This window comes from Natrarchaeobaculum sulfurireducens (genome assembly GCF_003430825.1).
GTDB lineage: Archaea > Halobacteriota > Halobacteria > Halobacteriales > Natrialbaceae > Natrarchaeobaculum > Natrarchaeobaculum sulfurireducens.
In genome coordinates this window covers 1,348,735-1,798,491 of record NZ_CP024047.1, presented here as the reverse complement: position 1 = coordinate 1,798,491, position 449,757 = coordinate 1,348,735, and the positions used below count along the sequence as shown (strand labels likewise).

The window sequence follows — 449,757 nt, the reverse complement described above, 5'->3', positions numbered from 1 at the left end:
CTCTCAGACGGTCTGTTACGATTCGACACGATGATCGCCGTCTCTAAGCGATCACGGATAAAGCGTTGTTACACCCGACTGGCGTCGATCAGCAGACCTGGAAAAACGAGTCCGTGAGAAGCGAACAGTCCGACTACGCGAGTTCGGCTTCGATGACCGATCGACGCTCGCGGATGGTTTCTGCGTCGTCGGTGATCGTCTCGGTACCGGCTTCGATCGTTATTTTGCCGTCGGTCGTCGGCGTCCCGAGCGAGACGACGGGGGCGACACCGTCGAAGGTCTCGCGAACGGCGTCGGCGTCGGTCGTCTGGATCAGGACGCGGCCGGGCTGTTCGTGAAAGAGCACGCCTGCAGGGCCGGCGTCGGCCGACTCGGGAACGGGAATCGAGACCTCGAGGCCCGCCTCGGCCGTGACCATCTCGGCGAGCGAAACGGCGAGGCCGCCGTGGCTGACGTCGTGGGTCGCAAGTGTCGAGTCGTCGTCTGCGATGGCAGCGACCGCATCGACCAGTGCGGCCGGATCGTCAGGCAACGTGGGAAATCGGTCGCTGCCGTCGAACCGGGCGAGGTACTCGGAACCGCCCAGTCTGATGTCGCCGTTTTCAAGGCCGACGTCACCGACGAGCAGGAGTTCGCTCTCGGGGTCGGCCTCGAGAGCGAGCGGCGGAGCATCGTAGCCGTCTTTCGTCCCGACGAGCGCGAGCGTCGGCGTCGGCGGAATCGGCCCCGACGGGGAGTCGTTGTACAGTGAGACGTTCCCGCCGACGACGGGTGCTCCGAGCGTCTGGCACATGTCGGCGAGACCATCGACGATGCCTTTGAAGCCGCCGTAGACCTCGGGCTTCTCCGGGTTGCCACCGTTGAGACAGTCGACAGCCGCGAGGGGGGTTGCACCCTTGGCCGCGACGTTCATGGCGTTCTCGAGTGCAACGGCGCGGGCACCCTCGTACGGAGCGACGTCGGTCCAGTTCGGGGCGGCACCGCTCGAGATAGCCAGGCCCTGGCCGGCTTCTCGGACGGCGACGATGGCCGCGTCGTCGCCCGGCCCGACGCTCGTTCGGACGCCGACCTCGTGGTCGTACTGGCGGTAGACCCACCGTTTCGAGGCGGTGTTCGGGCTCGAGACGATCGTCTCGAACGCCTCCTCGAGGTCCGCCTGGGGGAGATCAGTTTCAGGCTGGTCGGGGTCGTCGGCTGGAAGGTCGTTCATCGGCGCACCCTCCCCGAGGAAGGAGGCGTCGACGTCGACGACTGTCTCGCCTTCGAAGGTACACGTGTAGTTCTCCTCGGTGACCTCGCCAATGACCGAACAGCCGAGGTCGTACTTCGCGGCGATCTCCTCGACGCGCTCGACGTTCTCGGGGGCGACTTCGTAGCACATACGCTCCTGAGATTCGGCCAGCAGGATCTCGAGGGCGCTCATGTTGGGTTCGCGCTGGTGGACGCGCTCGAGTTCGATGTGTGCGCCGAGGCCACCTTTGGCGACCAGTTCGCTCGAGGCACCACCTAGCCCGGCAGCACCGAGGTCGCGTGCGGACTCGACGAGGTTCTCCTCGATCAGCACTTCATTGGCCTCGATGAGGAGTTTCTCGGCGTAGGGGTCACCGACCTGTACGGCGGGGCGGTCTTCGGTTTCTGCGTCCTCCGCTAAGTCCTCGCTGGCGAAGCTTGCGCCACCGAGGCCGTCGCGGCCGGTGGCGTTGCCGACGAGGACGAGTTTGTTGCCTGGCTCCTGGGCAACGGCCGTCACGAGCCGTTCTTCGTTGGTGAGGCCGACACAGGCGACGTTCACCAGCGGGTTGCCCTCGTAGTCGGGATGGAAGTCGACGCTGCCAGCGACGGTCGGGACACCGATACAGTTACCGTAGTGGCTGATCCCCTCGACGACCCCCTCGAAAAGGTACTTCGAGTGTTCGCGGTCGAACTCTCCGAAGTACAGCGAGTCCGCGAGCGCGATGGGATAGGCACCCATCGACAGCGTGTCGCGGACGATCCCGCCGACACCGGTCGCTGCGCCGTCGAACGGGTCGACGTAGGAGGGGTGGTTGTGGCTCTCGATCCCCATCGTGATGTAGGTGCGTTCGTCCTCGCCTGCGTCGTCGGCGTCGGGCAGTGCAACGACCGCCGCGTCGTCACCCGGCCCGATCACGACCTGCTCGCCCTCGCTCTCGAACGCCGACAGCAGCGGTCTCGAGGAGCGGTACGCGCAGTGTTCGCTCCAGAGGTTCTCGAACAACGCCGCCTCGGCCGGGGTCGGCTCCCGCCTCAGTTCCTCGACGACGAGTTCGCGGTCCGAATCGGCAAGACTCATTCACGTTAGTGGTGGAAGTCGGGCTGTAAAGGGGTTTCCATATACACGTTCGTGTATTGTCTCTCGAGTATCGGTCCGCTCGACAGCCTTCGCTTTGGCCAACCACACCGCGGCAACCGGCGGTCGGTTTCCGCAAGGTCCCGGACCGAGGTGCTTTTGATCAGGCGTGGAAAATATACGGCTGTGCTGTCGGTCGAACTCCACGTCCACTCGGCGCTGTCGTACGACGGCCGGGACCCCGTCGAGCTCATCTTAGAACAGGCCGAAGCCGTCGGTCTCGACGCGATCGCGATTACGGACCACGACGAGATCGACGCCAGCCTCGAGGCCGTCCGGCGAGCGCCGGAGTACGGACTCGTCGGCATCCCCGGAATGGAGATCTCGAGCAAGGCTGGACACATCCTCGGCTTCGGGCTCGAGGAGGCAGTCCCGGCTGGGCTCTCTTACGAGTCGACGATCGACGCAATCCACGCCCAGGGCGGGCTCGCAGTCATCCCACACCCGTTCCAGGAGTCCCGACACGGCGTGATGGCCCGAGTTACCCGCGACGACCTCGAGAAGGGGGACGCGATCGAAGTGTACAACTCCCGGTTGCTCACGGGTCGGGCGAACCGCCAGGCCAGACGGTTCGCCAAACGACGAGACATGCCGATGACCGCGGGCAGCGACGCCCACATCAGCGAGATGGTTGGCCAGGCGATCACCCGGGTCGACGCCGACGACCGCTCCGCCGACGCCATCCTCGAGGCCATCCGCGAGGGCAAAACGTCGGTCGAAGGAAAACGAACGCCGTGGCACATCAGCTTCCGGCAGGCCGCCGGCGGCGTCTCCCGACGAGTCAGAAGTGGGCTCGTTGGCCTCTTCGAATGAGTCTCCGCGGCTCGAGTCCGTCCGTCGTCCGCGGGGCACTCGAGACCGGCGACCCCCTCCCCGGCGGAGCCGGGTTCGCGGGAGTCGTCGACGGGCTGCTCGTCCGGGACGTGCTCGGGCGCGTCCCGCTGTTCGTCGATCGCAGCGGTCAGGTCTCCGTCTCGGACGGGTGGGCGTTCGAGCCGACCGACCTCGAAGATCCCGTCCTCGTACCTGCGGGCACTGCGACCTCCCTCGAGACGCTCGCAGGTGACGTCTCTCGACTCCACTCGAAGAGTCCGACGTCCGCCTTCGAACGGCGCTGGCGGCTCCCGGAGCCCGACCCCGAAGCCGACCCGGACGCCGCACTCGAGTCTCTCGATCGGGCGATCCGAACCGCGACCGACACGGTTCGAGCCGACGACCGCGACGTGGCGGTCGCCTTCTCCGGCGGGGTCGACTCCGCGCTCGTCGCCGAACGGCTCGACGCACCGCTTTACGTCGTCGGCTTTCCGGACAGCCACGACGTCGAGGCCGCCCGGAGCGCCGCCGCAGCGATGGATCGGGAGCTAACGGTCGTCGAGCTCGAGCCCGCTGACCTCGAGCGGGCGGTCCCGGCCGTCGCGCGGGCGATCGGTCGAACGAACGCGATGGACGTCCAGATCGCCCTGCCGCTGTCTCTGGTCGGCGAACGCGTCGCCGCCGACGGCTACGACGCGCTGGCGGTCGGCCAGGGTGCCGACGAACTGTTTGGCGGCTACGAGAAGGTCGTCCACCTCGACCATCGCGTCGACGCCGACACCACCCGTGGCGCAGTCCGCGAGAGCATCCTGACGCTGCCCGATCAGCTCCCGCGGGACGTCCTCGCCATCGAGGCGACCGGCCTCGAGCCCGTCGCGCCACTGCTCTACGACGCCGTCGTCGACGCCGCACTCCGGCTTCCCGACGCGTTGCTCGCCGACGAGGAGCGTCGAAAGCGCGGCTTCCGTCGCGTTGCGGGCCGGTACCTCCCGGAAGAAGTCACTGACCGGAACAAAAAAGCCGTCCAGTACGGGAGCCTCGTCGCCCGTGAACTCGACCGACTCGCCCGTCAGAACGGCTACAAACGACGGATCGGCGATCACGTCACGAAGTACATTGAGTCATTACTCGACGACCCGGTCAGGACGGCAACGGACAGAGACTCGCGGTAAACACGACCGTCTCGTCGGTCTCGTTTCGCGCACCGTGGACGACTCCACGCTCGTTGAGAACGACACCCGGTGCTTCGACTCGGTCTGTTGTTTCGTCTTGCACGACGGTGACTGTCCCCGAGAGTACGTGGAAGACGTTCGTACTGTCTCCGTGTTCGTGCGCCTCGAGTTCAGCCCCCGGACCAAGCGCGAACGCCTTGACCAGGACGTCGTCGGTGACGACGAGTTCGGTACTCTCGAGGTCCCCCTCGGCTGGCTCGAGGTCGGCAAGCGCGTCGGCGTAACGATCGAGCGACATAGCCACCGGTTCGCCCTCGAGTCACGTAAACGGTCGCACGAACGGTTCCACAGATCCAGTGATGCGCCCGCTCGAGGTCACCTACCTACCCGTCGCTGCGGGCAGACGAGAAGAGAAAAACGGGATATATGCGGAGGGTGCGGCCCCAGTGAAGCCGGATGAGACGGTTAGTCTTCCGTCTCGGTCGGCAGCGTATCGAACGGTTCGTCGGGTGTGTGTTCGGCGACTGTGCGGCGGTTCGTCTCGCCGATCCGGTCGGCGATCTCGCCGACGACCTCCTCGATGTGGTCTTGAACCTCGCTGTCGTCGTCTTTGACGATCGGACCCGAGGTGCCGTCGGCACCGAAGTCCGGGTGAATCGGGATCCGACCGAGCAGCGGGACGTCGTATTTGTCGACGATCCCGTCCGCCCCCTCGGTTCCGAACAGCCCGTGTTCGTCGCCACAGCTTGGACAGATGAACGAACTCATGTTCTCGACGACGCCGAGCACCGGCGTCTCGTGTTTTTGGAACATCTGGACACCTTTTCGGGTGTCGTCGAGAGCCATCTCCTGTGGCGTCGTGACGACGACCGAGCCAGTGACCGGCATCGACTGCAACAGGTTGAGCGTCGCGTCACCGGTTCCCGGGGGCAGGTCGACGATGAGGTAATCGAGTCGGCCCCACTCGACGCCCTCGAGGAATTTGAGCATGAATTTGTTGACCATCGGACCCCGGAGGATCGCGGGGTCGTCGTCGTCTTCCATCATGAATCCCATGCTGATGACGCGGACGCCGTCGGATCGTGGCGGAACGATGTCTTCGTTCGGCATGACACCGGGTTCACCCTCGACGGGCAGGATTCGTGGGACGTTCGGCCCGTGGATGTCGGCGTCTAGGATGCCGACCATCGCGCCGCGTTTCTCGAGGCCAGCCGCGAGGTTCGCAGCCACTGTCGTCTTGCCGACGCCGCCTTTCCCTGAAGAAACCGCGATGACGTTTCGGACTTGCGGGAGGACCGTGTCATCGAACCCGTGCTCTTCGCCGACGTGGGCACGCAGATCGGCCTCGAGACCGACCTCGTCACAGAGCTCCCGAATTTGATTGCCCAGTTCCATCTCCGAGGGAGCGTACGGTGCGTTCAATGCGAGCGAGATGCGAGCCGTCTCGTCCTCGATCGCGACGTCGTTGACCAGTCCCAGCGTGACGATATCCTCGCCGATATCGGGGTCTTCGACCTCCTCGAGTTTGATCTTGAATTCGTGTTCGGTGATGCTCATAATCCAATAAGTGTGCTACCGGGAGGGAGGGGACCGAACGGGATACGTGTGATGGTTTGGGCCGGCACGTGCCACCAGCGGCTGCACGAAGCCGGATTCGTCAGGGTGGGCCGACCGAGCCGATCGGTTCGGGCGGTCCGCCAAAGAAGACGATCCCGATGAGGACGGTGAGAACGAACATCCCGACCCACATCGAGGTCACCAGTCCAACGAGATAAGAGACGCCGAGGAGTCCGGTTTTCGTATCGCGAGGCGTACCCGTAAACCACGCGACGACCATCGCGTAGATCGGCACCAGCACGACCCCGAAGATCAGCCACGTCCCGGTGTTCGGAAAGCCAGTGACCCCTGCGGTCCCCTCGTAGCCGTGGTACAGCACCGATTCGAGGACCGCGTATGAACTCATATGCCGAACTCTATCCCGACCGAGGAGGTGGTAGTGCATTGGCGTGCATGCACGTTATGTAATGTCATACTGGGTAGTCGGCGTCTCGAGCCGTTGACGCCTCGCTCGAGCGCTTGCAACGACAAGCGAGTGAGAATCGAGTTCGAGTACCGAAAAATCCGAAAGACCGGAGTCGGCTTACGGGCCGGGTGAGGCGAGCGGTTCCGGTACCCCGCCGAAGAAGATGATCCCGATAAGCATCGTCAGGAAGAACATCGGGACCCACATTCCGAGGGTGATACCGACGAGGTAGACGACGCCCATCACGCCCGTTTTGGCGTCGCTTGGATCTCCGAGGAACCAGGCGACGATCATGACGTAGACGGGAACGAGGACGACTCCGAAGATCAGATAGGTTCCGATGTTCGGGAAGCCGGTCAGTCCCTCCGTGCCGCCGATACCGGCGTAGAGGAGCGCCTCGAGTGCGGGTGAGAGTGCGCTCATGCTTCCACCTCCTGCTCGGTTGCGCTTTCAACGGCCTCGTCGTGGCCGTGGCCGTGGTCGCCGCGCAGATGCTCGATTGCGTGGAGTTCAACGACTGGAACGACCTTGGTGACGACGAGGAAGAACAGCGTCACCATTCCGATGGTTCCCAGGATCGACGAGAGTTCGATCCAGCTCGGGAAGTAGTCACCGGGCGTGGCCTCGTAGATGCTGAACGTTGGGTACCAGAGACCCGAGAGGACGAAGTACGTCTTCTCGACCAACGTCGCGGCCAGCACGAGGAGGGCAGCGCCGATGGCGCGGGCTTTCGTGAACAGCGACGGTCGAAGGACGGTCGCGAAGATGAACGCCAACACGCCGACGACCATCAGCATCGGGATGACGTACATCGGATGCGAGAGCTTCGATGCGGACGACGGCTGAGCGTCGACTGGCGGGAAGAAGTTACCCACGGCGAGCTGCTGGAGCTGCAGCCAGAGGAACAGCAGGGAGAAGAACCCAAGCCACAGGAGCAGTCCGCGGAAGACGTCGTCAGTGATGATGTGGTCCCAGTTGTACGCACGTCGGAACGCATACGAGAGGATGATCACGCCACTGATCGCGGACGTGAGTGCGATAGTGAGGAACTGTGGGCCCTGGATGCCGCCGAACCAGCTGGGATACGTCGGCAGCAGTGCGAACAGCCACGGGATCACACCGCCGTGGAGCAGAAGCGGTGCCATGATGATGATCGCGAGTGCGACCCACCAGACCATCCGGTCGATGACCTCGTCTTCTTTCTTCGTGTAACCGATGGTCATCATCTTGTAGACCGGTTCGAAGATGTTCGGCAGGTCGTCACGCAGGCGCGTAATGTCGTACCGAAGCGTGAGTGCGAGATACGTCGCCGTCAAGACGAAATACGCCGTAATGACGGTCACGTCCCACACGAGCGGCGAGTTGTTGACTGTGATGTGGTAGTGGCCGAGAACACTGGTGACCATCCGGTCCGGACGGCCCATGTGGACGATAACGTAGAAGCCGGCCGCCGAAAGACCGGCGAGCGTGAGCATCTCTGCGAGTCGGGCGACTGGCATGTACCGATCCATCCCGAGCAGACGAACGGCAGCCGAGAGGATGATACCGCCGTGAGCGATCCCGACCCACCAGATGAACGCGCCGATGTACAGCCCCCACGTGACGCCGCCACCGGTTCCCCAGTCGGAGAGGCCGGTGACGACCATCCCTTGCTGAAGCTGGTACGCCCAGCCGGCGAGGAAGGTGGCGAACGCCAGCCCCGCGACAGCAAAGAGTACGAAGTACGCTTTCGAGGTGTTTTTGATCGGCCGCAGAATGTCCGCCTCGGTCGGCGTCTTGGTGCTCATAGGGAACCACCCGTCCAGCCAACGGTTTCCTCGTCGAGGACGTCCTTGCGGTTGTCGACGAGTTCGACCTGATCACCGGTGACCTGCTCGTAACCGAGGGCCTCGTACTCGACACCCGTCCCGGTCGGCTCACGTTGTTCTGCACGTGCACCGGGCTGGTTTCCGAGATACTGGATGTTCGGGTTGGTACCGATGTCCTCGAGCAGCTTGTAACTCGAGGAGGGGGCACCCGCAAATCGCTCGAGGACGACCTGTGCGTCGCCTTCGCCACCTTCGAGGTCGAGTTCCTCGAGGAGGTCTTCGTCCTCAAGGTCGAGGCCGTGGTTTTCGAGGGCCTCGAGCGCGTCGAGGACCTCCTGTTCGTACTCGGCCATGATACTCTGTTCGCCCTCGGGCGCTTCGCCCATGTTCTCGCCGGTCATCTCGACGGCGAGCAACAGTGCCAGCGTCTCCTCGTCGAGGTCCTCTGCGGCGTCGAGGACGGACTCGAGGTCGTCGTCGGCCCCTTCGAGGTCTTCCTCGAGTGCGCTGGCGGCCGGAACGGAGAGCGAAGAGAGCGTTCGGCCGCGGCTCGGATTGGCGGCGTACTTCTTCGGGTCGCTCGTTTCGTCGTTGACGTTGCCAAACTGGATTGCGTCCGGCGGACAGGCGTCGAAACACGCGGTCGTGCCGACGAAGTCGTCGCCCATGTCGCCGTCCTGGCGAGTCGGGCACATCGTACACTTGCTCATCACACCACGCGGGGCACGGCTGTCGACCCAGCGACCACGCTCGTCGGTCATGTGGTCGCCCATGTCCATCTCCTCGTAGTGTTCTGCGATGGCGTCCGTCGGGACGTCCGGTTCGTCCCACTGGAAGTAGTTGACGCCGTACGGGCAAGCGACCTGACAGTATCGGCAGCCGATACAGACGTCGTAGTCGGTCAGGACGAGCCCGTCCGAGTCCCGCGTGTGACGGGCCGTCGTCGGACAGACCTTCTCACACGGCGCGTCCGTACAGTGCTGGCACGGTCGAACCATGCGGTTTGCGGCCGGACCAGCGGCGCGAGCGAGCGAGGAGTCCGTCCCTTCCTCGTTGTCCGGGTCGTCGTACTCGAAGACGTACATCCAGTTGACGCCCGCATCGAGCTGGTTCTCGTCGGCACACGCTGTCACGCAGCTGAGACAGCCGTCACAGCGCTCGAGGTCGATGGTCATCCCCCACTGGGTGCCATCGCCATCGTCGTCTTCTTCTGCGGCAGCGACGCCCGGTTCGGGTTCGGGCTGGCCGTCGTCGGTAACCGTCCAGGCACCGAGGCCGACGAACGCCGCACCGGCACCCATCTTCTTCATTACGTCGCGGCGACCGTCTTCGCCGTCGCCGTCGAACTTATCGAGCATCCGGGAGAACGTCCCCTCCTCGACGGCCTGTGCTTCCTCGTAGGCCTCCTGGGTCGGGCGCTGGTCCTCGCCGAACTCGTCCATCACGTCGTCGTGATACTTCTCGTGGAACTCGGCTTCGGAGAGTTCGCCTTTCGTGACGCGCATCGCGTCTTTGGCCATCTCGAGACCGAGGTCCGTATCGTACTCGGTCTCGTCGAGCATCTGCTCGAGGTCGTTTTCCCACTCAGCGCCGAGCGGGTGGAATGATTCGTCGTCCGTACTCATTAGCTCACAACACCTCTGTTCATAATGATCCTATCACCGAGTGATTACACAGCGACGCATACTTGAATACGTTCATTTGTGGCTACTCTACTGCGCACTCACAACTAGATGTGGAAGTAGTATTGAGGCGATTTCCACGCGATGAGAATTGGGCCAGACATGTTCGGTTGACCATATTCTTTTGGCAGGGTAGCGATGTGACAGCACGGTCATACGGGACCCGGTATGGCCAACAGCCGGAACAACTCCGGCTACGAACGATACTCGATACGGCCAGCGGTGGGTTCCGAGTGCGAGCGAGGTGTAGTCACAGGCAAGTGACACACCAGGGGATGCTTGCGAGACTCCAAAAGCTTGTGCCGAAGGCGTGATACTGGACGACGACAGGTCGGTATCACCACCGTCAACTCTCGGTCGCGGGCGACAGATCCGGGGTCTCAGTTCGTCGTGAGCTGTTCTTCGAGCGGTTCGTCGTCGAGACCGGGCAGGTCGTCGACGAAGCGTTTGATGATCGCCTCCTCTGCGCGGTGGAGCGTTTCGCTGCAGGTCGATTTCGCGACGCCGAGGTGTTCGGCGAGTTCGGTCAACGAACAGCGACGCGGCGTATCGTAGTAGCCCTCGTCGACGGCCGCCGCGACCACCTCGAGTTGGCGTTCCGAGAGGAGTTGGCTCTCGTGGAGCCGTTCGCGGACGTGCTCGATGCGGTACTGGAGCCCGAAGTTCTCGAGCTGTTGGGCGAGTTCCGCGAGTCGCTCGCGCGAGCCGGTAACCTCGATCGTCGCCTCGCCGTCGGTGATTTCGACGGGCAGTTCGATCGGCATCCCGGAATCTCGAGTGGAGAACAACAATAGCGGTGCTGTCGTCTCGAAGTGTACCGTCGCCTCGTCGTCGCTCCACTGAGCGAGCGTGAGTTCCGTGACCTGTGGATGGTCGTTCATGTCGTCGATTACGTCCCCGACGTCCGGCCCGGTGATCCGGACGAGAGCAAAACCGGATTCTGCACCCGGGACTGCTGCAAGCACGCGGAACGTCGCGTTGGGATAGGCCGTAGATAGCTGCTGAATCCAGACCTGCTCGGGCATCGTGATCGTGAGTGTCGCCTGGGCCATACGAACTGCGTCCAACTGTACCTGTAGGCGCGTGGCGTCGAATATGTTCGGTTCGATTCCTACCGGATGAGAACAATCACCGGGGCGAACACCGTCGGACTATAGTAGCCACTGCACGTCAGTGCGCACCTGCTCGCCAGACTGATCGGCGATCAGTGTGCAACTCGTTGTAGCTGTTACTATAACACGCTTCCACTGGATCGGGGTACATATACTGCCAGACAGAAGTCACTGAGGTGAATTATACGTGATAGCGACAGATTTACCCGACCGAACCGCTCGCCGAAACGCTCGAGTTGCTGGTTGACTGTCCGGACGAGGCGGTGTTCGTCCAGCGAAACGATTGCGTCCCACCGTTTCCCTTCTCGAACCTCGAGCAGTGCAGCTACGAGTACGAGACGCTGGAACTCGAGCGCGAAGTGGTTGCTGTCAGCTGGGACCGCTCAGTCGGCTGATCGGCTCAGGTGCTCACACAGCAGCGACGTCGTCCGCTCCGGTTGCTCGTGTGGAACCCAGTGGCTCGCCCCAGGGAGGAACTCGAGTCGAGCGTCGGTACAGTAGTGGTAGCTGTCGATCGCCAGTTCGGGCACCTGTGCGACGTCGGCGTCACCCCAACAGACGAGCGTCGGCACCGTAACTCGGGGTTTGGTGTACGTCGGAGGATATCGCAGGACTGCCCGATACCAGTTGAGCATGGCAGTGAGCGCCCCCGTTCGGCTCCAGGCCCGACGGTAGTAGGCCATCGCTTCCTCCGTGTACGTCTCTGGGGCGGCCGTTCCACGCACCGCCCGCTCGAGGAGTGTGAAGTTTCTCCGACGGAGAAGCCGTTCGGGAAGCCAGGGCAGCTGGACCGCCCCGGCGTACCAGCTTCGTCGAAGCTGCTCGGGGTTGCTGAGGAGGTGTTGACGGTAGGCGGTCGGGTGCGATGCGTTGGCGACCGCGAGGCTGTCGACCACCTCTGGATGCCGGAGTGCGAGATGCCAGGCGACGACGCCACCCCAGTCGTGGCCGACGACGTGCGCCGACGCTCGATCCTCGGTAGCGACGAGGTCGATGACGTCACGGGCGAGTTCGCGGAGCCGATAGGCACGAACCGATTGGGGCTTCTCGCTCAGGTTGTAGCCTCGCTGGTCCGGCACGACGACCCGGTAGCCGGCGTCGACGAGCGCCTCGAGCTGGTGACGCCACGTGTACCAGCACTCGGGAAAGCCGTGGAGCAACACCACGAGGGGGGCGTCCGTCTGGCCACCCGTGACCACGTGCATGGTGATGTCGTTAACCGTTCGAGCCGTCGAACTGGCGACGGACGGGAGAACGTCCTGGTCAGCCATCAGGTGATCGGTTTCCATACGCCACGTCGAGCTACGAGACGAAGCACTGTGAAAGGGGGGCCGGCGACAGTGAAAGCGGACCGGGAACGTCGACGTCGGTGACCGACCGCACGTTCTGATGCGGATGGGCCACTCCACGCGAGTGAACTGTGGAGAAGTGGCTGTACACCACAGGAGTCCGGATCGGTCAGCACCGAGACAGCACCTGTTCGTTTACTTCGGCGTTTATTCCCGTGCCGATGCTCGAGCGGGCTCGACGCCGTCAGGTCCAGACGCGCAGGCAGTCGGTCGAACAGAAGTGGAGGTCGATCCGTTCGCCGGCTCCACGCTCGACGTGTGTCGTCAGCGTGTACGCGATCTCGTCCGCCGATTCGCAGTTGTCACAACGCATCACCGAGTGAGACCGTCACGGTAAGGTATCAGTATCCACTACTTAGGACTCGCCTCCGCTAGGAAGTCCCGTACTAACTGGGCGTCAACGACGAATTGAGCGGGTCGACAGATGGGGCATTTGAGCCACTCGTACGGATTTCCGTGCCGATCTCCCGGTACGATCGCAGTCGGACCCGATCGCGTCGGAAATAGCGGGCATATGATTGTCCCAGTCGCCCCGGAACTCGCGTTCACCAGACTGGTTCAGGCGGCCGTTCCCTCTTCGGCCTCGAGCAACTCGTGATAGCGGTTGCGGATGGTGACCTCGGAGATGCTCGCGACGTCGCCGACGTCGTTCTGGGTGACTTTCTCGTTCGTGAGGAGCGCACCGGCGTATACCGCGGCGGCGGCGAGACCGACCGGCGACTTGCCGCTGTGGATGCCAGCGTCTTTCGCGGTCTTGAGCAGCTGACGGGCGCGGCGTTCGGTCTCGTCCGACAGGTCGAGGTCGCTCACAAAGCGCGGGACGTAGCTCTCCGGATCGGCTGGTTTGACCTCGAGGCCGAGTTCCCGGATGACGTAGCGGTACGTGCGGGCGATCTCGTCTTTCTCAACGCGGCTGACGGCCGAGATCTCGTCGAGGCTGCGCGGCGTCCCGGCCTGGCGGGCGGCGGCGTACAGCGACGCCGTCGCGACGCCTTCGATCGACCGTCCGGGGAGGAGGTCCTCCTCGAGGGCGCGCCGATAGATGACCGAGGCAGTCTCGCGGACGTTCTCTGGAAGGCCAAGCGCACTGGCCATCCGGTCGATCTCACCGAGGGCCTGCTTGAGGTTGCGCTCTTTCGAGTCACGGGTGCGAAACCGCTCGTTCCACGTTCGGAGCCGCTGCATCTTCTGACGCTGGCGACTCGAGAGCGCTTTTCCGTAGGCGTCTCTGTCCTGCCAGCCGATGTTGGTCGACAGCCCCTGGTCGTGCATCATCTTCGTCGTGGGGGCACCGACGCGACTCTTCTGGTCTTTCTCGGCCGAATCGAACGCGCGCCACTCGGGGCCGCGATCGATTTCTCCTTCCTCGACGACGAGCCCACAGTCGTCACAGAGCGTCTCGGCGTGTTCGGTGTCCGAGACGAGTCGGCCGCCACACTCCGGACACTGTTCTCGTTCGTCTGCATCCTCGAGCGATTTCGTCTGCTCCGTCTGGCGTCGCTCGTCACTGCGAGTTCGAATCGGGGGGTCAGTCATTGTAGTGAACGGTTCGATGTCTCGATCGAAACCGCCTACCGTGCCCCTAATTGACGGGCCTTAATTACTTAAAAACTGCGGTGGTGTTCGACCCGTACAGCGGCTAACACTCACCGAGAGTCGACACGTGGTCTCGGAGCCTGCCTGCCAGTATCGCTCGCTTACAGCGACCGCGCCTCGAGCGTCGAACCACACATCGAAACCCTTACTCTCCACAGTCGGATTCTCACACGTATGAGCGAAGACGCCGTCAGTTCAGAGGAGGTCCGCCACGTCGCGGAGCTGGCTCGCGTCGATCTCGCAGACGACGAGGTCGACCGGTTCACCCGGCAGTTCGCGGACATTCTCGAGTACTTCGAGACGCTCGACGAGGTGCCAGCGGTCGACCGAGAGGCCCCTCTCGCGAACGTGATGCGCCCCGACGAAGAACGCGAGTCACTCGATAGCGAGGCGGCACTTCGGAACGCGCCGGAACCCGAGGACGACTACTTCAAAGGTCCGAACGTCTCCTGATCATGTCCGAGAACATATTTATCACCGAAGAGACGATCGACGGCGCTGCGGACGGTCCGCTCGCCGGTCAGACCGTCGCCGTCAAGGACAACATCTCGACCGCCAGTGTCAGGACCACGTGCGGGTCGGCGATGCTCGAAGAGTACGTCCCACCGTACGACGCGACAGTCGTCACCCGACTCAAAGAGGCGGGCGCAACGATCGTCGGCAAAGCGAACATGGACGAGTTCGGAATGGGGACGACCAACGAGACCTCGTACTTCGGTTCGGTCGACAACCCTGCGGCACCCGGTCACGTCCCCGGCGGTTCCTCTGGGGGCTCGGCGGCGGCCGTAGCAGCCGGTAAAGCCGATCTCGCACTCGGTTCGGACACCGGTGGCTCGATCCGTTGTCCGGCCGCGTTCTGCGGCGTCGTCGGCATCAAACCCACCTACGGACTCGTCTCCCGATACGGCCTCGTCGCCTACGGTAACAGCTTAGAGCAGATCGGCCCCTTCGCGAACAGCGTCGAGGACGCCGCCTCGCTGCTCGAGGTGATCGCCGGGAGCGACGAGCGAGACGCCACCACACGTGCGGACGGTGACGAGACGACGTACGCGGACGCTGCGACGGGCGACGTCGACGGGCTCTCGATCGGCATCCCAACGGAACTGCTCGAGGGCGCAGACGAGGGCGTCGTCGAGACGTTCTGGGACGCCATCGGCGACCTCGAGGATCAGGGCGCATCCACTCACGACGTGTCGCTGCCGTCGGTCGAACACGCCGTCGAAGCCTACTATGTGATCGCGATGTCGGAGGCCTCCTCGAACCTCGCCCGGTTCGACGGCGTCCGCTACGGTCACTCCGGCGGCTACGACGGAAACTGGAACGAGGCGTTCTCGGCGGCTCGCCAGGAAGGCTTCGGCGACGAGGTCAAACGCCGAATCCTCCTCGGAACGTACGCCCTTTCGGCGGGCTATCACGACAAGTACTACAAGAAGGCCCAGGACGCACGAGCGTGGGTCAAACAGGACTTCGACGAGGCGCTCTCCGACGCGGACGTCCTCGCCTCGCCGACGATGCCCGTCCCGCCGTTCGAACTCGGCGAGAGCCTCGACGACCCCCTCCAGATGTACCTCGCCGACGCCAACACGGTGCCAGTCAACCTCGCGGATCTGCCGGCGATCTCCGTCCCCGCGGGCGAAACCGACGGCCTCCCGGTCGGTCTCCAGCTCGTCGGCCCAGCGTTCGACGAGCGGACGCTGATTCGCGCTGCGAGCGCCCTCGAGTGACTCGCAGACACCTCCTGGAAAACTGCCGATAAGTTTTTCTTCACGATAGTGGTCGACTACGGTATACAGTCCCCGCAAGCCCATGATACTCACAGAAGAGACGGAGGTCACGTTCGGCGAGTTCTCGAGAGCGTGTGATCTCGTCGAAGACTACTTCGGTGAGACGCTCGACGACGTCGCCCTCGATGCACCGGTTTCGAAACGCCAGCTCGTTGCCGTCCTGGCGAGAGTTCAGCTCTCGAGTCACCGGCTGACGGTGGACGAACTCGCCGACGCCGACGAGTTGGTGTTCCAGTCGGACCGCGAGGTCCTGTACTGGCTCGAACGTGACCTCTGGAGTGAGCTTCGCCACGAGCACAACATAGCTGCCGACGAAGACCGAGCCGCTCGAGCAGTCCACCGCCGAATCGTCGAGGCGGTCGACGGCACCCCCGAGTGCGACCGCGACCCGTTCGTTCGTATCGAACACCCTCTCAGGTACGAGTAACCCAACGTAGGACGTGTTGGCATGACGCTCGCGTACCGGCTCTCGAGTCCGCGGCGAAAAATGACTCGGTCGCAACCAGCTACTGTGCGTTTCTCTCGACCCAGGATTACTCCTGGTAGGCGAGGTTCATGATCCACTGCGAGAAGGCGTCGCTATTGGGGTCGACTTCCTCTTCGCCGATAAACGGCGAGAGCATATCGCCGGCCATCAACAGCGTGAAATCGAGATCGCGAGCCATCGGCGTGATGTAGTAGGTGTTGTGTCCGGCGTACACCGTCTCTTCGCGGTCGACGAGATCCTTCTCGACGAGCGACTCGACGATCCGACTGCCCTTTCGTGAGGAGACGTCGAGTTCTTTCCAGAAGTCGCTCTGGTGGATGCCGCCGCTCTCGCGAACGAGTTCGAGACCAGCGCGTTCGTCCTCGGAGAGTTCCGCCTCAAGTGCGGAGATGCTCACCGTGACCACCCCTCCATGCTCGGCGCGACAGGCAGGAGTTCGTCCATATCACTACGAGGGACCGGAAGCTGCTTAAATGTGGCCTTCGACGTCCCCGTCCGCCTCGAGTCGATCCGCGACGACGACCGGTTCGTAGGTGCTGCGACACGGTGACCCAGAGGCAAACCGATACGTGCTCGCCTCGCCGGTGGCGATCAGCGACGAAGAGCGAGTCCCGAACCCCTCCCGGTGGATACAGACGCCGTACTCGTGGTCGCCGAGGACGCCACCGGCTCGCTCGAGCCACTCATCGACCGTTTCATCTGACTCGGTCGCGAGGGCTCGCCGCACCGCCTGCCCGTTTCGAGCCTGCGCCCGAGCCGCGTCGGTCCGGGTCGCAGGTGCGTCCACGTGGTCGTCGACCGCTGCGTTGACCACGACGTGGACGCCGGGCTCGAAATCGATGCGAGCCAGCTCACCGTTCCACTCGTAGCAGAACGCGTCGCTCGCGTCGGCGACGACCAGGTAGAATCCCTCGTACTCGGTCGACGCTGTCTCGGCCTCGACGATCGACGCCGCGTCGGTCGCAGACGCTGCCTCGAGGGTGTCCGCGACGAGCAGCCCCCGCGAGCGCTCGCCGGCGAGATCCGCGTCGTTCCACTTGTTCGTGATGCCGACGACGACGTCGTGTTCGTTGACGCCGATCCAGGTGCCACCTGCCGCAGCATCTCGTGGGGCGACGACCAGCGGCTCCTCCCGGTAGAGTTCCGGTGGTCGTGACTTACGCTCGAGCGATTCGTCGCGGTTCGCGGCGACGGCGACCGGCGCATCGTCGAAGACTTCCCAGGCGAGAGCAAGCGTACACACGGTCGAGAATAGGGACGCAGCCCCCTTAAGTTCGGACGACTCGAGCTTCCAGAACCGTCGTCTCACCGGCGGCTCGAGTCAGCGCAGTTCCGAGACGTCGACACCTCGCTCACTCAGGAGCGCCCGCACCGCGTCCCGGTCGACGGTACCCGAGGCCGTTCGGGGGAGCGCGTCGGTAACGGCGACCGTCTTCGGCTGCTTGAATCCAGCGAGCCGACCGTCGCAGTGGGCGAGCAGCGACGCGACAGCGAGACCATCGTCGGCGGTCTCGCTGGCACCGTTCGTAGCGCCTGCGTTCGAATCACCGGTGTTCGGACTCGAGTCGAAAACGACCACTGCAGCGACGCGCTCGCCCCACTCCTCGTCGGGGAGGCCGACGACCGCCGCGGCCTCGACGCGGGAGTGTGTACACAGCGCCTCGATCACTTCACCGGGATCGACGTTCTCTCCGCCCGTGACGATCCGGTCGCTACGGCGATTCGAGATCCAGAGATAGCCGTCCTGATCGCGGTGTCCGATGTCGCCCGTCCGAAGTCCCCGGTCGGTGAACGCCGCCGTCGTATGGTCGGACTCGAGATAGCCCGGCGTCACCGTCGGCCCGGAGACGACCAGTTCTCCCCGCTCGCCCGACTCGACCGGCGAGCCATCGTCGTCGACGACCGAGACGTCCGTGAACGCGAGCGGCTGGCCGACCGTCCCCGGGTACTGCTGTGTCTCCTCGGGTGTCGCCGTCGCGATCTGTGAGGCCGTCTCGGTCATCCCGTAGGTCGGATAGACCGGAACCGATCGCTCGCGACACCGCTCGAGCAGCTCGCTCGAGGCCGGTGCGCCCCCGAGGAGGACGGATCGAAGCGATTCGGGGGGCTGCCAGCCCGCCTCGAGCAGCCGCGTTACCATCGTCGGAACGAGCGAGACGCCCGTGACGGCTCGAGCGTCGATCACGCGTGCCGTCGACTCGGCGTCGAACGCGCGCTGGACGACGACGGTGGTCCCGTAGAGCGTCGACCGAAGCACGGGTGCGAGCCCGCCCATGTGGTACATCGGGAGACAACAGAGCCATCGGTCGTCCGGATCGACCCCGAGACGGAACGCCGAGGCCGTCGCGCTGGCGACCAGATTGCCGATCGTCAACCGAACACCCTTGGGCTCGCCCGAGGTCCCCGAGGTGAACATGATTACCGCCTCGGTGTCGCGTGTTACGTCGACGGGATCGACCGACTGCTCACGTTTGGGAGCGATCGATACCGGTTGCGTCCGGTCGGCATCCGGATCGTCGACCGAGTAACACGAGGCGTCGGCCGCGTCGGCCACGTCCAGCGCGACGGCCTCGGTGTCGCGTTCGCAGACCAGCGCTGTGAGGGTCGTTCGATCGGCTTTCGAGACGAGTTCCGGTTCTGTCTCGCGAACGTTCAACGGGACGACGGTCACGCCCAGTCGCAACGCGGCAAAACAGACCACGGCGAACGCTGGCCTGGTGTCCATCAGGACACCAAGACGGTCGCCTCGGCCGAGCCCCGTCGCCTCGAGCGTGCTGGCGACGGCGTCGACGCGGTCGTCGAACTCCCGATACGACCACGACTCGTCGGTCGCGACGTCGACCAGTGCCGTGCGTTGTGGCGTCGCGTCGACGCGGTGGGCGAGGAGGTCTCGCGTCGGCCAGTCTATCGGTGTCACTCCGTCCACACCCCCTCGACGCCGAGGCCTTTCGTCTGCGGGACGACGGCCGAGCCGTTCTCGAGGAGAACGGGATCCCTGGCGAGATCCTCGGCGAGCAAGTCGCCGGTCGCGACCCCACAGGCGGGGACGTCGGGGATCGCCGCCGCGAGGTGGACGGCTCCGGTCCGAGCGACGACGGCGTCGATCGTCGTCGTCACGATCGGTACCACCCCGAGTTCGGTCACCCAGGCGGCGACTCGCCGGGCGACGTCGACACCCCCGAGCGCCATCGGCTTCAGGACGACGGCGTCCGCCGCGCCGGCGCGACAGATCGCGTCCACGCCGTGTTCGAGCACCCCCTCGTCGAGTGCGATGGGGACACCGTTGCCCCGGAGCGTGGCGTGGCCCTCGAGTGCCCCCGCAGGGAGCGGTTGCTCGAGCAGCGAGACCTCGAAATCGGCGAAGTGCTCGATGGCAGTGCCGGCCTCGTCGTAGGTCCAGGACTCGTTCGCGTCGACGCGGAGTTCGACCTCGGGGCCGACTGCATCGCGAACCTGCCGGACGCGCTCGACGTCCTCGGAGACGGACCGTGCCCCGACTTTGAGTTTACAACACCGAAAGCCGTCCGCCACGGCTCGGGCGGCGTCGGCCGCAGTGTCGGCGGGAGTGCCGTCGCCGATCGTCGCGTTCACCGGGATGCGAGCGACCATCGGTCCCTGTCCGAGATACCGGTACAGCGGGGTTGCAGTCCGCCTCGCCTGGAAGTCCGCGAGTGCGAGGGTCACTCCGTGTCTGGCGGCACTCCGTTCGTCGACGGCCTCGAGTGCGGCCTCCGGTCCACCAGCCTGAAACGCGGCCTGGGCCTGCTCGAGTGCCCCTTTGCAGTCGGCGTACGATTCGGTCCAGCCTGAAAGCGGCGTCGCCTCACCGAAACCAACCGGTCGGCCGGTGGGGGAGTCGATTCCACCGTCGTCCGCCTCTGTCACGCGCACAAGGAATCCGTCGCGGCTCTCGATCGAGCCGTGGCCCGTTCGGAGCGGGCGTTCGAGTCTGACGGAGAACGGACGATACTCGAGTTGTAGCTCGTCGGTCGACGACGTCGTCATACGATCACGACTCCAGCGGCGAAGAGGACCGCGTACATGGCAAGGAGTTTGCCGGTGCCCTCGAGCGCCGGGTTGAGCGCCTCTCCATCCGTTCGCGTACAGAGCGTTCGAGCGAGGACAGCGGCGTACGGAACGGTAACTAGCGGTGCCAGCACGCCGAGTCCGAAGCCGCCGTCGAGCCAGAGCCAGACGGGAACGAGATACGCGAGTGCAAACAGCGCAACGTACTCGACGCGGCTCCAGCGATAGCCCAGCCGAACCGCGAGCGTCCGCTTGCCGGCCACCTCGTCGGTCTCTTTGTCCCGGACGTTGTTCACGACGATGATGGCCGTGGAAATGGCTGCGATGGGCAGGCTCGCGATGAACGCCTCCAGTGTAACGGTTCCCGGCGGGATCGTCGTCGGAAACGCCCCGACGGGTGCGACAGCCACAGCCTGTACGTAGAACGTCCCCATCACGGCGATGATCCCGAAGAAGACGAAGACGAACAGATCACCGAGACCGTGATAGCCGAGGGGATACGGCCCGCCCGTGTAGGCCCAGCCGCAGAGCACGCTCACGAGTCCGATAACGAGGATCGGTAACCCGCCGACGGAGACGAGATACGTTCCCGAGAGGATCGCCAGCGCGAACGTCACGATCGTCGCCCGCTTCACCTGCGATGGCGCGATAAGTCCTGACTGTGTGACGCGCGTGAACCCCTCCCGGTCGTCGGTGTCGGCCCCCTTGATCGCGTCGTAGTAATCGTTCGCAAAGTTCGTTCCAACCTGGATCAACGCGGCGCCGACGAACGCGAATAACGCCGGTAACGGCGCGAAGACGCCCTCGTGAACGGCAAGCGCCGTGCCGACGATCACCGGCGCAGCGGCCGCAGGGAGCGTCTGCGGACGGGCAGCCATCACCCACGCTTTCGTCCGCGATACGTCTGCCTCGACGGTGCTCATTTGCTCGAGTGTCCGACTCGAGGGAGTGTCAACGTTGGCATTGGCCGCGAGGAATACCGGTTCGTCGTCCCGATTGTGTCGACTGGCCGTGACTGGCTTCGGTCGTTCAGCTTCGCTCGAGCTGTAGTCGTGTGCAGTGAGCGCGGATGGGCGGACCTGACAGTTGCGTTCGGTCGGCCGACACGATCAGGTCACAGGCCGCACCAATCGATACCGGCTTTGCTCGAGAGACCGGGACGACCGCTCGTCAGTAGTGCCAGGGGTAGTCGTCGAACTCCGGATCACGGCTTTCGACGAACGCGTCCCGACCCTCTTTGGCTTCGTCGGTCATGTATCCGAGTCGGGTCGCCTCGCCGGCGAACACCTGCTGGCCGATCATGCCGTCATCGGTCATGTTGAACGCGTACTTGAGCATCCGCATTGCCGTCGGGCTCTTTTCGTTGATCCGTTCGCCCCACTCGAGGGCAGTTTCCTCGAGTTCGTCGTGGGGTACGACGTCGTTGACCATCCCCATCTCGGCGGCCTCGTCGGCGCTGTAGGTCTTCCCGAGGAAGAACACCTCGCGCGCTTTCTTCTGGCCGATCTGTTTGGCGAGATACGCCGAACCGAAACCGGCGTCGTAACTGGCCACGTCGGGGTCGGTCTGGAGGAATTTGGCGTGTTCCGCACTCGCGAGGGTCATGTCACAGACGACGTGCAACGAGTGGCCGCCGCCGACGGCCCAGCCGGGGACGACGCAGACGACGACTTTCGGAATGTGCCGAATCAGGCGTTGGACCTCGAGGATGTGCAATCGACCCTGTTCCGATGCCCGCGCTTCGTCTCCTTCGTACTGGTAGCCGTCGTCGCCACGGATTGTCTGGTCGCCCCCCGAACAGAACGCCCAGCCACCGTCTTTCGGCGACGGACCGTTCCCGGTCAGAAGCACACAGCCCACGTCGGTCTGTCTTTTGGCGTGCTCGAGCGCGTCGTACAGTTCGTCGACGGTCCCCGGTCGGAACGCGTTGCGAACCTCGGGGCGGTCGAAGGCGATCCGTACCGTCCCCGAATCGACCGCACGGTGGTACGTGATATCCCGAAAGTCGTCGTTCAGATCGTCGACCGGTTCCCACTGCTCGGCGTCGAAGAGTTCCGAAACCATTGCTCGAGTGTGACGTGCGTGACGTGAAATAGATTCTCGTCGGACAGCGACCGTCGGTACGATCAAGCCGATGGCGACCGTCTCGAACGAAAACGAATGCCACGTGACGACGAACCACCCGACGACGTCGCGTCGTTCGACGACGCTGCCGACGCCTACCTCGAGAGTGACACCCACCGCGAGGGCGACGATCTCGAGCAACTCGCGACGTGGTGTGGCGATGCCAGCGTCGCCCTGGACGTCGCCACCGGCGCGGGCCACACGGCTGGCGCGATCGCCGAGCGAGGCGTTTCGCGAGTGGTCGCCGCAGACGCCTCCTCTCGGATGATCGCGACCGCGCTCGAGGCGTTCGCGGGCCTCGAGGGGGTCGTCGCCGACGCTGCCAGGATACCGTTCGACGAGAACGCCTTCGACGCCGTCGCCTGCCGGATCGCCGCCCATCACTTCCCAGCCCCCGACGCGTTCGTCGACGAAGTGGCTCGCGTTCTCCGACCGGGTGGGACGTTCGCCTTCGAGGACACCGTCGCGCCCGAAGACCCTGCAGTCGACGCCCTTCTCGACCGTGTCGAGCGCCTTCGCGATCCGTCGCACGTGCGATCGCACCCAACCGAACGGTGGGACGACTGGCTCACCGAGCGCGGATTCGAACTCGAGGCAGTCCATCAGGTACGGACAACCCTCGAGTTCGAGCCGTGGGTCGACCGGCTTTCACCATCAACCGCGCGTCGCGACCGCGTCGAGTCGCTTCTGCTCGAGGCTCCCGAAGAGGTGAAATCGATCCTCGAGATCGTCGTCGAGGACGAAACCGTCGTCTCTTTTTCGAATCGAAAAGCGCTGATTCGGGCGCGTTGGTCGCCATAGGACCTGATAGTCAGGTTTGAGTGCCAGAGCGAACGGGACCATGCTGAACCCGATTTGATACAGCACCATGGAGTTTATGTGGGCGAGTTCGCCCGTTCAGGATTCGATCCAGATCACAGCCACAACTGATCAGTGCGAGAGATTTTCACCGAAGAAGATGTATCGACACCAGCGCGATGGGCGAGACGTACTACGAGATACTCGAGGTCGCCCCCGACGCGAGTCGCGAGGAGATCCGGTCGGCCTACCGCGAGCGCGTCCTCGAGACGCACCCGGACCACAACGACGCCCCAGATGCGGCGGACGCGTTCAAACGCGTCTCGCAGGCGAACGCGGTCCTCACCGATGAGACCGAACGGGCACGATACGACAGGCTCGGACACGACGCGTACGTCCGGTTCATCGACGGCAGCGAGGAACGTAGTCCAAGCGACGACCCGCAGGCCGCTGCCGAGCGAGTACGGTCGACGGACAGCGCTTCCGGCGGTGGACACGGCTCTCGAGGCCGGGGTGAAAGCCACCACGCGCGACACCGACGCGAGCGCCGACGGCGAACCGCCCGGCGTCGTGCGTCGGGCAACTGGCCGTCCGGGACGACCGACGCGTCCACCCGAAGTGACGACAGCAAAACCACCCACAGCGGCGAGGACACGACCACCAGTTCAGATGGTATGGCGGACGATGGCGGTTCGACGTTCCAGTACGCCGTCCACAACTGGGACGGCGAGGTCAGCCTCGAACGAGACAGGCGACCACTGACTCAGACGACGGCGGTCACTCTCGGCTGTCTCTGGCTGCTCTACCCGGCGTTCGTCGCCTCGAGCCTGACAGCTGCGTTCCCACTCGCCGTGAACGCCGTCGTCGCGGCGTGTACGCTCGGTATCGTCGCATACCTGCTTACGTGGCCCCGCATCGCCGCCGTGACGTTCGGCTCCTGGAGTCTGTTGATTCCCGTCGGACTGGTCGCGTTCGACGTGAGTTCCCCACTCTCGGTCGTCGGGCTGGTCGCACTGGGGTTTACCTGGATCCCTTTCGGCTACGCGATCGGCCTCTGGTGGGCCCTTCGGCCCTAAATTCAGCTACGCGTCGCGGGTCGACCGAACCGCGTCTCGAACCTGCTCTCTGAGTTCTTCACGGCGTCGGTGGCTCGCTTCCGCGTCGAACTCGACGGCGAGCACCTGCGTTCCCGCCTGCTCGAGCGACCGCTGATAGGCAGCCTCGAATCCAGTTGGGTCGACGCGCTCGAACTCGAGGCCGTGCAGTTCCGCGAGGGCCTCGAATTCGAGGCCGTGGGGTGTTTTGAACTGCTCGGTAAACGGCGGCTCGAACTCCTCGATCGGGAGTTTGTGGAAGATACCGCCACCGTCGTTGTCGAGGACGACGATCGTCGCGTCGACTCCGCAGCGGTCGACCGCGAGTAGGCCGTTCGAGTCGTGATAGAACGCGAGATCGCCGGTGACGAGTACAAGCGGTTCGTCAGTGTCGAGTGCGCTGCCAGCGCCGAGGGCCGTACTCGCGATGCCGTCGATCCCGCTCGCACCGCGGTTGGCGAGCACGGTGAGATCGGCGGCGCGCGGCCGGGCGAACCGGTCGGCGTCGCGGATCGGCATACTGTTAGAGACGAAGAGGGTCGCCGTCTCGGGCACACACTCGAAGACCGACGCCAGAATCGCCCCTTCGAACGGCTCGTCCTCGAGTGTGTCGACCGCCAGCGCGTCGTCCCGAATCGCCCAGTGGCGACGTTCTGCAGCCTGAACGTTGGCGAGCCACTCGTCGTTCGCGGTCGTCTCGGCTCCGGCGTCGAGCCGCTCGAGAAGTCCCTCAAAGACGGGACCAGGTGACGCCGCGAGCAAGTCAGTCGCGGTGAACGTCGCCTCACGCCACGTGCCGGCCGGATCGATCAGGAACTGTCGGGCATCGGCGTCTCGCAGGGCGTGGCGCAGCGGTTTCGACGTCGGCGAAGCGCCGAACCGAACGACGACGTCGGGGTCGGGAAGATCGTCGACGTAGGAATCATAGCCACCGACGACGGAACTCGAGGCCCCATCGCCTGCGTCGACGTGGGCACCGAATCGCACACCCGAAAGCGAGTCTGCGAACACCGGTGCGTCGAGTCGGTCGGCGACGCGAACGACGGTGTCCGGATCGAGCGTGGTCAGGTCGGCCGGATCTGCGGGGCCGGCGACGATGAGTGGGCGTTCGGCACGCTCGAGCGCCTCAACGAGCGCATCGTACTGTTCGTTCTCGAGCGTTCGCGTCCCCGAAGTCGTCTCGACGAACGGACCCGAACGCCCGCGTCCCGCCAGGGTGTCGCCGAAGGCCTCCGAAACGTCACCCGGCCGACAGGTCGGCTCGAGTGGCTTTCGAAACGGACAGTTGAGATGGACGGGGCCGGGCTCGACGCCGACCGTCTCGGCGAGCGCCCGCGCCGCAGTCGTCCGGAGGTTGCGGACTTTCCGCTCGGTGGCTTCTGGTTCGGGAAGTTCGGCATACCAGCGGACGGCATCGCCGTAGAGTTTGACCTGGTCGACCGTCTGGTTTGCACCGCTATCCCGAAGTTCGTGTGGCCGGTCGGCGGTCAACACGAGCAGCGGAACGCGCGCCTGATCGGCCTCCATCACGGCCGGATGAAAGTTCGCCGCCGCCGTTCCGGACGTACAGACCAGGGCTGTCGCCTCTCCCGTGCGACGCGCGCGACCGAGCGCGAAGAATCCGGCCGAGCGCTCGTCGAGGTGTGAGAAGACGGTGACGTCCGGATGTTCGGCGAACGCGACCGTCAGGGGTGTCGATCGACTACCCGGGGCAATACAGACGGCCTCGAGGCCACCCGCTGTGAGTTCGTCGACGAGCGTACGACCCCACAGGGTCGCGCGATTCGGTGCAGTCATCGGAGTTCGTCGAGAACCGGGCGAAACTTTAGCTGTACTTCCTCCCATTCTGCCGTGGGGTCGCTGTCGGCAACGATACCGCTGCCAGCGAAGAGCGTGACCGTTTCGTCGCTGGCGACGCCCGAACGGAGGCCAACGGCAAACTCACCGTCGCCCGCTGCGTCGAACCAGCCGACTGGCCCGGCGTACCAACCGCGATCGAACGACTCAGTCTCGCGGATCGTCTCCCAGGCGACCTCCGGCGGAACACCCCCGACGGCTGGCGTCGGATGCAGTGTCTCGACCAACTCGAGGACGTGGTGATCCGTCTCGAGCGTCGCTGAAATCGGTGTCAAGAGGTGCTGGATGTTCGCGAGTCGTCGAATTGTTCGATCGGCGACCGACAGATCGGAGACGAACGACTCGAGCTGGGTGCAGATCGCGTCGACGACCAGTTCGTGTTCGTGACGCAGCTTCTCGTCGGCTAACAGTTGATCGGCGTACTCGTCGTCTGCCTCGGGCGTCTCGCCGCGCGGGACCGAGCCCGCAAGCGCCTCGGTTTCGACGCGGGTATTCCGTTTCGAGACCAATCGTTCCGGCGGTGCGCCGAAGAACGTGGCACCGTCACCGCCGTTGACCAGGAATCGATAACAGTTAGGATAGCGACGTCGGAGTCGTTCGACCGTCGCCGAAACGTCGACCGGTTCCTCGAGGTCGACAGTCAACGCCTGTGCGAGGACGACCTTGGTGAGGCTACCGTCGGCGATCCGCTCGAGGGCACCATCGACTTGCTCGTCCCACCTGTCTGGCGTGGTCGTCCGTCGAGTCGAGTCGACACCTGGACTCCGGCCGCTCGCTCGCATCGTCGGATAGTCGTCGACTCGTTGGGACCACTCCTCGAGCGCGTCGCGGACGCCATCTGTGTCGTCACCGACGACGGTCAGCCAGGTGGCGTCGTCGTCCGGACTTCGGGTGAGCAACACGTGGGGAACGACGAACGAGGCGGAGGCGAATCCGTTCCAGGGCGTCCCGGGCTCGCGTTCGTCGTGAAATGCAAAGCCACCGAACGCCCGCGGTCGGGCGACCGCGGGACCGTTGTGGTCGAGCTCGCCGAGGACTGTCTCGGCTTGCGAACGGATGCGGTCGAACCGGGCTGGGCCACTTGCTGACAACCGGACAGCGACACCTCGACCGACGGTTTCGAGTCCATCCGGTGTCGCCCACTGGATCTGGGCTACATCGCTGTCGGCGATCGCGCCGAAGGATACGTCCTCGAGCGCGCGGCTGTAACTGACCAGCTCGATCGACTCCTCGGCGGTCACTGGAGTGTTTGCCGCCAGCCCACTCTCACCCGGCGTCGGCTCCATCGACGAAAGGTCAGGACCGGTCCGCCTTCAGCCTAACTATATCGCTCCTCTCGCCACGGGTTCGCGGTCTGGGAGTAGCCACGCCGTTCCCAGTAACCGCGTTCGGCGGTGGTGAGAATCTCCATCCCGTCGACCCACTTCGCCCCCTTGTACGCGTATCGGTGAGGCGTGACGACGCGGAGCGGACCGCCGTGGTCTGGAGTCAGCGGCTCGCCGTCGAACGACCAGGCGAACAATACCTCCTCGCGCAGGCAGTCCTCGAGCGGGAGATCCGTGGTGTAGTCATCGAGCGCAGAGAACATGATGTGAACGGCATCGTCGCTGACACCGGCACGGTCGGCGAGCTCGAGCAAGGGAACGCCGGTGAACTCACAGTCGAACTTGCTCCAGCCGGTTACGCAGTGAAAGTCCTGACGTTGGGTGACACTCGGTAAGTCGCAAAATTCGTCCCAGGTGAACGAGAGTTCGGTTTCGACGGCGCCGGTGACGGTGAACTCCCACGTATCAGGGTCGAACGGCGGCGTTTCGCCTTTCGAGAGCACCGGGAACGCCGAGGTCTCGCGCTGTCCCGGCGGGAGTCGTTCGTCGCCGAACTCCTCGTACAGATCCGTGACGTCTTCGACGGTCATACACGTGAGTTCGCTCGAGGACACGTAGGTGTGACGTTCGACCGCACATCGGCGTGACGTTCGACCGACCGACCGTGGCCGAACGCTGCGTCGTTCCGGATGGCACACGTTCGGTCCGCGTAATGGCAGAATGCGGTGCATGCGTCGGGGATGAAACGGATTGAAAGGGGTTCAGTTGCAGCACAATTTGCGGGTACCTTCCGAAACCCTCGGCACCAATTAGTGGCGTCTGGTGCCACTGTCCCGATGTATGGCGAGTAAACAGCAGCTGGCGGAACGAGAAGGTTCGGGACAGACACCAGAGGAAGTCGGCGAGCAGGTAATGGGACCTGCGTTTCTCGCTTCGGCCGCATCGGTCGGGCTGGCGTGGTACTACTTTTTCCTCCAAGGTGAGAAAGAACGCGGCCTGTTCGTCGGCCTCTGGCCGCCGACGATCCTCGCGTTCGCGAGTTACTTCAACCAGCGGAAGATGCGCCAGCAACTGGACTCGATCACACAACCCGGCACGACGCTAAAAAACGCACTCGACTCGATGATGGGCAACCGTTGACCAGCCAGGAACCACACCGAATCGGCGTGCCGACACGACCGAGATCTTTTCACGAGCAGGCGAATACACTCCCCGTCAGACCTATATACCCCCTCGCCGAAACCCGAATCAGATGCCGAAAGTAGAGATCACCATACCGGAGCACCTCGAGATGCAGATCGCCCAGATGGTCGAGCGTGGTGAGTTCGTCAACCGCGAGGAAGCCATCGAGGATCTCCTCTCGACGGGTATCAAAGCCTACAAGACGAGTGGACCGATGGATGACGAAGAGCCAGCAACCGGCGGCCTCGAAGACGACGGGATGATGGGCCACGACGACGAGTACGTCTTCTAACTCTCTCTCTCAGAGTCCAACTCCTGCCAGCGGAATCCCGAACGTTACTGCGACGCCGATGAGCATCACGAGAAAGCCGATTGCGACGGCACGCGAAGAGTAGTCACTCATCGGCGCCGTCGTCCGTTCCGCCTCGACATCGTGTCCAACGTCCGCAGCGGAGTCTTCGTCCACCGCAGACTCGGTATCGTCTGCCATATCCGATCGTTGCCCGCTCGAGGTCTTAAAACCACCTGGAGCGACCCAGTCCACAACCTTGCTCCCCCCGACAGCGCGGCGGCGGTATGCACCGAATGGGTACGGGCGATCGCCGCCGCCGAAGCCGCCATCGAGACGATCAGCGACCGGGTGCTCGAGGCCTGACCAACGCACGAACCACGGGGCTCGACCGGACCGTCGAAGCTGGCGGCCAGAATCGACCGATCCAGACGCCTTTACTACCCCGGGTGCCAACGGACGCATAAGAGATGGTACTGACGAAGCGGATCATCCCGTGTATCGACGTCGACCTGGACGAAGACGGGAACCCGGCGGTGTACACCGGCGTTCACTTCGAGGATCTCAAATATACCGGCGATCCCGTCGAGATGGCGCAGGCGTACAACGAGGCCGGGGCCGACGAGTTCGTCTTCCTCGACATCACCGCCTCCGCGGAGGGGCGAGAGACGATGCTCGACGTCGTCGAGCGCGTCGCCGACGAGGTGTTCATCCCGCTGACCGTCGGCGGCGGAATCCGCACCACGGACGACATCAAAGAGACCCTGCGCGCTGGTGCGGACAAGGTCTCGATCACCACCGGCGCACTCGAGCGTCCCGAACTCGTCAACGAGGGCGCGAAGGCATTTGGCAGTCAGTGTATCGTCATCAGCGTCGATGCCCGCCGCCGGTTCGACGAGGGCGGCGAACACTACGTCGAGGTGGACGGCGAGTCCTGCTGGTTCGAGTGTACCAAGAAAGGCGGCCGAGAGGGGACCGGCATCGACGTCCTCGAGTGGGCGGCAGAAGCCGAGTCTCGCGGCGCGGGCGAGCTGTTCGTCAACTCGATCGACAAAGACGGCACCAAAGACGGCTACGATCTGCCACTGACCAAGGCCGTCTGCGACACCGTCGACACGCCCGTCATCGCCTCCTCCGGCTGTGGCAGCCCCGAAGACATGTACGACGTCTTCACCGAAGCCGGCGCTGACGCTGGTCTCGCCGCCTCTATCTTTCACTTCGACGAATATTCCATCGAGGAGACGAAGTCTATCCTCGACGAGCGGGAGGTCCCCGTCCGATTCTAACGCCCGTCTCGCGTTCCAATACGCTTATTTCGTCGCGGTCGTGCAGTTCACCTAGTGAAGTGGCGGTGTACGTGGTGTGGGAAACCACACGAGTCGAACGATCCGCCGTGTGACGAGTGCGGCCACAACAAGTTCGAGGAGGCCGTTGTTCGCACCGGCGACGAGCCAGAGCCAAAGACCGTCGACACCGGAACGACCTACGTCTGGCGCTGTGAGAGCTGCGGCCGCGATCACGTCAAGAACAACCCACCGTGTTCGCGTTGTCACCACCACGATCTGAAAAAGGTCGAACAGACGTACGACGACGTCGAGCGCGACCTCGAGACGCCGGGCTGGCTCGAAGTTGCGAGGCCGTACCTGCCGGTGTTCGTCGTCGTCGGCCTCGTCTTCGCGCTCTTTGCGACGGGCATCGTCTCCCCGTCGATTATCCCCGGCATCGGGTCGCCGTCACCGCCCGACGCCCCTGGCGAGGGGAGCGAGGTCGCCGGGCTCGACCTGGAGACCGTCGAACCGGAAGTCCACGCCCAGCTCGAGGCCGAACGGGACGAGTCACGAACCTACGACGAGCGTCTCGCCGCCTTCGCGGAGTACCAGAATCGTGTGAACGTCATCGTCGAACACGACGACGGACAGCCTGACCCCGTCTCACCGGACGAGTTCGGCGTCGAATGTGACGGAGATCTCGTCGGCGGCCCGTTCGTCTTCGAGATCGATCCGACGGCGTACGACGACGAAGCCGACCTCGCGGGCGACGTCGCAACCGAGTTACTCGAGGCGACTGGCGACGAGCTGAGGACCGGACACAGTTCCGAGGGTCTCGATCTACATGTGACACCCGACGGAACGATCGCGGTTTTCTACGTCGCGTGCTAGCGCATAACGATTTCAAAGAGTCACGGTGAAATGAACGTTTGAGCTACCTGAAGGCATATACATCCGTCCACAGAAGGTCCAACCATGAGTCATCGAAGCCGTCGGACCGTCATCACGGCAGGCGGTGTCGCCATCCTCGGGATCACCGCGGGCTGTCTCGACGACGCCGACACCCAGAGCCCTGAACCGGACACCGACTCGAGCGACAGCACTGATGCCGACGAGCCGACCGACACGGACGACGACTCGAGCGAGGCGGACGACGAACCAGTCACGGTCGAGGAGGATCCGCGGATCGACGAGCCCCCCCACGAAATCGAACGCCCCGAAGTGCCGGACGACCCCGACGAAGACGAGGAGTGGAACGACGACTACCTCGGCGAGCACATCGAGCCCGAACCCAGTCTCGAGTTCGACGTCCTCGACGGAGTCAGACTCGCCGATCCGACGCTCGACGAGCCCATGGCCGACATCTCGAGTGACGGCGACGACACCCTCGAGTCGCCCGAAAACGAGTCGGGTGACGGCTCCGAGCCAGCAGATCCCGACTCTGAGGACGACCGCGTCGAACCGGGCGGGGCCGAGGTCGAACCAGGTGACGGAGAGATGGAGTACCACGTCCGACTGCTCGAGAGCGAGACAGCCCTGACCGACGTGATCGATCTCGAGACCACCGACGACAAAGACGCGGAAACGCTCGAGGCTATCGACTTCGCTGAGACGGCCGTCGTGGTCGTCGAATCCGGCTGGGGCTCGAGTTCGGTCCATCACCGATGGGCGCGCATCGAAGGCGACGAGGACACGATCCACCTCCACGGCTACTACACCGACCCGCACTTCGGGACGATGGATTATACGACCCGCCACTCGGTAATCGTAGTCGAGCGGCCCGCAGACCTCGAGTTCGCCCGCGCGAGCATCACGGTGAGCGAGGACTACCGGGTCCACGTCAATTCGACGGAGGGCGTCGTCTCACTCGAGGCCGACGACTGACGGTCTCTGGTCTCCGTCTTTATATCCGAACGTAGACGGGTAACCGGACGAATATCTTGGACAATGACGTGATCGGCGTATGCGACCGGCCAATGATGTCGATGTCGAGTTCGAAAGAATAGCTGTGAGAGACGGCTGCGAGAATAACTGTGAGAGGTTCGGGATCACCGACGCCCGACGGTTCGAGTCGCAGTACAGCGGGGGTTCTGACGTGAGTCTGGATCGAAAACCGACTCAGGCAGCCGCTTCGAACGCCTCGCGGAACGAGACTGCCTTTTCACGAACGTCGGCTGCGGCCTCCTCGAGTGCCTCGAGCGGCTCGACGTCGTCTTCGGTCTTGATCGTCAGGATCGGCTCGGTCTGGCCGCCCGACTGTTCGGGGTTCACGTCGTAGGTCGCTGCAGCCACGTCCTCGTGCTCGAGGAGGGTTCCCTTGAGCACGTTCATGAACGTGTGATCTTCGCCTGCGATCTCGATCGAGAGTTCGTTCTCGCTACTCTCGGTGACCCGAAGTTCCATGGCTCGTCATCCGTCCGACGTGTGCTTGTACCTTTCGAAGGGCCTCTTCGTCGAGACGCACGTCCTCTCGAGCGAGGACGCCTGACACGTCCCGACGCCGTCACACTCGAGGGGACGAAGGGAACCACTATACGCCCTCGCTCGAACCACAGAACTAATGCGTTCGTTCACCGGGATCGCGCTCGCGGTGCTTCTCGCCGTCGTCCTCCTCGGCTCGGTCGCCGTCCTCAGGCGACTTCACGAGCCCTCCCGCGGCTGGTACGAGGCAGCCTCGTCCAGACTCGTCCTGGGTGTCCCCTGGGGAACGCTCGTCGTGGTCGCGTTCGTTACTGCTGTCTATCTCTTCGTCCAGGACGGGATCACCGATCCGACGGATCCCGTCTCGATCCCCTACCGGGCCTGGTCGTACTTCTCGCCGCTTGGCATGGCGACGGCGTCGTTCTCTCATGCCAGCCTCAGTCACTTCACCGGGAACATGGCGGGGACGCTCCTGGTCGCGCCGATTGCTGAATTCGTCTGGGGTCACTATCCCGACGAGCGAGACGGGACGGGCGATGGCTTGTGGCACACTCCCTGGGTCCGTGCGGTAGTGATTTTTCCACTCGTCGTCATCGGGATTGGCTTCCTGACGAGCCTGTTCGCACTCGGCCCTGTCATCGGGTTTTCGGGCCTCGTCTACGCGTTTGCGGGCTTTGCGATCGTTCGATACCCGATCGCTACCTTGCTCGCGACGACGCTGCTCCAGAGTGCGGCGTTGACCACCGTTCGCGCCCTCCAGACGCCCGTATACGTCTACGTCGCCGAGGCGAGCCCGCCACAAGCGCCCTCCTGGGCCACTATCGCTATCCAGGGACATGCCCTCGGATTCTTCATCGGACTGGTCCTCGGAATCGTGTTGCTCGAGCGGCGTGGAATTCGCCCGAATCCACTCAGGGTGTGGCTCGCCGTCGTGCTGTTCGCGTTCGCGAAGGGGCTCTGGCAGATCTACTGGTTCGGCGAGGGCAACTCGTTTCTGCTCTTTCAGGGGCCGGGCATCGCGGTCGTCACCGTTCTCGCGGTCGTAATCACGCTCGCGGTCGCCGCTTCCGACGAGCCAGCGCTCCCGTCCAGCCTCGACCGCTTTCGAGCCTCGAGCCCGGCCGAGGACCTGCGGATCGATCTTCGGCGACCGATCGAACTCGCCCGAGAAGTCCCCGAAACGGTCGAGGACTCGAGCGCTCGGCTCGAGCGCATCGCCGATCTGGTCGGCGGAGAACGCTCCGCCGACGTCCCGTCGCTGTCGTTTCGGACACAACGCGGGACGGCGTTCGTGGCCGTCTTGCTCGTCCTTGCCGTGGTCGCCGGAATAGCCGTCCCGACGAACCTGCTGGTGATGGCCGAGCCGAGCCACGACGAAGAGACGACGCTTACGGTCGACGATTACACGATCGAGTACACCAAGGAGGCCGAGAACTTGCTCGTTTCCGGATTCGGGCTCGACGAACTGACCGAAGACGAGGGACTCGAAGCCAGCGGCGTGATCGTCTCGAGCGGAGAGCGAACGATCTGGCTCGAAGCCGTCTCGGCCGACCATCTCGAGTTCGTCGGCGAGGAGACGGTGTCGGTCGGCGGCCCCGGCTGGCGGGAGACGGTCACCGCGGAACGGTCCGGCTGGGAGCTGGTCGGAAACGACACCGTCTACCAGGTTTGGCTCTCGGCCGACGGTGACGAACGGCTGGCATACGAGTCAGACAGCGCGTCCGCCAACGTCAGAATCCAGGACCGCACCGTCGCGATCGCCCCCCAGGACGGCGAGTTCGTCCTCGGCGTCGAATTCGACGGTGACCTCGAGACGGCCCCCGTTCCCGAGGACGACGAGTTCGTCGAGATCGGTGGCCTCACCGTTGAAAACGACGACGGCACGCTCTACGCCGCATCGAACGGGACCGAAGTCGCGGTCGCAAGCGAGGAGACGTACAACTGAGCGACTGAACGGGACCGATAACCGACCGATACCCTTACACCCAGCTCCTGTCACGCAGCGTTCCTGTAAGGCGACCGTTCTCGTCGTGTGGACGCCTCGAGACCTCGACTCGAGCGTTCGATGGGACTCATTGTCTCGGGGGGCGTACCGGCGTCTACCTGGAAGCGGGGCAGGCAAATCGTCGTCGAATCGGAGGCATTCGGGCGTACCGAGTCGCTTCTGACTCATACGGCCACCGAACAGTCACCTGTACGCGGACGTTTCGTCGCCGGTCACCCGTCGGGAACGACCGCCCGTCTCCGTCGTCCCCCCGTCGTCGCCAGATTCGACCCGACCGAGACAGACACCGCTTGGTCGAGCACTGGCCCGCGGCGTTAATCGCTACGTGGCGTCGGGAAGCCAGCGGGAAACAATGTCCCGACGAGTGATTTGTCAGGCCGAGTTGACCGGCTGAAAATGATCAACCGTATACTGCGGGTTTCGGGCAAATCGACGACGGGCTCGAGCGAGGACGCTGCGCCGAAGGCGGCCGTCCGCCTCGAGGACGTCACCCACGAGTACGGGTCGGGCGGCAGCCGGCTTCGCTCGGGCACGGGTCGAACGGTAACGGCGCTGCGAGGGATCTCCCTGGAGGTCGAAAACGGGGAGATCGTCGGCCTTCGGGGGCCAAGCGGCAGCGGCAAGTCGACGATCTTGCACGCCGTCTCTGGCTTGCTCGTGCCGACGCGCGGGCGAGTCGAGCTCAAAGGGACCGACCTCGCCGGGTTATCGGGCCGCAATCGAACACGAGCTCGACGACGACACGTCGGTATCGTCTTTCAGCGATTTCACCTGTTGCCGTCGCTGTCGGCCAGGGCGAACGTCGCGCTCCCGCTCGTTCAGGCGGGTGTCCCCAAACCGGATCGGCGCGAGCGAGCGACAGCGTTGCTCGAGCAGGTCGGCCTCGGTGACCGGATCACCCACCTTCCGGGCGAGTTAAGCGGCGGTGAGCGCCAGCGCGTCGCCATCGCCAGGGCGCTCGTTTCGGACCCCGACGTGCTGATCGCTGACGAGCCGACGGGCGAACTCGACACGGCGACCGGAGCCGACGTGCTCGAGCTCCTGACTGACGTGGCACGCGACCGGGCCGTGCTGGTCGCGTCGCACGACGACGAGACGCTGGCCGTCGCCGATCGGGTCATCTCCCTGCGCGACGGGCAGGTGATAGACGATGGTCGGTGATCGCGAGGGGACGAGACACACGCGCTGGGCCGGCATCGTCTCACTCTCGGTGATGAGGCTCTGGAAGCGGGCGACGCGAACGCGGTCTGGACGCGTCGCCGCGATCCTCGTCACCGTCGCCCTGACGACCGCCCTGTTGCTCATGGTAACCGGTGTCGCACTGGCGTTAGCCGACGGCGGAACGGCAACCGACGACGACGCGACCGTCGAGGTCGTCCCGGACGACAGCGCCACCCTGTCGGCGGTCGACGGCGTCGAACGGCCGCGACTCGGCGAGACAAACGAGCGCGCCGCGTCGATGCACACTCACGAGGACGTCGACCACGCCTCGCCAGTTCTCGCCGAGCCAGGACGGCTCGAGGCGGCCGATGGCGACGACCAGCCGACCGTGTTACTCGTCGGGGTGGTCGCCGACGGCGAGCCACGCACCGCCGCCGGTCTCCCGACCGACGACCTCGAGCCGGGTGACCCCCACTACGCGAACGGCTCGTACGATGGCGTCCCCGAGGGTGAGATGGTCCTCTCTGAAGCGGCCGCCAACCGGCTCGGGGCGAGCGAGGGCGACGAACTCGACGTTCCGACGCCGGAGGCCGCAGCCGAGACGCACTCGGTCACGCTCACCGTCGCAGCCGTCGAAGAAGGGGCCGACGATGGTGATACGGACGTCCCGGTTGCACTCGTCCAGCTCAGCGAGTTGCAATCGTTTACGGGGGCTGACGACGGGCAGCTCGCCGACCGGGTGATCGTCTGGGGCGAGCCAGCGGCGGCCGAGTCGGCCGCCACCGAAGCGTACCCCGACGCGGCGGTCGAATCCAACGCCCCAACTGATCCCTCGGCACTGTTCGATGACGGACTGGCGCTGGCGACGAGCCTGCTCGCGTTACTCGTCGGCATCGTCATCTGCTCGTCGTTCGTCGCGACGACCGCCGGCATGACCGTCAACGACGACCGACGGTCGCTGGCCGTCCTCGAGTCCGTCGGGATTCCCCGGCGCGGACGGCTGGTGCTCGTCGCGGTATCGACGCTCGTGACGACCGTCTGTGGTGCCCTGCTCGGTGCTGCGATCGGAATCGCTGGCATTCAGGTCGTGAACGCGCTCGCGGCCGCAACGATCGCCCCGGGGACGGTCGCGCTTATCCACCCGCTATTCGTTCCGTACGCTGTGGGCGTCGCCCTCGTGGCAGGACTGCTCGCCATGCCTTATCCCCTGGCGATCGCGGCGCGAACGTCCGTCCTCGAGGAGGTGCGACGATGAGTGCAAGCGGCACCTACGTCAGACTCTGTGCCGTTTTCGGGATCGCCGTCGCGACGCTACACCGCTCGCCCGGCCGAACGATCCTCTCGATCTTCGCAGTGACGCTCGCGGTCCTCTCGGTGACGTTGCTCGCGAGTCTCGGCGTCGGCGTCGTAGCGATGGGCGAAGACGGCCTCGACAGCGCCGACCGGGACATCTGGATCTCGAGCGATCCAGTCGACCCCTCAGCCAGCGGAACCGAGAACCCCATCGTCGGCTCCCATGAGCTATCGGTGGAACTCTCCCAACGCGACGACGTCCGCGCGGCCGCGCCGATCGCCATGCACGAAGTTTACCTGGGGACCGATCCCGAGGATCTCGAACGCCAGCCCGCGGTCGGCGTCCAGTCGACTCACGACGGGTTCGGCTTCGAGGAAGGCGGTGGATTCGACACTTACACCGAGGTCTACGAGAACGGCCGTGCTAGCGAGCCGACCGCCGAGGAAATCGTTCTCGATCCGGTGGTCGCCGAGTCACACGACGTCGAGGTCGGCGACACGGTATACGTCGGAACGAGCCGGGAGACGGCCGACGACAACGTGTTCACCGTCGTTGGTACGTCTGAGTACTACTCACAGTTTCTGGGTTCGGAGACGGTGACGATCCCGCTCGGGGACCTACAGGCGATCGCCGGCACTACCGGCACCGACCGGGCGACGTTCGTCACGGCCGCTCTCGAGGACGACGCCGATTCCGACGCCGTCGCGGCTGACCTCAGCGAAGCGCACCCAGAGTACGATATCCGAACCAGCGACGAACAGGTCGGTGCGTTTCTCGAGGAACGCCCGCTCGTGCTCGCAAGCGGCGTGACGCTGGTCGGCCTCGCCGTCGTCGGCGGTCTCGTCCTCACCACCAACCTGTTCGCGCTCGTGACCGCACAACAACGTGATGAACTGGCCGCGCTCAGGGCGCTCGGGCTCTCCCGGCGACTCCTCGCCGGGACGGTCGGCGCACAGGGGGCGCTCGTCGGGCTCGTGGGCGGCCTCGTCGGACTCGCCCTGACGCCGCTCGTCGCCCGGGCGCTCAACCACGTCTCCCGCTCGGTCATCGGCTTCGAGGACGTCCTCCGGACGCCACCGGAGGTGTACGCGATCGGGCTCGCTCTCGCGTTCGTCGTCGGCTCGTTCGTCGCGGTCGTCACCGGCTGGCGGGCCGGCCGCTACGCGCGCATCGAACACCTAGAGGAGTGAACGTTACCGCCACTCGATCCGGAACACTTCGGCGTCCACCGTCGCTTCGGCTTCGGTGTGAAACGAAAACCGTCGCTCGATGGGAAACGGTGCCCGGAACGCGTGGGTCACCTCGCCGCCCTCGTCGGCCGCAAACGACTCGACGAACTCCTGGCTCCCCTCGTTGTGGATCGTATACGAAACCGACGCGAGTTCGCGTGCCGTCTCGAGGAACGCACGATCGGCATGGCGGTTGCCGCGTTGTGCGCCAAAGGGTGGGTTCGAGACGACGGTCGCGTCCGTACGTGAGAAGGAGTGGCGTGTGACGTCGCCGTGAACCCACTCGACCGTCGTTCCCGCCGCGACCCGACGCTCGTTCTCACGAGCAACGGCGAGTGCATCGCGGTCGACGTCGACGCCAACGACGAACTCTGCACCGGCCAGGGCGGCACCGATCGCCAGCATTCCCGTCCCCGTGCCGAGGTCGATCACTCGATGCTCGAGGTCGCCGTGCAGGTGGGCGAGGTGAGCGACGTGGGCGGCAAGGTCGGGTGGCGTGAGATACTGCTCGAGGTCGGGTGAGGGGTCGGGAAAGTCCGCGAGTGACTCGAGGGTTCGGGCGAGCGTTCGTCGTGATGGGGCGGCCATTACCGGGGGCTCAGTGCTCGAGGGTCATCGGTCCGTCGAGTTCGAGGACGACCCCGTCACGTTCTGCGCGTTCGGCACAGGCCGTGAGTTCGGGTCGAACTTTCTCGGGGGTCGCGACGCGTTCGATTGTCACCGACACCGTACTGACGCCGAGGAACGCCCCGGCACGAACGTACCGTCGAATGCGCTCGATCTCTTTGCGCGTGGCGAGCGAGCAATCCTCGTCGAACTGTGCCGTGACCGTCAACTCGACCGGTGACAGTCCCGCCTGTGCGAACTCTCGGTTCAACGCTCGCAGGTGGTCGGGTGCGGTCGACTCGAGCGCTGTGGCCTCGAGCGTGACGGGAGTGACGTCTGCGGGTCGACACCGTTCGATCGTGGGTGCGAACTCGGCGGGCGAAGTGGTGCTCATCGCTCGAGGATACACTGGCCGCATACAAAAATGTTTGCAGATGCACTATAGTAATACATCTCGGGACATGGGCTCATTCGACGACCCACCGGAACGAATGTGATATGGTAGCAGGAATTCGACGACCCACCGGAACGAATGTGATATGGTAGCAGGAATTCGACGACCCACCGGAACGAATGTGATATGGTAGCAGGAATTCGACGACCCACCGGAACGAATGTGATATGGTAGCAGGAATACGTCGAATAGAGTTAAGGGTCGGCCAAAAAGAATACGTGTATGAACGAGTGTCCTCGCTGTCAGAGTCCACTCGAGATGCTCACCTTCGGTGAGACGTCAACCGTCGCGTGTTCACACTGTGGCTATGCAGACATTCCGGTCGAACACGAACGGGACGTCGAGCAGCCGGAGTCCTGGCAGGACGCGTTCAACCGATTTTACGACCACCAGGCTCGTCGGACCGAAGAGACGACAGGGTAACGTCCTCCCGCGAGGTGACCGACGCACCCACAGCTCGTCGTAGCGGGTGTTGCCGACAGCAGTCGCTTCGTCCACTCGAAACGGCGAGAGACGGCGAGAGATAGCGAGAGACGGCGAGAGACGGCAAGAGAGTTCGACGGAACCCGAGCGAGTTATTCGGCCGGTGCGTCGGCTTCCGCTGGCTCTTCTTCGTGCTCGACGTCTTCGTCGGAGCGAGCGGCGACGAGGCCACCGCGAGCGACGCTGTACAACGGTTCGTTGGCGTGCGTGACGCCGCTGATCGAGAACGGGATGTTCGCATCGTCGAGGTGGTCACGGAACAGCGCCTCGAAGCCGTTCGGACTCGAGGTCCCGCCGGTGACGACGACCGGCACGTCGAGGCCCTCCTCGACGTCTTCGTCGTCGACTTCCGAGACGATGTTCTCGATGACGTAATCCAGTAGGTTCTCGTAGTAGATCGACAGCGCACCCTCGACGCCGCCGACGTCGGTGGTGAAGTCGAGTTCGAAGTCGTCCTCTTTGATCGAGGTAACCTTATCAACCGGCGTGCCGGTCGCTCGAGCGGCCTGCTCGTCGATCCAGTCGCCACCGCGGGCGACGGAGAACTTCATGACGGGAACGGCGTAGTACGCCAGACAGACGTTCGTCATGCCGGCACCGAACGAGATACCCAGTCCGGTGAAGTTGTTGTCCGCCAGTTCGCTGTAGATGACCGACATCCCCTCGTTGATGGGTTCGGCGTCGTAGCCCATGTCGTTGAGGAACGACTCGATCGTCTTCTGGTGATAGAGCGTCGAGAGATCGTCGTCGATCGGATCCGCCGGCGTCGAGAAGTACAGTTTCTCGCCAGGATAACTCGGATCGCCGACGACCTGTTCGATGATGAGCTTCATCATCGGGATCGCACTCTTCTCGTCGTTCGAGAGGATCCCGGCTTTCATCGGACGGCGAGTCTCCTTGTTAAAGATATTCGCAAAGTTCAGGGCGTCGTCACCAACGACGTACACCTTGTCGTCCTTCCGAATGTGGAGTACTTCGCTTCGCGAGAGCATCTGCTCGGCCATATCCGAGTACTCGATCTCGACGAAGGAGTTGCGCTGTTGCACGAAGACCGTATCGTTCCCATCCTGCTGTGCGGACAGGATGTTCATCGTACCGACGTCTAGGCCTTTGGCCATAGTTGGGCAACGTTCCCGACAGGTTATAAATCTATGTGACTTAACTCCATCGGCCAACCTATAATATGTCTGAGTATTACCCCATCACAAACTGCCTATTACCACTGTGGAGTAAGCCGTTACTTCCGGCCCAGGAGAGACCGAACTCGATCGACGGCGCTCGAGAGAAAGCCCGGATCAGGGTCGGCCGTCGCGAGTTCTTCGACCCGTTGCTGTTCGCGTAGCTCTTTCAGTTTCGCGGTCTGGTCGTCGACCGTGTCGCTCGAGGTGGTCGTCTTCGAGTCGCCGCCTTTTAGCCCCTTGAGACCGGCGACCTGGGCGTCGACGCCGGACGAACGGGTCGTCTTCGCCGCCGGCACGTCGACGTCGACGTCGTCGAACTCGTTCCCGGAGAACTCGAGGCGGGTGTGTTCGGTTTTCTCGACGCCGCCCCAGGAGAGTTCGACGCCCTCCATCGCTTCGTCGATGTCCCGCTGGATTTCTTCGTCGGAGTACGACTCGGATTCGACGTCGTCTTCGTCGTCCTCGAGGGTGGCGACGTCAGCGCGTCGGGCCATATCGAGGTAGTGGGCGATCAGCGCCGCTCCCGTCGCGGCGGTGAGGCCGGCAAGCCCGACGGCGTAGGTCGCCGTTACCTCGACGGTGTAGTCGGTGTCCTGCATGAAGTTCCAGTGCTCGGGATACACAGTGAGGAACCCGATGGTAGCCCCGATCGTCACGGCCGTCCCCGCGATCGACGTATAGAGCATCCGGCGTTCCGACGGAAGTAAGACGACGATGCCGAGCATCGTAACGGGAAGGGCGACCATCACGAGCGCGTACGCGGGCGTCACCCAGGCGAAGTACGCATCCGATCTGAGTTCGAGGGTCGTACTCCAGAGAAACAGTACCAGCCCCACGAGTGCCAGTCCGATGCCGCCGAGGAACAGTCCGAAACCGAGGTAGACGTCGGTTCTGTCCTCCGGCTCGCCGATGTATCGGCGATAGAGGGCAAAGAGGCGTCCGTTTTCGGGCGGATCCGCTGCCATTGTCCACCCGTTCAAACTCCAGTACTATGACTGTTGGGTCAGCTCTCGTGACCGTTCCGGACAGTGAACCGACAATGGTGATCCTCCGAGTCAACCCGACGTGTGTGTGTGTGTGTGTGTGTGTGTGTGTGTGTGTGTGTCCGATCGACAGTCACGGGTTCGAAAAGCGCCGCCGTTATAGGCTCGTGGGCGCTAGGGCGGGTAATGAGTCAGGAGTCGGGGTACACCGAAGGAGACCTCCGGAATACGGGGATGAACCTCAAACACGATCGCGAGTGGGACTACGAACTCGAGCGCATCGTCGACGCGGTCGACGAGCGAGATGCCAGCAAGGTCGGCTTGCAGTTCCCCGAAGGACTCAAACGCCGCGGTCCGGCCGTCGCCGACGACCTCCGTGAACTGGTCGACGACGACGTGACGTTCATGCTCTCGGGTCAGCCCTGCTACGGTGCCTGTGACCTCGATACCTATTTGATGAAACGTACCGACGTCTTCGTCCACTTCGGTCATTCGCCGATGAAGAACACGGACAAGGTGATCTACGTCCCGCTGTTCTCGAACGTCGAAGTGTCGCCGATCATGGAGGAGGCACTCGACACGCTCGAGTCGCCCGAGGAGACGCCTGACGTCGGTCTCGTGACGACGGCTCAGCACATGAACCGGTACGAAGAGATGCGCGAGTTCCTCGAAGATCGGGGCTACGAGGTCCATAGCCGCCGCGGTGACGATCGGCTCACCCACGAAGGACAGGTGCTTGGCTGTAACTACGCGAGTGCGGACGTCCCCGCCGACCAGGTACTCTACGTCGGTGGCGGCAAGTTCCACCCGCTTGGGCTGGCCATGGAACACCCCGACAAGCACGTCGTCATCGCCGATCCCGTCAACAACGTCGTCACCGTCGCCGACACGGAGAAGTTCCTGAAACAGCGTTTCGGCGCCGTCCACCGCGCGATGGACGCCGAGAAGTGGGGTGTCATCTTCTGTACCAAGATCGGCCAGGGGCGCTGGGACGAGGCACAGCAGATCCTCGCCGACAACGACAACGCCTACCTCATCACGATGGACGAGGTCACCCCCGATCGGTTGCGGAACTTCGACATGGACGCATTCGTCAACACCGGCTGTCCCCGCATCACGACCGACGACGGCCCGCAGTTCCACAAGCCGATGCTCACTCCCGGCGAGTACGAGATCGCGGTCGGCAACGAGCCCCTCGAAAACCTCTCGTTCGACACCTTCCACGGCACCTGGTAACCGACGGTTCTCTCCTCGCCACCTGCTGGCCGACGATCCCCGTTTGCACACCTGCTAGCCGAGGCTTCGCTCCTCGAGCGAGCGTCGTCCAGTACCGAGCACCTCGGGCCGTTTTCACCGCCTCGTGACTTCAGCCGTACCTACAAACGTCGGTCAGGATGACACTCCCCTGTCTGAACAGCCCACTGCAACGGGGCGAACTCACTGTGACAGCGGACGACAGTCGAGCGACCCTGCCGATCATAAAGGCCAAGGAGGATACTTGGGGCTTCAACCGCAGGATGAGTCCGACGACTCGGCGTCAATCTGCGTTGCAATTGCCACTCTGAGAATTCTCCGCGTTTACGCGGAGGAGAACTCAATCTTGGGCGGACGATATCGTACGGCTACAACGAGCTCATAGACAGACGAATGGTCACCCTATAGCCGATATAATTCGATGAGTTTCACCAGAAGTGGATGAAATGCAGCAGAAGACCAATGTAGTTTGGAACACCGCTTTTGGAGGGATCGCGCCGAACAGTAGTCGATGACTACTCCAGACGCAGCCGGCCGACCACCCACCGATCGCGACCGCTGCTTCGAGGTGCTCTCGAACACCTCCTGTCGAACCCTCGCTCGACTCGTCGTCGCCGAGTCGCCCGCGGGCATCGAGAAACACGAGCTTGCGTCGCGATTTGCGGCAGTAACGAACGATATCGAGCCCGACAGCGTGACGGACGACCAGATCCAGCGTGCGCTCCTCGAGTGTCACCACCGCGGAGTACCGGCTCTGGTCGACGCGGGGCTCGTGACCGTCGACGACGAGACGGTCCGCGCGACGGACCACTGGGCGTACGACGATCCCGGATTCTCGGCTCCGATCACCGGCCGAACGAACCACTCGGCCGAGGAACTCGACGTGCTGTTCGAGGCGCTCGCCGATGCCCGACGTCGCGCGGCGCTCTCGATACTCACCAAGCGGTACCGGCCGACGACAGTGCGGAGTCTGGCCCACGAAGTGGCGTCGCTCGAGTCGGGTGTGGCCCACCAAGAGGACGCGAAAACGCACGTCGAACGCGTCCAAACCGCACTCACACACGTCCACGTCCCCATCCTCTCGACAGCTGGACTCGTCGAGTACGACGCCGACGCGGATCGTGTCTCGTTCGCTGGACACCCCGTTCTCGACGTCGCCTGGCTCGAGCCCGACTCCTCGAGCGGGGACTCGAATGCTGGCGCCGTGTCGTTCCTGTCGAAGCCTTCAGACGTGTGATATCGGGGGCATCGCGCTATCTCATGTGGGGGCGGTCGCTCGCTGACGATCGCCTGCCGACGAGCACGCTCCGGTATTCGATCCCGCCCACCTCGAACCCGGATCTTTTCTCTGTTCACACCCGGAGAGGGCAACACTTACCCGGTCGGTCACCACACCTTCGCGTATGATTCAGAGCGACTGGGGAGACTGGCTCGTTCGTGACGTCGAAGACGCGTCGCCCGAGGGCGTGGCGATCTGGTATCTCGGCTGTAACGGCTTCGTACTCAAGGGACAAGAGGGAACGACGATCTTCATCGACCCGTACGTCGGACTCGGCGATCCGCCACGGACCGTCCGCATGATTCCAGTACCGTTCGACCCGACGGACGTCACCGACGCCGCTGCCGTCTTCGCCACACACGAACACACCGACCACGTCCACGGCCCGAGCCAGGCACCGATCCTCGAGAACACGGATGCGACGTTCTACGGCCCCGACGACAGCCTTGCAGTCGCGCGCGACGACGAATCGTGGGCTGAGGAGTGGGATCTCGAGGACGACCAGTTCGTCGACGTTACCGAGGGAGATGTCATCGAAGTCGGCGAGTTCACTATCCACGTCGAGGACGCGAACGATCCCGACGCGACCCACCCCGTGAGCTACGTCTTCGAACACGACGCCGGGACCGTCTTCCACGGCGGCGATACGAAGCCGAGCAACGAGTTCGACCGGATTGGACAGGAGTACGACCTCGACCTCGGGATTCTCGCGTTCGGCACCGTCGGTCAGATCCCGGACAAAGAGACGCGCGAACCGAAGCGGACGCAGTGGTACAACGACGAGAATCAGGTCGTCGAGGCCGCGTCGGCGCTCGAGCTGGATCGACTGGTGCCAAGCCACTGGGACATGTGGAAGGGACTGACGTCCGACCCGAAAGTGCTCCACCACCACGCAAAGAGCTTCGAGTACCCGGAGCGACTCGAGATCGTCGAGATCGGAGACCGGATCGACCTCGAGTGACGAGCCGGCGTCGTTTCCGATCGAATACTGTTTTTCCTGTGATATTGTCCGTACGTTTTATAGTAATGGTATGGTAACGTTGTCCGCATGAGTAACACCGCCGACACGGGCGACGTGATCGAGGTCAGTACTGACGGTTTGACCGTCAGGAAATCGTTCACGGCGGACGAGTTCCCGGTACCTGCGATCCAGTTCGAGATCGAGTCCAGCCGAGACGAACAGGTAGCGTTTCGTCTCTCCGAGGACATCCCCGAGGATTTCCCGATGGACAAAGTCGGATTCCACCCCGACTACCATAGCGACGACTGGACCGCGTTCCAGGATAATCACGTCGAGTTCACCGGAACAGTCGACCCCGACGCCGTACTTGTCACGGTCTATGGCATCCGCATCGACGACGAAAGCGACGCAGCGACGTTTCTGACCGAGCCGACGATCGTCGAGGTCAGTTCGGAGGACGACGACAGATCTGACGCCAACGAAGTCGAAGAGGGCGTCATCGAGAGCATCGTCACCGAAGATCGGAATCAACCCGTCAAGGACATGCTCTCCGGCCAGTCCGAAGCGGTCCCAGGGCTCGATGCCGACGAAGAGACGAACGAGGTCGTCTCCTTCGATGATGAGGCCGAGGACCTCGAGTTAGATCTCGGTGACGTCGACCCCAACCCCGTCGATCCGCTCGACTCCGACGCAGCGTCCGACGACGATGATGCGCCGGACATCGACCTCGGGTTCAGCGACGACCAAATTCCCGAACCTGACGACGGGCCGGACGCACTCGAGCCAACGGAAACGGACGACGAGGAGTCGGCCGACAGCCTCGACGTCGATCAGAGTGAAACGCTCGAACTCGAACTCGAAGAGACGGTTGGCGATGGCCTTGACGAGACAGACGACACACTCGATGAGGCTGTAGACACCGACGAGATGGATGCTGAGACAGCCGAAGCTGAGCCGAAAGCAAAGTCCGAAGCAGAAGACGAGATAGAACCCGAACTCGACGACGGAGTCGAGACGCCCTCGATCGCAGAAGAAGGCGACGAGCGGGACGGACTCGAAGAGCCGACCAGCGAGACAACGGCCGACGACGCAGCCCCCGTCGGGTCGCTCGAGGACGGATCGCTCGTCGCCCAACTCGCTGCCGAGATCAGAGCCGATGCCGTCGACGACGACGATCTGGCGGTACTCAGTGCCGAACTCGAGGGAGACGGCGCGACGCTCGAGCAAGTGAAATTCAACCACCTCCAATCGCGGGTCGAGGAGGTAGCCGCCTACGCGGACGCGTTAGAGGAGTTCCTTGGAGAACACGGTACTGGCCAGAAACTCATCACTGGGTTCCGGACGGACTTACTCGAGCTTCAAGAGACGGTCGAGGCGATGGACGATCGACTCGAAAAAACAGCGCGCCTCGCTGGCGGTGCTGACGACCGGATCGAGGCCGTCGAAGCCGAAGTTCAGACGCTCACCGAGTGGTCGACCGACCTCGAAACGGAGGTCGAGTCCGTTGAAACAGCTGTCGATGCCGTAACCGAAGACGTTGGGTCCGTCGAGGACCAAATCGACACCGTCGAGTCCGACGTCGATACTCGCCTCGAAGAGACAGAAGGAGCCGTCGTGGACGTAGAAGAGACGGTCGAGAACCTGAGAACCGACGTCGACAGTGTCGAAGGAGCGGTCGAAACCGTAGAAACGGACGTCAACGAGCTCTCCGGGACCGTCGACGATCTCAGTGGAACCGTCGTCACCGTAGATGAAACCGTCGACGACCTCGAGGGCGGCATCAACGACCTCGAAGGGAAAGTCGTCGACGTGGACGAAAGCGTCGACAATCTCGAGGGCGATGTCGACGATCTCGAAGCCGACCTCGAGGACGTCGAGGCTGACCTCGCGTCCGTTCAGGAAGACGTAACCGATCTCCAGAACTGGCGGGAGCAGCTTGGCTCGATGTTCGCTGACAACTGAGACGGGCGGGTACCACAGGTTCCCGACGAACTCGCGCCCAGATTCGGGTCACGACCGTACCGACGGACAGGAGGCCGGATAGGACACTCGAAGGCCACCGCAACGTACTGCTCTCGAAACGTAACTCGTTTATCTCTCGCCAGTCGACCACCGGTCGATGGGCGAGACTATTCCGATCGCCGTACCTCGCAAGGGGCGGCCGCTCGAGTCGGTGCTCGATCGCATCGCTCGACGCCTCAACGTCACTGATCTCGCAGACGAGATCGCTTCGACGCTACGCCACGAAAAAGCCCTCACGAAGGGGTCTGTCGAACCTGACGAGGAGAACATCTATCATCGTCTCGCCGAGTATAGCACCACCGACGATCCGACGAAGCCCGAGTATACCGTGTTGCGCGACGACCGGGCCGGTAAACCCCGCCGAATCGTCTTCGACAGCGTCACGATCCCACTCGAGGGCGTCGACACCGACATTCAACTCGTGGGCCGCGAGGAGCCGTTTCGGGCGTTACGCACCCACGAGTTCGCGATGGGGTTCGACAGCGCCGACCTCGTCCTAGAAGAGGTAGTCGAACTTCGCTCGGAGCCGCTTGACCGAATCGCCGACGTGAACGCCCGGATCAACCCCACCGACACCGACGTTCGCGTCGTGACCGGCCTCGGAGATACCGTCTACCACACGCTGATGGCGACCCCGGAGGTAGCCCCAGGCACCGAACCGCTCGATCGGGCATTTCTCGAGTCCTACGAAGGGCCACTGTGCATTGAGCCCCGGTACGAGCGACTGGTTCAGGCCGTCCTCGGCACACAAACGTTAGACGGCGTCGAGTTTCGGTACCCCGAAGATGGCCGCGAGGAGGAAGCCGCGATCGCCGAGACGGGCCTCGGCGTCTACCTGACCGTCACCGGCTCGACCGCCCGCGACCACGGGCTCTTACTCGGCGAGCAACTGTTCCCGAGCGAGACCGTCCTGCTCGAGAACGAGTCCGAACTGTCGGAGACGGTCGCCACTGTCCGCTCGCTGTTAGACGGCGACGACCTCGAGACCCAACTGACTGTCGACGGGTAGTCACTGGTTCTGTCCCCGTACGTTCCCCAACGCGCCCGATAGCGACGTCTCGAGTGAGGTAGCCAGCGGACGGACCGGTGTCCGAATCGTATTATTGAAAATATAATAAGCCAGGCAGTCGTGCATGAGAGTCTGTATAGCAGTATGAGATATATATGTTCGAGTTCGGACGTCAAAATCGTGTACAAGGGTAGTAAACTTAACCCGTCAGAGAATCACACCGACCGAAATCGATCCGATCAGACGCTCAACGAGTAGATGTGCTCGAGATAAGTATTGCGGACACGATCGCCCCAGTTGTGCGTGTATGTATCGATCACATCGCTGGCGACGTCACCACGGAGATACTGGACGATGCCACGGTCGCCCGTCCGATCCCGGAGGTGGGTGGTGAAGAAGTGTCGAAAGTAGTGGGGCGTGACGTTCTCGGCGGCGCCGCCGCCTGTTCGATACCAGCCGTACTCTCTCGCGTACTTCTCGACGACGTGGTGGACGACGTGTGGCGTAAGCCGCTGTCCCCAGCTATCGGCCGTTCCGACGAACAGTGGCTCCGAAGCGGCCATCGACGGTCCCGTGAAGTTCGTATCGGGGCGGACGGCGAGCCAGCGTACGAGGGCTGTCCGTAGTTCCTCGTCGACCGGGACGACGGTCTCTCGTTTTCGCTTGTTCGACGCGGTCCGGCGTTCACCGCCGGATTTTTCGCCGTACGTGTGCTCGGCGGAGACGAACAGCGAATCCGGCCGCCCGGCGATATGCGCCCGCGGCTGCCACGTCGTCGCCTCGTGGTCTATGTGACAGTCGATCAGATCCAGATTGCAGAGTTCGCCGGCTCGCATCCCGGTTTTCAACAGCGTCACGACGATCGCCCGATGCAATGGGTGGCGGATTTCGGTGACGAACGACCGCATCTGCGGGAGCGTCACGTCCCTGCGGGTCGGGTTCGACTCGATCGATTCGTTCATCTCCTCTAGGACGACGGTCATCGGGTTCTCATCGGCGTGTCCGACCCGAACGAGGTAACTGTAAAACCGGTTGAGATACGAGGCGTACGTCGCGACCGTACTCTTCGAGTGTGTGGTCCGAAGCTCGTGAACGTAGGCCATGCAGTCCCGATAGCTCGCGTCCGTCGGCGTCTTCCCGAATCGCGCTTCGAGAAAGGCCTTGTAGTCGGATAGCACCCGGCGATAAGCGTCAGCTGTCCGCTCGTTTCGACCGTGGTGTTCGATATCCTGAAGGAAGTACTCGACCGTGTTCTGACGCTGTCGGCTCTCAGTCATCACTGACCACCACGTAGCCGCCGTCACGACCGCTATAGCGGACCATATTCTCGTCCTGTAGGTGTTGGAGTTCGGCGTCGAGATCTGCCTCGACATCGTCGATCAACGCGTCGACGAGGGCGTCCCAGTCGAGGACACCCTCCCGCTCGAGGGCCTCGAGGATTCGGTCGCTAAAGCCGTTCTCATCCCCGGAATCACCGCTTGTGGCCTCCTGCGTGTCGTGAGTTACACCGCTGAGCTCGCTCGACGGTACGTCGTAGTCACGTCGACCTGCCTGGACCATCGTCCGAACGAACTCGCTTTGGCTCATCTCGAGTTCGTCGGCGTGTCGCTGCCAGGCTTCTTTCTGGAACGCCGGGACGTAGGTCTTCACCGCGACCCGTTCGTCGGACATACCTGACCGGTCTCACCACGATCACTTCAATCTATCCCACATTCACAAATAAAGACCCTTATTTGGGGAAAAGGTGCCCCAGTCTCTGGCGAGAAGACATGTTATTTGAGCAGGTGACCCCACTTTGAGAGGGTTGCTAAACCCACTGCCACAAATAAAGCAAATCCCGACCGAGGTCGTGAGTGGGTTCAGTCGCTCGAAAGAAGACGACTCCCTATCAGCCGATTGTTACCGGTCGCTAGGAGAGCCACTAATGATGCTAAACAGATACTTTTCGCCGAAACGGATGAGAGTTCATGAGGGATTTGACTGTTCGCGGAACCTACTTTTCGTGGGTCGTACCCCCAGGGGTTGTGTCCCTAGAACCGGGTTCCTCGAGCAGGATATTTTCACCGTGTAGACCGCCAAGATATTCATTGATGATACATCTTGTCACCGTAACGATCGTCGAGAGATTGTTGCTCACAATTGATATAGGCGAGTGGCTATCAGCACAGCGAGCGACGACTGTGACTGGTTATCTCATCCGGGGTCGAAATACTCCAGTTACCAACTCGAGCTGGACGCTCGGGTGTGGGTGGAAACAACGGCGGTTCAACAGGTCGATTGCATCGTTCACTCGTAGGGACGTACTTGTAACCCTCCTCCACTTGGTCCGCGAGGAGAAAAGTCATGGCCACCCCTGGGACAATGGTGCGGTTGGGATAGCCGACTGGCGGGCACAGGACGGCGATTCGAGCGTCCAAGCTGTCTGTCAGGCCTTCTTTTCCCACCTCGAGTTCGAACCCGATTGAGAGCCGATTATGCGCCGTTTCGTCGGTTTAGGCCAGTTCCGGCGGTCCGTCCGGATCGGCACTGTACAGGTGCCACGGTGTGATCGTTCGAGTACGACACCGGCAACTGACGGCCCCGGCCGAGAGGAGACGACGTATACTAGCACTACGTACAGCAATGTACACGCCGATTGTACAATCTGGGGTTCCCACTCAGCTCCTCGCTCCTATCGTGCGATCAAGTGTGCTCTGACTTGCAGCGGCTACTGTACCCACGGGAACGGGTTCCACGCCCACTGCACTGATCGTCTGGTCGGGATATGCACTGATCGTCCGGCTGGAGTGGACACTGACGTTCAGTGACTGCTGGAGTATTCCGTTAGCAGCAGCCGGCTCGTCAGTGAAGTCGGCGAGTTTCGACCGGTAGCGGTGATATCGAAGTGCTAAAACTTGCAGGTGTCCCGGAAGCAAATACGTAACTAGAGAGCACACGTCCTCGAGGAGTACGTTAGGGCCGAGAGATTACCATCGGCTCCGTTTGTGGGACGAATACTCACTCGAACAGGAGTACAGTTGTAGGACTGTTCGTGGGCGAGAGTGAATAGATAAACCTTTTTTCGCTATATCGAAGAAAGAGATAGCGGCGCACCGAACCGATTGACGAAATCAGTCGAGTAAGCCCACTCAACGGCGGCTCCAACCAAGAATCAGCGCAGGCTCGAGGAGCCTACCACTCCTGATTCGAGACGAGTTGTCGGTTTGGATCGTCCTCGATCTTGGCTTCCATCGCGTCGGCGTGGCCAGCACAGTAGCGGTTTACGACCTGGCGTTGCCGTTCCGGGTAGTAGACACTAAACACGCGAGTGGCCTCGTTCGCACACGTCTCCCCACTGTTTGGCGCCTGGTACTGGCACGTCATTGCCTCGAGAGTCTGGACTCGAAACCCGAAAGCGTTTGTATCGCGTTCGCTCGTCGGCGAGTCAGCGTCGGTCATCGACATGACCCCGGTGGCTGTGGCTCACAGTGAGGAGAGTCCACCGAGAGCCCTGTTCGACTACACGGACCTCGGTTGTAGAGAACGATACACACACCGTCGGACGAACGGGCACAAGCCGAAATGAACCAGTCGACGTCGAAAACGCGAACCTGGGGTCAGTGTGTCGCCATACGAATCTCGTCGACCCGATACAGGTCTTCCTGGAGACCGCTGCCGTCGCAGTCTTCGTCTGGGCACTCGTAGTGCCACCCGTCCTGGGTTGCATCGGCCTCCCGGAATCGATCCCCACATACTTGACAGAGAAGTTGTCCGCTCGAGCACGTATCGTGGTGTAGTTCGAGGGCGAGTTCGGTCTGGAACGACTGGTTGCAGCTACGACAGGTGTGCATATTTCGTCTGACGCGAGCATCCATCAAAACTGCTTGGGTTCTTTTATTGCGCCGGAATCAACCGTGATTACGCCCCACTACGTCGATTTAGGGGAAACACTCGGGGAAGAAAAACCTACTCGTGACCCTGTTTACTCAGTATCGAGTATTCACTCAGCTGGCAGGTGAGGCGGAGTCGAACCGTGGAACGAGCGGGTGTCAGTATAGAGACAGTCGTTGCGGGACGGGCCGTCGAGGTGGACGCTCGAGCGGTCGGTCCGAGTCGTCAGTCGTCCTGACCGAGGATACCGCGCTGAGCCATCTTGCGGGGGTCGAGGACCTCGTCGGCTTCTTCCTCGGAGAGATATTCCTTCTCGAGGACGACCTCGCGGACGGTCTTGTCCTCTTTGAGCGCGGTCTTTGCGACCTCGCTGGCTTTGTCGTAGCCGATGTGAACGTTCAGGGACGTCGCCATCGCCATCGACTGCTCGACCTGATCCGCACAGAACGCGTCGTTCGCCTCGAGCGGGTCGACGAAGCGCTTGGCGAAGACCTGACTCGAGTTCGCGATGAGTTCTGCAGACTGGAGGAAGTTGTACGCACAGACGGGCTTGTAGAGGTTGAGGTCGAGTTGTCCCTCGGCGGCGCCGGCGGCGACGGCGGCGTCGTTGCCGACGACCTGCTTGTGGACCTGGTTGACCGCTTCGGCGATCACGGGGTTGATCTTGCCGGGCATGATCGACGAGCCGGGCTGGTTCTCGGGTTGCTCGAGTTCGCCCAGGCCGTTTCGCGGACCGGAGGCGAGCAGGCGCAGGTCGTTTGCGATCTTGTTGAGCGACCCGGCAACGACGCGGAGCGCGCCGTGGGCCTCCGCCATGGCGTCGTGGGCGGCCTGAGCCTCGAAGTGGTCGTCGGCTTCGCGGAACTGGACGCCGGTCTCTTTGGTGATGTACTCGGCGGCGCGGCCGGGGAACTCAGGGTGCGTGTTCAGGCCGGTCCCGGTCGCAGTGCCACCCAGTGCGAGTTCGGCGAGATGTGCACGAACGGTGTCGACGCGGGCGAGTCCCTTCTCGATCTGGGTGCGGTAGCCACCGAACTCCTGGCCGAGCGTGACCGGCGTGGCGTCTTGCAGGTGGGTGCGGCCGGTCTTGACGACGTCGTCGAACTCCGCTTCTTTGCGCTCGAGCGCCTCGCGAAGCTGGTCGAGTGCGGGAGTGACGTCTTTCTCGACGGCCTCGAGGGCGGCGACGTGCATCGCCGTTGGGATGACGTCGTTCGACGACTGGCCGTAGTTGACGTGGTCGTTAGGGTGGACGACGCGGTCGCCGATTTCGGCACCCATGAGCTCGGCGGCGCGGTTGGCGATGACCTCGTTGGCGTTCATGTTCGAGGACGTCCCGGAGCCGGTCTGGAAAACGTCGACCGGGAACTGCTCGTCGTGTTCGCCCGCGATGACCTCGTCGGCGGCCTTGACGATGGCGTCGGCGACGTCTGCTTCGACCAGCCCGAGGTCGCGGTTGGCCTGTGCGGCGGCCTTCTTGACGACCCCGAGCGCTCGGACGAAGCGGCGGCCGAACGTGATCCCCGAGATGGGGAAGTTCTGGATCGCACGCTGGGTCTGTGCTCCCCAGTAGGCGTCCGCGGGCACCTGCATTTCGCCGAGGCTGTCCTCCTCGATTCGGTAGTTGTCGTCTCCCATAGACGGAGGCTCACGTCCGGTCAGGTAAAATCCACCGAAACGAGTGGGGCGACGGGCAGCAAGACCCGTCGTTCGTCGGGATCGACAGCCTCCTCGCCGGGTGTATGCGGACCGGTAGACGGCGTTTTCTGGGCGGTCGAGACACAGCCACGTCAGTTCGATCCACCGAATTGGTGGGCCGCCTCAGGTGAAATCTACGGAGAGTCCATGGTCGTCGGCGTCAGCCCGTTCGCGCAATGCCGACTGAAGACGGTTGCGACTGGTTTGATGGACGTCGCGGGCGTCCTCGAGGTCGACGTCGTAAATCGTCGGCGCAGTCCAGGAAAACGACTGCGAGCTCGCCGTATCCACGATGAGCGAAGCGAGACCGAGCCGCCGCTGAAAGATCGATCGTCGGGTCGAGACGGTCTGGATCCGGTAGTATGGGATGATCGTCGTGCGGCGTCGCCAGAACCCACGTCTGATGACGAGGTGTTCGTCGCCGACGTAATACTCGAGGTTAACGTACCGGAGGTGGGCGGCCACAGGAACTGCAGCGAAGACGATGGCGGCGAGGTACCACCGATCGAAAATCGTCACCTGCGTGAAACCGAACGCAACGGCCACGATTCCGGCTGCGACGAGGCCGTATCGGACGAGGTAGCGCCGGCGGGCAAGCGTCGGTGGACTCCTGAACGCCGGTGTTTCGACGTCCGTCAGGTTCTCCGTGAAGCTGTAGACGCGGTCGCGCCGAGCGAGGGGGACCGCCGACTGGCTGCCGCCGTTACTGTCGGGGCCGTACCCGGCGGTTTCGACCCACAGACCGGCGTAGCCGATCAGCCGCTGGGCCGGGTTGTCAGTGACGGTCACTGACTGGACTTTCTCCGAGGGAACCGAGCCGCTGTAGCGCTGGAGCAAACCACGCTCGTAGACGAAGTCCTCGTCAATGCGGCCAAGCCGGAAATCGTAGTAGGTGGCGAACGTGTACGCGACGCTGAGCAGGTAGGTAATGACGATACCGTTGATCAGCGAGACGATGGTGAGAACGCCGTAACTACCCGTCGTCCCGGTCTCGAGGTCAGCCGGTCCGCCGACGGGCTGGGCCACGGTGAGGAAGAACTCGACGATCGTATCGGTCGCGAGGAAGAAGATGAACAGAACGGCCGCGACGGCGGCGGGTCGAAACGACGTGAACGAGTACAAGAGGAGTTCTCGCGAATCGAGGTCGAAGAGACGCTGGCGGCGAGGCTCGGCGAACGTCTCTGTCGGCGTCTCCCAGTGAGCAACCGAATCGCCTGCGCCCGTGCCAGGCCCGAGCGACTCGAGGTCGGGATCGGACATCGCGTCGTCTCGTCGCATCTCTGGCGGACGTCTCGGCCCGATCAGGTCGGCCTCGTCATCTGGTGTGTCGGCCATTGGCCGCTCGGTTCGACGTCGCCGGCGGTTTTTCGCGCCGGCCGTACGCCGGCGAATCTCGTTCTGGAGCCGGGTCGCCTCGGCTTCGCTGACGAAGTTCAACGACGCCTCAGTGTCGCCGCCACCAGCGGTTTCGATCGAAACGATGGCGAGGCCGATGAGCCGCTGGACGACACCCTGCCTGATATCGACGTTCTGGATGCGACCGTACGGGATTTCACGCGAACGACGGGCAAAGACGCCGGATGCGACATCGAAGGTGTCCTCGGTGACCTGGTAGCCGAATCGGTAGTAATACGCGACACCGTATACGAGCCCGAAAGCGAGTCCGGCTAAGGCGAATAGCGGCATCCAGGCGGCTCGAATCGGATCGAAGACGCCGGAGAGGACCACCACGAGAAAGACGGGGATCCACAGCCAGACGAACCCGTACTGGAGTGCGTATACGACGGCGCTGAGTGGATGGAGACGGTTCATTCGTGTGTTCTCAGACAGCGTCGTCAGCTTCGCTCTCGACAGCGAGTTCGCGCAGCGTATCCTGGAGTTCTCGGGCGCGGTTCGGCGGGAGCCCTGGGATCCTGACGTCCGCATTTCTCGAGCCGGCCGTGTAGACGACGACGCTCGAGAGGCCAAGCGCGCGCTCGATGGGGCCGAACTGCGTATCGACGTGCTGGACGCGGACGAAGGGGACGGCAGTTTCGACGAAGGTGATGACCCCACGCTCGAGGTAGAGCGCGTCGGGCTGGAGTTCGAACTGCCAGACCTGATACAGTCGGATAGCGTAGGCGGCTCCGAGGACGAAAACGAGGCCAACCACCGCAGCCAGGGCGGCAGTCGGAACTTCGAGAAGCCACTGATCGACGGCCGCGAGGACGACGCCGAACACGGCCGCCGTGATCACCCCCTGTCCGATCCAGAGGAGCCGGATCCGCGGGTGAAGCGATTCCATACGTGTATCCTATCAGCACTGCAGGATAAAGCTGCGGTTCGGTCCGCGAGCGTGCGACCGCGGCGTCGGCCGTTCGGCCGGCCGCCTACGCCTCGTCGTACTCCGCTGGCGTGTACGTCGAGAGCTCGAGGGCGTGGATGTCCGTCGTCATGTGGTCGTCCAGGGCGTCGTACACCTGCTGGTGCTGCTGGACGAGCGGGAGGCCGTCGAACGCGGGAGAGACGACCGTCGCCGCGAGGTGGTCGTCGTCGTGTTTGTCGCGGGCGTGGGTGACCGTCGCGTCAGCGTCTTCGAGGGCCGATTCGATGACGTCCTCGACGTCTTCTGGCTTCATACCCGGTTGATCGGGTGCGTTCGGCAAAAGCGCCGCGGTCTGGGACCGTGTCGCAACAGCGCCACCACCCGACAACTCGTCGCGTTTATATCGTCGCGAAGCCGTCTCGCGAACATGTCACTGGCTGCCGAAACGCGTCGTGCGGTCGCAAAGCATCCGTTTCTCGTCTCGGCGCTCCGAGCAAGTGTGGTCAACTACACCGCTGCCGCCCGTTTTCTCGACGTCGAGGGGGACGTCGACGCGATCGCGACGGCGCTGCGTCGATACGCGGCAGAACTGCCCGACTACGACCGCGAGCCACGCGACGTTCGCGTCCGGATGGAACGCGGCGTCGACGAACTCGAGCCCGCCGACCGTGACGACGTGTCCCTCGCGGTTGGCAATGGCGTGTTCGGTGCAGGTAGCGGCGAGTTCACGGAGATCGTGGCGACGGGCACCGTCGATGGACGGGCGCTCGCAGCCGTCCTCGAGCGACTGGCGGTAGACGACGTCGACGTCGTGGCAGCAGGCGTCGCAGCCGACACCCTGGTCGTCGTCGTCGAGCGGCTCGAGGGCGCATCGGCGTTACGAGGGGTCGAAGACGCACTCGACGGTGTGCCCGTCGAACCGAGTGCACAGCAGATCTGACAGCGCTGGACGGACACCGATGGGATGACGTGACCGGGCTGTCAACAACGGCCTCGTCCCGGCAGGTGTGATCGACTCGGTTCAGTGGTCGTGATCGATCGGGAAGCGTGTGAACAGTGCTGCTGTGGGAGACGGCTCCAGGACCGTCGTATTGATAGCGTTTAACTTCGGGCCGGGGCTACACGTCCGTAATGACCCTACACGTGACGAACACGTTGACGGGGGAGAAAGAGCCGTTCGAGCCACGGGACCCCGAGAACGTCTTGCTCTACTACTGTGGCCTGACGGTCTCCGATCCGCCCCACCTGGGCCACGCGCGGTCGTGGGTCCACGTCGACGTCATGCACCGCTGGCTCGAGTACGTTGGCTACGACGTCCGTCACGTCGAGAACTTCACCGACGTCAACGAGAAGATCGTCGCCCGCGTGGGCGAAGACGACCTCGGCGAGGACGAAGCCGAAGTCGCCGAAAGCTACGTCGAACGCACCCTGATGGACATGCGCTCGCTCAACCTTCTGCGGGCGGAGGTGTACCCCCGCGTCTCAGAGCACGTCCCCGAAATCATCGATCTGATCGAGACCTTAGTCGAGAAGGGCTACGCCTACGAGTCGGCGGGGTCGGTCTACTTCGACGTCAGTCGCTTCGAGGAGTACGGCAAACTCTCGAATCAGGAACTCGAGGAGATCGAATCCCAGGGTGATCCGGACGAACGCTCGGAAAAACGCAATCCGGCTGACTTCGCACTCTGGAAAGCCGGCGGCGTCGCCTCGGACGCAGTCGAAGAACACCGCCACGAAGGGGCTGCCGATCCGGAACACGCCTGTGAGACCGCACTCACCTGGGACTCGCCATGGGGCGAAGGCCGCCCCGGCTGGCACATCGAGTGCTCGGCGATGAGCATGACCCACCTCGGCGAGACGCTCGATCTCCACGTCGGCGGCCGCGACCTCGTCTTCCCCCACCACGAAAACGAGATCGCTCAGTCGGAGGCGGCGACCGACCAGCAGTTCGCCCAGTACTGGCTCCACTGTGAACTCTTCGAGATGGACGACGAGAAGATGTCCTCGAGTCTGGGGAACTTCGTCACCGTCGAGCAGGCGGTCGACCAGTGGGGAACGAACGTGTTGCGAACGTTCCTCACCGCGGGGTCGTACAACAGCACACAGCTCTATAGCGACGAGACGATCGCCGAGGCCGAAGAACGCTGGGAACGACTCGAGCGCGCATACGAGGCGGCCGTCGAGACCCTCGATTCGCCGGCCGCCGGCTCGAAAGTCGAAGACGCCGACCTCCGGGCGGCGGTCGAAACGGCTCGCGAGGCGTTCGTGACCGCAATGAACGACGATTTCAACACGCGTGAGGCCCAGTCGGCGCTCCTGTCGATCGCTTCGGCCGTCAACAGCCATCTCGAGGCCCAGCCGGAGACATACGATTACCGGGGACTCCGGGAGGCCGTCGACGCGCTCTGTGAACTCGGTGACGTCCTCGGGTTCTCCTTTAGCGGCGAGACGACGGGGACAGCCGATCTGGCGGGTGACGTCGTCGAACTCGTCCTCGACGTTCGCGAACGAGAGCGCGAGGATGGCAACTACGACCGAGCCGACGAGCTGCGCGACGAACTCGAGACGCTCGGCGTCGAGGTGCAGGATACGGACGAGGGGCCGTCGTACCGGCTTCCGTCGACAGAGTAGTCAAGAAACCAGCGGCGGTCCGTCGGACGGCGGGAACACGCGCTCGATTCACCGCGTGAGGATCGACACGGAACTTATAGCCCGATCTGTGGTCGTCGAGATATGGACAGACGGCGGTTCGTCGCGACAGTCGGGGCCATCGGCGTTGCCACGACGGCGGGCTGTCTCGACGACGTTCGAGAACTCGTCGACACCGCCACCTCGTTTTCTGCGTCGCCGGCGATCGTCTCTCCCGACCGAGCCGACGAAACGGGCTACGACTACCAGGGAACCGACGAGAGGATCGAAACCGAAACCGTCGCCGGCCAGACCGTCGAAATAATCAGTTACATCAGCACCTACGTGCGAACGATCGACACGCCACTCGAGACCCTCGGTGAGCAAGCGGAGACGGAAACGGGCGTCTTCGGCGTCCTCACCACGCCGCAGGTGTCCGTCGGTGAAGAGACGTTCAACCCCGTCGGCGATCTGAGCCACGCCGAAATCGCCGCAGCGGTCCAGGGCCAGTACGACGACCTCGAGGTTGACAACCAGTCGATCCGTCGACGAACCGTCGACATGCTCGAGTTCTCGATCAGCATCGACACGTACGAGGGCGTCGCGAGGTTCGACGGTGAAACGTCGTTCGACGTGTTTCTCGACGTCTCCCAGCCCGACTACGACGACGACCACTTCGTGATCGCTGCCGTCTACCCCGACGACGACTTACTCGAGCGCGAAGACGAGGCAACGAACGTCGACACGATGATCGAAGGGATCGAACACGGTGATGACGTGGACGCAGAGATCGATTACGCGGACGAATCCGCCGACGAGTGAATCGTGGGGCCCTGACTCATACTGTCCGGCAGTATCAGAAGCCGAGAGCGGTCAGCACGGAGACGCCGCTTGCGAGGGCCCCGAGCAGGTAGCCACCGATCGCGCCGCCGTTGAGCAGCGGCAACCCCGCGTGGGGGCGGCCCTTGAGGACCATGTACATGAGCACGAGCAGTCCGAAGATGGTGCCGACGATGGCCCCGAGCGCCGGCAGGTTGACGACCATGCCAGGAACGTCGAGGTGGCCGGCGTCGAGGAAAAACGCCGCGCTCACGACGAGAATACTGGGAATAATGGCATCCCCGAGGCCGATGTACAGCGCGTCTCGCTCGAGTGAATCGGCACCGTCGTCCGTTTCGGCCTCGGTGGGACCGTCCTCGGCTTCGGCTGGCACACCGTCGACGGCTGGCTCGGCGTCTCCTGACGGTTCAGCGGCGTCTGCCGAATCGCGTTCGCCGCCGTCGCTCGCCGTCGCTGCATCGTCGTTCGAGACCGGGTCGCTCTCTCCTAACTCGAGGTAGGAGTACGACAGCGAGGTGGGAACGATGAGGATAACGGGGATTTTGAGATCCATCACGCCCTCGGCGAGGTCGAGCATGTGTTCGGTGCCGTAGACGCTGATTGCATCGTAGACGGCGAGAACGGTGAGCAACAGGATCGCGGGGAGGAGTCCGAAACTGATCCCGAACAGTGCAGCCGCCCCGGCACCCATGACGATCCCGGAGAGGTCGATGACGTACCACTCGGGATAGCCTAACAGCGCCATTCCGAGTCCGAGTGCAGCGAGGGCGGCCAGGAGGTTGATCGAGCCGACCGTAACCGCCGAGGGAACGAGTTCGTCGAAGACGAACCAGGCGAGCATGACGCTTACACCGACGACCATCGCCCGGATCAACAACTGGAGGTCATACTTGAACGCCGCGAGCATGAACGCAGTCGCGAGCAAAATAATACCAAAGTAGACGACGCTGTTGGTCGGGTTCTGGGGATCGTCGACGGCCTGCAGTTCCGACTCGTAGAACGGCTCGATCAACGCGAGCGCACCGATCTGGACGGAGAGAAAGATCCCCACCGTCGCCGCGACGGCGCCAAAAACCCGGATCCGATGGTTCATAGCCCGCCGTTTGGCCCCGGACGCTATGGGTGTTTTCCTCTCGACCGCACCGCTCGAGCGGCCGTCGGCCGTCGTCTCTGCGGTTCGGAACACCTATGATCCCGACGCGTCAACGAATTGAACACATGCCCTCCAATACGTCCAGACGGACCTTCCTCGCGGGACTCGCCGTCGGGTTCACAGCGACGAGTGCAGGCTGTCTTGGCAGTGATCCGACAACCGCTCGGTGTTCAGGGCGAGGCGATCATCGCGAGGACGGCCCGTTGCGTCGAATCAAAGTGGTTCGCGGTGACGAACAGCTCTCACTCGGGATACTCGTCGACGAGGACGCGCCGACGGACGATTCGATCGCTGCCGTCACCGTTCGCGACCGCGACGGCGACCTCCTCGCGGACGTCCCGATCACCGACAACCGAAACATGAGCGACCTCGAGCCGGACATCGACTCAGCCCTCGGCGACGACGGCGAACTCTATGCCGTCGTGCTCGGTCCGCCAGCTCAACACGGCGTGGTGGACGTAGCGGTCATCGATTCAGACGACGAAATCGTCCAGTCGGTCAGCTACGAATACAACTGCTACCGGCCGGACGACGGGCTCCCCTGAGCGGAGCCAGTCGTCGATGGGGCCATGCAACGTCGGGGCGTCGACAACACAGTTCGTTGCCAACACCTCGATCAGTCGCCTCCGTCGTCCCCGTTATCTCGCGTATAGAGTCGAACTGACCAGCGACGGAAGGTGAACGTCGTACGGCGTCACTGCCAGATAGGGTCGATCGACGGGACCGAAGACGTCGACGACGCGACCGACCTCCTCGAGCGAGTCGTCGAGAACAGTCGTCCCGATCTCGTCGCGATGGGCGTCGACGTCCGCGGCGTCGTCACTCGGTTCGGCCCGGAGGATCGCAAGTCCCTGGGCAGTCCGGACGACGGAGCCAACCCGGCGCATCTCACTCGCGCATCGCGGCAACGTACGCCGCGACGGCCTGGACGAGATCGTTCTTCGTGGAGTCGTCGGCACCGCGGACGACGACGCGGCCACGTTCAGCCCATGGCTCGCGGGAGTAGCTCTTGTCCCGTTCGACGACGGCGTCGTACCCGATCTGTTGGACTGCCTTCGCGATCTCGTCGACCGTCGGCTCCCCGACGGCCAGTTCCTGTGGCACGCGCCGGCCTTCCGAGCGCGTCCGGTCAGCATCGAGATAGGCGGGCCAGATGACGTTCTCGACCATACGCCTACCTGCGCAGGCCGACGTGTAAACGCTTTTCAAAACGAGACGCATCGACGCGGGTCGACCTTCGCTCACACTCGAGCAGAAGCTGCGATGGGCAGTCGGTCGAACCGAAGTCACCGACCGAGGCGCTATCGACGGACGAACAGACCAATCGCGCCGATCAAAGCCAGGGCAGCCACAGCAACGCCGAAGCCGGGAATCGACTCGGCGTCGCCATCAGTGGCATCGGTCTCGTCGCCGCCGGTATCATCGGCCTCTCCGTCGGCGTCGTCAGCAGCTGCTGCATCGTCTTCGAACTCGTCCCCGTGGACCACCTGAGCGATTTCGTCGATCGCCTCGACGACGAGCGGGCCGGGCTGGCTCATAAACTGGCTATCGACGGCGACGAACTGTTCGTTCTGGTAGGCCGTCGTCCCCATCACCGACTCTGCGACCGGCGGTTCGCCGAAGTCCGCACCGTAAACGATCCACTCGGGATCTGCGTCGAGGACGACCTCTTCACTCACCGTCTCCCACCCCTCGAGGCCAGCTTCAGCGCCGAGATTGTCGACGCCAGCGGTCGTCAGGATCTCGTCCTGAAACGTCCCCTGACCCGCAGTGTACCCGTCACCCATCTCGTAGTAGGCGAGCGGTCGGTCCTCGTCCGGGACGGCCGCTTCGATCTCGGAGAGGCGGTCGTCCATCCACTCGAGCGATTCGTCGGCGCCCTCACACTCGCCGAGGAGCTCCCCGGTGAGCCGGACGTTCTCCGCGACGCCGTCGAGGGACTCCTCGGTCGAGTAAACGTACACCTCGAGGCCTGTATCGCGAAGTTGGTCGACGACATCGTCGCCGGCGAGTGCGTTCGCCGCGAGGACGACGTCGGGTTCGCGGTCGATCACTTCCTCGGTGACTGGCGTCACGCCGTCGCCTTCGGAGATATCGAGTTCCTCGTCGGCGTCGAGGTACGCAGTGAACTCCCCGACGGGCATCCCGACGAGCTTGTCATCGGCACCGATTTCGAAGACCGTCTGGGCATCACTCGGCTGGAGCGCGACGACCGACTCCGGCTCTTCCTCGAGGGTTACGGTTTCGCCCGTTCCGTCCTCGAGTTCGAGCGGGAACTCACACGTCGGCGATTCTTCCGAGACGGCCGCCACCCCACCCGCAGCGACGGCAGGTGTAAACGTGGCGACGGCGAGCAACACGGTGATACAGAGGACCAGTAGCTTGCGCATTGAGTGGACCACCCATCCCTGTCAACAAATATTTGACTACTGCAAGCGAGGTTTCAGCCGTGTCGATCTTGCGCCGGACTCTCGGGTGGTCGCTCGCACTCACCGTGACGCTCGTCGCGGTCGTCGTCGCGAGCGCGATGCTCGGACCGGTTCGCATCGATCCGATCACGGTCTCGAAGGTCGTGTTGAACATGACGGGCCTGTTCGCCTTCGAGGTGCCGGGGCCCGAAGAGACGATCATTTCGAACGTTCGGCTCCCCCGGATCTTGCTGGCCGCGATCGTCGGCTTCTCGCTCGCCGCAGCGGGGACCGTCATGCAGGGCTTTTTTCGGAATCCGCTCGCCGATCCGTCGATCATCGGCGTCTCATCAGGCGCAGCAGCCGGCGCCGTGGCGGCGATCGCGTTCCCGGCGCTCGTTCCTGCCGCGCTCGGTGGGGTACACATCCCGGCGTTCGTCGGCGCGCTTGTGACGGCGTTTTTGGTCTACGCAATCGCGACCGAAGGTGGTCGAACGCCGGTTGCGACCTTGCTTCTGGCCGGCGTTGCACTGCAAGCGTTTCTCGGTGCGATGATCTCGTACATGATGGTCCATAGCGGGGAAAACCTCCGAGAGGCCGTGTACTGGATGATGGGCCGGCTCCACCGCAGTGGCTGGAGTGACCTCGAGTTCACGCTCCCGATCATCCTCGTCGGCGTCGTCGGCCTTGCAGCGTACACCCGCGAAATGAACGTCCTCTTACTCGGCGAGGAAGACGCCCAGGCGCTCGGCGTGAACGTCGAACGTACCAAGGTATTACTGCTCGCGCTCGCGACCATCGTGACGGCCGCCGGCGTCGCGGTCGCCGGTGTCATCGGCTTTGTCGGGCTGGTCGTCCCGCACATGATGCGGCTGGTCGTCGGCCCGGACCACCGGATTCTCCTCCCGACCAGCGCGCTCGCGGGCGCGACGTTTCTCGTGCTGACCGACACGCTCTCACGAGCCGGCCCCGCAGAGGTTCCCGTCGGGATCGTGACGGCGGCTCTCGGTGCCCCCTTCTTCCTCTTCTTGCTCAAACGACGGGAGGTACACTCACTATGAGCGACGACGAATCACACGGCTCCATCGACGTGCGGAACGTCGGGATCTCGTTCGGCGACATAGACGTCGTCTCAGACGTTTCGTTCGTCGTCGACCCCGGCGAACTCGTCGGCCTCGTCGGCCCGAACGGCGCTGGCAAAACCTCCTTGCTCCGAGTCCTGTCGGGAACACTCGAGCCTGACACTGGCACCGTCGCCGTCGACGGAACTGACTTACACGAACTCTCGTCTCGCAACGCGAGCAGGCTGGTCGCCGTCGTTCCGCAGGACACGTCGGTCTCGTTTTCCTTCGACGTCCGCACCGTCGTCGAGATGGGGCGGTATCCACATCGCTCACGATTCTCGCCACCGAGCGCGACCGATCGCGAACTCGTCGACCGAGCACTCGAGCGGACACGCACCGCACAGTTCGCCGACCGGGCGATCGACGACGTCAGCGGCGGTGAACGCCAGCGCGTTGTCCTTGCACGCGCGGTTGCGCAGGATACCCCCATCATGTTGCTCGACGAACCGACCGCAAGCCTGGACGTCAACCACGCGATCGAGACACTCGAGCTCGTTCGTGATCTGGTCGACGACGGGCGAACGGTCGTCGCTGCGATCCACGATCTCGACCTCGCAGCGCGGTACTGCGACCGGCTGGTGGTCGTCGCCAACGAATCGGTCGTCGCCGACGGCGACCCTGCCGACGTCCTCACCTCAGAGACGCTCGCCTCCGCCTTTGACGTCTCGGCGGCTGTCACGCCAAATCCCGTCACCGGGACGCCAGTGGTAACCGCCCTCCCCGCCACACTCGAGGAGTCGGCGGACGGCTCACCCGTTGACGTTCCGCTCCCGGATCGGGTTCACGTATTCGGAACCGGAACCACGGCAATGACCGTCCTCTCGAGGCTCACGAGGACCGCGATCGACTGTTCGGTCGGACCGGTTCCGAGCGACGGCCCGCTGGCTGAGACCGCGCGGGAACTCGGCGTCGAAGCGATCGACACGGCCCCGTTCTCGCCGCCGTCTGCTGAGACGAGGGCTGCTCTCGAGCAGGCCGTCGAAACAGCCGACGTGACGGTCCTCGCGGACGTGACGATCGGACCGGGCAACGAAGTCGTTCTCGAGGCGGTTCGTGAGTCGGGACCGCTGGTCGTCGTCGAGCGTCGGCCACTCGCAGAGCGAAATCACGCCGGCGACCGAGCACGATGGCACTACGAGGCGTGTCGCCGCCGAGCGGTCGAAACCGACGCCGTGGCCGTTCTCGAGGGTGTTTGCGCCGCGATGACCGGCCGACCCGTCTCGAGCGTCGACGCACGGACCGAATCGACAGCGGACGACGATTGATTGGAGGCGACGACCGGCGGCAGGCAACGATTGATTGGAGACGACGACCGGCGGCAGGCAACGATTGATTGGAGACGACGACCGGCGGCAGGCAACGATTGATTGGAGACGACGACTGGCGGTGGGAAGGGAGTGACGACGGGCGGTCGTGGGCCGATCCGCCCCACGGGCGGCGTAACTGGACGGTTTTTTACCCCTCCGGCTCCGAGTGCCCGCCAATGACCGAGTACGACTACGAGGAACTCGGACTCGTCGCCGGGCTGGAGATCCACCAGCAACTCGATACGGCGACGAAACTGTTCTGTCAGTGTCCGACCGAGCTTCGCGAACCCGAAGAAGCAACCCGGACGTTCACCCGGTATCTCCACCCCACGCGCAGCGAACTGGGCGAACTCGACGCGGCCGCCGTCGAGGAGAGCAAGGTCGACCGCGAGTTCGAATACCTCGCGTACGACTCGACCTGTCTCGTCGAAGCGGACGACGAACCGCCCCACGAACTCGACGAGGAAGCCCTCGAGACCGCCCTCGAGGTCGCACAGCTGATGGACATGGCACCGGTCGATCAGGCCAACGTCATGCGAAAGATCGTCGTCGACGGCTCGAACACGACGGGCTTCCAGCGCTCGACGTTGATCGCTACCGAAGGCGAGATCGAAACCAGCGACGGAGCCGTCGGGATCGAAGATCTGTTGCTCGAAGAAGAAAGCGCCCAGCGCATCGAGGAAACCGACGACGGCGTCCGGTTTAGCCTCGACCGACTCGGGATCCCACTGGTCGAAATCGGGACCAGCCCGGACATCTCGAGTCCCGAGCAGGCGCTCGAGGCCGCCGAGCGCATCGGCATGTTGCTTCGCTCGACGGGCAAAGTCAAGCGCGGACTCGGGACGATCCGCCAGGACGTCAACGTCTCCATCGCGGCTGGTTCTCGCGTCGAGATCAAAGGCGTCCAGAGTCTCGACGACATCGACGACATCGTCCGTAACGAGGTCGGACGACAGGTCGCACTCGTCGAGATCGCCGACGAGTTGGCCGAACGAGACGCCGCCATCGGCAAGCCTCAGGACGTGACCGACGTGTTCACAGAGACTGACAGCGGTGTTCTCCGCGGCGCACTGAACGACGGTGGGTCCGTGATGGCCGTCTTACTCTCGGGCTTCGACGGACTGGTCGGTCGTGAGATCGCGCCGGATCGTCGACTCGGCACCGAGTTCTCAGACCACGCAAAGCGCCACGGCGCTGGCGGCATTTTCCACACCGACGAACTGCCAGCGTACGGCGTCACCGAGGCGGAAGTCACATCGCTTCGCGAGGCCGTCGGTGCCGACCCCCAAGACGCCGTCGCCATCGTCGCCGACGACACCGACGTCGCCGAAAGCGCGATCGAAGCCGTCGCAGAACGGGCGAAAACAGCACTCGAGGGTGTCCCCGAAGAGACTCGGGGTGCAAACGACGACGGAACGACGCGGTATCTCCGGCCGCTCCCCGGCGCGGCACGGATGTATCCCGAGACCGACGTGCCACCGGTCGAACCGGACCCGAGCGAGGTTCCAACGCCGGAACTGCTGACCGAGAAGGTCGAGCGCTATCAGGCCGAGTACGATCTCGACGCCGGTCTCGCCGAGCAGGTCGCCTACGGCAAACACATGCCGCTGTTCGAGGAGGTCGTAGCCGACGGCATCGACCCGACACTTGCCGCCTCGACGCTCGAGTCCACCCTAACCGAACTCCGCCGGGACGACGTCCCTATTGAGAGCCTGACCGACGACCACCTCTCGGACGTGTTGGAAATGGTGGAAACCGGCGACCTCCCGAACGAGGGCGTTCCGGATCTCCTCACCGCCCTCGCAGACGATCCAGCCCTGACGGCCGACGCGGCCGCGGAAGCGGCCGGACTCGGCGGCGTCGACGATGACGCAGTCCGCGAGGCTGTCGCCGAGGTCGTCGAGCGCAACGAAGCCCAAGTCGAAGACGAGGGTATGCAGGCGTTCTCTGCGCTGATGGGCGAGTGTATGGGTGCACTCCGGGGGAAAGCAGACGGCGACCTCGTGAGTCAACTGCTCCGTGAGGAGATCCAAAACCGGACCTGAAATCCCCGTAGCCCCCGAATCAGTCGTCAGTCAACTCCTCGAGCAACGTCTCCAGCTCGTAACTCTGTAACGCGTCCCGTTCTTCGATCACAGCGATGACGAACGTCGAATCCGTCCGGTCGACACCCTCGAGTTCCTCGAACTCGGCGATCAGCCGCTCGACCATGTCGCTGTCGCTTAATCTGGCGATGACGATGAAGTCGGTCTCGCCCATCGTAAAAAAGACGTTCGTGACTCCCTCGACCGTGAGCATTCGATCCGCAAACTCCTCGTAGGACCCTTCGTAATCGGCATGGACCTCGACGATGACGGTCACGCCGAGACCGAGTTTCTCGAGATCGATGTCGTACCGGTCGTTCGTTATCACTCCCTCCTCCCGAAGATTCGAGAGGCGATAGTGGATCGTCGAGACGGGGATATCGGTTTCGTCGTGGAGTCGTTCCGGACTTCCCGTGCCGAGTTCGGCGATCGCCTTCAGCAACCGGACGTCGCGCTCGTCCATACGCGGACTGTCGTCGGGGCAGAGTAAATGTCCTTCGGCTTACCTAATTGGAGTTTCCTACAAAACCAGTGCCGCATTCTGTGCTTACTTGTGTTTGATTCACATCTGTGGATTTGCTTTCGAGAATTCACGTCTTGTTGTAGAAACACCTAAGTGGAAGTCAGAATTCCGAACTGGATATGATTCGTTTAGCATCGGTACCAGCCAGCTCCCGGAATGCGGTGCTCTTTTCGATGCTGGCTGTTTGCTGGGGAAGCTCTTTCGTTGCGATCGAAGTCGGCCTCGAGTACGTTCCGCCACTGTTGTTTGCGGGATTACGATACGCCGTGGCGGGAATACTCGTCCTGGGATATGCAATGCTGGTCACTGACCGGGTCCGGCCGTCCGGTCGCGACGAGTGGCTCGCGGTCACTGTTGTCGGCGCGTTCGTCATCGCACTCTATCACGGCCTGTTGTATATGGGCGAACTGTACGTCTCCGGTGCAGTCGCGGCAACCATCGTCAGCACCGCACCGATCCTCACCGTGGCGTTCGCCGGTGTGGTACTGCCCGACGAGCGGCTGGGTCGCCTGGGTATCGTCGGCTTCGTGTTGGGACTCATGGGAGTCGTCCTCGTCGTCCGTCCGGACCCGACCGGTCTCGGAGACGGATTTACCCTGGGAGCCGCGCTCGTGTTCGGCTCAGCCGTCGCGTTCGCGCTCGGGAGCGTCCTGATTAAGCCACTCGAGTCGGACCTACCGCTCGAGTCGCTCGAGGCGTGGGCGATGCTGTTCGGGGCTGGCGTGTTGCTTATTTGGGCGGGACTTCGCGGGGAGTCAGTCGGGGCGATCGAGATGAGTTCGACGGCGATCGTTTCGTACCTCTATCTCACACTCGTCTCTGGCGTCTTCGCATTCCTGGTGTATTTCGAGTTGCTCGATCGGACCGGTGCGGTACAGGTCAACCTCGTCGGATATGCCGAACCCGCGGTCGCGATCGGTGTTAGCTGGCTCGTGCTCGGAACGGTCGTCGACTCGGTGACGGTTGTCGGTCTGGTGACGATCCTCGTCGGTTTCATCGTTGTCAAGCGTCGGACGCTCCGGTACCTCTTGCGATCGTGGACGAAACCGGCGGGCAAAGAACCGATTCGGATTCCACCGAACCGCACGGAACCCCGAACGGACGGCGGCAGTGTGCTCGAAGACGGTTCAAACGAGAAAATTCAGGAAGCGACGGGAGCCGAGGGTAACTGTAGTAGCCACTGAACGTCAGTGCGCACCCGATCACCCGATCGCACGAGGGGAGCGCGGTTCGGAGCGAGGGACTAAGTGCAAACCCCAGACGGTGTGATCGGTATACGAACTGTTTCGTATTACCGTCTAGATGGTTTTACCCCTGCATCGTGTCACGAGACTATACTGTGAACCGACGGCAGTTCATCGAGGGAAGTGCTATCGCTGGATCCGGAGTTATGGCGGGCTGTCTAGGTGGCTCCGGTGAGTCCCATGGGACCCTTCAACGGTTTCTTCTGATAAATGATCGTGACGAGTCCGTCACGGTTGAACTCAGACTCGAGCACAACAATACGGACGAGGTAGTCCACGAGGACACGTACAAGCTAGACTCGGGAGTGGATGGGACGCCCATTGATTGTGTCTGGCCAGATGAGCCATTACGGATCCGAGTCCGGGAGGCCGAAAGCGGGGACTGGGATGAGTTCACTACGGCTGATAGCGCCGGATGCGTGATCCTTTTCGCCGAAATCCACGACTACGGGATCGCCTTCTTTCGATCGATCGAAGAGTGTCCAGTCCGTTCACCCGACTGTCACACTGACGTCAAAAAGTGATGGGTTCAGTATGTTCGTTCTGTAACGAGAACTAGCTTATAACTAGACTAGAACTAGACTAGAACTAGATCTAGACGTGGAAGCGAGTGTCAGATATCACCGCACGTCGGGACGTTCCGTTGCCCGCCTGAGGAGCCCGAGGAAGGTGTTCGCCTCTCGTTCGGTGAGGTCCGCTCGACCGTAGACCCGCCGAAGCATTCGCATCGTTTTGGGCCGCTTCTCTTCCGGGTGGTTGAGTTCCTCGAGTAGCGATCCCCACTGGCCGTAGAGCCGTTCGAGCGTTGCTTCCGAGGCACGAACCCGCTCGAGGTCGGGAAGTTGCGTCTCCTCGGCCTCGAGTGTAAGTGGCCGAAGTTCATACAGCGTGATCGTCGCAGCCTGCCCGAGGTTGAGGACGGGATACGCCGCGTTGGCTGGAATCGAGCAGATCTCGTCGATTCTGGCTAGCTCGTCGTTCGTCAGTCCAACCCGTTCGCGACCGAAGACGAGTGCCGTCGGGGCTTCGACCGTTGGCAACCGTTCGGCGAGTTGGGCTGGGGTCGAGAAGGGAAATCGAATGTGACTCCGATCGTCTTCGTTCGTGACTGCCGTACAGCCGATCGTATGGTACTTCGTAGCGAGTTCGTCGAACGATAGCTTGGTTGCATTCGGAAGGACGTCCGCTCGAGCGTGGCCGGCGAAGCCGTACGCCTCACCGTCCGGATCGAGGTCCGGTGGATCGACTAACAGGAGCTCATCGAAGCCGAAGTTCTTCATCGCTCGAGCGATCGTTCCGACGTTGCCGGGCGATTGTGCGTCGACGACGGCGACTGCTGGCGGTGTTCGGTCTGATGGGAGGTCGGAGGCGGTGGGTGATTCTGTCATGACGGTCTCGAGTTCACTGGTCGGAACGGCGGCGGTAAACGGACGGTTCCGGACTCACGTCGTCGGTTGACGGCGAATCGTCAAAAATCGCGCGTTCTGTAGGGAAGCGTCTGCTGGAAACGAGGGCCGTTTGCCAGGTGCTTCGTGCAGGACTGGTGGTTGCTGAGGGGGGACACACCTCCGTCGCGTTTGTAAGCTTGTTTTAGCCGGGAGTACTGTACTGGAACACACCTCTATCGCGGGTGTAAAATCCAGTCGAAATTGGCCCACTATTCGGAACACTCCAGATGAGATCAGACCCACCCCCTCTCTCACCCGTTACAAACGCGACGGGGGTGTGTGTCCCCTCCGATGCTTAGGTGCGATGCGGATCGTGGCACGAGATCGGTTAGGTGCAATACGGACCGTGGCACGAGATCGGTTAGGTGCAACATGGACCATGATACGAGATCTGTTGGTATGGTCGAGCAAGCATGTCGAAACTATTTTCCATCGTGCCTGCCGCTTCCTCCGCCTCTCCCACCGTCTATCTCTCCTGTCTGATCAACGCATCATCGACCACCTCTCGCTCCCCTCTCGCTCCCCTCCCGCTCACCTATCCAGAACCCACCTCGAGTCTCCGTTACATCCGCGACCGAGGTGAGTCCCCCCCAAATCGGCGTTAGAAGCGCGAGGTCGGCGACAGAGTCATATATTATAAATACGGTCGGTGAGGCGGGTGTAACGACTCGAGCCGGCGGATTTACACCCGCGATCGATCTCCATAGGTTTATTTCAGTTCGGTTGGAAGCCACCCGGTACTGCAATGTCCGCGAACGACGATCGTGATCCACTCTTTCGGTACGACGATCCGGTCTTTGCCGACGAGCGGTTGCTCGAGATCACACACCTCCCCGGTCCGGACCGGATCGTTGGCCGTGACGAGCAGATGCAGCGGGTGGCGGACGCCCTGAACCCGGCGATTTTCGGGAGCGAACCGAACCACCTGTTCATCTTCGGAAAGACGGGAACTGGCAAGTCGCTCATCTCTCGGTCGGTCACAAAGCGGGTGATCTCCGAGGCTGAACGCGACAACGTCACAGTAAAGTACGCCTTCATCGACTGCGGCGAGCAGAACACTGAGGCATCGATCATCAAGACGATCGCCCAACTCGTCAACGAACCCGGTGACAGCGGCGTCTCGATTCCAGACCGCGGCCTCGGCACCGGCGACTACTACAAACGACTTTGGCAGGCCGTCGACCGTTGTACGGACGTGACCATCGTCATCCTGGACGAGATCGACATGCTCGAGGACGACGAAGTCCTCCGCAAGCTCTCGCGAGCGGGCGAAAACCGACGCATCTCGAACTCGAGCATCGGTATCATCGGCATCTCGAACAAGATCGACTTCCCGGATCACCTCTCCGAACGAGTCAAGTCGAGTCTCTCACGGGACGAACTCGTCTTCTCGCCGTACGACGCCAACCAGCTCGTCGAGATCCTCGAGAAACGCCAGGACGCGTTCCACGACGGGGTGCTGTCCGACGACGTGATTCCGTTGACGGCCGCACTCGCCGCCCAGGAGCACGGTGACGCACGAAAGGCGATCGACATCCTCCGAAACGCCGGCCGGATTGCCAAGAAGCAAAATGCCACGCGAGTTACGGCCAACCACGTCCGCGACGCGAAAGAGAAGACCGAAGCCGACCGATTCAACGAACTGATCGAAGGCTCGCCCCAGCAGGCGAAAGCGATCCTCTACTCACTGACACTGCTCACCGAGAACAGCACACAAAAAGAGTTCCCGACGAAGATCATCTACAACCAGTACAAAGAGGTCGCTCGCCAGCTCGATTTCGACGTACTCTCCGAACGGCGCGTCCAGGAAATCCTTCAGGAACAGAACTTCCTCAACGTCATTCAATCCGAGCGCGAAGGTCGCGGGCGCGGCCGCGGTGCGCACGCGAAACATCGCCTGCTCGAGAACCCGTCGATCGTGAAGAAGGTACTCCTGCGAGACTCCAGGCTAGCCGTCCTCGAAGAGACCGAATAACGCGACTGCTCGATACGGTTGTTTCATCTCTCGATCAGTGTGCTTACTTGTCTAGACAGCGTAGCCGCCCATCCCTCTCGACCGGAGACGACCACCCACGACTCGAGATAGCGGGGAACTCCGCCGTAACCGCGGCGTCTTTTTATCTCCTGGCCTGAGGATGCGTATGAACAGCGTCGACGCGGCCGGACTCGGGATCGGCGACGAGTATCCACCCCGAATTATGGGCGTGTTGAACGTCAGCGAGGAATCGCCATACGATCCAAGCGTCTACGACGACCCCGGAGAGGCCGCCCGCTACGTCGACGAATCGCTCATCGACGAGGGAGCCGACATCGTCGACGTCGGTCTCGAGTCTGCCAACAAACGGTTCGACGTACTCACAGCCGAGGAGGAACTCGAGCGACTCCACGTCGCCCTCGAGACGATCGAAAGCGTTTCCGGCGACGCGGTGTTCTCGATCGAAACCCGGTACGCAACGGTTGCCGATGAAGCACTCTCACAGGGGTTCGACATGGTCAACGACATCTGTGGCTTCGCCGACCCGAAGATGCCGACGGTCTGTGCGGAGTACGACGTGGCCGTCGGTAAGATGGCGAGTCCGCCGGACATAGAGCGTCCGGGAGCCGTCGAGGAAACCGACTGGGAGAGCCGCATCTCGGCTGACTGGGCCGCCGAAGCCGGGTACGTTGAGCAAGTCTACGAGGCGCTGAAACAGAACGGAATCACCGACAAGACCATCGTCGATCCCGCCTTCGGCGGCTGGAGCGAGGCCCAGACTCTCGAGAACGACCGTGAGACGTTCCGCCGACTCCGGGAGTTTCGCGCACTCGGCCAGCCGATCCTCGTCTCGATCAACCGGAAGAACTTTCTCGGAGAGGTCGCGGGCCGGGATACCGAGGAGCGACTTCCGGTCAGTCTGGCGGCGACGTCGATGGCCGTCGAACGCGGTGCTCACGTGATCCGAACGCACGACGTCGCCGAAACGCGCGATGCAGCACTCATCGGAAAAGCGTTCACCGAACGCTCGAGCGCCGCCAGAGGGGCGGTGTCGGTTCGGGAACTCGATATCGGGACGTCGGGTGACCTTCGGGCGCACCTTCTCGAGTGGGGTATCGATCCGGCTGTAGCTGACGAACACTACGCTGCGTTCTTCGAACTCGAAGGCCTCACGACCAGTGAATGGACTCGAATGGAAGCGACGATCGCCGACGTGAACGCCGAGGTCTACCCGAGCGGGGACGGCGGCGGGCTTTTGATCGGCACGTTCGACGCGATTTCCCGCATCCCTGACCGCCTCGAGGGCGAAGCAGGCGGCCTCGGCGAACTCGGGCCTGTCATCGAAAACATGCTTCAGTAAGAGAAAGCTTATACCGGAGGCTTCGAAATGAGGAACTGGACGCCGGGCGGCCTCTCGGGTAGGGGTACTTTGGAGGCGAAACCCGGCCCACAACACGGAATTATTGTGGCAGTAACCCGACCAGTGACGAGTATCAGTGGGTAAGCGAGCCCGTGCCGTTGTAGCATCCTCGTAATCAGTGATCACCTGGTCCCGCTGTCGGCCGGCGAGCCCGGTGTTTTCACACCGATTTGTCGGTCTGGTACTGTGGGTGGACTCTCTCGGGCTCCCCGACCCGTTCTTTCTGTAGATGTCACGAAGGACACAGCCATCGGTGGATGCTGCGATGCGAACAGCCAAACGCCCTGGGCTATGAGTATTCGTATGGAGTTTGAGGAGTGGGAGCCGGTCTACGAGGCGATCTGTCGGGACTTCGGCTACGACCGGGCGGGTGACGAACGCGCTCGAGACTGCCTCGCATCACTGGTTGACGACGTCGACCGCTCGGAGCTCTCGAGTGTCCGAGACGCGACCGTCGTTGTCGCAGGGGCCGGACCGTCGCTGACTGAGCCGGACGCACTCGAGCGTGCAAGCATCGGTGACGTCGTGTTCGCCGCCTCGACGGCGGTCGACGTTCTCGAGTCCAGCGGTGTCGACGTCGACTGCATGGTCACTGACCTGGACAAGAACCCGGACACTGTCCGGCGGCTCACTGAACGCGGGACGCCCGTCGCAGTCCACGCACACGGAGACAATCTCGAGGCCATTCGGGAGGTCGTACCTGACTGTGACGACGAGTACGTCCTCCCGACTACGCAGGCGGAACCGTATGAGTCCGTGAAAAACTTCGGCGGCTTTACCGACGGCGACCGAGCTGCGTTTCTGGCGGACCATCTCGGTGCCGACCGACTGGTGTTCGTCGGCTGGGACTTCGACGACCAATCGGTCGACGAGCCGAAAGCCCGGAAACTCGAGTGGGCCGAACGGTTACTCTACTGGCTCGAGCGGAGGCGAGACGACCGATTCGACGTGCTCGACGGACGGCGAGGGGCCATCGATACGGACGCGATTCCACTGGGAGAGTGACGTTCGGGAGGGACTGGTCGGCCGTGAGAACGCCGTGGGCCCGTCCGTCGTTACGTAATTTCGTACGTGACGGTCTCTGTACAGCCACAGGCTGGACAGTCGCTGTCCCCGTGTTCGATCGTCTTTCCACACCGACGACACTCCTCGATAGTCGTCGACCCGGACGTCCGAAAGAGGACCGATTTTACCGTCTCACGCATCGTCCACGATCCGTCGGACCGCTGGTTTCCGCGCATGACGATCCGGTAACTCCTCTCGACGTTCGTTATTAACCAGTTACTGTGAGAGTATTACAGATTGACTAGTTGCTCGGCAACCGGGCGACACGGAAACGACCGATTTTGTGTGCTCGAGCGCTATACAATCGATCCGAACGCTCGACACAGGATCGATCCGAACGCTCGAGTGCAGCCCTGTCTATCAGTATCCCTCGCTGCATGTCTGTGTTCGCGTCGGTCGCAGCATTTCGTCGGGCATCGCTGACGGCTGCGTCGATGTGTGTCTGAACGGTTTCGAGCGGGCGGTGGTCCAGTACGATAGTCGCCACTGCACGTCAGTGCGCACCTGCTCGCCAGCCGGGTCGGCGATCGGTGTGCACATCGTTGCAGGTGGTACTATAGTGCCTGTCGTTCGTCGATGGTGGCTTCAAAACGGCGGCGAGGGCGGTGTCAGAACAGGGCGTCGAGCTCGCCGCCGGTGTCGACGAGCGACGTAAACTCCTCTTCGGCAGTCGCTTGGAGGGTTTCGGTTCGGTCTTTGGCCTCGATAGCCACCTGCTGGAGCTGTTCGATTCTCGGGACGTCGGTGACACCGGAGAGGAGGACGATCGATCCGACTTCGTCGCGATGTGGAATCGGATAGTCGCCGCCGCGGATCTCCATGCTCCCGGTCTCGTCTTCGAGCCACTGGCGGCCGCGCTCGACACCCTTGCGGTTTAGGTGCTCAGGCGGCCCGGTCGCGACGACGAGCCCGCGGTCTGCACTCCCGACGTCACATGGTAGCGTGAGCCGACCCAGCGTCGCCTTGCGAACGAGACTCGTCATTCGGTTCGTCGCTTGCCCTTCGTCGAATCCATCGTCGCTCTTGAACGTCGAGAGGAGGCCGTCGCTCGAGGGCTCGACCGTTTCGCTGGCGTAGCCGATCGTCGAAACGCCGTCGTTGAGCGTGTTGATGATTTCCGAGGAATCGACGACGCTCTCGGCGATGTGATCACCGTGGCCGACCTCACCGGCGGCGAAGAGAAGGCCGAACCGCTCGACGATCTCCCGGTTGATTCGTCCGTAGCCATCGGCGACCGACTCGCCTGCGCTTCGCCAGACGTCGTTGTCGAAGACGAGCAGGTTGTCGACCTCGCGGACGAACGTCTGGAACGACCGTGCGGCGTTCAGGGTGTAGATGCCACCTTCGTCCATTGCGGGGAGAATGCCCAGGCCGAACACGGGCTGGCTGTAGATACGCCTGAGGTGGGATGCAAGCACCGGTGCGCCACCAGAGCCGGTGCCGCCGCCCATGCCCGCGACGATGAGGAATGCGTCGATCTCGTGGACTGGAATGCGATCGATCGCACCCTGGATCTCGTCGATGTCCTCTTCAGTGACCGCCGCGCCGAGTTCGTTGTCCGCGCCGACGCCGTGGCCTTTCACGCGAGCCTGGCCGATGAGGACGCGGTTTGCCTGCGGCACTCTCTCGAGTCCATGGAGGTCCGTCGTCGCCGAGTTGACGGCGACTGCCGATTCGATGAAGCCGCCGCCGATCGCCTCGTCGAACGACAGGAACTCGTCGACGACTTTTCCGCCTGCCTGACCGAAGCCGATTAGTGCGAGTTTCATAGTTGTCTCTCGTGGCCGTTCCCAGACCGTATTCCATCGGACGCCTGCCTATCGACTGCTGAGACTGCGGTGGGAACGGATACCACGTCTCGACACTACCGAATGTGAGCTATTGTTATACTGAGCATACGGTCGAAATCAATACTTTCACGATATCCATAATTTCGTTTATTCACGATAGTCGCTTCCTACCGACGGTCACGAGTGAGAATACGATCGATCATCAGCGGGCCGTCCACGGGCGATTGCCATCGATTGATCGTTCACGCTCACCAGCGGGTCTAACACTGGTGTGGGTCAGTATGTCGATCCGAGAGTAAGTCCTATACGACGGGACGGCGTAGACCCACCGATATGGGAGACGACGCTCCGTTTGTAACCCGGCGGGGCGCCCTTGCCGGTCTGGGAAGCGTAGCAGCGAGTTCACTCGCCGGCTGTTCGGAGCGACTCTGGTCTCGAGCCGAAAACACGACCCCGGCGCAGGTCGAACTGACGATCAAGACGGTGCCGGCCGACGACGATGTCGTCGCCGCCAAAATATTGAGTCAACTCAGAGATAACCTTCGTGAGGCCGGAATCGACACCACGCACGAGCCAATCCCGGAGATGAACCTCTACCGGGATGTATTACTCGAGCAGGACTACGATCTCTTCGTCGTCCGCCATCCCGGTTTCGACGAGATGGACGCGCTTCGTGGGTTGCTTCACTCTGACTTCGTCAACGAACGGGGGTGGCAAAACCCCCTGCAGTTTTCGGACGTCACCATCGATGGGCACTTAGAACAGCAGCGAACGGCCAACGAGGACGATCGTGAAGCCATGCTAACTGACCTATTCGAATACTTCGACGAAACGACGCCGTATACGGTGATCGGATTTCCCGACCGAATCGGTGGCGTACGCGAGGAGATCTCGGCACCGGCACCACCCACCCGGCCCGTCGAGTATTACGAGATACTCTCTCGCGAGCCAGACGATGGGTCCCGAGACGACCCGCTCGTCGTCGGAGTGTTCGGCGAAGGACTCGGGGATCGGCTGAATCCGATCGTAGCTGACAGAACCCGAATCGATGGGTTGCTTGGGCTGCTGTACGATCCACTCGCCAGACCGGTTGGTGAAGACGGCGAACTCGTTCCGTGGCTCGCCGAGGAGGTCGACTGGGACGACTCAGATGGTCTCGAGGCGACGATCACGTTGCGCGAGGGACTGCGCTGGCACGACGACGAACGGCTCGATGCCGACGACGTTGCGTTCACGATGGAGTTTCTCGAAGACACGTCGATGGGATCGGTCGAGGGTGGGGTTCCGGCCCATCGGTATCGATGTCGACAGACCGTACTCCAGACCGTCGAACAGACGGATACTCGTACAGTTACGTTCTCGTTCGGCGATTCGAACCGCGCGGTCGCGGAGCGGAGTCTCACGATACCAATCCTTCCGAAACACGTCTGGGAGTCCCGCTCCGAAGTCATCGCCGAGTATCGTACCGACGCACTCGCTACTGATAACCAAGAGCCGGTCGGATCGGGGCTGTTAGAACTGACCGAAGTCACTTCAGACGAGATCGTCCTCGACCCGTTCGAAGAACACGTCTTCCGTGACTCCTCGGCCGACCGGCCGGACGTGTTGTCGGACTTTTCACAGTATTCGGGGCTGCGGTTCCGAACGTATCCAAACCCCGGCTCGATGGTCGAATCGCTACTGGACGGAGACATAGACCTTACAACTGGGATGATCTCGTCTACGGAACGTGAGGCGCTCAGTGACGCGTCCGACTCGATGTTACGAACAGCCTCCTCCACCTCGTTTTACATGATCGGATACAACCTCCACCACGAGGACCTCGGAAATCCGCGGTTCAGACGGGTAATCTCCAGACTGGTCGACCGGGAATACGTTGTCTCCGAGTTTCTCGATGGCCAGGGGAAACCAGCGACGAGATACAGCTCTCTGGTCGGGCTTCGGGACGACGAATGGGGATTCGACCAGCCGTCCGACCTCACCACATTCCCCGGCTCGGATGGCGAAGTCAACCCTACTCGGGTTCGATCACTCTTCGAGGATGCGGGATATCGATACGAAGACGACGAACTTCTCAGATGAGTCCGAGTCGACCTGCAAGAGTTAATGGCTCTTGTTCCATAGTGTAGAGACAATCATGTCTTTCGCCGCCGTGGTCCTCGAACTGGCCATCATGGTCGCCACGATGCTCGCGGTCGCGACCCTCGTCGTGGTGGGCCCACGTCGATTGGCTACGGCGCTGACTGACATTCGTGCCCGGCTCAGACCGTGTTTGCTCCCAGCGAGTGTCCTCGCGCTCGTCTTACTCTTTCGGTGGGGGACCGTCGACATCGTCATCCGGCTCGAACGAGACGTCATCGGCATCAGTATCACGCCGCTGCTCGAGTACGTCGAGAACGTGGTGTTGCCCATCAATCCAGTCGTCACGCTCCAGTCACTTCAGACGCCCGAGCTAACCGCCTACTTCGTCTTTATCTATATCTATGGCTATGCGTTTCTCCTGTTGTTCCCGTTCGTCGCGTACTTCGCACTCGAGTCTGCCGACGAACTGCGTAATCTGATCTTCGCGTTCGCGTTGAACTACGGGATCGGCCTGTTTTGTTATATGCTGTTCATCGCAGTCGGGCCACGGAATCTCGTGGGGGAGTTCGAGGGGCTGCTCTACATTGCGTTCCCGCAGTCGGGGCTGCTTACACACGAGGTAAACCAGAACACGAACGTTTTCCCCTCGCTGCATACGTCCCTCGCGATGACGGTGTTCTTTTTCGCCTGGTACACGCGCGAAGAGTATCCGGCCTGGCTCGGTATTGCCGGAATCATCGCGATCAGTGTCGCGATTTCGACGATGTATCTCGGCATTCACTGGTTCTCCGACGTCGTCGCGGGAACGCTACTCGCGCTGTTCAGCGTCTACGTTGCTCGACGGTACACGATCGACGAACTCTACTGGAACGCTCGAGGCTATCTCGCGACCCGGATTAACCGGCTCGAGCGACCAGGCAGATCGTAGTGCTGTCGAGAGACCACCCGCCGCCGATCACCGGTATCCCGACGTTTTCGGTACTCGAACCCGACCGCTGATGCATGGTACTCTTCTGGCACCGCCGTGACTTACGGGTGCGTGATAACTGTGGCCTCGAGCAAGCAGCATCGTTCGACGAGCCACTCGTCTCGCTGTTCGTGCTCGACCCGACCGTCCTCGAGCATGCGTCGCCGGTCCGTGTCGCATGTCTGCTCGACGGGCTTTCGGCACTTCGGGAACAGTACCGTGAGCGCGACAGCGATCTCCTCGTTCGCCGAGGTGAAGCGAGCAAGGTCGTTCCCCAGGTTGCCTCAGAAGTCGAAGCGTCGACCGTCGTCTGGAACGAAGACTACAGCGGCCTCGCCAGCGAACGTGATCGGGCTGTCACCGCTGCGCTCGAGGACGACGGCGTCAGGCTCGAGTCGGTCCACGATGCGATCTGTCACGAACCCGGCTCGATCACGCCCAACCAGGGTGAGCACTATTCGGTCTTTTCGTACTTCTGGAAAAAGTGGCGTGACCGGGAGAAGCAATCGCCAGTAGATGCTCCGACGGCGGCCGACCTCGGAGAGGTTCGTGGCGACCCCCTCCCGTCGCTCGAGGAGTTAGGCTTCGAAGAGCCCGAGGTGTCTTTCCCGTCGGTGACCCCGACGGCTGCTCGCGAGCGCGTCGCGTCGTTCTGCTCCGGACCGATCTACCGGTATGCCGAAACGCGGGACGTCCCGTCAGCGGGGATGACCTCGCGGCTTTCACCACACCTCAAGTGGGGCACTGTCGGCGTTCGCGAACTGTACGCCGCGACCGAGCGCGCAGCCGACCGTGCGGAAGACGGCGACGCTCGAGCGAGCGTCCGTGAGTTCCAGCGACAGCTCGCCTGGCGGGAGTTCTACGCACACGTCCTGGCGTTCAATCCGGAGACGGTATCCGAGAACTTCTCCGGCTATCAAAACGGGATCGAGTGGCACAACGACCCCGAGGAACTCGAAGCGTGGCAGGCGGGTCGGACCGGCTACCCGATCGTCGACGCGGGAATGCGCCAGCTTCTCGAGGAGGCGTGGATGCACAATCGGGTTCGGATGCTCGTCGCGTCGTTTCTGACGAAAGACCTCCTGATCGACTGGCGTGAGGGGTACGACTGGTTCCGGCGGCACCTCGCAGACCACGAGACGGCGAACGACGTCGGCGGCTGGCAGTGGGCAGCTTCGACCGGGACCGACGCCCAGCCGTACTTTCGGGTGTTCAACCCAATGAAACAGGGCCGGGAGTACGACCCCGACGCCGAGTACATCCGCCAGTACGTTCCGGAACTTGCGGATGCCAGCTCCGACGAGATCCACGGCTGGCACGAACTCGAGCCGTCCGAACGTGAGGCGGTCGCTCCCGACTATCCGGCCCCTCTCGTCGACCACGGCGAGCGCAGGACGATGGCGATCGAGACGTTCGAACGGGCCCGCGGCGACGGGTGAGCGACCCGATCACCCTGGGGACAGTACCGACTTCCATGCGACCAGCCGAAGGATGAAGTTCTCGTTCTGCGTCGGCTGGCCGATCCCGCGGGGGTCCGCTGCCGTCCGTGTCAGGCACACGAAGGGAGACTCATCACTCATTCGAAAACAGACGCCTGCTCGGAGCTCGTTCCGGTTGGTTTCGCAGCACCTCGAATTCGCTCTCGTTTCCTCTTCAAGCGCTGTCGCTCACGTCGGACCGGATCGAATACGCGACGGAGTGGTCGTCGATCTGGGAACTGCCCGCACGAGTCCGGTCGCCATTCGATAGGCGATCCGATCCGTCGGCAGTTTGCGCGCGGTAAGCCGCCAGAATCCGGGTGACTGGAGTGTGAGCTTGCAGATCCCTCTGGAGTCGGTTCGGTAGCGTCGTGATCCAGCCTCGACCGTCGCATCTTCGATCGGTCGGTTCGTTCCGTCGTGAACGCGGACGGTTATCGATTCCCCGACCGGAACCTCACGCCGTTCGATCTCGAGCATGAGCTGGCGGGTCACTCTCATGATGCTTCCTATCACGTAGCGCTCGTAAAACCACAGCCTGCGGTTACTCGTCGATGTCGATCGACCGCTCCTGTTCGCTCGAGCGGTAGATTCCGTCGACGACTCGCTGGACGGTCAGGGCCTCCGAGACGCTGTTATCGTGGGGGTTCTCCGCGAGGATGCGATCGAAGAAGGCCTGCTGTTCGTCGGCGTGGGTGTCGTTCTGAGTCGCTTCGATCCCCGTATCCTCGAGATGGTCGGCACCGACGTTGCTCGCCGAATGAAAGCTCAGATCTCCCTCGAGTAAGTCGAAGCGGGCTGCCGACTCGGTGCCGCGAATGATGAACTCGTGAGTTGCTGGCCGGTTCGTCGCCCAGGCCACCTCGAGGCTGATCGTCCGCCCGTCGCGACACCGAACGAACGCGCTCGCGGAGTCGTCGACGTCGAATCCCGACGGGCCGGCGTCGTCGGCCCACATCTCTAGATAGGCGTAATCCTCACGCGCGCCGAACGTTCCGCGGGTGACACCGCTGACTTCCTCGACCGGCGGGTAGCCAAGAAGGTAGAGTGCGAGGTCGATAGCGTGGACGCCGAGGTCGATGAGCGCACCGCCGCCGGCGATCTGTCGTCGAGTGAACCACGAGCCCCGGCCGGGAATGCCTCGTCTGCGGACGTAGTTCGCCTCCACGTGTGTGACCTCGCCCAGGTCTCCGCGTGCCAGTCGGTCGCGGACGATCCGAACCGCGTTCGCAAATCGGTTGTTAAATCCCACCATCCCGTGACTTTCGGCATCGGCTGCTGCGTCGGCGATCCGTGTCGCGCTCTCGAGCGAGTGGGCGAGTGGCTTCTCGAGGAGGACGTGGAGGTCCCGTTCGAACGCGTCGATCGCGTACTGCTCGTGATACTTGTTTGGCGTCGTGATGATCACGGCGTCGACAGTGTCGTACAGTTGCTGGTGGTCTTCGAACACGTCGACGTCGTACCGTCTAGCGAATCGACGTCTCGCCTCGTCGACGACGTCCATCCCACCGACGAGCGTGACGTTTCGGTCGACGAGCCGCTCTGCGTGATACTGGCCGATATTCCCGAGGCCGACGATTCCGGTCCTGATGCCGCGTCGATCAATTGTCATTTGTTGTGTCGTGACTGTCTGTATCCCAACTGGTACACCGGTATTCGCTATATCGAATCTTCGTTTTGCGCTACCTTCTGTCCATCGCCACCCGAGTTAGCTCTGGGAAAGAACCGAGCGGTAATTCACTCGGCCTTGGCCGCCGTTAGCCCTGACTCCTGGTCGGATCGACTCGTGAGATCATGGACTATGAACGATCGCGCTGACGATGGCGGCGCGCTGGCGTTGGCCGCCGGTCAGTCTCGGTCCAGTAGAAAACACAGTGAATACGCACTGTCACGTTCGTCGGCGTAGCGATCACCGATCTCGTCCCGGAAACAGCGAGCAAAGGTGTCCAAGGGGTACCCCGCAGTCGAGTACGCTATGACGGTTCCCACACCACCCTCGAGAACCACGGGCGACAGTACTGGTCAGACGGTGACGTGGAGAAAAGACGGGATTGTCACGGCCGACTGCTGTCCGAGTCCCCCCGATGGGTCAGCAGCGAGCGCTCAGTCTTTGATCTCCGGCGGTTCGTGTCGCCCGATGTGAATCTCGTGGGCCTCGATGTCCTCGAGTGCGGCGACGCGGCCGCCGATGGTCACGTTCGTACCGTCCTCGGTTTCGACGGTCAACGCGGCGACCTCCTCGCTCACCTCGAAGGAGACGTCGAGCACGCGGCCGCGGACGATGCGCGTTCCACCGACCTCGACATCTCGTCCCTCGATCGTCGCATAGAACTCTCCGCCTTCGTCGATGAGGTCTTTTACACAGCGGCGAATCGAGGCGTACCGACGTGGGTACGAGCGGTCCGTCCCGTTCTCGCCGAGGGTCCGTTCGGCGGTCGTCCAGAGAACCGTTCCGAAGAAGGCGGAAACCAGAAACCCAAGCGCCGACCGGTTGAAGATGACGCCGTAGCGGTCCTGGTCGTCACGGAGGGCGTCCTGGGTCGCATAGACCGAGTAGTTTCCGTCGGCTACAGCGACGACTGGGGTCGTGATTCCACGCCGAGATCGGGCCGATGTGGCGACCTCGAAGTAGTCGAACTCCTCCGGATCTGGGGCCTCGGAAGCTGGCGTCACGATCAGGTCGACGCTGACGCCGTCGTCGATCGTCGCCGAGAGTTCGTCTTCGTAGCGAACCAGTAGATCTGGCGTCAACGACAGCGAGAGTTCGTACTCGGCGGCGTCGATGACCTCCTCTAGGTATCGAAGGATCGTCGACCGCGACTTGACGAGTGAAACCGCCTCGGTCTCTCGAGCGGGGGCGGTGTAGCGGGCCTCGAGTTCGTCGATCATTCGCTCGAGTGACGTCTGGACGTTATCGAACGCTTCGCTCGGATCGATTGCGACGACTTTCATCGGACGGGACTCGCGCAGTTCGACCAGGCCGCGATCGCTCAAGCTCCGAACGGTGTCGTACACCCGTGGCTGGGGGATGTCCGTCCGGTCGGCGATTTCGCTTGCCGTGAGCTGGCCCTGCTCGAGGACGGTCAGATAGGCGTCGATCTCGTACTCTCCGAGGTTGAACCGGTCCCCGACGCGCTCGACCGTCGAGCGCAGTTCGTCTGGTGCCATACTCGGGGTACGTTCTCGATGGGTAAATGATTTATTACACATCGAGTAGCACGCATTTCCGAAATAGTGTAGTTTGTCGCCAGTCGGCGGGTCGCCCGTCGGTCACTCGTGGCCGATAGGTCGTCTGCATCCACCCTCCCCCAGGTCGCCCATCAGCCGTATGATTCCGGAACAGGCAGTCCTCACCTTGGTTCGGATCCGTCAGAACCCTTAACCACCACGGGCATGAGTGTGATGCCATGCGACCGGTCTTTCAGCTGAACGGGCCCGACGCAGTCGAGGACGTAGAGGGCACTTTGCCCGGCCCCGTTCCCGATTACGCAGTCGAAATCGGGCTTGCTGTCGTCGTGCTCGTCGTCGGCTGGTATCTCTCGAAACTCGCAGTTCGACTTACGGGTCGGTCGGTCGCCCGCCGAATCGAACGTCCGAGCGTCACGCGAACCGTCTTACGTGGAGTCAGGCTCTCTGTTCTGTTGCTCACGGTCGTCACCGTTGCGAGCATACTCGGGGTCAGCGGCACCGAAATCCTCCTGTCGGTGACCGTGATCTCTGCGGTGATCGCCGTCGTGCTCGCGCCGCTCGTCGGGAGCTTCATCAACGGTGTGTTCGTCCTCGCTGACCGCCCCTACGAGATCGGCGACATGATCGAGATCACCGACGAGGGGCACAAGGGGTTCGTCGAGGATATCACGATTCGCTACACGAAGATCTTCACCCTGCAAAATACGTTTATCGTCATCCCGAACGCCGAAATCCAACAACGGGACGTGATCAATTACTCCGCCGAAGACGAACGAACGCGTATCGCCGTGTCGTTCGAGATCACCTACGACAGCGATCTCGAGTCGGCGTGTCAGACAGCCGAGCGGGCTGCTCGAGGTGTTGAAAACGTCATCTCGGGCGGTCCGGACATTCGGATCGGCAGCGCACGATACGCCGCGGCACCGCGGTGTGTCATCAACGAGTACGCGGACAACGGCATCGTCCTCGAGTTGTACGTCTGGCTCAAACACCCGTACCGACAGGCAGTCGATCGGTCGATGGTCCAACAAGCGGTACGCGATCGATTCACCGATCTCGATGTCGAGTTCGCCTATCCACACCGACATCACGTCTTCGACGAAACGAGCGGCGTTGCACGTATGACCGTCGACGACGTCGGACCCGACGGCCAATTTATCGACCCGGCCGCCCAACACGGTGAGGACTCCCCAGGCTCTGGCGAGCAGTAATCGAAACTCCAGCCGGCTGGTATCGTCCGTGGTATTTTATACCTCGTCCGATCGAACTCGAAACGATTACGAAATGTACGATGACGTTCTCATCCCGACGGACGGAAGCGATACCGTCTCCGAGACGCTCGATCACGCGCTCCCAATCGCAGCAGCCAACGACGCGACGGTTCATGCACTGTACGTCGTCGACAGTCGGATCACTGCTGCAGCGTCCGACGCCGACGCCTCTACTTTAGCCCAGTCGCTCGAGGCCGAAGGACAGGACGCCGTCGCCGACATCGAGACGCGCGCGGCAGACGATGGCCTCGAGACGACCGGCGAGATCCAGAGTGGAACACCCGCAAAGACGATTCTCGAGTACGCCGACGAACAGGGCATCGACCTCATCGTTATCGGCACGCGCGGGAAAAGTCCACGCGAGAAAGTGACCTCACTCGGGAGCGTCTCCGAACGCGTCGTCGATAACGCGTCGGTCCCGGTGTTCGTGGTTCGCGACGCCGGAACCTGATCCGCTGCGACGCCAAACGACGATTCGTTTTCTGCTTACGCGCGTGCGCTCTCGACCGTGATAACCTCACACTCGAGGTGGTTTCGCAAGTAGCGGTCGATGTCTGGATTGTCGGTGAACCGCCGGAAAAGTCGGTGCAGCCTGCTTGCCTGTTTGTTTCCGATGACGACCGCGTCGGCGTCTTCGGCTGCCACCTCGTCGAGAATACTCTCTTCGACCAGAAATCCCGTCCGGACGACGTATCGGACGTTTTCAAGGGGGCCGAACGATCGTTCGACGGCATTTTTCAGATCGATTCGCGTCACTTTCTTCCCGTTCTGATAGAGATTAACGTGGAGGATCGTTAACGTCGCATCACGCTCGCGAGCGATCTGGATCGCCCGCTCGAGCGTTCGCCTCGAGTGTTTCGACAGGGGATACCGAACGGGGACCACGACCAGCGCCATTACGGACTCGAACGATACGCGGCCGGGTAAAGGTTTCAGTTGGCCCCAACCTAGATGGGTAACCGTCCCATACTCACGCACCTTGCTTTCGTATCGTGGATTTTGCCCGCCCGGATCGTTATTCGCGACGATAGTATCGGACAGACAGCCATTTACCGCGTGCAGCGTAATCTCTGACTATGCGCCCGACTTCGACCGAGGACGGGAAGACGGTCTACGTCTCCTCGAGCGATGGGGATCGGGGATCGAAGGGTCCCTTCCTCGTTGCGTACGAATCACGCAGCGGTGACCGCCGATACGGCTGGTTCTGTACGAACTGTGAACGCATCGACAACGCGATGGACTCTATGGGCCGGATCAAGTGCAACGTTTGTGGGAACTTCCGCAAGCCCACCGAGTGGGACGCCGCCCACGAGTAGCGGTCGGACCGACAAACCGTTTATCGCTCCCGGGCTGTCCGGTCGTACGCCACCGATAGGGCCTAACATGCTATTACTGTTCAGTTGACCGGCACGTAATCGCTTGAGTGTTCACGAACTGGCTCTCACTGCGTGCAACCGTCAGTCTCTTTCGGTAATCGCTTGTCGAGTGCCAACGTTTATGATGATTGCCGTTGTAGCTATGCACTGAATGGGTCCTGTTAACATGCGACTCGTCGAGCAGGCCAGGTCGATATTCGCAGAGCTCGGTTACACCGTCGAGGGAACTGGGCCGGAGTTTCGTGCCGAACGCGCGTGGAAGGTCGTCCACGTAAACCCGGTCCTCGAGAACTATACGCTTCCGACGTCATCCGGGCAGTTCCACTGTTTCGTCGTCCAGCCGGATGATGCCGACGATCTCGAGGCGACACTCGAGCGAGAGCAGCCAAGCTACGAGTGGGCGATTATCGTGGTCGACGGAGAAGAGTATCAGGTCGAACGGGCCCCGCCGGGACCGCGCGTCTCGGCCTAACCGCCGCTCAGCTTATTCTCGCAGCGCGCGTCGTGTCGCCGTTACGCCCGCGCCCGGATCGACGTCCGCACCCATCGACTCGAGTACGTCGCCGAGTGCCGTCACGACGAAGATCACGTTCCCCGGCTGGGCCGAGTGGCCCATACAGCCGATCCGGAAGATCTCGCCGTCGAGATCGCCCAGTCCGCTCGCGATCTCCAGATCGTAGCGCTCGAGCAGTGCCGAACAGACGTCGCCGTCGTCGATTCCATCGGGCACGCGAACGGCGTTCAGACTCGGCAGCCAGTATTCGTCGGATGCGTTCATCTCGAGCCCCATCGCCTCGACGCCGGCTTTCAACGCGCCGGCGACCCGCTCGTGGCGGGCCCAGCGCTCCTCGATGCCTTCTTCAGCGACCAGCCGCAGGGCCTCGCGGATCGCGTAGACGTTCGTGACTGGTGCGGTGTGGTGATAAGCGCGTTCGTCACCCCAGTAGCCCTCGAGCAACGAGAGGTCGAGGTACCATGAGCGTGGGTCTTCGTCCCGGGAGAGTACCTTCTCCATCGCGTCGTCCGAAAGCGTCAGTGGACTCGCACCCGGCGGACAGGAGAGACACTTCTGCGGGCCGGAGTAGGCGACGTCGATTCCCCACTCGTCGACGCGCAACTCGACACCACCGAGAGAGGTGACGGTGTCGGCGATCACGAGTGCGTCGTGGTCGTGGGCCGCCGCGGTGAGTTCGGGGACGTCCGGCTGGAGGACCCCGGTGCTGGTCTCGGCGTGGACGAAGCCGAAGACGTCTGGCTGGTGTTCGGCGAGTGCGTCGTTGACATCGTCGGGATCGAGCGGTTCGCCCCACGGTGCGTCGACTTCGGCGACCTCTCCGCCAGCGCGGCGGGCCATCGAGGCCATCCGACTGCCGAAGTAGCCGTTCGTGGGGACGAGCATCGTATCGCCGGGCTCGACGACGTTCCCGATCGCAGCCTCCATGGCGGCCGAGCCGGTTCCCGACACCGGGATCGTCCACCGGTTGTCAGTCCGGAAAGTGTAGCGCAATAGCTCCTGGACCTCGTCCATGATCTCGACGAACGATGGATCGAGATGACCCACGAGCGGCGTACTCATCGCACGCAGGACACGTGGATTGACGTCGCTCGGTCCGGGTCCCATCAGCGTTCGCTCCGGTGGCGTCAGTTCGCCGATCTCGGATACGTCGATCGAATCGTCAGTACCTGCCATGCGCGATACGTCGTTTCGGCACCCGTAAAAACGTTCTCGCATCGGATATCCGTACGATCACACGCAAGCCGCCCCGGTCGACCGGCTGGTCCGATACGACCGACGACAGGTCACAGACTGTGATTGCTGCAATCACTAGCCATACATTGATGAGCTATCATGGTGTACATCTGGAGGCAATGGTGTTCAAGAAGATCACGCTGATCGGAACCAGCACGGAGAGTTTTGACGATGCCGCGGACGACGCCATCGACCGCGCCGAGGCAACGCTTCAGAACGTCTACTGGATCGAAGTCGACGAACTCGGCGTCGAAATCGCGAGCGCTGAAAACCGGGAGTACCAGGCCGAAGTCACCGTCGCCTTCGAACTCGAGGACTGACGATCGGCCCGCTCTCTCGAGTCTCACCGCTCTGCGTCACGGGCCTCGAGTGAAAAACGGACGTGGACGTCGATACCGACAGCCGCTATGTCCGGAACGATTCTCCACACCCACACTCGCTGACGACGTTCGGGTTCTCGACGTGGAACCCCTGTGACTGGAGTCCCTGTTCGAAGTCCAGCACACTCCCTTCGATGTACTTCTGGCTCGCTGGGTCGACGAACACCCGCAGATCGTGGTGTACGTAGATCGTGTCGTCGTCATCTGGCGCGTCGTCGAAGCGCATGCCATACGAGAGGCCAGCACAGCCGCCTTGCTGAACGAACAGACGAAGGCCCGCCTCAGAGGGATCGAGCCCCTCGCTTTCGAGCAACGAAAGCGCCTGCTCGGCCGCATTTTCTGTCACTTCGATCCTGGGGCGCGTTTCCGCGCTTTCGCCGTCCACGCTGTTCGTGCTCATATCACCTTATTCCGGCGCGACGATGTTAACTGTGACGCCACTCGAGGTGATGCTAGCCTGATTTGGTTTACTTGCCGAAGAAACCGAGCGACGTGGCGCGGTTACGGGTCTCTCCCTTCGGTCCGCTCGAGGCGTCGTCTGACACTCTCAGCGTGGGCCTCGAGTCCTTCTGCCTCGGCCAGTGTGGTGATCGCATCACCGATCTCTGCGAGACCAGTCGACGAGAGTCGCTGGACCGTCGTCGAACGCAGGAACGTCTCGACCGACAGCCCACCGGTTACACGCGCTCCCCCGTTAGTCGGCAGGACGTGATTCGTCCCACTCGCGTAGTCTCCCGCAGCGACAGGGGTGTCCGGCCCCAGGAAAACACTGCCGACGCTGTCGATGCGCTCGAGGATCGCCTCGTCGTCTTCGGCGACGATTCCGAGGTGCTCGGGAGCATACGCTTCAGTGAAGAGGATCGCTTCACTCATCGACCGACCATAGAGAACGCCACTCGTCTCGTTGGACAGCGCTTGACGGATTACCTCTTCGCGCTCGCGTGCGCCCGCCTGTTCGTCGACGGCTGCCCCAATGGCTTCGGCGGTCGGTTCGTCGTCGGTTACGGCCACCACCGACGCGTTTGGGTCGTGTTCGGCCTGGGCGACCAGTTCACTCGCCACAAGGCCAGGATCGGCCGTCTCGTCGGCGACGACGACCACTTCGCTCGGGCCCGCGAGGAAGTCAATCTCGACGTCCCCTCTAACTTCGGCTTTGGCAGCCGTCACCCACTTGTTCCCCGGTCCGACGATCTTCTGTGCTCGATCGATCGTCTCGGTCCCGGAGGCCAGCGCTCCGATGGCCTGTGCGCCACCAACGCTGTAGACGGCGTCCGCGCCCGCGAGGTGAATCGCCGCGAGGGTCACTGGATTCAGTTCGTCCGCCGGCGGCGTTACAACCGACACGTGCTCGACGCCCGCGACTTTCGCCGGGACGACGCCCATGACCGCACTCGAGGGGTACGCCGCCGAACCCCCAGGAACGTAGACCCCGACGCGCTCGAGCGGCCGGAAGCGACGCCCCAGCTCGCGTCCCTCGGTGAACTCTCGGCGCCAGTCTTCGGGTAGTTGTGCCTCGTGGAACTCCCTGACGTTCGCAACAGCCGTCTCGATGGCCGCCTGCACCTCCTCGTCTACGTCGTCCAGTGCTCGTTCGCACTCGTCGGTGATCTCGAGGTTGCCAACAGTGACGCCGTCGAACTCTTCAGTAAATTCTCTGACAGCGACGTCACCCTCCGTTCGAACCCGATCGACGATCTCACGCACGTCGTTTCTGATCGCTTCGATTCCTGCGTCGCGCTCGAAAAAGGCGGTGCGATCGTCCGGCCCGAGATTCGCGATCGCCCGCACATTAACATCCATACGCGTGCGTTCGTGTGCTCGTCGAAAAACGGTTTCCTTACGCGTCCGGGTTCTCGACCTCCCAGATTCCGATGGCGTCTAAGGTCGCCCGCACGAAGAGGTAAACGAGTACCACGAACCCGGCTAGGATAATCGGTGCCTGAAGCAACTCGGCGACGTCGCGTCCGAACGCGAGTTGGCCGAACCCTCGGACGAAAAAACTCGCGATGACGAGCCCGAACCCGATAACTGCGAGTTTGACGAATCCGGATCGATCCATACGCAACTCTACGTCTGTGGTCGCTAAATCCTATCGGCTACCGTCTCCGGATTCCGGCTTCGTCTACGCTAACGGGTCATCCATATCTCTACTGCTCGGCGTCCGTCAGCCGGTCACGTGCTCTTTTCGGTGATCGCACAGGTGGGTTTCACTGCTCTGTGCTGAGCATAGCACTTCACTCTATCCTACCGCTTTTGTATCACCACGTTGTGCGCAGCTCGAGACGAAATTCGAAGTACGTGTGCCGTTTTCGTTCGTGACTACCCAACGTGGATCACCCTGTATCTAAGACGACGGCCTTATGTAATGACCCGGCACTCGGTTAGAATGCAAACGACGTGGCCCACGCGGCCACGTTCCCTCCGGCCGTGTTCCGGCACGGAGGCAGGAACCTATCCCCGCCTCGTTGGAACGTCGATCGAAGTCGGCGCTCACGGTGGGTAATGAATCGTGCTGCGTTCCGGTCGCTTCTGGCGACCACAGGACGACGCCCTTATATACATGGGCCAACTCCGATATGATACGCAGAACGCGTCGCCGGATGTGGTTTCCGGAGCGCGACCGATCCGTTGCCCTTAAGTGTACGAGGCTGTTCGGATACGGTTGCAAAGAACGCGTGATGGACGGGCCGTTGGATTCGGTCCGTCGTCTTGGGCCTGCTCGAAGTCGAAGGGGTTATGTACTCCTGGTGGCTTACGATTAGGTCCGAAGGAAATGAGGATTTCACCCCTGCGGTCCGCCGTACAGATGGGATCTGATGTTAGCCTTGGTAGTTCGGTGACGCCAGATCGGTCGTCGATCGCGGTCACCGAACGTGGACCCATTTAGTGTGAGTGCATTAGCATTCACCGCCAAACCCTCCCTTCACAGGGAGTTATAGCATTCCGGTTGATCCTGCCGGAGGTCATTGCTATTGGAGTCCGATTTAGCCATGCTAGTTGCACGAGTTCAGACTCGTAGCAGATAGCTCAGTAACACGTGGCCAAACTACCCTATGGATCCGGATACCCTCGGGAAACTGAGACTAATCCGGGATACGAGTCCCAGGCTGGAACTGCCGGGACTCAGAAATGCTCCGGCGCCATAGGATGTGGCTGCGGCCGATTAGGTAGACGGTGGGGTAACGGCCCACCGTGCCGATAATCGGTACGGGTTGTGAGAGCAAGAGCCCGGAGACGGTATCTGAGACAAGATACCGGGCCCTACGGGGCGCAGCAGGCGCGAAACCTTTACACTGCACGCGAGTGCGATAAGGGGACTCCAAGTGCGAGGGCATATCGTCCTCGCTTTTTCCTACCGTAAGGTGGTAGGCGAATAAGGGCTGGGCAAGACCGGTGCCAGCCGCCGCGGTAATACCGGCAGCCCAAGTGATGACCGCTATTATTGGGCCTAAAGCGTCCGTAGCTGGCCAGGCAAGTCCGTCGGGAAATCCGCGCGCTTAACGCGCGGGCGTCCGGTGGAAACTGCGTGGCTTGGGACCGGAAGACCTGAGGGGTACGTCTGGGGTAGGAGTGAAATCCCGTAATCCTGGACGGACCACCGGTGGCGAAAGCGCCTCAGGAAGACGGATCCGACGGTGAGGGACGAAAGCTCGGGTCACGAACCGGATTAGATACCCGGGTAGTCCGAGCTGTAAACGATGTCTGCTAGGTGTGCCACAGGCTACGAGCCTGTGGTGTGCCGTAGGGAAGCCGTGAAGCAGACCGCCTGGGAAGTACGTCCGCAAGGATGAAACTTAAAGGAATTGGCGGGGGAGCACTACAACCGGAGGAGCCTGCGGTTTAATTGGACTCAACGCCGGACATCTCACCAGCACCGACAGTATGCTGTGAAGGTCAGTATGATGAGCTTACTGGAGCTACTGAGAGGAGGTGCATGGCCGCCGTCAGCTCGTACCGTGAGGCGTCCTGTTAAGTCAGGCAACGAGCGAGACCCACGTCCCTAATTGCCAGCAATACCCTTGCGGTAGTTGGGTACATTAGGGAGACTGCCAGTGCCAAACTGGAGGAAGGAATGGGCAACGGTAGGTCAGTATGCCCCGAATGTGCTGGGCGACACGCGGGCTACAATGGTCGAGACAGTGGGATGCAACTCCGAGAGGAGACGCTAATCTCCGAAACTCGATCGTAGTTCGGATTGCGGGTTGAAACTCACCCGCATGAAGCTGGATTCGGTAGTAATCGCGCCTCAGAAGGGCGCGGTGAATACGTCCCTGCTCCTTGCACACACCGCCCGTCAAAGCACCCGAGTGAGGTCCGGATGAGGCCCCGTCAGGGGTCGAATCTGGGCTTCGCAAGGGGGCTTAAGTCGTAACAAGGTAGCCGTAGGGGAATCTGCGGCTGGATCACCTCCACAGATCGGGATCAGGCCGATGGCCTGACCCACCTTATGTAGCGTTTTACGCTACGGCGAACCGTGGCGCTTTGCGCCACACGGTCTACGTTCGATCGACCCATCGTCGGCCGATCGGGCACCTTTGAACTACCAAGGCTAACATAACACCCTGTCTCGCTGTCGTGAGACGTGAGACAGGGGTGGGCCCATAGCTCAGTGGGAGAGTGCCTCCTTTGCAAGGAGGATGCCCTGGGTTCGAATCCCAGTGGGTCCATACCTCGGATGGGATCGAGATCCGTGCCCTTAAGTGTGGCAAGGAACTTTGATCTGATCCGAACGAAACCGATGCACCACTCCGCGCAAGCGTGAGTGGGAAGGGTTGATGCAGGCCCGTTAGTCAGCGGGCGTGCAGATGAGACCGTGTGTACGTGTAGTCCAGGCGTCCACTGGACCCGTTCCCGGGTCACAATCGTCACACTTCGGTGTGACGACATTCCGTTGCGATTCTATCGCAACGTCGATCCGATGAACGTGGCTACTGTGCCAGCTGGTGGATCGCTCGGCTTGAGAGCTGAAGAAGGACGTGCCAAGCTGCGATAAGCCTGAGGGACCCGCACGGAGGGGAAGAACTCAGGATTTCCGAATGGGAATCCCCACCGCAATTGCTTCGCGCAATGGGGAACGCCGAGAACTGAAACATCTCAGTATCGGCAGGAAAAGAAAGCAAACGCGATGTCGTTAGTAACGGCGAGTGAACGCGACGCAGTCCAAACCGAAGCCTTCGGGCAATGTGGTGTTCGGACTGACGATCACTTCACGAAAATCTGTAGGAAGTCTCTTGGAACAGAGCACGAGACAGGGTGACAGTCCCGTAGTACGGATGAGTACCGAACGAGTCAGCTCCAGAGTATCGGGGGTTGGATATCCCTCGTGAAGATCGCGGGCATCGACCGCGAAGACTAAACACTCCTCAAGACCGATAGCGAACAAGTAGCGTGAGCGAACGCTGAAAAGCACCCCAAGAAGGGAGGTGCAATAGGGCGTGAAATCAGTTGGCGATAGAGCGACGGGGCTTAGAAGGCCCTGAGAGAAACGACCGCAACGCGAGTTGCCAGTAGAAATCTCGGGGAGCCGAAGTTCCGTCGTACGTTTTGAAAAACGGACCAGGGAGTGTGCCTGATTGGCGAGTCTAACCTGAGTATCAGGGAAGGCAGAGGGAAACCGACATGGCCGCAGCACTTTGTGTGAGGGCCGCCGTCTTCAAGGGCGGGGAGTCAATCGGGCACAACCCGAAACCGGATGATCTAGGCATGGGCAGGGCGAAGCGTGGCGAAAGCCACGTGGAGGCCCGTTAGCGTTGGTGTCCTACAATACCCTCGCGTGATCTATGTCTAGGGGTGAAAGGCCCATCGAATCCGGAAACAGCTGGTTCCAACCGAAACATGTCGAAGCATGACCTCCGCCGAGGTAGTTCGTGGGGTAGAGCGACGGATTGGGAGATCGCACTCCGAGAGGAGTGTGCCTCCCTGTCCAACTCCGAACCTACGAACGCCGTCGACGCGGGGAGTCCGGTGCGCGGGGTAAGCCTGTGTACCGTGAGGGAGACAACCCAGAGCTGGGTTAAGGTCCCCAAGTGTGGACTAAGTGCGATCGAAGGTGGTCGCAAGCCCTAGACAGCCGGGAGGTGAGCTTAGAAGCAGCTACCCTCTAAGAAAAGCGTAACAGCTTACCGGCCGAGGTTTGCGGCGCCGAAAATGATCGGGGCTCAAGTCCACCACCGAGACCTAGCGGCGCAGTCAGTGAGTGCGATCCCGTAGGTTGGCGTTCCGTTCGGGTGGAAGCACGGAAGAGATTTCGTGTGGACCGTGCGGTAACGAAAATCCTGGTCATAGTAGCAGCGTGAGTCGGGTGAGAACCCCGACGGCCGAACGAGTAAGGGTTCCTCAGCAATGCTGATCAGCTGAGGGTTAGCCGGTCCTAAGTCCTGCCGTAGATCGAGCAGGTCGAAAGGGAAATAGGTTAATATTCCTATGCCAGTGTGCACTCAAAGCCGACGCTTTGGGGCCGCCTCTACCGGGCTTTCGCCCGGTCGAACAGTCGAAATTCGTGGAAGCCGTAATGGCAGGAAGCGAACGAATGGCTGGATAGCGCAAGAGAGGTCAACCTAGAGCCCGTGAAAAGGCAAGCACACTGTCCGTACCGAGATCCGACACAGGTACTCGTGGCGGCGAAAGCCAAGGTCTGTCGGGAATAACCGACGTTAGGGAATTCGGCAAGTTAGTCCCGTACCTTCGGAAGAAGGGATGCCTGCCTCGGAAAGAGGCAGGTCGCAGTGACTCGGACGCTCCAACTGTCTAGTAACAACATAGGTGACCGCAAATCCGTAAGGACTCGTACGGTCACTGAATCCTGCCCAGTGCGGGTATCTGAACACCCAGTACAATGGGACGAAGGACCCGTTAACGGCGGGGGTAACTATGACCCTCTTAAGGTAGCGTAGTACCTTGCCGCTTCAGTAGCGGCTTGCATGAATGGATGAATGAGAGCGTCACTGTCCCAACGTTGGGCCCGGTGAACTGTACGTTCCAGTGCGGAGTCTGGAGACCCCCAAGGGGAAGCGAAGACCCTATAGAGCTTTACTGCAGGCTGTCGCTGAGACGTGGTCGCTACTGTGCAGCATAGGTAGGAGCCATTACACAGGTACCCGCGCTAGCGGGCCACCGAGGCATCATTGAAATACTACCCGGTAGTGACTGCGACTCTCACTCCTGGCGGAGGACACCGGTAGCCGGGCAGTTTGACTGGGGCGGTACGCGCTTGAAAAGATATCGAGCGCGCCCCAAGGTTTCCTCACCCGAGTCGGAGACTCGGGAAAGAGCGCAAGAGCATACGGAAGCCTGACAGTGTCCGGCACAACAACGGACGCTGACGCGAAAGCGTGGTCTAGCGAACCAATTCGGCTGCTTGATGCGGCCAATTGCTGACAGAAAAGCTACCTTAGGGATAACAGAGTCGTCACCCGCAAGAGCACATATCGACCGGGTGGCTTGCTACCTCGATGTCGGTTCCCTCCATCCTGCCCGTGCAGAAGCGGGCAAGGGTGAGGTTGTTCGCCTATTAAAGGAGGTCGTGAGCTGGGTTTAGACCGTCGTGAGACAGGTCGGCTGCTATCTATTGGGGGTGTTATTGGTTCCTGACGGGAACGTTCGTATAGTACGAGAGGAACTACGAATGGGTGCCACTGGTGTACCGGTTGTTCGAGAGAGCACGTGCCGGGCAGCCACGCACCACGGGGTAACGGCTGAACGCATCTAAGCCGGAAACCCACCTGGAAAAGAGGAACCGCGGAGGCCACTCGTAGAAGACGAGTTCGATAGACTCGGGGTGTACGCGTCGAGGCAACGAGACGTTGAGCCCGCGAGCACTAATCGGCCAAGCCACACACTCATAACTACAACGCATTTGGATCGGACCCGAGAACGGGTCCAGACGCAAACTGGACTACACGTACACACGGTATTAGACATGACATACGACCGATGATGGTCTTGTGACGGTTCGACTCCGTCGATCGGCGTTACGGCGGCCAGAGCGGCGAGGGACCTCCCGTACCCATCCCGAACACGGAAGATAAGCTCGCCCGCGTATCGGCAAGTACTGGAGTGGGAGACCCTCTGGGAACGTGGATTCGCCGCCGACTACTCATATAGGATTAAGCCTCCAGAGCAGCAGCTCTGGGGGCTATCCGTATTTGTGAACTGGATAGCGTACGGTGTCGAACTTTCGTGCGTTCCCCGCCAGCGCCAGCGCCAGCGCCGCTTGGTACTGGTCGCTGTCACACAAACGGCTACTGGCGGCTCGCCGACAGCTATGTTCACAAAATATAATCTTGTTCGAGATACATTTCAGTAATAGCGAGCTGGTGCCGACTGTTCACGGACGGTCGAAATCACGCGTCACCGATAAGACGGCCTGATGAGTCTATCCAGTATCAAGCAGTTGGATGTGTCACCCGGAACACTAACGTCCAGCCTCATCCCGTGGCGGCATGCCGTGTCAGCTGGCTAACCCTCGTGCCGGGTGGGGGACACAGAAGCGGTCCCCAGTTCAGTAGTGTGGCGTGCCCGGGTTCGCCGTTCCGTCATCGCACCCGAATGGGTATACTCGGACGGGGACTAGAGGCACGCAATTAACATACGAGTGGGAGCCGTTTAACGGTTTCAGTCTGGCTACGATCGACTGACGCTCGAGGGAGGGGAAGCCGAGTAATACATTTCAAAGTATACTTGCCAAGGGTAACGGAGCCGTTTTCATCACGTTTTCCCCGAGCTAGGCCGCTCCGGACATGTCTCGGCTCGCTGAAGTTGCCGGGGACGGTTTGGTTGGGAGATCGCATCCGAACGGGACGGTGCGGTATGACTCGTCGGCGGTCATCGCCCGGGGGGACGTAGCGGATTACACCTCGAATAAAGACAGATCAATACGCTATCGGAGCGGAATGGAGGAGCCAGCGTAGTGCACTGGTCGAAAGCCGAGATCAGTAGAGATACTGGTCTTCGACAAACTGGACGTAGTTGCCGTTGCGATAACGGTACTTTCGCTTCTTGTAGCCCGCCAGAATCTTCATCGCGTCGAGTCCTGCAGAGTACCGCTTCGAGAGCAAGACGTCGTCGGCGCCGTCAGCTTGCATGTCGGTAACGACGTCGAACGCCCGGTCCCAGTCGTCGGGTTCGTAGTCCTCGACGATGTCGGCGAAGGCGACGTTGCGCAAGATTTCGTCGCCGATCGCTCGCTTCCAGAGTTCGTTGTAGTGCTCGAGCGAGTCGGTCGCAGCGAGTCGTCCAGCGATCTTTCCGGTTCGGACGGCGACGTGGTAGCCGCCCTCGTGGAACGCGGAAGTGGCTCCCATCGCACCGCCGGCGACGGCGATGTTTGCACCAACGGGAGAGTCGATCGGTCGAGTCGACGAGATCGGGTACGTTTCCGTCCCCTTCGATTTGCCGCGGTCTTCGGCGATCGGAATGTCCGTTTCGACGTCGTACTCGTCACCGTATTCACGTTCGAGCAGACGGGTGATGTACTCGGAGCCCGATGGGAGTGTTTCGTCGTCGGGTTCTAAGAGCACGTATGAACTTGGATTGTCGACATCCTCGAGCCGCATGCCAATCGGCATCGTGAGCCCGACACGGGCGACGGTGCCGTCGTTAGGGAATACCCAGGGGTAGGCGGTCTCGCCGGGGATATATCCCCACCAGAATTTAAGCCGGTCGTCGAACTCCTCGAACAGCTCCGGAGGGAACTCGCGGTACTCCTGGTAGGCGATGTGGTTGGCTTCGGGTGGCGAGAGGTGATTCGAGATGCTTCGTCCGGGTGGGGTGAACTGATCGAGTGCGTCGATCGTCACCCGACGTTGTGGACCGTCAGCGAGGACGACGTACTGGGCTTCGAGCTGGTCGCCGCTCGAGAGAGTGAGCGTGTGGGTTGGTCCTTTTGGACTCGAGGCTCGAAGGTTTGTCTCGAGGTCGGTGACGCTCGTTCCGATGCGGATCTCGGCTCCGGCGTCGGTCGCGCGTTCGTGGAGCCAGTCGTCCATTCGCGTTCGGTGAAAGGTGTAGCCGAACTTGGGGTAGCTCGCGTCGATCCCCGTCGTCGTCAACTCGAGGGCTGACGACGGGCCGATGAATTCGGTGGCCTCAAGTTCCCGATGGATCACGCCGTCGGGAATCTCTCGGTAGTCGAAATCCATAATGTCGATCCAGTAATCGAGTATGCCGGCTGCGTCGGTCGAGTCCGGCCCGAGCGCGTCGCGGTCCTCCCGGGGGACACCCTGCTCGAACAGGACCGTCTCGGCGCCATGGGAAGCGGCCCGTTCCGCCGCGGACGTACCCGCGGGACCACCACCGACGATCGCGACGTCTACGCGTTCCATATTCTCTGTGGACTCAGCGGCCCGTATTAAACTGCCTGCATTTCGGGCCTGGAATCGATGGCAACGGGCTGGTAACCGTGAGACGAACGTTTTTAATCACGTCGGTCAAGCACCCGTACATGACGGAACACGATGGTGACGATTCCGGACGTGAGCCGACGGGAACCGATTCGACGAACGTCCTCGTTCTGCGGCGGGGAACCCACGGCGTGCCGGTCGAACGGTACGTCGAGGCGATTCGTGACCGACTGCCGGACCACACGGTCGAACTCGCACGGACGCCGGCCGAAGAGCGAGACGCGATCCGCACCTCGCGGTACGTCACGGGGATGACGTTCGAGGACGACCTTCTCGAGGCTGCAGAGAACCTCGAGGTGTTCGCCTGCGCGTATGCTGGGACCGACCATTTGCCGATGGACGCGCTCTCTGACCGTGGTGTCACTGTGACGAACGCTTCCGGGGTTCACGGGCCGAACATGGGCGAGCACGTCCTTGGGTCGATCCTGCACTTCACGCGGCGGTTTCACGTCGCTGCCCGCAGACAGCGCCGTCGAGAGTGGCGACACTACAAGGCCCACGAACTGCAGGGATCGACGGTTACGATCGTCGGACTGGGCGCGATCGGGACGGCGGTCGCAGACCGTCTCGAGCCGTTCGGCGTCGAAACGGTTGGCGTTCGATACTCTCCGGAAAAAGGTGGGCCCACGGACGACGTGGTCGGCTTCGACCGCGATTCGTTCCACGGTGCCCTCGCTCGGACCGACTATCTCGTGTTGGCCTGTCCGCTCACCGAGACGACACGCGGGCTCGTCGACAGTGCAGCGCTAACGACTCTTAGCCCGGAGTCGGTGATCGTGAACGTCGCGCGCGGTCCGGTCGTCGACACGGATGCGCTGCTCACAGCATTGCGCTCGGGCCAGATTCGCGGCGCATCGCTCGACGTGACTGATCCGGAACCGCTCCCGGAAGACCACCCACTGTGGAACCTCGGGAACGTTCAGATCACCCCACACAACGCAGGACACACGCCGAAGTACTACGATCGACTGGCCGACATCGTCGCCGCAAACGTCCGGCGAGTGGACGAAAAGGGGCCAGCCGCGGCTTTAGAGAATCAGGTCGTTCCCTGACTCGAGGCTGGATCGGAGGCTACCGAGTCGGTAATCGCCGCGCCCGTGTGTACTTTTTTGACGGTCTATCTCCAATGGTGCGTATGAACCAGCACCCAGGCGTCGACGCTCGCAGCTGTGCTGTCGTATCGACCGACGGATTGACGACGCGAACCGGGGGACGTCGATGACGCTTACGTTCGACGACACGGTGATCGTTCCGCTCGCCGACCCGGACGACGCCGAGCGAACCGCAACGGCGCTTGCAGCGTATGTCGAGTCCTCGAGCACCGTCGTCCTTGTCAACGTGATCGAGAAGGGTGGCGGTGCGATCGACAAAGCTCCCCTGGAGCGGCGCAAGGAGTACGCCGAGGAGATCTACGAGCGCGCCCGCGAGGCACTCGCGGACTCGCCTGCAACCGTGGAGACGGCGACGTTGTACGGCACCGACGTCGTCGAGACGATCTTCGAGGCTGCCGAAGAGCGTGAGGCAGATGCGGTCGTGTTCAACCCCCGGAAGGGGAACCGGATCGCTGAGTTGCTGACCGGCGACGTGGCTCGCCGGCTGGTCAGGGAGGCGAAGGTACCCGTCGTTACACTCCCCAAGTGAGGTGACGTCAAAAGAACGGTAGGCGACCAGTGAGAGCCGAGATGCTGGCGAGTGACGAACCAACTCGAGTTATCTTCCGTCTGGTGACGTTATCGCGTGGATGACTCGCCGCCGTCAGTCCGAGCAACTGTCATCTCGCGCTCGTCGCCCGATTTCCCTCGAGCGAGGAGGTCGGCTCCCGGGTCGGCCAGCGAGACGAGGTTCGTCGCGGGATCGAAGGTGGCGAGGCCGGCGTCGGCGAGCGCCGGCAGGTGGGCGTGTCGAAGCGAGAGCCGGAGACACCGACGGGTTCCGAGCAGCGCATCCCCGAGCTCGGCGATACGGGCTCGCTCGTCGCCCGTCTCCTCGAGCACGAGGTGGTCAGCGAGGTCGACGACTGACGTCGGCGTGGCCGTTGTCTGGAGGTGCTCGAGGATCGTTCGATACCGCGGGTCCGACAGCAGCGAGGCCGCGTCGTCGGTCGCCGGTGACGTCGACGCCGGCGAACGCAGCGATTCGGGGTCGGAGATGACGGGTAACACGGTCGGTCGTACGAAGCCAGTGCGTTAGTACGCACCGCCAAATTGCGTGGGTAACTCGCTCTCGATCACCGGCGACACCGGTATAGACGAACAGGTGTGCTGGTCTGTGTGTTTGGCCAGCCGGTGCTATCGTTCTCGCCAGTGGCGTCGAAAATAACGAGTGGGCTCTAGAGGTAGCCCTTCTCGAGCAGCAGTTCGCCGTTGAGGACGCTCGCGCCGGCTGCGCCACGCATCGTGTTGTGGGCGAGGCAGTTGTACTGGAGGCCGAACGTCGATTCGCGGATACCGCCGGCGGAGATCTTCATTCCATCGCCGAGGGTGCGGTCGAGTCGTGGCTGTGGTCGGTCTGGTTCCTCGAAGACTTCGATGAGTTGGCCCGGCGACGAGGGCAGGTCGAGGCCGGGGTACTCGCGCATAGCCTCGGCGGCTTCCTCGGGGCTCACGTCGGATTCGGTCTCGACGAAGACGTTCTCGAGGTGGCCGTCGATCGTCGGGATGCGGTTACAGGACGCACCGACCTCGACGTCGTGGAGGTCGAGTGCTGCACCCTCGAACGTACCCAGCAGTTTCTTCGATTCGGTCTCGAGTTTGTCCTCTTCGCTGCCGATGTAGGGGATGGCGTTGTCGATGATCTCCATCGAACTGACGCCGTCGTAGCCAGCACCGGAGACGGCCTGCAGGGTGGCGACGTGGACTCGCTGGAGGCCGAACTCCTCGAGCGCGGCGAGCGTCGGGACGAAGGTGATCGTCGAGCAGTTGGGGTTTTTCACGAGAGCGCCGTCCCAGCCGCGCTCGTCGCGCTGGACCTCGAGCAAGTCTATGTGGTCGGCGTTGACCTCGGGGATGACGAGGGGAACGTCCTCCGCCATCCGGGCGTTCGAGGAGTTCGAGGAGACGACGTAGCCCGCCTCACAGAAGTCGGGTTCGACCTCGGAACCGATACTCGAGGGGAGCGACGAAAAGAGGAGGTCGACGTCGTTTGGGACCTCCGCGGGATCGGTCGCCGTGACGGTCATCTCGGCGACGTCCGCGGGGATGGGGCTGTCGACGCGCCATTTGGCCGCCTGTCGATACGTCTTGCCGGCGCTCGACTCGCTCGCGGTTAGCGCCGCGATCTCGAAGTCGGGGTGGGGCTCGAGGAGCTGAATCAATCGCTGTCCGACGGCGCCGGTCGCACCGAGTACGCCAACTCGTACTGCCATTTTCCGCCACTCGGTCGTGTGCCCGCAAAACCGTTTGGATTTGTGTCGATCCGGTCGGTTCTACACCGGTCGTTTGGCGTCGACGTGGCCGCTGTACTTGAAGAGCCTGCATAGAAGGGATTAAGAAACCGGGGTGATATCTAGAGACCAATGCAACGCGAACGTCACGCGATGGGAACGGCTCAGCGACCGGTCGGCGACGACCAGGGGTGGTCCGAATGACGGCCTCGTCTACGAGTTCCGACAACATCGGCCTGTTCAAATCGCCGTTCAGCATCGTCTCGGCAGGTGTCGGCGTTATCTCCCTGTTGGCCAGCGTGGCCTTCCTCTGGACGGGGTATCAGGAGTCGACGCTGCCGGTCGCTGGGACCGAACTCTCGATCCTGACCGGCCTCGTCGGATTCATGCTTGCGCTGCTCGTCGCTGTCACCGCCCTCTTCATGGCGGCGTTCATGGAGCCGGGCTTCGACCACTGACACTGTTGGACAGAACTCGTGTGAGACGACGCCGTGTCTCCGGCAAATTCTCTTCGCTGACTACTGTTTGCCAGTATGTCCAATCGCTCGATCCCATCTCTCGTTGGATCGATTATCCTGATTCGGGCCAAACACTGTCGTAATCGTTCTTTGAACGTCTCGAGTGGCTATCGGCGCGTTCGCTGACGGGAAGCGAACTCGAGTAGAACAGCCGATTTACGCTGCGGCCTGCGAACTCTTCTTGCGGGTGACGTAGCCGGCGATCCGGTTTCGGACGCCTTTCGATTCGACGTTCGTGAGTTTGTTGACGCTCTCTTTGTTCTGTTCGAAGTCGGTCGTGAACGCGTCCGGGTACTGTTCCAGGAGGATGTTCCCGGTCTTCTTGACGTAGGCCGGTTTGATTGCCATGTCCAATCGTTCGTCCAGAGGCTCTTAATCCCTTTCTCTTTCGGTCGGTGACCGAGTTCGAAGAGAGTCGACTGGCGACCGAACGAGCTGTCCCGGACGAGCCTCGAGCGCTCGACGGCCGCTCGTCGACTCCATTCGAAGGCGTAGCCATCTCGGTCCAGGTTCGCGGTGTGTCACTGGTGATGCTGTCCTCGAGTTTAACTATGAAAACGCAACCAACTATCGCATGGTACTTCATTTCAGGAAGGCAACCAGCGTCTACAAGAAGACGTGGCCGTACGTCCTGTTGCAGTTCGGTATCGGTGTCCTGTTCGCACTCCTCGGCGTGGCCTACTTCGGGCTCGCGCTGTGGCTCGTGTATCGGTTTCTCTGGGCTGGCGGTGGGGTGAGTTTGCTTGTCGTCGCAGTCGCTATGCTCGCTGTACTCGCCGTCTTCGCGTTCGTGTGGCGGCTGATACAGCGATACGTCCTCTACATGGTGAAAGCCGGTCACATCGCCGTCATCGCGACTGCCGTCGAGACGGACACCGTTCCTGAAAACCAGATCCGCTACGGCGTCGAGCAGGTCGGTGAAAACTTCTTCTCGGCGAGCGGACTGTGGGTCGTCGACGAAGTGATCGACGCTGTTCTCAGACAGCTGAGCCGATCGGTTGCGCGGTTTCAGCAACTCCTCCCCGTTCCGGTCCCGCGAAATATTCAGGTCTTGTTCACGTTGCTCGAGCGGTCGATCACGATGGCCGTGTCCTATCTCGACAATGCCATCCTCGCGTACATCTTCGTCGACGATACCGAGAACACCTGGCGGTCGGCACGGGACGGCGTCGTTCTCTACGGAAAGACCTGGAAACTGGTCCTCGGATCGACGATCGCGATCGTCTTCGGGATGTACGCGCTTGCGTTCGTGCTGGCGATGGTGTTGGCCCCGCTTGCAGTCGCCCTCGATTTCCTTCCGACGACGATCGAGGCCCTGTCGTGGCTTCTGGTCGGTGGGATGGTCGCGGTCGTCCACACCGGAATCGTCAAGCCGTGGGTCAAAACGGTCGTGATCACGACGTTCCTCGTCGAACAGCGCGATCACACACCGGACAGCGAGACGATGGCGTGGGTCGAGGAGCGATCCGATCGGTTCGCCGAGCTCGTAGAGAAAGCAGAGAACGAGGAGCCGATCGAAGAAGACCACCAGGAGTCCGGTGGGGCTCCCGACCCGGCGGCCAAAATCGGCGACTAGCCGACGCGCGACTCACTCGAGTCTCCAGGGGGAGTGTTCCCGGACGACTTCGAGGGCCGCTCGCTCGCGCTCGTCACCCGCGCGGTCGACGACCGACGCGCAGTATTCGAGGCGCGTTCGAAGCCGGTCCTGGTCGTAGCCGTCGACGCCAAGCCGGGAGGCCGCGACGGTCGCCTCGATGACGGCCCCGAAGCCGCGGTCGATCGTCGGAACGGTCCGACGCTCGATGGTCGACTCGAGTGGCTCGAGCGCCCACCGCTCCCACTCGGTTCCCTCGTCGGTTCCTTGATCGATCCGCTCGACGGACACCCGCGTCCAGGCGGCCGCGGCCTTGAGGACGGGCTCGTCGAACTCGACGATCGAGCAGGCAGCTTCGGCGAACGTGACGGGATCATCGACGAACTGGACGTAGCCACCCCCCTGGCGGTGGAAGTTCCGTCGGGTTCGAGTGTTCCCCCAGGTCGTCGCGGTGATCGGCGCACCCTCGAAGAGGCCGAGGGCAGCGGCGTTCCAGCGGCCGTTCGGGCCGAGGGTCGTGACGACCGACTCGGTGACGCCTGTCAGGTCCACCGGCCACGCTCCGTCGTCGGGATCGCCAGTCTCGTCGCGAGCTGGGTCTCCGGTGTCATCGCTCATATCTCGAGTATGTCGTGCTCGAGGGCGATGAACAGTCCGGCAGCGGTCACGTCTGCGGTCGTCCCTGGATTGATCCCGTGCTCGACGAGTTCGTCGGCGAAAGCGTCGACAGCCGCTCGGTCCGTCTGCACGGCGTTTCGGTCGGCAAGTGCAGCCGCACGGTCGGTTACCTCGGCGGCGATGGCCTCGCCGGAGCGTTTCGCGACGAGAGTATCGGGGCGGTCGCCGAGCAACGAGAGGAATACCGACGCAGTTCGTTCCGAGAGTGCGCCGTTGGCGTCGGCGAGTTGGTTCGCGGCCGCGAACGAGCGTTCGAATCCCGTAACCCACTCGCGGGCGACGTCGTCACCGGGGACGCCCCGCTCGAGGATGTCGAACAGCGTGAGTCCACGGTCTTCAATCGCTGGGATGGCCTCGCTCCCGCGGCGAACGTCGAGGTCGTCCAGTTCGGTCGGTGGGTCGGAGACGAAGACGTCGACGTGCTCGAACGCGCGGTAGAACGCTGCCGCGTCGGCGACCGTCGTCCCCTCGACGACTCCCTCGACGACGGGCTTCGTGAGGTCGTCGCGAGCGGCCCTGACCAGCGGGACGAGCAACAACAGTGCACCGAACTGGGTGTTCCCCCCGCCCTGATCGGCCATTTCCGCGACGGCTTGTTCGAACGACGGGCCGACAGCGGCCCCGTTTTGGGCCATCTCGAGGCCCCGTTGTGCCCCCACCGCGCCCGCGAGGAAGTGTTCGAATCGCAGGTCTGTGAGGTCACGATGGCGGTCGACGTTGCCCGGTTTCGGTGTCCCGGCGACCTCGAGCAGGAGGGCCAGCTGTGCGTTTTGCGCTGGCGTTTGCATAGCCGAAGTAACACACGCCGCCGGCTTGAACGCCCCGACTGGGCATGCGAGACCAGTACGGCTAAACCGACGCTGTCCCAAGCCCCGTCGATGACCGACACGGAGGCGGCGACCGAGTGGAGCCTCCCCGACGACCTCGAGGATGTCCGCGAGACGCTGATCGAGTGGTACGAGGCTGACCATCGGGAGTATCCCTGGCGACGGACCGACGAGCCGTATGCGATTTTGGTCAGCGAGGTGATGAGCCAGCAGACCCAGCTCGACCGCGTCGTCGACGCCTGGGAGGAGTTCCTCGAGCGGTGGCCGACGACGGCCGATCTCGCGGCGGCCGACCGGGCCGACGTCGTAGGCTTCTGGACGAGTCATAGCCTCGGCTACAACAACCGGGCGAAGTACCTCCACGAGGCCGCCCGGCAGGTCGAGGCGGGCGAAGTCGGGCCGGACCGACCTCGTGAAGGCGGCGAAGCCGCAAAAGCGGGTGGCGAGTTCCCGACCACGCCCGACGAACTGCAGGAACTGATGGGCGTCGGCCCCTACACCGCCAACGCGGTGGCGAGTTTCGCCTTTAACAACGGTGACGCGGTCGTCGATACGAACGTCAAGCGCGTCTGTTATCGGGCGTTCGACGTTCCTGACGACGACACAGTCTTCGAGGAGGCCGCGAACGAACTCATGCCCGCGGGCCGTTCGCGTGTCTGGAACAACGCGATCATGGAACTCGGCGGCGTCGCCTGTGGTCAGACGCCGCGCTGTGACGAAGCCGGCTGCCCGTGGCGTGAGTGGTGTGGGGCCTACGCAAGCGGCGATTTTACTGCCCCCGACGTCCCGACCCAGCCCAGTTTCGACGGCAGCCGCCGGCAGTTTCGCGGCCGCGTGATCGCGACGTTACGGGAGTACGACGAACTCGAGTTCGACACGCTCGGCCACCGCATTCGCGTCGATTACACGCCTGACGGCGAGTACGGCCGGGAGTGGCTCGCGGGCCTGCTCGCGGACTTAGAAGACGACGGGCTGGTCGACGTCCTGGAGCGCGACGGGGAGCCAGTGGCCCGACTGCATCGATAACGCCGGGTGCCGTCGACGTCCTCGAGCTGACTCTTCTCGACGTCAGAACGCGAGAAGCACGAGAATCGCCACGAGAATGAACGCCGCTCGGAGGCCGGTGTTGACGACGATCACTTTCGTCCCGAACTCCGCACCCCAGATACCGTACTGGAACGGGATCGACCGCTTGGCCGTCGAGACCGTCAGCGAAAACAGGCCGCCAAGCAGGAGCGTGATCACGGCCTCGGTCGGCGTGAAGACGTCGCCGATCATCGGCGCGATGGCGATCGCGCCGCTCGTTGGATCGACCGTCGCGACGAGAATCACGGGCACCGCTGCACCGGGCAGTCCAACCACCGACGAGAGCGGCTCTGCGACGCTCGCAGCCGACTCGAGGTCGACGTATTCGACGCCGACCAGCACGAGCGAGTAGATAATCGCCAGTCGAGGGACGATCGATCGGAGACGCGTCGCCGTTTTCGATCCCGCCCGGCGGAGTTTGCCGCGCGTCGACCGGTCCTCGTCGTCCGGCAACTCTGCCTCGAGTGTGCTGGTGTCGTAGTCGTAGCCACGGAGCAAGAGCGCGCCGGCGAGGAGGCCGACAACGGTGATCGAAAGCGAGATACTCGCACGGGCACCGACGTACATGAGCCCGGCGTGGAGCCCGAGGATCGGAACCAGGACCGGGCCGTAGTACGTGAAAATGTGCTGGATGAAGCCGAAGAACGTGTTGATGACGACGGCGATCAGGGTCGCCCGATCGTCGAGCAGGCCGGACTCGCGAAATTCCGCGAGCATCCCGTAGCCTGCAGTGACCGAAACGGCGTTCGTGAGGACCGCGGTCCCGACTTCGTCGGGGAGGTTCGCGGGCTCGGTGAGATAGCGTCCGACGCGGGCAACTGCCTCGACGAGGCCGTACTCGACGGCGAGGTTCGCCAGTGCCACTCCAGCACCGATCAACAGCGTGATCGTCACTACCCGCGGGAGCGCTTCGGTCAGCAAGATCGAGCCGATCGAGTCCACGCTGTCGGCTTTCGTCCAGTGGAGGATAGCTCCGTCGGATCGTTGACTGGTCACTGACTGATGCAAACGCGAACGGCCGGAGCCAGCACGAAACTGCTCGACCTTCGCGAGTACGAGCTACCGATCTTCGCTGCGGACTGTGACCGAGCGGACACCGGGGACGCCCAGCGGCTGACTGACCGTTTGTCCGAAGCCGATGCCATCGTCCTCGGCTCGCCGACGTATCACGGCTCGTACTCCTCGCCGCTGAAGGCCGCCCTCGATTACAGTGGATTCGACGAGTTCCGGGGAAAGACCGTCGGCTTGCTCGCGGTTTCGGGCGGTGCCTTTCCGGTGGCCGCTCTCGAGCGCATGCGGTCGGTCTGTCGGGCGTTGAACACCTGGGTGGTCCCTCACGAGGCCGCGGGGCGAACGCCAACACCGCGTTCGATGACGGCGTGTTCGTCGATCCGGAACTCGAAGACCGAGTCGCTACGCTGGGACGACGAGCGGTCCAGTACGCGACGATCGAACCGGATCCCGATTCGTTTGAGAGCGACCAGAACGTCGGTGCAGAGGAAGTAAGGTCGGTTACGGGTCCAGTACGCGCTGGAACCGCTGTTGGTGTGCGAGAAACGCCAACAGTCCGAAGACGGCTACGCCGATCTGGACGGCTTCGATTCGGACGACGATCGTCGTCACCTCGAGGGCGAGCGGTGGCGAGACGATCGTCAAGTCTGTGAACCAGACCGCGGCGAGCAGCGCTGCTCCCCCACCAGCCAGTAGTATCGCCGGAAGGACCAGCGTTCCAATCGTGTTCGAGTCGCGGAACTGTGCCCGGAGGCGAAACGCTCGTCGCTCGATGGCGAACTGGGCGGTGAGAAAGCCGACGAGGACGGCGGTTCCGACGGCGATTCCGCGGAGTCCACCGAGTTGCTCTGCGACGAACAGCCAGACGATCCAGCCGGCGGTGAGCGCGAGTGCAGCCCCGATTCGGTGCGGCTGCAAGAGGTCGCCGAGGTGGCTGACTGTCGCCCCGAACACACCAGCGCGAAGTACCGACCCACAAAAGAGGATTCCGAGTCCAGCGAGTGCCGTCGTGGTCGAGCGAGTACCGACGACGAGCCCGAACCAGAGTCCAACGGCGAGCGTTTCGACGACTGCCGCCGTGAGCGCCGCCGTCACGCCGACGACGCGACGCCGGGTGGCTCGACCGAGGACTCCCGGCTGACGAATGACGCTCATAGTCCGTCCTTGTCCAGCCCGTGTTTCGTTATGTGATCCGTTACCCGGAGAATGCACGCCGTTTGTGACTTTATACTGCCGAAATATGACGTTTATACGACTGGTATCGACTCTCGTCCGTGGATCGGTGGCCAGTGGCCCGTTCCATACTTCGGGTCGGATCTGCCCGCTGTCGTGACGCCTGTTGTCGTTACCTGCTAGCCCCCTGATTGCGGCCAACCGCTGGACAGGCCTGCGCTCGCTGGTGGCTCGGCGAGCGAAGTAGCTATCGCTTACCGAGATAGTTCACATGCGTAAGACGTCCGTACGCCACCTGCATACCGGTAAACCAGGGGAAACGGTGAACAGAGCTATATGCTGCGCTGACATCGTGGCGGATTATGCCCGAAACCGGACAACAGGACGAGACGCTGTCCGAGCTCCTCGTGAAAGAAGCCGTCGAGCGAGGGCTCGAGACGCCGATGCGAGAGACGATCATCGAAGCGGTCGAAGAGTCCCAAGGCTCCACCACGGGGCGTCGACTGCCGCTCGTGGGGGCCGTATTCGGCCTCGGCGCAGCGATTGGATTCCTCGCAGGCCAGCAGTCCTCAGAGCTGGAAACGCCGTCGCTCGAGGAGAGTATGGAGCCAGAACTCATCGAGGACGTAAGCGAGGGGGTCTCCGAAAGCGTCTCCGAGAGTATCGAGGAAACGACGGGGACTGACGAGACAGACGAGACGGAAACCGGCGGGAGCCGATTGCCTCGCCTTCTGCTCGTTCTCGGCGTGATCGTCGGCGCGGTCCTCCTTCGTCGCCGACTTGCAGGCGAGGACGAAGACGAGTGGGAGCCGATCGAGGAGTTCGAGCCGGTGACGAGCGTCGATTCTGACGACGCGGAGGCAGACGACACGGAGACGGACGACTCCGAAGCAAGCGAGGCGGACGCACAGCCGGCTGACGAAACGAAAGAGGAGTAACTGGATTTCTCGACGCCAACCCCGGTTCCGCTTTCCCGACTGCCTCGAGATGTCCACACTTTCTGTTCCCGACACAGATCTGGCTGAAATCGGTCGACGGTGACGAAGGACCTAAGGCAGCGTCGCAGACACTGTGAATCGATGGAGACGACCCACCGCGTCTACGCCGGCGATTCCCGGCAGCTCTCGAGTCTCGAGGACGAGTCGGTCGAACTCGTCGTCACGTCCCCGCCGTATCCGATGATCGAGATGTGGGACGACCTCTTTTCGGATCTCGATCCGACGGTCGCCGATGCGCTCGAGTCGGGGGATGGTTCGCGAGCGTTCGAGGCGATGCACGCCCAGCTCGACCGCGTCTGGGACGAACTCGAGCGGGTGCTCGTCGACGGCGGCATCGCGTGTCTCAACGTCGGTGACGCGACCCGCTCACTCGACGGGAGCTTTCGCGTCTATCCGAATCACGCGCGCGTCCTCGAGGCGTTCGAGAGCCGCGGGTTCGACCCACTTCCGGACGTTCTCTGGCGCAAACCGGCCAACAGCACGGCGAAGTTCATGGGCAGCGGGACGGTGCCGCCGAACGCCTACGTCACGTTAGAACACGAGTACGTCCTCGTCTTCCGAAAGGGGAGCGAGCGCCGCGAGTTCGAACCCCGTGCCGACCGGCGCTACGAGGCCGCGTTCTTCTGGGAGGAGCGAAACCAGTGGTTCTCAGACGTCTGGACCGAGGTTCGCGGCGAACTGCAGGCGATCGAGTTCGACGACGACGAGCTGCGCGAGCGGTCGGCCGCCTTTCCGCTCGAGATCCCGTATCGGCTGATCTGTATGTATTCAGCGTACGGCGACACGGTTTTCGATCCCTTCTGGGGAACGGGCACGACCACGCTTGCGGCGATGTGTGCCGGGCGGAATTCCGTGGGCTACGAACTCGAGGAGACGTTTCTCGAGGTGTTCGCCGAGCGTGTCGGGACGGTGCCGTCGCTCTCTCGATCGGTGGGACGGACGCGGCTCGAACGCCACCGCGAGTTCGTCACGGAGCGTCGCGAGTCGGGCAAGCGTCTGGGCTACGACGCCGACCATTACGAGACGCCGGTCGTGACGAAGATGGAACGCGGCATTCGACTTCGGGAGGTCGTCGACGTCGACGAGATCGACGACGGCTACCGTCTCGAGCACGCGCCGCTGTCGCTCGAGTGAGTCCACCGGTTCCCACGATCACGGTCGCGGGCTGATTCGATCGCCGCCTCGCCAACGTTTTAGTCCGCGGTCGATCGTACACGGGGCATGGACGACTCCGTCGACCTCGATCGATTCGACTCGCGACGCTCGACGGCGTACGCGAACCGTGGACTGGTAGCGACGAGCCAACCACTGGCCGCCCAGGCAGGCCTCGAGATCCTCCGTAAAGGCGGGAACGCGTTCGACGCCGCCGTTGGGACCGCCGCCGCGCTCAACGTCGTCGAACCCACCTCGACCGGGCTGGGGGGCGACGTCTTCGCACTCTACCGGACCGCCGATGGCGAGGTCGGGGCGTTGCGGTCGTGTGGTCCCGCCCCAAAAAACGCGACGGTCGACGCCGTCCGGGGGTCGCTCGAGGACCACGACGACCCGAGTCGCTACTACCCCGAATCGCGTGGCTACGCGGTCGACGGCGACGCGAGCGCGGACGATCTCGGCATGCCCTTTCTCGGCCCCCACGCGGTGACCGTCCCAGGAACGGCCCGCGGCTGGGAGACGACAGTGCAGGAATTGGGTCGCCTCTCGCTGGCCGACGTGCTCGAGCCGGCAATCGGGTACGCGACCGAGGGCTATCCCGTCTCGCCGGTCATCGCTCACCACTGGACGGGCGCAGAGGAGTTGTTCACACACGAACACGCCCGCGAGGCGTACCTCTTCGACGGCGAGAGTCCCGAGCCGGGCCAGACCGTTCGGCTTCCGCGTCTGGGGGACTCCCTCCAGCAGATCGCCAAGGATGGCGCTGACGTCGTCTACGAGGGTGAGATCGCCGACGCGATCGTCGAGGAGGTCCAGTCTGCGGGCGGCTTTCTGACCCACGACGACCTCGCGGCGTTCGAACCCGAGTTCGTCGATCCCGTGTGTACCACCTACAACGGCGCCGAGATCTACGAACTGCCGCCGAACAACCAGGGGTTGATCGCCCTCGAGGCGCTCAACATCGCCGAGGAGATCGGTGCCGGTGACCATCCCCGCGAGTCGGCCGAGCGAATCCACGCCTTTGCCGAGGCGATGAAACTCGCGTTCGTCGACGGCCACCACTACGTTACGGACCCCGAGTTCGAGGAGATTCCGCCCCTGGCTGACAAGTCATACGCCCGCGAGCGAGCGACGGCGATCGGCGGCGACCCCATTTCGGACCCGCAGGTCGGCGTTCCGAACGCAAACGCCGAAGACGCCGATACGGTCTTGCTGACCGTTGGCGACGCCGAGGGGAACCTCGTCTCCTACATCAACTCCCGGTTTGCTGGCTTCGGGAGCGGCCTCGTCGCCGGCGAGACGGGTATTGCCCTCCAGAACCGAGGGGCCTCGTTCTCGCTCGATCCCGAGCACCCGAACAGCCTCGAGCCTGGCAAACGGCCGTTTCACACGCTCGTCCCTGCCGTCGCGAAACTCGACGAGGATGACTGGTTGGCATTCGGCGTCATGGGTGGCTACATGCAGCCCCAGGGCCACGTCCAGGTACTTTCGAACCTCGTCGATTACGGGATGAATCCACAGGCAGCACTCGACGCGCCGCGGTGGCGCTACCGCGAGGACGGAACCCTCGGCATCGAGGACCGACTGCCGGCGGCCGCCTCACTTGCTCGAATGGGCCACGACGTTCGCGTCTTACCACCGGTGATGTTCGGCGGCGCCCAACTCGTTCGTCGTCGTGGGGAGACGCTCTCGGGGGCGACAGAGCCCCGAAAAGACGGCGTCGCGATCGGCTATTGACGGCTGACCGAACGTCCACTGGTAATCACTTCCCGATACCACTCTGAAATACCCGTGGCGTTCTCGAGACGTTACATTCAGATTACAAACACACTCATTACGGAGAACGTGGAAAGCGGATCGAGGTCGCTGTCTACACGATGGGGTTCTACGAATGACCGGTATGAGCAAACGATCATCGACGAATCGGACGAGTGTACACGACGAAGTGCAGTACGAACGAGACGACGACGAGCCATTGACCGTCGCGGTCGCCGAGGCTGTTGCGACCTATCGCGGCGTCGACGTCATCGACCTCGAGCCGCTTCACGGGGCCATTGACACCGGCGCGCTCGAGCGACTGTTCGACTCGCGGGCTGGCGATGGACGAACAACGGGGACGGTGGCGTTCGAGTACGACGACTGTCTCGTAACGATCACCGCGTCGGGGACGATCCGCGTCGAACCAGCACCGAGTTGAACCGACACGGTTCCGTCACGCCTCGACTCCACGACCGAAGCCACGCCTCGCCACCTCTTGTCGGCGTGTCACTCGATACCAGATATGAGTTTACTCGGGGGTCGCGGGCGGTTCTGTCCGTTGCGTCAGAACCACGCGACCAGTGCCGTCGACACAAACGGAGTGGTCTCGATAGGAAAACTCGATCGTCGCCTCTGCGTCGGCCGTCTGGACGAACGCGTCCAGTGCGTCCGGATCGACGACGTTGTGAAGCGGGGGCGTCAACTCGACCGGATCGATGCCCTCGGCGCTCGCGACTTGCGTTACGACCTGGATGCTCGGTGTGTCCCCCGGCTGCATATCCCGACCACCACATCGCCCTATATGAATTCAGTGATAGTTTACTGCCTGCCGTCTGCTCTACGTCTGCCCCTCGTCAGACAAATGCACGCTCGAGTTCCGACGAACGAACCGGCCAGTGGCACTCGAGGTCGCTGGCCGTCGGTCGATCAGTCGTCCTCGAGGTCGTCGCCGAGTGAGCCCTCGTACTTCTCTTGGTCGGCATCGGGGAGGTAGCGGCGCTCCCACTCGAGGACAGCCGGGAAGCCGGAGAACTCGTGGAGGCTCCCGAGCGGCCGGTCGTTGAACGCGTCGTCGATCCCGCGCATCGCTCCGACCGGGTCGTCGGCGAACGCAGTGAGGTCCTCGTGGACGTGCGCGATGGTCGACAGCGTCGATGCGATCGGGAAGACGACCAGATCGAAGCCCCACGACTCGAGGTCGGCGAGATCGACGTACGGTGAGGAGCCGAGGTCGCCCACGAAGTTGTAGACGATCGGTCCGTCGACCTCGCGGCCGATCCGTTCGAGTTCCGCCTCATCGGTCGGTCCCTCGACGAAGGCGACGTCGGCTCCGGCCTCGAGGAAAGCGTTCGCGCGGTCGATCGCCTCCTCGAGCGACCCGTCGCCAGTGCCGCGGGCGTCCGTTCGGGCGATGAGCACGAACTCGGGGGCGCGGTCGTCGCGAACGTCGGCCGCGGCTTCGATCTTGCCGACGGCCTCCTCGCGCGGGATGACCTCCCGACCTTTCGTGTGGCCACAGCGTTTCGGGAAGGTCTGGTCTTCGATGTGGATGGCACCGACGCCGGCGCTGATGTACTCCCGGACGGTCCGGACGACGTTCGTCGCGTTGCCGTAGCCGTTGTCCGCGTCGGCAATGAGCGGCACGTCGATGCGTTCCTGGATGTTCGCGGCGTTGTCGATCATCTCCGGCATGGTGATCAGGCCGGCGTCGGGATAGCCGGTCGCCGACAGCGAGGTCCCGTAGCCGGTCATGTAGATCGCGTCGAAGCCGACGGCGTCCGCGACGGCGGCCGTCAGGGGGTCGTGGACGCCGGGACAGACCAGTAACTCCTCGCGCTCGAGTCGATCACGCAGCGCCGCTCCGTACTCGGTCATGATCGGTTCCAGGTCTGTCGTGGGCAAGCAGGTGTCGATACGGCTCGTCGAGTGTCGGTGTAGTTACGCATCGTCTTTGAGGTGGTCTATGACGTCGTCGGTCGAGACGACGTCGCCGTATTTCGCGTCGATATCGAAGAGGTTGGCCCGGTGTGGGCCTTCGGCGCGGTCGCCGACTGCATCTGCCGGAACGATCGTCCGATAGCCGTGTTGGAGGCTGTCGACGGCCGTCGCACGGACGCAGCCGCTGGTCGTGACGCCAGCGATCACGAGCGTGTCGACTCGGTTTGTGGTCAACTCGGTCTGGAGGTCGGTCCCGAAGAACGCACTCGCGTACTTTTTTACGATCACCCGTTCGTCGTCGCCGGGCGCGATCCGGTCGTCGACCGCGACCGCGTCGGTGCCGAGGCGAAGCTCTCGTAACGCGGGGACCTTCTCGACGAACCGACCGGCGTCGCCGTAGGACTCCTCGTAGGCGACGGTCGTGAAATACCGAGGTAGATCGTGCTCACGAAAGGCCTCGAGCAGCCGTTCGGTTTCCTCGAGGACGTCGCGTACGTCCGCCCCCAGTCCAGTCTCGGGATCGGTGAAGGCGTTGATCAGGTCGATGACGACGAGCGCGGGCCGGTCGCCGAGGCCGACGCTCGCGCCGAAGTCGGACTCGTCGTAGCTGTCGAAGTCGTGTGGCCAGTCCATTGGAATCTGTGGTGTTCGACGAGAGCCCTCAGTCGTGTCTGTCGTCGAACTCGCGGCGTTCGTCGGCGATTCGTGTCTCGAGTTCGTCGTCGTCGGGAAGCGGGCCGTAATCGAACGACTCGAGGTCGTCGCGGCTCGCCCGCAACTCCTTGCGCCGGTTCTCGGTCGCTGCCTCGTCGACGGTCCCGTCCGTGAGGACGACGCCGTACTCCTCGCGTGCGGCTGCTTCGGAGACGAGCCCACGGTCGACCTCTCGAGCAACGGTATCGGTGTCGCGCTCGAGCGGATCACCCAGTCCGCCGCCGCCGGCGGTGGCGAAGACGAGTTTGTCGCCCGCTTCGACGCCGACGTTTTCGACTTTCGAGGGCAACTCCTCCTCGGTGCCGTCGGCGCGGATCAGTTTCTTCTCGCTGGTCGCCGCGTGAGTGCCGCCGTCGACGCCCCACGGGTAGGTGTGTGCACGGTCGTCCTGGAAGGTGATCGCGCCCGACTCCTCGAAGGTGTAGACCTTCGTGATGCCGTGGCCGCCGCGGAACTCACCAGCGCCGCCGGTATCGGCACGCGTGCTGTACTCGTCGATCGAAAGCGGGTAGTACGCTTCCTGATACTCAGCGGGGACGGTCCGGAACAGCGGCCACCACGAGTGACCGTCGAGTCCGTCACCGCCCGGCCGCGCTGGAATGCCGCCATAGAGGATCTCGAGCATCTGGAAATCGTTGCCTTCGGAGTCGGTGCCCGCGTAGACGAGGTTCGGCGAGGTGCCGTAGCTACCGGCGACGGAGAAGTCGTCGATGAGCTTCGAGAACGTCGCCTGCAGGACGTCGAACTGTCGGGCCATCATCGGCAACCGGTTGCCGAGTGCCGCCGGGAACTCCGGCTGGACGACCGAGCCCTCGGGTAAGGTCACCTCGAAGAGATCGTAGTAGCCGTCGTTGAACGTCAGCAGGGGGTCGAATGCCATGATGAGGAAGACCCCAGTGAACATCTTGAACATCTTCTCGTTCAACAGGAAGTTGACCGTTCCCGGAACCTGCTCGTCCGTGCCCGTCCAGTCTAAGTAGACGGTGTCGCCCTCCCGGTAGATCTCGAGGTGGAGTTTGATCGGACCGTTGCCCATCCCGTCGTCGTCGACGTAGTCCTCGAATGTGTAGCGTTCGCCTTCGGGGACGAACTCGTGGATGAGGTCGATCATCCCGGCGCGGGTTCGATCGAGAATGGCGTCGGTCGCCTCGAGGTAGGTCTCCTTGCCGAAGCGGTCACAGAGTTCGTGGACGCGCGTTTCGGCGGCTTTCGTCCCCGCTGCGAGTGCCTTGATGTCGGCTTCGGCGTGTTCTGGCAGCCGGGTGTTGTGTGCGAACGTCTCGAGGAGTTCGCTGTCGAACGCACCCGCCTTGTAGAGTTTGACCGGCGGGAGTCGCATCCCTTCCTCGAAGATGGTGGTCGCCTGGACGGGCATGCTGCCGGGAGTCTTGCCGCCGACGTCCATCAGGTTCCCCCACTGGCTCGAGTAGCCCACGAGGTCGCCCTCGTAGAAGATTGGCCGCAACAGGAGCATGTCGGGCGTGTGCGAGACAGCGCCAGCACACATGTAGGGATCGTTGGTCGCGATGACGTCACCGTCAACGAGGTCGTCCCGGTCGAACGGTGAGTTCTCGAGGATCGTGTCGATCGCCGAGCCGAACTGGCCCATGACCATTCGGCCCTTCGCATCCGCGATGAGCGGGAACTGATCCGACTGCTCGCGGATGACGGGACTGATCGCGGTCGTTTCGACGACTCGGTCCATCTCGTCGCGGGTGTTCGAGAGCGTACTTTCGATGATGTCGAGTGTGGTCTGGTCGACGTCGTGCTCACGGACGAAGTCGGGTGTCTCAGTGCTCATTGTGCATCACCTCGAGTGATTTCGATGTTTCCGTAGCGGTCGATCAGCGCCGTGTGATCCGGCTGGACGACGACCGTCGAGTCGTCGTCGGTGACGATCGCCGGTCCGTCGAGTTCGTTGCCCGGCCGCAGCTCGGCTCGATCGTAGATCGTCGTCTCGTAATCGGTGCCGTCGAAGTAGACCTCGCTCGAGTCGACCACGGCGGCGCTCGGGTCGGCTTCGCTCAGTTCCGTCTCGTCGATGGTGACGCCCTCCATCAGCCCCTTGCCGATGACCCGGAGGTTCGCGACCTCCAGTGGCGCTTCGAGAGTAAAGCCGAACTGTCGTTCGTGGCGACGCTCGAAGTCGTCGTTGATCTCCGCGAGGCCAGCCTCGCCGCGGAGGCCGTCGAGGTCGACTGGGATCGACATCTGGATGTCCTGTCTGAAGTATCGACAGTCTGCATAGTACTCGAACTCGTGGTCTGTGTCGTCGACGCCCTCCGAACGGAGCCACTCGCCGGCCTCGGCTGCGAGTGCCTCGAGCTTCCCGGCGACATCGTCGCCGTCGACGTTCTGGTCGGTCTCGAGGTAGGTCTCTGAGAACTCGTTCTGGACGTCGGACGTGAGAAAGCCGAACGCGGACATGACGCCCGGGCCCGGTGGAACGATCAGCGGGTAGGCGTCCATCACGTCTGCGAGGGCGTTTGCGTGCATCGGGCCGGCGCCGCCGAACGCGACGAGTCCGAACTCGCGGGGGTCGTAGCCGCGCTCGACGCTCACGACGCGAAGCGCGCCGTGCATGTTCTCGTTGACGATGTCGAGGATCGCCTGGGCAGCCTCCTCGACCGAGCTATCACGCTGGTCGGCGATGGTGGCGACGGCCTCGCGGGCCGCCTCGCGGTCGAGATCCATTCGCCCGCCGAGTTGCACCGACGGCGGGATTCGCCCGAGGACGACGTTCGCATCGGTGACCGTCGGCTCCTCGCCACCCTGGCCGTAACACGCTGGTCCGGGGTCGGCGCCGGCGCTCTCGGGGCCGACCTGCAACGAGCCGTTCAGCTGTACGCGGGCGATCGAGCCACCGCCAGCGCCGACCGTGTTCACGTCGACGGACCGGGATTTGAACTCCCGATAGCCGACTTTCGTCTGGCGGGTCGTCTCCGGTGTCCCGTCTTCGACGAGCGAAACGTCAGTCGACGTCCCGCCCATGTCGAGTGTCAATACGTCTGGGACACCCTTTTTCGAGGCAATCGTCGCCGCGCCGACGACTCCACCGCTGGGACCCGAGAGTGCGAGTTCGACCGGGCGACGCTGTGCTGCTCGGGAACTCATCAGTCCACCGTCGGACCGGACGACGTTCATCCGTGCTGTGGAGCCGGCCGCTGCCAGCGACTCGTCCAGATCCTCGAGGTACTCGATGACCGTCGGCCGCGCGTAGTCGTTGATGACCGTCGTCAGCGTTCGCTCGTACTCGCCGTACTCCGGAACGATCTCAGAGGAGACCGAGACCGGCAGTTCGGGGGCTTCTTCGCCGATGATCTCGCGGACGCGTTCCTCGTGGGCCGGATTGAGATACGAGTTCAACAGCGCGACCGTCACCGACTCGACGCCCGCGGCCTCGAGTTCTTGAACCGCCTCTCGGACTGCCGTCTCGTCGAGCGGTTCGACCTCCTCGCCGGACGGCGAGGCGATCGTACCGCCGACGCCTCGTGTATCGACGAGGTCGGCCAGCGGATCGGGCTTCTCCATGGCCATCCAGCCGTACAGCGGGCCGGGAGTCCACGCCCGTGCGAGGTGGAGGACGTCTTCGTGGCCCTCAGTGGTGACCAGCCCGACGCGCGACCCGGTCTCCTCTAAGAGCATGTTCGTCACGACGGTCGTCCCGTGAAACAACAACTCGAGGTCGGCCACTGACGTTCCCGCTTTGGCCGTCGCCTCCTCGATACCGTGCTGGACACCCGTTGAGGGGTTCGCCGGAGTCGAGAGCACCTTATCGATCGTCAGTTCGTGCGTGGCTTCGTCGAAGACGATGACGTCGGTAAACGTCCCGCCGACGTCCACGCCGAGGTTGTATGTCATATGATATCGCTCCATATGGTGAGACGGAACGTTGGTGAGTAAGGATTCCCCCAACAGCTGTTGGCTGTTTATGAACTATCGTCCGGAATAGGCGTCCCTGTCGGCTGTCGTGTCCGTTCGGTAGAGTCCCGTCGGGCGCTCGAGCGAGCGATAGCGGACCGGATCGAACGGGCACACCCAGCACACAGCCACGAGACGAACAGTACACGAACTGCCAAAGCCGACATGGCAGCAGCATGAGTGGACATCGTCCGACCCCAACTCTGGGTGTATCTTTTTCACAGAGGGGTGTGTTCACACACCGTACGAGCCGATGTTTACCGCGACGATTCATTTCACCCAGCACCGAGAGTGTATTCTCCGTCGCCTCACGGCGAGTGCCGACGCGCCGTTTCCAATCGAGATCGAGGAGATCCAGAACGGGTTCGTGACCTTCGTCCTGTGTGCCGGCGAGCACGCCGACGCGTTCCAGTCCGAACTCGAGGCCACAGATCACGTCGAACACGTCGAGCGACTCGACGAGGAGAACCTCCTCGTGACCAAACCGTCCTGTGGCGCCTACTCGGCCATCTACCGCAACCACGGCACGCTCCGTCGCTCGAACACGGTCTCCGGCCGCCAGCGAGAGTACAACGTCCTCGTCTTTCGACGAGAAGATCTCAGGCGCATTATCGACGACCTCGAGGGGTTCGGTACGGTCACGCTCGGGAAACTCGAGCCCTTCGAGGCGAGCACCGACTCGCCGCTGACGGCCCGACAGCGCGAAGTCGCCACGGAAGCGCTCGCTCGAGGGTACTACGATTGGCCGCGGAAGATCACGAACGAACAACTCGCCGAGGAACTCGAGATCAGTCGCGCGACGTTACACGAACACCTCCGGAAAGCCGAACACCGACTGCTCTCTTCTGCGCTGGCCGACGGCCACCGGCGGACCGGACGGGGCGCGTTCGAACGTATCGAGGTTGACACCGGCGACTGACGGTACTCGCCGCTCGACTGCGGAGGTCTGTGAGACTGTTTTGCCGAGGAGAGTCCGTACGACCGGTTTGCTGTCGCAGCGTCCACACGCGAGGTAGACGTCTCGTCATCCTTCGACGAGTTTCCATCCTGATTTCGAGGTTCCGCCGTCTCGAGTGGCCGACCGGTATCGCAGACTGTGTCGGCGGGACGTCGTTCGAATGAGCGAACTGCGAGCCGTTTTCGACGGCCAAACCGGTCCACTACGTGATGGTGTCTCTACCGAGGTACAGCGAGAGTGCCTCGGGGCTTGACCCCGAGGTACTTCACGAGAAAGCTTGTTGCCGTTCTCGAGCAGACTTTCTCCGATTGTTCTAAAAGAAAGCTATTGTGACATGTTCTGGGTTTCGGTCGTTAGATACTGTCTGAGAGCTGCGACCGACGGTCACAAAACTACATGATAATTTTGTGTGGAAGGTTGTGGGTTGGTTTCACTACCCTTGGCTCTGCTATCGGTTCTTCACAATTATTGCAAAAGGACGCACCTTTATCCATCATGATAATTGTACTGTTACTCGTATGCGAAACGCCCGTGGTAACGACACAGCCGACGTGTTTTTTGTGAGACAAGTTACGTCACAATCGTCTCGTGTGCCCTTCACACGGTTGACGAGTGGTTGTACCGCAGTTACAGCGACGACCGACGAGCAGTTGAGTGATCGCCACTATGACTGATGGTCGCTCGACGAGCGAGCGAGCGGACGATACCGACCGACTCGAGACCGACGGCGGAACCGAGACCGTTGACTATCTCGACGAGAAAATCCACATGTTCAAGCCCGCGACGCCGTTCATGCGAGATCATCTCAAGGTGATCTGGGGGCTGTTTGCGGTCTGGGTTATCTTTACGTTCGGGCCCGTGACCGCGACGGCAATCGCTCCGGAGGCCATGACGGGCACCTACGTGCTCGGCTTCCAGCTTCACTACTTCCTGACCGCACTCGGCTCGCCGATCGGCGCACTGGTCCTCTCGGCGGTCTACGCCTGGCGACGTGATTTACTCGACGCGAAGTACGGTGTCGACCACGAGACCGAAACTGCGGCCGACTCCGGACAGGCCGTCGCTGCCGACGGTGGTGAACGCGAGTGATCGAGCCGGTTCTTCTCGAGGTCGCGTCAGACCTCTTCGATGGTGGATTCAAACTCTTTCCGGCGCTGACACTGGTAGCGATGTTGACCGTGTTCCTCGGCGTCGGCTGGTTCTTCCGCGTCGCGGCGGTCGACGACATGTGGGTCGCTGGCCGCTCGATCGGTGCCGTTGAGAACGGGATGGCGATCGCGGCCAACTGGATGAGCGTCGCCGCCTATCTCGGCGTCGCGTCGACGGTTGCCCTGCTCGGCTACTTCGGGCTGGCGTACGTCGTCGGCTGGACGACAGGCTATTTCATCCTGCTCATCTTCCTCGCGGCACAGTTCCGCCGGTTCGGGAAGTACACGGCCCCCGACTTCGTCGGTGACCGATACTACTCCGATCTGGGACGGGCGATCGCGGCGTCGACAACGCTGTTGATCGCGTTCGTCTACATCATCGCGCAGGGGAACGGCCTCGGGCTGATGGCCCAGTACATCTTCGGCGTCTCCTACGAGGTCGGCGTGATCCTGTTGATGACAATCACGATCGGCTACGTCGCCCTTTCGGGCATGCTGGGCGCAACGAAGAACATGGCGCTGCAGTACGTCATCCTCATCTCGGCGTTCCTGCTCGGGCTGTATGCCACCGGTTTGGTCCAGGGCTGGTCGACGGCCCTGCCATTCGTCGAGTACGGTAACCAGGCGACCGCAATGGCGGAAATCGAACGCCAGTACACCGAGCCGTTCGCCAACGCCAGCTACTACCACTGGATCGCCCTCTGTGTCAGCCTGATCGCCGGCACGTGTGGCCTGCCACACGTGCTCGTGCGGTTCTATACGGCCGATAACGAGCGCAACGCTCGCTGGGCGACCGTCTGGGGGCTGTTCTTTACGCTCCTGTTGTTCCTCGGCACCGCCGCCTACGCGGCGTTTGGCTCCCTGCTCTACCAGGAAAACGTCGGCGAGTACACCGAGATGACCGGCACCGAGTCGGACACCCTCGTCGTCCTGACGGCCTACCTCGCTGGCCTTCCCGAATGGCTCGTCGGTATCGTCGCCGCTGGCGCGATCGCGGCCGGTCTGGCCACGACCGCTGGTCTGTTCATCTCTGCATCCTCCGCTGCGGCACACGACATCTACACTAACCTCTACAAGTCGGATGCGACCCCGCGCGAGCAGTTGATCGTCGGTCGCCTGACGATCCTCTCCCTCGGTGCCGTCGTCACCGTCTTGGCGCTGAACCCGCCTGCACTCATCGCCGAGGTCGTCGGCATGTCCTTCGCGCTGGCAGGTACCGTGTTGTTCCCGGTGTTCTTCCTCGGTCTCTGGTGGGAAGACGCCACCCGCGAGGGAGCGATCGCCGGTATGTTCGTCGGACTGTTCTTCGGCTTCGGATCGATCCTGAACGAAATCCTCCCACAGTACATCGGCGCGCTCTCTGGTGACGCTATCTTCCCTGCGTTCGCGGCTATCGTTCCTGCAACCTCGTCGTCTCTCGTCGGCGTCCCGGCCGTCGTGTTGACCATCGTTGTCGTCTCCCAGTTCACCGAGGAGCCACCAGAAGACGTAAAGCGACTCGTCCGACAGTGTCACAGTCCCGAACCGATGGCGAAACTCCAGTCGGCAGAAGAAGTCGCAACTGACGGCGGAACACCCGAAGACGACTGATCATGTACAACCACATCCTCATTCCCACGGACGGAAGCGATGTCGCACAGAACGCGATCGACCACGCGATTGACCTGGCCACCAGACACGACGCGACGCTTCACGCGCTCTACGTCGTCGATCTCGACGCCGTCGATCTCAGTCTCGGCACCGAACAGGTCCAGCGCATCAAAGAGGGTCAGTTCGACGAGATGACTGAACTACAACAGCGGGCCACTGCGGCGATCCAGGCGGTCACCGACCGGGCTGGCGACGACCTCGAGGTCGTCGAGTCGATTCAGGCTGGTCGGCCACATCGCAGAATCCGCGACTACGTCGAGTCGGAAGAAATCGACGCCGTCGTGATGGGATCGGCCGGCCGCAGTGGCGTCCGTCGAGCGTTGCTCGGCAGCGTCGCCGAACGAACGATCCGAAACGTCACCGTGCCGGTGCTGATCGTCGACGCACGCGAAGAGTAAAAGCTCGGCCTCACGGTCGACGACTCTGCTCGAGCCCACCGGGCGGATCACGATCGGGCCGTGACTGACAACGCTTCGGTCGATGACGAGAGGCCCGTCGCCGCCGATCCATCGCTGAAGTTGGATCCGGGGTTTCCATTCAGTCATCCATTTTCGTCGGTATTGACGGGCACAACCGAAGTCCATGACTGTCGCGTCGAGCGCAGTGGGGGTCGTCGCTGTCCCGTTTCGGTCCCGAGTCCCATCTGCGTCTCCGCTCGAGAGGCGGACGCCGACCCCGTTCCGTACCGAAGCCCACGAACTGGCTCGTCGTCAGCCCCTCCCGAGGAGAGATTTGACGGTGCTGAGGACCGTTCCCCAGAGAAAAACCAGTCCGAGCACCAACCCGACTACTCCGGCGGCCCCGATCAACACCGAAGAGAGCCAGAATAACAGCCATGGAACGGTCGCCTCGGCACCCACCTCGGTAGTCAATCCGTTCACGAACCATGCCGTGGCCAGGAACGTCGAACCGGTCAGCAACCCCATGAGGCCGATTGCGATATCGTACCAGCTCGCCGATCGGACGGTCCTGTCTACGTCTTCCAGCTCGAGCGGCTCGGGCGCAGTCCGATCCATACTCGTACCAGTCGAACCACTCGCTTAGGTGATTTGGCAGTTGGCTATTCGTCCAGCAGGACACAGCGGTGGTCGGTCTCGAGGCCCAACGGGTTTCGATACGGTTCGAACACCGAGAGGTCTGGAGCGCTCGGACGTGTTATACCATCGTCTCACTCCGTTTGTGGGTTTTGGAAAAATGCCCGGGGAAAGCATTACACCAGAGGTTTACATACCCACTGTTTAATGATCTATCTGGATGGCCCAGAACCCGGAGACGTCTATCGAGATGCAGCCGAACCCTCTTTTCGAGGGCTTCAACGGGAATGACGGCTGCGAAGGTCTGGGGTATTTTTCTCGCCAATGCACGACATGGGAATATTAATATTCTAATCTAATAGATGCGTAAGTATGAACCGTTGGGTTTTGATCGGGATCGTTGCAATCCTGCTGGTGTTCGTTGGGGTCGCGACCACCTTCGTGCTTCCCCTGAGCGTTGATTCGACGAGCGGGCCGTTCGAATTCGGCCAGTCCGATTCGTACGTCTCCTCCGGAGAGATATCGGCAGAGAACGAGAGGCTACTGGTCGTGCACGAAGCCACGGTTCTCGACGACGAGGCACACTTCACGTTCGAATACGAGAACGGAACCGTCGAACAATTCTACGACGACGGAACAGTCTATACGAAATACGAGGGTCACGTCGACGACGAGGAATGGATGGCGTCGACTGAGCCCACCGACGCCGAGGAGGTATACTTCGGAGAGCACGAGGACAGGTTCGTCCGGATCACCGAAGAGAACGGAACCGTCGACCCCTCGGAAATGCAGTTCGTACGCGTACAGACCGGTGGCCACCTCGACAATCCCGAATACGAGCACGTCGAAGAGCAGGACAACCGGACGGTCTACGAGCCGTCATCGACGTGGACCACATTTAATACGGGGACGAGGCACGTCAGTCCCAAGTCGGGTAAACTCAGCGTCGACCGGGAAACCGGCGTCCTTCGGGAAGCGTCGCTACGGTATCAGTTGACTGGGGCTTCATCGTACGGGGAGTATCTGCTCCGGCCAGGCAATACGACGACGGTAAACGTACAATACGAGTACGACCCTGGCCCCAGTGTCGACGACATCGAGACACCCACATGGGTAGAGCAGTGTGTCGAGAACGATCACTGTGAGTTCTAGACGGAACCAGATCGACTCCCACAACGGCACGTACCCGGTTCCAGACGCTGGAACTGAACCCGCGCCCCGGTAGCCACTTCCGGTCAGGCCGACCCACGCCGGGCGGAGCGGGTTCGTGAGTTATCCCTCGCAGATTTCCAGATCCTCACCGGTGTCGACGCTCTTGATCCCGAACGGGAGCGCGACGACCGCCTCGTCAGATTCGTCGTCCACGACGGTGACCACGAGATCAAAGGACCCGGTTTCGTTGAATGCCAGTTCCCGAGTGAGGTCGAAATCGAGGTCCGGCGGGAACTCGATCGGTTCGTCCGTGAGTTCGCCGACCAGCGTGCCGTCGTCCTCCTCGAGGTCGTCTCCGCTCGCGAACTCGACGTCGGTTTCGGAGACGCCATCCTCGCTCGTGATCTCGATTTCGAGTCGGACGTCCCCGCCGGGTTCGTCCGACCTATTTGCGAGCGAGAATTCGAGGTCGGTGAACGATGCGGGTTCGACGACCGATGGGGTCGTGATCTCGAGCTTGACCGCGGTCTGGATGACGACCCGATCGCCGCCGACGGCGGCGGGCGGCCGATCGCTTCGCTGTGCGTTCCGTATCAGGACGTCGAGGAAGTCGGGTATCGAGTCCTCCTCGAACGATTCGTGATAGCAGCACCAGCCATCCATACCGCTCTGTGTTAACCCGAGTTCCTCCCCTGCTGCCGTGACGTCTACCGACGAAAAGCCTGTTTCGATCGGATCGATGTCCGCGATCTCGCTGACGTAGTCCCAGGAGTCGTTGAGGCCGTCCTGGGTCTTACCCAGGAGTCCACCGCCGTTATTTACGAACTCCGCGATGTCGTTTTGCCGGTCGATGAGCGCCTGGTTCTCGCTGTCGACGAGGCCGTTGCTGATCTGGCCCGTGCTGCTGACGATCCCAATCATCGCGTACCCCTCGAAGTCGACGTCACGAATGTCGTCGCTTTCGTTGACGAACGTCACCGGTTCGTCGACGCGCGGATCGTTTCCGACGTCGCCCTCCCAGTAGTCGACGATGTTTGGGTTGCTATCGGGATTCCCGCCGAGGACGAGGATCCCCTCGCCGTCGTTCGTAACGCTATCGAGGATCGATTCGACCATCTTGGCGTGTTCCTCCGGCGGCCCGTGGTTGCTCGACCCAGGAGTCAGTTCGGAATCGAGTCCCATCAGGATCATGGGGCCGCCGGTGACCTGGCCTTCGACGGTGAGCGTCCGGCGGTCGGATTCGATACAGACCGGTTCCGGATCATCGGACACGTAGAAGCTCGGCCCGTAGGCACCGGTTTCCAGTCCAATCGCGTCGAGGGGTCTCGAAACGTCGATCTCCGTCGATGTGCTGTACCCGACGATGCCCGTTGCAAGTCCGTCCGCAACCAGGGACTGGGGCGTAAGCGACTGATCCCGCGTCAGCGAATCGGCGCCCGACCAGAACGCAGCGAGTTCGACGCCGGCACTCCCGCCGGTCGCCGAACCGGTAGCGAGCGCGCGTGCGGCCCGATAGGTCATGACCGGCCCCGGTAGGGCAGCGCTGATCACGCCACTGATGAACGCTTCGAAGGTCTCTCCGAGGAGGGTATCGACGACCTCATCGGTCGTATCACCCAGCGTGTGAAACTGCCGCGTGGCCGTAAAGTCACTTACCCCGGTTTTCTCCGCGAGTTCGCCCTCGACGTCGACGTCCAGGACGATCTCCCCAACGTCACTGAACACCCGGTCCATGGTCACTAAATCCACAGAGCGCGACGGCGGCTCACAGTCCGTCTCCGACGTGAACACCAGGTCGAACTCCTCGTCGACGGATCCATCGGAGAAATCGTCCTCGCTGTAGAAGCTCGCGATCGGCAGCGTTCTGAGTTCGCCCTCGTCACCGATGATGCCATTTTTGTCATAGAGCGCGACCAGTTCGCCTTCGGGCCCCGGTTCCGCGTCAACGATGACGGTCACGCGACCGCTCGTAGCGGATTCGCTCTGCCAGTGTGCCGACAACGTCGCCGGGATACGGAACACCCTCGTATCGTCGTCGAGGTCGTCCGGGATCCAGTCCGGAACGCCGTCGCCGATGCCCGGTACCCAACTCCAGAATCTCGAATCGTTGTAGCCGTACTCCTTTGGGTACAGCACGGGGAACTCGTCGTTTGGACAGCTAGCGGGTATGCTGTCGTTTTGATCGGACGGGTCGAATGCCTCCCCAGAGCCCTCGACCAGCGTTGGTAGCAACATCTGGAACCAGAACTGGTCGTCGGGTGCCGTCGAGTCGACCGACAGGCCGGAGGAGACTCGCTGGCCGGCGTTCAACTGGGTTTGAGCTGATCTGATCTCCTGTACCTCCTCGTGCAGGCCGATCAATCGCTCAAGAGCGTCGAACGTGTCCATCTCGACGAGGTCTTCTGACGTTCCCTCTGGAACGTTGAAGAAGTCGACGTTCGACAACCCGGCGGTCGTCCTGAGCGTGACGGACTCGGAACCGGCATTAGTTATCTCGAACAGATCCACAAAATTCTCCGGGAGGTCGTCTGCGGACTCATCACTTAGGTCGATCGTGATTTCGTCGTCGATGGTGACCTTCGAATCCATCGAATCGATGTCAAGCGTGTCGATCCCCTTCGAGGCCTCGATCCGGAGGAACGTTTCCTCTACGGACCCTTCTGGTAGAGCCACCGGATCGGGAAGGATGATGGTCCCTTCGAGTTCTCTCCCTGCGCCGCCGACGCCTCCTTCGTCGAATTCGGCCAGCTGGAACAACGAGAACCCGCTGGTAAAGGCAACGTACTGGTAACTAGTTGGCGTTTCGCTTACGAGAACCGTCCTGACCTGCTCGAAGGTGCCGTCGACCTGGCGCTGGAGTGCCAGATCGTGTGGGTCTTCGAGCTCGTTTCTGTCGACCGAAAACGAGAACCGGACGACCTCGATTTCGTCCTCCTCGAGATCGGTATCGATCTCGAATCCCCCGCCATTGATCGGTTCGTAAGCGTCTGGAAGGTCGGGGTCATCGAACGTTACAGCGGTAGCGAGGCGAAAGCCCACCCGTTTACGGGTGGGATGAAGCCGACAACTGGGAATCTATCCACGCTCGTAGCCACGGCTGGGGTTGGATGCTTGCGCAACATCTTTAGGTGAAGATGCTCTATATACTGACAATGCCTCGTGGGTTCGACAGGGAACGTACCAACGTCCACAAACTCCAGTACCACTTCATCTGGTGCCCAAAGTACCGCAAATCGGTGCTTGAGGGCGAGGTACGCGACCGTCTCGAAGAACTCATCGAGGAGAAAGCCGACGAACTCGACCTCGAAATACTGGAGTTGGCGATTCGCCCCGACCACGTACACCTGTTCATCACGGGCGACCCGACGCTCGCCCCGAACAAGATAATGCAACAGGTCAAGGGCTACTCCTCGCGCCGACTTCGGGACGAGTTCGACTTCGGCCTGCCGTCGCTGTGGACGCGCTCGTACTTCGTTTCGAGTGCGGGCGACGTATCCAGCGAGGTCATCGAGGAGTACATCGACGCCCAAGCAGGTGAGTAGTCATGCAACGGAACGTCTCGACCACGGTGCGGGTCAAACTCCACTCGCTGACCAACAGGAAAGCCGACCTGCTCACCCGTGAGTACGAGGCGTTCCAGACCGAGGTTCACGGCGGAGACGCCGACCTCTACTCCGCGACCGACCAGCAGGCGTCGAAAGTCCAGCGACAGAAAGACCCGAACCCCGACACCGAACAGCCTGTCGTTCTCCGCAACGACGTGTTCGACGTGTCCTACGACGAGGACACCGTTCTCTCGTCGTGGTGGGTGAAAGTTCCCGTCTACGACCCCGAGCGTGGACGGGGCAACTCCATCTGGTGTCCCGCCCACGTCCCGTACAAAGACGAACAACTCGTCCGTGAGGGCGACGTTCGAGACAGCGAACTGGTACACCGTGACGGTGACTGGTACGTCCATCTCGTCGTGAAGCGGTCTGTGACCGTCCAAGACGAGTACGACGACGTACTGGCTATCGACATGGGCGCACGGTGGGTCGCTACCTGCGCGTTCCTCTCCGACCGCAAGACCGCCTTCTACGGCGAGAAAGTGCGCCGTATCCGCGAACACTACAAGCAGTTGCGGAAGTCCATCGGGAAGGCGAAGCCCCGACAGGGACAGCAGGTGGTCGAGCGTATCGGTGACGCGGAAGCGCGGAAGGTGGACGACCGCCTCCACAAGATTGCTCGCCAGATCGTGGAGGACGCCGAAGAACGGAACGCAATCATTGTCGTGGGCGACCTCGGCGGGGTTCGCAAGGACAACGACAAAGGGCGGTACGTCAACGACAAGACCCACAAGATGCCGTTCGCCCGCCTGCTCAACTACATCGAGCACAAAGCCCACGACGCGGGCATCGACGTACAGTTGGTCGAAGAATACGACACTTCGAAGACGTGCAACCGCTGTGCCTGCGAGGGCGTCCGTGAGACGCAGGGACGATTCGAGTGTCCCGAGTGTGGGCTGGACGACAACGCCGACAAGAACGGTGCGCTGAACATCGGCAAACGAGCCTTGGGCAAGTTCTCGAAACCGCTGTCCGAGGCAGGGGCTGTACTGGCACAGCCCGAAACGCAGGTCATCGTCCACCGTGACGACGAACCTGCGAACCTCTCCGTATCCGTGGGTTCAACCCCCAGTGGGGGAACCCCACGGCTTTAGCCGTGGGAGGATGTCAGTTCCGGATCGAGAGCGAACTCCACCGTCCCGGCCGACTTCCGTCGAACCGACAGGGAGAGCATACGCTTTGATTCGTCCTCATCGATCGGGACGCTCGGCAGATCCGCAATGATCGCGCCCTCGTCGTCGAGTTCGGAGGAGACGACTTCGACCGGAATGTCGTCCAAGACATCGAGATTTAGGTCTTCGTCCGGACGTTGGGGTAACGGCGCGACCGCGAGCTTGTTGTCATAGAATCGATTGTTCTCCCGGATCGGCCCGGTATCGATATCGGCGAGTTCACCGTCATCGTCAAGGACGAGGACGCCGACGTAATTCTCCACGAACGGCTTTGGTGAATCGCCATACAGCGTCGGGTTCCGGTGGTTTACTAGGGCTATGAGTGCGTCAATTCGCTTCGTCATTGTGTGAATCCTCGACACCCTTGGTAAATACGTTCCAGTGTGACGCCTTGAGCGACGTGATTCTACACGTCAAGTCGCCGCCGTCTAGTGATTCACCAGAGCCGGTGTTTTCATATGGATACTCAATTTTGACAGGCTCACCGTCGTTAATTGTGATCGAAACGAGCAAATCACCGGGGTTCACGGTGCCATAGAAGCCGACCTGAGGGCCAATTTTAGGAAAAGTCAACAAACGTTACAATAGGTCTTGTTCACACCAGGCACTATCTGATAGCATTTATAATTATAATGGCCACTCCAATGAATATCAGGGCCGCACCAATATATGTCACTGTTGGTGTCCATGATTGTTGATTAAATCCAAATATTGGAAGGATATATTCTGGTAGCACCATTAACGCAACACCTAATATTAAAAACACTCCCTCGGGGTAATTAAAACTGATCTTTGACATATTCAATTATTTTCTAATCCAATTTCTCAGTTAGACGAGTTATTTCTTTCTATGATATGTGAGATATTCACTTATTAGTTATAAATATTAGTCAGACACATAAGCCGATAGATCAGGCGAACAATCAACTTTTGGCGGGTAACTGTTAATGTCACAATCCATGTATGCCTCTAGACAAATCGTGATATCAACTCCATCGGATAAATCAATATCACTATCGTCGTCAAATTCGTGAGTCACGACACAACCGGTTGAAGTGGCGGTTAATGTTATCACACCGACTCCGCCTGCTGTTGAACCTGGTTCAGGGAGAAGTGTTAGGACAAGACCACCTGCCCCCGCTACAGCTGTACAAAGCCATTGTGGAATGTCATCTGTCCCAACCCTAGTATTAAATGTGAAGGAACGTACGCAATCCATACCACTTTGCATTATAATCTGATTATTATCTGTCTTCTTCTCCTGATATTCATTCCACTCTAAAGAATCTACGACATTATAGCCCTCTGGATTCTTCTCTTGTGCTGAAAGGTCATTATCGGAATCAATGGTTTCTAGATTACTCTTGTAACCAGACCCATCCACTATCGCTGTCACATAGACATCGCCTTCTATCACTTGAATAGTAAAGACCTCATCACCGGAATCATTTATCGTCGTTGTCAAAAGCACATATTCAGAAGGATTAATTTCTTCGTCACCGGTGATCTGTACCCTGTATCCATCAAGATCATCCTTTAGAATTTCTTCGCTTTTTTCTTCACGAAGGAACTCGACCATTTCCTCTACAGCTTTGTTTGAGAACGCTTCACGAGAATATTTCTTTTCTTCAGAAGAAGATAATTCAATCTTTTCTATATCATATTCAGTCTCTGAAGCGGTTGTCGCTCCAATGCTACTAGCGGCGAATATACTCGAAGCACCAATTGCCTTCAACACGCGACGTCTTTTTTGATCCGTCATGCAATGAATACATTCTAACTATTATTTAATAAATCTTTTTGTCTTACCTGTGGGGAATTCCACAACGAGCATCTGGGCGAGTTCGATATTGGTGCGAATATTGGACAGATCACTCACTGTGGAAAGCTGCTTTCACTGGCAGTGCGTGGTATTTAGTCATCCGTCAGATCGGCGGTGACGCGCTGGATAGAATCACCCTTATCCATAATCTCGACCGGCCCTATAACGATCAGTATAGGATCCCTTCTCACTGAATGCGTCGTCAGAATGTACCGAAGTTCATAATAACATCATTATCTGATTATATAGCTCGAATGGAGAACAAGCAACGAACTGAGGGCGACCACTTCGAGTTCGGCGCGATAGTCGTTGCCAACCTGTTACCGATCGTTGGGTACTTCGGCCGTGGTGAATCGCCAGACGTAGCTTGATTTCACGGGTTTAGAGACTGCTTGATGTTGTGAACGACACACATCAGGATGAGTTCACGAAATTCGCCGTACCAGGATCGCGCACGCACGGCGTCGCCGAGCGTGCGCTTGATCGTGGAGAAGACGGTCTCACACATCGCTCGTTGGCGGTATCGAGGCCCATCGATCCGCGCGTTATGCGCGTGGTCGATGGGCCGGAACTCACGATGTTTAAACAGCGGTCTCACGCCCTCTTCGCGGAGTTTCTTGCGTAACTCCATCCAATCATAGCCTTTGTCCGCAGCGAGACTGGCGAGGTCGCCCGCGTTGCGTCGGGCGACCTGCCAGCCGAGCTGTGTGTCGTGGCGTTTCTCTGTCGTACAGTGAACGTCCAGAATGGCTTGGGTTTCTGTATCGATGAGAGCTGTTGCTTTGAGCGTCTGAACGCGGTAATTCGTCCGACGGCAGTAGTGTTTGCTCGCGTTTTCGCGGTCGAAGAACGTCGCGTCGATGGCAGCGTGACCGCTCGGCTCGTGCAGCTGCGCCTGTCGGCGCAGCAGCACTCGCCAGAGTGCTGTCTTGATTCTATCAAACCACTTCACTAGCGTGGAGTGGTCGGGGAGATCGGCCGGTTCAAGGCCGATCTCCACGAGAATATGTGGCATCTCGCTTAGCAGATCCAACGCTTCTCGGTAGGACTTCTCCAAGTAAACCCGCAGACAATGCAACGATACGACAGCGTAGTCGGCGAAGCCGCCACCCCCTTCGGGGGCGGCGACTTCGCCTCAGCCACCAACAGCATTTTTAGCTAACTGAACCACTTTGCTCGTGAAGCGGGAGATCTTCGACATAGAGCATCGGCGGTTTCCCGCTTCATCTTCCTAGTTCTAACGGTCGAAGCCGACGCAGTATGGCGATTCACCAGTGCCCCACGAACAGATTCTTCTCTTCGGCACCGCCCAGTGACACCTCCTCCGTCTCCGGAGCAGTCCGAACCTGAACCCCGGCCCCTTTGACGGCAACGTCATCCTCTTCAACAACCAGTTCGTCGGTGCCAAAAACGACGTTGTTCGACAGGCTGGTCGTATCGCCGTATCCCTGCCAAATATCGATTCCAACCGCGTCGGTGTCGATGTCCAACCCGTCGACTGCGACCCCGGAAGCACGAATTTCGACGCTGCCATCGAGTACTGGTTGTGAATTGAATTCGGAGACTTCCGTATACTCGCTGGCGCTGCTCACGCCGCCTACGTGTGCGTTCCCTTTCGTCACTACGGTTAGCTTATCGACGTCTCCCCTGATATTCGGGGCTGCGTTCCCGCGTGCATCAACGTACAATTGCTCGATTTCTCCCTCGATTTCGGGTTGGGAATTACCCTTCGATTCGACAAACACGGTCTCGAAGGTCCCTGTTACGGTGGGTTGGGCGTTGCCAGTCGTTGTGAGAACGAGGTTATCACCGTCGCCGTCGATCTCCCTCGAGGAGTTTCCGCTCTCTTTGACCGCGACGGTATCCACTCCCGAAAACATCCGCGCGCGCGCGAGTCGGCTTCCGCCCGCAACGTGAGTGAATCCGTCTCGATCGTTACAGTCTCCTGGAAGAGGGTTGCCAATGTCACTTCGATAGTGTGACCCTCTTCGGCCTCGTCAACAGCTGGCTGTATCGCATCGTAGGTGTCACCAGTATCGACGTTCTCGACTGGGTCTCCCCTATTGTTCCGGTTTGGAGGCTGGCCGAGAGCCGGGCCGGTAAGCGCCGTGGCGGTTCCGAGACCGACGATGAAGTGACGCCGCCTCATGTATCTGTTATCGGTGAATCGTTGTCGCCTTGACTGATTGACTGTCCTGCCCGTGTTATTTTCCTCATGGATTTGGTCCAACTATACAATTCAAATTAGAAGTTATAATTTTGACGGTTAGGGTATAAAAGAATGTGTCGTAGAATGATGACCCAAAGGCACAGCGCAATGAACACTTCCCTTCGTCGAATCATGGTCAATTATGCACCGCGGTGTCTGCGTTCGTCTCAGGAAACCGATCACGATCAGGTTGAAACTGCGACGAGCAAAGCCTGACCCGACGCTGCTGTTGGTGACCGACCGAACCGCACTCGACGACCAGATACGCGCCACCTTCGAGCGCTGTGGCTTTCCGAACCCGAAGAAGGCCGAGGACATGGACGACCTCCGCGAGAAGCTGAGCACCAACGCGGGCGAAACGATCACCACCCTCATTCAGAAGTTCCAGCTCCACGACGACGAGAAGGGTGACTTTCCGGTCCTCTCTCGCGAGAGCGACATTTACATGATGGTCGACGAGGCCCCCCGGACGCAGTACAAGAAGCTAGCGAACCACATGCGGACGGCGCTGCCGAACGCCTTCTACATCGGTTTCACCGGGACGTTGATCGAAAAGAAAGAGAAGGACACCCGCCGGACGTTCGGCAACTACATCGACACCTACACCATCGACCAGTCGCTCGAGGACGACACCACTGTCGAGATCCTTTACCAGGGCCGACTCGCCGACATCCATCTCGAGGGGGCAAACCTCGATCGGCTCTTCGACCGCGTCTTTCAAGATCGAACCGAGGAAGAGAAGGCCGAGATACAGAAGCGCTATGCTCGTGAGCGCGATCTTGCCGAAGCCGAGTCGAGGATCGAAGAAGTTGCCCTCGACATCGTCGAGCATTCCGAGAACGAAATCGCTCGCCCGTTCAAGAGGATGGTCGTCACGACAAGCAAACGAGCAGCGATCGAGTACAAGAAGAAGCTCGACGACCTGAACGGCCCAGAGTCTCGAGTCGTCATCTCCCACGGCCACAACGACCCCGAGGAGGTCAAGCAGTGGGCACCGAGCGACACCGACCTCTCGAAGTACAAAGAGGAGTTCGTCGATCCCTACGGCGAGGTCGAGCTCCTGGTCGTCTGTGATATGCTGCTCACCGGCTTCGACGCACCGGTTGCCCAGGTGATGTATCTCGACAAGCCGCTGAAAGAGCACAACCTGCTCCAGGTAATCACCCGCGTCAATCGGCCCTTCCCCGAGAAGAATCACGGGCTCATCGTCGATTACTTCCGTCTCGATCTCGCCGGAGAAGCCGCCGTAACCGGACGTGAGGAGCTTGCCGACGATCCAGTACGGGCTCAGGCCGTTCTCAGTGAAGATGAGGTTGCCCTCGCACTCGTGCGGGGTCGTCGCCACGTGGCTCACGGCGCACCTCCGTCAACGAGATCACTGCGAAGACGGGTGTCGCAGTACGGACAGAAGTATCGTCGAGCACCGGGAACGAAGACGATCCGGATCAAGCGCCTACAGGACCGGTTCGGGCACTCGGCTTTCGTCTCCACGGGATCGACCAGTCGACGAGCAGGCGGGTCGTGACGCGCTCGAGCGGTCACCGTTCCCACCTCCGCCAGGTGACCACCGCTATCGGAGGAGACGAAACGATCGCGAGGTGACTAACGACCGAAGAGCGACAGTATCCAGTGTGAACGCTATACTGGGTAGTCGTTAGGGAATGATAAAATTTGATAAGTGCCCGGGGAGGGCTCCGAACCCTCGATCTCCGCATGTCCCAGGTTCGAGGCTCGGCGGTCCTCGATGGGGGACACGGAGGCTTCCAAGGCGAAACCGCACCGAATCTCTGAACCCTATGAGTGCGGCGCTATGTCCAGCTAAGCCACCCGGGCTCACTTTCTCGTAGTAGCGTCCGTTTCTTTAAGCTTCCCATTCGGCGTCGCTGTGCAACGGGGACCCACGGATTTATCACAGGCTCGTGCGAAATACCGCGACATATGAGCGTTCCCGGAATCGTCCAGTCTACTCTCGACAACGAGGAGATCGCAGCCCGAGTCTCTCTCGGTGGCGAGGACGAACTTTTCGTTACCCCTACGCGTACACTCGTCTATCGAGCGGACGGTCTCTTGAGTGACGAATCAGTCGACGAATATCCCCACGACGCCGACCGCCTCACCCTTTCGGAAGGCCGTCGAAAGACCAAGTTCACCCTCGAGTACCCACTCGAAGGAACCGAGCAGTTCACCATTCCCGCCAAGAAGACCGAGCGTGCTCTCCACCCGGTGCTGGCGGGCGTGTTGAACGGCAACGAGATTACCGATCCGGGTGAGACCGTCGTCCAGACATACCGCTTCAGCGAGTTGACGCTGATACTCACCAGTGAACGCCTCGTCAAGCATATCGGCGGGGCCGTCTGGGACGGCGACTACGAGGAGTTTCACTTCGGCGACGTCACGAACCTCTCGTTCGAAGACGGCAGCGTCGCAACCCAGATCGTCCTCGAGGTCGACGGTCGCCCACAGCGGATCAAGGCACCGAACGAGGAGGCAGCCGACCTCCGCGAGCGACTCCAGCGTGCCCTCTTCGAGTATCACGACGTCGACTCGCTCGAGGAGTTCAACGCACTGGTCGACGACGAGGACGACACCGACGATGGGGGTGCGTCGATGGACTTCGGCGACGGCGTCGAGCCACTGTCTGCCGACCCGCCCGAACTCGAGGTCGACGGCGAACGCACGTCCTCGAACGCGTCGGTCGCCGGTGAATCGGCCGTCACGAACCCGGCCGATGCTGAAACGAATCGACCAGGCAGCCACAGCGGTGGGCCACAGACGTGGGCCGAAACCGAACCTACCGTACGCGAAGACGAGCCGGAATACGAACCGGATTCGGCCGAACCGGTCGAGCCCGGTGACGTCTTCGAGACGGCCGACGTCACGACCGAGACCGACGTGACCGACGCGGCCGACGCTATCTCGTCGGGTGCCGATCCGGCGCTCTTAGAGCGGATCGAGCGACTCGAAGACGCTGTCGACCGTCAAACCGACCTCATCGAAGCCCAACAGGAGACGATCGAACAGCTGATCGACGAACTCAGACAGGGCCGCTAGGAGATCCAATTCTCACGTCCGGACGATTTCGTCGCCCGATCACTCCCGGCCGGTTACCTTTCGAATACACGACGAGCCGAACGGCCCCAGTTCGCCCGCGTCGAGCCTGATGAAGTAGCCTGTAGAGAGACTCGAACCACAGCGCCGACAGGAGAACTCGCCTTCTTTGGTGATCACGTCGCGATCGAAGCTGACGTACTGGCGGCTTTTCGGGCGGATAATACCGTCTTCGCGTTCGATGATCCCTCGGAGTTCTGCCTCGTCGAGAATCGTCCGCGTCGCCGTCGGATCGCTCGTGACAGTCTCGATCCGGTCGACGACCTCGGCGAGTGACAGCGTTTCGTGCTCGAGACGCTCGAGCAACGCGAGGCCGAGGGCGACGCGGTCGTCGACCGGCTCGTCCTGGTCGGCTTCGGGCTCGTCACGATCCATCGGTCTGTGGTGTCGTCGCGGGGCGAATAAACGTTGTGTCCGGATCTCTCCGACGCTCGAGGCACAAAGGCTTCAACCGTCGAGTGGAAACTCCGATCGATGTCGACGGTACCGACGCGAGCGATCGTCGGAGCGATCCTCGTCACCGTGATCGTTGGGGCGGGAGTGGTCGTGTCGCCGGCGGCGGCCATCAGCGCCGTGGAGTCGCTCGCTGCCGATCCGGTCCTGTTCGGTGCCGTCGTGGCCGGACTCTATCTGGTTCGGCCGCTGTTCGCCTGGCCAACGACGCCGCTCGCAATCGTCGTCGGCTACGGATACGGCGTTAGTCTCGGCGTGCCGATCGCACTCGTCGGCGTCGTCGTGACCGTTACCCCGGTCTTTTTCGCCGCACGCTGGCTCGTCGACCCAGCCGACTGCTCGACGAGTGCAACGGCCCGAAACTCCGATCTCCTCGCTCGAGCCGGCGATGCGATCAGGCGATACTACCGAACCGCGGGGCCGATCCGCGGCGTTACCGCCTCACGGCTGGCACCCATCCCATCGGACGTCTCGACGTGTGCTGCGGCTGCCTCCGGAGTGAGACTTCGCCATCTCGTCATCGGAACGGCGATCGGCGAACTACCATGGACGGTCGCAGCAGTTATCGTCGGCGCCTCTGCGGCGACGATCACGACGGGCGGCCTTGGCGAGCTCGGCCTGGCGCTTACGGCCGCGTGCCTCCTCGCGGCGGGAGTACTGCTCGCGGGGCCGCTCTACCGTGTTCTCCAGGCCCGAACGGAAGCCCGAACTGCGGGGCAGCCGGTCGATAGCTGAGTCGTCTCGAACCCGAGACGCCGTCACCGGAAAGGATCGCTACAGTCGATAATGGGGCCGTGCTGGGGACAGACGTACTTGCAGTGTCGCTTGTACAGCGGTGTCTCACAGTGTGGACAGGTCGGTGCACCGGATGCCGGTTCTCGAGAGGCGTCCGCCGGTCTTTTCGGTTCGTCCGATCGGTCACTGTCTGCAGCCATACTGTGTCTTCAGGCTGACCGATACTAACCCTTGTCCGCGCAATTAAACTCGAGAGAAGAGAACGTGGGAAATCGAGTGGTCAGTGATTCAGCCGGTCAGCACTCGCTCCAGCCACAGGACTCGCAGGTTTTGCACCCCTCCGAGTAGTACAGCGAGAGTGCACCACAGTCGGGACACTCGGGTGACTCGCCGGCGTCGATGAGGTCCTGTGTGGCGTCGTCCGAGCTGTCAATGGTGGCCGCCCCGCCGTCAGTCTCGTGTTCGTCGTGCTCAGTGATTCGAGCGTCGGCGGATTCCTCGAGCGTTTGCTGGGTCGGATAGGGCTTGTCGATCTCGCCGTCGAGATAGCGACGCATCGCGGTGCCGATGGCGTCCGGGATCGACTGGATCTGTTCGCCCTTGTCCCAGGCGACCTTCGGGCTGCGAGTGCCACAGAGTTCGTCGACGATCTCATCGGGGTCGACGCCCGAGCGCAGCGAGGTCGAGATGACCTTCGCGAGCGCCTCGGTAAAGGAGTTAGTGAAGCCGCCAGAGTGGCCGATGTTCGCGAACAGTTCGAACGGCTGGCCGGTTTCGGGATCTTCGTTGATCGTCACGTAGATCTTCCCGTAGCCGGTGTCGATGCGCTGGCTGACGCCCTGGAGGGCATCCGGTCGGTCGCGCTTTTCCGTGTAGTGAACCTCGATGGCGTCACCACCGACCAGGGAGTCGACGTCGGCCTCGAGGGCCTCGCGGACGTCCTCGCTCTCTAAGAACTGCTCGAGTCCGCCGAAGATCTCGTCGATCTGTTCGACGAGTGCCGCCGCGGCTTCGGTCTCGTCTGCGAAGTCGGCGTTGTCGGCACGCGTGGTCAGCACCTGTTTGCTCCGGGTGCCGTCGCGATAGTAGGTGACACCTTTGCCGCCGTTCTCGTAGACCCACTCGAAGACGTCTTTGGCGTCCTCGAGACTCGAGTCGTTGGGCGCGTTGACGGTCTTCGAGATGGCCGAATCGACGCCCTCCTGGCAGGCACACTGGACGGCGGCGTGGTCTTTCGCCGAGAGGTCGCTCGTGATGACGAACAGTTCGCCGATCGAGTTTGGCACCGTCGAGAGGCCCTCGACGCCCTCGAACTGGTTGGTGGCCATCTGCTCTTGGGCTTCTGCTTTGACCGTCTCGACGTCGATGTCGTTGGCCTCGAGCACCCGGAGGAAGTAGTCGTCGAACTCGACGAGCATCTCGTCGCCCTGGACGTCGTCGGTGACGTTCTTGTAGTACGCGACGTTGTAGATGGGCTCACAGCCACCCGTGGTGTTGCCGACCATCGACGTCGTCCCGGTGGGGGCGATGGTCGTTACGTTGTGGTTGCGAATGGGGAAGCCGCCTTCCCAGTCGTCGGCGTCCTCGCCGGTCTGGTGTTCGAACCACTCGCGGTACTCGGTCGGCGTCGCGTACTTCGAGTCGTCCCACTCGGCGAACGAGCCACGCTCGAGTGCGAGTTCGTGGCTGGTCGCTTTGGCCTCGTGGTTGATGTGGGTCATCAGCTGACGGGCGACCTCGTTGCCTGCGTCGGAGCCGTAGCGGATGCCAAGCTGGATGTACAGCTGGGCCAGTCCCATGATGCCCAGCCCGATCTTGCGCATGTTGCGGACTTTCTCCTCGATCTCTTCGACCGGGAAGTCACTCATCGTGACGACGTTCTCGAGGAATCGGGTGCCGTACTCGATGCGCTCGTCGAACTCCTCGAAGTCGATGGCCTCCTCGAGGAAGGCGGCGACGGCTGCTTCCTGGCTGTCGTACTCGTCGCCGTGCTCGTCGAACCAGACGCGCCAGTCGGGCGCCTCGAAGTCCGCGAGCGTCGAGAGGTTGATGTGACCCAGGTTACAGGCCTCGAACTCCTCGAGTGGCTGTTCGCCACACGGGTTCGTCGCGAGGATGCGGTGGTCCGGATGCTCCTCGACGTCGAATGAGTGTTCTTTGTTGACACGCTCGAGATAGATGACGCCAGGTTCGCCGTTTTCGTGGGCGCCCTCGACGATTCGCCCCCAGATGAGTTCGGCAGGGATCGACAGCGGCTCGCCGACCTCGACGTGCTCGCCGAGGTCGTACCGGCTGTACATCTCCTTGGTTTCCTCGGTAGCGATGTGGGGTTCTTCAGTCCGTGGGTTGGTGAAAACGTACTCCTCGCCGTTCTGGAGGGCGTCCATGAAGGCGTCGGTGACGCCGACGGAGATATTGAAGTTCGAGAGGTGGCCCTCGACGGCGTTTCGCAGGTGTTTCGGGACGCGACCGTCGTCGTCGATGAGTTCGCGAGCTTCCTCGAGTGCCTCGGCGAACGTCGTGTAGGTGTAGTCGTCGGGGTCGTTGAGTCGGAGCGTGTGGGCAAGCGAGACGTCCTTGTTCTTCGCGTGGATGAACTCGATGACGTCGGGGTGAGAGACTCGCATGATGCCCATCTGGGCGCCACGTCGGGTGCCGCCCTGAGCGATCGTCTCACAGAGCTGGTCGTAGGTCCGCATAAAGGTGATCGGGCCGGAGGCGATGCCACCGGTCGAACCGACCGAGTCGCCGAACGGACGGAGCTGCCAGAACCCGTAGCCGACACCGCCACCGCTCTGGAACACTTCGGCGGCCTTCTTTGCCGTCTCGTGGATGTTCGAGAGGTCGTCGTCGGGGCTCATAACGAAACAGGCAGAGAGCTGCTGGAGCTCGTCGCCGGCGTTCATCAGGGTCGGCGAGTTCGGCATAAACGAAAGCGTCTCCATCCCCTCGATGAACGTCTCGGCGACGTCCTCGACGTGCGCTCGGATTTCGTCGGGCAGTTCCGGTACGACGGTGTCGTAGGCGAACTTGTTGACGTTCTCCTCGCTGAGGGTGATCTCGACGTCGTCGACGGCTTCGCCGTCTTCTCGAGGGATCTCCGATCCCTCGCTGTCGTCCGTCGTGACGCCGTCGCCGAAGACCTCTTCGGCGAGTTCGTCCCGGCGCGGATGGCCGGGCTTGAGCTGCTCTGGCGTGACGGTGATCTCGAGGTCCTGATTGTCGGCTTCGTAGACGGCTTCCGCAAGAGCGATGTTCTGGCCGATGCGCTCGAAGAGCTCCTCTTGTGTTTCGACGAGTTCGCCGGTTGCATCCTTACGCAGGTAGCGTGCGGGGAGGATGTTATGGTAGGCGTTGGCAGTCATGCGCTCCTCGAGGGTCTCTCCCTCGGTGCGCTTGATCGGGAGGGTTAACTCCTCCGCAGAGAGGTCCTGCTGGCTCATGCGCGGGACACCTCGTAGCTATCCCGCCGTCGGGTGGCGATTCTGTTACAAATCCGGGTCCTGGCTCTCATCATTCGTGACGAAGGTTCGGTATTCATGCATCCCTCATAAAACGTGGTGTTGTCGTCCTACTTTTCTTGTAGTAGAACAAACTCACTTTCATAGATAGCTCTCTCTTGTTTCGGTCCGGTTCGGCGGCGACCGCTGAAACGGTCCCGTCCGGGTTCGTACGGACCTACGTGACCGACCGTCTTAACGATTTTCAGACCGGAGTGAAAGTAGAGGAGCACGACTGATCTACTGCCGTATCCGTCAATATTCCCGTCTCGCCGATTGGTAGGCGTCTCATCCCTACGCACGACCGGTTGTCACGATCTCATTTTAGTCACGGCATCCAGAAAGATTACGTCGATTCGCTACGGGGACTGGAGTATGCTCGAACCACTGTCGTCGGGGACGATTCTGCTTGCCCTGGCCGTACTCGCCGCCTTCGCGGTCGCCGTCATCGCGATCAAAATCGCGATCAAAATCGCTATTCGGGTCGGAATCGTCGCTGCCGTGATACTCGCAGCGCTCTATGCTACCGGGTTCGTCGGGTTGCCGTTCTGACCGGCCAACGACTTCACATTCCACCCCGACCGCTCAGACAGTACGCAAGAAGTTCTCGATCACGTCGTGACCGACGGCCGTGAGCACGCTTTCGGGATGGAACTGCACCGCCTCGAGTGGGTACTCGCGGTGGCGAATCCCCATCACGAGCGTCTCGTCTCCGTGTTCTGCGGTCGCCGACACCTCGAAGCACTCCGGCACCTCGAGCGCGACCAGCGAGTGATACCGACCCGCCCGAAAGCCCTGCTCGAGGCCGTCGAAGACGCCCTCGCCGTCGTGGTCGACCGCCGACGCCTTGCCGTGGATCGGATCGGGCGCGCGACCGACCGTCCCGCCGTACTCGTAGACTGCCGCCTCGAGCCCGAGACAGACGCCGAGGGTCGGGATTTCGGGACTTAGCTCGCGGAGGACGGCTGCCGAGACACCGACGTCGCGGTCGTTTTCGGGGTGGCCCGGCCCGGGGCTGATGACGATGGCGTCGGGACCGACGGCTCGAATTTCCTCGAGCGAGGCCGTGTTCTTGACGACCTCGGTTTCGGTCCCCGCCTGTTGGCTGACGTACTCGACTAGGTTGTACGTAAACGAGTCGTAGTTGTCGACGAATAACACGGTGAGCGGTTTGGCTGCGTCTTCGCTCGCGTCGTCCTCGCCGATCGCGGGTGCGCTCATCGGCTCACCTCCGGTGACTCGAGCGTGTCGGCTGACTCTTCGACGGTGGAATCCGCTGACGTCTCGATCGCCTCGAGGGCGGAGAGCACGCCACCCATCTTCTTCTCAGTCTCTTCGTATTCGGCCGTGGGGTCGCTGTCGGCGACCAGTCCCGCACCGGCCTGAACCGTAATCCGCTGGTTGTCGCCGTCATCTGCGATCGTTGCCGTGCGAATCACGATGGCGAAGTCGGCGTCGCCGGTCCAGGAGTAGTAGCCGACGCCGCCGCCGTAGAGGCCACGGGGCGTGGTCTCGAGGTCGTCGATGATCTCCATCGCGCGAATTTTCGGCGCGCCGGAGAGCGTTCCGGCCGGGAACGAGGCTCTGGTTGCGTCGAACGCGTCGGGAGACGAGGTCTCCCGAGCAGCCGAGCGCGGCTCGGCGGCGTCGGTGTCCGCCGCCAGCGTCCCCGTGACGGTCGACTCGATGTGCTGGACGTGACTGTACTTGAGGACGTTCATGAACTCCTCGACGCGGACCGAACCCGGTTCTGAGACCCGTCGGACGTCGTTTCGCGCGAGGTCGACCAGCATCGTGTGCTCGGCACGCTCCTTTTCGTCGGCGAGCATCTCGCCCGCCAGTCGTCGGTCCTCGACCGGACTCGTCCCCCGGTTGCAGGTGCCTGCGATCGGGTTGGACATCACTTCGCGACCGCGAACGGAGATCAGCGTCTCCGGGCTCGCGCCGACGACGGTCAGGTCGTCGTGTTCGAGCAGATACATGTACGGCGAGGGGTTCACCTCGCGCATCGACTCGTAGAAGCCGAGCGGGTCGACGTCGCCGTACAGTTCGCGGGTACGCGAGATCACGCCCTGGTAGATATCGCCGTCCAGAACGTGTTCTTTCGCTCGTCGCACGTGTGCTTCGTACTCGTCTTTCGGGCCGGCGACCTCGTCTTCACGGACGAAGCCGCCGGTCTCGGGCGGCTCGGCACCGTACAGCGTTCCCGCGACCGCGGCCGCCTCCGCCTCGAGTTCATCGTACACCGCGTTGGGGTCGTCTCCGTCCTCGAGGATCGGCGTACAGACCAGCGAGACCGTCCCGTCGTGTTCGTCGAACGCGAGCGTCTTGGTCGTCAGGACGAACTGTGCGTCCGGGAACCGCGACTCGGGCCGCTCGAGGCCGACCTCCTCGAGCCAGAGGTCGTAAACGGCGTCGTAGGCGAGAAAGCCGACGAGTCCGCCCTCTAAGTGCTGGCGGTCGTGGTCGGGGAAGTTGGCGAGTCGAACGTCGGGCATCGCCGCCCGGAGCGCGTCGACCGTATCGCCGTCGGTGTCCACCTCGAGTAGATCCTGCGGCGTGTCCGCAGAGAGTGCTTCGACGTCGGTCCCGTCGGGTCCGACTGTCACGACGGCGTCGGGATCGTAGCCGACGTAGGAGAATCGGGCGTGTCGCTCGGCGGTCGCCGAACTCGGCCGGAACGCGCCATCGGGATCGCTCGAGGCCGTCTTCTCGGCACTCTCGAGCAAGAACGCGTACGGCGAGCGCTCGCGGTCGCTCGAAGGTGAGCGGCCGGTCAGTGCCGCGTACGCCGATAGTGGCGTCGTTTCTACGTCGAGCGTCGCAACGGTTCGAACGACGACCGGTCTGTCGGATGGACTGGAGGCGTGCTCGCGAAAGGCCGCTCGGTCGAGGTCGAGTGATACCAGTTCCGATGACTCACTCGAGGGGGGCTCGGTGCCGGTCATGGTGACGGACTCACCTCGGGCTCGACGGTCGTTGCCCGACCCGCACGGGCGACGAACGAGTGTACCGCGTCTGGGTCTTTGCGTCCCTCCTCGGCTTCGACGCCGCTCGAGACGTCGACGGCGAACGGCTCGGCCGCCCGGATGGCGTCGGCGACGTTATCAGGCTCGAGCCCACCGGCGAGGATCACCGGCGACTCGAGGTGTGTCGCCGCCGTCCGCGTTCGTTCCCAGTCGTGGGTCTCGCCCGTGCCGCCGGCACCGTCCTCGTCGGTGCTGTCGACGACCAGCCCGTCGACGAGGTCGTCGTACCGGTCGGCGTCGGCGAGGTCCTCGGCGTCGGCTGCAAGCAGGATCGTCACGCCAGTCGCGGCCCGGAGCGAGTCGATGGCGTCTCGGTCAACCTCGCCGTGGAGCTGAATCGCGTCCGGTGTGGCCGTTTCGACCAGCTCGATCGTCCGTTCGGGATCCGTCGCCATCGTCACAAGCACGGTCGTCACGAACGGCGGGGCAGCTTCGATCAGGTCACGGGCACGCTCGAGTGAGACCTCCCGCGGCGTGTCGACGGTGACGTCACAGATGATGCCGACGGCGTCTGCACCGGCGTCGGCGACGGTCTCGAGGTCGGCCCTGGTGGTTACGCCACAGATTTTGACCCGCGTCATCGTCCCTCCGCCGTCGGCTCTACCGTCGCCTCGCGGAGCCGCTCGAGTTTCGCCGCAGCGGTGCCGGTTTCGATCGCCTCGCGTGCGATTTCGGCGCCCTCCTCGAGCGAGTCGGCCTCGCCCGAGACGTAGATCGCCGCGCCGGCGTTCACCAGGATCACGTCCCGTTTCGCGCCGGTAACGTCGCCGTCGACGATGCCGCGCATGTCGGCGGCGTTCTCCGTTGGCGACCCACCCGCGATGTCCGTGATTGAGTGGACCTCGAGTCCGAAATCGGCTGGCTCGAGGGTGTACTGCTCGACCGACTCGCCGTCGACTTCTGCAGCGATGGTTTCCCCGTGGATGGCGATCTCGTCGGTCCCGGAGCCGTGGACCACGAGTGCGCGTTCGACGTCCATGCGAGCGAGCGCGTCGGCGAGAACGGGGACCAGTTCGGGGTCATAGACGCCGATGACCTGTGCGTCTGCACCCGCAGGGTTCGTCAGCGGTCCGAGGACGTTGAATACCGTCCGCATGCCGAGTTCCTTTCGCGGGCCGATGACCGCTTTCATCGCCGGGTGGAACACCGGCGCGAGCATGAAGCCGATCCCGTCGGCTTCGATCGCCGCCTCGACGGCCGCTGGTTCGGCCTCGACGTTGACGCCGACCTCCTCGAGGACGTCGGCGCTACCGGATGACGAGGAGACGGAGTAGTTGCCGTGTTTCGCGATCGGGACTCCTGCTCCGGCGGCGACGATCGCACTCGTCGTCGAGACGTTGATCGTGTCGTAGTCGTCCCCACCCGTCCCGCAGGTGTCGACCAGGGGTTCGCGGTCCGGCTCGATCGTCCGTGCGGCCTCGCGCATCCCCTCGGCGAAGCCAGCGATCTCGGCTTCCGTCTCTCCTTTCGCGCGCAACGCGGCGAGTAACGCGCCGATCTGTGCCTCTGTCGCCTCCTCGAAGACGGCCGCCGAGGCCGCTCGAGCGTCGGCCTGTGAGAGGTCCGCTCCGTCGGTCACCCGTTCGACGTATTCCTGCATAGTGAACACCAATGTACGTAGTTGTCTTGTAATGCTCAAATCAGTACATAGTATTAAGCGTATCGCCGGCCCGTGTGGCTGAATCGCGTACAGCGGTTGATTCGAAACCTTCAATTACGGTGCCCGGCAACGGATGAGTGTAGACGACGTGGCGACGAACGCCGCGATGACAGTACCAGTCGGGTTGGTGGTCTAGTCTGGTTATGACACCTCCTTGACATGGAGGAGGCCGGCAGTTCAAATCTGCCCCAACCCATTTCTGACGGAACAACAACCGACGAGCGAAGCGAGTCATCCGTTCCGTTAGAACTTGTTCGGCAGATTTGAACCAGAGAGTGAAGTGAAGTGAAGCGAAGCGAAGCGGCCGTAGTTCAAATCTGCCCCCGGTCCATAGCAATACACGACGAGCGGAGCGTTCGTCCACATACTCACCGGGCATACTCTCAAACCCCTCAAGTCGATTTCACCGGGCATATCCACTCTCGAGTGCGAATCGACAGGCCATCGCAGTCACGAAGGTTATGCCTGACCGAGCCGAATACTAACGCATGGCATACCAGCTCCGGTGTGACAGCTGTGACCTCGAGTGGGAGTGTACCGACTGGGCTGACGCCAACCGACGTGCGAGCGACCATGAAGCCGAGTACCTCGATCACTGGGTGAGCATCTACGAGATGCAAGAGGCTTAACGACCGGCGACTTTTTATTCGCCTAGCGGCGCGGAGTCGTCTGCAGTCCGTTCACGAGGCCCTTATTGGCTCAGTCGACCGTCGGTTCGGCTGCCAGTGCCGCGGCGAGAATCGCCGTCTGGACGGTCCTGAGGTCGACGTCGCGAACCGTCGCAGCCGCCTGAAAGCGATCACGGAGCTCCGAGGCGCGCGTCGGTTTTGCAGCCAGTCGGACGAGGTCGAATCCGTCGTGTTCGACGCTTTCGGCCGCCGCGAAGTCGGCCTCGTCGTACAGCGTCGGGAACGCCTCGAGCGTGTCGGCGACGAGTGCGTCGGTCACTTCGGCACCCGGATCGCCGGCCGGGATCGAATCCGGCGTCTCGGCGAAGTATCCCTCGAGATCGAGTACCCCTGCTTCTTCATAGAGGTGATCCTCGAGCGCGTCGGCGACGGCGTCCGTAACGTACACTCCGAACACAGTGAACCGGTCCGCTCCTGTCATACCTGTCCCTTTGGTGGCCGGCGGGTAATAGGTGGCCGGAACGACGATGCGACTGCCGACCGCCTCGGTCAGACGACGGCCGTAACCCACTCGGCGGTGACGAACTTGTACCGACAGCCCTCACAGAGTGAGAGTTCGACGACTTCGTCCGTCGAGAGATAGACGTGGTGCCATCTCGTCCCGGATGTATCGTGGCCACAGTTGGCACACTCGGCGGCCATGTCACCCCGATACGGCCTCGAGTGACATATACTGTCGGTCATCCGTCGACTCGAGAGTGACAACGACGCGGACGGGCCCACAGGTACGAATCCGCCAGAACGTTCGTTTCAAGTGGCTCAACCGAGTACCGACCCATAACGAATGAGCGAGGATTTCTACGACGTGCTCGGTGTGAGTCGCGACGCCTCCGCCGACGAAATCAAGCAAGCCTATCGAAAGAAGGCGACGGAGTACCATCCGGACGTCAGCGACGACCCGGACGCCGAGGAGAAGTTCAAAAAGATCCAGAAGGCAAAACAGGTGCTCACCGACGAAGAGAAACGCCAAGCGTACGACCGGATGGGCCACGACCGCTACGAACAGGCGGAAAAACACGGGTTCGACGCCGGCCAGGCCGGTACTGGCGGTATGGGTGGGGACCCGTTCGGTGGGATGGGCGGTGGCATGGGTGGCGGCCTCGGCGACATCTTCGAGCAGGTCTTCGGCGGCGGTGGGGGTCGTGGTCGACGACGGCCGCGAAAGGGACGCGACCTCCGGACCGAACTCGAGATCGACCTCGAAGAGGCCTTCGAGGGAGCTGAAAAGCAGTTCACGCTCGAGCGTCCCGAGGCCTGTGACGCCTGTGACGGCGAGGGTCATCCGCCCGATGCGGACGCCCAGACCTGTTCGGAGTGTCAGGGTCGCGGGCAGGTCACGCAGGTCCAGCAGACGCCGCTCGGTCGGGTCCAGCAGACGACGGCGTGTCGGCGCTGTGATGGCGAGGGGACGATCTACTCCGAGACCTGCAGTACGTGTCGGGGCGAGGGCTACGTCCGCAACGAGGCCACGCTGACTGTCGAGGTGCCAGCAGGTATTCAGGACGGACAGACGCTCCGAATGGAAGGTGAGGGCGCACCGAGTCCCGAAGGGGGCCGCCACGGCGACCTGCTGATCGACGTTTCGGTCCGCGAACACGAGGAGTTCGAGCGCGAGGGCGACGACCTTCGCTACCGACTGCCGATCTCGTTCCCGCAGGCCACCTTCGGTGACACCGTCTCGGTTCCCACGCTCGACGGCACCGTCGAGTTCGAGATCCCCAGGGGAACCCAGAGCGGCGAAACCTTCCGCCTCGAGGGTAAGGGGATGCCCCGACTGCGCGGCCGTGGTCAGGGCGACCTCTTCGTACAGATCCAGGTCGTCACCCCCGAACGGCTGAACGACGACCAGCGCGAGGCGCTCGAGGCGTTCGCCGAGGCTGGTGGCGACGAGATCGAGATCAACGAGGGCGTTTTCGATCGGATCAAGCGCGCGTTCTGATGCCGTCGGGTGGACGCCGATACCGCGGCCTCGTTCGATAGACACGGCGAATGTTCATACTCGTCCAGTTCGAGAGTCTGTGGCCCTGATCCGGTCATAAGGGTGCTCGCGATTGTGTCATCAATACCGTTGTATAACGGGTAACGACGCCACAGCCGCGATCCGATCGGGGACCTTTTTTCTCAGCGCTGCGGAGTGTCCGGTATGACCGCCACGACAGTCGACGACCTCCTGACCGGCGAACTTCATCCCGACAGGACCGCGCTGATCGATGCGACCGGACGTGAGTTCGATCACCACTGGTTCTGTAAGACGTCCTGGCAGGCGGGGAACTTCCTGCGCCATCAGGGCGTCCGCAACGAGGTTACCGTCGGCGTTGTCGGCGAAGGGCCGTTCGCGCTGCTCGCTTGCTTCGGGGCGACCCTGCTCGAGGCGACGGTTCGATTCGATCCGCCGACCGACCTGAGCGAAGTCGACGACTTCCGGGCGCTCGTCGCGCCTGTCGAGGACATCGAGTCGGGGACGTATGCGTTCCCGCGAGGTGGGCAACGCGTCGGCTACGGTGCAAAGCCACGCCAGGCCAACGTTCATCACTTCGACGCTGGTGTCTGGAGTGAAAACCCATCGTTTCCACCCCTCGACGTCGAAGCGTCGACGTCGATGCTGACCGACGGCGAACGCACGCTTACCCACGCCGATGTCCTCGAAACCGCACGGTCGGTGGTCGACGATCATGGTCTCGAGGCGGGTGACCGGGTCGTCGTTCGCGACTCGCTGGCGATGCCCGAGGTCGTCGTGGCGGGCGTAATCGCACCGTTGCTGGTCGACGGGGTGACCGTCCTGTCGGGCGAGTCCTCGGATCAGGACGAGCAACTGGGCACGTTTGCGGTCTCGAGGGAATCGGCCCCCGAATCGACCGTTATCGACCCTGTGGCGTATCGCGACTGAATCGCCGTCACTCCGGGAGCCGATCGCATCCAGTCGCGAACGAAATCGAGTTGCGATCCAGGCCGCCATCGGTCGAAGGCGGACAGCGTCGTCCGAACCGATCGACCGATATGACTGATCTGCAGGCACCACCGGTTCCGCCGGGTTCAAAGACTGGCGCGTCGAATGCGCGAGCGTGCAACTCGAGTGTGTCTTCTTCGGGCCGTTCCGGGAAGCCGTCGGTCGAAAGACGGTTCCGTACGAGACGGATGCCGCAACGATCGGCGAGTTGTTGTTGGAACTCGAAGCCGACTACCCATCACTGGCGGGTGAACTCGTCGCCGGCGACGGCGCCGAACTGGCTGGAGATACCGTCGTGACGATCGATCGACGCCATGTCACCCAACTCGACGGGCTGGAGACGCGGCTCACAGACGACATCGTGGTTCGACTCGTCCCGTCGGTGTACGGCGGTTGACCGGCGACTGGAGTCACCCTCGCCGGTGGTGAGCGGACGCAACTATTATCCCGACACCCTGACAATCCGGCGCATGAACCGGAACGATCGTGCGATCGCCCGTTTTACCATGCTCGGGCACGCGACGTTCCACGTCTACGAACTCACGATTCCGCTGTTCGTTGTGGTCTGGCTGGACGTCTTCGACGTCTCGGCGGCGCTTTTGGGGACGATCGTGGCGGTCGGCTACGCGCTCATCGGCGTCGGCGCGTTGCCAAGCGGTGCGCTCGCGGATCGCTACGGCTCGAAGCGTTTGGTCGTCCTCTCGATGCTCGGCATGGGCGGTGGGTTTCTGCTCGTCAGTTTCGCGACGAACGTCTGGTTGCTCGGCGCTGCACTCGTTCTCTGGGGCACCGCGGCGAGCCTCTATCACCCCGCGGGGCTCTCGCTGATCACCCGCGCCTCGCAGCGGCGGGGAACCGTCCTCGCCTACCACGGCGTCGCGGGCAACGTCGGAACGGCCTTCGGCCCGCTCGTCGCCGCTATCGCGCTCACCCTCTTCGAGTGGCGACTCGTCGCGGTCCTGTTCGTCCTGCCGGCAATCCTTGGCGTCCTCGCGGCTTACGGCCTCGAGTTCGACGAGACGGCTGGCGTCGACGACGAGGGACCGACAAACGCGTCGGGGCTCGAACCCGCCGTGTTGCTCGAGCGGACCCGGCTGCTGTTCGTCGGCAGTTTCGTCGTCGTCTTCGCCATCGCGATGCTCGCCGGGACGTACTACCGGGGGGTCTTCACGTTCCTCCCGGACGTGCTCGCCGATCTGCCCGTCTTCGATCCCGTGGAGATCGCCGGTGAGTCGTTCGAGCCCAGTCAGTACGCCTACGCCGGGCTGTTGTTGATCGGTGCGCTCGGCCAGTACGTCGGCGGAAAGGTGAGCGATGCGGGATCTCCCGAACGGGCGATCGTCGCCGCGTTCGTCGCACTCGTCGTCGTCTCGTTGTTGTTTCCCCTCGCTACGAGCGCGGGACTGTTCGCGACGCTCGCGATCTGTGCGGCGCTTGGCTTTTTCATCTATCTCGAGGCCCCGATCCATCAGGCGCTGATCGGCAAGTACGCCGCGGCCGACTCCCACGGGCTCTCGTTCGGATACACCTACCTCGGCGTTTTCGGGATCGGAGCTGCCGGTGCATCGATCGCCGGCGTCGCGATCACCTACGGTGGGACGACACTGCTCTTTCTCGTCCTGGCCGTCTTCCCGGCGGTCGGACTGGTATTGGCCGGCTACCTGGCGGTCACGTCGGGGAGCGAGTGACGCGCTGTTGACCACTGCTCGTTTCGAACCGATGGTCGACTCAGTCGTCGGCCGGGACCGCTGACTCGAGCGCGGCGGCGGGCACCGTCCCGTCGTCGGTCCACCCACGTGCGTCGTAGTACTCCCGGATAGCCGTTTCGAGGTCTGGAAGGTCGTACGGCAGGTCGTCGTCCGCGCCGTCGAAGCCGCGCTCGTTGTTGAAGTGTCGCTCGAGCGTGACCGTCTTTGCGCCGACCTCGAGGAGGTCGTCATAGTCGGCGTCGAATAGCGTCTCGAGGCGTTCTGCGGTGACGTAGTCGCTGCCGAATGCACAGACGATTCCCGAATCGCGAAACGCGGCGTGGTTCTCGCGTTCGACGAGGGTGTCGGCCTTCCCGAGTGTCCCCTCCGGATCGAGTTCGCCTCTGTACTCGAGGCTGAGCATGGACGAATACATGTGATCGGCACCGCGGTTGGCAACGGCGTACGACAGTCCCTGCCCGTGGATGACGCGCCCGTCGTGGGCGGCGAACTCCATTCCTTTGACGGTGTAGTTTTCGACCCCGAGGTCCTCGTGGGCGCGATCGACACCCTCCGCGAGCAGGTCGCCGATTCCCTCGCGATAGGCGATCTTCTCGGTGATTTCGTGGGCCAACTCGGCGTCGCCGAACGCGTCTTCGCTCGCGAGGTAGGCCGCGACGGTGACGCCCGCGGAGATGGTGTCCATCCCGAGGACGTCACAGAGTTCGTTGCCCTTCATCACGTCGACGATATCACCGACGCCCTGCAGCGACCCGAACGAGTAGACCGTCTCGAACTCCGGCCCTTCGGTTTCGAGGCCGCTCTCGTCGTCGCGCGTCGGGAGTTTGCACGCGTACGCACAGGCCGAACAAGCGCCCTTCTTGTACTTCTTGTTCTCGACGGCGTCGCCGCCGATCGAAGCGACGGCTTCGAATTCGTACTCGGCGAAGTACCGCGTCGGGAGCGAGAAGTTGTCGTTAATAAACTCCGTCCCGCCCGTGGTTCCCTGCCTGCGCATCAGGTCGTCCGAGGTGGCTGCCTCGCGGTGGACCGCCGATTCGGGCGGATCTGGGATCTCGACCTCGAGGCCGGGCTCGACGTCCCCGTCGAAGGTGACACACTTGACGTTCTTCGAGCCGAGGACCGCACCGAGTCCGCCGCGGCCGAACGCCCGCGAGTCGAACGTCATCACGGACGCGAACCGAACGAGGTTCTCCCCGGCGGGGCCGATGGCGATGCAGTGTTCGGGCCCGAGATCGTGGTGTGTGGCGACGTAGTCGGAGGTTTCGGGGACGGTCGCCCCCTCGAGTTCGGGCACGGGTTCGAACTCGACGCCCTCGTCCGTCACGTGTACTATCAACAGGTCGTCGCTTTCGCCGACGATCTCGAGGCCGCTGATCCCCGTCGCGACGAGGTTCCGTGAGAGATAGCCTCCCGCGTTGGTCGACACTAACCCGTCGGTCAGCGGCGAGAGGCCGGTCATGTTCAGTCGCCCGGTAAACGACATCCCCGACTGCTGGAGTGGGCCGGTCGTGAGGTACGCACGGTTCTCGGAGCCGAACGGATCGGCGTCGAACGGGATTCGGTCGTGGGCCAGCGCCGTCGCGAGCGCTCGGCCACCGACGTAGGTCTCGAGCGTCTCGTCGATCGTCGTCGCAGTTGCGGCCCGCTCGCCGACGTCGACCGTCAGCAGGGGGCCTGTCGCGTGGAGCATTGGTGTGTCATACTACGCCACTGACGAAAACGTTGCGTCCAGAGTATCGGTTTCGACGCCACGGCCCGACCGACAGCAGGGACTCGAGGCGTGTCGACCGTCAGGCGTCTACTCGAGTTGCCCTCACAGTCGACGAGCAATCACGCGGGGTGCCACAAATCCTTTTGACCGCAGGTGCCCTACGTGTATCCATGTACGTACGGGGCGCGAAAAACAGAGAAGAGGTCTGGTTGCTCGATCACATCGAGGCGATGGGCCTCGACGGGACGGCGTTTCGCTCGCGCGACTACGTCGTCGCGGTCGACGAAGCGTCGGGAGAGAAAGCCGGCTTCGGCCGTATCCGCGTCCACAAGCCTGACGACGCATCGTCGGATGACGCCGACTCCGGTCGCAGCGGCCGCACTGATGCCGTTTGTGAACTCACCAGCATCGGGGTTCTCGAGGGCTGGCGTGGCCAGGGCGTCGGTGCCCACGTCGTCGAACGGCTCCTCGAGTACGCCGGCGACGAGGGGTTCGACACCGTCTACGCGCTCACGGGTGCGGGAAGCTACCTCGCGCAGTTCGGCTTCCGCCGAATCGAGGAGTCCCAACTCCCGTCGGTGCTCGAAGTGCGACTCGAGGCCAAACGCGAGGGAGTCGATCCGGATGCGGTCCCATACGCGCTCGAGGTCGACCGCTTTCGGATGCCTGAGCGGCTGCGCGAGGCGTTCAAGCGTGCGCCGGACGACAGCGAGGAAGCCGGGACTGACGAGTCGGCCGAGGACTTCGGAATCGATCCCGAATCGGCGACCTACAAGTACGATACCGGTCGCTGACGGCCTATGCCGTATCACGGGGCCTCCGTTGGCCCGTGGGGAACGCTGACGCAAGACATCAAGGTTCAAGCCCCGGCGTCTCTTCGGTATCCGTAATGTTCGATCCCGACGATCTCGAGGAGATCCGTGCCGGCCGCGAACAGTGGCACGAGGAAACAGTCGAACCCGTCGTCGACCGCTTCGGTGAGCGAACGGAGACGTTCACGACGGACACGGGTGGCCAGGACGTCGATCGGCTGTACACGCCGGCCGACGTCGCCGACCTCGACTACCAGGAGGACCTGGGGTATCCGGGCGAGCCACCGTACACGCGCGGAGTCTACTCCACGGGATACCGCGGACGGCTCTGGACGATGCGCCAGTACGCCGGCTTCTCGACGCCCGAAGACACCAACGAGCGGTTTCACTACCTGCTCGACCAGGGCCAGACGGGCCTGTCGATGGCGTTCGATTTGCCGACCCAGATGGGCCATGACTCGGATGCTCCGATGTCCGCCGGTGAAGTCGGCAAGGCCGGGGTCGCGATCGACTCGCTTTCGGACATGGAGACGGTCTTCGACGGTATCCCCCTCGACGAGGTGTCGACGTCGATGACGATCAACGCCCCCGCGTCGGTGTTACTCGCACTCTACATCGCGGTGGGTGATCGACAGGGTGTCGACCGCGAGCAACTTCGCGGGACGATCCAGAACGACCTGCTGAAAGAGTACACCGCACGAAACACGTACATCTATCCGCCCGAGCCCTCGATGCGGATCATCACGGACATCTTCGAGTTCTGTGCCGAAGAGACCCCGAAGTTCAACACGATCTCGATCTCGGGCTATCACATCCGCGAGGCAGGGGCAACGGCAGCACAGGAACTCGCGTTCACGCTCGGTGACGGGATCGAGTACGTCGAGGCGGCGATCGACGCGGGCCTCGACGTCGACGAGTTCGCCCCACAGTTGTCGTTTTTCTTCAACGGCCACAACAACATCTTCGAGGAGGTCGCGAAGTTCCGCGCCGCCCGCCGGATGTGGCACGACATCATGGACGAGCGCTTCGACGCCGAAAACCCCAAATCGAAACAGCTCAAGTTCCACACCCAGACCGCGGGCTCGATGCTCACCGCCCAGCAGATCGAGAACAACGTCGTTCGCGTCGCCTACCAGGCGCTCGCGGCCGTCCTCGGCGGAACCCAGAGTCTCCACACCAACGGCAAAGACGAGGCGCTCGCGCTGCCAACCGAAGAGTCCGTACGAACGGCCCTGCGTACCCAGCAGATCCTCGCCCACGAATCCGGGGCGGCCGACACGATCGACCCGCTCGCCGGCAGCTACTACGTCGAGAGTCTGACCGACCAGGTCGAAGCCGAGGCCTACGAACTGCTCGAGGAAGTCGACGAACGCGGTGGGATGCGTGAAGCGATCGAACAGCAGTGGGTCCAGCGCCAGATCCAGGACACCGCCTTCGAGCGCCAGAAAGAGATCGAAGACCGAGAGCGAATCATCGTCGGGGTCAACGAATTCCAGATCGAAGAGGACGTCGAGATGGACGTCGAGGAGATCACTGAGGAGGACGAACGCCGTAAGATCGAGACGCTCGAGGCCGTCCGCGAGGAGCGTGACGACGAGGAAGCCAAAGCGAAACTCGAGGCGCTTCGCGAAGCCGCTCGCAGTGATGAAAACGTCATGCCGTACATCATCGACGCGGTGAAAGCGTACGCGACCGTCGGGGAGGTCTGTAACGTCTTCCGAGACGAGTTCGGCGAGTTCCAGCCCGGAAGCTCAGTCTGAGGCCCGTCTTCTCTTTTCGACACCGACTCGTCGATCGACGCTGCCCTGGATTGAAGACCGTCGGCGTCGAGCGTCGGGCTATGAAGGCAGCCATCGAAACTGAGACGATCAGCGCAGGCAGTGCCGAGATTCCAACACTCGGATTCGGGACGGCTCGTATGACCGGTGATCAGTGTCGCCGGGCCGTCGAACGAGCCCTCGAGGTCGGCTACCGCCACGTCGACACCGCTCAACTGTACGAGAACGAGGCCGCAGTCGGCGACGCCATCGATGCGAGCGACGTCCCACGCGAGGACGTCTTCGTCGTCACCAAAGTCCACCGGGACAACGCCGCTCACGACGACGTCGTCGCCTCGACCAGAGCGAGTCTCGAACGGCTCGACCTCGAGACGGTCGACCTGCTGTTGCTCCACGCCCCGAGTCGGCGAGCGCCGCTCGAGGAAACGATCGGCGCGATGAACGACCTGCAGGCCGACGGAGTGGTCGAACACATCGGCGTGAGCAACTTCTCGGTCGAGCAACTCGAGTTCGCCATCGAGTGCTCGGAAACGCCGATCGTCACGAACCAGGTGAAATACCATCCCTATCACCACCAGAACGAGCTGCTCGAGTGGTGTGTCGAGAACGACGTCTGCCTGACGGCGTACAGCCCGCTGGCCGAGGGTGCGGTTCCGGGTGACGACCGTCTCGCCGAGATCGGCGAGCCGTACGGCAAGTCGGCTGTGCAGGTCGCACTGTGCTGGTTGCGCCAGCAGCCGATGGTCGCGGCGATTCCGAAAGCGGCGACGCCGTCACATATCGAGACGAACGCCGACGTCTTCGACGTCGAGCTGACCGACGACGAGCTGGACGCCGTCGGTGATCTCGGTGACGGTCGCTGGTCGCGGCTCGCTGGCAGGCTCGGCCTACGGTGACCGGGGCCGACAGAAACGCGGGACTGGCGGCACTACCGGAGCCGTACTGCCGTGCCGTATGCCAGCACTTCGGAGCCACCCTCAGTGATCTGGGAGGTCTCGAGGCGGACGTTGACGACGGCGTCGGCACCCATCTCGGCGGCGTCTTCTTCCATCCGCTCGATAGCGACGTCGCGGGCTTTCCCCAGAAGCTCCGAGTACGCCTTGAGCTCGCCGCCGAAGACGTTACGGAGGCCCTGCGTGAAGTCACGACCTGCGTTTTTGGCTTCGACGGTGTTCCCGCGGGCGATTCCAAGCACTTCGACGATTTCGCGGTCGGGGACCGTTTCGGTGTTCGAGATGTACATCGAAGTGACCTTTCCACCGACACAGCATAAATAGCGAGGACGGTTTGCTGGATCGGAAGCTCCCGCCTCGGCCGTCGAATCCGTCGATATTTAGTGGTCGGTCAGTAACGCTCGATCATGCACTTCGATCACGCCGGAATCGCGACCGAGGACGCCCGTAGCCTCGCCGCGCTCTACGAGGACCTGTTCGGCCTCGAGGCCGTCCACGAAGAAGAGTTCGACGGTATGCGCGTCGTCTTCCTCGAGATCGGTGAAAGCTATCTCGAACTGCTCGAACCGCTCGAGGAGGGGACCATCTCACGGTACCTCGAGAACAACGGTGCCGGCATCCACCACCTCGCGCTGGCGACCGACGATATCGACGGTGCGCTCGAGCGCGCTCGAGCGCACGACGTTACCCTGATCGACGAGGAGCCGCGACCGGGCGCGTGGGGACATACGGTGGCGTTCTTACATCCGAAAGACACCGGCGGCATCTTAGTCGAGTTCGTCGAACACTGACCGATTGCGAGCGAGCCGGTAGTGGTATCGGCGCTGTCCGACAGTCGCACTCTGCTCGGGTGGCTCTGTGCCGTCCGATCCCGCCGGCAGAAATCGGGTTCAGGCCTTCACACCGAGAGGACCGTCTCGGCAAGACCTGGCGGAAGCAGACTCGCTGCCCCGAGTGTGACCGCGACGAGCGCGCCGACGTAACAACACGAGCCGACCACCGAGTACGTAGCGAACCGCGAGGCGGGGACCCGCCCCATCGCCGTCGGGACGGTCATCGTTCCTCGGGTCACGGGAAGTGCGTTGCTGACTGCGACGGCGGCCGGCCCCCACCGGCCGAGCCAACGGTCGGCCCGGTCGACCTGCCGATCGCCGATCGGCACCCGCTCGTGGCTCGCCGGATCGAACTCGAGGTGGCGTACGGCGAGAAACAACAGCAACTGACCGGTCGTCGCACCAAGGACGGCGACCGCGAAGACGGTCGCATAATCGAGCATCGACGTTCCGGCGGCGAGGACGACCGCAATCAACAGGGCCCGCGTCGGGAGGAGCTTTCCGACCAGCGCACCCTCGAGGACGAACGCGACGAGGAGGACGACGACGCCGTACCGGTCGGCGAGCGACAGCGCTAAATCCGCGGTCGCCTCGAGCATACATTACCGTACGGGTTGCAGTGATATACCCTTCTCGGCCGCGCTTGGACGTCACGACTCTACTTCGGCGTCAGTGGAGGGTTCCCTCACGAACCTCGACGTCGTAGGCGAACAGGGCGTACCCCACGTCGGCGACGCTGTAGTCCGTTTCGGCTGCGATCTCCCGGATCGGACCGATCATCGTCACGTAGTCGTCGGCGTCGAAGCTCTCCTTTCGGCCCTCGACGTAGTCGAGCCGCTCGAGCGAGGCCCAGACGCGGGTGTCGACGACGGCGTGGCGGTCGGGATCGGACGCGGCGAGCACACAGGAGGCCGTCGGCGCTTTGAACCCCGAGAGACCGGCCAACAACTGGATCTTCGAGAAGTCGTCGTCGACGGCGAGGACGTTCGCCGTCACGGTTCGACACCGCCTTTCCGGATTGGTTTCGACGTGGTGGGCACTGCGCGTCGAGGACTCGTAGGCGATCTCATAGAGCTGTTCGCGGGTGAGGTAGCCCTGTTCGAGATAGGTATCCCCGAACGACTGGAGTCGCTCCGGGAGGACCCCCTGCGTTTGTCCGTAGCGGTCGAGGTTGGTCGCGACGAACTCGTCCATACGGCCCCTCGAGACGGCTGTCACTCAACGGTTGTGGTTCTCGGTGTCCGACCAGCGCCGAATTCGCGGCCCACTCGGCTTCTCGACAGGGGCCTCGAGCGATATATCATAATCGAGGCTGACCCTCGCTCTCGAGTGAGACTCACGTCGGCTGGGTGGCGGGAAAGGCTACCGCAAACCAAACGCGTCTATACGGATTCGTGGTCCCTTGCCCGTATGACGACGGTCGTCGAACTCGACGTTCCCGCTGGCCGACTCGGTCTTGCGCGAACGTTCGACCACGTCCCGGCGTTCGGGTTTCAGATCGGGGCCATCATCGGCGACGCCCCCCCACTGGTTCGCGTGTCGGGCTCGGACCGACAGAGTATCGAGCGATCGCTCGAGGACGACCCCTCTGTCGACGTGCTCGCAACCGTCTCAGTCAGCGCCGACGAATCCACTCGGTCGGAATCGACGGGTCCGTTCTGGGTGTTCCGACTCGAGTTCACCGGTGGGCTCGAGCTGTTCCAGCGACTCGTCGCCAGCGCCGACGGAGCCGTCCTATCGGCTCGCGGCCGTGAAGGGATCTGGTCGCTCCAGTTGCTCTTTCACGACCGTGAGTCGGTGTCGACCTGCTACGACCTGTTCGAACGGTACGAGTTCGATGTCGAGGTGACCCGACTCACCGGGATGGACGACCTCGAGCGCGTCCAGACGCCGTTGACGCAAACGCAGTACGAAACGATCTGTACGGCACACGATCTGGGATACTTCGACGTTCCGCGTGCCATCACGCTCGAGGAGCTTGCGGCCGAACTCGACGTCTCACATCAGGCGCTCTCCGAACGGCTCCGGCGAAGTCAGGCGGCACTCATCAGCGCGGAGCTATCCGGCGGACTCGACTCGAGTCCGATCGATCCGTAGTCGGCCAATCGCCCGTCAGGGTGGCGATTGGGAAGTGGTCGACTCGCGCCTCTCTTGCTCGGTTTTCGGTCTCGCCTCACGGAGGCCGTTCGCGTTCGATCACGTGGCTTCTCGCCCCGTTCGTCTCTTCGAGATCGACGTCTGTCAACAACGCTGCCACCCATTTGGAACAAAAGTGGCGAAGTTAACGTATTGGTGCCTTATTTAGCCACAAACAACTTTTTCTAGGATAAATGTGGCGTGCTAACCGCAACCAATAGCTTTATTTATGGACAGATACACAAGATTATTGTCGGTGTGGCGCCGACCTGTGAGGCATCGTCCACAAAACGACCCCTGTGAGCACCGGTGGAACCCTCGTGTCCAATCAGCCTGTGCGGTCACTCGTGGCTGTGTGACCGCTCCACTCGTGTTCGATCGCTCAAGGTCAGTCCTGCCGTGCCCCTGGGCTGACTCTTCGGTCACTCTTGTCGCGGTATCGTCGCATCGGTCACCAGCAACCAGTCGCGGTTTCAACGACGGTGGCGGGCGGCTAGCCATCTCATGAGGTGTGGTGAGTCTTTACGGCTAGTCACAGCTGGTGACCGATCCGTCGGCAATCGATCATCGCAGCCCGCATCAGTCGTCAACGACGGACACCGACTCGAGTCGGTCGTTCTCGAGGGCGTTGTGAGCGTAGAACGCCACAGAGAAATCCTGCGGGCTCGGAATCGCGCATGCGAGCCATCCGATCGCGATAGCGGTCGTAATCGGCGACTCACGTGTCACGACGCCGGTGTCGATCCCTACGAACACCGGAACCGCGAGTACTAGCGGTGCGAGTGCCGCGAACCGGAAGATCCAGGGCGGTTCCCGGCCGGTCGGCTGCGGACGAACGACGGCCCACGGACAACTCGCGAGCGCGGCGACGATCCCACCAGTTCGTCCCGGCGCGTACGAGACCGTGTATTCGACGCGGGCGAGTGCGAGGACCAGTGCGTGGGTCCACTCGTGTGCGACGAGTCCGATTGCTACCGCCAGGACGAGCCCGCACCCAGCAATCACCACTTCGAGTTCGAGCATCGGTACACGTAGCCCGGCACGCTCCCGTCGTCGACTGGGGGGCAGGAGGCGTGCCGACCACGCGCAGCCGATTCGAGGCGGCGAGACCCCAAGACCGTCCGGATGCACGTGTGTGGTGTTTACGGTCTCGCCAACTCGAGACGGTGGCCAGGGAACGGTTAAGTAGCGAGTCGTGGTAGCGCGCCACATGCGATCACGCGAATCCCTCGAGTTCGGTCACGAAGACCGCAAGCAGCTCTACGAGTACGTCGAGCGACACGGCGCAGTCGACCCGGTCGACGCCAGAAAGAGTCTCGACATCGACCCCGTCGGCTTCAGACACCACGTCGCGATCCTGAAACGCGACGGACGCATAGCGGAGATCGATGGCACGTTGCGGGTAACGATCGACGCTGGCGCCGAAGAGGAGTACGTCTCCGAGGATCTCGAGTTCCACATCCGGCCGGCCAGACAGGAAGACCTCACCGGAATCGTCGGCGCGATCCGGCAGGTCGCCGAGGAGAAGACGTACATCGAAGCCGAGAGTGTCGCCGACGAGGTCGATCATCAGGACGCGTTGCTCCGGTACAACGAACTCGAGTCACGGATGTTCTTCGTCGCGACCGTCGAGGACGAGGTCGTCGGCTGGGTCCACCTCTACGCGCCGGAACTCGAGAAACTGAGTCACACGGCCGAACTCACCGTCGGCGTCTTAGAGGAGTACCGCGGTCACGGCATCGGCGCGCACCTCCTCTCGCGTGGCCTCGAGTGGGCCGGTTCGACCGGCTACGAGCGGGTCTACCAGAGCGTTCCCTCGACAAACGAGGAGGCTATCGCGTTCCTCGAGGCGCACGACTGGGAGATCGAGGCCATCCGAGAGGACCACTACAAGCTGAACGGCCACTCCGTCGACGAAGTGATGATGGCCGTCGATCTGTAGCGACCCCGAACGTCGACCTGCCGTTTCCTCTCTTTGCTGTCTCGAGGGTGAACGCCGTTTTCCGTCGACGACAGCGTCCTACAGCGTCCTCGGCACGCTCTGAGTCAGCACGCGCTGGGCGTCACACAGGCGTTTGAGCGTCAGCACGGCGTCAGCACGCGCTGAGTATCACACAAGCGCTGGTCTGTGCGCGGGTGGAGCGTCAGCACAGACGGACCGTCACTGCTCGTCGACGGCCTCCGCTGGCTCGTTCGCATCGTCGGCCGACTTCTCCGGCACACGCTGTCCCCAGAACCCGTCGTACTTTCTGACCTCGAGGTCGCCCTCGACCCGCGTCTGACAGGACAGCCGAAGTCCGGACTCGGGGTCGTGCGGCGGGACGGAGAGTCGTCGGCGCTCGATCGTCGTCGGCTCGCTTACCGCCCCGTCGATCGCAACCGCACAGGTTCCGCAGGTTCCGTGCCCGCGACAGTTGAACAGATTTGCCCGGCCGTTGTGGGGTGACTCGTCGGCCTCGAGCAGGACGTTCCGAAGCAGGCGGCTGCGCTCACACTCGATCTGGCGGCCTCGAAACTCGATCGTTGGCATGCGTGCTAGGACGGGACGAACACCCTTCGTTCTTGCCCGAGTGCGGATTCGACTCCGGCCGACACTCTCTATACCCGAACCGAAAGGCAATTTGGGCGGACGCGAGTAGCCTCTTCTATGCTTTCGATTGCACTTGCCGGGAAGCCGAACGCCGGCAAGTCCACGTTCTATACGGCGGCGACGATGGCCGAGGTCGACGTCGCCAACTACCCGTTCACGACGATCGACGCCAACCGTGGCGTCAGCTACGTCCGAACGGACTGTCCCTGTCTCGAGCGCGAAGAACGCTGTACCGCCGACGACTGCGAGGACGGCAAACGCTACGTTCCGATCGAACTGCTCGACGTTGCCGGCCTGGTCCCCGGTGCCCACGAGGGGAAAGGGCTCGGCAATCAGTTCCTCGACGAACTGACGAACGCCGACGTGATCGTCAACGTGATCGACGCCTCCGGTGGGACCAACGAGAAAGGCGAACCCGTCGACGTCGGGAGCCACGACCCACTCGAGGACATCGACTTCGTCGAAGAGGAGATGGACCTCTGGCTCGCGGGCATCGTCGAGCACAACTGGGAGTCAGTCGAGCGAAAATCCCGCTCGCCAGAGTTCGATATCGACGAGGTGCTCGCAGACATGCTCTCGGGCTTTGGCGCCACGCCGACCCAGATCGCGACCGTCCTGCGGGACCTCGAGTATCCAGCCGATCCGATCCAGTGGACCGACGACCACCGCGAGGCGCTGGCACGAGACGTCCGCCAGCGGACGAAACCGATCGTCGTCGCGGCGAACAAGATCGACGTCGCCCCCGACGAACACGTCGACCGGCTGCTCGAACTCGATAAGCCCGTGATCCCGACGACGGCGGAGGGCGAACTCGCCCTGCGGCGTGCTGCCGACGCCGACCTCGCCGACTACGACCCCGGCGACGAGACCGTAGGAATCGGTGACGGCGTCAGCGACGCCCAGCGTGAGGCCCTCGAGGGGCTCGCCGAACGGATGGCCGACTACGGCGGCACTGGCGTTCAGGAAGCGCTCAACTACGCCGTCTACGACCTGCTCGAGCACATCACGGCCTACCCGGTCGAGGACGCCTCGAAGTGGTCCGACGGCAGCGGGAACGTCCTCCCCGATGCGTTTCTCCTGCCCGACGGTTCGACGCCGGTCGACCTCGCCTACGCCGTCCACTCCGACATCGGCGACGGCTATCTCCACGCTGTCGACGCCAAATCATCCCGAGAAGTGAGCGATAGCTACGAACTCGAGGAGGGTGACGTGATCAAGATCGTGAGTACGAACTGAGAAACAGGGGCGGTAGCGCGTTACTCGTTTTCGAGGGCGTCGTAAATATCTCGATTCGCGTCCCGGTCAGCTGCTGCTACCCGCCGGACGAGCTCACCTCGGATGTCTTCCATCACTTCATCGAGTGGAGTATCAGACTCAAGATCTTCCTCTGTCGCCATATTCGTCGTATCGTCTCGACTGCGGTTAATCGTTCGGGTTAGATGAGTCGCCGGTTAGTTCGTCCAGTCCGTACCGGATGAGATCCTCGCGCCACTGTTCAATCTCGCCTGCGAGGTCGATTTCTTCAGTGTGAGACCGAAGGTATTCGACGGTTCCTGCTTCGTCGACACTCGCCTGATCCGTTCCGGACTATTTGAGGATCGTCCTGATTTCGGCGTCGTACGCGAACCGATACCCGTTGAGAAAGTAGAACACGACTGCCGTGTTGAGTGCGGTACGCTTGTTAGCGTCGACAAACGGATGGTTCGCTACCAACAGCCGGATGAGGTGAAACGCCTTCTCGTGGATTGTCTCGGGTGACGTTCCGAAACTCCCACGCTCGATGTAGTTCAGGGCAAACTCGATATCTCCACGATTCTGGACGCCAACGTGCGTGTCGGAATACTCTGATACGATGTCGTCGTGGATGGCGAGAACGTCGCCCACTGACGGATACCAGAGCGAATCTGCCATTCGTTCGACCACTCAGGCTGCACCCGAGGTAATCCTTGCTATTGCAGCCCACAGAGTTCGACTGGATTTATCCGTTGTGTACACTGTGTGCACTCAGAAGTGCTGATCAAGATCGTCAGTACGAACTGAGCACTTCCGAGTCGTAGCGAGTAACTCGTTTTCGAGCGCTTATCGTGTCGGACAGGACTATCATGAGAATTCGCCGTTCCCGTCCGGCGAATCCTGTTCATTGACTTCTGTCCGACGGTATTACTCGTCGTCCTGTTTCGAGTCCTTGATCTCCTGAAGCTGCCCGAGCAGGTCGTCGGTCGACGCGTCAGACTCGACGGTGATCGAGCCGTCGTGGTCGTTCTGGTGGACGTTCACCGCGGCGTCCTCGTCGTCCTCGGTGTTCCTGTTCTGGTGTTGCTGTTCGGATTCGTCGTAGCTACCAAAACCCATAGCAGGACGCGGGTGCCCGGACGTATAGGTCGTGTGATCGGGACTGCCTCTGGAATGTCGTCTCACCCCACGCTGTCGGCGACTGAGCCGGGTGGAGTTGTTGCTCGAGGAGACTCTTGATGGACGTCCCAGTCGTCAGCTGCCCTATGGAACTCGAGGCACTGCGTCCCGGCGGCCGACAGCGTGGCCGTCCGTGACGATCTCCCACCGATGGGCTTCGACCACGACCGAATCGTGATCGATGCGCTCTGGCGGGTGGGTTGGACCTGCACTGGGGATCACGGCGTCTCGTCGGGATCGAGGTGCTGGTCGTCCAGAAGGGATCGGGGCTGGCCGAGCCGGTTGTAGAGACCGTTAGTGGACGAACTCGACGAACTCCTCGGTGGCGTCGGCGCTGCCCGAGCCGATCAGGACGTCGTCCGCTTCGATTTCGAAGTCGCCACCGAGATCGGTCAGGAGGTCGTCACCGCGCTCGACCGCGACGATCGTGCAGTTCGTCTTCGAGCGGACGTCGACCTCGGCCAGTGTCCGGCCGGCGAGCGCGGGGGCTTTCGTCCGGACGAACTCGAATTCGGCCTGGGGTGTCAGGATCTCCTTGCCGTCGATGAGGTGTGAGGCCAGCAGTTTCCCGGTGACGACCGACATCGAGAGCACGAAGTCCGCACCGGCGTTGTACAGTTTCCAGACGTTGTCGTGGTCGTGGACGCGGGCGATGATCTCGAGGTCGGGGGCTAGCTGCTGGAGGACGAGCGTCGCGAAGATTGTGGTGGTGTCTTCGTCGAGTGCCAGTACGGCCGCTCGAGCGTTTTCGACGTCGGCTTCGGCGAGCGTCGACGGATCGGTGACGTCGCCGACGATATCCGTTCCGGCGTGTGGGTCGACGTCGAGAACGTCGTAGTCGATTTCCTGTCGGTCGAGCGTCTCTGTAACGGCCCGGCCGACGACGCCGTGGCCGCAGACGACGACCCGTTCGGGGTCGTCGCCGTGAGTCGGCAGCGGTCGCGCTTTCAGTTCCGAGAGGTCTTCGTAGTGGCCAGCGACCAGCAGGATCGAGTTCTCCTCGATCGTGGTCTCAGGACCCGGTGAGACGACGAACTTGCCGTCGAACCAGCCGCCGATGACGGTTGCGTCGAGTTCGTCAAATACGGTCGTGTCGCCGAGCGTCTCGCCCACTAGCATGCTGTTTTCCTCGACGAGCAGTTCGGTCACCTGAAGCTCGGTTTCGACGTCGACGTACGCCCGGAACTTCTCTGCAAAGGAGGTTACGGCCCGCATGCCTAGTCCCTCGCCGAGGACCTGCGGCCCCTCGACGAGCTGGTTTGCACCAGCGATTCGGTGGTACGGCGCGACGTCGGTGTCGCGGGCGACGCTGACGATCTGTAACTCGGGGTTTGCTCGCATGGCTGAGAGGATGACGGTCGGGTTGACCTCGTCGTCGATGTCCGCGACGACCGCACGGGCCTCAGCAGCGTTGACGGCCTCGAATGTGGCGACCTGTTCGGTGTCGCCGTAGACCGCCTCGATTCCCTGTTCCCGGAGGGATCGAACCTCCTCGCGGTCGTCCTCGACGTAGAGGTACGGAACGTCCGCGTCCTCGAGTTCCTCAGAAAGGACGTCGTCTCTGGCGGAGTGACCGCAGATGATGACGTGGTTCGTCATCCTGCTCGAGGTCGGCGGTTCGGTCTCGAGAGCCTCTCGAAACATCGGGACCGCGAACAGCGGGAGTGCGAGGAACACGAACAGGACAGCAGAGACGTTCATCGCGATCACCAGCAGGTTCACGGCCGCGTGATTCCAGTGGTCGGTGTCACCGCCAAACCCGGCAGTAGTCAGAACCTCGACGACGGTCTGGACCGACTGGAAGAACGTGATTTCGACGCCCTCGAAGGTTGCCAGGGTCCACTGGTAGACGACGGCGTAGCTGACGACGATGGAGGCGACGGCTACGAGCGTAAGCGCGATCCGTCGGCGCCACTCGTTCATGGGTGTACTCAGACGAAGGGGTTATATGGGTTTTTCTCTCCGAAAGCAAGACGTCGCCCCAGTTTCGAATCGCAAAATAACCATGGGAACCGACGAATCGTTGCCGGATGGCTGGAGTTCTACCAGTCGGCTACGATGCTATCGGTCAATCGAGTCCTGCTGCGGTCTCGAGTAACTCACCGACCCGTGTCGATGCGTCGACGGCGGTCTCGCCGAAGACGTAGGTCGTCGGTTCGATACCGAACGCGCCGCGGTGATAGGCGACCGGGGGGACTGTGCCGTGCTCGTCGAACCGACGCCTGAGGTGGGCGCCTCGGTCCTCGTAGTCGGCGTCGAACTCGAGGACGTCGAATCCGCGCTCTCGAGCGGCTTCGAGTACGGCGTCGTCGGTGGCGACGTTGATCGCCCCGCGGATGGCCGGATCGACGCCGCTGGCGGCGAGGACGGCCGTTGCGACGTGTTTCGAGGCGCCGAACTCGGGGTTCGCGGGGATCTCGATGCGTCCGCCCATCGTGTAAATGCGGCCGGGAATCGCAGCGACGTCGGTTACGTTGTCGGCTCCGGGAAGGGCCATCCCGACGTTCGTGCCCACGTTGGGGACGATCGCCGCCATGCCGGGCAGCGTCGCGAGGGTTCGGGCGGCCACCCGGACGGCCGAGAGAACGTCGCGTTCGGCCCGGACGTCCGCATCGAGGCCGCGAACGCACAGGTCACAGCCCAGCCCACGCAGTGCTGGCATCGCTTCTTCGTGAAGTTCACAGATCGGACCGCGGTCCTCGAGGCTGTGGACGAGCAACACCAGTTCAGCGAGTGCGTCGTAGCCGTCCATCTCACCGCTCGCGAGTCCGTCGGCGATTCGGTCGACGCTTGCGACCGTCTCAGGATCGTCACGAAAGCGGTCGTCGCCACCGCCGTCGCCGCCGACGTACGCGCTGACGGCCGCCTGGGTCACGCCGAGGTGATCGGCGATCTCCTGTTGGGTCAGGCCGCACTCGGCGAGTCGCTCTGCGAGCATCGCACGAACCGTCGGCAGAAACCGGTCGACGACGAGTTCGTCCGGGAGGACGAGTGACATGTCCTGGGGTTTGCTCGACACCGGCTTAAGTCCCGCTACCCGGCTCGAGCGTGCCGACGCTCACCGACCGTCAGCAGGACCACTACCGACGCGGTCGTAGATCACACCGCCGAGACAGCCCACGGGCAGCGTTATCCAACTCGTCAACAGAAACGCGAGCCAGCCGATGACCGCCGCCGCCATCGCCGTATCAGCGGCTCCTGCGTTGTTCCAGGAGACGACGGCCGCGACGAGCATGAGCCAGGTCAGGAGGACGGTGGCTCCAACGTAGGTCAGAAGCGTTCCGAGAACACCAACGACGACCCCAGAGCCCGGCACGGTCGCCGGCACTGCCCGCCAGCTCACGACGCCCGCGACGAACGCGGCGGGGACGACGAGCAGGAGCGCGACCGCGGCGAAGATCGCGAAGCCGTACACGTTGTCGGAGCCGCCGACGACCTCGAGTACGACGACAGCGACCGCGAACGTCGCCGCCGCAACCAGTGCGGCGCTCGCTCCCGCATACCCCGCACCGATCGCGGGGCGGTTGGCGTAAGGAAGTCGACCCGGCCCGTACCGTTTACAGCCGGTTCGGAGACGGTCGGTGGCTCGAGTTGTCATACGTTCTGTTCGACTCGTTGCCACAAATAGGTTCGTGGCCGGACCAGTCATCGATTGTATCCGTTCGCCTCTCGAGTATCGTGCTACGTCTCTGGGGCCCGAAAATCGTGCTACGTTTCTGGATCCCGCCGCTCGATCATTCCCAGCCCGATCCAGGAGATGACGACCGCATCGTTCTGGTTTCGACCCTCGAGCAGGGTGTCGACGTAGCCTCGCCGGGGATCGCTCTCGGAAACGCGCTTGTCGAGTACCTCCGTCCGGACCGAGAGGACGTCGCCAGGCGTGACGGGGCGTCTCCAGCGGAGTTCGTCGACGCCGCGGGCACCCATCGCGGCCTGCTCCTCGAGCGCCCCCTCGACGAGCAGCCGCATGCAGATCGAGGCCGTATGCCAGCCCGAGGCGACCAGTTCGCCGAACGCGGACTCCGAGGCAGCCTCCTCGTCGGTGTGAAACGGCTGAGGGTCGTACTGGTCGGCGAACTCGACGATTTCCTCACCCGTGACCTCGTACGCACCGAACTCATTCGTATCGCCGATCTCGACGTCTTCGTAGTACTGCATACCACTCACGTGTGAGCCCTGTCAGCAAGAACCTACTGTCCGAGGCAGTCCGGTCGGACCGAGTCGGTTCGACCCCTCGAGTCGTCGCGATTCGACCCTTTCGACGACCAGCATTCGGTAACTCGATTATCGTCGAAAGTGAACGGTACTGGTCGAGTTTGGCCGTCGCTATTTCGGTGCGACTGGCCAAACCTACCGAAGGGGAACTCGACATCGAGTGTTACTTTCAGGCATTTCGACGACTGTGGCGTCTGTGTCTCACTTCAGTTTGCTTCGTCGTCTCCGACCTTTCTTCCCTTTCGGTGAGTCCCTCTGGTGACCGGCAACAGTAACTATCACGAAAAACGACGTATGTCGGCCCTGCTGTTCAGTCACGAGGATTTTTCAGGGCGAAGGTCCATCGGCGTGTTATGCAACTTCACAACAGGGGTGTTCGCCAGGACGTCCGCGAACTCGGTGCGTTGCTCGGCGACGTTCTCGAGGCACAGACCTCACGGGACGGTTTCGAGACTGTCGAATCCTGTCGACGCGCGGCGATCGACTACCGTTCGGGCGACCTCGAGAGTCGAGAGCCGCTGGTGGCCGAACTCGAGGGGCTGTCGCCGCACAAACAGCGCATCGTTGCACGGGCGTTTACGACCTACTTCGAGCTGATCAACCTCGCCGAAGAACGCGAGCGTGTCCGTTCGATTCGCACGGAATCACACGAGGGAACGCTCGAAGATAGCCTCGAGAGTGCAGCTGCAGAACTCGGCGAGGCCGACCTCGAGACGGTCAAGGAGGTGCTCGAGGACGTCCTCATCGAGCCGACGTTCACGGCCCACCCGACGGAAGCCCGTCGGAAGACGGTCAAAGCGAAACTACGGGCCATCGCGACGCGTCTCGAGACTCTCGACGAACGGTTGCTGACCGAGAAAGAAGCCGCACAGGTCTGGCGCGACGTCGACGCCGAGGTGACGAGCCTTTGGCAGACGCCACAGGTCCGTAATCGCCAGCCCGAACCGGAAGACGAGGCCCGAAACGTCCAGTGGTACCTCGAGAACACCCTGTTCGACGTCGTCGGTGAAGTGTACGACGAACTCGACGTTGCCATCGACGAGGCGGTCGACGGCACTCTCGAGATCCCGAAACTCCTCGAGTTCCGCTCGTGGGCTGGCAGCGACCGTGACGGCAACCCCTACGTCACTCCCGAGGTGACCGAGGCCACGCTCGAGCGCCAGCGCGACGTCATCCTCGAGAACTACCGCGGAGAACTCAAGCGCCTCTCGGGCGTGTTGAGTCAGGACGGCCACCGGATCGACGTCGGCGAGGCGTTTCGGGCCTCGCTCGAGGACGACCGTGACCGCCTCTCAGGAAGCGCCAAAACGGCCGAAGTGCGCTACCCAGACGAGCCCTACCGACAGAAGCTCAAGCTCATGCGCGAACGACTCGATCGTGTCGGTGACGTTCGGCCGGGCGGCTACAGCAAGATCGACGAACTGCAATCGGACCTCGAGCTTCTCGCTCGAAGCCTGCGCGATAACGGCGCAGAAAGCGTCGTCGAGGCCCACGTCGACCCGATCCGCCGGCAGGTGGCCACGTTCGGCTTCTCGCTCGCTAGCCTCGACCTGCGTGAACACCAGGCGAAACACACCGACGCTATCGCGGAAGCCCTCGAGCGCGAGGGAATCGACTACCACGGGCTCTCGGAGGACGACCGCGTCGAGTTGCTAACCGACGCGATCGTACAGGACGAGCCTATCGTCGACCTCTCGGCGATCGACGACCTCTCCCCCGACTCCGCGCGGGTCCTCCGGCTGTTCGACAGCCTCGCAGACTGGCAGACGGAGTTCGGCGTCGAGGCCATCGACACCTACTGCATCTCGATGACCGAGGAGCCGAGTCACGTTCTCGAGGTGCTCTTTCTCGCCGACCAGGCCGACGTCGTCTCGCTGCCCGAACACTGTGGAATCGACGTCGTGCCGCTGCTCGAGACGGAGTACGCCCTCTCGGGTGCCCGACGAATCATGGGAACGCTCTTCGAGAACGAAGCCTATAGCCAGGCGCTCGAGGCCCGTGGACACACCCAGGAGATCATGCTGGGATACTCCGACTCGAACAAGGAAAACGGCTTTCTGGCGGCGAACTGGTCGCTTTACAAGAACCAGCGGCGTCTCGGCGACATCTGTACGGAACACGACGTGACGATGCGGCTGTTCCACGGCCGTGGCGGATCGATCTCCCGCGGTGGCGGCCCGATGAACGAGGCGATGCTCGCATTGCCCAACAGCACCGTCACGGGCCAGGTCAAGTTCACCGAGCAGGGCGAGGCGATCGCCGAGAAGTACGGCAACCCCCGTATCGCCGAGCGCAACATCGAGCAGATGCTGAACGCCCAGCTGCGTGCCCGGCTGTACGCGATGGACCAGCCCGAAGAAGCCATCGACGACGAGTGGGTCGAGGCGATGGAGACGATGGCCGACGCGGCTCGTCAGGAGTACCGCGACCTCCTCGAGAGCGACGGCTTCGTCAGATACTTCGAGCAGGCGACGCCGATCACCGTGATCGAGGACCTGAACCTCGGCTCGAGACCGGCGTCGCGAAGCGGCGAACGCTCCGTCGAAGACCTGCGGGCGATCCCGTGGGTGTTCTCCTGGACGCAGTCGCGGTGTATCCTGCCGGGCTGGTACGCCATCGCCACCGGGATGGACGCCTATCTCGAGGCAGGTGGCTCCGTCGGGACGCTTCAGGACATGTACGAGGAGTGGCCGTTTTTCCGGAGCACGCTCGACAACGCCGCGCTCTCGCTCTCGCGGACCGAACTCGAGATCGCCGACCACTACGCACACCTCGCCGACGAGGACCTCCGCGAGCGATTTTTCCCGCGACTCACCGCGGAGTACGAGCGGGCCACGGACCTCGTCACGACGATCGGCCAGCGCGAGCAACTGCATACCCGTGACTGGCTCGGCGAACACCTCGAGCGGCGCAATCCGTACGTCGATCCGCTGAACCTCCTGCAGACGTACCTGCTCCGTCGAACGCACCGAACGGACATCGAGGAACGAACCCTCCGGCTGACCGTGAAGGGAATCGCCGCCGGGATGAAAAACACCGGGTGAACGAGGGACACGTCCCTCGGTCGGACGCCGGTACCCCTTCTCACCTCGACTTGTCTCCGCCCAGAGTCCTCCGGTGTGTGGGGCGAAACCAGCCGAATCTGAACCGCAGCACTATCCGAGGGTCTCCTCAACGCCGACCGCTCCTGTCAGAGACAATTTCGGGACAGGACTGACGCTACCGTGTCTCCTACCGATTGCCACCTGCCGGACATCGGTCAACAGATGCACAGACGGCAGTCGCTGCCGAACGAGTAGCAACTAGCCATCCCTTGTCCTCGTGTGTCCTCTCGCAACGGGGTGTCTCTCGAACCCACCACCGACAACCCTCATGTCGTCACCGTCGAACGTGACCGTCTCGAGAATCACCGTCCAATCTCGAGTGGCTGTCTACTGCCCGGAACCGCCTGCAGATTCCTCCGTGACCTGTTTCGGCAGTGACAACGTGACCTCGTCACAGTCCGGGAGAAAAATCGAAACCGGTAAAAACGTCTCCCCGCTACGTACGAACGAGCCGAGATAGCCTAGCCCGGCCAAGGCGGCAGATTCGAAATCTGCTGTCCTCACGGACTCGGGAGTTCAAATCTCCCTCTCGGCGTTTTTCACCTCCAACTCGACGAGCGATGCCGTCGGCGATACGAGCGGCCCCGACGGCACAGGCTCCGACTCAATCGCGCTATCAGGCCCGTCATTCGCAGGCCAGTTGACTTTGAATATGTGTCTGGTTGGCACGGGTGTTGGTGAGCGCATATGATTCTGTTCGATTGGAGCCGATGCGATTGGGGTGACGTCGTTCGATGAGTTTCGACCACGACGACGAGCCGTTTCATCCGCTCGGCGAAACGGCCGAGGAGAATTACCGCGAGCTGCTCGAGGCGGGCGACTACGATGCCGACCTCGGGATGGAGATGGCGAGAGACGCCATGCGACTCACGAGAGGGGAACTCTCGGAGGCGGAGTTCTACGATCGGTACCACAAGGCCGTCCTCGAGGAGTTCGGCGAGGACGAGCGACCGGTGGCCGAGGAGGTCGAGGCTGCCCGTGAGAGGGGCCGAGTCGGCGATGCACTCTCCAGATTCGGGCTCGACGACGAGACCCGCCGCGAGACGATGAAGAAGATGGGTGCCGGTGCCGGCTTCGTCGGGCTCGGTGCGTGGGCGACGGCCGACGGGGAGACGGAGCCGGACCCAACGGTTGCCGCTCAGGACGACGAAGCCGAGGACGAGGACGACGACGGCGTCCAGTGGGGGATGGCTCTCGATCTCGAGGTCTGTGACGGCTGTCTGGCCTGCGTCGTCGCCTGCCAGGCCGAGCACAACTGGGACGAGGGCGCAAACTGGATGTACATCCTGGCGTACGAGGACGGACTGGTCGAGTCGCCCGAGGCCGACGATTTCGAGTCGACGCGGGATTTCAACTACCTGATTCGGCCGTGTCAACACTGTACCGACGCGCCGTGTGAGAAAGTCTGCCCGACGACGGCTCGTCACACCCGCGACGAGGGTGGGCTCGTGTTGACCGACTACGACGTCTGCATCGGCTGTCGGTACTGTCAGGTCGCCTGTCCGTACGGCGTCAACTACTTCCAGTGGGACGATCCGACGGTCGAGGCGGACGACCAGGAAGAAGACATGATGTTCGACCAGCGCGACCGCTGGGTCAGCGGCCGCGGGCCCAAAGGCGTCATGGAGAAGTGCGTCTTCGACCCGGCCAGACAGGACGGCCAGATGGGCGAGGAGATGGTCGGGACGACCGCCTGTGAGGACGCCTGCCCGCCAGGCGCGATCCAGTTCGGGGACATGAACGATCCCGACAGCGACCCCCAGCAGTACCTCGACGACGTCGCACTCGCGCGAGCGCTCGAGAACGAACCGGACGACGACGACCTCCAGGAGGCCATCGCCATCCTCGAAGGCGAGGAAGAACCGGCCGACGAGGACGACGATGGGCTAACCGAGGAGCAGGCCGAACGGCTCGTCCAGGGTGAGTACGGTGAGGACGTCTCCCGGTTCCGGTTGCTCGAGGAGTACAACACCAACCCGAACGTCGTCTACGTCGGCAACGAACCGGGGCCACACGCCGAGCAGGTTCCCGGACCGGTCGCCTACGAGGACGTCGGGCAGGTCGACGACCGAATCTCCGTCCTCGACGAGAAACGGGTCGACCTCGGGCTGTACTGACCGGATCGCACGACACCGAACCGAGGGGTCGTGACGACTCGAGGAATTCTTACCGATGGCCGCGAACGTCGACGTATGGACCGAAGACGAACCATCGTCGGCCTTCTGTATCTCGCCGTCGCCGGCCTGATGGCGATCACCGTCGACCCAACGGATCCGATAGCGGCCGACTCGCTCGCGCGGCTGTTCGTCGTCATCGTCGCGCTCTTGCTAGCGGTGCTCTACCTGTTCGATCCGCTGGGCATCCTCGAGCGACACCCGCTGCACTGAGTCGAACGACTACGGATCGAGTGAAGAACACGGACGAAATCGGTACACCAGCCAGTCTCAGCCGTCGATCGGCGTGCCGTCTCAGTCGTCGGCCGGCGCGAGCGGTTTTTCGTCCGTCGCGAGCAGTCGATCGAGCGCGTCGACCATCGCTTCGACGCTCGCACGAGTGATGTCGGCTTCGCTTCTGGCGACGGTCACGGAGCGGTCGTTGCGCATCATCGTCACTTCGACGGTGACGACGGCGTCCGTGCCGCCGGTGACGGCGTCGACGTGGTAGGACTCGAGCTCGGCGTCAGCGGCGGAGCCGAGCGCCTCGCGGACCGCCGAGACAGCTGCATCGACCGGACCAGACCCCGTCCCGCTCGCGACGCGCTCTTCGCCGTCGACCTCGAGTCGGATACTCGCGGTCGGAACGGCGCCGCCGCTGGTGGCGGTGAGGTCGAGCAGCTCGACGACGCGCTCGCGGTCGTCGCCCGTGACGTCTTCGGCGACGGCGAGCAAGTCGGCGTCCGTGACCCGACGACCGCGGTCTCCGAGTTCCGTGACGCGGGTGGCGATTTCGGCGATCTCGTCCGGCTCGGCGTCGACGCCGTGTTCCTCGAGCGTGGCGGCGACGCCCGCTCGACCCGTGTGCTTTCCGAGGGCGAGCCGTCGCTCCCGTCCCACGGTCTCGGGTGCGTAGGGCTCGTACATCTTGTCGTCTTTGAGCGTCCCATCGGTGTGGATGCCGCTCTCGTGAGTGAACGCGTTCTCGCCGATGACGGCCTTGTTCGGCGGCAACTGAACGCCCGTCGCCCGCGAGACGATCTGTGCGAGGTCGTACAACTCCTCGAGCTCGAGGGTGTCGACGTCGTAGACGTGAGAAAGGGCGATCGCGACCTCCTCGAGGGCGACGTTGCCGGCGCGCTCGCCGAGGCCGTTGACCGTACAGTGGACGAGGTCGGCTCCGGCGGCGACGGCGGCCAGGGCGTTCGTCACACCGAGCCCGAGGTCGTCGTGGGTGTGTGCGCTCACTGGGCCGTAAGCAGCGAGCCGGGAGACGGCCTCGTGGGTGCGCTCGGGGCCGGTGTGGCCGACCGTGTCGGCGAAACAGAAGCGTTCGGCGCCAGCGTCGAGTGAGGTCTCGGCCAGTTGCTCGAGATAGTCGAGGTCGGCCCGGGAGCCGTCCTCGCCGATGACCTCGACCCAGAGGTCGTGGGCTTTCGCGTACTCGACGAGTTCGGCGGTCGTCTCGAGATTGTCCTCGCGGGAGGTGCCGACTTTCTCCTCGACGTGGCGGTCGCTCGAGGGCACCACGATGTGGACGCCGTCGACGTCACACTCGAGGGCGAGGTCGACGTCGCCTTCGAGTCCGCGACAGAAACTCGTGACGCGAGCGTCGAGTTCGAGGTCGGTAACTCGCGAGATGGCCTGTCGTTCACCCGCACCGGTGCAGGCACTGCCCGCCTCGATAGCGGCGACGCCGGCCCGCTCGAGTGCGCGTGCGATCTCGACTTTCTGGTCTGGCGAAAGCGAGACGCCGGGGGCTTGTTCGCCGTCGCGAAGCGTCGTATCGAGAAGGCGGACGGTACGGTCGGATGGAATCGTCTGGTCGGTGGAGTTGTGTACAGGCAAGAGTAATGAACTGCGATCAGTGTCGTCGCTGAATTTCACGCCCAGCCGGGTTGCCCCGACTTCCTCTATCCTCGCTCGGCGATGAGAACGAATCTCGTGCCATTGTATCTCGTCCTATCGAACAGCGGCGACTTAAACCCGCCGGTCCGAACCGACCGTTCGTCCACGTGGGTACCGTCAATGACGGTATCGAGTGGACACGTACACACCACCGAACGCCTCGAGCGGCGTTCGTCACGGGATGGTTACCGTGCCGACCGATCGAGCCGACGCGGCCGTGCTATCGTCGAGCCTGAACGCTATGGCCTCGGTCGTCGTAGCCCCGCGTATGAAGCCAGCACTCGAACCGCTCGCGCGATCGTTGCGCGACGCGCCCGTCGTCAATAGAGACGGCTACCAGTACTTCGTCCACGGCGTCACCGACGGAATTCCGCCGCTCGAGCCCGACGTGTTACGATCGGTCATCGACGGTATCAACGACCGGGTCGACCTCGAGGGTGTCGACGTGCTGATCGCCCCGGAGGCGATGGGAATCCATCACGCAACGGCCCTTTCACTCGCGGCCGACGTCCCGTTCGCCGTCGTCCGCAAGCGATCCTACGGGTTCGACGACGAGATTGCCGTCCACCAGGAGACCAGCTACGGCGAGAGCGAGCTTTACTTAAATGGTGTCGACGCTGGCGATCGCGTCGTCGTGATCGACGACGTCTACTCTTCGGGTGGCACCATTGAAGCCGTCTGTGGCGCTCTCGAGCGAGCCGATGCCGAAATTATCGATGTCGTCACCGTCCTCCGACGTGTCGACGTCGACCGACCCGACCTCGAACACGAGGTCGCGAGCGTCCTCGACGTTCGGGTCATCGATGGACAGGTCGAGGTCAGCGAATCCGACTAGTCGGCCTCGAGTCGGACTCGATCGCCCGGCTCGATGTCGTCGGCCGTGCCCGCGGGGAGTTCGACGATCAAGTCGGCTTCGGCCCGTGCGAACCCGAACCACGGGCGGAGTCGCTCGACGCGTTCGACGACGTCGTCGACGATCCAGAGGACGTCGATGGGAAAGGGGACGAACAGCATGTGGACGTCCCGTGTCTTCGTTCGCCCGAACCGAAACGCCAGGGCGTAGGAGTCGGGGATCGACCGCCGAAACATGAGCCCGCGGAGGTGACTCCAGAATGAGTCCGCGAGTTCGACCGTCGACGCAACGACCGTTGCGTCGCCAGCTTCCGGTTCGTGGACGAGTTGCACGCGTTCGACTCGGCATCGGGGACGCAAAAAGATCACGACGGGCGATCGAAAGCGTCGGTCGCGCTTATTTTCCGTCAGGTGACGGCTGCGATCGGTCAGTGTCGATCTCGTCTGCCGCCTCGACGCTGGAGAACTCGAAGCTGGCTCCGTGGTCTTCAGTGCCGCCGTCTACCGACTCGATCAGATCGTCAGCCGAGTCGTCGGCGTCAGTATCAAACCGATCGAGTGCCGCCGAGAGATGAACCGCCTGCTGTGTCAGGCTCTCGGCCGAGTCGACCATCTCCGTCAGGGCGCTGGTCTGCTCCTCGGCGGCTGCGGCGACGGTCTGGGCCTCCGCGGTCGTCTCTTCGGAGACCGTCGCGACGTCGTCGACCATCGCGACCGCCTCCTGGGTCGATGCCGCCTGCTGCTGGGTCGCCGCTGAAATCTCCTGAACGCCGTTGTTAGTCTTATCAGCGTAGGTGGCAATCTCGTCGAGCGCGTCGACTGCGTTCGAGACGAGATCGTTGACGCGTTCGATCTCCTCGCTGGTGTGGTCGATCTCCTGGGCTGAACGCTGGGTCTGGGTCTGGACCGAATCGAGGCGTTTGTCGATCTGCTCGGCCGTTCGCTTCACGTCCTGAGAGAGCTCTTTGACCTCGGCCGCGACCGTGCTGAACCCTTCGGTGTCGTTCGAACTCGAGGACCGCGAGGCTTCGATGTTCGCGTTGAGAGCCAGCATATTCGTTTGGGTTGCGATACCGGCGATGGTGTCGGTGAGATCGATGATCTGGTCGACCTCCTCCTCGAGTGCCTCGAACTCCTCGACGGCCGCGCGCTGTTCGTCTTCGAGGGCTTCGCAGGCATCGACCGCTTTCTGGGCGGCCGCCCGCCCTTCGTGGGTCGTCTGGGCCGTTTGCTCGGCAATGTCGGCGACGCTGTTCGAGGAGGCGGCGATCTGTTCGGTCGTCGTCGAGAGGGTATTCATCTGTGCGTCGACCGTCTGCAGTGCCTGGTGTTGACGATCGGCCCCATCGGAGATTTCCTGGGTCGATTCGGCGACTTCCTGACTCGCCGAGCCAACTTCTTCGCTCGAGGCGGTCACCTGCTCGGAGGCCGTCGCGACGTCCGTCGCAAACTGGTTCAGTCGCTCGACAGTAGCCTCGATCTCGTCGAGCATCTCGTTGAACTCCCGGCCAATCTCCGTCATCGCCTCGTTGTCGCCGCCGGGGTCCATGCGGGCGGTGAGATCGCCGTCAGCGGCGGTCTGCATCACGTCGCTGTATTCGCTGGCCTTGCGCTCGAGCTGGTCGTTGATCTCGGCGACCCGTGCCCGTTCGCGCTCGGCTTCTTGGCGGGCGGATTCGGCCGCTTCGATCTGGTCGCGCAAGGCAACGCGCATCGAGTCAAACCCATCGTAGAGCCGACCGATGTTGTCGATTCGCTTCGTCTCGAACTCGACGTCGAGATCACCCTCCTCCATCCGGGTTGCCTTCCGCGTGAGCCGGTCGATCGACGTGGCCGTGTTGCGACCGAGGATCGCGCCGACGACTCCGATCATGAGCACGCCAGCGACCGTTGCTACCACCCCATACTGGGAGACGGTGTTGACGAACCCGTAGGCCTCGTCGTCGGAGGCGTGGATCAGGACGATCCAGTCGGAGTTGACGACGCCGTAGGCGGCGACGTACTCGTCGGCCGAGAAGTTGTATGGCTCGTCAGCGAGCGTTTCGCTCGGGCTGCCCTCGAACGCCTGGGCCGCAGAGACGTTGTCAGTCGTCCCGGTCGCATCGAGTCGTGCCTCGTTGATGACCTCGTTGTCGTCGACGTATTCCGTTCCAAACGCGTCGTCGTCCGAACCGAGATACTCGTCATCGGCGATGATCCGGTCGTCGCCGTCGACGAGTACCGTCACCGCGTCGTCGTTTCCGCGCGTCGCCATGTTCGTGCTGTGCTGGTGGAGTTCGAACGTCACGACGATCGCCCGCTCGGGTTCGTCCTCGAGACCGACGTAGTAGGAGACGACCGATCCCTCGCTGTTCTCGTAGGCGTCGGTCCGTTCGACGCTCGAGGGAGGGTTTTCCGGGCTCAACTCGTCAGGGAAGTCGATATCCTCGAGAGTGCTCATCCCATCGGCGGTCGTCGCCTCGAGTTCGCCGCTCGTCGTGTCGACGTAGTGGATGGCCTGTGCCTCGCCGGGCAGGTCGTAGTAGAAGTCCTGGATGTAGGCGTCGACTGTCGCCGAATCACGGTCGTGGACGGTGTTCATCGCCGACTGCACCAACTGTTCGTTTCGCTCGTCCCAATTCTGTATTGCGGTCGCCTCTTGCTCAGCGAGGGTTTCGTACTCTTCGAGCGCGTTTCCTTCGACGCTTTCGGTGACCGCCGCGGTCCCGACGAGCCCGACGAGCCCAACTGAGAGCGCCAGCAGCAAGAGTGCGATGCCAAATTTAAGGGCATAACTTCGCCTGATAGCCCCTGGAACAACCCTTCGTAGCGGCCCAATCATGTGCTATTGCTTACGGTATGTTCACAGGCCGTTATAGCTATTACACAATGTGGTTACACAGACCACTAACTCTGATCGGGGCTGTCGTCCCAGATGAGCGAAATTTTAGCCGCTCGGCCCGAACAGAAGTCGCTGTGAAAACAGTTAGGCAGACGGTCAGAGCGGACGATTCAATGGTGTGGACCGCCTACGGCCAATCAGATGGAGAAAACGCCGCAGGGAACGCCGGTCGGCGTCGACGACCCCTACGAGTTCGTCGGCGTCTGTGACTATCTCACCGGCGAGGGAACCTGCCGGTACGCGTTCGACCACTACGGACACGACCCCGAGTTTGCCCGCGAACGCGCCGCCGACGACTACGCCTGCCCGATCGTCGATCCCGAGTCCGGCCTCGAGAGCGACCCCGAGCCGGTCCCCGACGCCGGTCCCGACGATGCCGACGCGGATCCCTGCTGGGGCGACTGTCCCCACTTTCGCTGTCGAAACCGCGACCGGGAGTGCGTCCGCTGTGGACTCGAGGAGAAGCGACTCGCCCACGACGACGAGCGTCCGCTGCTCGAGGAACACCATCTCTCGTACTCCCGCGACGGCGAGGAACTCTCCCACGAGATCACGGTCTACCTCTGTCGCTGGTGTCACGCCAAAGTCCACACCTCATGGGCGCGGATCACCGACGACGTCGCACCGGATCCCGAGGCCATCGCCGAACTCGAGGGGCGTCGCAGTCGCGAACAATCCGAGTTCGGCTTCGAGTCGGCTGCAGAGCGATTCGACTCCGACGACGGCTGACTGCGATCGGCTGATATGGAACGCGACACTGGGTTACAGACACCACAGCCGGCCGGATCGTGGTGTGTGGACGCCGGGACACACCAGTCTGTCTCAGTCGAGAATGTCCGCGATTCGGCGGGGCTCGCCCTGCAGAGTCGGCTGTTCGGCGACGATTTTCAGCACCTCGTGGTCGGTAACGTCGTAATAAGACTTCTCGGTTGCCTCTTCGATAAGGTCGCGCTCGAGGCGAAACTCGGTTCCTTCGTAGACGACGTCGACGCCCTCGTCGTCGAATGCGAGCGTAGTCATGGCCGGTGGTATGTGACGAGCGCGTAAAAACGGGCCGAATACGAAGCCCGACGGGGGCGAGGTGAAACTGCGTGAGCCGCGACAGACGGGTGTCAGACGGCCGACTGACAACGACGAAGTTTATTACGGGCCGGTCACATTGAAGCCGACTGTGGCGATACGAAGGGACCCGCTCGACGAACTCGTCGTTCCCGACGGCACCGAAGCGAAGGAGGTGGCCCTCGAGACCGACGGGGACGTCCTCGTCGGCGCGCGTTCGACGGTCGAGTTCGGCGTGCGCGGCCGAAACGTACTTGCCGGTGAGAACGTCGAGTTCGGGGGCGACATCGAGGCCGATGGCGACTGCCGGCTCGACATGTGGTGTGACGTCGCCGACAACGTGCTGGTCGGCCAGGACGCCTACATTGGCGAGCGGGTACATATCGGCGGCAAATTGAAAGTCGCCGGTGACCTCGATATCGGCGACGACGTCGACATCGAAGAGGGGTTCGAGGCCAACGGCTGGATCGTCATCCGCAACCCGATGCCGACGATCGTCTTGTTGTTCGTCTATCTCAAACACCTGCTCGTGATCGGTGAAGAAGACACCGCCCAGCGGCTGATCTCTCAGCTCGTCGACGAAGACGACGACGAGCAGCCGTCGACCGAACCGCTCGTGATCCCCAGAAACGCGAGCGTCGGCGACGAGGCCTGGCGGGTGTCGACGCCCGCAACGATCGGCGACGACTGCCGACTCCACGGCAACGTCCGGGCCGAGACGATCGACGTCGGGGCCGACTGCAACGTCTTCGGTAGCCTTCGAGCGCGTGGTGACGTCACCGTTGGCCCGAGGACACGGATTCACGGCGACCTCACGACCCGAAACGGTGACGTCGTCGTCGCTGAAGACGCACGCATTCTCGGTGACGTCTCCTCGGTCGACCTCGAGCTCGGCCCCGAAGCCGAAGTCGACGGGACGATCAGGGCCAACGGCGAGATCTCGATGGGAACGACTGAGCGCGACCCAGAGTAACCGACGCTCGAGGTCGTCATCGCCGTTTGCCGCCCACCGTTTCCAGTGGTGACTTTCTCCCCCATTCTTAATACCAGGTGTGTGGATAGGCTGTCCCAGGCATGGTAAAAGAACACACGGCAAACGGAGGGAGGTACGCATGCGATCGGTGGTGCTGACGAAAGGAGTCCCCGACTTCTCCGAGGGGGCAGTCTCGTTCGACGAGGACGGCCACCTAGAGCGGGGGAAGACGCCGACGGTGATGAACCCAAACGACGCGTTCGCCCTCGAGGCGGCGTTACAGACGCGGGTTCGCCACGGCGGCCACGTCTCGGTGATGAGCATGGGGCCGCCGAGTTACAGTGAGGTCCTCGAGGGGGCGATGCAGTCGGTGTACGCCGACGACAGCTACCTCGTCTCGGACCGCGAACTCGCCGCCTCCGACACGTGGGCGACTGCGATCACGCTCTCGGCGGCGATCGAGGAGTACGAAGAACAGGTCGGTGACGTCGATCTGCTGTTCGCGGGCTTCAAGACGGCCGACGGGGAGACTGGCCACACCGGGCCTCAGACGAGCTGGTGTCTCGACTGGCCGATCGTTACGCACGTCCTCGCACTCGACATCGACCCCGGCGAACGGGTCCTTCGTGCGAAGCGACTCGTCGAGGGCGACGTCGACGAGATCGAGACGGTCGAAGCGCCGCTGCCGTGTATGGTTATCGCCGACCCCGAGTTCGCACCGACGTACCGAAAGGCCGCACATCGACTCGAGCACAAGCGGCTTCGGGCGGAGACCAAAGAACGCGCCGCCGAGCACGAGGCGCACCTGACCACGTGGGATCACGAGGATCTGAACCTCGATCCCGAGTACATCGGCCTCGACGGCTCGCCGACGATCGTCTCCTCGGTCGACCCGATCCCGAAAGCGCCTTCGGAACGAGAGGCGACGATGATCCGACCCGACGACCCCGACGGAATGGGCGAAGTGCTCGAAGAGATGCACCCGTACGCGGCGGGGGGTGACTGACGATGACCGAGATCGATCCGGACGAGCACACGGTCGACGAACTGACCGACGAACTCGAGACGATCGACGACGAGACCGAACTCCAGGCGGTCCTCGAGGCCGAGCAGACCGGCCAGAACCGCCAGACGGCCCAGGAGGCGATTCAGCGCCGGCTCGAGGCGATCGGCGCGACGGACGCGGAAGCAGAATCCGACGGCGATGCGGAGACGATCGGATCGGGGACGGAAGACGGCGAGGGCGAAGACGCGGCCGAGGGCGACGACGACACGGACGAAGACGCGGCCGAGGGCGACGACACGGACGAAGGCGAGGAAGACGATGGCCTCTCTCATCCCACGCGAGACAAAAAGCACGTTCGGGCGCTCGAGGACGGCGAGTACGAAGATATGTGGGTCTTCTGTGAGACCCAGCAGGGTGAGCTACTCGACGTCTCGAAGGAGATGCTCGGAAAGGCCCGCGAGTTGATGGACGACTACGCCGAGGAGTACGGTGACGAGCGGGTCGTCGCGGTCGTCGTGGGCGACGACGTCGAGGGTCTCGCGGAGGAGTGTATCGCCTACGGCGCTGACGTAGCCGTCTACCACGAGGACGACCGCCTCGAGCGGTTCCTCCACAAGCCCTACACCGAAATCGCGGCGCACATGGCTCGCGGCCAGGGAACGATCGAGAGTACTGACTGGCGCGAGTACGACGAGCCCCGGTACGCGCTGTTCCCGGCGACGAACAACGGTCGTGACCTCTCGGCGCTCGTCCAGGCCGAACTCGACTCCGGGCTCGCCTCGGACTGTTCGGACCTGTTCATCCAACCAGAGGAGGTCACCAACCCCGCGAAGACCGGCGAACCCGGCGAGCGGGTCACCTTCGAGCGCGTGTTGCACATGAAGCGACCGGATTTTTCGGGCTTCGAGTACTCGACGATCCTCTGTCTGGACAACCCAGACCGGGACTTCCACCCGCAGGGGGCGTCGGTGATTCCGGGCACCTTCGACGTTCCAGAGCCCGATCCCGGCCGCGAAGGGCTCGTGATCGAACACGACATGGACCTCGAGGACGACTGGTTCCGCGTCGAGGTCACCGAACACGATACGCTCGAGGCCGGCGTCGATCTGACCGGTCACGAGGTGGTCGTCTGTCTCGGCCGGGGCATCGCGGACGACCCGACGCGGGGCATGGAACTCGGCCTCGAGCTGGTCGACGCGTTCGAGGACGCCGATCTCGGCATCACGCGCGGCATCGTCACGTCCTCCTACGAGTTCGAGGGCCACGTCGAGGAGTACTCGAAAGAGGAACGTCAGATCGGCGAGACGGGCCAGGTCGTCGCGCCGGACCTCTACATCGCTGCGGGAGTCTCGGGGGCCGTCCAGCACAAAGTCGGCATGGACGAGTCCGACACGATCGTCGCGATCAACACCGACCCGAGCGCCCGTATCCACGACTTCAGCGACTACTTCCTCGAGGGTGACCTCTTCGAGGTCCTCCCACAGCTGACGGAGGCGGTCCGGGCGGGAGACCTCGCTCCCGAGGCCATCGCTGACGGGAGCGGAGGTGGTGACGAATGAGCGCCGACGTCGCCGGTGGCTCGAGCGACGACCGAGAGCACTTCGAGGCCGTCGTCGTCGGCTGCGGCCCCGGCGGTGCGGCCGCCGCCGCCCGGCTGGCCGACCATGGCATCGAGACGCTCGTCTTAGAACGTGGCACCGAGGCGGGCTCGAAGAACGTCTCGGGCGGGCTCGTCTACGCCGAGGAGTCGGCGCCGTACACTCTCGACGACCTCTTCTCTGGCTTCCGTGAGGAAGCTGCCGAGCGACCCGTCACCGACTACCGGATCCACAACGTCGCCGGCGACAGCGTCAAAACCTACGACCTCACCGACCTCCACGAGCACGACACCGAGTGGTGTGACGCCGTTCTCAGACGGCGGATGGACTCCTGGCTCGAGGCCCAGGTCCACGAGAAGGCCAGCGAGACGGGCGGCGGCGTGCTCACGGACGTCCGGGTGAACGGGCTGCTCAGAGAAGGCGGCGAGATTATCGGCGTGACCTGCGACGAGCTCGATCCCATCGAGGCGGATCTGATCGTCGCCGCCGACGGCGTCAACTCCGAACTCGCCCGCGACGCGGGGCTGATGGACTGGGAGGTGCCCGAAGAGTGGTTCCAGGGCGTCAAGGCCGTCGTCGACATGGAGCCGGACGTGATCGACGACCGGTTCGACCTCGAGCCCGACGAGGGCGTCGCTCACCTGTTCTCGGGCGATCTCTTCGAGGGCGTCCGCGGTGGCGGGTTCCTCTACACCAACGAGAACTCGCTGTCGATTGGGACCGTCTTCCACCTGGATAGCCTGGTCGAAGAGCGCGCCGAGCCACACCAGTTGCTCGACGCGTTGCTCACCCACCCGATGATGGCGACCTGGATCGGTGACGACTACGACGAACGCGAGTACGCCGCGAAACTCGTCCCCGACTCGAAGAAAGTCGCCCATCCAGAACCCTATCAGGACCGACTCGTCCTCGTCGGCGACGCCGCCGGCCAGATGCAGGCCCAGGGGCCGATCATCAAAGGGATGAACCACGCCGTCACCGCGGGCGCGCTCGCAGCCGACGCCTTCGCCGTCACGCGGGGCAATGCCGACCCAGAAGCCGCGGGACGACGGTATGCCAGAATGCTCGAGGAGTCAGGCACGATGGACAAACTCCGACCCCGACGGTACGAACTCTCGCGCACCGTCGGCGAGCGCGACGCCGTAACCAACGCCGTCGAACGCGTACTCGACTCACCCGTGGGCCGGCTCGCGCTCGGGAATCCTCTCTCGAACCGCGTGCTCGAGCGTGCGTACAACTCACCGTTTCTGGTGTCGATGCTGCCAGATACGCGGACGGGCTACGTCACCGTCCCGACGATCATCGGCGAGACGCAGGGACGGACCATCTACTGGGACAACGAGGTCGAACCGCCGACGCTCGAAGAACGCATCGGCGATCTCACCTACGATACGGACGTCGGGAATCCGCACATCGACCTCGAGGACGAATCCTCCGAAGCCAGCGGGGCGGCGGTTTATGCCTGCCCGGTCAGCGCGGAGGACTTCGGCGGCGGCTGTTACCGCTCCGAGGAGGTCAAACGCAATGGCACGGCAGAGACCGTTGTGAGCCTCGACACCCAGCCCTGCGTCGAGTGTGGCACCTGCGCTGTCGTCGCCGACACGACGTGGGAACACCCCCGCGGCGGCAAGGGCGTCGAGTACCGCGAGGGCTAGCGTGAGCCGGTACGGGCCACGAATCGCCGCGCTCGAGCGCCAGGCCGAACGCGATCGGGCGGCCTTCGAGCGTGAGGACGTCGCGTCGCTCTGTGACGACCCCGATCGGTACCTCTGCGAGGGGGCTGGCCAGGCCATCTGGTGGTACATCGAGGGCCGAACGGGTGGCCGACGCGTTCGATTCTCCGAGGCGGAGTTCGAGGCCATAGAGCACGCGATGAACGCCTGGCTCGAGTGTTACGCCCGCTGTCACGGCGTCTTCCTCGAGGCCGACTTTACCGTGCGCGAGGCAGCCGAGTTGTTACTCGAGACGCGAAACGTCATCGACGTCGCACAGCTGTTGACCGGCGTGCCAGCGCGGAACGAGGAGTAGACGCCCGCCCAGTGGACCGCTTGCTCGAGTGTTGGTAGGCTCGCTGGGTGGAGTCAGTAGATCAGTTCGTCGTCGTTTTCGACCATGTACAGCGTCCGCGCGGCGATGTTGACCGCGTGATCGCCGACGCGCTCGAGATCCCGAATCGTCAACAGAAGCCTCGAGACGTCCTGTAAGAGCAGTTCGACTTCGTCGGGTGACTCGAGTTCGCGCTCGATCAGGTCCCGGACGACGATTTCGCTTGCGCGCTCGGCGAAGTGGTCGAGGTCGTCGTCGCGGACCGCGAGTTCGCGACAGGCCTCGACGTCTTCGGTATCGTAGGCGGTCATCGCGTCGTCGATCATCCCGAGAGTCAACTCACCCATCTCCTGGACGTCGACGTCGGGGAAGAGGTCTTCTTTGGCTTCCAGGGTGTACTCACCTAAGTTGACCGCGAGGTCGCCGATCCGCTCTAGGTCGGTGATGATCTTGAACGAAGAGGCGATAAAGCGCAGGTCGCTGGCAACCGGTTGCTGGAGCGCCAGAAGGTTGATACACTCCTGCTCGAGATCGAGATACATCCGGTTGACCTCGCCGTCGCCGGTGATCACCTCGTGAGCTAGGTCTTCGTCTTTCTGCTCGAGTGCGTCGAGTCCCATGCGAAGTCGCTCCATAACGACCTCACTCATGTAGAGAATGTCCTCGCGAAGAACCGCAAGTTGTTCCTGATAGGATTTTCGAGCCATACTGCAGCCACCCGTTCGTGTCCCAATATAACTTGTGCTCGGTACAGAACTGGTTGGCTGTCCCCTGTTGTATAACAGCGCTGAGAACTCGAGGCGAGACTGTTAGCCGAAGTTCTCGATCAACGCGTCGTCGGGATCGCCACCAGCGTCTTCGATCGTCTCGGTGACGCCCGTCACGAAGTCGGCGAAGCCGAACGCGTACACCTGACCGTCGTCGACGTGGCTCGCGATGGCGTCGGCCAGTTCGTCGTTGGCGTCGGCTGCAAGCACGTAGACGGCGACGCCGGACGCTTCGAGTGCCTCGAGGCGATCTTCGTGTGCGGGGTCGTCGTCCTGATAGATCACGACGGCGTCGTGACCTGCCTCCTGGGCGGCTTCGGCGATCGAGACCGCAGGACCGACGCCGGGGCCGCCAGCGATCGCGACCACCTCACCGTCGCCTTCGTAGGTGATCGTGCCGAAGGGGCCTTCCATGTGGACGGTTTCGCCGCCCTCGAGGTCGGCGAGCCACGGCGAGAGGTCGCCATCGGGATCGATGCCGACGGTGAGTTCGAACGTCTCGGCGACCGTAGGCGACGAGAGCGTGTAATGACGGGCGACTTCCTCCCCCTCGGGGGCGGCACGGAGCAGGACGAACTGGCCGGGTAGTGCATCGAAATCGTTGGGTGTCTCGAGCTCGAGTGCAACGGTGTCCGACCCGACTTCGCGTACGTCGTCGACAGTCACGGGAGTTCCTTCCATATCGGTGGGTTGGGTCGCTGGCCGAAAAGTGATTTCGTTCGCGCGGTTCGACCCCAGCGGTAGTTGTATGAGACCTCGAGTCATGGTGGGTCGTTATCGTATCCGTAATAGTGTGAGTCATCGTGCGCCTGAAGTTGCTCGCCGAGCCGAGATAGCTATCGGAGCCACTGCACGTCAGTGCGCATCTGCTCGCCAGACTGATCGGCGATCAGTGTACAACTCGTTGCAGTTGTTACTATGGGCGACGAACCGCTGACAGCGGACACCCGATGATCGAGCTACCTCTCCCTGGATCTGGCCTGGTTGTTTACCTCTAAGCGTGTTAACAATTCGCTCGAGTGGGTCGGTCGGTAAGGGTTTCAGAAGCCTTTTCATTTGTGGGGAGCAAGGTTCGGCCTAACATGGCTGAGGACCTCAACTGGGCGATCGGAGGCGAGGCCGGAGACGGGATCGACTCCACCGGGAAAATCTTCGCTCAGGCACTATCCAGAGCCGGACGGCACGTATACACGTCGAAAGACTTCGCATCGCGAATCCGTGGGGGGTACACCGCGTACAAGATTCGCACGTCCGTCGACGACATCCAGAGCGTCGTCGACAGACTCGACGTTCTCGTCGCGCTGACCCAGCGGACGATCGACGAGAACTTGGACGAGCTCCACGAGGGTAGCGCCATCATCTACGACGGCGAACGCTCCTGGGAAGCCGAAATCCCCGACGAGATGACCGCGGTCGACGTCCCGCTGAAGTCGCTGGCCGAAGACGCCGGTGGCGCCATCATGCGCAACGTCGTCGCGCTCGGTGCGGCCTGTGCTATCGCGAACTTCGACGTCGAGTACTTAGACGAAGCCCTCGAGAAGCGCTTTGGCGGCAAAGGCTCGAAGATCGTCGAGAACAACAAGAAGGCAGCCCGACTCGGTGAGGAGTACGTCGAGGAGAACTACGACTTAGATCACCTCGGGTACGACCTCGAGACGACGGACAACGACTACGTCCTGCTCAACGGGAACGAGGCGATCGGGATGGGTGCGCTGGCTGCTGGCTGTCGCTTCTACGCTGGCTATCCGATCACGCCCGCGACGACGATCATGGAGTACCTGACGGGCCGTATCGAAGAGTACGGCGGCCACGTCGTCCAGGCCGAGGACGAACTGTCGGCGATCAACATGGCCCTCGGTGGCGCTCGAGCCGGCGCGCGATCGATGACGGCAACGTCGGGTGCCGGGATCGACCTGATGACCGAGACGTTCGGCCTCGTTGCCACCAGCGAGACGCCGATGGTCATCTGTGACGTCCAGCGATCCGGCCCGTCGACGGGAATGCCGACGAAGCAAGAACAGGGCGACCTCAACATGGCGCTTTACGGTGGCCACGGCGAGGTCCCGCGATTCGTCGTTGCTCCCACCTCGATCACCGAGTGTTTCTGGAAGACCATCGAGGCGTTCAACTTAGCCGAGAAGTACCAGACGCCGGTGTTCCTGGTCTCCGACCTCGCGATGTCGGTGACCGAACAGACGTTCCCGCCGGAGGCGTTCGACATGGACGCAGTCGAGATCGACCGCGGAAAACTCGTCGACGACGACACCATCGACGAGTGGCTCGACGAGCAGGGGCGGTTCCGCGCCCACGCTGTCACCGACGACGGCGTCAGCCCGCGTGCGATCCCCGGGACGACCGACGGCGCACACATGTCTACCGGCCTCGAGCACGACGAACTCGGCCGGCGAACCGAAGCCCAGGACGAGCGCGTCCGGCAGGTCGACAAACGCTACCGTAAGGTCGAGACCGCCCAGGAGCGCGAAGACTGGGAGTACCGCGAGTTCGGTAACCCCGACGCTGACGACCTCGTCATCTCGTGGGGATCGAACGAAGGTGCTCTCGTCGAGGCGCTCGGCTACCTCGAGGAAGAGGGTACTGACATTCGCGTCATCTCGGTGCCGTACATCTTCCCACGGCCGGACCTGACCGACGAGGTCGAGGCGGCCGACGACGTGATCGTCGTCGAGTGTAACGCGACGGGTCAGTTCGCCGACCTCATCGAGCACGACACGCTTACCCGTGTCAAGCGCATTAACAAATACACGGGCGTCCGCTTCAAGGCGGACGAACTGGCCGAAGAGATCACCGACCAACTCGCAGCAGAGGTACCAGCCAAATGAGCTCCGACGTTCGATTCACCGACTTCAAATCCGACAAGCAGCCGACGTGGTGTCCCGGATGCGGCGACTTCGGGACGATGAACGGCATGATGAAAGCACTCGCCGAGACCGGCAACGACCCCGATAACACGTTCGTTGTCGCCGGAATCGGTTGTTCCGGCAAGATCGGGACCTACATGCATAGCTACGCCCTCCACGGGGTCCACGGCCGTGCACTCCCCGTCGGCACCGGCGTCAAGATGGCCCGTCCCGATATCGAGGTCATGGTCGCCGGTGGCGACGGTGACGGCTACTCGATCGGTGCCGGTCACTTCGTCCACGCCGTTCGCCGAAACGTCGACATGTCCTACATCGTCATGGACAACCGCATCTACGGGCTGACGAAAGGTCAGGCTTCGCCGACCTCGCGGTCCGACTTCGAGACCTCGACGACGCCCGAAGGACCGAAACAGCCGCCGGTCAACCCGCTTGCGCTTGCACTCGCCTCCGGTGCCTCCTTTATCGCCCAGTCCTTTGCCTCCGACGCGCTGCGCCACCAGGAGATCGTCCAGCAGGCCATCGAACACGACGGCTTCGGCTTCGTCAACGTCTTCAGCCCCTGTGTCACGTTCAACGACGTCGACACCTACGACTACTTCCGCGACAACCTCGTCGACCTCGAGGAAGCGGGCCACGATCCATCGGATTACGAGGCCGCAAAGGAAGTCATCCTCGACAGCGACAAGGAGTATCAGGGCGTGATGTACCAGGACGAAAACTCCGTGCCGTACCACGAACAACACGGCGTCACCGAGGACATGTCCGAGATCCCCGACGGCGCTCCCGAGGACGCGATGGACCTCGTCCGCGAGTTCTACTGAGCACCGCGCTCGGCTTTCACTGCGGCAGTTCTGTTCTCACCGTCGACGGTTCGAGTCCACTACTGACGGGCACCGAGACCATCGCCACGTTACTCGAGCGGTTTTGAACGACTGCAATGTTCAGCACGACACCGAAAGGGTGTGGCGTCCCACCACATGGTAGACGCGCGACGTCGCCGGTGACGTCGTTGCACAACCCAGAGACGAACTATGACGACACCGACAGACGACGCCGTCGACCGACTCAGGATCTCCATGGTGGTCTCCGAAATCGAGTCGGCCCACGAGGTACTGGCCTGCCTGAAAGATGTCGACGCGACGGTTCACTCGGAGACGGTCATGGTGAACAACCCTACTCGATCGCCGGTCCAGCTTACTGTCGACGATCTGACGGCAAAACAGTGGCAGGCACTCGAGTTGGCCTACCAGCGTGGCTACTACGAGACGCCACGGGAGACGGACCTTTCGACGCTCGCAGCGGAACTCGATATCTCGAAGTCGGCGGTCTCCCAGCGGCTTCGGGGTGCCGAGGCCACGCTCATCGAGTCGGTCATGCATGCGAACCAGCAGTGGGTCGACGAGCCTTGAGACGGTGGCTCTGGGAGTTCTGCGTGCTCGGTTGGACTCCCTTCGAGTCGCTTCTGTGCTGTCAGCTGTCGATCGGCGTGTGGCCGGCGTTCGCCGCCGGTTCCGATCGCAAGTCGACGTCTCCGACCCACCTGAGTAGCCGCTCGAAAAGTTCCGCGACCCCGTCCGTCTCGAGCAGCGCATCCGAACTGCTGCGCTCGATGGTTATCGTTGTTGTCGTCGATCGCTCGTCCTCCCTTCGAGAGATACACAGCTCGGAGATGCCGCCAACGTCGTGGAACTCGAGCGCCCACTCGAAGAGCCAGGCTTCGTGCTCGGGCCGGTGGTCAACGAGTCCGTGGTCGAGTTCGTACTTGAGTTCGTAGCGCCAGCGAGGCTCGTCGGTTTCGGGTCGGTTCGAACGGCGTTCGATCCGAGACCGGTCACCGCCGCCTGAAGAGGACCCGTGGGTCATAGGCGTACCGACGGTGAAGGCGTCGATGGGTCTTTAGCTCAATACTACACGGGTTTAAGTTGTCGAGGTTTCCGAGTCGGTCGGTTCACTACCGATCGACGAACGAGTCGATCAACGTCAACTCGACTGCAGTGAGTCGCTGGGAGACGGCTGAGCGTGAGATTCCGAGCGCTTCGGCGAGGTCCGACAGTGTCGCTTCGCGCGGTCGGTCGTAGTAGCCCAACTCCACCGCAAGTTCGACGGCTTCGCGTTGTTTTTCCGTTACGTCCGTCGCGTCGACCTCGATCGTTACGTCGTCGTGTTCACCATGACGTGAGAGTCGATTCAGACGAACCGTGGCACCGGTTCTTTGTAGCTCACTGACGATTTGACTGAGCTGTGACCGATCCGGGACGATAAGTCTGATCACGAGCGCACCGTCGCTGACGGTCTCGATGTCGAAGGCGCAATCGAACTGACCGATCGTTCGACAGACACAGGCCGGCGTCCGGTCGCCGCTGACGTAGGTCTGCCGGAAGACTCCGTCTTCGACAACGGTGACTTCGCTGTGACAGGTCTCGCCCGAGCAGCTCCGAGTGACCGAAACGGCATTGAGCGATTCGCCAATGACCACGCACGCCGTGTCCGGTGGCGGTTCGACCTCGAGCGTCGCCCGCAGCGGTGTCGTCTCCGTCTCGTCGGTCACCGCGTCCGCTGAGTCGACGGCCATGTGAGGAACTTGGGGATTCCGTCGGCGTATAACGGGTGCCTCATTCCTACACAGCGAGAGAACTAGAACATGTTCACGCCGTCTTTCACGTCGCGGGAATGGTGTCGATAGTCTTTCGCAGACTCTAGTAAACCATCCGACGACGGAACGCGGCTTCCAGTGATACGATGCGCACGGAAACGCAACTACGGGAGCGACTCAGTACCGTCACGGACCCCGAACTCGAGGGTGACCTCGTCTCGCTGGGGCTGATCACGGACGTCCGGGTCGACGACGACGTCGCGATCGTCTCGCTCGCGTTCAACGCCCCGCTCTCGCCGACGGAGTGGCAGATGTGTGATGAGGTGCGTGCGCTCTGTCGAGGAATGGGCCTCGAGCCCAGACTCTACGCCGACGTCGACGCTGGCCGGAGCGTCTTTCCGGGGATCAAGAACGTGGTCTCGATCGGGGCGCTCGAGGCTGCTGCTGGCTCGGTCGTCGTCACGGCGAATCTGGCCAGGGCGCTCTCGGTGGTCGGTGCACGGGTTGGCGTACTCGACCTCGCCACCGGCGTCGAACGCACGACGAAGACGTGGCTCGATGCCGTCGACCCGCCGACGCTCTCGAGTGACCCGATCACGCCGACCGAGTTCCGCGGGGTCCAGACGGTGGCCCTCGGCGACCGACTCCCCGGTCGGGAGACGGCTCCGATGGCCGACGCTGTCTTCGAACTCGCGCTCCCCCAGTTGCTCGATGGCCTCGAGTGGGGCTCGCTCGATTACCTGCTCGTGGCACTGCCGGTGGCGGCCGAGTCGATGACGCGAATCGTACTCGATGCGGTGCCATCCGACGGTACCGTCGCCGTCGCTCCGTCCGACGCCGATCCGTCGGCTGTCAGATCGGGGGTTCAACAGCTCGCTGAAATCGGCGCGACAGTGCTGGGCGTCCTCCGAACCGTCGAAACCCAGACCGAAGCGGACGAGTCGGTCTCGGACTTCCCGGCAGACGGCTCCGACCTCGAGCCACCGATCCTTGGCACGGTACCGCTCGACGTCGCGCCGTTCGCGGCGGCGACCGAGGACGCTCCCCCCGACGGTTCCCGCCCCAGGGTGCCGGCGACCGTCGAAGGACCGTTCGGCCGTCTCGCGGCGGCGATCATCGATCGTGTGGGCGTCGTCAACCGCGAGTCAGCCGCGACGAGCCAGTGTGTCTGATCGGCTGGTGGTTGATTTCCCGTCGAACGTCGGACGTTAATATACATACGTTATATTTGGCTTAACACGTGGATGTTGTTCCCACGGAACAGGAACAGTCACGATTGATCACTTCTTGGCCGTACTATCTCCAGCCGTGGTGATTACATGTCATGGACGATTGCCGTCGGGGTCAAACAGGTACCCGACGACGACGAAGTCGGCATCGACCCCGACACCGGTCGGCTCGACCGTGCGAGCGCGCCGGCGGTGATGAACCCGCCCGACCGGGACGCCCTGGAGGCCGCGTTGACCATCCGGGACCAGGTCGGTGGCGAGGTGATCGCGGTCACGATGGGGCCGCCGAACGCCAAAACCGTGCTCGAGCAAGCGGTCGCGATGGGCTGTGACGACGCCGTCTTGGTCACCGACCGCGCGTTCGCCGGCAGCGACACCTGGCCGACGAGTCTGACGCTCGCGCGGACGGCCGAGGCGCTCGAGGCTGACGTGGTTGTCTGTGGCGAAGAGACGACCGACTCCTCGACGGGGCAGGTTCCGCCGGGGATCGCAGCCCACAACGGCTGGGCGCAACTCACCTACGTCGAAGGCGTCGACGCTCGGCCCGAGGAGGACAGACTCGCCGCCAGACGCGACGTCGAGGGCGGTCACGAACTCGTCGCGGCCGACCTGCCGGTCGTGGTCGCGGTGGCCTACGGCGAGTTCGATACGCGGCCTGCCGGCTTACACCGAAAGATCTACGCGGAGAACGACTTCGAGCCGACCCAGTGGACGGCCGAGGACCTCGAGATCAAAGAGGAGGTCGGACTCGACGTCTCGCCGACGTCCGTCGGCGGGATGGAGACGGTCGATCCGGTCGACCGCAGAGGCGAGGTGGTCGACGACATCGACGATCTCGCCGAGGTACTGACGGAGGTGAACGCATGAGCGACGATAACGGGTCCGGGATCGACGTCGACGAGTACGACGACGTCTGGGTATTCATCGAAGAACACGCAGGCGAGGTGATGCCCGTCTCCTGGGAACTGCTAGAGGAGGGTCGAACACTTGCCGAGAAGCTTGGCGACGAGCTGGTCGCGCTGGTGATCGGCGAGGACGTCGACGAGATCGCCGAGGAGGCGCTGGCTCGCGGGGCAGACCGCGTGCTGGTCGCCGACGATCCGGTCTTCGAACCCTACCGGGCCGACCCGTACGGCGAACAGTTCCGGGCGATGGTCGAAGCGTACAAACCCTCGATCGCCCTGATCGGCGGCACCCACACCGGCCGCGACTTCGCCGGTCGCGTTGCGGTGCCGGCCCACGCCGGACTGACCGCCGACGTAACCGAGATCGACGTCGACGACGACGGCCTCTTGCAGGCCCGTCGTCCGGCGTTCGGCGGCGACGTCCTCGCGACGATCCTCTGTGAGGAACACCGGCCGCAGATGGCGACGATCAGGCCCGGCGTCTTCGAGGCGGCCGAGCCGACCGACGAGGCCGACGGCGAGATCGTCGAGGCCGACGTCGTCGTCGAGGAAGCCGACTGTATCAGCGAGGTACTCGAGCGCGAGGTCGGTGACACTGCAGACATCACCGAGGCCGAGCGAATCGTCGCCGTCGGTCACGGGGTCGAAGGCGACCTCGAGCCGGCCCGCGAACTCGCCGAGGCGCTCGACGCCGAACTCGCAGCGAGCCGTGCAGCGGTCGACGAGGGCTGGATCGATGGCGCACGACAGGTCGGCCAGACGGGCAAGACCGTCCGGCCGGACCTTTACGTCGCCGTCGGGATCAGCGGCGCGATCCAGCACCTCGAGGGGATGAACAAGAGTGGCACTGTCATCGCGATCAACAACGATCCGAACGCACCGATCTTCGAGCACGCCGACTACGGCATCGTGGGCGACCTCTTCGAGGTCTGTCCCGACCTCGCCGACCGGCTCGAGGGCGACCTTCAGGAGGTGGTACAATGACACCGCAACTCGACGGCGACGCTGTCGCCGAGCCGAACTACGACGACGAGTTCGACGCGATCGTCGTCGGTGCGGGACTGGCAGGTAGTGCAGCCGCGCTGACGATGGCCAACCGTGGACTCGAGGTACTGATGATCGAACGCGGCTCCTCACCCGGAGCCAAGAACGTCTTCGGTGGGGTGTGCTATACGCCGACGATCCGTGAACTGACCGACTTCGACGGCGCGCCACTCGAGCGCTACGTCGCCGAACGCCGGTTCGGCATGCTGAGCAAGAGCGACGAGACTGCCGTCTCGATTAGCCCTGGTGAGTGGCACGAAGAGCCACACAACGACTCCTACACCGTCTTGCGCGGGGAGTTCGACGAGTGGTTCGCCGAACAGGCCGTCGAAGAGGGGACGACGCTCGTGACCTCGACGACCGTCACCGGACTCGTCAGGGAGAACGGCCGGATCGTCGGCGTCGAGACCGACCGTCCCGACGGGACGATCCGCGCGCCGTACGTCGTCCTCGCCGAGGGTGGCAACTCGCTGGTCAGCGAGAGTGCGGACCTCAAAGCGACCGAGAACCGCGAGAACGTCGCAGTCGGCGTCAAAGAGGTGCTCGAGTTCCCACAGCGTGATGCGGTCATCGAAGATCGGTTCCGGCTGACCGACGACGCGGGCGTCTCCTATCACTACTTCGGCGAGGGAGCCGTCGGCGACGCCTTCGGCGGCGGGTTCATCTACACGAACGACGACACGATCAGCGTTGGCGTCGCCTACCGGATCGAAGACGCCGTCGCGGCCGACCAATCGCCCGAAGAGACGCTGAACGCGTTCAAGTCTCACCCGGCGGTCGCGCCGCTCGTACGCGACGCTCGGACCGTCGAGTACAGCGCAAAGACAATCCCCGAGGGTGGTGCCGAGAGCATCCCCGACCTCGTCCACGACGGCGCGGCCATCGTCGGCGACGCGGCCGGACTGGTGCTCAACAACGGCGTTCATCTCGAGGGGACGAACATGGCCGTCGAGAGCGGCTACCACGCCGGCAACGCGATCGCACGGGCGGCCGATCAGGGCCGCGTCGGTGCGGATGCACTGCAGGCATACCCCGACGCACTCGAGCGATCGTTCGTCGTCCAGAACTTAGAACGCTACGCCTGGATGATGGACGCCGTCGAAGCCGACCGCGACCTGCTGTTCGAGGACCTCCCGCGGGCGTTCGCCGACGCCGGTACGGAGTACTTCCGGATGGATCGAACGCCGAAGGAGGCCCACGCCGAGAACGCCAAGCGAGCGGTTCTCGACGCCGTCGGTGGCTGGACCGGTGCGGCGAAACTGGCGCTGCGGTACCGAAAGGTGGTGACCTGAGATGAGTGCTCAACCCAAGACCCCACAGGTCGACAACGACTCGATGGAGGATCGCCTCTACACTGTCAAGTACAACGACCCCGGCGACTCACACCTCGACGTGAAGGTGTCTGACATATGTATGCAGTGTGATAGCTACGACTGCGTCCGGGTCTGTCCGGCCAACGTCTGGCGTGAGAGCGAAGAAGGCGTCCCGCACATCGCCTACGAGAACTGCCTCGAGTGCTCGAGCTGTCGGTACGCCTGCTCGCACGACAACGTCGTCTGGACGTACCCCGAGACGGGTGCTGGAGTAACGTTCAAACACGGGTAACGACCTGCACTCGTCGCAGTCGTTCTCAACCGCCGGGAACGGACGACCCGTTTCATGGGTGAGAAAAACAAACACGAATGTGGAGCCAGACCAATGTCCGACCGACTCACCACGACCCCGACCCGAGATCGTATCGCGACAAAAGAGGAAGCCGCCGTCGCGGCCTACGACGCACTCGACGCTGCTGGCTGCGACTCAGTCGTCACATCGATGCCCCACCGAACGCGGGCGACGTGGATCGTCCCCGCGACCTGTGCGGAATCGTCATGGCGGGTCCATATCGACCCGAACAACGGAACCACCCGCATCGTCGAAGCTGAAGGCTGAGCGACGACCGAGTCGGTCGGTGCCGAGTCAGTCGATAACCGGCGTCTGGTCGCCCGACGACCGCGCCAGATCCGTTTTCTCACACAAATCGGTCGATAGCTACGACTCCTCGAGCGGGTGTTCGACGGACGTCATCAGCGTCTCTACGTGTTCGGTTTCCGCCTCGAATGCCTCGGGGTGGGCACCGAGTAAGACGATGAAATCGTCCGCGTGGCCGAACGACGTGACGGTGAAGCTGATCGGCGGGCTTTCGCCATTGGGCCCTGCATGCCCGGTAAACCGGTCGACGTCACGGTCCTCGCCGAGAATCTCGAGCGTGACCGACTCCTCGTGGCTGACGTCCTCTACGTCCTGATCCGACTGGTCGAGTAACTCTTCTAGGAGTTCGTCGGCGGCTAACCCCTCCAGAGGATTGAGCGATCGGCCGGCCACTTCGATTCCGGGGGTCGAGACGGCCACGAAGGTGTGCTCTCCGAGGTCCCCGGAGTCGAAAGGCATCGCGTCGTCCATGGATGCGCCGTCGAGTTCGCCGAGTGCAGCCCCGTCGTCGTCAGTGGTGTCGGCTTCCGTCTCGTCGCTGGGAAGCTCGTCTCCATGCTCGTCGAGGAGTGCTTCGTCGTCGGCTTCGTCTTCCTCGCCTGTCTCTTCGGGTGCTGGTTCGTCGCCCTCGAGGAGTTCCTCAGCCCCTTCGTCATCTGGAGTCGGCGATTTGGTGTACGTCGCATACCAGAACGAGGCGTGGATCTCTCGTTCGACGCCGAACTCGACGGTCTCTTCGAACCGCTCTTCCTCGACGTCCGCGAGTTCGTAGCCGGTTTCTTCGAGTGCGGCCTCGGTGGGGCCGATACGTGCAGCCTCGAACTCCAGGGGGCCGTCGCCGGTGACGAACTCGAAACAGCCGGCCGTGAGCGTGAGTGCGCCCGTGGCGCCTGCAGCGAGAACGGATCGTCGAGAGGATGGCATCACCGGAAACGAGCGATAGGAAGTACATATGCGTTTTGGCCACAGTCTCCCGTGGAGACACGACGGCGCCGACGCAGTCACAGTGGCCGAGCGGACCACCAAGAGTTATCGGGCTCGACGCCCCCGGTACTGACATGACGGAGTTTGCACGTCGCGTCGAGCAGGTGTCGATCAGCGGCATCCGCGAAGTGTTCGAAGCTGCCGGCGAGGACGCGATCAATCTCGGTATCGGCCAACCGGACTTTCCGACACCCGCCCATGCCCGCCGTGGGGCCATCGAGGCGATCGAGAGCGACCTCACCGACGCCTACACCTCGAACAAGGGGACCAGATCGCTCCGTGAAGCGATTTCGGCGACATACGACCGCGAATACGGCCTCGAGGTCGACCCCGAGGACGTTATCGCCACCTCGGGAGGGAGTGAGGCCCTCCACCTGGTGCTCCAGGCCCACGTCGACCCCGGTCAGGAAGTCATCTTCCCCGATCCTGGCTTCGTCTCCTACGACGCGCTAACGAAGATCGCAGACGGGACGCCGAAACCGGTTCCGCTGCGTGACGACCTCACCCTCGACCCCGCGACCGTCGAGGAGGCGATCACCGACGACACCGCCGTCTTCGTCGTCAACAGCCCCGCAAACCCGACGGGAGCCGTCCAGAGCGAAGCCGATATGCGTGAGTTCGCCAGAATCGCCGACGAACACGACGTGCTCTGTCTCTCCGACGAAGTCTACGAACGGATCGTCTTCGAAGGCGACCACCGCTCGCCGCTCGAGTTCGCCGAGACCGACAACGTCGTCGTCGTCAGCGCCTGCTCGAAGACCTACTCGATGACCGGCTGGCGTCTCGGCTGGGTCGTCGGCTCGAATCGACGAATCGAGCGCATGCTCCGGGTCCACCAGTACGGACAGGCGTGTGCCTCCGCGCCGGCTCAGTACGCCGCCGAGGCTGCTCTGACCGGCCCACAGGAACCAGTCGAGGAGATGGTCGCCGCCTTCGAACGACGCCGTGATCTCGTCCTCGACGGCCTCGAGGACGCCGGACTCGAGGTGCCGACACCGGAGGGTGCGTTCTACGTCATGCCGAAGGTCCCCGATGGCTGGTGTGAGGCGGTCCTCGAGCGTGACGTCGTCGTCGTTCCCGGCGACGCGTTCGGTGCCAACGGTGCAGGCTACGCCCGCCTCTCCTATGCGACCGGAACGGAGGACCTGAAGGAGGCGCTCGAGCGGATCGACGCAGCCACTCGAGCCGCACAGTAATCACCGACCCACCGTCGTTTCGGTAACAGCGAACGGTCACGAAATGGCATTTTTCAGCCCGCTCGAGCCCTAAGACGGGAGAATAGTCGATAGAAAGATGTGTCTGGGACGTTCCCCTCTAGTGTGACTTCAGCGGACGAACTGACGCAACTGGTGAGCCACACAGAACGAATCGCGTCGCATATCTCGGAAACGCTCGAGGCGACCACCGAGCAGGCCGAACGGACTGCCGACGCGCAAGCGCGTATCGATGAGGTGGGTGCGACGATGGAGGAGATCGCCGCGACAGCAGAGCGCGTCGCCGAGTCGGCCGACGAGGCGTATACGGTGGCGGAAGACGGCTTCGAGGCTGGTCAACAAGCCGATGCGGTGGTCAAGCAGACCGTCGAAGACGCGAACGACCTCGTCGATGCCGTCCAACGAATCGACGACCGGATGGATCGGATCAGCGAGGCAACCGACCTCATCGCAGCAGTGGCTGACGAGACGAATCTGCTCGCATTGAACGCCAACATTCAGGCGGCTCGCGCTGGCGAACACGGCCGCGGGTTCTCCGTTGTCGCCGACGAGGTCAAAGCCCTCGCAGCGGAGACGAGCACGACTGCAGACGAGATCGCAACGACGATCAGCGAACTGGACTCGAGTACGAACGATGGACTCGACGCCGCAAAGCGAACGCGGAGGTCACTCGAAGACGCCGTCGACGACATCGACTCGATGCGTGAGTCCATCGAAGAAGTCGTTGACGTGGTCGAAACCGGCGCACACGGGGCCGAAGAGATCGCCGATGCGAACGATACGCAGGCACAGGCGATCGACGCCTTCGCCGACCGTGTCGAGGAGATACACGACTTTTCGACGGAGATCGGAGCCGAGATGGACGCCGCCGCGAGGCTCGCCGACCGACAGACGACGATCGTCGATCACGCAAACGAATTCCTGAACAATCTGCCGGGGATGGGCTATCGCGTCGCCAACGACGACGGGTGGCCGGTGCAGTTTGCGACCGATGGCGCAGTCGACCTCACCGGATACGACTCGGACGACCTCGTCGACGGCACGGTCTCGCTTGGCGACGACATCATCCACCAGGATGATTCATCAGCGGTCTGGGACGCAGTCCAAGCAGCACTGACAGATCGACGTGAGTTCGACATCACGTACCGAATCACGACGCGCACTGGACGGGTGCTCGAGGTTCGTGAACGAGGCCGCGGTGTATACGATACCGACGGCACCGTCTCTGCCATCGAAGGCTACATCTGGAACCCCGATCCGTCCGAGACGACTCGACTTTTCGAGGCCTGAGTCGGATCGTTGGCCCGCAGTATCGATACCTGCTCGATTGGTGAAACGATCACCGATGGTGACACACGACAGGCTGCCCGATCCAACGGGAGTTCATATGATAGTAACAACTGGGACGATTCACATACCGATCGGACTCCCGTGGTCGACAGCGTTCGAGCGGGTTGGGAGTCGGGCTGACCGATTAGACGCGGCCGACCGCTGCCTCCATGGTCGCTCGCTTCTCTGCCTCGCTCATCCCGTCGACGAAGCCGACGCGCACGGCGTCGACGCCGTCGATAGCGGCGTACTCGTCGACCCACGTGGCGACTTCCTCGGGCGTCCCCGCGGGTGCAAGGTCGTCGAGCACCTCATCGGAGAGTGCGGCCGCCATCGCGTCGGTGTCCCGGTCGCCCCAGGCCTCACGAACCGCCTCGACGACGTCGGGATAGCCCTGTTCAGCAACTGAATCCCCGTAGTAGGGACCGTACGCGCCGAGCATGAACGCGATCGTCCTCCGAGTCCGCTCGCGGGCACGCTCGCGGTCATGGCTCGCCATCCCGCGGACGATCGGGGCGACCCGAAGGTCGTCGACCGTTTTCCCGCCGAGGTCGGCTCCCCGCTCGAGGTCCTCCAATCGCTTCTCGAGGCCGGATTTTGTAAACAGCTGGGGGGCCCAGCCGTCGCCGAACCGGCCGGCCAACTCCGTGGCTTTCGGGCCGAGCGTGGCCACGTCGATCGGCGGCGGGTTCTCGGACGGCCCGCGTTCGTAGTTCAGCCCGGCGATCTCGAAGATCTCGCCCTCGTAGGCCGGGGTCCCGTCTTCGTAGACCGCACGGATGATCTCGATCGTCTCGCGGGTACGCCGTAGTGGCCGCTCGAACGCCGCGCCGTGCCAGCGTTCGGTGATGGCGGGCGAACTTGGGCCGATCCCGAGCCGGAAGCGGCCGTCGGCGGCCGCCTGTAGGGTGAGCGCCATCTGGGCGAGCATCGCCGGTGAGCGCCCGAACGGAGAGACGACGTCGTTCGAGATGCCGAGCTCTTCGGTACGGTCGGCCGCGAGCGTCAGCGGCGGAACGATGTTCCAGCCCGTCGTCTCGCCCACAGTAAGTCGATCGAAGCCGAGTTCCTCGGCTTCGACGGCGCGCTCGGCGACGTCCTGGGGTCGCTCGTAGTCGTTGAGGCTGATCAACAGGTCACGTTCACCCGTCACGGCTCGACCCTCCCTGACCGCCCGTGGTTCGATCGTCGTGTCATCGTCCCCTATCGCGTCACGAACTATCATAAACTTCGGCGTTTCCGATGGATCCACTCCGCTCGAGTCCGCCGGGGACCATCCCGGCGGCCCACTCACAACTATCACGACGCTCCATCAGGGCTATCCCGACAGTCCACTCAGGACTCGAGCAGGTCGACACACTCCCGCCTGGCCGTCACGAGGTGTTCGTCGGCGTCCGCGTGGCCCGTCTCGTCGACCTCGTCGAGCAGGTCCTGCACCTTCGCGACGCGCCGGGCGACCGTCTCCCGGTCGAGGTCGCTTCGCTCGAGATCGCGGGCGACGGCTTCGGCTTCGCCGAGCCAGCGGCTCGCCTGCCGGTCGACCGGTAGCTCGGCGGTCGCTTCGAGATGGTAGGAAAGCCGTGCGAGTCGGTCCTTGAGGGCGTGGTCATCGATCACGTCTTTCAGTGTCGCCGGTTGCTCGTCGGTCACAGCCGTGGGTATGGGCTCGAGGATGGTATTCGTTTCCAGGTATTGCTCGAACTGACGACAGCCAGCCGGTAGTGTACATCGAGGCCGGTGGGAAACGTTGATACGGCCGCTGGCCAACGTGGGGGTATGACACACGACTGTTCGTTCCTCGAGGCCCTCGCGCTCGCGGACGACCAGCTCTCGTTTGCGATGGGACGACGCGAGCCACGTGCAGCCGATTGGGGGACCCAGGATTCCGACGAGGCGGTCGTCCCCGACGCGGTCGTCTGGCCCGAGTCGACAGACGACGTTTCGGCCGTCCTCGCCGCCGCAACGGACCACGGCGTCCCCGTCACACCCTTCGCGGCGGGAACGGGACTCGAGGGCAACGCCGTCCCCGCCCACGGGGGTATCAGCCTCGACCTGACCCGGATGGACGACGTCATCGAGTATCGTCCCGAGGACTTCCAGATCGACGTCGGCCCTGGGATCATCGGAACCGACGTCGACGAGTACGTCGCCGACGACGGCCTCTTTTTCCCGCCGTTGCCCTCGTCGGGCGACATCTCGACCGTCGGCGGCATGGTCGCCACCGACGCCAGCGGCATGAAGACCGTCAAATACGGCGAGATCGCCGACTGGGTGCTCGGCCTCGAGGCCGTCCTCGCCGACGGCACCGTCATCGAGACGGGCTCGCGGGCGGTCAAGACTTCAAGCGGCTACAACCTGACCGAACTCCTGATCGGCAGCGAAGGAACACTGGGCGTCGTTACTCGCGTTACGCTTCGACTCGCTGGCCGACCCGAGCAGATCCGCGGCGGACGAGCGATCTTCGAGACGCTCGAGGACGCGACGGAAGCCATCTCCGATGCGATCCGGACGGAAGTCGACGTCGCCAGGATCGAACTCGTCGACGAGTTGAGCGCCGGAATGGCGAACGACTATCTCGGCACCGACCTGCCCGACGCGCCGATGGTCTTCCTCGAGTTCCACGCGAACCACGGCGTCGACGAGGAGATCGACCTCTGCCGGACGATCTTCGAGAGCCACGACGTCTCCCGCTTCGAGATGAGTGACGACGATGCCGAGATGGAACGGCTCTGGCAGGCCCGGCGCGAACTGGCCTACGCCGTCCGGAGCTACGATCCCGACCTCGAGCCGCTCCACCCCGGCGACGTGACGGTCCCCATCAGTGCCTACCCCAAAGTCGTTCGAGAGGCCAAACGACTCGGTGAACAGCGGGACCTGCTTGTTCCCTGTTTCGGCCACGCCGGCGACGGCAACGTCCACTACTCCGTGCTGGTCGACCCCGACGACCCGGAGATGGTCGACCGCGGCGAACGACTCTACCGCGACCTCGTCGAGCTCGCACTCGAGTTCGGCGGCACCGCGACCGGCGAACACGGCATCGGACTGGGCAAGCGCAGGTTTCTCGAGCCCGAACACGGTGCCGGCGCGGTCGAGACGATGCGTGCGATCAAGCGCGCGCTCGACCCGACGGATACGCTGAATCCGGGGAAACTGTTTCCCGAGACGCTCGAGGGTGAGCGGATCAAAGAGGAGTAAAGACTCGCTACACCTGCTCGTCTCGCTCGAGGTGTACAGCCCGCTTCGAACGGTAGTGAAGCAGTAGCGGGAGGCCCAACACCGGGAACATGACCGCGCGAAACCACGCCTCAGGGTGTCGCATGCCGATTTCGATTGCGTCGCGACGAACCAGCGTTGCGGCCACCATCTGGAGGACGACCAGCAACAAAAAGCCGTATGCGAGGACCGTCCACATCGGCTTACCAATTCGGAAACCAGTCATATGGCTGTTGTGTTTCTCTCCCGGAAAACAGAGACGACAGCTCGTCTCAGTCGTGAACCAGCACGTCGAGGACGTCGACGCCGTCGTGGGCGAGGGCGTCCTCGAGCGCATCGGCGATTTCGTCGGGCGTCTCGACGAGGCGGGCGCGGGCGCCGTGGCTCTCGGCGTTTTTCACGAGGTCGACCGGCGGGTCGAAGTCCATGCCGACGAACGCGTAGTCGGCTTCCTCCCCGCCCATGAGCTTGAGGGTGTTGTCCTTGAGGATGCGGTAGTTGCGGTTGTCCGAGACGACGACGGTCAGGTCGACCTCGGAGCGGGCTGCGCTGTAGAGTGCGTGTGGGTAATACTGGTAGGAGCCGTCGCCGATGAAGCCGATCACGTCGCGTGGCGTCTCGCGTTGGCCCTCGGCGATGGCGGCACCGACCGCGGCGGGAAGCCCGTAGCCGAGCCCGCCGCCCTTGTTCGAGATGTACTGTTCGGGCGCGAGATCCCAGCGGGTGAGCATCGCGTACTTGGAGGTGACTCCCTCGTCTACGATGTAGGCGTCGCTGGCGACGCGTTCCATCTCGTCGACGAGTTCTGCCTTCGAGGCCCGCGGGTCGTCTCCGCCGTCGTCCTCGCCCATCGCGGCGACCTGTGTTTCCACCATCTCCGAGACCGCGGCGACGTGTTCGAGTCGGCTCTCGAGCGTCTCGGCGTCGACGAGCGTCTGGACGTGTTCGACCAGGTTCCCCATGACCAGACCGGGGTCGCCGAGGACGGCCGCATCGGCGTGTTCGTTCTTGCCGAGTTGCCAGGCATCGTCGCCGAGGTGAATACAGGTCGCATCGGCGTCGACCAGCGGCTCCTCGTGGCGGGTCAACGTAGTGTTGGTCGAACAGCCCGCGAAGACGAGCGTGTCGGCGTCCAGCAGCGTCGACGCGAGGCCTTCGTCCGGCGGGATGTACGAGACCCACTGGTCGTGGTCGGTCGGGAAGTTGACCTCACAGGAGAGGATCTCGCCGTGGACGCGCAATCCGGCTACCTCGGCGAGATCGACGGCCGCCGCGACGGCGTCTTCCCCCGAGCGGGCGATGTGGTCGCCGACGACCAACACGGGATTGTCCGCCTCGGCCAGCAACTCAGCGGCGTGTGCGAGTTGTCCCGGGTCGCCGCTGCCCGCGTTCGGGACGGGCCCAAGTGGTTCGGGCTCGGCGTCGACCGTCTCGAGCATCACGTCGAGGGGGAGCCCGAGGAAGACGGGGCCGGTCGGTGGCGTCATCGCGACGCGGAACGCTCGCCGGAGCATCGTCGGGAGGGCGGACGCATCGAGCACTTCGGCCGACCACTTGCAGAACTCCTCGGCCATCCCGACCAGATCGCCCGACAGAATTGGCTCTTCGTGACGAAAGTCAGTGCTGTGGTTTCCTGCCGTGACGACCAGCGGCGCGCCGACGAGCTTCGCCGCATAGAGGTTGCCCAGCCCGTGGGCGAGCCCCGGCGCGATGTGGAGGTTGGCGACGCCGACCGGCAGCACGTCGTCGTCGTGGTGGGCGTGATAGCGCCGGGTCTGTGCGTAGCCACCGGCCATCCCCACCGCGATGTCCTCGTGCAGTCCGAGCACGTACTCGAGATCGCTCGTTCCGATGGCCTCGACGATCGGCAATTCCGTCGTCCCCGGATTTCCGAAGACGTAGTCGACGCCGTAGGACTCGAGGGCGTCGACGAAGAGGTCCGCGGCTGTGTCTCCGTCTGACATAGTGTCTCGTGAGAGAAGATACCACATCAAACTGTGTGTTTCGGAAGTCGTGACCGACTCGGCGCCGTCGTCGCCGGGCGATTCCTGAGGGCAGGTATTATGGTTCGGTTCGTTGAGGTCCGTTCCATGTCGCTGGTGAGACACGAGCAGGGAACCGAAGCGACGGCGCGGGCGTACTGGTCGCAGGTCCACCCGGTCTTCATGCTCCCGCCGATCGCTGCGTCGCTGTTCGGTGCCATCCTCGCCGGATACGTTTCGTTCGCACTGGCGACGGTCCACGCCGTCGCGACGTTCGCAGCGGTCTACACGGCTCACGTCAAAGACGGCTACGTCGACTTTCACGTCCGCGGTGAGGACGACGATCACCCGTTGACCGAACGAGGCTGTCGGGTCGGCCTCGTCGCCTCGACGGGGGTCTTCGCGCTCTGCTGTTTGTTTCTGGTGGTGTTCGTCGATTGGGTCGCGGCCCTGCTCACCATCCCGCTGTGGCTCGTCGCCTACCACCACGCCCCACAGCTCGATACGAACCCACTCACGGCGACGACGGGCTATCCGTTCGGCATTGCCCTGGCACTCGTCGGCGGCTACTACGTCCAGACCGAAGCTCTAGCAGCCGTCCCACTCGCGTTCGCCTTCGTCTTTCTCGTCTTGCTCTCGGGGATCAAAGTCGTCGACGACACCAAAGATTACGACTACGACCGCTCGATCCAGAAACGAACCGTCGCCGTCGCCGTCGGCCCGGCTCGAGCCACGGCCATCGCCTACGGCCTCATGGCCACTGCCTTGCTCGTCGTCGTCGCGTTCGCCGTCGCTCGGGTGTTCCCACCCACGGCGGTTCTGGCCGCACTCGCGTTCGGTGCCGTTGCACTCGTTGCCCGCCGGGCCCCACCCGAACTGGCAACGATGCTGCTCGTTCGCGGTTCCTACGTCTTTCTGGCCGTTCTGGTGGCGGCTGTCTGGTTCGAGCCGCTCACCGACGTGCTATAAGCCGGTTGGACGGACACGTCGTTGAGATGCGAGCACCGGGCGATTCAAAACGAGATGTACCCCAACTCGAGTAACACGAGTTCGACGATCATCAGGGTCAGACTCGCCAGCCCGATCGCCGCAAAGAAGAACCCGAACCATCGGCGTTCCATCACCGTCGTCAGTCGATAGCCGCTGTAGAGCGCCACGATACCGACGACCGGGATCAACAGCGAGACGATCGCCGAGATGATCGCCCCCCAGAGGTACATCATTCCTGTTTTGCCCGACTGCTCGATGTCTTCCATCAGCGTCAGTGCGTGTTCGGCCATGAACTAGGGGACGTTACGGACACCAGCGGTTTACGTCTCACCTTCCGTTCCCTGGCCTTGCCCGATCCCTGTCATTTTTATCGACAACGTAGAAACTGCCTGGCAGTGATCTGCCGAGACGCCAACCCACGCCCGCTGTCCCCTGGCAGACTCGAGGCGACGGCCTGGGGCTCTCACTGCGGCCGACGTGAACGGGGATCCGACCGCGGAGGGGGCCTCGAGTGACTGACCTTGTTGCGTCGGCCGTCATCGATCCGGCGGTGCTCGCGGTCTACCTCGTCGCCGCAGGAGCGATGATCCTCTCACCCGGCCCGGATACGCTCTACGTGCTCACCAGGAGCGTCGGTGACGGGCGGCAAGCCGGCATCGCCTCCGCAACGGGGATCAGCGTCGGCGTCCTCGTCCACACTGTTGCGGCAGTCGTTGGCCTCTCAGCGGTGTTTCGTGCCTCCGAACTCGCGTTCGCACTGGTTTCGTATCTCGGCGCTGGCTATCTGGTATTCCTCGGCGTCCGAACGATTCGTGACGACGCTCTCCTCCGCGAGGACGGCCCCGAGACCGAAACGAGCCCGTTTCGCGAGGGCGTCTTCGTCAACGTCCTGAATCCACAGGTCGCGCTCTTCTTTCTCGCGTTCCTCCCACAGTTCGTCGACGGCTCCGGCCACGTTTCGGGCCAGCTGACGGTTCTGGGAGCCATCTACGCGGTAGTGACGATGGCATATCTCGCAGGAGTGGCCGTCGGCTCGAGTGCAGTTCGACGACTGTTACTCACGCGGCCGCGACTCGCCACTGGGGTTCGCTGGCTGTCCGGGCTGATCCTCGTCGGCCTCGGACTGCGACTGCTGATCGGTGTCTTCCTCGGCTGAGCGCTCGAGCCCGTCCCGAAGCCAGTGGGTGCGACTCTCGGCGTTCGAACCGGTCAGAAAAAGGCCCCGAATCAGAAAAGGCCGAGCAGAAGTCGAAGTGGGATCCCGACCGCGAAAATCACGACCAGTGCTGCCGTCGCGAGAAGTACGGCCGTCGGCAGCTCTTCTTCCTCGAACTCGAATAGCCAGTCCATAGCCGCTCGTTCGCACGGTCGATAAGTAACGTTGTCGCTCTGTTCGCCGTCGACCGTACGGCCGCGATGCCGTTGCGTTTCGAAGTGCCAGGTCTCGAGTCTCGAAACCGAAGCCGTGAGATCTCAGAAAAGTCGCTGTCTTCGAACTCCCGATTCAGACCAGACTCTCGAAGTCTTCGAGCGCGTAGGACGGCTCGGCACCGCGGCGGTCGAGGACTTCGTTGGCGAGCAGCCAGTAGACGACCGAGAGGGCCTTGCGACCCTTGTTGTTCGTCGGGACGACGAGGTCGACGTTACTGACCTGGTTGTTCGAGTCACACATCGCGATGACCGGGATGCCCACGGTGATGGCCTCCTTGACGGCCTGTGCGTCACCGATCGGGTCAGTGACGACGACGACGTCGGGTTCGATGTAGCCGTCGTATTTCGGGTTCGTGAGCGTGCCGGGGATGAAGCGGCCGGTGCGGGCGCGAGCGCCCACGGCTTCGGCGAACTTCTCGGCCGGGAAGCGACCGTACTGGCGGCTCGAAGTGACCAGGATCTGCTCTGGCGTGTAATTCGAGAGGAAGTCCGCAGCCGTGCGGATGCGGCCGTCGGTCTTCGAGACGTCCAGCACGTAGAGACCGTCGGTGCGGACGCGGTGGATGAACCGCTCCATGTCCTTGGTCTTTTGCTGGGTACCGATGTGGACACCGGCACCGAGGTAGTCTTCGACGGGGATGAGGAGGTCTGCCTCCTCGTCGCTCATGACGTCGTCGTCGAGAGTCGGCCCCTCGTCTTCGACCTCCTCGTCGGCTGGTTCTGCGTCGGCCTCCTCGGCCTCGGCGGGCTGTTCGTCTACCGACTCGACGTCCTCCTCGGCGGCGGGACCGGCCCCTTCGGCCGGCTCCTCGTCCACCTCTTCTTCGGCGGCGTCGAGCCCTTCCTGGGTTGCGTTGTCGTCTGTCATGTCGCGTCGTCTGCGATTCTGATGAGCTCGTTGAGCTTGGCGGTTCGCTCGCCGCCGACGGCACCCGTCTTGATGAACGGGGCGTCGGTCGCGACGGCGAGGTGTGCGATCGTTGCGTCCTCGGTTTCGCCCGAGCGGTGAGAGACGATCGAGTCGTAGCCGCTTTTGGTCGCGAGTTCGATCGCATCGAAGGCGTCCGTAAGCGTCCCGATCTGGTTTGGCTTGATCAGGATGCTGTTGGCCGCACCGCGGTCGATTCCCTCGCGGAGTCGCTCCGTGTTGGTGACGAACAGGTCGTCGCCACAGATCAGCGTCCGCTCACCGACTTCGTCGGTGAGATCAGCGAACGCCTCGTAGTCGTTTTCGTCGAGGGGATCTTCCACGTAGACGAGATCGTACTCGTCGACGAGTTCTGCGATGTAGGCGATCTGTTCGTCGGTGTCGCGGCTCTCACCCGCGGAGTCGTACTCGTAGGTCTCCGATTCTGCATCGTACATCTCGGCGGCCGCGACGTCCAGCCCGAAGGCCACCTCGAAACCGACCTCGTCTTCGACGCGCGAGACCGCCTCATCGACGATCTCGAACGCCTCGCTGTCGTCGATCGATGGTGCCCACGCACCCTCGTCGCCTTTGCCCGAGGGAACACCGCGCTCCTCGAGTAGATCGGCGACGGCGGCGTGTGCAGCGGCGTTCGCAAAGACGGCATCGGCGACGTTCGGTGCGCCGACTGGCGCGACGAGGAACTCCTGGATGTCCGTCGCGTCGGCGGCGTGTTCACCACCGCCGATGACGTTCCCGAGCGGGACCGGGAAGTTGTCGCCGCGGAACGCGCCACCGAGGTGCTGGAACAGCGGCGCGCCCAGCACATCGGCACCGGCTTTCGCGGCAGCCATCGAGATGGCGACCGCACTGTTGGCACCGATCTCCGAGAAGTCATCCGTGCCGTCTGCAGCGTGTAAGATCGCGTCGACCTCTCGCTGATTTCCGGCGTACGCCTCACCGACCAGTCGCGGAACGGCGCGTTCTCGAGCCGTTGCAATCGCCTCGCTCGGCGGTCGTTCGACGGCTTCGTACTCGCCAGTGCTGGCACCGCTGGGTGCAGCTGCCCGACCGAAGCCACCGCTCTCGGTGAGCACGTCGGCTTCGACCGTCGGGTTGCCACGCGAGTCGAGGATGCGCCGGAGTCGAACGTCGGTAATCAGCGTCATTTCCGATCGTATCCCCGCTTGACGGTAAAGGGCAACGCGCCCGCGTCGTACTCTTCGGCGGCGATCAGGATCGGCTCGGACTGATCCGTCTCGACCAGCACCGGTGCCCCGTAGGAAACCTGCAGTGCTCTCGCACCGAGGATTCGTGCTTTCTCGTATCGGTTGTGACGTTGCTGTTGCATGTTACTGGTACGGGGAGACGACGTCGACGAGGTCGCTGTGTGAAACGAGCATGCGCCGGCAGCAGTACCGGTCGACGCCGAGTTCATCGAGGACCTTCTGGGGGTCCTCGTCGCCCTCGTTCGCTCGTTCGTCGAACGCTTCCCAGTGTTCGCCGACGACGTTACCACAGGTGAAACACCGAACCGGTACCATCATATCGTGCTCACCTCAGCGGTAGGACTTCTGGTAGCGTGCCCGAGCGCCTGGGCCGCCCCACTTTTTCGGTTCGGACTGACGAACGTCGTTGACCAGCAGCGACCGGTCGAACTCCATGAACGCGTCACGGAGTTCGGCGTCGTTCGTATGCTGGACGATCCCGCGTGCGATGGCGGTTCGGACGGCGTCTGCCTGGCCGCTGATCCCGCCACCGTCGACGCTGACGTCGATGTCCATCTCGCTGCGCAGGTCCTCGCCGACGATGCGGAACGGCTCGAGCATCTTGAGCCGTGACATCTCTGGCTCGACGAGTTCGACTGGCTTGGAGTTGATTCGTACGCGGCCTTCGCCTTCGCGCACCGTTGCGCGAGCGACGGCCGTCTTCTTCTTGCCACTCGTGTTCGTTACCATGTGACGTTAGCACCGAGTTGTTCGGAGACTTCGCCCAGGTGGACGAAGCGGATGTTCGAAAGTCGGTCCAGCGAGGTACCCTCGACGACCTCGGCTTCGCGGTCGTCTTCGTACGGGTTGCCGACGTAGACGCGAACGTTCTCGAACGCCTCGCGACCGCGTGTCTTCTTGTACGGCAACATCCCGCGGACGGCACGCTTGAAGATCGTGTCCGGCCGCTTGGGGTAGTACGGACCTCGGTCGGATCCGAGCTGGATCCGCGTTCGGTAGGTGTCGAAGACGTCCTCTTTGTCGCCCGTGATGACAGCGTCTTCGGCGTTGACGATCGCGACGCGCTCGCCGTTGAGGGCGCGCTGGGCGACCTCGCTTGCGACACGTCCAAGGATGCAGTCACGAGCGTCGACGACGACGTCCGCGTCGAACTCTGCGAGATTCATGCGATCACCCGTACGCCCGCACCATCGGGGTTCTCTTCGAGCAATTGCTCGAGCGATACCGGTGTACCGGTTTGTTCGATCTTCGTCTCGGCTGACGAGGAGAAGTCGACCGCAGCAACGGTCACTGACTTCTGCAGCGCGCCGGATCCCAGCACTTTGCCGGGAACGACGACGGTCTCTTCTTCGCGTGCGTACCGTTCGATCCGACCCAGGTTTACCTCGGCGTGGTTCGCCCGGGGCTTCTCGAGTCGATCCGCGACGTCTCGCCAGACGTCGGCGTCCGTCTCGCGGGACGTCGACTTCAGCTCGGCGATGAGGTCGTTGAGCCTCGGATTGGTCTTGCTACTCATTGATTTCCTCCAAAGTGACGATAGCGGTGAGAGTCGTTCTCACCGAAACTGTGCAAACCCGATGGGCTTACACCGCGTGGCGAGTCCACTGCGACGGACTCGCCGGTCGTGGAATCGAATTCGTTCGGCTGTCGAACTCGACGGAAGCCGCGTCGACGGTCGGTCGACTCGGTCGACGTCGGTTCGACCTGACAGAAGTGATGCAGGGAGCAGGATTTGAACCTGCGAACTCCTACGAGACAGCGCCCTGAACGCTGCGCCGTTGGCCAGACTTGGCTATCCCTGCTCGCACTTCCGTCTACCCGTTGCCCCTTCAAACCCCTTTCGATTCCAGCGTGCGAACCGGAGCCGGTCTCGTCACTAACGGCGCCGGCGTGCGGTTCGCGAGTGAGTTGGGGGCGTCGGGTCATGCTTACAACTGTACTGCTTCTTCGAGTTCGATCGCGCGGGTTTCGATCGTGTCAGCAGCCCGCGTGACGAGTTCGTCGACGGTGAACGATCCGTCAGTCTCGACGTGGAAGACGAAGGCGTTCGGAACGTCTTCGACCTCGAGTTCTTTGCCCGGATACCGCTTCGAGAGGTCGTGATCGAACTCGCTCGTCGGAACGAGTTCGTCACCGTCTTCGATTACACCGCGGACCATCTGGGCCTCGGGCTCTTCGAACTCCGACAGCTCACCGACGACCTCCACACGCTGGAGATGTCGGTAGCCGACTGCGACGCCACCCTGGTGTTTCGCGTGGTTTTTCCCACGGTCGATGGTGGCGTCGGCTTCGGCCTCGAGTCGCTGGCCGTCTTTGAGGTCGATGATCGGGACGTTCTCGTCGGCCGGCTGGACGAGGTCGTCGCTCGAGACGAGGTCGCCCGAGTAGGCGGTGCCCGGCCCTTCGACGTCGATCGAGAGCGTGACAACGTCGTCCTCGCCGAACTCGCCTTCCGGCGGGGTCGTCAGTGGGACGAGCCCGAGTCGGAGTGCGAGTTGCTCGTCGAACATCACCGACGAGTTCTCGACGAACCGGACGGTGTCGATCGCCATCGTCGGCACGTCGGCGATCATCGCGCGACGGATACCGTTGGCGAACGCGGGCGTCACGCCGCGGACGAGGAACCGTGTCTCACGATCCTCGCGTTCGACAAACTCGACGTCGTACTCAGCCGTCATGATCTAGTAGCCGCCCTTGCCTTTCGGTGCGCGCGATCCGTCGTGTGGGATCGGCGTCACGTCTTCGATACGACCGATCTCGATACCGGCGCGTGCGAGTGCACGGATCGTCGCCTGTGCACCCGGACCGGGGGACTTCTGTAAGTTGCCGCCGGGGCCACGCACGCGGACGTGCAGGCCTGTGATGCCGGCTGCTTTGACCTCTTCGGCGATCGAGTCGGCCATCTGCATGGCTGCGTACGGCGACGCCTCGTCGCGGTTTTGCTTGACCGCCGTCCCACCGGAGGACTTCGCGATCGTCTCCGCGCCCGTGAGGTCGGTCACGGTCATGATGGTGTTGTTGAACGATGCGTGTACGTGGGCGATTCCCCACTTGTCGTCGTCCTGGCTCATGGTTTACTGACCCTCCGCACGTTCTGGGTGGAGTTCGTCCGCGAGCGGGCTGTTCTCGTCGAACGCGACGAGACTTTCTTCGTCGACGTCGACGACGTACGACGGAACCCGGTGTCGCTGCTCGCCGATCACGACGTGGCCGTGCGTGATGAACTGGCGCGCCTGCTGTGGCGTGTTCGCCAGCCCTTTGCGGTAGGCGACCGTCTGGAGACGGCGCTCGAGGACGTCTTCGATCTCGAGTGAGAGGACGTCGCCGAGTTCGTCGGCCTCGTCGAGGATGCCGACGCGCTTGAGGCGTCCGAGGAACTCCGCAGAGCGCTGGACAACGGTTTCGTCGCCCTGGGCCTGGCCGAGCAGGTCACGAGCTTCGCGTCGGTAGGAGCGAAGCTCGGACTGTGCACGCCAGAGTTCTTCTTTGTTCGAGAGCCCGTAGCGGTCGAGAAGCGAGTGTTCGTTCGCGATGCGTTCACCCTGGTAGGGGTGATTCGGCGTCTCGTACTGCTTGGTCTTCGTTCCGATCGGCATTATTCGTCACCCTCGCCGCCTTCTTCGGCTTCTTCTCGGATCTCTTCGACATTGACTCCGATGGTGCCCTCCGTACGACCGGTGGACTTCGTCCGCTGTCCGCGGACCTTCTGGCCGCGCTTGTGGCGGACGCCGCGGTAGGAGTCGATCATCTTCATCCGGTTGATGTCGTGTTGGCGGGTCAACTGGAGATCGTTCCCGATCTCGTGGGTCGTTTCGCCGGTGTAGAAGTCCTTCTGGCGGTTGTTGAGCCAGTCGGGGACTTCGTCGGCGTAGTTCTCTACGAGTTCGACGACCTCGTCAATGACGTCCTGTTCGAGCGCACCGAACGTCGCTGTTCGGTTTACGTCCGCCTCCTCGGCGATGATCCGGGCGGTCCGTCGACCGATCCCGTTCAGCTCCGAGAGCGAGCGCTCGACGGACTTCGTCCCATCCAGGTCGGTCTGACCGATCCGGATGAAGTACTGAAGATCGTCGTCGTCCTGTTGTTCTTGAGGTGCTTCCTCGCTCATGTGTCGTGTATGTGTGTCTGGTCTGCGCGCGTTGCAAGGCGACTGACGGAAAACGTCAGTCATACCGTCGAACGACCGTCAGTGACCGCTCGATCGCATTCGAGTCGGTGCGCATCGGGTGCGTTCGACAGTATTGTTCCGACGTCGTGGCGGGGATTCGAACCCCGGAGGCTTGACGCCACATGGTTAGCAACCATGCGCCTTGGGCCGCTTGGCTACCACGACACCGTGTCTCTATCGTCGCCCGTTCGGACTCGGGGACTACATCCCCTGCACGTATCGCAGACGAATCTACCGGTGATGGGTACTTAAGCGCAACGAAAGGTAGCGGAGGATGTGTCGTCCTCACGTGACTCCCAGTACAGCCCGGGACCACCTCCTCGGAGAATCCGTCGTGGGCGAACTGCCCGACAGTATCGGCGAACAGCTGGGTGTGAGCGGCGACGTGTGCGGCTTTGGGGTTAGACCTCGGCGTACTCGTCGACGTACTTCTCGTTTAGTTCCCACTCGCCGTCGCCGTTGCGGACCATGTACTCGCCGTAGAAGGGAACTCGATTGGCGACCACGTCGCGAAACGCCTCGCGGATCTCGGGTCTGGTCATCTCGCCCATCGGCTTCAGGTCGTCGTTGCGGTTGAGACAGCCTTTGAGGTAGCCGTCGTGGGTGACACGAACCCGGTGGCAGTTCGCACAGAACGTCGGATTCTCGACGGGATCGACGATCTCTACCATTCCCCTGCTGTCGGGCTCGGACCCGGATTCGTCGCCGTCGGCTGCGTCGCTCCCGCCGACCCAGTATCGCCTGCGGTTGTGCATCTCGCGATGTTCGATCTCGTCGGCTCGTTCAGCCAGCCAGTCGTGAACACGGTCGATGTCGATGTTCCACTCCGGCTTGCCCGTTAGTTCGGGCATGTACTGAATCAACTGGAGTTGCAACCCATCGTTCTCGGCGACGTGGTCGACCATTTCGGGGACGTAGCCGGCCGTGTGCTGGAAGACGACCATGTTGAGTTTGACCGGGTCGAGTCCGGCCGCGAGCGCGGCATCGACGCCCTCGAGCACCTTGTCGTAGGCTCCGCTCTGGGTGACCGCGGCGAACTGCTCGCGGTCGAGGGCGTCCTGAGAGACGTTTACCCGTTCGAGGCCAGCGTCGACGAGGGCTTCGGCCCGTCCGGGAAGGAACGTACCGTTGGTCGTGAGCGAGACTTCCATCGTATCCGGCGTTCGGGCGATGATTTCCTCTAGGTCCTGACGGAGCATCGGTTCGCCGCCGGTGAACTTGACCGCGCGCACGTCGAACTCGGCGGCGACCTCGAGAAACCTGACGACGTCGTCGGTCGACATCTCGTCGTCTTGGGGATCCATCGGCCCGCGGGTGTCGCCCAGTCCTTCGTTGTGGCAGTAGACGCAATCGAAGTTGCACCGATCGGTGAGCGAGACGCGAACCCCCGTAACCTCGCGTCCGAACTCGTCGGTGAGCATACCACACCGTTGCAGGCGGATCCGCTTAAACACGCCGGGTATTTTCGGCCCTTGGTAACCGAATTTGGTTTCTCTCGGTGGCGGGCGAGCATCCGAGGTCGGCGACTCGAGCAATAGTTGGGGAGCTGATACGGGTAGGAACCGTCGGAAACGTTCGCGAGGCGGTCGACTGGCAGCCGGCCTTCGACTGCGATGGTGCGCTTGCCGTGGCGTCGCATCGTCGGCGGAAACAGCTACCAGTGTCAGTCACGAACGACCCAGTATGGACGACGATATGCTCGCGGATCAGCACCGACTCGTCGAACTCGTCGAAGCCGAAGGGTGGGAAGTCACCGACCTCGAGCTTTCGGCGTACGACAGCCCGTGGTCCGACGAGGACGAGCCGGAGGCGACGGTCACGATTACGGCTCGAAAGCCATACGAGTCCGATGACGACGCCGACGAGGACGACGAGAATCCGTTTCGACTGAAGTGAAGCGGGGAAGCCGTTCTCGAGCGAGGCGATTAGCCCTTGATGTTACAGACAGGGAACGTCCGGGCGACCTTGTCGCCGATGCCGAGGTCGTCCGAGACGCTGACGACCTCGTCGACGTCCTTGTAGACGCCGGGGGCCTCCTCGGCGACGGTCGCGCCTGACTGGGCTTTGACGTAGATCTTATCCTGCTCTTCGAGCTGTTGCTGGACGTCGCCGCCCCAAAACTCGTTTTTCGCCTGCGTGCGACTCATCAGGCGTCCCGCGCCGTGGGCCGTCGAGCCAAACGTCCGCTCCATCGAGTGCTCGCCACCTCGAAGGACGTAGTTGCCCGCGCCCATGCTGCCGGGGATGATCACGGGCTGGCCCACGTCGCGGTAGGCCTTCGGGACGTCGGGATGCCCTGCCGGGAAGGCCCGCGTCGCCCCCTTGCGGTGGACGTAGAGGTCGCGCTCTTCGCCGTCGACAATATGCGTCTCTTTTTTCGCGATGTTGTGGGCCACGTCATACAGCAGGTGCATCTCCATCTCCTCCCAGGACCGATCGAACACCCGCTCGAAGACCTTTCGCGTGCGATGCATGATCAGCTGGCGGTTGACCCATGCGAAGTTGATCGCCGCGTTCATCGCCCCGTAGTAGTCTTCCGCGAGTTGCGAGCCCGCGGGCGCGGCCGCGAGTTCTTTATCCGGCAACTGGTTCAACAGCCCCTGATGCTGTTTTTCGATCTTGCGCAGGTAATCGTTGCAGGTCTGGTGGCCCAGTCCACGCGAGCCGCAGTGGATCAGGACGACGATCTGGTCCTCCTCGAGCCCATAGGCCTCGCCCACCTCGTCGTCGAAGACGTCGGTCACGCGCTGGACCTCGAGGAAGTGATTCCCCGACCCGAGTGAACCGATCTGGTTCTTTCCGCGGTCTTTCGCCTTCTGAGTGACCTTCGAGGGGTCTGCCTCCTCGCGCATCCCCTCGTCCTCGCAGTGTAGCAGGTCCTCTTCGACGGCGTGACCGTGCTCGAGCGCCCAGTCAACCCCGCGGGCGAGGATCTCGTCGACGGTGTCGATATCGGCCTCGACGATGCCACCGCCACCCAGTCCCGAGGGAACGTTGGCGAACAGCGAGTCGACGAGTTCCGCTTCGTTCCCCTGGAGCTCGTCGTAGGTCAGGTTCGTTTTCATCATCCTGACACCACAATTGATGTCGTAGCCGACCGCGCCCGGCGAAATGCAGCCGTTTTCGGCGTCGATCGCGCCGACTCCCCCGACCGGGAAGCCATACCCCTGGTGGCCGTCGGGCATACAGATCGCATAGTTCGTGATCCCCGGCAGATGGGTCGTGTTTTTCAGTTGCTCGAGGGTCTTGTCCTCGGAAATCTCCTCGAGCAAGGACTCGCTCGCAAGGACGCGCGCAGGGACGCGCATCTCTCCTTCCTGGGGGATCTCCCAGACGTGTTCACGCACCTGCTCGAGCGTGATGCCGTTTGCCTCGAACGTGAGGTTACTCATACAGGAGTCTCCGACTGCGACGCCCAAAGGTGTTCGTCTCTTCGGTCGTGTGATCAGTCGTTGCCTGCGCTACTTCGTGCTCGTTTTGGAACGGCTATACCGTCGTCCGCCACCCCCACGTGACCCCGCACGGACGTCGGTAACACGCGGTTTTCACCGTTCAGTGGATATTTGACCGTGCTACTCGTTCGCGAACTCGTGCACAGGCGAAAACTGCTTGTGGCGGCTGCCGGGACGGGTACCAGCGCGACAGCCGGCTGTCTCGGACGGTTTCCGGTCGTCGGCTCGAGCGTCAGCACGGCGTTCGAACTCGTCGATCCGACGCTCGACCTGACCGGCGACCCCGAGGTCTCCGTCGAGGACGGCACCGTCACGGCGCGCGGAACGGTCGAGTACGGCTCGAGCGAGTGTGGCACCGTCGACCTGGCTCACGCCGAGTACGAACGGTCCCAGGAGCGACTGGACCTGCTCGTCGTCGCCGCCGACGACGCCGGTGGCGCTGGTGGCTGTTCGGACGACCTCGCCTACGGCGGCTACCGTCTCGAGGCCTCCGTCGAGGGGCTGCTCCGGCGGGTGACAGTAACCGAACACCACGTTTTTGGCGACGCGTACTCGACGACCGTCGACGGCCTCGACGGATAACGTTCGACGATCGTCCGCGCGACTAGACGTCGAAGACGACGTACGCCTCCCAGCCGTCGTCGACGCGCTCGAGGCGCATCTCGGAGTAGGTAACGGCTTTGATCTCGCGGGCGGCGACCTCGGTGAGGGGGACGCCGCGGGCGGTGGCCTCGAGCGACCACGCGGCCGGGTCGTCGTCACTGGCGTTGGGCCGGTCTGCAGGCTCGTCGATCGTCTCGACGCGATGGTCGACGGGGAGTTCCCCACGGACGTCACGCAAGTAGACGAGTTCGTCGAGGTAATCGAACAACAGTGCTTCCCGAGACTCGGCGGTCACCGACACAGAAAACCGTTCGCCCGTCTCGGTCGGCACCGACTCGCACGAGGCGGCCGCAAAGCCGTCGGCTGCCGCCCCGAAGACTGCCTCGAGCGAGTCGCCGCTGGCTGCGACCGCGATGTCGGCGGTGTGCTCGCGAAGTTCGTATTCCATCTGTTCACGGCTTCGACAGCCGGGATCGTATGCCCGTCGGTTCCAACGACGACAGCGATGCGGCGAGTCAAGCCGCCGTCTGCGGTGGGTCGTTTCGGTGCCGACGTCTGGCCGCGCCGACGAGCTGATCTGTCGACCGCGTCAGACGTTCTCGAGCGGTTTCCGCCGGTGGAATTATATTGACGACGATGCTACCGTGTGGTAGTGAGCGTCAACATCGACAGTCGTGTCGTCACCCCGGGGAGTGACGCCTTCGTCGAGGATGCCTGGGAACTCAAAGAGGAGATCAACCGCCGGGAGGACGTGCTTAAACAGCGGTATGACTTCTTCAGCGACGCCTATCGCCGCTCGAAGGTCCACTGTTACCTCCAGGACGGCTCGCTCATCGGGTTCGCAGCGGTCAGACGAGACGGTTACATCCTCTTTCTGGCAGTCGACCCGGAGAATCGGGGTGATGGAATCGGCAAAAAGCTCGTCGCGCGCGTGGCCGACGACCACGAGACGATCACCTGTCACGCCCGCACGACCAACGAGAACGCCCTCCAGTTCTACGAACACCTCGGCTTCGAGATCAAACGTCGCATCGACGACTACTACGAAGACGGCGGCGACGCCTACTATCTGAAACTCGGTGCAGACGTAGGCATCACGGATCGCATCTCGGACCTCGTCCGCCGGTAAGTTCGGCAACCGCATTCGAACGTTCGGACCAGCACATCGTCTCTGTCTTCTCGTTTTCGGCAACGTTATACTCCCCCGATGACGACTACTCGAGGCGCATGGAGGAGCGAACGAGGGCCTATCTTCGGGGGCGATTTCGGGATCACTACCGGCGAACGGAGATCACACCGCCACCTGCGGCCAACGAACGCGAGTGGGGATTTATCCCCTGGACAGACGGCCCCGGGACCACGATGGTTCGCCACCGTTCGCTGCTCGAACTCGGCGACGTCTCGTCGTTTCTCGTCCGCAAGCGACCGCGACACGTCTACTTCTCCGCCGGCCGGTTTCGCGACCCCGGCGCGAAGTCGATGCACGAGAAAGACTGGCAGTCCGCCGACCTCGTTTTCGACTTAGACGCCGACCACCTCCCCTCGGTCACGCTCGGCGACGACTCCTACGCCGAGATGCTCGCAAAGTGTAAAGCCGCCCTCGAGCGCCTACTCGACTTTCTCGAAGACGATTTCGGCTTCGAGGACCTCGAGATCGTCTTCTCCGGTGGCCGTGGCTATCACGTCCACGTTCGCGACGAGAACGTCCGCCATCTCGAACGCGAACACCGCCGCGAAATCGTCGACTACGTTCGCGGAATCGGTCTCGACTTCGAGGAGTTGATCGAGACCGAAACGGTCGCTGGTCTCGGACGCAAAACGCCGACCGAACGCCGTACGCTCCGGATCGATGGGGGCTGGGGAAAACGTACCCACGAACACTTCATGACGTTCATCGACGAGCTGCTCGCGATGGACGACGCAGATGCCCTCGAACGGTTACAGGAGTTCGACGGGATCGGCGAGGGGAAGGCGACGGCGACGCTAAACGCTGCCCGGAACAACCATGACGGGCTCGAGGCGGGCAACGTGACGGTTCACACGGCGGTCGCTCAGCTCGCCGAACGCTTCGCGAGCGAGACCGTCGAACGGGACAACGCGCCGATCGACGAGCCGGTGACGACGGATACGAACCGGCTTATTCGACTCCCGGGAAGTCTCCACGGCGGTAGCGGCCTCGAGACGGTCCGGCTCGAGCGCGACGAACTCGACGACTTCGACCCGCTCGTCGACGCCGTTCCCGAGACGTTCGTCGGCCAAGAGATCGCCGTCGACGTCACGGACGGTGGGACGGTCGAGCTGGGAGGAGATAGGTTTACAGTCTCTGAGGGAGACCAGTCACTACCCGAATACGTCGCCGTATTCTTGATGGCACGAGGTCGGGCTGAAAAGGAGAAAGAATGAATCTAGACGAGTTGCGCTCGGTCCAGAGCACGGAGCGAACGAAGGATAGCCTCCAGAACCTTCGCCCGTCGTTCTACCAGGAGGTCGGCGAGTACATCGTCGACCTGGAGGCCGAGCGCGACCGACTCGCAGCGCAGGTCGACGACCCGTTCTCCTCGCCGGAGGTCGGTCGGCTCACCGACGAGATCGAGACGGCCAAAGACGTCGTCGAGGCCATCTACGAGCGCCGGATGGGAAAACTCGTCAAGCAGGCCAGTCTCGCCGCCGCCGGGATGCACGCAGACGACGAGGGTCTGACGGCCGAAGAACAGGACCTCTTTTCCGACCTCGTCGACCGGATCGGGTCGAACAAGTCCCGCGTCCTGGACGTCCTCGAGGGCAATGCCTCCGAGCCGGTCTCGCAAAACGCCGGCGCTGAGTCAACCGATGACGCTGCCGATCCCGAGGTCGGCACCGAAACGTCGTCGATCCCTCCCGAACCCGACTCCAGTGACGAGCCACCCGTCCCGCCGGAAGTCCCTCCGAGTGCGGACGACTCGAGCGGACTTTCTCCTGTCGATGCGATGGGCGGTGGCCCACCGCTCGAGGATAACCACGGTGACGAGCAGCCACAGACGCCGGACGATCCCGCCTCGGGAGACCGAACCGAAACCGGTAGCGGACCAGCCGGGAAGCCGTCTCCCGAACACGGCGAGCCTGAGAACGGCCAGTCAGCCGACGACTCTACCGGCATTCCCGGTACGGACGTCGATCGAGCGACAGTTCGGATCACGCAGGATCTGGGCTCGATTCTCGGTGTCGACGCCCGCGAGTACGTCCTCGAGACCGACGACATCGTAACGTTGCCGGAAGAAAACGCCGCACCGCTGATCGAACGAGAAGCGGCCGAACGACTCGAGTAACTGCCTGTCCTCATCGCACGAACCGGGCTCCCGGCCGTCGACTTGTCGTTCTTTCTTCGCGGTGGTTCTAGCGGGTTCGACCACCGTGTCACCCAACCATCGTTCACTAACTCTGGCTGATCTGCTGCCGATCTGATCGGAACGGAACCCGATCAATAACAAAAGTAAAACCACAACGCATACAATGTGTCTCGCGAACACGGGTGTATGCTCCAGGTAGGCGAGGATGCACCAGAATTCGAACTGCCCAATCAGCACGGCGACCCCGTCCGGCGCTCTGACTTCGACGGCCGGCTCGTCGTCTACTTCTACCCCCGCGCAAACACGGACGGCTGTACGACCGAGGCTAACGAGTTCAACGAGGAACTTTCGACGTTCGCTGCACAGGACGTCGACGTCGTCGGCATCAGCGACGATCCCGTCGAGGACCTCGCCGAGTTCGCTGCCGATCTCGACCTCGAGTTCGACTTGCTGTCGGACGAGCTCGGCGAGGTCGCTACGCTGTATGAGTCCTACGGGGAAAAGCAGCTGTTCGGCAACACGTTCGACGGCGTCTTCCGGAACACCTACGTCGTCGGCCCGGACGGTCGCATCGAGGCGGTCTACGAAAACGTCTCGCCCGACGGTCACGCTGGCGCTGTGCTGGACGACCTCACTGAATTTGTCGCACCCTGACCGTCGCGTACGTGGATGATATTCTGACCGCCCGTTCTCCGTGTCCTGTCCTCACTGAAGGGTTGTTATTTTTGTTTCCCCGGTGTCGTTCTCTCATGGACACTGTCGAATACACGTACACGACGGGTGTTTCCGAGAACGAACTCGAGGAACTGCTGGTGGAACAGGGGCACGGGACGCTCGCGCTGGCGGACGGGAGCGATGCGTACGCGATACCGTTGAACTACCACTACGACGGCTCACGGTTCGTTATTCGAATGAGTGACGAGCCGGAGAGTGCGAAAATCGAATACGCCGAAACGACCGAAACCGCGACGTTCGTCGTCTACGAGTTCGACGAGGAGACGATGTCCTCCTGGAGCGTCGTGATTCGGGGACGGATCGATCGGCTTCCCCAGGATGAACAGGACGAGTACACGGACACGCGGCTCAACGAACTGTTCCCACCGTTCAGACTCTTCGATGAGGATGTTTCCGACGTCGAGATGGTACTGTACGAACTCGAGCCGATCGAAATCACGGGGCGACGGACGATCGAATGAGACGGCGGGAAGTCCATCGATTTCGGTGTCGCACCGATCGCTCCGCGATTGTCCGATAAATCGTTACAAGGGCCCGTCCAAACGGCTCCCCTCCGAGCCAACGGACACGACCGAAGCTCGGATCGGGAACGAATACCGAGAGGCGGACGTTACTGGAACGTCCGGCCCAGCTGGTCCTGTTCCTGTGCGGGTTCGGCCCGCTGGAACTGCTCTTCGATCTCTTCGTATCGCTCGCGCGTCTCGGTCGTCACGCTCGGGTTGACCTCCTCGAGTGCGTGTTCGAAGTGGTCCTTGCTGATGCGGACGTTCTCGATGGTGTCTCCCATCTCTTCGGGGTCGACCGAGGTGATGAACTCACGGCTGGCCTGCATCGACGCCTCGCGACAGACGGCCTCGATGTCGGCACCGACGTAGCCCTCGGTCTCGGCGGCGAGCCACTCGAGGTCGATAGCGTCCGCAAGCGGCTTGTTCCGGGTGTGCACCTCGAAGATCTTCTTGCGGCCTCCCTCGTCAGGCACGGGGACGTGGACGTGCCGGTCGAGGCGTCCGGGTCGGAGCAGCGCCGAGTCGATCAGGTCGGGCCGGTTGGTCGTCGCGATAACGACGACATCCTCGAGTTCCTCGAGGCCGTCGAGTTCGGTCAACAGTTGGGAGACGACGCGCTCGCCCACGCCGGAGTCGGTCTGCCCGCGGCCGCGTTCGCCGGCGATCGAATCGATCTCATCGAAGAAGATCACGGTCGGGGCGTTCGACCGCGCCTTCTCGAAGATCTCTCGGACGCCTTTCTCGGACTCGCCGACGTACTTGTTCAGTAGCTCGGGGCCCTTGATCGAGATGAAGTTCGACTGGGCCTCGTTGGCCACCGCCTTGGCGAGCAATGTCTTGCCAGTCCCCGGCGGACCGTACATGAGGACGCCCTTTGCGGCCTCCATGTCCATTGTCTCGAACACCTCGGGATAGTCGAGTGGCCACTGGATGGTCTCGCGCAGGCGCTCTTTGGTGTCCGCCAGGCCGCCGACGTCGTTCCAGGTGACGTCAGGGACCTCGACGAACACCTCACGCATCGCCGAGGGCTGGATCCCCTTGAGTGCCTCTTTGAAGTCACTCTCGGTCACCTGTAGCGACTCGAGGACGTCGGCGTCGATCTCGTCCGACTCGAGGTCGAGTTCGGGGCGGATACGACGCAGGGCGTTCATCGCCGACTCGCGGGCCAGACTTTCGAGGTCGGCACCGACGAAACCGTGGGTGTTCTCGGCGTAGCGTTCGAGATCGATCGACTCGGTGAGAGGCATCCCGCGGGTGTGGACCTGCAGGATCTCGCGGCGACCGTCCTTGTCGGGGACGCCGATCTCGATTTCGCGGTCGAAGCGGCCGCCACGGCGCAGTGCGGGGTCGATGTCGTCGACGCGGTTGGTCGCGGCGATGACGGTGACACGGCCGCGTTCCTCGAGACCGTCCATCAGCGAGAGCAACTGGGCGACGACGCGTCGTTCGACGTCGCCGCCGGCTTCCTCGCGTTTGGCCGCGATCGAGTCGAGTTCGTCGATGAAGATGATCGCGGGCGCGTTCTCTTCGGCCTCCTCGAATACCTCACGGAGCTGCTCTTCGGACTCGCCGTAGTACTTCGACATGATCTCTGGACCAGAGATCGTCTCGAAGTGGGCGTCGATCTCGTTGGCGACGGCTTTCGCCATCAGCGTCTTGCCGGTGCCCGGCGGGCCGTGGAGCAGGACGCCCTTCGGCGGCTCGATCCCGAGTTGCTGGAAGAGTTCGGGATGACGCATCGGCAGTTCGATCATCTCACGGACCTGATCGAGTTCGTCGTCTAGGCCGCCGATGTCCTCGTAGGTGATGTTCGGGACGCCGTCGGCCGATGGAGCGCCGCCAGCGCTGATCTGTTCGGCCGGCGTCTCGGAGATTTCGATGTTCGTCGAGTCCGTGATGACGACGGTTCCGCTCGGGGCAGTGCTCGCGATCTTCAACGGCACCGACTGGCCGGAGCTTGCCATCGGACCGAACGAGAGCGAGAACGGCACCGTCTGTCCCTCGGTGACGGCCTGTCCGGAGAGTTTGTCGCGGACGAGCGGGCCGATGTCGCCACGAATCCGAAGGTTCTGGGGGAGCGCAACGGTGACTGATTTTGCTGGCTTGACGTCGGCTGGCTCGACGGTAACGCGGTCGTCGATGCCGACGTTGGCCTCTTGACGCAGTCGTCCGTCGATCCGGACGATTCCGCGGCCTTCGTCCTCGGGATAGCCGGGCCAGACGCGAGCGACGGCCCGCCCGTCACCCTTGCCATCGATGACGATGTAGTCCCCGTTCTCGAGGTCGAGTTCACGCATCGAGACGCGGTCAATCGCGGCCAGCCCGCGGCCTGCGTCTTTCTGTTTGAGGGGTTTGACGGTGAGTTTCATACGGAATCCTCCACCTCGATAGTGAGGACGCCGTTTTTCATAAACGTGTGCGCATCGTCCGCCCCATCTGGGAGGTCGATGTCGTACTGTTCGCCATCGACGACGACGATGACGGTGCCGTCGACGACGTCGACCGAGGCCGCTGCCGTCGGACCGAAGTCGACTGCTAGCACCGACTCGTCGGCGTACCGATACCGACGGGCTACCGTACCCTCGTCGTGAATGAATTGGTCGAGAGTCATGATGTAACTAACCCCAAGTAAGCGGTGCTAATATAAATAACTATCGGCGGATAACACGCATACAGCGTCGGGGTGGTGGTAAAACCCGTTGTTCGCAGTTCACACTGCATCTCTCCTCACGATCTACGCTGGTTCGTTCAGTACGACCCTTACTGGCACCCCCTCGTACCGACCACCTCGACGCGATAGTTCGAGTCTTTATCAGGGCTCCCATCGTTGACCCGGCTATGACGACGATCTCACACCACGGCCGCCGAACGGCCTACGACGTCGCCGATCACGGGGGGACTGGTCCACCGATCTGCTTCGTACACGGGAGCGGCGGTTCGAGGGACGTCTGGCGCGCTCAGCGTCGACTCGCCGACCAGTATCCGGTCGTAACGCTCGATCTTAGCGGCCACGGAGAATCAGCCGACGTCGACGCGCGAGCTGGCTATCCGACGCTCTCGGCGTACGCAGACGACGTTCTCGCCGTCACGGACGCGACCGACGCTCGAGTCCTCGTCGGAAACTCACTCGGCGGCGCTGTCGTCATGCACGCGCTATTAGAACGCGAGGTGGACGTCGACGCTGCCGTCTTGACGGGAACGGGTGCGCGCCTCGGTGTCCTGGATGACCTCCTCGAGTGGCTGGAGAACGATTTCGAGCGGGCCGTCGAGTTCCTCCACGAACCTGGTCGACTCTTCTACGACCCCACTCCAGCGCTCCGGACGCACTCGATGGACGCGATGTACGACTGCGGCCGCGCCGTTACACACCGTGATTTCCTGACGTGCCATCGGTTCGACGTCAGAGACAAGATTTCGACTATCGACGTCCCCGTACTTGCGCTGTGCGGCGAGCAGGATCAGCTGACGCCGCCACAGTTTCACGAGTTTCTCGCAGACGAGATCGAGGCCGCAACGCTCACACCAATCGACGACGCAGCACACCTCGCGATGCTCGAGCAACCGGCGGCGTTCAACGACGCCGTCACCGACTTTCTCGACGATATCCTCGAGACCGACTAAGCAGAACGCTATCGAGACTCCTCGAGCGAGACGAACGAGTCTGGACCAGCCGTGAGCCAGTGTGTTGCAGCGTCTACGTCGGACGGCTCCTGTGGAAACATCGTACAGACGATGACGTCATCCCGTTCGACGGTGACGTGCTGTAGACCGGAGTGGTCGGTGTCTGGCTGGGTCGCTGCTGTCTGGCGATCGGTCGATGACTCGGACATTGGTATCGAACTCTCTGCGTTAGTTCATTCTCATACGTCAGTGCGTATAAACACTTCCTACAAACACACAAAATACTTTAGTGTGTATATGTGTCAAACATACTGTGGCGGCCGGAGTCAGTCAGGGAGGTGGACGACGGAACGGCTTCAGTACAACTTCAGTACAGCTTCTCGAGATCGTCCTGTTCGTGGCTGTGTTCTTCGGCGGGGAAGGTGCCGGTTTCGACAGCGGTGACGTACTCGCTCACGGCAGTTTCGATCTCCGAGCGGACGTCGCCGAACTGTTTCGAGAACGACGGCGACCAGTCGCTTAGGCCGATCACATCGTCGACGACCAGCACCTGCCCGTCGCAGTCGGGGCCGGCTCCGATGCCGATCGTCGGCGTCTCGAGCGCCTCGGTCACCTCGGCTGCGAGGTTCGATGGGACGTGTTCCAGGACGAGTGAGAACGCTCCCGCCTCTTCGTGGGCGACGGCGAGTTCGAGTATTCGTTCGGCCGCGTCCTGGTCGGTCCCCTGGCGGGGATAGCCACCGTACTGGTTGACGTGCTGTGGCGTCAACCCGAGGTGGGACATCACGGGAATGCCGAGCTGGACCAGTCGCTCCGTGAGGTCGACTGTATGGGGGCCACACTCGAGTTTGACGGCTTCGGCACCGGCGTCTTTGATCAACCGCCCGGCGTTTTCGATGCTCGACGGTTGGTCGACGCCAAACGAGAGAAACGGCATGTCTGCGACGACCAGCGCCTCGTCCGTCGCCCGCGAGACAGCACCGACGTGTCGAGCCATGTCGTCGACGGTAACTGGAAGGGTGGTCTCGTAGCCGAGGCTCGTGTTTCCGACGCTGTCCCCGACGAGGATGACGTCAACGTCGGCCTCGTCGACGAGCGAAGCCGTGGGAGCATCGTAGGCCGTCAACATCGTGATCGGTTCCTCCCCCGCTTTGGCCTGCAGATCCCGGACCGTAGACATACGGGCCCGTTCGCCCCCCGACATTAAACCTCACCCGGTCTCGTCTCGGCCCGCTCGTGTGCGGTCGAACCAGTAACCCGCGAGGCTTATTAGGACCGCCTCTCGAATTCCACTCGTGCCAGAGCCCGTCGAAACGACCGCTCCCGACGGCGTTGATTACGGTTGGGTGATGCAGACGACGTTCGTCGTGACGATCCTGGTCGGCGCACCGCTGGTCGCGTTGCTCTCGGCGAACGCCGATCTCCCGACCTGGGGCGCCCGCGCCGAGTTCGCGATCCGCGTGGGAGCCCCCGTCTGGTTGCTCACGTCGCTCGTCGTCTTCGCGTACGCAAAACGCAAGCGAGACGATCAGTGACCTGACGGACCGTCTCCGACGTACTCGAAGGCCGTCCCTGCCCGCTGTGCCGTCAGTTCGTCCCGCCTCGAATCGCCCACGAACAGCGACGCCGCGGGTGCGGCCTCGAGCTGGCCCAGCGTCTCGAGTAGGGGCTCCGGAGCCGGCTTTTGCGTCGCCACGGTGTCCCGTCCGACGACCGCATCGACCGCGTCCGCGAGGTCGTGCGTCTCGAGTGCCAGCCGGCAGGCCGCCTCGCAGTTGAGCGAACAGACACCGACCGGGACCGATCGGTCGTGGACCTCGTCCGCAAGCGCCAGTCGTGGTGACGAGCGGGCTCCCTCGCGTTCGTAGGCAGCGATCGTCGACTCGACTTCTGAACGAAGTCCGTTACCGGCCGCCTCCTCGAGCAGGTCCCACAGGCGTGTACTCGGTAGTTCGACGCCCGCCGACTCGTATACCTCGATAGCGGCCGTCGTGACGACATTCCAGTCCACGTCGAGTTCGACGAGCGTTCCATCGAGATCGTAGACGACGGCCTCGTATCGGTCCCGCTTTCCGTACGCTGACATGTGTTTGCGTACGACTAGGCCACGGATAGCGACTTCGGTCCCGGAAGTCAGCCGCTGGCGCGACATCGGCATCATCGACCTACCGTGTGCGCCACCGACTCCGTCGGAAAGCCGTCGATCACTCGAGCCGTGCGAGGCGGTTGAGGGCGTAAATCGTCCGCAGTACGTCGACGCTCTTGCCGCGGTCGAAGACCAGTTCGTCGGTCTCGAGAACGTGCTCTAAGGTGTCGCGCGAGGCGTGTTCCGGCGCTGCAGCGATGCCGGTGTCGTTTTCGTCTACCCACTCCATCACGCGCAGGTCGCTCTTCGAATCGCCCATCACGAGCGCGAACGGATCGGCGACGTCGAGAACGGTAAGCGCACGTTCGACGCCAACGACCTTGTTCAACTCGAGGCTGCCGATCTCGGCTGCATCGGCTTCGTAGTAGGCGACGTCGATCCGCTCGAGGACGTTCACGAGGTCTTCGGGTATCGTCGGCGAATCGAGTTCGGGATACGCGCCTTCTCCCTCGAGGACGGCCCTGATCTCCGGGTCCTGGTCGGCGTAGAACGCGCGGGTCCAGTCTCTGATCGGTTGGCCAGCGATTCTCTGGTCGCCGTTATCGCCCACCGCATGGTCTGTCTCGTTCTCGTCTTCAACCACGGCGACGCCGATGGCATCCGCGAGCAGGTCGATCAGGTAGACCAGGGCCTCGTCGATGATTTCACGGGCGTTCGAGGACCCCGTCTCGTAGTTCGGTTTCATCGTGACGTTGAACTCGTTGCCCTGCAGGTGACAGCCACGGCGGAGGCGCTCGGGCGCTTCGGGAAGAATTCGTGAACGGACGTCGTCGAAGACGTCCCTGATTTCGGCGTCTAGGTCCTCGTAGAGTAGTTGTTTGGTTTCCGCGCCGTGGCCCGGCGTAAACACGCCCGTTCCAGCCTCGTAGACGATCGAGAGATCACCAGAGTGGACGATCTCGCTGCCCAACCCCTGTATCGCGAAGCCCTTGACGTTCTCTAACGTCTGGCCCGTACAGATCACGATCGGGACGCCGGCTTCGTAAAACTCCGTCAGCATGTGCAGCGTCTCCCGTGGAATTTCGTTGTCCGTGCCACCCGCAGATCGAAGCGTCTCATCGACGTCGAGAACGAGGACGTTCACCGCCCGGTCGTACTTGGCCTCGAGATCGAGAGCCGTAAACGCCTGATCGCGCGTCGCCCGCGCGGCCAGTTCCGCGAACGTTTCCCCGGCAGCGAACGAGGATCGAATCTCGTCTTTGCGCGCCTCGAGTTCTTCGGTCGCGTCCTGCCAGTGCTCGAGGGCGACCCGGGAATCGACCGGCGGAAAGACGTCGACGAACTCTTGGAACTCCTGTAGCGTCTTCGTATCGTGCTCGTCGTAAAGTCGGTAGACGAGATCGTAGCGCTCCATGTCACTTACAGGCAGTGGCAAGCGGATAACCGTTTTCGGTCCTGCCCGATTCATACGGCGATCGACACTGTTTTCAATATTTACTCGGCTGAGAAAGAACTTTTACCACGGCGTTCGATCGAAGTTGTATGTACCCGAGCAATTGCAGGCACACGCTACTCGGAAACGACGACACGTCTATAAAAGCCGCGACCAAAGCCGAGTTCATATGAAAAACGTGGACGACCTCATCGAGAGCGCGGCCGAGCTCGCAGCACGGGGGCTCTCGAAGGGTGAGATCGCCGACGAACTGAACGTCTCGAGAGAGACCGCGAGCTGGCTGGTCGAGCGAAGCGGGACGACGCCGGAGCCCCAGGATCGACCGGCCGAACCCACAGTCCCAGCCGGCAGCCCACAAGACATTCACGTCGACTGGTCAGCCATCGGCAGAGACAGTAAACGCATGCGCTACATCGCGGCGGCAATGGGCGACCTTCTCGCGAAACACGGTGAAGACGTCGACCTCACCGTCGGTATCGAGAAAGCCGGTGGTCCGGTGGCGACTCTCGTTGCGCGAGAACTCGAGACGGACTTGGCGACCTACACGCCCGCGAAACACCAGTGGGAAGAAGGTGACATCGAAGACCTCGGTGGCACGTTCAGTCGGAACTTCGCGGGCATCCGCGACCGAGAGTGTTACATCGTAGACGATACGATCACGAGCGGCACGACGATGCGCGAGACGATCGAGGCTATTCGGGCCGACGGTGGCGAACCACTGGCATGTGTCGTCCTCGCGGACAAACAGGGCGTCGAGGAACTCGAGGGTGTTCCCGTCTACTCCCTGCTCCAGGTGATCAGCGTCGGAAAAGGCGATTAATGATTTGACGACTGATTGTCGCGTATAACTGGATATCACGGCGACCGTGAACTCTCTCGTGGGCATGGACACACTATCGCATAGTCAGTGGCCCGTCCGTCTGGATCAATGAAACTGAACCTCGGTGTGGTCTAGAGCTTCTCAAAGCCGGTCGTCACCGGTGGTATTTCACGAACACGCTCGAGTAAATCATTCTTTCTTGACGATGGCTTAGATCGAAGCTGCCTTCGTATTTGGCTTGTTCGTGTCTGATTTACAATACGCATTTGTTGTCTCTAGCGTCTGGGGCTCATCCCGTGAAGTTATCGACTGAAAATAAGCCGCGCTTGTCGTCCCGTTGCTGGTAATAAGTCACGCATTCTCTTTGGTATCGGCGTGTCGCTTCCGTACGCCGATGGACGACCAAATATCACGCCGACGGATGATCGCACTGAGTGGCGTAGTTGGTGCTGCTGCGCTCGCCGGTTGTGCCGACGAACCTGAAGAAGAAGACCCCGAAGAGGAGGATCCAGTAGACGACGAAGACGACGAGATGGACGACGACCCGATGGATGACGATGAAGATGACGAGATGGATGACGACCCGATGGATGACGATGAAGATGACGAGATGGACGACGACGAAGACGATGACCCGATGGATGATGAAGAAGACGACGAGATGGACGACGACGAAGACGACGATCCGATGGATGACGACGAAGACGATGAGGAAGACGACGAGATGGACGACGACGAGGACGACGAGGAGTAACTCGCCACCTCGTGAAGCGATCGCGGATTACCGTTTGCCCTGAGGCCAGATCGGCCGGCCCAGCTAGAGCTGCTTTTATCAACTCGGTCTCGAGTAGAGCACTCGCTTCAGCCAGTGTCTCGACTGATCAGCGTCGCCGACGCCTTGGTCTGAAACAGAGTCATCCCTCTCCCCCACGGAGTTAATTCACGGGCACCGCAGGTGTCGAGCGTCGGTGTCCTGCATTGGTCGTAACTCCGGCAAGGCTGGTCGGTTCTGAGAGCCCATGCGGTGGTCAGTGCTCGTCGATCGATAAAATGAACGTGGTGAGCGAACGGGTTAGCCGTGAATGCCCATCGCTTCGATCTGTTCTTGATACCGATTCCGGATCGTCACCTCGGTCACCTGTGCGACGTCAGCGACCTCTCGTTGGGTCTTTTTCTCGTTGCACAGTAACGACGCGGCGTAGATTGCAGCGGCGGCGTAGCCGGTTGGTGACTTCCCTGAGAGGAGTCCTTCCTCGGCCGTCTTCTCGATGATTTCGTTGGCCTTGGTCTGGACCTCTTCGGAGAGTTCGAGTTCAGAACAGAAGCGCGGGACGTACTTTTTCGGGTCGACGGGTCGCATCTCGAGGCCGAGTTCCTGCGAGATATAGCGGTACGTTCGACCGATCTCTTTCCGTTCGACGCGTGAGACTTCCGAGATTTCCTCGAGGCTTCGAGGGATACCTTCTTTCCGACAGGCAGCGTACAGCGCGGATGTCGCGACACCCTCGATCGACCGACCGCGAATGAGGTCCTCTTTGAGTGCACGACGGTAGATGACTGACGCTACTTCACGAACGGAACGAGGGACGCCGAGTGCCGAGGCCATTCGATCGATTTCGCTGAGAGCGAACTGCAGGTTGCGCTCTCCGGCGTCTTTCGTTCGGATTCGCTCTTGCCATTTGCGCAATCGATGCATCTGGCTGCGTTTCTTCGAGGAGATCGAGCGACCGTAGGCGTCTTTGTCCTTCCAGTCGATTGTCGTCGTGAGCCCCTTATCGTGCATCGTCTGGGTCGTCGGGGCGCCGACGCGGGACTTCTGCTGTCGTTCCTGGTGGTTGAACGCCCGCCACTCAGGGCCCGGATCGATTTTTTCTTCTTCCACGACGAGCCCACAGTCTTCACAGATGAGCTCACCCCGGTCTGAGTCCTTGACGAGGTTCTCCGATTCACACTCGGGACAGGCACGTACCCCCTCCTGTTGCTCGGTCTCGTCCGTCTCACGCGTTCGCTCCCGCTGGCGGGTGGACCGTGTCATCGCACTTTTATAGTAGTAGCACCATCATATATAAACTTTCGGTAACCGTTTTGCATGGTTGACTGTTATCTCCCGATATGGAAGGATACGGGGCTTCAGAAGCGAGGTTTACGATTTGAAACCGGAAAGACTTTAGTTAGAACTGGCCGATCACAGCATCGAATGCCCGTTATCGAGTGTGACGTCGACGTCGCTCGTGAACGCCTCGAGGACGCCGGTGTAGCCGTCGAAGACGGCAACACTGACCACGAACGCTGGCGCGCGAGTCGAGGAAATGCCACGGCCGTCGCCTACGACGACAAGGTGGTCATCCAGGGTGAAACACCACGAGAACTCGAGGCCGTGCTTCGGGCGGAGAGCGGCCGCGCACATGTCCATTTCGACGGTGCGGCCCGCGGAAACCCGGGCCCGGCAGCGATTGGCTGGGTGATCGTCACTGGCGACGGTATCGTCGCAGAAGGAAGCAAGCGAATCGGGACGGGGACGAACAACCAGGCCGAGTACGAGGCGCTGATCGCCGCCCTCGAGGCCGTCCGAGAGTACGGGTACGACGAGGTCCACCTCCGCGGCGACTCCGAACTCGTGGTCAAACAGGTTCGCGGCGAGTACAACACGAACAACCCCGAACTGCGCGAGAAACGCGTCACGGTCCACGAACTCCTCTCGCAGTTCGACGAGTGGACCCTCGAGCACGTTCCTCGTGAGGTCAACGAGCACGCAGACGAACTCGCAAACGCGGCGCTCGATCGGTCGTAATCGACGCTACCGGAACTGAGGGCGCTGATGACACTGTCAGACAGAGTGAGTGTAAGGGTTTGCTACGCTCGTCCGGTGAACGCGCTTCAGTGAGTCTATCAGTCAGTATGAACGCTGCCCCGTCGTCCAGCGATCGACAACGGGAAAGCCAGCCGAAGAGTATCGTCACCTACGACCGATATGAGCGATCAGATGGACGACGCCGATCCGACCGACGGTGGGTCCGACGCCGACGGTTCCCACGATGAACTCCCGGCCGAGGTCATCGAGGAAGCCGAACGATTGACCAGGTTAGCGCGGTCCGTACCGGAAGACGCAGAAGCCGAGGCACACGCCGAGCGACGGGCAACGCTTCTCGACGAACACCACTTCACTGCCCGGATTCGAGACGAGGACGGTGATGCGGTCCTCGTCCTCCATCCTGCAGAGTGGCACGACGACGGCGTCATCAGAACCGACCGTATCGAGGATCTCTCCCGAGCCATCGAACGACCGCTCGAGGGCACTGGTGATCCCGACGACTGGTCGGACGTCGACGCCCAGAATCGGGAACTCGCGTCTGCGGTGCGTGCGGCCCACGGCGACGTCCATGGCGACAACGCCGACGCGCTCGCCGATTTCGGGAGCAACCACTACGCGAAGCCGATCGAGTCGTTGACAGGGCCGGAGCTCACGGAGTTTCGCCTCGAATATTTCGTCCGAAATGCGTGGCCGTCAGCTGCCCAGCGGGCTGTGATCGACGATTCGATCACGCTCGTCTACGAGACGGCCGGAGAAACGGTGCCCGAGTACCGTTTTCAGTAGCTCTCGTCGACCAGTTCGCGGATCTCGTCGGCGCGGTCGTCGTCGGTGACGACCTTCGAGAAGGTCCAACGGACGCCGTCGAGGACGGCTTCGTAGCCGTCATCGGTCAGGGAGTACTGGTTGGTTCGCTTGTCGAGTTCGCTCTTTTCGACCAGTCCAAGGTCGACGAGCTCGTCGAGGTTGGGGTAGAGTCGACCGTGGTTGACTTCCGTCCCGTAGTAGTCCTCGAGTTCGCGCTTGATCGCCAGCCCGTACATCGGTTCTTTGGCGAGGATGACGAGGATGTTCGTCTGGAACGCGGTAAGTTCGCGTGCAATACTCTGTTCGCCGGTGATTGATTGTGCCTCTGACATACTTATGTAAATGTCACCAGACTATTTAAGACTTGCCAACTATTCAGTTTTGATGGAGGTTAGACGCCGTCTAACCGCCTGCGGCGATGCCCGATGAGCCGCATTTGGGGGGTCGTCTGTCGGCTGCCTGGCAGCCTCATCTGTGAGTGAAACGTGATTAGGAAAGTACTTTTTGATCGACCGTGGAATCATCGCTACATGGTAAACCTCTGGGAAGACGTAGAAACCGGACCGAACCCACCAGAAGAGATCTACGCCGTGGTCGAGTGTCTCAAGGGTGAACGCAACAAGTACGAGTACGACAAGGACGTCCCCGGCGTCGTCTTAGACCGCGTGCTCCACTCGAACGTTCACTACCCGAGCGACTACGGCTTTATTCCGCAGTCGTACTACGACGACGAGGACCCCTTCGACGTGCTCGTCCTCGTCGAAGACCAGACGTTCCCCGGCTGCGTGATCGAAGCTCGCCCGGTCGCGCTGATGAAAATGGACGACGACGGTGAACAGGACGACAAGGTAATCGCCGTCCCCACCGAGGACCCGCGGTTCGATCACATCGAAGATCTCGAGGACATCCCACAGCAAAAACGAGACGAGATCGACGAGTTCTTCTCGACCTACAAGAACTTAGAGGCCGGCAAGGAAGTCGAGACCCTGGGCTGGGAGGACAAGCAGGCCGCCTACGACGCGATCGAGCACGCCCAGGACCTCTACGAGGAACACTTCGAGTAGTTCCGGTCCCGGTGCAGTCCGGCTTGGCGCCGTTGTGCTCGCCGGACGTTCGGATCGGCCCATGACCACCACGTTTTTTCGCCGCTGTCGGCTGTGAGCCGATCGCATACACTGTGGTTATCCGACCGGCCTCACCGATGCATTATGAGCATGAGTAATTTTATTGAGAGGGCTGGCGTAGCTGTACCTGTTATGGCAGCATCCAACCACACTCCCCGCGACGTCGATTCGGCCGACGAGATCCCCGAGACGAACGTCGGCATCGACCACCTCACGGTCGTCCCGACTAACTTCGAGCCGCCGGACGACGGTCGCGAGAAGTGACGGCCCAAACGAGTCCCCGTCGACCGGCGTCCTGAACTCTTAGGTGGCGACGCCTGTCTCCGCTGATAGACGTGCCTGTCCCCCCGAGAGACGGAATCCACCCCAGAAAACGTAGTGCTGACCGTGAGAACTGCCCGCCGATCGACTCGAGCAAATCGGTGGCCCCTCGGCTCAGGCTCACAACCTTTGTTCTTCTCAGTAAAGTGTTCTGAAACGAAGCTTCTTGTATCCGGTCGGACTACGACGGCCCATGGGCCTATTCGATCGATTGCGGGGTGACGGCAGCCCCCGGGTCGCGTTTATCGGCGTCGATGGCGTGCCATACAGTCTCTTGTCGGAACACGAGGAACTGTTCCCGAACTTCGCAGCGATCGCCGACGAGGGATCAGCGGGCGAAATCTCGAGTATCGTCCCGCCGGAATCGAGCGCCTGTTGGCCGTCGCTGACGACTGGAATGAACCCCGGTGAAACCGGCGTTTACGGCTTCCAGGACCGTGAAAATGGGACGTACGACACGTACGTCCCGATGGGCCGTGACGTGCAGGCCGACCGCCTCTGGGATCGGGTTCAGGAGGCCGGACGTCGAGCGACCGTTATGAACGTCCCAGTGACGTTCCCGCCCCAGCGAAACGTCCAGCGGATGGTCTCGGGCTTTCTCTCGAGCGGTCTAGAGAAGGCTGCCTATCCGGACGACGTTCGCGAGACGCTCGAGTCGCTCGAGTACCGGATCGACGTCAACCCGAAACTGGGCCACGAGACGGACAAGGCGGAGTTTATCGAGGACGCCCACGCGACGCTCGACGCTCGCTTCGAGGCGTTCAAACACTACGTCGAGGAAGACGATTGGGATCTCTTTTTCGGCGTCTTCATGACGACCGACCGGGTCAATCACTTCCTGTTCGAGGAGTACGAACGCGACGGCGAGTATCGAGCGGAGTTCATCGACTTCTATCGGAAAGTCGACGAGTATATCGGCCGACTGCGTGCGGCGCTCGCCGACGACGTCACCCTCGTCGTCGCTTCAGATCACGGCTTTACGAGTTTAGATTACGAGGTCCACTGCAACGAGTGGCTCCGCGAGGAGGGCTGGCTCTCCTTTTCGACCGACGAGCCCGCCGAACTGGGAGACATCGCCGACGAGACGAAAGCGTACTCGTTCATCCCCGGCCGGTTCTACCTCAACCTCGAAGGTCGTGAGCCCCGTGGCTCCGTTCCCGAAGACGAGTACACCGAGGTTCGTGATGAACTCAAAGCCCAGCTACTCGAGCTCGAGAGCCCCGACGGCCGACCAGTCGTCGATCGAGTCGTCGAGAAAGAAGACGCATTCCGTGGCGACCACGACGACATCGCGCCGGATCTGGTCGCGATCCCGACCAACGGTTTCGATCTGAAATCCGGCTTCAAGGCTGATTCTGCGATCTTCGATACGGGGCCGCGAAACGGCATGCACAGCTTCGACGACACGGCGTTGTACGTCGACCATCCGGACGCGTCGATCGAGGGTGCCGACCTGTTCGACATCGCCCCAACGATTCTGGACGTGATGGACGTCGAGTACAGCCGCGGCGAGTTCGACGGCGCAAGTCTCGTCTGAGAGTCGGTCCGAAACGGGCATGTTGGGCGAGTGACTGATGGCCGTATGAACGAATCGGTCGTCGTCGGATGGGCACTCGTTCTGGCGATCCTCACCGCGGGTACCGTCGCCGTCGTGACCGGTAGCTACGCGACGGCCCTCGGTGCGACACCGATCGGCGTCGCGATCTATCTCGCAATCGGCGTCGGCGCCCCACAGCTGTTCGTCGCGAGCGCACACGAGTCGTCACTCCGACTCGGGCTCGGCGTACTCGCTATCGTCGGCGCCGTGGCGTCGCTTCTCGCTGGCGTCGCGACGAACGGACTGACCGCCGAGTGGGGGATCGGCGTCGTCACGATTCTCCTGATCGTCGTAGCTGGCGTTCTCCTCGCTGCCGTCACACGAGCGTTTCGTGCCGGCATCCGGGAAACACGCTAACTCGGGACGTGGCCGTTGGAAATCCACGTCCGTTTTCCGACCGCGACCGTAGCGTCCGACATGGAAGAAGTGATCCACGCCCGGGGCCACGAACACGTCTCGGCCGAGCACGCGAGCACGTTCGAAGTGACGACGGACGACTACCTCACACCCGCCGGTGACTGCATCCTCGCGATCGAGGCCGACCGCGCGCCCACCGACTTCGATCCCGAGTTCGTCGAGGCCTGTCGTGACTCCGATGCGACGATCACGTTCGAGATCGAAGCCGGCGGCCACCGCGACTCGGTGACCGGACGGGGCGATCCCGACCTCGAGTTTGCGAACGAGCGAAGCGCGGTCGGCCGAACCAGCGAGTACGTCGACGATCGGACGATCCTGCTCGAGGCGTCGGGCGCTGCGTCGGCGTTCGACCGTGATCTCGTCGACGCGCTGGCCGACGGAGCGGCGGCGAGGGTCACCCTTCGCGTCGAGTCGGACCTCGTCGATCAGTAACCGATCACGTCTGTTCCAGTGCGCACACCCATTTACTCGAGCGCAGTTCCACGGATCTTCTCGATGACTGGTAGCTGTCTCAGGCAGGCCTGCCCGTGTCCGGCCACAACAATGATGATGAGATACTGTCTACCAGACCACATGTTCTAGAAGGTGGTGTGTCCCACTGTTCGGAACGGGTCTACGTGGAGATCGATCGGACCGTGCTCCGAACTCGCAAGAAAATCGGCTCGCTGACCGACGGGTACGACCGGTCGGCCGTCTGTCCCGACTGTGACGAGAAGTTCGCCTGCAAGATCGACGATCCGGTTGGTTGGTGAGCCACTCGAGGGTGGATCGCCAGTGCTATAGGAACAACTGCACCGAGTCACACACTGATCACCGATCCGTCTGGCGAGCAGGTGCGCACTGACGTGCAGTGGCTACCATAGAGAAAGAGTCTTTCCTCGAGGCGCCTCCTGTCTTGCTATGAGCGAGGATCCAGAGCCTGCGGTCAACATCAGTGGTGGCGAGGCTGGTGGCGGTGTCGTCGCCGAGTTCGATCCTGCGACGGCCGATACGCGCGCCGAACGCGTCGTTGACCGTCTCGGCCAGTTGTACTGGCAAAAGCGCTACGGCGGACGGGACGCCGTCACCTGTCTCGTCCGGACTATCCTGAGTCAGAACACGAGCGACAAGGCCAGCCAGCCGGCCCACGACGCATTGGTCGAACGCTACGATGTACCTGACGCTGATCTCGCCGAATCGCTCGCAGCCGCCGAACAGGCCACGCTCGCAGCGACTATCAGTTCCGCAGGACTGTACAACCAGAAATCCGAAATCCTGATCGACACTGCCGAGTGGATCCTCGAGGAGTTCGACTCCGCTGCGGCGTTCGATGTATTCGTCAAAGACGAGGATCCAGAGGCGGTCCGTGAGACACTCCTCGAGGTCCGTGGCGTCGGTCCAAAAACCGCCGACTGCGTGTTGCTGTTCGCCGGTGGTCGTGTGGGCGTCTTTCCGGTCGATACGCACGTCCACCGGATCTATCGTCGGCTGGGGATCGCGCCGGCCGACGCCGATCACGAGGCGGTTCGCGAGGTACTAGAGCGTGAGGTGCCCGCGGCGAAGTGTGGCTTCGGGCATACGGCGACGATCCAGTTCGGCCGGGACTACTGCACGGCGCGCAAGCCAGCGTGTCTCGAAGACCCCGACGCATGTCCGATGGGGGATCTTTGCGACCAGATCGGCGTCTATCCCGCGACGGGCGAGGTCGTCGATCCAGCCGACGCGGTGAATTGACGTCGACATCGCTTCTCGACGCCGGGTTTGTCCGTTCTCTCGTGATCGCGTCGTCGAGACCGATACATATACGCAAGCCTGATTTATCTGTTGCAATAATGGTTACATTCACTGACGACGAGCTGGCTGGTGTCTACAAGGCCATTTACGCCCGCCGGGATATCCGTCGCTTCGCCGAGGACCCCGTTCCGGATGCGGTCCTCGAACGGATACTCGAGGCCGCCCACCACGCGCCGAGCGTCGGCTTCTCACAGCCGTGGGACCTCGTGGTCGTCACCGACGACGAGACGAAAACCGAGATTGCGGAGATCGCCGACCGGGCCATCGCGGCCGCCCGCGAAGGCTACGAGGAGCCCAGACGCTCCGAGTTCGCGGCGCTCAAACTCGAGGGGATTCGCGAGTCGCCGGTCAACATTTGCGTGACCTGTGATCCGACGCGAGGTGCCCCGCACGTCCTCGGCCGGAGTTCGATGAAACGGACCGACGTCTACTCGACCTGTCTCGCGATCCAGAACCTCTGGCTGGCCGCGAGGGCCGAAGGTATCGGTGTTGGATGGGTGAGCGTGCTCTACCCATACGAGGTCCAGCAGGTACTCGACATCCCGCCGCACGTCAAGCCCATCGCCTATCTCTGCGTTGGCTATCCAGAAGACGGGTTTCCGGAGGAACCGGTCCTCCAGCAGGAAGGCTGGCGCGAGCGAATCGACGTCGACGACCTTCTCCACGAAGAGCGCTGGGAAGGTACCGACCGGTAACCAGTTGTGACAGGGCGAAGTGACGCGATCAGCCGAACGAAATCTCGAGCGGCTCGGTAACCGTTCGTCAGAGGAAGCGGAACGTCTCTAAATTCTTCGGGGCGAACGTCCGCATGTTGTAGTCGTGATAGAGTGCCGAGGAGAGGTCCTGGGTGGAGCGTTCGTCGCCGTGGACACAGAGCACCTTCTCAGGGCGCGGGTTCATCGTCTTCACGAAGTTCTCTAAGCCGGCGCGGTCGGCGTGGCCGGAGAAGCCGTCGACGGTCTCGACGTCGAGGCTGAGCGAGAGCGTGCCGCGGCCGTTGTTGCCGTTGGCGGGGCCGACCTCGCTGGTCGGGATCTCGTCCCAGCCGGTCTGGATGCGCCGCCCGAGGGTTCCCTGGGCCTGGTAGCCGACGAAGACGAGCGTCGAGTCCGGGTCGGGGCCGATGTGGCCGAGCCAGGACATGATGGGGCCGCCGGTGACCATACCGGACGTCGAGAGGATGATCGCAGGGCCGCCGTCGGCGACGTCCTGGCGTTCTTCCTCGCCGCCGTCGATGTGGTTGAACTCCTCGGCGAGGAATGGGTTCTCGTCCTCGTGGAAGATCCGATCGCGCAGGTCGTCACGGAGGTACTCGGGATAGGTGGTGTGGATGGCGGTGGCTTCCCAGATCATCCCGTCTAAGTGGACCGGCATCGAAGGAATGTCGCCGTTTCGCATCGCCTCCTCGATGACGAGCATGATCTCCTGGGAGCGACCGACAGCGAACGCGGGGATGAGGATTTTGCCGCCGCGTTCGTGGGTGTCCCTGATGACCTCCTTGAGCTTTTCTTCGGAGTCTTTCTGGTCGGTTTGATAGTCGTTCCGACCGCCGTACGTCGACTCGAGGACGAGCGTCTCCACGCGCGGGAAGTCGTTGACCGCGCCGTTGAACAGGCGGGTGTCCTCGTAGTGGATGTCGCCGGAGAAACAGACGTTGTAGAGGCCGTCGCCGATGTGGAAGTGCGAGACGGCCGAGCCGAGGATGTGGCCCGCGTTGTGGAAGGTGAGTTTGACGTCGGGGGCGATGTCGGTTACGTTGCCGTACTCGAGCGGGATGCAGTGTTTGATCGCCTCGCGGACCTGCTCGGACTCGTAGGGGGGCGTACGCCCTTCTTTGGCGGCGACGTCGAGGTAGTCGAGGGTTAGTAGGCCCATCAGGTCGCGAGTCGGCTCGGTACAGTAGATCGGTCCGTCGTAGCCGTACTTGAACAACAGCGGGATGAGCGCGGAGTGGTCGAGGTGGGCGTGCGTCAGGACGACGGCGTCGATGTTCTGTGGGCCTGCGCCCAGGGCTTCTGGTGCGTGGAGGTACGGGACCTCGCCTTCGGCGCCCGGTTTGTCGCCGCAGTCGATCAGAATTCGGGTTTCGGGCGTCGAAAGAATAAACGCGGCACGTCCGACCTCTCGGCAACACCCAAGCGTCGTAATGCGGACGTACTCGTCGTCGGACATCTCCTCGCGGTGAATCTGTCGACCGACCTTCTCGAGGATGTCGCGACGTTCGTCGCGTTCCTGTTTGAGGAAGCTCCGAACGTTCGAGACGGTGGAGGACTCGATCGGTGGCGTCCGGACGACTTCCGGCGTCCAGCCGACGTTTTTGGTGATGTCGCGAAGCGTCGAGCCGTGGCGGCCGATGACCATGCCGGGCTTTTCGGCCTCGATGACGACTTCGCCGGTGTCTGCGTGGAAGTCGAGGTCGGTGACACCAGCCTCGTCCGGAACGACGTTCGTAATCTCCTCACGGGCCTCCTCGGGGTGTGAAAGAACGCTCGGGTCGGGTCGGACGGTGATCCGCTTTCGGAGCTTGCTCGCGAGTCTTCGTATGAGATCACCTTGCCGGGCGAACTTCTTCGGATCGCGGGTGTACACCACCAGCTCCGGGCCTTCGTATTTCACCGAGGAGACCGAGATGTCACTCGGTAACTCGCTCGTGATCTCTGCTTTCAGATCGTCAAGTTGCTGCTCTACAGTGCTCATATGTCGCCGAATGTAGCTTGCGTGAACTCACCGTCTGGAACGATAGTCCGTCATCGGGGTGTGAACTGTGAGGGAAACGTCCGTCGATCATCGGTGGCCGATTCCATCGACGACAGTCGAGAGAGACGTCCTCAGACTCGGATGCTGTAGTACGTCTCTGTCCGACTCATCCTGTTCTCCGTGCCGTGACGAACACGCTCCCAGGTCGGTTATCCTGGTCCATGCGGGACAATTCCAGGGAGAACCCGCTTACCAGACGCTATTCTTTGCGTGGTATAAAAGCCTTCGCAAAAACAAGGGGTGTTGGGGCCGTAGGGGTACACAGAGGCATGCATCTGACACCCGAACGCGTCACCGCCGAACGGGACTGGGTCGTCGATCGAGCGGACAGAATCGTCCCCGTGATCAACGACGTTCGCGAGGACCTGGGGGACATTTTCGAGACCGAGGTCGACCCTGTAACCGAACGCCAGTACATCGACGAGGTCGACGCCGTCTTCGCCGACGGCGACCTCGCGGTCAACGTCGCTGCGCTCGTCGCGATATTGCGAGCGCTCGACGTCGACGGCGACTACCCTGGTTTCATCGTCGACGAGATCCTCGGCAGAGAGCTAGCTGCCACGATCGCCGGCACGCAGCCGCTGCGAACGCTCGGGGAGGCAACCTTTCACTACGCCGACCTCCAGGTCCACGGTGACGCCGAGGAAAACGCGGGCGTCGACGACCTCGAGGCAGCCCTCGCTGCCGGGTTTCAAGAACGGATTCCGGGCTGGAACTGGACCGAACGGGAGAGTCCATTCGGCGTCGACCCGGACGAATAAATCGCTGTAGGCCCGCGGTTAGTCGTCTTCGGACTCGTCGCCCTCCTCGGGCGCTTCGCCTTCTTCAGCCTCCTCCTGGAGCTGATCTTCGATCTCTTCGAGTTCCTCTTCGTCGATCTCTTCGCCGCCTTCGGGAGCGGGCTGTTGTTGCTGTTGTTCGAGCAGTTGCTCGTAGAGTGAGCCGCCGCCGAGCACCGAAATCTCGCCCGAACGGAGTGCGTCAACCAGTACCTCACCGGAGCCGTCGACGAGGTAGAGTCCGGCATCGTCTTCGCCCTCTTCGACCCGAAGGTCGTCGTCGCTTTCGGCGTCGACCCGGGATTGGAAGTCGTCGATTGCGCTCTCGAACAGTTCCTGCTGTTGCTGTTGTGCTTCTTCTTCGGAGACGTCACCGGCCATGACGTCCTCTTGAAGCTGCTGGAGCTCGTCCATATCGGGTTCGACGAGTGCGGTGAGTTGGCCGTCCGCTCCGTTTCCATCGCCGTCGTCACTCACGCTGAGATCGGAACATCCAGCGATGGACGCTGCGACGCCTGTTCCCGCGAGTTGCAAGAACCGACGGCGCTGCTTAAAATCTGACATCGTACACTAGCTCGCAGGATGCCTCGGAGATAAATCTTCTTCCATCGATCGCTCCCGATCCCGTCAGTTGAGACTCGTGGACGATCCGTCTCGAGCGTCGTCCCACTCCGGTACGCAATCTCCGGACGAACATCGCCACAGACTCCGGCGCGCACTCGTGTTGCTTTTATTCGGCGGCAGGGTATTTCGTGACAGTGACCACCACCGACCGTGCCGACGCCACGATCCTCGAGTTACCCTCGCTCGAGGACGCCTGTGAGGGAATCACCGACGGGCTCGACCGGGACGCGCTCGTGACGGTGTTCGGCCGGTGTACCGTCGATTACGACGGCCGTGCCTCGAGTCAGCTCGAGGCCGGTGACCGCCACGTCATGTGCAAACCCGACGGCACGACACTGGTCCACGGCTTCGAGGGCCAACAGCCGATCAACTGGCAGCCACCGGGTTGTGACGTGTCGGTCTCCTGTGACCACGACGCGCCGGCGCTCGTCCTCGAGAGCGTCCGATCGACGCCAGAGGAGCGACTGAGCGTTCGCTTCGTGCGTGTGGTTCAGGTCGCGGCCCTTTCGGGAACGGACGACAGTGATCTCACCCTTTCGGGGACGGAAGCGGACCTGCGCGAGCGCCTTCTCGAAACGCCCGAACTACTCGAGCCCGGCTTTCGGCCACTCGCCACCGAGCGTGAGACGCGTGCGGGGGCCATCGACATCTACGGCGAGGACGACGCCGGTCGGACCGTCGTCGTCGAACTCAAGCGCCGCCGCGTCGGCCCCGATGCCGTCGGCCAGTTACGCCGGTACGTTGACGCCCTCGAGCGGGACCTCCACGCCGACGCGAGCGTTCGGGGCATCCTTGTTGCGCCGTCGGTGACCGACCGTGCCGAGCGCCTGCTCGCCGACCACGGCCTCGAGTTCGTCTCGCTCGAGCCGACGACTGAGTAACGTCCCGCTCTCGAGTCTCGGGTACACTTATTCCTCGAGCAGTCGCTGCAACCGATCGAGTTCGGTCAGCGCCTCGACCGGCGTGAGGTGTGCGAGATCGAGTGTGCGAAGCTCGGCAGCCAGGTCGGCAGGCACGTCTCCGCCGTCCGCGGTCGCCGTTTGCGTCGCCTCGCCGAGGCAGGCCTCGAGCGCACGTTCGGCCTCACTTTCCGTCGGGTTGGAGTCGCCCATCGAGGGGGGCGAATCCCCGTCGGCCTCCGCAGCAACGAGCGTTCGTGCCCGTTCGACGACATCCTCGGGCACCCCGGCGGCCGTCGCGACCTCGACGCCGTAGGAACCCGTCGCCGCGCCGGGTTCGATCTCGTGGTGAAAGACGACTTCCCCGTCTGTCTGGTCGACTGCGAAATGAAGCGTGAACGCGGCCTCGAGGTCGTCGGCGAGTTCGGTCAGGGGATGGTGATGCGTCGCGAAGAGGGTCGTCGCGCCGAGTTCGTCGTGAACGTGCTCGGTGATCGCCTGCGCGATAGCCACCCCGTCGGCGGTCGACGTCCCCCGGCCGACCTCGTCGAGTAAGACCAGCGAACGCTCGTCGGCCTCCCGGAGGATCGTTGCGAGTTCGTCCATCTCGACCATGAACGTCGAGCGCCCGCCAGCGATGTCGTCGCTCGCGCCAATACGGGTGAAGATCCGTTCGACGGGCGTCAGTCGAGCGCCGTGGGCGGGAACGAAACTGCCGACCTGTGCGAGCAGGACGATCTGGGCGACCTGGCGCATGTACGTCGACTTTCCGGACATATTGGGACCCGTGATGATTGCGACCCGCCGGTCGTCGTCGAGTTGGACGTCGTTCGGGACGAACGACTCCTGGGTGCGTTCGACGACCGGATGGCGACCACCCTCGATCTCGAGTTCGAGGCCGCCACTCGTTTTCTGGTCGTCGTCCTCGAGGAGTTCAGGGCGGCAGTAATCGTACGTGGCGGCGACGGTCGACAGCGAGACGAGCGCGTCGAGTGTCGCCAGTGCATCGGCGAGCGTCTGGACGCGTTCGACCTCAGCAGCAACCGCCCGGCGAACGTCACGGAAAAGGTCGTACTCTCGGTCGTCCGCGCGCTCTTCGGCGCTGACGATCTCGTCTTCGCGTCGTTTGAGTTCGGGCGTGACGAACCGTTCTGAATTCTTCAACGTCTGGCGGCGCTCGTAGTCGTCGGGCACCGATTCGAGATTCGGGTTCGTCACCTCGATGTAGTAGCCATGCACCGCATTGAAGCCGACTTTCAGCGAGTCGATTCCCGTCCGCTCGCGCTCGCGTTGCTCGAGGTCGTCGATCCACGCTTTGCCCTCGCGCGCGGTGCCACGAAGCTCGTCCAGATCGGCGTCGTACCCCTCGGCGATGATGCCGCCCTCGGTGATCTCGACGGGCGGGGTCGTCACGATGGCGTCATCGATCAACTCGCGGACGTCGACCAGCGGATCGAGGTCGGCGTGCAGTTTCCGGAGTCGATCGCAGTCCGTGCCCTCGAGCGCCGCGCGCACGTCGGGCACTACGGCGAGGGTATCACGCAGCGAGCGGAGGTCCCTGGCGTTCGCCCGCTCACGAGAAGTTCGCCCGATCAGCCGTTCCAGGTCGTAGACGCCCCGGAGCAACTCGTGGAGCGTCTCTCGGGTCTGTACGCTACCGGTTAGCTCCTCGACGGCGTCGAGTCGTCCCTCGATTCGAGCCCGCTCGAGCAGCGGCCGTCGAACCCAATCGCGCAGTTTTCGCCCGCCGAGTGCGCTCGCGGTCTCGTCGAGCACGCCGACCAGGGTCGCGTCCTCGTGGCCGTGGACGGCTCGCGGCTCGAACAGCTCGAGGCTCCGGAGCGCAACGGCGTCGAGCAGGAGGTACTCGCGCGGGTCGTATCGGGTAAGCTGGGTGACGTACCCTAGCGGCTCGCGGGCAGCGTTCAATGTGTCGCGGTCGTCGCTGTCGTCCGTCTCCGTCTCGCCGCGTTCGCCCTCGTGGTCGCCGCCGCGGACGTACTCCGCGTACGAGAGCAACGCGCCGCAGGCCCGAATCTCGGCGTCACTCGCGAGCAGGACGTCCGGATTTCGAACGTACCTCGCGAGCGTCTCGCGGGCGTACTCGTGGTCGAACGCCTCGGGTTCGTACGGCGTCACCATGCAGGCGTCCGAAAAGAGGTCCGCCGGTGCGTCGGGGCCGACGACTGCCTCCGGCGGCTCGAACCGACTGATCTCGTCGGCGATCCGCTCGCTCGAGTCGGCACTCGTCGCGAGGAATTCGCCCGTCGAAACGTCGAGCAAGGCGAGCCCGAGGGTGTCGCCGTCTCGAGCCAGCGCGGCGGCGAACGTGTTGTCCTCACTCGCCAGCAGTTCGTCCTCGGTGAGCGTTCCCGGCGTGATAACGCGGGTGACGGCGCGTTCGACGACACCTGAGCTCTCGCCGGGCGCTTCGACCTGATCGGCGATGGCGACCCGGTAGCCAGCCTCGAGCAGCGTTTCGACGTACGACTCGGCGTTGTCGATCGGGATACCGGACATCGGGTACTCGCCGGTCGAGTCCTCGCGGCTGGTCAGTGTGATCTCGAGCAGCCGGGCGGTTCGTTCGGCGGCCGCACAGAACGTCTCGTAGAAGTCCCCGACCTGAAAGAGCACGAGCGCGTCGTCGTAGCGCGCACAGAGGTCGTGATACTGGCGCATCATCGGCGTTAGCTCGTCACGTTTCTCGGCCATCGCGTCGGGCGGGCCAAGCGCCGGATCCATACTCGAACCCCGCCGCCCGACGCGGAAATAGCTTGCTGGATCAGCCGTCGGCCTCGAAGTAACGGTCGGCATGAGCCCCACAGCCGGGGTTGAACGCGGCGTCACAGGCGGGACAGCGGTATTCGGCCTCGAGATACGCCGGCACCATCAGTTCGGTCTCACAGACGCCGCACAGGACCGAGGGCTCGTCGAACCGGGATCGAGGCCACGGGATGGCGTCGTGGTCGGCCACCGCCTCGTGGCAGCGAAAACAGGGATAGTATGCCTCACAGCAGGCGAATCTGAACGCGACGACGTCGCGGTCGGTGTGGTAGTGGATACACCGTGTATCAGGATCGATATCGACGCCGCGGACAGGTAGGTCGGACACACGTGATCGACCGACACGACGGATGCGAGTGACTTCGACGTTTTGGGTGGCGCTCGAGGATGGACTCGAACCGACGAGTTTGGCTGGCTCGAGCGGCCATCACTCGAACTGGGCGGTGTCGCCGCGCCGGTAGCGGTCGAGCCGGCGGTAGCCGTGGATGGTCGCGCCCTCGTCGAGTTCGATCTCGTAGCGGCCGATGATGTCCTGGGTGTCGGGGACGGATCGGCGCTCGACAACCTCGACGATCGCGCGCCAGCCGTCGTCAGTCGGTGCGATCTCGCTGACGGCGTCGAACTCTCTGCCGATGAGGTCTCCGGCGGTCGACTGGACCGTCTGGCGAATAGCCAGAACACCTGCGATCTCCTCGTCTGCGTCGACGTCTTCGGTGTCGACCGAGCCGGGATCGGTTCGCTCTTCGGCGGTCATCTCGGTGCCTTCGAGCTGGCGACTTCGACTCTCGTCGCCCTCCGATTCGCTTTCGGCGTCGCTCGATTGCTTCTGTGTCTGTGCGTCGTCCATTGACTGACTGTCACTCACGGTTGAATCACTCTCGTCGTGGTGGTGGCAGAAGCCGTCCTCGGTCGCTGGCCGTGAACAGCGCTTCCCGCCTTCGGTGAGCGCTCGGCACTGGTCCCTTGCGTCGTTCGTGTCGACTTCGGCCATTGGTGGTGTGGTGGTTCGTCTCGCTGGTCAGAGCGCCTCGGCGATCGTCCGCCGGAGGTCACCGACAGACCCGACGTCTTCACCGGCGGCATTCGGTGCGAGCACGTCGGTAAAGAGGTCGGTGAAGTGGTCGGTGTCGACGTCCTCGGGGTCGGTGAGGGAAGCGTCCCCGTTCTTCTCACGGGCAGCCGATGCCGTCCGCGTCAGCTCTTTTTTCGCCCGTCGGCCCTCCTTCTGGCTCCGACCGCTCCTGATCTTGCGGCCGCGGACCGTGCGTTTGCGCGAGGTGTCGTCGGCCATCAGGGGTTACTCCGCGGACTGGGGCGACGATTCGGGCCGTCGCTCGACCTCGAGTTCCTCGAGCTCCTCGAGTTCGCCCTCCGCGGTCGCTTGCTCAATTTTTGCGATCTCCTCCGCGTAGTGCAGGAAGGTGTCGACCGAGGCGACGACGACGCGCGCTTCGATCGTCAGCAACTCGATCCCGACGACGGAGATGCGTGCCCAGACGTCGATGACGACGCCTTTGTCGAGGATGCGGTCCAGTACCTCCGCGAGGCTCGAGGAGTCTGGACGTCGCTGTGGTTGTGCCATAAGCCGTCTTGGCGTTCACGATTGGGTCGTAACACGGCTGGCGCTGCGACTGCAAGCCGATCCTGCGTACGGAGGTGCTGGGCCCCGCCGTCGTTCTCGAGGACGAATCAGCCAGCGACCGTCGTCGATCCCGGGGCCGACTGGTCGTTGTGCGAACCGGTGATCGATCGGACCGGTCACAATGCCTGCAGTAGTATTAGACGGGAGGCCGTCGTACGGCCGGGAGCAACCCATGAGCGAGAGCGACTCGCGCGAGCGAACCGATCCGATGGCACAGCGGGCTGCTGGACTGGCCGGAGGGCTCGGTGCACTGGTGCTGGTCTCGGGCGTCTTCTTCACCGGAACCGGACTCATCGTCGTGAACAACGTCGTCGTCGGTGCCGTGATCGCGACGGCCGCCGCGTACACCGCTGCGGTTCCTGATGGAGGGCCACTCCCGAGTCTGGTCGGACCAATCGTCGTGTTGGTCGCCGGCGCGTGGGTCGTCGCCTCGCCGTTCGTCTACGGAATCGGCGGGCCATTGTTCTGGAGTTCGGTCGTGCTGGGTGCGCTGGTGATCGTTCTCGCTGGTGCGAGCGCGTACGGAAGCCTGGGCGTCTCGAAGCGGACGGCAACGGGGGCCTGAGCTAGTATCCGGACCGAAACTACCGGCCAGAACGAGTTCTGACCGCCACGCGGGGATCGATCTGCACGCAGTGACTGTTTCGGTTCGCACGGTCGAGGTTTCGGTCCGCACGGTCGAGGGAGGCTGCGACTGCAAGCACCACCCTGAGGCGTCGAGCTGTCGAACGACTGCCACGAGTCCCTCGCCTCTTCCGAAGCCACCATGACATTTGCTCGTTCGAGCCACCCTGACCGCCGGAGCGTGATCCGCCGATGAACAACCGCTACGTCTATGGCATCGTCGACCGCAGTCCGATCGAGTTCGAGGCCGACGCCGTCCGCGACGCCGAGTACGTGTACACGATCTCTCACCGGCGGCTCGGTGCCGTCGTCTCCGACGTGGATACGACCGATCCCGAAGAGACCGACGAGGATGCCAGACGCCACGACGAGGTACTGCGCGAGGTCATGGACCACGACGGTGGCCGCGCGGTCGTTCCGATGCAGTTCGGTATGGCCTTCGAGACGGATCGATCGTTGAAGAACGTCCTTCGCGGGGCCAGACCCGCGTTCCGACGTGCGCTGAACGACGTCGAGGGCCGAATCGAACTCGGACTCAAGGTGGTCCGGGACGAGGGCGAGGGCGTCGACGACGAGGCCATCGAAGCAGACGTCGCCGACGCGCTCGAGCCGATCGCGGCCCAGTCGGTTCCCAACGATCTGTTCAGCGACCGGCTGGTGCTCAATCGGTCCTATCTGGTCGACCGGGACGACCGCGAGCCGTTCGACGAGGCCGTCACCGACCTCGAGGACGACCACGACGACCTCACGTTCCGTTATACTGGCCCGTTCGCACCGTACAGCTTCGTCGACGTCACAATTGGAGCCCAACGATAACCATGTTCATCCTCGACGACCTCCTGTTTCGGCCGTTCGTCGGCATCGTCGATACGCTCCACACCATGGCGCTCGACGAACTGTACGACGTCGAAGCGCTCCAGGACGACCTCAAGGAGAATCAGTTGCTGTACGAACTCGGCGAACGCCCCGAAGCGGAGTACCGTGAGCGCAAAGCCGAACTCGAGGACGAACTCGAAATCGCCCGTGACGTCCACGAACGGCTCACGAGCGGCCGCGTCGAGGTGAAACGATAATGTCCGACGACGAACCCGAGCAACCGGACGACCCAGAACAACCCGACGACACAGTCGGCAACGCTGGAGATGGCGACTCGCGGATCGCCGACGACCGAGACTGGCTCTCGAGCCTGCTGTCGGCGCTCCAGTCGCTCGAGGACGGCACGCTCTCGGGGCGGCGACGCTCCGGTCGGACGGCGATCGACTACGACATCTCGATCGGCTCCGGCGAGGACATCCTCGACGGCTCGCGCTTCGGTGGCGACCCGTTTGCCGACGCAAAAAAGTCGGGTCGGCCCGGCGACGGAGGGCGCAAACGGCCTCGAACCGGACGGTACCGACCGTTCGGCCCGTCGAGCGAGCATCGACTGACGACCCGGGAGTACGAGGACGAACTGCTGGTGATCGTCGACGTTTCCGGCGTCGACCCGGACGACGTCACCGTCGGCTTCGACGGGCCCGCAGCCGTCGTCGGCGTCTCCGGACACGAACTCGAGCGCGTCGACGTCCCGTGGCCCCATCGAACGGCCGAGGCGACGATCAAAAACGCCGTGCTCACGGTGCGGATCGAGCGCGAGACGCCAGCCGACGGGGGTGCTGTCGATGAGTGAGACGACGTCCGACGATCTCGAGGGGTTGCTCACGGACGCCGAGGAGTGTCTCGAGAACGTCGAGGACTGTCTGGGCGGGGTCGAGTCCATCGAGGAACTGGACGACGAGACGCTCGAGACGGTGCTGGGTGACGTCGAGACGCTCACGCAGGTGGCGACGGCGGTCGAGAACCTGCTCGAGACGCTCGATTTCGGCGACCTGCCCGACGCCGTCAACGGCGACGAACTTCTCGAGGCACTCGAGGTCGGCGAGGTTCCAGCCGTCATCGCCGACGACGAAACCGGTGCGAGCGACCTCGTCGACTTCACCCAGCTGTTCCGGGCGATCGATCTGCTCTCGGCCTGGGACGCGACCGAACTGGGCGAACTGTGGGAGGGGAAACGCGAACTCGAGGACGCCGTCGACGACCTTGGCGACGGCGAAGACGCTGGACTGCTCGAGGGCGCAGTACCGGACGTCGCCGGCGACGACTCGCTGGTCGGCGACGACGAGGAACTTCTCGAGGCGGACCTGGACGCCTCCGAGGTGAAAGAAGCGCTCGGAAACCCCGATCCCGAGGAGGATCCGGAGGCCTACCAGGTGTTCATCCAGGAGCAGGCGATGGAAGGGATCGACGCCTTCCGCACAGCCTTACTCGAGACACACGAGAAGTTCGAGCGCCTGGTCGAGTACAACCGCGAGCGGATGCGACGGACGGACACGAGGGCGAGTTCCAGAAATCCGACGGCTGCGTCGACGATGCCGACCGAACGGGCGGCCGTCGGCAGCGGCGTCAAACACACCACGGTCCCACAGGACGTGCGGCTCTCGACGGCTCCGAGTCGGAAACGAATCTACGGCCAGCGATTCGAACGAGAGCGAGAGAAACAGCGGTCGGAAACCCAGCGGCCCAACCCCGAGGAGTCCGAGAATGACTGAGCACAACCCAGAGACGACACGACGACGCGAGTCACGTAACGCCCTGAGGACGGTGGCGGGCCCAGGAGGTGAGGTCCGTGGTCAATGAGTTCCAGCCGAGCCGTCAGAAGACCGATCTCGCGGAGGTCGTCGAAATGCTACTGGACAAGGGCATCGTCATCAACGCCGACATCGCCGTCTCCATCGGCGATACGCAACTGCTCGGCGTACAGGTCCGTGCGGCGATCGCCTCCTTCGAGACTGCCGCGAAGTACGGCCTCGAGTTCCCCGAAGGGACTGACATGCGACGGGTCGCCGAGGCTGCAGGCGATCCCGAGCTCGCGGAGATGGAGCGACCGAACCCGGCGATCGATCCGACCCGTGGCGTCAACGTGACTGCCGAGCGCGAGGCCGACGACGGGAGCGATGGCGAGGACGAAAGTGGATCGGAATCCGGCGAGACGGAAGCCGAAGCTGGGGGCGACGGCGGCATCCTCGGTGGCGGAACCAGACGCGGAACCGAACGCCTCGGGGCCCGTCCGAATCCGGACGTTCTCACGGACGGCGAGATGAACCTGCTCGACGACTCCGAGGTAGGCGGGATCGGCGACTCGTTCCCCGGCGTCGGTGCCGAAGACGGTGAGAGCGACGGCTCCGACGACGAGCCCGACCAGTGTATTGCCCTGACCGCGAGCGGCGAACGGTGCTCCCGGTCCACCAACGAGGACGGCTTCTGCCACCAACACGACGAGAGCGACGAGACTGTCGACGACGAGGAGATCGTTCCCGAGGGGGGGCAAGAATGACGACGATCGACGTCGGCGACGGCGACGACGCCCGCCAGGGACTGCTCACGCTCGTCGTCACCGTCGTCGAACTCCTGTTGGGTGCACTCGAGCGCGAAGCGGTCCGCCGGATGGACTCCGGGAACCTCACGGACGAAGAGATCGCCCGTCTCGGCGAGCAACTGGCCCGGATCGAAGCAGAGATCGACCAGCTCAAACGCGACGAGGGGATCGAAGACGACGTCGAAAACCTGCGTGGGGACCTGGACGGGCTGGTCGACGACGCCATTCAGCAGCTCCAGGGCGAGCCGACAGCGACCCACCAACCTGGCTACTCCGTGTTCGGAGGTGGAGACGAGTGAGCTCCGAGGATCCCGCTGACACCTCCGGATCGACGCCCTCCGACCCTGGCGACGGGATCGAGAGCGACCCGGACGCCTCGCCCGAGATCGAGGAGGGCAGGTACCTCTACTGTCTCGTCCGGGCTGACGAGGGGGCGTCCCTCGAGACGGCGGGCGTCGACGGCGAACCCGTTTCGGTGGTCGTCGAAGACGGGATCGGCGCGGTCGTCCACGCCTGCGACGGGCTCTACGACTCGGCCGACCTCGCGCAGGTTCGTCGGTGGCTCGTCCACCACCAGACGGTCGTCGACGAGGCCGGCGAGGCCTTCGGAACGCCGATCCCGTTCCAGTTCGATACGATCCTTCGGGGCGACGACGCGACCGTCCGCGAGTGGCTCCGTGTAGAATCGGCCACCATCGAACGATACCTCGAGGGACTGGCCGACCACTGGGAGTACCGGATCGAGGTCGTCGAAATCGATCCCGTCGACGACGAGACGTTGATCGAACGCGACGAGCGTCTGCGCGACCTCGAGACACAGATCGACGACGCCGAGTCGGGAACGGCGTACCTCCTCGAGAAGAAACGTGACCAGCGTCTCGCCACCGTCCGAGCGGCCCGCCGTGAGTCGGTGGCCGCCGACCTCGAGTCACGACTGGACCAGGTCGCCCGTGAGGTCCATGCACTCGAGCGGTCACCGTCGGCCGCACTTGCCGACGACGTAACTGGTGGCGGTGAGCACGGTCCTGATGGTGAGGCGCTCTGTCGATTTACGGTCCTGGCTCACGCAGACGACGAGGGCGTGATTGGATCGGTGCTCGACGACGTCGCGGCGATTGACGGCCTCGAAGTCAGGTTCACGGGGCCGTGGCCGCCGTATACGTTCGCACCGGCGTTAGGAGACGCGGACAATGGAGGGGGGCCAACGCCATGAGACCGCGAAAGGACGAGGAAACACTCGTCGACGTACTGGACGTCCTCCTCCGGGACGGAGCCGTGCTTCGTGCCGACGTGGTCGTCTCAGTTGCTGACGTCCCACTTATCGGGATCAAACTCACAGCAGCTATCGCCGGGATGGAGACGATGACGGAGTACGGCCTCTTCGAGCAGTGGGACGTCGAACGCCGGCGCTCGGCGACCACCCGCCAACAGCACGGCCCGCGTGATCCAGCCGTCGATAGAAACGAGTCGATGACAGTCGACGGACGATCGAGTGACTGACCGGATGGACGGTCACGATCCACGGACACGTAACCGACAAGTCGTCGTTACGGTGGTAAACGGTGGGATAAAGCAGTGTTGACCAAGAAGAACCGGCTGTTGACCGGGGCTGGTGTGGTGGTAATCAGAAGCCGAACCGAACGACGGGAGCGATTGCGTATCGCGGCCGCCACAAAAGGGCATGTCCTGACTCGGGGAGAGGGGGGGAGTCCGACCATCCGTCGCCTCCTGGCGGAGGCGGGCAGTCAGGCGAATTTCGGCCGTTCCTTGGTGAGCATCACGTCGCCCGTGACGGTCTCCTCGTCGCGGTCGTCGTCGTAGGCGTACTGACCGGTCGACCCGCAGAGTGTACACTCGTACGTCTCCGAGATCTCGTTGATCATCTCACCGTCTTCGAAGTAGACGCGGCTCTGTGTGATCTGCAGGAACTGCGGGGTGTCGCAGTTGGCGCAGGTGATCATACCCGTCCGATAGAGAGTAGCCATTGTAGTTATCCGGCTTGTAACCGAAAGTGACGCCGCCATACGGCGGTATTACCGGTCGCTGACCGGATCTCACGGTCCGACCCAGTTCGGAGAATCCAACACACCGTCTACCGACATCAGTACTTCGGTAAGGACCACGTAACCGCCCGACAGGAACGGGCTATCGGACGGCTGTACGCTCCGACTGAATTCGACAGCCGGGGTCGTCTGTCGCCACCGTGGGAGCCACGATCGCCGGTCGCTCGAGCAGCCCGTCGAAACCGTGGTTCCCGGTGTCGTAGAGGAAGCCGCCATCGGAGAGTTCGGGCTCAAGTCACCACGTTCCTCTCGCGTCGTCGGTCCAGCCCTGGGTCATCGACGCGGGCACTCAGATCGGCGCATGGTCGGCGAATCGGCCGCGGGATCACTGGAAAGCGGTCTGGAGGTGGCGCTGGTGGCCGAACAGCAACGTCCCTCCGCTCCGGCTCGCCCGATCGACGAGATCGTGTGCGTCCGCGAGGCCGGTCATCAAATACTTGTTATTGCAGGCGTGGGGATCACGCTCGAGCGCGAACGATACGTAAATCGTACAAGTCTGCTGTTGTGATACGCTCGCGGTCGTAGTCACCTGCTATCAATGCGTAGCACGGCCCTGACTGTGATTTGTGGTGACTACGGTCGATCAATCCGCTCCATAACAAAGGGTTGCTGACGCGTCGTCCGAGCTGCGGGGATGCAACGCCCCGCCGGGTACGCGGTCGGCCCGACCGCACGGTGCTGACCAGCCGATTGCGTGCGTTCATGCCCGGATCGCTCGGAAGTGGACTCGCCCCCGCTTCGAGTTAGCTCATGTCTCTCGGCCGGGGTGGGCCCCCGCCCCCACCCTGGTTTCATACGCTCTGGGTCGATTCAACAGGTTCCTCGAGCCGTCGCTTGCGCACAATCCGAATACCTCGAGAGAAAATACGCCTTCGGATCAGCTCAGACAGTCTGCTGTACGTCGGTACCGACGCAATCGCAACCCGGACGACGGTTGCGCTGAGCCCCTCTTATAGCAGTCCGTCTCAGTTCTCCTCTTCGTCGTCGACCTCTTCGAAGTCGGCGTCGACGAACTCCTCGTCGTCACTGTCAGCGCCGCCTGGGCCGGCGTTCGGGCCGGGACCGGCGTCGCCCATACCGCCCATGCCGCCCATCCCACCGGGGCCGGCACCGGCTGCGCCGCCAGCGCCACCCTCGGCGCCGGCTGCACCGGCTTGTTGATACATCTGCTTGCCGATCTCCTGCAGTTGGGTGCTTAGCTCCTCGGTTGCGGCCTCGATGTCTTCGGCTTCGGCGTCGCCATCGTCGATCGTCTCCTCGAGGTCGTCGATGGCGGCCTCGATGTCGGTGCGAAGGTCGTCGTCGACCTGCTCGTCGTTTTCCTCGAGGAGGGTTTCGGCGCGCTGGATCGTCGCCTCTGCCGTGTTCCGTGCCTCGATGCGCTCGCGTCGCTGTTGGTCCTCTTCGGCGTGTGCTTCGGCTTCCTGTTGGAGGCGGTCGATCTCGTCGTCGGAAAGGCCAGCGCCGCCTTCGATGGTGATCTCTTCGGACTCGCCGGTGCCTTTGTCCTCGGCGCTGACGTTGACGATACCGTTCTCGTCGATCGAGAACATCACTTCGATCTGGGGAGTCCCGGCCGGGGCCGGCGGGATGCCGGTGAGGTGGAACTCGCCGAGCAGTTCGTTCTCGGCGGCGATCTCGCGTTCACCCTGGAAGACACGTACCTGAACCGAGGTCTGGTTGTCCACGGCGGTGGTGAAGATCTTTGACTCCTCGGTCGGGATGGTCGTGTTCTTCTCGATGAGTCGCTCGAAGAGGCCGCCTTTGACCTCGATACCGAGGGATAGCGGCGTGACGTCGAGCAGGACGATGTCGTCGACCTCGCCGGAAAGCACGCCGCCTTGGATCGCCGCACCCAGCGCGACCGCCTCGTCGGGGTTGACGTTCTTCTGCGGTGGCTTGTCCGTAAGTTCTTCGACCTTCTCTGTGACCTGGGGCATCCGGGTCGAACCACCGACGAGGATCACCTCGTCGATCTCGTCTTTAGCGTACCCTGCGTCCTCGAGCGCCTGCTCGGTTGGCTCGACCGTGCGGTCGATGAGATCCTGGGTCAGCGACTCGAACTTCGCACGCGTGAGCGACTTCTCGAGGTGGATCGGGCCGTCGTCGGTCGCCGTAATGAACGGCAGGTTGATCTCCGTCTCTTTCCGACTCGAGAGTTCGATTTTGGCCTCTTCGGCGGCGTCTTTGAGCCGTTGGAGGGCCTGGCGGTCCTCGCGGAGGTCGATGCCGTGGTCGTCTTCGAACTCCTCGGCGAGGTAGTCGATGATCGCGTGGTCCCAGTCGTCGCCACCGAGATCGTTGTCACCGTTGGTCGCGACGACCTCGTAGACGCCGCCGCCGAGGTCGAGAATCGAGACGTCGAACGTACCACCACCGAGGTCGTAGACGAGCACGGTCTGGTCGGCGTCCTCGTCGAGGCCATAAGCCATCGAGGCGGCCGTCGGCTCGTTGATGATCCGCTCGACGGTGAACCCGGCGATCTCGCCGGCGTCCTTGGTTGCCTGCCGTTGACGGTCCGAGAAGTATGCCGGGACCGTGATGACGGCGCGTTCGACCTCTTCGCCGAGGTAGTCTTCGGCGTCGCGTTTGATCTTCTGGAGTGTCATCGCCGAAATCTCCTGTGGCGTATACTCTTTGCCCTCGATGTCGACGGCATAGTCGTCGTCGCCGATGTGGCGTTTGATCGAGGCGATCGTCTTTTCGGGGTTCTGGATCGCCTGATTTTTCGCGGGTTTGCCGACGAGCCGTTCGTCGTCGTCCGTGAACGCGACGACGGAGGGGGTCGTCCGGTCGCCTTCGGCGTTGACGATGATCTCCGGATCGCCTCCTTCCATCACTGCGAACGCGCTGTTCGTCGTCCCGAGGTCGATACCGAGAATCTTGTTGCTCGCCATTATGGGGGGTGTTGTGCGCACTTTGGTTTAAACGTTACTAGCCCGCTCGAGCGGCCGAATTAAACGTCTCCGGGAGAATTCACCGGTGTCCAACCGGAGCATGGTGGTATCGTGTACTGCCCGACGGAACGAGTGTGAGCGTTCGCTGCTCCTGTCTGAGGAATTCTCGTCATGGACTTCTGTCAGACAGTATACCAACTGCAACGATTCCCACACTGACCGCCGATCCGTCTGACGAGCAGGTGTGCACTAACGTGCAGTGGTTACTATAGGGGCAACTATAGCGACCAGAACGAAACCAGGTCACGATAGCCGGACGAACGATGACGACTCGCTGGTCAGCAGTCCTAAACGGTCTCAGCGCAACGACAGTGTTGATCAGCACCATCAGGCCGTCGTCGGCTGCCAACTGCTCAGCACCACCGGATAACAGTCGGTTAGCAAACTATTCTGCACGATCGAGTGGGTGTCGCTTTACGCCACTCAGGTCTCGCTGTCAGCGTCCTCGTCGTCTTCGGGCGCTTCGGTATCGGCATCGACGGTGTCGTCGACCGACTCGTCGTCCATCTCGGTCGGCTCGCTCGAGTCGCTAGCAGCGCCTTCGTCGTCGCGTTCAGCCTCGGTCTCCGATTCGGTGTCGTCGACGAGGGTGCCGTTCGAGACCGTCACCTGGGCGGCCTGGATGACTTTGTCGCCCATCTCGTAGCCGGGCGTGTAGACGTCGGCGATCGTCCCCTCGGGCTGGGCGCTGTCCATGCGCATCATGACTTCGTGGCGCTGGGGGTCGACCTCGCTTCCCGGCTCGGGGTCGACTTCCGAGACGTTCTCGTCTTCGAGCACGCGGTCGAACTCCCGTAGCGTCATTTCGACGCCGTCTCGAAGTGCGTCGGCGTCGCCGCTTTCTTCCCCGAGGGCGCGTTTCAGGTTGTCGCGGACGCCGAGTAACCGTTCGACGAGGTCTTCGGTCGCCCGGTCTTTGATCTGTTTCTGGCGCTTTTTCGCCCGCTTTTTGTAGTTTTGGAAGTCCGCCTGTTTGCGCTTGAGTCGTTGTTTCAACTCCTCGAGTTCGGCTTCGCGGGTTTCGAGTTGCTCCTCGGCTGTCTCGAGGCTTGTCTGGAGGTCCGCGATCGTCTCACCCTGGGCGTCGACGCGCTCGCCGAGGTCCTCGAGTTCATCGCGCTGATGATCGACGGTGTCGGCGAGGTCGCGAGCCTGTTCGACGATTGCAGAGACCTGTGAGGCAAGTTCGTCGTCGTGTTCGGCGACGCGCTCGAGGACGGTCTCGACGTCGTCGGTCGTCTCGGGGCCTGCCATCTCGGTTGGCGACGTCCGCTCGCCGTCAGTTGGGGCGTCGGCCACGTCGCGTTCCGGTGACTCGTTTGCGGTCGTTTCCTCGTCGTCGATTCCTGCATCGTCCTCGTTGGCCGCCCCGGTGGCGGCGTCCGCCTCGGACGGGACACCCTGGGCGGTGGGAGTCGTGCCCTCGTCTTCGCTCATATTCGGGTCAAAGGCCAGCGGTACTAAAAGGGTTGAGGTCGCCGACCGCAGGATAAATCGGTTCTACAGGAACTCCAGTTTCAACTGTTACTATGGTGGTGGCGCCGAAACCATCGTGTCATGTCTCTGGCGAAACCCGATCTGTCGGGAAGTACGGCGTTCATCACCGGGACGACACGCGGCATCGGCAAGGCGATCGCGCTCGCGCTCGCCGAGCAGGGCTGTAACGTCGTCTCGACAGGCAAGACGAGCGAAGAAGACGAGTACGGCGATGAACGGGACCTCGAGGGATCGATCGAACAGACTGCACGCGAAGTCGAAGACCGTGGCGCAGAGGCGCTCGCGATCAAGCTGAACGTTCGTGACGAAGAAAGCGTCACCGACGCCGCCGAGCAGGCGATCGACCGTTTCGGGGAGGTGAACATCGTCATCAACAACGCGAGTGCGATCCAGTTGCTCCCGACCGAGGACCTTCCACCGAACCGGTTCGACCTGTTGACCGACGTCAACGTCCGAGGGACCTACCTCACCTGCCGGGCGTTCGCCGACCACCTCAAAACCGTCGACGAGGACGCGTGGGTACTGACGAACGCCCCGCCGATCGAGATCGACCGCAGTCCCGGCAGCGGCCCGTATACCTGGTCGAAACTCGGCATGTCGTTCATTACGCTCTCGCTGGCCGAGGAACTCGGAAACCACGACGTCGGCTGTAACACCTTCTGGCCCGTGACCGCGATCGACACCCGCGCGACGCGTCACTTCGGGCTCGGAACCGAAGACGACTGGCGGACGACCGACATCGTCTCCGATACCGTCCTCGAGATCCTCAGTCGCGACCCTGCCGAGTTCACCGGCAACGCCATCTACGACGAAGAACTGCTCCGCGAGGCCGGACTCGAGGACTTCTCGGCGTACAACCTCACGCCTGGCGACCCCGGACCGATGTCGGCGCTGATCGCCGATCCGGACTACTCGCGACCCGAGTAGCGGTCGGTCGACTCGCGACTCGAGAACCCGCCGCTGACGAGAATCCACTTCCGATCGAAATCGGACTCGACGCTCCGGTCTGTCCCGCCGACCCAACCGTTTTTGCATGTCCGTTACCGATCACGGATCGTGACACGGTCTTCGGATCCCGGCTGCGCGTCGATCGAGCTCCGGTATGAGGACGGGACGGTCCGAATCGACGGGCTCGAGGTGGCGGCCGCCGACGCAGTCCGCGAGCGAGTGCCCGAACTCGCGGCCGACCACCGGACGGCGGGCCGACGTGTTCCGGCGTCTCGCTACGCCACGCTCCGGCGTGCGCTGCTCGAGGCCACGGACGTCGATCCGGCCTCACTCGAGGATCGGGTACTCGACTGCGACCGACTCCACGGGCTCGAGTCGACGTACGAACTTCGGTCCTACCAGGAGGCGGCGCTCTCGGCGTGGCTCGAGGCTGATCGGTGGGCCAACGCGTCGGTGTCCACGCCGGAGTGTGGCGTCGATCGTGCGCCCGCGGGCGTTCTCGAGTTGCCGACCGGCAGCGGCAAGACCGTCGTCGCGCTGAAAGCGATCGAGGACCTCGGCGTGTCGACGCTCGTCATCGTGCCGACCATCGACCTGCTCGAGCAGTGGCACCGCGAACTCGAGACGGAGTTCGACCGCGAGATCGGCCGGTTTGGCGGCGGGGAACAGCGACTCGAGTCGATCACGGTGTCGACGTACGATTCGGCGTATCTCAAAGCCGACACGGTCGGCGACCGGTTTGGCCTCGTCGTCTTCGACGAGGTTCATCACCTCGGCGGCGAGGGCTACCGCGAGATCGGACGCCTGCTCGCCGCGCCTGCCCGACTCGGGCTGACGGCGACGTTCGAACGTCCCGACGGGGCCCACGAGGTAATCGAGGGACTGGTGGGGCCGGTCGTCCACCGAATCAGCGCCGACGAATTGGCTGGCGATCACCTCGCACCGTACGACGTCAAACGACTCGAGGTGTCTCTCACCCCCGACGAGCGCGAGGCGTACGACCGCCATCAGGGTGTCTTCGCGGACTACCTCGCCCGATCGAACATCCAGATGCGAAGCGGATCGGATTACCAGGAACTCGTCAAACGTTCCGGCAGCGACCCCAGAGCCCGCGAAGCACTCCTCGCACGCCAGCGCGCTCGCACGATCGTCTATGGAAGTACGGCCAAAATCGAGGCGCTCGAGGGAATTCTCGAGGCCCACCGCGGCGAGCGCACGATCGTCTTTACGGCCCATAACGACCTCGCGTACGACGTCAGCGAGCGGTTTCTGATCCCGACGATAACACACCAGACGGGGGCCGCGGAGCGACGCGAGATCTTAGACCGGTTTCGCGAGGGGACCTACACCCGGATCGCGACGTCGAACGTGCTCGACGAAGGCGTCGACGTCCCTGACGCCTCGGTCGCGGTCGTGCTCTCTGGTAGCGCCAGCGAACGCGAGTTCGTCCAGCGACTCGGACGCATCCTCCGGCCGACCGCGGACGCGACCCGAGCGATTCTCTATGAGGTCGTCGCTGCCGACACGAGCGAAGAACGGGTTGCAGATCGTCGCCGGAATCGATAACGGTCCCTTCAGTACCGGGATCGATCTCGAGGCGACGCTCGGCGGCGGTATCACCGTCGCCGAGTTCCATCGATCGAGCAGACAGCATGGGTCCAATACCGGCCGGGCGAGTGCCGTTTCCGCTGCTCCCGATCCGTCTCAATCGTCAGCGCCTGGCGTTGCCGTCATCTCCTCGTCACTGAACAGGACCTGCGCTCCCGACTCGTCGGTGTCCCAGATGTACCCCTCGAACGCCTCGAGTTCGCCCTGGGCGTCGTAAATCGCGCGACCGCGCTCTCTGACGCGTTTGACCTCTCCGTGTCGCGTGACGATTCGGTATTTGATGTCGTAGTCGGTTCCACCCCGTTCGGTGATCGCCTGGATCGCGTCCCAGACGGGTCCCTGATCGTCCTCGTGGATAACGTCTTCACCGAGGACGACCTCCCCGTCGACGAGCTGTTTGGCGGTGTATCCGGCGAGCTCTTCGATCCCGTCCGTCGCGAACACCACTGGCCAGCCGTCCTCGTTCAGCGTTCGGTAGCCAAGACCGGGAAACCCGTGTAAGAAGCCGCTTGCGTGTTCGACCACCGCGCTGTGTTTGTCCACGAGCGTGGCCGCATCGGACATGGTCTCGCGGATCTCGTCGGACTCCGCACCGAGGTCATCGATCCGGGCTGCGAACTCCTCGATCGAGCCCGCCTGCACGTCGTTCGCGTCGGCGATTTCGCTTGCCCCGTCTACGACTTCTTCGACCCTCGAGACGGCCTCGTCGATAGCCTCGAGCGTCGTTTCGATGTTCTCAGCCGTCTCGAGGACGGAGTCGTGCGTTCGTTCGGCGGCTTCGACGCCCGTCTCGGTTTCCTCGGCGAGCGACTCGATCAGCGATCTGATTTCGTCGGCGTTTTCACCGGTTTCCTCGGCGAGCGATTTCACCTCGTTCGCGACGACGGCGAATCCAGCACCCTCATCGCCCGCGTGTGCGGCCTCGATATTGGCGTTGAGCGCGAGCAGGTTCGTCTGATCGGCGATGTCGGCGATCAGTTCGGTCACCGTTCCGATCTCCGCCATCTGTTCGCTTACCCGTTCGATGGCGTCGACGAGATCGGCAACTTCGTCGACGGTTTCCTGTGTCTGTTCGCTGGCAGTTCGACCCGCCTCCTGTCCCAACGCCGCCGTCTCCGATGCGTCTTCGACCAGGTCGACGATCTCCGTCGCACTCGAGGCGATCTCCTCCATCGTCGCACTGACGTCGTTGACTTCCTTGGAGAGAGTCGAGATGTACTCCGCCTGCGTCCGACTCGCCTCGGTCGTCTCTTCGATCTGTTCGCGAAACCGCTCGGTCTGCTCGACGAGCTGGTTTAGTTCGTTCGCGGCGTCGCCCGATCCCATGGCCAATTGATTTTACCAGCCAAAGATAACACTTTGGGCAGATATGCGACTGTCGCGGTCACAGACGGCTGTAAATACTATCGGAAATTGTCAGTCACAATTTAGTATCGAACGGGATGGCTGACTCAGGGACCGTCCACGTCGACCGCACGAACCGAGGTCCGAACGGAGACGTCGTTGTCGGAGATGGCGACACATCTCGGTCGCTCGGCCATAACTCGAACCGGAAGACGGCCCCGGCGTCGAACCGAGCCGTGGTGGCGTCCGGATTACTTTTGGTGTCGTCACGCACACGAGAGGCTAGATGCTGACGAAGGACCTGTGTCGCGTTTCGCGGGCTGGCGGCGGGTATCACCCGCAGTTCACCACCCGTGAGCACCGCCCGCTGGCCGCCAGAGTCATCGGCACTTACCAGGGCCACGTCGGCGAACAACGGGGCGACCTCGAGGACGCCCTGGCGGAACTCGAGGCCGAGGCCGATCACTTCAAGCTCGTCCGGGGGTTCGCTGCGCTGCTCGAGCGCGATGCCACGTTCGAGACCGACGCCGCGCTCGACCCTGAACGTGCGCGCCGGGCCGTCTTCGAGGCTGGCGAAGCAGTCGGCGTCGTCGACGAAGGCGAGCGGGCGATGGCGTACGTCCGCGCAGGCGAGTCGCTCTCGGTCTCCGCGGACGACCTCGAGCGGGCGCTGTACGCCGACTTAGCGGAGCGGCAGGTCCTCACGGCGGTCGACTCGCGCTGGGGCCCCGATGACTTACTCGCCCAGTACAACCTCTCGCTCGCCCAGACGGCGCTGTTCGACGCGACCGAGGTACGGGTCCGCTCGAGCGACCCGAAAGCGCTCGTTTCGGCGGTCAAACGCCTGCGACTGATGTACGAGATTCGTCGACCGGGGGACGACGCGGACGACGACGGTCGTACCTCGCTTGCCAGCGAGCGCGAGGTCGTCGTCACCGGCCCAACACACCTCTTTCGCTCGAGTCGACGATACGGCACCAGATTCGCCCGCCTCCTGCGGACGGTCGCGACGGCGGATGCCTGGTACCTCGAGGCGACGATCGACGACCGAGGCACCGAGCGAACGCTCACGCTCTCTCACGAGGACCCGGTTTCGGTTCCCGACGCCGCCCCCGTCGCGGACGTCGAGTTCGACAGTGGCGTCGAGGCCGACTTCGCCGCTCGGTTCGAGAACCTGGACCTCGAGTGGACGCTCGTTCGCGAACCCGAACCGCTGGCGACGGGGACGCGGGTGATGATCCCCGACTTCGCGTTCGTCTACGACCACGGGGTCCCCGGCGCTGACGGCGACCCCGGAGCAGGTGACAGGGCGCGCGACCGTGTGTTTCGAGTCTACTTCGAGATCATGGGCTTCTGGACGCCCGAGTACGTCGAGAAGAAACTCGCCCAGTTGGCCGATCTCGAGGACGTCGACATGCTGGTTGCCGTCGACGACTCACTCGGCGTCGGCGAGGAGATCGCCGCCCGCGACCACCGGGCGATCCCCTACTCGGGGTCGGTTCGGCTCAAAGACGTCGCGGGCGTCCTCCGGGAGTACGAACGTCAGTTGGTCGCCGACGCCGCCGCCTCGCTGCCCGACGGGCTCCGTCCCGACGAGGACGTGATTTCGCTCGAGGCCCTCGCGGATCGCCACGGCGTGAGCCCGGAGGCCCTCACCGACAAGACCTTCCCCGATCACGAGCGCGTGGGACGGACACTGATTCGCCCGTCGGTGCTCGACTCACTCGACGACGACCTCGAGGCCGGAACCTCCCTCTCGGACGCCGAGGAGACGTTCGAGACGTACGGGATCGACGACTCGAGTGCGATTCTCGCGGAACTGGGCTATCGCGTCGAGTGGGAGGGACTGACCGGCGGGACGGTCGTCGAACGGGACTAACGTCACAGGCGGGCGGTCGGCCGTCAGTCCTCACCGTCTCCGAGCTGGCTGCCCCGCTCGTGCATCATCGCCATCCCGCGCTCGAGCCAGCCCTTCTGCAGGTAGACCGCACCGACGACGACGTTGCGCCAGGCGAAGTCGGCGACGATAGCGACGTAGGCGGCGACGACGCCGTACTCGAGTGAGACGCCGAAGACGTAGGTGATACCGAGTAAGAAGACGACGGCACCACTTACCTTGGCGACGAACGGCGGGCGCGTCTCGCTGCCGCCGCGTAAGGCCCCCGCGAGGACGACGTACAGCGCGATGAGGACCGTCGCGATGGCGTAGGCGCGAGCGAAGCCGACAGCGTACTCGATCGTCTCCGGGTCGCGGGTGAACAGCATGACGACCCACTCGGCGGCAAGGAAGATACCGACGCCGAGGCTGCCGACCGTGAGGGTGGCCATCGCGGCGGCCGCGAGGCCGTCGAAGTAGGCCTCGCCGGGCTGTCCGCGGCCGAGAGCCTGGCCGGAGATGATGTTCGCAGCGGTGCCGTATCCCCTCGAGAGAGGCGAAGATAGTTGTTGATACACCCGGCGGCCGATGTGGTAGGCTGCGTTGACCTCGGTGCCGAACGCGAGCAAGATGGCGTTGAACGGGAACTCGGCGATCAGTTCGGTGACACCTTCGGCGACTCGCGGCGCGCTGATGACGATCAGCTGTTTGACGATCACGAACCGGGTCGGACGGACCAACGAGAGTTCGCTTCTCGGGCTGTGGATGACGACGAGAAACGTCACGGCAGCGAGGGTGTCACCGATAGCGGTCGCGACGGCGATGCCGACGATCGACAGTTCTGGAACCGGCCCGAGGCCGAACGCCAGCGAGACCGTCAGCCCGATGTTGATGGCGTTCGCCACTGCGTTGATGTACATCGGAGTGCGCGTATCGCCCGTCCCCTGGATCGAGCGAGCGGCAATCATCGTGACGTGATACGCCGGTGCCGTCAGGAGGATAATCGCCAGGTAGAGCCCACCGAGTCGGACCGTCTCCGCTTCAGCACCGAGGACCTCGATCGCCCAGAAACTCCCGACGAGGCCGAACAGCGCGAACGGGATACCGGCCAGGATACCGAGCAAGAGCGCGCTCGAGACGGCTTCGTTTCGGTTCGCGACGTCGCCGCTGCCGGTGTCCTGACTCGAGAGGGCGATTGCGCCGTCGCCGACGCCGAGACCGAGCCACAGTGGAAGCCGACCGTAGATGTCCGCAAGCCCAACCGCAGCGACGGCAGCGGGCGAGAAGAAACCTGCAACGATCAGGTCCGTCGTCCGCATCAGTGTCCGCAACACCTGTTCGGCCATCACCGGCCAGGAGAGGTCGAACACCCGCCGCCAGACCACGAGAACGCGGGCACTGAGCGACGGCTCGGCGACGGGAGACACGGGTGGCTCTTGTCTCAGCGCCCTCTTGTACCTTCAGAAAGCGGTGGTTCGGACGACCGACCGGACAGGCACGAGCGAGTCCAACTGTTTTTACACCACTGTTCGTCTTCGGTTATCCGGCGCGAACATCGACCGAACTAGCTGATATTCTCGAAAAGCTGTAACGCGCTTTATGTTCTTCAGTGAACTACCCCTCCCGATGAGTTCTGGAAAGAGGGAGAGAAAATTGATCGCCTCGTGTGTGTCGTGTGGGTCGGTTTTCGCTTCGAGAAAGACCGCAGACGGAACGATTCTCCCTATCGGACGTCCGCAAGGGTGTCAGTGCGGATCGGATGAATTCGAACCAGTAGCAGACGACGGTGCCCGGACGTCGGCCGAACATTCCGACTGATCGCGATTAGGAGCCGTCACCCCCACCAGAAACGTGAAGAACCGGCAGTGCGTGTCGGTGTCGAGCCGAGCGTTCGTCGACGTAGCCAGCCGATCACCTGCTGACCGGAGCACCGATTTGCAGCCTCATACGATCTACTGGACGTCGGTACCGCCTCAACCGCGACCCGGACGGCGGTTGCGTTAGAACCCTGTCACGGCAGTCCGTCTCAAAGGTCGCGCTGTCGTCCCTTCGGCACCATCGAACGCAGTTCGCCGTGGACGTAGAGGCCGACTCCGAGCGCCTCGAGTTGCCCTCGCTCGACGCCTTCCTCTTGCGGGCTTCGCTCCGCGTTCTCGCCGTCTCGCACTGCTCGGCCCTCCGGCCCGACCCCAACCTCGTGGGCGGCGATGAGATATCCCCAGTCGCCGTCCCACCACTCGAGCGCCTGGTCTTCACCCGCCGCGAACGCTCGTGCGTGCTCGCGCTCGAGTTCGATCACGCAGTCGGTGGCGTGGTGGCCAAAGCGCTGAACGAAATCCGTCGTCGGCTTCCAGTGTTCCTGTCGTGTGCGGAGACAGGTCATCCCGATCGCTTCGATCTCGATCGGCGTCGGTGCCTCGCCCGCGTAGATCCAGATCTTGCCGGCGCCTTTCTCCCAGAACGTGTAGTCCGCGAACGTCTCCGATGGGATGCCAAAGCGGTCCTCGAAGTAGTCGATCACCTCCGCACGGCTGGCTCGACCTTCGACGGATCGCTCCGCGTTCGTCTCGGGGAGTCGGTCGAATCGCTGTCCGTCGTTGTCGCTCATTCGGCGGTCACCTCCAGTTTCGCGACGAAGAAGCCGCCGGTGTCGTTCTGATGTGGGTAGATCCGGATCGCCTGCTCGAGTGAGTCGTCGAACCGCCGGTCGTCCCACTCGGTGAGACCAGGCGAGTGCTCGAGGCCGACGTCGAACTCGACGACGCGACAGTTCTCTTCGTCGAGTGCATGCTGGACGACGGCCTCGTTCTCCTCGGGGGCGAACGTACACGTCGAGTAGACGATATGGCCGCCCTCGCGGGTGGTCTGAATCGCTCGACGGAGGATCCCCTTTTGAATGCCCGAGACGCTGTCGACGTACCCTTCGGACCAATCGTCGAGTGCGTCGGGGTTCTTCCGAATCGTTCCCTCACAGGAACAGGGGGCGTCGACGAGGGCTCGATCGAAGGCGTCGAACGAGAACGGTTTCATCGAGTAGTTTCGGGCGTCCGCGTTGGTCACGGCGAGACTCGTCGCGCCGAGGCGTTCGGCGTTGAACCGCAGCGCCGAGATGCGTCCGAGGTTGCTGTCGTTCGCGACGACGGTGCCGCGGTCGTCCATCAGCGCCGCGAGCTGGGTCGCCTTTCCGCCCGGTGCGGCACAGGCGTCCCAGACGCGCTCGCCCGGTTGGGGATCGAGTACGACCGGCGGCACCGCCGACACCTCCTCCTGGCCGTGAGTCATGCCGTGAAAGGACGTCCACGTCGATCCCGGCGAGTCGGTCTCGAGACGCAGGACACGCGGGTTCCAGTCGGCCTGCTCGTAAGCGACGCCCTCGCTGTCGAGCACCTCGAGCGTCCGCTCGACCGAGGCCGCGATGGTGTTGATCCGCACAGCGTTGCCGAGCGGTCTCCTGCAGGCCTCGAGAAACGCCTCGAAGTCGTCGATGATCGGTCGATACCGCCCGAGTGGCTCCATTGCAGGCGGCTTCGCACGCCCCGCGTTTGTGGGTTTCGAAGCGCCAGCCGCGGGGCACGTCACGAGTTCAGCTTGGACCACCGCCACAGCAGGGTCGCGGACGAAGGGGCCGCTGCGCTGACCACGAATTCACTGCCACCGTGTTTATACGATCGCCGCGCCAAACTCACTCATGGCCGAACTCCGTCTTCACGGACCCGAGATAACGCTCGAGTCACCGTGGCTGATCGAGGGATTTCCGGGCGTCGGACTCGTCGGAAAGATCGCGACGGACCACCTCATCGAGCACCTCGAGATGCGCTACTACGCGAGCGTCCACTGTGAGGGACTCCCGATGGTCGGCGTCTATCGGGGCGACGACCGGACCGTCCGACCGCCAGTTCGACTCTACGTCAGCGAAGCACACGACCTGCTCGCGCTCCAGTGTGATACGCCGGTCGCCGCCAACGCTGTCGAGACCGTCGCGGCCTGTCTCACGAGCTGGATCGTCGACCAGAACGCGACGCCCATCTACCTGAGCGGGCTTCCGACGGAGCGCGACGAGAGCCGCCCGGAACTCTACGGGATCGCGACCGGCGAGGCGGGTGAAATCCTCACAACCCACGACGTCCCGCTCCCGCCCGAAGACGGGCTCGTTACCGGACCGACCGGCGCGCTGCTCAACCGTGCGGCGCAGGCCGGCCACGACAGCATCGGGCTAGTCATCCAGTGTGACCCGCAGTTTCCCGACCCCGAGGCAGCCAGCGTCCTGATCGACGACGCAATCGCCCCGCTCACGGACCTCGAGGTCGACGTCCAGGACCTCCTCGAGCGGGCCGAAGAGATCCGCGACCAGCGCGAACGTCTCGCCCAGCAGATGCAACAGGTTGGACAGGACGAGAGCAGCCAAGCCAAGCCACTGCGGATGTATCAGTAACGACAAGACACTGGAAGCGCCGACGCTCGAACGGTCGTCCGTCGAAAGCCCATCGGCCTGGCCGCTTTCCAAACTCACTTTCCCGGCGTCGACTATCGGTCGTGTATGGGAGCTGACGATCCAGACACACTCGAGCCAACAGCGTGTCCGACCGCAGGCGACATCCCGATGCTCGGACTCGGCACGTGGGAGAACACCGACGCCGACCAGTGTGCCGAAAGCATCCGGACGGCCCTCGAGACGGGCTACCGGCACATCGATACCGCACAGGCGTACGACAACGAGGCGGCCGTCGGCGACGGGATCGCCGCAGCTGACGTCGATCGCGAGGAGGTCTTTCTCGCGACCAAGGTCTGGCTCTCGAACCTCGCGCCCGATGACGTCCTCGAGACGACCCGCGAGAGCCTCGACCGACTTGGTGTCGACGCCGTCGACCTGTTGTACGTCCACTGGCCGGCCAAAACGTACGACACGGAAGAGACACTCGCGGCGTTCTCGGACCTGTACGACGAGGGGCTGATCGAGAACGTCGGCGTGAGCAATTTTCTCCCCGAGCAACTCGAGGCGGCCGTCGAGGTCTGTGACGCTCCGATCGTTGCCAACCAGGTCGAACTCCACCCATTGCTTCCCCAGCCAGAGCTGCGCGAGGCGTGTGAGGTACACGACGTCGAGGTCGTGGCCTACTCGCCGCTGGCTCGCGGCGGCGTCTTCGACCACCCCACGATTCAAGAGATTGCGGCCAAACACGACGTCAGCGAGGCCCAGGTCAGCCTGGCCTGGCTCCGCGAAAACGACGTCGTCGCCATTCCGAAGGCGACCGGCGTCGACCACATTCGTGACAACTGGGCGTCACTGTCGCTCGAGCTCGATCCTGAGGACGTCGCGGCTATCGAGGCCATCGACGATCGCGAGCGGACCGTCGACCCCGACTTCGGTCCCTGGAACCAGTAGGGCTCGCTAGCTATCGGTTTCCCGGCGGGTGTTGGCGTGGCAGAAATCGGGCCACTGCACGAAGACTGTCTGGAAGGCGTCCCTCGAGTGTCCGCCGACGTACCTGTTCTCGAGCGAGAAAGAGAGGGAAAGCTTACGGTACGTGAGCTTTTTGGCTCGCGTATGTCTACCCGCTCTCGAAGAGCCAGCCGAGGAGGCATCGTCGGTGCGGTCCAGACCGACCTGGAGCGGTTACACGGGGCGTGGATGGAAATCGTCTTTCCCCGCCAGCGTGGCCGCGGTCACTCCGTTATGGGCAAGTGGAAGCCGGAGACGCTTCCACAGAAAGTCGCCTACTACGCCTGGAGTCTCTTCGGAACGCTCGGACTGCTCGTCCTGTATCCGCTGACCGTCGTCGGCTTCGCTACCCGCTACTACGCGGTGAAACTCGACTCGACCCGGACCCGGTTCGGCATCGTCGGCGTGACCGCACTGGCCGTTCTCGTCTGGGGTGCACTGACCGTCAGCGCGTACATTAGCCTCCCGTTCGACGCCTTCCTCGCGATCGCTGCAGCCAGTCTCGTCGCCGTCATCTCGACGACACTGGCAGCAATTTTCTCGAAGTTCGGCGGCCGTGTGACGTCGGTCCTGCTCGCTTACCCGTTCGCGATGACGGCGATCTTTCTGCCACCGGTCGTCGCAGCGCTCGTAACGCCGTCGCTCGAGCCCCACGTCCTCGATCCGAGCTACGATTTCGCCGTCTGGATCCTCGACAACGTGTTGTTCGTCGGCGGCGTCAACGAGTGGCTCCGGGGTAACTTCCAGCTCGAGGGGGCAGCCTACGCCGGCATGTGGGTCGGCCTCTCGTTCCCGCTGGGCTGGTTCCTGGGCATCCTCGTGGCGCTTGCGAACCTGGTTCGGCCCTCGGAAGAAGCGTAACTTGCGGCCAGCGGTGGTCGATGTCTCGAAACCCGTGAACGACTGCCGGTTCCGGGGTACTTAGTTGCCGTCACTGCTAACGGCCAGCCATGGGACTCGACGTACCGAAGACGATTGGCGCGTTCGTACTGGTGCTCGCTGTCGGTATCGGCTCGCTGTATCTCCTGCCGGCAATGACGCCGATGGCACCGATGACCACACAGACGATCATGATGATGGTGCTCCCGTCGATGGCGATCTTCGGTGCCATCATGCTCGCGATCGGCGTCAAACACGGTGAGCACCGCGCGACGAACTGAGCGAGATCCGTTTTTCGCCCTGCACTCGAAACCGACGACCTACATGTAGCCGAGATCGCGCAACCGCTCCATCAGGTCTTCTTTGTCCTGGGCGCGGCCGGCGCGTTCGGTCGTCCCCTCGAGGTCCTGCAGCCAGGCGGGGTCGTCCTCGGTTTTTTCGGTGCTGATCTCGCTGCCGAGCGATCGAAAGCCCTCCCAATATTTCGGCGACACGGGGGTATCCTCGGGCTCGAGGTCGTTCGGCAGGTCGGCTTTGCTCTCGGGGACGTAGCCCTCGTCCGGGAACTCGGGGACGGTGTCGGGGACGACAAAATCCCAGAACGCCTCCCAGACGGCCGCCTCGTCGAACTGGAGGATGGGCTGGACGCGGTCGTGAGGCGGGTAGATGTCGGGGTCGTGTCGCGGCGAGAAGAAGGTCTCGTCGGCACGGGCGTCCTGTTCGTCCCAGCGAACGCCCGAGACGATCCCGTCGATCTCGTACGCTTCGATGGCGTCGTTGAGCGCGACCGTCTTCAACAGGTGGTTCCCGACGTAGGTGTCGAGCAGGAAGGGAAACGTCTCCTCGTCGTACTCGAGGATGTTCTCGACGTGGTGACGGTTGTGCTCGTCGAGTTCCTCGATCGGAACCTCGTCGCCCGGCTCGAGGCCGTGTTCGTCGACGTACGCGCCCACGTCCTCGTTGCGGGCGTAGATCACCTCGAGATCCCACTCGTCGGCCCACTCCTCGACGAAGTCGTGGATCTGGTCGAAGTGCTGGAAGTGATCGATGAACACCGTCGGCGGCACCTCGAGGTCGTAGCGCTCGGCGACTTCGATGACGAAGTAGAGGACGAGCGTCGAGTCCTTTCCGCCGGTCCACATCACCGCCGGGTTTTCGTACTGCTCGAGTCCCTGTCGGGTGACCTCGATCGCTTTCTCGATCTTGTCGTGGATGTGTGGGTACTCTGCGGGAGATTCGCCGGTGCCGTCTTCGTAGTCGACGTCGACGTAGTCGGGGAAGTTCGTGGGCATATCCTGTAATTAGATATAATTACCACGGTAAAACGCTTTGGGGGACCGGAAACCTCTGACGGAACTCGGTGGCGATCAGTCGAGCGACGCCGTCTCCACTGCGGGTGCCGCCTCGTCGGTCTGCAGGTGGTCCTCGAGCAGCCGGACGATGCGCTGGCCCGCGGTTCCGTCGCCGTACGGATGGGGATTCGACTCCGGTTTCCAGTTCTCACGCAGTTCCTCGCGGATGCGCGATCGGTTCGGGCCGACCAGTCGGTTCCAGCCGCACTCGACCGTTTCGACCCACTCGGTCTCCGCTCTGAGCGTCAGACACCGGGTCCCGAGGAAAAAGGCCTCCTTCTGGACGCCTCCCGAGTCGGTCGCGACCCGTTCGGCTCCGTCCAGCAACCGGACGAAATCGAGGTATCCCTGGGGATCGATTACCTCGAGGTGCTCGGTTGCACGGTCCCAGAGCCCGTACTCTCTGAGACATCCGACCGTCCGCGGATGGGCGGGAAAGATTACCGGACGGGGAGCGTCGGCGAGCCCGTCGACGATGGCAGCGAGGTTCGACCGATCGTCGGTGTTGCTCGCCCGGTGAACCGTCGCGAGGACGTACTCTCCCGGTTCGACGCCGAGTTCGTCGAGGATCGTCGATTGGCGCTGGGACCGATCCCTAGCCTCGAGGATGGCGTCGTACATCACGTCGCCGGTGCAGTAGACACCGTCGGTGACACCCTCGGAAGCGAGGTTCACCATGGCCTCTTCGCTCGGGGCGAAACAGAGATCGGCGGCGTGGTCGGTCAGGATTCGATTGATCTCTTCGGGCATCGACCGGTTGTCACTTCGGAGTCCGGCTTCGACGTGGGCGACGACGAGGTCCCGTTTCGAACCGACAATGGCACCGGCCAGCGTCGAGTTGGTGTCGCCGTAGAGGAGGAGTGCGTCGGGGTCTTCCGCCTCGACGATCGGCTCGAGTCTATCGATCATCGCTGCGGTCTGGCGGCCGTGTGTATCCGACTCGACGCCGAGGTTGTACTCCGGTTCCGGAATGTCGAGTTCCTCGAAGAAGACGTCCGAGAGCTCCTCGTCGTAGTGTTGGCCCGTGTGGACCAGCACTTCCTCGCCCACGTCACGGAGCTTTCTCGAGACGATAGCGGCCTTGACGAACTGGGGTCGTGCGCCAACGATCGAACAGATGCGCATCACCGACCACCCGTCACGTCCGCCTCGAGTCGCTCGCCGTGCCCGTCGTCGACGAGTATCGCAGGAATCGATGTGGGTCCTCGACGACAGCGCCTGTCGCTCGCGTTCCACGGTCGCTTCACGGTATGCAAGCCGGCCGGTGGGGCGAAGCCGGGTGCAGGGACGTGGGTAGTGGACGTGGAGGACGGATGGACGGGTGACGTCGAGTTACTGAAGGGACGCTGCACGCACGATCACCTCGTGAAACATGGCAGTCAGTCCTTCTAGAAGATACCATTTCGTTATCAGTCGGCTACCCGCTCGAAGCGAGCGGCTGTCCGACCGATCCGGGAACCGACGTCGACAGCCGGCCCGGTAGCGGTCGAACGCGCCGGATTGGTCGTCCGGGTCGCCCGAGGGGAAACCAGCCACTACCACGATCCGACGGCGGAGCGTCCGGGGCCCCCGCATTTCAGATCCGCTCTCGGTAGCCGTCGTCAGTTCACCGGAATCAGTACGCTCATCATCGTTCGCTCGAGTCGGTCACGTGAACGTTTCGCCGATTATGAACTGGCACTACCGATATACGGTTCTCCTATTGTGTATGCTCGCGTTCTTCGTCACCTACTTCGCCCGACTGGGGATCAGCCCGGTCGTTCCGTTCATCACCGAGGACTTCGAGATCTCGAACACCCTGATCGGCGTCGCGCTGACCGGAATGTGGCTCGCCTACGGCCTCGCTCAGTTCCCGAGCGGGATTCTCGCGGACCGCTATGGGGAGAAGCTGATCATCCTGATCGCCGTCGGTGGGACGACGGTTATGAGCCTCCTGCTCGCGCTATCGCCGGCGTACGCCGTCTTCGTTCTCGTCGTCGTCGTCCTCGGCGGGGTCGCAGGCCTCCACTACGCGGTCGCGACGACGCTGTTGTCCCGGACGTTCGACGACCTCGGGACCGCCGTCGGTATCCACTCGATCGGCGGCCCGCTGGCGGGACTCGTCGCCCCCGTCGCCGCAGCCTGGGTCGGCGTCCGCTACGGGTGGCGTCCCGCGGTAGCCCTAACGGCGCTCGTCGGAATCCCTATCTTCGCGCTGTTCGTCTGGCGCGTCCGCCCGACCGACCCACGACGCCCGGACCAATCGATGCGCGACCGCCTCAAGCTGGGCGCGCTCGTCGAACTCCTCTCGCGACCGGCCATCGCGTTTCCGCTCCTGATCGCGATGGCGGGGACCTACGTCGTCCAGGGACTCCTGTCGTTTTTGCCCGCGTTTCTCGTCGAGTTCCGGGGGTATACCCCTACGGCCGCCGGCATCGCCTTCTCCGCGTTCTTCGTCGTCAGGGCCGCCAGCCAGGTCGTCCTCGGTCGCGCCTCCGACGCCTACGGCCGCGACGCCGTCATCGGCGGCTCGATGCTGGCGGGTGCCATCGGCCTTCCCCTCGTCGTGTTCGGCCCAGGCCTCGCCGCCGTCGCTGGCGGCGTCTTGCTCGCGGGGCTCGGCTCGAGTTTCTTTTCGGCCATCGACCCGCGGTTCATGGACGTCCTCTCCGTCGAGGAGCGAGGCACTGGCTTCGGCCTCGTCCGGACGGTTTACACCGTCATCGGGGCCGCCGGCTCCGCCGGTGTCGGTCTCACCGCCGACCTCTTCGGCTGGCCCGTCGCGTTTGGAACGCTGGCCGTCCTCTTTCTGGCGTCCTTCCTCGCGCTCGCGGCCAACCACGTCCTCCGGCTCGGCTACTGATTGGGAATCGAAGAAGAGTCTCTATGTCCTAGTGTTCTTTCAAAAGTGACAGATATGCGCTGATGAATACAGAGCGCGAACTTTTTCCGCGTCGGGTTCGCCTTCGGCGAACCGCTCGCGCAAAAAACTTCGATGAAAAAGGCGGACCGCTCGGCCTTCGACCTCGCCGTCCGGGAACCGCGCTCGCTTCGCTCGCGCGGATGCTGGGAATGAATCCGTCCTCTGGATGTTGCACGCCGATTCCAACACCTCTGTTTTCTTTTAAAACGGGTGGGTGAGACTCTTCGCTACTCACTATGAGAACGGTGACTATCGACCGGGGGACTTGGCCTCGAGGGCTCGAGGGACAGCCCTCCGCTGTGTCGTGGTGAAAGACGCCCACTGCCGCTCCCGATCGACACCCCGACGGCGTCGCGTTATAAGAGAAGTTGCGTCGGCAGAAGTGCGGCCTCTCGTTCGAGTTGTCGATAGGCAGATCGGATGTACCCAAGACACCTGCGGTCACATCGGTCCGTCGGAACGACAGGCAGTTTCAGTCGCTGATGAACTTGTTGTCACGCCAGTTGACCCCCGACTCGCCAGCGCCCTGATCGCGCGGGCCTTCGACGACTTCGATGTTGGCCGGACGGGGCTCGCCCTCGACGATCCGGGTCGCCTCGAGTTCCCCACCGCGGTCGGTGATCGCCGTCAACGTGCCCTTCTCGGCGGCTTCGGCGATCTCACAGAGGACGAGGAACATCTCGTACTGCAACAGCGAGTTCTGTAGGACGGTCTCGCGGTCGCCTTTGAACGCGGCGAACTCGACGAGTTCGGACTCGATCTCCTCTTCTTCTTCTTCGTCCCAGCGGAAGGAGTTGCGTCGCTCGTCCGGGTCCTCCTCATAGACCCGGTTTTCGGTGACGCTGGCTTTGAGCTGTGCCGTCGGCGTGTACTTGCTGACCGACTTGTCCTCGGCGACGGCTTTGAGGATGAGCGTGTTGTTTCGTCGCGTGATCTCGACGTCTTCGATCCCGTCGGGATACTCCGCGTCGTCGATGTGATCGCGAAGGTCTTCGAGTGGCAGTTCGAGCGTCGAGTGCAACCGATATACGTGACTGGATTCCTCTGTTGACATAGTGGGGATGGATGGACGAGGGTGGTTCGGTACGTCGTTGTGTCCTACTACGGGTGCGTGACTTATATGATCTGCTATTGGCTCCGTCGCAGACAGGTTCGGATTTATTACCATTCGACAACGGTGTATCTGACCGGACAGCAGCGACCTCCGTGGACTCACCGTTTCGATGGCCAGCGCGAAGGCTCGGCGTTCGATGCACGAAAAACCGGACTCGACTACAGATCGCCGCCTCTCACTCGGCGTTGAGCGTTTCAGCCAGCTCGCCGCGCTCTTCGAGTTCGGCCAGAATGTCCGACCCGCCGACGAATTCGCCGTCGACGAACGTCTGTGGGGTCGTCTCCCAGCCACTGTGTCGGTTCAGAGCAACGCGGAACTCGTCGAGTGACTCGAGGACGTCGACAGTTTCGTACTCCTCGCGGTGCTGGTCGACGAGTCCGAGTGCACGCCGGGAGTAGCCACACTGTGGCATGAGCGCCGTCCCCTTCATGAAGAGTACGACCTCGTTGTTCTCGATGGCGTCGTCGACGCGTTCGTTGACCTCTTCCTGGTCGAGACCCTGGTTCGGCGGAAAGTCCATACACCAGTATATGGCGGTGAACGGGATAGGTTTTGCGTCATCGACCCTCGCTCACGCCGGCTCGGTACGGGTGATCCGTCGCGGTCCTCGAGTCGAGACCCGACCAGACCCGAGTTCACTTGTAGAACGCTTCCGCGACGAGCAGCGGGAAGACCAGCGTCGCCTCGGCCTCGACCTGCGTGTAGTTCAGTTCGGTGTCGTCCTTGATCTTGCCCCAGGAGACGGCTTCGTTCGGTGGCGCGCCGGACAGCGAGCCGTCACCTTCCATCCCCGTCGAGATGTAGACGGCGTACTCTGCGCCGCCGCGGAAGAGGTTCGTCATGATGGCGTGGTGTTTCGGCACCCCGCCGCCGACGGCGATCAGGCCCGTCGTGTCCGCGAACATCCCGTCCTCGATGAGTTTCTGGTAGTCGTCGAGAATCTCGATTCCGATGTTCGAATCCGTATCCTGTCGCTGTCGGTAGTAATAGAGGAAGTTGCCGACCTCGGCGTCGGTTAGCGCGGGACAGTAGACCGGCACGTCGTTGTCCGCTGCCTGCTTGAGCACCGAATCCTCGTCCTCGAGCGTTGCACCGAGTTCGCGCGCGAAGGCCGTCGGCGTCCGGATCGACTCCTCGGCGAAGAAGTCGTCGAAGAAGTCGTAGAGGTACTCCTCGAGCCAGACGTACCGGTCGGAGGGGACGAAGATGTTGCCCAGCCGGTTGATCCCGCGCTTGCGAAGGGCCGCCTCGTCTGCGTCCCACTCGCCCATCTTGAACGGCTTTGCAGTCTTGATGACGTCTTCGGTCAGCGAGCCGGAGGTGGTGATGACGACGTCGACAAAGCCATCTCGGATCAAGGCGGCGACGGTCTCTCGCAGGCCGGAGGAGACGATGTTCGAGGTGAACGTGAGATAGACTTTGGCATCGTCTTCTTGCATCTGTTCGGCGATTTCGATCGCTTCTGAAAGCTGGGTCGCCTGGAACCCCGTCGTCCCGTAGGACTCGAGCAGCGAGGACAGATCGGCCCCATCACGAAAGTCGTAGCCGCGAACGTCGGCCGTCTCGAGGTCCTCGTCGGAACCCGGAACGACGTGTTCGCGGGAGTCGTCTTCGGTCATACACGAAGGGACGGAGGGAAGCAGTTTAAGTTGCCTGATCTGCCGGCCAGTGACCGATCAGTCGGCGCTCGATGCGGCAGCGCCGCGGTCGGCCAGACTCGAGCGCCAGACGCCCTGAAGATACGCGCCGACGAACATACCCGCGATGCCGTAAAGGATGACGACGTTGCCGACGCCGAGGCTGGCGTAGGCCGCGCCGGGACAGATGCCCGAGAGGCCCCAGCCGATGCCGAAGATGCCGCCGCCGAAAATGACGTTGCGGTCGAGCGTTTTGAGTCGGCGAGTGTAGGTGACACCGGTCAGGGGTGCCTCGCTGCGGAGGCGTTTCACGCCGAAGAACGTGATGCCGGTGACGACCGCTGCACCGAACATGACGAACAGCAGGCCGAAGTCGGCGAACTGGAGGAAGTTCAGGACGACTTCGGGCTGGGCCATGTGGCTGAAGCCGAGGCCGAAGCCGAAGATCAGGCCGCCAACGAACACCAGCGGCATGAACAGCGGATGGTGTTCGTGTTGGGACTCCATGTTACGGACTCACCCCCAGTGCGTAGACGAGCTGTGCCGTCCCGATCGCGACGAACAGGAACGTCGCAACGCCGACGAACGAAGCGCTCGAGGCCGAGCCAACGCCACAGACGCCGTGACCCGACGTACAGCCCTTGCCGAGTCGGGTCCCGATGCCGATGAGGATACCACCGAGGAACAGCCGCCAGGGCTGGACCTCGGTCAGCCAGATCGTCACGCCGCCGATCTCGCGGAGTTCGCCGGTCGTCGCCCCGGGCTGGAGGCCGCTCGAGACGAGCCCGGACTGAAACGTCAGCGCGTAGATCGCCGCGCCGAGAACGATGCCGAGCGTGAAGACGACGCGCCAGTCACGCGAGGCCCGATACTGCTGGAACCGCGACTGATCGGAGACGTACGAGAGCGTCGACTCGAGGAACGTACTCGCCCCTGCGGGGATGCCGGTGCCGAGGTAGATCACGACGGTCCCCAGCCCGACGAGCAGCCCTCCGATCGCGTAGTGGCTGATCCCGTTCGGAAACAGATCGGTGATCACAGCGACGAAAAGCCCTGTTGCTGCCATTATCCGTTCCAAGGCAATCCCGACGTATGAAGGCTTTCGACTCGGGGAAAATTGTACGTATCTCGGACGAGGGTCGATTCGCCTGCCGCATCGAGCCGTCGGTTATGGGAACCGTGCTCTCTCGCCGGGTTGTCGCGGCCGTCAGTCGGCGGCGGACTGGGCCGCCAGCACGTCGATCTTCTCGGCAGCGTAGCCGAAGACGTTGCGGTAGCCGTACGGCGACATGAGCACCGGGTAGAACGATTCCTTGGCGACCTGCATCTCGCCGTCGGCCGCGGCGAACGTCTCACCGGCGTCGACCTCGGTGAAGTTCTCGGCGAACACCTCGTACGTGTCCGCCTCGTGTTTGTCGATGACCTCCGTGAGTCGGTAGACGGGGAGTTCACGCGGCATCGTATCGCCAGGGAGAGCACCGACCGCAGTGAGAAACGCCCGCGTCAGACGATCGGCGTTCTGTGCGGCCGCCTCGGACCCCTGGAGCCCACACTCGACCTCGAGCGTCTCGATCGTAGAGAACAGCCGGCCCTCGGCGAACTCGCTCGTCTCGACCATCGCCGTCACCGGGAGCTGCGGAACGAGTTCGCGGACAGTTTCGCTGACGCCGTTGACGATCGCAAACGGCTCACTGTGGCTCTGTGTCGAGTGCATCGAGAAGGTGAGACAGTCCTCGAGTTCGGCGGCGAGTTCGTGTGCGAGTCGTCCCTCGTGGGTCTTCGCGTTCGGGTCGCCGGGGAACGTCCGATTCAGATCTTCGTCGACGAATCGGACGCGACGCTCGAGTGCGGCCTCGTTGGCGATGACGAACTTGACCGGGCGTCTGACCTGCGGTTGTTCGTCGAGTAACCGTTCGACGGCCCGGACGCCACAGGGTTCGTCGCCGTGGACGCCCGCGACGACGGCGATCTCCGGCGTTCCCGACCCGAGCTGTGCGACTCTCATTAGTTCTGTATTCGTCTCTGCGTTCAAATGAAATTCGGTTTTGTCAGAACACTCCTCGACACCGAAGATGGAGACGTTGGGCTCGGTCGCTCGTACGACTGGTACGATCTTCCGACTCAGACACGACCCGTTCTGTGGATGCGCCGGAACCAACGTATGCCGGGTAGTATCACTCTTCGAGCGTTTCGACGTACTCGTAATCGGCCGGGCCTGCCGTCGGACGGTCGCCGTCGAGGGGAATCTGCCAGCCGTCGACTTGGGATGGGGCTTCGAGGGCGGTCTCGAGGACCGTTCTGACCTCGAGGACGTCGACGCCGTAGTAGTCCGGGGGGACGCCTTCGAGGTACTGTCCGGCCGTCCGAAAGAGCGAGCGAAGTCCACCGTCGTCGTCGAAGTCGACTCGCTTGTGGACGCCGGCAGCGACCTGCACCATCCCGTGTAAGAAGGCGCTCTCGGGCGAGCCGCGACCGTAGTTGTACCACTCGACCTCGAAGCAGTCGTGACTCTCGTGGTACGCGCCATCGTTGAACAGCCGGACGCCGTGGACGGTCGCCGTCCGGAGCGTCGCGTGCTCCCAGCGGCCCTCCGTCGGTCGCCAGCCGCTCGGGGTCGTTGGTTCCGGTGGCGGATCGACGGTCGGGTCGGTCGTGTGATCGTCCATGCTCGAGATTGTGTCCCCTCGCGGGTAACGCCATCGACCGATCTGACCCCTGTAGGCCGCCATTACACGCTCGAAGGTGAACCGTACACAATGGAAGGCGAGTACTTATTCCGTTTCGTCCCCAAGTAATCGGTACGATGAAGCACCCGTACGGCAGGTGCCACAGTTGCGGCGAGCGCCTCTACGAACACATCGACGGCGGGTACCAGTGTCTCAACTGTCGGTCCCGGTACTCGAGCGACGAATTGTAACCGGCTCCCGAGCTGACGACCATTTCGGTCGCTCGAGGCCACGGTTGTCCCTCGAGTATTCGAATCGTCGTGGTCTCGGTGTGACGTTCGCTTCCGACTGAATCCTCCGTTGGCGGTCACGTCACGCGTTCACACCCGGTTTCTATCTCGCAACGCTTTTTGCTCGCGGCTTCGGACGGTTTACATGGCGAACGACGTTCCCGAGCACGAGCCCTATTCTTCGAAACTTCAGGTACCGGAAGCACTGACGTTCGACGACGTCCTCTTGCGACCGAAAGAGAGTCGCGTCGAACCCGATCAGGCAGACCTCACCTCGCGAGTCTCGAAATCGGTCGAGGTGTCCGTCCCGATTCTTTCGGCGGCGATGGACACGGTCACGGAGAGCGATATGGCGATCGCGATGGCCCGCCACGGCGGTCTTGGTGTCCTCCATCGCAACATGACGATCGACGAGATGGTCGAAGAGATCGACCGTGTCAAAAGCGCCGACGAACTCATCATCCCCTTAGAGGAGGTCGTCACTGCCGACCCCGAAATGAGCGTCCGCGAGGTCGACGACTTGATGGCCCGCGAGGGCGTCGGCGGCGCACCTGTCGTCAACACGCACGGTGAGGTTCTGGGAATCATCTCGAGTACGGACATCCGCCCGCACCTCGAGGTCAACGAGGAGGACCCGGTCACCGAAGCGATGACCGACGAGGTCATCACCGCACTCGAGGACGTCGACGCTCGAGACGCGTTCGATCTAATGTACGACCACAAGATCGAGCGCGTACCGGTCGTCGACGACGAGAACCTCCTCGTCGGCCTGGTAACGATGCAGGGCATCCTCCAGCGTCGGGAGTACAAAGAGGCCGTCCGTGACGAAGACGGCAAACTCAGACTCGGCGTCGCCGTCAGCCCCTTCGAGATGGAGCGTGCGCAGGCGGCCGACGACGCTGGCGCGGACGTGCTGTTCATCGACACCGCCCACGCACACAACATGAACGTGATCGATGGTGCCCGTGAGATCACGGAGTCGGTCGAGGCGGACATCGTGGTCGGGAACGTCGGAACTCGAGAGGCGGCCGCCGAACTCGTCGAGTTTGCCGATGGCATCAAAGTCGGTATCGGTCCGGGGTCGATCTGTACGACCCGCGTGGTCTCCGGTGCTGGAATGCCCCAGATCACGGCGGTCGCACAGGTTGCGGACGTTGCGGCAGAGTACGACGTCCCCGTCATCGCCGACGGCGGCATCCGGTACTCCGGCGACGCGATCAAAGCGATCGCCGCGGGTGCGGATGCAGTCATGCTCGGCTCGTATTTCGCCGGCACGGGCGAGGCACCAGGACGTGTCGTCACGATGAACGGCAAGAAATACAAGCAGTACCGCGGGATGGGCAGCGTCGGCGCGATGAAGTCGGGTGACGGCGACCGCTATCTGAAAGACGAACCCGACGAAGACGACGAGTACGTCCCCGAAGGCGTCGAAGCAGCGACGCCGTACAAGGGGCCGCTCAAGTCCGAACTGCACCAGCTCGCCGGTGGGATGCAGTCGGGTATGGGCTACGTCGGAGCCGAGACGATCCCCGAATTCAAAGACCGCAGCGAGTTCGTTCGCATCTCTTCGGCTGGCCAGGCCGAAAGCCACGCCCACGACGTCGTCATCACCGACGAAGCGCCGAACTACTCGCCGAACGGCGAGTAACGCGGTTGGTTCGCCGTGTTTTCACCGGCGAGTTCACTCTCGAACGGCGAGTAACGCGGTTGGTTCGCCGTGTTTTCACCGGCGAGTTCACTCTCGAACGTCGATTCTCGGACAGACAGTCGCCACTGCCCTCGACACCGTTTTCGCGCGATTTCTTTCTAACGCTCTGGCACTCTCCCCTCGAGACACGGTTTCGCGAGCGGTAGCCAATCAACTGATCTTGAACGCCGTTTCACACTCGAGACAGGTCATCTCGAACGCGCCCTCGTCGGTGATCATGAGGCCGTGGCCACGCTCGTCGTCACATTCACGACAGTGAACGATCGCTTCGATCTCGTCCCAGTCGTGGGTCGCACCCGGTGCGCCGAAGGCGAGCCCGACGACGCGCTCGTCCGAATCGTTGTAGCCGTGTTGGAACTCACCCGGTGGGAACCGAATCACTTCGCCGGCTCTGACCGGTACTTCGTCCCCGTCTTCGTCGCTCGTACCGACCTCGAACGTCGCCGTTCCCTCGAGCACGTAGAAGACTTCTTCCTGGTCGTAGTGGGTGTGTACCCCGCCCGAAAACGACTCGCCGGGCTCGAGTTCGAAGTAGTTCATGGCGAAGTCCGTAACCCCGAGCACCGCCGAGATTGGCCGTCGAACCGAGTGGACATCCATCGGACTGGGCTCGTTTTCTACGTCGTCGATCGCAACCTTCTCCATACGACGACTTTCACGTCCAGCGTCAAAACGTTCATGGCAGTGAGTGTCTCTCTGGGTATCAGTTCAAGCAGCCGTGGGTCACGCGACGCTCGAGTGATCGTCGCCGCCGCTCGAGTCGATGTATAGTAGCCACTGCACGTCAGTTCGCACCTGCTCGCCAGACGGATCGTCGACCAGTGTGCGAATCGTTGCAGTTGTTCCTGTAGGGGTATCGCCTCCTCGCGGTCACCATCGGGAGAGAACGCAACGCCTACGTTCGTTCGGCCCTCATCGAGGCCTGTGAAACGCCGGACGGTACTCCAGTCCGCAGCGGTCGTCGGGAGCGTCTCGCTTGCGGGCTGTCTGGATGGCTTTCGGGAACACTTCGAGGGGGAGTTTCAGGGTGTCGTTCCGATGGAGATCCACAGCGAATCGGACGATGCTCACAACCTCCACATCGAGGCGTTCGATCGCGAGACGGGACAACAGACCTACGACGAAGGCATCGCTGTGAACCCAGACGAATCGATCGGCCCGCCACATCTCAGCGCGACAGACCAGCGCCTCCATGTCGCCCGGATCGACGCACTAGAAGACGAAGTGCTCGACGATCAACGTGTTTCGATCACCGGCGAGACCCAGCTCGTACTGATCTGGGTGTACGACGACGAAGTCGTGATCGAAGTTAGCCGTGGTGAGGCGGACGAACAGATCGACGACCCCGAAGATGCTGACGACCTCGAGGAACCGGAAGACGTCGACACGGCCGACGAGAACGAAGCACACGACGACTCGGAGTAGCCAATCCGACGAGCAGATTCTCAGGAACGTTACGGATAGGGGTGATACCCCCGCTCGAGGCGGGGTTCGAAGCCTAACTCAGCCGGAACCCGCTCGGCTCGCTCGCCGAAGTAGGGCTCGCCTGTAAAAAGGGACTGGGCTCCGGGGACGACGACCCGGACCGCCTCGAAGCCGATGGCTTCGACGTCACGCGTCGTCAGCCGAGCCGCGTACGGTTCCAGGCCGGCGTCTTCCACTCGGTCGACCACTGTCTCGAGCGCCGCCAGCCCCGTCGGTACGGGATCTGGACCGACGCTGTCGGCCGGCACGGTCCCGTCGACGTTGACGAACGACCGGGTCACCTCGGGAAACGCGGCATACGCGCCGATTTCGCCCGATTCAGCGCTTGCACGCTCGTAGCCAAGGCTTCGGAGCTCCATCCAGTTCTGGAGGGCTTCCTCGAGCGCGCTGATGGCTGCGTCGGTCGCATCGAGCCCGGCCGCGGAGCCGACGGCGAACGCCGGCCAGTCGTCCGACTCGGGGTCGACGGGGTCAGGGGTGATGGCCGGGTCACGATGGACGGCGACGGTGACGACCGGGACATCGACGTCCTGCGTGACGAGCATCGTCGTCACCGAAAGCCCTTCGCTCCGGGCGCGACGCTCGAGCGTGTCGAACCGGTCGTCGTCGACGGAGAGCCCCAGCGGCTCGAACGTCGAATACCAGGCGAGCATCGTCGCGTCGCGTTCGAGCACTTCGGTCAGTCCGGACAGCAACGCGTCGACTGACGACGACCCAAGTCCCAGCCCAGTCGTGATCGCGGGCACGAGTCGCTCGCCGGGCTGGGGGAACTGGACCGCCGCGGCGGGGAGATACGCCGACTCGCCCGTCGCGAGGCGTTCCCCGGCGACCCAGCGGTGTTCGGCTTCCGGATCGTACTCGGGAGCGTTCGGGGGTCGGACGAGCGACGCGGGCGATATCGCGTTCTCGAGATCGGTTTCGCTCGCGTGAACGAAGTCGTCGTCGCGATAGACGCCGGCACAGTACCGTTCTATGGCCTCGCCGACGGCTTTCATCAGCGCCGTGTTCCAGTCGTCGGCGACGCCGGCCGCCTGTTTTGCTGCGCTCGCGTCGCTGTACCCCGTGGTATCTGCTGTCGTTGCGAGATAGTACGGGACGGGAAACGACTCGACCTCGCCGATCTCCTCGACGATACCGACGCGCTCGTCGATCGCCGCCTCGGCGTGATTGACGGCAGCCTCGAGGGCGAGCGACTCGTCGTCGCGCTCGAGTGTGCGATCCCGGCCGCTCTCGGCACAGTCACAGCCCGGTACCGGGAGCACGCGTCGCCGTCTGTGCGGTAGTTCGACGACGTGACCGAGTACGGTTCGGTCGTCGCCCGAGAGGACGCGGACGCACTCGCGACCGGCGACGGCACCTGCCAGCCGTGCGGTCGCTCGATCCGTTGTGGGGTCACCACCAGAGTCGTCCGCGTGGGAGGTAACTCGAGTCCGGAGACAGTCGAAACACGCGGTTCCGGGCGCGTACCCCGAGACGGCGGCGTCGACTTCGGAGAGCGGGTGGCCCCCAACGCCGCCGATCTCGACAGCGATCCAGGGTGTTCCACCAGCACGTGCGGCGTCGTTCGCTCGATCGAACGTCTCCGAGCCGGCGACGTCGGCGACGACCGCGAACCGTGCCGACTCGAGGTCGTCCGGGTCGGCGGCTGTGATCGACACGTCGACGTCTCCGAGCGCGGCGACGACGGCCTCGCGGACCGGATCGTCGCCGACGACGTGAACTTGCATACACCACCCGTCGCAGTCGGCCGTAAAAAACGCCCCGACGACCGCGCTCGAGTTGGTCGCCGGGTCGGGACCGGCCACTCGTCAGGTTCGAGGTCGGTCAGTCGTCGGAACTCGAGGTTTCGGAGCCGCCGTCCTGGCGTGCCTCGGGGGCGTCGACGACGTCACCCGTTCCACCGCCGACGTCCTGGCCTTCCTTGATCGCTTGTGCCTCCTGTTCCATCGCCTCGACGTCCATCTCGGCGTCTTCGATTTCGCCGATGATCTCGGCGATGTCGTCTAAGCCGATCAGTTCGCGCGTCTCCTCGTCGAACTCGAGGCTCTGGAGCTGTTCGCCGTCCTCGCGGACGTCGCTGCCGGAGAGGTGTTTGCCGTAGCGACCCACCATCGACGTCAGCTCCTGTGGGAGAACGAACGTCGTCGATTCGCTCCGACCGATCTCGGTCAGGGCGTCCATTCCCTTGTCGATCACCGCGCGTTCGCCCATCGACTCGGACGCACGGGCACGGAGAACGGTCGAGATGGCGTCACCTTGTGACTCCAGAATCTCGCTCTGTTTCTCCCCCTGGGCGCGGATGATGTTCGACTGCTTCTCTCCTTCGGCTTTCTCGACGGCGCTGCGGCGTTCACCCTGGGCCTCGAGGATCATGGCGCGTCGACGGCGCTCGGCGGAGGTCTGCTGTTCCATCGCCCCTTTGACGTCCCTCGAGGGCGTGACCTCCCGGACTTCGACGCTCTCGACTCTGATCCCCCACTCGTCAGTGGGCCGATCGAGTTCCTCGCGGATTCGGGCGTTGATCTTCTCACGCCGACTGAGCGTGTCGTCGAGTTCCATATCACCCAACACCGCACGCAGGGTCGTCTGGGCGAGGTTCGACACCGCGCGCTGGTAGTCGTCGACCTCGAGGAACGCCCGTTTGGCGTCCATCACGCGAATGTAGACGACGGCGTCGGCCGTCACGGGCGAGTTGTCGCGCGTGATCGCCTCCTGGGTCGGCACGTCGATCGTCTGGGTACGCATGTCGAAGGTGTATACCCGCGAGACGAACGGCGGTACGATGTTCAGTCCGGGCTCGAGCAGTTTACGGTACTCCCCGAAGACCGTCAGCGCACCTCTGTTGTACGCATCGACGATCTCGATCATCGACCAGACGGTCGCCACCACGAGGACGAGAAGCAACGTTCCGACGAGTACCAGCGGGTCGCCGAGTTGCAGTTGCATGATCGCGTGTGTGAGTATGCTCATCATATAACATATGGCCTCCGGCGGAATAACTCTTGGCCGTGCATTCGTTGTGTCGGGTGGTGACTGCCCCGTCCACGGCCCGAAACCGACACCGCTGGTGCTCCCCACTCACCGGTTCCCAGCCGCAGTTGTATTCCACTCGGTTCCGTTCCAGCCGGTCTCACTGCTCGAGGAGGCGTGCAGCGATCCGGCCGTCGACGACCGAGGCAACGATCTCGACGCTGACTGGACCGTCAGGGGGCTGATTCTCGAGGTGCTCGAGGCCATCGACGACCACGAGACCGAGCGGGCTGGCTTCGTTCGGATGCTCGGCGACGAAGCTGTCGTTTTGGTCCTCGAGCGTCACCTCGACGGTCTCGCCGATCCACAGCACGTCATCGAACGGATTGCGGATGGACGTCATGACGCCCTCAGAACCGGTGGACGTCCACGTCTTCGTTGCGGCCCGGATCGGGGTCAGCCTGAGCCGCACAGTCGACACAGAGTCTCACAGTGCGTTCGTAGTGGGCGCGACAGGCGAACGTCCCACAGTTTTCACAGCGGTCCTGGGCGGGCCGTGATTCGCAGATCTGACAGAGGCCGCTGACGCTCATGGGTGTGCTAGACGCTCGAGCGTCTTGAAACCAGTGCGCACGGGGGGAGGCGACAGTCAGTACCCTAACTCGAGCGTGTGATTGAGCACCAGCGCGAGGAAGACGGCGGCGAGCATGGCCCCGAGAAAGCCAAAGGCGACGGCCCAGCCGAAGAGGTCGGCGAGCAGGCCGACGACGACCGATCCCATCGAGGCGACGATCATGTACACCGTCCGAACGAGGCCGAAGCCAGCGTTTTGCTCTTCGGCGGAGAACTCTCGCAGAAACCGCGGCATGAGTGCGGCACCGAAGCTCATGGCGACGCCGATGAACGTCACGGCGACGACGATTGCGACGAGATCCACAGCGGTGACGAGGAGGCCGAAGCCGACAACGCCAGCGAGCATACAGCCGGCGAGCGCCCAGTCACGACCGACCCGGTCGGAGACGGCTCCGACGCCGATCTGACCGACACCCTGGACGACGAAGTAAAGCGAAAAGAGCGCGCCAGCGAGCGTCGTCGACGCGTCGCGGTGTTCGATGAGGAACGTCGGCAGGAACGATGCCGTCCCCTGCCAGGCGAACTCACCCACGATGGCGATGACGAGCGTGAACGCGATAGGCGGCCTCGAGAGGAGCGCAACGACGGGACCGAGCTGGAACCGCTCGCGGAGCGGCTCGTCGGGGCGACGCGGCTCGGTCGGTCTGACCTTCCAGGCGAAGAGGATCGCGGCTGGTATTCCGATGACGGCGACCGCAGCGATAGCGGGTCGCCAGCCGTATCGGACGGCGACCGCGGCGACGGCGACGGGGGTTACCAGTCCGGCGATCGTCGCGCCGGTGTTGTGGACGCCGACGGCGGTCCCGACGTTGTCGTAGGTCCGTGCGAGCAGCGTCGTCGCAACGCTGTAGTGCAGCCCCGCGACCCCGCCGAGGAGAACCGTCGCGAGGAAAAACAGCGCGAAGACCGGCGTGATCGAGACGGCGAACGCGGCCGCCGCCGAGCCACCGACGGCGATCAGGATGATCAGCTTCTCGCCGTGACGGTCAGCGAGAACGCCGCTCGGGTACTGGGCGAGGCCGTAGGCGAGCCACATCCCCGTAAGCGCGAGCCCGACGGTCGCATTAGAGACCGTAAACGTCTCGACGACGTCGGGAATAACGGGACTGATCGCTAATCGCCCCACCATCGTCACGAAGAACGCGAGGGTACACAGCGCGAGGACCGTCTCCCGGTATCGCCAGCGAATCGTCACGAGTTCCTACTCTTTTCGGTCGGAGTGGGCACGGACACTTAGCCTGACCGATTGGGGGTTGCGGCGGTCCCTGAGGCATCGGCCTCGAGATGCCCGTGTCGAGCCGACACCCAGTAGGCCCTCCGTAGTTGCCGTCGGGAGTTTTGTCGGTCTGGGTCAACCTCTCCGTATGTACCACCCCACAGTCGGTGACTCACCGACGTACGAGGTCGGTGACGACGAGGTTCCCTGGCTGCTCGGAACCCAACTAACGAAGCAATGGGGTCCGCTGGCTCGTGCCCCCGATGGCGCTCGTGTACTGCTAATCGAGGCCCACGGCTTCGCTCGCCGCTTGCCGTATCACCATCACAAACTCACGCTGGTCTTTTCGGCGATGCGGCGGTTTCGCGGCCGACTAACGGAGGCAGGCTACGACGTGATCTATCTCGAGGCCGAGACCTTCGGCGAGGCGCTGTCGACGTTCTTTACGGACTATCCGGAGACGACGCTGGTGGCGATGCGCTCGCCGAGCTACGGCTCGGAACGCCGGTTCGAGACGCTCGTCGAGGAAGCCGGCGGCGAGTGTCGCTTCGTCGAGAACGAGGGGTTTCTCAGCACGCGGGCGGCGTTCGACGAGTGGGCAGACGGCGACGACGGATTCACCCACGAGCGGTTCTACCGCTGGATGCGCCGCGAGACGGGAATCCTGATGGACGACGACGAGCCCGTCGGTGGGGCCTGGAACTACGACGAGGAGAATCGGAAGGTCCCGCCCGCCGACTGGGACGTCCCGCCGGCCCCCACGTTCGAGTCCGACCCGGTGACGGAACGGACGGCAGCGTGGGTTTCGACGGAGTTCGACACCTGGGGTCGGTCGGAGGACTTCGCCTGGCCCGTCACCCGTCGTCAGGCTGCCATAGCGCTTCGACACTTCCTCGAGCATCGACTCCCGACGTTCGGCCCCTATCAGGACGCGATCCGCGAGGACGACTGGGCGATGAGCCACGCCCTGTTGTCCCCGGCGGTGAACCTCGGGTTGCTCCACCCGCTCGAAGTGATCGAGGCCGTCGAGGAGGCATTCGAGACCCGCCCGGAGGTCGGATTGGCCTCCGCGGAAGGCTGTATCCGCCAACTGCTCGGCTGGCGCGAGTTCGTCCGCCACGTCTACCGCCACTCGATGCCCGAACTGGCGACGGCGAACCAACTCGAGGCGACCCACGAGCTGCCCGACGCCTACTGGACGGGCGAGACGTCGATGGCCTGTCTCGGCGGGGCCGTCGACGACGTCCACGCACGAGGGTATGCCCACCACATCCAGCGGCTGATGGTGCTCGCGAACTTCGCGACGCTGTGGGGTGTCGAGCCCAGCCAGCTCAACGAGTGGTTTCACGCGACGTTCGTCGACGCCTATCACTGGGTAACGACCCCGAACGTGGTGGAGATGGGACAGTACGGCCACGGCATCTTCGCGACCAAACCGTACGTCTCCTCGGCGAACTACGTCGACAAGATGTCCGATTACTGTGCGGGTTGTCCGTACGACGAGGACGCCACAACCGGCGAGGACGCCTGTCCGTTTAACACCCTCTACTGGGACTTCCTCGCGCGAAACGAGGACGACCTCCGATCGAATCACCGGATGGCCATGCTCTACTCACACGTCGACCGCAAGCGGGAGGCGGACGATCTCGAGGCGATTCGCGACCGCGTCACGGAGCTGCGCCAACTGGCTGACGGCGGGAAACTGTGAACGCTCGAGCGGCTATCTGTTATCGAGTTCCCTGAACCGATCCTCGACGTCGATCATCGGTCGCGGGTAGTCGACGCCGGGTTCGACTCCATACCCCCGTGACTCGTCGTCGTCGAGTCGCCACGGCCAGTGGGCGTACTCGGACGGGAGCCCCTCGAGTTCTGGGAGCCACGTCGTCACGTACTCGGCATCGGGGTCGTAGCGGTCGGCCTGCCAGAGGACGTCGAAGTAGCCGTCGCGCGAGTCGTTGCCGACGCCAGCCTGATAGGCCCAGTTGCCCCAGTTCGATGCGACGTCGTAGTCGACGAGATGGCGCTCGAAATGCGCTGCACCCCATCGCCAGTCCACTTCGAGGGCGTCGACCAGAAACGAGGCGACGTTCTGTCGGCCACGATTCGAGAGGTAGCCGGTGCGCTCGAGTTCGCGCATGTTCGCGTCGACGAAGGGGACGCCGGTCTCGCCGTCGGCCCATCGGCGAAACCGCTCGCGGTCGCGTCGCCAGCGTTTCTCGACGTCTCGGATGCCGGTTTCGGTGAAGAACGCGCCGCCGTATTTCGCGAACTGAAACTGGAAGAAATCACGCCACAGCAACTCGAAGACGAGCCAGTATGTGTCCTCGTTGGCGACGCGCTCGCGCTCGTAGCGGGCCACCTCTCGATTGATCCAGCGGGGCGAGAGACAGCCCGCAGCCAGCCACGGCGAGAACTTCGAGGAGTAATCGGCTCCGAGAAGCCCGTTTCGGGTCTGTTTGTACGTTTTCAGCCGGTCTCGATCCCAGAGGTATCGCTCAACTCGTCGTTTGCCCGCCGTTTCACCGCCCTCGAACGCCAGAACGGCCCGGTCGTCGCTGGGCGGCTCCTCGAGTCCGAGGTCGGCAAGCGTCGGCACGTCACCGGACTCGAGTTCGGGCGTCCGAATCGACTCCGGTGGCTCGAGTGGGTCACGGACGGAAGCGTCGTCTTCGACCTCGTGTCGCCAGGGCGTGAAGGTGTCGTCGATGCCTCCGACCGGGGTCGGAAGGTCGTCAGGGTGATACAGCGTGTGGGTCCAGTGGCCGTGAAACGTAGTCCCGTCGGGTAGCGCCGCCCGAACGGCTTCGGTGTCGGCCCGTTCTTCGGTCGCTGGCTTCGTCTGGGCGTAGACGGCATCCGCGTCCACCCGCTCGGCTAACTCGGAGACGACCGCTGCCGGTCGCCCTTCACGGACGAGCAAGTCCCCGCCACGGGTACGGATCGACTCACGCAGGTCACGGACGGACTCGAGTCGGAATCGCGCCCGATGAGCGCCGAGCTTTCGGGGTCCATAGCGACTCGTCCGACGACGCTGCGGATCGACCACGTACACCGGGACGACCTCGTCGACGGCCTCGAGTGCGGCCGTGAGCGTCGGGTTGTCGGTCAGTCGGAGATCATCGCGAAACCAGAGGACGGCAGTGTTCATGCCACAATGTCGATCCCCGCTGCGAAGTAGCCGATACCCAACGATGTGAACCGGCTTCCCGGCCCGCCAGGCTGCGGCCGAATATGTGTCTCTCGGTACCACGCGACGAGAAGGCTTTTGCTGTGCGGGCCGCTACCAGGGAGTATGAGCCGTGACCGGGCTCTCCTCGAGCGAGCCCTGGACCGTGGCGAACAGGACGGTGGCAACGTCGAGTTCAAGGAACGACTCTCACGGGACGTCCACCTCGAGGGTGGACGACGGGAGAGCCTGGCGGCACAACTCAGACATCGACTCTTATCGGGTGACGGCGAGGCGACCTACGTCATCGGAGTCACCGACGACGGTGGCCTCGCCGGAATCGATCCGGAGACGTTTTCGGAGACGATGGACGTCCTCTCGTTGCTCGCCGAAGAGGCCGAGGCACACATCGACGACGTCCAGACGTGGGGCATCGAGGACGGCCTCGTCGGCGTCGCACTGGTCCGGGAGGGAGGCGTCCTCGAGACCGACGACGAACACGTCGTGGTCGGGACGGCGGGCCACGTCGACCACGGCAAGAGCACGCTCGTTGGCTCGCTCGTCACCGGCCGGTCGGACGACGGCGACGGAGCCACTCGAGCGTTCCTCGACGTCCAGCCACACGAAGTCGAACGCGGCCTCTCGGCGGACCTCTCGTATGCCGTCTACGGCTTCGACGACGACGGGCCGATTCACGTCCGAAACCCAAACCGCAAGGACGATCGGGCGGCGGTCGTCGAAGAGGCCGATCGGCTCGTCTCGTTCGTCGACACCGTCGGCCACGAGCCCTGGCTTCGAACGACGATCCGCGGGCTCGTCGGGCAGAAACTCGACTACGGCCTGTTAGTCGTCGCCGCCGACGACGGCCCGACGCGGACGACCCGCGAACACCTCGGCGTGTTGCTCGCGACCGAACTCCCGACGATCGTCGCCATCACGAAGACCGATGCCGTCACCGACGAGCGCGTCGAGGAAGTCGAACGCGAGGTCGAACGACTGCTCCGCGAGGTCGAAAAATCGCCACTTCGCGTCTCCCGCCACGGCGTCGACGCCGCCATCGAGGAGATCGGCGAGCGCGTCGTCCCCGTCGTCGAGACGAGCGCGATCACGATGGATGGCCTCGAGACGCTCGACGAACTGTTCGACCGGCTTCCAAAGACGTCTCAGGACACCGGTGAGTTCCGGATGTACGTCGACCGCAGTTACTCGGTGACCGGCGTCGGCGCAGTCGCCTCGGGGACGGTGATGTCCGGCGAAGTCAAAGCTGGCGACGAACTCCTGCTCGGGCCGATGCCCGACGGCCGGTTCGAGGAGGTCGAAGTGCGTTCGATCGAAATGCACTATCACCGCGTCGACCAGGCCCAGGCCGGACGTATCGTCGGTATCGCCCTCAAAGGGATCAGCGAGAGCGCCATCGAACGCGGCATGGTCCTGTTGCCACGCGACGCCGACCCGGTTCCGGTCAGAGAGTTCGAAGCCGAAGTCATGGTGCTCAACCACCCCACCCGTATTGGCGAGGGCTATGAACCCGTCGTCCACCTCGAGACGATCGGCGAAGCGGCGGCGTTTCACCCCGAAGACGGCCGTCTCTTACCCGGCGATACGGGCGAAACCACCGTCCGATTCAAATTCCGCCCCTACCTCGTCGAGGAGGGCCAGAAGTTCGTCTTCCGCGAGGGCCGCAGCAAGGGCGTCGGCACGGTAACCGACGTCCACCCAATGCACTGAGATCGTTCGGCCACTCACAAGATCGTGCGCTTTCACTCAGCGATGTACCCCGAACAGTAGCTATGGATATAATTTTCACGTGACGGGACCTTTTCTCGGCCGATGCTCCCCAATTCCACCCGCGGCCGTCTCCGGTGGGCGCTCTCCGAATCGGTAGTCGTAGCCGGGATCCTCTTCGCCTGGATCGTCGTCGCGCTCGTCGTGACAGTCGCGTTTCGAGTGCTGACGCTCCCATTTCGGCTGCTCGACGTTCCGCTCCCCCTCTCGGAAGTCCTCCTGTCGGTCAGCGTTCTCGGAAACGCTATCCTCGTCGTCACCCTGGTTACGTCGCTGCTCTACGTCCTCGTTCGAGCCGGAACCCTGATCGTCGATTACCGCCGAGAACCGTAACCGACCGCCGCACGTCGTTTCCCGTCTGGCTCACGCCGGAGCCGTCGCGCCTGCGATTGATCCACTCCCGGTGACCCGCAACGTGACGGCTTCCGTCGCGTCCACGGTCTCCCGACGGACTGTGTCGTCGTCGATCCGGAGGTCGTACGAACAGGTCTCGTCGTCGTGCGCTCGTTCGATCCGCAGTTCATCACCGGGCTCGAGATGGTACGTTTCGTCCCGACAATCGGCCTCGAGGACGACAGTTCCCATAAATTCCGCTGCGACCGTCACCGCTAGCATCGCGTCCTCGGCGGACGCGTCTATCGTGTCACGACCGCCGTCCAGACAGGCCGATAGACTCACAACGAGGGGAAAGACTGCCAGGACTCTTCTTCGTTTCACGGTCGATACTGGTCGCACATAGATGTTAGTCTACCGACTGGTCGGGGTGTGGACCCTCACTACAGGTCGAACGACTCGACGAGCAGGTCCTCGTCGGTCTCGCCGTAGACGTACGTCGGGCCGCCGACCACGTCGACCGCCACCTTCGCGGGCGCGAAGAGATCGGACGGGACGTCCGCGAACTCCCAGTCGACGTCGTCGAAGATCGCCTCGAACGGCCGGCCGTGCTCGTCGGCTGCCGTCGATGGGACCGCATCGAAGACGTCGTCGTCCGCCCGAACGGTCAGGTGGGCCGTCCCGCCGTAGGCGATCGCATCGTTCGTCCGGGCGATTGCAGTCTGTTCGTCACCGGCGACGGGTGCTACCGGTGCCCGACCGGTCGCGGAGACGATGTCAACCGGGTCGTAGCCCAGTTCGGCCAGCCGGAACGTCGCCAGTTCGGCCGCGCGGGCGGCGTTCGTAACGCTGCCGACGAGACTCGACGTTCGGTAGGCGAGCAAGAAGACGCTGCTCGTCTCGACCTCTGCGAGCTGGGCGACCTGTTCGGCGGCGGACGCGGTCGGGTCCTGCTCCGTCTCGACCGCAAGCGCCGTCAGGTCGAACGCGTCCGTGTAGCCAACCCGGCGAAACTCCTCTTCTCGAGCGACCAGCGCTCTCGCTGGCCCGCTGCCAAGCCCCTCGAAATCCTCGGTCGTAAGCTCCCAACTGGCTTTCTGTGAACACAGCAACGAGAGCGCGGGCTGGTCGGTCGACAGTTCGACGTACGGGATTGGCGCGCCCCCGACCGTCCCGAGGTATCGACTCGGCGTCGCGAGTCCAGCGGTCTGGATCTCCGTCAACAACAGTCCAGCCTCGAACCCGCCGTCGAACTCCAGCCCAAAGTCCAGTACTGTCGCGTCGTTCTCGAGGTCATAGCCGCCGATGGTTAGCTCCTCGGCGTACTCGAGGGCCTCGTCGACCAGCTCGATCGCCATCCGGTTGAGACTTTCCATGCCGTACGGTTCAGGCTCCGATGGAAAATAGGTTGCCAGTCGCCGTCTGACGGCTGTCTGACCGGTTTCGATCGATACGCCGATCAGATCGCGGTCTCGTAGCCCGCATCGCTGATTGCCACAGCGAGTGCCGCCTCGTCGACCGCCGCGGCGTCGTGTTCGATGTGAACTTCGTCGGCTTCGTGGTCGGCGCTCGCCGACGAGACGCCATCGAGCGCCTCGAGTGCGTCCGTCACGGTCGCTTCACAGCCATCACAGGCCATTCCAGCTACCTCGAGTGTCGTTCGTTCCATGGCCGGAGTTCGGATTCGTCGGGGTTTAGGGTTCCGTTTCGGGCGATCGGCGACTCGAGTGCGCCAGGCAGTCGACGACTCGAGCCGTCGACGAAGGTGGGGCGCGTTCGAGGGCGGATCGCCCCGTCGTTCGCGGTGTCTATTTTTTCTGTGCGTCGACGACCGCGACGGCGGCGAGGTTGACGATGTCTTTGACCTCGTCGCCGCGCTGGAGGACGTGAACTGGCTCGTCCATCCCGACGAGCATCGGGCCGACGGCCTCGGCACCACCGAGTCGCTGGAGCAGCTTGTAGCCGATGTTGCCCGACTCGAGGTTCGGGAAGACAAGCACGTTCGCCGGCTCCTCGAGTTCCGAAAAGCCGTACGTACCCTCGAGGATGTCATCGACGACGGCCGTGTCGGCTTGCATCTCACCATCGACGGGGAAGTCGACTTCGGGGTCGTCTTGCAGCATACTTGCGGCACGCCGGGGCTTGCGAGTGCCTTCGTTGTCGACGCTGCCGAAGTTCGAGTACGACAGCAATGCCGCACGTGGCTCGACGTCGAACCGGCGGGCGAGTTTGCCGGTCTGTTTCGTCACTTCGGCGAGGACCTCCTCGTCTGGGGCCTGATTGACCGTCGCGTCTGCGACGAAGATCACGCGGTTTTTGAACGTCAGCAGGTAGACGCCAGCGGCGTAGTCGACGTCGTCTGCGGTGCCGATGACCTGCAACGGCGGCCGCAGCGCGGACGGGTAGTGATACGACAGCCCCGTCAGGAGCGCGTCGGCGTCGCCCTGCTCGACCATGATGCTCCCGAAGTAGTTCGAGTCGCGTTCGATGAGTTCGCCCGCCTCGGTTCGGGTGATCCCCTTTCGCTGTCTGAGTTCGTGGAGCCGTTCGGCGTAGGCCTCGTAGTCGCCGACAGCCGGATCCGCGACACGGGGCTCGAAGTCGAGACCGAGGTTCGCAGCGGTCTGGCGAATCTCGCTTTCGTCGCCGATGAGAATCGGCAACGCGATGCCCTGTTCCTGAAGCTGGTAGGCCGCCCGGATCATCTTCTCGTTTTCGCCCTCCGCAAGCGCGACCGTCTTGGGGTCGCTTTTCGCCTTGTTGAGGATGACCCGCATCATCTCGCGGGACTTGCCGAGTCTGGCCTCGAGTTCTTCTTCGTACTCCTCGAGGTCGATCTCGGTTCGGGCGGCACCGGAGTCCATCGCGGCTTCGGCAATCGACGGCGCGACCCGGAACAGCACGCGCGGGTCGACGGGCTTCGGGATAATGTAGTCGGGGCCGAACTGGAGGGGTTCGTCGCCGTAGGCTTTGACGACGGCGTCGGGAACGTCCTCGCGGGCGAGTTCGGCGAGCGCTTCGGCGCAGGCGACTTTCATCTCCTCGTTGATCTCGGTTGCCCGGACGTCGAGTGCACCACGGAAGATAAACGGGAAGCCGAGGACGTTGTTGACCTGATTGGGGTAATCAGAGCGGCCGGTCGCCATGATTACGTCGTCGTCGCGAGCCGTTTTGGCTTCCTCGTAGCCGATCTCGGGGTCGGGGTTGGCCATCGCGAAGACGATCGGATTGTCTCCCATCGACTGGATCATCTCCTGGGAGACGATGCCGCCGATCGAGAGACCGACGAAGACGTCTGCGCCTTCCATCGCGTCCGCGAGGTCGCCCTCGGGGCCGTCCTGGGCAAACTGGCGTTTGTACTCGTTGACCTCGCCGCGTTCGGCGCGGGCTTCCGTGATGATCCCCGTGGAGTCACACATCGTGATGTTCTCTTCTCGGCAACCAAGCGAGACGTAGAACTTCGCCGTCGCGATTGCACTCGCACCCGCACCGGAGAAGACGATCTCGAGGTCCTCGAGGTCTTTTTCGGCGATATCGGCGGCGTTGAGCAGTGCCGCACCGGAGATGATCGCTGTCCCGTGTTGATCGTCGTGGAAGACGGGAATGTCGATCTCCTCGCGCAGTCGCTCCTCGATGGTGAAACACTCGGGGGCTTTGATGTCCTCTAAGTTGATCCCGCCGAACGTCGGCTCCATCATCTTACAGGCCTCGACGACCTTGTGAGGGTCGTCCTCGTCGAGTTCTACGTCGAAGACGTCGATGTCGGCGAATCGCTTGAACAGGACGCCTTTCCCCTCCATAACCGGCTTCGAGGCCTGCGCGCCGATGTCACCGAGTCCGAGGACGGCTGTTCCGTTCGAGACGACACCGACGAGATTCCCTTTGGCGGTGTACGTGTACGCTTCCGTCTCGTCGTCGTCGATCTCGAGACAGGGTGCTGCGACGCCCGGCGAGTACGCGAGCGAGAGGTCTCGCTGGGTGTTCGTCGGCTTCGTCGTCGATATTTCGATCTTTCCGGGTGGATCCGTCCGGTGGTACTCTAGTGCGTCCTCGTCTATTCCCATACCTTGGACAGTGACCGCGACCATAAAAAACGATGCGAAGGGACGTTTCGACGATCGTCGATCATCGTCGCAAGATCCGCCGGGGTCGTCCGCGGATTCGACCGTTTTATACGATCCGCTCCAGTGAGGTGGCGTATGGACGTCGCGCTTGGTGGGACGTTCGACCCCGTTCACGACGGACACCGAAAGCTGTTCGAGCGGGCGTTCGAACTCGGAGACGTGACGATCGGCCTGACGAGCGACACGCTCGCTCCGAAGACCCGAAGCGTCGATCGCCACGTCAGACCGTACGACGAACGCAAGGCTACCCTCGAAAACGAACTCGCGGCGATCGCCCCCGAGTACGATCGGGAGTTCGAGGTCCGCACGCTCGATTCGCCGACGGGTATCGCCACCGAACCGCAGTTCGAGTACCTCGTCGTTTCACCCGAGACCAAAGGCGGCGGCGAGCGTATCAACGAGATTCGTCGCAAACGTGGACACGACCCGCTCGAGATCGTCGTCGTTCCGCACGTCCTCGCCGAAGACGGTGACATCATCTCGAGCACGCGAATTTTTCAGGGTGAAATCGACGAACACGGGTCCGTCGTCGAGGAGTGATCGGGACCGCCGTCGGCGAATGCCGCTGCGCAGTGGCTCGCGGAATCGTCGGTCCGCCGTGATGGATCGACGGCGTGTGGCTTCGTATATTCGACCGTTCGGACGGTTCTCACCGCAGTCGATCATCGGTAGCAGGCGACTCCCCCTCCGCAGTCGGTTATCGTACACTTACGCGTGTAAGAGGCGTCTCGTACGCACTTTAGGGCCCGAATGCCCGATGAAACGATCAGCTGGTCTGACTCCGAATGCCGGATGAAACGACTAGGCGACCTGGCTCACCACCGTGGTGGTTCGAGCCCGGCCTCCTCGAGGCGGGCTTTCCAGCGGGTCTGGATCGAGAGTCGTGAGACGTCGGCCGCGTCGGCGACGGTTCGCTGAGTTCGTCCATCACCCGCGATGAGCGAGCCAGCGTACACGCTCGCCGCGAGGGCTGTACGCTTCGATCGATCCAGTTCCGGAACGTCCATCAGAAAGAGATCGATCGCACACGATCGAGCGTCCGTAGAGAGCTCGAGCCGGTCGGCGATCGCCTCGAGTTCCTCGAGCCACGGTTCGTACTCGACGCGATCTCGCGCACTGTGCATACGACAGTTTCTCCGCCCAGCGGGAAGAGTTCTCCGTCTATCTCCGACAATCTGTGTCGTGTGATACAACATCATGATACTCCGTCCAAGGGGTGGCTACGAACGGGTAGTGAAACCGGCCGTTCAGCCTCGGTATCACTAGGAAACGGCTACTAAAGCCTCTGAAGGCCCAAGCGAAAGACGACGCCAGTCGGCTACGTCCGTCGGGCTCACGTCTGTCATGAAGGAGCCAACCTGCAAGCTCGTGTGTACCGGTTGCGGCCTCGAGATGCCGTATCGGGATCGATCGCTGGCCGAACAGGCCGCAGAACTCCATCAGCTGCGGGATTCGGAGCACGTAACGTTTATCGTCCCACCCGACTGGTCACCGGAAGAGCCGGTCAAGCACAGGTAGTTCGGATCGACAGGTTCTTACTCGATTCGTGAAAAGCGAAAGATGAGCGCGGGTAGCCAAGCCAGGCCAACGGCGCAGCGCTTAGGACGCTGTCCTGTAGAGGTCCGCCGGTTCGAATCCGGTCCCGCGCATGAGCGAACGAAGTGAGCGAAGAGCAGGATCGATTCGAATCCTGCAAGTCGCAGCACTCGAGCCAAGCGAGAGTGATCGTCTTGCTCCGGTTCGAATCCGGTCCCGCGCATTCTCCGCGAACAACGTCGTGAGCGGAGAATGTGATCACCGGATTCGAACGAAACCGAGGTTCTGCGCCACAGGCGCAGGTTCTCGATCGTCGTTCGAATCCGGTCCCACGTGCTATTCGAATCCGATCTCGAGCGTGGGTCGGCCCGCACTTGCTTCTTGCACCGTTCACCGGATACCCAGCGGCTGGTAATCGTTTCACTCGAGCAAACCGGCTGAAATCGTTCTGCTGTCCATACTGTTTCCGTACGGATCGTGCTCCGGTGAGTACGCACGGATCAAACCCAGTAGATTTCGGCTACCGAAGTCCGCACGGCAGCCTGAAAACCGGAATGCCGGCACGTTTCAGCTCGCTCTCACGAACAGGGTGTGCAAAATAAACCTGGGCGGCCCACGAGAGAAGCGGCTGACGAAGGTCAGACGGTCCACAACGCTTATTCACGCGGGCACGACTTGTATGAGCAATGGCCGGATTAGACGACGTGTTCGGGGCTCTTTTCTCGAATGTCGATGCCGTTGTGCTCTTCGGACCGAGCGGCTCGTACTACGAGCGCGTGACGGCGATCGATGACCTCGACGTGGTCGTCGTCAGTACGGAAAACGACGTGGGGGCGGAGACGTTCGTCGAACTCCCACTCGAGTTCGACGAGGTGGCCGAACGGATTCGATTCGGGCTCGAGGGCGCACTCGAGCAGGGGATCATCGAAGGCGGCGACGAACTCGCTTGCGCGACGAGCGTCTTCAGCGACGAGATCGACACGGTCTCTCGCGTCCGAGCGAACGCCAACGCACAGACGGGAATCTACGATCTGTTCGCGAAATCGCGGCCCGAACCCGAGGTCATCAAGGCAGTTCTCGAGTTGGCGATCGAACTCGGCAAGAAGGGCCAGAAGGGGAAACCTGTGGGTGCACTGTTCGTCGTCGGCGACGCGGGGAAGGTAATGAACAAGTCCCGACCGCTTTCGTACAACCCGTTCGAGAAATCCCACGTCCACGTCGGCGATCAGATCGTGAACGTCATGTTGAAGGAGTTCTCGCGGCTCGACGGCGCCTTCGTCATCTCCGATGCGGGGAAGATCGTCTCGGCGTACCGGTACCTCGAGCCGTCCGCAGAGGGCGTCGACATCCCCAAAGGGCTCGGTGCACGCCACATGGCGGCCGGGGCGATCACGCGAGATACGAACGCCATCGCGATCGTCCTCTCCGAGAGTGACGGGCTCGTGCGGGCGTTCAAAGCCGGTGAAATTATTCTGGAGGTCGACCCGGAGGCGTACTGACATGGAGTGGCAGACGCTGATCGACGAGCCGGCCGTTATCGCGATGGCGGTATTGGTATTGGGGCTGGTTGTTGGCTATCTCGTCGGTCGGCTCAACAAGGAGTTGCTGTCGGCCTCGGGCGTCCCGGAGACGGTCGAAGGAACCCCGTTCGAACGGACTGCCCAGTCGATCGGCACGTCGACAGTCGAGATCGTTGCACGACTTAGCTCGTGGTTTATTTATGGCATCGCCGTCCTCACGGCGATCCACATCGCCCAGCTACTCGACACCGACGCCTTCTGGTTCCGCGTAACGGAGTTCATCCCACAGGTTTTCATCGCCGTACTCATCCTTATTCTCGGGTTCATCATCGCCGATAAATCTGAACTGGTCGTCAGCGAGTATCTCCGCGGCGTCAAACTGCCCGACGTGTCGGTGCTCCCCCGGCTGGTGAAGTACTCGGTACTGTACGTCGCGTTCGTCCTCGCACTGGGGCAGATCGGCGTCTACGTCCTCCCACTGGTCGTCCTGCTTGCGATCTTCGCGGCGGGTGCCATCGTCGTCGGTGCAATCGCGTTCAAGGACTTCCTCGTCTCGAGTGCGGCCGGCATCTATCTGTTGCTCGAGCAACCGTACGGAATCGGCGACCGCGTACAAATCGGCCAGCAGTCGGGCATCGTTCAGGAAGTCGACCTCCTCGTCACGAAGATCGAAGACGACTCCGAGGAGTACATCGTCCCGAACCGCAAGGTGTTCGAGGCCGAAATCGTCAGAGAGCGCGAGTAGCCTCGAGTCGCCCTTTCTGATTCGACACGCGGAAAACCGATCCCATTCGTCACTCCTCGAGTGAGAGTCCGGCGTGCCAGCGATCTGCTCCGGCCGCCCGCTTCTTCTGGTCCATCTGTGCGAGCAGGTGGGTCGCGAGCGAGGCGGTCTCGGCGGCGCGAGATTCGCCTTCGGTGCGGAACGCGCCGGTTTCGCGGTTGGCGTAGACAGAACAGACGGCACCGGCACGCAGGCCATAGAGGCTCGCAAGCGTGAAGATCGCGCTGGCTTCCATCTCGATGTTCTTTACGTTCGCCTCCTTGAGCTGATCGACGAGATCGCTCGAGCCGGCGGCCTCGAAGCCGTCGAAGCCGGGTCGACCCTGCCCGGCGTAGAAGGAGTCGGCGCTCATCGTGAGGCCGACGTGATAGTCATAGCCGAGGCGTTCGGCTGCTGCGACGAGTGCCGAGACGACCTCGTAGTCTGCCGTCGCCGGATAGTCCTCACGGACGTACTCGTCGCTGGTCCCCTCCTGGCGGACCGCGCCGGTGCTGATCACGAGGTCGCCGACGTCCATCTCGGCCTGGAGCGCACCACAGGAGCCGACGCGAACGAACGTCCCGACGCCGACGCGGGCGAGTTCCTCGACGGCGATCGCCGCCGACGGGCTACCGATTCCGGTCGAGGTGACCGAAATCGGGGTGCCCTCGACCGAGCCCGTAGCCGTCCGGTACTCGCGGTGGTGGGCTCGGATCTCGTGATCGTCCCAGTGGGCGACGATCTTTTCGAGGCGTTCGGGGTTACCTGGCAGCAGGACCGTCCCGGCGACGTCGTCGGGGCCGACCTCGAGGTGATACTGTACGTCCGCGTTCGGGTCTTCGCTGTCGCGTGCCATCGATTGGCGGCGGTTCGATCCGACGCCGAATATACCTGCTGGACGAGTGCCGATGGCTCTCGAGTTCGCCTCCGGGGCCCTGTTACGACAGTCCGTTTCCTACAGACGATGTGAGTATCGTCACTCGAGCATGTCTTGGGTAATGGTGTTCGGTAGGAGGTCCCCAAGCGTGTAGACGGTCGGCTCTTCACCCTCGCCTTCGTCACAGATAACTTTCAGGTCGTCCGCACAGAACTCCGCGAGCGTCTGACGGCACATGCCACAGGGGGTGACGCCGTCCCGAGGGCCGGAGCTGACGGCGATCCTCGAGAAGTCGGTGTGACCGTTTTTCACTGCTTCGGCGATGGCGACCGCTTCGGCGTGGAGGCTGTTGCTGTAGTTTGCGTTCTCGAGGTTACAGCCGACGAAGACCTCGCCATCGGCGGTCTCGAGAGCCGCCCCCACGGTGTACTCGGAGTACGGAACGTGGGCTGCGGACTGAATTTCGCGGGCGGCCTCGAGTAAGTCGCGGGTGGTCATGCCGAGAGATACCGTGACCGTGTGCAAGAAGCCACCGACAGACCGATCCCAGCACGGGCCAGCGTCACTCGGCGTCGTCGATCGCCGTCTCGACGACGTGGCGGGTGTCGTCGACGAGCGCGTCGACCTCGTCGCTTTCGGCGTAGATCCGGATGTAGGGTTCGGTCCCGCTCGGCCGGACCAAGGTCCACGAGGCGTCGGCGAACTCGAGGCGGACGCCGTAGTCCGTGTTCACCGTCGCGTCGGGGAACGCGTCGGGCAGGTCGGTCTCGAGGTCGGCCATAGCGACGGTTTTGGCCGAATCGGGACAGTCGACGCTCACCTTCCGGTAGGGTCGTTCGGTGATGGGTTCCCGGAGCGCGTCGGTGTCGCCGGCGTCGGCGACGAGGGCAGCGACTGCGGCGGCGCTTACGACGCCGTCGATCCAGCCGCCGAATCCGGTGTGAATGTGCTTCCAGGGCTCAGCGGCGAAGACGACCGCCGTCCCCTCGGCCCCGCGGGCGCGTTCACGGGCGATCCCTTCGTGGAGTGCCCCCAGTCGCACTCGCTCGACGCGGCCGCCGGCTGCCCGGACGCGCTCGTCGATCCGTGCGGAGGCGTTCGGCGTCGTCACCACGACCGGATCGTCCGCGTCGCTGTCGCCCGCGTAGTGGGCGGCGACGACGGCGAGAATCGTATCCTCGTGAATCACCTCGCCGTCGGGCCCGAGGACGACGAGGCGGTCAGCGTCGCCGTCGTGAGCGAGCCCCAGGTCGAACGAACCGGCAGCGAGGAAGTCGGTGAACTCGGTGAGGGTCTCGGGTGTGGGCTTGCTCTCGCGGGCTGGAAAGTACCCGTCGACGTTCGCGTTCACCGCGACGACGGTCGCCCCGAGACGCTCGAGAACCTGTGGCGTTGCGAGCGCACCGACGCCGTTCCCACAGTCGACGGCGATCGAGAGCCCCGACAGTAGATCGTGGCTGTGAGCGTCCGCGTCGCCGAACGTCGTTTCGACGTAGTCAACCACCGCGTCGCGGTACGTCTCGAGGACCTCGAGTCGATCCGACCGACCCCACTCGTTCCACGGTACAGAAGCGACGTCATCCGTGACTCGTTTTTCGATTTCTCGTTCGGCGTCTCGGTCGTACTCGACGCCGTCGACGAAGAACTTGAGTCCGTTGTCGGCGGGCGGGTTGTGACTCGCAGTGACCATTACACCCTTGCGCCCGCGAGCGGCGAACGCGAGTGCTGGCGTCGGTACACGCCCAAGTCGGAAGACGTCTGCACCCGCACTCTCGAGTCCGGCTTCCATCGCTGCGGCGAGCGCAGGTCCGGTCTGTCTGCCGTCTCTGCCGACGACGAACGTTTCACCGGGTTCGCCGGCGGCTTGCCCAACAGTCAGCGCGAGTGCCGGCGTGATCTCTGTGACAGGGCCACGGATCCCGGCGGTACCGAACAGCGTCATGTCCGGTCGTTCCGCGAGGAACTATTTATACTATCGGAGAGCGCTACGAGGACAGGTCGCGATGACGACGCATGGGGGGTCCGCCCTCGAGAGCGGTGATGCCCTCGAGTGAGGCGGTGCAGTACGTCGATCGATGATTCTAGAGGAGAGGGTGGTGGCCGATACGAAATCGGATCGGCCGGTTGTGGAGGGTTGCGGTGCGGGGGAGTGCGTCCACCAGCGATGGGGTGGTGGCTACTCCGGTACTTCGTCGATCAAGACGACCGCTTCACCGTCGATGACCATCGCATCGTCGTCGTCGTTGTAGATCGTCGTCTCGAGGCGGTACTGGTTGTTGCCGAGGTCTTCGACGACTTCGACGCGGGCGGAGACGTGGTCGCCGATGCCGACCGGTCCACTGAACTCGAGGTCCTGGGACAGGTAGATCGTGAGTCCGGGGAGACGTGCCAGCGCAGCACTGATGAGTCCGGAGACCAGCGTCCCGTGGACGATCCGTTCACCGAATCGGGTGTCGGCGGCGAACTCCTCGTCCAGGTGGAGTCGGTTCGTGTCGCCGCTGACCTCGGCGAAACGCTTGACGTCCGATTCAGTGATCGTCTTCTCGAAGGTGACGGTGTCACCGACGGCGATCTGTGTGGCGTCGTCGACCGTCCGGTCGAACTCCCAGTCGAGACTGGAGTATTCGACGGAGTCGATCGGTGCCGGTACGTTGGTGCCGTTCGAGTTCTGGTCGAACGCTACGGGAAACATCGTCGAGACGGCGGCACGGTTCGCGGCGGTCGCACTCTGGAGGAAGCTCTGAGTCATCGCCGACCACGCGGAGGTGATGGCAGCGAGGTTGTCTTCCCCAGGATTTTTGTATCCCATCTATGCGCCTTTGGGCGGGGAGCATTATGACTTCTTTGGCTTGGCCAATCATAGTTTACGACGGAATCCTGATCATAATCGCCGATTTCTGGGACTGGAACGACCCGCCGATTTATTCAACGCCGCATGCTCATCTTCCGTCCAGCGACGCCGAGCAAGTGACCCGTAACTCGGCGATTCGAATCGTTGGCCGACACTGTATGCGTGAATTCATCACAGTATGGCCATCTCGAGTGAGAACTGAACCGCTGTCTCAGTCCGACTGCGCGGCCGGGCCGATCGACGGCTACAACGAGTCGATTTCCTCGCCGCATCGCGGATCGACAGAATCCTCATCAGTCCATTAAAAGGAACCCAATACCGATCACACCGGTAGTTGACTTTTGAAACCATTGGCTGCCATCTAATGGTGAATGGTGGAAAGGCTTATTATACGTGGGCCCCTCGTCTCTGTTGATGACGGACGACTCCGACCGATCGCCCTGGTTCCCGCCTGCGATGTTTACAGAACAGATGCAGGAGGCAGGCGAGCAAGTCGCTGAATCTCAGCAGGAGCTGTTGCGACAGATGATGCAGGCGAGTACGTCGTCGCCGTTCGACGACCTCTCGTCGTTCGGCCCGATGAACATGGGTACCGCGACGTTCAAAGCTCGCGTCCAGAGCGGCGGTCGGATCAGCATTCCCGAACCCGAACGGGAAGCCCTCGACATCGAAGAGGGCGATATCGTCCAGACGATCGTTGTCCCAGTCAAACGCAACCGAGAAGATTAACCATGACCCAGAACCCACTCACCGCACTCTTCGCCGCACAGCGCACCGCCGTCGAACAGTCCCAGAACCTCACCCACGACGCCCTCGAGGCGCAGTCGACGTCGCTTTCGGCGTTCACTAGCGCCGTCGAGTCCTCGGGCACGCTCGTCGAGTCCAACGCGGACCTGACGAAAGGTGCCACCCACGCCTACCTCGACGCGCTCGAGGCGTCGATGCCCGAAGACGCCGCGAACTTCGACGAACTGCGCGAGTTCGTCGACGAGAGCGTCGATTCGGCCACCGAAGCCCAGTCACAGTCGCTCGAGGCTATGGCCGAGGCCATGACGGAGTCCGAAGCCGCCTTCGAGGAGTTCACCGCGAGCTACTCCGAGGTCGTCGACACGTCGTTCGATGCCTTCCTCGAGGCCCACGAGCAGCTCGAAGCGAACGTATCGACTGTCGCCGAGAACGTCGAAGAGGCCGCTCAGGAAATCGACGTTTCGGCGTAGAAAAAAGGCTCAGCCTTTTTACGTAAGCTGCCCAATTTATACGCAATGTCAGACTCACAACAGCCCCAGATGCAGAACTGGAACGCATTCGTCGAACAGTGGAACGAACAGCTACTCGAGGCACTCGAGAACAACATGGAAGCGCAGGCGCAGTTCGTCGAGAGCTGGTCCGAAACCGTCGGCGAGGTGAGCGAGGAAAACGAGATATCCGATGGAGTCGAAGGCTACGCTCGAGCCTACGAGACGTGGATGAACGCCTCGAAACAGATGGTTGACCGGATGAACGACTCGCTCGAAGGCGAAGACGTCGACGTCGATGAATTCCGCGACATCTGGCTCAACACGGCCAACGAAGCGTTTAAAGACGTGATGTCGACGACCGCCTTCGCCCGGATGACGGGTGAGACAGTCGGCGACGTCCTCGAACTCCAGCAACAGGCCGACGAGGCCTCCCAGGAGACACTGCGAACGCTCGGGTTCGCGACCGAGGAAGGCGTCGTCGAGATCGGCGACCGACTCGTCGAACTCGAGCGCCGCCAGCACGCCGTCGAGTCAAAACTCGACCGCGTCCTTGAGCATCTCGAAGACGAACAATGAGAAACCCCTACGCAACCGCACTCGAACTCCAGCGACAGACCTGGGAGAACGCCGCCGACCTCGCCGAGAAGAGCCAGGTCGCTCCGGATCGCACCGAGACCTTAGAGAACGTCGAGGTCGGCCAGACACCGAGCGAGGTCGTCTACGAGGAGAACAAACTCGAACTCCTCCACTACGAGCCGATGACCGAAGAGCAGTACGACGTCCCCATCCTCGTCACCTACGCGCTGATCAACAAGCCGTACATCCTCGACCTCCAGCCCGACCGGTCGGTCATCCGGACGCTACTCGAGGCCGGCTTCGACGTCTACATGATCGACTGGGGCGAGCCTTCGAAGCTGGACCGAAAACTCTCACTCGATGACTACGTCAACCGGTACATCGACAACTGCGTCGACGTCGTCCGCGAGCGCTCGGGTCAGGACGCGATCAACATCCTCGGCTACTGTATGGGTGGGACGATGTCGGCCATGTACGCGGCCCTGTACCCGGAGAAGGTCAGGAACCTCGCCCTGATGGCCGCCGGCCTCTGTTTCGCCGGTGAGGGTGGCGTCCTCGAGCTGTGGGGCGCTGAAGACTACTACGACCCCGAGACCGTCACGGACACGTTCGGAAACGTCCCCGCGGAGTTCTTGGACGTCGGTTTCGCCCTGATGGACCCCGTCGCGAACAACCTGACGAAGTACGTCCGCTTCTACGACAACGTCGAGGACGAGGATTTCGTCGAGAACTTCGCGCGGATGGAGCGGTGGCTCTCGGAGGGCATCGACGTCGCGGGCGTCGCCTACGAGGAGTTCATCCGTGACATCTACCAGGAGAACAAGCTGTACAAGAACGAACTCCACCTGGGCGACGAACACGTCGATCTCGAGAAGATCGACATGCCTGTCCTCCAGATCGTCGCCGAGTACGACCACCTCATCCCGCCGGGGGCGTCCAAGCCGTTCAACGAGGTCGTTTCCGCCGACGACACCGAGATCATGGAGTTCGCAACGGGCCACATCGGGATGTCCGTCTCCTCGCGCAGTCACGCCGAACTCTGGCCGGACGTCTGTGAGTGGTTCGAAACGCGGTCCGTTGCAGACGTCGAGGCCGAGTTTGACTCGCCCGATCCAAAAGCGGCGGACGTCGCTGGTGATGCGTCCAGCTCCGGTGACTTCACTGATGGCGGTGAAACTGTCGAGAGAACTACTAGTGGCGACGTATCGTCTGCGACCGAGACCGACGATTTCACCGAACTGACCGGTGTTGGTCAGGCGTACGCCGAGGACCTTCAGGAGGCTGGCGTCGAAACGTTCGGCCAGCTCGCCGCGGCCAACGTCGCGGAACTCGCTTCCGAAACGGGTATTTCCCCCAGTCGAATCGAAGACTGGATCGAGCAGGCACAGACCCGGTAACGCGCTGCGGTTGACCGCCCCCACATCGGGTTTTCACGGCAATCTCGAAACCGTACTGCCTGCAGTAGCCACCAAACGTCAGATACACCCGTTTGCACGAGGGGAGCGAGCCGGAGCGAGGAATCGAGTGCGAATCGCGGACGGTGCAGTCAGCGTACAAACCGCTCCACTTGTTTCTATAACGACAGGTGCAGGTTCTGTTAGTTGACACGTCATTATATACCGACGGAGGTAGAATAGGCAGTGACAATGTCTATGGACGGACGCACCTGTGTCATCACAGGCTCGGCACGCGGCATCGGGCGGGGAATCGCGGAGTACCTCGGTTCCGAGGGTGCTAACGTGGTCGTCAACTACCGGTCGTCTGAAGGACCGGCACACGAAGCCGCCGAAACGATCGAAGCTGCCGGCGGGCAGGCCGTCGCTGCACAGGCCGACGTGGCCGACCGCGACGAGGTTATCCACATGCGAGAGGTCTGCCACGATGCCTTCGGTCCGGCAGACGTACTCGTGAACAACGCTGGAATCACCGCTGACACCCAGTTTACCACGATGACCCGAGAAGAGTGGGATCGCGTCATGGACGTCAATCTCGGCGGGATGTTCAACTGCACCCAGGAGTTCTACGACGACATCTGGAACGCCAACGAGGGCCGCCTGATCAATATCTCGAGCGTCGTCGGCAAACAGGGCAACTTCGGACAGGCCAACTACGCCGCCGCCAAAAGTGGGATGTTCGGCTTTACCCGAACGATCGCCCTCGAACTCGCCAAAGGCGGGTCGACGGCCAACTGCGTTGCCCCCGGCTTCACCGCGACCGATATGCTCGAGAGCGTTCCGGATAAGGTACTCGACCGAATCGTCGCCGGCATTCCGCTCGAGCGTCTGGCCGAGGTCGAAGACATCGCGGCCGTCGTCCGATTCCTCGCGAGCGAAGACTCCTCATATGTCACCGGCGAAGTGATCGACGTCAACGGCGGGATGGACCTCTAGCCGTCGGGCTCGGGAGTTTCGAGACGGTCGCTCGACGGCAGACCGAGTCCCAAAAGATGTAGCCGACTACACCCCATCCAGCAGCCACTCCGTGCGACCGACGTTCGATTACCCCTGGCGTTTCCGTTTCTGTTTTTGCAGTACACGAACGTTTTCGATTCCCGTGTCGGGATACTGGCCCCCGTCGTCTTTCTCGACGGCTTTGACCATATCCCAGACGACGTTTAAGCCAGTCGTCACGCCCTCTAAAGCCTCCATCTCGCAGCCGGTTTTCCCAGTCGTCTCGACGGCAACCTCGAGGTCGATGCGGTCTTCGTGAAGCGTAAAGTCGGTGTCGACATTGGTAATCGGGATCTGGTGACACATCGGGATCGTTTCCCAGGTGTGTTTGACGGCCTGAATCGCACCCACGCGAGCGGTGGCGAGCACGTCGCCTTTGCCGACCCCATCGTCGCGGATGGCCTCGACCGTCGAGGGCTGGAGGCGGATCTCGCCCGCTGCGACGGCGCGGCGGTCGCTATCCGGCTTGTCCCCGACGTCGACCATCTGGACGTCACCCTCCTCGGTCGTGTGTGTGAGGTCGGTCGCCCCGTTTTGCTCGTTCGTCCCGGCCTCGTCGTCGGCGTCGGGGGTCTCACTCATCGGCACCACCCCACAGTGCCGCGGGGATCTCCTCGAGGACGTCCGTGGCGAGGTAGCCGTGGCCCTGACCGTCGGCCAGCCGTTCGCCGGCAATGCCGTTGACGTGGGCGGCGGCTGCCGCCGCCTCGAGCGGGTCGGCGAACTCGAGTAAGGCAGCGACGATGCCGGCGAGCGTATCGCCTGTGCCGCCGACTTTCATCGCGACGGTTCCCGAGCGGCTGATTCGGGTCCGTTCGCCGTCCGTAACGACGTCGGCTGCGCCTTTCGCGAGTACGACGTGACCTAACTCGGCCGCGAAGGACTCGATTTCGTCGGCCACCGATCGAAGGTCGTCGGCGTCCGGCCCGCCCATTCGCGCCAGTTCGGCCCGATTGGGCGTACAGACGAGCGTCGCATCGGTCTCGATGTCGGGGACGACCGCAAGTGCGTCCGCGTCGACGACTACCTGGCCGTCGTACGACTCGAGGAACGTCCGGACGGCCTCGAGCGTCTCGGCTTCGGTGCCGAGGCCGGGACCGAGGACGACGACGTTCTCGTACGTCTGTGCGGTCTCGAGGAGGTCGTCCAGTTGGTCGAGCCCCAGGTGGTCGCCGTCGAACGGTTGGACGATCAGGTCCGCAGAATAGCCCTGGATCTCGCCGGCGACGACTTCAGGTGCGGCGACGAACGAGAGTTCGGCACCGGCCCGGAGCGCCGCCTGGGCGGCCAGCGCAGGTGCACCGGTGTACGGGCCTCCGCCGATGACGTACGGCCGTCCTGCCCGGTCGTCGGGGCGGGCGAGACGAACGTCGCCGGGACCGACGAACCGTTCGGCTGCGGCGGGAATGCCGATATCAGCGACGGTGACGGTGGCCTCGAGGTGCTCGAGGCCCGGCTTCGTGTCGTGGAAGGTGACGACGTGATCCGCGTCGACCCCGTTGTCGGCGTGATCGCCACTAGCAGCGTCGAAGCCAGACGGAACGTCGACCGCGACGACGGTCGCCTCGGCATCGTTGATCGCTCGCGCGGCGGTCGCGGCCGGCTCGCGGAGGTTGCCACTAATTCCGGTTCCGAGCATCGCATCGACGAGCACGTCGCAGTCCGGAAGCCCGAGGGTCCGTGAGTCGGTCACCTCGCGAACGTCGTAGTCGGCGCGCTCGAGCGCTGCCCAGTTATCGCGGGCGATGTCGGTGCCGATCGTTTCGGCCCGGCCGAGCAGGAGCGTCGTCACGTCGTAGTCGTCCAGAAACCGGGCTGTGACGAACGCGTCGCCGCCGTTGTTCCCCCGCCCGGCGACGATCACGACCCTCGAGCCCGGGTCGGCGATCTCGCGGACCCGCTGGGCGACCGCGTTACCGCTTGATTCCATCAGCTGCTTTCGTGGCACGCCAAGCGCCTCGGCGTTCTCGTCGACGGCGGCCATCTGCTCGCCTGTAATCATACGACACGGTTCGACCGGCCAACCGTTGAAGATTGCGGACGGGGTGGTCGTCTACTCGGACACGTCGTAGGCCGTCGTGGTCTGCGTACTCGAGCGACGTCCACACCACTTATGTCTGCATAGGCTGTCATCTCGGTACGATGTTCCCCCCGTTTGCCTCCACTGAACCGCTCGCTGGTGACGACCTAAACCCCCTTACGCGGGCCTACCACGACGTCGTCATCTACGACGCCGTCGACGCGGATGCCCCGCTCTACGAGGGACCGATCGTCGTCCACGCCAACGGTTGGATCGAACTCGAGGGGAATCGCCTCCTCTCGCCGGCGGCAATCCATCACATCGACGTCTACGACGATGAAAGCGAGTGGCACGGCGACGGGACCGACGATCCGAACGAAGGTGGCGACTTCGACAGCGAAAATCGGACGAACCGGTTCAGCCCCCGGTAAGCCGCCCACTCGCCGCTCACTCGTACCGGATCTCGAACCCCTCGAGGCCCTGTGGTTCCTCGTCTGTGACTTCCACGTCGTCGACGTCAGCCGCTGGGCTCCCCTCGTGACACCACTCGACCATCGCCTCGACGTCGGCCTCGGTGCCCTCGAACACTGCCTCGACGCGACCGTCCGTGAGGTTCTTTACCCAGCCATCGATGCCCCGACCACTGGCCGTATCGCGAGTGGTCGCGCGGTAGTAGACGCCCTGTACTTTCCCGGAGACGAACACGTGTGCTCGGGTTCGGTCTGTCATACTCGAGCCGTTGATCGCGACCGGCAAAAATCCCGTTTGTCTGACGCGTGGCTGCCGAGTGGCTGACTATTGTCGTGCGAGGGTTACACACGCGACGTACCCCTCCCCCCTCTCTCGATCGACTTCGGGGTCGTGATCCACTCGCAGGCACTGGGCGACGCCAGAGGGGATCGACGGGTCACTCGGCCGTCCGAAGATGGTGGAAAACGTACGTCTGTGCATATCCTGCGTACTCGCCGCCGAGCCGGTCGCGAATCGCCCGTGACGTCTCTGCGTACGACCCGCGGTCACAGTCGGGGTAGTACTCCTCGATCGCCGACTTGATCCAGGTGTCGAGCGGAACGGCTTCGTCGAACCCCAGCGAGAAGAGCAACACGCAGTCGGCCACTTTGTCGCCGACGCCGACGAACTGGGTGAGATACGTCCGGGCAGCCTCGTACTCGAGGTCGCGAGCGTCGGCTGGATGTGCCTCTCCATCGGCGACCATCTCTGCCGTTCGCACGACGTACGGGGCCCGATAGCCGAGTCCCAGCTCCCGCAGTTCGGCTTCGGTCGCCCGTGCGAGTTGGTCCGGCGTTGGGAACGCGTGGTACGTCCGCCCGTCGAATACGACCTCGTCACCGTACTCGCGTGCCAGCGTTGACACCATCGAGTGAATGCGGCTCACCCGCATCTGTGCCGAGCAGATGAACGAGATCAGACAGCCAAACGGCGGGTCCTCCACCAGTCGCATGCCACGGTGGGCCTCGTAGGCATCGGCTACCAGCGAGTCTTCGGGCGTAGCAGCAACGATCTCCTCGAGGTCGTCTTCGAGTCGTAACAGCCGCCTAACGAGCGGATCGACGTCGGTTGTCGACTCCCACTCGAGCATTCCGCTTTGCGCTCGAACCCGAATTGGGGTCCCGTCGACGACCGTAACGTACCACGTCTCAGGGTCGGGCGTTCCGCTGTACATCCCGTCGTCGTCCCGTTGCCAAAGGTAGGTCTGCCCGCTCTCGAGCGTCCGATAGAGATCGAGCCCACCTGGGAGGTCGTCGATCGGGAGCTGCCCGGTTTCCATTCATCGGGGAGTTCGAGAGCGCCGGCTTGTGCCTTTCGAACCGCACCTTCGAAGGGCGCAGCGGCGACGTCTCCAACGGATCGAGAGTCCACCGGCGCAGACGCGACCGATAAAGTGAGGCGAACCTTGATACTGTAGGCGACACAATGTCACGGTATGAACTGCAGGGTTGTCGTCGAAGCTGCCGTGCCGGTATTCGACGTTGAGACAGAAGACGAGGCGATCCGTATCGCCATCTCCAAGACGGGAGAGATGTTGAACCCTGATTTGAACTACGTCGAGATCAACATGGGAGAACGCACCGCTCCATCGGGAGAGGAACTTCCACCCGCGTTCATCGCGGCCGATGAAGCGCTCGTCGCGTTAGAGCTAGAGATGACCGTTTTCAACGTCGAACGTGAGGAACACGCCTCGCGTATCGCCCGGAAGGAAATCGGCCAGCGCCTCGAGAACATCCCGCTCGAGGTCGAGCGCGTCGACGTGTTAGAAGACGACGAAGACGAGAACGAAACAGAAGACGAATCGGAAAACGAGGCTGACGAGTCGTCGACCACTGAAGAGACGGAGGCCACGGCGGAGAGCGAAGCCGACGAAGACGAAGAAATCCTTCCTGAATTCGAAGACCTCGTCGAGTAACACGACCTTTCGATGGGTTCACTCGGTTTTGCCCGTGTTTATCATCTGAGCGCAGATGTTTCGGTTGGTTCGTAGATACGTCTGGCCAGTACTTGCGTTGTACGATCGGAGGATGCGTCGTTTCGTTCAGTCAGCAGTGGGGGCGACGGCTTCTTGTTCGCCCTCGTGCATGTTCGCCGTGATACCGCCAGCCAGCGCAAAAACAGCCGCTTTATGATCTGTTTTCGATTTGTGAATCGATGTCGGTCGAATACCGAGCGATTCGTACTCTTCGAGGTCGATTCGACAGTTTTCCCACTCCGAACACTGGTTCGATACTTCGGCAAGAAGGCCGTGAAGGTGAATGAGCTCCTGCTTCTTCATAGGCATCCAATCATATCCACTGCAGGGTTATATTATTATCTTGAGCCGCGTTACCACACGCCCCATACAGACCGCCGTGACAGTCCGTAGTTCCGGAAAATAGAACACGATGGACTAGCGACTTGAAACCGTTTATAGGGAGTCCCTGTGTCCGGTTCTCGTTCGCTCGTAAACCACTGTTACAGCACCGGAGTCGTGGTATGATGATCTTAAACTGGCTCCCGAAGTCCGTTTCCTGTGTCTTTGACTGCAACCGCCACTGGTCGCAAACGACGATCTGCAGTGTACAAAAGCGGATTGAAACGAGTCGGGACGTACTAGCCGAGCTGTTTCAAGGTCTGAAGGTCGTGATCGGTTCGCATGAATTCGGCCGTCCGCCGGGTCGCATGACAGTTCGGACAATGGAACATTTCGGCGGATTCTGGAAGCTTGCCCGGTGACGCCTGCCAGTTTTTCGTACACTCGGGGCACAACAGTCGGACGGTCGTTTCATCCATGATATTGTGTTACACGGGAGAGCACAATAAGCCTTGCCGCGTACGCACTCTCGGGTCACGAAACGCCGCGACAAGTGAGGGGCAGACGGTATTCTGCCTCGAGTCCGAACACCATGTGAGTACACCAGCCGACTGGATCGGACGCCATCGACGGTGGTCGTAACTTCCGTTTCCCTCCGGAAAGCCGGTGATTACGCCGGTGCAGCCGAATCCGAGGCCTCGAGCAGTTCCTTGTAGCGGTTTCGGATCGTGACCTCCGAGATGTTCGCGACGTCACTGACCTCGTTCTGCGTGACCTTCTCGTTGGTCAACAGCGCTGCAGCGTAGACGCCGGCGGCAGCGAGGCCAACGGGCGACTTGCCGCTGTGGACGCCCTCTTTGCGAGCCGACTCGAGCAGTTCGCGGGCCATCCGTTCGGTCTCGTCCGACAGGTCGAGGTCGCTCACAAAGCGTGGGACGTAGTGTTCGGGGTCGGCGGGTTTGACCTCGAGGCCGAGTTCTCGGATGATGTACCGGTAGGTTCGGGTCAGCTCCATCTTCTCGACGCGGCTGACGGCCGAGATCTCATCGAGGCTGCGCGGCGTCCCGGCCTGGCGGGCGGCGGCGTACAGCGACGCCGTCGCGACGCCTTCGATCGACCGTCCGGGGAGGAGGTCCTCCTCGAGGGCGCGCCGATAGATGACCGAGGCGGTCTCGCGGACGTTTTCGGGCAGTCCGAGTGCGCTCGCCATCCGGTCGATCTCACCGAGGGCCTGCTTGAGGTTGCGCTCTTTCGAGTCACGGGTGCGAAACCGCTCGTTCCACGTTCGGAGCCGCTGCATCTTCTGACGCTGGCGACTCGAGAGCGCCCGGCCATAGGCGTCTTTGTCCTGCCAGCCGATGTTAGTCGACAGCCCCTGGTCGTGCATCATCTTCGTCGTGGGGGCGCCGACGCGGCTCTTCTGATCTTTCTCGGCCGAATCGAACGCACGCCACTCGGGGCCGCGATCGATTTCGTCTTCTTCGACGACGAGTCCGCAGTCGCCACAGAGCGTCTCGGCGTGTTCGGTGTCCGAGATGAGTCGCCCGCCACACTCTGGGCAGTGCTCTTGCTCGTCGGCTCGGGCAGTCGTTTCGTCTTCTCGTTCGTCGGTTCGTTCGTCGGCTCGTTCGTTCCGGTAGGCTCGAAGGTTCGTATCTGTCATGGTGTCTCAGGGTGGTTACTCGGGGCTCCCAGGTGGGGTAACCAGAAGAAACCCGGTCGCCTCGGTTAACATAGAGTAAGGCCGAAAACGATATAACTGTTTCGCCTACTTTATAAACAAACCTCCGAAGACAATATAGCCATTTCGGTTATGTGGTTATTAATGGGGCAAGAACCTCTCGACTCCACACCAGCCCGTCAGTGTAACATCTCCACCCGAGTCCAAATGAGTCATTGACCAGCTCTCACAACGGCATCGAACGAGTCGAACCTTTTTCGATTCGGCCGGTCGTAGGGTCGTCGATGACTATTAGATTCGGCGCGGTAACGGTCGACTGGTTCGGGCTCGCAAGCGTCCGACTCGAGGGACGGACCGGCGTCGTCATCTACATCGATCCCGGTCCCGAACGATACGGTCTTCTGGACGGCTTTCGACCGGAAGACGGCGATCTCGTTCTCGTCTCTCATGGCCACCACTACGATCCGGACTCGATCGATCGGGTCGCCCACGACGATTCGATCGTCGTCGTCTACGAGTCCGTCGACGCTCACGAACACAACGGCATCAGCGAGCAACCGGAGGAGCTACCGTACGAGGTCGAACGCGTCCGTGACGACGAGTCGTTCATCCTCGGGCCGCTCGACCTCTACACGACGCCTGCGTTTAACGACCCTGCGGGCCCACACACGGACGAGAGTGGGACGCCGTATCACCCCGAAGGCCAGGGCTGTGGCTTCGGCGTTACAGTCGACGGCGTGACGGCGTTCTGGCCCGGCGACACCGACGCCTTCACATTCCACGAGGACCTCGAGGTGGACCTCCTTCTCGCGCCGATCGGCGGCACGTCCACGATGGACCGCCACGAGGCCGCAGCCCTCGCCGAACGGATGGAACCTGGGCTCGTGTTGCCCGTCCACTACGATACGTTCGAGGCGATCGAAACCGACCAGGATGCCTTCGTCGTCGATGTCGCGAGTCGAGGCGTGCCGGTCGTCCTCGACGAGCACTGAGCGCTCGTCCGTCGAACTCAGGTGCGCAAAACGGCGACGGTGACTGGCTGTCCGGCTCTAGATAACGCCCATCGCGTCGAGCCGTTCGGGCAGGTACGTATCCGTGACGAAGTCGAGCCCTCGAGACGCCAGTGCCTGCTGTTCGGACTTCTTCTCGATCTCGAGTTGCAACTCGATCTGTTCTTCCCAGTAGTCGGTCTGAAATCGTGGATCGGAGAGTTCGCTCTCGAGTGCGTTGATGTCCGAGTCGCTCAGCGGGTCACTCGGCAGGTCGTACTCGACGATGTCGGCGGGCTGGATGCCGATGAACTGCGCCTCGGGCGTCGCCAGATACTGCGAGAGATGGGCGGATTTGATCGAGCCGTAGGCGACCGAGCCGTAGATCCGGTACGACCACGGGTCGCCGTCGGTGAAGACGGTCACCGGCAGGCCGAGTTCGTCGTGGAGTCGGCGGGTGATTCGACGGGTCGCTCGGGCGGGCTGGCCTTTGAGGTGGACGATCAAGGCGTTGTACTCCTCGTCGAAGCCGTTTTCGACGAGTCGGTCACGCATCCCACCGGTCTCGACGGCGAGGATGAAATCGGCGTCGCAGTCGAGAAACTCGATCGTGTCGGGGTTGTTCGGAATCTGATAGCCACCTTCACCGACGTCCTCCTGGCAGTGAATCTCGCGTTCGCCACGACGGGTCTGTTCGCGGAGGTGTAACGGACCCATAATCGTCGCCCCAGACTCCTCCGGGCGCATGTGGAAGTCCTCGCGGGTGACACCCGAAACGATCTCTAAGTCCTCGACCAGGCTGTTCGACTCGTCCTGGTCGTTGAACTGCGCCTCCGTGTTATCCCAGCTTTCGGAGAGATAGTAGAGTTCACGCAGGGTCGACGAGCGATCCTGCTCGAGCTGGTCGGCGAGGAACTCGATGGTGTACACCGCCTTCAGGAGCTTCCGGGCTCCGCGGACGGAGTTGGCCGACCGGGTCGACTCCCGATCGCCGTAGACCCAGACCTTCTCGTCTTCGTCGTACTCGATGTTGTTTTTGGTCCGGGTCGGGACCGACATGTGCGGGATCTCGCCCAGTTCGAACTGGTCGTAAAACTGCGCCGCGAGATCGATCAACTGTTCTCGTGCCTGCTGGTCTGCGTCCGTGCTCATTGTTTCACCGTCAGTTTCTCGGTTTCGACGCCTTTCACGCTCAGGTCAAACGATGCGTCCGTCGTGACCTCGTACTCGAGCGTCGCCTCGTCACCGCTCCCCACGTCGGGCTCCCACTTGACGAACCACTCGCCGTCCATCTCGACGACGGTGACGTCGTCGGGAAGGGCCGTCGGCTCGGCCGTGACGATGTCGGTGATCTCGAGTCGCTCGGCCGTACTCGAGTTGTTTTCGACGACGACCGAGACTGCCTTTGCGTCGCCGTTCGCTTCGACCTCGCGTTCGACGAGGACGTTGTTCATAATCCGGGCGATGGCGTCGTCGATGTCGGGTTCGTCGCGTCCGGTGACTTCGGCGACTTTCGTGGCCATCTCGGGGAGGATCTTCCCGAGGACGTTCTGTTTCTTCCGGCGTTTCTGCATCGACCGACGCTTGTTAAGGAAGCGTTTGAGTTCGCGGGCGGCCTCCCGGATGGCGAGTTCGATCTCGTCTTCGATCGCGGGAACGTTCGCGACGGCGTCTTTCGACTCGCTCGTGAACGGAACGTTCGTCGAGGCGACGTGGATCATGATAACGGCCGGACCGTTCGGCAGGCCAGAGCCGCCGGGCTGGTCGAGCCCGTAGTTGCGCCAGCCGATCGACTTGACCACGTCGGTCGTCGCACACGCGCCGCGTTGATAGACCAGCGGCACGCGGTTGGCGAATCGGAGCACGTCGACGCTCCCTTCGGCACCCAGGTCGCCGCCGTAGGCGATGCCAGCTTCGACGATGAACGGGTCGCCGCCGTGGACCTCCGCATCGCGGCTTGCAGAAGCGTAGAACTCGGCATCGAACTCCTTTCTCAGTCCGGCCTCGACGAGATCGGCGGTGATGGGGGAGAGACACCGCGTGGGCGGTGCCATGATGTCGGTCTCGCGCATGGCGTCGATGAGATCGCTGGCGGCGTCGCGGTCGTCGGCCAGTTCGCGGACCAGCGGCGGCTCGTCCGGAACCGTCGCCATCACGCCCCAGATCGTCTCGACGACGTTCTCACGGGCGGTGTCTCCGAACGCGACGTCGTCGTACTCTTCCGTGAGGTCCGCAGCGCGGTCGACGTACTCTCGGAGTTCTCGCTGGGTCAGTCGCTGGCGGACATCCTCGTCGAGCGCATCGGTGAACATTCCCGCGAGCCGATCGGCGAACGCGTGGACGACCGCATCGTCTTTCCGCGTGCTCGTCGCTTCGTCGGCGAGGTCGTAGAGTTCACCGACGAGCCTCGAGTCGGCGTCGTTGCTGTCGGCCTCGTCGTCGTCCGTCGCATCGACGAGTGCGAGCCAGACCGCCTCGAGCGCGTTTTCCTGGACGGTATCGCCGAACGTCGTTCCGTGGTCGGCTTCGGCAGCCTCTGCGGCGTCTGCGACCATTTCGCGCAGTTCGTGGTGGGCGATTCGGTCGCGCTCGTCGACGGCGTCGGCGATGGCACCGGCGAACGCGCTCGTCGCCTCCTGGCCCTTGTTCGCCGTCGCGTCGGCGACGACGGCACGAAGGTCGATTTCCTCCTGGCTTGCAGGCGGTCGCCAGCGCATCTCGCGTCCGTCGTGGCGGTCGCGGAACTCGTCGATGATCGACTCGGCCGTCTTCTTCCCAACACGGGTGAACTCCTCCTGAACGAATCCCGAGACGGAGTGTGAGTCGGTCGCCGCGAGCATCTTCAACACCGTCCCGAGTTCGACGCCGTGGGGGTGCGGGCGGATCTCTTCTGTCTCCTCGGGAAGCTGGTCGGTCGCCCGCTCGAACTTGAAGTGTGCGTCGGGTTCGCGCAACTCGAGGCGAGCGTGGGGGTTGACGACCGCCGTGTGCTTGACGTAATCGTGAAGCTGGTTGCGAGCGCGCATGTTGGCTTCCATCTCGAGTTCGATGCGCGTCCCGTGGGGTCGGTCCCAGCTGGTCGTCTCCTCGACGCTAATTTCGGGTTCGTTCTCGTCGGTGTCGACGATAAGCTCGAAATACTGTGCCTCGCTTTCACCCTGGGTTCGGCTGGTGATCTTCGCCGGTTTGCCGCTGGTCAGCTGTGAGTAGAGAACGGCCGCGGAGATCCCGATCCCTTGCTGGCCGCGGTTTTGCTCGCGAACGTGAAAGCGCGAGCCATAGAGCAGTTTCCCGAAGACTTTGGGGAGCGACTCCTTCGTGAGCCCCGGCCCGTTGTCTTCGACGATCAGGCGATAGTAGTCGCCTGCTTCCTGAATCTCGACGTAGATATCCGGGAGAATGCCCGCCTCTTCGGCGGCGTCTAAGGCGTTGTCGACGGCCTCCTTGACGGCCGTCACGAGGCCTCGAGCGCCGCTGTCGAAGCCGAGCATATGCTTGTTCTTCTCGAAGAACTCGGCGATGGAGATCGCCTGCTGGTTTTCGGCCAGCTCCTCGGCGATCCCCGACTCCTCACCGAGTGTCGACTGGAACGACGTCATCACCTCCCTGTATTAGCGGTGGGGCTAAAAGGTGTACGCTACCGCAGCGAAAGTGATCTCGCCCCCGTGGCTCTCGTTCGAGTGGCGAGGGGATTTCCCGCGCAAAGGTTTAACGTCGCTCGAAACTTCCTCTTAGCCGAGACATATGGCTCGAGACGACACCGACGACTACCGGACGGACGACGGGCCAGACCAGCCACCCGATGACGACGCCCTCGTCGATGGTGATGACGGCGTCCGAACGGCGGCGGCCGAGGAAGTCGACCAGCGGATCGTCGACTTACTCTCGTGGATCCTCGACACCGAGACGCGGGCGAAGATCTACGTCCACTTACTCGACAATCCCGGAAGCACCTCCGAAGAGGTTGCCACGGGAACGGGGCTCTATCCGAGTACGGTTCGGGAGGCCCTCGCGGAACTCCACGACGAAGACCGCGTCACGCGCGAAAAGCGGGCCAGCGAAGGGGCCGGCAACAACCCCTATGAGTACACAGCGATCCAGCCGAGCGAACTCGTCGGTGGTGTGGTCGATCAGGTCCAGCAGGAACTGAACACCATCTTCACGCTCGACCGCGTTCTCGACCGGGAAGCCGAGGCCGAACCGGAACTGGGTGCTGACGTCGAGCCAGTGACGATCACGGTCGACGAGATCGACGTGCTCGAGGCGGCCGACCGGGCTGACGAAGCCGAATCCAAAATGAACGAATCTACTGGCGACTCGGTAGCCGACGAGTCGACGACCAACCTGTCGGACACAGCCGACAAAGACGACGAAGCTGACGCGTAACTCGAGTTCGTCACTCCGCGTCGAGTACCAACACTCCTGGTCGCTCGAGCTCGAGCTCGCGGTCGACGGCCGAGGCGGTCGTCGTCGGCCAGTCTCCGGTCGTCGTCAGTGGTTCGAGCCCGTTCTCGGTGAGCAACACTGTTCCTTCGCTCTTCGCTCCCTGGACCGTTGGGTTCCACGCATAGGCCATCGGCCGTTCGACGGGTGCGTCGTGCTCTGGGGTCGCGATCCACTCCCGGCCGGCGAAGCCCGCTGCGCCGCCCTGGTGGTGTCGTTCCCACTCGCCCGGGTAGCCGACGGCCTCGTAGGCCCCCTGGATCGCCGCGAAGACGTCGCCAGCCGTTCCGGTGTCCGCATCGTCGCTTCGCGCAGCGGCCTCCTGTGTTGCCGCAAGGGCCGTCGTCTCGACCCGTGTTGCGGCCTCGTGTCGCTTCTCGAGCCACGTCGGCGGATCGAACGCGACGGTTCGGGTGCAACTGGCGTGTAAGCCGCCTCGTTCGGCGGTCACCGAAACGAGGGCGTACGCGTCAAGTTGGGCGTCAGTCGGCGTGTAGTGTCGGTACCGTTGGGCCCGCTCGCTCCCACCGACGAGGACGACCGGCGCCTCGATCTCTCGTCCAGAGAGGGCGACCTGCAGGGCTGAGGCGACCTCGTGTTCAGTGTCGTCGGGTCGAAGCTCGCGACAGACGGCCTCGACGGCGACCGTCGTTTCCCTGGCGAGTTCGCGGTACCGCTCGCGGTCTCGCCGAGTCAATGGCTGTCGGAGGTTGGCCAAATCGACGCGCTCGAGGCCAGTGACGTCGATGTCTGCGGCCGCTCGCCCGTCACCTGCCCGGTCGGCGATCGCCTCCTCGAGCGATGCGTCGTACCAGGAAAATTGCTCGAGGGTGATCGACTCCGACTCGAGGTCGGGCAGTTCTTCCTCGACGATCCGTTCGGCTTCGATGGTGTTCGCGAGGACGCAGATGTCGGTCCCGTCGTAGCCGACGGCGGCAACCCCGGCATCCGTCTCGCGGTCGACCACGTTCGAGCCGCCGGTGAGCCAGGCAAAGGCGTTCGGTCGTGCGAACCAGACCGACTCGAGGTCGGAGACCTCGAGGTAGCGCTCGAGTCGCTCGCGTTTTTCCATGTGGCGTGCTGGCGTGGCCGGGTCTTGAATCCGGCGAAGGACGGACAGTCGGAATCGATCCATCGAGAGTCAAGAGGGCCCGCTCGCGGGAGGCCGACGCCCGTTCCAACAACTCGAGAACGACACGGGAAGCCTAAATACAGGTGGTCCTAAGCCCCGAGCGAACGACCGTGTCGTCCGACAGTCACAACCGCCCGACACTCCGATCGCTGATCGACCGGTTCGGCTTCCCACACCTGCTTGCGACGACGCTGGTGCTCGTCGCCGCGACTATCCTCCTTGGTGTCGCTGCGAAGGCGACGGGCTCCGGACTTGCCTGTGAGGCAAACTGGCCGCAGTGTGATGCCGGCCCGTACAACCTGCTCCCGGCGAATCTCCCGAGTTTCTACGAGTGGGTCCACCGATTCGTCGCGATGTTCGCCGGCTTCGCGATCATCGGCTCCGCGCTGGCCGCCTGGAGGCTCGAGGATATCGACAACCGGGTCGCCTCGCTCGTCGTCTTGGGGATGATTCTGACGCCGATCCAGGTCTACCTGGGTGGCCAGACTGTCCTGCAGTACGAGATGGAGATCCTCTCGTTACACTTCTGGACGGCGATCCTGATCTTCGCGATGTTCGTCGTTGCCACCGTCCTCGTCTGGCAGTCGTCGCTGACGGCTGGGTCGGTCACCACGGCGCTTGCGGTCGGCCTCGTCTCGCTGCCGCTGCACGTCGCACTCAGTCCCACCGATCTGGGAGTCGTCACTAGCTACTCACCGACCGTCCAGCTCTTCCAGTACGGCGTGACGCTCTCGCTGCTCGGCGCGCTCATCGTCGCGACGATGGTCGGCCGATGGCACTTCGACGACCGGGGGCTGCTGGGGCTCATCTACGGCTCCACCGGGCTCGCTCTCGCCGTTGCCTACCTCGGGCGACAGGCTGTGATGGCCAACAGCATGCTACTCGACCGGCTGTATCTCGTGCTCGCGGGCGCGCTGATCCTGGCCCTTGCCGTCGGAATCGCCCGCAGCCGACGCTAATCGCCGGGGCTGAAGACGCGACCGTCGCACCTTTTCCTTCACCGCCCGAATCATCAGCCATGCGAACCAGTCTGAACGTCCCGGAGGCGATGCTCGAGGAGTTCGACCGGACCTGGCAGGCCGAGGGCCTCGACTCTCGGTCCCGCGCACTCCGCGAGGCGATCCAGGAATACGTCGAGTCGCATCACCGACTCGAGGAGTCCCGCGGTACCGTCGCCGCGACGGTCGTCTTCGATTACGTCCACGACGAGGTCATCGAGGACCTCCACGAGATCCAACACGAGTTTCAGGACCAGATCGATACGACCTGTCACGTCCACCACGGGGAGTGGTGTCTCGAGACCATCTTCTGTGACGGCGAGGCGTCGGAGATTCGTTCGCTCGTCTATCGGTTGAAAGACTTCGACGCCGTCGGTCGAGTGTCCGTCATGCTCTTGCGGTCAGACAGCGACTAGTCGGTACGCTCGAGTGGCTCGATGTTCTGAGAGGTCCTCGTTTCGGGCGCTCGATGGGCGTCCTCGAGCAATCACGTACAACCGAGGTTGGTATAAACGGCTTCGATATCTAACCACCTGCTTCTTGTAACTGCCGAAGAATGTACGTCCGTCACTCGATCATGGAATGCGGCGTCCGAGGTACCGTTCGAAGCCGACCGAGACTACTCGAACCGATAGTAAACCGACCGCAGTCCGATTGGAACCTCCCAGTCGAATCGAACTCATGAGCGTCATCGCGACCGTTGCAGTGCCAGCGGCGTCGTTTCCGCTGGGCTCGATCGTCGACCCGGACGCCGACGACACCGTCACCGTCGAGACTACCGTCCCCACGAGCGAAGGAATCATCCCCTATTTATGGGTTCCTTCATCGATCTCCAGCTCGGTCGTCGACACCCTCGAGAGCAACTCGAGCGTCGCGTCCGTAACCACCGTCGACGAGCTAGACGACAGCGTTCTGCTGAAACTCGAGTGGGACGGCCGTGTCAACGGTCTGTTCGAGGCGATCCGCCGACACGAAGCGATCGTCATCAGTGCCGTGGGAACCGCCGATCGGTGGACGCTTCGAGCCCGATTCCCGACGTCAGCGGACCTCTCTGCGTTCTATTCGGAGTGTCTCGAGCGTGACGTCCCGATCGAACTCGTTCAGTTGCACGAAGCCGTCAGCCCGGCACTCGAGCGTCGGTTTGGACTGACGCGCCCACAGCGTGATCTCATCGTCGAGGCGTACGAACTCGGCTACTTCGACGTTCCCCGAACGACGACCCTCGTCGAACTCGGTGATCGACTCGACGTCTCCGATTCCGCGGTTTCCCAGCGGTTACGACGCGGGCTGACGACGTTGATCGAGTCGACGCTCACACTCGAGACCGCGTCGGTGACCGACCCGGACGCCTCGGAAAGTGCCACCGGAACCGATCGGTGAGCGTCTCGAGCGGTGGTGTGGCTGACGACGCAGGAGTCGCCTGCAATCGCGACCGTTATACGCTGTCTGGCCTAACCCCTCAGCCGTGAAAAACGTCACCGACAGGATGACCAATCCGTTCGGACTCAGACCGCCGTTCGACCGGAGCGCCGCGGGCGACCGGGCGGCCGTCTTCGGTTACGGTGACGCCAACGCTGATTTCCACGTCGTCGGCGACCATCCGGGCGTCCACGGCGGCAAGCGAACCGGCGTCCCGTTCACCGAAACCGCGGCTGGACGTGCGATTCAGACGGTCCTTCGGGATGTCGGCTTCGCCAGCGGCCCAGCCGACGAGCCGACACTCGAGAACTGTTTTCTGAGCTACGTTCACCCGTGTTCCCTGCCGAACGGCCACGAGCCGACCCCGGAGGACTACGAGACGCTCGAGCGCTTTTTCGACGCGGAGCTTCGGGCGATCAATGCACACATCCTGCTTCCTGTCGGCGAACGGGCCACGGATCACTTGCTTCGTGAATATACGACTCAGCGCCACCGATTCGATGCGTCCCTCGATCTGTCGTCGTTGCACGCCGAGGAGATCCGCGGCCGCGGCTTCCTCGTCGTCCCCATCAGGGACCCGTCCGAGTGGGACGCGGCCGATCACGAAGGCATCGTCTCACGGCTCGAGTCGATTCTCGGGCGCGATTACCGTCAGACCAAAGGCGTCGCGACGATGGTCGGCTAGCACAACCCACAAGACTGGTGGTCACCGACCGAACTGCTTCCTGATCGCTGCCCGCAACGGCAACGCGAGCCCGCCGGCGAGCGGCAAGACGACGAACGCGAGCAACTCGAGTGCAAGCGTCGTGTATCCCACGTAGTCAACCGCGAGCCCGGCGAGTGGGGCCATCGTCGGAACGACGTAGAGATACGACGGCGTCCAGCCGGGTCTGCGTCGAGTGTGGTGGACGATCACGCCGAAGAGAAACGGCATGAGGATGGCTCCGGCGAGCAACGGGCCGCCGAGCAGCCAGGTCGAAAGTCCCAGCGCGAGCGCGAGCACGATCGTCTCGTCGATCGTGATCGGACCCAGTGGCTCAGACCGCCACGTACCTCGAGTGAGTCCCACGATCACTACCGCGCCAGCGACGATACCGGCAAGCGCGAGGTACCACTCGAGAGGGTCGAGCGGCGGTGCGACCGGCTCGACTCCGACGACGTAACTGGTCGGCGTCTGGATCCCGTAGCGACTGCTCGTGAGCACTGTCAGGAGTTGATCCGGTGCGATTCCGGCTGCGACCAGCGGTTCCAACACCGACCGGACCCCGGACTCGTTTTCGAGTCCGAAGTGGATGAGGCCGGTGAGATAGACCAGCAACGAACTCCAGAGTAACGGCATCGCGAAGTTTCGCCGACGCCACCAGTCGACGACGCCATACAGTAGTCCCGTCGAGTCGGCCCGATGCTCTCGAGACGTCTGTGAACTGCCGACGGCCCCCGTGCCGGAACTTCCGGCCGCAGCGCCTGATGCGGCGTCGCTCGAGGCAGCAGTCGCGGTTGCGGTCCCAGGCGTACCGGCGGCCGACCCCGTTGCCGTCGCGGTGGTTTCGGTTCGACTCGATCCGGTCGACTTCTGTCCGGTCGACGTCCGCCGGCCGGTGCCGGTCCGTCCGCCCGTGGATCGACTCGTCCCTCCCGTTTCGCTCGTGTTCGTCTTCCTTTCGTTCCTATCGCTCGAGCGAGTTCGTGACTGCGACCCCGTCCCCGTCGACGTGGTGTTCCTCGTGTTCGTCGTGTTCGTCGTACTCGTTCGATTGGAAGAGCCACGCCCAGTCGAATTCGATTCGGAGGCGGAGTCGCCCCCGCTCGTTCGGTTCGAGGACCGACTCGTCTTCGAACTGCTGGACGATCGCGATGTACCGGACGACCGCGTGGTGCTGGACGATCGCGTTCTGCCCGACGAACTGGTGGCCGTCGTGTCGTCCGTGTTCGCGTCGTTTGCGTCCGACTCGTCGTCGGTCGTCCAGACACTTGGAGACGGGATCCCACTCGTTCGTTTTGAGACGTAGTCCTGATGTCCGAGACGATCGTACGCACGACGTTCGACCGGATCGCTCAGGATCTCGTTGGCTTTCGTGATCGCGGTGAACTGCGCCCGTGCCCGGTCGTCGTCGTTAACGTCGGGGTGATAGCGCCGTACCTTCTCGCGGTACGCGTCTTTTATCTCGCGCTGAGAAGCGTCGGGAGAAACGCCGAGAAGGTCGTAGAAGTCGTCAGTCATGGGAACGGGGACACCGTCAGTTGCTCCGGACTTATAGACGAAATCTTATAGGTTCGTTGTTCCAGCCGGATCACGAGGTTCGACCCCGTATCTAGACTCGAGTTGCCTATTCGTTTCGGCCGTCTCGACGTCGTCGGCACGATCTGCCCAGACCCGTGCGTCAATACTGGCCGCTGGACGTCGGTTCGTGTACAACCACGACCTGGTCGGCGATTGCACCGAGTCCGGTACACTGTGTTGTCTCAGGAGAAGTCGGTGAGCGACGCCTGACCGCTCGAGCAGTCGGTTCCGTTGTCGTCGGTTTTGGGGTCGTCTTCCGGCCCGCCGACGGCCGATTCGACGGACGCAGACTCCGCTTCCCAGCTATCGAGACTGGCCTGGTCCGCGGCCACAAACTCGAGGTTCGCCACCCGGACGCCGAGTTTACGCACGGCGTCGGTGTCGAACTCCTCGAAGAGCTCTCGAGCGATCTCCTCGACGAGCGCCGGATCGTCGACCGGCCCAGGAAGGGACCGTTCACGCGTGTTGACGTCGTACGGCGGAAAGACCGCCTTGACCCCGACGGTCCGGTAGAGCGCACCCTCACGGCGGGCGCGGTCGGCGACGGCCGCCGCGAGCGTCTCGATCAACTCGTACTTCGGCTCCGGCTCGCTGACTGGCTCTGTGAACGCTGATTCACGGGAGAAGCTCTTTGGCTCGCCTTTCGGTTCGACGCGGCGATCGTCGTCGCCTCGAGCGCGGTCGTATAGCTCCCGGCCGCGCTCGCCGAAGCGGTCGACCAGCGGCTCCGGATCGGCCGCGGCCACGTCGCCCGCCGTCTCGAGGCCCATCCCGCGGAGTGCTCTGGCGGTGACGGGGCCGACGCCGTGGAGGAGGTCGACGTCGAGCGGCTCGAGGAACGATCGGATCTCGCCGGGCTCGACGACGGTCAGCCCGTCGGGTTTGTCGAAATCGCTGGCGATCTTGGCGGTGCTCATCGTCGGGGCAACGCCGACGCTGACCGTGACGCCCACCTCGCGGCGGATGCGATCTTTGACGTGGCGGGCGAAGCCGCCGGCGACCTCCCAGGCCGTGCGTTCGGTGACGTCGAGGTAGGCCTCATCGATGCTTACCTCGCGGAGGACGTCGGCACAGTCGTGGAGAATCTCGCTGACCTCGCTGGCGACCGACTCGTAGTAACCCATGTCCACCGGCCGGTAGAAGCCGGTCTCCTCGCGCGTTAGCTCGGGATCGTAGTCGTCGGCGTCGGGCTCGAGCGCCGCTCGTCTGGGGAGTCGCTCGAGCGCACTGGAGATCGCCTGGGCGCTTTCGACACCGAACTCGCGGGCTTCGTAACTCGCGGTGGCGACGGCACCGATGGTTTCGCCGGGTTCGTAGCCCATGCCGACGACGACGGGTTCACCGCGCAGCGCTGACTCGCGAAGCCGTTCGCAGGAGGCATAAAAGCAGTCCGCGTCGACGTGGAGGACGATCCGCTCATCGTCGTCCTCGCATTCGACCCCCGGCAAGCGCGACGCGTCGCCCATTCGTCTAGTGGCCGGTTCGTCCGAACGGTTGTGAACGTTCCGGGCCTCGTCCATGGAGTGTGTGTTGGAGTCGGCAATTCTGCCGGGAGCGCAGTTCTTGGGCGTCCTCTGTGCAGAATTTTCAGACGAACAAGGCTTATTACACAGTCGTCACATGGAGAATGTATGCCAAAATTGCTGGAGGGAACGCGGCTTCGTCGGCGGTCGGTTCTCCTCGGTTCAGGGCTCGCCGTCGCCGGATTTGCCGGCTGTTTAGACGACGAGCCGGCCGAAGAGATCGACAACGATGGTGATACCGGTGGCGACGATGACGACGACGGTGATGATGACGGCGATGGCGATGGGGAAGGCTCGTTGACCGAACCGGAAGCACCGGAGCCCGACTTCGTCGTCGGCGAGAGCGACGACGCCGATTACGAGACGATTCAGGAAGCCTACGCCGCACTCGAGTCAGGCGACGTCATCGGCTTGGAACCCGGTACACACACGCTCCAGCCGGAGGTCGACAACGCCGAGGTTGGCGATGGCGAAGACCTGATCAAGACGTACACGTACGTCGGCGATCCCGACGAGGAGACGATCATCGAGTTCGTCAAGCCCGATGCCGACTCGTTCGTCGTCCGCGGCCCACAGCGATTCCGTCCGGAAGACGGCCCGCCGGGATTCTGGAATCTCACACTCGAGCTCCCCGACGACGTCTCGTTCGACCGGATCGACGAGTACGAAGACGACTACTCCGAGACCCAGTCCGACGTCAACTACTGTATCATAAACGGTACGTTCGACGGCCCCGTCGATGCCTACGAGACGACGTTCAACGACTCACTCTCACACGAACTCTCGCCGACGAACTGTCAGTTCCGCGCAGACGTCAGCGGCTCACGGATCACCGCCCGCCGGTGTCAGTTCGACGGCGCGCTTCGGAGCGAGGGAGGGTACGTCCTCGACAGCACGATCGAGGGAACGACGAATTTGAACAGCATGACCATGATCCGGTGTGAACTCAACGCCGGCCTGAACGTCACCGGCAACGGTCGCGTCGAAAGCTGTGTTATCGAGTCGTTCCCAGACAGCAGCCAGGCCATCTCGATCTCGAGTTCCTACGACGTGGCGATCACCGAATCGGAGATCCGCGGGAGCGTTCGCTCGAACCAGGACGGCTCGTACATCGAGCGCTTCGAGTTGAACGTCTTCGACGTCCCCTCGAGCACCCGCTATATCATCGACGGCGCGCCGGCGACCGACATCTACCTGAACGCGTTCCTCGGCGGCGACGTCCGGATCACGACCGACAGCGGCGACCTCTCGACGTTCCCCGCCGACGACCTCACCCTCTACGATCCGGAGCGTGAACTGGGTAACTACTACAGCGAGTGGGACGGCGACGTCGACCGCGAAGACGAAGACGACGAGTTGCACATCCTCGAGACTCGGACGATCCCCGGCGAAGACGGCGAGATGGACCGCCATCCGCTGGCCTCCCCGGATCTCGAGGCCTACGCCGAGGCGGCAGCGGACGACGACGACTGAGCCAGCATCGATATCGGTCCACCGGCGATTCGAGAGAAGGCGCGTCGGGAACCCGACACAACGTTCCGTATCAGTTGTACTCCCGCCAGCGGTGGCCACAGTCGGTGCACTTGAAAAACCGCGTCGGCGGTTCGTCGGCCGAGGCCGTCTGCTTGAGCGTATACCACGCCTCCTGGGTGCCACACTCATCACAGACCACGTCGGTCGACTTCGGTTTCCCCTCGAAGTTCGCGTCCTCGCTCGATTCGATCACGTCGGCGTTGGTCTGGGCCTCCGTCGTGACGAAGGCGTCCTCACGCTCTCGGTCCCGTTCGATCGAGGCACCGCAGTCGTCGCTCGCACAGACCATTCGATCACCGTCGGCTTTCATCATCGAGCCGCACTCGTCGCAAAATTGCATACTAATTCGTAGACGGTGGACGGCAAAAATACTCAGGTCTCGTCGTGCAGCCGATCAGTACTCCCGTTCGAGCTCTTCGTCCTCGCGGACGACCGGACAGTCGACGACGCGAAACCGCTCGAGGGCCGTCAACTCGAGTATCTCGGTCCCGTCTCGCGTACAGCCGACCTGGGGTGGCTCGGCGAAGTGTTCACACTGGTGGCAGTACCGATGGGCGTCGATCTCACGGACATCGCGCTCACGCTCGTCTGGACCCGGCTCGGGCGCTTCCCCGTTCTCGAGGCGCTCCCAGAGGCGGTCGCTATCGATCTCGGTGACGGCCTCCCGATCGAACAGCTCGTCGATGGAATCGTCCGTGCTCGAGCGTGCCTCGTGTTCGGCGACCCGCCCGGCGAGATCGGCTAGCGGACTGGCGACCTCGTCGCCGCCGTTTGCTCCGTCGTCGCCGCGTTCTCGGGTTTCGCTGTCCGCTCTGTCTTCGTCGCTGCGAATTTCGTCGTCGCGTTGTGTCATCGCGACGCCTCCGTCGACGGCGACGAATCCGATGGGCCGTCGCCGTCGCCGTCGGCGTCGGCGTCCGCGGACACGGTGGAGCCGGTCTCGACTCGCGTCAGGTCAACCGACGAGGCGACGGCATCGCCGACGTCACCCTCGAGCGCCGGCGGCGTCCCGGTCACGAGCGTGTGCGAGCCGAAAAACGAGGACTTCGACTCGACGTCGGCGATCGAACTCGCACAGGCCGGACACTCGGGTGCGGTCAACATCGAGACGTCGACGCTCGTCCCGCACTCGTCACAGGTCGCCGACCGAACACCTAGCTGCGAGGCGGCGAGTTTGAGCTGTTCGACCGTCGCTCGAGCCTGTTCGCGTTCGAGGATCATCTCCTGTCGATCACGGACTTCGAGCAGCGCACTCCCGAGGATTGACGCGCGCTCGTCGATATCGTCGGCCCGGTCGAGGAGGTGCTCGAGTACGCCCTCGAAGTCGTCGAAGCCGGCCTCGAGTCGCCGTTCGAGTCGGTCCAGTTCCGCCCTTACCGCCTCGAGGTCGTCGTCGCTCACGTAGGACGTGTGATCGTGGTCGGCCGGTGCCTTGGTGTCGGCCTCGCGTTTGACCTGGATCACGCGCGATCGGACGTCTTCGATCAGGTCGAGAAACTCCTCGCGCTGGTCCTCGAGGTCTCGTTCGAACTGCTCGAACGCGTCCGGGTCGGTCGTGACGGTGCCGTCGTCGGTGGCGACGGCGTGTGCAGCCGTCAGCAGCCGCTGGCAGGTTTCCTCGCGCGTTTCGCCGCGCTCGGCGGCCGTCTGTGCGATCCAGTCGTCGACGTCGGCCGGGAGAGCGAACGATACTCCTCCCCCATCCTGATCCTCGCCGACCATTTGACGAAGATTGGATCGAACGGCTGATAAGGATTGTTGCCACGATCGCCGTCGGCCCGCGACTCGAGTGATCCTACCGGATCTTGCGGACGTTGCTGATGTCGAAGCCGCTGTCGTGGATCTCGGTTTCGAACTGAACGATGTTCTCGTCTTCGAGCCGCGAGAGGACGCCACGGAACTGTTCGACGACGAGCGTGCGGGCGCGTTCTGACCCGCCGCTTTCCCACTCGAAGCGGAACGTCCCGTCGGTGGCTTCTTTGAGCCGACCGAGCTGGGTCGGCGAGAGGACCTCCGAGTTCACGAGCAAGAGGATCACGCCACCCCAGCGATGAGAGGCGCGTGCGAGCCCTTTCAACAGCACTGTCAGGTCGGACCACTCGAGCCGGTCGTCGGCGACGGCGACCAGGTCGGTCAGTGAATCGACGACGACGAGGTTGCCGGCGGCGTGTTCGTTCAGATACGACGCAAGCGCCTCCAGAACGTTGCTTCGGCTGGCATTGGTGTCCAGGTCGGCGATGGTCGTCGGCCCGTCGACGTACCACTCACTCGGCACCGGCGTCAGTCGAAAGTACTCGTCGGCCAGTTCGACGAACTCGACGTCGGCCATCCCGCCGCGGACGAGTTCGCCGTCCATGACGATCGACATCTCGTTCGTCACAGCCCGGCGCTCGTCGGTAAACGAGAGATAGTGGATTCGGTCGGGAAGCACCGCTTCTGACTCGAGTTCGCCGTAGTGGAGGTCGAACAGTTCGTGGTCGGTCGCGGCGAGGCCGTTCATGACGGCGCTCGTATAACAGAACTCTCGAGCACCAGCACCCGACTCGCCGGCGAGCAAGACGACGCTTCCGGCAGGCGCGCCGCCACCGACCATCCCGTCGAGTCGAGAGACCCCGAGAGGCATCCGCTCCATACCGATCAGTTCGGTGGCAACCGTTTACCTGTTGTGGCAGCGACCGGCGACCGTTCACTCCTTGCCGTCGACCGTGATCGTCGCACCGCTCGTCGCGGCCGTCGTCACGATGATCCGGCCCTCGAGGTCGTGGTCCTCGAGCGCGTCGACTGCGGCGACTCGTGCATCCGCGGCATGGCGACGGTTCGTGACGCCGTAGACGACCGGTCCCCACGACGACTGGCCGACGCCGGAAAGGACGGGACAGGCCTCGAGCGCCTCGACGAGAACGCCTGCGGGCGGCCGAAAGACGCCACCCTGGACGTCGGTGTACCAGGTTCCGTTCTTCCGGCCGATCTCGGTGATCGCTTCGCCGAAGGCCTCGAGTCGCCCCTCGGCAGCCGCGGGGAGCAGTTTTCGCGTGACGATGCCGGCGATTTCGTCGGCGACTGCGGGATCGGCTCGTTCGACGACCGCACGCATGCTCGCGTCCTCGTTCTCGCCGCAACGGCCCGGCTCGGCCTCGGGCACGACGACGAGAAATCGCCAGTCGTCGGGAAGGTCGTGACGGGCGACGGCCGGCGGAACCGTCCAGTCGCCTTCCGCCGGCGGCTCGGTCGTAAACCGGTTCGTGGGGTGGCCCGCGTCGACGACGAAGCCGCCGGCCTCGAACGTCGCGACGCCGATCCCGCTGCGGCCGCCGCGGCCCATCGCCGGTGCGTGCGTTCGAACCGGCGCGTCGAGTCCATGGACCCGTGCGGTCGCTGCGAGCACTGCCAGCGCGAGCTGGGTGCCGCTTCCGAGACCAACGTGTCGAGGGAGTTGCTCGTCGACCGTGATCGAGACGCCGGGAACCTCGAGCGCCTCGACGGCACGCTTCGCGTAGGTTTTGGCCAGCGGATCAACAGACTCGACTGCCCTCGCGGGTTCGGCAACGACGGAGACGCGTGGCTCCTCGAGGCCGATCCCGATTCCGCCGTAGATGCGCCTTCGGGCCAGCGAAAGGTTCTGAAAGCCGACGTGCAGTCGTCCGCCGGTGGTGACAGTCGCGCTCGGCACGTGTAGGGCTCCCGTAGGAGCCCCCATCGAAAGGGGGTTTCGACGGTGGCAACGCCTGGCGATTTCGACGGTTCAACGGCGACGAAGGAGTCAGGTCTCGATCCATTCGAGCCGCTCGGACTCGCACTCAGTGGGAGAGAGACAGGGGAACCGACCGGTCACCGGTTTATCGTTGCCTGCGAGATAGTCAAGCGTGACGACGGCCTCCCTTTACAATGCTGGAGAGCGTAGATTGGGCAAATGAGTTCGCTCGACGTCGATCCGCTGAATCCGCAAGTCCTCGAGCGCAACTACGATTACGCACAGAAGAACGTGTGGCTCCTGGCGATGTGGTACGAGTGTGACGTCCAACAGATGCTCGAGTTACTGGCGGAACACGAGATCGGTCTCTCGAGAAACGACCGACTGCAGTTCGGGGTCGATTACCATACGGCGAAACGGGAGCTACACGGCTAGAGTGTCTACCGCTGTCGTCGGTGAGACCGGGTGGCGACGTACCGCTTTATCGCGTGCTGCTTCGTTTCGTACCGCTTGACTGTGTAGCGCTTTCCTGCGGATGGCCTCTCTCCCAGCAGTCCCGTGTGACTTTCCGATCACACGGAGAACCCACGATGGTCCTGTCGAGACGGCGGTCCAGAACGGACGACGCTATCGGTCCGGGACGTTGTAATCGACGTGGACGGTCGGTGTACTCGGGGAGTCGGGTGCGGCCACTCCGTTCCAGTCGACGAGACGAACGTTGGCCATCTCGCCAGAGAAACGGAAGCGCTGGACGCCGACGTCGATCGTTCCCTCCGCGACCTGTCTGGTGACGACTGTGGCCTGTGCGAGTGGATCGTCGCCGACCATCTCGAGTTCGCCGTCGACGGCGATCTCGAACTTCGAGGGAACGCCGCGTCCAACGATCGTCACGAGGTTTGGAAGCGGATCGTCATCGGTCTGTGCGTGTTGGCTGCGTACCGGAACGTCGCGTGCCATACTTCGATGAGTCGAACAGGGGCGTATAAGCTTTCTTCCTCGCGAATCGGTAAGAACGCGGGAATTAGACGGTCACGTGTGTAAATTCGGGTGATCATCAGTCTACCCTGAACGGGTTCGATCCGTCGACTTCCCCACCGACTGGGAGTTGCGATAGGACTTATGCTGCGAGCCGAACGACTCGCGACTGTGTCGTCTTCCAGCCCGCTCGCAGGATTAGTCGTCGCTGGTGGCTACTCGAGACGATTCGGGACGACCGATAAAGCTGTCGCGAGACTCGCTGGGACACCGATGATCCGGCTGGCTGTCGACCGGCTCTGGTCGGTCGTCGACGAACTCGTCGTCAACTGTCGAGCTGAACAGGTTCCGACGATTCGGGCGGCGCTCGAAGGGGTCGAGCCGTGTCGATTCGCCGTCGATCCCGTTCCCGATCGCGGCCCCGTCGCCGGCATCCGGACCGGACTCGAAAGCGTCGACCACGCATACACTGCGGTCGTTGCCTGTGATACGCCGTTTCTCGATCCATCGCTGCTCGAGCGACTGGCGGGGCTGGCTGGCGGTGTCGATGGCGCGATCGTTCGATGTGCTGCGGGCCACGTCCAGCCAATGGGTGCCGTCTACCGGACCGAGGCGATGCGCCGTGCCTGTATCGATGCGCTCATCCATGGGGAACCGAGCGTCGTCTCGGCGATCGGCTCGCTCGACCTCGAGACCGTCGACGAGGATGAACTCGACCGGACCGCCCTGCGGACGTTCGAGAGCATCGACACGCCAAGGGCGCTCGAGGCTGTGACGATCGAGCCCTGAGCCAGTCAACTGTTCTCGTATACTGGCCTCTCCGCGGGGCGGTTGCCTCGCAGCGTGATCCGGTAGGAGGTCCGCTTCGGCTCGCGACCACAGGCGGAACCGTTGAGTAAGTTTGTTTTTGTAATGCTGTCGTCCCGGTAGCGGATTACACGGAATACAGGAGAAAGCCCACGGCGTTAGCCGTGGGAGGAGATCAAATGTCTGAAAAAACGGTCTAATCCTCTTAAAACCTGAAATATGGAGAGGCGAGGTCATGGGACTGAACGATTAACTTTCATGTATGACTGATGGATCACAGTCACTCGACGTCGATCGTCGAAACTTCGTCAAAGCGGGTGGGATCGCTGCCCTCGGAACGGGGATCGGGGGACGATCACTGGTACAGCCGTCACAGTCGGCTGGCGACGACTCCGAAGGCGAACGGGAGTCAGTGAAGACGATCTGTTCACACTGTGCGGTCGGCTGTGGTCTGAAGATGGTCGTCGAGAACGATGCGCTCGTCGGCCAGGAGGCCTGGACAGACCATCCGATCAATCAGGGCGGGCTCTGTTCGAAGGGGGCGAGTCTGACACAGACTGTCAACTCCGAGCGTCGGCTGAAAGAGCCGATGAAGAAAGAAGATGGCGAGTGGGTTCGTCTCGACTGGGACGAGGCGATGGCCGAGGTCGCCGACGAACTGACGCGCGTCCGTGAGGAGTACGGCCCCGACAGCACGATGTGGATGGGATCGGCCAAAATCGCCACCGAAGAGGCGTACCTGTTCCGAAAACTGGCGGCGTTTTACGGCACGAACAACGTCGACCACCAGGCCCGGATCTGTCACTCGACGACCGTTGCCGGTCTGGCCGCGACGTGGGGCTTCGGTGCGATGACACAGTCGGTCAACGACGTCGCGAACGCCGACGCGAACCTCATCATCGGACACAACCCCGCGGAAGCACACCCGGTGATGATGCGATACGTACAGGAGGCAAAACGAAACGGCGGAACCGTCATCGTCGCCGAACCGCGTTTCTCGAAAACGGCCGCCCACGCCGACATCTTCGCCCGGTTCCGGCCGGGAACGGACATCGCCTTCATCAACGGCCTCCTGTATCACATCGTCTACACCCTCGAGGCCCACGACGAGGACTTCCTCGAGTCCCGAGTTTACGACTGGGAACGAGTCAAGGAGACCATCGCCGACTACGACCTCGAGACGGTCGAAGACATCACCTGGGTACCGGTCGAGACACTCGAGGAGGTCGCCGAGGCGCTGGTCGACGCCGACGTGAGTTCCGTCGAGTGGTCGATGGGGTCGACCCAGCACACCGTCGGAACGCAGAACATCCGATCGTACGCGATCCTCAACCTGGCGCTCGGCCACACCGGACAGCCGGGTGGCGGGAACAACCCCGTCCGCGGGCACGACAACGTCCAGGGGGCGACGGACATGTGCATCCTCTCGCACAACCTGCCCGGCTACTACGGCCTCGGTCAGGGGGCGTGGGAACACTGGACGAACGTCTGGGACCAGTCACCGCAGACGAGCGGCTCGATCACGTACGACGAGATGCGTGAGCGCTTCGAGTCCCAGGAGCTGATGGAGAAAAACGGGCTGACGGTGAGTCGCTGGTTCGAGGGCGCACTCGACGACGACGAGCGCAAAGGCGAACTGTACCAGCCCGAACAGGTGAAAGCCCTCGTCGTCTGGGGCCACTCGCTGAACTCTCTGAGCGAGATGAAGCGGGTCAAGGAAGCGCTCGAGAACGTCGAGATCGTGATCGGCGTCGACCCGTTCCCAGGGGTCCACGGGGCGCTGCCGGAACGCGAGGACGGCATCATCCTGCTGCCGGCGGCGACGAACCACGAGAGCGAGGGGAGCGTCACGGATACGAGTCGGTCGGTCCAGTGGCGTTATCAGGCGGTCACGCCGCGACACAACTCGCGCCAGGACTTCGAGCTGTTGACGGACCTCGCAGACCGCCTTGGCTTCGGTGAGCACTTCGACTACGACTCGGTCGAGGACGTCCTCCGCGAGATCAACCTCGGGGTGCGCTCGATCGGGCTGATCGGGCAGACACCGGAGCGGATCAAAGCCCACATGGAGAACAGCCACGTCTTCGATCCGGAGACGAGACAGGCGGAGGTGACGGACGACCACGACCTCGCCGGCGAGTTCTGGGGGCTGCCGTGGCCGTGCTGGCACGACGAGCACCCCGGAACGCCGATCCTCTACCGGGACGACGTCCATCCCGAGGAGGGTGGCCACGACTTCCGGGCGAACTGGGGGCCGGAAGCCCCCGACGGCGAGTCGATGTTGCGTGCCCCCTACGAGCCCGACTGGTGGGACGGCGAAGTCGAAGGCGTCCCGCAGTACCCGGCGTACACCACCGTGTTACCCGATCCGGAGACGCCTGCCGCGAAGACGATCCCGATCGAGTACGCCCTCAGCGAGGACCGCTCGGTATACGACGCCGCGGTCGCACTCGCCGAGGACGGCTACGACGTCGATCCCGAGGAGTTCGAGGCCTTCGACAACCCACAACCCGACGCCCCGACCGGGCGCGGCCGGGCTCGAGCGGCCGTCTGGGACCAGCCGGACGAGGTGCCGGTCCACCGCGAACCCGTCGAGACGCCCCGGCCGGATCTGATCGACGAGTATCCGAACTACGAGAAACAGGAGGACTTCTACCGACTCGACCTCGACAACCGTGGTCACCAGGAGGCGTTCCGGGACTTGGCCGAGGAGTTCCCGCTGATCCTGACGAGCGGTCGACAGGTCGAACATCACGGCGGCGGCTACGAGACGCGAAACACCGTCGGGACGGCCAACCGGTCGCCCATGATGTACGCCGAGATGCACCCCAGGGTCGCCAACGAACACGCCCTCGAGACGGGTGACTGGGTCTGGGTCCACGCCGAACCGGGCTCGATGCTCGTCCAGGCGATGGTCACCGAGCGGGTCAACGAAGAAGAGATCTTCATGCCGTTTCACTGGGCGGGGATCTTCGAGGGTGAATCGTACGCCGACCGCTACCCCGAGGGGACCGAGCCACTGGTGATCGGCGATTCGGTGAACATCGGGACCTCCGTCGGCTACGACGTCGTCACGAACATGCAGGCGACGAAGACCGGCCTCTGCCGGCTCGAGCCGGCTGCTGACGCTGACGTTCCCGAACTGCCCGAGGCACAGCAATCCTACCAGCGACAGCGCGGCTACACGAGGTGATCACCCATGTCCGGCACACCACGAGTCATTCCGAACGTCGAGGCGTGTATCGACTGTGGCGGCTGCGAAGTCGCCTGTATGCGAACCTGGGAGCTCCCCGAAGAGAGCGACCGAATCGGGGTCGTTACCCACAACGAGGGCACAGCAGGCAGCCGATTCGACGACGGCGAAACCGCCGTCCCGATGACCTGCTTCCACTGTGCGGAGGCCCCCTGCGAAGACGTCTGTCCGACCGACGCCATCTCGCGCGACGACGATGGACTGGTCCAGGTCGACGAGGACACGTGTCTCGGCTGTAGCTACTGCGCCTGGGCGTGTCCGTTCGGCGCACCGCAGTTCCCCGACGAGGAGAACTCCACGGGCAACGCGGGCGTCATGGACAAGTGTACGCTCTGTGCACCTCGTCTCGAGGAGGGAGAGGAACCCGCCTGCGTCTCCGAGTGTGCGACGGACGCGCTGGTGTTCGGGACGCCTGCGGAACTCTCCGAGCAGTTCCGCGAGAACCGCTCCGACGACCTCTTCGACGGCGACCTCGAGCAGGTGGTGTTCGGCAATGAGTAATCCCGCGACAGCGGGCTGTCGAGGCAGCCACGGGTGATCACGATGGCAACCAAACAATCGACGACGACGCGCTCCGGCGGCGACGCCTCGAGCGTGCTCTACCGGCATCGCTCGGCGATCGCTGGCGTCCTCGCGGTCGGGATCGTCATCGGGCTGTTGGTCTGGCTCGAGTCGCTTTCGGTCCCGCTCGCCGAGGCGCCGGTCTTGCGCGAAACTAGCGTGGCGATCGTCGGCGGCGAGATGACGTACAACGCCTACGAGGGGCTGTGGTTGGCCGTACGGGCGCTCCTCGGCGTCTACATCGTCTTCGTCGCCGGCCTGATCTCGCTGTTTGCACTCGCGAGCGCACGAGAGGTGATGGCGTGATGGCGACAAGCACCGACACACCCGGCGAGATGCCCGGCGGAGCCGACGCGACCGAGGCCGCCACCGGAGAGCGACGGCTCGAGCGCTTCTCGAGCGTGCAGGTGTACGTCCACGGGACGATTGCACTCTGTATTTTCGTCCTCTATCTCACGGGACTACCGATGACGTTCGCCGACCACCTCGGCTGGCTGTTTGCCATCTTCGGCTACGGCAACATCGTATTTCTCCACGTCGCCGCTGGCGTCGTGTTCATCACGGTCGCGACCTACTATCTGCTGTACGTCGCGTTGACCGGCCTCTTCGGGCCGGGACGGATTGCGGCGCTGCCGACCCGCCAGGACGTGAGCGAGGCGATTGGCTATGTCAAGTACCTGCTGGGCCGGGGCGAAAAGCCCGCTGCGGACAAGTACACCTGGCTCCAGAAGGGCGAGATCTGGGTGCTGGGCGTCGAGTTACTGGTACTCAGCGTCACCGGCCTGTTGCTGTGGTATCGCGGGCTGTTCGTCTCGCCGGAGTTCCGTGCGGCACTCGGCGGCCACGAACACCTCGCCGACGTGTTGTTGTTGATCGTCCGGGACATCCACGTCGTCGTCGCGCTGACGATGCTGATGGGAATCGCCTTTCACCTCTACATGGTGAACGTCAAAGAGCGATTCCCGTTCAACCGGACGATGTTCACCGGCGACGTCTCGGCGAGCCGAGCGAAACATCACTGGGCCGACTGGGCCGACGAACAACTCGAGGGCGACGCCGACGCCGGACACGACGAGACGCCGGTGCCGTCGCGACGGACGCTGGCTGTGATCACGCTCGCGTTGCTCGCGTTTTTCGCGGTCGTCCTGCTTTCGACGCTGTTCGCGGCGGTCCTCTCGCCGCTGCCGACCCGGGAGTACCTGCTCGCGTTGCCGTTCGATCCGGTCACGCACGGGGCCGCCAGCGTCGTCTTCTTCCTCGGCCTGAACGTCGCCGTTCTCCTGATCGTCGCGGGCGTGCTCGCGATCTGTTACGGCCTGGCGAAGCGACTCCGAGGTGACTTCTGATGACCGATACGACACCCGACGACCCGACGGCCGACGGCATCGACAGCCGACCAGTCGGCGCACATGACGACCCACTCGAGGCAGAGCGCGAGACGATCGCCGGCCTCTATGAGTTCGCAGCAGACGTGTTTGCCGACCCCCCCAGTCCGGAGGCGGTCGAACAGCTCATTGCTCTCGGCGCAGCCGACGACGACCTCGCACCCACCGACCGTCTTCGGCGTGGCTTCGCCGGACTCGAGCGGTGGCGACGCGAGGTCGACGACCCCGAGGCGGCGGCCGCGGTGCTCGAGCGCAGCCACACGCAGCTGTTCGTCGGCCCGCGGCCGAAGCTCCAGGCTCACGAATCGTACTACGCCGGCGACTTCCTCGGCGAGCCACTTGCCCGGGTCCACGGCAGCTACGCCGAACTCGGCCTCGAGCCGGCATCGGACCTCCGGGAGGAAGCCGACCACGCGGCCGTCGAACTCCGCGTGCTCGCGTTGCTCACGCGACGTGAAGCCGACGAGCCGACGGCGAAGTCGTGGTTCCTCGGCGAACACGGCTGGTGGTGGGACGAGTTCGCAGCCGACGTCGACGACGTCGCTGGCGAGGATGACGCGTTCTACCGCGCCGTCGCCGAACTGGCTGCCGGACTCGTCGCGTTCGACGCCGAGCGGCTGGGCGTCGACCCCGAGCTCCCAGTGGAGGTGGATCGATGACCTCGCTCGCGCTGGTCTGTGATGCGGGAACGAGCCTCGATCGGCGCGCTGTCGCCGACGCGTTCGAGGGTCGGTCGATCACCGGTTCGTCGCTCGAGAGCGTCCTCGAGACGGCGACGGACACCGCGAGCGGCGAGCCCTGCGACCGGGTCGCGATCGTCTCGACGGCGGCCCGCAACCCGACTCACGAACGCGACCGGTTCGAGGCCGATCTCCGTGCGGCAGGCGTCGAGTACGTCGCCTGGATCGACCCACGTCTCGGGCGGGGTCGTTCCGACGATGAACGCGGTCGGATCGTCGCCGCGGCGACGGACGCCGCCCTGACGCTCGCACCCGAGTCGTCGACCGAGCGTCCCGATCCCGACGAGGATCGGGTCGTCGTCGTCGGCGATCCGGCGCTGGCGAGCGACCTCGCGACTGCGCTTCCTGTCGCGCTCGTCACCCCGGAGCCGCTCGGCCGGCGACTCCCTGACGTCAGCCCGGTGCGCGGTCGGGCACTCGATCTGCTCGAGGGCGACGGCGGCGAGATCACCGTCCTCGTCGACCGCGACGGAGCGACGGACCGACTCGCGGCCGACCAGATCGTCTGGCCGGGATACGACGGCCCACTCGCAGATCGGTTCGACGTCCACGCCGAGGCTCGAGGGGCCGTCAGCGCCGTGGCTCGCGTCGCCCGCGAACGAGCTCGAGCCCCGGTTGCCGTCGACGCCTCACGATGTACCGTCGGTCGCCGCGGCACGGCTGGCTGTCGGGCCTGTGAGGTCGTCTGTCCGCACGACGCGGTCGCGATATCGAGCGATGGCGACGGGTCGGTGACGATCGACGCCGACGCCTGTACGGACTGTGGCGTCTGTCTCGGCGCGTGCCCGACCGAGGCCATCACGTCGCCGCGAGCCCCCTCGCTCGGGCGGCTCGGGAAGGCGACGCGGTCCGCACTCGAGACGGTCTCGAGCGGTGGCTCACGCCTGCCGTTCGTCGGGAGCGATCCCGAGCCGGTCGTGATCGCGTTCACTGCCCGGTCGGTGCTTCCCGCAGTCGTCGAAGCGGCCGTCGACGGCCCGCCGACGGTCCCGATTCCCGTCCCCAACGCAGGACGGGTTCCGGCAGCCCAGCTGCTGGGAACGGTCGCCGCCGGCGCCGGTGGCGTCGCCGTCGTCGCCGACCCCGACGAAGCCGCAGCAGCCGTCGACGAGCCCACCGAGGCAGCTCGAGCGACGCTCGAGGACCTCGCCGGCGACGCACCCGTCGAACGCGTCGCGTCGGCCGATCCGGCGACGGTCGCGGCCACGCTCGAGGCGGTCGCTCGTGACGAGCCGCTGGTCGACGATCCCGATCCGATCCTGGCTCACGGGACGACGGCGTCAGCGCTCTCGGCGGGGGCCGTCGACGCGCTCGCCGACGGCCCGCAGACAGGGATCTCGGTCCCGGCACTCGGGAGCATCTCGGTCGACGCCGACGCCTGCACGCTGTGTGGTGCCTGTGACAACCTCTGTCCGACGGGTGCGATCGTTCAGCATGGTGCCGACGCGCTGTCGGTCGATCCCGCCGCGTGTACGGGCTGTGGCATCTGTGTCGTCTGTCCCGAGGACGCGATCGAGGTCGACGAGACGGTCGCCGTCCCGCTCGGAGATCGCCAGCGCGTCGTCGAACCGGACGGCATCGTCTGTGAACGCTGTGGCGACCGGTTCGCCAGTGCGGCGGGCGTCGAGCACGTCCGCGACGCACTCGAGGGGACGAGCGCGTCGTCGCTCGAGCTCGAGTGCTGTCCGGCCTGTCGCCGGTCGTCGATCCTGGGGTGATCGCCGTGGACGGACTCCACGGCCGCGTCGCCGTCGCCGACCTCGACGCCGGTGAGGTAGCCACGTGTCCGATCCCCGACTCGTGGCTCGAGCGCCACCTCGGCGGTCGGGGACTGGGTATCCGCCTGCTGCTCGAGTCGATGTCAGCGGGAGTCGATCCGCTCGGCCCCGAGAACCGACTCGTGTTCGCGGCGGGGCCGCTTTCGGGCTACTCCGTCCCCGGCAGTTCGCGATACTGGGTGGGTGCCCGTTCGCCGCTGACCGGGAGCCTCGGCGAGTCGTACTCCGGCGGCTCGTTCGGCCACTTCCTCGCCCGGTCCGGCGTCGACGCGATCCTCGTCGAGGGACGCGCCGACGACCCCGTCGTACTCAGAGTGACGGACGGCGACCTCACGCTCGAGCCCGCGGGCGACTGCTGGGGCGAGCCGACGGACGTCGTCGACGACGCGCTGGCGAGCCGTCCGAACCGGGCTGTCGCTGCAATCGGTCCCGCCGGCGAACACGAGGTCCACCTGGCTTCGATCATCAACGACAGCGGCCACGCCGCGGGCGGCCGCGGCCTCGGAGCCGTCATGGGTGCCAAACGGCTCAAGGCAGTCGTCGTCGGCGGTGACAGCCCGCCGCCGCTGGCCGAGCCCGAGCGGTTCGAGAGACTCACTCGAGCGTTCAGACGTGGGCTCGCGGAAAACGAGCGCCTCCAGCAGTGGGCCACCTTCGGTACCACCGCTGCCGTCGAGATCCTCCACGAGCAGGGGTTGCTTCCGACGAAACACTTCGAACGCGGCCGGTTCGAGGGGGCCGACGAGATCGGCGCTCGAGCGCTCAACGCGTCCCTTCAGGTCGGCCAGCGCGGCTGTCTCGGCTGTCCGCTCGAGTGTAAGCCCGTCGTCCGCGGCGAGTGTCGCGGCGTCTCGATCGACGACGCCTCCGGCCCGGAGTACGAGACGCTCGCCGCCTTCGGTAGCCTGCTCTGTAACGACGACCTCGAGGCGATCGCGCTGGCGAACCAGCGCTGTAACGCCCTCGGCATGGACACGATCGGCGTCGGCCACGTGATCGCTGCTGCGATGGAAGCCGGCCATGTCGAGTGGGGCGACGCCGACGCCATACTCGGGCTAGTCGAGCAAATCGCCACCCGTGAGGGGATCGGCGACGTGCTCGCGGACGGCCCGGACGCGGCCGCCGAGGCGCTGGGCATCGACGACGCGGCCACGGTCAAGGGTGCGCCCGCGGGGATGCACGATCCGCGCGGGAAGAAAGGACTGGGGCTCTCGGCCGCGACCTCGCCCCGCGGTGCGACGCACATGGAGGGCTTTCACGATACGCTGGTCGAACACCACGTCGAGACCGACCTGCCGGTCGAAACTGGCCTCGCCGCGGACGCGACCGACGGCAAACCCGACGCCGTCGTCACCTTCGAGAACGCACAGAGCTTCGTCAACTCGCTCGTGTTCTGCTCGCACGTCGTCGTCACCGTCGGACCGGACCGCAATTTCGAGTCGCTGTGTGCTCTCGCCGCCGCAGCCACCGGCCTCGAGCTGTCCGTCGAGACGGCACTCGAAATCGGCGAACGAAACTACGCGCTCGGGAAGCTGTTCGCAGCCAGAGAGGGCTTTTCGATCACCGACGACTCGCTGCCAAAACGGCTCCGGAAGCCACTCGCTGACGATCCAGGCGGACCCGACCTGCCGCCGGCGTCGTTCGACCGCGAGGAACTCGAGGCGATGAAACGCGACTACTACGACCGCCGTGGGTGGACCGACGACGGTATCGCCCCCGAAACGCTCGAGCGACTCGGCCTCAGTAGAGTAGCCACTGCACGTCAATGTGCACCTGATCACCAGACGGGTCGGCGATCAGTGTGCGAATCGTTGCAGTTGTTACTATAGCCTCACCGAGAACACGACAGTGGTGGCAGTCGTAACCGAGGGTGGAGCAGTCACCGGAAACTGACTGGTGCGTTTCGACGCCGGGCCCGGTCCCCGGCTCCAATCACGTATTAACGGGCTCATGCGGATCGGTACAACGAGTGGATGTGATCGCTCACACCGGTGTCGATCCGAGCGTGGATGGGTGGGGTCAAAGATCCGGCCGCCCGAGACGAAATACGAGTGCCAACCGCTCACTTTACTGCTCGATCGCGGCAGCAGTCAACTCCGCAAGCGCCCGGTAATACGGCTCACGAGTCTCCCGACGAACGCCCTCGAGGAACGCAGTCATCCACTGACGGGGATGTTCGTCGAGGAACTGTTCGCAGGTCTCGACGTCCTCGTGCTCGAGCAGGTACGCCGCGAACTCGAGTTCGGTCGCGACGTGGTCCGGTAGATCGGGCCAGTCGGGATCTAACCCCAGTCCGTAAGTCTGGTACCACTTGACGACCGCCCGCGTCGTCGGGCCGAGGACGGAGTCCCTCGAGTCACGATAGACGCTCTCGTAGGGCGGACATTTCGGCTCTTCCGGACCGACGAACAGCCGTGCGTGCTCGACACGCAGGGACTCGATGTCGGCGTCCCGAACCGCTGGATCCACGTCGGCCAGCGTTTCGACCGCCACGTCCTCGAGCAGGGTTTTGGTTGGCTGTCGCCAGCACGCTGCCAGCACGGCGTAGCCGCCAGCTAGCACCGTTCGGTCCTGTTCGTCGGTCGGAGACAGTGCGGACGTACTCATCGTGGGCCACCACCAGGAGTGTCCCGTCCACCATCAGTGGCGACGGACGCGTCGGTGTCCGTCGTCTGCTGTTCGGTCCGGCTGACTCGGACGGCTTCACCGCCACCGGGCTGGATCGGCACGAATCGGAGCCCGAGCGTGACGATCAGCGCACCGAGTGCGACGATCCCGATCGTCACCAGCAGTTCGACCAGCGTCGGCGTGTAGTAGCCTGCGGTCACCCAGACGTCCGAGCCGACTCCGACGTAGTCGGTGCCGCTGGTCACGCCCGGTGCCGCGTCGATGTTCAGGTCCTGATAGCCCGTAAAGAGCAGGTAGACGCCCTCGAAGAGGATGCCGACGATCGCCAGTACGCTCGCGACGAACACTACCCACAGTTTTCGGCGCAAGGACGGGACCGCCAGCAGGACGATCGGCACCGCCCCGCCGACGACCGTCCACAGCCAGAAGTGGATGGAGTCGCCCACCAAGAACGCGCTCGTGATCGCCCAGAATTCGAACTCCGATGCCCACGCGTGGGGGAGCCGTTCGGCTGCGACCAGATAGACGACGTGAATCGCGACGAACACACCCAGGACCTTCCCTAACTCGGGGACGAGTTTCTGTGGCAACCGGAACCGAGTGAACCGATCGACCAGAATCGCCGTCACGACCAGCAGCGCCAGCCCGGAGACCAGCGCCTTCATGATGAACATCGGCGCGACTAGCGGGTTGAACCAGTCGCCACGACCGATCTGGGTCGCGAAGATCCAGCCGGTCACCGAGTGCAGCGCAATGGCGAGCGGAATCGCCACTGCGGCGGCCCAGAACGCCAGTTTACGGTCTTTCTTGCGCCCCTCTTCCGTGTCCTCGGTGCCGAACGCGAGGCGCGAGCCCATCTTCGCGAGGTCGCGCCGCGTCAGCAGCCAGAGGTAGCCGGCGCTGAACAGCCCGTAGACGAGCACGATCCCGAAGTCCCACACCATCGGCGACCTGAAGTCCGGCGACGTGAGAAAGCCGATCACGCGGCTCGGACGACCCAGGTCCGGCAGGATCAACAGCCCGGCGACGACGATACACGCCAGGCTCAGCAGGATCCCCAGCGGCGCCAGCGTCGCGTACCGGTCCGAGTGGAAGAACTTCGGTGCACTCGAGATGATCAATCCACCCGCAGAGAGACCGATGAAGAGGACGAACAGCATGATGTACAGTCCCCAGGAGAAGACGTTGTTCATCCCGGTGACTGCGAGCCCCTGGCTGAGCTGATAGCCCCACGCGCCGAAGCCGACGACGATCGCCAGCACGAGCACGCCCAGCCAGGCCTTCCCGCGAGTGCCGAACTCGGGAACGACGACGCCCGCCTCGGCTCGTTTCTCGGACGAACTCATCAGGCTTCACCTCCCGTTTCGTCCTCGGTACCACCCGGCGGCTCGTACGTGATCTCCTCGCGGCGCTGGGGTGGCTCTTCGAGTTCACTTTCCATCTCGTTGCCCAGGTGGTTTCGTCCAGGCGTCATCTCACCGTTGACGTAGTGGGTGTTCGGCTCGGTGTCGAGTTCCTCGAGCAACTGGTCCGTGTCGTACTGCTTGACGTACCGCGAGACGGTGCTGTCCGGATCGTCGAGGTCGCCGAAGATGCGGGCGCTCGACGGACACGCGATCGTACAGGCCGGATCGAGCCCCTCCTCGAGGCGGTGGCTACAGAAGGTACACTTCTCGACGACGCCCTGCTCGCGCTCTTCGACGTTACCGGTGCCGTCCGGGGGAACGGTTTCTGGTTCGTCGTAGTTGAACACGCGGGCGTTGTACGGACAGGCGCTCATACAGTAGCGACAGCCCATACACTTGTCGTAGTTGACTTCGACGATGCCGTCGTCGCGCGTGTAGGTCGCGTTGACCGGACACACCTTCACACAGGGGGCGTTCTGACAGTGTTGACACGCCGTCGGCTGGTAGTCCATCGACAGCGTTCCGTCACCGCCGTTTTCCGGGAACTCACCGTTCGGTGTATCCATCCCGTCACCGCCGACGGTCAGGATCCGGTTCCAGGCGTTCCCCATCGAGACGTTGTTCTCGTCGTTGCAGGCCACGGCGCAGGCGTGACAGCCGATACACCGTTCCTGATCGATTACCATCCCGTAGTTTACCATCAGTCGTCACCTCCGGTTGGAAGTTCCTCGAGCCACTCCGTCGGCTCCGGGTCGTCGTATCTGCTCGTGTCGGCCTCGGGGGCTGGCTCGACTTCGACGCGGGTATCGTAGAACGCGAAATTCTCGATCGCGTCGCTGACGTCCGTGTGTGTGAGGTCGTTGAGGTGCCCGGCGACGAAGTCGTCGCCCCACCATCCTTGGTCGGTGTTGACCAGCCCTGGCCGATACCCGTCGTTGTACTTCGCTTTCACGACCATCTCGCCGCGCTCGTTGTGAACCCGGACGTAGTCACCGTCCTCGATGCCACGTTCTTTGGCGTCCTTCGGATTGATGTCGAGTTGCGGTTCGGGGTTGATCTCCCGAATAGCCGGGTTTTCTGCCCACTGTGAGTGGATTCGCCATCTCGAGTGGCCCTGGATGAACAGCAGCGGATACTCGTCTGCGAGTTCGTGATCGTCGGCCGTCCGATCCTCCATCGGCACCGGAACCTCGAGCGAGACGTCGCCCTCCGAGGGTGCGTCCTCGTCGTAGATCTCGAGGCGGCCGGTTGGCGTGTCGAACTCGCCGGTGAAGACGACCTCGTCGGTTTCGACGTGGACCGTCCCCTTCTCCTGCAGTTCCTCGAACGTGAACCGATCCTCGGCCTCGAGGATCTCACGGAGAAGTTCGGTCCGATCGCGCGTGAAGTGTTCTCCGTAGCCGAGACGCTCAGCGAGACCAGCGAGCATCCAGTTGTCGCTCCTCGAGTCCCAGAGCGGTTCGTGGGCCGGTTCGCGGTACATCACGTGCGGGTGTTCGCCCGCACCGGTGACGTCCTCGCGTTCCGTCCAGTGGGAGGCCGGCAACGCGATGTCGGCGTACTGAATGTTCGGCGTGTGATGGATGTCGGCGACGGCGACGAGATCGAGGTTCTCGAGTGCGTCCAGCCAGCGCTGGCGATCCGGCATCTGGTTGGCCACGAAGTTCGATGATTGAGCGTACATCATCTTGATCGGCGGGTCCTCGTCGCCTTCCATCGCCGACAGGATGCTCTTTTGCTGGATGTTGCGTGCTCCTGGGCTCCCCTCGACCGTGCCGTAATCGCTGTCGAACCCGGAGCCAGCGAACCGCCCACCGGTGATCGAACCGCTTCGGCCGTAGTCGCCAGTCAGCGCCAGCAAGATTGCATATGCCTGCCCGAAGATGTGACCGTAGACGTAGCGGTCGACGCCCAGCCCGGTCATTATGCCGCCGGGACCGCGAGACGTGAGCCAGCGGACGGTCTGGCGGATGTTCCCTGCCTTGACGCCGACCGTGTCTTCGACGGCTTCTGGGGAGTAGTCGGCGACGGCGGCTTCGATCTCGGTGAGCCCGGTCGTCACGTCGTAGCCGTCGACCTCGTACTCGCCGAAGAGCGCGTACTCGCCGTAGGTCTCGGGTTCGAGCGGGACCGGTTCGCCGGTTTCTTCGTCGATCGCGACCGGCGTCTCGTCGTCGCCGTCCTCGAAGACGTCGCCGGTCTTGAGGAGTTCGTCCGTGTCGGAACGGACCAGCGCAGGTGCGAGCGTGCGTTCGCGCAGAAACTCGCGATCCTCGAGTCCTTCCTCGAGTACGGTGTGAATCATCGCCATCACGAGGTGGATGTCTTTGCCCGGCTTGACCGGAAGCCAGAGATCGGACTTGGCCGTCGTCTGGTTGTAGACAGGATCCACGGCGACGACTTTCGCCCCGCTTTCGATCGCATCGAGGAGAAATCGTGCGTCGGGGTTGAGCCGACTCCGGAAGACGTTTCCGCCCCAGATGATGATCGTGTTGGCGTTTTTGATGTCGGTCCGCATGTTCGTGGGCGTGTTGAAAAAGCCCTCACCCGTGATCCGGTTGAACCCGAGGCCGACGTTGATGTCGATCGACCACTCCTTCATGGTCCCGCCGAACAGGTTGGCGAGCCGTGAGAAGACGGTCCCGTTGATACCGCTGCCACCGGAACCGAGTTCGAAGTAAACGCTTTCGGGCGCGTATTCCTCGCGGACGCGGTCCATTTCGTCGGCGATGTAATCGAGCGCCTCGTCCCAGGAGATCTGTTCGAACTCGGCGTCGGGGCCTCGTCCTCCCGGGTTCGGATCGTTCGGCGACCAGTCGCTGCGGACCATCGGGTACTTCAACCGATTCGGGTTGTAGGTTCGGTGAACGTGGCTCTGCCCGAGGGTACACGCACGCCTGAATTCCTCGCGTTCGGGTACCTGCGGTTCGACTTTTCTGATCTGCCCATCTCGAACGTGAATGTCGAGCGGACAGTGTCCCCGACAGTTCGGGGAACAGTAGCCGCTAACCACCGTGTTTTCGTCGAGGAACCGCTCGACGTCGTGGACCTCCTCGCCCTCTCCGAGCGATCGAAGGACGTTCGTTCCACCATACCCCAGTACGCCAGCTGTTGCACCAGCGGATAGCAGTACGGAACGCCTGCTCAAGCCGTTTTTATCGTTGTCACTCATGTGTATCGTCTCCTCCTACCGGTCGTTCGTCAATGCCGAACTCGTCGACCACGACATCGTGGTACTTCTCGTAGAACGCCGCTTCGGACAGGTGTCCGAGAGTCACGCGAACGGCGTCACGACTCATCCGTTTCCCGAGCTCCGCATCGTGCGGTCCCAGGTCGAGTATCTCGTCGGCAGTCTCTCCCCATATCGAGGGGTCGATCCCGTCGACGTCCCCGACGATCGCCGCTTGACTCGGTTCGTTTTCCATTGGCACCCTCCAGTTACTCCTACGATCGATTCGGCCCTCCGCCCGTTGGCGAACAATTTAGCACTTTATAAGCATCTGATCGGAACGATGGATTGGAGATAACGAACAGGACCCACAGCCTGCTGCAACGTCGAAACGAAAGTTACCGCTCGAGGAGGTCCAGAAGAAGCTTCGATTCGGCAGAACTGAGTCGTTGCGAGAGGCTCGATTTCGAGACCTCGAGTTTCGAGGCCAACTCGTCGAAACTGATCTGTCGGGGGGAACTGTAGTACCCCGATTCGATCGCCACTGTCAGCGTGTGTTGTTCGTGTTCGGTCAACACCGAAAGGTTGACAGATCTGACGTCGCTCGTCTCCCGGTCAGTCGGTACCGAGAGCCGCCTCAACGAGACGTCATCGGCGACTTCCCGCAGATCACTCACGATATCCTTTAGGACGTCCCGATTCGGGAGATAGGTGCTAATTACGATGCCGTCGTCTCGTGTCCCTTCCAGGATCGGTACGCAGTTGTAATCCATAAACACGGCACAGAGACACTCCGGCGATACGTCAGTCTGTACTTGCTCAGGACATGGCTCGTCTCGTCCTCCCTCTGCAAGGATGTGACAGCAATCGCCCAGTATCTTATGCGAGATAACTGAACTGTTGCTGATCTCTTCTAATGGACAGGGGCAATGGCCTGTGCTAACTGCTATCTCTGCTCGCAAATTCCGTTGCCCGTCATTATCTTCCGTGAACTTATCCCTTAGCTGACCCTTCATGAGTAGAGATCCGAACAGATCGGACAAGAGGTCACAGGATATTCCTACTCAATGAGAAGCGACCGTTACGTGACGACAGTGACGCTCGGCATCATGTGAGATGTGAACTACAAACTCCGCCAAGAAAGGGTAACTTATGATGGCCCGTCCCAAGATCCGTGCATGAGCAGCGATGATCCGTTCGATTACGGTAAAGACGAGAGCCTACAGAGCCACGAGGTGACCCAGGGCGCCGAGAAAGCTCCACACCGGGCGATGTTCCGGGCGATGGGCTTCGACGACGACGACCTCTCCTCGCCGATGATCGGCGTGGCAAACCCCGCGGCGGATATCACACCGTGTAACGTTCACTTAGACGACGTCGCCGAGTCGGCCATCGAGGGCGTCGACGAGGCCGGCGGCATGCCGATCGAGTTCGGGACGATCACCATCTCCGATGCGATCTCGATGGGCACCGAGGGAATGAAAGCGTCGTTGATCTCCCGCGAAGTGATCACCGACTCCGTCGAACTGGTCGCCTTCGGCGAACGCATGGATGGCCTCGTGACGATCGGCGGCTGTGACAAGAACATGCCCGGCATGATGATGGCCGCCATCCGCACCGATCTCCCGAGCGTCTTCCTCTACGGCGGTTCGATCATGCCCGGCGAACACGACGGCCGCGAGGTCACCATCCAGAACGTCTTCGAGGGCGTCGGCGCCGTCGCCGACGGCGAGATGTCCGAGGAAGAACTCGACGAGATGGAACGTCACGCCTGCCCCGGTGCGGGCTCCTGTGGCGGCATGTTCACCGCGAACACGATGTCGTCGATCTCCGAGGCGCTCGGCTTCGCGCCGCTTGGCTCGGCGTCTCCGCCAGCCGAACACCACGGCCGCTATACGGTCGCCCGCGAGAGCGGAAAACTCGCCGTCGAAGCCGTCGAGAACGGCCTTCGTCCCTCCGATTTCCTCTCCCGAGAGTCCTTCGAGAACGCGATCGCGTTACAGGTCGCTGTCGGCGGATCGACCAACGCTGTCCTCCATCTGCTCGCACTCGCCGCCGAAGCCGGTATCGATCTCGAGGTCGAGGACTTCAACGAGATCAGTGCCCGGACCCCGAAGATCGCCGACCTCCAGCCCGGCGGGAAGAAAGTCATGAACGACCTCCACGAGGTCGGCGGCGTCCCCGTCGTCCTCCGTGAACTGCTCGAGGCCGACCTGCTCTACGGTGACGCACTGACCGTAACGGGCGAGACGATGGCCGAAGCGCTCGAGCGTGATGACCCACCCCGGGTTGCTGACATCGATGCTGACTTCTTACATACTGTCGAGGACCCCATCCACGAACGCGGCGCGATCCGTATCCTCACGGGCAACCTCGCGCCCGACGGTGCGGTCATCAAGATCACCGGCGAGGACCACCTCCATCACGAGGGCCCCGTTCGGGTCTTCGAGCAGGAAGAAGACGCGATGGCCTACGTCCAGGAGGGGAACGTCGAGGAAGGCGACGTTCTCTGTATCCGCAACGAAGGTCCCCAGGGTGGCCCCGGTATGCGCGAGATGCTCGGCGTCACGAGCGCCGTTGCCGGGCAGGGTCACGCCGACGACGTCGCCCTGTTCACCGACGGCCGCTTCTCCGGCGCCACGCGTGGGCTCTCCATCGGCCACGTCGCTCCCGAGGCGTTCGATGGCGGCCCCATCGCCGCACTCGAGGACGGCGACACCGTCACCATCGACGTCGACGACCTCGAGCTGTCGGTCGACCTCACCGACGAGGAGATCGACGAACGACTCGAGGCGTACGATCCCGAGCCGACCTACGACAGCGGCGTGCTGGCGAAATACGGCCGCGACTTCGATTCGGCAGCTAACGGTGCGGTGACGAATCCGGCTGCAAAGCGAGAATAGAGGGATTCCTGCGACGTTTCACGGCGTTTCACGTGGTCGAACGGCGTTCGACTGTGACACGTTGATCCTTCCGTGAGCACCAATTTCATCGCAAACTGCGAGTAATCGACGCTTACGGATCTCGAGCGGTCCGTACCGTTCCCTTCGAGTTCCTGCATCGGCCTTTCTACTGTCTACCACGGATGGACTCCCGAACAACGAATGTACAAGTACTGCCTCGAGTGTGGGTGGAATCTATCGACGGCTGAGGGCTACTCCGAACAGGAGGTGTCGGAACGAGCGATCGAACACTTCGTCGCGACGGGACACACGGTCGAGTCACTACGGCTTCCGCCACCGATCGCGATCGAAAACTGAGACCAACAGCAGTTCGGACGAGTGGGGGATTGCGTCGATTAGAACGGCGGCGAGTTCGGAATCTCGCTGTCGAACTCCGCTGTCGGTCGGACGCCGATTCCGTGGAAGTCCGGCGTGTGGATCGACTCGTCCTCGAGGTCCTCGTCATCGTAGTCTGCGATCGGATCGGGTTCGATGACGTCGACGATCTCGCGGCTCTCGACGTCGAGCACCGAGAAACCGGGGATCACGCCGGTCGCAGCGTGGGGGTCACCGGACACTGGTTCCGGGCCGCGGAGCGTGACGAACATGTACTCGCCGTCCGGTGAGGCCCACATGATGTCGGGGGCGTCGCGCTCGTCAGGATCGTCCGACTGGTGCTCGCCGTACGCGTCGATCTCTTCGATCACCTCGTCGGTCTCGGGGTCGACGATGACGCCGTCGTTCGTCTCGCGGTTCAGGACCCACAGCTCTTCGCCATCTGGGGTGAACCAGAAGCCGTGGGCGTCGATCCCGTCGGTGCTCTCGCCGTCGACGAGGATCTCGTCTTCGGCGGTGTCGTAGACGTAGTAGTCACCGACGCCCTCGTATTCGAGCGTCCCCTCCTCGGCGTCGGGATCGGACGGCAGGCCCGCGGTGAGGTAGAACTTGTCCTCGGTCGGGTGGGGCATCGTCCCACAGTTAGTCGGCAGTTCGTCGCCGGAGTAGGCGCGTTCGACCGCGAACTCGTCGTGGTCGACGATCACGAGCGCGCCGTCGTGGTAGCTCGGTCCCAGCGTGTGCAGCGTCCGACCGTGTCCGTCGTACTGATGACAGATCGGTTCGCCGGAGTCGATCCCGGCTTCGGCGACGACGTCGCTCTCGTGGATCTCGATGTAGTCGACGACCTCGAACGTCTCGTCCTCGAGGTCGGCATCGACGCGGACGATCTTCCGGTCGCCCATGACGTCGACGTGGAGGTACTCGTCGGACGGATCGAACGAGGCCATGTGTGAGCCGGGTCCGGTGTCGATCACACCAACGAGTTCTCGGTCTTCGGTTCGGAAAACGAGTGTTCCGGCCCCCTGACCGCCTCCGGCCGTACAGGCGATGGCCGCGTACTCGTAGTCGGAACTGAAGTCCATCATGTGGGGCACGACGCCTTCGTCCGGGACGTCTTCGAAACCGTTGACGTCGATCTCCTCGACGTGGTCGAACTCGTCGTCCCCGTCGCCCGGCTCGTAAATGTGAATGTTATCTCGGCCCTGATCGAGCGCCCAGATCTCATACTGGGCGGTTGCGTCGTCGTCCGGTTCGTCGTCTGGCTCTTCGTCAGTGTGCTCGTCGTCGTGATCGTCCGGGTCGTCGTGATCCTCGTCTTCATCGGGGTCGGGCTCCGGGTCCTCCTCGCCGCCGGTACAACCGGCAACGGCGATGACGCCAGCCGTTGCACTTCCCGCGAGAAACGTCCGTCGTGTTGGGTCCAACTCCATGTCTCATCGATCAGGACTGCACAATCAAAAGTATGCGGGTTACAGGCCCTCTCGGCGGCAAATTTCGGTGTTTAGGGCAGATAGAGGAAACGGTTGCCGCAGGTCGATAGCCACACTCGAGTGATCTCCCGATAGCGCCGCCTACCCGTCGTTTGACGGGCAGTGAGGTCGGCGTGGTGTCGTCGGTACTGGCAAATATCGCCGCTAGCTACGTTGGATATCGTAACCTCCCTGGAGCGGCGACCGACTCAACCCCGACGCTCGAGAATCCGATCGATGATGAGTCGTGTCGAGAGGATTTCGTCCTCCGTGGCGGGTTCACGGCCGCTGACGCGTCTAACTTCGCAGTCGATCCCGCGGCGCTCGAGTTCCGATTCGATGGCCTCCGCGTCGTGGTGTTGGTCGTGGCCCAGCGCAATCACGTCAGGCTCGAGTTCTTCGATCGGGACGAAGATGTCCGCTTCGTGGCCGAGGATGGCTTCGTCGACGGCCTCGAGCCCGCCGATCACCTCCCGTCGCTGCGTCGCGGGGCAGATGGGCGCTTCCTTGTGATCGACGTTCGATCGGCGGGCGACGATGACGTAGAGTTCGTCCCCCATCGCCGCCGCTTCCTCGAGGTAGTGAACGTGGCCCGGATGAACGATGTCGAACGTCCCCTGGGCGATGACGGTCCGGGTCACGACTGCCTCCTCGTCGCCGTGGGTACAGCTGCTGTCGCCCGGTAGTCAGATGGCAGTTCGCGGTGGCCGTGTCGTCGCTCGAGCGGGTGAGTCGATCCTGTCGTCATCGCCGTAGATCCTCGTCGATGTCGTCTTGGGTAAAATCGAAAAACTCCTCTTCGTCCGGCAGTTCGACGTCGAGGACGTTCAGGGTCGTCGGTTTGCCCTCGGAGTCGAACGCTCGCCAGTCGTTCCGTCGGTACGGCGCGCCGATGATGATGTGGACGCTCCCCCGGCCGAACGTTCCGAGGTCCGCGCCGCTGGGTTCGATCACGCCGTTTGGGTGGGAGTGGACGCTGCCGAGTGCCTTGACGTCGTTCGGAATCTGGCTCGTCCGCACCGTCGCGCTGACGCTGTTGACCTCCGTTCCCGGGACGACCAGAATGTCCGTGATGACGAGGCCGTCCTGGTCGAGCCCGAGTTCGTCCGCCTCCGTTCCTCGCAGAAAGCCCATATACTCGTGTGGATGGGTCGCCTCCGAGGATTCGAGGGCAAACTCGAGGGTCTCCTCGGCGATGCCGAGGATCTCGTTCGAGCGAAACAGCGCGTCGAGCAACCCCATAGCAGATTGTCGGTGCTTGCGGTTGCTAAACGTTCCGATGCCAGCCGCCGTCGCACGCGACGACCAGCGGATCGATCAGTCGGACCCGTACCCAAACGCCAGCTCCCCTATCGAAACGCCGTCTTCCGGTTCCCTTTCTGAGGCGCGTCTCGCTTCTTGACAAGGGTTATACGCGACCACCGCAAAAAGGGAGCTACGATGACGCGTGAGTCCGCCGGGAATTCCGGCGACGACGGGTATTCCGTCGTCTACGATCTTGATTCAGACTGTACTGTTGATGACATCTCCCACGACACGCCGTATCTCGCCGAGATCAACGGCATCGTCGACTACGGCGTCTTCGTCGATCTCTCCGACGAGGTCTCGGGGCTCGTCCACGAATCCGTCCTCGAGGGCACCTACGCCGTCGGCGATGAACTCGTCGTCGAACTCGAAACCGTTCGCGACAACGGCGACGTCGCCTTCGAGCCGATCGACGTCGACGACTACGCCGTCCAGGCGGTCTCTCACGACTACGCCCTGACCGGAACCGACCGACTCGAGGCCAACGTCGGCGAGCAGATCCACCTCGAAGGCGAGGTCGTCCAGGTCAAACAGACCGGTGGCCCGACCATCTTCCACATCGCCGATGAGTACGGCGTCGTTCCCTGTGCCGCCTTCGAAGAGGCAGGCGTTCGAGCCTACCCACAGGTCGAAGTCGGCGACGTCGTCCGGATCACTGGCACCCCGGAACACCGCGACGGGTCCGTCCAGATCGAGGTCGACGGCCTCTCGAAACTCGACGACGACGTCGCAGCCGACGCCCGCGAGCGTATCGAGGCAGCGATCGAAGCGCGCGCCGAACCGCACGACGTCGAGCCGCTGATCGACTGGCCGGCGTTCGAGAAGCTCCGACCGGACCTCAAAGAAGTCGCACAACTGCTCCGTCGAACCGTACTCGAGGGTCGCCCGATCCGCGTTCGCCACCACGCCGACGGCGACGGCATGTGTGCGGCCGTCCCCGTCCAGATCGCCCTCGAGCGGTTCATCGCGGACGTCCACGAAAACGACGACGCCCCACGCCACCTCGTCAAGCGACTGCCCGCGAAGGCACCGTTCTACGAGATGGAAGACGCCACCCGCGACCTCAACTTCGCCCTCGAGGACCGCGAGAAACACGGTCAGCAACTGCCGTTGTTGTTGATGCTCGACAACGGTTCGACTGCAGAGGACGTACCAGCCTACGAGACGCTGGCTCACTACGACATCCCCATCGCCGTCGTCGACCACCACCACCCCGACCCCGAGGCCGTCGAAGATCTGCTCGACGCCCACGTCAACCCGTACCTCCACGACGAGGATTACCGCATCACGACGGGAATGTGCTGTGTCGAACTCGCGCGGATGATTTACCCCGACCTCACCGACGAACTTCGTCACGTCCCCGCCGTCGCCGGTCTCTCGGACCGCTCGAAAGCCGATGCGATGGGCGACTACCTCGAGCTCGCCGCCGAGGAAGGCTTCGACGAGGAGCGGCTTCAGGACGTTAGCGAGGCACTCGACTACGCTGCTTTCTGGCTGCGATACAACTCCGGCGATCAGCTCATCCAGGACGTCCTCCAGGTCGACAGCGACGACGACGAGCGCCACGAGGAACTCATCGAGTTCTTCGCCGAACGCGCCCGCGAGGAAGTCGACGAGCAACTCGACGCCGCGATGGCCCATCTAGAACACGAGGATCTGGACAACGGTGCTCACCTCTACCGGATCGACGTCGAGAACTTCGCTCACCGCTTTACGTTCCCCGCACCGGGCAAGACGACGGGTGAGATCCACGACCGCAAGATCGAAGAGACTGGCGACCCGGTCATCACTGTCGGCTACGGTCCCGACTTCGCCGTGTTGCGCAGTGACGGCGTTCGCCTCGACATTCCGCGGATGGTCTCGGAACTCGAGGAGGAGGTTCCAGGCGGCGGCGTCTCCGGTGGCGGTCACCTCGTTGTCGGCTCGATCAAGTTCGTCAAAGGAAAGCGCGAGGACGTGATCGACGCCCTAGTCGAGAAGATGGAAGACGCCGAGATCGACGAAGCGCTCTCGAGTGCAGCGCCGATCGACGACTGAGCCACCGGGCGCGTTGTCGGTTGACCCACGACGGTAGATGAGACGGGGCGGAAAACGGACGACTCGGCTGCTTCTCTTACCCGGTCGCTTCTTCTCCCCCTGGACTCCTTGGACCCCTCTTGAACCGTGCGGGTCAGGGGACGAGAGCAGAATCCGCCGATATGCGTTGACCAACCTCGTAGCTGTGCGTGTGCCTCGGCGTATCCGCCTTCGACATTTCGAGAGAATTTCTCGGAGGGTCGTGTAGTCGACTGGACGCCGGACTCATCCGGATTACTGGAACGATTTACCGGCGCAACCGCCGGACAGGTGTGGTTGGGTCGGAAATGACTTACCTAGGCCCTATCAGGGGGCGATCCGCCTCAGTCCGAACCGTGGCGTGGGGTGTAGCCACAGTCCGTACAGACGAGTGACTCGTGGGTTGCGGTGACGTCGCCGCTACATTCGGGACAGCAGTATCGTGGTTCGGTCGGGGACTGACTGATTGCCATGACTGTAGCCGGGGGACGAGAGATAATAAGCTGACCTATTATCAAGACTTGAGTATATTATTGGGATAATATTTATCCAGACTCGGTCGACCGCCGTCGGATAGCTGGTCCAGAACTGGATCAGAACCTGTAACGGCGCTCGTCGTCCAGTTTCGGGTACTGGTCTGCGCCGGTCATCTCGCCGAACGTCATCCCAGATAAGTACTCGTCGTACGTGACGTCGAAGCCCGACCGGAGGTGAAAGTCGAGTTTCCCCGTCTCGACGGTCGTCTGAAAGAGCATGTGAATCGCCCGTCGGACGAGTTCGTCCGTCTCCTCGGGCTCGAGGGCGGTCTCGAGCAACGCGAGTTCGTTTCTGGTCTCACGGTCGAGCGAGACTGCGAGTTCGTCGTCGAAGTCCGTATACTGCTGTGCCATCTCGTCGGTCAACTCCTCGAGGCTCATGGCAGGGTGCAAGCGGGCCCGGAGGTTAGGCCTTTCGTGGTTTGCCGACCGTCGACGCGTCGCGGTATCTCACCGGGTCGCCTCGACGCCCAGATGTCGATCCACCGCGTCGCGAACCCGCTCGAGCACGACTGGGTTGTCACTGGGACGACCGACGCTGACGGCGTCAGCGCCGTACTCGACGTACTCGCGAACGGTTGGCTCGTCACGAACGCCGTTGTTGGCGATCACGAACAGATCGGTCGTCGAGACGACGTCGGCGATCACCGACTCCGAGTCCATCGCGTCGACGTGGACGAAGGTACCGCCGGCGTCCTCGAGGTCGCATGCGAGAGCAGCCAGGTCGACGCCCGGCACCTCGGTACGGACCTTGACGCCGACGGTCGCGCCGGTGGCGCTCGCCTGCTCGACGTACCGCTGGAGTCGGTCGGCGTCCGCGAGCAGCGTCTCGCCACAGCCGACCGCACACAGTTCGTTCTGTCGACAATGGGCGTTGATCTCGAGTAACGCATCCCGGTCGCGACAGATGCGGGCGGCCTCGACGACCGGGCCGGGCGTCGCGCTCCGGACGTTGAACGCCGGCTGAATGGGGACGTCCGTGAGGGCGGCCAGCTGATCGTCGACGAACGCGAGGGGATCCGGCGGGAGGAACTCGGCTCGGTCGCGTTCAACGAGGTCGCGAGCAGCCGCTCTCGAGGCGTCGTCGAGTGCGATACCGCCGAGAAACGCGGCTCCAGCGTACGTCGCGCCCGCTCGAGCCCAGTCGGCGTCGGCCTCGCCGCTCAGGCTCGCGAGTGCGAGTCGGGGCCGAAACGAGACCATTGGCCGTGGTCGACGGGACGGACTCAGTTGACGGTTTCGATGGCGTCTTCGATGGTTCGAACGACCCGTTTTGCGTCCTCGGGGCTGTCGATCGTGACGTCCGTCCGCAACGTGGGTCGGTCGAACGTGGTGTCGTCGGCCTCGTCGATCACGAACGCGTCGGCGAACGGGTACGCGGTTGCGAGTCCGGCGGTGCTCGGCTCGGCGTTGACGGCCTCCATCAGGTCGCCAGCCGGGCCCGAGAAGACCTCGTCGCCGAGAAACGGCGACACCGCGACGACCGTCGTCTGTGCCAGTGCGTCGGCGACGCCGGGCAGTGCGAGCATCGGACCGATACTCGTGACTGGGTTCGACGGACCGATAACGACGGTGTCGGAGAGGGCCTCGAGGACGCCGGGAGCGGGCTCGGCGTTCGAAGACCCACGGAACTCGACGGTTTCGACGGTCGGCTCGCCCCGGTGGCCGACCCAGTACTCCTGGAAGTGCATCATTCCCTCGTCGGTGTGGACGAGGCTAGCGACCGGATCGTCACTCATCGGGAGGAGGTCGACGCTGAGACCGAACGCGCTGGCGAGCCGCTCGGTTGCCTCACTCAGGGTGTAGCCCTGGTCGATGAGGCTCGTTCGCGTAATGTGGACGGCTCGGTCTCGGTCGCCGATCGTCATGAACTCCGCGATGCCCGAAAACCGTCGCCAGTTCGCAAGGTCGCGTCCGGCCGTCTGCTGGTCTTCCGGCAGATACTGCGGTCCCTCGGGGAGATCCGCCGCCGACGCGAGATCCATCAGCGCCGCATTCGTCCGATGCGTATCGCCGTCGATACCCCACCACGTCTCGCGGTCGAGAACACCACCACCCTGAAAGAGGAGCGTGTCGACGTCCGGCGACACGAACAGCCCACCGAGTTCGATGTCGTCGCCCGTGTTCGCAACGATGGTGGTGTTCTCCGGCGAGAACGCCACACCAGCACCGTCGAGCAGTTTGGGGGTTCCGGTGCCACCGGAGAGGAACGTTACCATACGCTACTGTCTCGAGGCTGGATACTTAACCGCTGTCGCTCATCCGGCCAACGGGGCGGTCGGCAACTCCCTCGGGTGGCCGTTCGACTCATACTGTCGGACAGTGTGAGAAGTCGCCGCTCCCGTCCAACGAATCCGCTTCGGCGCTCTGTCTGACAGTTTCAGTCGCCGATCCAGTCGGCGAAACTCCCCTCGAGCAGCGTCTCCCGCTGGCGGTCGACGTAGCGCCGTTGCATGGTCTCGAGCGCCTCATCGAAGGGAGCGCCCGCCTCGAGTTCCTCGCGGACCTGTGTGACCTTCCAGTCGGCCGGGGTCACCGCCTGGCGGACGCGCCGCCGGAGCGGGTAGAGGTACTTGGCTGCCTCCTCGTTGCTCAGACCCCGGTTTCGCAGACCGTCTTCGGCGTGGGCCAGCAGGTCGTCGTACAGTGTGAACGCGTCGGTCGTCTCCTCGCCGTCGTTCGTGATCCACGTCAGGTCGGCCTCGAGGCCGTCGCGCATCGCGGCGTAGAAGTTCTCACGGGCACGCTCCCACTCGAGTTCGACGACGGGGTGTTCGAGGCGGGTCAGACTCTCGAGCAGCCCCGCGAAGGCCGCGAGGAAGGCGACGCTGTCGCGGACGGTCGGCTGGGCGGGGATCGGTCGGAACTCGATCCGGGCGTTCGCAGCCGACCGTGTCGACCCGTCGAACACCGGCCTGACCCACCGCCAGTAGGTGCCGTGTTTGCGTCGGAAGTGTGGGAACTGATCGTCGAAGCGCTCACCGGGTTCGACGGGCATCGGCACCATCGTGTCGTCGGCCGCGATTCGGTCGATGGCTTCGTCGACGTCCGTCAGGTCTCGCGGGAATCTGACTTTCCCCTCGCCGGTCGTCGGGTCGTTCAACACGGTCTCGAAGACGCTGATCCGGTGTTCCATCCAGGCCTCCTCGAGAATCCGCTCGGCTGGCACGTCGTCGTAGAGGTCGGCGGGGAAAAACGGCGAGTTGACGCCGAGTGCGAGCAGCGGTCCAGCGATCCGGAGCGCGTAGGTGAAATACAGCGGGAGATCGGGGGCGTGGGCTACCTGATAGTGTGGCTGAATCGACGTGATGAGGCTCTCGGGCATGACGGTATCGGCCTCGAGCGAGACGTTCGGTGCGTCGAGGCACATGCCCGCGGCGTCGGCACGATCCGTGTTCGCCATCGCGTGGTACCGGGCGGACCCGCTCATATTCGTCGCGATTCGGATCGGTCGTTCGTGGCCAGCGCCGTCGGTCACCGACCGCTCGACGCTGTCGGTGAGATACGACGATGCGGGCTCGCCTTCCGGCGGAATCGTCCAGAGCGCGTCGCTGACCAGTCGCATGCGTTCTGTTTCGGTGACCCGGAGTGCCGCCTCGAGTTGGGATTTGACCTCGGACTCCTGGGCCCGAAGCCCGTGGGCGTTGAGTGGCTGTGGACTGGTCGTCATCTCCGCGTTGTGCAGCCCCAGTTCCTTCTCGAAGCCGATCAGCTCGAGCAGTCGCCGCGGCACGCGACGCAACGAGCCGTCGTCGGCTTTGACCGCGTAAAACTCGTATTCGAGGCCGACGATCGCCTGTGGGTTGTCGAACGCCCCGTCCTCGACCGCGTCTTTGAGCACCTCGGCGTCCTCCTCGGCTCGCTGCCGAAAGCCCTCGGCGTCGACCTCGAGCACGTCAGCGACTCGCTTCGCGAGTTCCGGCTCACTCATACACCCCGGATGCGGGCCCGACGGTCTTTAAAACACACTACTCGAGACGCCACGGCGCTCGAGCCAGTCGAACGACTCGCTTTTCCCCGGCGTAAGGACGTCCGATACGAAGCCGAGTGACACCGCAGCGAGCGGTTAGGGTGGACCGTCGATACCAATGCCGCAGCGTCCGACCGCCAACCCGCGAGATCACAGAACGGTTTTACTCCTGCCAGCGATAGAGACCGCCGATGGAGTTCGCCACGTTCGCCGACCGAGCCGCCGCCATCGAAGCCGAGCCTGCCGACCTGGAAATCGTCGACCACGTGCGTGCCCTGCTCGAGGACGCGAGCGACGACGACCGTGGCGAACCGCAGACTCTCGAGATCGTCGCCCGGTTCGTCCAGGGACGGGTCGTTCCCGCGTGGGACTCGACGACGCTCGACATCGGGCCGAGCACCTGTTACGAGGCAATCGCCCGCGCGGCTGGGACGAACGTGAGCGCCGACGACGTCGAGAACCGACTCGCCGAGCGCGGGGAGATCGGCGACGTGGCGGCGAGCTACGACTTCGGCGGCCAGCAAGGCCTGAACGCGTTCACGACTGGCGGTGACGACGGCACGGGCGGGCTCACCGTCCGCGAAGTGTACGAGACGCTCGTCGACCTCGCCGCCGCGGACGGATCGGGGAGCCAGGACCGCAAGGTCGACCTGCTCTTCGGGCTGTTCAACCGCTGCTCGAGCGACGAAACCCGGTATCTCGCCCGACTCGTCCTCTCGGAGATGCGCATCGGTGTCGGCGAGGGCACCGTCAGAGACGCTATCGCTGCGGCGTTCGACGTCCCGGTCGACAACGTCGAGCGCGCCCTGCAGGTGACCAACGATTACGGACAGGTCGCGCGGATCGCCCGCGAGGAGGGGCTGGACGGTCTCGACGCGGTCGACCTCGCGGTGGGTCGGCCCGTCCAGGCGATGCTCGCCCAGGCCGGCACCGTCACCGACGCGCTCGAGGAGTGGGACGAGGCCGCCGTCGAGTGGAAGTACGACGGCGCGAGAATCCAGTTACACCACGATCCCGACGGGATCGAAACCGAGACGACAGCGGGCGAGGCGGGGTCGACCCGCGTCTACTCCCGGAACATGGAAGACGTCACCGCCGCGTTGCCGGAGGTCGTCGAGTACGCCGCCGAGACCCTCGAGCGTCCGGCGATCATAGACGGTGAGGTCGTCGCCGTCGACGAGGCTGGCGAGCCGCTCCCGTTCCAGGAGGTCTTAAAACGGTTCCGACGAAAGCACGACGTGGCGAAAGCCCGCGAGGACGTGGCCGTCCGCCCCGTCTTCTTCGACTGTCTGCACGCCGATGGCGAGGACTTGCTCGAGGAGCCGCTGGCCGACCGTCACGACCGACTCGAGGACCTGTTAGCCGCGGCTCAGCCTGACGGCCCCGATCCTGGGGACGTCGACGGCCTCTCGTTGCTGTGGCTCACCGACGACCCAGCCGAGATCGAGGCGATCGACGCCGAGGCGCTCGAGTCGGGCCACGAGGGGATCATGCTCAAAAACCCCGACTCGACGTACTCGCCGGGTCGACGCGGAAAACACTGGCGCAAGCGCAAACCCGACGTGGAGACGCTCGACTGCGTCGTCACCGGTGCGGAGTGGGGCGAGGGCCGCCGGGCGACGTTCCTCGGCACCTTCGAACTCTCCGTCCGGAACGAGACGACGGGCGACCTCGAGACCGTCGGCAAGGTCGCGACCGGAATCACGGACGCACAACTCGCGGAGCTGACGGACCTACTCGAGCCCCACGTCGCGAACGAAGACGGGCAGGCGGTCGACATCGCGCCCGCGATCGTCTTCGAGGTCGGCTACGAGGAGATCCAGACTTCGCCGACGTACTCGTCGGGCTACGCCCTGCGATTCCCGCGATTCCTCGGCGTCCGCCACGACAAGGACCCCGAGGATGCGGAGACGCTCGAGCGACTCGAGCGGCTACGGGAGCCGTAACGCTCCCGGCCGAGGGTCTCGGCTCGTCGGCTCGAACGGCCGGTCCTCGATCGAGCATCGCCGCGTGGCGACCCGGTCCGGGTCGTTCCATAGTCAGAGCCAGCTGCTTGCACGCTCGGCGCCGGCCGCGAGGATAGGTAAGCACCCTTAAGAGCCACGACCGTTTGCATGTCGGTATGCAACCGCGTGACCTGTCCGATCACGTCGCCTACGAGGCGGGTCGGGGTATCGAGGAAGTCGCTCGCGAACTCGACCGGGACCCCTCGACGTTCGTCAAACTCGCGTCGAACGAGAACCCCCACGGCCCCTCGCCGGCGGCGACCGAGGCGATCCGGGAGACCGCCTCGAGCGTCAGTTCCTACCCGAAAGCCGCCCACGCCGACCTTGTCGCGGCGATCGCCGACCGTTGGGACGTCGAGCCCGCACAAGTCTGGCTCGCGAACGGCGGCGACGGCGCGATCGACTACCTCCACCGGGCGACCCTCGAGCCCGGCGAGTCGATCCTCGTGCCGACGCCCGGCTTCGCCTACTACGGCATGAGCGCTCGCTTTCACCACGGCGAGATCAGCGAGTATCCCCTCTCTACGGACGACGACTTCGCCCAGTCTGCCGAGGACATCCTCGAGGCCTACGACGGCGAGCGGATCGTCTGGCTGACGAGCCCGCACAACCCCTCCGGCTCGACGATTTCGCTCTCTGAGATCGAACGGCTGGCCGAGGAGACGACCGACGAGACGCTGGTCGTCGTCGACGAAGCCTACGGCGAGTTCGCCGACCGCGAGAGCGCCACTGCCCTGCTCGAGGGCCGCGACGGGTTCGACGCCCGCGACGACGTGGCCGTCCTCCGGACGTTCTCGAAGGCCTACGGACTGGCCGGGATTCGCCTCGGCTACGCCGTCGTCCCCGAGGCGTGGGCGGACGCGTACACCCGCGTGAACACGCCGTTTGCCGCGAGCGAACTCGCCTGCCGGGCCGGGCTGGCCGCGATCGACGACGACGAACACGTCGACCTGACCGTCGAGACGGCCCGGGAGGCCCGCGAGTACATGCGCGAGGCGATCGACGCCCACGTCTGGCCGAGCGAAGGGAACTTCGTCCTCGCCGACGTCGGCGACGCCGCAGCCGTCGCGGACGCGATGCAACGACGCGGCGTCATCGTCCGCGACTGCTCGAGTTTCGGCCTCCCGGAGTGTATCCGAATTACCTGTGGCACCGACGCCGAAACCAACCGCGCCGTCGACACCCTGAACGAGGTACTCGCCGACCTCGACCTCGAGACCGACGGTGCCGACGCGGACGCCGAACGTGAGGTGCCCGACACGTGAGGGTCGCCGTCACCGGGACCCCGGGAACGGGGAAGACAACCGCGACCGAACTGCTCGAGTCACGACTCGCGGACAAAGACGCCGACTCGGAGCCCGCGCTCGAGGTGATCCACCTCAACGAGGTGCTCGAGGAGGAGGGTCTCTACACCGAGGTCGACGCCGACCGCGAGAGCAAGGTCGCCGACCTCGAGGCGCTCGCCGACTGGCTCGAGGGACGGGACGACGCCGTTATCGAATCCCACCTCGCCCACCACTTCGACGTCGACCGCGTCGCCGTCCTCCGGTGTCGGCCGACCGACCTCGAAGAGCGGCTACTCGAGCGCGGCGAACGCGAGGCCAAAGCCAGGGAGAACGCCGAGAGTGAAGCCCTCGACGTCCTTCTCGCCGAGGCGGTCGAGACACACGGCCTCGAGTCGGTCTACGAGATCGATACGACAGACCGCGATCCCGAGGCGGTGGCCGACGCGCTCGGGGCGGTCGTCGCGGGCGAGCGCGAGCCGACTGCGGGCGACGTCGACTTCGTGGGGTATCTCGAATGACGCTCGATAAGTTCAGACCGTACGTCTCGCGCTTTCTGGACCCGTTCGTAAAGGGGTTCGACCGCGTCGGGATGAGTCCCGACGGAGTGAGCCTGCTGGCGTTCGGAATGGCCGTTCTCGCTGCTGGTGCGTTCTTCCTCGGTGGCCGTGCCGATCCCGTGTGGTACGTTGCGGCGGCGGCACTGGTCTTTCTGAACGGCTGGCTCGACGTCGTCGACGGTGCCCTCGCCCGCGAACAGGAGGTCGCTTCCCCGGCCGGTGACCTCCTCGATCACGTCCTCGACCGGTACGCCGACATCGTCGTTATCGGCGGCATCGCGGCCGGGATCGGGGATTACTTCCTCGGTTTTCTCGCCGTCACCGGCGTCGTGATGACTTCCTACCTCGGAACCCAGGCTCAGGCTGTCGGCTTAGACCGCGTCTACGGCGGCCTCGTGGGCCGAGCAGACCGGCTGGCGATCATCGGCGTCGTCGGCTTTCTCGCCTACCCGATTTCGGGAACGTACGGCGGGCTGGCACTCGTCGGCTGGCTGCTCGTCTTCCTCGCGGTCGTCGGCCACCTGACCGCGCTACAACGCTTTTTCTACGCCTGGTCGGCGCTCGAGTGATCCGCCGACGCGGGAACTCGCCGCATGGTTTATGGCTCGCCACGATATAGGTCCGGGCATGGTTCAGTGCGAGATGTGTGGCGCCGAGACGTCGTCCCCGAAGACCATCAAAGTCGAAGGTGCGGAACTCGACGTGTGTTCGAACTGCACCGACTTCGGCACCGAGGTCAAACAGCCGGCCAGCTCGAGCACCTCGACGAAGTATTCGACGAGCTCGAGCGGGGGGTCCTCCTCGAGTTCGAGCAGCGGTGGCTCGTCGGCCGGGTCGACCGCCGGCTCGACGAGCAGCGGTGGCTCGAGTCGGAGCCGAACCGACATGTTCGACGACATGGACGAACTCGCGCCAGACTACGACGACCTCGTTCGAAACGCCCGCGAGGACAAGGGGCTCAGTCAGTCCGACCTCGCGAACGAACTCAACGAGAAGGCAAGTCTCATCCGAAAGATCGAACGCGGTGACACCCTCCCTAGCGACCGGGTCCAGTCGAAACTCGAGCGATTTCTCGACATCGATCTGAGCGCCGAGGGAGCCTCGGCCGACGACTCCGAGTGGTCCGGTGGCTCCTCCTCGGGGAGCTACACGTTGGGCGACGTCGTCAAACGCAAAGACTGAGCTCACCACCCGACGAACCGTCCTGCTGGGGCGGCTTTCGGGGTCTCGCCGCCCGGAGCCGATGTGTCCGACTGACGCCGACACGCAAGCTATTTCTGCCGTGCGAAACGCCTCTCCTCTATGTTCATCCTCGTCAACCTGAAGACCTATCCCTGTGATCCGGTCGCAGTGGCCGACGCCGTCGCCGCCGTCGACGAGACGACCGACGCACGCGTCGCCGTCGCACCACAGGCGGCTCACCTCGAGCGTGTCGCAGAAACCGGTGCCGAGACGTGGGCCCAGCACGTCGATCCGATCGACTACGGGAGCAACACGGGTCACACGTTGGCCGAGACGGCGGCCGACGCCGGTGCCGTCGGCACGCTCATCAACCACTCCGAACACCGGCTCAAACTCGCCGACGTCGACGGATCCGTCCGTGCAGCCGACCGTGCCGGGCTCGAGACCGTCGTCTGTGCCAACAACCCGGCCCAGATTGGCGCGGCCGCAGCGCTCGGTCCCGATGCCGTCGCCGTCGAACCGCCGGCACTGATCGGCACCGGCACGCCGGTCAGTCAGGCCGACCCGGAGGTCGTCGAGGGAGCCGTCGACGCGGCCCGGAACGTCGACGAGGACGTCGCCGTCCTCTGTGGTGCCGGCATCAGCACCGGTGACGACGTCGTGGCGGCCGCCGACCTGGGTTCCGAAGGTGTCCTGCTCGCAAGCGGTGTCGCGAAAGCCGACGACCCGAAGGCGGCGCTCGAGGACCTCGTCGACCCACTCTAGCGGTTCGCCACGACTGATTCTATCGGCCTCGAGGTGACTCATAGCACGAATTGCTGACAGCGTCGAGTCTCCATCGCCTACCTCGACGGCGATGGCTGTACGTCCCTGCAATGAGGATAGGCGGCCCCTACCCACCTCCATCGGGCAACGGCCACCGCTCGAGTCGACCCTCCCGTCGTCGGCTCGCCTGACTGAAAGCGCCAGATAACAAAGGTCGTCGCTGTCGTCATCGATTCACGCGGGGGTTCCCCTCGCACCGCTCCGTCCGTTGGACGATCCTCGGCGACAACCCGTCGCCGGGTTCTTCCACTCTTGCCTCGAGGCTGTCTCGAACCGGGACACAGAAAGGGATTCGCTCCCGAGAGTCGTCTATGAACGCGGCAGTGCGATCGGACGGTTGGTCCGGCGTCACCGACCGGCGGGTGCTCGTACTCGCCATCGGCGATCTCGTGGCCATCGTCGCTCTCATCGTCATCGGACAGCTCTCACACGACATCGACCCGGTCACCGATCCGCTGGCATCGCTCGAGTCGATGGTCCCGTTTCTGATCGGTTGGCTCGTAATATCACTGCTTGCGGGCGTTTACGCCCGTGAAATCGCGACATCGGTCGCTCGAGCTGCTCGATCGACGACGGTCGCCTGGATCGCCGCCGTGAACGTGGGGCTCATCATCCGCTCGACACCGCTGTTCGACGGTGGTTCGGGGTGGCCGTTTAACCTCGTCTTGACCGGATCGGGACTCGTAATTTTACTCGCCTGGCGACTCGCGTACGCGTCGGTCGTCGGCTCGGACGCCTGATCTCCGTCCTCGAGGAAGCAGTCGTCGATGGTGAGCACGCTCTGTTGGCCGATTACTCTCGGAACTATGTCATACTCGATCGCGCTGACTGGCTGACGGCAGAGACCATAACGATTGATGGTTGTGAATGTGTGCGGAGGAGTCTGGCTCCGTAGCACGTGCTTCGGCCCATCGTATGGCGATTTCAGGGTACAAGTGACCCATCAGTATTAGTATCTCTTCTGTAATCCTCTCCCTGGATATAGATTTTACAATCTCTCTATACGAACATAACTTATGCAAAAGTGATGCTGATTCACTGCCCAAAATACGGCTCAGAGATCGGTCCTGTATGAGCCAATTATGGGAAACACTTATATCCCTATTCCTCGTACTAGCGGATACATTATGACTGGATATTACGACATTGTTCTTGGCCTCATCCCAGTCGCGTTGCTCGGAATTAGTGCTGCTCTCACGCTCGTCGGACTTTCGTTGACGGCGGCGATTCCGATCGGCGCATTCGTCGCGATGGGGGTCATCGGACATGCAATGTTCGTTAACGCACCCGCCGACGTCTCTGACGAGGCTCAGTCGGCACGTCCGCCGCTCAACGCCGACTAACTTCCAGTCACTTACGTCTTCGACCGGTCATCTCGGTTCACGTGCCACGGTTCTTCTGACCGAGGCCTCGTTTCTCACCAGTTTCGTCGTCACCAGTTCGCCGTATCCGACGATACGCACAGGCCCTCAGAGATGGGTTAGCGGTTCCGGGAGTCACCGTCGGGACCCTGGTACGGCGATCGTTCGCTGAGTTTGGTTGCTTTGGCCGGGCCGCGGTTTCGGACGATAACCACGTCGTAGGTGTTCTCAGCTGCGACTTTCGCGCCGACGCTACTAACGCTCGCCACGATCTGGCCGGCGTTTTCACTTCCGATGAACACCATCGAGGCGTCCGCCTGACGCGCGAAGTTCCGGAGCCTCGTCGCGATCGAGCCCGCAGGTGCCCGCCTATCGACGACGATGTGCTGAAAATTGGCCTCTGGTGCGATGTCGGCGACGGTTCGCTGGAGTTGCGACAGTATCGTTCGGAGGTCAAACGACTCGTCGTCGCCGATCCAGCCTCGTTCTCGAGCGTATCGGTCACTTAGGTTCGGAACCACGACAACGGCAGTGATCGGCTCGTCGAGAACCGTGCTGAACTCGACTGCGCGAATCAATGCGGCTTCCGCAAGTTCCGTCCCGTCAAACGGCACGACGAACGTCATGCTCGATTATGTGTCCATCGCCCCCATGGTTCTTTCCAGTGTCTCTCGGGAGCGAGGGCGAACCCGATGCGGTTGCGGGCCGGCGGCTGTGATGGTCGCTGTTCGACCGTCATAGCCCTGCCGTCCGGGCAAGTCACTCAGCCGGTCTGATCTTGAACCCGTATCTGGTAACCCCTTCCTGGGTGTACACCTGGCGAATCGTCTGTCACCCTCGAGACGACGCGTGGATCGGTCGGCCGACTCACGTGTCGAGAGTCGGGACGAGCTTCAAGCAGTTCCGTCACTTACTTTCCCCATCCACATGTCCCGCGCGGCCGACCTCGTGTCCGTCCTCGAGACGGCCGAGTCGCTGGTGATCGTCTGTCACGACAATCCCGATCCGGACTGTCTCGCCAGTGCGCTCGCGCTGGAAGCCATCGCGCTCGAACAGGGCGTCGAGACGGTGACGATCGCCTACGGTGGTGAGATCTCCCACCAGCAAAACCGGGCGTTCGTCAACATGCTCGACATCGCGTTGCGGACGATCGAGGAGACCGAGATCGACGCAGTCGACTGTATTGCATTCGTCGACCACAGCCAGCCAGGAGAGACAACTGAACTCTCCGAACGCGTCGAACCGGACATCGTCGTCGACCACCACCCTGGCGAGGCCGTCGGTGCACGGTTCGAAGACATCCGGTCCAGATACGGCGCGACGGCAACGCTGTTCGTCGAATATCTCGAGGAACTCGATGTCGAACTCACGTCGCGGCTGGCCTCGGCGTTGCTGTTCGCCCTCCATCGCGAACGCCTCGATTTCGTTCGTGATCCGACCAGACGCGAGTACGAGGCTGCGCTCACTGTGTACCCTGATGCAGATCTCGAAACGCTAGAACAGCTCTATGGAAGCGCCTTTTCACCGGGAACGCTCGACGCCATCGGCCGGGCGATCGCGAGCCGGACTCGCCGGGGTTCCTCGCTCGTCGCGAGCGCCGGTGCGACCGCCGAAACCGACGCACTGCCACAAGCTGCCGACTACCTGCTCAACCTCGAGGGGGTCGACACCGTCTTCGTCTACGGTATCGTCGGGGATTCGATCCGGTTGAGCGCCCGGTCGATCGATCCCCGCATCCACATCGGACGGACGCTCAACGACGGCTTCGGTGAACTCGGCTCCGTCGGCGGCCACCACGACATGGCCGGCGGCCGGATCGAACTTGGGTTGTTCGCCGACGATGCAGACGACAGCGAGGTCCTCCTCGAGTTCGCTGGCGACCGGCTCACGCGTCGCTTCTTCGACGCGGTAAATCTGAACGACGGTCGCTGACGATCCGACCGTCGTCACCTACTCGTCGATCTCGATCGTTCGTACGTCCCCACTGCCACCGAGTTTCGGGAGGTGAATCGTCAACACGCCGTTGTTGACCGTCGCGTGGACGCCGTCTGCATCGACGGGCTCAGGCAGTCGAAGGTGCCGGCTGAACGACGCGACCCGTCGCTCCCGGCGTAGGTAGATCTCGTCGTCGTCCTCGCGTTCAGCCGTCCGTTCGCGCTCGCCCGTGATCGTCAGTGTCTCCCCGGTGAGCCGGATCTCGAGGTCGTCAGTGTCGTATCCGGGGACGTCGACGGTGACGACCAACGCGTCACCCTCGTCGGCGAGGTCGAGGCTCGTTCCCGACTGCTCTGTCGAGAGGTCGAGCCGACTCTGGTTGTCGACGTCCATCTCCCACGAGCGGGCTGCAGACTCGAGTTGCTTCGTTAGTCTGTCGAACAGTTCCTGGACGTCCTCGAACGGGTAGGGTCTGTCTGGCATGGTGTCCACACGACCGTACGACGCCGACATCGAAAAACGCTACTCGCCATCTGCAATGTGGTTCGACTCTCGGAGCCGGGCCGAAGACGCGACCGCTCGCCTGTGGCGGACGTCCGCACACGTCGTCACCCGATCTGTCGGTCGACCTGAATGCGGCAGAACCGAGGGGTGGTCAGGGCGTTTTATGCGTAGCAGACGTACGACCGCCGATGACAACTGCACTGTTCGTCGTCAGCGAGGAAGGGTATTGGGGAGAAGAGTGCGTCGAACCGCTCGAGACGCTCTCTGCGGCGGACGTCGAGATCACGGTAGCGACGCCGTCTGGCTCACCGCCGACGATCGACGAGGGATCGATCGATCCCGACCAGGTCGGCGAAGAGACCGCCGAACACGTCACGGCAGTCCACGAAAACGACGAGCGGTTGAACAACCCTATCCCCGTCGCGCAGGCTGACGCGGCGGCCTACGACGCGGTCGTCTTCCCCGGCGGCCACGGCACCGTCTGGGACGTCAACCAGGATAGCGACGCTCGTCGGTTGCTTCGCGATGCCGTCGAGGGTGACGACGGCGTCGCCCTCGTGGTCTGTCATGCCGTTGGGATACTGGCGTTCGCCCGGGACAGCCACGGCGCGTTCGTCGTCAACGGCCGCGACGTAACCGGTTTCCCCAACGCCTGGGAGGAAGACATCGTCGACGAGAACGACCGGCTGTCCGACGGCCGAAAGCTCCCCTACTGGGTCGAAGACGAGGTGATCGCGGCCGGCGGAAACTGGGACGCCGAACTCGAGGCCGACACGAGCGTCACCGTCGACGGCGACCTCGTCACTGCCCGCGGTCCTGCCTCCTCGAGTGCGGCCGCCGAGGCGCTCCTCGAGGAACTCGAGCTGTAGTTAACAGGGAGTGACAGTCACGTCGGCTGTACCGACGGACCGACTGAGTTTTACCTGCAGATTCCTGAAGGCGTATGTGGTCCCTGCCGAACCGTCGCTCCCGGATCGAAGTGACTCGTTAGAGAGTCGAGGCTACCGAATCACCGTCGACGACGGACGCGACTCGTTCTACGCGCTGAGTATCGAAGACCCCGACGACGACGACGCCTGGGTGATGTCAGATACGGTCTGTTCGCTCGAGAGCATGCTCTAGGCGACTGACGCTGTTCGACGACTGGTGACCCGTCCGTTCTCGACATCGACGAGTTCACGCCTGCACACTGGCGTCGCCACGGTCGCCGGCCCACCACTCCTCGAGCAGGTGCACCAGCAGATAGCAGACGAGAAAGACGCCCATCGCGATCGGGCCTTCCGTAGCCGACGACGAGCGTCAGAAGCGCCCACCAGATCGCTCCCTCCGTCTCGCGGTCGGTCGCGTCGACGTAGACCGCGTACGCACCGACGACCGGAAGCAGGAGGAACAGTATCCCGAACATATCCAGATAGTTCAGGTACCGGAACAGATAGCTTTTCCAACTAGCGGGGTCGAACCCGGCGTGGCCCGCACAGCGGGATGAACCGACCGAATCAGTCCCTTTTTACGCGACGGCGGGGAACGTCCACTATGAGCTTCGAGAAGGACGACCGTGTGGTCCTCACCGACGAGCACAGCGAGTTCGACGGCGAGACCGGCACTGTCACCCAGACGATGGAGTCGATGTTCGGCGACGTCACCTACACGATCAGCTTCGAGGACGGCCAGGAGACCGGCGTCCCCGAAGACGCCCTCGAGGCGGCCGCCGACGAGGACGAGGACGAAGACGCCGACGAAGACGTCGACGAAGAGTAACGCCGTATCGGCCCCCGTCGATGGCGACGACCGGGCCGTTCGAGCACCCGTGCGGACGAACCGAGACCCTGTAGATGCCACAGATTCCGCTACACTACGTCGATTTACGGACGTTCTGCTACGCCACCGAGGACGAAAAGCGCGTCGAGGAGGCGCTTCGAACCTTCCTCCCGGACGACGACGAACCGTTTGAGATCGACCGCGTCGAGAGCGAGGGCCACTACGGCGACCGCATCCTCGTCCTCTCAGCGCGCGTCGAGAACGCCGACGACGTTCGTCACGTCCTCTCGCGACTGGCCGACCTCGAGGAGTTCGAGACGCTGATCGACGAACTCGACGAGCGCGTCACCGAAAACACCGAACTCTTCTTGCGACTCGATAAACAGTCGGCGTTCAGCGGCGAGGTTCGACTCGGCGATGGAATCACGTTCCGCGCGAAAGTCGAAGCCTACCCGGCAAAGAAAGCACAGGCCATCGAGAACGCCGAGGACGTACTCGAGCGTCTGCGTGATGAGACGTAAGCTCGATCGGGACCCGGTCAGTCGCGATACTCGTTCAGCCGTGTTTTGAGGCGTTTGGCTGCACGCCCGCTGGCAGTGGCGAACCCTTCGCCCTGGTTTTCACCCGCGAAGATGATCCCGCGCGAGGAGTTGACGAGGCCGACGCCGTTCGCGAGGCCGTACGTTATCGCAGCCTCGGCGTCGCCACCCTGTGCCCCGACGCCGGGTACGAGGAATGGGAGATCGGGCACCTGCTCGCGCAGGTCCTCGAGTTCGTCGGGGTTGGTCGCGCCGACGACGAGCCCGACGTTGTCGTTTTCGTTCCACAGGTCCGCGAGCGCGGCGACACGCTCGTAGACGGCTTCGCCGGTCTCGAGCCCGAGGTCTTGTAAGTCCGCGCCGCCGGGGTTGGAGGTCCGACAGAGGACGAAGACGCCCGACTCCTCGTCGGCGAGAAACGGCTGGAGGGAGTCCCGACCCATGTAAGGATTCACCGTGATCGCATCGACGGTCTCGAGAACCTTCGCGTACTGACGGGTCGTGTTGCCGATGTCCGCACGCTTGGCGTCGAGCAGAACGGGGACATCTTTCCCGTGGGCGTAGGCGATGGTCTCCTCGAGGGCGGCCCAGCCGTCGGGGTCCTCGTAGAAGGCGGCGTTCGGCTTGTAGACGGCGGCGTGTTCGTGCGTGGCGTCGATGATCCGGCGGTTGAACGCCCACCGCGGGAGGTCGTAGTCGGCGAGGTGGTCAGGGATGCGCGAGGGATCGGGGTCGAGGCCGACGCTGACGACGCTGTCGACCGTCCGGATGCGGTCGTGCAGTCGGTCGAGGAAGTTCATGCAGGCGAGTGTCGCCGCGACGGTCGAAAAGGTTGCTATCCGTCGGACAACGATCGTGGCGACGTTCGATGAGTCTGCACGAAGGCGGCTATCGGACCCCACTCAGTCGTGGCTTTGACTCGGGTCGATATCCGTCCGTGAGTCGGTCCACAGCTCGAGTCAGACCGCGTTCGTCGGGCCTCGTGGCCCGGTGACCACCGGTTCGTGCCTGTGACTTCCACGCAAAAACCCAAATTCTTTCACCGGTAGTTACTTTGGTGGCGTCGTGGTCGGCGTCGGTATGTACCTCCCCTCGACGACGGCCTCGAGACTGGGGCGCGTCCGGGATCACGTTCGATCGGTGCTCACCGCTCGAACGGATGCGTCCGCACGCACGGCCGGCAACCGCGGCCCCGAGACGGCGACGGAATCGGACGACGACGGACCCGGAAATCTCTTTCACTGTTCGGGCTGCGGCGTCGTCTACATCGCCGAGGAAAAACACGTCTGCTCGCAGTGTGACAGCGACGTCGAGCAGGTCCCGTCGACGCTTTCTTGTCGGTGATCAGGCCTCGAGCAACTCGATCAGGTTCCCCTCCGGGTCGCGGAGAAAGCAGATCGTCGTTCCGCTCGCGGTGGTCCGGGGCTCGCTGAGCGTCGGCACGTCCTCCGGCAGGTCCGCGTAGAACGCCTCGAGGTCGGCGACGGCGAGGCCGACGTGGACCGCTCCCGGCTGGTTCAGCTCGTTCGAGGACGCCGCCTCATCCTCGGGGTCGTACTCGACGAGTTCGACCCGGACGCCGTCGGCCTCGAGATGGGCGAACGTCCCCGCAGCGCCGTCGACGTCCACGGCTGTCCCGAACGCCTCGCCGCTCACCTCGAAGCGGTCGACGACCTCGAGACCGAGCACGTCCCGGTAAAACGGGAGGGTTCGCTCGAGGTTTGCGACGGTGATGCCGACGTGGTGGGCGGTGGCTGCGTTGGTGGTCATACGAACCACTCGGTCGAGTTGGGGCGAAAGGGTTTCGTCTCCCCCGGCGTCGCTCCCCTCGAGGCCGTCGCCAGTCCCGAACTCGAGTCGCCGCTGTGGTATCGTCTCACGTCCACTCAGCGTATGAAAACACGTTTAGGCATCACGGAGAGAGTGTGAAACGACTTATCAGACGATGAGTGAAATTGCACTCGCTGCTGATTTCGCGATCATCGTCGTCGTCGCGACGGTCATCGGCCTTATCGCTCGCCAGACGGGCCAGCCGACGATCATCGCGTACATCCTCACGGGGATTCTTCTCGGTCCGGTCGCGTTCGATATCGTGACCAACGAGGGGTTGGTCGAACTGATGGCCGACCTCGGCTTTGCGTTCCTGCTGTTCTTGCTCGGGCTGAAGATGCGGTTCGAGGATATTCGTGAGATCCTTCCGGCAGTGACGAACGTCGCCGTCGGACAGACGGTTCTCCAGACGGCGCTCGCGTTCCTCGTGGCGTGGGCGCTCGGTTTCGCTACGGAGGAAATCCTGGTTATCGCGCTCGCAACGGTGTTCGGCGCGACGCCGATCATCGTCAAGATCCTCACCGACAAAGACGAGATCACCAGCCTGCCGGGGAAGATCGACGTCGGCGTGCTCATCGTCCAGGACATCTACCTCGTAATCGTCCTCGCACTGTTCGCGACCGACGAACTCGGTGGACCAGCGGACATCGCATCGACTCTCGGGATCATCCTCGTCATGATGTCGTTCATCGGTATCTTCTCGCTTCTATCGTCTCGGTACATCCTCCCGGGCCTGTTCCGACGTATCGCGGACAACAAGGACGTGTTCCTCATCGTCGCCATCGCCTGGGCATTTCTGTTCGTCGCCATCGCCGAAGGTGCCGACCTCGATCCGAAAGTCGGTGCGTTCCTCGCAGGCATCAGCATCGCGCAGTTGCCCTACAGTAAAGAGCTGGAGGATCGGATCACCCCGATCACCGACTTCTTCATTCTCGTCTTCTTCGCCACGATCGGCCTCCAGATCGATGGCCTCTCGAGCCTACTCGCTTACTGGTGGCAGGCGATCGTCGCCTCGATCGTCCTGATGATCGGCAACTTCTGGATCATGTTCTATCTCATCGACCGCGAAGGATTCGGCGTCGAAACCTCGTTCCTGGGCTCGCTCAACATGGTGCAGGTCAGCGAATTCTCACTCATCGTCGGGGCGCTCGCGATCGAACAGGGCTACATCGGCTCCGACGTACTCGGCTATCTGAGCCTCATGGCGCTGTTGACGATGAGCATCTCGACGTACCTCATCGCCTACAACCACGCGATCTACGAGCGACTCGAGCCGTGGTTTAGCCGGTTCGACTCCGACGACGAGAAAGACGCCGAGATAGGCACCTACGAGGGGCACGCGATCGCCATCGGCTACGACGAGATCACCGAACAGGCGCTTTCGCTGCTCGAGGACCGCTACGGCGAGGTCGTCGTCATCGACCGCCAGACCGACCACATCGAGAAACTCGAGGCCGAAGGCCGCTACGAGTTCGTCTTCGGTGACTTCCGCCACACCGAAGTCCGCAAGGAAGCGAACCTCAAGGGTGCGGCGTTCGTGTTGAGTTCGAGCGTCGAACGCGAAGTGAACGAAGCGTTGCTCGCGGAGGTCGCCGACGACGCGACGGTCTTCGTCGAAGCCGAGCGGATCGGTGACGCCCGCGCGCTCTACGACCGCGGTGCGACCTACGTCATCATGACGTCACATCTCGCAGCCGAGAAGCTGACCGAGTACGTCGAACTGTACGTCACGAACCGAGACGCGTTTGACGACGCAGTCGCTCGAGACGTCGAGCGCGTCCGAGGCCAGCACCGACGATCCGCGGACCGCCTCGAGGCGCGCGAGAGACGAATCGACCCGGCGTCGACCGCCGACCCCGATGTCGACGAGACGTCCGGAGGTGAGTTCGATGGCTGAGGAACTGGTGATCGCGCTGGCGGTCGTCTTCGTGACGGCTGGGGTCCTGTCGCTGCTTGCGAACCAGTTCGGTCTCTCGCCGATTCCGTTTTACATCATCGCGGGACTGATCGCGGGGCGGTTCGTCACGGAAGCGGAGATCATCGTGCTCGCCCAGTGGGGAATCGCATTCCTCGTGTTCGCCTTCGCGATTCGGATCGACTTCGGGGACGTCGAGACGGTGCTTCGCGACGCAGAAGTCGCCGCCGTCACGCAACTGGTCGTCGTCGCGCCGATCGCCTTCGGAGTCGGCTACTTCTTCGGCGATCTGTTCGGCTTCGCCGATCCGGTTCGCAACGCTGTCTACTTCGCTGCGGCCGTTATCCTGAGCTCCTCGCTGGTCGGCGGCGTCTTGCTCGGGACGGAGATCCGCGAGAATCTCGTCCATGGTCGGCTGGCATCGTCGATCCACTTCTTCGACGATCTGGTCGCGATCGCGTTGCTGTTGATCCTCAGCACAACGGTCGTCACGGCCGATGCCATCGCCGCCCAGATCGGCTACGGGGTCGTGTTGGTCCTCACAGGGCTGTTCATCTACCGCCATGGCTTCCCGATTGTAGTTCGACTGGCTGACGGTGACGGCGAACTCGTCCTCGTCGGGAGCATCTCGATTCTGATCGCGTTTCTCGCGGCCGCGGAGTACATCGGTCTCTCGATCGTCGTCGGGGCCTTCGCCGCTGGCGTCGCCATCCGAAGCGACGGCACGCAGGCACTCGAGGTCCAGAACGGAATCGACTCGATCACCGACTTCTTCGTCGCCATCTTCTTCGTTACCGTCGGCGCGCTGGTCGCGGTCCCATCGCTCGAGGTGCTCGTCATCGCGGGTGCACTCTCAGCGCTCGTCCTCTTTGTGAACCCGCTCGTTCACCTCGTGTCGTTCGTCTACGAGGGCTACGACACCCGAACGGCATTTCTGGCTGGCTCGAGTCTCAATCAGGTCAGCGAGTTCGCGCTCATCATCGCCATCCAGGCGCTGTTGATGGGGACGATTGCCGATCCGATGTTCGACGCGATCATCCTCGCGGCGGCGGTGACGATGCTCCTGACGTTCCTGGGACGACGGACCGAAGACGTCGTTTTCGAGACCGTCGTCGCCAGGCTGTTTCACGGTCAACACACGCGAAAAGTCGACGAGCGTAGCAGCGTCGACGACCTCTCCGAACACGTCGTCGTGGTCGGGTACGGCCGAATCGGTCGCCGTATCGTCGAGAGACTCGAGGAACACGAGACGCCGTACGTCGTCGTGGAGAACGACCCCGTGCTGTGGGACGAACTCGATGCCGAATGTCGCAATTACGTGCTCGGCGATGCGCTCGCGGCGTACACCTGGGAGAAAGCACAGGTCGAAGAAGCGGCGCTCATCTGCTCGACGGTCGACCACCGGCCGGTGTCGGAGATGGTACTCGACCTCGAGACCGACGCCGACGTCATGCTCCGGTCAGAATCGGCAGCCGAGGCGGACGAACTGCTCGATGCGGGTGCGACTCACGTCGCCGTCCCGGACGTCCTCGCGGGTGAACAGTTAGTTGTGACCGTCGAGGACCTCGCCGCGGGCGAGACGGAACCGGACGAACTCGAGCGAGCACAACGGGATTATTTCCGAACGCTCGAGCGCTACGGCTTTGCGACACGCGAGGAACGGCTCTGATCTCGGCGGCTGCTGAGGTTCTCTTCACGGATCGATAGCGTGTCGAGAGATTGCGACGGCCACCGGTACGGTCCATCCATATGCTACCGCTAACAGGTCACGACTCTGTGGGCGCTGAACGAGGCTGCTCGCTCGAAAGAAGCCGGAAGTGGCGGCTCACACCGGGCCGCCAAAGTGCTCGTGGACGACGAGAACGAGGACCAGTCCCACGACGAACAGCGGCGCGGCGATGATCGTCTCGAGGTCGATCGCGTCGGCCAGTCCGAGTGCAGCGACGACCAGTAGTGCGACGCCAACGGTGTAGACGAGAAGGTTGCGGCCGATCCGGAGTGCCTGACTGGTGTCGAACACGACAGGATGTACCGACGCCGACGACAAAATCGTGGTGATCTCTCGGCTACGGAGCGTTGGACCCCCGACGGGACGCTCCCTGGCGGTCGAGAGCCGCTTCGGAGTTAACGAAGGTGAAGCGGGACGTAGTCGGCGAGACGCTCGAGTTCGCCTCGCTGTCGTTCTCGCAACTCCTCACGCGTCAGGTCGCCGGCGAGTACCGCCTGGATCTGGTGGGCCAGTTGCTGGCCCGCGAGCAGGTCTGGGTGGCCGACGTACAGCGCTCCCTCGTCGACCAGTTCCAGGGCGGTTTCCCGGTCGCCAGCCCGTAGCGTCACGTCGGCGTCGACGTCGAGCGAGAGGATACGCCGCGAGACAAGCCGGGAGTCGACCGTCGAGACGATGAGTTTCGCGTCGTCGACGTTCGCCTTCTCCCAGGTATAATCTTCCATCGCGTCCCCGATGACGGCGGCTTCACAGTCGATCGTAACGGCTCCTCTGCGGGCGGGATCGTTCTCGATGACGACGTAGGGCTGTCCCAGTTCTTCGCAGGTCTCGACCAGCTTCTGTCCCTGTCGGCCGTAACCGACGACGATCACGTGGTCCGTGAGATCCGCTGGCACGTCGCTCCACTCGTCGATTCGGTCGTGCCGGCCGCTGATGACACCACGGTCGGCGAGCGCTCGATAGATTTCCTCGTTGTACCGGTGGGTGAGACTCGAGGTGATCATCGTCACCGCCGCCGCGAGGATGATCGCGTCGAAGACCGACGGGCTCACCGCCCCAAGCAGGAGCGCCTGGATGGCGATGATGAGCGCGAACTCGCTGACCTGGTCGGTGTTGAGGCTGGCGAGCGTCGCCGAGCGGGCCTCGTAGCCGCGAGCCACCAGAATCGCTGTGGTGACGGCCGGTTTCACCACCGCGGTCAGGAGCACGAGGCCCCCGGCCAGCAGCAGTTTCTCGACGGACTCGGCCCACCCGACTTCGACGAACGGGAAGACGACGAGCGCCCCGATCGTGACGAAGAAGATCGCGACGAAGAAGTCCCTGAGCGACTGGAGGCCGTTGAACAGGCCGAGATACTCGACGGGGTCGTGTCGAACGGCGAGCCCGGCAGCGAAGGCCCCGACGACGATCGAGACGCCGACGAACTCGGCGACGCCGACGAACGCCGCGAGCAACGTGATGACGCCAAGGATCATGAGTTCGTCCGAGTCTCCCGCGAGTCGACCCATGACGTCGAACAGATATCGGTTGACGAAGATAGCCGCGAGCAACAGCGCCACACCTGCGGCAAGCGCCGGAACCACGTAGTCCGCCTCGAGCGTGCCAGCGCCGAGGAGAAGCACGAAGAGGATAGCGAGCAGATCCTGGACGAAGTGCAGCGACTGGGACAGTCGGCCGTAGACGAGATCCATGATGATCTCCCGCTGGAGCAGCGCCGTCCCGACGATGGTCGACGAGAGTGCAGCAGCGATTCCGAGGTAGACTGCGTCGGTCGGCGACACGCCGAGGACGACGGCAAACCCGACACCGAGCGACCCGACGACGAGAATCTGTCCGATCGCCGCGAGTTCTCCGTCGACGATCACCGTCCGAATCGCTTCGAGATCGATCCGGGCACCGAACGTGAACACGAGGAGGGCGATCCCGTAGTACGCGAGTTCGAGCAGTGGGTCCGGTTCGAGTACCCACCCGGCGACGACTCCGGCGAGGACCAGCGCCGGCACCGTCGGCAGGCCAAACCGGTTGGCGAGGACCAGGAACGGCCCTGCCACGATGAAGAGTATCGAGACCGCGGTGAGCAACTCACTCATCGAGACCACCCTCGAGCTGGTTGCGGGGATCCGGGAACGGATTCGCCGTTTGCAACAGTTCGACGTCGCCGTCGATCGCTTCGTCCAAAACCTCTTCCGCTCCCTCGAGGTACGACCGGAGGTACTCCGAGAGTCTGTCGGCTGAGAGATACGGGGTCATGATCACGCAGTGTGCACCGCTGTCGTAGAAGTCGCGCGCATGGTCGATGCGCTTCGCTTCGACGAACGTGGTCGCGTCGTCGTTGGCCTCCCTGAGCAACACTTCGTTCACCGTCGGCTGGACCGACGAGGAGAGGACAAAGTCCGCTTTCTTCACCGCCGCATCTTTCCGGATGGTGGCGTTGTGGGCATCTCCAAAGATGGCGTCGTATCCCTCTTCTTTGAGCGCCTCGATGTGTCCGACCGTCCGGTCGATGACGACCACGTCCTCGTAGTGTGCGTCGAGGATCGGAAGCGCATTCCGCGTCACGTCGTCGTAACCGACGACGACTGCGTGACCGCTGTATTCACGTTTCCCGCCCCCGAACTCGCCGTCGCCAGTCCAGCGGGAGATCGTCGGCTCGAACCGCTCGTATAACGCGTGGTTGAACTCGACGAAGTACACCGAGACGGCCATCGTGAAGATCGCCAGCAGCGTCATGAACCCGAGCACCTCGGCCTCGATGAACCCGCCTTCGAAAGCGACGGCGGCGACGATGATGCCGAACTCGCTGACCTGGATCATGTTGATCGAGCCGAGGAACGTCGTCTCGGAGTCAAAGCCCTGCCAGTCGATCAGGTAGAAGAACACGAGGAATTTCACGGGCATCAACACCAGCGCGGCGAGGATCGCTTCCTGCCAGTGAGCCAGCAACTGGGCGGCCTCTAAGTCGAGGGCGACCGAGACGAAAAACACCATGACGAACAGGTCCGTCAGCGGGTTGACCCGGTCCTGCAGTTCCTTGCTGTAGGGGAGCTGGGCGATCGCCAGCCCTGCCATGAACGCCCCCATCTCGATCGAGAGATAGGCCTCGATGCCGAAGGGGGCGAGAAAGAGATTGACGTTGTCGGAGACGAAGACGAACAGGAACGCCCAGGCGATAGCGACGAGGAAGAACACCTCCTTATCGTCGGCGATACGACGGAACACCGTCGGCAGCACCGATCGGGAGGCACCGATAGCCGCGAGGGTAACGATGGCGACGAGCACGAGGACGACGGCGAGCGTCGTCGCGACTTCGGCGAGGTCGTCCGGCCGCCCGGCCGCGAGCACCGCCAGGATGATGACGACGACGATGTCCTGGACGAGGAGGACGCCGACGTCGATTTTCCCGTGTAACGACGTCGCCTCGTCTTTGTCGTTTAACATCTTGATGACGACCGCCGTCGAACTGTACATCACCGCTAATCCGATCAGAAACGCCTCGAGGAGGCCAAACGGCGGCAACGCGAGCGCGATGCCGAACCCAGCGAGAAAGACCACCGTCATCTGAGGGATCGAGATTTTGACGATCGGTGAGAGAACGTGTTGGACCTCGTCGAGTCGCATCTTGATCCCGAGTAAAAACAGCAAGAACGCGAGGCCGAGTTCGGAGAGCAACTCGGTGAGCTCGCTAACCTCGACGATACCGAGGGCCGCCGGTCCCATGACGACCCCCGCGACGATGTACGCGATGATCGTCGGCTGGCCCGTCCGTTTCGCGACGAAGCCGGCAAGCGTCGCACCCAGCAAAATAATGGCGAGATCGACGGTGAGCGTTACCTCAGAGACCATTCTGTTCGGACGAATCCGGCGTGGTGAATTAACGGTGTCGAAACCCGATGTCCAGCAGCCCCATTCGGACGACCTCGCCGATATGGCCTCAGCTGACCGCGCCCGCCACTGTTTTTGGCCATAGTCCAGCCACGTCGGCCCGAAGGGATAGGTTCAACCCCCTCGAGCCCCCTCTGACGGCTATGCCACGGGCGGTCGTCTTCGACCTCGATTACACGCTCGCCGTCCCGCGACGGGATCGCACGACTATTCTCCGGGAGGCCGTCGACGCCGCCGACGCGCCGACACTGACCCGCGAGGAGTACCTGGAGGCCCACCGTCGAAACCTCACGCGCGAGACGCGCGAGCCGATTTTCGCGGACTTGCTCGCCGACCGCGAGGCCGAGGCCGACCCCGTCGAACTCGCCAGAGCTTACCGCGAGACGATCGCCGAGACGCTCGAGCCCCTCCCTGGCGTCGAGGAAATGCTCGCCGAACTCAGGGACAGCTATCGCGTCGGGTTGCTTACCAACGGCCCCGTCCGTGCCCAGCGCGACAAACTCGAGACGCTGGGCTGGGAGGACGCCTTCGACGCCGCGCTCGTGACGGGCGAACTCGAGGCCGGAAAACCCGACCGGCGGGCGTTCGACGCGATCGCTGACGCACTTGCAGTTGCACCCGGTGACGTGGTCTACGTCGGCGACGAGGTCGATGCCGACGTCTACGGGGCCACGAACGCGGGGATGGACGTGATTCAGGTCCTCCTCGAGGACGGCCCCGACCCGGACCCGCGGGCCATCGCACACGTTCGACAGGCGGCGGTCGCGACCGAGATCCCGGCGGTCGTCGCTGGCCGCGAGTGAGCGCGGCCTCGAGCCTTCGATCTCAGGGGAGCTGTAATGGGGCTGTCCGTTCTAGCTGACACTATGACTGGGCCCGTCGACTCACGTGCGCTCGGCCTCTCGGCCGGAATCATCTGGAGCCTCGTCGTTTTCCTGCTCGAGCTGTTCGCTGGCACCGACTACGGCGAACGCTGGCGACTGCTGCTCGAGGACATCTATCCCGGCTACAGTCGGGAACCAGGCGACCTCGTCTGGGGGACGCTCCTCGGGTTCGTCGACGCGTTCGTCCTCGGCTACGTCTTCGGCTGGCTGTACAACCGATTAGCGAGGTGATCCCCGCTCCTGTCAGGATGCGGCCGGTGGGGCTATTTTCACAATTGTGGAAGTGTTTATCAACGATTGCCCCCACGTTCTACAGTATGGAGTCTAGTCAGGATGCTGAATCGTACTGGTGGGACCCGTGGTTCGAGTGGTGGGATTCGTGGATCGACTCACACCCGCTTGCGTACACCCTGCTTCACTTTTTCGCTCCGTTCATCGTGATTTCACTCATCGGGGTGGCTGGTATCATCTCGCTCGAGCACGCAGTCGTATTCGGTTTCACCTACGGGCTGGTGTACTGTTTGTTCAGGGTCATGTACAAGGGCTATCCACCCACGGACAAAACCGATTGATCCGCTCGCCCTCGACGGACCGATTGGCATCCGAGATCCTATCGGAGCTGTGTTGCGACCCGCTGGACGACGTCTGACGCCCGTTTCACCGCGGCCCCGCTCTCGACGAACACGAGCGTCCGTGGCGGTTCGACGGCTTTCGGACGCACGCGAAGGTCGACCGACTCGCCCGCCTCGGCGGCGACCTCCTGGCCGGCCTCGAACTCGAGTCGGGCCCGATCGTCGTGGACGAATACCCGTGCGAAGCGAGTCTCGTCGTCCCCGTCGGTCACGACCACGTCGTAGGCTCGAGCGCCGTCGGCCGTCGGCTCGACGTCCCGATCCGCGTTCGTTACGGCGACCCGCTCGAGGCCGCGGTCCTCGCGCCCATCGAGCTCCGAGGCGAGCAACTGGGCGATTCGGTTCCCGTCGGTGATCCGCTCTTCGACCATGTGCGGTGTCCGAGGCTCGCGGGCCTATAGTAGCCACCGAAAGTCAGTGTATCCCTCGTTACTCGCTCGCGGCGTCGGAGAGCAGTGCTTCGCGAGCCATGGGCACGAGTTCGGCGACCTCGAGGCCTTCTCGGCGGGCATACATGACGGCTGCGACTTCGATCGTCACGCCGAGTTCACCTTGCAGGCTGTTGATCGCGCCGACGGCCTCGTGTTTCTCGACGCCCTCGGCGACTAGCGCGTCGAGGACTCGCTCGAACGCCGACCGTTCCCGAAGCAGGTCCTCGTCGGGGGCGAACGACTCGGGGATAGTGACCTCGGCGTGATCGAACGCGGCGACGACGTCCCCGTCGTCGTGCTCGAGCAGTCCCTCCTGGGCGGCGATATCGATCAGCCGTTTTGCCTGATCGGGCGAGAACCAGTCGCGGTCGAGCGAGAGCGAGACGACGAACTCACTCTCCTCGAGACGTGACGTCCCGTGCTGGACGAACGGCGCGGCGACGGCGACCCGAAGGCTCATCGCCAACGACTCGAGCGAGCGACGAGAAAACAGTGACGATCGGCGAGCGTCACGCCCGACGAACCGTTAGTCAGAGGCGCGCCCGCCCCCGTTTCGATCGGCTCGAGACGGTGGCGGAAACTGGGTCGCCGTCGGTTCAGGCGACTCCGGCAGGACGCATCGATCCGGTTCGCGATTCACGTGTCGGTACTGGTCGGGGGCGTTCGCGAGCGGGTGGGCGGGGTTGTCGTCACTGTCGATGCGGGCGGCACGGACTTCTTCGAAGCCGTTCAGGCGGGCCTGGATACCTCGCCAGTGATAGCGGGTTTCCGAGGGGATAGAAACCGGCCGTGGCGACGCGCCGTCGGGATAGCTCGTCGCGAGCACGGTAGTGTTGACGTTGCTTGCGAGTGCGTCGTGGTCGACGAGTACGCCGACTCTGGCGTCGTCGGGTGCGCGGGCGGCGAGGACGTCGAGACCGAGGTGCAGCGCCCGATACTCGGCGACGTTGTTGTCCGGCGGCGTATCCGGCGACGCGATGCGTGTGACGCGGGTGCCGTCGCGCGTTTCGATAACGGCGCCGAGCCCACCGCCAGCCTCCCGGAAAGAGCCATCAGTAGCGACGTAGAAGTCACGATGGTGTGTCCGCGGAGGATGGGCGATATGCGGCGTCGGCGACTCGTCGAACAGGTCCCGCAGTGCTGACCGGCCGTGAGCGGCCATACACGTAGTAGATGCGGCGAGTTATTTAACCTTGTGCCAGGGTTCACCCTGCGAGACGGACACCCGCTGAGCGGATCGTCGGCGTATCGGTGTGTGATCGTGAGTACCTGCGTTCGGGTATCATCTCAGATTGATGCCACCATTACGTATAAATACCCCCCGTCCAACAGTGTGTCATATGCAGGGTGCTGACAAGCCAACGACGGACAGGCGAACAATCTTGAAGCTCACTGGAGCCGCGAGCGTTTCAGCGGGACTCGGATCGATCGCTGGCTGCCTCGGCGATCCGAACGGCGAGGATGATATCGAGATCGATACGCTCACCATCACGCAGGGTGAATTTCCGGATGTCGAGGATCCGAACGACCACATCACGGGGCCGTATTTCAACGTCTACGACCACGTCTACGAGCCGCTGTTCGACGTAACTCCAGGGGAGGAGCCGGAACCCCGTATCGTCGAAACCTGGGAACACGGCGACGATGGAACCGTCGAGTTGACCATCCAAGAGGGTATTCTCTTTCACGACGGCCAAGAACTCACCGCAAGCGACATCGAATTCACCCTCGAGCGACAGATCGATCCCGACGTCCCACCGGTCTCGGATCAGGTCGCTGGTCTGGGATCAATCGAGGGAGCCGAAGCGATCGACGAGACCACCGTCGAACTCTCCTACAGCGGCGCACCACAACTTGCGGAGTTCGAGTTCGGAAACTACCTCCGAGCGGTCAGTCAGGAGTGGTACGAGAACGAGGCACCAACGACCGACGACGGTGTCATCTCCGGCGATGACGCATCCGCGTTCAACGGCACCGGCCCGTATCAGGTCACCGAGTACAGCCCTGGACAGAACCGGATCGTACTCGAGCCATTCGAGGACTATTGGGGCGACGAGCCACACGTCGCCGAACTCGTCTTCGAGGGTGAAACCTCTGACTCCGGCCGCGTGAGTTCGCTGCTGAGCGACGAGACCGACTTCATCGACAACGTTCAGCCGACCGAAGTCGGAAACGTTGAGGACGACGCCGATAGTCGAGTCGAGGAAGTCACTTCGTTCCGGAACATCTTCCTGCCGATGAAAAACGAGGTCGAACCGTTCGACAGCGAGGAGTTCCGACAGGCGATGAACTACGCGGTCGACAACGAAGAGATCATCAGCGACATCCTATTGGGCAGCGGCTCCCCGATGTCCCAGCCGACCCCGCCGGAGGTCAACGGCTACAACCCGGATCTCGAGCCGTACGACCACGACCTCGAGCGGGCCGAAGAACTTGTCGAGGAGGCCGGGTTTACCGAGGACGACCCTGCAGAAATCACGCTTCACGTCCCCGAAGGACGATACCTAAACGACGCCGAGGTCGGCGAACGCGCGGCCGATCAGATCGATCAACTGCCGAACGTCGACTGTGACCTCGAGACCCAACCGTTCGACGTGATCTCGGATGCGAACTCCGCCGGCCCGGACCACGAAGAGATCCCGTTCTTCCTGATCGGGTGGGGAGTGATTACGGGAGATGCCGACTACGGAATGTACGGGTTCTTCCACGACGACGGCGGCGTCCAGAGCTTCCGCGACGAGGAACTCCAAGCGGAACTCGAGGCAACGCAAGTCGAAGACGACCCCGAAACTCGGGAGGCGATGCTTCAGGAGGTCAACGAGATGGCCCGCGAGAAATCACCGTGGGTCTTCCTTCACCAACAACAGAGTATCTACGGGCTTGCCAGTGACATCGAGTGGAGCGCTCGAGAGGACGAGAGCGTCTTCGTCTGGGAGATGGACTGATCGTCGGGCCGACTCTGATCTCGAGTCCGGAGATGACGGTGACCGAAAGCACATCGATTAATACACATAATTCAAGAACGTGACCTGAATGGCATTCGGAAAGTTTCTAATACGACGGATCGCACAAGGAGTGTTCGTCGTCTGGGGCGTCGTGACGATCACGTTTGCCCTACGCGCGCTCTCGCCGGGCGATCCGGTGAACCTAGTCGCTGGTCAAGTCCCTGACGAGGCGACCCGACAACAGATTCGACAGGATCTCGGGCTCGATCAGCCGATATCCGTCCAGTACTTCACCTATCTTAGTGATCTCTTGACAGGTAACTTGGGGTTTTCGTACAACCAGCGTCGATCTGTCAACGACATCATCGCACAACACTTCGCCGCGACCGTCGAACTCGCCGTGGCGGCGACGGTCGTCGCGATCGTTATCGCGATTCCTCTCGGCGTTGTCAGTGCGACACGGCGTGATGAGCCTGCGGATTATGCGGCGACGCTCGGCTCGCTTGTCGGGATCAGTACGCCGAACTTCTGGCTCGGGATCATGTTGATCCTGATCGTAGCCATGCAGGTCGGGTTCCTCCCGACGTCGGGTCGTGGCGTTGCGTTCCACGAGGCGATGTACAACCTCTTTCGGTACGGATACGCCGCCGACTTAGTCTCGTGGCTCAGTTATATTACGTTGCCAGCGATCACGCTCGGCACGTATTTTACGGCGCTGATTACACGATTGACTCGCAGCGGGATGGTCGACGAACTCGGGAAACCGTACGTAACCGCGACGGAAGCCAAGGGACTGCCGGAGACGCTGATTCGGTACAAACACGTTCTTCGGAACACGCTCATCCCGATTATCACGGTACTTGGTCTCCAACTCGGGACGTTGATGGGTGGGGCGGTGATCACCGAAGAAGTGTTCAACTGGCCCGGATTGGGACAAATGTTCATCACGTCGCTTCGGAACGGTGATTGGCCGGTCGTCCAGGGTATCGTCCTCTTTATTGCAGTGGCGTTCGTCGTGATTAACATCTTCGTCGACGCGCTTTATGCCCGATTGAATCCGCAGGTGACCGACAAATGATCCCGGATCGACTCAAGTCAAATCTGACGAAGGAACTACGTCGAAGTCTGTTAGCAAAAGTCGGGATCGTTATTTTCGTTTCGATCCTCCTCATGGGATTGTTCGCCCCGGTGTTAGCGACACACAACCCGAACGAACAGGGACACAACGACGAGATGGGGGCGTCATATCCACCGCTCGGGTTGACCGACGAGATGACCATCTCGCAAGACGGTGAACGTGTGGCTCACACCGTCGAGGGAACCACCGATCACGTTCTCGGGACGAACAATGTCGGCCAGGATATCTACTCGCGGTTCCTCTATGGGGCCCGAACGTCGTTGCTCGTCGGTCTCTCGGGAACGCTACTGGCGACCGCTATCGGTGTTCCAGTTGGCCTGGCTGCGGGTTACTTTGGTGGTCGAGTCGACGACGGACTAATGCGGGTCGCCGACATTATGCTGGCGTTCCCGTCGCTTGTCCTCGCGCTGGCGCTGATGGGCGCGTTCGGCCGCGGGACTGTCAGCATACCGGACCCGATCGTTGCAGCCGGGTTCGCGGACGGAATGCCTGAATCGATCACGTTCCCCGGCATGGTGACGGTGGTGGTCGCGCTCGTCACCTGGGTGTGGTTCGCCCGCGTCGCCCGTGGGGAGGCGATGGCAGTACGTAACGAAGAATACGTCAAAGCGGCGCGCTCACTCGGCGCAAGCCACGCCACGATCGTTCGAAAACACGTCCTCCCGAACAGCCTCACACCCATTATCGTGCTCGCGACGATCCAAGTCGCAGCGATCATCCTCCTCGAGAGTTCGCTTTCGTATCTCGGCTTCTCGGGAACGACGCTCTCGTGGGGATACGAGATTCAGCGGGGACACGACGTGATGCGCAACCAATGGTGGGTCGCCACCGTTCCGGGAATCGGTATCGTTCTCGCCGTGATCGGTGTCAACCTGCTCGGCGATTGGCTACGGGACGCTCTCGACCCGAACATCGAGGGCGAAGGAGCTGGAGGTGCTGGCTGAGATGACTACGCAAATACTCCGCGTCGAGGGACTGAAGACCAGATTCTTCACCGATGAGGGGCAGGTGAACGCAGTGGACGGTGTCGACCTCGTGATCGACCGCGGGGAGACGTACGGAATCGTCGGTGAAAGTGGTTCGGGCAAAAGCGTGACGGCTCGATCGATTATCGACCTGATCGAGTCGCCCGGCGAGATCACCGACGGCGAGGTCTGGTATCGCAATCCCGAACTCGCTGCTGCGATCGCTGACGATCACCCGGAAGCCGTCGACGGCGATAGCATCGACCTTCAGCGAGTACCGAAGTCGGCCAGACGTTCGCTGCGTGGATCTCACTTCAGCATGATCTTTCAGGATCCCCAGAGCAGTTTCAACCCGACCATCACCGTCGGCGAACAGATCGCCGAGGCCGTCGAGGTCCAACGACGGGCACATGCAAACCCACGGTCGACCCGCGCTCGCTCGGAACGCTACTCGCTGACCTCGATGATTCTCGGCTCGGTCGTCTCGTCGAAGCGATACGTCACCGATGAGAGTCACGAGCGTGCCATTGAACTGCTCGAACTGGTCGGCATCCCCGATCCGGTCGAGCGCGCAGCGGAGTACCCTCACGAGTACTCCGGTGGCATGCTCCAGCGGGCGATGATCGCGCAGGCGTTAGCGGGCGAACCAGATGTGTTGATCGCCGACGAGCCGACGACGGCACTAGACGTGACGATTCAGGCCCAGATTCTCGACCTTCTCGATGAACTTCAGGCGGAGATGGATATGACGATCCTGCTGATCACCCACAACCTAGGCGTCGTTGCGCGGATGTGCGACCGCGTTGGCGTCATGTACGCCGGCGAGATCGTCGAACGCGGCACGCTCGAGGACGTGTTCGACGACCACGTTCATCCGTACACTGAGGGATTGCTTGGCTCGGTACCGAATCTCGACGGAGCGAGCGGTCGGCTACAGCCGATCCCAGGGAACGTCCCGAGCCTGCTCGATCACGAAATGGACGATCAGTGTCACTTCGTCGATCGGTGTCCGAAGGCGATGGACGCGTGTCTCGAGCATCCACCGGAATACGACGCCGGAGGAACCGACCACCACACCGCACGGTGTGTCCTCTCCGAGATGGCTTACGATGAGACGCGGGTCCTCGGAGACGACTCCGCCGACGGCCGATCAAGGAGGGGCGAACACGCCGACTCGAAGACGGCTGGTCCCGGTTTTGACTCTGCGGATGGCAAATCGACACACCGGACTCTCGAGGAACGCGGCGGTGATCGGCCATGAGTACGGACCGACCGACCCGAGACGAACCCGACGTCGCCGTCAGTCGCGACGACGAGCCGCTCGTTCGGGTCCACGAACTCGAGAAGTACTTTTGGGAGAACGATTCGCTTTTCGACCGACTGTTGGGCGACGATCCGGTCGCGGTTCGTGCCGTCGACGGAGTCAGCTTCGACATCTACGAGGGAGAAACGCTGGGCCTCGTGGGCGAATCCGGGTGCGGAAAGTCGACGACCGGTGAAACGCTCTTGAGACTGCAGGACCCGACAGACGGCTGCGTCGAGTTCGACGGCGAGAACGTCTACGAACTCAGCGGCGACGCCCTCATCGACTTCCGAGCTGATGCCCAGATCGTCTTCCAGGATCCGTTCTCGAGTCTCGACCCCCGAATGACGATCGGCGAGATCGTCCAGCAGCCACTCGACATCCACGATGTCGGGACGAAAGCGGAACGACGCGAACGCGTCCACGACCTCCTCGAGTCGGTTGGACTCTCCGTCGACCAGCTGGATCGGTATCCACACGAGTTCTCCGGTGGGCAGCGCCAGCGAATCGGGATCGCCCGTGCGCTCGCGCTCGAACCGGACTTTCTGGTGCTCGACGAACCGACGTCGGCGCTGGACGTCTCCGTGCAGGCACAGGTGTTGAACCTTCTCAGTGATCTGCAAGTCGAGTTCGATCTCACCTACCTATTGATCAGCCATGACCTCTCTGTTATCCGGCACGTCTGTGATCGGGTCGCCGTGATGTATCTCGGGGAGATCGTCGAGATCGGCCCGGCCGACGTCCTCTTCGAGGAGCCAAAACATCCCTACACCGAGGCGCTCCTCGAGAGCGTTCCGCGAGCCTCGACCGAGGAGCGCGACCGCGACCGCGAAACGCTCTCAGGCGACGTTCCGTCGCCGCGGAACCCACCGAGTGGCTGTCGATTCCGGACGCGATGTCCCAAGGTGATCCCGCCCGACGACCTCGGGATCGACCAGGCTGACTACCGGGCAATCATGAACGTGCGCGAACGGATCGAAGGGCGGGACCTCTCGCTCGAGTCGATCGACGAGTTCGATCCCGAAGACGGCGAGGTTCAGGCCCGTGACGTGCCCGGGTTCGTTGCGACGGTGAAAACCCGACTGCTCGAGCGGGAGTTGCCACCGCGTCACGACGAGATCCTCGAAGATGCGCTCGCCGAACTCGCCGATGCCGATTGGGACGGGGCTGCAAGCCGGTTACGCGAGGCCTACGAGAGCCCCTGTGAACGGAACCGCCCTACCCTCGGAGACGACGACCATCCGGTCGCGTGTCATCTCTTCGCCGAGGAGAGCAACGTCGACGGTAGCGTCGAGACGCATCGACACTCCTGAGTATCTCGAGTCCTTGCCGGTTCGATTGCACGCCTTCCGTCCTGCGCTTTGTCGCCCACAAATCGGATCGGTCCGCGATTCCCCAATCTGTTTTGGCGGCAGGTGTAATATCACCGGGTTCGTTGACCGTGTATGAATCACTCCAGCGCGGCCCGCATGGAAGCTGCGTGTTCGCTCCTCGCGGAATCCGAGCGTCGGTACGTTCTCTACCAGCTCGCGAACCGGGAGCAGGGCCACATCGAGGACCTCGTTACACAGGTCGCCGCCTGGAAGCGTGAAGAGCCCGCAGAGGCGATCGACCGGGAGACCAGACAGTACGTCTACGTCTCGCTGGTACACAACCACCTGCCGCGGTTGGCCGATTACGACATCGTCGACTACGATCTCCGAAGTGGCGACATCGTTCTCGATCACGGCTTCGACGACATCAAACCACTTTTAGAGCAGTTCCGTCAGACCGAAGCGGTTTCGGAGATTCGAACGGGTCCGGCCCTCCGATAACGACCACAGTCGGACCACTTCTGTCGTCTTTCGCGTCTCGCTGTCAACTCCAGTTCCGGCCACTCCTCGAGCGAACACTCCAACTCGATCGGTCGACACTCGTTTGTAATGCCTTCCAAACCGATGAGTCGTCCGACTGTGTGTCAGCATGGAGCTTCGAAACGAAATGTATAGGTTTGCGCCCTCGAGACACGGCCTGTGACCCGGTACCGAAATCTGGCGCTCTTTCTGGCGCTCGCAGCAATCTGGGGCTCGGCGTTCGTCGCGATCAGTGCTGGCTTGCGCCACTTTCCGCCCGTTCTCTTCGCGGCCCTCCGCTACGACATCGCCGGGATACTCATGCTCGCCTACGCGATCTACGCCGTCGACCACTGGCGGCCTCGAGGGCGAGCCGAGTGGGCGACGGTGGCCGCCGGGGCGATCCTCCTGATCGCGGCGTATCACGCGTTCCTCTTCGTGGGCCAACAGAACACGACTGCAGCGGCGGCCGCGATCCTCGTGAGTCTCTCACCCGTATTGACGACCGGGTTTGCTCGCGTCCTGATGCCGTCGGACGCGCTCTCGTTCGTCGGCGTCGTCGGGGTCCTCGTCGGCCTCGTCGGCGTCGCCGTTATCTCCCAGCCCGATCCCTCGAATCTGCTCTCGACGGACTTCGTCGCGAAGGTACTCGTCTTCCTCGCCGCTGCGTCGTTTGCGCTCGGGGCCGTCCTTACCCGCCGCATCGATGCCTCGCTCCCCATCGAAACGATGGAAGCCTGGTCGATGCTCGGTGGCGCACTCATCATGCACGCTATCAGCGTTGCACTCGGCGAGCAACTCACTCCAGCGGACTGGGTCCATCCCGAGGCGATCGGTACTCTCGCGTATCTTGCGATCGTCGCCAGCGCGGTCGGCTTCCTGCTGTATTTCGACCTCCTCGAGCGCCTCGGCGCTGTCGAGATCAACATGGTCTCGTACGTCGCCCCGATCTTTACGGCCGTCATCGGGTGGCTCTACCTCGGCGAGGTCGTCGACGCGACGACGCTCGTCGGCTTCGGCCTCATCGTCGTCGGGTTCCTGCTGGTCAAGCGTCGAGCGATCCGCGAGGAGTTCGCCCAGCACGGCATCGGCCGCTCGAGACCGGGCGAGTAACCCTCTTCCGAGACTTTTCAGTTCGATGACCGCTCAGCGACGGTGGTAGTGACCGACGTAGAGCGCGACGAGGTTAACGCCGAGCAAGACCAGGAAGGCTGTCGACAGGATCCACGATGTCAATCCGTTCAGAAGGATCGGTACGTAGAGGAAGGGTAAGACGATCGCCGTCCAGAAACTGGCTTTCCGGATTGAATCGGCGTGATGTGGTACGGTTTGCTCGAGGTATCTGGGTTCGTACCCGTCGGTTTCAGTCGCCTCGTCGGCGCTAGCGCTGTTTCGTTGGGTCGATTCGTTCATCGACGAGCGATCCTGGGCAGCCGGAGAGTCAGACATCGAAACACCTGGTATCGTGCCCAGCGTCGGTGACGAGCAATATATATCGATGCGAACGTTCGACCGATTTGGTATCGATTCACTCGAGTCCGCTCACACCCTTCCGTGGTTCACCGACTCAACCCTGGAAAGGGCATCCGCCACGCTCGTTTCCTCCCCCACCGCGACTGTCTTAGGTGACCGTTACTGTCGATAAGCTGGACTTACGGGTTGGCTGGCGGTCAGGCCTGAGGACCCGTTGACGGAACAACTATTCTCGAGTTGAGGCTCGAAAATCCGCACAAAAGACGACGCTCGAGTTACTGGAAGCCGATTCGGCTGCCGCGACGGCCCGTCGGATCGGGGCCACGCGAACCGCCTTTGAACTCCTCTTCGATCCGCTCGTAGTACTCGAGGATATCGTCGGTGATCGTCGGTCGGACGTTCTCCATGGCCTGTCGGAAGTGGCGCATCTCGACGATGTCTGCTTCGTGGTCTTCTCGCAGTGCCTCGATCGCCGCCTCGCGAGCGATCGACTCGAGGTCAGAGCCGACGTAGCCGTCGGTGATCTCGGCGATCTCTCGCAGGGTCACGTCGGCGGCAAGCGGCGTCTCTTCGGTGTGGATATCGAGGATGCGCTCGCGACCCTCGACGTCGGGTTCACCGATCATGACGAGCCGGTCGAATCGACCCGAGCGCAGGAGTGCGGGGTCGATCATGTCGGGGCGGTTGGTCGCACCGATGACCATCACGTTCTCCATCTCCTCTAGGCCGTCCAGTTCGGTCAGCAACTGGTTGACGACTCGCTCGGAGACGTTCGAGCCGACCTCGCCGCCGCGGCCGGGCGCGAGAGCGTCGAGTTCGTCGAAGAAGATCACCGTCGGCGAGACCTGCCGGGCCTTGCGGAAGGTCTGACGGATGGCCTTCTCCGATTCGCCGACCCACTTGCTGAGCAGTTGCGGACCGCGAACCGAGATGAAGTTCGCGTTGGTCTCGTTGGCGACGGCTTTCGCCATCAACGTCTTCCCGGTGCCGGGCGGCCCGTACAGCAGGACGCCCGCCGGCGGATCGATCCCGAGTCGGCTGAACCGATCGGGGTTGTTCAGGGGCCACTCGACGGACTCTTGGACCTGTTCTTTGGCCTCGTGGAGGCCGCCAACGTCCTCCCAGGAGATCTTCGGGAGTTCGACGAGGACCTCGCGCATCGCGGAGGGTTCGACCTCGTTCAGCGCACCGCGGAAGTCTTCGCGTTTGACGATCATCCGGTCGATCAGGCTTGGCGGGATGTCCTCTTCGTCCAAGTCGATCTCGGGGAGGTACCGCCGCAGAGCCTTCATCGCGGCCTCTTTGGTCAGGCTCTCGATGTCTGCGCCGACGAAGCCGTGGGTCTCGTCGGCCAGGTGCCCGAGATTGACGTCGTCCGACAGCGGCATGCCGCGGGTGTGGATCTGGAGGATCTCCTCGCGACCCACTTCGTCGGGAACGCCGATCTCGATCTCGCGGTCGAATCGACCGGGACGGCGCAGAGCAGGGTCGACGCTGTCGACGCGGTTGGTCGCCGCGATGACGATAACCTGGCCCCGCGCCTCGAGGCCGTCCATCATCGTCAACAGTTGGGCGACGACACGCCGTTCGACCTCACCCGTGACGTCCTCGCGTTTCGGCGCGATGGAGTCGAGTTCGTCGATGAAGATGATCGCGGGTGACTCCTCGCTTGCGTCCTCGAAGATCTCGCGGAGTTGTTGTTCGGACTCGCCGTAGTACTTCGAGATGATCTCGGGGCCGGCGATGGAGAAGAAACTCGCGGAGGTCTCGTTGGCAACCGCTTTCGCAAGCAGCGTCTTGCCGGTGCCCGGTGGGCCGTGGAGCAAGACCCCCTGTGGTGGCTCGATCCCCAGTTTCTTGAAGATCTGGGGGTGTTTCATCGGCAGTTCGACCATCTCGCGGACGCGCTGGATCTCACCCTGGAGCCCACCGATGTCCTCGTAGGTGATCCCACCGCCGGTCTTCTCGAAGCCCGAAATGGGCTCTTCACGGAGTTCGACGTCGGTGTCTTCGGTGATGAGGACGACGCCTTCCGGTTCGGTCTCGACGGCGATCAACGGAATCGCTTGCCCCGGCGACCGCATGAACGGGTGGTTCGTCGAGGACATGACGGGGACGATGTCCCGGCCCACCACGGGCCGTTTCAGGATCTGCCGTTTGACCATCCCCGCCGCGTCCGAGCCGAACTGGACCGACGCCTCCTCCGGCGGCGCGAGTACCAGACTCTCGGCTTTCGTGGCTTCGGCTTTGCGGATCGTTACCCGTTCGCCGATTCCAACGTCGGCGTTCTGCCGGGTGAACCCGTCGATTCGGACCGTGTCAGTGTTCCAGTCCTGCCGATCCGCCCGCCACACTTTCGCAGCGGTGGTGTCCGCGCCTTCGATCTCGATGATGTCGCCCGGACTCAGCTTCAAATGCAAGAGCGTGTCCGGGTCGAGTCGGGCGATACCACGACCCGAGTCGTTCGGGTATGCCTTCGCAACCTCCAGTTGAACTTCATTCATGATTCGGGATGGACGACGATGTCTGTGATTCCGATTGCAGGTCGGATAGGTTTTTTGCTAGTCCTCACGATGCTAGATGCTACCATCTCTAACCTGGGCCGGAGGATACATAGACGTGTCGACAGCGGAGCGTTTTGGCGTGACCACGATGAAGTGACTTTTTGCTTGCGGCCCTCGCTCTCACTGATATGACTGTTCTCGCCTTCGACGGTCGAATGGGCGCCAGCGGTGACATGATCCTCGCCACGTTGCTCGACGCCGGCGCCGACCCCGACGTTCTCGAGCCCGTCACCGACGCCCTCGAGGTCGAGTATCGAATCGACGAGACCGTCAAGTGCGGCATCGCCGCAACGACGGTCGATGTCCTGTTGACTGCTGACGAGGTCGCCGACCGAACCGATCACAGTCACGCTCATCACGATCATAGCCACGACCAGCGCGGCGATTCGCACGGGGACCACGGCCACGAACATAGTCACGAGCACGAACATGGCCACGAACACGAGCACAGCCACACCCACGATCATAGCCACGCGCACGTTCACGCAGAAGGTCACGGCCCCCACCGAAGCTACCTCGAGGTCTGCGAACTCGTCGAGGGGATGGGCCTCGAGCCTGCCGTCGAGCGTGACGCCCTCGACATCTTCGAACTCCTCGGGGAGGCAGAGGCAGGCGTCCACGGCGAGTCGCTCGAGGACATCCACTTCCACGAGGTCGGTGCCGACGATGCCATCGCAGATATCGTCGGCGCCGTCTTGTTACTTCACGACCTCGAGCCTGATCGGATCGTCACTACGCCACTCGCGACGGGGGGCGGGTCGGCGTCGATGGCCCACGGCGAGTACCCGATCCCGACGCCAGCGGTCGTCGAAATCGCCCAGCAGGCGGACTGGTCGCTTCGGGGCGGCCCGATCGACCGGGAGCTGTTGACCCCCACGGGCGCGGCGATCCTCGGCCACTACGCCGACGGCGTCGACACGCTTCCCACCCTCTCGCTTTCGGCCTCGGGATACGGTGCCGGTGGCTACGACCTCGATCCCCACCCGAACGTCCTTCGGGTGCTCATTGGTGACGGCGGCCGCGGGCTGGTGCGAGAGGACATCGCCGTCCTCGAGACGAATCTCGACGATACGACCCCGGAGGTTCTGGGTGGACTCCACGAGTCACTCGCGGACGCGGGCGCGCGAGACGTCTCGATCGTGCCGGTGACGATGAAGAAATCCAGACCCGGCCATCTCGTGACGGTGATCTGCAAACCGGAAGACCGGAAGCGGGTGGCTCGAGCGCTCGCCGAGGAGACGGGCACACTGGGCGTTCGCGAAACCGGCGCGACCCACCGCTGGATCGCCGACCGCGAGTTCGAGACGGTGGCGCTCGAGATCCACGGTGAACAGTACGAGGTAGCGGTGAAAATCGCCAGCGACGCTGATGGAACTGTTTACGATGTCAGTGCGGAGTACGACGATGTAGCGGCCGTTGCTTCACAAACGGACCTTCCAGTTCGAGCAGTGCTCACGCGAGCCGAACAACTAGCTCAGTCGCAGCTCGACGAGACGGGCGACGAGTGAAATCGACTCGAGTTGGCAGGATGGATCTGGCCAGTCAGTTTTAGTTATGTGTCGTCGCGAAAAATAACGTAATCTGGGGTCCTGGAGAGGTTAGTCGTTGTTGCCGTTGTCGTTGTCGTTGTCGTTGTCGTTGTCGTTGTCGTTGTCGTTGTCGTTCAGGTCGAGATCCTCGAAGTCGAAGTCGATGCTAGCGTCCTGAACGTTGTCTCCGGTCTGGGTCGTTACGCCTTCGATGTTAACCGTGTTGCTCTGGTCGTGCTCCTGGACCTGGTTCACCGTCGCGGCGGAGGTTCCGGCGGCGTCAGCACTACCAGTTCCGTCGTTAGCCGCGAGGGTGTTCGTCTGGGCGTTCGCTACGCCGATCTGTTCGTTCTGACTGCTCTGGTCGATGTTGATGTTCGTCTCTGCCGTCTGGTTCTGTTCGGCGAAGTCAGCGTCGACGGTGATATCAGCGAATTCCTCGACTTCGTCGACGTTGTTGTTATTCTGTGCTGCTGCTGTGCCGGCGAACCCCATGAACATGAGGCTGCCGATCAACGCTACCGCCATCGTGATCGTGAGTGTTCGTTTCATTCGTTCGTTCTCCAGGCGCTGCACCACGCACTGGTATGGAGAATATGGCAGACAACGGGCCGACTCCCCCGTCGAAACGGGGCGACCCATCGTCGAGGCCGACCCGTCAGTTCTCTGCCCCCAGTGACCTGTGCCGTGACGCGTTGCCCAGTCGCTACCCAGTATAGGTTCGACCTTGAACCCGGACCACGGTTTCACCGCGAATCATCCGATTGGATTGTTTAAAACGCCAACTGTGGCAGTTTTGGTGAGCATACAACTGGCTCATCTATCGACCGACGGGAGTGTCATCTTCGAGCCCGAACTGAGTGATACGAGGTCGGCGTGGCTGGTATCATGACATCGTCGGCTCGTTGTCAGGGCCCAACGGATTGACGTCAAGTTTTGCACCCGCCTCTCACAGCGAAGGTGGGACTCACCGTCACGAAAAAATACTGAAGTTGGAACGTATCCAGAGACGCTACGTTTCGGGTTATACGTCTTCGTTGCCGTTGTCGTTGTCGTTGTCGTTGTCGTTGTCGTTGTCGTTGTCGTTGTCGTTGTCGTTGTCGTTGTCGTTGTCGATCAGGTCGATGTCCTCGAGGTTGAGGTCGACGCTAGCGTCCTGAACGTTGTCGCCGGTCTGGGTCGTCACGTTCTCGACGGTAGCCGTGTTGCTCTGGTCGTGGTCTTGCACCTGGTTCACGGTCGCGTCGGAGGCACCAACGGCACTGGCGCCACCGTCAGCGGGCGCTTGGGCTGGCTGTGCAGCAGCGCCACCTTTCTTCTTCTCAGCAGGTGCGGCTGCGGGTGCTCCAGCAGCACCGCCCGCGTTGAGCGCGGCGACGTCAGTCTGTGCCTCTGCTATGCCAATCTGTTCGTTCGAGGTTTCCTGCTGGATGTCGATGTTCGTCTCTGCCGTCTGATCTTGTTCAGCGAAGTCGGCGTCGATGGTGATGTCAGCGAATTCCTCGACTTCGTCGACGTTGTTGTTATTCTGTGCTGCTGCTGTGCCGGCGAACCCCATGAACATGAGGCTGCCGATCAACGCTACCGCCATCGTGATCGTGAGTGTTCGTTTCATTCGTTCGTTCTCCAGGCGCTGCATCACACACAGACGTGGGTAATACGCGCAGAGCGATAGCAGAGCGGCCCCGTCGGGAGAGCAATCCCCCTTCTGAAGGCCGTCCCCACCAGTTCTCTGCACCCCAGTGACTCGTACTGTGACGCGTTGCCCGGTCGTTGCTCAACATGGATTCGACCTTGAACCCGGACCACGGTTTCACAGCGAATCATCCGATTTGACTGTTTAAAACGCTAACTGTGGCAGTTTCGGCGAGCATACAACGGATCCAACACTCGAGGAATTCGACGGATCGGTCTCGAGGGCTCTGGCGGGTCCGTCGCAATCGAGACTACCGGCGCCACTGGCGCTAACGAACCGATCTATACGCTCGAAAAGAACTGTATGGCTACGCTCACTCGAGTTGTAACGTCGACCCTAGCGACTGATCGCTGCGAAATATGTATCGAATAATAAGAAACTCCCGGAAGCGCTAGTCGTTATTATTGTTGTTGTTATTGTTGTTATCGACGGTGACGTCAACGCTGGCGTCCTGGATGTTATCGCCGGTCTCGGTCGTCACGTCACTGATCTCGACAGTGTTGCTCTGGTCGAGGTCCTGCGTTTGATCAACGCTTGCTTCGGAGACGCCGAGTGCAGTAGCACCGCCGTCAGCGGCTGCGGGTGCAACAGCGGGTGCAGCCCCCTTCTTATCAGCTGGTGCGGCTGTGGGTGCAGCCATGGTGCCAGCTCCACCGAAATCGGCGGCGAGGACGTTCGTCTCTGCAGTCGCTTCACCTACTTGCTCGTTCTGGGTTTCCTGTTGGATGTCGATGTTCGTCTCTGCTGTCTGCTCTTGCTCGGCGAAGTCGGCGTCGACATCGACGCTGATGCCATTATCGACGTTGTTGTTGTTCTGTGCCGCTGCTGTGCCGGCGAACCCCATGAACATGAGGCTGCCGATCAACGCTACCGCCATCGTGATCGTGAGTGTTCGTTTCATGCGTTCGCTCTTTAGGCGCTGCATCACGCACGGGTCCGAGAATGTAGCAGATTCCTAATAGGGTCGGCCCCATCGCAACGAGTGAACCCGTGGTAGCGGGTCGACTCGTCAGTTTTCTGCCCCCGGTGACCTGTGCCGTGATGCGTTGCCCAGTCGCCACTCAGCAGCGATTCGGTCTTGAACCCGGACCACGGTTTCACCGCGAATCATCCGATTGGTTTGCTTAAAACTCCGAGGCTACCAGTAGGGGGAAGCATACAGGCGACCCCACTTCCCTGCGCTGGCAGGGAACCATCGGCACCGACTGTTTTTGCGTTCCCTACTGACCGGATTCCGTCCCCGAAATGAGACACAACCGTCCGACCGACCGGTTCTCGAGACCCACACAGAAGGGGCGGTGGGTGTCAGGCTAGTCGCTCGCGATTCGATCTGTGTCGTGGCGGCCAGATGCAGCGGCTTCACTGCGACGGACCCTCTCCGATCGACAGCACGTCGGGAGCACAGGTGCTTTCACCCATCACACCGGGGCTGCGGTCGGATACGTCTGCCCGGCAGCTGAGTGTTCGGCGACCTCGGCGAACTGATAGCCTCGACATAAACGGCCGTCTTCCGCTGAGTAGGCCAGTTCATCGCTGAATCAACTGACAGATAACAAAGTCTATCATCGGGAAATGAAGGTTCACGCCGTGGGATTACGGAAACAAAGACTCTCACGGCCTACGTCAAACGAATCATGACCAACACGACGAGGATACGTTCACAGTGTACGACGGTTTTGATGGCTTGTATAGTGGCCGTAGCGATGCTCGGTGCCGGCGCATCGACAGCTGTTGCCGAGGATCCAGCGGTGCCCAACGGTACGGCCGAAGCGCTCGAGAACGACGAGGGGCTGTACCTGGTCTTCGGCGCTGATCTGGACGGTGAAGACATGTCGCTTGAAGAATACATAGAATCGCACGCGTCAGGTGGCGAGGTCGACGCCGAGGTCACGCAGTACCAGGACGTCGACCAGGTCAACATCAACCAGCAGGGTAACGCCACGTCGATCTCGATCGACGGCGGTGAGGCGACGGCTGTACAGGAGGCGAGTCAGTACAACGACAACGAACAGTTCGCCGACGCGTCCAGCGACAACGTCCAGGGCGACGAGACCGAGTTCGAGAACGTCGGTGACGTTACCGTCCTCATCGGTAACGGGGACGGCCAACAGTTCGACGGCTGGGGCGTTGCCGACAAGAAAGGAGATAAAGCCGACATCGGAGCCGATGGTGACGGCGATGGCGATCAGGAAGCCGACGCTGTCGTGACCCAGGTTCAGGAAGTCGGCCAGCTGAACTACAACGAACAGAACACCGCGTTCGCGATCGCCGAAAACGAAAGCGAAGCGACTGCCCTCCAGCAGTCCCAACAGGAAAACCAGAACCTGCAACAGGGCGTCGCTAACGCAACCAACGTCTACATGGGCAACGGAGAGTTCGCCGACAAGACCGGCGATCACGCGAAATCCAGCGATAGCCCAGGTGCCGACCAGGTTGCAACCGCCGAAGTAGCACAGGGTCAGGCACTCGACCAGACGAACTACAACGAACAGGACGGTGCCGTCGCCATCGCAGTCGGCGAAGGCAGTGTCGCGACGGCTATTCAGATTACCGACCAGACCAACCTCAACGAACAACTCGGTGTCGCCGACGCGGCGAACGTTCTCACCTCGATGGAGGGGATGAACGTCGCGATTGCCGGTGCCGAGAATACCGACATCGTCGACACCGACACCACCGTCGAGGAGTTCGGCGAGGACAAAGACGACAAGGATCACCACAAGAAGAGCGACGACGAACAGCTCCAGTCGGCCACCTCCGAGGTGAGCCAGGAGCAGCGCGCCGAGCAGATGAACGTCAACCTGCAGAACACGGCCTTCGCGTACGCGACGAACGAAAGTGAGGCGACCGCCGTGCAGCTCGCCCACCAGACCAACCTCAACGCGCAGGTTGGCTTCGCTGACGCGCTGAACGTCTACGCCGGTCCGACCCACATGTACGAGAACGCCATGATCACCGAGACCACGAGCGTGACCGTCGGTGGCGACGACGTCGACGGCCTCGAGGGCATCTCCTACGACTACGACGCCCAGCAGACGAACGACCCCGAGCAGCACGCAAGTGCCCAGCTCGAGCAGGTTCAGTTCATCAACCAGGAGAACGTCAACGAGCAGCAGGCTGCGATCGCCATCGCCGAGAACGGCAACAGCTCTGACTCGGCACAGGTGAGCATGCAAGAGAACGAGAACATCCAGTTCGGCTCTGTCTCCGCGACGAACGTCTGGGCTGGCGCGTAACTGAATTGCGTTCGGCAGTCGAAAACTTCGTTTTCACGTTTTATTGGTCCGCGGGACTACTAACCAACACAACAGGGACACCGACCGAAGACAGGTAACTCACGCTGAAGTCTCGTTCGTACCAACAGGTGTCGTGAACCACCTCGGGGTCAAGCCCTGAGGCACTCGGCCTGCTCCGCCTGTAGAACTCGTCGTTCGGTACCGACGGAAGAGCTTTTCAATCGGTTGGTGTCGCTGCCGAGGTCGATCCTGGGCACGGAGCGAGATGTGCGTCTATCACTCGAGTATACTCCCGTGACGACACCGACACGATAGCTAGGTACCGGTTTCTCCGCTAAAACGACCGACGAGTTTTATAGAGACTGCTGATACAGACTGGAGAACCACTCTTCGGCAGTTCATCGCTACAATGTCTCCCACTGATACGACGGACGATATTAGCTGGCGCGAGAAGGGACAGGCGCTATATCGGGTCGGGAAGTTCCACCCCGCCTTAGCCGTCGCAATCGTCGTGTTGAGCGTCGTTGCAGCGCTTCTCGAGGGGATCGGGCTCGGGTTCATCATGCCGATTCTCGAGGTCGCCCAGGGCGAACAGTCGGTCGAGGACGGCGACGCCTTTCTCGAGGTCTTCTTCACGCTATACGAGACGTTGGGGATCCCGTTCACGCTCGGATACCTGGTCGCTGGAGTCACGGCGGTGATGACCGTCCGATTTACGACCTCGTTTCTGGTCAACTGGCTCAGTGCAGCGATCGTCACGAAATACGTCCGTCACCTCCAGGAGGAGGCGTTCAATCACGCGATCGAAGCAGAAGTCTCGTACTTCGATCGCGAGGGCTCGGACGACATCCTCAACGCGATCGTCACACAAGCAGAGTACGCAGGGGGTGTCATCCAGTATGCCCTGAGCTGTGTCGAACAGGGATTGCTCGCCGCCATGTATCTCACAATCGCGTTACTCATCTCGCCACTCTTGACGGTTCTCACGGCGGTCTTTCTCGGCGGGATAACCGTGTTGTTCAGACACGTCCTCGATACCGGTTACTCGCTCGGCGATAAGGTTGCGGATGCAAAAGAAGGAATACAGAGTCGGGCCCAGGCCGGAACCCAGGGCGTCAGAGAGGTCAAGATCTTCGGGATGCTTGACGAGCTTCGCTCGGGGTTCTCGAAGTCAGTCGAGCAGTTCGAGCGCAACTCCATCAAAATCGACCGAAACGACGCAGCAATCACGAACTTTTACCAGTTGATGACGGCAGTAGCCGTCTTCGGGTTGATCTACGCTGGGTTGACGTTGTCCTCGATGACCCTCGCCGAACTGGGGGTGTTCCTGTTCGCGATGTACCAGCTCGGACCGAAGGTCAGCACGTTGAATAAGTACGTCTATCGGTTCGAAAGTCAACTCCCCCATCTCGTTCGAACCCAGGAGTTCCTCGAGGAACTCGAGCAGAACCGGGAGCCTGCGGACGGATCGAGGCCGGTTCCGAAGCCGGTCAACCGGATCGAGTTTGACGACGTTCGATTCAGCTACGACTCGAGCGACGAGTTGGTGCTGCGTGACGTTTCGTTCGAGTTCACCCGCGAGGAGTTCGTCGCGTTCGTCGGCCCCTCGGGTGCAGGGAAGTCGACGATCGCCTCGCTGCTCGCGAGGCTGTACGAGCCCGATCGCGGTGAGATTCGTGCCGACGGTATCCCGATCGACCAAACTGACATCCAGGAGTGGCGCTCTCGAGTGGCGGTCGTCAGGCAAGACCCTCACGTGTTCAACGAGACGCTTCGACGAAACGTCACGGCCGGAAACCGGGACGCGACCCAGGCGGAGGTCGAAGCGGCCTGTGAGATCGCACAGGTGACCGAGTTCCTCGAGGACCTGCCGGACGGGTACGATACCGTCCTCGGCGATCAGGGCGTGAAGTTGTCCGGTGGCCAGCGCCAGCGGGTTGCGATCGCTCGAGCATTGCTGAAGGACGCGGATCTGTTGATCCTGGACGAAGCGACGAGTGACCTGGATACGGCGCTCGAGCAGAAGGTCCACAGCGGGATCGAGTCAATGGATCGAGACTACGCAATGTTGGTGATCGCACATCGACTCTCGACGGTGACGAACGCCGACCGGATCTATACGATGGAAGACGGCCGAATCGTCGAAGCTGGACCGCACGAGGAGTTGTTGTCGAACGCCAATACGTATTCGTCGCTGTACTCGTTGCAGTCACAGTAAGTGTGTATTCGGACCGACGATTTTTTGGGTTACTTGTCGGCTGGCGACAACTCGAAGAGTGTCCCGATCCAGTGGCTTGAGGGCCGTTGCTTACGCAGAGTGTTTTGGGGAATAACGAGGCACCTCAACTCAGTCACATTTTTGAAATGAGTCTATTGCAGACGTTCAGCTCAGACAGCAACTCTCGAGTAGCCTGCCGAACGGCCGCGGTTCTCTCAGTCGAGAGATCTCATCCTAGCACGGCCAGTTTCTCGGTCGAAAGTCGCATCTTTGGGATGTTACCCGTCCACCCGCGCTCACCGCCAGTGTACTCGAACAGCGTATCGACTCTCATATCGTCGGCAACGATGTCCGCAGTCCGATTTACGGATATCGTCGTTTGCGTGCCGAGATTGACCGACGTCATCGGTCGGTGGCTTCCTCAAGGACGGGGAGCAGCGCGCCTATATGATCAATCCGTAATTTTCCGTCGACTAATCGGTTGACGAACAGCAGAACGGGTCCGTCGGCTCTGTTGAAATCCTTGGAAAGAAACATGTATTGTCTCCTCTGCGGTCAATACAGGCGAAGCACAGACCGTTCAGTACAACTCAAGAATTATTACGAACGTGTCTTCGTGCTCCATGTCGCAAACCAATTTCTGTGACTTCTGTAAGATATACTACCCATAACCGACCTTCTGGGGTAGAATTCACCTATGGAAATTCTGCTGACTGACCAAACCACGTTTGCCAAGATAATTCTTCGGGCGACAAGGACTTCCTATAGTTTTCTGGCGTAGAATCGACAACCGGCGAACCGATAGCTACTGAAACAGCCATCAGGCGGGGGACTTCTTGTTTGCGAGGGCAGTTGCTCACGCTGCCACCAGCCGGCCAATGAGCGCCGCCCTGGCGGCGCTCAGGCACTCACCCCTGGTGGATCGTACACCTCCTCACGGTCCAGCATATGATACATTGAAACCAGCAGCTTCCGGGCGGTTGCGACAATCGCTGTTTTCGAGTTCTTCTTTCGAGCTAACCGGTTGTAGAACTGGCTGAGGTACTCGTCTTCGCACGTATGTACTGCTGAGTACGACGCTTGAACGAGCAACCACCGGACTCGTCCTGATCCTCGCTTCGAGATGCTCCCCTCAAACCGCGAGTCACCAGACTCGCGGATTATCGGGTTTAACCCGACGTAACTCACGACCTCTTTGGCCCGATCAAACCGATTGATCTCTCCCAACTCTGCATAAATCGTCAACGCCGTAAAGTAACTCACGCCAGGAATCGTCATCAGGAGCTGGGTCTCCTTCAGAGACCCAGCCCGCTCCTCGATCTCCACTTCCAACGACTCAATCTGTTCAGTGAGTGTCTGAATGAGCTCCAGATACGACTCCAACAACGCGTCCCACGGGGCCGGGAGCGAGAGTTCCGCCAGGAACTCTCGTCCCTCCACACTCAACGGCTTTACCTCCCGAGTGATGCCATGATCACTCAACAAGCCGTGAATCTTGTTTGCGTACTCGGTCCGGTTCTCGACGAGTTTCTGTCGCCCGCGCACAAGTGCGCGGGCTTGCCGAACCTCGTCGGTTGGAACGTAGCTCTCAGGAACCGAGCCTAACCGAAGCATTCGAGCGAGTTGTTTCGCGTCAACGCGGTCAGTTTTCTTGTCAGAGTCGGAGATCAACTTCAATTCGCCGGGATTGGCGACGGTCACATCCAGATACGCTGAAAGCGTATCGTGGATGTGATAGTAGTTGCTGGTCGCTTCAAGCGCGGCTTTTGACCCAGCGTACCGCTGGGCAAAGTCGTCGAGGTTCGCGTTTTCGACGCGAACCTCTTCGACGATCTCACCGTTTTTGTCCAGTACTGCGATCTGTGAGTACCGCTTGTGTACGTCGATTCCAATGAACATTGGACTCACCTTGGAACGCTGGTGCGTGAAACAGAGATTCACCTATGCGGGCTTTCCCGACTGCCGCCAAGAGCGGCAGTCGGGCTGTCATGCCCAGGACTCGGCTTCCTACGCACTCGGACCAGTCAGCACCACGTGCTCTCGGGCACGGAATACAGCTCGGTCTCTTGCGTCCCATACTTGTTTCACGCTCTCATGGGATATAGCAGAATTTCCATCGAGTCAGCACAAAGACTATGTTAATACAGATATGCTGTTATAATATGGACATGAAAAACATCGGTTGGAGAGACCCCAAAGAGGCCATGGTAATAATGGGGAAGATTCTTGCAGCACTAGTTGGGGCAATACTATTCACTGGTGTTTTGAGAGAATTTCTTCCATATAGTGCTTACAGCGCAGGTAGCCCAGAAAGAGTGCTGATCGTAGGTGCTTTCTATACAGCGTGGATGCTTTTAACATTCAAATTCATATTTGGAAAATTTATACCTCTAAAAGTTAAGAGAGGAGAAACTCCAGTCGTAAGTTGGAGCGGAAAGTAGATAGCCTGTATTGAACACACCTAGCCAAAATCTATCAATCACTGAGGATTTCAACAGAGCCGGTCCGTCATGTTTGATGTGGTCGCTCTTCGGATCGTCTGGTATGGGATCGTAACGGACGATCGTGTTCCCGGCTCGCTGCTAGAGTTGAGGTAGGTCACGATCGTATAGTACCGTCAACACGGTCACGTCGTGGCCCATCGCTGCTTGGTCCCGGCTCATCGCAAGAATGTGGTAGGACTTCCTCCTTTCATTTCCGGATAGACTTTCTACGCGACCTATGACATCATTTTCGGCGTAAACGCCGAGGGTTCCTCTCTCGTGGGGTCGGGCGGTCTGACCCCACCGGAGGCAAGATTCCCTTTTTCAGGTACTCCGGTTTGCACGCAAGCCGTCAGTCCCGTGAGGGAGTGGTGTGCTTGGATATCCACTTGGCCCGTGCGGGCGGTGCCATCCACCTGACTTGGACTCGCATCCGAGTCTAACTCGGGCAGGCTCGCGTTTTTGCTGACGGGTGAACGCCAAATCACACCCACTTTTCTCGAGTTGTTACTTCGAGAAACGTCCCCAGTAGGCGTAAATCATGCAAAGCGGAGTGAAAGTGACGCGATTCACGCCCGCCCTGCATCAATGCCGTAAAATCGTATACGTATCACTGAGAACGTTCCAAATCTGTCGAATCACGATCTGGATGTCGAACCAGAACGATTGCTGTCGGATGTACTTAATATCGTACCGAAGTTTTTTCTTGGGTTCGTGCCCAGTAACGTCGTTGATCTGCGCGAGTCCAGTCAGGCCTGGGCTAACGAACCATCTCTTACTCCAGTCGACATTCTGACCCTGTATTTCTGTATCCAATTCTGGCCGCTCTGGACGGGGTCCAACAACGCTCATATCTCCGATAAGAATTGACCATAGTTGTGGGATCTCATCAAGATGCGTTTGTCGAAGAACTTGCCCAACAGGAGTTATACGTGGATCTACGTCACCGGCATCTTTTCCACTAATTTTCGGCCCCGTTTCAGCCTCCGCGTCCTTGATCATAGTCCGAAATTTGTACACTGGAAACGATTCTCCAAATACCGCCGTTCGTTCTTGTTTATACAACACCGGACCTGGAGTATCAAGCTTAATAGCAAGGACAAGTACTGCCATTAGCGGTGTGAGTACTAGAAGTGCCGTCACAGCAAACGAAACATCAAATATCCGCTTGACTATGTGATCAAGCGGATCCCACGGCTCGAGGTCAACATCTGCAAGATTTCCGACCTCGCCTTCAGGCACGAGGACGCTTTCAGCATACTCCCGATGAACTTTAGCGGCGATACCGTGGTCGTGACACGTGCCGAGTGCCCCAAAGAACTCTGCTCGATCGGCTTCGCGAAACGCCAAGACAACGGTATCGACATCGTACTCGAGGAGCACGTCCTCAAGACGTGATAACCCGCCGAGACGAAAGAACTCGTCGAGATCGTCTTGAAAGTGGGTTTCAGCGTCGATAACCCCGTCTGTAGCGACGATACCGCCGTCTGCGGCAGCTTCGAGAGTGGTCAAATCATCGTGAATTCCGACAATTGATGGACAGAGATAACCAATAACTGACGCCTCCATCGACGGTGCGATTCGAGCGATCTGGTTGAGGTCATCCCCGACGACGAGCGTTCGTTCGGTTTCGCTGGCGGGACGACGAATCCAGACGAACCAGACGGGGATTGTGATCGCGAGGAATCCGGTCATCATCACGAGCGTCGCTCGAGGGAGGCGATGTGACCACTTGAAGTACCCAAGAGTCGCAAGCGCGAAGCCGGCGACGAGAACGCGTTTCTGGGCGAGAAAGATCGTATCGAGAACCCGGCGAGGGCGCGGCTTGTATAGAGGAACGAGACTCCCAACAACGGCGAACACGCTCAAAGCGATGGCCCAGTAGAGTGATTCATTGCTCAAGACGGTCACGTTGAGCCGATTGAAAAGCGGCACGTACGTCGTGAACAGCGACTGGGTGAGTTGGTTGTTGGCGAAAAGTACCGCAACGATCGTCAGCACGATCACGCCGACGACGCTCGAGAGTCGGTACTTCCACCCCGTAAACATGTACGAGTCGTCGCCACTGCCAGAAACATAATCTATTTGATATTTTCTCATGGCACTTTCGGTCCGGAATATATAGTTTATCCACATCTTCACACTCGGTCGATTAGAACTGAGCAGTACACCTAGAGGTTGCCGACCGTATGGTCGGTACATGATTTTACCCGGACGACTGGCAGCACCGGTAGAGAGGCGCCTGGGTATCGAACCCCTATAGGGACTTACTCGAGTTGAATCAATTCACCGGTTTCGACGGCTTCGCTTGAGACGCCGACATCGGCGTCGTCGACGGTGTATTCTTCGGGATACGGAACCGTCACGTTGAACGTTCCGTCGCCGTCTGCGCGAACTTCGCGGTCGTACTCGATCGGTTCATCCGAGACCGTCACCTCCGTTTGGATCTGCACCGTTTCGTTTGGATCGACGGATCCCGTAAGCTCTGCTCCGGGAACGACGGCGAATGCCGTCACGTCGTCGTGAACGTAAATCGCCTGGTAGTGCTCCAGTGGCTCGTAGTCCTCGGTGCCCGTTCCGAGCTCGTCGTGAAGCTGCACCTGTGAGCTATCTGCCGGGAGATCACCGTCCTCAACGTTCACGCCTGCCTCGTTCATCTCTTCACTACTCACCTCGCTCGTCAGGACGACGTAGCCGACTTCGCTCTCGTCGAACTCCTCGTACCAACCATCGGGGTCGTCGTCTACCACGAAATCTGTGTAGTGGTCGTCCGCATACCAGTAATCATCAGCTTTACCATTGACGTGATAGTTGTACATCCGGTTGTGTCCCCAGTTGCTCAATACGAAGTTTTCCGGATACGTTCGATCGACGGCCGTCGCGTGCTCGTCGATGGCTATCGCCGCTTCGAAGCGTTCGTCACTGTGAGCGGACATCGCCACCAGTGAGGGCGTGTAGATCAAGCTGATCCCACAGAACAACAGCAGGATCCAGGCGATCGCGACGAGATTGCGACGGTCGCGCGGGAGACCGATACTCGGCTCGCGGTCGCCACCGTCGGTCGCAGCCTCTCGACGGCTCGAGGCGTCGCGCCCTCGAGTATCAGCGTCCTGCTTCCGGAACCGTCTGGGGACTCTCGCGAGGTCGACCCAGGCCAGCACGTAGATCAATCCGAGCCCGCCGAGAACCGCAAACGGGATGGAAAGCTGCGCTGCGAACCGACCCTGCAACGTCGCCATCACGAGCCAGAACGCGGCGTAGACAGCGATCACCAGCCAACCGGGATCGTAGCGTCGATACACGATCCAGCAAGCCCACCCGAGAACGGCCACGGCCACGAAGAAATTGAGTCCCAGTTGTGCAAGCGGCTCGAAGACGACCCCTCGATCCGCCCTGAACAACGACGCCGTCTCCACGGCGTAATCCCGAAAGAACAGATCGCCAGCACGCTCTTGTAGTCTCGCCCAATCTGTCGGCCGAAGCTGGCGTAACGCGGCGATTCCGAGCACACCAAGTCCCACCTCGAGTCCGAGAAGCGCCCTGATCCGCCACCCGAACCGTCGCCAGAGCTCACCCAGTCCGGCGACAGCGACGGCCCCGGCCACAACGAGTACCGCGACGATCGCGAGGATCACCTCGTGCCACCCCAGCCCGAAGTGCAGGAACGAAGAGAGGATTCCCCCGACAGCCAATCCGGCCACGACAGGCGCGTTCGAACGCGCCGGTGAGAACCCGGCACGAACGTCGGCGGCGACTTTCACTGTAACGTACGCGGCTACGGGGACGAACATCAGAATCGACCCGCCCCAGGCGAACGCCGAGAACGGCAACGCGACTCCCAGCGCGAAGGCAGCGACCCACGTCCAAGGAGCGCGCAGATGAGCGTCGGTTGCGGCCCGTGGCGACGACTCGAGTTCCCACCGGCGGTGGAGGTCGACGGCGAGCCAGGCCAGCGCCAGCATCGTCACGCCCAGCCAGAAGTACTGGTGGAGTCGGTGCTCGAGAAAGCCGATACTCGTGTAGACGGCGTGAGCGGGCGTGAGCGCGAGCAACAGGACGGCTGCGACGCCGACGCGGACGTCGTCCGTCACGACGACCGCGAGCCAGTAGACGACGACGCCCAGCGCGACCGCGAAGACGACGGGAAGCCAGGCGGCAACCATTTCGGCCGCCCACTGATCTCCGCCGAGTAACTCGGCAAAAAACCAGTTTGCGGCGTGTGTAAGCGGTCTCATGCTGGCCGCGCCGTCTGGCATGCCGGCGATCACGCTCACGTCCGTGATTCCGTTTGACTCCGCGAGCAGTGCTTCCATCCAGTACCGGTAGTGGTACGGGTCGTTCGCCGGGGAGACAACGTGTCCCTCACGAAGCACCGGTCGAACGGTTAGCACTCGCATCCCAACCATCACAGCGAGCGCCGCGACCAGCGCTACCGCCTTTCGCCCGTCGATCGAGATCGGATTCGAGAACCCGCGTCTCGACGTCGAGTCTGCCTCGCTACTCAGGGTGATACCTTCGAGAGCAGCCTTGATACCCTCGCGACTTGAGACGTGGTATTCGTCGTCGACCTTCGTGACGATCCCGCGCGAGACAAGTTCGCCGAACGTTCCCGAATCAAGTGGTAGCTCGTCGAATGTCCATGTGTCGTATTCAGCGTCGATTTCGAGAAGGGTCTCGAGGATATCTTCACCACGATCATACCTTTCACAGAAAGCGGTTGCCGCGTTAGCGATCGTTTCAGGTTCTTGTTCCTCGTCCATTGTAGACTCCGCACGAATGTGGATATGAGCTATCCACGTCCCGGAAAGTCACATCCAAGTCAATGAATTATGCGAGTGTTGGAGTTACCGTTCACGTCCCGTACACCTGATTATTGTTTCGCCCAGCCTACATGATTTGGGTGCGGATTTAATATGTTATTATCGCCCACCTCCAATTAGTATAATCTCATGAGAAGGTAAACACTGGCCGAAAACACGGCGTTTGAGAGCGTATGATTGGGAAAATAGGTTTCAGTAGACTGTTTACGCACGAAAATCGTTCAATCGGCCTTTAGATTTTCGTGAACGGTCGTGAGCAAAAGTCGATTCACGATGTTACATTGTATGTCAGTCAACGAGTTGAACGTTAACTTTTTTGATTACAGGAAAATAAAACTTCCAAAGTCAACTGTCTGATTAACTGGTTGGTTGAGAAATACGGTGCCATCTAGTTGAGCACCTCCTCGGCTGATGTGCGGTGGTCGAGGGCCTAATTCGGCCGGTTCCAGTTATAGTGGTGGACAAATAGATCGATACAGCGTCTGGAGTGAGCCCGACTGCCCACCCAATTCGTGTGAAAGCGGTCGGTTCGTATTTCAGCGTCTGAAACCACTTTTCGATGTGGTCTCGCTCGTTTCGGTCAAGCTGACCGCCAAGATCTAATCAGGAGAGGGCAGGCAGATAGTCGAAGCCATCGACGAAAAACACGACCTCAGAGAGGTTGTGTTTCTCGCCCACCCGGTGCAAGAACGCTGGTGCGGGATCAGTTTCCCGACGACCGATACTTCAGCTTTGAGCACGAGTTTCGATTCGAAGTCGATCGCCGCGTACAGCCACCGCCACTGTCCGTTGACGTTGATCGCCGTCTCGTTGACGGTGACCCGCGACGGCTGCGCCGTCGGCGGGTCCGGCTGGCGATCAGCCGCCGATGCGTCCACGCCCAGACAGCACCGTGTGAGCTTTCAGTGCCGAGCCATCGCAAGACTGTAGTCGTTTCTGACATCGATAATCCAAACGAGTGGAGGCGCACACCGAACACCTTATCGGGTGTCGGGGTGCGCTCGCTCTCCCACGCCTCAAGCCCGTCTACGTCTAGCGTTTTTGTGAGCAGGTCGGCGAGTTGCATGGACACGTCTCACTTCCACCTGCTTGTTCCTCAATTCCTCATATAGACAGCGCCAGAAATGCGCTTATGAAAACATATAGAATGGTCGAGTTCTGGAGTTACTCAATGGTGGATGTGAGAAACACGCTGAGACGATTGATCACGAAACCCTTTGCTCTAGTTGTTCACTGAGAGATAGCATCCGTAGTAGAGGAAGAAATAGATATGGTACACGCAAAAATATCTTAATATTTGTACTAGCATAGTTTAGATAGTATACCAGTATGGGTTGACATTCAATGGTTGGTATTCTAACCGACATTTTTATTAAGATTTTTGGATACCATTTACAATGAAGTCGGCAGCTAAACGTAGATTCGTGGATTATCGATGAGAGCTCATCCTAAACAGGTCTTGATAACAGGGAGTAGCGGAACGATCGGAACGGCGCTGATGAAACGTTTACTCACGGAGGGAGACGAAGTCTATGGCGTCGATACTGTGGCCAACCAATGGGAGGCAGACCTAAACAAGCGGACAGCTATCATCGACTTATGTGATCCCTCTGATTTCGATGTGTTACCCACCGAACTCGATATGATCGTTCACCTCGGCGCCCATGCTCGTGTTCACCAGTTGGTTCAGGAACCGAAATACGCGATGGAGAACCTCGAGATGACGTTTAACCTCCTCGAATTTGCTCGCGAATTTGAAATCCCGGAATTCATCTTTGCAAGTTCAAGAGAGGTGTATGGAAATAACGATAAGGTTGTGTATTCAGAAAGTGATACCAATACGGATCGAAGCGAAAGTCCATATACAGCAAGCAAGATCGGCGGCGAAGCACTGGTTCAATCGTACGACAACTGTTACGAGATGTCGACGTGCACCGTTCGATTTTCTAACGTCTACGGTCGGTACGACCGCTCTGACCGTGTAATACCACAGTTCATTGCTCGAAGCTATCGAGGCGAACCGTTGACAGTATACGGTTCCGAAAAAGTTCTTGACTTCACGTATCTTGATGACTGCGTCGACGGCATCAGTAAAGTGATCAAACACTTCCCAAAGGTGACTGGGAAGACACTCAATATCTGCTCCGGGCAGGGAGCATCCTTGGTTGAGTTAGCCCATGAGATCAACGAGCAGACGCCGAGGAATTCCGAAATCAACACCGAGCCGTCGAGGCCAGGAGAAGTAAAGCGATACATCGGGGACATTACCACAGCACAAAAATTACTCGACTATCAGCCCCAGTACTCACTAACTGAAGGACTTTCCGAAACAATAGATTGGTATCTTGACCGTCCGTCTCTCATCGAGGAGCTCACATCACAGTCAGTCGCGTAATAACTCCCCAGGTTATTTATTTATATTATTGAACCTTGTTTCGACGCAGCAGAAATCAGCTCTAACGCTTCGTTCTCAACCAGTGAGTCTGTACCGTGAGATGCTCTCTACTGCGTTCTGCTCAGCCGAAATGACTCCTGTACCGCCCATTCGGGAGCGTCTAAACAAAGCCCTTTTTGTCTATACTAATTCTAGCGTACACCCAAGACCAGTCGCTGCTAATGTTGACAGGGGCTTCGTCAATGGCGGCCCGCGACAATTTCATTGTCCTCAGAACACAAAGCGTTCTGAAGGTCATTGAAACTCACTTGCTAGGTTGGGGCACGCAACTACGTATGCACTATCGTTACTGTCATCTCATTCGTTCAGACAAGGGTATCTTTTGAATTTCTTGTTTTCTATCTGGTACTTTTCCATCCTGATTGAGTATACACTCAAGATCCCAGACTGTGTGATAGATGGCTCGTAAAAAGCTTATCCACATGAGCACATAAGCTCTATTACGGTGATCTGTCTTTAGTGACAATATACTCAAGTATATGTTTTTTGGGATCCAAGAGAGCAAATCGGAGAACTGGGTTGGTTCACCTCCGAGCATCGGGACTTTAGAATACGCCCATGCAGCTCGCAATGCGTCTTTCCATGTATCCGTTCTAATATGGGTAGATTCAACGTCTGGTGAATAGTATATATTATACCCATTATAAACAAGGCGCTGCATTAGATTGACGTCATCATTTGCTCGTTGATACCGCTCATCCCATCCGTCGATATCACGAAGAGCATCGGTATAGGCAAGGATGTTGGAGCCGTTTATCGGATAATTCAGCCGTGGTTTGCTCGAAAAATCCGGATAGGTATGCAGTGCTCTCCATTTATCCCCGAGTGTTGTCACATCTTCTCTGAAAAATCCCTGGACAAGATCAACCTCGTTTTCTTTTAACTCCCGAAGCATAATAGCGAGCCAGTTGGAAGGTACGACAAGGTCTGCATCAACCTTCGCGAACAGTGGAGTGGATACGTGGGAAAGCGCTGTATTGAGCGTTGCTGATAGCCCACGATTTTCCTCGTGTCGAATGTGACGTGAACCGTGGTGATCTCTGAGGATTTCTCTTGTGCCATCGGTACTCCCATCGTCAACGCAGAGAACCGTAGCAGGTGAGGGAGCCAATTGATCGATCGACTCTAGAACGTGAGGAAGTGTGCTCTCCACGTTGTAACAGGGAACGACCAAGGTGACGTCATCCGTATCCATGGTGTTCAAAACATTTCTGGGGACTAAAAATCACTATAAAATTCCTAATACTAGTTTCGATGAGCGAATGCTTTCCCGCCAACAAGCATAAATGTCAGGGATAGAGAGGTCTGCGGCTATGATAACATTCCTAACTGATGATTTTATTGCCATTATTCATTTCTGCATCATGTGTTTGGGAATATATCTCTGCTAGTTATGTTATTGACTAATTTGTGTGGAATAGTTTCCGAATGTTTCCCAAGATCGAGTCGAACAGAAACGGATGTTAAATGGATAGGCTCGAAGTCGTTCAAAGACCGGTTTTGTTATTTCGTCCCGACGTGAAAACCGCCTTTCGTAAACTATTGGAGCTATCTTCCAATACGTCTTTGAAATCAAAGGAAGACGAATACAGAACCTCTCCGTTGATTCAACATCTGACATGGTTACTATCTTCATCTACTAATTCCTCCTAAGATAGTAGTAAGCTGCTCGCCCGGAGGCAGCAATGGCTAGTGGATCTTTGAAACTTTCAGTCAAACGGACCTTTGCTTCACATTTATATGTGTGCTCCAGTGCTCGATCTCGACACCCCGGATACTTATCGTACAACTCGTTGTACTTCCTGAGAATAGTCTTTTTATGTTGAACGTTCTCCATTGACGATCCGAGATTGTCTCTATGGACTCGTTTTTTGACTAGCGGTTCAGCTACCGAATCAAAATGTGTTCGTTTCGCAAGCCCAATCAGAAAATCAGTATCTCCTGCACCATGATGTCGCAACGGTCTAACTTCGTTTAAGACCGATCGATCGATCAGCAATGAACTTGTATAGCAGGGAGGCCACAATTGGAATCGAAGTGCGTCTTTCAGGACGTTTCCTCTGACGGCCGGGTCTGGTTGAATGATTTCTTCACTATACAGATATTTGAGACCAGAATACACTACACCTGTGGTATCATCGAATCGCTGGATTTGTCGATCGAGTTTGTCCCCGCGCAATAAATCATCGTCATCCAAAAACTGAATATACCGTCCAGTTGCTTCGCTGAGCCCAGCCTCTCGAGCTTGGTTTTCTCCAACGTTTTCTTGGAGGGGAACATACTTCACGCTGCTATACTCCTCGACTAGAGATCTGGCGTGCGCTTCACCCGAGTCGTCGACGACGATGATTTCGACTGGGGTGAATTCTTGCCGAAGGGAACTTTCAATTGCGTCTTGCAACCATTCGTTCCGGTAATATGTGGGTATTATTATGGATACTGTTTCATCGTTTGACTGAAACATTGTCCCTAAGACGGGGATCGGAAGAATAGTTATTTAAGCCATAGGACAACCCACATGAAATATATGTTGCTTATAGAATTATAAATGACAGTTGTGACGGCTCTATCAGCCGTTCTTGAAGTCAGTGTCCCATCTTCTTTCACACATATTCAGTGGTCATATATCGTCTCGAAGAAAAATCTCGTATATAATAGCACGTAAACGGTTTGGCAAAAGCCGTATCGGAACACGAATGGCGATGTTTATAAGGAATACTGGTAGGGGAACTATTCCTCGTGTTAAAAACTCTTTTTGTATTTGGAGTTCGTGTATCGCATATTCAACTCCACCTCGACGTTCGTACAGTGCCTTGCCAGCTCGACACTTCACCAGTACTTTCGACAAATTTGAAATAAGATATCCTTGATTTAGCATCCGGATCCAAAGTTCGTAGTCCTCCAGTCCGGCCAGTGGACGGTAGTTCCCTGCCTCGAGTACCGAATTTCGACGAAACATGACACTGGGGTGATTGACTGGGCAACGAAATTTGGCATTAGATTCCAGAGTTTTCGGATCAGTAGGAACCGACCGTATTTGTTTAGAGTTAGTCGGATTTTCTACAAACTCTTCGATATAGCCTCCGAGTATGTCCACCTCTGGATTCTCACAAAGATAATTTATTTGATGTTCAAACCGGTCTTCAACCGAAATATCGTCAGCGTCCATTCTAGCGACGAGATCATACGAACAAACTTCAACGCCTACTCGAAGTGCTGCACCTAACCCCTGATTGGACTCAAGGTGGACTACTCGAACCGTATCGGGATAGGCCAGCTCATATTTTTCGAGAGTCGAAGTAATTTTATCCGGTAATGGACCATCAGCAACAACAACAACTTCTGTTGGAATCACTGTCTGTTTAAAAACACTTTTTATAGCGCTGTCAATTTGTTGTGAGTTGTCTCCCCTGTACACGGCCATTAGTACAGAGAATTCTTTATCGTTCATTAACCAAAGCCCTCATCTGACAGGAACATTCTTTTCCAGCGATGTTGACAATTATATACAGCAATATGTTCATATATAATCACGAATTAATCTGTTTCAGCTTCTGACGACGGTTCAGTTAACGTTACAGACACAACATCGCGCCCCAATTCGTCTCGTAATTTTTCTTCCACACGATCGCGGTCCTCGGGGTAGCCGACGTCGACGCGCCAGCCCTCCATGCGGATGGCGTCGATGGTGCGCCCGGACTGGATGAGCAGGTCGATCGCGTCGGGGAGTTCGTACTCGCCGCGGTCGCTTTGCTGGACGAGGTGGCAAGCGTGGAAGATCGCCGGTGTGAACGTGTAGAAGCCGGTCATGACGAGATTCGACGGCGGGTCTTCGGGCTTTTCCATCACTTCGACGATCTCACCGTACTCGTTGGTGTCGAGGACGCCGTAGCGGGAGGCCTCCTCCCAGGGGACTTCCTCGACGAGAAAGGCGGCATCGGCGCGGTCTTCCCGCTGCCGGTTGACGACATCGCCGAGGTTTCCGCGGAAGACGTTGTCGCCGAGCATGAGCACGAAATCGTCGTCGACGTGCGGTTCGACCTGGAGGATGGCGTGGGCCAGCCCCAGCTGTTCGCGCTGGTGGGCGTAGGTGATCGGCACGCCCTCGTAGGTGTCGCCGTACCGATCGATGATCTGCTCTTTCAGGTGGCCGACGACGACGATCAGTTCGTCCGCGCCGACCTCGAGGAGATTGTCGAAGACGTCCTCGAGGAGAGGGCGGCCGTCGACCTCCACGAGTGCTTTCGGTTTGTCGTCGGTCAGCGGGCGGAGCCGGGTTCCCTTCCCCGCCGCCAGAATAACGGCTTGCATAGAGCATTCGCACACGAATTCCGGCATATAGCTGTCCCCTGTAGGCTACTGTTACTGGCACATCGAGTTAGCTAAGCGGACAATCAGATCCGTGGGTGATACTGTTAGACGGAAGTCAGTGAAGCACATTCGCCGAACGGGAGCGGCGAATGCTCACACTCGTTCTGTCCGGCAGCATGCATTGCCTCGAGCGGTGTGTGCTGATTCTCTAAGCTACTGTCGTCTCAGCCTCACTAGCCGTGATCGTTATCACAGATGGTCGATACGAGTTGCGGACGATCGCCCCTCGATTCGGAGGCTGCCTGGCGAACGGACGAACGACTGGACCGGAGACATGGTTGTAAGAACTAACTGTCGGGAACGTGTATCGACCGCGAGCTACAGTCGAGTTCCAAGCTCACCCCGTTGGCCCTGGTATGAACCGAGACATCGGCGTCACCGAACTGTTCCGTACGCACCTCCCGGAGTGGACGGTTCCCGTGTTCGAACTCGTGTCGATGCTGGGCGACGAGTTGGTCGTCGTCGTCGTCTTGCTCGTGCTCGCAGGCGTAGACGCCTACCGGTCGTTCGAGCGTGGCTCAGGGCAGGTGCTCTCGGATCGAACCGCGTTCGTTATCGCGGTGGTCTTGGGTGGCCTTGCACTCACGCTCGTGTTGAAGACCGCGTTCGGGTTCTCTCGCCCTCCGGAACCCCTCCAGGCGGTCCCTCGAGAGAGCAGCGGCTTCCCGAGCGGGCACACGATGGCGGCAGCCATCCTCTGGACGGCACTCGCACTCTGGAGTGCTCGGTTTACGCGTCGTAGCCGGCTCCTGGCGGCGGCCGGCGGTATCGCACTCGTCGCCGTTTCTCGACTCGCACTCGGGGTCCACTACCTCGTCGACGTCGTCGCATCCGTTCTTTTCGGCGTCGGCATGCTCCTCCTCGCTGCGCGGCTCACACGTGGTGATCCAGAAGCGGCGTTCGCAGGCGCAGCGGTGCTCGGAACGCTAGCACTCATCGTGACCGGGGCCACGACGGATGGCTGGCTCGCCTTCGTCGGCTGCGTCGGCGCTGCAGGGGGCTGGTGGATACTCAATAGACCACGTGTGCGGGCGCTATGGCTGTCGACGACGCAGTAGCGACGCAGTCAGGGAAAAGGTTCTGCTCGAGCAACCAGTGAGCCGATCGCCCATACCTGTCGGCCCGGTCACTCGTCGGGTGCCGACTGTGCTTCGGAACCGCCGTTTCGGTGTTCGGCGAGCGCCTGATCGATCGTGAGTTCGCCAGCTGCGACTCGACGGGCGAGCCTCTCGTCGATCGACCGGTTCGTCTCGCTTCGCTCGCGGGATCGGTCTTTGATTCGCTGGAGTTCGCCCGCCGTCGGCTCGATCTCGCGGGCGTCGACGACCTCGCCCTCGAGCCGGGCGATGTTCACCGCGGCTAGTACGTCGCCCATCCCCCGCACACCGGTGCCGAGATACGGTGTCGTCCCGGTTTCGTCGACGAGTTCGACGCGAACGTCCTCGAGTTCGTTGACGAGCTTCGCACTCTGGAGGCGGGCCCCATCGCCGATCTTGACGACCGGGTCGACGGCCTCGTGGATCTCGTCGCGGATCACCTCGACGGCGTCGGCCAGGGGGACCTGGAACGCGGCGACGACGGTGTCACCAGCGAGGACGGCGATGCCGGGCTTTCGACCGGGATCGACGCCGACGACCGTCCGGCCGCCGTCACCGCGAAGTGCGGTCAACGCTCGATCGACCGCACCCCGCGGATCGTCCGGCCCGGCGACGACTGTCGTCACGTTCGCGTCGGCGAAGGCGCCGGCGTTGTCCGCCCCCGTGATGACGACGGTCGTCCGCTCGGGAAGTGCCCCGTCCGGTTCGATTGTCGTAAACGTCGTCCCCCGGTCGCGCAGCTCGTTGACGACGCCGTGGTACAGTTCGAAGTCGGCGGTGGCGACGACGATCACGGTCGGCTGTTCGCGTCCAGGGAGAATAAACGTGTTCGACCAACGTGTGCGACTATCGTCGATGCCCTCGAGAGTCAACCACGCTGGCGGTCGACAACGCGGCTACGCGACGTTCCGGGGGCTTTTTGCACCGAGCCTTCCAAGCACGACCGTGAACGACGAGGCGATTCCGACCGGCTGTTCGTCGGTCGACGAGCTGCTGGGAGGCGGGTTCGAGCGCGGGACCGTCACGCAGATCTACGGCCCACCGGCGTCCGGCAAGACCAACCTCGCGCTGTCGGCGGCGGTCGAGACGGCCGTCGCCGACGGGACCGTGGTCTATATCGACACCGAAGGTGTTTCGGTAGATCGCTTCGAGCAACTGCTCTCGTCGCGCGCAGTTGGTTCGACACCCGCACAGCCGTCGGTCGACGCCACCCCGGGCCCCGTCTCCGATGGCGACGTCCCGGACGTCGAAACGCTTGCCTCGAGGATCGTCATCGAAGACGCACTCTCGTTCGAGGAACAGGCCGAAGCCGTCCGCGACGCGGAGGCGTTCGCCGAGCGGGCCGACCTGATCGTTCTGGATAGCGCCACCGGCTTTTACCGACTCGAGCGCACGGGCGACGGCGACGGCGGCGAGGCGCTTCGCAGCGTCGCCCGACAGGTGACACACCTCCTCTCGCTCGCGCGAAAACACGATATCGCGGTCGTGCTCACGAACCAGGTGTTCAGCGATCCCGACGCCGACCGGACGCGGGCGCTCGGCGGCAATACGTTAGAACACTGGACCGGCGTCGTCCTCAGGCTTGAGCGCTTTCGTGGTGGGAACCGTCGGGCAACGCTCGAGAAGCACCGCTCGAAACCGGCTGGCGAGTCCGTCCAGTTTCGGATCACCGACGACGGACTCGAGAGCGGTGACGACCCCGTCCGGCACTGACCGAGCGTCGAAATCAATCGTACGATTCGAGTAGTTCCTGTGCGTTACAGCTCGTTGAGCTTCCGGAGGAGCTGGCCGCGGTACTCCTCGTCGCTCGTGATGCCTTTGACCTCTAGGACGTTGCGCTCGAGTTTCTCGAGGGCGACGCGGAAGGCGTTTTCGGCGCCGTAGCCCTCGCCAGTGCCGGCGACCTGGCCCTTGTTCGTTCGCAGGCGGACCTGACAGTGGACCAGCGGCGTGCCACGGAGTTTTTCCTTGTGCTCTTTGAACCGCACGTGGGCGTGGAACACCTGCATCTCGGCGTATTTATCCGAGACCTCCTGGATACTCTCGACGATGGACGCTCGGGTCAGCGTCTCGAGCAGGGAGATGTTGGTGATCTGGACGTCCATGTGTTCTTCTTCAGTGTAGGTGAGCGCACGCAAGACGTCCGTCTTGGTGATGACGCCGACGATGTTGCGGCCGTCGTCTTCCGGCGTAATCAGCAGTCCACCGTAATCTAACTCGAGCATGGTCTCGACGGCTTCTTTGGCGGTGGCATCGAGCGTGATCGTCTCGACGGGACTGTTCATAATATCGTAAATAGGGACGTCGAGCATGCGATCGTTGTCACCGACGCGGTCGCCGGTCGTCGTCGTGTGATCCTGACGGATAACGAAGTCGGCGATGTCGTGGGTCGTGACGACGCCGGAGAGGTAGCCGTTCTCGTTTAACACCGGCAAGCGGGAGATGCCGTGTTCGCGAAGGTAGTTGATCGCGTGTCCGATTCCGTTGTCTTCGTTTACCGTCACCGGATCGTCCGTGTAGATGTCCTCGACGGAGAGCGTATCGAGGTTCTCGAGGACGGCCTCGAGGATTCGGTCGTCGGTGATGACGCCCCAGAGGTCGCCGTGTTCGAAGACGGGAGCGACCTTCGCGTTGCTCTCGATCAGCATCCGGGCAGTCTCCCTGACGTCCTCTTCCCGATCGATCTTGGGGGCAGGCGAGTTCCGACTGGGCTTCGTCAGTGCCGCCACCTTTGCGTCGTCTTCGACGTGAGACTGGAGAACCTCTCGCTCGCTGAGGACTCCCTCGTACTCCCCGTCGTTGGTGACGATAATTCCCTTGGGGTTGCCGTTCTCGAAGGTAGAACGGACCTTCCCCATACGCGTTCCAACGTCGACTTCGATGTACTCCGGGGTGGCGATCTCGGCGATATTCATCGTTCTACGAATCCCTACAGCCCCGGAGCTTTTGAAGATATTGCCTGTTCCCACACCGTCGCTATGAGACGAGCGCCAACGTTCTTATTGGTCAACGATGACGATCGTCACATGGGAGCTGACAGCCCCGACCGACTACCCGACATCGGCGTACTCGGTCGGTACACCTACCTCGCGACCGAACTGTTCTGGGGAGCCATCGCGTTCGCCCTGCTCAACCGTGCGGGTGCGCTCCGGAAAGCCGCCGTGACGATCCTCGCGCTGTACCCCATCGCCTACGCCTGGGACCGCTATACGCTGGCGGTCGGCGTCTTCGATATCCGACTCCGGACCGGCATCGACGTCGCCGGCATCCCCCTCGAGGAACACCTCTTCATGGCCGTCGTCCCGGGGCTCGTCCTCGGAGTCCACGAGACGATCTTCGGCGACGAGTCGACAGGCGACTCTCCCGCGGACTGAGGCGGTTGACTCTGCCGAGTATCACCTGCTGCGACCGACCACGACCCTCATGTGCCGTGGTCCCATCTCGATCAGTCAATGGATCGGGACCGTCGGCCGGACGATCGACCCGGCCACCGCGGCGCCAACCGCCGAGAGCCCGCAGTCCTCAGGTCCCTATTCCGGTTGCTTGTCTTCGCCCTGGTCGTCGCCGCGCTGGTCGTCGCCACCGTCACGCTCGCACCGATCGTCCTCGAGGACCTCGACTCGTTCGAAGACGTCGAGATCGTCGATCGCCCTGCACCAAGTGCCGACCCACCGCCTGCTGGAGAGCGAGACCCCGAGGTTACCGACCCGGCAGATCCCGGCGTCTCGAGCCAAGAGACTGACGTCGAGCCCGTCACCTCCGACGCCGTCGAGGACTTCGTCCACGCCGAGGTCAACGACCGACGCGCCGACCACGACCTCGAGGCGCTCGAGTGGGACGGTCTCGTCGCCTCCGTTGCTCGGGCTCACAGTTACGACATGGCCGACCGCGAGTACTTCGCGCACACGAATCCCGACGGCGAGGATCCGCTCGACCGATTCAGTGCAGTCGACGACTACTGTCGGGGCTACGGCGAGAACATTGCGCTGACCTGGCTCGACAGCCCCGTCGACAGCCCGGGCGGCGACGAGACCACCACCTACCAGACCGCTGAAGCCCTCGCCGAGGGGCTCGTCGACCAGTGGATGAACTCCACCGAACACCGCGAGGCGATCCTCGAGGAACACGGTGGGCCAGACTGGGATCGAGGAGGTGTTGGCGTCTACCTCGCCGACGACGGAGGGGTGTATGCCACTCACAACTTCTGTACCGAGTGGTGACCGGTCGGTTGACCGGGACACAAGAGAGCCCCATCAGGGCCGGTAGGCCGACGTGACACTCACCGAGTGCGAACCGTTTACAGCTTCTTGGTTCGACAGCCCGTACGTTCCCTATGGACGTTACGGACACGCTCGCTGCGGTCTACCGGACGGCGACGGATCGCGATATCACGTTTCTCGCGGCCGGGTTCGCCTACTTCGCGTTCGTCTCGTTGATTCCGCTCGTCTTGCTCGCGCTCGTCGTCGGCTCGATCGTTGGCGGGGAAGAAGGCGCCCAGCAGTTGATCCTGCTGGCCGGTGACTTCCTGCCGGAGGCGGGTGAGGACCTCGTCGTCGTGGCGTTGACCACCGAGGCAGGCCGGGCAGAGGCAACCGTCGTCGCCCTCGCCGTCGCCACCTGGGGTGCATTGAAAGTGGTTCGGGGACTCAGTCTCGCGTTCGACAAGGTCTACGACGAGGTCGCCGAAGACTCGCTCGTCGACGAACTTCGCGACGGGATCACGGTCGTCGTCGCGGGAGCGGGCGCGCTCGCGTTGATGTTCGTCATCGGTGCCGTCCTGAGACTACTCGCCGGTGCTGTTCCCTTCGCAGGTGTGCTGAGTTGGAGTGCCCTGTTGTTCGGACTCATCCTTGTCTTCTTGCCCATCTACTACGTTTTGCCCCCAGTTTCGGTCACCGTACGCGAGATCGTCCCCGGCGTCGCGTTTACTGCCGTTGGTTGGGCACTTCTTCAAGCCGGTTTCCAACTCTACGCCGCCAACGCCGGACAGTACGAAGCCTACGGTGCCGTCGGCGCTGTCTTGCTGTTCGTTACCTGGCTGTACTTCGCCGGTATCATCATCCTCCTCGGGGCCGTCTTCAACGTCGTGCTCTCCGAACCGCCGCTCGCTGAGTAGGGTAAGGGGACTGGTCGTCCAACAATAATGGGCCAGCACCGCCCCGTCGTCTCGAGTGACCGGTCAATTCAATTATCGAACCGATTCCGTGGGGGAAAGGCTATGGTTCCGGGACCGACATCCCTTCACGATGGCCGGGGAGCACTCAGACCAGCCCTCCGCTGGCGACGACTCCGAAGAGAGCGCTGCCGGTGGACTCGAGCCGACCGGGGGACCGCGTCGCGTCGTCTCCGAACAAAGCGTCGACGACATTCTGGCGTCGCTCGAGGAGACGACCGACTCGACCAAACCGGTCGAATCGACTGAATCGACCGAACCGACGCCCAAGACAACTGCGGGAAGCTCAGAGCCGAGTGAGTTAGCTAATTCCGATCGCTCGCCCACGAGCGATTTCGACGTGGACGAGACAACCGTGTGCGGTGTGGATGACGACAGCGACGACGACCACAACAGCAGTGACGGCAGCGACGACGACCACAACAGCAGTGACGGCAGCGACGACACCGTCGACCACGACGACATCACGAGCGACGAATTGGCCGATCTCGATCGCTGCCTCGAGCACGACGAGATTACGGGGGCGGACGTTCGCGCCGCCGAAGCCGGTGTCGGACGCGAGTCAACGCCCGACGTCGGGGATCTCGACCTTTCGATGGACGATCTCAAACGGACCGCTGCGGAACTGGACGGTGACTCACTCACTGCAAAACCATCCGAAAGCCCATCGGACGACCCGACCGTTCCAGACGACCCGGGCTCGATCGCGAGAGCCACTGACCCCGACAGAACGGAGCCTCCAGCGTCTGACGATTCGAAGGAGACTACGGGAGTTCTCGGCCGTCTCAAGCGACTGTTTTCGCGGTAAGGTTCGCCACTCGGGGTCCCATCGGTGGCTGTCTACTCGTCGCCTCGGGATCGCCGAACGAAACTTGTGAGTTCGGATGGCTCGTCACATGGACCAAAAACGGCGTGGCCACCAACGTCGTCTCGGTGTCGCACAACGACGTTCAGACCCTTTTCGAGCCGGTCGTTTTCCACTCGCGCAGCCGACGTTCTCGTGTGGGTAGACGACGTCCGCGCGAGTCGGCGTCAACCGGTGTACGCGTTGACCGGCCGCGAAAACCGTGACTGGCGACCTCTCGAGGTGTTTTTTCTGCGGTACGTTCCGGTTTCGGAACGTTTGAGAAGTCGTATTGAAAATACTGATCGTGAGCCGTACCCGATTGTTTGCCTCCCTCTGTGGACTCGTCTTTCTTCTCAACCTCGCGAGGATCATCTTTGCGCCACTTTTAGACGTGATCATCGCCGAGTTTTCGATCGGTGAGGCGACGGCCGGGTTGCTCGTCACGCTCGCGTGGGTTGGCAGTGCATCACCTCGATTGCCAACTGGATGGCTGCTCACGAAGGTACCAAGACACTACGTGGTGATCGGGTCGGGGTCGATCCTCGCGGTCGCCTCCGGGTTCGCCGCGACCGCGACGTCGGTCCGCCATCTCATGATCGGTGCCTTCCTGATGGGGATCGCCTCAGGCGTCTACTTCGTCTCGGCGAACCCCTTCTTGAGCGAGTTGTTTCCCGAGCGGGTTGGCCGCATCATGGGGATTCACGGGGCTGCCAGCCAGATCGCTGCGGTGATCGCCGCGCCGCTCGTTGCGCTTACCCTCCTCGTCGACTGGCGACTCTCGCTATGGGCAATCGCCATCGGAGCGGCTGTCGTTACGGGATACACCGTCCTCGCTGCGAGGGCGACCCAGTTGCCACGGGCGGGGACAGAGGATCGAGACTTCGTCGCCGGTGCGCTGTCAGAGTGGCGGATTATCGTCACCGCACTGGCGATCGTCGGCGCCGCGTCGTTCGTCTGGCAGGGCGTGTTCAACTTCTACGAACTGTACATGCAGTCCAAAGGCCTCTCCTCACAGGCGTCAGGGCTGATGCTTACCGTCGTCTTCGCCGCCGGCATCCCCGCGTTCTACTTCGGCGGCGATCTGGCCGATAGACTGCCACACGTCCCGTACTTGCTCGGCGTCGTCGGCGTCTTCTCGCTTTGCCTGCTCGTGCTGACGACCGTCGACGGGCTGGTCGGCTTGCTCGTCCTCTCGGCCGCCGTCGGCTTCGTCATCCACGCCCTGTTTCCGGCCACGGATACCTATCTCCTCGATACACTGCCGGATTCGACGCGCGGCAGTGCCTATGCCGTCTTCAGTTCCATGTGGATGCTCACGCAGGCCCTCGGGTCGTTCGTACTCGGTCTGTTCGTCGAGGCCGGTTACTCCTACGACCTCCTGTTTCGGATCGCCGCCGTATTCCTCGGTACTACCGTGCTCGCTCTCGTGGTTCTCGAGCGAACCGGACGATTGGCACGCTGACAGCCGCTCGACGGTCAAACTCGAGCCAGGATCCGTTGCGTGTAGCACTATAGTAACAACTGCACCAAGTTGCACACTGATCGCCAGAGGGATCGGCGATCGGGTGCGCACTGACGTGTAGTGGCTACTATAGTTGATGCTCCTCGTCGTTGGTCCGTGAAAATGGGTTGGGGTAGACTTGAACGACAGTTGTTCTGCTCACTCCGTTTGCTTCACTCCTGATTCAAATCTCCCGTGATAATTTTTCGAGCGACGTGCTCGTCACTACACTCCTCGCAGTTTGTCGCTCGAAAAGTGGGTTGGGGCAGATTTGAACTGCCGACTTCCTCCGTGTGAAGGAGGTATCATAACCGGACTAGATCACCAACCCGCACGAAGGAATATCCGTGCGTTCAACTTAAGACTTCCTTTCACCGCTCGGTCGTCGGCTCGTCCGTCCGCTCGGTCGTCGGCTCGTCCGTCCGCTCGGTCGTCGGCTCGTCCGTCCGCTCGGTCGACGCTCGAGTCCGTGCGGCGTTGCTCGTCGCTCGTGATCGGTTTCCGGCGTTCACTCTGAACTCGGTCACCCGCTCTCTGACCGACTCGAGACGGGTCGGTTCGGGTGCTGGTTCGCTTCCGACAGCCCTGCGAACGCGCTCGGGAATCGGGCTGAGGTGTGCTTCGACGCCGAGTTTCGCGTGCTGGCCCGCGCGTTTCAGGTAGTACAAGCTGTCGTGGAAGTGGTTGTTCATGACGATCGAAGAGTGTAGGACTCGGGAGGATATAGCCCTTTCTCAGAGGTCAGAATCCGCACCGACTCGAGCAGCACGGTCTGGTGTGGATGTGCGAGCACTCGAATTGGAGAGCAACGCTGCCTGCGGTCGACTATAGTAACACCTGCACCGAGTTACACACTGATCGCCGATCCGTCTGGCGATCGGGTGCCCACTGACGTGTGGTGGCTACTATAGCTCCGGTGATCTGCGGAAAAAAGTCGAGCCCGAAAGCCGGACGAGAAACGTGCTGTTAGTACTCCGGCTGTTCTTCTGGTTCGCCCTCGCGTTTGTTCACGACGCGGGCGAGGGTGAACAGGCCGTCAGAGAGCCGGTTGAGATACTGAATTGCCTGTTCGTTGATCGGCTCCTCGGTGGCGAGTGAAACGGCCCGGCGCTCGGATCGACGACAGACCGTTCGTGCATGGTGCAGTCGAGCTCCGTACTCGCTGCCCGTCGGGAGGATGAACGAGGTCAGCGGCTCGAGTTCCTCGTCGTACTCGTCGATCCACGCTTCGATGGTGTCGACGTGTTCGGCGCGGACGACCGGATCGTCCTCTTCGGGATCGGGGTTTGCGAAGTCGGCCAGCACGACGTGGAGGTGATTCTGGACCGTTCGCAACCGCTCGTCGATATCGTCGTGCCCTGTCGGTCGGACGGTCCCGATCAACGCGTTGAGTTCGTCGACGGTGCCGTAGGCCTCGATACGAGCGCTCGCTTTCGACACACGGGTCATGTCACGGAGGTCGGTTTTCCCCTCGTCACCGCGGCCAGTGTAGATCGACATAGCCGAACGGACGGATGGAGAGTACTTAATTCCTCTCGGCCGACCGCACTACCGAGAACGCTGATACGCTGGTCGGAAATGGACACCACGACGTCGTATCTTCTCGCGTGACAAAACGAGATCCATCGGTCACGATGAAACGCGTCGACCAGGGAGTGACTGTAACTCCTCGAGTGGATCAACACCTGGGCCAGTCAGTGCATGATAGCGTGTCCGAACCACGGACAGTGACACCGCGTCGGCCGTTACCAGTACGTTAAACATCCCTCGTCCACAACTGCCGCGTACGCCTATGGAACTCGACCACCACTGTCCCGCCTGCGGAGAGGAAAAGACGTTTTACCGTGCTGCAAGCACGACGTTGCACCTCGGCGAGAAAGTCAAGTGGCACTGTCCGGACTGCGACTATGGATTCGTCCGAATCAACGGCGATGGGGCCGGGATCGACACGAGTGCAGCTGACGCCTAATCTGGCGCGATTCACCTTCTCCCGATACGTTACCCGCCTGCGGGAAGCACCGGTACTGTAAACGAGAACGTCGACCATTGTCCAGACTGGGGCTCGACCAGATCGACGCCATGCCATTCGACGATTCGGTGACAGGGCACCGACTCGATTCCCGTTTCGTCGTACTCCTCACGGCTGTACAGCCGGTCGAACAGTACGCTTATGTGGCCTACTTCACCCCAAAACGATGCGATACAGGAGGATCTAAGTCACGAGGGTGTCGCTTCGCTCGTCCGCTGGGCTCGAGTTTTTGTCTAATACGCTCCGCTCACGAGGTTGTTCGCGTGAGGAAATGGGGTCGGAGGGAGCGGTGCTAGTGTTGTTTGCGCTACAGACAGGCTCTCTAACAAATTTTTGCAACCGTTTTCAGGACTAATCATAGTTCTCAATGTCAAGTTTCAGAGTGTGCTCAGCTCGCAGTTCCTCGAACTCGTCTCGCTCAGCGGCCCGGTAGTAGTGCCGCCGGATCGTCTTCGGCGTCGCGTTGACCCTGGCCGCGACCACATCGATCGACAGACCCTGGAGTAACTGCCAGGTGATCGATCCGGTCCGAATCGCGTGCGGACTGCGTGACGACGGGCACTTACTCGCGTGGTTCCGTCGGGTGTAATCACACGTCGCTCGTCGGTTTCCGTGCGGGCACTGAACGACCCGACACGGCTGCGTCCCGAGGTACGACCACGCTCGAAACGTGGTGTCCGACGGGCGACCCTGACGTCCGGAGAACAACGGTTCGCGGCCCTCTTCGTCGCGCTTTTCGAACCGCTCACGCGCGACGTAGGTCCGCAGTGCCTTCACGACCGGCTTCGATATACCAACGACTCGCTCTCCCTCTTCCTTGTTCTTCAGGCGGGTCGGCGGTCGGTGGCGGAACTCGAGCGTCTGCCGGTCTGGATCGAAGTCACCCATATCGAGCGCTCGGATGCCGCTCATTCGTGCGCCCGTGTGCCAGGCGACCTCGAGGAAGGCGTGTTCCGGTCGGCCGAACATCTCGCCCGAAGACCGGTAAAACGTCAAGAGCGCGTCTGCGTCGTCTACCTCGAGCTTCGTGTCATTCGACTCTTCTGACTTGCTCAGCGTCGGAATATTCACCTTCTCTGGAACTCGGTGGTCAACGACGTCGATCGACGCGCAGTAGTCGAGCAGCTGCTTCAGCGCCATGAGCTGACCGCGTAGGGTAGCCGGTGCGACCCCCGACGCTTCTCGAGCGGATCGATACTCGTCGATATCCCAGCCCGACAGTTCGCTCATGGAGTCGATTTGTTGGTCTTCGGTCCACTCTACGAACCGGGTGAGCCGGTTTTCGTAGCTGCGAACTGTCTTCTCCGTGTTCTCTTGACGTCGGCGGGAAAGGAACCGGTCGCGGGCCTCTCGTGGCGAAAGGTCGCGACTCATGGACGATCACCGCCCACCGTGGAAGACTGCCGTAGCTGGTCGCAGAACGTGATGGGACGGTCGGCCTCGCTGTCGCATGGATCGCACATATCAGTTACCCCCGGCGATCTCGCGAACAGTGGATTCGACCTCCGCACCACAGACGATACACGTAGGTGAGCGCCCAGTACTGTCGGCCAGTACGTACGAGTCGGCGGTCGGACAGAGCCCGGACACGTAGGGCCTGTCAGGCATGATGAACACCGTCCTCGACAATGAGGTCCTCGAGGTCGTCCTGGTCAGCGCCGTTCTCTTCGTCGGCGAGCCCGTCGGTGAACGTCTCCACCTCGTCACGAAAGAGACGGAAGAACTCGCGCGTACTCTCTTCAGAGCGGACCTGTGAGTGTTGCTTGGTGATCGAGGCAACCATCGACTCGAAGATCTGGTCCTCGTCCTCGAGGACTTCGATGCCGTCGGAGAGCCGCCGGTAGGCGAGCATCTTCTGGAAGCCGCGCGTGTTGACGACGGCTTGAATCTCCTCGTCGGAGAGTTCGTCGACGTCGATCACGTAACCTCACCTCCGTCGGTCGCGGCCACCTGAAGCCCGCACGCATCTGCGCGTCGACGGATACTCTCCTCGAGCATCGCTTTCGCTTCTGGCGTCAGTGTGTAGCTGTTCGTCCGACCGTCGAGTTCGTCGCGCTCGAGCAAGCCATCGGCTTCCAGGGCGTCGAGGTTCTGGTACAGTCGGCCGTTGAGCACTTTGCTGTACCCTTGCTCGAGATGGTTCTTGATCGCGAGCCCGTAGGTCTCTTCACCATCACGTTCGAGCTGAGCGATGGCCTCCAAGACGTCGCGCTTGAAGCCAGTGAGTTCGGCCCACGAGGTCCCGCCGTCGGCGATGAGTTCGGGTTCCGCTTCGTACTCGGTCACCAGCTCGTCTGCACAGTCGTGACAGACGTACCCGTCGGGAGTGATGACTTCCTTTAGCCCGTTGCACTCCGGTGTGTCGCAGGTGTAGAGGTGGGCGTCTCTCATTCGGACTCACCTCCCTCACCGTCGTCGATCGGCCGGAAGTTCTGCTGGGTCAACTCCGGGACCGGGACGTGTCCGTCACGTTCGTAGCCTGCGGCCTCGAGCACCTCCTCGATCTCGTCAACGTCCTGTTCGTCGGCGTCACTCTCGATGAGGAAGTGACCACGCCCGTCGTCGTACTGAGCGATGCTGTCCGGGTCGGCGTCCGGAATCGACTCGACGGCTTCCTCGAGTGCGTCGTCGACCATATCAGGCCATCTCCTCGAGCCCGCGGACGATCAGGTGGTCTTTGATCGAGGTGGTGATCTCCTCGAGCGGCCGGTGTCGCTCACCGTGCATCGCGTCGAGAACGTTGATAACTTCGGCGAGCGCGGCGTTCTGAAATCGCAACTCGTCGGCGATCGTCTCGAGTGCCTGGGCTTGCCGTTCTGCAGGCGTCGTGCCACCGTCCGTCCGGACGCGTGCACAGTTCTCGCAGATGGGATCGTTCCGAAGTGCGTCGTGGCCGTCGGCTCGAGCGCCGCAGGCGCAGCGAGCGTCAGAACTATTCGTTGGCGATGCTTCTTGCCGTGCGTGGGGTCTCGACCCCACAGAGCTTCGGTAATTCATTGCGATTATACGAAGCCACCTTCTGGGCGGCGCTGCAACGCCGCCCGATCTCACATACCAACAAGAGTCATCTTCATCCGAGTTGGCAACTTCGCGTTACCACCTCTATGCTATTGGAACATCAATGTTCCGAAGAAGTATTATTATACCACTGACGCACTCATATGATATTAGTGTCGTTTAGATTCTCTCAGCAAATCAGTAGGAGTATGCGCTACTCAGGAGACTGGATGTCACTCGTGGATGATCGGATTTTAGAATACATCTGCGAGAACGATTCGGGGTCTCCGAAGAAGATGAAAGACGAGGGTAGGATTCGTTACTCCCGGCAGCACATTGCCCGTAGGTGCCGAAAACTTGCAGAAAAGGGATTACTCACACATCTCGGAAATGGCGTATACATAATTACAGACGAAGGGGAAGCTTACCTCAAAGGCGAACTCGATACAGAAACGTGGACTCGTGTCGAGCAGAACGGGAATAGTTCAGCAACTGGGAATGCGTCTAATTCAACGTAGGTGGTTTAACGTGAAGCAACGTCGGTCAGCGACTTGGATGGAACAGCTTGATGATCGCATCCTCGAACATCTCAACGAAGAGCCGTGGTCGTCGGTGTCAGTGATGAACTCGAGACCAGAGTTTCGGGCTTCGAAAGCTCGAATTCGCGAGCGATGTCAGATGCTCGCTTCTGCTGGGTTGATCGCCCCGATCCACCACGACATGTACGAGATCACGACATGGGGAATGCTGTACTTGAAAGGCGAGATCGACGCGGCGCACCAACCGTGGCCGTCAGCTCGCGCACTTCGCGGTTGAGAACAATTGTTTCACAGTCGTTACGTATACGAAGGAAGGCTGAGGGTTATGTCCAGAACTCCCAGCTCTTTTGGACGCCAACTACTCCATCTGAGATGCTTCTGAGGAGCCGTTGAAGCTCGGGAACAGTCATGTTCTCAGCTGCATCAAGGCGACCAGGTGCGTGCTTTTTGACCAAGATCAACAACTGCTTTCGATTGTTGCTGATGACCTCTATTTCGCCGTTGATTTCGTAGAACGGCACGTTGCGGTTTTTTTCACCATTTATATAGTCCTCCTTCAAGAGTTCCTTTGACTCCTTGAGGACGTAGCCATGGCTGTAATCAATCGCATTTGCGATTCGGCTTGCTGGTTGCGGTTCTCCGATTTGTTCTAAGTGCTCGATTATGAGCTTTCGAACGTCTTTCATTTCTTTAGCTGGACCATGACTCTAAGACCAAGGGTAAACTATATGACTAGCGACTGAGTATATACAGTCGCAAGTTAGTTTACCCCGGCCCGTGGAGGCCCCGACCTCCGTCGTGGTCTTGGGGTGCTTGTCCCCTGTGGAGCACCGGCCTGTGTGGGAGCTGGTTGGGTGCTGCACAGGTCTGGGCATTCTTTCTTTGAATGGTGATTTTCTCCTACTCTGGTAAGATCGTAGTGGAACCACACACATAAATATACGTCCGAACTAATGCAAACGCAATCCAAAAACCGATGACGAGTAACGCAAACGGGTCAGATGATCGTTACCGCGGTGCACTAACACCCAAAGATAAGGAGTTTTTATTAGAAAATCCCAGAGAAACCGGCGATTCTAGCAAAGACCGAAACACACGCTATCGGATTCGTCGTCGGCTAGCGGAGTCAGTACGCGATTTGGCACTCATTCCATACCACCTACATCACAGTGACCGTGAGCAACTTTTTAAAGAGCTGTACGATGATGATTCAGACTATATTACGGATCTGATGGTGTTGGTGTATTTAGGAAACAATGACTTGGATGGTTCCTTTTCTGTGGAAGCCAACCCGACTGAGGCTTTTGAAGACCTCGTAAAGGCATCAATTGAGGAGGCTGAGCTATCCAAAGGGAACATTCCGACAGTGTCAGTTAATATCGAGGTTGAAACCGAAACAGCAAGTGCTAACGACGTAATTGAGCGTGTGTTAAAGGGGGAAGGTACGAGGGGAGATCTTCTATATTTAGACGCGAAAGGGGCAATGGAACCCCTTATGGAGAAAATTGCAGAAAACGAGACCAATGTAGTTGTTCAGGGATCTTCTAGTGAAGACCCATTGGAAATTTCGACACTTGACGCACAACTTTATCTTACGAAAAATAATTAAAACAGATCGTCCAGTTCGTCTAATTTTGACTGGTTGGAGTTCCCGTCAAATTCGCGTTTTGCAGATTTCATGTTGTTAAGGACTTTTGAGCCGACTCCTTTCTTCTTGTAGATGTGATCTTTAACTCTATGCTCATTTATCACCGTGTGTAGCCGCCTCGCCTCAATTCCTTGTTGTTCCCCGTTCAAGATGGATGATAATCTGTAGTTATCACTTGGTCTTCCTAAAATACGGTCGGCATCCAATCCCGTTTCAAGGGGCAACTTCCTACGTAATTCCTTATCATATTCATAGGACTGGTACGTGTATTCGTCTTTGTGGAAAACACGGAAAGATGGACCTCCCTCGTTAATTTTCTCATAGAGATGCGGAGGTAATTTACCGCCGACGTGTTTGTCACCTAACACATCAAGTCCGAATCCGAACGTCATGAAGTCTGCCGCTGGCGTATAGTTCTTTCCACCAGTATTTCGTCCGCGGTGTGCATTAAGAGAGTAGAGCAAAACATCTTCTTGGAGATCTTCAACCGAAACCCGTCGCATAAGTGGCGTCACCATGTCAGTCAATTGTTTTTCTGCAGTTACTTTTCGCCCATCAAAGTCAAAGTAGAAAGCACGAACTCCTTTATCAAAATATAAATCGATTATATGTGATGTGAATACCGGTGGCAGAGTTGGGATAACACCCATTATGGGCTTTCCATTCATTTGATCCGCATATTCAAGATAGCTTTTAAGGTTCTTCATGTACCTTTGAAAATTCTTAGAGGCAGTTCCTACATTATCTTCTTTTATAGCTGACTGAAGGGCCGGCATTCGAGGCACTGTCAGAATATCTGACGTAGAATATATGAGATCAGATAAATATTCTAGATGTTCTTTTGGTGCTGCTTTTGTTGTTTTGTATTCCGCAAATACAGCGTTAATCTCTCCGTTCTTCGCATTATTCAATCCAGATCCAATACTCCGACTAAATTCAGAGTCAAATGAACTCCTAGCCCTCTGAATCTTCTTATCGTCTACCTGGAAATATACCTCGTTGAAACCGCGTGCCTCAGTCAAAATACTTTCATTATTATATATTTTCTTTATTGGAATTGCCTTGGTTGGGGTAGTTATCTTTTTGCCACCAATTGAAACTTGTTTTGTCGTAAATAGAGTATCGTCATCAATATTTTCCACACGGATTTTCATGCCAGACACGTTAGATATATATTATATATCGTTGATGTATAAGCGTTTCCCATAGGGCTGCATTCATATTGTTTAAGTCAAAATAGAGCAAGAATAGAGATAATGAATCAGTTCGAACCGTCTCCCTACCAATCGGAAATTACAGTTGACGATCTGAACAATGCAGAGAGATTCCTCCTTCTATTACTGGGTGCTGATAACGGTTCACAAGTCCCTGGAAACTTGTGGCTCCAGAAGGAAATGTTCCTAATATCGCGTGAATTTGAACCTCTTTCTGAATACCTCTCTTATAAGCCTCATCTCCAGGGACCATACAGCGATACTCTCAGTGACATTCTTGACAACCTACAATATATGGGTTTAGCACGGAAAGATCGGAGAGATATTCGCCTTACTGGTGATGGCGCTCAATTAGCAGCGGAATTAAAAAGGCAAGCGGATGAGGACCTTGTTAGCTTAGTAGAATCTATAAAGAAGAAGAATAATGATTTGTCGAAAGATGAATTACTGGCATTCATTTATTATTCTTACCCAGAGATGACAAATGGTTCTCTTGAGATGGATGATATCGAAAAACAGCGTGACGAATTAGCTGTTAGCCTCTATAATAAGGACCGGATTGGTGTCAATCGTGCAGCAGATATTGCTGGCATGCCTGTTGACGAATTTGAAAAGTCACTCTAGTCATATTGTAAATCAAAAGAACAAGCTAGTCATCAACGTATTCAATAAAGTCTTCAGCTAACTCAACGCAAAACGTAGCGTCGTTCATTGCTCTCTCCCCATCATCTATATCAAAGATCACAGAGGGCTCTGCATTCAGTTCTGGGGCACCATATTTTGCAAGTTCATAGAACTTTTCCCAAAGTTGAGTTAGAAAAATGGCTCGAACTATTTCTTCTCTTCTTGGGAATTCATTTGGAATCCTATTGTTAAATCCTTGTGTGTTGTGCGACCCAAACCCTATTGCATGAGAATAGTCAAAATCTTGGCCCACCGCTTTAAACATTGACTTTACGGACAATTCAATCGTCATTTGACAATCTATTATGATATTTTGAATATGCCCTTCAATATCAACAGATCTCGTTTCTCTCTTCCCTAAGACAACATAGTTCCTATATTCTTCCGGTATTTCTTTAATTTGATTGCCGACAACAAGATCGTCCGTTCTTTGATCAATTGCACCGACAATTTCTTCTTTCTCTACATTTGATGTTCTGTCATGTACTGATTCCAACCTACGTTTTGCTTCTTTTAGTTGAGCTCTCGCGTACGAGGCTCCATCACCATCAGGGTTCATTCTTAATCCATACCCAGTGTTGTTTGCACTTATTTGTTACTTATACAACCGTTGATCACTAAGAGATGTATCAGTCAATACAATACGAATGTTGAATCGAAAAACAATGTGGGCCTATGCCTATTCAAACTCGTAACAGTGCCTGACGACCATACAGACTATCTCAGCAATTGCCTCAGCCCGCATTCGTTTGTGCTTCCTATTGGTCTCAAGCGGTTAAACTCCTGATTCCCAAATCGCCACTTCCCAGTGGTCTGATTGATGTGGTATCGCGCTGAACGTAGCAAACCCAATAAATTCTCCATCAGAATTAAAAAGACGATAGCGTATCAAAAAGACTGATTTAACTCCCTCTATTGACGAACGATCCAATTCGCCATCAAATGTGTTTTCCAATTTCTCTTCAAATTCATCTAGTGTGAATTGTGAGTCTTCTTCTCTTTCCCAGTTGTCCACCTTTTTAAAATTTGAATTGTTTTCTAAGTATAGCTCGATCGCTTCGTGAGGGGTTTCAGAGTACAGCTCATTTGACATACTCAAGCTTGGTCCCTCATCTGTAATAATAATTCGGCTAATGCTACACCGCTTTCAGAAGCGGCTTGGCTGTCACTCATGTGCGTCTAAAAGGATAGAGTCCGCTAATGTCGAAAAGTCGGACGTGAACCGCCTCGATCGCCTCGTCCAACCCCTCCGAAACACTGACTATCCACCGGGTTGCCGTCCGCCTTGCTCGCAACCCGGACATGAATCTCCAACAGCACGCCAACCGCGACGACATGAAGGTCTGGCTCAGCCAGTCCGAAGTAGCACAGTTGCTCGAGGTCGCCCAAGACACTCAACAGCGACTCGCCTTCTCGCTCGGTGCCCGCTGCGGGCTCCGCTCTCACGAAGTGCTCGACGTCTCACCGGAGGACGTCGTCAACACCGACGCTGGGACCGTCCTCCGTGTCTGGCACGGGAAAGGCGACCAGTTCCGCGAGACGCCCGTCCCGCGTGACTTAGCAACGACCATCCGCACGGTGGCCGACGTCCGCGACGCGCCAGCGAGTACGCCGCTGCTCGAGATCTCGACGACGCGCTCGTTGCGGCGGTGGCTCGCGGCGGCCGCTGACGAGCTGGCCGACGAGACGAACGACGACGGCTGGCGCTACCTGGGCTTTCACGATCTCCGGCGCACCTGGGCAACCGCGCTGGCAGCAGCCGACGTCGATCCGCTCCTGGTGATCGACTGGGGTGGCTGGAACGATTTAGAGACCTTCCTCGAGCACTACAGAGGAACCTACTCGCCGGAGGCACAGCAACGAGAACGCGAAAAGGTCGCCTGGTTAGGCTAATTCGACCTGCTCGATTCGCTTGATCGTCCATTCACCGTCGTCGGTTTGTTGGACGTAGAAGTGCTGTTCGTCGACCAACTCACCGTTTTCATCAACCAGTCCCTCGCTTCGGAGTTCGTCTTTTGGCAGCGTCACGCCGAAACTGTGCTGATCGAGTTGTCTGAGCTTGTTTACTGCCATATCCGGCGGGCAACCCGACTAGTGATAAAGGTTGTGACAGTGGTTTCATCTACAAACCTTGGTTCCGGCGGTTTCCGGTATATCTAGCTTTTGGGTAGATAACTTACTAACGTAGCATGGCACACAATAGTGCAGTTCGCATGGGCGTGACCGCCCTGCTGGCGCTTGCAACGATTCTCTGGCTGCCGTACGCTCTGGCAGACTGGACGCTGTTCGACACACTCGGGACCGAGTTGGGCGTGATGGTCGCGACACTGCTGTTCATCGCGGGCGTCTACGACCTTGCCGAGTCGGCCAATGTCGTCGATTACCCAGGAGCGTAGCCCGTAGCCACCTAATTTCACCATTTCAATGACACACGTTGATAACACACAGATTGTCGAATCGGACTGGGAACAACTCGCTGTACGCCTTACGGTCGGCGCGGCCGCCGGTATCCTTCTGGTCGGACTCATGGCCGTCATGATGGTCGGTGTCGGCGCGGCGACCGAAGAACAGTTCGCAGATAACGTAACTCTCGAGAGTGAGGACGATTCCCTCGAGCTCGAGGTAACGTTCAACGACTCAATTGACGACGAGAACGCAACGGCTGAGGTACTGTTCTACGACGCTGACGAGTACGACGACGGTGAGCCGGTCGAAAACAACTCGCTCGACGCGGACGCGGGCCAGACGCTTGTGACTACCTTCGACTGGTCGGACTACGACGACCTGGAGAACGGCGACGAGCACACCGTCGTTGTCGAAGGTGACGACGACGCGATTGAGTCGGTCGAGCGCATAGATGATAGACTGATCGGCGGTGGCGTCGGCGGGGCTGACTCGGTGCCCGGCTTTGGTGTCGTCGTCGCGATCGCGGCGCTGGCCACCGCCGGAATGCTGGCCGCACGGAGTAACTAACCATGACTGATTCTGATAGTTCGACGGACGATAGCAGTTGCTCGAGGCGCGGATACCTCAAGCGGATCGGGGCGTCGGCTGGCGCCGTCGGCGCGATCGGTGCGGGGGCGTCCGCTACCGACAACGGACCAGTAGGGAACGCGGAGGCGGTCGCTCCCATAGTCGTCGCAGGAGGGGCGGCAGCAGCCGGGACCGCGGCGGGAGGTGCGGCGGGCTATGCCCTTGCAGAGTATCGGTCGTCGGAGCCTAACATTGATTCGACCAGTGTAACAGAAGACAGAATCTACCAAGCGGTTAGCTCCGCACACGAGGCTGGTAGCTCGTTCATCGACGAAGCAGAGAGGGAGTTCTTAGACGCTTCTGAAACGCCGTTCGAGCGGACTGCATGGAGTAACATCAGCACGAGAACGGCAGGAGACGCAGCGGAGGGCGAAGAAACCGGAACCACGATGGCTGACGCTCAACGAGAGTTGAACGAAACTGTCACCACGAGCATGACGAACCTCGTTGAGAGTTGGAATACGTTCATCAACTCCATTATCGAGGAGATCGTCTTAGATTCGGAAGAGACCGGGTCTCTTGACATTTCGGTGTGGGAGCGTTACGTGCGTAACGCGAGTGGACCACACAGCGACAGTGAGGGTGGCACTCCGCAGCCTGTCAAGCCGGAGGACGTAGACGACGAATGGGTGCCTATCGAAGCATCACAGCCCGATGGTGAAGACGGCTATATCGTCTATATGGTGCCTGTAGAGACGCCAGTAGACGCCAGCGAGTTAAACGGACGGGACGATGATCTCTACGTCGCCGCAGTGATGAGAAACGACGAGCACTGGCACCACCCATTCGAAGAGTGGGCACCCGTCGAACGTCCGGGTAGTTTCGATATGACCGGGACCTTCGACCGTCGAGAGGTTCGGTTCCGAATCCAACACAGCGATTGGGACACCATCGACCCGCTGGGCCACTGGAAGAAAATGCGGGATGTGCATGAGCAAATCGAAGACGACTACGACGAGATAAACGGGAAACTTGACGACTACGTGGACACGGTTCACGACGGCATAGAGACGGGAGCCGTCGACCCGGACGATCTGATCTCGTCCAGTGATATCGCGACTCAGTTCGCCGACTCCAGCGAACAGAGCCGATTCGAGGCAGAACTGCTCGCTATTGGTGCGAACGTCCCTGATGAGAGTGGCTATACTGCTCTCGTCAAACACTCAGAATTAGGCGCAGAACCCGTCTGGGGCAGGCTATACCCGCAGTTCGAAGACGGTGAGACGATGCAGGTTGCTCCCGGTGTAGAGTTAGGAGAAGATGACTACCGAATGGCGTACTTCGGTTATCTTGAAGAGGACGAAGACGGCTATGAGACGGTCGTTTTACCCGGTGACGAGCCGCTGAAGATCAAAGAAGTAGACGGGTTGGAGAGTGTAGATGCCGACCTTGACTATTCTACCGTAGAAGCGGGCGAAGACGGGCGAGTGACCGTCTACGAAGGGGACGACCCGCCGGAGCAAATTGAGGAAAAGGACGACGCTTACGGCGTAATGATCGAAGGCGAGGACAACGAAACGTGGGTTTCGCTCGCCGATCTCGAGCTTGCCGAAGCCGACGACGACGAAGACGACGACGAAGACGACGACAGCCAAGAGTACGACGTCTATTACGTCGAAGAGACAGAACTCGAAGAGGGCGAAAAAATCGAGAGCATGGAGATAGTGCCCTCGGTCAACTACACACAGCACATTGATTCCGTTGCTGACCCAACAGAGATTGATACGGATGAAACGCTTGAGCAAATCGACGCACTCCGGGACCAGACCGAAGAACTCGAGGAAGCGTTAGGCGACGCTGGCGGCAGCAGCGGTGGCGACGGTGGCGGCGGGATCGACGACACATTAGTTTTCGGCGGGCTGGCTGCGCTGGTCCTTTCGACGCTGGCAGCGGTGTTCATGGGTGATTCGTGAATGGCACTGCCAGTGTTCTACGCGATCCGGGCGATGCTCCCGGTGCTGGTCACCGTCGGGTTCTTCGGCGGGCTGCTGATGCTCGCGATCGGCGGCGGCGCGATCGACCCCATGCAGATGCTCGAGGACCTGCTACGCTCGCTAATCGGATTCTAACGCGCTGAGACCCATGTTTTCAGACTACAACTCACCAACGACACTGCCGAACTTACCAACGAAGCGCCTCGCGCTACTCCTGGCCGTCGCGATCGTCGCGATCGTCGCAGCCTCGAGCGGCGTAGTGGTCGCCGAAGGGAACGAATCGAATAACGAGAGCACGGTTATCCACGAGTTCGCCGAGTCAGACCTGAAGCTTACCAACGTGGAGTTTGACGACGACACCGCTTACGTCACAGTCGCGGTGGACGGGAACGGAATGGAGTCTGTCGCTGTCTCTGACGCCGGGTTCAGTGGACAGGGACAGTTCGCGATGACGACGACTACCGTGACGGGTGAGGAAACGATCGAGATAGCCCTACGCGGCGACGAAGCCGTTTCAGTGACGACTACGCAGGACGGCTACCAGTACCAGGGTGACGTAGGCATTCTGACGATCTTGCAGAGTCAGCCAACAGTCCAGATCGTGCAGTGGGCGGTGGTCTCCGGCGCGATCGGCCCGGTGTTCGCGCTGGCGATCGTCGTCACGTCGCTCCGGCGGCAGCACGAAAACACGTACAAGGAACTCACTTCG

455 protein-coding genes, 8 tRNA genes, 3 rRNA genes and 6 pseudogenes (1 of these 472 only partly in view) are annotated in these 449,757 nt (G+C 62.4%); 230 read left to right on the top strand and 242 right to left on the bottom strand.

The window, feature by feature from the left end; all coding sequences use genetic code 11:
- Positions 1-133: 133 nt before the first annotated feature.
- Positions 134-2,311, bottom strand: a complete 2,178-nt coding sequence (gene purL / locus AArc1_RS10105) for a phosphoribosylformylglycinamidine synthase subunit PurL (RefSeq protein WP_117364253.1) — start codon at positions 2,309-2,311, stop codon at positions 134-136.
- A 183-nt stretch (positions 2,312-2,494) separates the two neighbouring features.
- On the opposite strand from purL, the gene AArc1_RS10100 reads away from it, so the two are divergent.
- A complete protein-coding gene (locus AArc1_RS10100) occupies positions 2,495-3,181 on the top strand; it encodes a PHP domain-containing protein (protein WP_117364252.1) in 687 nt (228 codons plus the stop codon).
- On the top strand, positions 3,178-4,353 hold the full coding sequence (locus AArc1_RS10095) for an asparagine synthase C-terminal domain-containing protein (RefSeq protein ID WP_117364251.1): 1,176 nt from the start codon (positions 3,178-3,180) through the stop codon (positions 4,351-4,353). The genes AArc1_RS10100 and AArc1_RS10095 overlap by 4 nt, the downstream gene beginning before the upstream one ends.
- Here the strand turns inward: AArc1_RS10095 and AArc1_RS10090 are convergent.
- The 7 genes from AArc1_RS10090 to AArc1_RS10060 form a co-directional block, all read right to left on the bottom strand.
- On the bottom strand, positions 4,322-4,651 hold the full coding sequence (locus tag AArc1_RS10090) for a cupin domain-containing protein (protein WP_117364250.1): 330 nt from the start codon (positions 4,649-4,651) through the stop codon (positions 4,322-4,324). The genes AArc1_RS10095 and AArc1_RS10090 overlap by 32 nt on opposite strands.
- A 167-nt stretch (positions 4,652-4,818) precedes the next feature.
- The gene (locus tag AArc1_RS10085) at positions 4,819-5,910 is read right to left on the bottom strand and encodes an Mrp/NBP35 family ATP-binding protein (protein ID WP_117364249.1); all 1,092 of its coding nucleotides are present in this window, start codon (positions 5,908-5,910) and stop codon (positions 4,819-4,821) included.
- A gap of 100 nt (positions 5,911-6,010) precedes the next feature.
- Positions 6,011-6,316 (bottom strand): hypothetical protein, encoded by a 306-nt coding sequence (locus AArc1_RS10080; RefSeq protein ID WP_117364248.1) that lies wholly within the window; start codon positions 6,314-6,316, stop codon positions 6,011-6,013.
- Positions 6,317-6,493: 177 nt separating this feature from the next.
- Positions 6,494-6,799 (bottom strand): hypothetical protein, encoded by a 306-nt coding sequence (locus AArc1_RS10075; RefSeq protein ID WP_117364247.1) that lies wholly within the window; start codon positions 6,797-6,799, stop codon positions 6,494-6,496.
- Complete coding sequence (nrfD, locus tag AArc1_RS10070) at positions 6,796-8,163, bottom strand: NrfD/PsrC family molybdoenzyme membrane anchor subunit (protein WP_117364246.1); 1,368 nt, start codon at positions 8,161-8,163, stop codon at positions 6,796-6,798. Before nrfD (AArc1_RS10070) ends, AArc1_RS10075 begins: the two co-directional genes overlap by 4 nt.
- Positions 8,160-9,809, bottom strand: a complete 1,650-nt coding sequence (locus tag AArc1_RS10065; RefSeq protein WP_117364245.1) for a 4Fe-4S ferredoxin N-terminal domain-containing protein — start codon at positions 9,807-9,809, stop codon at positions 8,160-8,162. Before AArc1_RS10065 ends, nrfD (AArc1_RS10070) begins: the two co-directional genes overlap by 4 nt.
- A gap of 437 nt (positions 9,810-10,246) precedes the next feature.
- The gene (locus tag AArc1_RS10060; protein ID WP_117364244.1) at positions 10,247-10,918 is read right to left on the bottom strand and encodes a helix-turn-helix domain-containing protein; all 672 of its coding nucleotides are present in this window, start codon (positions 10,916-10,918) and stop codon (positions 10,247-10,249) included.
- A gap of 296 nt (positions 10,919-11,214) precedes the next feature.
- On the opposite strand from AArc1_RS10060, the gene AArc1_RS18710 reads away from it, so the two are divergent.
- On the top strand, positions 11,215-11,373 hold the full coding sequence (locus AArc1_RS18710; protein ID WP_154670608.1) for a hypothetical protein: 159 nt from the start codon (positions 11,215-11,217) through the stop codon (positions 11,371-11,373).
- Here the strand turns inward: AArc1_RS18710 and AArc1_RS10055 are convergent.
- The 3 genes from AArc1_RS10055 to AArc1_RS10050 all read right to left on the bottom strand — a co-directional run bounded on the left by AArc1_RS10055 (position 11,362) and on the right by AArc1_RS10050 (position 13,863).
- Positions 11,362-12,267 carry an alpha/beta fold hydrolase gene (locus AArc1_RS10055; protein WP_117364243.1) on the bottom strand — a complete coding sequence of 302 codons (906 nt, stop codon included), beginning with the start codon at positions 12,265-12,267 and terminating at the stop codon, positions 11,362-11,364. The two genes, AArc1_RS18710 and AArc1_RS10055, sit on opposite strands and share 12 nt — an antisense overlap.
- A gap of 244 nt (positions 12,268-12,511) precedes the next feature.
- A complete protein-coding gene (locus AArc1_RS19515; RefSeq protein ID WP_267130066.1) occupies positions 12,512-12,640 on the bottom strand; it encodes a hypothetical protein in 129 nt (42 codons plus the stop codon).
- Positions 12,641-12,885: 245 nt separating this feature from the next.
- Positions 12,886-13,863 carry a transcription initiation factor IIB gene (locus tag AArc1_RS10050; protein WP_117364242.1) on the bottom strand — a complete coding sequence of 326 codons (978 nt, stop codon included), beginning with the start codon at positions 13,861-13,863 and terminating at the stop codon, positions 12,886-12,888.
- Between the two features lie 234 nt (positions 13,864-14,097).
- Between AArc1_RS10050 and gatC the strand changes: the two genes are divergently transcribed.
- From gatC to AArc1_RS10035, 3 genes are all read left to right on the top strand, one after another.
- Positions 14,098-14,376 (top strand): Asp-tRNA(Asn)/Glu-tRNA(Gln) amidotransferase subunit GatC, encoded by a 279-nt coding sequence (gene gatC, locus AArc1_RS10045; RefSeq protein WP_117364241.1) that lies wholly within the window; start codon positions 14,098-14,100, stop codon positions 14,374-14,376.
- Positions 14,377-14,378: 2 nt separating this feature from the next.
- A complete protein-coding gene (gene gatA, locus AArc1_RS10040) occupies positions 14,379-15,647 on the top strand; it encodes an Asp-tRNA(Asn)/Glu-tRNA(Gln) amidotransferase subunit GatA (RefSeq protein ID WP_117364240.1) in 1,269 nt (422 codons plus the stop codon).
- Between the two features lie 82 nt (positions 15,648-15,729).
- A complete protein-coding gene (locus AArc1_RS10035) occupies positions 15,730-16,134 on the top strand; it encodes a hypothetical protein (protein ID WP_117364239.1) in 405 nt (134 codons plus the stop codon).
- Between the two features lie 106 nt (positions 16,135-16,240).
- Here AArc1_RS10035 and AArc1_RS10030 read toward each other — a convergent pair whose 3' ends face one another.
- The 6 genes from AArc1_RS10030 to AArc1_RS10005 form a co-directional block, all read right to left on the bottom strand.
- Positions 16,241-16,591, bottom strand: coding sequence for a helix-turn-helix transcriptional regulator (locus tag AArc1_RS10030; protein ID WP_117365858.1), 351 nt, complete (start codon positions 16,589-16,591; stop codon positions 16,241-16,243).
- Positions 16,592-16,663: 72 nt separating this feature from the next.
- Complete coding sequence (locus AArc1_RS10025; RefSeq protein WP_117365857.1) at positions 16,664-17,437, bottom strand: NRDE family protein; 774 nt, start codon at positions 17,435-17,437, stop codon at positions 16,664-16,666.
- Between the two features lie 78 nt (positions 17,438-17,515).
- Positions 17,516-19,120, bottom strand: a complete 1,605-nt coding sequence (menE, locus tag AArc1_RS10020) for an o-succinylbenzoate--CoA ligase (protein WP_394341215.1) — start codon at positions 19,118-19,120, stop codon at positions 17,516-17,518.
- Positions 19,108-20,199 carry a mandelate racemase/muconate lactonizing enzyme family protein gene (locus AArc1_RS10015; protein WP_117364238.1) on the bottom strand — a complete coding sequence of 364 codons (1,092 nt, stop codon included), beginning with the start codon at positions 20,197-20,199 and terminating at the stop codon, positions 19,108-19,110. Before AArc1_RS10015 ends, menE begins: the two co-directional genes overlap by 13 nt.
- Positions 20,196-21,143, bottom strand: coding sequence for a 1,4-dihydroxy-2-naphthoate polyprenyltransferase (locus tag AArc1_RS10010; RefSeq protein ID WP_117364237.1), 948 nt, complete (start codon positions 21,141-21,143; stop codon positions 20,196-20,198). The genes AArc1_RS10015 and AArc1_RS10010 overlap by 4 nt, the downstream gene beginning before the upstream one ends.
- Before the next feature lie 247 nt (positions 21,144-21,390).
- On the bottom strand, positions 21,391-22,284 hold the full coding sequence (locus tag AArc1_RS10005; protein ID WP_117364236.1) for a 1,4-dihydroxy-2-naphthoyl-CoA synthase: 894 nt from the start codon (positions 22,282-22,284) through the stop codon (positions 21,391-21,393).
- Between the two features lie 96 nt (positions 22,285-22,380).
- Between AArc1_RS10005 and AArc1_RS10000 the strand changes: the two genes are divergently transcribed.
- The gene (locus AArc1_RS10000; RefSeq protein ID WP_117364235.1) at positions 22,381-23,145 is read left to right on the top strand and encodes a class I SAM-dependent methyltransferase; all 765 of its coding nucleotides are present in this window, start codon (positions 22,381-22,383) and stop codon (positions 23,143-23,145) included.
- 176 nt (positions 23,146-23,321) lie between these two features.
- The gene (locus AArc1_RS09995) at positions 23,322-24,218 is read left to right on the top strand and encodes a J domain-containing protein (RefSeq protein WP_117364234.1); all 897 of its coding nucleotides are present in this window, start codon (positions 23,322-23,324) and stop codon (positions 24,216-24,218) included.
- A gap of 6 nt (positions 24,219-24,224) precedes the next feature.
- Here AArc1_RS09995 and menD read toward each other — a convergent pair whose 3' ends face one another.
- From menD to AArc1_RS09980, 3 genes are read right to left on the bottom strand one after another with little or no spacing between them, the layout of a single operon-like run.
- A complete protein-coding gene (menD, locus tag AArc1_RS09990) occupies positions 24,225-26,033 on the bottom strand; it encodes a 2-succinyl-5-enolpyruvyl-6-hydroxy-3-cyclohexene-1-carboxylic-acid synthase (RefSeq protein ID WP_117364233.1) in 1,809 nt (602 codons plus the stop codon).
- On the bottom strand, positions 26,030-27,379 hold the full coding sequence (locus AArc1_RS09985) for an isochorismate synthase (protein WP_117364232.1): 1,350 nt from the start codon (positions 27,377-27,379) through the stop codon (positions 26,030-26,032). The genes menD and AArc1_RS09985 overlap by 4 nt, the downstream gene beginning before the upstream one ends.
- A gap of 32 nt (positions 27,380-27,411) precedes the next feature.
- A complete protein-coding gene (locus tag AArc1_RS09980) occupies positions 27,412-28,008 on the bottom strand; it encodes a sulfite oxidase-like oxidoreductase (RefSeq protein ID WP_117365855.1) in 597 nt (198 codons plus the stop codon).
- A gap of 250 nt (positions 28,009-28,258) precedes the next feature.
- Here AArc1_RS09980 and AArc1_RS09975 point away from each other — a divergent pair, with 250 nt between their 5' ends.
- Together AArc1_RS09975 and AArc1_RS09970 are read left to right on the top strand one after the other, a co-directional pair.
- Positions 28,259-28,558, top strand: coding sequence for a hypothetical protein (locus tag AArc1_RS09975; RefSeq protein WP_117364231.1), 300 nt, complete (start codon positions 28,259-28,261; stop codon positions 28,556-28,558).
- A 112-nt stretch (positions 28,559-28,670) separates the two neighbouring features.
- Positions 28,671-28,892, top strand: coding sequence for a ribbon-helix-helix domain-containing protein (locus AArc1_RS09970; protein ID WP_117364230.1), 222 nt, complete (start codon positions 28,671-28,673; stop codon positions 28,890-28,892).
- 9 nt (positions 28,893-28,901) lie between these two features.
- On the opposite strand, the gene AArc1_RS09965 is transcribed toward AArc1_RS09970, so the two are convergent.
- Positions 28,902-29,090: a DUF7550 family protein gene (locus AArc1_RS09965; protein WP_117364229.1), complete on the bottom strand. Its 189-nt coding sequence runs from the start codon at positions 29,088-29,090 to the stop codon at positions 28,902-28,904.
- A 269-nt stretch (positions 29,091-29,359) separates the two neighbouring features.
- Between AArc1_RS09965 and hisF the strand changes: the two genes are divergently transcribed.
- The 3 genes from hisF (at position 29,360) to AArc1_RS09950 (ending at position 32,041) form a co-directional block, all read left to right on the top strand.
- The gene (hisF, locus tag AArc1_RS09960; protein ID WP_117364228.1) at positions 29,360-30,175 is read left to right on the top strand and encodes an imidazole glycerol phosphate synthase subunit HisF; all 816 of its coding nucleotides are present in this window, start codon (positions 29,360-29,362) and stop codon (positions 30,173-30,175) included.
- Between the two features lie 54 nt (positions 30,176-30,229).
- Positions 30,230-31,048: a hypothetical protein gene (locus AArc1_RS09955; RefSeq protein ID WP_117364227.1), complete on the top strand. Its 819-nt coding sequence runs from the start codon at positions 30,230-30,232 to the stop codon at positions 31,046-31,048.
- Positions 31,049-31,132: 84 nt separating this feature from the next.
- Positions 31,133-32,041 (top strand): hypothetical protein, encoded by a 909-nt coding sequence (locus AArc1_RS09950; RefSeq protein WP_117364226.1) that lies wholly within the window; start codon positions 31,133-31,135, stop codon positions 32,039-32,041.
- Positions 32,042-32,275: 234 nt separating this feature from the next.
- Here the strand turns inward: AArc1_RS09950 and AArc1_RS09945 are convergent, their stop codons facing one another.
- The gene (locus AArc1_RS09945; protein ID WP_117364225.1) at positions 32,276-32,560 is read right to left on the bottom strand and encodes a DNA-directed RNA polymerase subunit L; all 285 of its coding nucleotides are present in this window, start codon (positions 32,558-32,560) and stop codon (positions 32,276-32,278) included.
- A gap of 157 nt (positions 32,561-32,717) precedes the next feature.
- Here AArc1_RS09945 and AArc1_RS09940 point away from each other — a divergent pair, with 157 nt between their 5' ends.
- The 4 genes from AArc1_RS09940 (at position 32,718) to AArc1_RS09925 (ending at position 38,228) form a co-directional block, all read left to right on the top strand.
- Positions 32,718-34,523 carry a rhomboid family intramembrane serine protease gene (locus tag AArc1_RS09940; RefSeq protein WP_117364224.1) on the top strand — a complete coding sequence of 602 codons (1,806 nt, stop codon included), beginning with the start codon at positions 32,718-32,720 and terminating at the stop codon, positions 34,521-34,523.
- 456 nt (positions 34,524-34,979) lie between these two features.
- Entirely contained in the window at positions 34,980-35,744 is a 765-nt protein-coding gene (locus tag AArc1_RS09935; RefSeq protein WP_117364223.1) for an ABC transporter ATP-binding protein, read from the top strand.
- On the top strand, positions 35,734-36,999 hold the full coding sequence (locus tag AArc1_RS09930; protein WP_117364222.1) for an ABC transporter permease: 1,266 nt from the start codon (positions 35,734-35,736) through the stop codon (positions 36,997-36,999). Before AArc1_RS09935 ends, AArc1_RS09930 begins: the two co-directional genes overlap by 11 nt.
- Positions 36,996-38,228 carry an ABC transporter permease gene (locus AArc1_RS09925; RefSeq protein WP_117364221.1) on the top strand — a complete coding sequence of 411 codons (1,233 nt, stop codon included), beginning with the start codon at positions 36,996-36,998 and terminating at the stop codon, positions 38,226-38,228. Before AArc1_RS09930 ends, AArc1_RS09925 begins: the two co-directional genes overlap by 4 nt.
- A 3-nt stretch (positions 38,229-38,231) precedes the next feature.
- On the opposite strand, the gene AArc1_RS09920 is transcribed toward AArc1_RS09925, so the two are convergent.
- Entirely contained in the window at positions 38,232-38,855 is a 624-nt protein-coding gene (locus AArc1_RS09920; RefSeq protein WP_117364220.1) for an METTL5 family protein, read from the bottom strand.
- A 10-nt stretch (positions 38,856-38,865) separates the two neighbouring features.
- Entirely contained in the window at positions 38,866-39,267 is a 402-nt protein-coding gene (locus AArc1_RS09915; protein ID WP_117364219.1) for a hypothetical protein, read from the bottom strand.
- 282 nt (positions 39,268-39,549) lie between these two features.
- Between AArc1_RS09915 and AArc1_RS09910 the strand changes: the two genes are divergently transcribed.
- Entirely contained in the window at positions 39,550-39,750 is a 201-nt protein-coding gene (locus tag AArc1_RS09910) for a zf-TFIIB domain-containing protein (protein ID WP_117364218.1), read from the top strand.
- 152 nt (positions 39,751-39,902) lie between these two features.
- On the opposite strand, the gene AArc1_RS09905 is transcribed toward AArc1_RS09910, so the two are convergent.
- Both AArc1_RS09905 and AArc1_RS09900 read right to left on the bottom strand, forming a co-directional pair.
- Positions 39,903-40,928, bottom strand: coding sequence for a disk-shape morphogenesis protein volactin (locus AArc1_RS09905; protein WP_117364217.1), 1,026 nt, complete (start codon positions 40,926-40,928; stop codon positions 39,903-39,905).
- Between the two features lie 119 nt (positions 40,929-41,047).
- Positions 41,048-41,956, bottom strand: coding sequence for a DUF7139 domain-containing protein (locus AArc1_RS09900; protein WP_117364216.1), 909 nt, complete (start codon positions 41,954-41,956; stop codon positions 41,048-41,050).
- A gap of 204 nt (positions 41,957-42,160) precedes the next feature.
- Here AArc1_RS09900 and dph2 point away from each other — a divergent pair, with 204 nt between their 5' ends.
- The 5 genes from dph2 (at position 42,161) to AArc1_RS09875 (ending at position 48,499) form a co-directional block, all read left to right on the top strand.
- Positions 42,161-43,210, top strand: coding sequence for a diphthamide biosynthesis enzyme Dph2 (gene dph2, locus AArc1_RS09895; protein WP_117364215.1), 1,050 nt, complete (start codon positions 42,161-42,163; stop codon positions 43,208-43,210).
- A gap of 529 nt (positions 43,211-43,739) precedes the next feature.
- A complete protein-coding gene (locus AArc1_RS09890; RefSeq protein ID WP_117364214.1) occupies positions 43,740-44,465 on the top strand; it encodes a DUF7344 domain-containing protein in 726 nt (241 codons plus the stop codon).
- Positions 44,466-44,631: 166 nt separating this feature from the next.
- The gene (locus tag AArc1_RS09885; RefSeq protein WP_117364213.1) at positions 44,632-45,468 is read left to right on the top strand and encodes an MBL fold metallo-hydrolase; all 837 of its coding nucleotides are present in this window, start codon (positions 44,632-44,634) and stop codon (positions 45,466-45,468) included.
- 87 nt (positions 45,469-45,555) lie between these two features.
- A complete protein-coding gene (locus tag AArc1_RS09880; protein WP_117364212.1) occupies positions 45,556-47,430 on the top strand; it encodes an AAA family ATPase in 1,875 nt (624 codons plus the stop codon).
- A 157-nt stretch (positions 47,431-47,587) separates the two neighbouring features.
- Entirely contained in the window at positions 47,588-48,499 is a 912-nt protein-coding gene (locus AArc1_RS09875) for a hypothetical protein (RefSeq protein ID WP_117364211.1), read from the top strand.
- 239 nt (positions 48,500-48,738) lie between these two features.
- Here AArc1_RS09875 and AArc1_RS09870 read toward each other — a convergent pair whose 3' ends face one another.
- The 8 genes from AArc1_RS09870 to AArc1_RS09830 form a co-directional block, all read right to left on the bottom strand.
- Positions 48,739-49,776, bottom strand: coding sequence for a tyrosine-type recombinase/integrase (locus tag AArc1_RS09870; protein WP_117364210.1), 1,038 nt, complete (start codon positions 49,774-49,776; stop codon positions 48,739-48,741).
- Positions 49,769-50,170, bottom strand: a complete 402-nt coding sequence (locus AArc1_RS09865; RefSeq protein WP_117364209.1) for a DUF5805 domain-containing protein — start codon at positions 50,168-50,170, stop codon at positions 49,769-49,771. Before AArc1_RS09865 ends, AArc1_RS09870 begins: the two co-directional genes overlap by 8 nt.
- A 1,500-nt stretch (positions 50,171-51,670) precedes the next feature.
- Positions 51,671-51,937: a hypothetical protein gene (locus AArc1_RS09855; protein ID WP_133412345.1), complete on the bottom strand. Its 267-nt coding sequence runs from the start codon at positions 51,935-51,937 to the stop codon at positions 51,671-51,673.
- Between the two features lie 158 nt (positions 51,938-52,095).
- Entirely contained in the window at positions 52,096-52,329 is a 234-nt protein-coding gene (locus AArc1_RS09850) for an HVO_2901 family zinc finger protein (RefSeq protein ID WP_117364206.1), read from the bottom strand.
- Positions 52,330-52,594: 265 nt separating this feature from the next.
- The gene (locus AArc1_RS09845) at positions 52,595-54,007 is read right to left on the bottom strand and encodes a class II fumarate hydratase (protein WP_117364205.1); all 1,413 of its coding nucleotides are present in this window, start codon (positions 54,005-54,007) and stop codon (positions 52,595-52,597) included.
- Between the two features lie 183 nt (positions 54,008-54,190).
- On the bottom strand, positions 54,191-55,879 hold the full coding sequence (locus AArc1_RS09840; RefSeq protein WP_117364204.1) for a PH domain-containing protein: 1,689 nt from the start codon (positions 55,877-55,879) through the stop codon (positions 54,191-54,193).
- A 10-nt stretch (positions 55,880-55,889) separates the two neighbouring features.
- Complete coding sequence (locus tag AArc1_RS09835; RefSeq protein ID WP_117364203.1) at positions 55,890-56,351, bottom strand: PH domain-containing protein; 462 nt, start codon at positions 56,349-56,351, stop codon at positions 55,890-55,892.
- Between the two features lie 85 nt (positions 56,352-56,436).
- On the bottom strand, positions 56,437-56,685 hold the full coding sequence (locus tag AArc1_RS09830; protein ID WP_117364202.1) for a BolA family protein: 249 nt from the start codon (positions 56,683-56,685) through the stop codon (positions 56,437-56,439).
- 114 nt (positions 56,686-56,799) lie between these two features.
- Here AArc1_RS09830 and AArc1_RS09825 point away from each other — a divergent pair, with 114 nt between their 5' ends.
- The 3 genes from AArc1_RS09825 to AArc1_RS09815 all read left to right on the top strand — a co-directional run bounded on the left by AArc1_RS09825 (position 56,800) and on the right by AArc1_RS09815 (position 59,822).
- Complete coding sequence (locus AArc1_RS09825) at positions 56,800-57,312, top strand: DUF7523 family protein (protein ID WP_117364201.1); 513 nt, start codon at positions 56,800-56,802, stop codon at positions 57,310-57,312.
- 191 nt (positions 57,313-57,503) lie between these two features.
- Positions 57,504-59,003, top strand: a complete 1,500-nt coding sequence (gene cysS / locus AArc1_RS09820; protein WP_117364200.1) for a cysteine--tRNA ligase — start codon at positions 57,504-57,506, stop codon at positions 59,001-59,003.
- Between the two features lie 102 nt (positions 59,004-59,105).
- Entirely contained in the window at positions 59,106-59,822 is a 717-nt protein-coding gene (locus AArc1_RS09815; protein ID WP_117364199.1) for a DUF6517 family protein, read from the top strand.
- A gap of 34 nt (positions 59,823-59,856) precedes the next feature.
- Here AArc1_RS09815 and AArc1_RS09810 read toward each other — a convergent pair whose 3' ends face one another.
- On the bottom strand, positions 59,857-60,933 hold the full coding sequence (locus AArc1_RS09810) for a presenilin family intramembrane aspartyl protease PSH (protein ID WP_117364198.1): 1,077 nt from the start codon (positions 60,931-60,933) through the stop codon (positions 59,857-59,859).
- 125 nt (positions 60,934-61,058) lie between these two features.
- On the opposite strand from AArc1_RS09810, the gene AArc1_RS09805 reads away from it, so the two are divergent.
- Entirely contained in the window at positions 61,059-61,538 is a 480-nt protein-coding gene (locus AArc1_RS09805; protein ID WP_117364197.1) for a hypothetical protein, read from the top strand.
- Positions 61,539-61,631: 93 nt separating this feature from the next.
- Here the strand turns inward: AArc1_RS09805 and AArc1_RS09800 are convergent, their stop codons facing one another.
- From AArc1_RS09800 to AArc1_RS09790, 3 genes are all read right to left on the bottom strand, one after another.
- Positions 61,632-61,880, bottom strand: a complete 249-nt coding sequence (locus tag AArc1_RS09800; protein WP_117364196.1) for an H/ACA ribonucleoprotein complex subunit GAR1 — start codon at positions 61,878-61,880, stop codon at positions 61,632-61,634.
- A gap of 1 nt (position 61,881) precedes the next feature.
- Positions 61,882-62,163 (bottom strand): signal recognition particle subunit SRP19, encoded by a 282-nt coding sequence (gene srp19 / locus AArc1_RS09795; protein WP_117364195.1) that lies wholly within the window; start codon positions 62,161-62,163, stop codon positions 61,882-61,884.
- Between the two features lie 131 nt (positions 62,164-62,294).
- Positions 62,295-63,383: a PGF-CTERM-anchored ABC transporter substrate-binding protein gene (locus tag AArc1_RS09790; protein WP_117364194.1), complete on the bottom strand. Its 1,089-nt coding sequence runs from the start codon at positions 63,381-63,383 to the stop codon at positions 62,295-62,297.
- A 59-nt stretch (positions 63,384-63,442) separates the two neighbouring features.
- Between AArc1_RS09790 and btuC the strand changes: the two genes are divergently transcribed.
- From btuC to gatE, 3 genes and pseudogenes are all read left to right on the top strand, one after another.
- Positions 63,443-64,462, top strand: coding sequence for a vitamin B12 ABC transporter permease BtuC (gene btuC, locus AArc1_RS09785; RefSeq protein WP_117364193.1), 1,020 nt, complete (start codon positions 63,443-63,445; stop codon positions 64,460-64,462).
- An 80-nt stretch (positions 64,463-64,542) separates the two neighbouring features.
- Positions 64,543-65,790: pseudogene (locus tag AArc1_RS09780) on the top strand (ATP-binding cassette domain-containing protein); the annotation flags it as partial.
- 218 nt (positions 65,791-66,008) lie between these two features.
- Entirely contained in the window at positions 66,009-67,877 is a 1,869-nt protein-coding gene (gene gatE, locus AArc1_RS09775) for a Glu-tRNA(Gln) amidotransferase subunit GatE (protein ID WP_117364191.1), read from the top strand.
- 19 nt (positions 67,878-67,896) lie between these two features.
- On the opposite strand, the gene AArc1_RS09770 is transcribed toward gatE, so the two are convergent.
- Positions 67,897-68,379: an Lrp/AsnC family transcriptional regulator gene (locus AArc1_RS09770; protein WP_117364190.1), complete on the bottom strand. Its 483-nt coding sequence runs from the start codon at positions 68,377-68,379 to the stop codon at positions 67,897-67,899.
- 179 nt (positions 68,380-68,558) lie between these two features.
- Between AArc1_RS09770 and AArc1_RS09765 the strand changes: the two genes are divergently transcribed.
- A complete protein-coding gene (locus tag AArc1_RS09765; protein ID WP_186336681.1) occupies positions 68,559-69,623 on the top strand; it encodes a DMT family transporter in 1,065 nt (354 codons plus the stop codon).
- A 155-nt stretch (positions 69,624-69,778) separates the two neighbouring features.
- On the top strand, positions 69,779-70,207 hold the full coding sequence (locus AArc1_RS09760) for a hypothetical protein (RefSeq protein WP_133412344.1): 429 nt from the start codon (positions 69,779-69,781) through the stop codon (positions 70,205-70,207).
- 96 nt (positions 70,208-70,303) lie between these two features.
- Here AArc1_RS09760 and AArc1_RS09755 read toward each other — a convergent pair whose 3' ends face one another.
- Positions 70,304-71,071 (bottom strand): RNA methyltransferase, encoded by a 768-nt coding sequence (locus tag AArc1_RS09755; RefSeq protein ID WP_117364187.1) that lies wholly within the window; start codon positions 71,069-71,071, stop codon positions 70,304-70,306.
- Between the two features lie 805 nt (positions 71,072-71,876).
- Between AArc1_RS09755 and AArc1_RS09750 the strand changes: the two genes are divergently transcribed.
- From AArc1_RS09750 to AArc1_RS09740, 3 genes are all read left to right on the top strand, one after another.
- On the top strand, positions 71,877-73,106 hold the full coding sequence (locus tag AArc1_RS09750; protein WP_117364186.1) for a Cdc6/Cdc18 family protein: 1,230 nt from the start codon (positions 71,877-71,879) through the stop codon (positions 73,104-73,106).
- A gap of 166 nt (positions 73,107-73,272) precedes the next feature.
- Positions 73,273-74,466, top strand: a complete 1,194-nt coding sequence (gene folP / locus AArc1_RS09745) for a dihydropteroate synthase (protein ID WP_117365854.1) — start codon at positions 73,273-73,275, stop codon at positions 74,464-74,466.
- A 363-nt stretch (positions 74,467-74,829) separates the two neighbouring features.
- Complete coding sequence (locus AArc1_RS09740) at positions 74,830-75,531, top strand: 6-hydroxymethylpterin diphosphokinase MptE-like protein (protein ID WP_117364185.1); 702 nt, start codon at positions 74,830-74,832, stop codon at positions 75,529-75,531.
- Positions 75,532-75,581: 50 nt separating this feature from the next.
- Here AArc1_RS09740 and AArc1_RS09735 read toward each other — a convergent pair whose 3' ends face one another.
- Positions 75,582-75,767 carry a hypothetical protein gene (locus tag AArc1_RS09735; RefSeq protein ID WP_117364184.1) on the bottom strand — a complete coding sequence of 62 codons (186 nt, stop codon included), beginning with the start codon at positions 75,765-75,767 and terminating at the stop codon, positions 75,582-75,584.
- Positions 75,768-76,199: 432 nt separating this feature from the next.
- Positions 76,200-77,360 carry a tubulin/FtsZ family protein gene (locus AArc1_RS09725; protein WP_117364182.1) on the bottom strand — a complete coding sequence of 387 codons (1,161 nt, stop codon included), beginning with the start codon at positions 77,358-77,360 and terminating at the stop codon, positions 76,200-76,202.
- Between the two features lie 354 nt (positions 77,361-77,714).
- On the opposite strand from AArc1_RS09725, the gene AArc1_RS09720 reads away from it, so the two are divergent.
- The 3 genes from AArc1_RS09720 to AArc1_RS09710 all read left to right on the top strand — a co-directional run bounded on the left by AArc1_RS09720 (position 77,715) and on the right by AArc1_RS09710 (position 81,869).
- Positions 77,715-79,463 (top strand): ABC transporter substrate-binding protein, encoded by a 1,749-nt coding sequence (locus tag AArc1_RS09720; protein ID WP_117364181.1) that lies wholly within the window; start codon positions 77,715-77,717, stop codon positions 79,461-79,463.
- Between the two features lie 55 nt (positions 79,464-79,518).
- On the top strand, positions 79,519-80,391 hold the full coding sequence (locus AArc1_RS09715) for a phosphatase PAP2 family protein (RefSeq protein WP_117364180.1): 873 nt from the start codon (positions 79,519-79,521) through the stop codon (positions 80,389-80,391).
- 74 nt (positions 80,392-80,465) lie between these two features.
- A complete protein-coding gene (locus tag AArc1_RS09710; RefSeq protein WP_117364179.1) occupies positions 80,466-81,869 on the top strand; it encodes a cryptochrome/photolyase family protein in 1,404 nt (467 codons plus the stop codon).
- Positions 81,870-82,097: 228 nt separating this feature from the next.
- Here AArc1_RS09710 and AArc1_RS09705 read toward each other — a convergent pair whose 3' ends face one another.
- From AArc1_RS09705 to trmB, 3 genes are all read right to left on the bottom strand, one after another.
- Positions 82,098-82,409: a carboxypeptidase regulatory-like domain-containing protein gene (locus AArc1_RS09705; RefSeq protein WP_117364178.1), complete on the bottom strand. Its 312-nt coding sequence runs from the start codon at positions 82,407-82,409 to the stop codon at positions 82,098-82,100.
- Positions 82,410-82,452: 43 nt separating this feature from the next.
- On the bottom strand, positions 82,453-83,520 hold the full coding sequence (locus AArc1_RS09700) for a Gfo/Idh/MocA family protein (protein ID WP_117364177.1): 1,068 nt from the start codon (positions 83,518-83,520) through the stop codon (positions 82,453-82,455).
- Positions 83,521-84,011: 491 nt separating this feature from the next.
- Entirely contained in the window at positions 84,012-85,076 is a 1,065-nt protein-coding gene (trmB, locus tag AArc1_RS09695; protein ID WP_117364176.1) for an HTH-type sugar sensing transcriptional regulator TrmB, read from the bottom strand.
- Between the two features lie 239 nt (positions 85,077-85,315).
- Here trmB and AArc1_RS09690 point away from each other — a divergent pair, with 239 nt between their 5' ends.
- Complete coding sequence (locus AArc1_RS09690; protein ID WP_117364175.1) at positions 85,316-86,308, top strand: mechanosensitive ion channel family protein; 993 nt, start codon at positions 85,316-85,318, stop codon at positions 86,306-86,308.
- 73 nt (positions 86,309-86,381) lie between these two features.
- On the top strand, positions 86,382-86,819 hold the full coding sequence (locus AArc1_RS09685) for a universal stress protein (protein ID WP_117364174.1): 438 nt from the start codon (positions 86,382-86,384) through the stop codon (positions 86,817-86,819).
- A 35-nt stretch (positions 86,820-86,854) separates the two neighbouring features.
- On the opposite strand, the gene AArc1_RS09680 is transcribed toward AArc1_RS09685, so the two are convergent.
- A complete protein-coding gene (locus tag AArc1_RS09680) occupies positions 86,855-87,265 on the bottom strand; it encodes a universal stress protein (RefSeq protein WP_117364173.1) in 411 nt (136 codons plus the stop codon).
- Between the two features lie 179 nt (positions 87,266-87,444).
- Here AArc1_RS09680 and AArc1_RS09675 point away from each other — a divergent pair, with 179 nt between their 5' ends.
- Positions 87,445-87,684, top strand: a complete 240-nt coding sequence (locus tag AArc1_RS09675; RefSeq protein ID WP_117364172.1) for a DUF5816 domain-containing protein — start codon at positions 87,445-87,447, stop codon at positions 87,682-87,684.
- A gap of 226 nt (positions 87,685-87,910) precedes the next feature.
- On the top strand, positions 87,911-88,216 hold the full coding sequence (locus AArc1_RS09670; RefSeq protein WP_117364171.1) for a DUF7116 family protein: 306 nt from the start codon (positions 87,911-87,913) through the stop codon (positions 88,214-88,216).
- 12 nt (positions 88,217-88,228) lie between these two features.
- On the opposite strand, the gene AArc1_RS09665 is transcribed toward AArc1_RS09670, so the two are convergent.
- Positions 88,229-89,434 carry a pyridoxal-phosphate-dependent aminotransferase family protein gene (locus AArc1_RS09665; RefSeq protein WP_117364170.1) on the bottom strand — a complete coding sequence of 402 codons (1,206 nt, stop codon included), beginning with the start codon at positions 89,432-89,434 and terminating at the stop codon, positions 88,229-88,231.
- Between the two features lie 179 nt (positions 89,435-89,613).
- Between AArc1_RS09665 and AArc1_RS09660 the strand changes: the two genes are divergently transcribed.
- Positions 89,614-89,814: a dodecin gene (locus tag AArc1_RS09660; protein WP_117364169.1), complete on the top strand. Its 201-nt coding sequence runs from the start codon at positions 89,614-89,616 to the stop codon at positions 89,812-89,814.
- Positions 89,815-89,899: 85 nt separating this feature from the next.
- Here the strand turns inward: AArc1_RS09660 and AArc1_RS09655 are convergent, their stop codons facing one another.
- The 3 genes from AArc1_RS09655 to AArc1_RS09645 form a co-directional block, all read right to left on the bottom strand.
- A complete protein-coding gene (locus AArc1_RS09655; protein WP_117364168.1) occupies positions 89,900-90,274 on the bottom strand; it encodes a HesB/IscA family protein in 375 nt (124 codons plus the stop codon).
- 101 nt (positions 90,275-90,375) lie between these two features.
- Complete coding sequence (gene hisD / locus AArc1_RS09650) at positions 90,376-91,674, bottom strand: histidinol dehydrogenase (protein ID WP_117364167.1); 1,299 nt, start codon at positions 91,672-91,674, stop codon at positions 90,376-90,378.
- Between the two features lie 37 nt (positions 91,675-91,711).
- Positions 91,712-91,933, bottom strand: a complete 222-nt coding sequence (locus AArc1_RS09645; RefSeq protein ID WP_117364166.1) for a hypothetical protein — start codon at positions 91,931-91,933, stop codon at positions 91,712-91,714.
- 881 nt (positions 91,934-92,814) lie between these two features.
- Between AArc1_RS09645 and AArc1_RS09640 the strand changes: the two genes are divergently transcribed.
- The 4 genes from AArc1_RS09640 to rrf all read left to right on the top strand — a co-directional run bounded on the left by AArc1_RS09640 (position 92,815) and on the right by rrf (position 97,967).
- Positions 92,815-94,286, top strand: a 16S ribosomal RNA gene (locus tag AArc1_RS09640).
- Positions 94,287-94,469: 183 nt separating this feature from the next.
- Positions 94,470-94,541: transfer RNA gene (locus tag AArc1_RS09635), tRNA-Ala, on the top strand.
- Between the two features lie 252 nt (positions 94,542-94,793).
- Positions 94,794-97,713, top strand: a 23S ribosomal RNA gene (locus AArc1_RS09630).
- A 132-nt stretch (positions 97,714-97,845) separates the two neighbouring features.
- Positions 97,846-97,967, top strand: a 5S ribosomal RNA gene (gene rrf / locus AArc1_RS09625).
- Together the 16S, 23S and 5S rRNA genes with 1 tRNA gene alongside form the textbook arrangement of a ribosomal RNA operon.
- Before the next feature lie 837 nt (positions 97,968-98,804).
- On the opposite strand, the gene AArc1_RS09620 is transcribed toward rrf, so the two are convergent.
- Entirely contained in the window at positions 98,805-100,196 is a 1,392-nt protein-coding gene (locus tag AArc1_RS09620; RefSeq protein ID WP_117364165.1) for an NAD(P)/FAD-dependent oxidoreductase, read from the bottom strand.
- Positions 100,197-100,315: 119 nt separating this feature from the next.
- Between AArc1_RS09620 and AArc1_RS09615 the strand changes: the two genes are divergently transcribed.
- Both AArc1_RS09615 and AArc1_RS09610 read left to right on the top strand, forming a co-directional pair.
- The gene (locus AArc1_RS09615; RefSeq protein WP_117364164.1) at positions 100,316-101,326 is read left to right on the top strand and encodes a D-2-hydroxyacid dehydrogenase; all 1,011 of its coding nucleotides are present in this window, start codon (positions 100,316-100,318) and stop codon (positions 101,324-101,326) included.
- A 166-nt stretch (positions 101,327-101,492) separates the two neighbouring features.
- Positions 101,493-101,915 carry a universal stress protein gene (locus tag AArc1_RS09610; protein ID WP_117364163.1) on the top strand — a complete coding sequence of 141 codons (423 nt, stop codon included), beginning with the start codon at positions 101,493-101,495 and terminating at the stop codon, positions 101,913-101,915.
- Between the two features lie 89 nt (positions 101,916-102,004).
- On the opposite strand, the gene AArc1_RS09605 is transcribed toward AArc1_RS09610, so the two are convergent.
- Positions 102,005-102,436, bottom strand: a complete 432-nt coding sequence (locus tag AArc1_RS09605; protein ID WP_117364162.1) for a DUF7344 domain-containing protein — start codon at positions 102,434-102,436, stop codon at positions 102,005-102,007.
- Positions 102,437-102,603: 167 nt separating this feature from the next.
- Positions 102,604-103,638 (bottom strand): aspartate-semialdehyde dehydrogenase, encoded by a 1,035-nt coding sequence (asd, locus tag AArc1_RS09600; RefSeq protein ID WP_117364161.1) that lies wholly within the window; start codon positions 103,636-103,638, stop codon positions 102,604-102,606.
- A 218-nt stretch (positions 103,639-103,856) separates the two neighbouring features.
- On the opposite strand from asd, the gene AArc1_RS09595 reads away from it, so the two are divergent.
- Positions 103,857-104,114, top strand: coding sequence for a hypothetical protein (locus tag AArc1_RS09595; protein ID WP_117364160.1), 258 nt, complete (start codon positions 103,857-103,859; stop codon positions 104,112-104,114).
- A 216-nt stretch (positions 104,115-104,330) separates the two neighbouring features.
- Here AArc1_RS09595 and AArc1_RS09590 read toward each other — a convergent pair whose 3' ends face one another.
- Positions 104,331-104,522: a 30S ribosomal protein S17e gene (locus tag AArc1_RS09590; protein WP_117364159.1), complete on the bottom strand. Its 192-nt coding sequence runs from the start codon at positions 104,520-104,522 to the stop codon at positions 104,331-104,333.
- Between the two features lie 226 nt (positions 104,523-104,748).
- Here AArc1_RS09590 and AArc1_RS09585 point away from each other — a divergent pair, with 226 nt between their 5' ends.
- On the top strand, positions 104,749-105,750 hold the full coding sequence (locus tag AArc1_RS09585; RefSeq protein WP_117364158.1) for a hypothetical protein: 1,002 nt from the start codon (positions 104,749-104,751) through the stop codon (positions 105,748-105,750).
- Between the two features lie 12 nt (positions 105,751-105,762).
- On the opposite strand, the gene AArc1_RS09580 is transcribed toward AArc1_RS09585, so the two are convergent.
- Complete coding sequence (locus tag AArc1_RS09580; protein ID WP_117364157.1) at positions 105,763-106,386, bottom strand: DUF447 domain-containing protein; 624 nt, start codon at positions 106,384-106,386, stop codon at positions 105,763-105,765.
- Positions 106,383-107,234, bottom strand: a complete 852-nt coding sequence (locus AArc1_RS09575; RefSeq protein ID WP_117364156.1) for a triphosphoribosyl-dephospho-CoA synthase — start codon at positions 107,232-107,234, stop codon at positions 106,383-106,385. Before AArc1_RS09575 ends, AArc1_RS09580 begins: the two co-directional genes overlap by 4 nt.
- 90 nt (positions 107,235-107,324) lie before the next feature.
- On the opposite strand from AArc1_RS09575, the gene AArc1_RS09570 reads away from it, so the two are divergent.
- Positions 107,325-108,299 carry an HhH-GPD family protein gene (locus AArc1_RS09570; RefSeq protein WP_117364155.1) on the top strand — a complete coding sequence of 325 codons (975 nt, stop codon included), beginning with the start codon at positions 107,325-107,327 and terminating at the stop codon, positions 108,297-108,299.
- 42 nt (positions 108,300-108,341) lie between these two features.
- Here AArc1_RS09570 and AArc1_RS09565 read toward each other — a convergent pair whose 3' ends face one another.
- Positions 108,342-109,301, bottom strand: a complete 960-nt coding sequence (locus AArc1_RS09565; protein WP_117365853.1) for a nucleoside recognition protein — start codon at positions 109,299-109,301, stop codon at positions 108,342-108,344.
- A gap of 75 nt (positions 109,302-109,376) precedes the next feature.
- Here AArc1_RS09565 and AArc1_RS09560 point away from each other — a divergent pair.
- Positions 109,377-109,858 (top strand): annotated as a pseudogene (locus AArc1_RS09560) (NADPH-dependent FMN reductase); the annotation flags it as partial.
- Between the two features lie 13 nt (positions 109,859-109,871).
- Here AArc1_RS09560 and AArc1_RS09555 read toward each other — a convergent pair.
- A complete protein-coding gene (locus AArc1_RS09555) occupies positions 109,872-110,525 on the bottom strand; it encodes a hypothetical protein (protein ID WP_117364154.1) in 654 nt (217 codons plus the stop codon).
- A gap of 380 nt (positions 110,526-110,905) precedes the next feature.
- Here AArc1_RS09555 and AArc1_RS09550 point away from each other — a divergent pair, with 380 nt between their 5' ends.
- The 4 genes from AArc1_RS09550 (at position 110,906) to AArc1_RS09535 (ending at position 114,890) form a co-directional block, all read left to right on the top strand.
- Positions 110,906-111,481, top strand: a complete 576-nt coding sequence (locus tag AArc1_RS09550; protein ID WP_117364153.1) for a hypothetical protein — start codon at positions 110,906-110,908, stop codon at positions 111,479-111,481.
- 141 nt (positions 111,482-111,622) lie between these two features.
- Positions 111,623-112,675 (top strand): DNA-methyltransferase, encoded by a 1,053-nt coding sequence (locus AArc1_RS09545; RefSeq protein ID WP_117364152.1) that lies wholly within the window; start codon positions 111,623-111,625, stop codon positions 112,673-112,675.
- Positions 112,676-112,762: 87 nt separating this feature from the next.
- Positions 112,763-114,430 carry a gamma-glutamyltransferase gene (gene ggt / locus AArc1_RS09540; RefSeq protein WP_117364151.1) on the top strand — a complete coding sequence of 556 codons (1,668 nt, stop codon included), beginning with the start codon at positions 112,763-112,765 and terminating at the stop codon, positions 114,428-114,430.
- A 154-nt stretch (positions 114,431-114,584) separates the two neighbouring features.
- Positions 114,585-114,890, top strand: a complete 306-nt coding sequence (locus AArc1_RS09535) for a HalOD1 output domain-containing protein (protein ID WP_117364150.1) — start codon at positions 114,585-114,587, stop codon at positions 114,888-114,890.
- Positions 114,891-114,980: 90 nt separating this feature from the next.
- Here AArc1_RS09535 and AArc1_RS09530 read toward each other — a convergent pair whose 3' ends face one another.
- The 5 genes from AArc1_RS09530 to AArc1_RS09510 all read right to left on the bottom strand — a co-directional run bounded on the left by AArc1_RS09530 (position 114,981) and on the right by AArc1_RS09510 (position 120,964).
- A complete protein-coding gene (locus tag AArc1_RS09530; protein ID WP_117364149.1) occupies positions 114,981-115,229 on the bottom strand; it encodes a HalOD1 output domain-containing protein in 249 nt (82 codons plus the stop codon).
- 149 nt (positions 115,230-115,378) lie between these two features.
- The gene (locus AArc1_RS09525) at positions 115,379-116,326 is read right to left on the bottom strand and encodes an isocitrate lyase/PEP mutase family protein (RefSeq protein WP_117364148.1); all 948 of its coding nucleotides are present in this window, start codon (positions 116,324-116,326) and stop codon (positions 115,379-115,381) included.
- A gap of 63 nt (positions 116,327-116,389) precedes the next feature.
- The gene (locus AArc1_RS09520) at positions 116,390-117,022 is read right to left on the bottom strand and encodes an isochorismatase family protein (RefSeq protein WP_117364147.1); all 633 of its coding nucleotides are present in this window, start codon (positions 117,020-117,022) and stop codon (positions 116,390-116,392) included.
- A 28-nt stretch (positions 117,023-117,050) separates the two neighbouring features.
- Entirely contained in the window at positions 117,051-118,904 is a 1,854-nt protein-coding gene (locus AArc1_RS09515; protein ID WP_117364146.1) for a hydantoinase B/oxoprolinase family protein, read from the bottom strand.
- Positions 118,901-120,964: a hydantoinase/oxoprolinase family protein gene (locus AArc1_RS09510; RefSeq protein ID WP_117365852.1), complete on the bottom strand. Its 2,064-nt coding sequence runs from the start codon at positions 120,962-120,964 to the stop codon at positions 118,901-118,903. The genes AArc1_RS09515 and AArc1_RS09510 overlap by 4 nt, the downstream gene beginning before the upstream one ends.
- Positions 120,965-121,277: 313 nt before the next feature.
- On the opposite strand from AArc1_RS09510, the gene AArc1_RS09505 reads away from it, so the two are divergent.
- The 4 genes from AArc1_RS09505 to AArc1_RS09490 all read left to right on the top strand — a co-directional run bounded on the left by AArc1_RS09505 (position 121,278) and on the right by AArc1_RS09490 (position 125,178).
- A complete protein-coding gene (locus AArc1_RS09505) occupies positions 121,278-121,943 on the top strand; it encodes a helix-turn-helix domain-containing protein (RefSeq protein WP_117364145.1) in 666 nt (221 codons plus the stop codon).
- 705 nt (positions 121,944-122,648) lie between these two features.
- On the top strand, positions 122,649-123,071 hold the full coding sequence (locus AArc1_RS09500; protein WP_117364144.1) for a DUF4212 domain-containing protein: 423 nt from the start codon (positions 122,649-122,651) through the stop codon (positions 123,069-123,071).
- Positions 123,068-124,720 (top strand): solute symporter family protein, encoded by a 1,653-nt coding sequence (locus tag AArc1_RS09495; RefSeq protein WP_117364143.1) that lies wholly within the window; start codon positions 123,068-123,070, stop codon positions 124,718-124,720. Before AArc1_RS09500 ends, AArc1_RS09495 begins: the two co-directional genes overlap by 4 nt.
- 2 nt (positions 124,721-124,722) lie before the next feature.
- Positions 124,723-125,178, top strand: coding sequence for a universal stress protein (locus tag AArc1_RS09490; RefSeq protein WP_117364142.1), 456 nt, complete (start codon positions 124,723-124,725; stop codon positions 125,176-125,178).
- A gap of 312 nt (positions 125,179-125,490) precedes the next feature.
- Here AArc1_RS09490 and AArc1_RS09485 read toward each other — a convergent pair whose 3' ends face one another.
- Entirely contained in the window at positions 125,491-125,796 is a 306-nt protein-coding gene (locus AArc1_RS09485) for a hypothetical protein (RefSeq protein WP_117364141.1), read from the bottom strand.
- 390 nt (positions 125,797-126,186) lie between these two features.
- On the opposite strand from AArc1_RS09485, the gene AArc1_RS09480 reads away from it, so the two are divergent.
- Entirely contained in the window at positions 126,187-126,966 is a 780-nt protein-coding gene (locus AArc1_RS09480) for a hypothetical protein (RefSeq protein WP_228442422.1), read from the top strand.
- A gap of 120 nt (positions 126,967-127,086) precedes the next feature.
- Here the strand turns inward: AArc1_RS09480 and AArc1_RS19365 are convergent, their stop codons facing one another.
- Positions 127,087-130,005: a hypothetical protein gene (locus AArc1_RS19365; protein ID WP_228442421.1), complete on the bottom strand. Its 2,919-nt coding sequence runs from the start codon at positions 130,003-130,005 to the stop codon at positions 127,087-127,089.
- Positions 130,006-130,118: 113 nt separating this feature from the next.
- Here AArc1_RS19365 and tnpA point away from each other — a divergent pair, with 113 nt between their 5' ends.
- Both tnpA and AArc1_RS09460 read left to right on the top strand, forming a co-directional pair.
- Positions 130,119-130,508: an IS200/IS605 family transposase gene (gene tnpA / locus AArc1_RS09465; protein ID WP_117365849.1), complete on the top strand. Its 390-nt coding sequence runs from the start codon at positions 130,119-130,121 to the stop codon at positions 130,506-130,508.
- Positions 130,509-130,510: 2 nt separating this feature from the next.
- The gene (locus tag AArc1_RS09460) at positions 130,511-131,665 is read left to right on the top strand and encodes an RNA-guided endonuclease TnpB family protein (RefSeq protein WP_117364139.1); all 1,155 of its coding nucleotides are present in this window, start codon (positions 130,511-130,513) and stop codon (positions 131,663-131,665) included.
- On the opposite strand, the gene AArc1_RS09455 is transcribed toward AArc1_RS09460, so the two are convergent.
- The 4 genes and pseudogenes from AArc1_RS09455 to AArc1_RS09445 form a co-directional block, all read right to left on the bottom strand.
- The gene (locus tag AArc1_RS09455; RefSeq protein ID WP_161958290.1) at positions 131,662-132,105 is read right to left on the bottom strand and encodes a hypothetical protein; all 444 of its coding nucleotides are present in this window, start codon (positions 132,103-132,105) and stop codon (positions 131,662-131,664) included. The two genes, AArc1_RS09460 and AArc1_RS09455, sit on opposite strands and share 4 nt — an antisense overlap.
- A 524-nt stretch (positions 132,106-132,629) precedes the next feature.
- Entirely contained in the window at positions 132,630-133,505 is an 876-nt protein-coding gene (locus AArc1_RS18480) for a hypothetical protein (RefSeq protein ID WP_133412343.1), read from the bottom strand.
- Positions 133,506-133,938: 433 nt separating this feature from the next.
- Positions 133,939-134,766 (bottom strand): annotated as a pseudogene (locus tag AArc1_RS09450) (IS5 family transposase).
- A gap of 67 nt (positions 134,767-134,833) precedes the next feature.
- Entirely contained in the window at positions 134,834-135,433 is a 600-nt protein-coding gene (locus AArc1_RS09445) for a hypothetical protein (RefSeq protein ID WP_133412342.1), read from the bottom strand.
- Between the two features lie 483 nt (positions 135,434-135,916).
- Between AArc1_RS09445 and AArc1_RS09440 the strand changes: the two genes are divergently transcribed.
- Positions 135,917-137,299 (top strand): HsdR family type I site-specific deoxyribonuclease, encoded by a 1,383-nt coding sequence (locus AArc1_RS09440; protein WP_228442420.1) that lies wholly within the window; start codon positions 135,917-135,919, stop codon positions 137,297-137,299.
- A 154-nt stretch (positions 137,300-137,453) separates the two neighbouring features.
- On the opposite strand, the gene AArc1_RS18705 is transcribed toward AArc1_RS09440, so the two are convergent.
- Positions 137,454-137,607: transfer RNA gene (locus AArc1_RS18705), tRNA-Met, on the bottom strand.
- 105 nt (positions 137,608-137,712) lie between these two features.
- Between AArc1_RS18705 and AArc1_RS09435 the strand changes: the two genes are divergently transcribed.
- Complete coding sequence (locus tag AArc1_RS09435; RefSeq protein ID WP_117364136.1) at positions 137,713-138,825, top strand: DUF7115 domain-containing protein; 1,113 nt, start codon at positions 137,713-137,715, stop codon at positions 138,823-138,825.
- Positions 138,826-138,864: 39 nt separating this feature from the next.
- Here the strand turns inward: AArc1_RS09435 and AArc1_RS09430 are convergent, their stop codons facing one another.
- Positions 138,865-139,257 (bottom strand): DUF5830 family protein, encoded by a 393-nt coding sequence (locus tag AArc1_RS09430; RefSeq protein ID WP_117364135.1) that lies wholly within the window; start codon positions 139,255-139,257, stop codon positions 138,865-138,867.
- Between the two features lie 99 nt (positions 139,258-139,356).
- On the opposite strand from AArc1_RS09430, the gene AArc1_RS09425 reads away from it, so the two are divergent.
- Entirely contained in the window at positions 139,357-140,070 is a 714-nt protein-coding gene (locus tag AArc1_RS09425) for a TVP38/TMEM64 family protein (RefSeq protein ID WP_117364134.1), read from the top strand.
- 23 nt (positions 140,071-140,093) lie between these two features.
- Here AArc1_RS09425 and AArc1_RS19035 read toward each other — a convergent pair whose 3' ends face one another.
- Together AArc1_RS19035 and AArc1_RS09420 are read right to left on the bottom strand one after the other, a co-directional pair.
- Positions 140,094-140,270: an HVO_2523 family zinc finger protein gene (locus AArc1_RS19035; RefSeq protein WP_186336680.1), complete on the bottom strand. Its 177-nt coding sequence runs from the start codon at positions 140,268-140,270 to the stop codon at positions 140,094-140,096.
- 96 nt (positions 140,271-140,366) lie between these two features.
- Positions 140,367-143,513: an adenosylcobalamin-dependent ribonucleoside-diphosphate reductase gene (locus AArc1_RS09420; RefSeq protein WP_117364133.1), complete on the bottom strand. Its 3,147-nt coding sequence runs from the start codon at positions 143,511-143,513 to the stop codon at positions 140,367-140,369.
- A 432-nt stretch (positions 143,514-143,945) separates the two neighbouring features.
- Here AArc1_RS09420 and AArc1_RS19030 point away from each other — a divergent pair, with 432 nt between their 5' ends.
- Positions 143,946-144,122: a hypothetical protein gene (locus tag AArc1_RS19030; RefSeq protein ID WP_186336679.1), complete on the top strand. Its 177-nt coding sequence runs from the start codon at positions 143,946-143,948 to the stop codon at positions 144,120-144,122.
- Positions 144,123-144,155: 33 nt separating this feature from the next.
- On the opposite strand, the gene trpG is transcribed toward AArc1_RS19030, so the two are convergent.
- Genes trpG through trpD form a run of 4 tightly spaced genes read right to left on the bottom strand, consistent with a single transcriptional unit; the run spans position 144,156 to position 148,199 of the window.
- On the bottom strand, positions 144,156-144,791 hold the full coding sequence (gene trpG, locus AArc1_RS09415; RefSeq protein WP_117364132.1) for an anthranilate synthase component II: 636 nt from the start codon (positions 144,789-144,791) through the stop codon (positions 144,156-144,158).
- The gene (trpE, locus tag AArc1_RS09410) at positions 144,788-146,518 is read right to left on the bottom strand and encodes an anthranilate synthase component I (RefSeq protein ID WP_117364131.1); all 1,731 of its coding nucleotides are present in this window, start codon (positions 146,516-146,518) and stop codon (positions 144,788-144,790) included. Before trpE ends, trpG begins: the two co-directional genes overlap by 4 nt.
- Positions 146,515-147,180: a phosphoribosylanthranilate isomerase gene (locus AArc1_RS09405; RefSeq protein ID WP_117364130.1), complete on the bottom strand. Its 666-nt coding sequence runs from the start codon at positions 147,178-147,180 to the stop codon at positions 146,515-146,517. Before AArc1_RS09405 ends, trpE begins: the two co-directional genes overlap by 4 nt.
- Positions 147,177-148,199 (bottom strand): anthranilate phosphoribosyltransferase, encoded by a 1,023-nt coding sequence (trpD, locus tag AArc1_RS09400; protein ID WP_117364129.1) that lies wholly within the window; start codon positions 148,197-148,199, stop codon positions 147,177-147,179. Before trpD ends, AArc1_RS09405 begins: the two co-directional genes overlap by 4 nt.
- A 181-nt stretch (positions 148,200-148,380) precedes the next feature.
- Between trpD and AArc1_RS09395 the strand changes: the two genes are divergently transcribed.
- Positions 148,381-148,455, top strand: a tRNA-Val gene (locus AArc1_RS09395).
- Positions 148,456-148,747: 292 nt separating this feature from the next.
- Positions 148,748-148,888, top strand: coding sequence for a hypothetical protein (locus AArc1_RS19025; protein ID WP_186336678.1), 141 nt, complete (start codon positions 148,748-148,750; stop codon positions 148,886-148,888).
- A gap of 70 nt (positions 148,889-148,958) precedes the next feature.
- On the opposite strand, the gene AArc1_RS09390 is transcribed toward AArc1_RS19025, so the two are convergent.
- Positions 148,959-149,369, bottom strand: coding sequence for a hypothetical protein (locus tag AArc1_RS09390; protein ID WP_117365848.1), 411 nt, complete (start codon positions 149,367-149,369; stop codon positions 148,959-148,961).
- A gap of 68 nt (positions 149,370-149,437) precedes the next feature.
- Positions 149,438-149,632 (bottom strand): hypothetical protein, encoded by a 195-nt coding sequence (locus AArc1_RS19020; protein ID WP_133412341.1) that lies wholly within the window; start codon positions 149,630-149,632, stop codon positions 149,438-149,440.
- Between the two features lie 100 nt (positions 149,633-149,732).
- Between AArc1_RS19020 and dnaJ the strand changes: the two genes are divergently transcribed.
- From dnaJ to AArc1_RS09370, 4 genes are all read left to right on the top strand, one after another.
- The gene (gene dnaJ, locus AArc1_RS09385; protein ID WP_117364128.1) at positions 149,733-150,887 is read left to right on the top strand and encodes a molecular chaperone DnaJ; all 1,155 of its coding nucleotides are present in this window, start codon (positions 149,733-149,735) and stop codon (positions 150,885-150,887) included.
- A gap of 204 nt (positions 150,888-151,091) precedes the next feature.
- Positions 151,092-151,835, top strand: a complete 744-nt coding sequence (locus tag AArc1_RS09380; RefSeq protein WP_117364127.1) for a hypothetical protein — start codon at positions 151,092-151,094, stop codon at positions 151,833-151,835.
- A 175-nt stretch (positions 151,836-152,010) separates the two neighbouring features.
- On the top strand, positions 152,011-152,292 hold the full coding sequence (locus tag AArc1_RS09375; RefSeq protein WP_117364126.1) for a MoaD/ThiS family protein: 282 nt from the start codon (positions 152,011-152,013) through the stop codon (positions 152,290-152,292).
- 73 nt (positions 152,293-152,365) lie between these two features.
- Positions 152,366-153,583, top strand: a complete 1,218-nt coding sequence (locus AArc1_RS09370; protein WP_117364125.1) for an MFS transporter — start codon at positions 152,366-152,368, stop codon at positions 153,581-153,583.
- A gap of 40 nt (positions 153,584-153,623) precedes the next feature.
- Here the strand turns inward: AArc1_RS09370 and AArc1_RS09365 are convergent, their stop codons facing one another.
- On the bottom strand, positions 153,624-155,297 hold the full coding sequence (locus AArc1_RS09365) for an aldehyde ferredoxin oxidoreductase C-terminal domain-containing protein (protein WP_117364124.1): 1,674 nt from the start codon (positions 155,295-155,297) through the stop codon (positions 153,624-153,626).
- A 191-nt stretch (positions 155,298-155,488) separates the two neighbouring features.
- On the opposite strand from AArc1_RS09365, the gene AArc1_RS09360 reads away from it, so the two are divergent.
- From AArc1_RS09360 to AArc1_RS09350, 3 genes are all read left to right on the top strand, one after another.
- On the top strand, positions 155,489-156,112 hold the full coding sequence (locus AArc1_RS09360) for a GNAT family N-acetyltransferase (protein ID WP_117364123.1): 624 nt from the start codon (positions 155,489-155,491) through the stop codon (positions 156,110-156,112).
- Positions 156,113-156,207: 95 nt separating this feature from the next.
- Positions 156,208-157,890 (top strand): acyl-CoA mutase large subunit family protein, encoded by a 1,683-nt coding sequence (locus AArc1_RS09355; protein ID WP_117364122.1) that lies wholly within the window; start codon positions 156,208-156,210, stop codon positions 157,888-157,890.
- 80 nt (positions 157,891-157,970) lie between these two features.
- The gene (locus AArc1_RS09350) at positions 157,971-158,804 is read left to right on the top strand and encodes an aldo/keto reductase (RefSeq protein ID WP_117364121.1); all 834 of its coding nucleotides are present in this window, start codon (positions 157,971-157,973) and stop codon (positions 158,802-158,804) included.
- A gap of 32 nt (positions 158,805-158,836) precedes the next feature.
- Here the strand turns inward: AArc1_RS09350 and AArc1_RS09345 are convergent, their stop codons facing one another.
- Positions 158,837-159,151, bottom strand: a complete 315-nt coding sequence (locus AArc1_RS09345) for a YbjQ family protein (protein ID WP_117364120.1) — start codon at positions 159,149-159,151, stop codon at positions 158,837-158,839.
- 117 nt (positions 159,152-159,268) lie between these two features.
- On the opposite strand from AArc1_RS09345, the gene mce reads away from it, so the two are divergent.
- A complete protein-coding gene (gene mce, locus AArc1_RS09340) occupies positions 159,269-159,652 on the top strand; it encodes a methylmalonyl-CoA epimerase (protein WP_117364119.1) in 384 nt (127 codons plus the stop codon).
- Positions 159,653-159,759: 107 nt separating this feature from the next.
- Here the strand turns inward: mce and AArc1_RS09335 are convergent, their stop codons facing one another.
- Complete coding sequence (locus AArc1_RS09335; protein ID WP_117364118.1) at positions 159,760-160,293, bottom strand: DedA family protein; 534 nt, start codon at positions 160,291-160,293, stop codon at positions 159,760-159,762.
- A gap of 70 nt (positions 160,294-160,363) precedes the next feature.
- Entirely contained in the window at positions 160,364-160,888 is a 525-nt protein-coding gene (locus tag AArc1_RS09330; RefSeq protein WP_117364117.1) for a hypothetical protein, read from the bottom strand.
- A gap of 216 nt (positions 160,889-161,104) precedes the next feature.
- On the opposite strand from AArc1_RS09330, the gene AArc1_RS09325 reads away from it, so the two are divergent.
- Positions 161,105-161,791, top strand: a complete 687-nt coding sequence (locus tag AArc1_RS09325) for a helix-turn-helix domain-containing protein (protein WP_117364116.1) — start codon at positions 161,105-161,107, stop codon at positions 161,789-161,791.
- Between the two features lie 618 nt (positions 161,792-162,409).
- On the opposite strand, the gene AArc1_RS09320 is transcribed toward AArc1_RS09325, so the two are convergent.
- Complete coding sequence (locus AArc1_RS09320) at positions 162,410-162,853, bottom strand: hypothetical protein (RefSeq protein WP_117364115.1); 444 nt, start codon at positions 162,851-162,853, stop codon at positions 162,410-162,412.
- 187 nt (positions 162,854-163,040) lie between these two features.
- On the opposite strand from AArc1_RS09320, the gene AArc1_RS09315 reads away from it, so the two are divergent.
- On the top strand, positions 163,041-163,772 hold the full coding sequence (locus AArc1_RS09315; RefSeq protein ID WP_117364114.1) for a GNAT family N-acetyltransferase: 732 nt from the start codon (positions 163,041-163,043) through the stop codon (positions 163,770-163,772).
- A gap of 219 nt (positions 163,773-163,991) precedes the next feature.
- Here AArc1_RS09315 and AArc1_RS09310 read toward each other — a convergent pair whose 3' ends face one another.
- Entirely contained in the window at positions 163,992-164,360 is a 369-nt protein-coding gene (locus AArc1_RS09310; protein ID WP_117364113.1) for a 2Fe-2S iron-sulfur cluster-binding protein, read from the bottom strand.
- 117 nt (positions 164,361-164,477) lie between these two features.
- Here AArc1_RS09310 and AArc1_RS09305 point away from each other — a divergent pair, with 117 nt between their 5' ends.
- A complete protein-coding gene (locus tag AArc1_RS09305) occupies positions 164,478-165,656 on the top strand; it encodes a redox-regulated ATPase YchF (protein ID WP_117364112.1) in 1,179 nt (392 codons plus the stop codon).
- A gap of 20 nt (positions 165,657-165,676) precedes the next feature.
- On the opposite strand, the gene AArc1_RS19015 is transcribed toward AArc1_RS09305, so the two are convergent.
- The 7 genes from AArc1_RS19015 to AArc1_RS09275 form a co-directional block, all read right to left on the bottom strand.
- Entirely contained in the window at positions 165,677-165,817 is a 141-nt protein-coding gene (locus tag AArc1_RS19015; RefSeq protein WP_186336677.1) for a hypothetical protein, read from the bottom strand.
- A 190-nt stretch (positions 165,818-166,007) separates the two neighbouring features.
- Positions 166,008-166,331, bottom strand: coding sequence for a type II toxin-antitoxin system death-on-curing family toxin (locus AArc1_RS09300; protein WP_117364111.1), 324 nt, complete (start codon positions 166,329-166,331; stop codon positions 166,008-166,010).
- Positions 166,332-166,580: 249 nt separating this feature from the next.
- Complete coding sequence (locus tag AArc1_RS09295; protein ID WP_117364110.1) at positions 166,581-166,772, bottom strand: DUF5786 family protein; 192 nt, start codon at positions 166,770-166,772, stop codon at positions 166,581-166,583.
- A 354-nt stretch (positions 166,773-167,126) separates the two neighbouring features.
- Positions 167,127-168,755 (bottom strand): potassium channel family protein, encoded by a 1,629-nt coding sequence (locus AArc1_RS09290; protein ID WP_117364109.1) that lies wholly within the window; start codon positions 168,753-168,755, stop codon positions 167,127-167,129.
- Between the two features lie 145 nt (positions 168,756-168,900).
- A complete protein-coding gene (locus AArc1_RS09285; RefSeq protein WP_117364108.1) occupies positions 168,901-169,830 on the bottom strand; it encodes a thiamine-phosphate synthase family protein in 930 nt (309 codons plus the stop codon).
- 60 nt (positions 169,831-169,890) lie between these two features.
- Positions 169,891-170,430, bottom strand: a complete 540-nt coding sequence (locus tag AArc1_RS09280; protein ID WP_117364107.1) for a hypothetical protein — start codon at positions 170,428-170,430, stop codon at positions 169,891-169,893.
- 110 nt (positions 170,431-170,540) lie between these two features.
- Complete coding sequence (locus AArc1_RS09275) at positions 170,541-170,990, bottom strand: MaoC family dehydratase (RefSeq protein WP_117364106.1); 450 nt, start codon at positions 170,988-170,990, stop codon at positions 170,541-170,543.
- A 410-nt stretch (positions 170,991-171,400) separates the two neighbouring features.
- Here AArc1_RS09275 and ppc point away from each other — a divergent pair, with 410 nt between their 5' ends.
- From ppc to AArc1_RS09255, 4 genes are all read left to right on the top strand, one after another.
- A complete protein-coding gene (gene ppc, locus AArc1_RS09270; RefSeq protein WP_117364105.1) occupies positions 171,401-174,091 on the top strand; it encodes a phosphoenolpyruvate carboxylase in 2,691 nt (896 codons plus the stop codon).
- 510 nt (positions 174,092-174,601) lie between these two features.
- Positions 174,602-174,686, top strand: a tRNA-Ser gene (locus tag AArc1_RS09265).
- Positions 174,687-174,885: 199 nt separating this feature from the next.
- The gene (locus AArc1_RS09260) at positions 174,886-176,268 is read left to right on the top strand and encodes a 4Fe-4S ferredoxin N-terminal domain-containing protein (RefSeq protein ID WP_117364104.1); all 1,383 of its coding nucleotides are present in this window, start codon (positions 174,886-174,888) and stop codon (positions 176,266-176,268) included.
- A gap of 75 nt (positions 176,269-176,343) precedes the next feature.
- Entirely contained in the window at positions 176,344-176,538 is a 195-nt protein-coding gene (locus AArc1_RS09255; RefSeq protein WP_117364103.1) for a hypothetical protein, read from the top strand.
- A gap of 81 nt (positions 176,539-176,619) precedes the next feature.
- Here the strand turns inward: AArc1_RS09255 and AArc1_RS09250 are convergent, their stop codons facing one another.
- The gene (locus AArc1_RS09250; protein ID WP_117365847.1) at positions 176,620-178,152 is read right to left on the bottom strand and encodes a 2-isopropylmalate synthase; all 1,533 of its coding nucleotides are present in this window, start codon (positions 178,150-178,152) and stop codon (positions 176,620-176,622) included.
- A gap of 328 nt (positions 178,153-178,480) precedes the next feature.
- Between AArc1_RS09250 and hpt the strand changes: the two genes are divergently transcribed.
- Positions 178,481-179,047 (top strand): hypoxanthine/guanine phosphoribosyltransferase, encoded by a 567-nt coding sequence (gene hpt / locus AArc1_RS09245; RefSeq protein ID WP_117365846.1) that lies wholly within the window; start codon positions 178,481-178,483, stop codon positions 179,045-179,047.
- Here the strand turns inward: hpt and AArc1_RS09240 are convergent.
- Both AArc1_RS09240 and AArc1_RS09235 read right to left on the bottom strand, forming a co-directional pair.
- The gene (locus tag AArc1_RS09240; RefSeq protein ID WP_117364102.1) at positions 179,044-179,397 is read right to left on the bottom strand and encodes a DUF192 domain-containing protein; all 354 of its coding nucleotides are present in this window, start codon (positions 179,395-179,397) and stop codon (positions 179,044-179,046) included. The two genes, hpt and AArc1_RS09240, sit on opposite strands and share 4 nt — an antisense overlap.
- Positions 179,398-179,461: 64 nt before the next feature.
- Positions 179,462-181,885 (bottom strand): methyl-accepting chemotaxis protein, encoded by a 2,424-nt coding sequence (locus AArc1_RS09235; RefSeq protein ID WP_117364101.1) that lies wholly within the window; start codon positions 181,883-181,885, stop codon positions 179,462-179,464.
- 201 nt (positions 181,886-182,086) lie between these two features.
- On the opposite strand from AArc1_RS09235, the gene AArc1_RS09230 reads away from it, so the two are divergent.
- Positions 182,087-182,674 carry a DUF7097 family protein gene (locus tag AArc1_RS09230; protein ID WP_117364100.1) on the top strand — a complete coding sequence of 196 codons (588 nt, stop codon included), beginning with the start codon at positions 182,087-182,089 and terminating at the stop codon, positions 182,672-182,674.
- A gap of 93 nt (positions 182,675-182,767) precedes the next feature.
- Here the strand turns inward: AArc1_RS09230 and AArc1_RS09225 are convergent, their stop codons facing one another.
- Positions 182,768-182,965: a DUF5800 family protein gene (locus tag AArc1_RS09225; RefSeq protein ID WP_117364099.1), complete on the bottom strand. Its 198-nt coding sequence runs from the start codon at positions 182,963-182,965 to the stop codon at positions 182,768-182,770.
- A gap of 151 nt (positions 182,966-183,116) precedes the next feature.
- On the opposite strand from AArc1_RS09225, the gene AArc1_RS09220 reads away from it, so the two are divergent.
- The 5 genes from AArc1_RS09220 to AArc1_RS09200 all read left to right on the top strand — a co-directional run bounded on the left by AArc1_RS09220 (position 183,117) and on the right by AArc1_RS09200 (position 188,609).
- The gene (locus AArc1_RS09220; protein ID WP_117364098.1) at positions 183,117-183,977 is read left to right on the top strand and encodes a polymer-forming cytoskeletal protein; all 861 of its coding nucleotides are present in this window, start codon (positions 183,117-183,119) and stop codon (positions 183,975-183,977) included.
- Between the two features lie 139 nt (positions 183,978-184,116).
- Positions 184,117-184,983: an electron transfer flavoprotein subunit beta/FixA family protein gene (locus AArc1_RS09215; protein ID WP_117364097.1), complete on the top strand. Its 867-nt coding sequence runs from the start codon at positions 184,117-184,119 to the stop codon at positions 184,981-184,983.
- A gap of 2 nt (positions 184,984-184,985) precedes the next feature.
- Positions 184,986-186,542 (top strand): electron transfer flavoprotein subunit alpha/FixB family protein, encoded by a 1,557-nt coding sequence (locus AArc1_RS09210; RefSeq protein WP_117364096.1) that lies wholly within the window; start codon positions 184,986-184,988, stop codon positions 186,540-186,542.
- On the top strand, positions 186,539-188,236 hold the full coding sequence (locus tag AArc1_RS09205; protein ID WP_117364095.1) for an FAD-dependent monooxygenase: 1,698 nt from the start codon (positions 186,539-186,541) through the stop codon (positions 188,234-188,236). The genes AArc1_RS09210 and AArc1_RS09205 overlap by 4 nt, the downstream gene beginning before the upstream one ends.
- 1 nt (position 188,237) lies before the next feature.
- Positions 188,238-188,609, top strand: a complete 372-nt coding sequence (locus AArc1_RS09200; protein WP_117364094.1) for a hypothetical protein — start codon at positions 188,238-188,240, stop codon at positions 188,607-188,609.
- A 53-nt stretch (positions 188,610-188,662) separates the two neighbouring features.
- Here AArc1_RS09200 and phoU read toward each other — a convergent pair whose 3' ends face one another.
- Entirely contained in the window at positions 188,663-189,334 is a 672-nt protein-coding gene (gene phoU, locus AArc1_RS09195) for a phosphate signaling complex protein PhoU (RefSeq protein WP_117364093.1), read from the bottom strand.
- A gap of 102 nt (positions 189,335-189,436) precedes the next feature.
- On the bottom strand, positions 189,437-190,075 hold the full coding sequence (locus tag AArc1_RS09190; RefSeq protein WP_117364092.1) for an FAD-dependent oxidoreductase: 639 nt from the start codon (positions 190,073-190,075) through the stop codon (positions 189,437-189,439).
- Positions 190,076-190,476: 401 nt separating this feature from the next.
- On the opposite strand from AArc1_RS09190, the gene AArc1_RS09185 reads away from it, so the two are divergent.
- From AArc1_RS09185 to AArc1_RS19620, 3 genes are all read left to right on the top strand, one after another.
- The gene (locus tag AArc1_RS09185; protein ID WP_117364091.1) at positions 190,477-192,234 is read left to right on the top strand and encodes a 2-oxoacid:acceptor oxidoreductase subunit alpha; all 1,758 of its coding nucleotides are present in this window, start codon (positions 190,477-190,479) and stop codon (positions 192,232-192,234) included.
- Complete coding sequence (locus AArc1_RS09180) at positions 192,231-193,094, top strand: 2-oxoacid:ferredoxin oxidoreductase subunit beta (RefSeq protein ID WP_117364090.1); 864 nt, start codon at positions 192,231-192,233, stop codon at positions 193,092-193,094. Before AArc1_RS09185 ends, AArc1_RS09180 begins: the two co-directional genes overlap by 4 nt.
- Before the next feature lie 210 nt (positions 193,095-193,304).
- Positions 193,305-193,682, top strand: a complete 378-nt coding sequence (locus AArc1_RS19620) for a helix-turn-helix domain-containing protein (protein ID WP_117364089.1) — start codon at positions 193,305-193,307, stop codon at positions 193,680-193,682.
- A gap of 61 nt (positions 193,683-193,743) precedes the next feature.
- On the opposite strand, the gene AArc1_RS09170 is transcribed toward AArc1_RS19620, so the two are convergent.
- Entirely contained in the window at positions 193,744-194,136 is a 393-nt protein-coding gene (locus AArc1_RS09170; protein ID WP_117364088.1) for a hypothetical protein, read from the bottom strand.
- Between the two features lie 88 nt (positions 194,137-194,224).
- Positions 194,225-194,845: a helix-turn-helix domain-containing protein gene (locus tag AArc1_RS09165; protein WP_117364087.1), complete on the bottom strand. Its 621-nt coding sequence runs from the start codon at positions 194,843-194,845 to the stop codon at positions 194,225-194,227.
- 167 nt (positions 194,846-195,012) lie between these two features.
- Here AArc1_RS09165 and AArc1_RS09160 point away from each other — a divergent pair, with 167 nt between their 5' ends.
- From AArc1_RS09160 to AArc1_RS09135, 6 genes are all read left to right on the top strand, one after another.
- Positions 195,013-196,038 carry a P-loop NTPase gene (locus AArc1_RS09160; protein WP_117364086.1) on the top strand — a complete coding sequence of 342 codons (1,026 nt, stop codon included), beginning with the start codon at positions 195,013-195,015 and terminating at the stop codon, positions 196,036-196,038.
- A 147-nt stretch (positions 196,039-196,185) separates the two neighbouring features.
- Positions 196,186-196,962 (top strand): electron transfer flavoprotein subunit beta/FixA family protein, encoded by a 777-nt coding sequence (locus AArc1_RS09155; RefSeq protein WP_117364085.1) that lies wholly within the window; start codon positions 196,186-196,188, stop codon positions 196,960-196,962.
- Positions 196,959-197,984, top strand: a complete 1,026-nt coding sequence (locus AArc1_RS09150) for an electron transfer flavoprotein subunit alpha/FixB family protein (protein WP_117364084.1) — start codon at positions 196,959-196,961, stop codon at positions 197,982-197,984. The genes AArc1_RS09155 and AArc1_RS09150 overlap by 4 nt, the downstream gene beginning before the upstream one ends.
- Positions 197,981-199,336, top strand: coding sequence for an FAD-dependent oxidoreductase (locus AArc1_RS09145; protein ID WP_117364083.1), 1,356 nt, complete (start codon positions 197,981-197,983; stop codon positions 199,334-199,336). Before AArc1_RS09150 ends, AArc1_RS09145 begins: the two co-directional genes overlap by 4 nt.
- A 1-nt stretch (position 199,337) precedes the next feature.
- Positions 199,338-199,649 (top strand): ferredoxin family protein, encoded by a 312-nt coding sequence (locus tag AArc1_RS09140; protein WP_117364082.1) that lies wholly within the window; start codon positions 199,338-199,340, stop codon positions 199,647-199,649.
- Between the two features lie 93 nt (positions 199,650-199,742).
- The gene (locus AArc1_RS09135) at positions 199,743-199,976 is read left to right on the top strand and encodes a hypothetical protein (RefSeq protein WP_117364081.1); all 234 of its coding nucleotides are present in this window, start codon (positions 199,743-199,745) and stop codon (positions 199,974-199,976) included.
- A gap of 99 nt (positions 199,977-200,075) precedes the next feature.
- Here the strand turns inward: AArc1_RS09135 and AArc1_RS09130 are convergent, their stop codons facing one another.
- A complete protein-coding gene (locus tag AArc1_RS09130) occupies positions 200,076-200,939 on the bottom strand; it encodes a DUF6517 family protein (protein WP_117364080.1) in 864 nt (287 codons plus the stop codon).
- A 134-nt stretch (positions 200,940-201,073) separates the two neighbouring features.
- Between AArc1_RS09130 and AArc1_RS09125 the strand changes: the two genes are divergently transcribed.
- Together AArc1_RS09125 and AArc1_RS09120 are read left to right on the top strand one after the other, a co-directional pair.
- Positions 201,074-202,195 (top strand): pyridoxal phosphate-dependent aminotransferase, encoded by a 1,122-nt coding sequence (locus tag AArc1_RS09125; protein ID WP_117364079.1) that lies wholly within the window; start codon positions 201,074-201,076, stop codon positions 202,193-202,195.
- A 123-nt stretch (positions 202,196-202,318) separates the two neighbouring features.
- Positions 202,319-203,503 (top strand): methyl-accepting chemotaxis protein, encoded by a 1,185-nt coding sequence (locus AArc1_RS09120; protein ID WP_117364078.1) that lies wholly within the window; start codon positions 202,319-202,321, stop codon positions 203,501-203,503.
- Positions 203,504-203,687: 184 nt separating this feature from the next.
- On the opposite strand, the gene AArc1_RS09115 is transcribed toward AArc1_RS09120, so the two are convergent.
- Both AArc1_RS09115 and AArc1_RS09110 read right to left on the bottom strand, forming a co-directional pair.
- Entirely contained in the window at positions 203,688-204,695 is a 1,008-nt protein-coding gene (locus AArc1_RS09115) for a TIGR04024 family LLM class F420-dependent oxidoreductase (RefSeq protein ID WP_228442418.1), read from the bottom strand.
- Between the two features lie 182 nt (positions 204,696-204,877).
- On the bottom strand, positions 204,878-205,192 hold the full coding sequence (locus tag AArc1_RS09110) for a hypothetical protein (RefSeq protein ID WP_394341216.1): 315 nt from the start codon (positions 205,190-205,192) through the stop codon (positions 204,878-204,880).
- Between the two features lie 126 nt (positions 205,193-205,318).
- Here AArc1_RS09110 and AArc1_RS09105 point away from each other — a divergent pair, with 126 nt between their 5' ends.
- The gene (locus AArc1_RS09105) at positions 205,319-206,737 is read left to right on the top strand and encodes an FAD-binding oxidoreductase (RefSeq protein WP_117364076.1); all 1,419 of its coding nucleotides are present in this window, start codon (positions 205,319-205,321) and stop codon (positions 206,735-206,737) included.
- A 7-nt stretch (positions 206,738-206,744) separates the two neighbouring features.
- On the opposite strand, the gene AArc1_RS09100 is transcribed toward AArc1_RS09105, so the two are convergent.
- The gene (locus AArc1_RS09100; RefSeq protein ID WP_133412340.1) at positions 206,745-206,954 is read right to left on the bottom strand and encodes a hypothetical protein; all 210 of its coding nucleotides are present in this window, start codon (positions 206,952-206,954) and stop codon (positions 206,745-206,747) included.
- A gap of 73 nt (positions 206,955-207,027) precedes the next feature.
- Complete coding sequence (locus AArc1_RS09095; RefSeq protein WP_117364074.1) at positions 207,028-208,719, bottom strand: thiamine pyrophosphate-binding protein; 1,692 nt, start codon at positions 208,717-208,719, stop codon at positions 207,028-207,030.
- Between the two features lie 126 nt (positions 208,720-208,845).
- Between AArc1_RS09095 and AArc1_RS09090 the strand changes: the two genes are divergently transcribed.
- Positions 208,846-209,706: a UbiA family prenyltransferase gene (locus AArc1_RS09090; RefSeq protein ID WP_117365844.1), complete on the top strand. Its 861-nt coding sequence runs from the start codon at positions 208,846-208,848 to the stop codon at positions 209,704-209,706.
- A gap of 44 nt (positions 209,707-209,750) precedes the next feature.
- Here the strand turns inward: AArc1_RS09090 and AArc1_RS09085 are convergent, their stop codons facing one another.
- Positions 209,751-210,017, bottom strand: a complete 267-nt coding sequence (locus tag AArc1_RS09085; RefSeq protein ID WP_228442417.1) for a hypothetical protein — start codon at positions 210,015-210,017, stop codon at positions 209,751-209,753.
- 221 nt (positions 210,018-210,238) lie between these two features.
- Here AArc1_RS09085 and AArc1_RS09080 point away from each other — a divergent pair, with 221 nt between their 5' ends.
- Positions 210,239-210,883 (top strand): LysE family translocator, encoded by a 645-nt coding sequence (locus tag AArc1_RS09080; protein WP_117364073.1) that lies wholly within the window; start codon positions 210,239-210,241, stop codon positions 210,881-210,883.
- A 71-nt stretch (positions 210,884-210,954) separates the two neighbouring features.
- Here the strand turns inward: AArc1_RS09080 and AArc1_RS19510 are convergent, their stop codons facing one another.
- The 15 genes from AArc1_RS19510 to moaA all read right to left on the bottom strand — a co-directional run bounded on the left by AArc1_RS19510 (position 210,955) and on the right by moaA (position 218,883).
- The gene (locus tag AArc1_RS19510; protein ID WP_267130100.1) at positions 210,955-211,077 is read right to left on the bottom strand and encodes a hypothetical protein; all 123 of its coding nucleotides are present in this window, start codon (positions 211,075-211,077) and stop codon (positions 210,955-210,957) included.
- Positions 211,078-211,231: 154 nt separating this feature from the next.
- A complete protein-coding gene (rpsB, locus tag AArc1_RS09075; protein WP_117364072.1) occupies positions 211,232-212,026 on the bottom strand; it encodes a 30S ribosomal protein S2 in 795 nt (264 codons plus the stop codon).
- On the bottom strand, positions 212,023-213,234 hold the full coding sequence (gene eno / locus AArc1_RS09070; protein WP_117364071.1) for a phosphopyruvate hydratase: 1,212 nt from the start codon (positions 213,232-213,234) through the stop codon (positions 212,023-212,025). Before eno ends, rpsB begins: the two co-directional genes overlap by 4 nt.
- Positions 213,231-213,416, bottom strand: a complete 186-nt coding sequence (locus AArc1_RS09065) for a DNA-directed RNA polymerase subunit K (protein WP_117364070.1) — start codon at positions 213,414-213,416, stop codon at positions 213,231-213,233. The genes eno and AArc1_RS09065 overlap by 4 nt, the downstream gene beginning before the upstream one ends.
- A 1-nt stretch (position 213,417) precedes the next feature.
- Complete coding sequence (locus tag AArc1_RS09060) at positions 213,418-213,612, bottom strand: DNA-directed RNA polymerase subunit N (RefSeq protein WP_117364069.1); 195 nt, start codon at positions 213,610-213,612, stop codon at positions 213,418-213,420.
- Positions 213,613-213,624: 12 nt separating this feature from the next.
- A complete protein-coding gene (locus tag AArc1_RS09055; RefSeq protein WP_117364068.1) occupies positions 213,625-214,023 on the bottom strand; it encodes a 30S ribosomal protein S9 in 399 nt (132 codons plus the stop codon).
- A complete protein-coding gene (locus tag AArc1_RS09050; protein ID WP_117364067.1) occupies positions 214,017-214,460 on the bottom strand; it encodes a 50S ribosomal protein L13 in 444 nt (147 codons plus the stop codon). Before AArc1_RS09050 ends, AArc1_RS09055 begins: the two co-directional genes overlap by 7 nt.
- Positions 214,457-214,810: a 50S ribosomal protein L18e gene (locus AArc1_RS09045; RefSeq protein WP_117364066.1), complete on the bottom strand. Its 354-nt coding sequence runs from the start codon at positions 214,808-214,810 to the stop codon at positions 214,457-214,459. The genes AArc1_RS09050 and AArc1_RS09045 overlap by 4 nt, the downstream gene beginning before the upstream one ends.
- 201 nt (positions 214,811-215,011) lie before the next feature.
- Positions 215,012-215,096 (bottom strand) — tRNA-Leu (locus AArc1_RS09040).
- Positions 215,097-215,222: 126 nt separating this feature from the next.
- The gene (locus tag AArc1_RS09035) at positions 215,223-215,972 is read right to left on the bottom strand and encodes a DNA-directed RNA polymerase subunit D (protein WP_117364065.1); all 750 of its coding nucleotides are present in this window, start codon (positions 215,970-215,972) and stop codon (positions 215,223-215,225) included.
- A gap of 3 nt (positions 215,973-215,975) precedes the next feature.
- The gene (locus AArc1_RS09030; protein WP_117364064.1) at positions 215,976-216,365 is read right to left on the bottom strand and encodes a 30S ribosomal protein S11; all 390 of its coding nucleotides are present in this window, start codon (positions 216,363-216,365) and stop codon (positions 215,976-215,978) included.
- 3 nt (positions 216,366-216,368) lie between these two features.
- Positions 216,369-216,890 carry a 30S ribosomal protein S4 gene (locus AArc1_RS09025; RefSeq protein WP_117364063.1) on the bottom strand — a complete coding sequence of 174 codons (522 nt, stop codon included), beginning with the start codon at positions 216,888-216,890 and terminating at the stop codon, positions 216,369-216,371.
- Positions 216,890-217,402, bottom strand: coding sequence for a 30S ribosomal protein S13 (locus AArc1_RS09020; protein WP_117364062.1), 513 nt, complete (start codon positions 217,400-217,402; stop codon positions 216,890-216,892). Before AArc1_RS09020 ends, AArc1_RS09025 begins: the two co-directional genes overlap by 1 nt.
- A gap of 142 nt (positions 217,403-217,544) precedes the next feature.
- Positions 217,545-217,627 (bottom strand) — tRNA-Ser (locus AArc1_RS09015).
- 236 nt (positions 217,628-217,863) lie between these two features.
- The gene (gene moaA, locus AArc1_RS09010) at positions 217,864-218,883 is read right to left on the bottom strand and encodes a GTP 3',8-cyclase MoaA (protein ID WP_117364061.1); all 1,020 of its coding nucleotides are present in this window, start codon (positions 218,881-218,883) and stop codon (positions 217,864-217,866) included.
- A 262-nt stretch (positions 218,884-219,145) separates the two neighbouring features.
- Between moaA and AArc1_RS09005 the strand changes: the two genes are divergently transcribed.
- On the top strand, positions 219,146-219,358 hold the full coding sequence (locus tag AArc1_RS09005; protein WP_117364060.1) for a hypothetical protein: 213 nt from the start codon (positions 219,146-219,148) through the stop codon (positions 219,356-219,358).
- Between the two features lie 29 nt (positions 219,359-219,387).
- Here the strand turns inward: AArc1_RS09005 and AArc1_RS09000 are convergent, their stop codons facing one another.
- Positions 219,388-220,854 (bottom strand): RtcB family protein, encoded by a 1,467-nt coding sequence (locus AArc1_RS09000; protein WP_117364059.1) that lies wholly within the window; start codon positions 220,852-220,854, stop codon positions 219,388-219,390.
- Between the two features lie 198 nt (positions 220,855-221,052).
- On the opposite strand from AArc1_RS09000, the gene AArc1_RS08995 reads away from it, so the two are divergent.
- Positions 221,053-221,496 (top strand): hypothetical protein, encoded by a 444-nt coding sequence (locus AArc1_RS08995; protein WP_117365842.1) that lies wholly within the window; start codon positions 221,053-221,055, stop codon positions 221,494-221,496.
- A gap of 22 nt (positions 221,497-221,518) precedes the next feature.
- Here AArc1_RS08995 and AArc1_RS08990 read toward each other — a convergent pair whose 3' ends face one another.
- Positions 221,519-221,965, bottom strand: a complete 447-nt coding sequence (locus AArc1_RS08990) for an archease (protein ID WP_117364058.1) — start codon at positions 221,963-221,965, stop codon at positions 221,519-221,521.
- A 204-nt stretch (positions 221,966-222,169) separates the two neighbouring features.
- Here AArc1_RS08990 and AArc1_RS08985 point away from each other — a divergent pair, with 204 nt between their 5' ends.
- The 5 genes from AArc1_RS08985 (at position 222,170) to AArc1_RS08965 (ending at position 226,039) form a co-directional block, all read left to right on the top strand.
- The gene (locus AArc1_RS08985; protein ID WP_117364057.1) at positions 222,170-222,646 is read left to right on the top strand and encodes a GNAT family N-acetyltransferase; all 477 of its coding nucleotides are present in this window, start codon (positions 222,170-222,172) and stop codon (positions 222,644-222,646) included.
- Positions 222,647-222,744: 98 nt separating this feature from the next.
- On the top strand, positions 222,745-223,920 hold the full coding sequence (priS, locus tag AArc1_RS08980; protein WP_117364056.1) for a DNA primase small subunit PriS: 1,176 nt from the start codon (positions 222,745-222,747) through the stop codon (positions 223,918-223,920).
- On the top strand, positions 223,917-224,822 hold the full coding sequence (locus AArc1_RS08975; RefSeq protein ID WP_117364055.1) for a DNA replication complex subunit Gins51: 906 nt from the start codon (positions 223,917-223,919) through the stop codon (positions 224,820-224,822). Before priS ends, AArc1_RS08975 begins: the two co-directional genes overlap by 4 nt.
- A gap of 207 nt (positions 224,823-225,029) precedes the next feature.
- The gene (locus AArc1_RS08970) at positions 225,030-225,497 is read left to right on the top strand and encodes a peroxiredoxin (RefSeq protein ID WP_117364054.1); all 468 of its coding nucleotides are present in this window, start codon (positions 225,030-225,032) and stop codon (positions 225,495-225,497) included.
- Between the two features lie 95 nt (positions 225,498-225,592).
- Positions 225,593-226,039, top strand: a complete 447-nt coding sequence (locus tag AArc1_RS08965) for a pyridoxamine 5'-phosphate oxidase family protein (protein ID WP_117364053.1) — start codon at positions 225,593-225,595, stop codon at positions 226,037-226,039.
- 149 nt (positions 226,040-226,188) lie between these two features.
- Here AArc1_RS08965 and AArc1_RS08960 read toward each other — a convergent pair whose 3' ends face one another.
- On the bottom strand, positions 226,189-228,453 hold the full coding sequence (locus AArc1_RS08960; protein WP_117364052.1) for a CDC48 family AAA ATPase: 2,265 nt from the start codon (positions 228,451-228,453) through the stop codon (positions 226,189-226,191).
- Positions 228,450-228,695, bottom strand: coding sequence for a DUF7127 family protein (locus AArc1_RS08955; RefSeq protein ID WP_117364051.1), 246 nt, complete (start codon positions 228,693-228,695; stop codon positions 228,450-228,452). The genes AArc1_RS08960 and AArc1_RS08955 overlap by 4 nt, the downstream gene beginning before the upstream one ends.
- 227 nt (positions 228,696-228,922) lie before the next feature.
- On the opposite strand from AArc1_RS08955, the gene AArc1_RS08950 reads away from it, so the two are divergent.
- On the top strand, positions 228,923-229,705 hold the full coding sequence (locus tag AArc1_RS08950; RefSeq protein WP_117364050.1) for an alpha/beta fold hydrolase: 783 nt from the start codon (positions 228,923-228,925) through the stop codon (positions 229,703-229,705).
- A gap of 8 nt (positions 229,706-229,713) precedes the next feature.
- On the opposite strand, the gene AArc1_RS08945 is transcribed toward AArc1_RS08950, so the two are convergent.
- On the bottom strand, positions 229,714-229,914 hold the full coding sequence (locus AArc1_RS08945; RefSeq protein ID WP_117364049.1) for a DUF7511 domain-containing protein: 201 nt from the start codon (positions 229,912-229,914) through the stop codon (positions 229,714-229,716).
- A 158-nt stretch (positions 229,915-230,072) separates the two neighbouring features.
- A complete protein-coding gene (gene panB / locus AArc1_RS08940) occupies positions 230,073-230,885 on the bottom strand; it encodes a 3-methyl-2-oxobutanoate hydroxymethyltransferase (protein WP_117365841.1) in 813 nt (270 codons plus the stop codon).
- A 115-nt stretch (positions 230,886-231,000) separates the two neighbouring features.
- Between panB and AArc1_RS08935 the strand changes: the two genes are divergently transcribed.
- A complete protein-coding gene (locus AArc1_RS08935; RefSeq protein WP_117364048.1) occupies positions 231,001-231,240 on the top strand; it encodes a DUF5822 domain-containing protein in 240 nt (79 codons plus the stop codon).
- Here the strand turns inward: AArc1_RS08935 and AArc1_RS08930 are convergent.
- Both AArc1_RS08930 and AArc1_RS08925 read right to left on the bottom strand, forming a co-directional pair.
- On the bottom strand, positions 231,234-231,791 hold the full coding sequence (locus AArc1_RS08930) for an HAD family hydrolase (protein WP_117364047.1): 558 nt from the start codon (positions 231,789-231,791) through the stop codon (positions 231,234-231,236). The genes AArc1_RS08935 and AArc1_RS08930 overlap by 7 nt on opposite strands.
- A gap of 118 nt (positions 231,792-231,909) precedes the next feature.
- Positions 231,910-233,205, bottom strand: coding sequence for an HAD family hydrolase (locus AArc1_RS08925; RefSeq protein ID WP_117364046.1), 1,296 nt, complete (start codon positions 233,203-233,205; stop codon positions 231,910-231,912).
- Between the two features lie 208 nt (positions 233,206-233,413).
- Here AArc1_RS08925 and gfcR point away from each other — a divergent pair, with 208 nt between their 5' ends.
- Positions 233,414-234,064, top strand: coding sequence for a transcriptional regulator GfcR (gene gfcR, locus AArc1_RS08920; protein ID WP_117364045.1), 651 nt, complete (start codon positions 233,414-233,416; stop codon positions 234,062-234,064).
- Between the two features lie 394 nt (positions 234,065-234,458).
- The gene (locus AArc1_RS08915) at positions 234,459-234,818 is read left to right on the top strand and encodes a hypothetical protein (protein WP_117364044.1); all 360 of its coding nucleotides are present in this window, start codon (positions 234,459-234,461) and stop codon (positions 234,816-234,818) included.
- A 318-nt stretch (positions 234,819-235,136) separates the two neighbouring features.
- On the opposite strand, the gene AArc1_RS08910 is transcribed toward AArc1_RS08915, so the two are convergent.
- Entirely contained in the window at positions 235,137-236,099 is a 963-nt protein-coding gene (locus tag AArc1_RS08910) for a transcription initiation factor IIB (RefSeq protein ID WP_117364043.1), read from the bottom strand.
- Positions 236,100-236,261: 162 nt separating this feature from the next.
- On the opposite strand from AArc1_RS08910, the gene rnhA reads away from it, so the two are divergent.
- Complete coding sequence (rnhA, locus tag AArc1_RS08905) at positions 236,262-236,855, top strand: ribonuclease HI (RefSeq protein WP_117364042.1); 594 nt, start codon at positions 236,262-236,264, stop codon at positions 236,853-236,855.
- Between the two features lie 180 nt (positions 236,856-237,035).
- Positions 237,036-237,659, top strand: a complete 624-nt coding sequence (locus tag AArc1_RS08900) for a DUF7108 family protein (protein ID WP_394341217.1) — start codon at positions 237,036-237,038, stop codon at positions 237,657-237,659.
- Here AArc1_RS08900 and AArc1_RS08895 read toward each other — a convergent pair.
- Positions 237,653-238,012, bottom strand: coding sequence for a PadR family transcriptional regulator (locus tag AArc1_RS08895; protein ID WP_117364041.1), 360 nt, complete (start codon positions 238,010-238,012; stop codon positions 237,653-237,655). The genes AArc1_RS08900 and AArc1_RS08895 overlap by 7 nt on opposite strands.
- A 198-nt stretch (positions 238,013-238,210) precedes the next feature.
- Between AArc1_RS08895 and AArc1_RS08890 the strand changes: the two genes are divergently transcribed.
- The 8 genes from AArc1_RS08890 to bluB all read left to right on the top strand — a co-directional run bounded on the left by AArc1_RS08890 (position 238,211) and on the right by bluB (position 243,607).
- Entirely contained in the window at positions 238,211-238,744 is a 534-nt protein-coding gene (locus tag AArc1_RS08890; RefSeq protein WP_117364040.1) for an inorganic diphosphatase, read from the top strand.
- 192 nt (positions 238,745-238,936) lie between these two features.
- Positions 238,937-239,068: a hypothetical protein gene (locus tag AArc1_RS19505; RefSeq protein ID WP_267130099.1), complete on the top strand. Its 132-nt coding sequence runs from the start codon at positions 238,937-238,939 to the stop codon at positions 239,066-239,068.
- 250 nt (positions 239,069-239,318) lie between these two features.
- Positions 239,319-240,662 carry an alkaline phosphatase family protein gene (locus AArc1_RS08885; RefSeq protein WP_117364039.1) on the top strand — a complete coding sequence of 448 codons (1,344 nt, stop codon included), beginning with the start codon at positions 239,319-239,321 and terminating at the stop codon, positions 240,660-240,662.
- A 45-nt stretch (positions 240,663-240,707) separates the two neighbouring features.
- A complete protein-coding gene (locus AArc1_RS08880) occupies positions 240,708-241,079 on the top strand; it encodes a hypothetical protein (RefSeq protein ID WP_117364038.1) in 372 nt (123 codons plus the stop codon).
- A 60-nt stretch (positions 241,080-241,139) separates the two neighbouring features.
- Positions 241,140-241,571, top strand: coding sequence for a DUF371 domain-containing protein (locus tag AArc1_RS08875; RefSeq protein WP_117364037.1), 432 nt, complete (start codon positions 241,140-241,142; stop codon positions 241,569-241,571).
- A 158-nt stretch (positions 241,572-241,729) separates the two neighbouring features.
- A complete protein-coding gene (locus tag AArc1_RS19010; RefSeq protein ID WP_186336676.1) occupies positions 241,730-241,891 on the top strand; it encodes a hypothetical protein in 162 nt (53 codons plus the stop codon).
- Positions 241,892-242,039: 148 nt separating this feature from the next.
- Positions 242,040-242,852 carry an endonuclease III domain-containing protein gene (locus AArc1_RS08870; protein WP_117364036.1) on the top strand — a complete coding sequence of 271 codons (813 nt, stop codon included), beginning with the start codon at positions 242,040-242,042 and terminating at the stop codon, positions 242,850-242,852.
- A gap of 98 nt (positions 242,853-242,950) precedes the next feature.
- Positions 242,951-243,607, top strand: a complete 657-nt coding sequence (bluB, locus tag AArc1_RS08865; RefSeq protein WP_117364035.1) for a 5,6-dimethylbenzimidazole synthase — start codon at positions 242,951-242,953, stop codon at positions 243,605-243,607.
- A 67-nt stretch (positions 243,608-243,674) separates the two neighbouring features.
- Here bluB and AArc1_RS08860 read toward each other — a convergent pair whose 3' ends face one another.
- A complete protein-coding gene (locus AArc1_RS08860) occupies positions 243,675-245,609 on the bottom strand; it encodes a beta-CASP ribonuclease aCPSF1 (RefSeq protein ID WP_117364034.1) in 1,935 nt (644 codons plus the stop codon).
- 329 nt (positions 245,610-245,938) lie between these two features.
- On the opposite strand from AArc1_RS08860, the gene AArc1_RS08855 reads away from it, so the two are divergent.
- Positions 245,939-246,430 (top strand): hypothetical protein, encoded by a 492-nt coding sequence (locus AArc1_RS08855; RefSeq protein ID WP_117364033.1) that lies wholly within the window; start codon positions 245,939-245,941, stop codon positions 246,428-246,430.
- A gap of 18 nt (positions 246,431-246,448) precedes the next feature.
- Here the strand turns inward: AArc1_RS08855 and AArc1_RS08850 are convergent, their stop codons facing one another.
- Entirely contained in the window at positions 246,449-247,012 is a 564-nt protein-coding gene (locus AArc1_RS08850) for a hypothetical protein (RefSeq protein ID WP_133412265.1), read from the bottom strand.
- A gap of 194 nt (positions 247,013-247,206) precedes the next feature.
- Here AArc1_RS08850 and nucS point away from each other — a divergent pair, with 194 nt between their 5' ends.
- On the top strand, positions 247,207-247,953 hold the full coding sequence (gene nucS, locus AArc1_RS08845; protein ID WP_228442416.1) for an endonuclease NucS: 747 nt from the start codon (positions 247,207-247,209) through the stop codon (positions 247,951-247,953).
- 27 nt (positions 247,954-247,980) lie between these two features.
- On the opposite strand, the gene mutS is transcribed toward nucS, so the two are convergent.
- The 5 genes from mutS to gvpA form a co-directional block, all read right to left on the bottom strand.
- Positions 247,981-250,713 carry a DNA mismatch repair protein MutS gene (gene mutS, locus AArc1_RS08840; RefSeq protein WP_117364030.1) on the bottom strand — a complete coding sequence of 911 codons (2,733 nt, stop codon included), beginning with the start codon at positions 250,711-250,713 and terminating at the stop codon, positions 247,981-247,983.
- A gap of 40 nt (positions 250,714-250,753) precedes the next feature.
- Complete coding sequence (locus tag AArc1_RS08835) at positions 250,754-251,083, bottom strand: CHY zinc finger protein (RefSeq protein WP_117364029.1); 330 nt, start codon at positions 251,081-251,083, stop codon at positions 250,754-250,756.
- A 99-nt stretch (positions 251,084-251,182) separates the two neighbouring features.
- Positions 251,183-251,746: a gas vesicle protein GvpO, halophile-type gene (gvpO, locus tag AArc1_RS08830; protein WP_117364028.1), complete on the bottom strand. Its 564-nt coding sequence runs from the start codon at positions 251,744-251,746 to the stop codon at positions 251,183-251,185.
- A gap of 27 nt (positions 251,747-251,773) precedes the next feature.
- Positions 251,774-252,046: a hypothetical protein gene (locus tag AArc1_RS19685; protein WP_394341218.1), complete on the bottom strand. Its 273-nt coding sequence runs from the start codon at positions 252,044-252,046 to the stop codon at positions 251,774-251,776.
- Between the two features lie 6 nt (positions 252,047-252,052).
- On the bottom strand, positions 252,053-252,337 hold the full coding sequence (gvpA, locus tag AArc1_RS08820) for a gas vesicle protein GvpA (protein WP_117364027.1): 285 nt from the start codon (positions 252,335-252,337) through the stop codon (positions 252,053-252,055).
- 232 nt (positions 252,338-252,569) lie between these two features.
- Here gvpA and AArc1_RS08815 point away from each other — a divergent pair, with 232 nt between their 5' ends.
- The 9 genes from AArc1_RS08815 (at position 252,570) to gvpM (ending at position 257,933) form a co-directional block, all read left to right on the top strand.
- Positions 252,570-252,962, top strand: coding sequence for an SPW repeat domain-containing protein (locus AArc1_RS08815; protein WP_117364026.1), 393 nt, complete (start codon positions 252,570-252,572; stop codon positions 252,960-252,962).
- A 251-nt stretch (positions 252,963-253,213) separates the two neighbouring features.
- Positions 253,214-253,837 (top strand): GvpL/GvpF family gas vesicle protein, encoded by a 624-nt coding sequence (locus AArc1_RS08810; RefSeq protein ID WP_117364025.1) that lies wholly within the window; start codon positions 253,214-253,216, stop codon positions 253,835-253,837.
- Between the two features lie 2 nt (positions 253,838-253,839).
- The gene (gene gvpF / locus AArc1_RS08805) at positions 253,840-254,094 is read left to right on the top strand and encodes a gas vesicle protein GvpF (RefSeq protein WP_117364024.1); all 255 of its coding nucleotides are present in this window, start codon (positions 253,840-253,842) and stop codon (positions 254,092-254,094) included.
- A complete protein-coding gene (gene gvpH / locus AArc1_RS08800) occupies positions 254,094-254,687 on the top strand; it encodes a gas vesicle protein GvpH (protein ID WP_117364023.1) in 594 nt (197 codons plus the stop codon). The genes gvpF and gvpH overlap by 1 nt, the downstream gene beginning before the upstream one ends.
- Complete coding sequence (locus AArc1_RS08795; protein WP_117364022.1) at positions 254,680-255,606, top strand: hypothetical protein; 927 nt, start codon at positions 254,680-254,682, stop codon at positions 255,604-255,606. Before gvpH ends, AArc1_RS08795 begins: the two co-directional genes overlap by 8 nt.
- A 134-nt stretch (positions 255,607-255,740) precedes the next feature.
- Positions 255,741-256,391: a gas vesicle protein GvpO, halophile-type gene (gene gvpO / locus AArc1_RS19680; protein WP_394341272.1), complete on the top strand. Its 651-nt coding sequence runs from the start codon at positions 255,741-255,743 to the stop codon at positions 256,389-256,391.
- Entirely contained in the window at positions 256,388-256,732 is a 345-nt protein-coding gene (locus tag AArc1_RS08785) for a gas vesicle protein K (RefSeq protein ID WP_117364020.1), read from the top strand. Before gvpO (AArc1_RS19680) ends, AArc1_RS08785 begins: the two co-directional genes overlap by 4 nt.
- Before the next feature lie 56 nt (positions 256,733-256,788).
- The gene (gvpL, locus tag AArc1_RS08780; RefSeq protein WP_228442433.1) at positions 256,789-257,646 is read left to right on the top strand and encodes a gas vesicle protein GvpL; all 858 of its coding nucleotides are present in this window, start codon (positions 256,789-256,791) and stop codon (positions 257,644-257,646) included.
- Positions 257,643-257,933, top strand: a complete 291-nt coding sequence (gene gvpM, locus AArc1_RS08775) for a gas vesicle protein GvpM (protein ID WP_117364018.1) — start codon at positions 257,643-257,645, stop codon at positions 257,931-257,933. The genes gvpL and gvpM overlap by 4 nt, the downstream gene beginning before the upstream one ends.
- Before the next feature lie 245 nt (positions 257,934-258,178).
- On the opposite strand, the gene AArc1_RS08770 is transcribed toward gvpM, so the two are convergent.
- The 3 genes from AArc1_RS08770 to grpE form a co-directional block, all read right to left on the bottom strand.
- On the bottom strand, positions 258,179-258,394 hold the full coding sequence (locus AArc1_RS08770) for a hypothetical protein (protein WP_117364017.1): 216 nt from the start codon (positions 258,392-258,394) through the stop codon (positions 258,179-258,181).
- Between the two features lie 1,067 nt (positions 258,395-259,461).
- Entirely contained in the window at positions 259,462-261,393 is a 1,932-nt protein-coding gene (dnaK, locus tag AArc1_RS08765) for a molecular chaperone DnaK (protein WP_117364016.1), read from the bottom strand.
- A 483-nt stretch (positions 261,394-261,876) separates the two neighbouring features.
- On the bottom strand, positions 261,877-262,890 hold the full coding sequence (gene grpE / locus AArc1_RS08760) for a nucleotide exchange factor GrpE (protein ID WP_117364015.1): 1,014 nt from the start codon (positions 262,888-262,890) through the stop codon (positions 261,877-261,879).
- A gap of 120 nt (positions 262,891-263,010) precedes the next feature.
- On the opposite strand from grpE, the gene AArc1_RS08755 reads away from it, so the two are divergent.
- The gene (locus tag AArc1_RS08755) at positions 263,011-263,877 is read left to right on the top strand and encodes an SDR family oxidoreductase (RefSeq protein ID WP_117364014.1); all 867 of its coding nucleotides are present in this window, start codon (positions 263,011-263,013) and stop codon (positions 263,875-263,877) included.
- Between the two features lie 129 nt (positions 263,878-264,006).
- Positions 264,007-265,464, top strand: coding sequence for a DEAD/DEAH box helicase (locus AArc1_RS08750; protein WP_117364013.1), 1,458 nt, complete (start codon positions 264,007-264,009; stop codon positions 265,462-265,464).
- A 138-nt stretch (positions 265,465-265,602) separates the two neighbouring features.
- Here AArc1_RS08750 and AArc1_RS08745 read toward each other — a convergent pair whose 3' ends face one another.
- A complete protein-coding gene (locus tag AArc1_RS08745) occupies positions 265,603-266,832 on the bottom strand; it encodes a methyl-accepting chemotaxis protein (RefSeq protein ID WP_117364012.1) in 1,230 nt (409 codons plus the stop codon).
- 304 nt (positions 266,833-267,136) lie between these two features.
- Here AArc1_RS08745 and AArc1_RS08740 point away from each other — a divergent pair, with 304 nt between their 5' ends.
- Complete coding sequence (locus AArc1_RS08740; RefSeq protein ID WP_117364010.1) at positions 267,137-268,729, top strand: DUF790 family protein; 1,593 nt, start codon at positions 267,137-267,139, stop codon at positions 268,727-268,729.
- A 23-nt stretch (positions 268,730-268,752) separates the two neighbouring features.
- Here the strand turns inward: AArc1_RS08740 and AArc1_RS08735 are convergent, their stop codons facing one another.
- From AArc1_RS08735 to AArc1_RS08720, 3 genes are all read right to left on the bottom strand, one after another.
- The gene (locus AArc1_RS08735; RefSeq protein ID WP_117364008.1) at positions 268,753-270,072 is read right to left on the bottom strand and encodes an MATE family efflux transporter; all 1,320 of its coding nucleotides are present in this window, start codon (positions 270,070-270,072) and stop codon (positions 268,753-268,755) included.
- A gap of 680 nt (positions 270,073-270,752) precedes the next feature.
- On the bottom strand, positions 270,753-271,334 hold the full coding sequence (locus AArc1_RS08725) for a DUF7122 family protein (RefSeq protein WP_117364004.1): 582 nt from the start codon (positions 271,332-271,334) through the stop codon (positions 270,753-270,755).
- Positions 271,331-272,242, bottom strand: a complete 912-nt coding sequence (locus tag AArc1_RS08720; protein ID WP_117364002.1) for an RsmB/NOP family class I SAM-dependent RNA methyltransferase — start codon at positions 272,240-272,242, stop codon at positions 271,331-271,333. The genes AArc1_RS08725 and AArc1_RS08720 overlap by 4 nt, the downstream gene beginning before the upstream one ends.
- A 172-nt stretch (positions 272,243-272,414) precedes the next feature.
- Between AArc1_RS08720 and AArc1_RS08715 the strand changes: the two genes are divergently transcribed.
- The 4 genes from AArc1_RS08715 to AArc1_RS08700 all read left to right on the top strand — a co-directional run bounded on the left by AArc1_RS08715 (position 272,415) and on the right by AArc1_RS08700 (position 275,326).
- Entirely contained in the window at positions 272,415-273,158 is a 744-nt protein-coding gene (locus AArc1_RS08715) for a proteasome assembly chaperone family protein (RefSeq protein WP_117364000.1), read from the top strand.
- Between the two features lie 105 nt (positions 273,159-273,263).
- A complete protein-coding gene (locus AArc1_RS08710) occupies positions 273,264-274,109 on the top strand; it encodes an aldo/keto reductase (protein WP_117363999.1) in 846 nt (281 codons plus the stop codon).
- Positions 274,110-274,271: 162 nt separating this feature from the next.
- Positions 274,272-275,027, top strand: coding sequence for a hypothetical protein (locus tag AArc1_RS08705; protein WP_117363997.1), 756 nt, complete (start codon positions 274,272-274,274; stop codon positions 275,025-275,027).
- 89 nt (positions 275,028-275,116) lie between these two features.
- The gene (locus AArc1_RS08700) at positions 275,117-275,326 is read left to right on the top strand and encodes a DUF7333 family protein (RefSeq protein WP_117363996.1); all 210 of its coding nucleotides are present in this window, start codon (positions 275,117-275,119) and stop codon (positions 275,324-275,326) included.
- Between the two features lie 39 nt (positions 275,327-275,365).
- Here AArc1_RS08700 and AArc1_RS08695 read toward each other — a convergent pair whose 3' ends face one another.
- Together AArc1_RS08695 and wecB are read right to left on the bottom strand one after the other, a co-directional pair.
- Complete coding sequence (locus AArc1_RS08695) at positions 275,366-276,337, bottom strand: phosphoadenosine phosphosulfate reductase family protein (protein ID WP_117363994.1); 972 nt, start codon at positions 276,335-276,337, stop codon at positions 275,366-275,368.
- A gap of 75 nt (positions 276,338-276,412) precedes the next feature.
- Positions 276,413-277,522, bottom strand: coding sequence for a non-hydrolyzing UDP-N-acetylglucosamine 2-epimerase (wecB, locus tag AArc1_RS08690; RefSeq protein ID WP_117363993.1), 1,110 nt, complete (start codon positions 277,520-277,522; stop codon positions 276,413-276,415).
- 544 nt (positions 277,523-278,066) lie between these two features.
- Here wecB and AArc1_RS08685 point away from each other — a divergent pair.
- Entirely contained in the window at positions 278,067-279,239 is a 1,173-nt protein-coding gene (locus AArc1_RS08685; protein WP_117363992.1) for an MFS transporter, read from the top strand.
- Positions 279,240-279,771: 532 nt separating this feature from the next.
- Here AArc1_RS08685 and AArc1_RS08680 read toward each other — a convergent pair.
- The 7 genes from AArc1_RS08680 to AArc1_RS08650 form a co-directional block, all read right to left on the bottom strand.
- Positions 279,772-280,353 carry a DUF7110 family protein gene (locus tag AArc1_RS08680; RefSeq protein ID WP_117363990.1) on the bottom strand — a complete coding sequence of 194 codons (582 nt, stop codon included), beginning with the start codon at positions 280,351-280,353 and terminating at the stop codon, positions 279,772-279,774.
- Positions 280,354-280,588: 235 nt separating this feature from the next.
- Positions 280,589-280,933 carry a glutaredoxin family protein gene (locus AArc1_RS08675; protein ID WP_117363989.1) on the bottom strand — a complete coding sequence of 115 codons (345 nt, stop codon included), beginning with the start codon at positions 280,931-280,933 and terminating at the stop codon, positions 280,589-280,591.
- 115 nt (positions 280,934-281,048) lie between these two features.
- On the bottom strand, positions 281,049-282,032 hold the full coding sequence (locus AArc1_RS08670; protein WP_117363987.1) for a deoxyhypusine synthase: 984 nt from the start codon (positions 282,030-282,032) through the stop codon (positions 281,049-281,051).
- Between the two features lie 57 nt (positions 282,033-282,089).
- The gene (locus tag AArc1_RS08665) at positions 282,090-282,557 is read right to left on the bottom strand and encodes a DUF6691 family protein (protein WP_117363986.1); all 468 of its coding nucleotides are present in this window, start codon (positions 282,555-282,557) and stop codon (positions 282,090-282,092) included.
- 1 nt (position 282,558) lies between these two features.
- Positions 282,559-283,116, bottom strand: a complete 558-nt coding sequence (locus AArc1_RS08660) for a YeeE/YedE family protein (protein ID WP_117363984.1) — start codon at positions 283,114-283,116, stop codon at positions 282,559-282,561.
- A 141-nt stretch (positions 283,117-283,257) separates the two neighbouring features.
- Positions 283,258-284,055: a M14 family metallopeptidase gene (locus tag AArc1_RS08655; RefSeq protein WP_117363982.1), complete on the bottom strand. Its 798-nt coding sequence runs from the start codon at positions 284,053-284,055 to the stop codon at positions 283,258-283,260.
- A 169-nt stretch (positions 284,056-284,224) separates the two neighbouring features.
- The gene (locus tag AArc1_RS08650; RefSeq protein ID WP_117363980.1) at positions 284,225-284,716 is read right to left on the bottom strand and encodes a DUF309 domain-containing protein; all 492 of its coding nucleotides are present in this window, start codon (positions 284,714-284,716) and stop codon (positions 284,225-284,227) included.
- 435 nt (positions 284,717-285,151) lie between these two features.
- Here AArc1_RS08650 and guaB point away from each other — a divergent pair, with 435 nt between their 5' ends.
- Positions 285,152-286,654, top strand: a complete 1,503-nt coding sequence (guaB, locus tag AArc1_RS08645) for an IMP dehydrogenase (protein ID WP_117363977.1) — start codon at positions 285,152-285,154, stop codon at positions 286,652-286,654.
- Between the two features lie 210 nt (positions 286,655-286,864).
- On the opposite strand, the gene AArc1_RS08640 is transcribed toward guaB, so the two are convergent.
- The gene (locus tag AArc1_RS08640) at positions 286,865-287,359 is read right to left on the bottom strand and encodes a cupin domain-containing protein (protein ID WP_117363976.1); all 495 of its coding nucleotides are present in this window, start codon (positions 287,357-287,359) and stop codon (positions 286,865-286,867) included.
- 279 nt (positions 287,360-287,638) lie between these two features.
- On the opposite strand from AArc1_RS08640, the gene AArc1_RS08635 reads away from it, so the two are divergent.
- Positions 287,639-288,139 (top strand): hypothetical protein, encoded by a 501-nt coding sequence (locus tag AArc1_RS08635; protein WP_117363974.1) that lies wholly within the window; start codon positions 287,639-287,641, stop codon positions 288,137-288,139.
- 29 nt (positions 288,140-288,168) lie between these two features.
- On the opposite strand, the gene AArc1_RS08630 is transcribed toward AArc1_RS08635, so the two are convergent.
- From AArc1_RS08630 to AArc1_RS08610, 5 genes are all read right to left on the bottom strand, one after another.
- Positions 288,169-289,926: a YcaO-like family protein gene (locus tag AArc1_RS08630; RefSeq protein ID WP_117365839.1), complete on the bottom strand. Its 1,758-nt coding sequence runs from the start codon at positions 289,924-289,926 to the stop codon at positions 288,169-288,171.
- 97 nt (positions 289,927-290,023) lie between these two features.
- On the bottom strand, positions 290,024-291,169 hold the full coding sequence (locus AArc1_RS08625) for an SPFH domain-containing protein (protein ID WP_117365838.1): 1,146 nt from the start codon (positions 291,167-291,169) through the stop codon (positions 290,024-290,026).
- Positions 291,170-291,329: 160 nt separating this feature from the next.
- Positions 291,330-291,572 carry a hypothetical protein gene (locus tag AArc1_RS08620; RefSeq protein WP_117363973.1) on the bottom strand — a complete coding sequence of 81 codons (243 nt, stop codon included), beginning with the start codon at positions 291,570-291,572 and terminating at the stop codon, positions 291,330-291,332.
- Positions 291,573-291,579: 7 nt separating this feature from the next.
- Positions 291,580-291,762: a hypothetical protein gene (locus AArc1_RS08615; RefSeq protein ID WP_117363972.1), complete on the bottom strand. Its 183-nt coding sequence runs from the start codon at positions 291,760-291,762 to the stop codon at positions 291,580-291,582.
- 56 nt (positions 291,763-291,818) lie between these two features.
- On the bottom strand, positions 291,819-292,991 hold the full coding sequence (locus AArc1_RS08610) for an MFS transporter (protein WP_117365837.1): 1,173 nt from the start codon (positions 292,989-292,991) through the stop codon (positions 291,819-291,821).
- Between the two features lie 175 nt (positions 292,992-293,166).
- Between AArc1_RS08610 and AArc1_RS08605 the strand changes: the two genes are divergently transcribed.
- Complete coding sequence (locus AArc1_RS08605; RefSeq protein ID WP_117363971.1) at positions 293,167-294,726, top strand: cryptochrome/photolyase family protein; 1,560 nt, start codon at positions 293,167-293,169, stop codon at positions 294,724-294,726.
- A gap of 12 nt (positions 294,727-294,738) precedes the next feature.
- Here AArc1_RS08605 and AArc1_RS08600 read toward each other — a convergent pair whose 3' ends face one another.
- Positions 294,739-296,166, bottom strand: coding sequence for a DASH family cryptochrome (locus AArc1_RS08600; RefSeq protein ID WP_117363970.1), 1,428 nt, complete (start codon positions 296,164-296,166; stop codon positions 294,739-294,741).
- Between the two features lie 144 nt (positions 296,167-296,310).
- On the opposite strand from AArc1_RS08600, the gene AArc1_RS08595 reads away from it, so the two are divergent.
- Positions 296,311-297,912, top strand: coding sequence for a GTPBP1 family GTP-binding protein (locus AArc1_RS08595; RefSeq protein ID WP_117363969.1), 1,602 nt, complete (start codon positions 296,311-296,313; stop codon positions 297,910-297,912).
- Positions 297,913-298,014: 102 nt separating this feature from the next.
- The gene (locus AArc1_RS08590; RefSeq protein WP_117363968.1) at positions 298,015-298,302 is read left to right on the top strand and encodes a hypothetical protein; all 288 of its coding nucleotides are present in this window, start codon (positions 298,015-298,017) and stop codon (positions 298,300-298,302) included.
- A 30-nt stretch (positions 298,303-298,332) separates the two neighbouring features.
- On the opposite strand, the gene AArc1_RS08585 is transcribed toward AArc1_RS08590, so the two are convergent.
- From AArc1_RS08585 to AArc1_RS08570, 4 genes are all read right to left on the bottom strand, one after another.
- Positions 298,333-298,647 carry a hypothetical protein gene (locus tag AArc1_RS08585; RefSeq protein ID WP_117363967.1) on the bottom strand — a complete coding sequence of 105 codons (315 nt, stop codon included), beginning with the start codon at positions 298,645-298,647 and terminating at the stop codon, positions 298,333-298,335.
- A 98-nt stretch (positions 298,648-298,745) separates the two neighbouring features.
- Entirely contained in the window at positions 298,746-299,678 is a 933-nt protein-coding gene (gene mch / locus AArc1_RS08580; RefSeq protein WP_117363966.1) for a methenyltetrahydromethanopterin cyclohydrolase, read from the bottom strand.
- Positions 299,679-299,761: 83 nt separating this feature from the next.
- Complete coding sequence (locus tag AArc1_RS08575; RefSeq protein ID WP_117363965.1) at positions 299,762-299,971, bottom strand: heavy-metal-associated domain-containing protein; 210 nt, start codon at positions 299,969-299,971, stop codon at positions 299,762-299,764.
- A gap of 139 nt (positions 299,972-300,110) precedes the next feature.
- On the bottom strand, positions 300,111-302,366 hold the full coding sequence (locus AArc1_RS08570) for an NADP-dependent malic enzyme (RefSeq protein WP_117365836.1): 2,256 nt from the start codon (positions 302,364-302,366) through the stop codon (positions 300,111-300,113).
- A gap of 135 nt (positions 302,367-302,501) precedes the next feature.
- On the opposite strand from AArc1_RS08570, the gene AArc1_RS08565 reads away from it, so the two are divergent.
- Positions 302,502-302,966 (top strand): phosphopantetheine adenylyltransferase, encoded by a 465-nt coding sequence (locus AArc1_RS08565; RefSeq protein WP_117363964.1) that lies wholly within the window; start codon positions 302,502-302,504, stop codon positions 302,964-302,966.
- A gap of 275 nt (positions 302,967-303,241) precedes the next feature.
- Here the strand turns inward: AArc1_RS08565 and AArc1_RS08560 are convergent, their stop codons facing one another.
- Positions 303,242-303,550, bottom strand: a complete 309-nt coding sequence (locus tag AArc1_RS08560; RefSeq protein WP_117363963.1) for a transcription initiation factor IIB family protein — start codon at positions 303,548-303,550, stop codon at positions 303,242-303,244.
- Between the two features lie 440 nt (positions 303,551-303,990).
- Here AArc1_RS08560 and AArc1_RS08555 point away from each other — a divergent pair.
- The 3 genes from AArc1_RS08555 (at position 303,991) to AArc1_RS08545 (ending at position 306,227) form a co-directional block, all read left to right on the top strand.
- Positions 303,991-304,075, top strand: a tRNA-Leu gene (locus tag AArc1_RS08555).
- A gap of 573 nt (positions 304,076-304,648) precedes the next feature.
- Positions 304,649-305,461, top strand: a complete 813-nt coding sequence (gene dacZ, locus AArc1_RS08550) for a diadenylate cyclase DacZ (RefSeq protein WP_117363962.1) — start codon at positions 304,649-304,651, stop codon at positions 305,459-305,461.
- 1 nt (position 305,462) lies between these two features.
- Positions 305,463-306,227 carry a mechanosensitive ion channel domain-containing protein gene (locus AArc1_RS08545; RefSeq protein WP_117363961.1) on the top strand — a complete coding sequence of 255 codons (765 nt, stop codon included), beginning with the start codon at positions 305,463-305,465 and terminating at the stop codon, positions 306,225-306,227.
- A 49-nt stretch (positions 306,228-306,276) separates the two neighbouring features.
- Here AArc1_RS08545 and AArc1_RS08540 read toward each other — a convergent pair whose 3' ends face one another.
- The 4 genes from AArc1_RS08540 to AArc1_RS08525 all read right to left on the bottom strand — a co-directional run bounded on the left by AArc1_RS08540 (position 306,277) and on the right by AArc1_RS08525 (position 309,931).
- On the bottom strand, positions 306,277-307,101 hold the full coding sequence (locus AArc1_RS08540; protein WP_117363960.1) for a nucleoside phosphorylase: 825 nt from the start codon (positions 307,099-307,101) through the stop codon (positions 306,277-306,279).
- Between the two features lie 120 nt (positions 307,102-307,221).
- Positions 307,222-307,620, bottom strand: coding sequence for a cytidine deaminase (gene cdd / locus AArc1_RS08535; protein ID WP_117363959.1), 399 nt, complete (start codon positions 307,618-307,620; stop codon positions 307,222-307,224).
- 64 nt (positions 307,621-307,684) lie between these two features.
- Positions 307,685-309,064 carry a phosphohexomutase domain-containing protein gene (locus tag AArc1_RS08530; RefSeq protein WP_117363958.1) on the bottom strand — a complete coding sequence of 460 codons (1,380 nt, stop codon included), beginning with the start codon at positions 309,062-309,064 and terminating at the stop codon, positions 307,685-307,687.
- Positions 309,065-309,298: 234 nt separating this feature from the next.
- Positions 309,299-309,931 carry a MaoC family dehydratase gene (locus AArc1_RS08525; protein WP_117363957.1) on the bottom strand — a complete coding sequence of 211 codons (633 nt, stop codon included), beginning with the start codon at positions 309,929-309,931 and terminating at the stop codon, positions 309,299-309,301.
- A gap of 456 nt (positions 309,932-310,387) precedes the next feature.
- Between AArc1_RS08525 and AArc1_RS08520 the strand changes: the two genes are divergently transcribed.
- The 5 genes from AArc1_RS08520 (at position 310,388) to fabG (ending at position 314,177) form a co-directional block, all read left to right on the top strand.
- Positions 310,388-310,702: an AbrB/MazE/SpoVT family DNA-binding domain-containing protein gene (locus tag AArc1_RS08520; protein ID WP_117363956.1), complete on the top strand. Its 315-nt coding sequence runs from the start codon at positions 310,388-310,390 to the stop codon at positions 310,700-310,702.
- A 2-nt stretch (positions 310,703-310,704) separates the two neighbouring features.
- On the top strand, positions 310,705-311,190 hold the full coding sequence (locus AArc1_RS08515; RefSeq protein WP_117363955.1) for a hypothetical protein: 486 nt from the start codon (positions 310,705-310,707) through the stop codon (positions 311,188-311,190).
- Positions 311,191-311,235: 45 nt separating this feature from the next.
- Positions 311,236-311,787: a poly(R)-hydroxyalkanoic acid synthase subunit PhaE gene (locus AArc1_RS08510; RefSeq protein ID WP_117363954.1), complete on the top strand. Its 552-nt coding sequence runs from the start codon at positions 311,236-311,238 to the stop codon at positions 311,785-311,787.
- Complete coding sequence (phaC, locus tag AArc1_RS08505; RefSeq protein ID WP_117363953.1) at positions 311,784-313,184, top strand: class III poly(R)-hydroxyalkanoic acid synthase subunit PhaC; 1,401 nt, start codon at positions 311,784-311,786, stop codon at positions 313,182-313,184. Before AArc1_RS08510 ends, phaC begins: the two co-directional genes overlap by 4 nt.
- Before the next feature lie 249 nt (positions 313,185-313,433).
- Entirely contained in the window at positions 313,434-314,177 is a 744-nt protein-coding gene (gene fabG, locus AArc1_RS08500) for a 3-oxoacyl-ACP reductase FabG (RefSeq protein ID WP_117363952.1), read from the top strand.
- A 108-nt stretch (positions 314,178-314,285) separates the two neighbouring features.
- Here fabG and moaC read toward each other — a convergent pair whose 3' ends face one another.
- Together moaC and AArc1_RS08490 are read right to left on the bottom strand one after the other, a co-directional pair.
- Entirely contained in the window at positions 314,286-314,819 is a 534-nt protein-coding gene (moaC, locus tag AArc1_RS08495; protein WP_186336675.1) for a cyclic pyranopterin monophosphate synthase MoaC, read from the bottom strand.
- Positions 314,812-316,239, bottom strand: coding sequence for an NAD(P)H-hydrate dehydratase (locus AArc1_RS08490; RefSeq protein WP_117363951.1), 1,428 nt, complete (start codon positions 316,237-316,239; stop codon positions 314,812-314,814). Before AArc1_RS08490 ends, moaC begins: the two co-directional genes overlap by 8 nt.
- 140 nt (positions 316,240-316,379) lie before the next feature.
- Here AArc1_RS08490 and AArc1_RS08485 point away from each other — a divergent pair, with 140 nt between their 5' ends.
- Entirely contained in the window at positions 316,380-316,688 is a 309-nt protein-coding gene (locus AArc1_RS08485) for a hypothetical protein (RefSeq protein WP_117363950.1), read from the top strand.
- A 16-nt stretch (positions 316,689-316,704) separates the two neighbouring features.
- On the opposite strand, the gene AArc1_RS08480 is transcribed toward AArc1_RS08485, so the two are convergent.
- Positions 316,705-316,986, bottom strand: coding sequence for an acylphosphatase (locus tag AArc1_RS08480; RefSeq protein ID WP_117363949.1), 282 nt, complete (start codon positions 316,984-316,986; stop codon positions 316,705-316,707).
- A gap of 178 nt (positions 316,987-317,164) precedes the next feature.
- A complete protein-coding gene (locus AArc1_RS08475) occupies positions 317,165-318,046 on the bottom strand; it encodes a DNA-3-methyladenine glycosylase family protein (protein ID WP_117363948.1) in 882 nt (293 codons plus the stop codon).
- A gap of 156 nt (positions 318,047-318,202) precedes the next feature.
- Between AArc1_RS08475 and AArc1_RS08470 the strand changes: the two genes are divergently transcribed.
- Positions 318,203-318,682, top strand: a complete 480-nt coding sequence (locus tag AArc1_RS08470; RefSeq protein ID WP_117363947.1) for a DUF555 domain-containing protein — start codon at positions 318,203-318,205, stop codon at positions 318,680-318,682.
- 126 nt (positions 318,683-318,808) lie between these two features.
- On the opposite strand, the gene AArc1_RS08465 is transcribed toward AArc1_RS08470, so the two are convergent.
- The 3 genes from AArc1_RS08465 to AArc1_RS08455 form a co-directional block, all read right to left on the bottom strand.
- Entirely contained in the window at positions 318,809-319,045 is a 237-nt protein-coding gene (locus AArc1_RS08465) for a UPF0058 family protein (protein WP_117363946.1), read from the bottom strand.
- Between the two features lie 317 nt (positions 319,046-319,362).
- Positions 319,363-319,542 carry a DUF7836 family putative zinc-binding protein gene (locus AArc1_RS19345; protein ID WP_117363945.1) on the bottom strand — a complete coding sequence of 60 codons (180 nt, stop codon included), beginning with the start codon at positions 319,540-319,542 and terminating at the stop codon, positions 319,363-319,365.
- A 191-nt stretch (positions 319,543-319,733) separates the two neighbouring features.
- On the bottom strand, positions 319,734-320,726 hold the full coding sequence (locus tag AArc1_RS08455; protein ID WP_117363944.1) for a transcription initiation factor IIB: 993 nt from the start codon (positions 320,724-320,726) through the stop codon (positions 319,734-319,736).
- 302 nt (positions 320,727-321,028) lie between these two features.
- Between AArc1_RS08455 and AArc1_RS08450 the strand changes: the two genes are divergently transcribed.
- Complete coding sequence (locus AArc1_RS08450; RefSeq protein WP_117363943.1) at positions 321,029-321,736, top strand: MBL fold metallo-hydrolase; 708 nt, start codon at positions 321,029-321,031, stop codon at positions 321,734-321,736.
- A gap of 57 nt (positions 321,737-321,793) precedes the next feature.
- On the opposite strand, the gene AArc1_RS08445 is transcribed toward AArc1_RS08450, so the two are convergent.
- Both AArc1_RS08445 and AArc1_RS08440 read right to left on the bottom strand, forming a co-directional pair.
- Positions 321,794-322,885 carry a DNA topoisomerase IV subunit A gene (locus AArc1_RS08445; protein ID WP_117363942.1) on the bottom strand — a complete coding sequence of 364 codons (1,092 nt, stop codon included), beginning with the start codon at positions 322,883-322,885 and terminating at the stop codon, positions 321,794-321,796.
- The gene (locus AArc1_RS08440) at positions 322,882-325,332 is read right to left on the bottom strand and encodes a DNA topoisomerase VI subunit B (protein ID WP_117363941.1); all 2,451 of its coding nucleotides are present in this window, start codon (positions 325,330-325,332) and stop codon (positions 322,882-322,884) included. The genes AArc1_RS08445 and AArc1_RS08440 overlap by 4 nt, the downstream gene beginning before the upstream one ends.
- 145 nt (positions 325,333-325,477) lie before the next feature.
- Here AArc1_RS08440 and AArc1_RS08435 point away from each other — a divergent pair, with 145 nt between their 5' ends.
- Positions 325,478-326,119, top strand: a complete 642-nt coding sequence (locus AArc1_RS08435; RefSeq protein ID WP_117363940.1) for a helix-turn-helix domain-containing protein — start codon at positions 325,478-325,480, stop codon at positions 326,117-326,119.
- A gap of 10 nt (positions 326,120-326,129) precedes the next feature.
- Here the strand turns inward: AArc1_RS08435 and AArc1_RS08430 are convergent, their stop codons facing one another.
- Positions 326,130-327,248, bottom strand: coding sequence for a M24 family metallopeptidase (locus AArc1_RS08430; protein WP_117363939.1), 1,119 nt, complete (start codon positions 327,246-327,248; stop codon positions 326,130-326,132).
- Positions 327,249-327,418: 170 nt separating this feature from the next.
- Between AArc1_RS08430 and AArc1_RS08425 the strand changes: the two genes are divergently transcribed.
- The 4 genes from AArc1_RS08425 to AArc1_RS08410 all read left to right on the top strand — a co-directional run bounded on the left by AArc1_RS08425 (position 327,419) and on the right by AArc1_RS08410 (position 330,410).
- On the top strand, positions 327,419-328,267 hold the full coding sequence (locus AArc1_RS08425) for a COX15/CtaA family protein (RefSeq protein WP_186336674.1): 849 nt from the start codon (positions 327,419-327,421) through the stop codon (positions 328,265-328,267).
- 59 nt (positions 328,268-328,326) lie between these two features.
- Positions 328,327-328,722 carry a CopG family ribbon-helix-helix protein gene (locus AArc1_RS08420; RefSeq protein WP_117363938.1) on the top strand — a complete coding sequence of 132 codons (396 nt, stop codon included), beginning with the start codon at positions 328,327-328,329 and terminating at the stop codon, positions 328,720-328,722.
- 265 nt (positions 328,723-328,987) lie between these two features.
- Positions 328,988-329,686 (top strand): helix-turn-helix domain-containing protein, encoded by a 699-nt coding sequence (locus tag AArc1_RS08415; RefSeq protein WP_117363937.1) that lies wholly within the window; start codon positions 328,988-328,990, stop codon positions 329,684-329,686.
- An 85-nt stretch (positions 329,687-329,771) separates the two neighbouring features.
- On the top strand, positions 329,772-330,410 hold the full coding sequence (locus tag AArc1_RS08410) for a uracil-DNA glycosylase family protein (protein ID WP_186336673.1): 639 nt from the start codon (positions 329,772-329,774) through the stop codon (positions 330,408-330,410).
- Between the two features lie 21 nt (positions 330,411-330,431).
- On the opposite strand, the gene AArc1_RS19675 is transcribed toward AArc1_RS08410, so the two are convergent.
- Positions 330,432-331,064 (bottom strand): molecular chaperone DnaJ, encoded by a 633-nt coding sequence (locus tag AArc1_RS19675; RefSeq protein ID WP_394341278.1) that lies wholly within the window; start codon positions 331,062-331,064, stop codon positions 330,432-330,434.
- 100 nt (positions 331,065-331,164) lie between these two features.
- On the opposite strand from AArc1_RS19675, the gene AArc1_RS19670 reads away from it, so the two are divergent.
- Positions 331,165-331,734 (top strand): hypothetical protein, encoded by a 570-nt coding sequence (locus AArc1_RS19670; protein WP_394341255.1) that lies wholly within the window; start codon positions 331,165-331,167, stop codon positions 331,732-331,734.
- 77 nt (positions 331,735-331,811) lie between these two features.
- Here the strand turns inward: AArc1_RS19670 and AArc1_RS19665 are convergent.
- A pseudogene (locus AArc1_RS19665) lies at positions 331,812-331,946 on the bottom strand (DnaJ domain-containing protein); the annotation flags it as partial.
- A 242-nt stretch (positions 331,947-332,188) separates the two neighbouring features.
- Positions 332,189-333,472 carry a DNA polymerase IV gene (dinB, locus tag AArc1_RS08400; RefSeq protein ID WP_117365833.1) on the bottom strand — a complete coding sequence of 428 codons (1,284 nt, stop codon included), beginning with the start codon at positions 333,470-333,472 and terminating at the stop codon, positions 332,189-332,191.
- Between the two features lie 165 nt (positions 333,473-333,637).
- Here dinB and AArc1_RS08395 point away from each other — a divergent pair, with 165 nt between their 5' ends.
- On the top strand, positions 333,638-335,002 hold the full coding sequence (locus AArc1_RS08395) for a hypothetical protein (RefSeq protein WP_117363934.1): 1,365 nt from the start codon (positions 333,638-333,640) through the stop codon (positions 335,000-335,002).
- Positions 335,003-335,072: 70 nt separating this feature from the next.
- Here the strand turns inward: AArc1_RS08395 and AArc1_RS08390 are convergent, their stop codons facing one another.
- The 5 genes from AArc1_RS08390 to AArc1_RS08370 all read right to left on the bottom strand — a co-directional run bounded on the left by AArc1_RS08390 (position 335,073) and on the right by AArc1_RS08370 (position 338,732).
- A complete protein-coding gene (locus AArc1_RS08390; RefSeq protein WP_117363933.1) occupies positions 335,073-335,402 on the bottom strand; it encodes a transcription factor S in 330 nt (109 codons plus the stop codon).
- Positions 335,403-335,456: 54 nt separating this feature from the next.
- Complete coding sequence (locus AArc1_RS08385; protein WP_117363932.1) at positions 335,457-335,915, bottom strand: hypothetical protein; 459 nt, start codon at positions 335,913-335,915, stop codon at positions 335,457-335,459.
- The gene (locus tag AArc1_RS08380) at positions 335,912-336,784 is read right to left on the bottom strand and encodes a hypothetical protein (protein ID WP_117363931.1); all 873 of its coding nucleotides are present in this window, start codon (positions 336,782-336,784) and stop codon (positions 335,912-335,914) included. The genes AArc1_RS08385 and AArc1_RS08380 overlap by 4 nt, the downstream gene beginning before the upstream one ends.
- A gap of 73 nt (positions 336,785-336,857) precedes the next feature.
- Entirely contained in the window at positions 336,858-337,694 is an 837-nt protein-coding gene (locus AArc1_RS08375; protein WP_117363930.1) for an RAD55 family ATPase, read from the bottom strand.
- 54 nt (positions 337,695-337,748) lie between these two features.
- Entirely contained in the window at positions 337,749-338,732 is a 984-nt protein-coding gene (locus tag AArc1_RS08370) for a beta-ribofuranosylaminobenzene 5'-phosphate synthase family protein (protein ID WP_117363929.1), read from the bottom strand.
- Between the two features lie 240 nt (positions 338,733-338,972).
- Between AArc1_RS08370 and AArc1_RS08365 the strand changes: the two genes are divergently transcribed.
- Positions 338,973-339,188: a hypothetical protein gene (locus AArc1_RS08365; RefSeq protein WP_117363928.1), complete on the top strand. Its 216-nt coding sequence runs from the start codon at positions 338,973-338,975 to the stop codon at positions 339,186-339,188.
- A 192-nt stretch (positions 339,189-339,380) separates the two neighbouring features.
- Here the strand turns inward: AArc1_RS08365 and AArc1_RS08360 are convergent, their stop codons facing one another.
- Complete coding sequence (locus AArc1_RS08360; protein WP_117363927.1) at positions 339,381-339,710, bottom strand: hypothetical protein; 330 nt, start codon at positions 339,708-339,710, stop codon at positions 339,381-339,383.
- A 189-nt stretch (positions 339,711-339,899) separates the two neighbouring features.
- Here AArc1_RS08360 and mobA point away from each other — a divergent pair, with 189 nt between their 5' ends.
- From mobA to AArc1_RS08320, 8 genes are all read left to right on the top strand, one after another.
- Positions 339,900-340,517, top strand: coding sequence for a molybdenum cofactor guanylyltransferase (gene mobA / locus AArc1_RS08355; protein ID WP_228442415.1), 618 nt, complete (start codon positions 339,900-339,902; stop codon positions 340,515-340,517).
- Between the two features lie 280 nt (positions 340,518-340,797).
- Positions 340,798-343,728, top strand: a complete 2,931-nt coding sequence (locus tag AArc1_RS08350) for a molybdopterin-dependent oxidoreductase (protein WP_117363925.1) — start codon at positions 340,798-340,800, stop codon at positions 343,726-343,728.
- Between the two features lie 6 nt (positions 343,729-343,734).
- Positions 343,735-344,289, top strand: coding sequence for a 4Fe-4S dicluster domain-containing protein (locus AArc1_RS08345; RefSeq protein WP_117363924.1), 555 nt, complete (start codon positions 343,735-343,737; stop codon positions 344,287-344,289).
- Between the two features lie 42 nt (positions 344,290-344,331).
- Complete coding sequence (locus AArc1_RS08340) at positions 344,332-344,655, top strand: hypothetical protein (protein ID WP_117363923.1); 324 nt, start codon at positions 344,332-344,334, stop codon at positions 344,653-344,655.
- Positions 344,655-345,695, top strand: a complete 1,041-nt coding sequence (locus tag AArc1_RS08335) for a formate dehydrogenase subunit gamma (RefSeq protein ID WP_228442414.1) — start codon at positions 344,655-344,657, stop codon at positions 345,693-345,695. The genes AArc1_RS08340 and AArc1_RS08335 overlap by 1 nt, the downstream gene beginning before the upstream one ends.
- Positions 345,695-346,393 (top strand): TorD/DmsD family molecular chaperone, encoded by a 699-nt coding sequence (locus AArc1_RS08330; protein WP_117363922.1) that lies wholly within the window; start codon positions 345,695-345,697, stop codon positions 346,391-346,393. The genes AArc1_RS08335 and AArc1_RS08330 overlap by 1 nt, the downstream gene beginning before the upstream one ends.
- Positions 346,390-348,192, top strand: coding sequence for a 4Fe-4S binding protein (locus AArc1_RS08325; RefSeq protein ID WP_117363921.1), 1,803 nt, complete (start codon positions 346,390-346,392; stop codon positions 348,190-348,192). The genes AArc1_RS08330 and AArc1_RS08325 overlap by 4 nt, the downstream gene beginning before the upstream one ends.
- Positions 348,193-348,197: 5 nt before the next feature.
- Positions 348,198-350,081 (top strand): aldehyde ferredoxin oxidoreductase family protein, encoded by a 1,884-nt coding sequence (locus AArc1_RS08320; RefSeq protein WP_228442413.1) that lies wholly within the window; start codon positions 348,198-348,200, stop codon positions 350,079-350,081.
- A gap of 238 nt (positions 350,082-350,319) precedes the next feature.
- Here the strand turns inward: AArc1_RS08320 and AArc1_RS08310 are convergent, their stop codons facing one another.
- The 6 genes from AArc1_RS08310 to AArc1_RS19785 all read right to left on the bottom strand — a co-directional run bounded on the left by AArc1_RS08310 (position 350,320) and on the right by AArc1_RS19785 (position 356,471).
- A complete protein-coding gene (locus AArc1_RS08310; RefSeq protein WP_117363919.1) occupies positions 350,320-350,859 on the bottom strand; it encodes a TorD/DmsD family molecular chaperone in 540 nt (179 codons plus the stop codon).
- On the bottom strand, positions 350,856-352,226 hold the full coding sequence (nrfD, locus tag AArc1_RS08305) for an NrfD/PsrC family molybdoenzyme membrane anchor subunit (protein ID WP_117363918.1): 1,371 nt from the start codon (positions 352,224-352,226) through the stop codon (positions 350,856-350,858). The genes AArc1_RS08310 and nrfD (AArc1_RS08305) overlap by 4 nt, the downstream gene beginning before the upstream one ends.
- The gene (locus AArc1_RS08300; RefSeq protein ID WP_117363917.1) at positions 352,226-352,987 is read right to left on the bottom strand and encodes a 4Fe-4S dicluster domain-containing protein; all 762 of its coding nucleotides are present in this window, start codon (positions 352,985-352,987) and stop codon (positions 352,226-352,228) included. Before AArc1_RS08300 ends, nrfD (AArc1_RS08305) begins: the two co-directional genes overlap by 1 nt.
- Positions 352,987-355,458, bottom strand: coding sequence for a molybdopterin-containing oxidoreductase family protein (locus AArc1_RS08295; RefSeq protein ID WP_117363916.1), 2,472 nt, complete (start codon positions 355,456-355,458; stop codon positions 352,987-352,989). The genes AArc1_RS08300 and AArc1_RS08295 overlap by 1 nt, the downstream gene beginning before the upstream one ends.
- The gene (locus AArc1_RS08290; RefSeq protein WP_117363915.1) at positions 355,451-355,711 is read right to left on the bottom strand and encodes a 4Fe-4S ferredoxin N-terminal domain-containing protein; all 261 of its coding nucleotides are present in this window, start codon (positions 355,709-355,711) and stop codon (positions 355,451-355,453) included. Before AArc1_RS08290 ends, AArc1_RS08295 begins: the two co-directional genes overlap by 8 nt.
- Positions 355,712-355,853: 142 nt before the next feature.
- Positions 355,854-356,471, bottom strand: a complete 618-nt coding sequence (locus tag AArc1_RS19785) for a helix-turn-helix domain-containing protein (RefSeq protein ID WP_117363914.1) — start codon at positions 356,469-356,471, stop codon at positions 355,854-355,856.
- Positions 356,472-356,633: 162 nt separating this feature from the next.
- Between AArc1_RS19785 and ilvD the strand changes: the two genes are divergently transcribed.
- Both ilvD and AArc1_RS19005 read left to right on the top strand, forming a co-directional pair.
- Positions 356,634-358,358 carry a dihydroxy-acid dehydratase gene (gene ilvD, locus AArc1_RS08280; RefSeq protein ID WP_117363913.1) on the top strand — a complete coding sequence of 575 codons (1,725 nt, stop codon included), beginning with the start codon at positions 356,634-356,636 and terminating at the stop codon, positions 358,356-358,358.
- A 201-nt stretch (positions 358,359-358,559) separates the two neighbouring features.
- The gene (locus tag AArc1_RS19005; protein ID WP_186336672.1) at positions 358,560-358,715 is read left to right on the top strand and encodes a hypothetical protein; all 156 of its coding nucleotides are present in this window, start codon (positions 358,560-358,562) and stop codon (positions 358,713-358,715) included.
- 38 nt (positions 358,716-358,753) lie between these two features.
- Here AArc1_RS19005 and AArc1_RS08275 read toward each other — a convergent pair whose 3' ends face one another.
- The 3 genes from AArc1_RS08275 to AArc1_RS08265 form a co-directional block, all read right to left on the bottom strand.
- Entirely contained in the window at positions 358,754-360,166 is a 1,413-nt protein-coding gene (locus AArc1_RS08275; RefSeq protein WP_117363912.1) for a cell surface protein, read from the bottom strand.
- Between the two features lie 248 nt (positions 360,167-360,414).
- The gene (locus AArc1_RS08270) at positions 360,415-360,846 is read right to left on the bottom strand and encodes an adenylyltransferase/cytidyltransferase family protein (protein WP_117363911.1); all 432 of its coding nucleotides are present in this window, start codon (positions 360,844-360,846) and stop codon (positions 360,415-360,417) included.
- A 103-nt stretch (positions 360,847-360,949) separates the two neighbouring features.
- Positions 360,950-361,447 (bottom strand): Mov34/MPN/PAD-1 family protein, encoded by a 498-nt coding sequence (locus AArc1_RS08265; RefSeq protein ID WP_117363910.1) that lies wholly within the window; start codon positions 361,445-361,447, stop codon positions 360,950-360,952.
- A gap of 198 nt (positions 361,448-361,645) precedes the next feature.
- On the opposite strand from AArc1_RS08265, the gene AArc1_RS08260 reads away from it, so the two are divergent.
- Positions 361,646-363,547, top strand: coding sequence for a DHH family phosphoesterase (locus AArc1_RS08260; protein ID WP_117363909.1), 1,902 nt, complete (start codon positions 361,646-361,648; stop codon positions 363,545-363,547).
- Between the two features lie 362 nt (positions 363,548-363,909).
- Here the strand turns inward: AArc1_RS08260 and AArc1_RS19500 are convergent, their stop codons facing one another.
- The 5 genes from AArc1_RS19500 to AArc1_RS08240 all read right to left on the bottom strand — a co-directional run bounded on the left by AArc1_RS19500 (position 363,910) and on the right by AArc1_RS08240 (position 368,032).
- Positions 363,910-364,038: a hypothetical protein gene (locus tag AArc1_RS19500; RefSeq protein ID WP_267130098.1), complete on the bottom strand. Its 129-nt coding sequence runs from the start codon at positions 364,036-364,038 to the stop codon at positions 363,910-363,912.
- Between the two features lie 120 nt (positions 364,039-364,158).
- Positions 364,159-364,482, bottom strand: a complete 324-nt coding sequence (locus tag AArc1_RS08255) for a hypothetical protein (protein ID WP_117363908.1) — start codon at positions 364,480-364,482, stop codon at positions 364,159-364,161.
- A 69-nt stretch (positions 364,483-364,551) separates the two neighbouring features.
- A complete protein-coding gene (locus tag AArc1_RS08250; protein ID WP_117363907.1) occupies positions 364,552-365,304 on the bottom strand; it encodes a tRNA-dihydrouridine synthase in 753 nt (250 codons plus the stop codon).
- Positions 365,305-365,327: 23 nt separating this feature from the next.
- Positions 365,328-366,320: a 2-phospho-L-lactate transferase gene (gene cofD, locus AArc1_RS08245; protein ID WP_117363906.1), complete on the bottom strand. Its 993-nt coding sequence runs from the start codon at positions 366,318-366,320 to the stop codon at positions 365,328-365,330.
- 161 nt (positions 366,321-366,481) lie between these two features.
- A complete protein-coding gene (locus tag AArc1_RS08240; protein ID WP_117363905.1) occupies positions 366,482-368,032 on the bottom strand; it encodes a hypothetical protein in 1,551 nt (516 codons plus the stop codon).
- Between the two features lie 230 nt (positions 368,033-368,262).
- Between AArc1_RS08240 and ligA the strand changes: the two genes are divergently transcribed.
- From ligA to AArc1_RS08200, 8 genes are all read left to right on the top strand, one after another.
- The gene (ligA, locus tag AArc1_RS08235) at positions 368,263-370,017 is read left to right on the top strand and encodes an ATP-dependent DNA ligase LigA (protein ID WP_117363904.1); all 1,755 of its coding nucleotides are present in this window, start codon (positions 368,263-368,265) and stop codon (positions 370,015-370,017) included.
- Positions 370,018-370,193: 176 nt separating this feature from the next.
- Entirely contained in the window at positions 370,194-371,342 is a 1,149-nt protein-coding gene (gene hisC / locus AArc1_RS08230) for a histidinol-phosphate transaminase (protein WP_117363903.1), read from the top strand.
- Positions 371,339-371,881, top strand: coding sequence for an adenylate kinase family protein (locus AArc1_RS08225; RefSeq protein WP_117363902.1), 543 nt, complete (start codon positions 371,339-371,341; stop codon positions 371,879-371,881). The genes hisC and AArc1_RS08225 overlap by 4 nt, the downstream gene beginning before the upstream one ends.
- Positions 371,878-372,489: a CDP-alcohol phosphatidyltransferase family protein gene (locus AArc1_RS08220; protein WP_117363901.1), complete on the top strand. Its 612-nt coding sequence runs from the start codon at positions 371,878-371,880 to the stop codon at positions 372,487-372,489. The genes AArc1_RS08225 and AArc1_RS08220 overlap by 4 nt, the downstream gene beginning before the upstream one ends.
- Before the next feature lie 58 nt (positions 372,490-372,547).
- Positions 372,548-373,102 carry a multiprotein bridging factor aMBF1 gene (locus tag AArc1_RS08215; RefSeq protein WP_117363900.1) on the top strand — a complete coding sequence of 185 codons (555 nt, stop codon included), beginning with the start codon at positions 372,548-372,550 and terminating at the stop codon, positions 373,100-373,102.
- A gap of 120 nt (positions 373,103-373,222) precedes the next feature.
- Entirely contained in the window at positions 373,223-373,867 is a 645-nt protein-coding gene (tpiA, locus tag AArc1_RS08210; RefSeq protein ID WP_117363899.1) for a triose-phosphate isomerase, read from the top strand.
- Positions 373,868-374,238: 371 nt separating this feature from the next.
- Entirely contained in the window at positions 374,239-374,667 is a 429-nt protein-coding gene (locus AArc1_RS08205) for a DUF3054 domain-containing protein (RefSeq protein WP_117363898.1), read from the top strand.
- A gap of 387 nt (positions 374,668-375,054) precedes the next feature.
- Complete coding sequence (locus tag AArc1_RS08200; protein WP_117363897.1) at positions 375,055-375,270, top strand: hypothetical protein; 216 nt, start codon at positions 375,055-375,057, stop codon at positions 375,268-375,270.
- A 137-nt stretch (positions 375,271-375,407) separates the two neighbouring features.
- On the opposite strand, the gene AArc1_RS08195 is transcribed toward AArc1_RS08200, so the two are convergent.
- Positions 375,408-375,914 (bottom strand): universal stress protein, encoded by a 507-nt coding sequence (locus AArc1_RS08195; protein ID WP_117363896.1) that lies wholly within the window; start codon positions 375,912-375,914, stop codon positions 375,408-375,410.
- 301 nt (positions 375,915-376,215) lie between these two features.
- Here AArc1_RS08195 and AArc1_RS08190 point away from each other — a divergent pair, with 301 nt between their 5' ends.
- A complete protein-coding gene (locus AArc1_RS08190) occupies positions 376,216-377,220 on the top strand; it encodes a DHH family phosphoesterase (protein WP_117363895.1) in 1,005 nt (334 codons plus the stop codon).
- Between the two features lie 18 nt (positions 377,221-377,238).
- On the opposite strand, the gene AArc1_RS08185 is transcribed toward AArc1_RS08190, so the two are convergent.
- Positions 377,239-377,706 carry an Hsp20/alpha crystallin family protein gene (locus tag AArc1_RS08185; RefSeq protein ID WP_117365830.1) on the bottom strand — a complete coding sequence of 156 codons (468 nt, stop codon included), beginning with the start codon at positions 377,704-377,706 and terminating at the stop codon, positions 377,239-377,241.
- Between the two features lie 209 nt (positions 377,707-377,915).
- On the opposite strand from AArc1_RS08185, the gene AArc1_RS08180 reads away from it, so the two are divergent.
- The 4 genes from AArc1_RS08180 to AArc1_RS08165 all read left to right on the top strand — a co-directional run bounded on the left by AArc1_RS08180 (position 377,916) and on the right by AArc1_RS08165 (position 380,006).
- Positions 377,916-378,596 (top strand): DJ-1/PfpI family protein, encoded by a 681-nt coding sequence (locus AArc1_RS08180; RefSeq protein ID WP_117363894.1) that lies wholly within the window; start codon positions 377,916-377,918, stop codon positions 378,594-378,596.
- Between the two features lie 76 nt (positions 378,597-378,672).
- Positions 378,673-378,849: a hypothetical protein gene (locus AArc1_RS19000; protein ID WP_186336671.1), complete on the top strand. Its 177-nt coding sequence runs from the start codon at positions 378,673-378,675 to the stop codon at positions 378,847-378,849.
- Between the two features lie 411 nt (positions 378,850-379,260).
- The gene (locus tag AArc1_RS08170; protein ID WP_117363893.1) at positions 379,261-379,485 is read left to right on the top strand and encodes a DUF1918 domain-containing protein; all 225 of its coding nucleotides are present in this window, start codon (positions 379,261-379,263) and stop codon (positions 379,483-379,485) included.
- Positions 379,486-379,559: 74 nt separating this feature from the next.
- On the top strand, positions 379,560-380,006 hold the full coding sequence (locus AArc1_RS08165) for an RNA-binding protein (RefSeq protein WP_117363892.1): 447 nt from the start codon (positions 379,560-379,562) through the stop codon (positions 380,004-380,006).
- A 17-nt stretch (positions 380,007-380,023) separates the two neighbouring features.
- Here AArc1_RS08165 and pyrF read toward each other — a convergent pair whose 3' ends face one another.
- Positions 380,024-380,824, bottom strand: coding sequence for an orotidine-5'-phosphate decarboxylase (gene pyrF, locus AArc1_RS08160; RefSeq protein WP_117365829.1), 801 nt, complete (start codon positions 380,822-380,824; stop codon positions 380,024-380,026).
- A gap of 265 nt (positions 380,825-381,089) precedes the next feature.
- Here pyrF and AArc1_RS08155 point away from each other — a divergent pair, with 265 nt between their 5' ends.
- Positions 381,090-381,368: a hypothetical protein gene (locus AArc1_RS08155; protein ID WP_228442411.1), complete on the top strand. Its 279-nt coding sequence runs from the start codon at positions 381,090-381,092 to the stop codon at positions 381,366-381,368.
- Here AArc1_RS08155 and AArc1_RS08150 read toward each other — a convergent pair whose 3' ends face one another.
- A complete protein-coding gene (locus AArc1_RS08150) occupies positions 381,369-381,794 on the bottom strand; it encodes a VOC family protein (protein ID WP_117363890.1) in 426 nt (141 codons plus the stop codon).
- 175 nt (positions 381,795-381,969) lie between these two features.
- On the opposite strand from AArc1_RS08150, the gene AArc1_RS08145 reads away from it, so the two are divergent.
- Together AArc1_RS08145 and AArc1_RS08140 are read left to right on the top strand one after the other, a co-directional pair.
- The gene (locus tag AArc1_RS08145) at positions 381,970-383,751 is read left to right on the top strand and encodes a cation:proton antiporter (protein WP_117363889.1); all 1,782 of its coding nucleotides are present in this window, start codon (positions 381,970-381,972) and stop codon (positions 383,749-383,751) included.
- The gene (locus tag AArc1_RS08140; protein ID WP_117363888.1) at positions 383,744-385,438 is read left to right on the top strand and encodes a cation:proton antiporter; all 1,695 of its coding nucleotides are present in this window, start codon (positions 383,744-383,746) and stop codon (positions 385,436-385,438) included. Before AArc1_RS08145 ends, AArc1_RS08140 begins: the two co-directional genes overlap by 8 nt.
- Positions 385,439-385,594: 156 nt before the next feature.
- Here the strand turns inward: AArc1_RS08140 and AArc1_RS08135 are convergent, their stop codons facing one another.
- From AArc1_RS08135 to AArc1_RS08125, 3 genes are all read right to left on the bottom strand, one after another.
- On the bottom strand, positions 385,595-385,789 hold the full coding sequence (locus AArc1_RS08135; protein WP_117363887.1) for a hypothetical protein: 195 nt from the start codon (positions 385,787-385,789) through the stop codon (positions 385,595-385,597).
- Positions 385,790-385,893: 104 nt separating this feature from the next.
- Positions 385,894-387,585 (bottom strand): cation:proton antiporter, encoded by a 1,692-nt coding sequence (locus AArc1_RS08130; protein WP_117365828.1) that lies wholly within the window; start codon positions 387,583-387,585, stop codon positions 385,894-385,896.
- A complete protein-coding gene (locus tag AArc1_RS08125; protein WP_117363886.1) occupies positions 387,578-389,338 on the bottom strand; it encodes a cation:proton antiporter in 1,761 nt (586 codons plus the stop codon). The genes AArc1_RS08130 and AArc1_RS08125 overlap by 8 nt, the downstream gene beginning before the upstream one ends.
- Positions 389,339-389,520: 182 nt before the next feature.
- Between AArc1_RS08125 and AArc1_RS08120 the strand changes: the two genes are divergently transcribed.
- From AArc1_RS08120 to AArc1_RS08110, 3 genes are all read left to right on the top strand, one after another.
- Positions 389,521-390,180, top strand: a complete 660-nt coding sequence (locus AArc1_RS08120; RefSeq protein ID WP_117363885.1) for an HAD family hydrolase — start codon at positions 389,521-389,523, stop codon at positions 390,178-390,180.
- 63 nt (positions 390,181-390,243) lie between these two features.
- Entirely contained in the window at positions 390,244-390,492 is a 249-nt protein-coding gene (locus AArc1_RS08115) for a bacteriophage holin (protein WP_117363884.1), read from the top strand.
- 86 nt (positions 390,493-390,578) lie between these two features.
- Positions 390,579-390,833 carry a hypothetical protein gene (locus AArc1_RS08110; protein ID WP_117363883.1) on the top strand — a complete coding sequence of 85 codons (255 nt, stop codon included), beginning with the start codon at positions 390,579-390,581 and terminating at the stop codon, positions 390,831-390,833.
- Positions 390,834-390,871: 38 nt separating this feature from the next.
- On the opposite strand, the gene AArc1_RS08105 is transcribed toward AArc1_RS08110, so the two are convergent.
- The 3 genes from AArc1_RS08105 to AArc1_RS08095 form a co-directional block, all read right to left on the bottom strand.
- The gene (locus AArc1_RS08105; protein ID WP_117363882.1) at positions 390,872-391,264 is read right to left on the bottom strand and encodes a hypothetical protein; all 393 of its coding nucleotides are present in this window, start codon (positions 391,262-391,264) and stop codon (positions 390,872-390,874) included.
- 58 nt (positions 391,265-391,322) lie between these two features.
- A complete protein-coding gene (locus AArc1_RS08100) occupies positions 391,323-391,784 on the bottom strand; it encodes a DUF2240 family protein (RefSeq protein WP_117363881.1) in 462 nt (153 codons plus the stop codon).
- Positions 391,785-391,850: 66 nt separating this feature from the next.
- Positions 391,851-392,486, bottom strand: a complete 636-nt coding sequence (locus AArc1_RS08095) for a ribonuclease H family protein (protein WP_117363880.1) — start codon at positions 392,484-392,486, stop codon at positions 391,851-391,853.
- A 178-nt stretch (positions 392,487-392,664) separates the two neighbouring features.
- Here AArc1_RS08095 and AArc1_RS08090 point away from each other — a divergent pair, with 178 nt between their 5' ends.
- The 7 genes from AArc1_RS08090 (at position 392,665) to AArc1_RS08060 (ending at position 400,620) form a co-directional block, all read left to right on the top strand.
- Entirely contained in the window at positions 392,665-394,269 is a 1,605-nt protein-coding gene (locus AArc1_RS08090; RefSeq protein ID WP_117363879.1) for an ABC transporter substrate-binding protein, read from the top strand.
- A gap of 88 nt (positions 394,270-394,357) precedes the next feature.
- Positions 394,358-395,347 (top strand): ABC transporter permease, encoded by a 990-nt coding sequence (locus AArc1_RS08085; RefSeq protein WP_117363878.1) that lies wholly within the window; start codon positions 394,358-394,360, stop codon positions 395,345-395,347.
- Positions 395,344-396,351: an ABC transporter permease gene (locus AArc1_RS08080; protein WP_117363877.1), complete on the top strand. Its 1,008-nt coding sequence runs from the start codon at positions 395,344-395,346 to the stop codon at positions 396,349-396,351. The genes AArc1_RS08085 and AArc1_RS08080 overlap by 4 nt, the downstream gene beginning before the upstream one ends.
- A 1-nt stretch (position 396,352) precedes the next feature.
- Entirely contained in the window at positions 396,353-397,633 is a 1,281-nt protein-coding gene (locus AArc1_RS08075; RefSeq protein ID WP_117363876.1) for an ABC transporter ATP-binding protein, read from the top strand.
- Positions 397,630-398,988: an ABC transporter ATP-binding protein gene (locus AArc1_RS08070; RefSeq protein WP_117363875.1), complete on the top strand. Its 1,359-nt coding sequence runs from the start codon at positions 397,630-397,632 to the stop codon at positions 398,986-398,988. Before AArc1_RS08075 ends, AArc1_RS08070 begins: the two co-directional genes overlap by 4 nt.
- Before the next feature lie 132 nt (positions 398,989-399,120).
- Entirely contained in the window at positions 399,121-399,489 is a 369-nt protein-coding gene (locus tag AArc1_RS08065; RefSeq protein WP_117363874.1) for a DUF7344 domain-containing protein, read from the top strand.
- A 198-nt stretch (positions 399,490-399,687) separates the two neighbouring features.
- Positions 399,688-400,620, top strand: coding sequence for a DMT family transporter (locus tag AArc1_RS08060; RefSeq protein ID WP_117363873.1), 933 nt, complete (start codon positions 399,688-399,690; stop codon positions 400,618-400,620).
- 33 nt (positions 400,621-400,653) lie between these two features.
- On the opposite strand, the gene AArc1_RS08055 is transcribed toward AArc1_RS08060, so the two are convergent.
- Positions 400,654-400,956, bottom strand: coding sequence for a hypothetical protein (locus AArc1_RS08055; protein WP_117363872.1), 303 nt, complete (start codon positions 400,954-400,956; stop codon positions 400,654-400,656).
- Between the two features lie 299 nt (positions 400,957-401,255).
- Positions 401,256-403,484 (bottom strand): CDC48 family AAA ATPase, encoded by a 2,229-nt coding sequence (locus AArc1_RS08050; protein ID WP_117363871.1) that lies wholly within the window; start codon positions 403,482-403,484, stop codon positions 401,256-401,258.
- Positions 403,485-403,672: 188 nt separating this feature from the next.
- Between AArc1_RS08050 and larC the strand changes: the two genes are divergently transcribed.
- The gene (gene larC, locus AArc1_RS08045) at positions 403,673-405,052 is read left to right on the top strand and encodes a nickel pincer cofactor biosynthesis protein LarC (RefSeq protein ID WP_117363870.1); all 1,380 of its coding nucleotides are present in this window, start codon (positions 403,673-403,675) and stop codon (positions 405,050-405,052) included.
- 90 nt (positions 405,053-405,142) lie between these two features.
- On the opposite strand, the gene AArc1_RS08040 is transcribed toward larC, so the two are convergent.
- The 3 genes from AArc1_RS08040 to AArc1_RS08030 all read right to left on the bottom strand — a co-directional run bounded on the left by AArc1_RS08040 (position 405,143) and on the right by AArc1_RS08030 (position 407,670).
- A complete protein-coding gene (locus tag AArc1_RS08040) occupies positions 405,143-405,625 on the bottom strand; it encodes a hypothetical protein (protein WP_186336670.1) in 483 nt (160 codons plus the stop codon).
- Between the two features lie 472 nt (positions 405,626-406,097).
- On the bottom strand, positions 406,098-406,688 hold the full coding sequence (locus AArc1_RS18995; RefSeq protein ID WP_133412339.1) for a hypothetical protein: 591 nt from the start codon (positions 406,686-406,688) through the stop codon (positions 406,098-406,100).
- A gap of 472 nt (positions 406,689-407,160) precedes the next feature.
- Complete coding sequence (locus AArc1_RS08030) at positions 407,161-407,670, bottom strand: hypothetical protein (RefSeq protein WP_117363868.1); 510 nt, start codon at positions 407,668-407,670, stop codon at positions 407,161-407,163.
- Positions 407,671-408,448: 778 nt separating this feature from the next.
- Between AArc1_RS08030 and AArc1_RS08025 the strand changes: the two genes are divergently transcribed.
- Entirely contained in the window at positions 408,449-410,005 is a 1,557-nt protein-coding gene (locus tag AArc1_RS08025; RefSeq protein WP_186336669.1) for a hypothetical protein, read from the top strand.
- 409 nt (positions 410,006-410,414) lie between these two features.
- Positions 410,415-412,223, top strand: coding sequence for an ABC transporter ATP-binding protein (locus tag AArc1_RS08020; protein WP_117363866.1), 1,809 nt, complete (start codon positions 410,415-410,417; stop codon positions 412,221-412,223).
- 900 nt (positions 412,224-413,123) lie between these two features.
- Here the strand turns inward: AArc1_RS08020 and AArc1_RS08015 are convergent.
- The gene (locus AArc1_RS08015; protein WP_117362518.1) at positions 413,124-414,122 is read right to left on the bottom strand and encodes an IS110 family RNA-guided transposase; all 999 of its coding nucleotides are present in this window, start codon (positions 414,120-414,122) and stop codon (positions 413,124-413,126) included.
- A gap of 263 nt (positions 414,123-414,385) precedes the next feature.
- On the opposite strand from AArc1_RS08015, the gene AArc1_RS08010 reads away from it, so the two are divergent.
- Positions 414,386-414,664: a hypothetical protein gene (locus AArc1_RS08010; RefSeq protein ID WP_117365827.1), complete on the top strand. Its 279-nt coding sequence runs from the start codon at positions 414,386-414,388 to the stop codon at positions 414,662-414,664.
- A gap of 144 nt (positions 414,665-414,808) precedes the next feature.
- On the opposite strand, the pseudogene AArc1_RS19330 reads toward AArc1_RS08010, so the two are convergent.
- From AArc1_RS19330 to AArc1_RS07990, 4 genes and pseudogenes are all read right to left on the bottom strand, one after another.
- A pseudogene (locus AArc1_RS19330) lies at positions 414,809-414,918 on the bottom strand (glycosyltransferase family 1 protein); the annotation flags it as partial.
- 373 nt (positions 414,919-415,291) lie between these two features.
- A complete protein-coding gene (locus AArc1_RS08000; RefSeq protein ID WP_117365826.1) occupies positions 415,292-416,755 on the bottom strand; it encodes a sugar transferase in 1,464 nt (487 codons plus the stop codon).
- A gap of 218 nt (positions 416,756-416,973) precedes the next feature.
- On the bottom strand, positions 416,974-419,466 hold the full coding sequence (locus tag AArc1_RS07995; RefSeq protein WP_117363865.1) for an MFS transporter: 2,493 nt from the start codon (positions 419,464-419,466) through the stop codon (positions 416,974-416,976).
- 490 nt (positions 419,467-419,956) lie between these two features.
- A pseudogene (locus AArc1_RS07990) lies at positions 419,957-420,592 on the bottom strand (IS6 family transposase).
- Positions 420,593-420,961: 369 nt separating this feature from the next.
- Here AArc1_RS07990 and AArc1_RS07985 point away from each other — a divergent pair.
- Positions 420,962-421,921, top strand: a complete 960-nt coding sequence (locus AArc1_RS07985) for an NAD-dependent epimerase/dehydratase family protein (RefSeq protein WP_228442409.1) — start codon at positions 420,962-420,964, stop codon at positions 421,919-421,921.
- A 352-nt stretch (positions 421,922-422,273) separates the two neighbouring features.
- Here AArc1_RS07985 and AArc1_RS07980 read toward each other — a convergent pair whose 3' ends face one another.
- The 4 genes from AArc1_RS07980 to aglF form a co-directional block, all read right to left on the bottom strand.
- Complete coding sequence (locus AArc1_RS07980) at positions 422,274-423,176, bottom strand: glycosyltransferase family 2 protein (protein ID WP_117363864.1); 903 nt, start codon at positions 423,174-423,176, stop codon at positions 422,274-422,276.
- Positions 423,177-423,620: 444 nt separating this feature from the next.
- Entirely contained in the window at positions 423,621-424,445 is an 825-nt protein-coding gene (locus AArc1_RS07975; protein ID WP_117363863.1) for a glycosyltransferase family 2 protein, read from the bottom strand.
- A gap of 156 nt (positions 424,446-424,601) precedes the next feature.
- Positions 424,602-425,432 (bottom strand): glycosyltransferase, encoded by an 831-nt coding sequence (locus tag AArc1_RS07970; protein WP_117363862.1) that lies wholly within the window; start codon positions 425,430-425,432, stop codon positions 424,602-424,604.
- Between the two features lie 86 nt (positions 425,433-425,518).
- Positions 425,519-426,292: a UTP--glucose-1-phosphate uridylyltransferase AglF gene (aglF, locus tag AArc1_RS07965; RefSeq protein ID WP_117363861.1), complete on the bottom strand. Its 774-nt coding sequence runs from the start codon at positions 426,290-426,292 to the stop codon at positions 425,519-425,521.
- A 416-nt stretch (positions 426,293-426,708) separates the two neighbouring features.
- On the opposite strand from aglF, the gene AArc1_RS07960 reads away from it, so the two are divergent.
- Entirely contained in the window at positions 426,709-427,410 is a 702-nt protein-coding gene (locus AArc1_RS07960) for a phosphatase PAP2 family protein (RefSeq protein ID WP_117363860.1), read from the top strand.
- 68 nt (positions 427,411-427,478) lie between these two features.
- Here AArc1_RS07960 and AArc1_RS07955 read toward each other — a convergent pair whose 3' ends face one another.
- Entirely contained in the window at positions 427,479-428,243 is a 765-nt protein-coding gene (locus tag AArc1_RS07955; protein WP_117363859.1) for a hypothetical protein, read from the bottom strand.
- Positions 428,244-428,394: 151 nt separating this feature from the next.
- Here AArc1_RS07955 and radB point away from each other — a divergent pair, with 151 nt between their 5' ends.
- The gene (gene radB, locus AArc1_RS07950) at positions 428,395-429,162 is read left to right on the top strand and encodes a DNA repair and recombination protein RadB (RefSeq protein WP_117365824.1); all 768 of its coding nucleotides are present in this window, start codon (positions 428,395-428,397) and stop codon (positions 429,160-429,162) included.
- 44 nt (positions 429,163-429,206) lie between these two features.
- Here the strand turns inward: radB and AArc1_RS07945 are convergent, their stop codons facing one another.
- Complete coding sequence (locus AArc1_RS07945; RefSeq protein WP_117363858.1) at positions 429,207-430,364, bottom strand: CBS domain-containing protein; 1,158 nt, start codon at positions 430,362-430,364, stop codon at positions 429,207-429,209.
- Positions 430,365-430,475: 111 nt separating this feature from the next.
- Between AArc1_RS07945 and AArc1_RS07940 the strand changes: the two genes are divergently transcribed.
- From AArc1_RS07940 to AArc1_RS07920, 5 genes are all read left to right on the top strand, one after another.
- Positions 430,476-430,823, top strand: a complete 348-nt coding sequence (locus AArc1_RS07940) for a lycopene cyclase domain-containing protein (protein WP_117363857.1) — start codon at positions 430,476-430,478, stop codon at positions 430,821-430,823.
- Positions 430,824-430,901: 78 nt separating this feature from the next.
- A complete protein-coding gene (locus AArc1_RS07935) occupies positions 430,902-431,669 on the top strand; it encodes a CAP domain-containing protein (RefSeq protein ID WP_117363856.1) in 768 nt (255 codons plus the stop codon).
- A 113-nt stretch (positions 431,670-431,782) separates the two neighbouring features.
- Entirely contained in the window at positions 431,783-432,565 is a 783-nt protein-coding gene (locus tag AArc1_RS07930) for a YihY/virulence factor BrkB family protein (protein WP_117363855.1), read from the top strand.
- A gap of 130 nt (positions 432,566-432,695) precedes the next feature.
- Positions 432,696-433,430, top strand: coding sequence for a hypothetical protein (locus tag AArc1_RS18700; protein ID WP_154670609.1), 735 nt, complete (start codon positions 432,696-432,698; stop codon positions 433,428-433,430).
- A gap of 343 nt (positions 433,431-433,773) precedes the next feature.
- Positions 433,774-434,931 carry an MFS transporter gene (locus AArc1_RS07920; protein ID WP_186336668.1) on the top strand — a complete coding sequence of 386 codons (1,158 nt, stop codon included), beginning with the start codon at positions 433,774-433,776 and terminating at the stop codon, positions 434,929-434,931.
- 295 nt (positions 434,932-435,226) lie between these two features.
- On the opposite strand, the gene AArc1_RS07915 is transcribed toward AArc1_RS07920, so the two are convergent.
- The 3 genes from AArc1_RS07915 to AArc1_RS07905 form a co-directional block, all read right to left on the bottom strand.
- Positions 435,227-435,301 (bottom strand) — tRNA-Val (locus tag AArc1_RS07915).
- A 40-nt stretch (positions 435,302-435,341) separates the two neighbouring features.
- On the bottom strand, positions 435,342-435,662 hold the full coding sequence (locus AArc1_RS07910) for a DUF7553 family protein (protein WP_186336667.1): 321 nt from the start codon (positions 435,660-435,662) through the stop codon (positions 435,342-435,344).
- Between the two features lie 274 nt (positions 435,663-435,936).
- Positions 435,937-436,470 (bottom strand): cob(I)yrinic acid a,c-diamide adenosyltransferase, encoded by a 534-nt coding sequence (locus tag AArc1_RS07905; RefSeq protein ID WP_117363854.1) that lies wholly within the window; start codon positions 436,468-436,470, stop codon positions 435,937-435,939.
- Positions 436,471-436,762: 292 nt separating this feature from the next.
- Between AArc1_RS07905 and AArc1_RS18990 the strand changes: the two genes are divergently transcribed.
- The gene (locus tag AArc1_RS18990; RefSeq protein ID WP_186336666.1) at positions 436,763-436,939 is read left to right on the top strand and encodes a DUF7838 family putative zinc beta-ribbon protein; all 177 of its coding nucleotides are present in this window, start codon (positions 436,763-436,765) and stop codon (positions 436,937-436,939) included.
- A 411-nt stretch (positions 436,940-437,350) separates the two neighbouring features.
- Here AArc1_RS18990 and AArc1_RS07900 read toward each other — a convergent pair whose 3' ends face one another.
- The 5 genes from AArc1_RS07900 to AArc1_RS07880 form a co-directional block, all read right to left on the bottom strand.
- Positions 437,351-438,373: a tyrosine-type recombinase/integrase gene (locus tag AArc1_RS07900; RefSeq protein WP_117363853.1), complete on the bottom strand. Its 1,023-nt coding sequence runs from the start codon at positions 438,371-438,373 to the stop codon at positions 437,351-437,353.
- A gap of 226 nt (positions 438,374-438,599) precedes the next feature.
- On the bottom strand, positions 438,600-438,920 hold the full coding sequence (locus tag AArc1_RS07895) for a hypothetical protein (RefSeq protein WP_117363852.1): 321 nt from the start codon (positions 438,918-438,920) through the stop codon (positions 438,600-438,602).
- Positions 438,917-439,390: a PadR family transcriptional regulator gene (locus AArc1_RS07890; RefSeq protein ID WP_117363851.1), complete on the bottom strand. Its 474-nt coding sequence runs from the start codon at positions 439,388-439,390 to the stop codon at positions 438,917-438,919. Before AArc1_RS07890 ends, AArc1_RS07895 begins: the two co-directional genes overlap by 4 nt.
- Positions 439,387-439,635, bottom strand: a complete 249-nt coding sequence (locus AArc1_RS07885; RefSeq protein ID WP_117363850.1) for a hypothetical protein — start codon at positions 439,633-439,635, stop codon at positions 439,387-439,389. The genes AArc1_RS07890 and AArc1_RS07885 overlap by 4 nt, the downstream gene beginning before the upstream one ends.
- Before the next feature lies 1 nt (position 439,636).
- Positions 439,637-439,978, bottom strand: coding sequence for a hypothetical protein (locus AArc1_RS07880; RefSeq protein ID WP_117363849.1), 342 nt, complete (start codon positions 439,976-439,978; stop codon positions 439,637-439,639).
- Positions 439,979-440,205: 227 nt separating this feature from the next.
- Between AArc1_RS07880 and AArc1_RS07875 the strand changes: the two genes are divergently transcribed.
- On the top strand, positions 440,206-440,514 hold the full coding sequence (locus AArc1_RS07875; protein ID WP_117365822.1) for a MarR family transcriptional regulator: 309 nt from the start codon (positions 440,206-440,208) through the stop codon (positions 440,512-440,514).
- 344 nt (positions 440,515-440,858) lie between these two features.
- Here the strand turns inward: AArc1_RS07875 and AArc1_RS07865 are convergent, their stop codons facing one another.
- The gene (locus AArc1_RS07865; RefSeq protein WP_117363847.1) at positions 440,859-441,221 is read right to left on the bottom strand and encodes a hypothetical protein; all 363 of its coding nucleotides are present in this window, start codon (positions 441,219-441,221) and stop codon (positions 440,859-440,861) included.
- A 452-nt stretch (positions 441,222-441,673) separates the two neighbouring features.
- Here AArc1_RS07865 and AArc1_RS07860 point away from each other — a divergent pair, with 452 nt between their 5' ends.
- Positions 441,674-442,144, top strand: coding sequence for a hypothetical protein (locus AArc1_RS07860; RefSeq protein WP_133412338.1), 471 nt, complete (start codon positions 441,674-441,676; stop codon positions 442,142-442,144).
- Here AArc1_RS07860 and AArc1_RS07855 read toward each other — a convergent pair.
- Complete coding sequence (locus AArc1_RS07855) at positions 442,141-443,325, bottom strand: hypothetical protein (protein WP_133412337.1); 1,185 nt, start codon at positions 443,323-443,325, stop codon at positions 442,141-442,143. The genes AArc1_RS07860 and AArc1_RS07855 overlap by 4 nt on opposite strands.
- Positions 443,326-443,439: 114 nt before the next feature.
- Here AArc1_RS07855 and AArc1_RS07850 point away from each other — a divergent pair, with 114 nt between their 5' ends.
- Positions 443,440-444,021 (top strand): hypothetical protein, encoded by a 582-nt coding sequence (locus AArc1_RS07850; RefSeq protein WP_117363844.1) that lies wholly within the window; start codon positions 443,440-443,442, stop codon positions 444,019-444,021.
- A 25-nt stretch (positions 444,022-444,046) separates the two neighbouring features.
- Here AArc1_RS07850 and AArc1_RS18470 read toward each other — a convergent pair whose 3' ends face one another.
- Both AArc1_RS18470 and AArc1_RS18465 read right to left on the bottom strand, forming a co-directional pair.
- Positions 444,047-444,640: a hypothetical protein gene (locus AArc1_RS18470; protein WP_133412336.1), complete on the bottom strand. Its 594-nt coding sequence runs from the start codon at positions 444,638-444,640 to the stop codon at positions 444,047-444,049.
- Between the two features lie 216 nt (positions 444,641-444,856).
- Positions 444,857-445,174: a hypothetical protein gene (locus AArc1_RS18465; RefSeq protein WP_133412335.1), complete on the bottom strand. Its 318-nt coding sequence runs from the start codon at positions 445,172-445,174 to the stop codon at positions 444,857-444,859.
- A 209-nt stretch (positions 445,175-445,383) separates the two neighbouring features.
- Here AArc1_RS18465 and AArc1_RS07845 point away from each other — a divergent pair, with 209 nt between their 5' ends.
- The gene (locus AArc1_RS07845; protein WP_117363843.1) at positions 445,384-445,974 is read left to right on the top strand and encodes a site-specific integrase; all 591 of its coding nucleotides are present in this window, start codon (positions 445,384-445,386) and stop codon (positions 445,972-445,974) included.
- On the opposite strand, the gene AArc1_RS07840 is transcribed toward AArc1_RS07845, so the two are convergent.
- Positions 445,966-446,154 carry a hypothetical protein gene (locus tag AArc1_RS07840; RefSeq protein WP_117363842.1) on the bottom strand — a complete coding sequence of 63 codons (189 nt, stop codon included), beginning with the start codon at positions 446,152-446,154 and terminating at the stop codon, positions 445,966-445,968. The genes AArc1_RS07845 and AArc1_RS07840 overlap by 9 nt on opposite strands.
- 116 nt (positions 446,155-446,270) lie before the next feature.
- Here AArc1_RS07840 and AArc1_RS07835 point away from each other — a divergent pair, with 116 nt between their 5' ends.
- The 5 genes in view from AArc1_RS07835 to AArc1_RS07820 are tightly spaced (at most 28 nt apart) and all read left to right on the top strand, a layout consistent with a single transcriptional unit that may run on beyond the window.
- The gene (locus AArc1_RS07835; protein WP_117363841.1) at positions 446,271-446,477 is read left to right on the top strand and encodes a hypothetical protein; all 207 of its coding nucleotides are present in this window, start codon (positions 446,271-446,273) and stop codon (positions 446,475-446,477) included.
- 28 nt (positions 446,478-446,505) lie between these two features.
- Positions 446,506-447,054 carry a PGF-CTERM sorting domain-containing protein gene (locus AArc1_RS07830; RefSeq protein ID WP_117363840.1) on the top strand — a complete coding sequence of 183 codons (549 nt, stop codon included), beginning with the start codon at positions 446,506-446,508 and terminating at the stop codon, positions 447,052-447,054.
- A gap of 2 nt (positions 447,055-447,056) precedes the next feature.
- A complete protein-coding gene (locus AArc1_RS07825; RefSeq protein WP_133412334.1) occupies positions 447,057-449,027 on the top strand; it encodes a hypothetical protein in 1,971 nt (656 codons plus the stop codon).
- Positions 449,028-449,183 carry a hypothetical protein gene (locus AArc1_RS18695; RefSeq protein ID WP_154670851.1) on the top strand — a complete coding sequence of 52 codons (156 nt, stop codon included), beginning with the start codon at positions 449,028-449,030 and terminating at the stop codon, positions 449,181-449,183.
- 13 nt (positions 449,184-449,196) lie between these two features.
- Positions 449,197-449,757, top strand: the 5' end (the start) of a protein-coding gene (locus AArc1_RS07820) for a hypothetical protein (RefSeq protein ID WP_117363838.1). It continues 903 nt past the right edge of the window; only the first 561 of its 1,464 coding nucleotides appear in the window; the start codon lies at positions 449,197-449,199; its stop codon lies off the right edge, out of view.

Bases quoted from the DNA above. Each gene is read 5' to 3' on its own strand.
- AArc1_RS09665 (WP_117364170.1), bottom strand. From the start codon at position 89,434: ATGGCAGGTACTGACGATTCGATCGACGTATCCGAGATCGGCGAACTG.
- moaC (WP_186336675.1), bottom strand. From the start codon at position 314,819: ATGAGTGAGACCCCCGACGCCGACGACGAGGCCGGGACGAACGAGCAA.
- AArc1_RS07970 (WP_117363862.1), bottom strand. From the start codon at position 425,432: ATGAACGATAAAGAATTCTCTGTACTAATGGCCGTGTACAGGGGAGAC.
- AArc1_RS08340 (WP_117363923.1), top strand. From the start codon at position 344,332: ATGGCAACCAAACAATCGACGACGACGCGCTCCGGCGGCGACGCCTCG.
- AArc1_RS08650 (WP_117363980.1), bottom strand. From the start codon at position 284,716: ATGGACGATCACACGACCGACCCGACCGTCGATCCGCCACCGGAACCA.
- AArc1_RS09060 (WP_117364069.1), bottom strand. From the start codon at position 213,612: ATGATGGTACCGGTTCGGTGTTTCACCTGTGGTAACGTCGTCGGCGAA.
- trmB (WP_117364176.1), bottom strand. From the start codon at position 85,076: ATGGCACCAGACGAACTGCGCTCGACGGTCGAGCGCGTCGGGGACCGG.
- AArc1_RS08855 (WP_117364033.1), top strand. From the start codon at position 245,939: ATGCATCTGACACCCGAACGCGTCACCGCCGAACGGGACTGGGTCGTC.
- AArc1_RS08295 (WP_117363916.1), bottom strand. From the start codon at position 355,458: ATGAGTGACAACGATAAAAACGGCTTGAGCAGGCGTTCCGTACTGCTA.
- AArc1_RS08655 (WP_117363982.1), bottom strand. From the start codon at position 284,055: ATGAGAGTCGCACAGCTCGGGTCGGGAACGCCGGAGATCGCCGTCGTC.
- AArc1_RS09350 (WP_117364121.1), top strand. From the start codon at position 157,971: ATGAAGGCAGCCATCGAAACTGAGACGATCAGCGCAGGCAGTGCCGAG.
- AArc1_RS08020 (WP_117363866.1), top strand. From the start codon at position 410,415: ATGTCTCCCACTGATACGACGGACGATATTAGCTGGCGCGAGAAGGGA.
- AArc1_RS09140 (WP_117364082.1), top strand. From the start codon at position 199,338: ATGAGTGCTCAACCCAAGACCCCACAGGTCGACAACGACTCGATGGAG.
- AArc1_RS08040 (WP_186336670.1), bottom strand. From the start codon at position 405,625: ATGAAACGAACACTCACGATCACGATGGCGGTAGCGTTGATCGGCAGC.
- AArc1_RS08420 (WP_117363938.1), top strand. From the start codon at position 328,327: ATGCGAACCAGTCTGAACGTCCCGGAGGCGATGCTCGAGGAGTTCGAC.
- AArc1_RS09965 (WP_117364229.1), bottom strand. From the start codon at position 29,090: ATGGCAGACGATACCGAGTCTGCGGTGGACGAAGACTCCGCTGCGGAC.
- AArc1_RS09135 (WP_117364081.1), top strand. From the start codon at position 199,743: ATGTCCGACCGACTCACCACGACCCCGACCCGAGATCGTATCGCGACA.
- phoU (WP_117364093.1), bottom strand. From the start codon at position 189,334: ATGGCTCGAAAATCCTATCAGGAACAACTTGCGGTTCTTCGCGAGGAC.
- AArc1_RS08965 (WP_117364053.1), top strand. From the start codon at position 225,593: ATGGACACTGTCGAATACACGTACACGACGGGTGTTTCCGAGAACGAA.
- AArc1_RS08095 (WP_117363880.1), bottom strand. From the start codon at position 392,486: ATGGCCGCTCACGGCCGGTCAGCACTGCGGGACCTGTTCGACGAGTCG.
- AArc1_RS09160 (WP_117364086.1), top strand. From the start codon at position 195,013: ATGCGCACGGAAACGCAACTACGGGAGCGACTCAGTACCGTCACGGAC.
- AArc1_RS09380 (WP_117364127.1), top strand. From the start codon at position 151,092: ATGACCGCCACGACAGTCGACGACCTCCTGACCGGCGAACTTCATCCC.
- folP (WP_117365854.1), top strand. From the start codon at position 73,273: ATGAACAGCGTCGACGCGGCCGGACTCGGGATCGGCGACGAGTATCCA.
- AArc1_RS08515 (WP_117363955.1), top strand. From the start codon at position 310,705: ATGACCCAGAACCCACTCACCGCACTCTTCGCCGCACAGCGCACCGCC.
- AArc1_RS09315 (WP_117364114.1), top strand. From the start codon at position 163,041: ATGCGATCACGCGAATCCCTCGAGTTCGGTCACGAAGACCGCAAGCAG.
- AArc1_RS18695 (WP_154670851.1), top strand. From the start codon at position 449,028: ATGGCACTGCCAGTGTTCTACGCGATCCGGGCGATGCTCCCGGTGCTG.
- hpt (WP_117365846.1), top strand. From the start codon at position 178,481: ATGAAGCCAGCACTCGAACCGCTCGCGCGATCGTTGCGCGACGCGCCC.
- AArc1_RS09285 (WP_117364108.1), bottom strand. From the start codon at position 169,830: ATGTCACTCGTCCTCCCGGACGAACTCGTCGTCGACCGGTTTCTGCCG.
- AArc1_RS08735 (WP_117364008.1), bottom strand. From the start codon at position 270,072: ATGGCCGAACAGGTGTTGCGGACACTGATGCGGACGACGGACCTGATC.
- AArc1_RS08480 (WP_117363949.1), bottom strand. From the start codon at position 316,986: ATGACAGACCGAACCCGAGCACACGTGTTCGTCTCCGGGAAAGTACAG.
- AArc1_RS07865 (WP_117363847.1), bottom strand. From the start codon at position 441,221: ATGAAAGACGTTCGAAAGCTCATAATCGAGCACTTAGAACAAATCGGA.
- AArc1_RS08660 (WP_117363984.1), bottom strand. From the start codon at position 283,116: ATGGCAGCAACAGGGCTTTTCGTCGCTGTGATCACCGATCTGTTTCCG.
- AArc1_RS09235 (WP_117364101.1), bottom strand. From the start codon at position 181,885: ATGATTGGGCCGCTACGAAGGGTTGTTCCAGGGGCTATCAGGCGAAGT.
- AArc1_RS09105 (WP_117364076.1), top strand. From the start codon at position 205,319: ATGACACACGACTGTTCGTTCCTCGAGGCCCTCGCGCTCGCGGACGAC.
- AArc1_RS09550 (WP_117364153.1), top strand. From the start codon at position 110,906: ATGCCCGAAACCGGACAACAGGACGAGACGCTGTCCGAGCTCCTCGTG.
- AArc1_RS08620 (WP_117363973.1), bottom strand. From the start codon at position 291,572: ATGACGTCCATCCGCAATCCGTTCGATGACGTGCTGTGGATCGGCGAG.
- AArc1_RS09430 (WP_117364135.1), bottom strand. From the start codon at position 139,257: ATGGATCGTGACGAGCCCGAAGCCGACCAGGACGAGCCGGTCGACGAC.
- moaA (WP_117364061.1), bottom strand. From the start codon at position 218,883: ATGCTCACCGACGAGTTCGGACGCGAGGTTACGGGGGTTCGCGTCTCG.
- AArc1_RS09935 (WP_117364223.1), top strand. From the start codon at position 34,980: ATGATCAACCGTATACTGCGGGTTTCGGGCAAATCGACGACGGGCTCG.
- AArc1_RS19500 (WP_267130098.1), bottom strand. From the start codon at position 364,038: ATGGCAATCAGTCAGTCCCCGACCGAACCACGATACTGCTGTCCCGAA.
- AArc1_RS18700 (WP_154670609.1), top strand. From the start codon at position 432,696: ATGGCCGGGGAGCACTCAGACCAGCCCTCCGCTGGCGACGACTCCGAA.
- AArc1_RS08115 (WP_117363884.1), top strand. From the start codon at position 390,244: ATGACTGGGCCCGTCGACTCACGTGCGCTCGGCCTCTCGGCCGGAATC.
- AArc1_RS09365 (WP_117364124.1), bottom strand. From the start codon at position 155,297: ATGCTCCACGCGACAGGCCCCCTGCTGACGGTCGACGTCGGCGAGCGG.
- AArc1_RS09035 (WP_117364065.1), bottom strand. From the start codon at position 215,972: ATGACGGCTGAGTACGACGTCGAGTTTGTCGAACGCGAGGATCGTGAG.
- AArc1_RS08575 (WP_117363965.1), bottom strand. From the start codon at position 299,971: ATGGAACGAACGACACTCGAGGTAGCTGGAATGGCCTGTGATGGCTGT.
- AArc1_RS08470 (WP_117363947.1), top strand. From the start codon at position 318,203: ATGAACTGCAGGGTTGTCGTCGAAGCTGCCGTGCCGGTATTCGACGTT.
- AArc1_RS08010 (WP_117365827.1), top strand. From the start codon at position 414,386: ATGGACATGAAAAACATCGGTTGGAGAGACCCCAAAGAGGCCATGGTA.
- AArc1_RS09405 (WP_117364130.1), bottom strand. From the start codon at position 147,180: ATGACGCGGGTCAAAATCTGTGGCGTAACCACCAGGGCCGACCTCGAG.
- AArc1_RS19345 (WP_117363945.1), bottom strand. From the start codon at position 319,542: ATGGATGAAACGACCGTCCGACTGTTGTGCCCCGAGTGTACGAAAAAC.
- AArc1_RS19020 (WP_133412341.1), bottom strand. From the start codon at position 149,632: ATGACCGACAGTATATGTCACTCGAGGCCGTATCGGGGTGACATGGCC.
- AArc1_RS08810 (WP_117364025.1), top strand. From the start codon at position 253,214: ATGAACAACCGCTACGTCTATGGCATCGTCGACCGCAGTCCGATCGAG.
- AArc1_RS08430 (WP_117363939.1), bottom strand. From the start codon at position 327,248: ATGGAAAAACGCGAGCGACTCGAGCGCTACCTCGAGGTCTCCGACCTC.
- AArc1_RS09500 (WP_117364144.1), top strand. From the start codon at position 122,649: ATGACTGATGGTCGCTCGACGAGCGAGCGAGCGGACGATACCGACCGA.
- AArc1_RS19015 (WP_186336677.1), bottom strand. From the start codon at position 165,817: ATGGCGACAGAGGAAGATCTTGAGTCTGATACTCCACTCGATGAAGTG.
- AArc1_RS08205 (WP_117363898.1), top strand. From the start codon at position 374,239: ATGAACGCGGCAGTGCGATCGGACGGTTGGTCCGGCGTCACCGACCGG.
- AArc1_RS09420 (WP_117364133.1), bottom strand. From the start codon at position 143,513: ATGAGCCAGCAGGACCTCTCTGCGGAGGAGTTAACCCTCCCGATCAAG.
- AArc1_RS08220 (WP_117363901.1), top strand. From the start codon at position 371,878: ATGACGCTCGATAAGTTCAGACCGTACGTCTCGCGCTTTCTGGACCCG.
- AArc1_RS09335 (WP_117364118.1), bottom strand. From the start codon at position 160,293: ATGCTCGAGGCGACCGCGGATTTAGCGCTGTCGCTCGCCGACCGGTAC.
- AArc1_RS08110 (WP_117363883.1), top strand. From the start codon at position 390,579: ATGGAGTCTAGTCAGGATGCTGAATCGTACTGGTGGGACCCGTGGTTC.
- AArc1_RS08960 (WP_117364052.1), bottom strand. From the start codon at position 228,453: ATGAAACTCACCGTCAAACCCCTCAAACAGAAAGACGCAGGCCGCGGG.
- AArc1_RS08080 (WP_117363877.1), top strand. From the start codon at position 395,344: ATGATCCCGGATCGACTCAAGTCAAATCTGACGAAGGAACTACGTCGA.
- AArc1_RS09290 (WP_117364109.1), bottom strand. From the start codon at position 168,755: ATGAACGAGTGGCGCCGACGGATCGCGCTTACGCTCGTAGCCGTCGCC.
- AArc1_RS19035 (WP_186336680.1), bottom strand. From the start codon at position 140,270: ATGGCTGCAGACAGTGACCGATCGGACGAACCGAAAAGACCGGCGGAC.
- AArc1_RS08640 (WP_117363976.1), bottom strand. From the start codon at position 287,359: ATGGAGAAGGTTGCGATCGACGACGTAGAAAACGAGCCCAGTCCGATG.
- gfcR (WP_117364045.1), top strand. From the start codon at position 233,414: ATGAAAAACGTGGACGACCTCATCGAGAGCGCGGCCGAGCTCGCAGCA.
- AArc1_RS08240 (WP_117363905.1), bottom strand. From the start codon at position 368,032: ATGAGTGAGCCGGAACTCGCGAAGCGAGTCGCTGACGTGCTCGAGGTC.
- gvpH (WP_117364023.1), top strand. From the start codon at position 254,094: ATGTCCGACGACGAACCCGAGCAACCGGACGACCCAGAACAACCCGAC.
- AArc1_RS09890 (WP_117364214.1), top strand. From the start codon at position 43,740: ATGACTACTCCAGACGCAGCCGGCCGACCACCCACCGATCGCGACCGC.
- menD (WP_117364233.1), bottom strand. From the start codon at position 26,033: ATGACTGCACCGAATCGCGCGACCCTGTGGGGTCGTACGCTCGTCGAC.
- AArc1_RS09755 (WP_117364187.1), bottom strand. From the start codon at position 71,071: ATGACAGAATCACCCACCGCCTCCGACCTCCCATCAGACCGAACACCG.
- AArc1_RS08435 (WP_117363940.1), top strand. From the start codon at position 325,478: ATGGCTCGAGACGACACCGACGACTACCGGACGGACGACGGGCCAGAC.
- AArc1_RS09645 (WP_117364166.1), bottom strand. From the start codon at position 91,933: ATGGATCGATCCGGATTCGTCAAACTCGCAGTTATCGGGTTCGGGCTC.
- guaB (WP_117363977.1), top strand. From the start codon at position 285,152: ATGGCGAACGACGTTCCCGAGCACGAGCCCTATTCTTCGAAACTTCAG.
- tpiA (WP_117363899.1), top strand. From the start codon at position 373,223: ATGTTCATCCTCGTCAACCTGAAGACCTATCCCTGTGATCCGGTCGCA.
- AArc1_RS08145 (WP_117363889.1), top strand. From the start codon at position 381,970: ATGAGTGAAATTGCACTCGCTGCTGATTTCGCGATCATCGTCGTCGTC.
- AArc1_RS07900 (WP_117363853.1), bottom strand. From the start codon at position 438,373: ATGAGTCGCGACCTTTCGCCACGAGAGGCCCGCGACCGGTTCCTTTCC.
- mutS (WP_117364030.1), bottom strand. From the start codon at position 250,713: ATGGATCCGGCGCTTGGCCCGCCCGACGCGATGGCCGAGAAACGTGAC.
- AArc1_RS09885 (WP_117364213.1), top strand. From the start codon at position 44,632: ATGATTCAGAGCGACTGGGGAGACTGGCTCGTTCGTGACGTCGAAGAC.
- AArc1_RS08595 (WP_117363969.1), top strand. From the start codon at position 296,311: ATGAGCCGTGACCGGGCTCTCCTCGAGCGAGCCCTGGACCGTGGCGAA.
- AArc1_RS09155 (WP_117364085.1), top strand. From the start codon at position 196,186: ATGTCATGGACGATTGCCGTCGGGGTCAAACAGGTACCCGACGACGAC.
- AArc1_RS09705 (WP_117364178.1), bottom strand. From the start codon at position 82,409: ATGAGAGTGACCCGCCAGCTCATGCTCGAGATCGAACGGCGTGAGGTT.
- AArc1_RS09390 (WP_117365848.1), bottom strand. From the start codon at position 149,369: ATGACAGGAGCGGACCGGTTCACTGTGTTCGGAGTGTACGTTACGGAC.
- AArc1_RS08565 (WP_117363964.1), top strand. From the start codon at position 302,502: ATGGACGTCGCGCTTGGTGGGACGTTCGACCCCGTTCACGACGGACAC.
- AArc1_RS08950 (WP_117364050.1), top strand. From the start codon at position 228,923: ATGACGACGATCTCACACCACGGCCGCCGAACGGCCTACGACGTCGCC.
- AArc1_RS08140 (WP_117363888.1), top strand. From the start codon at position 383,744: ATGGCTGAGGAACTGGTGATCGCGCTGGCGGTCGTCTTCGTGACGGCT.
- AArc1_RS09300 (WP_117364111.1), bottom strand. From the start codon at position 166,331: ATGGCAGATTCGCTCTGGTATCCGTCAGTGGGCGACGTTCTCGCCATC.
- AArc1_RS09790 (WP_117364194.1), bottom strand. From the start codon at position 63,383: ATGCGCAAGCTACTGGTCCTCTGTATCACCGTGTTGCTCGCCGTCGCC.
- cofD (WP_117363906.1), bottom strand. From the start codon at position 366,320: ATGGTAACGTTCCTCTCCGGTGGCACCGGAACCCCCAAACTGCTCGAC.
- AArc1_RS09150 (WP_117364084.1), top strand. From the start codon at position 196,959: ATGAGCGACGATAACGGGTCCGGGATCGACGTCGACGAGTACGACGAC.
- AArc1_RS09910 (WP_117364218.1), top strand. From the start codon at position 39,550: ATGAACGAGTGTCCTCGCTGTCAGAGTCCACTCGAGATGCTCACCTTC.
- AArc1_RS09030 (WP_117364064.1), bottom strand. From the start codon at position 216,365: ATGAGCCAGGACGACGACAAGTGGGGAATCGCCCACGTACACGCATCG.
- AArc1_RS19025 (WP_186336678.1), top strand. From the start codon at position 148,748: ATGGCATACCAGCTCCGGTGTGACAGCTGTGACCTCGAGTGGGAGTGT.
- AArc1_RS09530 (WP_117364149.1), bottom strand. From the start codon at position 115,229: ATGCAGCCGGGGGACACACCGAGCATCCAGGTCGTAACGCAAGTCGCG.
- AArc1_RS09520 (WP_117364147.1), bottom strand. From the start codon at position 117,022: ATGGACTGGCCACACGACTTCGACAGCTACGACGAGTCCGACTTCGGC.
- AArc1_RS09875 (WP_117364211.1), top strand. From the start codon at position 47,588: ATGGGCGAGACTATTCCGATCGCCGTACCTCGCAAGGGGCGGCCGCTC.
- AArc1_RS08130 (WP_117365828.1), bottom strand. From the start codon at position 387,585: ATGAGTGAGTTGCTCACCGCGGTCTCGATACTCTTCATCGTGGCAGGG.
- AArc1_RS09710 (WP_117364179.1), top strand. From the start codon at position 80,466: ATGGTACTCTTCTGGCACCGCCGTGACTTACGGGTGCGTGATAACTGT.
- AArc1_RS09090 (WP_117365844.1), top strand. From the start codon at position 208,846: ATGTCGCTGGTGAGACACGAGCAGGGAACCGAAGCGACGGCGCGGGCG.
- AArc1_RS09690 (WP_117364175.1), top strand. From the start codon at position 85,316: ATGCGACCGGTCTTTCAGCTGAACGGGCCCGACGCAGTCGAGGACGTA.
- AArc1_RS09525 (WP_117364148.1), bottom strand. From the start codon at position 116,326: ATGACCGAGTACGGAGCGGCGCTGCGTGATCGACTCGAGCGCGAGGAG.
- AArc1_RS08540 (WP_117363960.1), bottom strand. From the start codon at position 307,101: ATGGCACGCGACAGCGAAGACCCGAACGCGGACGTACAGTATCACCTC.
- nrfD (WP_117364246.1), bottom strand. From the start codon at position 8,163: ATGAGCACCAAGACGCCGACCGAGGCGGACATTCTGCGGCCGATCAAA.
- priS (WP_117364056.1), top strand. From the start codon at position 222,745: ATGGAGGAGCGAACGAGGGCCTATCTTCGGGGGCGATTTCGGGATCAC.
- AArc1_RS09480 (WP_228442422.1), top strand. From the start codon at position 126,187: ATGAACCGTTGGGTTTTGATCGGGATCGTTGCAATCCTGCTGGTGTTC.
- AArc1_RS08680 (WP_117363990.1), bottom strand. From the start codon at position 280,353: ATGTCAACAGAGGAATCCAGTCACGTATATCGGTTGCACTCGACGCTC.
- AArc1_RS07875 (WP_117365822.1), top strand. From the start codon at position 440,206: ATGCGCTACTCAGGAGACTGGATGTCACTCGTGGATGATCGGATTTTA.
- AArc1_RS09900 (WP_117364216.1), bottom strand. From the start codon at position 41,956: ATGGCAGCGGATCCGCCCGAAAACGGACGCCTCTTTGCCCTCTATCGC.
- AArc1_RS09130 (WP_117364080.1), bottom strand. From the start codon at position 200,939: ATGCCATCCTCTCGACGATCCGTTCTCGCTGCAGGCGCCACGGGCGCA.
- AArc1_RS09180 (WP_117364090.1), top strand. From the start codon at position 192,231: ATGAGCTCCGACGTTCGATTCACCGACTTCAAATCCGACAAGCAGCCG.
- AArc1_RS09050 (WP_117364067.1), bottom strand. From the start codon at position 214,460: ATGAATCTCGCAGAGTTCGACGCGGACGTCGTCGTCGACGCTCGTGAC.
- AArc1_RS07935 (WP_117363856.1), top strand. From the start codon at position 430,902: ATGGATCGGGACCGTCGGCCGGACGATCGACCCGGCCACCGCGGCGCC.
- AArc1_RS08525 (WP_117363957.1), bottom strand. From the start codon at position 309,931: ATGGGATACAAAAATCCTGGGGAAGACAACCTCGCTGCCATCACCTCC.
- AArc1_RS08975 (WP_117364055.1), top strand. From the start codon at position 223,917: ATGAATCTAGACGAGTTGCGCTCGGTCCAGAGCACGGAGCGAACGAAG.
- AArc1_RS09165 (WP_117364087.1), bottom strand. From the start codon at position 194,845: ATGGCCGTCGACTCAGCGGACGCGGTGACCGACGAGACGGAGACGACA.
- AArc1_RS08900 (WP_394341217.1), top strand. From the start codon at position 237,036: ATGAGCGATCAGATGGACGACGCCGATCCGACCGACGGTGGGTCCGAC.
- AArc1_RS19005 (WP_186336672.1), top strand. From the start codon at position 358,560: ATGTACAAGTACTGCCTCGAGTGTGGGTGGAATCTATCGACGGCTGAG.
- AArc1_RS08665 (WP_117363986.1), bottom strand. From the start codon at position 282,557: ATGGAGTCCCAACACGAACACCATCCGCTGTTCATGCCGCTGGTGTTC.
- AArc1_RS09925 (WP_117364221.1), top strand. From the start codon at position 36,996: ATGAGTGCAAGCGGCACCTACGTCAGACTCTGTGCCGTTTTCGGGATC.
- AArc1_RS08945 (WP_117364049.1), bottom strand. From the start codon at position 229,914: ATGTCCGAGTCATCGACCGATCGCCAGACAGCAGCGACCCAGCCAGAC.
- AArc1_RS09055 (WP_117364068.1), bottom strand. From the start codon at position 214,023: ATGGTAACGAACACGAGTGGCAAGAAGAAGACGGCCGTCGCTCGCGCA.
- AArc1_RS09330 (WP_117364117.1), bottom strand. From the start codon at position 160,888: ATGGACGAGTTCGTCGCGACCAACCTCGACCGCTACGGACAAACGCAG.
- AArc1_RS08000 (WP_117365826.1), bottom strand. From the start codon at position 416,755: ATGTTTACGGGGTGGAAGTACCGACTCTCGAGCGTCGTCGGCGTGATC.
- AArc1_RS19030 (WP_186336679.1), top strand. From the start codon at position 143,946: ATGCTCGAACCACTGTCGTCGGGGACGATTCTGCTTGCCCTGGCCGTA.
- AArc1_RS08255 (WP_117363908.1), bottom strand. From the start codon at position 364,482: ATGAGCCTCGAGGAGTTGACCGACGAGATGGCACAGCAGTATACGGAC.
- AArc1_RS09305 (WP_117364112.1), top strand. From the start codon at position 164,478: ATGCTTTCGATTGCACTTGCCGGGAAGCCGAACGCCGGCAAGTCCACG.
- gvpO (WP_394341272.1), top strand. From the start codon at position 255,741: ATGCTACTGGACAAGGGCATCGTCATCAACGCCGACATCGCCGTCTCC.
- AArc1_RS09815 (WP_117364199.1), top strand. From the start codon at position 59,106: ATGGACAGACGGCGGTTCGTCGCGACAGTCGGGGCCATCGGCGTTGCC.
- AArc1_RS09735 (WP_117364184.1), bottom strand. From the start codon at position 75,767: ATGCGCGGAAACCAGCGGTCCGACGGATCGTGGACGATGCGTGAGACG.
- AArc1_RS08885 (WP_117364039.1), top strand. From the start codon at position 239,319: ATGGGCCTATTCGATCGATTGCGGGGTGACGGCAGCCCCCGGGTCGCG.
- AArc1_RS07835 (WP_117363841.1), top strand. From the start codon at position 446,271: ATGGCACACAATAGTGCAGTTCGCATGGGCGTGACCGCCCTGCTGGCG.
- AArc1_RS09740 (WP_117364185.1), top strand. From the start codon at position 74,830: ATGGAGTTTGAGGAGTGGGAGCCGGTCTACGAGGCGATCTGTCGGGAC.
- AArc1_RS07985 (WP_228442409.1), top strand. From the start codon at position 420,962: ATGAGAGCTCATCCTAAACAGGTCTTGATAACAGGGAGTAGCGGAACG.
- dinB (WP_117365833.1), bottom strand. From the start codon at position 333,472: ATGGGCGACGCGTCGCGCTTGCCGGGGGTCGAATGCGAGGACGACGAT.
- AArc1_RS08815 (WP_117364026.1), top strand. From the start codon at position 252,570: ATGAGCGAGAGCGACTCGCGCGAGCGAACCGATCCGATGGCACAGCGG.
- AArc1_RS09655 (WP_117364168.1), bottom strand. From the start codon at position 90,274: ATGAGCACGAACAGCGTGGACGGCGAAAGCGCGGAAACGCGCCCCAGG.
- AArc1_RS08895 (WP_117364041.1), bottom strand. From the start codon at position 238,012: ATGTCAGAGGCACAATCAATCACCGGCGAACAGAGTATTGCACGCGAA.
- AArc1_RS09865 (WP_117364209.1), bottom strand. From the start codon at position 50,170: ATGTCCGACGAACGGGTCGCGGTGAAGACCTACGTCCCGGCGTTCCAG.
- AArc1_RS08485 (WP_117363950.1), top strand. From the start codon at position 316,380: ATGTTCCCCCCGTTTGCCTCCACTGAACCGCTCGCTGGTGACGACCTA.
- AArc1_RS09995 (WP_117364234.1), top strand. From the start codon at position 23,322: ATGGGCGAGACGTACTACGAGATACTCGAGGTCGCCCCCGACGCGAGT.
- pyrF (WP_117365829.1), bottom strand. From the start codon at position 380,824: ATGAACTTCCTCGACCGACTGCACGACCGCATCCGGACGGTCGACAGC.
- AArc1_RS08930 (WP_117364047.1), bottom strand. From the start codon at position 231,791: ATGTCAGCGTACGGAAAGCGGGACCGATACGAGGCCGTCGTCTACGAT.
- gvpM (WP_117364018.1), top strand. From the start codon at position 257,643: ATGAGACCGCGAAAGGACGAGGAAACACTCGTCGACGTACTGGACGTC.
- AArc1_RS08740 (WP_117364010.1), top strand. From the start codon at position 267,137: ATGCTGACGAAGGACCTGTGTCGCGTTTCGCGGGCTGGCGGCGGGTAT.
- dacZ (WP_117363962.1), top strand. From the start codon at position 304,649: ATGGCCGGATTAGACGACGTGTTCGGGGCTCTTTTCTCGAATGTCGAT.
- AArc1_RS09065 (WP_117364070.1), bottom strand. From the start codon at position 213,416: ATGCAACAGCAACGTCACAACCGATACGAGAAAGCACGAATCCTCGGT.
- ggt (WP_117364151.1), top strand. From the start codon at position 112,763: ATGGACGACTCCGTCGACCTCGATCGATTCGACTCGCGACGCTCGACG.
- AArc1_RS10065 (WP_117364245.1), bottom strand. From the start codon at position 9,809: ATGAGTACGGACGACGAATCATTCCACCCGCTCGGCGCTGAGTGGGAA.
- AArc1_RS09575 (WP_117364156.1), bottom strand. From the start codon at position 107,234: ATGCAAACGCCAGCGCAAAACGCACAGCTGGCCCTCCTGCTCGAGGTC.
- AArc1_RS09930 (WP_117364222.1), top strand. From the start codon at position 35,734: ATGGTCGGTGATCGCGAGGGGACGAGACACACGCGCTGGGCCGGCATC.
- trpG (WP_117364132.1), bottom strand. From the start codon at position 144,791: ATGAGCGCACCCGCGATCGGCGAGGACGACGCGAGCGAAGACGCAGCC.
- AArc1_RS08015 (WP_117362518.1), bottom strand. From the start codon at position 414,122: ATGTTCATTGGAATCGACGTACACAAGCGGTACTCACAGATCGCAGTA.
- AArc1_RS09580 (WP_117364157.1), bottom strand. From the start codon at position 106,386: ATGAGCGATGACACCGGAGACCCAGCTCGCGACGAGACTGGCGATCCC.
- hisD (WP_117364167.1), bottom strand. From the start codon at position 91,674: ATGGATGTTAATGTGCGGGCGATCGCGAATCTCGGGCCGGACGATCGC.
- AArc1_RS08600 (WP_117363970.1), bottom strand. From the start codon at position 296,166: ATGAACACTGCCGTCCTCTGGTTTCGCGATGATCTCCGACTGACCGAC.
- AArc1_RS09980 (WP_117365855.1), bottom strand. From the start codon at position 28,008: ATGACCGTCGAAGACGTCACGGATCTGTACGAGGAGTTCGGCGACGAA.
- AArc1_RS19675 (WP_394341278.1), bottom strand. From the start codon at position 331,064: ATGCCGTTACTCTGGAGTTCGTTGCTGGTCTATCTCACCGGCCTCATC.
- AArc1_RS09295 (WP_117364110.1), bottom strand. From the start codon at position 166,772: ATGGGTTTTGGTAGCTACGACGAATCCGAACAGCAACACCAGAACAGG.
- AArc1_RS09020 (WP_117364062.1), bottom strand. From the start codon at position 217,402: ATGAGCGAGGAAGCACCTCAAGAACAACAGGACGACGACGATCTTCAG.
- AArc1_RS09310 (WP_117364113.1), bottom strand. From the start codon at position 164,360: ATGCCAACGATCGAGTTTCGAGGCCGCCAGATCGAGTGTGAGCGCAGC.
- AArc1_RS08475 (WP_117363948.1), bottom strand. From the start codon at position 318,046: ATGGAAACCGGGCAGCTCCCGATCGACGACCTCCCAGGTGGGCTCGAT.
- AArc1_RS08125 (WP_117363886.1), bottom strand. From the start codon at position 389,338: ATGGTCTCTGAGGTAACGCTCACCGTCGATCTCGCCATTATTTTGCTG.
- AArc1_RS08445 (WP_117363942.1), bottom strand. From the start codon at position 322,885: ATGAGCACGGACGCAGACCAGCAGGCACGAGAACAGTTGATCGATCTC.
- AArc1_RS19620 (WP_117364089.1), top strand. From the start codon at position 193,305: ATGACGACACCGACAGACGACGCCGTCGACCGACTCAGGATCTCCATG.
- gatC (WP_117364241.1), top strand. From the start codon at position 14,098: ATGAGCGAAGACGCCGTCAGTTCAGAGGAGGTCCGCCACGTCGCGGAG.
- hisC (WP_117363903.1), top strand. From the start codon at position 370,194: ATGCAACCGCGTGACCTGTCCGATCACGTCGCCTACGAGGCGGGTCGG.
- AArc1_RS08275 (WP_117363912.1), bottom strand. From the start codon at position 360,166: ATGGAGTTGGACCCAACACGACGGACGTTTCTCGCGGGAAGTGCAACG.
- AArc1_RS08720 (WP_117364002.1), bottom strand. From the start codon at position 272,242: ATGGAGCCACTCGGGCGGTATCGACCGATCATCGACGACTTCGAGGCG.
- AArc1_RS08150 (WP_117363890.1), bottom strand. From the start codon at position 381,794: ATGACCACCAACGCAGCCACCGCCCACCACGTCGGCATCACCGTCGCA.
- AArc1_RS09230 (WP_117364100.1), top strand. From the start codon at position 182,087: ATGGAGAAAACGCCGCAGGGAACGCCGGTCGGCGTCGACGACCCCTAC.
- AArc1_RS09360 (WP_117364123.1), top strand. From the start codon at position 155,489: ATGTACGTACGGGGCGCGAAAAACAGAGAAGAGGTCTGGTTGCTCGAT.
- AArc1_RS08700 (WP_117363996.1), top strand. From the start codon at position 275,117: ATGGGACTCGACGTACCGAAGACGATTGGCGCGTTCGTACTGGTGCTC.
- AArc1_RS08755 (WP_117364014.1), top strand. From the start codon at position 263,011: ATGTCTCTGGCGAAACCCGATCTGTCGGGAAGTACGGCGTTCATCACC.
- AArc1_RS18470 (WP_133412336.1), bottom strand. From the start codon at position 444,640: ATGAACCCTGATGGTGATGGAGCCTCGTACGCGAGAGCTCAACTAAAA.
- cdd (WP_117363959.1), bottom strand. From the start codon at position 307,620: ATGACCACCCGCGACTTACTCGAGGCCGCCCGCGAAATTCAGTCCGCA.
- trpD (WP_117364129.1), bottom strand. From the start codon at position 148,199: ATGCAGGAATACGTCGAACGGGTGACCGACGGAGCGGACCTCTCACAG.
- AArc1_RS10000 (WP_117364235.1), top strand. From the start codon at position 22,381: ATGCCACGTGACGACGAACCACCCGACGACGTCGCGTCGTTCGACGAC.
- AArc1_RS07840 (WP_117363842.1), bottom strand. From the start codon at position 446,154: ATGGCAGTAAACAAGCTCAGACAACTCGATCAGCACAGTTTCGGCGTG.
- AArc1_RS08490 (WP_117363951.1), bottom strand. From the start codon at position 316,239: ATGATTACAGGCGAGCAGATGGCCGCCGTCGACGAGAACGCCGAGGCG.
- AArc1_RS08915 (WP_117364044.1), top strand. From the start codon at position 234,459: ATGGACGACCAAATATCACGCCGACGGATGATCGCACTGAGTGGCGTA.
- AArc1_RS10060 (WP_117364244.1), bottom strand. From the start codon at position 10,918: ATGGCCCAGGCGACACTCACGATCACGATGCCCGAGCAGGTCTGGATT.
- AArc1_RS09440 (WP_228442420.1), top strand. From the start codon at position 135,917: ATGCACCGCGGTGTCTGCGTTCGTCTCAGGAAACCGATCACGATCAGG.
- AArc1_RS09215 (WP_117364097.1), top strand. From the start codon at position 184,117: ATGCGATCGGTGGTGCTGACGAAAGGAGTCCCCGACTTCTCCGAGGGG.
- AArc1_RS07960 (WP_117363860.1), top strand. From the start codon at position 426,709: ATGAACCGAGACATCGGCGTCACCGAACTGTTCCGTACGCACCTCCCG.
- AArc1_RS09555 (WP_117364154.1), bottom strand. From the start codon at position 110,525: ATGAGCGTCATTCGTCAGCCGGGAGTCCTCGGTCGAGCCACCCGGCGT.
- AArc1_RS08300 (WP_117363917.1), bottom strand. From the start codon at position 352,987: ATGGTAAACTACGGGATGGTAATCGATCAGGAACGGTGTATCGGCTGT.
- AArc1_RS08415 (WP_117363937.1), top strand. From the start codon at position 328,988: ATGAGCGTCATCGCGACCGTTGCAGTGCCAGCGGCGTCGTTTCCGCTG.
- AArc1_RS19505 (WP_267130099.1), top strand. From the start codon at position 238,937: ATGGCAGCATCCAACCACACTCCCCGCGACGTCGATTCGGCCGACGAG.
- AArc1_RS09095 (WP_117364074.1), bottom strand. From the start codon at position 208,719: ATGTCAGACGGAGACACAGCCGCGGACCTCTTCGTCGACGCCCTCGAG.
- AArc1_RS09750 (WP_117364186.1), top strand. From the start codon at position 71,877: ATGTCCGCGAACGACGATCGTGATCCACTCTTTCGGTACGACGATCCG.
- gatE (WP_117364191.1), top strand. From the start codon at position 66,009: ATGACCGAGTACGACTACGAGGAACTCGGACTCGTCGCCGGGCTGGAG.
- AArc1_RS08215 (WP_117363900.1), top strand. From the start codon at position 372,548: ATGGTTCAGTGCGAGATGTGTGGCGCCGAGACGTCGTCCCCGAAGACC.
- AArc1_RS08360 (WP_117363927.1), bottom strand. From the start codon at position 339,710: ATGGCACGCGACGTTCCGGTACGCAGCCAACACGCACAGACCGATGAC.
- AArc1_RS09000 (WP_117364059.1), bottom strand. From the start codon at position 220,854: ATGAGTAACCTCACGTTCGAGGCAAACGGCATCACGCTCGAGCAGGTG.
- AArc1_RS08685 (WP_117363992.1), top strand. From the start codon at position 278,067: ATGAACTGGCACTACCGATATACGGTTCTCCTATTGTGTATGCTCGCG.
- AArc1_RS10010 (WP_117364237.1), bottom strand. From the start codon at position 21,143: ATGAGCACCGTCGAGGCAGACGTATCGCGGACGAAAGCGTGGGTGATG.
- AArc1_RS09940 (WP_117364224.1), top strand. From the start codon at position 32,718: ATGCGTTCGTTCACCGGGATCGCGCTCGCGGTGCTTCTCGCCGTCGTC.
- AArc1_RS10055 (WP_117364243.1), bottom strand. From the start codon at position 12,267: ATGGAAACCGATCACCTGATGGCTGACCAGGACGTTCTCCCGTCCGTC.
- dnaK (WP_117364016.1), bottom strand. From the start codon at position 261,393: ATGGCGAGCAACAAGATTCTCGGTATCGACCTCGGGACGACGAACAGC.
- AArc1_RS09850 (WP_117364206.1), bottom strand. From the start codon at position 52,329: ATGCACACCTGTCGTAGCTGCAACCAGTCGTTCCAGACCGAACTCGCC.
- AArc1_RS10085 (WP_117364249.1), bottom strand. From the start codon at position 5,910: ATGAGCATCACCGAACACGAATTCAAGATCAAACTCGAGGAGGTCGAA.
- AArc1_RS07845 (WP_117363843.1), top strand. From the start codon at position 445,384: ATGAATCTCCAACAGCACGCCAACCGCGACGACATGAAGGTCTGGCTC.
- AArc1_RS19685 (WP_394341218.1), bottom strand. From the start codon at position 252,046: ATGGCCGACGACACCTCGCGCAAACGCACGGTCCGCGGCCGCAAGATC.
- AArc1_RS09700 (WP_117364177.1), bottom strand. From the start codon at position 83,520: ATGACAATTGATCGACGCGGCATCAGGACCGGAATCGTCGGCCTCGGG.
- AArc1_RS07995 (WP_117363865.1), bottom strand. From the start codon at position 419,466: ATGGACGAGGAACAAGAACCTGAAACGATCGCTAACGCGGCAACCGCT.
- AArc1_RS09545 (WP_117364152.1), top strand. From the start codon at position 111,623: ATGGAGACGACCCACCGCGTCTACGCCGGCGATTCCCGGCAGCTCTCG.
- AArc1_RS09460 (WP_117364139.1), top strand. From the start codon at position 130,511: ATGCAACGGAACGTCTCGACCACGGTGCGGGTCAAACTCCACTCGCTG.
- AArc1_RS08450 (WP_117363943.1), top strand. From the start codon at position 321,029: ATGACTATTAGATTCGGCGCGGTAACGGTCGACTGGTTCGGGCTCGCA.
- AArc1_RS08530 (WP_117363958.1), bottom strand. From the start codon at position 309,064: ATGACGCTGTTCGGTACCGCCGGGATCCGTGGCCCTGTCACAGAGATC.
- AArc1_RS08185 (WP_117365830.1), bottom strand. From the start codon at position 377,706: ATGCCAGACAGACCCTACCCGTTCGAGGACGTCCAGGAACTGTTCGAC.
- AArc1_RS07940 (WP_117363857.1), top strand. From the start codon at position 430,476: ATGGGAGCTGACAGCCCCGACCGACTACCCGACATCGGCGTACTCGGT.
- asd (WP_117364161.1), bottom strand. From the start codon at position 103,638: ATGGCAGTACGAGTTGGCGTACTCGGTGCGACCGGCGCCGTCGGACAG.
- aglF (WP_117363861.1), bottom strand. From the start codon at position 426,292: ATGCAAGCCGTTATTCTGGCGGCGGGGAAGGGAACCCGGCTCCGCCCG.
- AArc1_RS09970 (WP_117364230.1), top strand. From the start codon at position 28,671: ATGCCGAAAGTAGAGATCACCATACCGGAGCACCTCGAGATGCAGATC.
- AArc1_RS09275 (WP_117364106.1), bottom strand. From the start codon at position 170,990: ATGCAGTACTACGAAGACGTCGAGATCGGCGATACGAATGAGTTCGGT.
- AArc1_RS09085 (WP_228442417.1), bottom strand. From the start codon at position 210,017: ATGGCCGAACACGCACTGACGCTGATGGAAGACATCGAGCAGTCGGGC.
- AArc1_RS08850 (WP_133412265.1), bottom strand. From the start codon at position 247,012: ATGTCAGATTTTAAGCAGCGCCGTCGGTTCTTGCAACTCGCGGGAACA.
- AArc1_RS09825 (WP_117364201.1), top strand. From the start codon at position 56,800: ATGTCACTGGCTGCCGAAACGCGTCGTGCGGTCGCAAAGCATCCGTTT.
- gvpF (WP_117364024.1), top strand. From the start codon at position 253,840: ATGTTCATCCTCGACGACCTCCTGTTTCGGCCGTTCGTCGGCATCGTC.
- ligA (WP_117363904.1), top strand. From the start codon at position 368,263: ATGGAGTTCGCCACGTTCGCCGACCGAGCCGCCGCCATCGAAGCCGAG.
- AArc1_RS09845 (WP_117364205.1), bottom strand. From the start codon at position 54,007: ATGGGAGACGACAACTACCGAATCGAGGAGGACAGCCTCGGCGAAATG.
- AArc1_RS08265 (WP_117363910.1), bottom strand. From the start codon at position 361,447: ATGGGGTTGCTCGACGCGCTGTTTCGCTCGAACGAGATCCTCGGCATC.
- AArc1_RS09835 (WP_117364203.1), bottom strand. From the start codon at position 56,351: ATGGAATCGCTTCACCCGCGGATCCGGCTCCTCTGGATCGGACAGGGG.
- AArc1_RS09715 (WP_117364180.1), top strand. From the start codon at position 79,519: ATGTCTTTCGCCGCCGTGGTCCTCGAACTGGCCATCATGGTCGCCACG.
- AArc1_RS08675 (WP_117363989.1), bottom strand. From the start codon at position 280,933: ATGGACTTTCCGCCGAACCAGGGTCTCGACCAGGAAGAGGTCAACGAA.
- AArc1_RS08860 (WP_117364034.1), bottom strand. From the start codon at position 245,609: ATGAGCACTGTAGAGCAGCAACTTGACGATCTGAAAGCAGAGATCACG.
- AArc1_RS09170 (WP_117364088.1), bottom strand. From the start codon at position 194,136: ATGACCCACGGGTCCTCTTCAGGCGGCGGTGACCGGTCTCGGATCGAA.
- AArc1_RS09685 (WP_117364174.1), top strand. From the start codon at position 86,382: ATGTACGATGACGTTCTCATCCCGACGGACGGAAGCGATACCGTCTCC.
- AArc1_RS08120 (WP_117363885.1), top strand. From the start codon at position 389,521: ATGCCACGGGCGGTCGTCTTCGACCTCGATTACACGCTCGCCGTCCCG.
- AArc1_RS09435 (WP_117364136.1), top strand. From the start codon at position 137,713: ATGAGCGTTCCCGGAATCGTCCAGTCTACTCTCGACAACGAGGAGATC.
- AArc1_RS09585 (WP_117364158.1), top strand. From the start codon at position 104,749: ATGGTACTTCATTTCAGGAAGGCAACCAGCGTCTACAAGAAGACGTGG.
- AArc1_RS09610 (WP_117364163.1), top strand. From the start codon at position 101,493: ATGACGCTTACGTTCGACGACACGGTGATCGTTCCGCTCGCCGACCCG.
- AArc1_RS08605 (WP_117363971.1), top strand. From the start codon at position 293,167: ATGTACCACCCCACAGTCGGTGACTCACCGACGTACGAGGTCGGTGAC.
- AArc1_RS09280 (WP_117364107.1), bottom strand. From the start codon at position 170,430: ATGACAACTCGAGCCACCGACCGTCTCCGAACCGGCTGTAAACGGTAC.
- AArc1_RS08795 (WP_117364022.1), top strand. From the start codon at position 254,680: ATGAGTGAGACGACGTCCGACGATCTCGAGGGGTTGCTCACGGACGCC.
- AArc1_RS09260 (WP_117364104.1), top strand. From the start codon at position 174,886: ATGAGTTTCGACCACGACGACGAGCCGTTTCATCCGCTCGGCGAAACG.
- AArc1_RS08925 (WP_117364046.1), bottom strand. From the start codon at position 233,205: ATGGAGCGCTACGATCTCGTCTACCGACTTTACGACGAGCACGATACG.
- mce (WP_117364119.1), top strand. From the start codon at position 159,269: ATGCACTTCGATCACGCCGGAATCGCGACCGAGGACGCCCGTAGCCTC.
- AArc1_RS10080 (WP_117364248.1), bottom strand. From the start codon at position 6,316: ATGAGTTCATACGCGGTCCTCGAATCGGTGCTGTACCACGGCTACGAG.
- ilvD (WP_117363913.1), top strand. From the start codon at position 356,634: ATGAGCAGCGATGATCCGTTCGATTACGGTAAAGACGAGAGCCTACAG.
- AArc1_RS08615 (WP_117363972.1), bottom strand. From the start codon at position 291,762: ATGAGCGTCAGCGGCCTCTGTCAGATCTGCGAATCACGGCCCGCCCAG.
- AArc1_RS09025 (WP_117364063.1), bottom strand. From the start codon at position 216,890: ATGCCGATCGGAACGAAGACCAAGCAGTACGAGACGCCGAATCACCCC.
- AArc1_RS08055 (WP_117363872.1), bottom strand. From the start codon at position 400,956: ATGTCTGACTCTCCGGCTGCCCAGGATCGCTCGTCGATGAACGAATCG.
- AArc1_RS08455 (WP_117363944.1), bottom strand. From the start codon at position 320,726: ATGACAGATACGAACCTTCGAGCCTACCGGAACGAACGAGCCGACGAA.
- AArc1_RS09830 (WP_117364202.1), bottom strand. From the start codon at position 56,685: ATGAAGCCAGAAGACGTCGAGGACGTCATCGAATCGGCCCTCGAAGAC.
- AArc1_RS07885 (WP_117363850.1), bottom strand. From the start codon at position 439,635: ATGGTCGACGACGCACTCGAGGAAGCCGTCGAGTCGATTCCGGACGCC.
- AArc1_RS09355 (WP_117364122.1), top strand. From the start codon at position 156,208: ATGTTCGATCCCGACGATCTCGAGGAGATCCGTGCCGGCCGCGAACAG.
- AArc1_RS09125 (WP_117364079.1), top strand. From the start codon at position 201,074: ATGACGGAGTTTGCACGTCGCGTCGAGCAGGTGTCGATCAGCGGCATC.
- AArc1_RS08065 (WP_117363874.1), top strand. From the start codon at position 399,121: ATGAATCACTCCAGCGCGGCCCGCATGGAAGCTGCGTGTTCGCTCCTC.
- AArc1_RS08325 (WP_117363921.1), top strand. From the start codon at position 346,390: ATGACCTCGCTCGCGCTGGTCTGTGATGCGGGAACGAGCCTCGATCGG.
- panB (WP_117365841.1), bottom strand. From the start codon at position 230,885: ATGTCTACGGTCCGGGATCTGCAGGCCAAAGCGGGGGAGGAACCGATC.
- AArc1_RS07975 (WP_117363863.1), bottom strand. From the start codon at position 424,445: ATGTTTCAGTCAAACGATGAAACAGTATCCATAATAATACCCACATAT.
- AArc1_RS08745 (WP_117364012.1), bottom strand. From the start codon at position 266,832: ATGGGATCGGGCGACGCCGCGAACGAACTAAACCAGCTCGTCGAGCAG.
- AArc1_RS08785 (WP_117364020.1), top strand. From the start codon at position 256,388: ATGACGACGATCGACGTCGGCGACGGCGACGACGCCCGCCAGGGACTG.
- AArc1_RS08165 (WP_117363892.1), top strand. From the start codon at position 379,560: ATGCCACAGATTCCGCTACACTACGTCGATTTACGGACGTTCTGCTAC.
- AArc1_RS09255 (WP_117364103.1), top strand. From the start codon at position 176,344: ATGGACCGAAGACGAACCATCGTCGGCCTTCTGTATCTCGCCGTCGCC.
- AArc1_RS08545 (WP_117363961.1), top strand. From the start codon at position 305,463: ATGGAGTGGCAGACGCTGATCGACGAGCCGGCCGTTATCGCGATGGCG.
- AArc1_RS07825 (WP_133412334.1), top strand. From the start codon at position 447,057: ATGACTGATTCTGATAGTTCGACGGACGATAGCAGTTGCTCGAGGCGC.
- AArc1_RS08385 (WP_117363932.1), bottom strand. From the start codon at position 335,915: ATGACACAACGCGACGACGAAATTCGCAGCGACGAAGACAGAGCGGAC.
- AArc1_RS08190 (WP_117363895.1), top strand. From the start codon at position 376,216: ATGTCCCGCGCGGCCGACCTCGTGTCCGTCCTCGAGACGGCCGAGTCG.
- AArc1_RS09870 (WP_117364210.1), bottom strand. From the start codon at position 49,776: ATGACTGAGAGCCGACAGCGTCAGAACACGGTCGAGTACTTCCTTCAG.
- dnaJ (WP_117364128.1), top strand. From the start codon at position 149,733: ATGAGCGAGGATTTCTACGACGTGCTCGGTGTGAGTCGCGACGCCTCC.
- AArc1_RS08715 (WP_117364000.1), top strand. From the start codon at position 272,415: ATGGCCGAACTCCGTCTTCACGGACCCGAGATAACGCTCGAGTCACCG.
- hisF (WP_117364228.1), top strand. From the start codon at position 29,360: ATGGTACTGACGAAGCGGATCATCCCGTGTATCGACGTCGACCTGGAC.
- AArc1_RS08910 (WP_117364043.1), bottom strand. From the start codon at position 236,099: ATGACACGGTCCACCCGCCAGCGGGAGCGAACGCGTGAGACGGACGAG.
- AArc1_RS08050 (WP_117363871.1), bottom strand. From the start codon at position 403,484: ATGAATGAAGTTCAACTGGAGGTTGCGAAGGCATACCCGAACGACTCG.
- AArc1_RS09425 (WP_117364134.1), top strand. From the start codon at position 139,357: ATGTCGACGGTACCGACGCGAGCGATCGTCGGAGCGATCCTCGTCACC.
- AArc1_RS19785 (WP_117363914.1), bottom strand. From the start codon at position 356,471: ATGAAGGGTCAGCTAAGGGATAAGTTCACGGAAGATAATGACGGGCAA.
- AArc1_RS08955 (WP_117364051.1), bottom strand. From the start codon at position 228,695: ATGACTCTCGACCAATTCATTCACGACGAGGGTACGGTAGCCCGTCGG.
- AArc1_RS09485 (WP_117364141.1), bottom strand. From the start codon at position 125,796: ATGGATCGGACTGCGCCCGAGCCGCTCGAGCTGGAAGACGTAGACAGG.
- AArc1_RS08590 (WP_117363968.1), top strand. From the start codon at position 298,015: ATGCTCCCCAATTCCACCCGCGGCCGTCTCCGGTGGGCGCTCTCCGAA.
- AArc1_RS09535 (WP_117364150.1), top strand. From the start codon at position 114,585: ATGACCGGTATGAGCAAACGATCATCGACGAATCGGACGAGTGTACAC.
- AArc1_RS08380 (WP_117363931.1), bottom strand. From the start codon at position 336,784: ATGGTCGGCGAGGATCAGGATGGGGGAGGAGTATCGTTCGCTCTCCCG.
- AArc1_RS07910 (WP_186336667.1), bottom strand. From the start codon at position 435,662: ATGAACAACCACTTCCACGACAGCTTGTACTACCTGAAACGCGCGGGC.
- tnpA (WP_117365849.1), top strand. From the start codon at position 130,119: ATGCCTCGTGGGTTCGACAGGGAACGTACCAACGTCCACAAACTCCAG.
- ppc (WP_117364105.1), top strand. From the start codon at position 171,401: ATGCAACTTCACAACAGGGGTGTTCGCCAGGACGTCCGCGAACTCGGT.
- rnhA (WP_117364042.1), top strand. From the start codon at position 236,262: ATGCCCGTTATCGAGTGTGACGTCGACGTCGCTCGTGAACGCCTCGAG.
- AArc1_RS09905 (WP_117364217.1), bottom strand. From the start codon at position 40,928: ATGGCCAAAGGCCTAGACGTCGGTACGATGAACATCCTGTCCGCACAG.
- gvpA (WP_117364027.1), bottom strand. From the start codon at position 252,337: ATGGCACAACCACAGCGACGTCCAGACTCCTCGAGCCTCGCGGAGGTA.
- AArc1_RS08465 (WP_117363946.1), bottom strand. From the start codon at position 319,045: ATGAAGAAGCAGGAGCTCATTCACCTTCACGGCCTTCTTGCCGAAGTA.
- AArc1_RS09345 (WP_117364120.1), bottom strand. From the start codon at position 159,151: ATGTACATCTCGAACACCGAAACGGTCCCCGACCGCGAAATCGTCGAA.
- AArc1_RS07890 (WP_117363851.1), bottom strand. From the start codon at position 439,390: ATGAGAGACGCCCACCTCTACACCTGCGACACACCGGAGTGCAACGGG.
- fabG (WP_117363952.1), top strand. From the start codon at position 313,434: ATGTCTATGGACGGACGCACCTGTGTCATCACAGGCTCGGCACGCGGC.
- AArc1_RS08990 (WP_117364058.1), bottom strand. From the start codon at position 221,965: ATGGAATACGAACTTCGCGAGCACACCGCCGACATCGCGGTCGCAGCC.
- AArc1_RS08625 (WP_117365838.1), bottom strand. From the start codon at position 291,169: ATGAGCATACTCACACACGCGATCATGCAACTGCAACTCGGCGACCCG.
- AArc1_RS09190 (WP_117364092.1), bottom strand. From the start codon at position 190,075: ATGGAAGGAACTCCCGTGACTGTCGACGACGTACGCGAAGTCGGGTCG.
- AArc1_RS08170 (WP_117363893.1), top strand. From the start codon at position 379,261: ATGAGCTTCGAGAAGGACGACCGTGTGGTCCTCACCGACGAGCACAGC.
- AArc1_RS09515 (WP_117364146.1), bottom strand. From the start codon at position 118,904: ATGAGCACTGAGACACCCGACTTCGTCCGTGAGCACGACGTCGACCAG.
- AArc1_RS09880 (WP_117364212.1), top strand. From the start codon at position 45,556: ATGAGTAACACCGCCGACACGGGCGACGTGATCGAGGTCAGTACTGAC.
- AArc1_RS10035 (WP_117364239.1), top strand. From the start codon at position 15,730: ATGATACTCACAGAAGAGACGGAGGTCACGTTCGGCGAGTTCTCGAGA.
- AArc1_RS09570 (WP_117364155.1), top strand. From the start codon at position 107,325: ATGACCGACACGGAGGCGGCGACCGAGTGGAGCCTCCCCGACGACCTC.
- AArc1_RS09205 (WP_117364095.1), top strand. From the start codon at position 186,539: ATGAGCGCCGACGTCGCCGGTGGCTCGAGCGACGACCGAGAGCACTTC.
- AArc1_RS10095 (WP_117364251.1), top strand. From the start codon at position 3,178: ATGAGTCTCCGCGGCTCGAGTCCGTCCGTCGTCCGCGGGGCACTCGAG.
- AArc1_RS08075 (WP_117363876.1), top strand. From the start codon at position 396,353: ATGACTACGCAAATACTCCGCGTCGAGGGACTGAAGACCAGATTCTTC.
- AArc1_RS07850 (WP_117363844.1), top strand. From the start codon at position 443,440: ATGAATCAGTTCGAACCGTCTCCCTACCAATCGGAAATTACAGTTGAC.
- bluB (WP_117364035.1), top strand. From the start codon at position 242,951: ATGGTTACATTCACTGACGACGAGCTGGCTGGTGTCTACAAGGCCATT.
- AArc1_RS09810 (WP_117364198.1), bottom strand. From the start codon at position 60,933: ATGAACCATCGGATCCGGGTTTTTGGCGCCGTCGCGGCGACGGTGGGG.
- AArc1_RS09660 (WP_117364169.1), top strand. From the start codon at position 89,614: ATGGTGTTCAAGAAGATCACGCTGATCGGAACCAGCACGGAGAGTTTT.
- AArc1_RS09185 (WP_117364091.1), top strand. From the start codon at position 190,477: ATGGCTGAGGACCTCAACTGGGCGATCGGAGGCGAGGCCGGAGACGGG.
- AArc1_RS08030 (WP_117363868.1), bottom strand. From the start codon at position 407,670: ATGAAACGAACACTCACGATCACGATGGCGGTAGCGTTGATCGGCAGC.
- AArc1_RS09490 (WP_117364142.1), top strand. From the start codon at position 124,723: ATGTACAACCACATCCTCATTCCCACGGACGGAAGCGATGTCGCACAG.
- AArc1_RS09765 (WP_186336681.1), top strand. From the start codon at position 68,559: ATGATTCGTTTAGCATCGGTACCAGCCAGCTCCCGGAATGCGGTGCTC.
- AArc1_RS09505 (WP_117364145.1), top strand. From the start codon at position 121,278: ATGTTTACCGCGACGATTCATTTCACCCAGCACCGAGAGTGTATTCTC.
- AArc1_RS09595 (WP_117364160.1), top strand. From the start codon at position 103,857: ATGACGGCCTCGTCTACGAGTTCCGACAACATCGGCCTGTTCAAATCG.
- AArc1_RS08090 (WP_117363879.1), top strand. From the start codon at position 392,665: ATGCAGGGTGCTGACAAGCCAACGACGGACAGGCGAACAATCTTGAAG.
- AArc1_RS08260 (WP_117363909.1), top strand. From the start codon at position 361,646: ATGACGCGTGAGTCCGCCGGGAATTCCGGCGACGACGGGTATTCCGTC.
- AArc1_RS09320 (WP_117364115.1), bottom strand. From the start codon at position 162,853: ATGCTCGAACTCGAAGTGGTGATTGCTGGGTGCGGGCTCGTCCTGGCG.
- trpE (WP_117364131.1), bottom strand. From the start codon at position 146,518: ATGACCGGCACCGAGCCCCCCTCGAGTGAGTCATCGGAACTGGTATCA.
- AArc1_RS09615 (WP_117364164.1), top strand. From the start codon at position 100,316: ATGACGGAACACGATGGTGACGATTCCGGACGTGAGCCGACGGGAACC.
- AArc1_RS08345 (WP_117363924.1), top strand. From the start codon at position 343,735: ATGTCCGGCACACCACGAGTCATTCCGAACGTCGAGGCGTGTATCGAC.
- phaC (WP_117363953.1), top strand. From the start codon at position 311,784: ATGAGAAACCCCTACGCAACCGCACTCGAACTCCAGCGACAGACCTGG.
- AArc1_RS08375 (WP_117363930.1), bottom strand. From the start codon at position 337,694: ATGGAGCGGATGCCTCTCGGGGTCTCTCGACTCGACGGGATGGTCGGT.
- AArc1_RS08070 (WP_117363875.1), top strand. From the start codon at position 397,630: ATGAGTACGGACCGACCGACCCGAGACGAACCCGACGTCGCCGTCAGT.
- AArc1_RS08560 (WP_117363963.1), bottom strand. From the start codon at position 303,550: ATGCACAGTGCGCGAGATCGCGTCGAGTACGAACCGTGGCTCGAGGAA.
- AArc1_RS08630 (WP_117365839.1), bottom strand. From the start codon at position 289,926: ATGCAAGTTCACGTCGTCGGCGACGATCCGGTCCGCGAGGCCGTCGTC.
- AArc1_RS09770 (WP_117364190.1), bottom strand. From the start codon at position 68,379: ATGGACGAGCGCGACGTCCGGTTGCTGAAGGCGATCGCCGAACTCGGC.
- AArc1_RS09045 (WP_117364066.1), bottom strand. From the start codon at position 214,810: ATGAGTAGCAAGACCAATCCGAGGCTCAACGACCTCATCGCCGAGCTG.
- larC (WP_117363870.1), top strand. From the start codon at position 403,673: ATGACTGTTCTCGCCTTCGACGGTCGAATGGGCGCCAGCGGTGACATG.
- AArc1_RS18465 (WP_133412335.1), bottom strand. From the start codon at position 445,174: ATGTCAAATGAGCTGTACTCTGAAACCCCTCACGAAGCGATCGAGCTA.
- AArc1_RS09370 (WP_117364125.1), top strand. From the start codon at position 152,366: ATGAACCGGAACGATCGTGCGATCGCCCGTTTTACCATGCTCGGGCAC.
- AArc1_RS08250 (WP_117363907.1), bottom strand. From the start codon at position 365,304: ATGGTCTCGTTTCGGCCCCGACTCGCACTCGCGAGCCTGAGCGGCGAG.
- AArc1_RS08100 (WP_117363881.1), bottom strand. From the start codon at position 391,784: ATGAGCCTTCGGGTCGCCGTCGCCGCGCCGTTCGTCCAGCACGGGACG.
- AArc1_RS08390 (WP_117363933.1), bottom strand. From the start codon at position 335,402: ATGCAATTTTGCGACGAGTGCGGCTCGATGATGAAAGCCGACGGTGAT.
- AArc1_RS10075 (WP_117364247.1), bottom strand. From the start codon at position 6,799: ATGAGCGCACTCTCACCCGCACTCGAGGCGCTCCTCTACGCCGGTATC.
- AArc1_RS09945 (WP_117364225.1), bottom strand. From the start codon at position 32,560: ATGGAACTTCGGGTCACCGAGAGTAGCGAGAACGAACTCTCGATCGAG.
- AArc1_RS09985 (WP_117364232.1), bottom strand. From the start codon at position 27,379: ATGGAGCCGACGCCGGGTGAGAGTGGGCTGGCGGCAAACACTCCAGTG.
- AArc1_RS08510 (WP_117363954.1), top strand. From the start codon at position 311,236: ATGTCAGACTCACAACAGCCCCAGATGCAGAACTGGAACGCATTCGTC.
- rpsB (WP_117364072.1), bottom strand. From the start codon at position 212,026: ATGACAGACGACAACGCAACCCAGGAAGGGCTCGACGCCGCCGAAGAA.
- AArc1_RS09680 (WP_117364173.1), bottom strand. From the start codon at position 87,265: ATGGCGCTGGTCGTGGTCCCCGTTCGGTATCCCCTGTCGAAACACTCG.
- AArc1_RS08350 (WP_117363925.1), top strand. From the start codon at position 340,798: ATGACTGATGGATCACAGTCACTCGACGTCGATCGTCGAAACTTCGTC.
- AArc1_RS09590 (WP_117364159.1), bottom strand. From the start codon at position 104,522: ATGGCAATCAAACCGGCCTACGTCAAGAAGACCGGGAACATCCTCCTG.
- AArc1_RS09145 (WP_117364083.1), top strand. From the start codon at position 197,981: ATGACACCGCAACTCGACGGCGACGCTGTCGCCGAGCCGAACTACGAC.
- AArc1_RS09725 (WP_117364182.1), bottom strand. From the start codon at position 77,360: ATGAAACTCGCACTAATCGGCTTCGGTCAGGCAGGCGGAAAAGTCGTC.
- AArc1_RS10015 (WP_117364238.1), bottom strand. From the start codon at position 20,199: ATGACGACGTCGTCGACCGACGAGCTACAACTCGAGTATCGTCCGTTC.
- AArc1_RS10090 (WP_117364250.1), bottom strand. From the start codon at position 4,651: ATGTCGCTCGATCGTTACGCCGACGCGCTTGCCGACCTCGAGCCAGCC.
- cysS (WP_117364200.1), top strand. From the start codon at position 57,504: ATGACCCTACACGTGACGAACACGTTGACGGGGGAGAAAGAGCCGTTC.
- dph2 (WP_117364215.1), top strand. From the start codon at position 42,161: ATGAGTCAGGAGTCGGGGTACACCGAAGGAGACCTCCGGAATACGGGG.
- AArc1_RS09620 (WP_117364165.1), bottom strand. From the start codon at position 100,196: ATGGAACGCGTAGACGTCGCGATCGTCGGTGGTGGTCCCGCGGGTACG.
- AArc1_RS08365 (WP_117363928.1), top strand. From the start codon at position 338,973: ATGAGTTCGCTCGACGTCGATCCGCTGAATCCGCAAGTCCTCGAGCGC.
- AArc1_RS07980 (WP_117363864.1), bottom strand. From the start codon at position 423,176: ATGGATACGGATGACGTCACCTTGGTCGTTCCCTGTTACAACGTGGAG.
- AArc1_RS08890 (WP_117364040.1), top strand. From the start codon at position 238,211: ATGGTAAACCTCTGGGAAGACGTAGAAACCGGACCGAACCCACCAGAA.
- AArc1_RS08180 (WP_117363894.1), top strand. From the start codon at position 377,916: ATGACAACTGCACTGTTCGTCGTCAGCGAGGAAGGGTATTGGGGAGAA.
- AArc1_RS08770 (WP_117364017.1), bottom strand. From the start codon at position 258,394: ATGATCACCTGCGCCAACTGCGACACCCCGCAGTTCCTGCAGATCACA.
- AArc1_RS09675 (WP_117364172.1), top strand. From the start codon at position 87,445: ATGCGCCCGACTTCGACCGAGGACGGGAAGACGGTCTACGTCTCCTCG.
- gvpO (WP_117364028.1), bottom strand. From the start codon at position 251,746: ATGGCCGAAGTCGACACGAACGACGCAAGGGACCAGTGCCGAGCGCTC.
- AArc1_RS08200 (WP_117363897.1), top strand. From the start codon at position 375,055: ATGACTGGATATTACGACATTGTTCTTGGCCTCATCCCAGTCGCGTTG.
- AArc1_RS08570 (WP_117365836.1), bottom strand. From the start codon at position 302,366: ATGGGAATAGACGAGGACGCACTAGAGTACCACCGGACGGATCCACCC.
- AArc1_RS08330 (WP_117363922.1), top strand. From the start codon at position 345,695: ATGACCGATACGACACCCGACGACCCGACGGCCGACGGCATCGACAGC.
- AArc1_RS08710 (WP_117363999.1), top strand. From the start codon at position 273,264: ATGGGAGCTGACGATCCAGACACACTCGAGCCAACAGCGTGTCCGACC.
- AArc1_RS09920 (WP_117364220.1), bottom strand. From the start codon at position 38,855: ATGGCCGCCCCATCACGACGAACGCTCGCCCGAACCCTCGAGTCACTC.
- nrfD (WP_117363918.1), bottom strand. From the start codon at position 352,226: ATGAGTTCGTCCGAGAAACGAGCCGAGGCGGGCGTCGTCGTTCCCGAG.
- AArc1_RS08105 (WP_117363882.1), bottom strand. From the start codon at position 391,264: ATGGTCGAAGAGCGGATCACCGACGGGAACCGAATCGCCCAGTTGCTC.
- AArc1_RS08970 (WP_117364054.1), top strand. From the start codon at position 225,030: ATGCTCCAGGTAGGCGAGGATGCACCAGAATTCGAACTGCCCAATCAG.
- AArc1_RS08025 (WP_186336669.1), top strand. From the start codon at position 408,449: ATGGCTTGTATAGTGGCCGTAGCGATGCTCGGTGCCGGCGCATCGACA.
- AArc1_RS18480 (WP_133412343.1), bottom strand. From the start codon at position 133,505: ATGACGGATCAAAAAAGACGTCGCGTGTTGAAGGCAATTGGTGCTTCG.
- AArc1_RS08310 (WP_117363919.1), bottom strand. From the start codon at position 350,859: ATGAGTACGTCCGCACTGTCTCCGACCGACGAACAGGACCGAACGGTG.
- AArc1_RS09720 (WP_117364181.1), top strand. From the start codon at position 77,715: ATGGGAGACGACGCTCCGTTTGTAACCCGGCGGGGCGCCCTTGCCGGT.
- AArc1_RS09225 (WP_117364099.1), bottom strand. From the start codon at position 182,965: ATGACTACGCTCGCATTCGACGACGAGGGCGTCGACGTCGTCTACGAA.
- AArc1_RS08725 (WP_117364004.1), bottom strand. From the start codon at position 271,334: ATGAGCGACAACGACGGACAGCGATTCGACCGACTCCCCGAGACGAAC.
- AArc1_RS18990 (WP_186336666.1), top strand. From the start codon at position 436,763: ATGGAACTCGACCACCACTGTCCCGCCTGCGGAGAGGAAAAGACGTTT.
- AArc1_RS07930 (WP_117363855.1), top strand. From the start codon at position 431,783: ATGGACGTTACGGACACGCTCGCTGCGGTCTACCGGACGGCGACGGAT.
- AArc1_RS07830 (WP_117363840.1), top strand. From the start codon at position 446,506: ATGACACACGTTGATAACACACAGATTGTCGAATCGGACTGGGAACAA.
- AArc1_RS09855 (WP_133412345.1), bottom strand. From the start codon at position 51,937: ATGACCGACGCTGACTCGCCGACGAGCGAACGCGATACAAACGCTTTC.
- AArc1_RS08880 (WP_117364038.1), top strand. From the start codon at position 240,708: ATGAACGAATCGGTCGTCGTCGGATGGGCACTCGTTCTGGCGATCCTC.
- AArc1_RS08870 (WP_117364036.1), top strand. From the start codon at position 242,040: ATGAGCGAGGATCCAGAGCCTGCGGTCAACATCAGTGGTGGCGAGGCT.
- AArc1_RS08670 (WP_117363987.1), bottom strand. From the start codon at position 282,032: ATGACCGAAGACGACTCCCGCGAACACGTCGTTCCGGGTTCCGACGAG.
- AArc1_RS08440 (WP_117363941.1), bottom strand. From the start codon at position 325,332: ATGACGTCGTTCCAGTCGACACTCGGTGAGGAGTCGGGGATCGCCGAG.
- AArc1_RS09325 (WP_117364116.1), top strand. From the start codon at position 161,105: ATGACGACGGTCGTCGAACTCGACGTTCCCGCTGGCCGACTCGGTCTT.
- AArc1_RS07905 (WP_117363854.1), bottom strand. From the start codon at position 436,470: ATGTCGATCTACACTGGCCGCGGTGACGAGGGGAAAACCGACCTCCGT.
- AArc1_RS09005 (WP_117364060.1), top strand. From the start codon at position 219,146: ATGGACGACGATATGCTCGCGGATCAGCACCGACTCGTCGAACTCGTC.
- wecB (WP_117363993.1), bottom strand. From the start codon at position 277,522: ATGCGCATCTGTTCGATCGTTGGCGCACGACCCCAGTTCGTCAAGGCC.
- gatA (WP_117364240.1), top strand. From the start codon at position 14,379: ATGTCCGAGAACATATTTATCACCGAAGAGACGATCGACGGCGCTGCG.
- AArc1_RS18995 (WP_133412339.1), bottom strand. From the start codon at position 406,688: ATGAAACGAACACTCACGATCACGATGGCGGTAGCGTTGATCGGCAGC.
- AArc1_RS08335 (WP_228442414.1), top strand. From the start codon at position 344,655: ATGGCGACAAGCACCGACACACCCGGCGAGATGCCCGGCGGAGCCGAC.
- AArc1_RS09840 (WP_117364204.1), bottom strand. From the start codon at position 55,879: ATGAACCGTCTCCATCCACTCAGCGCCGTCGTATACGCACTCCAGTAC.
- AArc1_RS09510 (WP_117365852.1), bottom strand. From the start codon at position 120,964: ATGACATACAACCTCGGCGTGGACGTCGGCGGGACGTTTACCGACGTC.
- mch (WP_117363966.1), bottom strand. From the start codon at position 299,678: ATGGAAAGTCTCAACCGGATGGCGATCGAGCTGGTCGACGAGGCCCTC.
- AArc1_RS07945 (WP_117363858.1), bottom strand. From the start codon at position 430,364: ATGAATATCGCCGAGATCGCCACCCCGGAGTACATCGAAGTCGACGTT.
- AArc1_RS08520 (WP_117363956.1), top strand. From the start codon at position 310,388: ATGACGGACGACTCCGACCGATCGCCCTGGTTCCCGCCTGCGATGTTT.
- AArc1_RS09800 (WP_117364196.1), bottom strand. From the start codon at position 61,880: ATGCGCCGGGTTGGCTCCGTCGTCCGGACTGCCCAGGGACTTGCGATC.
- AArc1_RS08290 (WP_117363915.1), bottom strand. From the start codon at position 355,711: ATGGAAAACGAACCGAGTCAAGCGGCGATCGTCGGGGACGTCGACGGG.
- purL (WP_117364253.1), bottom strand. From the start codon at position 2,311: ATGAGTCTTGCCGATTCGGACCGCGAACTCGTCGTCGAGGAACTGAGG.
- AArc1_RS09805 (WP_117364197.1), top strand. From the start codon at position 61,059: ATGCCCTCCAATACGTCCAGACGGACCTTCCTCGCGGGACTCGCCGTC.
- AArc1_RS08705 (WP_117363997.1), top strand. From the start codon at position 274,272: ATGTCTACCCGCTCTCGAAGAGCCAGCCGAGGAGGCATCGTCGGTGCG.
- AArc1_RS08695 (WP_117363994.1), bottom strand. From the start codon at position 276,337: ATGCCCACGAACTTCCCCGACTACGTCGACGTCGACTACGAAGACGGC.
- AArc1_RS09915 (WP_117364219.1), bottom strand. From the start codon at position 39,267: ATGAGCACCACTTCGCCCGCCGAGTTCGCACCCACGATCGAACGGTGT.
- AArc1_RS09975 (WP_117364231.1), top strand. From the start codon at position 28,259: ATGGCGAGTAAACAGCAGCTGGCGGAACGAGAAGGTTCGGGACAGACA.
- AArc1_RS08875 (WP_117364037.1), top strand. From the start codon at position 241,140: ATGGAAGAAGTGATCCACGCCCGGGGCCACGAACACGTCTCGGCCGAG.
- AArc1_RS19510 (WP_267130100.1), bottom strand. From the start codon at position 211,077: ATGGACTGGCTATTCGAGTTCGAGGAAGAAGAGCTGCCGACGGCCGTA.
- AArc1_RS08195 (WP_117363896.1), bottom strand. From the start codon at position 375,914: ATGACGTTCGTCGTGCCGTTTGACGGGACGGAACTTGCGGAAGCCGCA.
- AArc1_RS19515 (WP_267130066.1), bottom strand. From the start codon at position 12,640: ATGCGTTGTGACAACTGCGAATCGGCGGACGAGATCGCGTACACGCTG.
- AArc1_RS09950 (WP_117364226.1), top strand. From the start codon at position 31,133: ATGAGTCATCGAAGCCGTCGGACCGTCATCACGGCAGGCGGTGTCGCC.
- AArc1_RS10050 (WP_117364242.1), bottom strand. From the start codon at position 13,863: ATGACTGACCCCCCGATTCGAACTCGCAGTGACGAGCGACGCCAGACG.
- srp19 (WP_117364195.1), bottom strand. From the start codon at position 62,163: ATGGTCGAGAACGTCATCTGGCCCGCCTATCTCGATGCTGACCGGACG.
- AArc1_RS08395 (WP_117363934.1), top strand. From the start codon at position 333,638: ATGCCAAAATTGCTGGAGGGAACGCGGCTTCGTCGGCGGTCGGTTCTC.
- AArc1_RS09670 (WP_117364171.1), top strand. From the start codon at position 87,911: ATGCGACTCGTCGAGCAGGCCAGGTCGATATTCGCAGAGCTCGGTTAC.
- AArc1_RS09210 (WP_117364096.1), top strand. From the start codon at position 184,986: ATGACCGAGATCGATCCGGACGAGCACACGGTCGACGAACTGACCGAC.
- AArc1_RS09100 (WP_133412340.1), bottom strand. From the start codon at position 206,954: ATGTGGACGGTCCTCGCATACGGCTTTTTGTTGCTGGTCGTCCTCCAG.
- AArc1_RS08085 (WP_117363878.1), top strand. From the start codon at position 394,358: ATGGCATTCGGAAAGTTTCTAATACGACGGATCGCACAAGGAGTGTTC.
- AArc1_RS10005 (WP_117364236.1), bottom strand. From the start codon at position 22,284: ATGGTTTCGGAACTCTTCGACGCCGAGCAGTGGGAACCGGTCGACGAT.
- eno (WP_117364071.1), bottom strand. From the start codon at position 213,234: ATGACGCTGATTACCGACGTTCGACTCCGGCGCATCCTCGACTCGCGT.
- grpE (WP_117364015.1), bottom strand. From the start codon at position 262,890: ATGAGCGAAGACGAGGGCACGACTCCCACCGCCCAGGGTGTCCCGTCC.